This window comes from Microbacterium natoriense (assembly GCF_030816295.1).
In the GTDB taxonomy this organism is placed as follows: Bacteria; Actinomycetota; Actinomycetes; order Actinomycetales; family Microbacteriaceae; genus Microbacterium; species Microbacterium natoriense_A.
Window position 1 is genome coordinate 337,628 of the sequence record NZ_JAUSXV010000001.1, and the last position, 456,389, is coordinate 794,016.

Below are 456,389 nucleotides of genomic sequence, written 5' to 3' on the forward strand. Positions count from 1 at the left end.
ACCGCGGTCATGGCCGCCATGCCCGAGGCGAATGCGACCGACGCCTCCGCGTGCTCGAGCTCGGCGAGCGCCTCTTCGAAACGGGCGACCGTGGGGTTCCACAGCCGCGCGTAGACCATGCTGCCGTCGGCCGGCGGGCGTCCGCCCGTGGCCATGGCCTCGTACGACTCGCCGCCCCGTTCGATGTCGGGAAGCGGGTTCGTCGTCGAGAGGTCGATCGGCAGCGCATGGACCCCGAGACCTTGGAGGTCGGAACGGCCGCTGTGGACGGCGACGGTATCAGGATGCAGCGGTGCAGTCATGCTTCCACGTTGCCTGAATCTCAATGAATGCGCTCTGATTCGACAGCATCCGTGATCAATCGTGTGATTCTCGCTATTCTGAGCCGACACGGGCATCCGAGGAGGGATACGGTTGGCGAAAGCGCAACTCGATGAGGTCGATCTCGAGATCCTCGCGATCCTGACCCGCGACGCCGAGATCACGAACAAGTCCCTCGCGCACCGGCTGGGTCTCGCCGAGTCGACGTGCGCACACCGGGTGCGGGCGCTGCGCGAGCGCGGCGTCATCCGCGACACCCGCATCCGCGTCGACGGCGCCGCCCTCGGATTCCCGCTGCAGGCGATCATCAAGGTGCGTCTCGCGAACCACACCGGGGAGAAGGTCACGGCGCTGTTCGACGCGCTGGTGAGCATCCCCCGGCGTGCTGCAGGTGTTCCACGTCGCGGGGGTCGACGACTTCCTCGTGCACGTCGCCGTGCAGGACGCGACGGCGCTGCGTGACATCGTGCTCGAGCACATCACCGTCCACCCCGTCGTGCGCGGCACCGAGACGCAGCTCGTGTTCGAGCTCCGCGACGGCGGCGGGCTTCTCGCGCGCTGACCCGCGTACGGATCGCGGAGCCGATGACGAATCGCGGATGCCGTCACGCAGAAGAATCCGTGAATCGTCACCGCATCCGCGATTCGTCGCGCCGCGCTCGCGCGTCGCCGCGGTGAACGCCAGGATGGAACCGGCACATGAAGCAAAGGAGCACCGAATGAGCCGCAGAGCCACCGCAGCGACGACCGCGATCCGCGACATGCGCGACTTCCTGTTCGCGAACGCCACCGACTACGAGGCGGCGCGGGCGGGCTTCTCGTGGCCGCGCCCGAGCGAGTTCAACTTCGCGCTGGAGTGGTTCGACGTCGTCGCCGGCGAGAAACCCGACCGCCCCGCCGTGCAGATCGTCGAGGCCGACCTGTCGCTGCACGCATGGACCTACAGCGAACTCTCCGCCCGATCCGACCAGGTCGCGAACTGGCTGACCGGCATCGGCGTCCGCCGTGGGGACCACGTCATCGTGATGCTCGGCAACATGATCGAGCTGTGGGAGGTGATGCTCGCGATCACCAAGATCGGCGCGGTCTCGATCCCCACCTCGACGCTGCTGTCGGCATCCGATCTGGCCTACCGCATCGAGCACGGCCGCGCTCGCGCGGTCGTGACCCTGGGTTCGCTCGCGAGCCGGCTCGACGGCGTCGACGTGCTGCGCATCGGCGTGGGAGACGACGTCCCGGTCGACTGGATGCGGTTCGAGGACTCGGCGGACGCGCCGACGGCGTTCGAACCGGAGGCGGCGACCCCGGCATCAGACACCGCCCTGCTCTACTTCACGAGCGGCACCACCAGCCGGCCCAAGCTCGTGCAGCACACCCACGTGTCGTACCCGATCGGGCATCTGTCGACCATGTGGTGGCTGGGCGTGCGGCCCGACGACGTGCACCTGAACATCTCCTCCCCCGGCTGGGCGAAGCATGCGTGGTCGAGCTTCTTCTCGCCCTTCCTCGCCGAGGCGACCGTGTTCGTCTACAACTACGACCGCTTCGACGCGAACGCCCTCATGCAGGTGATGGACGCGCATCACGTGTCGACGTTCTGCGCTCCGCCGACGGTGTGGCGGATGCTGATCCAGGCCGATCTCGGCCGGCTCACCCATCCGCCGCGCGAGCTGGTGGGGGCCGGAGAGCCGCTGAATCCCGAGGTGATCGAACGGGTGCAGGGCGCCTGGGGTGGCACGATCCGCGATGGCTTCGGACAGACGGAGATGACGGCCTGCATCGGCAACTCCCCCGGCCAGCCCGTCAAGATCGGCTCGATGGGCCGACCTCTTCCGGGTTATCCGGTCGTGCTGCTCGACCCGGTGACGGGTGCTGTGGCGGATGCCGAGGGAGAGATCGCCCTCGACTTGTCGCAGCCGCCGCTCGGGCTGATGGCCGGCTACTACGACGATGCGGACAAGACGGCGCAGTCCCGCACCGGCGGATTCCACCACACCGGCGATATCGCCACGCGTGACGCGGAGGGCTATCTGACCTACATCGGGCGGGCGGATGACGTCTTCAAGGCCTCCGACTACAAGATCTCGCCGTTCGAGCTCGAGTCGGTGCTGCTCGAGCACGACCTCGTCGTCGAGGCGGCCGTGATCCCCAGCCCCGATCCCACGCGGCTCGCGGTGCCGAAGGCGTACGTGTGCCTTCGGGCGGATGCGACGGATGCCGAAGCGGATGCCGCCCGCGCGATCTTCGCCTACGCACACGACCGCCTGTCGTCGCACCTCTGGGTGCGGATCATCGAGTTCGTGCCGGAACTGCCCAAGACCATCTCGGGCAAGATCCGTCGCGTCGAACTGCGTGCGCGCGAGGCGGCACGTGTGGGCTCGGGAGACGAGGCCGGCCAGCACCGCGACCGGGACTACCGCTGAGACGCGTCGAACCAGGGGGCGGACGGGCACGCCGAAGAACGGCGTCAGTAGCGCTCGATCAGGCCGCGCGCACCGGATTCGATCGTGCCAGCACGGGCACCGACGTCGTCGTGGGAGCAGAAGCCGTCGTCGGCGCTTCGGCGGGAGCATCGGCGTCGGCCTTGCGCCGGGGCAACTCGATGCCCTTCGCATTCATGACCCCGCGCACCACCGCACCGATCGCCAGCATGCCCACGAGCGCAGCGCTCGACAGCAGCAGCGGCATCCACTGATTAGCGAATCCGGCCACCGAGCTGAGCATCGCCGCGGGGATCCAGATTCCCACAGCTCCACCACACAGGCCACTGGCCCTTCGCACGATCGCGATGCCGGCGACCAGAGCGCACAGCCCTGCGATCACCGCTCCGACCACGCCGATCGGCACCATGATGGCCGCCAGATCGCTGGCCACCCTCCATGTCGTCATGACGACCCCCCGTCAACGGACCTTCCGCACCTTCGAAGTTACGCCGATCCTCAGACGTCGGCATCCCTCTGAAGGATGATGTTTCCTACAACGACAGGTTAACGCCGCCTCAGTCGTGAGCGCTTCACCACGCGCAGGGGCTGCGTGACGACGGCATCCACGACCATCGAACCGTCGACGGGACCGACGATCGCGATCGCCGAGGTCTCGGTCGCCTCGACCGGGTTCACGGGCATGCGCCCCAGGTCGCGGTGCGCGCGGATGTACGCCGGCACCAGCAGCAGGATCGCGCTGACCCAGGCGAGCGGGTTGCTGAGCGCGACGCCTGTGAAGTCGATCATCGCGCCGAGGATCACCGCGGCGGCGACGCGCGCGACGAGCTCGATCACGCCCGTGACGGTCGGCACCAGCGTGTGCCCGAGTCCCTGCAGCGCGCCGCGCAGCACGAACAGCACTCCGAGCGCCCAGTAGCCGAGCCCGTTCACGATGAGCATGAGATGGGCGAGCTCGACGACGTGATCCGAGCCGTCTCCGACGAACAGGCGCACCATCGGCACGCCGAACGCGATGATGAGCGCGCCGATCGCCGCACCGCCCGCGATCGCCATCCAGGTCGCCTCCACGACGCCCCGGCGAATGCGGTCTGGGCGTCGGCCGCCGAGGTTCTGCGCGGCGTACATAGACACCGCGAGCCCCAGCGACGACAGGAACGCGACGCCGAGGCTGTCGACGCGTGCACCTGTCGTGTAGGCGGCGACGGCCTCTGCGCCGAGCGTGTTCAGGGCGACCTGCACGGTCAGTGTGCCGATCGCGATGATCGAGGCCTGGAAGCCCATGGGCAGGCCGAGACGCAGATGCTCGGCGATGTCGCCGCGTGTGATCCTCCAGTCGATCCGGCGCAGATGCAGCAGGGGAAGGCGGCGACGCACGAACTCGAGGCACAGCAGCACCGAGACCGCCTGCGCGACCACGGTCGCGATCGCCGCGCCCGCAACGCCCCACTCGAGCGGTCCGACCATGAGGATCACGAGACCCGCGTTCAGGGCGCACGAGACCGTGAGGAAGATCAGCGGAGTGCGGGAGTCGCCGATCGCCCGGATGATCGCCGAGAGGAAGTTGAAGAACATCGTCGCGCCCGCGCCGATGAAGCTGATCTGCGTGAAGACCGTGGCCTCGGCCATCAGCTCGGGAGGCGTCTGCAGAAGCGCCAGCAGCGGCGCAGAGATGAGAGGCGCGACGATGGTGAGCACGACGCTCGTGATGCCGGTCAGCAGCACCCCGGTCGCGACGGATCGCCGCACGGCGGCGTCGTCACCAGCGCCGAACGCCTGGGCGATCGGAATCGCGAAACCGCTGGTCAGGCCCCACGCGAAGCCGAGCAGAAGGAAGAGCAGAGGTCCGGTCGCGCCGACGGCGGCGAGCGAGTCGACACCCAGATGGCGCCCGACGACGATCGCGTCGACGAACTGGTACAGCTGCTGGACGACGTTGCCAAGCAGGAGAGGGACGGAGAAGGCGAGGATGACACGCCACGGGCGGCCCGTGGTGAGGGAGGTGGCCATGAGGAAGCGGCTCGCAGAACTGAGGGGCGGATCGGGGGACGACCAGCTTATCGAATCGATTCGGCAAGCGGTATCCCGAACCATCGAGCCCGACTCGCATAGCACACGTTGACTTCGACACTCGAACCGATTCGACCCGACGACGCCGCTTCGTGCACGAATGAGAGCGGACACATCCGGGAATCACGAATTGATCACGAACACTTGACTTCGAGACTCGAACTCAAGGAAAGTATCTGCGGAGCCAGTCCCGAACGACGGGGATTCCGGTCTCGGGGCAAAGGCGCCGAAGACGCATTGCACAGCGAAGGAGCTCGTGATGAAGAAGAAGTACGCACTGGCCGCACTCGGCCTGGTCGGAGCGCTCGCCCTGGCGGGTTGCGGCGGAGCCGGAGCCGGATCGACCGGGTCGGAGGGCTCGGGCAGCACCGACAAGGGCGACATGCTCATCGGCGTCTCGATGCCGACCGAGACCTCTGAGCGCTGGATCGCGGACGGCAACGCCGTGCAGTCCGGCCTCGAAGACGCCGGCTATCAGGTCGAGCTGCAGTACGCGGGTGACGACATCCCCACCCAGGGTCAGCAGATCGACCAGATGATCACGAAGGGCGCCGACCTGCTGATCATCGCCGCCATCGACGGCACGGCCCTGTCGTCGCAGCTCGATGCCGCAGCCGCAGCGAAGATCCCGGTGATCTCCTACGACCGCCTGATCCGCGACAGCGACCACGTCGACTTCTACGTGACGTTCGACAACTACAAGGTCGGCGTGCAGCAGGCCACCTCGCTCCTCACAGGTCTCGGCGTCCTCGACGCCGACGGCAAGGAGACCGGAGAGAAGGGCCCGTTCAACATCGAGCTGTTCGCCGGATCGCTCGACGACAACAACGCGCACTTCTTCTGGCAGGGCGCGATGGACACGCTGCAGCCGTTCATCGACGACGGCGTCCTCGCCGTTCCCTCGGGCCAGGTCAAGATCGAGCAGGCCGCGACTCTGCGCTGGGCACAGGAGACCGCGCAGAAGCGCATGGAGGACCTGCTCACCGCCACGTACGGCAACGGCACCAAGCTCGACGGCGTGCTCTCGCCCTACGACGGCATCTCGCGCGGCATCATCACGGCGCTGCAGGGCACCGGCGGCTACGGCGCCACCATCGCCGACGGCCTGCCGATCGTCACGGGTCAGGATGCGGAGATCGCGTCCGTCGCCCTGATCAACCAGGACGTGCAGTTCGCCACGATCTTCAAGGACACCCGCAAGCTCGCCGAGCAGTCGGTCGTCGCCGCGGAGGCCATGCTCGAGGGCGACGACCCCGAGGCCAACGACACGAAGACCTACGACAACGGCGTGAAGGTCGTGCCGTCGTACCTGCTGCAGTCGGACATCGTCTACAAGGACAACATCACCTCGCTCCTCGTCGACTCCGGCTACTGGACGCAGGCCGAGGTCGACTCGGGCGTCGCCGAGTAGTCTCCTCCCGTCGGGGCGTGCGGCCGGCAAGGCCGCACGCCCCGACTCTTCACGAAAGGACATCGGGTCATGACGACACCGGTTCTGCAGATGCGGGAGATCGAGAAGAGCTTCCCGGGTGTGAAGGCGCTCCAGGGCGTCAGCCTCGATGTGAACCGCGGCGAGATCCTCGCGATCTGCGGCGAGAACGGCGCAGGCAAGTCCACTCTCATGAAGGTGCTGTCGGGCGTGTACCCCCACGGCGCCTATGAGGGCGAGATCATCTACGAGGGAGAGGAGGCGGCCTTCGGTTCGATCAACGACTCCGAGCAGAGGGGGATCGTGATCATCCACCAGGAGCTCGCCCTGATCCCCTACCTCAGCGTCGCCGAGAACATCTTCCTCGGCAACGAGCGGCGCGGGAAGAACGGTCTGATCGACTGGGATCGGGCGAATGCCGAAGCATCCGCTCTGCTCGCCCAGGTGGGCCTCGACGAGAACCCGACGACCCCTGTCGCCCAACTCGGCGTCGGAAAGCAGCAGCTCGTCGAGATCGCCAAGGCACTCTCGAAGAACGTGCGTCTACTGATCCTCGACGAGCCGACCGCCGCCCTCAACGACACCGACTCGGCGCACCTGCTCGACCTGCTGCGCCGACTGCGCGACGAGGGCATGACGTCGATCATCATCTCGCACAAGCTGAACGAGATCGCCGAGATCGCCGACCGCACCACGATCATCCGCGACGGCAAGTCGATCGAGACGCTCGACATGAAGGATCCGGCCTCCACGCAGGATCGCATCATCCGCGGCATGGTCGGCCGCGACCTCGCCCACCGCTTCCCCGAGCGCACCTCGAACCCGGGCGAAGAGGTGCTGCGCATCGAGAACTGGTCGGTGAACCATCCGACCCAGCCCGGTCGGGTCATGGTCGAAGACGCTTCGCTCACCGTCCGCGCCGGAGAGGTCGTCGGCATCGCCGGCCTCATGGGCGCCGGCCGCACCGAGCTCGCGATGAGCGTGTTCGGGCGCACCTACGGCAGGCACGCCCGCGGCAAGGTGTTCGTGCGCGGCAAGGAGGTCGACACCTCGACCACAAGCGCCGCCATCCGCGCGGGCATCGCCTACGCCACGGAGGACCGCAAGAAGTTCGGGCTCAACCTGATCGACGACATCCGGCACAACATCACGATGGCCTCGCTTCGGCTGATCAGCCCGGGCGGCTGGATCAACGCGAACCGCGAACTGCAGGTCGCAGAGCAGTACCGTGCCGACATGAACATCAAGAGCCCCAGCGTGCTCCAGCTCGTCGGCAACCTCTCCGGAGGGAACCAGCAGAAGGTCGTGCTGAGCAAGTGGATCCAGACGGCGCCCGACGTCTTGATCCTCGACGAGCCGACGCGAGGAATCGACGTCGGAGCCAAGTACGAGATCTACACGATCATCAACCGCCTGGTCGCAGAGGGGAAGGGCGTGCTGGTGATCTCCTCCGAGCTCCCCGAGCTCCTCGGCATCTGCGACCGCATATACACCCTGGCTTTCGGGAGGATCACCGGTGAACTCCCCACCAGCGAAGCCACACAGGAGAACCTCATGCACCTCATGACCCTCGAAAGGACGGCCGCGCGATGACCGGCGTCAGCAACCTCTTCAGCCTCGCCACGCGGAACCTCCGTCAGAGCGGCATCCTGGTCGCCTTCATCGCGATCGTCGCGTTCTTCGCGATCCTCAACCCGACGTTCCTCTCGCCGGGCAACCTCACGAACATCGTGCTGCAGTACTCGTACATCCTGATCCTCGCGATCGGCATGGTGATCGTGATCATCGCCGGGCACATCGATCTGTCGGTGGGATCGGTCGTCGCCCTCACCGGAGCGACGGCAGCCGTCATCGTGATCCGCGGGCAGCAGCCGTGGTGGGTCGGCGTGCTCGCGGCGATCGCCGTCGGCCTGCTCGTCGGAGCCTGGCAGGGCTTCTGGGTCGCGTACGTCGGGATCCCCGCGTTCATCGTGACTCTGGCGGGCATGCTGCTGTTCCGCGGCCTCACCTTCATCGTGCTCAGCAACGTCTCGCTGTCGCCGTTCGGCGGCACCTACTACTCGATCGCGAACGGCTTCTTCAACGGGTTGCTCGGCGGATACGGGGTCGACGTGTTCACGCTCGTGATCTTCGCGATCGGCGTGGTCGGCTACGCCGTGTGGCAGGTGCGCAGCCGCCGCTCGAAGCTCGCGCACCAGCAGTCGGTCGAGGCTCTCGGCTGGTTCATCGCGAAGATCGCCATCATCGCGGCCGTGGTGATGTGGTTCGGCTACCAGCTCGCCACCAGCCGCGGCCTGCCGTTCGTGCTGATCATCCTCGCCGTGCTGATCATCGCCTACTCCGTGATCACGCAGAAGAGCGTGTTCGGCCGCCACGTCTACGCGATCGGCGGCAACCTGCACGCGGCACTGCTCAGCGGCGTCAACGTGCGCAAGGTCAACTTCTGGATCTTCGTGAACATGGGACTCCTCGCCGGCATCGCGGGCGTCGTGTTCTCCTCGCGCACCAACGGCGCGCAGCCGGGCGCGGGAAACATGTTCGAGCTCGACGCGATCGCCGCCTGCTTCATCGGCGGTGCGGCGGTCACCGGCGGTGTCGGCCGGGTTGGCGGCGCGATCGTCGGCGGCCTGATCATGGCCGTGATGAGCAACGGCATGCAGCTGATGGGACTCGACCAGGCGACCCAGCAGGTCGTCAAGGGCCTCGTGCTGCTGATCGCCGTGGCCTTCGACGTCTGGAACAAGCGTCGGGCGGGCGCCGCCCGTTGACCACGATGACGGCGTCGACCCGCGATATGCTCCCGCTATGAGCAGATGGTCCGGCGGATCCCAGTCGGGGTTGCGCGAGGCCAACACCGCGAAGATCGTCGACGCCGTCAAACGCTTCGGCGGGCTCACCCAGGTCGAGCTCGCCGAAGCGACCAGCCTGTCGACGGCGACCGTCTCGGCCATCGTCAAAGAGCTCAGCCTCTCGGGTCTCGTCGAGACCCACCCGACGTCGCGCAGCGGCCGCCGGGCGCAGCTGGTCACGATCGCCCGAAGGGCAGGTCTCGTCGCCGCGGTGCAGATCGGCAGCCGCAGCATGCGGGTGCGGCTGTCGGATGTCGGGCAGGACGTGCTGGCCGACCGGTCGATGCCCTTGCCGACCGATCACGCCGAAGACACCGTGCTCGATCGCATCACCCTGCTCATCATCGACATGCTGGGGATGATCGCCGCCGACCCCGGCGACCTCATCGGGGTGTGCATCGCGCTGCCGGCGCCGGTGGATCCGACCACCGGACTCATCGCGTACCGCGGGGTCATGCGCCGGTGGGAGACGCAGCCCGTCGCCGAAGTCGTCGAGCAGCGCATCGGCTGCCCGGTGCTCGTCGAGAAGGATGCGAACCTCGCGGCCCTCGCCGAGGCGACGCTCGGCACGGCCCGCGACGTCAAGGACAGCCTGTTCGTGCACGCCTCGTACACGATCAGCGCCGGTGTGATGCTGAACTCGCAGATCTACCGAGGGCGCGCCGGGACGGCCGGCGAGATCGGCCACGTGCAGGTCGACCCGGCGGGCTCCATCTGCGCCTGCGGACAGCGAGGCTGCCTGGAGACGATCGCCGGCGCCGAGGCCGTCACCGCACCGCTGCGGGCCACATTCGGTCAGGTGACGTTCAAGGACGTCATCGCCCGGGCGGCGGCGGGCGACCCCGGATGCGCTCGCGTCGTCTCCGACGCCGCCACCGCTCTCGGGCGCGTGGTCGCCGCAGCGCATCAGTCGCTCGCTCCCGAAGTGATCACCGTCGGCGGCGAGCTCGCCGAAGCCGGCCCCATCTTCCTGCTGCCCTTCGCGACCGCCGTGCGCGACAACGCACCCCAGGGGCGCACCCCCCGCCACGACCCGGTGCCCTCCTCGTTCGGCAAGGACGCCGTGCTGGTCGGGGCGACGATCCACATCCTGCAGTCGACAGACCCGTCTCAGCTGCTCGAGGACCGCTCATGAGCCTCACCGCTGCGCAGGCCGAGCCCCTGCTCACCCTGCGCGGGGTCTCGAAGAGGTTCGGGGCCGTCGAGGCCCTCACCGACGTCGATTTCACCGTCAACGCCCGCGAGGTCGTCGGTCTCGTGGGTGACAACGCCGCCGGCAAGTCGACTCTCGCGAAGATCATCGCCGGCGCGCTCACACCGACCTCGGGCGAGATCCGCATCAACGGCGAGCGCGTGGAGATCTCGAACCCCGCGGAGGCGAACCGGCTGGGCATCGCCACGGTCTTCCAGGACCTCGCGGTGTGCGAGAACCTCGACGTGACCGCCAACGTGTTCCTCGGGCGCGAGCTGCGCACCCACAACGGGATGCTGCGCGAAGGCGAGATGGAGCAGGCGACCAGACAGGCGCTCAGCGACCTCGCCGCGAACATCCCCTCGATCCGCTCGCCACTGAACACCCTCTCCGGCGGCCAGCGTCAGGCCGTCGCGATCGCCCGCACGCTCATCAGCCAACCGCGACTCGTCGTCCTCGACGAACCCACCGCATCACTCAGCGTCGCGCAGACCGCCGACGTGCTCACGCACATCGAGCAGCTCCGCGAGCTCGGTCTGGGCGTGGTCTTCATCAGCCACAACATCGCCGACGTCCAGGCGGTGTCCGACCGCGTCGAGGTGCTGCGCCACGGCCGCAACAACGGGTCGTTCGCGAGCCAGGACGCCGCCTACTCCGACCTCATCGCCGCCATCATCGGGACCTACCGCAGACCGGACTCGAGCCGACGGCGCTGACTCGCGGCGGATGGCGGCGAGGGCGTCGGAATGATCGGATGCGTGCTTCTCGCGGCGCAACGATCGGCCGGCGCCGTGTGCGCGCCGGCCGATCGCAGGCCTCAGGCGGATGCCGTCGGCGAAGAGGCGGACGGCTCCCCAGCGCCCTCGATCCGCCTCGACTGCTCCGCTTCCCTGACGACCTCCTGCACGACCGGCGAGTCCTCTCCGATCTCGCGCTGCAGCTCGTGGGCGAGCGAGTCGAGCTCGGCCCCGCCGGCCATCATGCTGGTCAGCTGCGAGAGGGAGATCTCTTCCTTCTCGAAGTTGCCGATGCTCGTGCCGCGGTTGAGCAGCAGGAACCGATCGCCGACCGGATAGGCGTGGTGCGGGTTGTGCGTGATGAAGACGACACCGAGTCCTCGGTCGCGAGCCCTGGCGATGTACTTCAGCACCACACCGGACTGCTTCACACCCAGCGCCGCAGTCGGCTCGTCCAGGATCAGCACCCTGGCCCCGAAGTACACGGCGCGGGCGATCGCGACGCACTGGCGCTCTCCGCCGGAGAGCGTGCCGATCGGCTGATTCACATCGCGCAGGTCGATGCCCATGTTCGCAAGCTCGGTGTATGTGATCTGCTTCATGCGCTTCACGTCGAGCCGCCGGAGCGGGCCCCATCCCGTCGTCAGCTCCGACCCGAGGAAGAAGTTGCGCCAGACCGGCATCAGCGGCACCACGGCGAGATCCTGGTAGACCGTCGCGATCCCGGCATCCAGCGCCGCCCGAGGCGACGAGAACGTCGCCGGTTCGCCGTCGACGAGCAGTTCGCCGCTCGACGGCGTGTGCGCTCCCGCGAGCATCTTGATGAAGGTCGACTTGCCGGCGCCGTTGTCGCCGAGCACGCACGTGACCTGTCCCGCGTTCACGGTCGTGCTGACGCCGGCGAGCGCGTTCACCGGCCCGTAGCTCTTGCCGATCTCCCGCACCTCGACGACGGGAACGGCCGTGCTGACCCCGCTCATTTCACTCCTCCCGCTCGCAGCCGCACCCAGTGGTTCAGGAACACCGCGAGCAGCAGCATCGCCCCCAGGAACGTGCGCAGCCAGTTCGTGTCCCACTGGGCGAAGGTGATGCCCTGGAAGACCATGCCGTAGATGAGAGCGCCCAGCGCCGCCCCGATCGCCGATCCGAATCCCCCGGTCATCAGGCAGCCGCCGACCACCGCGCAGATGATGTAGATGAACTCCTGGCCGACACCCGTGTTCGCCTGCACCGTCGAGGTGCGGAACAGCGAGATCATCCCCACCAGCCACGCAGCACCGGCCGTGACCATGAACAGTCCGATCTTGGTCCGCAGCACCGGAACACCCACCTGACGCGACGCGGTCGCCGCTCCGCCGACCGCGAAGATCCAGTTGCCCGGTCGCGTTCTCAGCAGCACCCACGTGGCGACGGCCGTGACGACGAACCACCAGAGCACTGAGACGTAGAACGTGCCTCCGCCGATCGAGATCGACGAGCCGAACAGCGGCTGGATGCTGTCGTAGTACGGCACCTTCGTCATGCCCTGGATGGCGACCTGTCCCGTGATGAGCTTGGTCACTGCCAGGTCGATACCGGCGAGCACGAAGAACGTGCCGAGCGTGATGATGAAGCTCGGAAGGCCGGTCTTCATGACGAGGAAGCCGTTCAGGGCGCCGATCGCGAGGGCCAGCACCAGCGAGACGAGTACCGCGACCCAGATGTTGAGCCCGTACTTGGTGGTGAGGACGCCGACCACGAGTGCTGTGAAGCCGGTGAGCACACCGGCCGACAGGTCGAACTCGCCGCCGATCATCAGAAGCGCGACAGCCACGGCCATGATGCCGAAGGTCGACGCCGATTCCAGCCAGACGCCCGCCCCTGCGGCCGTCATGAAGCTCTTGGTGTAGACCGAGAAGAAGATCATCACCGCCAGCGCGGCGACGAGTGCGCCCATCTCGGGCCGTACGAGCAGGTTGCGCAGGGGGCGCCGTTCGAGACGCGGCCTGTTCCCCATCGTGACGATGTCGGTCGTTGTCATCTTCTGTCCTTTCACACCGGAAGGGGGCGGGACCCGCCCACCCCCTGACGGATGCTTAGCGCGTGCCCTTCTTGGCGAACTCCGCGACCTGTGCCGCGTTGTCCTTCGTGACGAACGCAGGTCCGGAGTAGACCGGCTGACCGCCTCCGATGTCATTGCCGTTGGTGCTCTTGAGGTACAGCGCCGTCACCCCGAGGAAGCCCTGGACATAAGGCTGCTGGTCGACCGCGAAGAGGATCTTCCCGTCGGCCACGGCTGTCACGACGTCTTCCGAGAGGTCGAAGGTCGCGACCTTCGCCGCGCTGCCGGACTCCTCGACCGCGCCCACTGCGTCGATCGCGTACTGGCCGCCCAGCGTCAGCACCGCGTCGATGGTGGGGTCAGCCTGCAGCTTCGACTTGATCGTCGCCTTGACCTCGGCGTCGTTCGTGCCGTCGACCTGCAGGTTCGCCATCGTGCCCGCGAACGCCCCTGCCGCAGAAGAGCAGCGCTCCTCGAGGCCGATGTTGCCCGCCTCCTGGATCACGCAGAGGGCGTTGGTCGCACCCTCATCGCTGAGGCGCTCACCCACCGCGGCACCGGCGATCGATTCGCTCTGTCCGATGTGCGTGATGGCGCCGAACTCGGCGAACTTCTCGATGCCGGAGTTGATGGTGACGACGGGGATGCCCTCAGCGACGGCGCGCTCGACGCTCGCCTGCACGCCATCGGGATTCGCCATCGAGACCACGATCCCGTCGACGCCCTGCGCGATCGCGTTGTCGATGAGCTGCGACTGCTTGGCCGGGTCGGGGTCGGAGTTGTACGTGATGGCGGCGCCGTAGTCGGAACCGGCCTGCTCCGCGCCGGACTTGACGCGATCCCAGAATGCGTCGCCGGGTGCTGCGTGCGTGACCACGGCGTAGCTCAGACCCGAGGACTCCGTGTCGCCGCCGCCTTGGGTGTCGGTCGTCGGTTCCTGCCCTGTTCCGGAGCATGCCGAGAGCAGCAGCGCGGCTGTCGCGGCGATCCCCAGAACGCCGATGAGGCGCTTCTTCATTTCGGTTTCCCTTCGATGCGGAGGCTGTCGACGTCGACGCGTCCCACATTGATGACGTCGGTGTCAGGGCGAGTTTGGCATCGGCGACTTTAAATGTCAATACATTCTGTCAACATCTCCATTCGGGGTATACGCTGTGTCCAACGGAAGGAGTCGCCCGTGGTGACGAAGAAGCACATCGGCGTCGGTCTGGTCTCGGTCGGATGGATGGGTCGCCTGCACTCACGTGCGTACCTGGAGGCGCATCGGCACTACCCCGAGCTGCCCGTCGTGGCCGATCTCGCCGTCGCCGCCGATCCGGATGCCGGTGGGCGGGAGCATGCCGTCGACGTGCTCGGCTACCGCGAGACCGTGTCTGACTACCGCGAGCTGATCGCACGTCCCGACGTCGATGTCGTCTCCATCTGCTCTCCGAACTTCCTGCACCACGAGATCGCGCTGGCCGCGATCGGCGCCGGCAAGCCCTTCTGGATCGAGAAGCCGATGGGCCGCGGAGCCGGCGAATCGCGAGAGATCGCGCAGGGCGCGCTTGACGCGGGTCTCGTGACCTCTGTGGGCTTCAACTACCGGCACGCCCCGGCCATCGCGCACGCCAGACGCCTGGTGCGCGAAGGCGCGCTCGGCACCATCACGAACGTGCGCGTGGCGCTGCTCGCCGACTACTCGGCCGACCCCGACGGCGCCCTCACCTGGCGGTTCAGCCGCGACCGCGCCGGCAGCGGCGTGCTCGGCGACCTGCTCTCGCACGGGGCTGACCTCGCGCAGTACATCGTCGGGCCGGATCAGCTCCGTCAGCGGGCTCACCGAGACCTTCATCCGCACCCGCCCCCTGCCCTCCGCAGGCGCCGTGAGCCACTTCAGCAAGGGCGCCGACGACGGGCCCCGTGGCGACGTGGAGAACGAGGACTACGCCGCGATCCTCGCCCGTTTCGATTCCGGCGCGGTCGCCGTGCTGGAGTCCAGCCGCGTCGCGATCGGCCCCCGCGCCGAGTACCGCATCGAGGTGTATGGCACGAAGGGCTCACTGCGCTGGGACTTCCAGCGGCTGAACGAGCTCCAGCTCGCCGATGACACCTCCGGCTATCGCACCGTGATGGCAGGTCCCGACTACGGCGACTTCGCCCGCTTCCAGCCGGGCGCCGGCACCGGCATGGGCTTCGACGACCTGAAGACCATCGAGGCGTCGCTGTTCCTGCGCTCAGTCGCAGAGGGCAGGCAGCTCGCACCGTCCGCCTCCGACGCCTGGTCGGCGGCGGAGATCGTGGATGCGGCGCTGGCGGAGCACGGCATCCGGGGCCTGGGAGACCGTGCCCGAGGTGACGGGGCCGACGACGTACGACGCGTGAGAAAAAGTGAGGCCGGCGCATCGCGCCGGCTTCACTCACCATCCGCAGAGCCTCAGGCCCCGAAGGCACTCCGGAACGCGTCGAGCGCAGCATCGGTGTCATGCCGCGCCCAGCCCTCGAGGCCGATCACGCCGTCGTAGCCGAGCTCGCGCAGCGCCGCGGCGATCGCCTCGTAGCGGATCTCCCCCGTGCCCGGCTCGCAGCGACCCGGCACATCGGCCACCTGGATCTCGCCGACCCACGGCAGCGCCTCCCGCACCAGCTCGATCAGGTTCCCCTCGCCGATCTGCGCGTGGTACAGGTCGAGGTTGAGCCGCAGCCACGGCGAATCCACGGCTTGCGCGAGGCGGAGCGTGTCGGCGGCGCGGGCGAACGGGGTGCCGGGGTGGTCGACGGCGGTGTTCAGGTTCTCCAGCGTGAACACGCATCCCTCGCGCGCACCCAGCGCGGCCAGCCGCGCGAGGGTCTCTGCCGCGATCTCCCACTCGTGCGGGGTGACCTCGGTCTGCGGACGCACCGGCAGACCGCCGGGAGCGAGGCCCGTGCCGTGCAGGTTCAGCCGGGGCACATCGATCAGCTCGGCCATCCGCAGCGATTCCTCGGCAGTGGCCACCAGTTCGGCGATGCCGTCGGGGGTCGTGAGGTCGCCGCGTAGGTACCCCGTCATCGATGAGAACGTCGCCCCCGTCGCCGCAAGCGCCGCGAGGTCCTTCGTGCTCCAGTCCCAGATCTCGACCTCGAAGCCGCGCTCGTGCAGGCGGCGCACCCGCTCCACGAAGTCGAGGTCGGTGTAGAGCATCTCCGCCGAAGCGGCGAGCCGGTACCGCGCGGTCTGCTCCGAGGCGCTCACGCCAGATCCACCGGCACGACGACGCGCTCGGTCGCAGAGCGCTGCGCGGCATCGGCGAGGATCAGGGCTGCCCGGCCGTCTTCGAACGTCGGGCTGGTCGATTCCTCTCCACGGGCGAGCCGGATGAACTCGTGCAACTCGGCGGCGTAGGCGGCGGCGTAGCGCTCCAGGAAGAACAGCTCGTACGGGGGCTTCGCCTCGACGGCCGACGCGTTCGACAGGCTGACGAGGCTCGTCGGCGCATTCGCGACCTGCAGCATCCCGGTGCCGCCGAACGCCTCGATGCGCTGGTCGTAGCCGACCGCGCTGTGCCGCGAGTTCACGATCGTGACGAGGGCGCCTGATGCCGCGCGCAGTGTCGTGATCGCGGTGTCGAAGTCGCCGTGCTGCGCGGCGCCGGCGTCGAAGGTCGTCGAGCCGGATGCCGAGACCTCGACGATCTCGGGCAGGAAGAACCGCGCCATGTCGAAGTCGTGGATCGTCATGTCGCGGAAGATCCCGCCGGACACCGCGACGTAGTCGGCCGGTGGAGCGGAGGGGTCGCGGCTGATGATCGTGAGCTGCTCGAGCGCGCCGATCTCGCCTGCGGCGACGCGAGCCCTGGCCGAGGCGAACGCGGGATCGAAGCGGCGGTTGAACCCGAGCGCGACCGGCACGCCGGCTGAGGCGATCCGCGGGCGCAGTGCTTCGACGCGGGCGATGTCCAGGTCGATCGGCTTCTCGCACAGCACGGGGATGCCGGCATCCACCGCCTGCGCGATGAGGTCGACGTGCGTCGGAGTCGGCGAGGCGATCAGTATCGCGTCGACCTCACCCGAGGCGAACACCTCGTCGGGGGTGTCGGTGGCCGTACCGCCGAACGTCGCGGCCACACGGCGCGCGCCGTCGACGAACGGGTCGGCGACCCAGGAGAGCTGCGCGTCGGGGTCGGCGGCGATACTCGCGGCGTGCACCTGGCCGATGCGTCCGGTGCCGATCAGGCCGAAGCGGAGGGGAGCGTGTGACATCGTGCGGTCCTTCGTGGTGGATGGGACGTCACGCCCAGGGGCGCAGCGCCTCGCGGTTGCGGATCTGATCGGCCCCGCGTGCGGCGCGGAACTCGGAGAGGGAGACGTCGGGGCCGTTCAGTACGTCCTGCTCGACGACGATCCAGCCGTCGAAGCCGCGGGCGTCGACGGCGTCCATCACCCCAGCGAGGTCGATGTCGCCCTCGCCGAACGCGACGAAGGAACCCGACGACCAGACCTCGCGCATGCCGCCGCCCGCGGAGAGCACGCGGGTCAGTTCGCCGAGGTCGACGTCCTTCAGGTGCAGGTGGTTGATGCGGTCCCCCCACCGGTGCACGGCGTTGAGCGGGTCTCCGCCGGCGATGAAGAGGTGACCGGTGTCGAGGGTCAGGTCGACGTCGACGTTCGCGAGAAAACGGTCGATCTCGTCGGGAGATTCCACGAACGTGCCGGCGTGGTGGTGGAAGGTCGGCTCGAAGCCGGCGGCGCGCACGATGGCCGCGGCGCGTTCGGTGTTCGCGAGGAGCCGACCCCAGGCGGCCTCGGCGAGCGGGTCGACCTCGTCGCCGCGTCCCGGCGCTCCCTGGCGGAGCGCTGAGCCGCCGTCGGCGAGCGTGGGCAGCGGCAGCCGGTCCGGTCCGTCCTGCGCGGCGTCGGAGAAGGCGCGCAGCGCCTCGTGCAGCTCGGGCAGCGCGGCCTCGAACGCCTCGTCGTCCGAGAACGGCAGTTGCACCCAGCCGCCGGCGAGTTCCAGCCCGTGGCTCCGCAGCCGCTCTCGCAGCCTCACGCCCTGACCGAAGAACCCGGACGGGCCGAGGTCGACGCCGCGGTAGTCGGACTCCGCGAGCGTCGCCAGCAGGTCGTCGGGGCTGATCGTCTCCGCACCCTCGGGGGTCAACTCGAACACGCCGAAGCTCACCGGGGCACCGGCCACCGTCGCCTTCATGCCTCTCCTCCGTCTTCTGCGCCCAGCAGCGGACGCTGCGCCGTGCGACGCTGTTCGTATTCGCGACGCGCTCGTCGCGTCGACGGCAGCGATGCCTCCTCCGGCACCGGCACATCCCACCACCCCTCGCCGTCGGGGGCGTAGAGCAGCGGATCGCTCTCGATGTGGATCACGGTCGATCGCGGCGAGGCCTTCGCCGCGGCGAGCGCGGCCGACAGGTCGTCGATCGCGGATGCCGTCGCGGGGATCTCCACGACGTCCAGTCCGTAGCTGCGCGCGTTCATCGCCAGGTCGACCGGCAGCAGCCGCTCGACCTGTGCGGGGTCGTCCTGCATCCGATACCGCGTGCCGAACCGCTCCGACCCGACCGTCTCCGACAGGTGGCCGATCGAGGCGTAGCCGTGGTTCTGCACGATCACGACGATCAGCTTGATGCCCTCTGCGACGATCGTCGCGAGCTCGGAGCTCAGCATCAGGTACGAGCCGTCGCCGACCATCACGACCACGTCGCGATCCGAGCCGTCGGCGAGCGCGCCGCGCTTCGCACCGAGGCCGCCCGCGATCTCGTATCCCATGCACGAGAACGCGTACTCGACGTGATAGCCGAGCGGGTCGCGCACGCGCCAGAGCTTGTGCAGATCCCCGGGCAGCGACCCCGCGGCCTGGACGATCACGTCCTCCGGGTCGGTGGCCGCCTGCACCGCGCCGATGATCTCGGACTGGCCTGGTCGCGCGAGGCTCGAGGGGGCGAATGCGGCGTCGACCGCGGCATCCCACTCCCGCTTCTCCCCCGCGATGCGCGTCGCGTACTCCTCGCTCACCAGGCCGTCGGGAAGCGCCGCGGCGAGCGCCATCAGCGTTTCGCGCGCGTCGGCGATCACGGGCAGCTGCGTACCGTGCTTGTACGCGTCGAAGGAGGCGACGTTGATGTTGACGAACTCGACGCCCGGGTGCTGGAACGCGGTGCGGGACCCGGTGGTGAAGTCGCTGTAGCGCGTGCCGATGCCGATCACGAGATCAGCCTCGGCGGCGAGCCGGTTCGCCGCCGTCGAGCCGGTGGCTCCGACGCCCCCGAGGTACTGCGCGTGATCCCAGGCGAGGCTGCCGCCACCGGCCTGCGTCGTGCCGACGGGGATGCCGGTGACCTCGACGAGGGCTCGCAGCTGCTCCTCGGCGCCCGAATAGATCACGCCGCCGCCTGCGACGATGAACGGACGCTTCGCGGCGCGGATCGCTCGCACGGCCCGCTCCAGCGCTCCCCGCTCGGGGACGGGACGGCGCACATGCCACTCGCGCTCAGCGAGGAACGACAGCGGCACGTCGATGCCCTCGGCCTGCACGTCCTCCGGCAGTGCGATCGTGACGGCGCCGGTCTCGGCGGGGTCGACGAGCACGCGGAGGGCATTCAGCGCGATGGAGAACAGCTGCTCCGGCCGCTGCACGCGATCGAAGAAGCGCGAGAGCGGACGGAAGGCGTCGTTCACGGTGAGCCCGATGTCCCAGGGCTGCTCGAGCTGCTGCAGCACAGGGTCGGCCACGCGGGTCGCGAAGGTGTCGCTCGGCAGCAGCAGTGCGGGCAGCCTGTTCGTCGTCGCGAGCGCGGCGCCCGTGAGCATGTTGGTCGCACCAGGGCCGACGGATGCCGCGGAGGCGAACGTCGCCCTGCGCCGGTGCATGCGCGCGAATCCGACGGACTGGTGCACCATCGCCTGCTCGTTGCGGGCCTGGTGGTACGGCATGAGGCCGGGGCGCTCGACATCGAGCTGGCGCAGCGCCTGCCCGATTCCGGCGACGTTGCCGTGCCCGAAGATGCCGAACACTCCGGGGATCGTCCGCTCGCGGATGTCGCCGTCGACCGTCCACTGGTTCGCAAGGAACTCGATCAGCGCCTGGCTGACCGACATCCTCCTGGTCGCCGTCATCGCGGCCCTCCTTCGTCGTGCTCGTCATCGTTGTCGTGTCCGTGCGGACCGGCGGCCGCGAACGGCAGCCGTGGGTCGATCGGCTGCGACGCCCAGGCGTCGCGCACCCAGGCGTGCGCCGGATCGTCGGCGATCAGCCATTCACGTTCGGGATCGGGACCCGCCATCACGTTCAGGTAGTAGAGGTCGTAGCCGGGCGCAGCGACAGCAGGGCCGTGATACCCGTAGGGCACCAGGGCGATGTCGCCCGTGCGCACCATCGCGTCGATCTCGATGTCGCCAGCGGGAGAGGAGTATGTGCTGAACAGCCCGAACGCGGCATCCGCGCCCTGCGCCGACCGATCCGCACGCGCCGCCTCGAAGTAGTAGATCTCCTCGAGCCTCGACTCGTGCCCCGGCACATGCTCGTCATGCTTGTGCGGCGGATACGACGACCAGTTGCCCGCGGGCGTGATGACTTCGCAGACGATCAGTCGCGCGGCATCCAAGGCCTGCGGCGTGCCGAAGTTGTGCACCTGACGGCTCGACGGCCCCGCCCCTCGGAGCTCGACCGGGGTCTCGCTCGCCGCGATCCTACGGGTCGGCCGGATCTCGGTCGTCGGAGATGATGCCACCGCGACTCTTCCGCTCCCGCGCACTGTCGCCGTGGCATCCGCTGAGAGGTAGAGAACATCGGTCGGGCCGTCGAAGACCGACCTCCTACCCGCGAGCTCGATCGTCGACACGACCCCTTGTTCGGTCACCTCGACCGTGAAGCTCCCGGCGAGCGGCACGACGATGCGCTCCTGTCCGCCCTCGTCCACTGCGAGTGCGGTGCCCTCTTCCAAGACGCCGATGCGCAGACCCGTGTGCTGCCAGCCGGGGATGCCGTCGTCGACGACGCTCTCCCACCCCTCGCCGGCGAGCGCGCCGCGGCGATGGAACCATCCGGTCTCGTCGTTCATGCGCCCCTCAGCGATTCTGCGGGAAGCCGAGGTTGATGCCCTCGTGCGTCGCGGGATCGAGCCAGCGGCTGGTGACCGCCTTCTCCCGCGTGAAGAACTCGAACCCGTGCACACCGTACGCCTTGGCGTCGCCGAACAGCGAGGCCTTCCAGCCGCCGAAGGAGTGGTACGCGACCGGAACGGGGATCGGGACGTTGATGCCGATCATGCCGACCTGCACCTCGGTCTGGAAGCGCCGGGCGGCGCCGCCGTCGTTCGTGAAGATCGCCGTGCCGTTGCCGAACTCGCCGGAGTTGATGAGGTCGAGTCCCTCCTGGAACGTCTCGACGCGCACGATCGACAGCACCGGGCCGAAGATCTCCTCGCGGTACGCCCGCGACGTGAGCGGGATCTCGTCGATCAGCGTCGGTCCGAAGAAGAAGCCGTCCTCGTGCCCGTCGACCACGAAGCCGCGGCCGTCCACCACGATGCGCGCCCCGTCGGCGACCGCGATGTCGACGTAGCCCGACACCTTCTCGCGGTGCGCGCCGCTGATCAGCGGGCCGAGGTCGGGCTCGCCGTCGGCATCCCCCGCGCCGTTGCCCACCCGCAGACGGGATATCCGTTCGGTGATCTTTTCGATGAGCCGGTCGGCCACCGGCTCCACCGCAATCAGGACCGAGATCGCCATGCACCGCTCGCCTGCGGCGCCGTAGCCCGCGTTGATCGCCTGGTCGGCGACGAGGTCGAGGTCGGCGTCGGGGAGCACCAGCATGTGGTTCTTCGCGCCGCCGAGCGCCTGCACACGCTTGCCGTGACGGGATGCCGTCTCGTAGATGTACTGCGCGATCGGCGTCGAGCCGACGAACGAGATCGACTGCACGACGGGACTCGTGAGCAGACCGTCGACCGCGAGCTTGTCACCCTGCAGCACCGTGAAGACGCCATCGGGGAGCCCTGCCTCGCGCCACAGCTCGGCCATCCAGAGTGCGGCGGATGGGTCCTTCTCGCTGGGCTTGAGCACCACGGCGTTGCCGGCGGCGATCGCGATCGGGAAGAACCACATCGGCACCATGACCGGGAAGTTGAAGGGGCTGACGATGCCGATCACGCCGAGCGGCTGCTTGATCGAGTACACGTCGATGCCGGTCGAGACGTTCTCCGAGTAGGCGCCCTTGATCAGGTGCGGGAACCCGGTCGCGAGCTCCACCACCTCCTGCCCGCGGAGGATCTCCCCCATCGCGTCGGAGAGCACCTTGCCGTGCTCGCGCGTGACGATCTCGGCGAGCTCGCCTTTGCGGGCGTTCAGCAGCTCGCGGAACGCGAACAGCACCGCCTGACGCTTCGCGATCGACGTGGCGCCCCAGGCCTTCTGCGCACGCTCGGCAGAGGCGATCGCCTCGGCGATCTCCTCCTCGTCGGCCAGCGCCACCCGGCCGATCACGGCTCCGGTCGCGGGGTTGAAGACGTCGGCCGTGCGGCCGCTCCTCGAAGGCCGCGGCGCCCCGTCGATCCAGTGGCCGATCTGCGGCGCATCCGTGATGGCGGCGGTCGTGTCGGCGTTCGTCGTCTCGATGGTCATGGCGTGCTCCTCAGATCAGTGCGGGGTGGACGAGTCGGGCCGCGATGTCGACGGCCGCAGCGACGTCGCCGTCGGGCGGGTAGAGAAGGGTGCGGCCGGCGGTGAGCCCGCGCACTCCGGGGAGGGACAACGCGTCCTCCCATGCGGCGAAAGTCTCGTCGGGGTCGTCGGGCGAGTCGCCGCCGAGCAGCACGGTCGGCATGGTCGTCGCCGCCATCACACGCTCCATGTCTGCGACGACGGGCAGCTTCATCCAGGTGTACGCGCTGCTGCCGCCGAGGCCGGCGGCGATCGCGATCGAGCGGATGACAGCGTCCGGGGTGAGGTCGTTGACGACGTGGCCGTCCTTCCACTCGCTCACGAAGGGCTCCAGCATGATGGGCAGACGAGCGGCGGCCGCCTGAGTGACGGCACGCGCGGTGGCCTCGAGCGTCGCCGAGGTCCCCTCGTCGTCGAAGTTGATGCGCATGAGCGTCTTCGCGAAGTCGAGGCGGGAGTCGATCAGGCTCTGCACGTCGTAGCCGGTGAAGCGGTCGTCCATCTCGAAAGATGCGGAACGGAGGCCGCCCCGGTTCATCGAACCGACCACGACCTTGCCGTCGAGCAGACCGAGGGCCGCGAGATCGTCGATGATGTCGGGTGTGCCGAGCACGCCGTCGACCCCGGGGCGGGAGAGTGCCGTGGCGAGACGGTCGAGCAGGTCGTACCGGTCGGCCATCGCCGTCGCGTCGGGTCCGACCGCGAGCGCGCCCCTGGCCGGGTGATCGGCGGCGACGATGAACATCCGGTCGTCATCGCCGAGGATCTCGCGTCTCGTGCGCGCACGCAGCGCGTCGACGATCTCGTGAGGGCGTCGGGAGCGCACCTCGCGCAGCCGGGCGAAGTCGGATGCGGTCAGCATGCCGCCCATGTCAGTTCTCCCCTGCCATCACCGCGTCGACCTCTGCCGTCGTCGGCATGGCCGTGGAGCATTCGAGGCGCGAGGCGACGATCGCCCCGGCCGCGTTCGCGAACCGGATGATCCGCTCGAGTTCCCAGCCGCTCAGCAGCCCGTGGCACAGCGCTCCGCCGAAGGCGTCGCCCGCGCCGAGGCCGTTGACGACGTCGATGATCACCGGAGGAACTTCCACCTCTTCCTCACGGGTTTTGGCGAGCACGCCTCGGGGCCCCTGCTTCACGATCGCGAGCTCGATCCCGCGATCCAGCAGCGCGTCGGCGGCGCGATGCGGGTCGGTCTCGCCCACCGCGATCTCGCACTCCTCGCGATTTCCGACGGCCACCGTGACATGATCGAGCACGGCGTCGACCTGAGCGGATGCCGATGCCGGATCGCTCCAGAACATCGACCGGTAGTCGAGATCGAGCACCGTGTGCTTGGCGCGGCCTCGCGCCGCGAGCGCTGCGAGGTGTGCGGAACGGCTCGGCTCCTGACTGAGGCCAGTGACCGTCAGCCACAGCAGATCGGCCGCACGCACGGCCTCGAGGTCGAGCTGGTCTGCGTCGATGTTCAGGTCGGGCGCTTTCGGATCCCGGTAGAAGTAGAGCGGGAAGTCGTCGGGTGGGAAGATCTCGCAGAACGTCAGCGGCGTCTTCAGCAGTGGATCGACGGCCACGCCGGCGCGATCGACACCGAGACGGTCGAGCTCGCGGTGCAGATAGCGGCCGAAAGGATCGTCTCCCACACGGGAGACGAGGGCCGGCCGGCGACCGTGCCGAGCGGCTGCGACGGTCACGTTCGCCGCGCTGCCGCCGAGATACTTGCCGAAGCTCGCCACGTCTTCGAGGCCGACCCCGCTCTGGAGCGGATAGAGGTCGACTCCGAGGCGTCCCAAGGCGATGATCTCGGGTGCATCCTGCGTCTCGGTCATGAGCCCGAACACCTCTCTGTACGACGGCATCCGCTTCGATGCTCGAATGTCCTAACAATAGCACATGGGCCCTTCGATGCAAGGGATTCGGCGATGGCACATGCGGACGTAAGATTGTCGGAACATGAACCCGTGAACGCGCGGGGCGGGGAGGGAACGATGGCCGGCGAAGAGCCCCATTGGCCGGACGAGCTGTTCGCCGACCTCGATCGCACCGGCCCCGTGCCGCTGTACTACCAGGTGTCCAGCCGCCTCGAAGCCGCCATCCACTCCGGGGCGATCCCCGCCGGCGCGCGCCTCGAGAACGAGATCGCGATCGCCCAGCGCCTCGGCCTGTCCCGGCCGACCGTCCGCCGCGCGATCCAAGAGGTCGTCGACAAGGGCCTGCTCGTGCGACGGCGCGGCATCGGCACGCAGGTGGTCCAGGGCCAGGTCACGCGTCAGGTCGAGCTCACGAGCCTCTACGAGGATCTGCAGGGCTCGCATCACGAACCGGGGACACGCGTGCTCGCCCACGAGGTCGTCCCCGCGACGGACGCGGTCGCGATCGGCCTCGGAGTCGCCGTCGGCGCGGACGTCGTCTACATCCGCCGTCAGCGCAGCACCGACGGGCTGCCTGTCGCTGTGCTGGAGAACTACCTCCCCCCGGAGTTCCGCGACATCACCACCGACGACCTCGGCACCCGCGGGCTGTACCAGATCCTCCGCGCGCGCGGAGTGACGATCAGGATCGCGAAGCAGAAGATCGGCGCCCGTCGTGCCGAGGGCGACGAGAGCGAGCTGCTCGACATCGACGACGGCGGCCCCGTCCTCACGATGGAGCGCATCGCCTTCGACGACTCTGGCAGAGCCATCGAGTACGGCCACCACTGCTACCGCCCCGACATGTACAGCTTCGAGACCACCCTCGTCGCGAAGTAGCCGATCCGGCTGACCTTCGGCGGATCACCCCGGTGACGGCATCCGCGTGCACTAGCCTGCACACCGTGCCCGCTCGCGGGCTGCAGCCGACGACCGGAGGACGACAGTGACGAATCAGCACGCAGGGGGAACGGCGACGGGAGCGGGCGAGGAGGAGCACCTGCGGCGAGCGCTGAGCAACCGTCACATCCAGCTGCTCGCGATCGGCGGAGCGATCGGCACCGGCTTGTTCATGGGCAGCGGAAAGACCATCTCGGTCGCCGGGCCCTCGGTGATCTTCGTCTACATGATCATCGGGTTCATGCTCTTCTTCGTGATGAGGGCGATGGGCGAGCTGCTGCTGTCCAACCTCAAGTACAAGTCCTTCAGCGACTTCGCGAGCGATCTGCTCGGTCCGTGGGCCGGGTTCTTCACCGGCTGGACCTACTGGTTCTGCTGGGTCGTCACCGGCGTCGCCGACGTGATCGCGATCGCCGGATACACGGATGCCCTGATCCCCGGCATCCCGCTGTGGATACCCGGACTGCTCGTCATCGTCATCCTGCTCGCGCTGAACCTGCCAACGGTCGCCGCGTTCGGCGAGATGGAGTTCTGGTTCGCGCTGATCAAGATCGTGGCGATCGTCGCGCTGATCATCACCGGCCTCGTGATGATCTTCACGGGCTTCCAGCACGACGCGGGCACGGCATCCTTCGCCAACCTGTGGGATCACGGCGGCATGTTCCCGCACGGCTTCATGGGCTTCGTCGCCGGCTTCCAGATCGCGGTGTTCGCGTTCGTGGGCATCGAGCTCGTCGGCACGGCCGCGGCCGAGACCAAGGATCCGGAGCGCAATCTGCCCAAGGCGATCAACGCGATCCCGATCCGCGTGCTGCTGTTCTACGTCGGCGCGCTGATCGTGCTGATGGCGGTCACCCCGTGGACCGAGTACGTCGCCGGGGAGAGCCCTTTCATCGCGATGTTCGCCCTCGCCGGGCTCGGGATCGCCGCCACCGTCGTCAACCTCGTGGTGCTGACCTCGGCGATGTCGAGCGCGAACTCCGGCATCTACTCGACCTCGCGCATGGTGTTCGGCCTCGCGCAGGATGGCGACGCCCCGCGCATGTTCGGCCGGCTGTCGCGGCGCAAGGTGCCGCAGAACGCGCTGTTCCTCTCTTGCATCCTGCTGCTGTCGGGCGTCGTCCTGCTGTACGCGGGCAAAGACATCGGCACGGCCTTCGACATGGTGACCACGGTCTCTGCCGTGTGCTTCATGTTCGTCTGGACGATCTTCCTGATCAGCTACATCGTGTACCGCCGCACTCGGCCGGAGAAGGCGGCATCCTCGCTGTTCCGGATGCCGGGCGGACTGTTCATGCCCTACGTGGTGCTCACGTTCTTCGTGTTCATCCTCTGGGCGCTGACGACGCAGCCCCCGACACGCTGACCGCACTGCTCGTGACGCCGATCTGGTTCGCGCTGCTCGTGGTCGCCTGGCTGTTCGTGCGCAGGTCTCCGCACCACATCTCCCGCCACGAGGCGCATATCGCGCACCTGCGCGACGACTCGACGGAGTAGCGGCGCGGGATCAGGCGGATGCCGCGACCGCAGGCTTCGCGGCGAACAGGCGTGTGCGCAGGGCGAGGAACAGCAGCACCATGCCCGCTGAGAGGAGGATGTGCCCGGTGCCGGCGATCCCGGAGATCATGGCGGACGAGTCCTGACCCAGCACGGTCAGGCACCCGTGCCACACGAGCATGGCCGACGTGAGCACGAGTCCGGCGTTGTAGATCCAGAAGAACCAGCCGAACAGGCGGCTCTCGCTCAGCGCGAACGCCTTCTCGAGCAGCAGCACGATCAGCAGCACGACGAAGCCGAGCACCAGCAGGTGCGTGTGCACGAGTCCGAGCTGTGTCGCCTGCCCCTCCGGGAAGCCGTTGGCCTTGGTGAACTCGCGATAGAAGAGTCCGGAGAGCACGCCGACGAGCATGTAGGCGAACGCGGCGTAGAAGAGCTTGCGCATGAGGGGTGTCCTTTCGAGGCTGATTCCAGACTCGCCGGACTCGCCCGCGCCCGGATCCATCGAACGGTTGACCCGATCAGAGGATGCCGGTGTCCCGCGCGATCGCGATCGCACGGGCGCGGCTGTCGGCGCCCAGCTTCTCGAAGATGTGCACGAGGTGCGTCTTCACGGTGGCCTCGGTGACGAAGAGGTTCTTCGCGATCTCGCGGTTCGACGATCCGGTGTCGAGCAGCCGCAGCACGTCGAGCTCTCGATCGGTGAGCCGCACCCTAGGCGCCCGCATGACCTCGACGACGCGCTCGCTGAGCTCGGGAGTGAGTACGAGCCCGCCCGCCGCCGCCTGACGGATCGCCTGCACGATCGCCTCCGGTGCGACGTCCTTCAACAGGTATCCGGCAGCGCCCGCCTCGATCGCTCCGAGGATCTCGGCATCACGATCGAAGGTCGTGAGGATGATGACGGCGGGAGGCGGATGCTGCGCCCGCAGCGCCGCCGTCGTCTGCACACCGTTCATACCGTCACCGAGGCGCAGATCGCACAGCACGACGTCGGGATGGAGATGCCGGGCGAGCGCGAGCGCCTCCTCGCCCGACGCCGCCTCCCCCACGACCTCGACGTCGTCGCGCCGGTCGAACAGCGAGCGCACTCCTGCGCGGACGATCGGATGATCGTCGACGAGCAGCACGCGCACGGCGGTCATGATGCGTCCCCGTCATCCGGGCGATCCGGTCGCTCGGGCGCCGCGCTCCTGGGTCCGAGCGGCACGTACGCCGAGAGCGCGGTGCCGTCACCCGGCGCGCTCTCGACGTCGAGTCCGCCGCCGAGTTCGCGCAGCCGGGCGCGCATGGCTCGCAGACCGTAGCCGCCGCCGAGCCCTCCGGCTTCGAGTCCCGCGGGCTCAAAGCCGCCTCCGTCGTCGACGACGTCCAGACGAACGGCGTCACCGGCGTCCGCCAGCGTCACCACCACCCGGGAGGCGCCCGAATGCGAGCGCACGTTCGCGAGGGCCGACTGCGCGGTGCGCAGCAGCGCGACCTCGGCGTCGAGGCCGAGAGCCGGCAGATCGTCCGCCTGCAGGGTCGCCGTGATCCCTGCTTCCTCCGACAGCCGCACCAGCATCCTCTCGAGCGCGTCTCCAAGCGCGGTCTGCTCGAGCTCCGCCGGCATGAGATCGTTCACGATGCGGCGGGCGTCGGCCAGCCCTTCCGCGGCGAGCGACGCGATCTGCTCGAGCGCGCGGGCGGTGTCCGCATCCGCCTCCCTCGCCATCCGCGCCAGCATGCCGATCGACGCCATGCTCTGAGCGACCGTGTCGTGGATGTCGCGCGACACTCTGGTTCGCTCGGCGCTCGCCCCTGATTCGCGCTGCGTGCGTGCCAGCTCGTCCTGCAGCGCGGCCATCTCGTCCTGCGTGGCGACCAGCGAGGCGATGAGCCGGCGTCGTTCGCGCGCGTCGCGCACGAGTTCGAGGTAGCCGCGCGAGATGCCGAGCGCGAAGACTCCGCCCACGAGGGGCCCGATCACGTTCGCGTAGCTGGTCGTGCCGTGATGCAGCACCGGGGCGGCGATGACGACCGCCAGGATCAGGATGCTCAGGGCCGCAGCCCACCGCATCCGCAGCACGAATCCGGCGAGCAGCCACAGGGCGAAGGCGAGCCAGACGTACTCCGGCGACAGCGCCACGGCGCCGAACCAGATCAGCGTGAGTCCGAGCAGCCAGCCGGCGGCGAGGCGCCGGTCGTCGGTGCGATCGCTGAGCAGCAGCCCGCCCCCGTACCAGCCGAGGAAGACGAGGCTGATCGCGAGCACCCACGGCAGCGGCACCCCGTCGAGGGCCGCGCGCCACGACCCGATCGCGACGAGCACCACCGTGATCGCAGCCTGGCCGATCCGCACCGAACCGATCAGCCCGGCCCAGGTGCGCGCGCGCACGGGCTCGACGGCGGAACGATCGTCAGACGGCATCCTCACATTCTTCCCCCGCGCGGGTCGACGCGCCTCCATCGATCGGTTGAGGGGTTCCATCAGCCCCTCCCACGAGACGGCGCACCGGGCGTAGCGTCGACTCACACGACGAAAGGGACAGTTGATGCACACACGCACACTCGGACAGGGCCTCGAGGTCTCGGCGGTCGGGCTCGGCTGCATGGGGATGTCGCAGAGCTACGGACCGAACCCCGGCGACCGCGGCGAGATGATCGCGGTGCTGCGCTCGGCGCTGGACCTCGGCGTCACGTTCTTCGACACCGCAGAGGTCTACGGCCCCTACGTCAACGAGGAGCTCGTCGGCGAAGCCCTCGAACCGGTGCGCGATCAGGCGGTGATCGCGACGAAGTTCGGCTGGCGCATCGAAGACGGCAAGAGCACGGGCCTCGACAGCCGCCCTGAGCAGATCCGCCGCGTCGCCGAGGAGTCGTTGCGGCGCCTGCGCACCGACGTGATCGACCTGTTCTACCAGCACCGGGTCGACCCGGCGGTGCCGATCGAAGACGTCGCCGGCACCGTGGCGGAGCTGATCGACGAGGGCAAGGTGCGGCACTTCGGACTCTCGGAGGCCTCGGCTGAGACGATCAGGCGAGCGCACGCCGTGCAGCCGGTGACCGCGCTGCAGAGCGAGTACTCGCTGTGGACCCGCGACCCCGAGGAATCCGTGCTGCCCGTGCTGGGCGAACTCGGGATCGGCTTCGTGCCGTTCAGCCCGCTCGGCAAGGGGTTCCTGACCGGAACCGTCGACCAGAAGACATCCTTCGCGGACGGCGACATCCGCGGCACTATTCCGCGCTTCAGCGAGGAGAACCGCGCAGCCAACCAGGCGCTCGTCGACCACGTCGCCGGGCTCGCGACGGCCAAGGAGGCATCACCGGGGCAGATCGCACTCGCCTGGCTGCTCGCCCGCGAATCGTGGATCGTGCCGATCCCCGGCACACGACGCACGGCGCGCATCGCCGAGAATGCGGGGTCGACGGGCGTCGCGCTCTCGGCCGACGAGGTCTCCGACCTCGACCGACTGGCCGCCACGATCGGCGTGCACGGCGACCGTTACAACCCGCAGCAGATGTCGTTCGTCGAGCGCTGACGCGCCTGCGCCCGGGTGCGTCGCGCGGGTGCGTCGCCCGGGTGCGTCGGCGGGTGCGTCGACGTCACGTGAACTCGGCGAGCGCACGAGATCTCGACGTCGACAGACCGTGCGCTCGGCGAGGTCGCGTGCACTCGGCGCGGACCGGCGCGGACCGCGGCGGCCCGCGGCATCCCGCGGCGGTAGCGTGGCCGGGTGAGCACAGACCGCCGATATCCGGCCACGATCGCCGCGGCCGTCGAGAACGAGCTGACCGTCAAGAAGTCCCGCTTCATCGCCCGCATCGAGCCGGTCTCGGATGCGGCGGACGCGGATGCCGTCATCGCCGGCATCCGCAAGAGGTTCTGGGATGCCAGGCACAACTGCAGCGCGATGATCACGGGTCTGCTCGGCGACCAGGCGCGTTCCTCGGATGACGGCGAGCCCTCGGGCACGGCCGGCATGCCGATGCTCGAGGTGCTGCGGCGGCGCGAGCTCACCGACGTCGTGGCGGTGGTCACCCGGTACTTCGGCGGAGTGAAGCTCGGCGCAGGAGGCCTGGTGCGCGCCTACTCCACGGCGGTCTCGGAGGCCCTGGATCTCGCGACGCTCATGCGCCGCGAATCGCTCACGCAGGTGAGCATCGACGTTCCGCACGGGGATGCGGGGCGCTACGACAATCTGCTGCGCGACTGGGCGGGCCACCACGGCGCCACGCTGGGCGAGCCGCGATACGCGGCGGCTGCCACTCTGGAGCTGTGGGTTCCCGCGGCGGAACTCTCGGCCCTCGCAGACGAACTCGCGGCAGCATCCGCCGGTGCGGTCGCACCCGTGGTCGGAGTCGAGCGCATCGTCGACGTCGCGGTGTGAGAGTGCTCGACGTGCCGAGTGCACGGCCGCGCGCCGAGTGCACGGGTTCCTGACGTCACCAGGGGGTGCGCTCGACAGCATCCCGTGCACTCGGCACCGAAGATCGCCGGATACGCTGGATTCCGCGGTCGGAAGGAGCGAGATGTTCGACAGCCCGCTCTCGGCCTCGGCGTACGAGGTGCTCGGCGTCGACCCCGCGGTCGACCACGACGAGTTGCGACGCGCGTACCGGCTGCGCCTGCGGCAGACGCACCCCGACACGGGCGGCGACGCGGCCGTGTTCATCCAGGTGCAGCACGCGTGGGAACTCGTCGGCACGCCCGAGAGTCGCGCGGCGTACGATCGCGGGCACGGCTTCGCGGAAGAGAACGAGTGGAGCGGATGGCGCGTGCAGACCGTGCGCGCCGACACCCGCCCCCGCGCACGCTCGTATGGGCAGCCCGGCGGATGGCGCAGGGAGCGCTATCTCACCCTCATCCGCGAGTGGGCCGGGATCGGCGCCGAAGTGCCGGATCCTTACGACCCGGCGCTCGTGCGCCAGGCGCCACGGGAGCTGCGGCGACTGCTCGCCGACGCACTGGCCGAGGAGGCCACGGCCCGCACCGTCGCCGACCTCGGCATGGGCTTCACGGTCTGGCACGACGTCGCCGCCGGATCCGACCCCGAGGAGAAGCTCGACCATGTCGTGCTCAGCCCCTCGGGTCTGTACGGCGTGATGTCCGAGGACTTCGGCGGAGTCGTCGGCTTCCGCCGCGGCGAGATCACGGGTCCGAGTCTGGGAGTCCGCGCGCCGATCACCGCCCTGCTCGCGCGCATGCGCGTCACCGCACGTGCCGCACGCGTGCGGTTCGGCGGCGCGATCGTCGTGCTCCCCGATGACGACCTCGTGCAGGCCGTCACGCCGATGGGCACGGTGCGCGGCGTCCCGGTCGTGGTCGTGCGCCGCAGTGCACTCGGCATGGTGCTCCGCCAGGGCGTCCCCGGAGTGCGGGCGATCGGCGGCAACGAGCTGTTCGACGTGCGAACACGCCTGCAGCAGACCGTGCGCTTCGTCTGAGCACGGCCCGGCATCCGCCTTCTCCCCGCTCTTCCGCCTGGCGCACCCGACGCGATAGCGTGCGCTGACGACGTTCGCCGAGGAGGCATCGATGACCGATCTGATCAGCGTGTTCGAGCAGCAGGAGCGGGAGCTCGTCTTCGACGGCTTCGACCACGCCGACGCCTGGCGGCTGGGCACGCGCATCACCGAGATCGCTCAGGCGGCAGGTCACGGCGTCGGCATCGACATCCGCCGCCCCGGGCTCATCCTGTTCCGCGCGGCGCTGCCCGGGATAACGCCCGACCAGGAGGTCTGGATCGCTCGCAAAGCGGCGCTCGTTCTGCGGATGGAGACGAGCAGCGCTCTCGTGGACGCCCGACTCACCGCGGCCGGCATCGACGCGGCCGGATCCGGCTGGCTGGGAGACGACTACGCCATCACGGGCGGTTCGTTCCCGATCCGCGTGCGCGGCGTGGGAGTCGTCGCGGCGGCGACCGCGTCGGGCCTGTCCTCGCAGGACGACCACGACCTCATCGTCGAAGGCATCCGCTCCCACCTCGCGGAGCGGGCATGAACCGCGGGCGCGAGCTCCGACCGGGCCAGACGTGCCGCATCCGCGTGTGGGAGCGGGAGACCGGCGGCATCCGCACCGTCTTCGAGTCGCACGATCTGCTCTACGAGGCGCCGAACTGGACCGACGACGACCGGCTGCTCGTCAACGGCGACGGCAGGCTGTGGCTGCTGCCCGTCGACGGTTCGGCGGAGCCCAAGGAGCTCCGGGCCGAAGGACTGCCCGACGCGAACAACGACCACGTGCTCGCGCCCGGCGGCGAGACGGTGTTCGCCTCGGCGAACGACTGGCATGTCTGGCGGGTTCCGGTGGCCGGAGGCGCGGCGCAGCGCGTGACCGCCGACGACGGGGCGATGCACTTCCTGCACGGGGTGAGTCCCGACGGTCGCCGGCTGGCGTACGTGCGGCTGCAGCCGGAGGGCGAGAACTGGTGGGCGTCGGCGACGATCCACACGATCGGCGTCGACGGGCGGGATGACAGGGCGGTCACGACTCATCCGGGTCCGGCGGACGGATGCGAGTGGACGCCCGATGGCGAGTGGATGCTGTTCAACACCGAGCAGTTCTCGCCCGGCCACGCCCAGATCGCACGGGTACGACCCGACGGGTCCGAATTGACGCAGCTCACCTTCGACGAACGGGTGAACTGGTTCCCGCACACCTCCCCCGACGGCGAGGTGGCGGTTTACCTGAGCTATCCGCCGGGCACGACTGGGCACCCCGCCGACCTGCTCGTCGAGCTGCGGCTGGTGTCGACCGACGACTGGGGCACGCCGAGGATCCTCGCCGCGCTCGAGGGCGGACAGGGAACGATCAACGTGCCGAGCTGGGCGCCCGATGGTTCGGCATTCGCCTTCGTGGACTATCCGATCGGCTGATCCTTCCGCTCCTCGGAGCACTGGGGTACCGTCCTCGCATGACGATCGAACCGCGTCTTCGCGAGTGGCTGCTCGACTCCGACCCCGCACTGCGCTGGCAGGTCGAGCGCGATCTGCTCGGCCTGCCTGCCGAGGCCTGGGTGCTGACGAGGTCCCGTGTCGCTCGAGAGGGGTTCGGAGCGACGCTGCTCTCGCATCAGGATCCGGACGGGCAGTGGGCCGGCGGCGCTCATTTCCCGGCGGGATTCTTCGACGACGTCGACCGCGAGCCGGGCCAGCCGTGGGTCGCCACGAGCTGGTCCCTGAAGGACCTCAGGGAGTGGGGAGCGGATGCCGCCGCCCTCGGCGACACGGCGGCACGTCTCGACGCCAGCTGTCGATGGGAGTACGACGACCTGCCGTTCTGGGGCGGAGAGGTCGACGTGTGCATCAACTCCTACACGCTCGCGGCTGGTGCCTGGCTCGGGGCGGATGTGTCGGCCCTCGCCCGTTGGTTCGTCGAGCATCGTCTCGATGACGGCGGCTGGAACTGCGAGGCCGAGGAGGGCCACTCCGTACGCTCGTCGTTCCATTCCACGCTCAACGCGGTGCGAGGCCTGCTCGACTACGAACGCCGCACCGGCGACGCCTCGGTGCGCGACGCCCGGCGCGGCGGCGAGGAGTATCTGCTGCGTCGGCGGCTCATGTTCCGCGAGTCGACCGGGTCTCTCGTCGACGGTTTCGTCACCGAGTTCGTGTATCCGTACCGGCACCGGTACAGCGCCCTCACCGCGCTCGACCACTTCCGTGAAGCGGCGCTGTTCGAGGGCAGCGCCCCGGATGCTCGGCTGGCGGAGGCCGTCGAGGCGGTGCGCGCGGCCCGGCAGCCCGACGGCACCTGGCTGCAGGGCGCTCCGCTTCCAGGGCGCACGTGGTTCGACGTGGATGCCCCGGAGGGCGAGCCGTCCCGCTGGCTCACGCTGATCGGCACGCGCGTGCTCGCCTGGTGGGACGAATCACGGTCCCGGTGACGATCCACGGATTGATTCGGCGAGAGCATCCGCTTTTCGTCACCCCGTCCGTGATTCGTCGACTCTCGGATCCATCGCCCCCAACCGACATGCCGATACTTCTTTTGAACGGCTAAAAATAACGTGTACAGTCGAGACATGGACACCGACCTCGACTCCGCGCTTCGCGACGCGGGACTGAGGGCGACCGCAGGCCGGGTCGCCGTTCTCGAGGTCCTCGATTCCATGGCCCACACGGATGCCGAGCGGGTCTACCGCGCGGTGTCGGACGTGCTGCCGACCACGTCGATCCAGTCGGTGCACAACATCCTCGCGGACCTGACGACGGCGGGTCTCATCCGCCGGATCGAACCGGCAGGTTCCGCGGCGCTCTACGAGCGACGCATCGGAGACAATCACCACCACGTCGTCTGCACCTCCTGCGGGGCGATCGGCGATGTGGACTGCGTCACCGGCGTCGCGCCGTGCCTCACCCCCTCGGACACGGGGGGGATTCACCGTCCAGACAGCAGAAGTCACCTTCTGGGGCCTGTGCCCCAGTTGCCAGAACGCCGCACGGTAGCGTGACGCCCGCCACCCGCCCTCCCCAGAAGGGCAGGGGTGTTCGTCGCGCCCGTGCGCAGAAGGAGAATCATGACCGAGCCCACCACCACCCAGACCGGAACACCGGTCGCGAGCGACGCGCACTCGCTCACGGTCGGCGCAGACGGCCCCACCGTTCTGCATGACCGATACCTCGTCGAGAAGCTCGCCTCGTTCAACCGCGAGCGCGTGCCGGAGCGCAACCCGCACGCCAAGGGCGGCGGCGCGTTCGGCACGTTCACCGTGACCGAAGACGTGTCGGCCTACACCCGCGCCGCGGCGTTCCAGCCGGGTGCCGTGAGCGAGACGCTGCTGCGCTTCTCGTCGGTCGCCGGCGAGCAGGGTTCCCCCGACACCTGGCGCGATGTGCGCGGCTTCGCGCTGCGCTTCTACACGAGCGAGGGCAACCTCGACATCGTCGGCAACAACACTCCGACCTTCTTCCTCCGCGACGCGATGAAGTTCCCCGACTTCATCCACTCGCAGAAGCGACTCGGCGACTCGGGTCTGCGCAACGCCGACATGCAGTGGGACTTCTGGACGCTCTCCCCCGAGACCGCCCACCAGGTCACCTACCTCATGGGCGACCGTGGTCTGCCGGCATCCTGGCGTCACATGAACGGCTACGGCTCGCACACCTATCAGTGGGTCAACGCGGCGGGCGAGCGCTTCTGGGTGCAGTACCACTTCCTGTCGAAGCAGGGCGTGGAGCGGATGGATGCCGCCGAGGCCGAGAAGCTCGCGGGCTCCGATGCCGACTACTACCGCCGCGACCTCTTCGACGCGATCGCGCGGGGCGACAACCCGTCGTGGGACGTCTTCGTGCAGGTCATGCCGTACGAGGAGGGCAAGACCTACCGGTTCAACCCGTTCGACCTCACCAAGACGTGGTCGAAGAAGGACTACCCGCGAATCAAGGTCGGCACGTTCACGCTCGACCGCAATCCGGAGAACTTCTTCGCCGAGATCGAGCAGGCGGCGTTCTCACCGGGCAACCAGGTTCCCGGCACGGGCATCTCGCCCGACAAGATGCTGATGGCACGCGTCTTCGCGTACTCCGACGCACAGCGGTACCGCATCGGCGCGAACTACAACCAGCTGCCGGTCAACCAGCCGCACGCAGCCGAGGTGCGCAACTACATGCACGAGGGCCAGATGCAGTACCGGTTCAACCCGGCCGAGCACCGCGTGTACACGCCGAACTCCTTCGGCTCGGCCGGCGGCCCCGTTGCGGATCCGGTCGCCGGTGCAGAGGCGAGCTGGGAGTCCGACGGCGAGCTGATGCGCGCCGCCGCGACGCTGCGACTCGATGACGACGACTTCGGCCAGGCCGGCACGCTGTACCGCACCGTCTTCGACGACGAGCAGCGCGCCCGCTTCCTGGAGACGCTCACCGGTCAGGGCCGCAGCATCACGATCGATGCGATCCGCGAGCGTTTCTTCGAGTACTGGACGAACGTGGATCCGGCGCTCGGCGAGTCGCTGCGTCAGACGGTTCCCGCCGACGACCTCGATCCCGAGCTCGCCGGGGTCTGAGCCCCGGCCGTTCCTGCCGCAACCACATCGGGGGACGGCACGCCACATCGGGGGATGTTTCTACGGATTCGTCCCCCGATGCGGCGTGCCGGCCCCTTGGGTGCGAACACGTGGCGGCCGGGGAGGACCCGGATCCACGCCCTACGGCCGCGCGTCGTACTCGGCCCGGGCCTCTTCGATCGCCGGGTGATTGGCGAGCGCCCAATCCCCGATCGTACGAGCCATCGGGATGAGCGTTCCGCCGAGTTCGGTCAGCTCGTACTCCACGCGCGGCGGAACCTCGGCGTACACCGTGCGGCTGATGAGACCGTCGCGCTCGAGCTGGCGGAGCGTGAGCGTCAGCATCCGCTGAGAGATCCCGGGAATGTGCTTGAGCAGCTCGCTGAACCGCAGGCGATCGCCGCGCAGCGTCGCGATGAGCAGCAGCGACCACTTGTCGCCCACCCGGTCGAGCACGTCGCGAATGGCACGGCCGGCGCCGTCATCGACCGAGCACGAGTTCTCGTAGGCGGGGAACCCCGCAGTGTCGCACCCATCGCTGTGCGTCAGTGACATCGATGTGCCTTTTGCACGCGTCATCCGATTGCTCCATTCTTGGTTACTGATCGTAACAAAGAAACAGAACGGAACCTCGGATGCTGATCGCACACTGGATCGTCAACGGACTGCTCGCCCTCGCCATGCTCGGCGGCGGCGTCATGAAGGTCCTCACCCCGAAGGCCGCCCTCGCCGAGAAGGGCATGGCCTGGACCGAGGACTTCTCGGCCGGCAGCATCAAGGCCATCGCGACCCTCGAGGTCGTCGGCGCACTCGGCCTTGTCCTCCCCCTGCTCACCGGCATCGCTCCGATCCTCACGCCGCTCGCGGGCACCGGCCTCGCCATCATCATGGTCGGCGCGACCGTCGTGCACCTGCGCCGCAAGGAGCCCTTCGCTCCCGCCCTCGTGCTGGCCGTGCTGGCCATCGCGAGCGCCGTGCTCGGTTTCATCGTCGTGCTCTGAGTCGAACTCGACGCAGCGCGGCGGATCTGCGGCAGGAGGCCCGGCGCAGAACCGGAGACCGGATGCAGGGGCATGATGGATCCGTGGCCGTTCCTCTCGCAGACCTCACCTCCATGCCCGCACCCCAGCAGGTGTACGCCGCCGATGGCACGAGCCTCGCGACGTACACGTGGGGCGATCTCGACGCTCCGGTCGTGGTCGCCGTGCACGGCTTCGCTTCGAACGCGCGCGACAACTGGGTCCTCACGGGGTGGGTCCGTGAGCTCACCCGCGCGGGCTATCGCGTCCTCGCGCTCGACCAGCGCGGCCACGGCCTCAGTGAGAAGCCGCACGAACCGGGCGCGTACGGCATCCGCACCCTCGTGACCGACGTCGAGTCCGTGCTCGACACCTACCTCGTCGACGATGCCCTCTACGTGGGGTACTCCCTCGGCGCACGCGTCGGCTGGGAGGTCGTGCGCGATCTGCCGCACCGCATCGGCCGTGCAGTGCTCGGCGGCGTGCCCGACGGCATCCCCCTGGCCCGGCTGAACCTCGACCAGGTGCGCGCGTACATCGCCGACGGCACGCCGGTCAGCGACCAGACCACGCAGAACTACATCGCCCTCACCGAGCGCGTCCCCGGCAACGACCTGCAGGCGCTCGTCGCGCTGGCCGAGGGCATGCGGGCCTCGGGAACGATCGATCCTGACCCGGCGGACGCCCCGGCCCGCCCCATCCTGTTCGCGACGGGCTCCAAGGACGCGATCATCGAAGGCTCGAAGGCGCTGGCATCCGCCGCACCGAACGGCACGTTCTTCGAGATCCCGGATCGCAACCACTTCAACGCCCCGGGATCGCGGGCCTTCAAGGAGGCCGCGCTCGCGTTCCTCGCCGAGGCCTGATCCACCGGCGCGTGCGCAGAACCTCGCGCACGCTCCGAAGGAGATCACGCGTTCAGAAGGAGCCCTCAGCCGAATCGGTCCTTCCGAACGTGCGATCTCCTTCCGAACGCGGGGGCGGCCCGCGGCGGAATTCCTCCGGCGCCCGCCGAGATCAGACCTCGGCGCGCTTCGGCAGCACCCATCCCGCACGCGGGAAGTGGCACGTGTAGCCGTTGGGGTAGCGGATCAGATAGTCCTGGTGCTCGGGCTCGGCCTCCCAGAACGCGCCGGCCGGCTCGATCGTGGTGACGGCCTCGCCCGGCCACAGCCCGGAGGCGTCGACGTCGGCGATGGTGTCGCGGGCGACGGTCTCCTGCTCGGGAGAGAGCGGGAAGATCGCCGAACGATAGCTCGACCCGATGTCGTTGCCCTGACGGTTCAGGGTCGACGGATCGTGGATCTGGAAGAAGAACGCGAGGATGTCGCGGTACGTCGTGACGGCGGGGTCGAAGACGATCTCGACGGCCTCGGCGTGACCGGGGTGGTTGCGGTAGGTCGCGTGGTCGTTCGATCCGCCCGTGTAGCCGACCCGGGTGTCGAGCACACCGGGCTGGCGGCGGATCAGGTCTTCCATGCCCCAGAAGCAGCCTCCGGCGAGGACGGCGGTCTCGGTGCCTGGTGTGCGGGTGATGGTTCCGGTGTCGGTCATGACTGCTCCTCAGAGATGTCGGAAGTGGTGTTCGTGAACAGGCCGCTGTATCGACCGTAGCCCTCCTCTTCCAGGCGGGATGCCGGGACGAAACGGAGAGCGGCGGAGTTCATGCAGTAGCGCAGGCCGCCGTCTTCGACCGGCCCGTCGTCGAAGACGTGCCCGAGGTGGCTGTCTGCGCCGGTGGAGCGCGCCTCGGTGCGCGTCATCCACAGCGTCCGGTCGGTGCGGGTGGTGACGGCGTCCGCGTCGATCGGCTTCGTGAAGCTCGGCCATCCCGTTCCGCTGTCGAACTTGTCGAGGGAGGAGAACAGGGGCTGGCCCGAGACGACGTCGACGTAGATGCCGTCGTCGTGGTTGTCCCAGTAGGCGTTGCGGAACGGCGGCTCGGTGCCGTCGCGCTGCGTGACCGTGTACTGGGAGTCGGTGAGGGCGGTGACCGACTCGGGCGTCTTGCGGTACTCGTTCGACATGATGCTCCTTGTCTGACGCAGCTGGCTGCGGCGTCATAGAGAAGAACGGATGCCGGTGCCGTTTTGGTCCCGCGGGACTGGGAGCGCGCTGTGAGTTTCGGCGGGTCGCTGGCGGAAGACCTCGGCGTGAGACGATGCCGGAGATGGATGCCGCACTCGACGACGAACTCCGTGTGCTCCGTGCACGCGCCTACGGCCCGGCCGCTGACATCGCCGGCGATCCTGTCGCAGCCATGCGGCTGCGAGAACTCGAGGATCTCCGCGCGCAGGCGCAGAGCGGGGTGCAGATCGAGACGGCACCGCCTCCCCTCGCTGAGGAGGCATCGGATGCTGCAGCCGGGGCCGCCATCGCAACGGTTCCCCTCGTCGATGCCCCTCTCGCGCATGGCCCCGTTCTGGTCGAGCAGGAGGGGGAGCATCCGATCACCGGGTCGCGCTCGTTCCTCCTCCGGCACCGACGAGCCCTCTGGCTCTCCTCAGTCGTCGCTTCCGCAGCGGCCGCGGCGGCCATCACCTATGCAGCCGTCTCGTTCTCGCCGGTCACGGTGTCGTCGAACGCGCCTCAGATCGCCACTCTGACGCCGAGCCCGCTGAGCGAGATCCCCATCGGATTCTTCGGACTGACGGAGGATTCACCTGTCTGGGACTTCCACGGTCTCACCTTCTTCGTCGGCGCGAGCGGACTCAACGGCGCCGTGGGCGACCCCTGCCTCAACGTGTTCGAAACGGATCAGCTGCCGACAGCCGAGGAGGTCTCCTCGGGCTCATACGGCTACGGCGGCATCTCCTTTTCGGCGTGCCAGGCGGGAGCATTCCCCGCGACGATCGAGATGCCGCTCGACGGTCCCGCCGGTGACATCGTTCCGTCAGCACTGCGGACGCAGTTCCCCGAAGGCAAGGCCCTGCAGTTCGTGCTCGACGGGGATCGCATCGGGGTCTTCTTAGACAGCGGCGGCTGAGCCCGTCACAGGCGTTGGATAGAGTTGCTCCCCGACACACATCACAGGGGGACGCTCATGTCGGTTGGATTGCTCGCTGTCGTCGACGACATCCTGAGTGCGGCGATGAAAGCCTCGGCCAAGGCCGCAGGCGTCGTGATCGACGACGCCGCGGTGACCCCGCAGTATGTGCAGGGCATCACCCCCGCCCGCGAACTGCCGGTGGTGGGCAAGATCGCGCTCGGCTCCCTCGCGAACAAGTTCGTCATCATCATCCCGGTGGCGCTGCTGCTCACGGCGTTCGCGCCATGGGTGCTGCCGTATCTGCTCATCGTCGGCGGCCTCTACCTCTGCTTCGAGGGCGCCGAGAAGGTGCTCGAGTGGTTCGGGATCCAGCACGGGCACGAAGACGAGAGCGCCCGCGACGAGAAGAAGCTCGTGCTCGGCGCCGTGCGCACCGACCTCATCCTCTCCACCGAGATCATGCTCATCTCGCTCGCGAGCCTCGACAAGGGCCTCGACATCTGGATGACCCTCGCGATCCTCGCGGTGATCGCCCTGATCATGACCGGCGTCGTCTACGGCGCGGTCGCCCTGCTCGTGAAGATCGACGACATCGGCCTCAAGATGGCCACCAGCTCCGACAAGCGGATCAGTCGCAACGGCACCCGCCTCGTGAACGCGATGCCCGCGGTGTTCCGCTTCATCAGCATCCTCGGAACGGTCGCGATGCTCTGGGTCGGCGGTCACCTGCTTCTCGTGAACCTCGGCGAAGTAGGGGTGCATTTCGGCGCCGACATCCTGCACGGCATCGAGCACGCGCTCGAGCCGGCCGGTGCGGTCATCGTCTGGATCGGCGACACCCTGTTCTCGGCGATCGCGGGGCTCATCGCCGGCTTGATCATCGTCGGCATCGTGCTCGGCATCGGACGGATGGTCGGCAAGAAGGTCGAGTTCCACGAGGGCGAGGAGACGCCCGCTCACTGACGTCGGGCGGCCTCGAGCCAGCGTGTGCTGATCTCCGCGATCAGCGCGGAGTCGACCCACGGCATCTCGGGCGCCTCGACGCGCCCATCGATGAGCGCGCGGGAGACGGCATCCGCTTCGGCGGCCATGGGCTGCACCGTGGGCACGGTCACGATCTTCTCCTCGCCGTCAGCGCGGAGGATGAGCGAGGAGGGGCTCTCGGTGCGACTCCCCCATGCGTAGGGCAGGACGATGTCACCTCGCTCGCAGCTGATCACCGCAGCCCCCGGCATCTCGCGGATCACCGCGGTGCGCAGCTCCACAGCCAGGTCTCCGATCGCCAGATGCGCCGTGGTGTCGGCATCCACACCGTTCACCCATTCGGCCTCGACATCGCCGAACTTCACGCGCTGATCACCACGGCCCGTCATCCTGGCCACCTCGACCGCGAGCGATGTCGGGTAGCAGCCGACGTCGAGGATCGCCCCGCCGGCGAGCGTCGGATCGAAGGCACGCCCGGTCCGAGCCGGATTGTTCCCACCGAACCCGGCAACCACTCCGTGCACCTCGCCGAGTTCGCGGTCGGCGAGGAGCCGACGCAGCAGATCGGCGAAGGGGCCGAAGCGCTGCTTGAACGCCTCGACGAAGGGCACGCCCGCACGGGCAGCGGCGTCGAGGACCCGTCGCGTGTCGGCGGCCGTCGGTGTGATCGGCTTCTCGCACAGGACGGCCTTGCCCGCCTCGAGGGCTTCGATCGCGAGAGCGGCGTGGGTGGTGTGCACGGTGCCGATGTACACGGCGTCGACGTCGTCGCGCGCGATGACGTCGGAATAGTTGCCGGATGCCGCAGCTTCGTGCTGTGCGGCGAAGGCGGCCGCGCGATCGGGGTCGGAGCTGCCGACCGCGTGCAGCACGCCGAGGCTCGAGCTGCGCAGCCCGGTGACGAAATCGGTGCTGATGACTCCGGGACCGAGCACGGCCCATCGTGTCTTCGTCATCGTGCTTCTCCTTCGGATGGTCCGGTCGCTCGCCGGGTCGCTCGGCCTGCGATGTCGGGGCGCTGAAGCACTTGGCTCAAGGAGAGCATAGGCGGGCCATGCGGCTCCCGGATGAGTCACCGGGCGAGCGGGCGCGCTGAGCGGGGCTCCGAGCGGGGCGGATCGATGCAGGCGGATCGATGCGGGGCGGACCGATGCAGGGCCAGCTGAGCGCGGCGCCGACCGGGGGCCGAGCGCGGCAGGTCCGACGGTGGCCGGTATCCTCGGCTGCATGTCATCCGCACGTCGTCGCCCGTCTCCGCGAGCAGGGGCGACGGCCGCGCCATCCGCCGTCCGTCGCGATGCCGACCGCTGGTTCCGCGAGCAGGGGCTGCCGACCTTCGTGCCCCTGCGGCGCTGGTTCACCGATCTGCCGCGACGCGTCGCTCCGCTGCTCGCGTGGGTCACGGTGGCGATGTTCCTGCTCACCGGCGGTCTCGACGTCGCGATCTCCGCGGCTCTCGAGCTGTCGGATGAGGACGAGACGATCGTCGCGGTGGTGGTGCTGATCCTTCTGCTGCTCGCGCTGGCGCTCGCATGGATCGCGTTCCTGCTGGTGCGCCTCGCCGTGCGACGGTTGCCGACCGGTCCGGGCACGGCTGTCGCGGCATCCGTCATCGTGCTGTGTGCGGCCGCGCTCGTCGCCGGCGGCTACGCCCTGGATCGGCAGGCGACGGTCAGCCCGGTGTTCGAGACCATCGTGATCATCGCGGTGTGCGTGCTCGTCACCGGCATGGGCGGCGGCGCGCTGATCTCGTGGGCCTCGAGGCTCGCCGTGCGCAACGCCTCGGCGATCGGGCACATGGCGTCGATCGCGCTGCCCGTGATCCTGATGCTCGTGGTCTTCGCGTTCTTCTCCGCGGAGGTCTGGCAGATGGCATCCGCCCTGCACGGCAGTTCGCTCGCGCTCGTCGGCCTGGTCATCGGCGCCCTCGCGACCATCGTCGTCCTGCGTGTGAGCGCAGGCGAGATCGACGACGAGACCTATGCGCCGACGGCCGAGCAGCGGGCGGCTCTCCTGAAAGACACCCCGGCCGAGCGGCTCACCTCGGCCTCAGGCGCCCGGCAGGCGCTGCGCTGGCCGCAGCGCGTGAACATCCTGCTCGTGATGACCTTCGCGCAGCTGCTGCAGGCGCTCTTCTTCGCCGCTCTCCTGTGCGCGCTGCTCATCATCATCGGCTCGGTCGCGATCCCGGTCGGAGTCGTCGAGATCTGGGTCGGGCCGGGCAGCGCCGCGCAGCCGCTGCCTGTCGAGCCGCTCGTAATCGGCGGAGCACATCTGCCCGTCACGGTCAACCTCATCAAAGCCGCGGCGCTCCTGTCCCTGATCGCGACGCTGCCGTTCATCTTCTCGGCCGTGAGCGAACCGCGCTACCGCGAGCGGTTCTTCGACCCGATCATGGTCGACCTGCGCCGCGCGATCGTCGTCCGCGATGCGCTGAGCACCCGGGGACGCGCGGCCTGAGCGGATGCCGCGATCCCGCGCGGGCGGCGAGACACCGCCTCCGCGCGGTGACGCACCCCTCCGCGCGCGAGACACCCGCCGTGGCGTGGTGTCTTCATGCGCGAAGAGGTTTCTCGGCGTCGAGGCCGCGCAGCGCATCCGCCGCGATCTCGGCGAGCCGGTGGTCGCGGTTCTCCTCGTGCGCGGTGATCGTGACGACGGCATCCGCCTCCTCGTCGACGATCACGTACTGGCCGTAGAGCCCATCGAGCCGCCATGTTCGGCCTGGCCCCTGCCAGACCGCGAGACCGTAGTTCGCGGAGTCGCCGTCGGCACCCGTCGGCACCCACTGCGAGTGCATCCGCTCGACCCAGCCGCGGCTCACGAGTCCGCCGCCGCCGTCGCGCAGCACCCGCCCGATCCGCGCCAGTTCCTCGGTCCTCAACTCCAGCCCGCTGCCGCCCACGACCCAGCCGCGCGGACACCTGTGCCACTGCGGATTGTGGATACCAAGCGGCTCGAACAGCCGGGGCATGAGCCAGTCGCGCACGTCGCCGACGATTGCGCCCAACATCCGCATCGCCGTATACGTGCTCGCGTCGGAGTACTGGAAGATCGAACCCGGCCCACGCGTGGGCGCACTGAGCATCTCCACCGCAAGATCCGGAGACGTCACCGGTTGACTCCCGAACCACGTGAAGTCGATGCCGCTGGTCATCGTCAGCAAGTGCTCGAGCGTCACACTCTCGACTCCGGAACCCGGTGCGGGCACGGTGACGAGATCGAGCACCGGTGTGTCCAGCGACAGCAGCCCCTCGTCGATCGCGATGCCTGCGGCGAGCGCGCTGACGCCCTTCGACACCGAATACAGGTTCTCGCGGTCATCGCTGCGCCACCGATGCCCGGCCTCGTGGTCGCCGATCAGCACGTGCAGGCCGTAGGCCCCGAGGTGCTCGGCGTCGATTCCCGCCACGATCTCGTCGCGCACGGTCGTTGCGTTCGTCATTCCCTCATTCTGACTTCCGGTCGCGACTTCCCGCACACACGCCCGGGCGCGCAGACGCCACGTCTGACACGGCGACACATCATTCCGCGCGTGAGACACCCGCCGTGGCGCGGTTCCGACCCAACAGAATTCAGGGCGAACCCCCACCCCTGCTACCGTCGGCATGCGCGCCCCCCACCCCAGAGGAGTCAGCCGTGCACATCAGAGATGCCGAGATCGCCGATCTCGAGACGATCACCGAGATCTACAACGACGCCGTGGCAAACACCACCGCGATCTGGAACGAACGTCTCGTCGACGTCGACGATCGCGCCGCCTGGCTCGCCGATCGTCTGCGCGCAGGCTATCCGGTGCTCGTGGCATCCGACGACGACGGCGTACTCGGCTACGCCACGTTCGGCGACTGGCGTCCGCACGACGGCTACCGGCACACGATCGAGCATTCGGTCTATGTACGCGGAGACCAGCGCGGCCGCGGCATCGGCAGCGCGCTCATGACCGAGCTGATCTCGCAGGCCCGCACGATCGGCAAGCACGTGATGGTCGCGGCCGTCGAGAGCGACAACGCCGGCTCGATCGCCCTGCACGAGCGGCTCGGCTTCGTCGAGACAGGGCGGATGCCGCAGGTCGGCATGAAGTTCGGCCGCTGGCTCGACCTCACCTTCCTGCAGCTGATCCTCGACGACCGCCCGACCCCCGCATGAACCTCTTCACCTGGCTCGTCGAGCTGTTCAATTCGACCTGGTCACTGCCCGGTGGCCAGACGCTGCTCGTGCGCGAGGTCGTCGGCAACGTCTTCGGACTCGCGAGCGCGCTGGGCGGCATGCGCCGCAAGGTGTGGGCGTGGCCGGTCGGCATCGTCGGCAACGTGCTGCTGCTGACCGTGTTCCTCGGCACCATCCTGAACCCCGATCACGAGCTGCCGAGCCTGCTGGGTCAGGCGGGGCGCCAGGTGATGTTCATCACGGTCGCGATCTACGGCTGGGTGCGGTGGCGTCAGGCGGCATCCGATGGCGGGCAGGTGACGCCGCGCTGGGCGCCCTGGAGCGCCCGCCTAGGCATCGTGCTCGTCATGGTCGTCGGCACCGTGGCGCTGACGCCCCTGTTCCGGGCACTCGGCTCGTGGGAGCCGGTGTGGGCGGATGCCTGGACCTTCGTGGGATCGCTGATGGCGACCTACGGCATGGCGAAGGGCTGGACCGAGTTCTGGCTGATCTGGATCGCCGTCGACGTGGTCGGCGTGCCGCTGCTGTTCAGCTCGGGCTTCTACGCCACCGGCTTCATGTACGTGTTCTACGGCGCCTTCACCGCGATCGGATTCGTGGTGTGGGTGCGCGCGCAGGCGAACGCGAAACCCCGCGTCGACACGATCATGCCTGATCCGCGGCCGCAGAGCCCCGAAGCCTGACGCATCCCCGCATCCGACTCGGCCGTCGTCCGCGCGCCACCAGGATGGCGGCGCCCCACCAGGATCCCGACGCGGATTCGATGGTGGTGCGTCACGAGCGCGGTGGCGCACCCACGACTCCCCGCATCCGCACGCGAAACGTCTGGCGAACGCGAGAACTCAGTGCCGCACGCGCGCCAGGAACTCGACGGTGGCGGGATGCTGCGGGGCGTCGAAGAGCTGCTCCGGCGGTCCCTGCTCGACGAGCACGCCCTCCTTGAGGAACACCACGCGGTCGGCGACCTCGCGGGCGAAGGACATCTCGTGCGTGGCCATCACGATCGTGGTGCCGCGGCGCTTGAGCTCGCGCACGAGGTCGAGCACCTCTCCGACGAGCTGCGGGTCCAGAGCGCTGGTGATCTCGTCGAGCAGCAGCACTTCGGGTTCTGTGAGGATCGCGCGCACGATCGCGACGCGCTGCTGCTGACCCCCGGAGAGCCGGTCGGGGTACTCCCCCGCCTTCGCACCGAGGCCGAGCGTCTCGAGAAGCTCCAGGGCGCGCGCACGCGCATCGGGCGCACGCCATCCGTGCACCTTGCGCGCTGCGAGCGTGATGTTCTCGAGCACCGTGAGATGCGGGAAGAGGTTGAAGTGCTGGAACACGACGCCGATGCGGGCGCGGATGCTGTCGGCATCCGCCCTCGGATCGGTGATGTCGTCGCCGCTGAGGAAGATCTGCCCGTCGTCGACGCGCTCGATGAGGTTCATGGTCTTCAGCAGCGTCGACTTGCCGGAGCCGGAGGCCCCGATCAGCACGACCACCTCGTGACGGGCGACCGCGAGGTCGAGCCCGCGGAGCACGTCGTGGTCGCCGAAGCGCTTGCGCACGCCGCGGACCTCGATGACGACAGCACCATCGGACGGTACAGGGCTCATACGACTCCTCCGGCCTGCTCGCGCCTGTTGAGGCGGGCCGTCACAGCATCCGTGAACCGGATCATCGGCCAGCTGAGGGCGATGAAGAACAGGCCCGCGACGACGTACGGCGTGTAGTTGTAGGTGTCGGCGACCTGCAGCTGCGCGGCGCGGACCGCGTCGATCACCCCGAGCACCGAGATCAGCCCGACGTCCTTCTGCATCGACACGAAGTCGTTCATGAGGGCGGGCACGACCTTGCGCACGCCCTGCGGGATCACCACGATGCGCAGGGTCTGCGCGTGGCTGAGACCCAGCGAGCGCGCGGCGACCCGCTGCGAGGGATGCACGGCCTCCATGCCGGCGCGAAGCACTTCGGCGACGTACGCCGAATACGTGACGATGATCGCGATGGTTCCCCAGAACGCCGGAGGCATCCGCGGGAAGATCATCAGCGCGGGGATGCCGTAGCCGATCAGGTACAGCACGATCAGCAGCGGCACGCCGCGGAAGAAGTCGGTGTAGGCCGCGGCGAGCGCGCGCAGCGGGAAGAACACCGGGCCGCGCAGCGAGCGCAGCGTCGCGAGCAGCGTGCCGAGGACCGCGACGCCGATCGCCGCGATCACGAGCACGAGCAGGTTGGTCAGCAGGCCCTGGAACACCGGACCGATGCTCTGCAGCGCGATCTTCGGGTTGAAGAACGTCTGCTGCACGACGGTCCAGCCCGGCGTGTTCACGACGACGATCACGGCGACCGCCACCAGCACGAGGCTGCTGAGGAACGCGATCAGCACCGAGCGCGTGGTGGCTCGGCGCCGCAGAGCGCGGCGCGACAGCTCGAGCTCGCTCGGCTGCCACGCCGTCTCTGCGGAGAGGTTCGTCACTTCAGAACAGGGACGTCGACCGCGTCGCTGAGCCACTTCTGCTGCAGCTCATCGAGCGTGCTGTCTTCGCGCAGCGCGTCGACCGCATCGGACACGGCCTTCGTCAGGGCCGAGCCCTTCGGCAGCACGACCGCGAACTCGTCGCCGCCGTCGGAGCTTTCGAACTGACCCGTGACGGTCGAGTCGTCGACCACGGCGCCGGTGATGTAGAACGCCCCGGGCAGGTCGGTGATCATGGCGTCGATCTGGCCTGCCTGCAGTGCGAGCACGACGTCGTCGACCGTGTTGAACACGCTGAGGTTCGCGTCTCCGAGCTGCTCCTTGGCGACCGTGTAGCTGGTGGTGCCGGCCGCGACTCCGACCTTGGCCTTCTTCAGCTCGTCGATCGTGGTGGCGGATGCCGACGACGAGCTGTTCAGCGCCACGACGGCCTGAGTGGTCGTGTAGTACGGGCTCGAGAAGTCGACGGCGTTCTTGCGCTCGTCGGTGACCGAGAACTGCTGGATGTTGATGTCCCAGTCCTTCGGACCCGGCGCGATCGCCGCGTCGAAGCCGGTGCGCACCCACTCGATGTCGGAGGAGTCGAAGCCGAGCTGCTCAGCGACCGCGTTCGCGACGGCTCCCTCGAAGCCCTTGCCGTTCGAGGGATCGTCGTCGACGAACCAGGGCTCGTAGTCGGGCTCGCCCGTGGCGATCGTGAGCTTGCCGGCGGTGACGGTCTGAAGCTCGCCGTCAGCGGCCGTGGATGAGGAAGAGGGGGTGCCGGCGCAGGCGGCGAGGGTGACTGCGGCGACGACCGCGATGGCGGCGGCCGCGGCGCGGCGGAGGGTACGGGGCACGGTCGCTCCTGAGGTGTGGTCGGGTAGATGTCTCACGGGAGAGTGTTCGAGTTCTGATCAAGAGTAGGCGACGCGGCGAGCCGCCAATCGGCGAAATCGAAACCTGGAGACACGAAGCACGACACCAGGACCTCGCTGTCGTCGAGCGGGCGGGCCGCCTGCCAGACGCCCGCCGGCACGAGCACCTGAGCGGCATCCGTCCCGCTCAGCACGATGGTCGACGCCGCCCGCGGCTCGGCGCCGTCACCGCCGAGACTCAGCTCCAGCCTGCCGGGACCGTGCCACAGCCACAGCTCGTCGCTCGTGACGACATGCCACTCGCTGCGTTCGTCGGCCTGCAGGAGGTAGTGGATGCAGGTGCCGGCCGGGCGCGGGCCGTTCGGCGTCTCGACGGCCAGCGGGCTCGTCCACGTGCGACGGAACCAGCCGCCTTCGGGATGCGGGGCGAGGTCGAGCCGGTCGGCGGTGGCGGGGCGTGCGGTCACTGAGTCGCTCCTGTCTGGAGGGGGAAGTCGGATGCCGCGAAGCGCACTTCGCCCGCGACGATGGTCGCCGCGGCGCGTCCGGCGCCCGCTTCGACGAGTTCTGGAATCGCGTCGGCACCGGCCGGCACATCGAAGAAGGTGAGGTCGGCGAGGGCGCCGACAGCGAGGTAGCCGGTGCGGTCCGGACCGACGTCGATGCCCATGGCATGAGCCCCGCCGATCGTGGCGGCGCCCAGCAGGCGGGCGTGCAGGTCGCGGTCGGTGTATCCCTGCGAGCGCGCGATGCGGGCGAGCTCCGCGACGTCGGCGAGCACGTCGAGCGAAGGGCTCGATGACAGCGAGTCGGTGCCGACCGCGATCGGGCTCCCCTCGCGCAGGTACGCGGCGATCGGCGGCTCCTCGAGGCCGATCACGGCGTTCGACCGCGGGCACAGGGCCACGGTGGTGCGGCGTTCCCGCAGGATCGCGCGGTCGCGCGCGCTCATGTACACGCCGTGCGCGATGTGGCAGTCGGGGCCGAGCACGCCGAGCTGGTCGACGAACTCCGTGGCGCTGGTGCCGAAGCCCGCCTCGCGGAGCTCCTGGAAGCTCGCAAGACCGGCGGTGTGCCACGCCTGCGGATGCTCGTGCGCGAACTCGCTCTCGAACGCGGCCTCACCGAGATGGATGTGGATGCGTCCGCCGCGCTCGCGCACGATGTCGGGGATCTCCAGCAGCGGCTCGATGTCGAGCGAGTAGGGCGCGTGCGGCGAGAGGCCGGTTCCCGGCGGTGTGGGAAGCGCGTCGAGCGCCTGCTCGACCTGTGCGCGACCCGTGCGGGCCCAGTCGGCGTTGGTCCAGCTCATCACCTCCCAGTAGGTGATGCCGTGCAGTCGGGCGTCGTGCAGGGCGGAGGCCGCCGCGGGGTCGGTCACGACGTCGGCGACGGCGGTCGTGCCGGAGCGGAGTGCCATCTCGGCGCCGGCCGCAGCATCCGCTCCCCAGTCCCTGCCCGCCTCGTATACCGGGTCGAATGCCTGCACCCAATCGTCGAAGCCCGTGTACTGACCACGACCGACCACGGCCATGCCCGTGTACTGCAGGTGCGTGTGCGCGTTCACGAGCCCTGGCGTGAGCACGCCGGGCCAGTGGACCTCGTCGTACGCGAAGCCGCGTTCGGACAGCGATCGCCGCACCCACGCTCGCTCGCCGACGTGCATGATGCGTCCGTCGCGCACCGCGACGGCGCCGTCCACGATGGGCGGGGCCGTCACCGGGACGACCAGGCCAGCGGAGTAGACGGTGATCATGCCGAGGTCTCCTGCTCGCCGGCTGCCGCCAGGTAGCGGCGCGACCGCCACTCGCTCTGCGCATCGCGCTGCTCCCGGCTGGGCGTGTCGATGGTGTCGCCTCGGGCGTCGAGTGCGGCGCGGGCGATGGCCTGATCGGCCTCCGGGGGGAACGGATGCAGGCCCGCGGGCAGATCACGGGTGAGCAGCTGCTCGACCGCGCCGAGCTGCACGGCGAAGGAGAGGTCCATGATCTCGATCGGGTTGCCCTCGGCGGCCGCGAGGTTCACACAGCCTCCCTGGGCGATCAGCAGGGCGCCGTCGGCGACGCGGTCGAGGTGCACGCCGACCGGTTCGAGCGCTGAGACGTCCACGTCGACCTCCCCGGGCACGCCTCCCGCCACCGCGACGATCTTCGCCGCAGTCAGGGTCGCGGTGTCGACGGTGTGCGGAGCGCCGGTCGCCGAGATGACCAGGGCGCCGTCGGCGAGCTCCGCCAGCGGACCGATCCGGTGACCGTCGTGCGCGGCGCGCAGCGCGCGCACGGGGTCGGTCTCGGCGACCGCGATCTCGACGCCGAACGCACGCAGATGAGCGGCGACGCCTTCGCCGACAGGGCCGTAGCCGAGCACGACGGCGGGCTGATCACGCAGGCCGATGCCGGCCCCGTCGAGCACGTCGGCGATCGCGAACACGCACGACTGGCCGGTGCCGTAGCGGTTGTCGAACGACGTCTTTAGGCCTGCGTCGTTCACGGCGATGACGGGGATGCTCAGCAGCCCGCTCTGCTGCATGAGACGCAACGGGGTGAGTCCGCTCGTGGTCTCCTCCGCGGCGCCCTTCACCGGTATGCCTTCTTCGTGGGCGAGACGGATCAGGTGCGAGCCGTCGTCGAGCAGCAGATCGAATCCCCGGTGCAGGAACGCCACGGCCGCAGCCCGCTCCTCAGCGCCGCTCAGAGCAGGGTCGCCGTCGACGGGGATGCCGCGGTCACGCAGCACGTCGGCCACCTCGACATCGATCTCGTCGGGGTGGGCGTAGACGACGACCTCGGCGCCGGCATCGCGGAGCAGCAGGGCGAGCTGGGCGGTCTTGGGCTCGAGAACCATCGCGATGCCGATGCGGATGCCGCGCACGATGCCGTGTTTGCGAAGACGACCGGCGGTGAGGGTGGACACGGGCATGTGCGCCCCGGCATTGTCGACGCGTGCCGTGGCGGTCGTGCGGGCGGGCAGCGGGGCTCCGTCGGCGAGGATCTCGTCGGCCTGCCCCGGGGCGAAGGTCACTCCGCCGACGCTGAGATGAGCGCCGAGGGCGGGGAGCAGCCTGCGGAGCTCGTCTGCGACAGCATCCGTCCCCTCCACCGAGAACGTGCGTCCGGCGACGAGCAGGTTGGTCTCACGGGCGAATCGGCGCACAAGACGCTCGGCTGTCGTGCGCGGGTCGGTCACCGCTCAATCGTATTGCGCCGGTCGGTCGAGCGACGCCCGCGCTGCGGCTGCCAACCATCCGGGGGGTGGCCCGTCTCTGCTAGCATGCAGACCGAACCCGCCCAAGGTGCATCTACCCGGTAAGGATGCGCCCGGCCCGCAGCCTGGCGAGGGTGGTCGCCCGTTCGAGCCGGGCCGGGTCCGGGAGACGCACGGCGCTGCGGGCGCTGTCGGCGTCTCCGCCTCTCGTCGAGCGTGGGGAGCCCCGCCGGTACCTGGTTCCGCCCGGTCCCGTGCGGTTCACTGGAGGCATGAAGACCGACACGATCCGAACTGTCGCGTGGGATCCACGGGCGGAGGTGCGCGCGTTCTTCGCGCACCTGTTCGAGCGCGCTTTCCTGCCGTTCGCGCCGCTGTCGCTGAGTGTGCCGGTCGAGATCTCCCGGCGCGAGGAGGCGGTGCGCGCCGCATCCGTCGATCCGGCTCCGCTCGGACCCGAGCAGGAGCGCCTGAGCTGAAGCACCCGTGTCAGCGCGCTGTGAAGATCTCGCGTGCACGGGCGACGATGTCGTCCAGCCGAGATTGCAGGTACGGTCCGGGGCATTCGGTCCCCGTCCAGGTCTCTCGGTGACTGATGACGTGTTCCCTGTCGATCGTGAACGACACCGGCACACCGTCAAGAGTCTTGCCGTCGTAGGTCGCGAGCCACGCGATCATCTGTGCGAGCTCTTCCAACTGAGCCGCCGTCACGGCGTAGTCAGGCGCTCCGGTGGCGTCCAGGGTCTCCACTGCCAGCGACCGCCAGTTCCAGTCGGCGCCGGTCGATGAAGGTTTCGCACCGGGGCGGATGAGCTCGAAGACGGACCCGTCGTGCCGCAGATAGAAGGTGGGCGCGGAGGATCGCTTGTTGCAGCGCGAAAGGAAGTCCAGTTGCTCATGGGTCGTACCCGTGTGGTGGATGATGAAGCGGTCGATGATCGGCGTCACCTCGTGGTGGTCGCTTCCTGCGGTGCCACGTGGCGACCGAGATGTGGGGTGCCTGCAGTCCTCGAACCCCAAGGGGGCTTCGAGACCTTTGACCGCACGGTCGTAGACGGGTTCGTACTCCGTCAGCCCCCTCGGATTGTCCGGGTCCACGGGCGTCGTCGCGCCGTCTGGGCCCACGGGGATCGTGGAGAGCAGGATTCCCGTGGCGGTCACGGCGATGCCCGAACCCGCCGCGATCAGGAAGCGCCGACGCGTATGCGCCGAGGGGCGTTCGGCAGAATCGGGTGCGGCGGAGTGCTCCATCTGCCCATCTAACACGCTCCCTCGAGCGCCTGCCCTAGAGGATCCGCCAGCTGACGCCGTCGACCTCGAGATCGGCGTGCGCCCTGGCCTGCTCGATCTGCACAGCGTTGGCGCCGTCGACCTCGTGCGCCCAGGCGCGCGCGCCCTCATGTGAACGCCCGTGCCGCATGTGCCGATCGATCAGCCGAGCCTCGCGCTCCTCAGCAGAGGCGACGCAGAACCAGACGGCATCCAGGCGATCACGCACACGGTTCCACGGTTCAGCGGCCGCGAGCAGGTAGTTGCCCTCGACGACCACGGTCTGCACGTGCGGTCCGATGGCGATCTCACCCGCCACTCCCTCGTCGACGTGGCGGCGAAAGCTCGGCGCGTAGACGACATGGTCGGTCTCGGCGCGGACGCGGTCGAGGAGAGCGAGGAAACCCCAGCCGTCGAAGGTCTCGATGGCGCCCTTCCGATCGCGGATGCCGAGGGCGTCGAGCGTCGCGTTGGCGAGATGGAACCCGTCCATCGGCAGGTGGGCCGCCCTGCCGGGAGCTCGGGCCTCGAGACGCGCGACGAGCGCCGCGGCCAGCGTGGTCTTGCCCGCGCCGGGGCTCCCGGTCACGCCGACGAGGCGGCGGGATCCGTCGCCTCGGGGGATCCGGGCGAGGAGCGCATCGAGCGCGGCATCCGTCATGTCCGCCAGTCTCGCACCCTGGTCAGTCGCTCGCTTCCACCGCCCACCATCGACTGCCGATCACCTTCGGATCGGTGCCGACGCGCGAGATCGCTCGCTCGATGACCGCCACATGCTCGAGGTCGTCGACGGTGACCTCGGCTCGCACCTGCACTTCGGCGTGCTTGCCCGGCCGCACTCTCACAGAGCGCAGAGTGAGCTGGGGATGCGTGGCGGCCTGCAGCAGGAGCGCCCGCACACGCTGCTCGCTCTTCTCACTCGTCGTCGCCTCGAGCACGAAGTCCTGTGTGCTGACGACGTCTGCGCCGTCCTCGGACGATTCCCCCTGCACGCCATTGCGAAGCCGCCGGTTGAGGGCGGTGCTCAGGGGCCGGAGCAGCACATTGGTCGCCGCGACCAGCAGTCCGCCGCCGATGGCGAGCAGCGGCATCCCGGCTCCGGCGAGCGAGCCGACGGCCGCAGCACACCACAACGTCGCCGCGGTCGTGAGACCGCGGATGTTCAGCCCCTCCCTCAGAATGACGCCGGCTCCGAGGAACCCGATCCCCGAGACCACCTGGGCGGCGACCCGCGTGGGGTCTGCGGTCTCGCCCGGCAGCGCCTGTGCACCGAGGATGACGAAGAGCGCGGCGCCGAGCGAGACGAGCGCGTTCGTGCGCATGCCTGCGGTGCGCATGCGCCACTGCCGCTCGAGTCCGATGAGAGCGCCCAGCCCCGCCGCCAGGACGGCGGACAGGAGCAGGGCACCCGTGTCGAGAAGGCTCATCAGCCGGCGATGCGCTCGCGCAGGGCCTCGAAATCGTCGTCCGACAAGCCGCCGCCGCGAAGGTACTCGGCTGATCCGCCGCGCTCATCGATCCAAGCGAACGCGGCCTCGATCGCCTGCGGGGGCGTCGCGGTGACGAGGTCCGTGAGGGCGGGCACCAGCGGCATGCCCCAGCTCCTCGCGCGCTCCAGCATCCGCTCCGCCCACTCGCCGGCGAGATTCTCCTCGCTCTGCGCGTAGTCGGCCACCACGGCGGCTCGGTCCGCACCCGCTGCGTCGAGCAGGAGGGCCGTCGCAACGCCGGTGCGGTCCTTGCCGGCCGTGCAGTGCACGAGGACGGCGCCGTGATCGTCGGCGGGACGGGCGACGAGCCTGGCGACCTCCGCGAAGGATGCGGCGGCCGAACCAAGCATGCCGACGTAGAGCTCCGCCAGCGAGGGGATGCGGGAGAGCATCGCTCGCGCCGCCTCGCCGTCGAGATCTCCGAGGTCGCCGAGGTCTGCCGGTGAGGGCATCCCGGTCATCGATCCCTCGAGCAGCGGGATCCCGACCTCGACGAAGGAGCGCTCCGTGCCCAGCCTGTTGGGCGCCTCGACCCGCTCGAACTCGCTGCGGAAGTCGACGATCGTCCCGATCGGGCTCTCGCTCAGGGTGCGGATGCCGTCGTCGGTGATACCGCCGAGGGCGTCGGAGCGGTAGAGCACTCCCGCGCGGGTGACTCCTCCCGCGGCGAGCGGCGTTCCGCCCGTGTCTCTGGAGTTGTAGGTTCCGGCGATGATGGCGCTCACGCGACCTCCTCTTTCAGTGCGGCCGCGGCCGCGTCGGCCCGCCCCGCGTCGTACACGTCGCGGCGCAGCACCCGGCGCAGACCCGGCAGGGTCAGCAGCGAAGCGAGCACGGCGACCGCCGCGACGAGATACAGGGCGGTGTAGTTCTTGTCCCCTCCGGCGACGGGATCGCTGCCGCCGATCAGCACCACCAGCGGAGCGATCGCCGGTGCGATCGACTGCGGCAGGGTCTTGGCGACGTTGAAGATCCCGAGGTATTTGCCCTCCTCGCCGGCGGGCAGGGTGCGCATGGCGAGGGCGAGATCGACCGCGTAGTACGCGCCGAGCGCGAACCCGGCGAGCAGCGTGCTCACCCAGAACACCGAGAGGTCCTGAGTGAACGCCTTCAGCAGCAGCGAGAGCCCCATGAGCAGCGCGGAGCCGACGATGAACGGCCCGTAGTTCCCCCGGCGCGAGGCGAGGTAGCCGCACGCGAAGGCGGCGACGACGTTGAGTGCGGCTCCGGCGAGCGTGGCCGCGGAGGTCAGAGACGCCGCGGCGACCTGCTCCATGTTCAGCCTGATCATCAGGTAGAAGAGCCCGAACGTCGACACGACCGTGTACCCGAACTGCATGGTTGCACGCTGCACCCACACCAGGGTGAACATCGGCGCCTTGGCCGGGTTGAACAGGAAGGCGCGGAACACCTGACCGACCGAGCCGTGCTCGCCGTCGGACCGCTCGACCGGCGGGTCGGGGATGGCAAGACACACGACCACGACGATCACGACGGCGACGATCGGCATCGCGAGGACTACCACCGTGAGATTCGAGGCGAAGAGGGCGGCGACGAGCATGGCCGGCACCAGGCCGAGGAAGCCGATGGCGCCGAAGATCCCGGATGCCTTGGCGCGTTGCTCTTCGGGCACCTGGTCCGCGAGCAGCGCCGACAGCGAGGCCAGCGTGGCGTTGTAGGCCGCCTGCGACAGCACCCATGCGACCACGAGGACCGGGATGCTGGGCGCGACGGCGATGAGGGCGGCCGCGGCGACACCGCCGATCACCCCGCCGATGAGCCAGGGCCGTCGACGGCCGAAGCGACTACTCGTGCGGTCGGAGAGGTGTCCGAAGATCGGGTTGGCGACGAGGGCGGCGAGCGCGCCGAGGGCCGTGACGAGACCGAGCGCCCCCTCCTTCTCGGTCTCCGGCACGAGCTGGAGGACCTTCAGGGAGAGCGAGACGACGAGCGGGGTGACGAGCGCGCCGAGAGCGGCGAGCTCGATGAGCGCGAACAGGTAGATGCGCGACATCGGGACGCGTGTCTGCGGTGCGGGGGGAGTGGTGTGCATGGGGCCTTCCTCGGTCCGTGTGGTCCCTCATTGGACCAGCCGTGCCCTTCCCAGGGGTAAAGACTTAGTGACCACTAAGTTAATTCAGCCGACCATAGCGCGCGGATTCCATGGTCTGCAAGAGTTCATCGAAAATTGACTTAGTCGCCACTAGGTTTTGTGCTCTACTGGAGCGGCCACCTCTGACCGCAGCCGCCGAGCCGATGAAGGACCCCGACATGAACGACATCACGATCACCGCAGCGGAGACACGCATCGACGCGCTGCTCTCCACCATGACCCTCGAGGAGAAGGTCGGCAGCCTGCTCGTCGCGCGTATCGTGACCGGTGTCGACGGCGCCCTTTGGGAGGGCACGGAGGACGAGTCGCCCTTCGGGTTCGCGCCCACCAGCGAGCTGATCCGCGACCGCCACGTCACACATGTGACGCTGATGAATCCGGCCCCCGTGGCCGAGCTGGCGCGGTGGGGAGAGGAGATCCGGAAGATCGCCGTATCCACGAGACTCGGCATCCCGGTCTCCGTCGCCTCCGACCCCGTGCACGGTCGCAGCCGCAACCCCGACGTCGCGATGAGCGGCGGCGGCTTCACCCCGTTCCCCGAGCCGATCGCCCTGGCCGCGACGCACGACCCCGCCCTCGTGCGCAAGGCGGCGCGCATGATCGGCGAGGAGCTCAGGGCGGCCGGCATCCACATCGCCCTGCATCCGATGGCAGATCTCGCCACCGAACCGCGATGGGCTCGCGTCTCCGGAACCTTCGGCGAGGACCCCGATCTCGCCTCAGCCCTCGTGAGCGAGTACATCGAGGGCCTCCGCGAGTCGGGCGTCGCCGCCACCGTCAAGCACTTCCCCGGCGGCGGTCCGCAACGCGGCGGAGAGGACGCGCACTTCGAACGCGGAGCGCACACGATCTATCCGGGCGGTCGCTTCGACGACCATGTGCGTCCGTTCGCGGCCGCGATCGACGCGGGTGCGGCACGGGTCATGCCCGGTTACGCCGCTCCGCTCGGACTGGAGTACGACGAAGTCGGATTCGCCTTCGAACGGCGCCTCATCACCGGCCTCCTGCGCGAGAGGCTCGGCTTCGACGGTGTCGTCGTCACAGACTTCAACATCGTGCACGGAATGCGCCTGCCCCGCCTGGGTGTCGAGCTGCCCGTACGGGCGTGGGGAATGCTGGGTGCCGACCCCGTGCAGCGAGTCGTGCGACTGTTCGATGCCGGTGTCGACCAGTTCGGCGGCGAGGACGACCCGTCCCCCGTGCTCGAAGCGGTCGCCAGCGGCCTGGTGCCGGAGGAGCGCATCGACGAGTCGGTGCGGCGCGTCCTGCGCGAGAAGGAGCGACTCGGGCTGTTCGACGACGCGGCCGGTCGGGTTGTGTCCTCTTTAGACATCCGCGAGCACATCGCGATCCCCTCTCACCTGGCCGTGGGCGAGCGCGTGCAGCGGGCATCGATCGTGGCGTTGCAGGGCGAGCCGATCGCGCTCTCCACGACCACGCGCGTCTACCTCGAGGGGATGGATGCCGATGCCCTCTCCGGTCGCGCCATCGCCGTCACCGACCCGGCATCCGCCGATGTCGCCGTCCTCCGCCTCACAGCCCCTTTCGAGCAGCGCGACGGGATGCTCGAGCAGGGCTTCCACAGCGGCAGCCTGGAGTTCTCCGAGGAAGAGATCGCGCGAATCGCCGGCATCGCGGAGCAGACGCCCACCATCATCGACGTGTTCCTCGACCGGCCTGCAGTCCTGACCCCGCTCAGCGAGCTCGGGGTGACCCTCGTCGGCACTTTCGGCGTCGAAGACCGCGTCGTGCTCGATGCGATCACCGGCCGTGCCGCGACCACTGGCCGCCTGCCGTTCGATCTGCCGCGCTCGATGGCGGCGGTGGAGGCATCCCGGGAGGACGTGCCCTTCGACACGGCCGATCCGCTGTGGCGCTTCGGGCACGGACTCAGCTGGGCGCCGATCATCTCGTAGGGTTCTAGGGTGAGCAGCTCCGAGTCCTCGTCCGACGTCGACAAGCGCGTCGCCCGTGGCGACGCCCGACGCACGCGGATCCTCGCCGCCGCCACCACGGAGTTCGGGCGCAAGGGATACGAGAGCACCCGCATCGCCGACATCGCCAGGGCGGCGGGGGTGACGGATGCCGGGGTGCTGCACCACTTCGCCACGAAGCACGACCTGTTCATGGCCGTGGTCGAGCGCCGTGAAGAGGTCTACCAGACGATCACGCTGCCGACGGAGTCGGTGCGTTCGCTGTTCGACCAGTTCATCGCCGCCGTCCGCCTCGCGGCCGAGGAGCCCGAGCTGCTGCGGTTCCGCGTCATGCTCACCGGCGCATCGCGCATCGCTGGGCACCCGGTCGAAGGCAGGGCTCAGCGCACCCTCGAGGCCGCGCTCGACTCGCTCATCCCGCTCGTCGAGGAGCGCATCGCCGCCGGGGAGATCGCCGAGGGCACCGAACCGCAGCAGCTGATCCTCGAGCTCCTCGCCCTCAATGAGGGCATCCGGGATCAATGGTCGACGCTGCCGGATCGCATCGACTACGTCGCAGTCTTCACCGCCGCCGCGAACGGCCTGTACGAGCGCGTGCGCGTCCGCTGAGCCCCGGCGATACCATCGGAACATGGCCACCTCGATCGACGACATCTCCATCGGCGGCGAGATGATCCGCCTCGGACAGTTCCTCAAGTTCTCGGGCCTCATCGACACCGGCGGTGACGCCAAGGAAGCCATCATCGATGGCTACGTGAGCGTGAACGGTGAAGAGGAGCGTCGTCGCGGGCGCCAGCTGCACGATGGCGACCTCGTCTCGTTCGAAGGCCGCACGGCACGCGTCAGGCCCTGAACGCGATCCGGCCTGTCACTGCGCCGGCAGGCATCCGCCGTCCATGATGTACCCGCCGGCCTCGATGATCAGAGCGTCGGCCGACACCTCGCCGAAGATGCATCCGCCCTTCGGGCCGACCACGCCGAAGGCGACGCCGCGCCGACCGCCGATCGTCTGGGTGCTCATGAGGCCGGCCTCCGTCATGACCGCGACGACGGCGTCAGTCGAGATGTCGCCCGAGGTCCTCAGCGCGTCGAGAGCGGGCTGCACCTTCTCGATCGCCTCCTCGGCGGCGGCCCGGGTCTCGTCTGAGATGTCCATCCGCTGCCGATAGGTGTCGTTCTGCGCCATCGACTTTTCGGGGTCGTAGGGTGCGCACTCGGGAGGGAGTTCGACGCCCTCGACCAGCGGGCACGCGGCCGTCGGCGTCGGCGACGCAGAGGGTGGCGAACCCGCCTGCGGGCTCGCCGTCGCGCATCCGGCCAGCAGCAGCACCGTCGCACATGCGAGGGACGCGAACGCGCCCCTCGACCTATCCCCCCGGATGCCGATCATCCGCCCATGCAACCACACACGTCGCGGCGGGGGAAGGGTCAGCGCCCGGGCGGCCCCTCGAGAACGGTCGGAACGTACTCGAGCAGCTGCGTGCGCATGTCGAACGTACGCGCCTCGACCAGTTCGAGCGCAACATCGGGGTAGCCGTCGAAGATCCGCTCCTGACCGGTGGCGCCCGTGATCACTGGGAAGATCACGACCCGATACCGGTCGACGAGTCCTGCGGTCAGCAGCGACCGGCACAGCGATCGGCTGCCGATGGTGCTCAGCGGACGGTCGGACTCCTCCTTCAGCCGGCGCACCGCCTCCACGGCATCCGTCGCTATCAGTGTCGAGTTCTCCCACGCGAGCGGCGCCTCGAGAGACGACGAGAAGACGTATTTGCGGATGCCGTTCAGTACGTCGGTGCCCGGCTCGCCCTCGGCGACGAGCTCCGACATCACGCGGTAGGTGGTCGCGCCCATCAGCAGGGGCTGATCCTTCTCGGGCCGGGGTGTCGAGCCACTCGAGGTACCCCGGACTCTCCATGCCCCACCATCCGGGCCAGCCCACCGCCGAGCCGTAACCGTCGAGCGAGCAGATGAAGTCGACCGTCAAAGTCTGCATGTCGTCTCCTTCGATCCGGCCAGGTGGAACGACCCGAGCCGAGCGGATGCCGTCGCGCAGGAGTCTAGATCGGCGGGTCGACCCTCGAAACCCCCATCTGCGAACACGCTGGCGAAAGAACCTCGGCCCCTTGTCGAGAAGAGCTGCAACAGCGCCGAGGTCGCGTTCCTCAACCGGCGACTCGACGAGATGAGGGCCGCACCGTGACCGAGAAGCACTACCGTGGCGGTGTGGATGTTCCAGACCCGCTGCCCGACCACCCCGCCCCCGACAACCCGCAGGGCAAGCTCGTGCTGCTGCGCCACGGCGAGACCGAGTGGTCGCGGACCGGCCTGCACACGGGACGCACCGACATCCCGCTGACTCCGCACGGCGAAGAGCTGGCCCGCGCGGCGGGCCGGCTGGTACGCGGATACGACTTCGGGCTCATCCTGACCTCGCCGCTGCAGCGGGCGCGGCGCACGGCGGAGCTCGCGGGCCTCGACGCCGAGGTCGATCCGCTTCTCGTCGAATGGGACTACGGCGGGTACGAGGGCCGCACCACGGCAGACATCCGCGCGGAGCTCGGATACAACTGGACGGCCTTCAACCACGGAGTGATCCGCGGCGAGACGCCCGGTGAGACCGTCGAAGAGGTCGCCGCGCGCGCATCTCGGGTGCTGACCAGGGTGCTACCGGCGATGGCCGACGGCGACGTCGCCCTGATCGCGCACGGGCACTACCTGCGCATCCTCACCGCCGTGTTCCTGCGGGAGGCACCGCGGTTCGGCGCCCAGATCACCCTCGATGCCGGTTCGGTGTCGGTGCTCGGCTTCACCAGGGAGCAGCCGGCCATCCTCGCCTGGAACCACGGGCCCGAGCTGCCGCTGAAGCCCTCGGAGTCCTGACATCTCCTCTGTCGGCGGTGTCGGGCACGATGGTCGCATGGCTGACGGATACGACCCCGGGTTCCTCACGACCCCTCTCCCGCTCCCCCGTCCCGCGGACATCACACGCACGCTCGACTACCCCCGGTTCACGGTGCTGCTCGATCCCTCTCGGCGACTGGCGGCGGCGACCGGGGTGAACATCGAAGGCTCGACGCTGCGCGATCTTCCCCGTGCCGGCGAATGGCGCCTCGACCCGAGGATCGGCGACGACGAGCAGACCGGCCCCGCCGTGTACGCGCGCAACGATCTCGACCGCGGTCATCTCGTACGTCGCCGCGATCCCGGCTGGGGAGCGGTCGACGACGCCCGCGCTGCCATGGAGGCGACGTTCTTCTACCCGAACGCGGCTCCGCAGGCTGCAGGGTTCAACCAGTCGAAGGAGCTGTGGCTCGGCCTGGAAGACCATGTGCTCGCGTACGCCGAGGCGACGGATCAGCGCATCTCGGTCTTCACGGCGCCGGTGCTCGGCCCGGAAGACCCGCCTTATCGCGGCGTCCGCATCCCGTTGAGGTTCTGGAAGATCGCCGCCTGGCAGGGGGCCGAGGGGCTCGCGACCGCCGGTTTCCTCCTCGACCAGAGCGAGCTCATCGACACCCGTGACGACCTGCTCGCCGCTGCGCCGCTCGGCGCCTTCCGCACCTTTCAGGTGCCGGTCGCCGAGATCGCGCGTCTCACCGGGCTCGATCTCGGTCGGATGCCGGCGGGCGACGTGCTCGCGGAGAGCGCCGTGCGGGCGGGGGAATGGCAGATGCTGTCGTCGGTCGACGACATCGTGCTCTGAGTGCGTCGTCAGCGATCAGCGTCCACCGTCATCCGGACCGGGATCGGGCTCGCCCATCCGTCGATCGCTCGATGATCGTTCGGGCGACTCGCTCACGGCCGCGGTGACGGTGCTCGCGGTCTTCGCGCTCGAAGATCCCCGACGCGCGAGGAAGACCGCGTGGGCGATCTCGAGGGGAGGGATCATCGCAGCACGACGACGCCTTTGCCGCCTACGACGCCGGCTTCCATGTCGCGATGGGCCTGGACGATGTCGTCGAGTGCGTACGTGCGGCCCACGGGGACGGTTGCACGGCCGTCGGCGACCGCATCGAGGAACTGCTGAAGCGTGTCCGCTCCGAGGTCCGCGGCCTCTCCCGAATACGCGGTGAGACGGACGCCGTTCGGCAGCCAGTCCATCGGGTAGAACTCCTCGATGCTCCACCGGTTCGACAGCATCCCCGTGAAGCAGACCGTGCCGCCGGGTCGCACGGCACGCAGGGTGTCCCGCATGGCGTCGACCCCGACCAGCTCGATGGCGCCGTCGACTCCTCCGGGGAGCAGCCGACGAATCTGTGCCGCGACATCTCCGTCGTCGACGAGAACACGATCGACACCGACGCTCTCCAGCAGCGCACGGGCGGCTTCGCGGCGGGTGGTCGCGTACACGGTCATGCCATGGAGCTTGGCGAGGACCGCCGCCGCGAGCCCCACCGACGAGGTGCCTCCGCGGATCAGGATGCTGTCGCCGGGTTTCGCCTCGAGACCGATGTCGAGCGAGCCGTTGGCGGTCTGCAGCATCTCAGGAACCGCGCCCAGCACGTTCCACGGCAGGGAGCTGCGGAACGGGATCGTCTGCGCCGCGGGAACGACGACGTACTCCGCGTAGCCGCCATCGAACTCCCGCCCCATGCCGCCCATCATCGTGACGACCTGGGTGCCCCTGTCGAACTCGCCACCGGGAGCGTCTTCCACGATCCCCGCGGCTTCGATGCCAGGGATGCGCGGGAACGATCCCGAGTACGCCTGACCGTTCCGGAAGTGCAGTTCGGACTGGTTGAGCCCGAACGCGTGCACTTTGATGAGCACCTGCCCGGGAGCCGCCGCCGGAACAGGACGCTCGCGGATCTCAAGGACCTCCGGAGTGCCGGGTGCAGTGACGACGACCGCCCGCATAGTCGTGGTCATGCGAGCACCGCGCTGCGTGCGGCGACGGCTCGAGCGCCGATGCGCGTCAACGCCTCCGACAGCATCTCGATGCCCGATTCCTCCCCGAGGAGTTCCGCGATGACCTGCTGCGCCACCTGCTCAGCCGAGGCGCGAGCGTCTTCCCCGGATCGGGTGAGAGCGACCAGCGAGGAGCGCCGATCATCGGGATTCGGTCGGCGAACCGCCAGACCGTCGCGCTCGAGACGGTCGATGAACTTGCTGGCGGCGCCGACCGTGATCGACAGAGCATCGCTGACATCCTGCACCCGCACTGCTCCGTCGTGGCGGTGCACGGTCTGCAGTGCCATCAACGTGCCGAGACCCACGCGGTCAGACCGCAGGAGCTCGTGCTCGACCGCGTTCCATACGTCGGTCTCGACTCTGACGAGAAGCTCGAAGAAGTTCATGCTCATGAGAACTACATTACTCGTAAGAGTATTCCCAGGAACATAAATTCTGCGCCGTCTAGATCGAGGAGCGGCGCTCCACAGTCATCGCGCGCTCTTCACCTCGTCGTAGGCGCGGAGCGCCGCTCGACGGGTCTCCCGCAGGTCGACGATCGGCTCATCTCGGCTGTCTGCGGCCCAGCGGTCGATGTACCGACGCTGCGGATCGAACTTCTCGGCCTGGCGCACGGGGTTGAACACGCGGAAGTAGGGTGCGGCATCCGCGCCCGACCCCGCGACCCACTGCCAGTTGAAGGGGTTGCTCGCAGCATCCGCGTCGACCAGGGTGTCCCAGAACCACTGCTCGCCGATCCGCCAGTCGATGAGCAGGTTCTTCACGAGAAAGGAGGCGACGACCATGCGGACCCGGTTGTGCATGTGGCCGGTCTCCCACAGTTCGCGCATTCCGGCATCGACCAATGGCACCCCGGTGCGTCCGCGTCGCCAGGCACGCAGCGCGTCCTCGTCGAGACAAGGCCAGGGGAACCGGTCGAACTCCGGCCGAAGGTTGCGCGTGGCGAGGTCGGGGAAGCGGTCGAGGGTGTGCCAGGCGAACTCCCGCCAGCCGAGCTCCGTGAGGAACCTGCTTCCGCCCTCGGCCGCGACCGCCTCGTGCCACACGGTGAACGGGCTGAGCTCTCCCCAGCGCAGCCGCGGCGACAGCATCGACGTCGCCTCGAGGCCGGGTTCGTCACGAGCCCGGTCGTAGTCGGCGAGACCCGAGCGAACGAACCTCTGCAGCTGTCGGCGGGCGGCCGGCTCCCCCGGCTCCCACGTCTCCGCGAGACCTCCGGCCCAATCGGGCGCGTGCGGGCGCAGCTGCCAGTCGTCGAGGTCGTCGGACGGGACGCGCGCGCTTCCCGCCGCGGCCGAGGGAGGAGCCGGCAGCGGCGCACGCGGAGCCGGACGGTTCTGGCACGCACGCCAGAACGGGGTGAACACCGAATAGTGCCCTCCGCTTCCGGTCGTCACCGTCCAGGGCTCATGCAGCAGCGACGCGGCGAAGGAGGCGACCTGGTTCCCCTCCGACCGCAGCCGTCTCTTGATCTCCGCGTCGACCAGCCGTTCCGGCGCGCCGTAACGGCGGTTCCAGAAGATCGCGTCCGCCTCGGCCTGCGCGGCGACTTCGGGCACGATGCGCGTCGCTTGCCCTCTACGCAGCACCAGCGGGATGCCGAGATCGCGCAGCCCCCCGGCGAGAGATGCGAGCGAGTGGTGCAGCCACCATCGTGCGGCGCCGCCGAGCGGACGGATGCCCTCCGACTCCTCATCGAGGACGTACAGGGCGACGACCGCTCCACCTCTCGCCGCCGCGGCCGAGAGAGCAGGATTGTCGGTCACGCGCAGGTCGTCGCGGAACCACACCAGACTCGCCCGGGTCATGGACGACCGCTCCGCGTCATGGCGCGACCCCTGCAGCCGCGGGCTTGAACCCGGCCCTGACGTTCTCGCAGCATCCGGGTCGGCACACGTCGAACCATGGTCCGAGCGGCGTCACCGCCGGGCGCTCTGCAGGATCCACCGCGGCGATGCGCTCTTCGATGAGGTCGACGATGCCGGCCACGAACACGCGGTCGGCTCCGGGAGTCGCGGCGCGGACAGCCTGGATGCCTGCGGACGCAGCCGCCTCGAGCGCCTCGGTGTCCAGATCCCACAGCACTTCCATGTGGTCGCTCACGAACCCGATCGGCGAGATCGCGATGGCCGTGACGCCTTCGGCAGGCAGCTCTCCGATGCGGTCGCAGATGTCGGGCTCGAGCCACGGCTGTGACGCCGGGCCCGAGCGCGACTGGTACACCAGTTCCCAGCCGATGCCGTCGAGCCGCGCATCCCGACGGACCACCCGCTCCACGACGGCGGCCGCGACGGCGAGATGCTGCGCCTCGTAGGCCCCACCGGGTCCGTAGTCCCGATCGCGCGGCCCAGAGCGCTGCGCGTCTGCGGTGGGGATCGAGTGGGTGGTGAACAGCACGCGGATCGCGCCGGCATCCGCCCCCTCCTCCAGGAACCCGCCGAGCGCCGCCGCGATGCTGTCGACGAAGGAGTCCACGAAGCCGGGGTGATCGAAGAACTGGCGGATCTTGTCGATCGTGACCGTGCCGCCGAGCTGCGTCTCGTCGAGTGCTCGCGCGAAGTCCTCGCGGTACTGCCTGCAGCTCGAGAACGAGCTGTAGGCGCTCGTCGCGAAGGCGAGCAGCCGCGTGCAGCCGTCGTCCGCCGCCTGCTGCACGGCGTCAGGCAGGTACGGCGCCCAGTTGCGGTTTCCCCAGTAGACGGGCAGGTCGAGTCCGCGTGCGGCGATCTCGGCCTCGAGTGCAGCTTTCAGCTGCCGGTTCTGCTCGTTGATCGGGCTGATGCCGCCGAAGTGACGGTAGTGGTGCGCGACCTCCTCCAACCGCTCGTCGGGGATGCCGCGTCCTCGCGTCACGTTGCGCAGGAACGGAATGACGTCATCCTGCCCCTCCGGACCACCGAACCCCGCCAACAGAATCGCGTCATAGCGCTGCGGCGCGACGGCGAACGGCTCTCCGGCTGCGCAGGCCGGCGAGGCGTGGGGAACGGACGATGCAGATGTCATGATGACCTCCAGGTTTCGAGTTCAGTCGGCGCGGATGACGGACCAGATGAGCAGCATGGTGACGAGGAAGCCGCACAGGTAGTTGATCCAGAGGAAGTGCCGCCAGCCGCGGTTCGCGGCACCGGACTCCACGTCGCTCACGCGGGCGAACGGTGCAGCTGCGCACAGATACGGGATCGCGAGCGCGGCGGCCCACGCGGCAGGGTCACCGGCGGTGAGCATGAGCAGTGCGGCGAGGCTCCACAGCGACATCGCCAGGCGCACCGTGCGAGCGGCGCCGAGGACGGTCGCGATGGACGCGATTCCTCCTTCGCGATCGGGAATCACGTCCTGCACGGCGCCGAAAGCGTGGCTCGCCATCCCCCAGAGGAAGAAGGCGATCAGGATCGTTCCCGATCGAAGATCGGGAACTCCGCCGGCGAGCAGGATGCCGTACAGAGCGGGGCTGACGAAGTGCACGCTCGATGTCACCGAGTCGAGGACCGGCACCTCCTTGAACCGGAACGGCGGTGCCGAGTAGGCCACCACGGCGAAGAGACTCACCGCCAGCACGGGCCAGGAGATCGCGGGTCCCAGCACCACGAGTGCGATCACGAACGGAAGACAGATGCAGAAGGCCGTGATCAGCACGATGCGATGACGACGAGGGTTGAGCAGTGCGCCCTCGACGCCGCCCTTGCGGGGGTTCGCGAGATCGGAGGCGTAGTCGAACACGTCGTTCACGCCGTACATCGCGAAGTTGTACGGGATCAGGAAGAAGATCGTCCCGATCACGAGCGCCGCATCGATCTCGCCCGCGACGAGCAGGTACGCAGCCGCGAACGGGAAGGCCGTGTTGATCCAGCTCAGCGGCCGGGAGGCGGTGAGCAGCTCAGCGATCATCGCGGCTCCGCAGTCTCGTCCAGAGCGCAGGCAGCAGGATGACGGCGGCCAGCGGATAGGCGAAGTCTTCTATCGGCGCCAACCCGATCCGCGGACCGAGGATCAGCGGATCCGCGTAGGTGAAGAGCCCGGCGGCGATCATGACGGTGTCGAACACCGCGGTGAGGATCAGCAGGACGAGAGCGCCGAGCGCCAGCGGGCCGGCGCTCACGCGACGGACGCCGCGGCCGAACACCGCGGCGAGGACCACCGCGAGCACCAGGAACACGCCCGCGAGCAGGAGGTACGTCATCCGCGCCTCCTCGGTCCCGGCCGACGAGATGCGGCGCGGCGCAACAGGCGTTCTGCACCGAGCACCAGCACCATGGTGACCTCGCACAGGAACAGCAGGAAAACGGGCTCTTCGATCGGAAGCTCGGGGGCGATCATGACGCCGGTGAGATAGGGCCCGTCGCCGCGCGCGAAGATGCCGAGTCCGATGCCGACGAGATCCCAGACGAGGAAGAACACGAGCCCCGCGGCGAGCACCAGGAGCGCCTGTCGCCACGAACGACCGAGGAAGAGCCGGAACCGCAGGTCGACCGCGACCACGCACGCGGATGCGGCGAGGAGGCAGAGCAGGTAGATCGTGCTCATGACGGCACCGCCAGGGGACCCGACGAACGGTCGCCCCGCACGCGCTTGAGCACGAGCTCCGCGCTGATCAGGCACATCGGGAGCCCCACCCCCGGGATCGTCGTCGCGCCGGCGAGCAGCAGCCCCTCGACCCCGCGGGCCTTGGTGCTGCCGCGGAAGAATGCGCTCTGCCGCAGAGTGTGCGCCGGGCCGATCGCGCCACCGCGCCATGAGCCGTACTCGCGCTCGAAGTCGGCGGGTCCGATGGTGCGCCTCACCGTGACCCGCTCGGCGAGGTCGGGTACGCCCGCCCACGACGAGACCTGGCCGATCGCGGCGTCCGCGATCCGCTCCACCTCCGCCGCACCCTCGCCGTCTTCTCCGCCGGCGCCGATCGTCGTGTCGGCGGGCACAGGGATCAGCACGAAGAGGTTCTCGTGCCCCTGGGGCGCGACCGATGCGTCTGTCGCACTAGGGCGGCAGACGTACAGCGAGGCGGGATCGGGGATCCGCGGGTCGGCCCCGTAGATCGCGTCGAACCCCTCTTCCCAGTCCTCGGCGAAGAACAGCGTGTGATGTGCGAGCTCGGGGAGCTCGCCTCTGACGCCGAGCAACGCCAGGACCGCGCCGGGCCCAGGGTCGCGGCGCTTCCACCAGCGGATGCTGTGACGCCGATGCCGCGGTTCGAGCAGCTGCTGCTCGGTGACGTGCAGGTCGGCCGTCGAGACGACCCGGTCTGCGGTGAAGACACGTCGCGTGCCATCCGGCGACAGGGCGTCGACCCCGCGCACGCGCCTCCCCTCGACGATGATGCGGGTGACGCGGTGCCCCGTGAGGACCTTCACGCCCTTCTGCTCGGCGAGCCGGGCGATCGCGTCGATCACCGCTCCGAATCCACCCCGCGGGTACAGGACCCCCTGATCGACGTCGAGGTGGCTCATCAGGTGATACATGCTCGGCGCCGCCGCCGGTGAGGTGCCGAGGAACACCGAGAGGTACCCCAGCACCTGCTGCACGCGGCGCGAACCGGAGTGGGCGGCGATGAAGCGGTCGAGCGGTTGCCCCAGCAGGCGCAGCAGGGTCGGCAGGCGTCGTAGCGTCTCCCGATCGGCGACACCGCCGAGGGTCTCGAAGTTCGTGTAGAGGAACCGCCTGGTCGCGATGTCGTAGGTCTCGGCGGCGGAGTCGAAGTACGTCCGCAGCGGAGCAGCGGATGCCGGGTCCAGCCCGATGATCGCCTCTCTGGCGTTCTGCGCCGGGAGGTCGAAGGGTTCGGCGTCGCCTTCGAAGTACACGCGGTAGCCGGGGTCTAGACGCACCAGGTCGAGCTGCTCGGCCGCCGAGGTCCCCAGCATCCGGAAGAAGTGATCGAACACCTCGGGCATCAGGTACCACGACGGACCGGTGTCGAACGTGAAGCCGTCCTTCCGCCAGGTGCCCGCTCGACCGCCGAGCTCGTCGCGCGCCTCGAGAAGCGTGACATCGTGACCGTCCTGCGCGAGGAGCGCGGCCGTGGCGAGGCCCGAGATCCCGCCGCCGACGACCACGATCGTCTCACCTGTCATCGGCCGCTCCGGCCGACGAGGGCGCACAGGAGAACCCAGGCTTTGACAGACGCCGGCACGGTGATCCGATGCCGGCTGATCTCCGCGGCAGGCGTGGCCGAGAGCCGCTCGTTCAGCTTCTCGAACAGTCCGGCGGCAGCGCTGGTCGCCCGCCGTGCTCGGGGCGGCAAGGCGCTGATGGCACGCCGCGCGACGGCGAGATCGGCCGCGATGTCCGCCACCACCGCATCCTTCTGCTCCTCGCCGAACCTCTCCGGCCCCACCCCGGGGAGATAGCTGCGCCCCAGACGATCCCGATCGTCGGCGAGGTCCCGCAGGAAGTTGACCTTCTGGAACGCGGCGCCCAGCCGCCGCGCCCCCTCTTCCGTCTCGTCGCTGATCTCGTCGCCGGGGCGCTCCTGTATGAAGACCCGCAGACACATCGAACCCACCACCTCGGCCGAACCGTGGATGTAGCGGCGATACGCCGCATCGTCGAAGACGGCGGGAGGGGCGATATCCGTGCGCATCGAGTCGAAGAAGTCCGTCACCAGCGCGGGCGCGATGCCGGCTTCGCGAGCCGTGACGGCGAAGGCGTGGACGACGAGGTTCGCGCTGAAGCCTCGGCGCATGGCGGCGAGGGTCTCGGCTTCGAGGGCGTCGAGCACGGTCCTCGTCTCACCGGCATCCATCCCCGCCTCTGCCGCCGGCCCGTCGACGATCTCGTCGGCCACGCGCACGAGCGCGTACACGTCGGCGATGCCCGCGCGCACCCGCCTGGTCAGCAGCCGGCTGGCCAGCCCGAACGAGGTCGAGTAGGCGCCGATGACCCGGGCCGACGAGGTCCGTGCGGTTCTCGTGTACAGCGCGAGCCCCGTGGCGGTCACGACTCGCGCTCCGCGCATCGCCGCACGAGCGGAACCACGCTCGGCCTTCAGCTGCTCCGGCAGCCCCGACTGCTCGATGCGCTCGCAGGTCTTCTCGCACTGTCGCGACAGGTGCAGTTCGACGCGCGCTCGCGCGCCGCTCTCGGTGAGGGCGCGTCGCAGCCGGTCGGCGGCATCCGCATCGAGCGACCGGCGGCCGAAGAGGTGACGCGCGTCCTTCCACGGCTCGCTGCCCTCGGCGTAGGCGATCAGAAGGGTCTGCTTGCCCTCGCGCAGGTCTCCGTCGATCGGCTTGCCGAGTGCTGCAGCCGAGCCGAAGACGCCAAGCAGGTCATCGCGCAGTTGATAGACGAAGCCGAGCATCGTGCCGATCTCGGCGAGCTCGGTCTCGGCCTGCGCACCGGCTCCCGCAAGCAGCGCACCCGCTCGCAGCGGCGCCGAGAACGAGTAGACGGCCGTCTTGTCGTGCATCATGCCCGTGATCTCGGGGATCGTGACGTCCACTGCGCCGAGGGCGAGGCCGACATCGGCGAGTTCACCCGCCGCGGTCGAGAACAGGCATTGGTCGATGAGCTCGTGCAGGGCAGTCCGGGCCTCCGACGGGATACTCGCGATCACGGAGTGCGCGGCGCTGATGAGCAGATCACCGGCGAGAACCCCTGACGCGTCGCCCCAGGCCGTCGCGGCGTCAGGGGCGAGGCCTCGATCGAGCGCATCGCCGACGAAGGCGCCCTGAAGATTCGGGCGTCCTCGCCGCACGAGGTCCCCGTCGAGGACGTCGTCGTGCAGGAGGAATGCGGTGTGCAGCAGTTCGAAGGCGAGGGACGCCGCCACCGCGTCGTCGTGCGCGTCGCCCCCGAGGGCGTTGTGCGCGAGGAGGAGCAGCCGAGGCCGGATCCGCTTTCCCCCGCTGCACGCCAGGCCGATGCGCTCCCAGAGGCGTCGGTAGGAGGGACCGGCAGTGGATGCTCGCGAGATGCGCTCGGCCAGAAACCCGTCGAGCGCGGCGTCCACCGCGGCGAGCGCCTGCCGTTCGTCGGTGATCACCTCTGCCGCTCCATCAGGGGAAGGGCGCCGGGGATGCCGGACATCTGCTCGAGCTGCTCCACGAGCCACGGGCTGAACGCCCACGGCGCGAGCCGTGCCGACTCGACCAGGGCTTCGGGTTCGACCCATCGCGCATCCATCGCCTCGTCGGGGTTGCAGACCGGGTCGCCGACGGCGGTGGCGACGTACACCGGGCAGATCTCGTTCTCGACGATTCCCGAGACGTCGACCGCGCGGTAACGGAAGTCGGGCAGCACGAGTCTGACGTCGCGCAGCGTGACGCCCAGTTCGTCGCCCGCACGGCGGTCCACCGCATCCGGAACGGGCTCGAACGGCTGCGGGTGACCGCAGAAGGCGTTGGTCCAGGTGCCCGGCCACGTCTTCTTGCCCAGAGCGCGCCTGGTCACGAGAACGCGCCGTCCGTCTTCGTGGACGAGGTGGCACGAGAACGCGAGGTGGAGCGGGGTATCGGAGTGGTGCACCTCCGATTTCAGGGCGGCGCCGATGCCGCTGCCGTCATCGCTCAACAGCACGACTCGCTCTTGGCTGGTCATCCCGCACCTCTCGATCAAAGTGTTTCACCAAGTTAATAGTATTCTTGGCGTACTTTCAAACCGGATTAGGATCGAGTCATGCGCAAGCCCGCCGAGGACGCGGCCCCTCCGGCCATGTCTCTCGTCGACCCCCGGGTGATGGACCCCGATCACGAACTGGTCAGCAGAGACCACCTGTCAGCGGGCGAGATCGACGAGATCGTCGCCGTGCTGGAGGCGATGAGCCTCTGGCGAGAGCGAGAGAGGGCGATGAGCGACGAGGCGCGGCGGTACATGCGCCTCGGCGACACCGACATGAGGGCGCTGCGGTTCCTCATCGCCGCTCAGCGCCATGGCGTCGTCGCCACCCCGGGGTCGATCGCGGCGCACCTGGGCATCTCCCCCGCCGCCGCCACGAAGCTCGTCGACCGACTCGAGGCCGGAGGTCACATCCGCCGCATCGCGGACACGGGTGATCGTCGGCGCACGTCGATCGAGGTCACCGAGTCGACGAAGGCGTCGGCGAGAGCATCCGTCGGCCGCAGTCATGCCCGACGCTTCGACGCCGTCGCCGGCCTCTCACCGGACGATCGCCGTGCCGTGCTCCGATTCTTCGACGCCCTCGTGAGCTCGTCGACGTGGACGGAGCCCGACGAGGCCGCGCACCTGTGACGACGCTCACTTCCCGTCGGCCTCTGCTGCGGCCGTGATGCGCGCCGCCATCCCCGCGAAGATGAGCCCGTGGAACGGCAGCACCGCCAACCAGTACAACCGCCCGCTCAGCCCCTTCGGGAAGAACACCGCCCGCTGCTCGTAACGAGCGGCGTCACCATCGCGAACGGCACGCAGCTCAAGCCACGCCTCCCCGGGCACTCGCATCTCCGCCCGCAGGCGCAGCAGGGATCCGGCATTCGTCACGTCGACGGCCTCGACGCGCCAGAAGTCGATCGCGTCACCCACGCGGACCCTCGTGCGGTTGCGTCGACCGCGCGTGAGCCCCACGCCTCCCATGACCCGATCCATCCATCCCCTCGTCGCCCAAAGCAGCGGCGACGAGTACCAGCCGTTCGCGCCGCCGATCCCGAGTATCACCGCCCACAGCCGTTCGACCGACGCGGATGTCTCGAGCTCTCGCCGATCGGTGAAGACCGCACGCCCCGCCCAGTCAGGATCGCTCGGCAGAGGATCGCTGGGCGCACCCGACACCTCGGCGTCCTGCCAGCTCGTCTCGACCATGTCGGCGTCGAGACGCCCCAGCGCCAGACGCACAGCACGGCGATAGGGCGTCAGCCCTTCGTCGGGTGGCGGGATGAGAGCATCGATGTCATCGCTCTTCACGACGCATTCGTTCTGCAGGGAGGCCACGAGAGGCCGGGCGATCGCGTGGGGAACGGGTGTGACCAGGCCCACCCACAGCGATGCGAGGCGAGGCGTGAGCACCGGCAGAGGGGCGATCGCACGTTGCGGAAGATTCGCCTCGACGGCGTATCCGTTCATCATCTGCCCGTACCTGAGGATGTCCGGGCCGCCGATGTCGACGGTGCGGTTGACGCCGGACGGTACGCGAGCGGCGCCCAGCAGATAGTGCAGCACGTCGCGCACGGCGATGGGCTGGATGCGATTGCGCACCCACTTCGGCGCCGGCATGTAGGGCAGGACCTCGGTGAGATGCCTGATCATCTCGAACGAGGCCGACCCCGACCCGATCACCACGCCCGCCTGCAGCACGAGTGCGGGAACGCCGGAGCTCAGCAGGGTCTCTCCCACCTCGACGCGCGATCGCAGATGCGGAGAGAGCTCGACCTCGTCGGGATGCAGTCCGCCCAGGTAGACGATCCGCCGCACTCCGTGCGTCTTCGCTGCACGGGCGACGACGCCCGCGGTCCGCCGATCGGTCTCTTCGAAGTCCTTGCCCGCTCCCATCGAGTGGATGAGGAAGTAGATCAGGTCGACATCGCGCACGGCACGGCCGACGGCCTCTGCGTCACCCGCATCGCCCTCGACGATCTCGCAGTCGTCACCCCAGGGTGAGGAGGCGACGCGAGCAGGATCCCGCGCCAGCACACGAACCCGGTACCCCGCGTCGATCAGCCGCGGTGTCAGCCGCCCTCCGATGTAGCCGGTCGCTCCGAGTACGAGCGCCCGGGGCGCAGTGCCGTCTTCGCGGGGCACGGCGCGCAGCGCCTCTTCGCGCCCGGTCGGATACGTGAGTTCGGTCATGGGCCGAGCGTAGGCCGCGGTCACGCTCTCCGACACGGTGTTGACACGACCCGCAGAGCGATGGGTTTCTTGCCGGACGACAGAAACGTCGTAACGGGATCGGTTTCAACTGATTGTCAGAGCCACCCGTTCTCGTAAGCGATTCGGGCTGCCTCAAGTCGTTGCGCGGCCCCGAGTTTTGTCATCGCGGACGAGATGAGGTTGCGCACGCTCCCTTCCGAAAGATGCATGGCGGCCGCGACTGCCGAGGTGGACGCGTCGACCAGGAGCGAGACGAGGACCTGGGCTTCTCGTCTCGTGAGAGGAGAATCGCCGAGCGCGAAGCTCTCTGAGGCGAGCATGGGATCCAGGACGAGACCGCCTCTGTGAATTGTACGGATGGCGTCGAAGAGCTCTGCGGGAGGCGTGTCTTTGAGGAGGAATCCAGACGCACCCAATTTCACCGCGCGGCTCAAGTAGCCCGGGCGCGCGAAGGCTGTCAGCATGAGAATGCGACACGCGTTCTCACCCGACAGAATCTCCGCTGCAGCGGCGATCCCGTCCTGAAGCGGCATGTGCACGTCCATCAGAACAAGGTCCGGCGCAAGCGTGTGCGCCAATTGCACTGCCTCCACCCCCGTCGAGGCCTCTCCGACGACGTCGAAGTCCGCTTCATACGACAAGATCGCCGCGATCGAGTGCCGGATGAGGGATTGGTCGTCTGCTACGAGTATCCGAATCATCTGTGCTCCTCAACTGTCCAGTGCGCCGCCACCTTGAATCCTCTCGCAGAGCGGGGACCGAACGTAGCCGTTGCGCCCGCGAGGTCCATCCGCTCGGTGATCCCCAATAGGCCAGTTCCCCGGTTCGTGTCCGACTTTCGCGGTTCGCCATCGTCGGCGACCACGATTTCGGACCGGGTCAGCGTCACGGTGCAGATGCTCACTTTCGTGCTGTGCCGAAGAATGTTGGTGATGGCTTCCCGCACAAGGAATGCGGCTGCCGGCGCGATCGTCGCTGGCACATCGTCGGCGGTCCCATTGACGACCATTTTCACGCCAATGGCTTCCAATGTGTCTCGTCCGACCACGAGTTCTTCTCGCAATGTTGGCAGACGTCGCTCGTAGACGACGTCCCTCATCTGCCTCTGTGCATGACGTACGTATTGTTCAAGCTCGAGGAGCGGATCTGTCGCGCGCGACGGTACCCGATCGAGTGCAAGACCCACCAGCGCGGCTTTCGCCGCCGCCGCCGAAAGCGTGTTCCCCAGCGAATCATGAAGGTCGCGAGCGATGCGAAGCCGCTCGTAGCGCACGGCGGCCGGCAGCTCGTTGGCTTGAGCGAATCGCAGCTGAGTGCCGTCCGCCGCGGTAGCGCGGATCACTACGGCGAAGAGAGCCGAGACGCCAAGGATGACGATCGCCGAGATGGCGACACCCATGCCGTGAGTCGTCCAGGTGACGACCGCGATCATGATGATCGCGGCGCAGAAAATCACGGGCACGATTCTCGCTGTCGGAAGGAGAAGGAGAAGGCAGAAGATGACGATCTGCAGCGCGGGCAGGTGGGCAGTGTGATCAAGAAGCACGTACGGGACGATGGAAGGAATCACGAACCATAGGCCCGCTCCTCGCCGTCCGGCCTGCCTGCCGGCGGACCACCATGTCGCGACGACGCTGACCGCCGCAAAGAACGACAAGGACAGCGCTGAGACCAACTGCTGAGAGGGACTGGACGCTTGGGAGATGGCCCCCACAATGCCGAGAACGGCCGTGAGATGAACGCCTGCCACTCCTCCTCGCACGAGGACGACCGCCCGCCTGTCCCAAGCCGGGGCATTCGGAGGCGCCTCGTTGGGATCATCCGACACGGCGCGATCAGGAGCGACGCCCAGAATCGGATTCTCTCCTGCCCATCTCCCTGTGATTGCGAACCCGGTCTGTGCGTGTACGTCAAGGCTGAGAGCGCCTCCTGCGGCCGCGACGTACTGAGCGAGATCGTCGAGTTCCTTATTGCAGGCATCCGCTCTGCTGCGCCCACGTCGATCGTCGGCGACCGTGACAGACGTCTTGCGAAGTGAGATGGTGCAGACTCTCGCATTGCTGTGACGAAGAACGTTCGAGGTTGCTTCTCGAATGAGATGAGCGGCCGTCTCACGAGCGGCCGCTGGAACTTGGGCGGATGACCCCGAGATGGTCACGTCGATGCCTGCCGACGCGAGTGATGACCTGGCCTCCATGACCTGAGCGTCCAAGTCCGTCCGTCGATATCCGAGAACGGATCTACGCATCTCCTGAAGAGCCGACCTCACGATCCGATGCGCGTCCTGAACGAGATCGCGCGCACGCTCGGCATCGCCTTCCAGGGCCAGCTGGGCCGCGACGACAGATTGAAGCGCTTGCTCGAGATAGGGGTCCATCCCCTGTTCTATCTCGTGCAGGATCCGAGTGCGCTCAATGCTGACAGCGTTGGGGAGCAGCTGCTCCCGAGTCGTTCGGAGCAGCGTCGCAGTCCTCGTCGAGAGCCCGATGGCAGCGCCAAGCAAAGAGACCACAGCGCAGATGGCGACTCCGGCGCCGATGTCGACGAAACTCAACCCGCCGAACACGGGATTGGCCCCGGCGAAGATGATCGCACCCACCCCGAGCGCGATCGAGCCGATCAGCGGGAGCAGCGCGCCGACCTCGAAGATCAGGATGAGCCACGCGGGCCATCCCCCGGTTCCGCCTAGGACTGCATATGGAGAGAAGGCCCCTACGGTGAGAAGCATCAGAACGCACCGTGCGCCCAATCGCCGCTGTGGCGCGAACCAGCAGGCCGTGACACTCACAACGGCGAAAATGCCGAGAAGCACGAGCGGGATGACCGCGACTCCCGCACCGTCGCCGATGCCGACATGCTCTACCAGTTCGATGCCGAGGAGAAGGTGCGCGAGAGCGAATGCGATCCGAAGGAGCACCCTTGCGTTGGCATCCCAGGGCAGCGGGTCGCTGCCTGATGTTCCGGTCAGGTGGATCTGAAGCCGGCGATATCGTGACATCCCGACGGAGGGGCTCGTGCGTTCGCGCCCTGGATTCAACGTTGCGCCCCCTCCTTTTGCCAAGTATCGCGTGACGCCTGGACACGCGCCACCAAGACCGATTCGCGATGAGGAGTCCCGTGCTCTCGAACTGGGTGGTCGAAAGCACGGGACTCCGGGAAGAGCAGCGACACTCAAGGGTGTGAGGGGAGGTCACTTCCGAGTCGTCGCCGCTCCGTGCGTCACGCCAGTTGCCCGAACTTGGCGCGACGCAAGCAGGTGAGGTTCAGCGTCCTCTGTGGGGCTCGACAGGCACAGTTGCGCGCGAACCCCACACGAGGGTCAGGAGAGCACTCGCTGACGCCGACGGATCATCGCGAGTCCTCCGAGGAGCAAGATGGCGGCGATCCCGACTGCGGCTCCTGCGCCCGCGAATCCGGTGATCGCAAGACCGTCTGCCGTGACTTCCACGGCGGCGGTGTCCTCCTGCTCTCCGATATCCGTGCCGAACTCGTCCGTTGCGGAGACACGGACCGTGTTCACGTACCCCTCCCGGACGTTCGTCTGCTCGACGATGATCACAGTACTTTCGCCGGGAAGGATCTGCGCCACTGCCGGAATCTCGCCTACTGTCGGATCGGAGACGTTGACGTCCGTGAGCGTCGTGTTTCCGGTGTTGGTGATGGTGATCTGCCAGAAGACGTCGCCGCCCGAATCAACGACGACCTTTTCCGACCAGGGGCCTTCCGACGAGGTTGCCACCTTCTTAGAGACCTCGAATCCGGGAACTGCCCCATAGTAGTAGGAGTCATCAGCGGCGCTGATCTCGCCCCCTGCAACGGGGTTCGCTGCTGTAACCGTCACCGTGTTGTGATACTGACCCTCGACCGAGGTTCCCGTCGCCGACAAGGTCACCGACTCCCCCGGTGCGAGGGCATCGATCGTCTTGCTGAACACGAGGTTGTCGTCGCCATCGACATCGGTGACCACGATCTCGCTCAACGGAAGAGTTCCGGTGTTCGTGACCACGTAGGTCCAGGTCGCGTCAGTCCCCGGGGTGAGAACAAGTCCAGGGGCGCTGTCCACGTCCTCGCCGTTGGTCTGCTTCACCACATCCAGCCCGACTTCGCCGGCGACGTACCACGACTCATCAGCGGCAGTGTCCGGTTGCTGCCCGAGAAGCTCGCCCGATGCGTCCACCGCCGTCGCTGTGACGGTCGCGGTGTTGTGATATTGCCCGGGAACGGCCACGCCCTGAGCCGTAAACGTCCGCACTTCTCCGGGAAGAAGAGCTCCTGCCACAGTCGTCGTGGGAGTCAGCGATCCGGTGGAGCCGTCACCCGCCTGGAAGGAGTCAGCGACCGTGATGGCATCCAGTGGAGTGTCGCCGGTGTTCGTGACTTCGTAGGTCCACGTTACGGCCGACCCTGAGGCCACTGTGGCACCAGGGGCGGTGTCGTAGTAAACGCCGTTGGTCTTCTTGACGACGGTGAAGTCCGGGTGCCCCTCGACGGTGATGCGCGCGGGGTTGGACTCGAAACTCCGATCGACCGCGTTATAGATGCCAGTCGCCGTGACGTTGTTCGTTGCGGCATCAGCGTATGCGAGTCCAGCGGGCACGGTCGAGGGAACAACGAGGGTGAAATCCTCTCCTGTCGCCAGTGACGGAACGGACAGCCGGAACGAGGTGGCGCCCGTGGGGTCTGCGGACCACGTGCCGTTGTCCGCAGCTGTGGCATTCGCGGAGTACTCGACGGTCGATCCCGCAGGAGCTCCCGCTATGGCTGCGGCAATAGCGACGTCGAAAGCGCTTCCTCGCCCGTCGTTCACGAAGGGCAGTCGATCAAAGACCACCAAGTCCGTGACCGGGTTGGGAAGCACATTCGAAACGTAGACCTGCCACTCGGCCGTCCCCGGAGACGCGACCACGGCGTCGACGGCCCAGGCATCGCCCGCATCAGCGCGGGTGAGCTTTCCGATCAACAGCCCGCCAGCGGTGATGACCTCGCTGCTGTCGTTCCACACAGCGATCCTCGTCCGGTTCGCATCGAAGTCGTAGCTGTCGTTGCCGAAGAACGCGTAGTACCAGTCCATGGGAACGCTCGCGAAGCGCGGGTCATCGGTGTAGGCGAAAGACTGAACCGGTGCCGTCGTGTTGGCCGGGTCGTACGCCTGAGCGACAACCGTCACCGGCACGTTGTAGTCGAACCCAGTCGGGCTCGGCTTCGTTCCGCTCGGCTCCCCCAACGGACGCATGGACGGCAACTCGTCAAAGCTGAAGACCACCACCTGGTGCGCGACACCGGCAGCATCGGTCACCGTCTCCGTTGTGACCGTGAGTCCGTTTCCGACCGTGGGAACGGGGATGTCCGTCCCATAGACGGTGGTTGCCACGGGCGTTGCGCCGACCGTGGTGTCATAGAACACTCCCTCCGGCAGGACGACCCTCATCACTCCGTCCGTGTAGTCGTGCGTGGGATTCATGTTCTGGATTCTGGCCGTGTAGACGGCAGTCCCCCCGACAGGAAGCGTGGCGGGAGCATCCACGGTCGTGACGATCGCCACCCTGTCGACGAATGTCGTCGACGCCGTGTCCGTCGCGCCGGGGAGGGCCGCACCGCCGATAAGGCTGCCGTCGACGCTCGCCGTGTTCACGAGTGGCGTCGACGACGTCGACCCGTCGACGTATGACGCGAACAGAGGAATATAGCCGGGTGTCACGGTGACCTCCGAGCCCGAAGGGATCGCGGCGTCGGAGCCACCTGGAGACAGCACGATCCGCCAGCCGTTCAGCTGCACGCCTTCGGGGAGGTTGATCGTCGCGTCTGCCGAGAAGCCTGTCGAGTTCTCATACCCGACGGATCCAGTCGTCTGAACCAGCACCTCGAGCAATGCGGAGCTCGTGAAGGAACCCGGCATCGTCTGCCACGACGAATCAGCCGTCGTGGTGTATTGCAGCTGGACCGGGACTGATGCTGCGCGCAGGGTCGCGTTGTAGTCGAGGACCAGCCGATAGATGTCAAGGTGCTCGAAGTACTCGACGTTCCCGCCGGTAGATCCATCCGTGACGACCATCGTGTCCAGGAGGTCGGAGTCAAGACTGTTCAGGTAGGACGCCTTGACCCGGTAACCGCGGAGGAAGTATCCGTCCCCTGCCGTCTCCGTCTCGGCTCCGGCGGTGTTCGCGGTCTTGCTCACGAACACGCCCTTGGTCGAGCCACCGATCATGGCGGGGCCCTGAGCACTGGACGGCGCGATGTCGTGCCAGTTGCCGCTGTAGTCACGAACCGAGGACTGCACCGTGTTCACCGGTGGGCGGCTCCCATCGGGGAAGACTGCCGCTGGGTAGTGGACGGTGATCCACACATCCACACCAGTGCCGCTCAGGTAGCCGGCCGTCGGACCGTAGGCTGCCTGATCTCTCGTCCAGGTAGCCGTCTGCCCGGTTGCCGAGCTTCCGCTGATCACCCAGGTGCCAAGACCGGTTGAGGTGCCGGTCACGACCGCACCTGCCGGCAGCTGGTCGACGAATCGCTGTCCCCACGTCGTAAACGTCTCAGTCGTGCTCGGCGCCCAATCCGGCGTCGACATGTTGAAGTAGTACGTCACGTCACGGTTGTTGCTGCCAGTGACCGTGGACTGAGTCTTTCCCGAGCTGTACGTGAAGTTTCCGGTGACAGCCGTGGTGGCCGAGTCGGCAGGAACTGCACCTCCCTCGCTTGGCGATCCCGAGATGGTGGTGTCATACACGGTGTTGGCGTCTTTGACGGTGTTGCCCACCTGATTCACGCCGAAGACGAACGACGTCAGCGGCTCCGTGAGATCTTTGAGGGTGAAGACCACCGTCCGCGTCGCGGGATCCCATGCCGCGGATGCGACCGGCGAATCCCCACCGGTCGGAACACCGGAGAACTCCAGCCCGACCGGCAACTGTGCAGTGAGCACTGTTCCGGTCGATGGCCCTGATGCCGTGTCAGCAGCGACCGTCACCGTATACGTGAAGGCATCGTAGATCGGCACTGTCGACGTCGACGTGATCTCCACCGTGTAGTCCGCCGTCGCCGCGGAAGCCGGAGCGGCAATCCCGACGGCCGAAACGAATCCGGCGAGAAGCGCCAAGATCATGCCCACGGCAAGGCTGCTCACCCCACGCATACCGGGCGCGCCTAACCGATGCGTGCCAGTCATCCCCAGTTTTCTCATGCTGCCCCCACGTTGAAATCTCCCGGCGCAAACCGCCACTTCGAGCCTGGAACGAAACAAGACGAACAGGTAGTGCGCCAAGTCATCGATGTTCATGTGATTTGAGTCACATAGCCGGCCGCTACCGACGACACGGTCGACCGGAAGATAGCGGTGAGTGGCTCGACGCCGATCGTGATCGGGTGGATCCGGATACGGGGAATGGGCTACCCGAAGTAACGACTTCATCTCGCCGCTTAATGCGTGGCGCTGAAACCACTCTCATCCAGTGAGGCCCTGACCTTTACCCGACGCTCACACCGAAGTGGCACGTCGACTCGACGAAGTCTTCGACGTCTGCCCACCGGGCCAGCACATTCGACAGCCCCCTTGGATTGCTCCGAGGCACACCATCAAGGAGACATCCAGTGGAGAACTGCACACCCATGCTCGCCGAAACCGGCGCTGATGGCCGCGTCCTGATCTTGGTAGGGGTGATCACCCTCCTTGCTGGTCTCGCAGCCATTCTCCTCGCACGCCGCTCGAAGCATGCCGGTCTGCTCGCATCCGGACTCGTTCTCGCGATTGTCACCGCTACAGCTCTCATCACGCCGACGGTTGCGTCCGCGTCCGCGGAATGCGACCCTTCGACGGTCAGCATGCCCTCGCCGACCGCCTCAGCACCGGTCACTCCCGATGCTCCTACCGAGGCCCCCGTCCCGACTGACCCACCAGCCCCCGTCACCCCGGTATGTCCGGCAGCTGGTGAGCTCACCTCGCTCCCCGCTGGCCAGTTCATCGCTTGGGCTCCGATCACCGTCGAAGACCCGACAGATGTCCCGGGCGACTCCCCGTGGGAATGGGCGAAGGTCTACGAGGGTGGGATCAGCGGGTACACCTGGTACGTCACCTCCGACTCCGGAACGCGCTCAGAAGACTGCGGCGGAATGCCGCTGACAAACGGCGAATGCACGCCGTACCCCGCGGAGGTCCACTTCAACAACGTCGTCTGGCAACCCATTGATGAGACGACGACCGAATGGATGGTCTGGGGCAGCGGATACTCCGATGGCTGCAGAGGATCATCCGGAGTCGCCTGACAAGCCGCCCACAGACCGACGCCACCAGCGGAACCCACGCTTGTCAACGGACCTGTTGCCAAGCCACGTCCAGGGACACCCCGGTCCCGCACGGCCGACGCGCGATGAGGAGTCCCATGCTCTCGGACCGGATGGTCGAGAGCATGGGACTCCGGGGAGAGCGGCGCAACTCAAGGTCGTGAGGGGAGGTCACGTCCGAATTGTCGCCGCTACGTGCATCGCGTCAGTCGACCCCAGCCTGGCGCGATGCAAGCATATGAGCGGGCTCTGGTGATCGCGAGTGCGGGACGGAGGCAACGCGCCCCGTCCCGCACTTCTCACCTCGACGTTCGGCGGCGGACGTAAAGTACGCCTCCGACGACCAGCAGTATGAGCCCTGCGAAGACGACCCACCCGGTCACCGTTCCACCCGTGATGGCGAGACCTGTGACGACGGGAGGCGTCGGTGTCGGGGTGGGTGTCGCAGGCGGCGCGGGGGGAACGACTATTCCTGCGTCGAGGTCCAGCCGTTCCGCCCCCGCACCGACCGTGATCGATTCCGACTGCCCGGTCACCTGATCGGCATCCGAGTCGAAGAGGATGTCACCATCGACGCCGTTCAGCGGGACCGTGAAGGCCCACCCGGTCTGCAACGCGGCGGGATCGAAGGTCACGGTGTACTCTCCCGCGCGCAGCGACTCGAAGAGGTATCGGCCGTCGGCGTCGGTCGTGGTCGACAGGGACACCACGTTGCCGAGATCATCCGTGCCGGTGAGCGCCACCGGGTAGCCGGCGACCGGCAGTTCACCGTCGTCCTGGACCCCGTCGGCGTCGGCGTCGAACCAGACGAAGTCGCCGATCGTGGATCCGCTGACGGTCTCCGGCTGCAGGATAGGACCGACGTTGAAGACGAGTCCGTTCGCCGAGGCTTCGACGGCGTTGACGAACACGTCGCCTGCTTCATCTCCCGTCGCGACCATCGTCACCTTCGCCTGCACCACATCACCGTTCAGGAACGGGCCGGGGCGAAGGAAACGCAGACCCGTCACGGTTCCGGCATCGGTCGGGCAGTCACCCGTTCCGATGACGACGTTCCCACCGGATGGCGCATCGCACCAGGCGATGCCATCCGCACCATTGGAGGCGTCATCCGGGTTGCTGATGACATCGGCATCGCTCGTGTACAGCACGGTGACGCCGGTCCCCGCAGTGACTTCGACGCTCTCGAACACCATGGTCCCCGAGAAGTCGGACCCCTGCTCACCGGTGGTCACCGGGAGTGTGTCGATGACGTCGACGTCGCTCACGGCCGTGGGGGCGTTGAAGTTCGCGAGGTCGATCTGCCACACGTTCTTCTCCGTCGCGGCGTTCCCATCGGGGTTCACCTGCACCACAGGGGTGAGCGGCGTCTTCTCCAGGCGTACACCGGCGGCCTGTTGAATGGCCACCTGGGCGGCGTCCGTCCGATCTTCGATCGGGGTCGGATCTGCCGGGTCGGTCTGCACCGTCACGGTGTTCGTGTACGTGCCGGGAGCGGCGACAGAGGAGATGCGCGTCTCGACGGTCACGGGCGGGATGTCGGTGTTCGGCACGTAGTCGCCGATGTCGAATCGCAGGTAGGTTCCCGAGTCGCACGTGATGCTCGCGCCCGCAGGAGCCGGGGCGGGCTGCGCGACCGTCGGAGTGACGGATGCGTTCTGGAACAGCACGCCCGCAGGGAGGCAGTCCTCGAGCACTACCGGCTGCGCGAGGCTCGCCACGGTCGCCGCCGTTGACAGCTTCGGAGCGAGTTCCCACGTCACGGTGTCTCCGCCGGTCGCATTGGTGAGCTCCGTGCGCTCACCGTTCACCAGCACCGACTTCTGCACGCGCACATACGCCGGCGCGTAGATGAGCCGGTCACCGGGTGCGCCCGTGTGTGCGGCGGGGTCGTACTTCGACAGGAGCGTGGGGTTCATGGCCAGAAGCTCCGCAGCGGTGTACTCCTGACCGAACTTCATCGTCACGCCGGCCCAGTTGGGCATGATCGCACCGGCGTCCTGGCCTGGTACGACCCGCAAGGCGATCGAGAAGTAGTTGGTCATCGCCGACAACGCGGTGGCTTCAGGCTCTTCAATGGTCGTCCAGATGCGCACCTGGTTCACAGCGGTGTAGATGCCCTCTGCGGCCAGCGCCGAGTCGTTGCCCGGAACGAGAGCGGGGTCGTCGTACCAGGTCCCCGCGCGGCAGCCGGTGTCGTCCGCCCCCGGATCAGCCACGTTCGAATACTGGATCGTGTAGTCAGGGTCAGGAGCACCGTAAGATCCGCTCAACCACACGGCTTCGCCGTCGGACGGGAACGTCTGCGCATAGGTACCCCAGGTGCCGTAGTCGCCGTCGTGCAGCTGCAGCTTGGTGTTGTCCCACACATCGCAGGCCAGCGCGGAACCCGGCTGGCTGTTCGCCAGGGTTGCCCCTCTCACCGTGAGCAGGGAGATCACGTCCTGCCCGGCAGAGGCGAGGATCGTTCCGCTCTTGACCTGCTGCCCGCCAGGAGGACCTTCTGCGACGCCGTTGCTCGGGATATAGACGCCTGCTGGGGTGTTCCCTTCGGCACCGCCGACACCGGCGAAGTACTTGTCGAATCCGCCTGGCTGGTTCACGATCATCGTGAAGTCGCGATAGCTGTTCCACGGCTCATCGGCGGCGGTCGGCTGCGGGGTGCCGTCGAGCGCCGTGCCCTGCAGTGCGCTGTACTCGTTGTGCGCGCTGAGCGTCGTCGTTGTTCCGACCGTCGTTCCGAACGTCGTAACAGCGGCGTTCGGAACCTCGATAGAGACCGTCGCCGCGACAGCGTATGCGCGGCCGTCGGGAATGGCCAGGCCTTCGGGCCGCCACACCTCTGACGGATAAGTGTAGAGCGACCAGTCCGTGCCCGTGACGGTGACCGTAGCGTCATCGCCAGGGGCGGGCTGGGCGCAGGCGATCGTTCCGGTGTTGCGTACCGCGTTGTCTTCCGTTGCGCCGCCATAGGTCAACCTCGGCAACGGGTTCATGTAGAAGTTTGCGGCAGAACAGGTCGCGAGGCGCGGGGCGTAGAGCGCATCTGCCTGCGCTCCGGCGTCCACCCAGGTCTGCGAGCCGGTCACGGCGGTGCCGTAGAACGAATCGGGGTTGAGGAGGTCTGTGAATGAGACCGGGCCGGTGAGCGGGGTCGTGCCCTTGCCGCCGTTTTCTGCCGAGATCAGCACTGAGAACACGCGAAGGTGGCAGGTGCCGGGCATCGTGGTGCAGGCACGAACCTCGGAGTAGACGAGCCCCGAGTTCTCCTGCACGTTGACGCCGTTCTTGCTGAGGTCCCACTTCGGGGCTGCCGATACAGTCATCGACACGTCGTCGGTGGACGAGACGGGCGTCGGGACCGCCTCGGTCGATACGGATGCCACGGCGGTCGGAAGCACCGTCCCGTTCGGCACCTCGATGCGCTGGAACGCCGGCAACTGCAGAAACTGCGTGGAGTTCGCCGGCAGGTCGCCGATCGCACAGGTCAACGTCTGCTGCGGCAGAGTCGTCCAGCTCGTCGATGTCAACGGCACGGTCGGCGCCGGGATCGCCGGTGTCGGCGTCGCGTCCTTCGTCGAGTCGACGGGATCATTGCACCACGCCGGTACATCGCGGAACTCCTGCCCCTGCGGCAGGGTCAGACTCACGATGGCCCCGGTTCCGGTGCCGCCGTTGGCTGCCACCTCGATCTGGTAGATCACCTGGTCGTTCGTGCGGATGATGTCGTTGTCCGGCCCCGTATCGAAGCCGTTCCCGTCTGTCGCGTCCCAGCTCGGCGTCCCCGTCTGCGCAGACAGCGAGATCTGCAGCGTCTCCCCCGCCGCCTGCGCGGCAGTGGCGGGCGCGACAAGAGAGATCACGCTTGCGGCGATGACCGCGCTCGCTGTGAGCCAGCGCGGCCTTGTCTTCTGAGTGGTCATGCGGACCGTCCTCCAGTTGTCATTCGAACTTCGAAAGCGGGGCGCAGAGCTGCACGTATGTGCGCGGGCGCGGTGACTCGCCGGATAGCGAGCAACGGTCGGGACTCATTTGCATCGTTGCCGAGATGTACCCCGAGGCGCTCCCCACGCGTTCCCCATTCCGGGCCTCCACTAGACGCGAAGACCCTCCCCACTCCATCGTCGGCGCGCCGGGTGATCGACGGAACTCTCACCCATCACCTCTTCGAGGTGACTTCTGTCATCTCGAAGGTCGTACGCGTGCCGACCTGGAGAAGCACTTGATACGCATAAGATGTATCGTTTCAATAGAGTTGTTTCAAGGTCGACGAATCGGGAGGCGCGATGATCAGTCGTAGGAACTTCTTGCAAAACTCGGCAGCAAGTGCGATCTTCGCTGGGGCTGCAGCGCTATCCCCGTCGCCACCGCGCGTAGTCGAGTCCGCGTATGACTACACCTTCAGATTGAGCGCCTTAGCGGGAACTCACGATACTTCCGGGGCCACGCTGTTCCAGAGCGTAAAGCCACGGCTTGCGGCGCTTTTTCCGCTCGGTGGAATGGTGAATGATCCGTCGCCTGGAAACGAGCTCCACCTGTACATCCGACGCTCGTACATCCGCGTCCGCGCGGCACCCCGCACTGCTCGCGTGCTGGTCTCCTCCATTGGCTCGACATCCTTCGCGCTGAAACCCCTCGCTGGGCAGCTGGGTGGCAGGGGCAACGAGCTTACGATCACCTTTGCGGACTCGACGTTGCGCGTGCGCGCGACTGGTCCACGGCTTGTCCAGGTAACGGAGGAGTGGGAACCTTGGGTGCTTTGGAGTTCGTTCGCATCGAGCATTGAACTGACAACAGCATCTGGCCTCCCCCCGAGCACAGGCACGCTCCAACCCTTCGGTCACGTGCGACTCCGGTAGCTTCAGACTCCTGCTCCGCGACCGCTGCGGTCGGCGATCACGCCCGCTGCCAGGTGATCGATCACCGCCATGACTTGGACGGTCTATTGATATCTCGCTCCCACCGCACTAATCTCCGACAGAGAATGGTTGTTCACTGTAAGAGAACGGGATGAGGCGGGACGCATGTTTGATGTTCGCGATTATGGAGCCATCGGCGACGGCGTCGCGGACGACTCCGCAGCATTCGTCGCCGCTCTCGCCGCAGGCGATGCGTACATGCCAGAAGGCACGTATAGGTTGGGATCGACCGTGGCGATACCCGCCGGGCGCCAGCTTATGGGCTCGGGGGCGAAGACCACGACGATCCTCGTCACCACCGACATCACCGCGTTGACATGGGCCGGAGGCCAGGCGGAATCGCTGCGAAACTTCCGCCTCCGCTCGTGGTACGTCGGGAATCGGACCGCTTGGGATATCGATGTCACCAACCCGGTGAAGACAGTTTTCGAGGACATCGAGATCGACGGCGCCACCGGCATGACCGGAAACTGCGGAATCCGCATGCGCGGCGATAACAGTCGGCCCGGAGAAGCGCACTTCATGCCGCAACTCTCCCGAGTGTGGATCCGAAACGGCCGGCTTGTCGTGAATCAGGTCAGCGACGGACACGTCTCGGATAGCTTCATCTGGTCCAACAACAATACCGACGTCGCGGCTGTGGATTTCTCGAACATCGCTGACGGGTGGTCGTTCAGCAATGTAGATACCGTTCCGGGCACGGGCGACGGCTCTTCGTACAGCTTTACCAATGTTCACAACATCGTCATCAACGGCGGATACTCGGATGGGTCCTATGTCGACATCATGACGGGTTACGGCATCAAGGCCGTCAACTCAGGCCAGCTATTCGTCGCTGGTTGGCGGACTTACAACCTCGGCAAGAGCGGTATCCACTTGACCAACACCCATAACTGCTCGTTCAGCGCGGTGGGATTCCAGCAAGGGAACAAAGCGGACGGCGGGTATCCCGACATCGAACTCGTTGCCTCCACCGGCAATACTTTTCTGGGAACAGAGCACTCACAGCCGGCGGCACACGCCGCTAAGGGGCAGATCTACAGGGAGGACGCCGCCTCGACGCACAACTCCTTCGACTACGCGGCCATCGTCACCGTCTCGGGAAACCAATATGCGACACCCTACTTCCAGGGAAACGCGACCACGATCGGAGCATCCTGCCGGCCACGCTCGCTGTGGACGCGTCACGCCAGCGCCCCCAACTTCCAAGTGCCGCCCGCATCGCTGCTGACCATCCCTTCGCCGAGTCCCTGGCCGGCCGCGAATACCGTGATCGCTCATCGGATGCATATTCAAGTCGGCGCCGTGTACTCCCTCGCCCAGTTCCGCGTCGACTCCGGGTCCGGAAACATGCAGATCGCGCTTCTCAAGATCGGCGCGGGCGGCGCCTGGACGAGACCCCTCAACTCAGGGACCGTCGCGTGCACGACTGGCGATAAGAGCCAGAGCATGACCGCTGCGTACTTGGATCCCGGCGAGTACGCCCTCGCTCTGTGGTGCGACAACGCGACTGCGGTGCTGCGGTACGCGACCAACTCCGGACTGGTGGCCACACGGCTCACCTCGGAATGGGTGAGCGCCGAGGGCATCTCGGCATCCGGAGTGCTGACATGGGGATCGCCGAAGTACGTCGGAGGGCTCGTACTCGCAAACTGAGCGAGCGCTCCAGCGGGACGCTAGTTGGTGATTCGGATGTAGTCGATGCTCACGGAGTCACCAGACGATGATGGATTCAATGGATCAATCCGCAACTGTTTGATGGTGCCAACCCACGAAGGATTTTGCGACATATCGATCACATAGTCGGTGTAATCACTGCGGGGCACCAACGTGAAGGAAACTGATTTTTCCTCATTCCAGGTCGCATCTGTCACGGTCGTGAAGTAGACCTTGGCCGATGCCCCGTTCGACCCGTTTCGCAAGCGAACCCGAATCGTGTCATGCGTCCCGGGAGAATTCAATGCGAGCGCATCTGGAGATTTCAGCTGCATGTCTGCTCCGGTCGCTGCCAAATCAAAAACAACCGTTGGCGACCAGGCCAGAGAGCTGAAGCGATGACCAGCTCTCAGTGTTCCCGTTCACGTTGAAATTCCAGCTCTTGGCGGTCGAATACCCAGCACCTGTGTTATGCAACTTGAATTCATACATGATAGGGGTTCCCGTGCCGCTTGTGTAGTAGATCCTGGCCTTCGTGGCCGTGACCGCGGCGAAGTTGTGAACACTTGGCGCGCTCTTACTGCCGATGGTAGTCCCGGAGTAGGCGGCCACCCATGACTGGCCAGTCCAGTATTCGAGGCGAAACCCTGAAGTTCTTCCGCCGTATTCGGAAAGTACTGCCTGGTTGAACGTGGTCATGCCTCCGAAGTCGACTTGCAGCCACTGTCCGCCGAATGCCGAATATGGCGCCGCCTGCCAGTTCGTTGAATCCGAGCCGTCGAACGCGAAACTGGCGGCCTGCCCCGTGGACCACTCCGACGATGCCGCGTACTGTTCGCATCGGGCGAGGTTTGATCGCCACGGCGAGCATCCTTCAAGAATCGGCCGCAGCCGAGTGATGACTTTGTCTATGCCGGCGTCGTTGGGGTGGACGGTGTCGGCATAGTCAGCGGATCCCAGCCAACCTGTGGTGTCAACGAAGAAGACGTTCGCGTCGCCGGCCGAGACTCGCGAGTCAACCGCATACTTCACCTGCGAGGCCTTGTAGCCGCCAAACGGTCGCAGTGCGAGGATCTCCGCCGAAGGATGCACGTGGCGAATATCCGTGAGGAGTTCGACGTAATTGCTCTGGAACACGTCATTCGGAACGCCATGGCCGCTGTCATTCGTTCCGATGTTTACGACGACCTGCGACGGCGTGTATGCAGAAAAGTCCCACGGGCTGCTCGGCGATGCCTCGATGTTCTCCTTGTGGGAATAGGACGAGATCATTCCCACGGTATTGACCCCCGTGCACGAGTAGCCATCGGGAAGGCACATGCCGCCGTGAGCGATCTGAACATGTTCCGCCCCGACGCTTTCCGCTATTCTCCACGCGTAGCTCCTCGTCGGCATGCCGGACGATCCGTACCCCACGGTGATGGAGTCGCCGACGAATTCGATAATTCTCCGCGGTGCAGGAGCGGGCTGCGTCGCACCCGAGTCGGAAAGCAGAAGCCCAGCAAACTCGAATTCGGTGCTGCCATCCCCATGCGGCACCAGCACAAGTGAATGCAGTCCGCTCGACAACGAGGTCTCGGCAAGGTCGATCACCGCATTCGGTGAGCCTTGATAGATTCTGAATGGGGCCCCGTCAATGCTTGCCTCGATGTCCGCCTCGGTCGAGCCGAGAACGACCTTGAGCGACGTGCCCGTGAAGTTCACCTTCAGGTACGTTCCTGGCCAGAGCGCTGAGGAGTAGGCCGCGGAGTTCGCACGATCCCAGCGGCCGAAGTACTGAATGTTCGCATCCGTCGGGGAGACGGATGCGTCAGCGCGCGCGGAAACCGGCAAGAAGACCGCGATCGTCGCCGTCAAGAGGAGCGCCAGGGTGAATCTCAACGGCACGCGTTCAGCCATTTGTTTGTGCATCTTCTTCTCCTGAACAATCTGTGTAAGGAGGACAGCAACGGGATGATCTGTGGATCGAGGGACGAAGCGGTCTCAGAGGAACGGAACTCGACTGTTGTCCCATCGCCCACGGGTGAAGTCCGGGACGTCGACGAACTCGAGTCGACCGTTTGAGAGCTCGGTCAGAGGACTGATCGAGCTCAGCAACGCCGCGTCATAGACATCCATGTCCGGCGCGTCACCGTTCACCATCGCCTCGATGAGCCGCCACAGCATGATGTAGTCCATTCCCCCGTGGTCTCCCGCGCGAGCTTGCTCGCCCTTTTCCGTCCAGAAGTGGTGCTCATACCGCGATGCCATGGCGTCAAGGCGGCCAGGGGCATGTTCCACCGGCTTCCCCGGCACCGGCAGCGAATCCTCGAGGTACACCTGATTCTCAAAACCATTGGCGTAGCCCTTGGTGCCGGAAATGACGTTGTGCCGGTTGTAGGGCCGGGGACTGATCTCATCGTGTTGCAGCATGATTGTTCGCCCCTTGGCCGTCCGCAGCACAGAGACGTTCATATCGCCGCACACATAAGTGTCAGGAGACACCTGACCGGTGCCCGCCTCGTATGCCTGGAGTCCGAGTGCAGCAGAACTGAGGGAAGCGAGGGTCGTAATGCGATCACCCCGGTTGATCTGAAGATAGTTGGCGACCGGTCCCAGCCCGTGAGTCGGGTAGAGGTTCCCGTTCCTCCGCGTCCGCGCGATGCGCCGCCAGGATTTTTCAGCGAGATAGTTGCGTATGTCATGGATGTAGCTCGCATCCGCATGCACCAGCTCACCGAGGACGCCGGCGCGCACCATGTTGAGCATCATCAGCTCTTCTTCGCCATAGCAACAGTTTTCGAGCATGACGCAATGTCGCTGCGTTCTTTCCGACGTCGTGACGAGTTCCCAGCACTCTTCGATAGTGACGGCCGCCGGCACCTCGACCGCGACGTGCATGCCCGCATTCATCAGTTGCACGGCGATCCATGCGTGGTCACTCCACGCGGTTGCCACAATCGCCAGGTCGTAGCGCTCCCGATCCTCGATGAGTTGCTGCAGCGCATCCTCACCGACGTACAAATCGGGCGGCTCATGTCCGTCGGCGACAAGACTCGACCTGCCAGCATCAGCCCGTTCGGAATCGATCTCGCAGAGTGCGGCGATCTTTGCCTTCGGCAGTCTGCGAAGCGAACTGAGAAGGCTCGCCTGTCTCGAGCCGAGCCCGACGATGGCGGTGCGAACGACGTCGTGCTTCTCGAATGGCTTGCCTAGCATTTTCCCTTTTCCTTTGGGCTACATTGCGTGAACCTACGAGTACAGTTCGTTGCGTACAGGGAATTGAGATCCCCGGTGGGAGAATAGTATGCCACGAGGTTCACTGCAAGACCGGCGGTGACATCGATCTTGTCAGCGCGATGATGCGCCGGCAGAGACCGAGGGGTCAGCGATGCGCGGCCAGGAGACGGCAATGCGATGCTGCCCCGGACCGACGGATCCGCCGCTGAAGGGGCGCCCATCTAGTTCGACGATCGATCGCCCCGTGACCGGGAGGTCCATGGTGGCATCCGCGCCGAACGGGACGAGCAGCGAGATATCCATGTGGGAGCCAGTCACACGCCAGTCGATGGACGCTGGGCCGAGCCTCGTACTGATGCTGGCGGCCGCCCAGGGGATCTCCGTGGATGGCCGAGGCGCAACGAGGATTCGGCGATACCCCGGGCGGTCCCTCGTCGGGGCGATGCCTGCGACATACCGATACATCCAATCGACGACGGCACCGTATGCGTAGTGATTGAAAGAGAGCATGCTCGGGCTGCCTTCCGTTGCCAAGGCGCCGGAGTTGATGCTCCCATCCGGCGCGAGGGCGTCCCAGCGTTCCCACACGCTCGTTGCACCCATCGTCACCTGATACAACCACGATGGCGGTTCGAGGCGCAGAAGCATGAGGTACGCCTCGTCGAAGTGATTCGAATGGGCAAGAGCGTGGAGGATGAGCGGCGTTCCCAGGAACCCGGTAGTGATGCGCCCGCGCTCGCGGCGGACGTTGCGGGCGAGCCGGTCTCCGATACGCGTGCGAGCGGACTCTGGCGCGATCTGGAACTCGAGGGCGATTGCGGCGCCGGTCCCGGTTTCTGCGGCCTGAGATCCCCAGCGATTCCACGTGGCTCTCGCGACCCGCTCCGAGATCTGCGCTGCTCGTTCTGCATTGCCGGAATCCCCGACGAGCCGCTCGGCATCGGCCAGCAGCCGGGCACTGTGTGCGAAGAAGGCGTTCGCCACGTAATCAGCGGAGACCTTCGCCTTCCACGGCTCACCGGCGGGCGCATCGGGGTCGAGCCAGTCGCCGAACTGGAACTCCGTGGGCAGGAGGCCGCCGACCGAGCGTTGCTCAAGGCTTTGAACCCACCTGCGCATGCTATCCAACTGGCGGATCAGGACCTCATCGCTGCCGTACGACTCGTACACCGCCCAGGGGGCGATCGTGGCCACATCTCCCCAGCCGGCACGCCCCATCGTCGTCCACTCGCCCACGGTCGAGGGGTCGGGCTCATTGAGAATGTTCGGCACGACGGAGGCGACAGAGCCATCAGCGTCCTGATCGAGCTCGACATCACGTAACCAGGACATCCAGAATGATTCGACGTCGAAGAGCGTCGACGCCGTCGCCGCGAAGGCCTGCGCGTCTCCCGTCCATCCCAGCCGCTCGTCGCGTTGCGGGCAGTCGGTCGGCAGCGACACGAAGTTGTCCCGCTGGGACCATGCAACGTTGGAGTGCAACTGCTCGAGGCGCGGATCTGCCGCGGAGAAGGTCGATCGCGGCAGATCCGCGCTTGACACCGCAACCGCCGTCGCCGAGACGACAGCGGCACCCGTCACCTCAGCGAACTGGAAACCGTGGAACGTGAACGTCGGTTCCAATGTTGTGAAGCCATCATGGGCGAGTATGTAACTATCCGTCGCCCGCGCGGTCCGCAGGGATGCGGTGTGAATCGACCCATCGGACTCGAGAACCTCGGCATGGCGCACGGTGACGCGCGCTCCCGCCTTCCCTTCGACGACGAGCCGGAGCCAGCCGGCAATATTCTGCCCGGTGTCGATGAGTGTATGAGCGCCGCGCGCCTTCCGCGTCGCGGCCCATTCGCCGACGGTACGCACGCCGGTGGTGATGCGCGGCTCGACCGCGCCCATGTTGACTGCGACCTCCTCTGCCGCCGTCCAGGTCGAGTCATCGAACCCCGGCGCGTCCCATCCGGTGGGGTCCTGCTGCAAGTCGACCTCCACACCGTCATACAAGCTCGCGGATCGGATGGCTCCGGTCGATGTCACCCACTCGGTGGAAGTCGCGACTCGCACCCGTGTGCCGTCGAGGCACTCGACCTCGAGCTGCACGAGAGCGGCGAGTTCAGCGCCGTACTGCTCGGTACCGTTCTCCCATCCCAGACGGCCTCTGTACCAGCCGTCGCCGAGCAAGACGGCGATCGCATTCTCGCCTGATTCGAGCAGGTCGGTGACATCCCAGGTGCCGAGAACGAGGCGCTTCCGATAGTTGGTCCAGCCGGGGGCAAGATGCTCATCGGTCGCTCGACGACCGTTGATCCGCAGCTCGCCGACACCCCAGAACGTAGCGCGGAGACGGGCACTCAACGGCGCTGCGGGGAGAGTGAAGCTGCGACGAAGCAGCATCACTGGCCCCTCGGTTGGTTCGGAACCGCCGATCGGGACGGCATCGAGCGCACTCAGGTCCACGGCCGCCTCGACGACAACGTCGTCGCTCCATCGTGACCAGCCCTGGGCCGTGGCGAACCGCACCGCATATCGGCGCCGTTCTCCGGGGCCGAGGTCGGGGCCGGGCGCCATGATGCCGATAGACGCGTCGGACGCAATGGGGGGCGTCACGGCGCTGACCTGGCTCCCCCAACGTATTTGATACGCGACTTGGGCCGTGTCCGCTGCCGCCCGCCAGCTAAGGCGCAGCCCCGAGCGTGGCACGCCGAGCAATCCGTCTGGGTACTGAGTTCGGACATCGATTACCCGCGCGCTGGCGTCGTGCAACGTGAGTGCCGGGAGCTGGGGTGGCATGTCTTCCTCCAAGTCGACCTTCATCATTGAAGCGTTTCAAACGCTACTTCAATCTGGGGTATGGTTTCCAAAACATCTCGGAGAGGCCAGTATGCGGTTGATGCGTATCGGAGCGGTGGGAGCGGAAAAGCCGTCAGTGCTCCTCGACGCCGACAACTATGTTGATCTGTCGGATCTCGTGCATGACTTCGACGAGGAGTTCTTCGGCTCCGGCGGAGTCTCAAGGATCACCCCCATTGTTGCTGAGCGAGCACGAGCCGGTGCGGTCAATTCGCTGGGCTCTCAACGCATCGGCGCGCCGATCGCACGTCCTCATCAGATAATCTGCGTCGGGCTCAACTTCGCCGATCACGCTGCGGAGTCCGGTCAGGCGGTCCCAGAGGAGCCGATCCTGTTCTCTAAGTCCCCGAACACGATCGTCGGCCCGAACGACGACGTGCGGTTGCCCCGCGGCTCGACCAAAGCCGACTGGGAGGTGGAACTCGGTATCGTGATCGGATCGCGTGCCAGCTACCTCGACGACCCGGCGCAAGTCCGCGACCACATCGCCGGCTACATGCTCGTCAACGATATCAGCGAGAGAGCTTTCCAGCTCGAGCGCGGCGGTCAGTGGCTCAAGGGAAAGTCCGCAGAGACCTTCAATCCCGCCGGCCCCTGGCTTGCCACCCCGGATGAGTTCGAGAACATCCTCAGTCTCGATATGTGGCTCGATGTCAACGGCATCCGGCGTCAAGTCGGGTCCACAGCGACGATGATCTTCGATCCTTACGTCATCGTTCACTATGTCAGCCAATTCCTCGTGCTCGAGCCGGGAGACCTCATCAATACCGGTACGCCTCCTGGCGTCGGGCTCGGATTCGACCCCGCCGATCTGGTTGCGCCCGGGCGACGTCATGGAACTGGGCATAACAGGGCTGGGCACGCAGCGGCAAGCAGTCACCGCGTGGTCTCCTGCCGCGCGATCGGAGAGGCGCGCGTGACCCGCGCTCTCATCACGGGTGCAGGCAGGGGCCTGGGCGCGGCTGCAGCCGACCGCCTGGAACGTGACGGCATCGAAGTGATCCGCGTTGATATCGGCGGCGACGACGTCCTCGCACTCGATGTCACAGATGAGGAAGCCGTGTCACGCATGGCAGATCGCGTCGGCCCCGTAGACATCTTGATCAATTCGGCGGGCGTTGTGGGGCCGAACACTCCTCTACTGTCGACAACTGCGGACCAATGGCGCTCGGTTCTGGACGTGAACGTGCTCGGCACAGTGGCGACGATGAGAGCATTCATCCCTGCAATGGTCGAGCGCGGGTGGGGGCGCGTCGTCAATCTGGCGAGCATGGCGGGCAAAGACGGAAACCCCAACCTTTCGGTCTATTCGGCGTCGAAGGCGGCAGTGATCGCTCTGACCAAGTCGGCAGGCAAAGAGCTGGCCACGACCGGGGTGCTGGTCAATGCGGTCGCTCCCGCGGTGATCTCCACGCCGATGAATCAAGACACCGCTCCCGATGTACTCGCCCACATCACCAGCCTCATCCCGATGAAGCGGGTGGGCACGCCCGCGGAGGTCGCAGAATTGATCGCCTGGCTCTCGTCCGGGAACGTCAGCTTCTCAACCGGCGCCGTTTACGACATCAGCGGTGGACGAGCGACATACTGACCGATCCGGGATGGCCGCGACGACGTCGATCTCCACGAGGAACCCCGCCAGCTGTGAGCCGACAGTGGTGCGCACGGGAAACGGCTCGCAGAACGCTTCACGGTACGCGACGTTGAATTCGGCGAAGTCATCAAGGTCCGCAAGATGCACGGTGACCTTCACGCAGTCATCAAGCGAGAGCTGGCGTTCGGCGAGCACGGCGGCAATGTTGCGCAGCACCTGCCTGGTCTGATCGGTCACGGTTTCAGCGTAGGTGCCATCATCCGGGTCATGCGGACCGAATCCGGCTGTGTAGAAGAATCCGTTCGCCTCAATACCCTGGCTGTATGGCCCGGCGGGTCGAGGGGCGTTGGATGTCGTGAACGAACGTTTGGTCACTGTCTTCTCTCCTTAGGGTCCTGCGTCGTATGGTCCTGGGTCGATCGAGGGGGCGCCGCGTGAGGGGTGTCCCATCGAGGCGTGGGCGAGCGGCGTAGACCTCGCCCCGCAAGAGTGGAGGCGAGTTCCCCGTTCACGAGGACAGGCGTACCAGCCACGATCACGTCATCAATCCCGACGGCCTCGCCCAGCGGCCGGTCATAGGTAGCGGTGTCTGCCACTGCATCGGGGTCGACAACGGCAAGGTCAGCGATCCACCCTGGCGCGATATGCCCGCGCGCACCAAGCGAGAAGCGCGCAGCAGGAGTAGCGGCAAGGTGCCTGGCCGCGTCCGACCACGACCAGATCGCCTGGTCGACCACGAGGTCCCGAAGGAACTTGGCAAACGTTCCGCGAGCGCGCGGATGCGGGTGGGCTCCCACGAAGATCCCATCGGATCCGCCCATATGGCGTGAATCTGCGAAGATTCGCGCCAGCTCCGAGACAGTGCGCGGATGGCGCACGGCCATGACGACGTTGACGCGCAGAGCGGACGCGATCAGCACGTCGAACGCGAGATCTGCTGCATCACACCCGGCACTCGCCGCAGCCTGTGCGACGGTGAGTCCATGCGCCCAACCGAAAGAAGGCGCCGCAATGTGCGCGAACGAGACCATGTCCGGCCACTCCGGACCGAGGCCGGGATTCTGCTCGATCTGCGGGATCCACTCCTGCCGAAGGCGTTCGCGATCGACCGGATCTGCCAGCGTCCGGATGACAGCGCCGGTCGGTTGTATCGACAACTCCGGCGGCAGGAGCAGCATGCTCAGCAGGCTGCATCCTCGCCCATACGGATAAGCGTCGAAGGTGGCGTCGATGCCCGCGCGCGCCAGTGCGTCGAGCTGGCCGATCAGAATTTCAGGTGGAGCGTGGAAGTGGGAAATGTGAACCCGGAGGTCCGCGTCCGCCTTTTCCCGCGTGAGCTCCGTGATCTCCGCGATCTCCGCGATCCCGGCGGCAGAGTTCGTCTCATAACCGCCTCGCATATGTGTGACATAGACGCCACCGGCGCGAGCAACAGGATCACACAACGCCGCGATCTCGTCTGCGGGCTGAAAGGACCCCGGCACGTAGTCAAGTCCCGTCGACAGCCCGACCGCGCCCTCGCGCATACCCATCCGCGTGAGTCGCATCATTCGGCGAAGCTGCGTGGGGTCCGCATGCTCTTGTGTGCGCCCGCACACCTCCCAGCGCACCGTTCCAGCGGGAACGAGGTAGGCGACGTTGAGCCGCGACGCGCCATCGACGGAAGCGAGGTAGCCGGCTACGCCGCCGCCTTCATAGCCAGAGTGCTCACCGTTAATCGCTGCGAAATACTCGGAGGAGAACGTACCGTCGCCGGGGGCGAACGAGACGCCGTCTTGTCCGGTGATGATGCTGGTCACGCCTTGCCGAAGCAGCGCACGCTGCACGGCAGCATCGACGAAACGCGCGTCTGCATGTGAGTGCGCGTCGACAAAGCCAGGCAGCACCAGGCGTCCACCGCACTCGATGACACGGTCTGTGCGTCTCGGGACAACAGCGCCGACCTTCGTCACAAGGCCGTTCGCCACCTCGACGTCAGCCTCACGCATGCCATCGGATGTCGCGATCGTGCCGCCGCGCAAGACCAATCGCGTCGGCGCGGTCACCTGTCGGGCCGTTTCACGCCGCCGCGGAGGCCGAACACCGATCGTATTGCTTCGAGATACGAGTGGCCGTGGGTGGTATCCGGAAGCAGCGCTGAGCCCTCGGTCCACTCGTTCCACGCGTTGACCGTGACGATCGGGCTCGGCGGATCGTGGCGAACGAGAAAGTCCCGCGCGGCTTCCAGCCCGTCGACGAACTCCTCGGGCGTGGCATCGAATATCGGGTTCCACGGGTACTCGTCGTGGACGTGCTGAACGGCTTGTTCCGTCCTCGGGCTGGGATCCCACCCGACGGTGACGTTGGGATAGAACGGCAACGAGAGCGTCGACGCATATCTCTCGTATTCATCGAAGGCGGCGGAACGGAGACGGTTGGTGTCTCCGATGGGGAATGGGTGCGTGCGGAGGTCATCGTGGTGAATCCAGATGTACGACGATGCCGATTGGAAGCGGAGCGCGGAAAGCAGCTGCTCCGGCGACTCCAGAGTGACGGCGCGCGGCAGAACCCCAAAACCCCAGACGACAGCATCGAGGTGCACTCCCGGGAAGCCGTGCTTCCGGGCGAGGGCTCGCAACCAGTCCAGCGCATCGACTGTCTCGTCGATTCCACCGAGGCCTTCGACCAACGATCCGATCTGATAGATGGACAACCACGGAGCGCCATCGACCGTCAAGTAGGAAGCGTGGGTGAAGTACTTCTCGACGACAGCATGCCCGAACCGTTCGAACTCCTCGCGGGTAAGTGCGCCCGTGCGTAGCGTACGGTGGTTCGCGCCGGGCCTCTCGGACGGGAAGATGTCGACGAGGTCGTGGTTCGCCCACATGAGGGCGAACTTGATATCCCCGATGTTCGTCGCCTGAAGCAGGCCATCATCGAGAGCGCGGGAAAGGTATGCGCCGTCCTCATACCAGTAGAAGTCAACCAGGAAGCCGTCGACGCCGTGCGCACTGGCCAGATCGATGTCGATCGCGGCCTCAACGGGGTCCGCTTCGTCGCGATAGCCGAGCGCCGGCTCGCGGGGCTGACGATGCCCATCGAACCTCGGCTGGGCGGCGCGCAGAAGATCCCATTCCGTCCATCCATCACCGAACCACACGCAATTGCGGCTATCTCGATGCCAGTTGGGGAAATAGTAGGCGAGTATCTGCGGTCTGGTCATGATGGCTCCGTTGGATCCTCGAACAGTGGAGGGGACCATACTCCAGCTGATCCCCTGTAGAGAATAGCAATTTGCGCCTCGCGAAGTTACTGTAATGATCGATGAGTGGAAAAGTTGAGGATCTATCCGCGTTCGACGTCGTAGTCTGCGGGGGCGGCCCGTCGGGCGTCGCCGCGGCCGTGGCTGCCGCACGGCTAGGGGCGCGAACCGCCTTGATCGAAGCGCAGGGGTGTCTGGGCGGTATCTGGACCGCAGGCAGTCTCAGCTGGATCATCGATGCAGCGGGGAAGGACGGCATCATGGCCGAGATCGTGGTGCGACTCGACAACCGTGAGGCGAGGGCCGGAGATCTCGACTCGGACTTCACCTACGAGGTCGAGGCGATGAAGCTCGTCCTCGAAACCATGTGCATCGACGCCGGCGTAGTGATCCAGTTCCACACGCGGGTCGTCGACGTTGTCGGCGGCTCTCGACTGAATGCCGTCGTCACGGAGTCAAAATCCGGACGCCAAGTCTGGGGCGCGGCAGCCTTCGTCGATGCCACCGGCGACGGCGACGTCGCCTCCCTCGCCGGATGCTCATATGAGCTCGGTCATCCGACAGACCGGCGGACTCAGCCGATGAGCCTCATGGCTCTGGTCGGCGGAGTGAGGTATCCAGAGATATCCGAGTTCGTCACGGGTGGTCACGCCTTCGCGGTCAGGAGCGACAGCGACCAGGACGCGCCGAAACGCAGGCTTCTTCACGCGATACGCAACGCGGGTGTCGAGCCGTCGTATAAGGGACCGACGCTATTTCGCGTCACCGATTCGCTCTTCGCGCTTATGGTGAATCATGAGTACGGTTTTTCGGCGCTCGATGCGGCCGACGTGACGGCGGCCACACTTCATGCTCGACGCGAGATCAACGATGTCGTCGACGCCCTGAAGACAACCACTCCCGCCTGGAGCGGAATCCGGCTGCTCTCCACGGCCGCGCATATCGGCATTCGGGAGGGGCGTCGGATTCTGGGGATCGATTATGTCACTCGCGAAGATGTCCGGCAGGGCCGCGTTCGGCCGGATGCGATATGCACCGTCCACTATGGATCTGACGTCCACGCGCTCACGCCGGCAGAGGGCGGATACCTGAGCCCGGAGGCGAGCGCCCTCGATCTGAGCCGGCACCCTTATGACATCCCATACGGAGCGATGGTTCCGCGAGACATCGATGGTCTACTGACGGCAGGGCGCTGCATCAGCGGCGACTTCTGGGCGCATTCGAGCTATCGGGTCACAGGGAATGCCGTCACGGTCGGCGAAGCCGCTGGCATCGCCGCGGCCGCGAGTGCCGAGATCGGCATCGCCCCCTCCGCCTTGCCCTGGAACGAGTTCCGGCGGGCTCGAGATGTTCTGCGTGCGCTAGCAATAGTCTGACCGCCACCGAACTGACCCCCAGGTGGCTGTTCCCTCATTGCCATCCGCACTGTATCCTCTGTAAGAGAACGTCTGTTCGCGAGTAGCGATCAGAAACCCAAAACGGTCGACACGCAGCGCTGCGGGTCACTTTCAGGAACCGGATGGAGATCGGATGTACAAGAAATCACGCAAGATCAGCGGACCCTCTTTGATCGCTGCGGGAACAGTGCTGGCGCTGTCTCTTGCCGGGTGCACGTCGCCCAGCAGTGGTGGAGGTGACGCGGGCGCGGACAAGGAGCTCGTCTTCGTCACCTTTACCGGTGGGGATGCGGGAGTGAAGTACGAGAACCTCATCGCCGCATTCGAGGAGGCCAATCCCGGCGTGAACGTCAAGCTCGAGGTGCTGGCAGGTGACGACACGTACAACTCGATCGTGACATCCCGAATGTCCTCCGGAACGTCCCCTGACATCTTCGAAGTGCTGAACAACGATGTGACGCCCTATGTCGAGGCCGACCTCCTCACGGACCTCAGCGAAGAATCATGGGTCGACGACCAGATCGACACCGTCCGCAATCTCGCTGATCTGTGGGACGGGAAGACCTTCTCATTCGTCCCCGAGGTCAACTCCGGAGGTGTCTTCTACAACGTCGAGATGTTCGACGAGGCAGGGATCGAAGTTCCGGAAACCTGGGACGAGTTCCTCGAGGTGGTGAAGGCCTTCCGGGCAGAGGGCATCACTCCGCTCTCGGTCGGAGGAAAGGACGGCTGGACACTCCAGACGCAATGGACTCAGATGATGCGGGCGTCCTCGAGCGCTGAGGAGGGTGCGCTTCTGACGTCGGGGAAAGTCAAGTACTCCGAAGCCAGTACCGCGGCGATCATTCCGGCATTCGCGGACCTTGTGGCAGCTGGTGGGTTCGAGCCGAACGCAACCGGGGTCGATTGGCCGTCCAGTGCCAATGACTTCGCGCTCGGCCGGACGGCGATGATGATTCAGGGTACCGTGGCCCTCCCCGCGATCCGCACAGCGGCGCCTGACGGAGACTTCGGCATGTTTCCCTTGCCGTTCGCCCCGGACGGAACCGATGCCCCCCTCGCACTTGCCCCGGCGGCGACACAGGCGATTCCCGCGAACGCACCACATCCGGAACTGGCCAAGAAGTTCATCGACTTCTGGGCCTCGGCCGAAGTGAACAGCGCGTACCTCAAGGACGCGGCGGCACTGGCGTCACTCCAGACGTCGACGTCGGGCAACCTCGACCCCGCTTTCGAAGAAATGAGTGAGCTGTTGTCCACCCGTGGCATCGACATCGCCGGATACGTCCGTCCGACGCCCGCGGTCGGTGCCGCGATCCAGGCAGGCATGCAGTCGCTCATAGTTGGTTCGGCCACCGTGGAGCAGGTTCTCGAGCAGATCGATGCCGCCCAGGCCGCCGGATAGCAGACACACTGCAGGTGGGTGGGCAGCGGGCCTCCGGGCTCGCGTCCACCACCTCGTTCACGGAACAGTGCGGAGGATTCTATGTCAACGTCAGTAAGCGCGCCTCCGCGGGCGCGAGATCGCGATCGGCGCCAGGTGAAGCGACGACCCCTGAACTCGAATCGGGTCCGGGCGATATTCGCGCTGCCTGCTGTGGTTTTGTTCACGGCGGTTGTCGTGCTGCCGATCCTGGCCAATCTGTTCTTCTCCTTCACCGACTGGAACGGCTTCTCGTCCACCTTCGACTTCGTGGGGTTCGATAATGTGCTCCGCGTGTTCAGCGATCCTGAGAACGGGCGTGCGGCACGCAACACGCTGTTGTTCGCCGTAGTCAACTCCGTGCTTCAGCTCAGTCTCGGACTCGCGCTCGCCCTGACGCTCTACGGGCCAGGCAAGCTGCGCTCGACGCTTCGTCTCGTGATCGTGCTTCCCATCGCCGTCAGCGGCGTCGTGCTCGGCTTTCTCGGCACCGTGATCTTCGATCCGCGCACTGGACTGCTGACTGCGGCGTCGAAAGCGCCGGGGCTGGGGTGGCTCGCACAGAACTGGCTAGGCGACCCGTCGCTCGCGATGGGGACGGTGATCTTCATGAACCTCTGGCAGTGGACCGGGTTCACGATGCTCATCTTCCTCGCCGGTCTGTCGATGGTGCCTGCGGAACTGCTGGAAGCCGCGACGATCGACGGAGCCGGAGCGTGGCGCCGTTTTGCGCACATCACCTGGCCGCTTCTCGCCCCGTCGGCCACGATCAACATCGTGCTGACCGCAATCGGCGGATTCAAAGTATTCGACGTCATCTATGTGCTCACGAAGGGTGGCCCTGGAGGTGCTACCGAGTCAATCGTGTCTCGGGCGGCAACGCAGGGCTCTTTCGGTCAGTTCGGTTACTCGGCCGCCACCAATCTCGTGCTGACGCTCGGAGTTCTCGTAGTGTCCGTCGTGCTTCTCGTGATTCTCAGGCGAAGGGAGCTCCGGGCATGACCGGTGCGTCGTTGAATTCCCGCAATCGTCGTCGGTTCGCAAGCGCGGGCCGACTCCTCCTTCCGACCGTGTGGGCGATCACGCTCGCCGTTCCCTTCTTCTACTTGGTGGTGATCTCGCTCCGCACTCGCCACGAGTTCGCGGTTGATCCTCTCGGGCTGACCGCGACACCGGCCTGGGCGAACTATGCGGAAGCCTGGAACCGCGGCGACTTCCTGAGCGCGTTCGTCAACAACGTGATCGTGTCGGTGGTGACCGTGCTGGGCGTTGTCGTCGTCGGATCTCTGGCGGGATACGCCATCGCACGTTGGCGGGGGCGGGGAGGGAACGTGATCTATGTCTTCTTCGTCTTCGGGCTCATCGTTCCCTTCCAGCTCGGGATTCCGATGCTCTATCGCATCTGGGCGCAGATCGGACTCGTGGACACCCTCGCCGGGGTCATCATCATCCACATCGCGACGAGTCTGCCGTTCGCAATATTCCTCTACGCCGGTTTTCTCCTCACGGTTCCCCACGAACTCGAAGAGTCGGCACGAGTCGATGGAGCGAGCGAAGCTCGCACCTTCGTCAGCATCGTGTTCCCGCTACTGCGTCCCGCTACCGCGACGGTGGTGATCATATCGAGTATCTCGGTGTGGAACGACCTGCTCGTCGCCCTGTTCTTCCTGCAGAGCGCAGAGAAGCAGACGCTGGGAAAAGCGACCATCGGACTCATGAATACGTTCAACAGCGATGTCCCCGTCGTGTTCGCTGCGGCGGTCATCACGGTGTTGCCCATCATCGTGCTCTTCATCTCGCTCCAGCGATTCTTCATCTCCGGGCTGACGCAAGGGGCGCTTCGCGGATGACCCCGACCGCACGACGGCAGGGGGAGTTCAGCGGTCAGACTGTTCTGATCACGGGCGCCGGCGGTGGCCTGGGGCGTGCACTCGTCGATCACTTCACGGAACGTGGCGCCACCGTTGTCGCCTGCGATCAGTCGCAGGCGGCGCTCCGCGGACTCGACGTGCATCGACGTGTTGCGTTTGACCTGCTCGATCGTGGCGCCACCGCAGCCGCCGCTGAGACGCTGCTAGTCGACGAGTCGCCCGACATCATCGTAAACAATGCCGGATGGACGCGCGCGGAGTCGCTGACCGCCTTGGACGCAGAGACGATCAGTATGGAGATCGATCTAAACGTCTCTAACGTCATGGTCTTCAACTCCGCGCTTCTGCGCGGGATGGTCAATCGACGTGCCGGTGTGCTGGTATTCGTCTCGTCTGTCAACGCGCTACAGCACTACGGCAACCCTGCATACTCTGCGGCGAAAGCAGGCATCGATGCGTTCATGCGCGGGGTGGCAGTCGAGTACGGCGCTTACGGCATCCGGGCCAATGCCGTGTGCCCCGGCTCGATTCGCACCCCAGCGTGGACTGATCGGATCGCTCGTGATCCGGCGGTGCTGGAGAAGCTGCAGCGGCTGTACCCGCTCAAGCGAATCGTGGAGCTCACCGAGGTCGCGGAGGCGGTGAGCTTTCTCGCGTCTCCGAGATCGAGCGGAATCACTGGCGTTGCGCTACCTGTCGACGCCGGACTCAGCGCGGGGAATATGGCCTTCATCGAAGAGATACTGCGGCACGAATCCCCCCGTCGGGAGCCACGCTGATCGGAGGAGTCTGCCTGTTACGTATTGTCCAGCATGTGCACGCCTGCCCAAGCTGCCGTGATTTTCTCGGCTGCGTGTCGCACTTGTTCAACGAAGAACTGTTCACCGAGTGAATCGAATCTCGTGAGCGGTATGCTGGCGCCGACGGCAGCTAGCAGCACGCCGCGGTTGTCGAAGACGGGGAATGCCACGCCGGCGCCGCCGGCGAAGCTCTCCTCACGACTGACGGCGAAACCGCGTTCCCTGGCGCGATCGACTTCTCTCCACAATTCAGCTTCATCAGTGATGGTCGCCGGGCCCACCGACGGCAAGCTTGTTTCAGCAACGATCTTCTTCGCTGCCGCCCGATCAAGGCTGGCAAGGAAGAGCTTCCCGCGCCCCGTGGAATGAAAAAGCCGCTCCGCACCCGGCCTCTCCTGCACGAGTACGTTGCCATGCCCTTCGAGCGCACAGATGTTCCAAATCCTCCTGTCTCGCATCACCGACAGATAAACACTCTCGCGCGTCTCCTCATTGAGAACTCGAAGAATGGGCATGGCGAGCGACGCGAGGGACCTCTCGTCGCCCATCTGCTGCGCCCAGACCAGGATCTTCGGACCGAGGAAGTAGTCTCCTCGCCGTTCGCGCTGGGAGACGAGCCCCCCGAGGGACAGGGATTTGAGGGCGCGGTGAGCTCCGGAGGAGCTCATTCCGACAGACTGGGCGATGCTGGCCAGGTCGAGTCCGCCTGGAGCCGCCGCGAGCTCGTCGAGTATGCGAATCGCGCGATCGAGAGCGCCTACCGTGCCCCGCTCGACCACAGTCGGATCGGTCATTTCGCGTCCCTTCGTCATCAGCGTGCGGCCCGATTCTGATCTCCGACACTACCTCAACGAGGCTCGGGATCAGACGAGATCTCTTGTGGCGGAGCATCAGAGCACGTATGCTCGCAATCGCGAGAAGCGAAGAGCTGTTTGCATAGAGAGAATGTAAACAGATCACTGACTATTGAGAGGGTGGCAACGATGCCTACACGACTCCATGCTCATGGGCCGAGAGCCCGCGCTCGGTGGCGGCTGACCGCCCTGGCATCGGCCATCGTCGTGGTCGTGAGCAGCCTCCTATCGACTGGCAGTGCCGTCGCGAGCCCACCGCTCAAACCGATGTCGGTGCAGCAGTGGCACGTCGCAGAGTACACGTTCGTGAGCGACGTGAACTACGCCGCACCGTTCACCGACGTCGAGGTCACCGCAACGTTCACTCACTCCTCGGATGGCCAGGTCATCAGCAGACCCGCGTTCTGGGACGGGGGGAAGAAGTGGAAGGTTCGGTTCGCACCTACCGAGTTGGGAGAGTGGACTTTTGTGACGTCGTCGAGCGACACAACGAACGCCGGCCTGCACCACCGCCAAGGGGTGATCCAGGTCTCGCCGAACACCAGCACCGAGGACATCTATCAGCACGGCTTTCTGCAGGTCGCCGACAGCGGCCGAGACCTCTCCTACGACGACGGTGTGCCGCTTCTTCTATCTGGATGACACCCACCGATTCCTCAGTCAAGAGCAGTGGGACGGAAGTGGGGTCGAAGGAGTCGAGTCCCAGTTCAAAGCGGTCATCGACAAGCGAGTCGAACAGGGCTATACGGCAATCCAGTCAGAACCAGACGGCCACCGCCTCTCTCTCTGCAACGCGGGGTGCACCCAGATCGATCTCAGTCTCGTCCAGGACTACGACCGCAAGGCGAAGTACATCGCGGGCAAAGGGCTCGTCCACAACATGGGGATCGGATCGTGGCACCACTCGGCGCAACTCACCGAGGAAGGCGCCCGGCGCCTTGCCCGTCTGTTCGTCGCGCGTTTCGGCGCATACCCTGTGACCTGGTTCACGGCGCAGGAAGTCGATCTTGCGCCTGCGGGCACGGAGTCGGTCTGGATGGCGGCAGCGGAAGAGATTGAGGCCACCGACGACTACGACCACCCGCAGTCTGTGCATCAGGCCGCCGGGGCGCCGAAATCTCCGTGGGTCGAACAGCCGTGGCATGACTTCACGATGATTCAAGGAGGGCACAATACCCTGCCGTCGCTCGCCCACTATCAGGAGTCCTGGGACTACGTACCGACCAAGCCATTCCTGGAAAGCGAACTCAACTACGAAGGAATGCGCCTCAGCATCGATGCGGCGATCGTGCGAAAGGGTGCGTACAAGGCGATTCTTGCGGGGAGCTCGGGCTATTCATACGGATCCCAAGGAATCTGGAACGTCAGCCTGGACGGATACGGCGAAGACGTCTCCTGGTGGGACGGCCTGCATCAAGCGGGCGGCGAGCAGATGGGCATTATGAAGCGAATCTTCACGTCTCTCGATTGGCCGCACCTCGAACCAAGGTTCACGGATCCGGCGTGGGTGGACTTCGCTCACGGAGGATCAAGCGCCGTGGCGTCCGACTCCAACGACACCTATGTGGGCTACTTCTACCATTCATCCCCTGAGACCGGGCTGCTCAGGCAGATGGATCCTGCCAGCGCATATCGTGCAACGTGGATCGATCCCACAACCGGAGACCGGACCGAGATCGCGACGGAAGTCACTCCGAGCGCGTCGGGCAGTTGGTGCATGCCGCTCAAGCCGACAGAGTCGGACTGGGTGCTGCTCGTCGAGAAGAACGGCGTCGCCACGACCGCGCCGGGAGCGGAACCGACGTGCGCAGGTACTGAAGATGACCAGCTGCCTGCGCCGGTGGGCGAATGGAAATTCGACGCGAGCAACGGCGATCAGGTCGACGACGCCTCTGGCAATGGGCACCCGGCCGTACTACACGACGGCGCCAGTGTCGTCGACAGCGGTATCTCAGGCAAAGCACTCAGCCTCGACGGGGTCAACGACTTCGCTGAGGTGGCGGACACTCCAGGTCTGGACGGGTTCGCCGAGTTCACGCTCTCCATCTGGGTGAACGTGAACGGCGCGCCCGGTGCAAACGTCACCCCCCTCGGTAAAGAAAGTTCGACAGGCGCGGGAGGAGGAGCAAGATTCTTGGTGCTCCCCTCGGGCGCTGGGCACTTCGTCGCTCAAACGACGAACACCGGGTGGTACTCCGGTGTGGCCAGCTTCAACCGCCCCCTCGTGCCAGGCACCTGGGAACACTTGGTTGCGGTATACGACGGTGCGCAATACCGGGCCTATCTCAATGGTGTGGAAACGGGCGCCAGCGGGATGATCAGCGGATCACTCAAAGACATCACCGACCCGTGGCGCTTCGGTCACAAGACGGCATCGAATCTCGCCTTCATGAACGGGCTGATCGACGAAGCCCAGATCTACGACAGCGCACTGTCGGATGGCCAGGTAATCGAACTGTACGAGAGCTACCGACTGCCGTAGGCATTGCGTGCTGCTCAACACGCAGCGGAGGCGCTCGGCTGACCGATAGCCTCCGCTGCGTCGAAAGCAGAGCTGCACTTGGAGAACACCCCGGCCCTCGTCTCCCTTCGTGGGGAAGGTGACGAGAGCCGAGGCCGAGGAGAAGCGGGGAGCGCTTCTCCGGGTGAGACTCCACCCCGGCGCAGATAGGGAGGATCGCGCCGGTGGAGTCCTACCGCTCACGTTGCCCGTGAACCCGGGGTGCTGGGGTCGAGCCGCCGACATCCGTACGTACCCCACCCAACACAATTATCGAGACCCATCCGCAGGGACGACACTCTCGAAAGTCACCCGATGGCGGTGACATTTGTCACCCCGTTCCACGCAATGGCGCGGCAGCATGAGGCACCCGACCGTCCGGTGTCGTAGTCTGCGACTGTCCGTTCGCGCAGCTCGATGAGGAGTAGGGAATGAGCCTCACACCATCCGCTCGGCGGGAAGGCGACCAGGCACTAGCCCGGCCGCTGATCGACAGGATCGAGAAGGCCGTCGATCCGTCATCATGGGATCCGGTCTCCCGAAGCATCGCCCGCACCGCCCTGCTTCTGGCACACGTCGAGATCCCCCTGACAGTCATCGGCCTGCTCGCATCGAGCGACACCCTCTTCGGTTTCCCCGAATCCCAGAACGGCCTGGCCGCGACCCTGCTCATCCTCTTCGGGGTCGTCAACCTCACCGCATCTCTCATCGCCGTGGGTGGGGAGGAGAAGAAGCGATCACTGCTGATCGTGTGCAGCCTGGCCGCCGGCCTCCCCTACCTCGTGATCTTCAGAGAGTGGGGCGGCCCGGTCTGGGAACTGCTGTTCTTCACCACCACACTGCTGCTGCGTCCGCGGTTGAACCGTTGGTTGCTCCCCTTCGTCCTGACCGCCATCCTCATCGACCTCTGGCTCACCCGCGGAGCGCTGCACGCCACCCGCACGGTCGTCCTGCTCCTGATCGCCGTCGGGGTCGGACTGTGCGTCGCGTGGGTGACCACGAGCTCGTCGCGAATGCGCGCTGCGGAGGCCATGCTGCTCCCCGCGGCCATTCAGGCCGAACGAATCCGCATCGCTCGCGACCTCCACGACACCCTCGGAACATCGCTGACCGCAGCGGCCACCAAGATCGCCTACGCTGATCTCCTCATCGATACCGACCCTGAGACCGCCCGTCGCGAGCTCACCGATCTGCACCGGCTCATCCGCACCGCGCTGAAAGACATGAGGACGACAGCACTCGAAGCGCGGCAGCCCGACCTCGCTCAGGAGCTCCGCGAGGCTGTCTCGCTCCTGAAATCCGTCGGACTCACTGTCCACGTGACCGGCGATGCCCGCTCCGTCGTCAGCCACGCACAGGCTGCCGCCGCATTCCTGATCCGTGAATCGTCGACCAACATCATCCGGCACACACGCGCCGAACTGGTTCACATCACGTTGGCGCCCGGAAGCGTCGGAATCTGGGACGACGGCACCCCTATCGAACACGACGACGCTCCAGGCACCGGGCTCATAGGACTGACCGAGCGCGTCGAGTCCTCCGGTGGAGCACTCGTGTTCGGCAGAAACGACGCCGGTGGTTTTCATATCGTCGCGTCATGGAAGCCACCGGCGTCGTGACAGAACGGTCGCACTGCGCCTAAGGCGCCGCTACAGCATCGAACGCAATGACCCCGCGATCACCGCGTGTGCCTGATTCGTCTGCGTCCTGCCGTGATCATCGCTCCCCCGAGCACGAGGAACGTGCCCATCATCACCGCATACCACGACAGCTCCCCACCGGTCTGTGCCAGAGGCGCATCGGTGGACGCCGGCGTCGGCGTCGGCGGTGCAGGGAGTACGTCGATGGTGTTCGTCAATCCGACGTGAACGACTGTTCCATCGGAGATCGTGATGATCGCCTGATCGAAGCTCGGCGGCGCCCAACTCGTACCGGGGACACCAGCGGGTGTTTCTTCCTCGAGCGTGACGATCGCTCCCGCCGGCAGCACGGGGCCGCTCACCGGCACCCCGTCGGCGTGGACGGTCAACGTCCCTTCTCCAGCTTCGTAGTAGTCGCCGGCCGGGTAGTTGTAATGCACGATGAACGCACGATCAGTCCCGATCAAGGAATGCCCGGAGCCGACGACATCCTTGATGATGTCGAACGTTCCCGTGCACGCTGAGACCTCTACCTCGCTGCTCGTGACCGTGTCGTCTCCCGGCAACGCCGTACCGTTCTGTGCGGTACTCGTCAGTGCAGCCTGAACGGTGGCGGTGCTGCCGGCCGAGGAATCGAGAGCGAGGGAGAGCGTCGCAGTCGACCCGGGTTCGATCCGCTCGATCGTCCACACGCCCGTGGCGGGGTCGAAGGTCCCGCCGTCACCGGCGTCGACACTTCTCACGGTCACTCCGGGCGGAATGCTGACGGACACGGTGACCGACGTCGCATCGACCGTTCGGGGATCGTTGGTCACGGAGATGTCGTAGCGGCCTCCCGGCGCGGGCACGCACACCGGATCGCCCACGGAGTCGATCGACAGCAGCGGTGAGATCTGCAATCCGACCTTGGCGGGTTCCACGGGAAGCAGCCATGAGCTGTTGTCAATCCGGAATGCAGCCACCGCGAAGCTGTTCCATGCCACCCCCTCTGCATTGTCCGGCGCCGTGATGGGCAGCTGGATGTTCTGGGTCTCGGCGACATCGAACACCTCCGCGCCGAAGTCGACGCGGATCGCTCTCACGGTACTGAGATCTGCTGGAAGAACAGTCGTCCAGTCATCGATGCACCCCGCGGGTGCTGATGCCCGAGGAGCCCCTGACTGCATGACCTCGCCCCGGCACGGATTCGACGACAGCGAGTACTGGATGGTCGCACCCGGCACCGCGGTCGTGACCGCGGATGCCAGCTGAGCCTGCCACATGGATCCCCGCGTCTGGCCCGCGGCCGGTCCCACGCCCGTGTCGCCGACGTAGGGAAGGATGTCGTAGGCGATGACATTCGAGATCGGCACGTTGCCGGTGTTCGTCACGTCCAGCCGGTACTCGGATGATTCCCCGGGAAGAGTCCGACCAACAGCCGGAGTCGCCTGGAAGACGGGATCAAGCGACCCCTTCACCCATTTCGTCCCCCCGACCGCCCCGGAGGCGACGACCGTGTACGGCGCCGACGTCGTGCAACCGAGCGCTGCGGAGTCGTCGAGACCGGACGTGTTCTCGGGGTCGGCGGTCGCGGGCGAGCGGGCATCCCCGCATTGATCGGGCTTCTTGTGATTCGCGATAGCCGCATCGAAGAACTGCGCCGTATTGAGTCGCTGACCCACCGGCGCGTTCGGCTGGACCTCGGCCTGGAAACTGAGCCGGAGGAAGCCGGTGTTCGGCGGGATGCCGGCGGAACCGGGCCAGCTGACCCGCAGCAGTTGCCTGCCTGTTCCATTGAAATCGTCGATGACCTCCACCTTCATCGCGCTCGTGGGCACTCCTGCCAGCACCGCGGCATCCGACTGCACGGCCAGCGACCCGGGGACGTAGCGCAGGTCGGCAGGAAGCAGATCCGTCACGACAGGGAACCAGTTCACGCTTCCCGCTAGGGCCTTGCCCTGGAACGAGAACGTCACCCGCCCGCTGATTCCCTGCACCGAGTTGCTGGAGTTCTTGAACACCTGATACGACGGCGCGCTCGGCGGCACCTTCACGTACCCGCAACGCGTCGCCACCGGCGCTGTGAGATCCAGGGCTGTGATCGTCGCCCCCGTGGCAGCGTCGGCCAATGACGCAGACGTGAAGCAGTTCTCGATGTACACGTCGTCACCACCGGTCGGCACACCCGACTGCTGATAGACGGCTCCGGTCGAGTCCGTCGGAAGCGTCGTCGAGACGGGAGGCGTGATCAAGAACCGGAGCGTGTCTCCCGCAGCGAGTTGCCCCGTCACGTGCAGCTGGGTCACCCATTCTCCTACAGGCAGAGACACCGTCCGGGCCGAGGATTCGCCCGCGGCACTTCCCGGCTGGTAGGTGATGACCCCTGTTCCACCGAGGTTCGTCACGTAGCTCACGTGCAGCGGTTCCGTCGACGTCAGAACCGTCCCGTTCGCCAGGGCGACCGACAGGGCGCCGGTGGCAGGCGTCGAACACGTTGTCGAACCGTCCGTTGGAGAGGACCACAGGCAGGGAAGCGGATCGACGATGTCGAGATTCAAGGCCGAGGAGCCGCTGTTCGCGGCAACGATCATCCACCCCGTCGACTGACCGCGTTGGGCCAGAAAGGGAGACGACAGAGGTGGCCTCTTCGCGATAGACCCGGCCCCGACCATGTGCTGAAGTCCGTGCGTGACAGCCGCGCCCGCTGAGTGCAATGTCTCGTCAGGGCGGAAGAGCGGATGCGCCGTCGCGGAGGCGGTGTTGGTCACGACCGATGCTGTCGTGAACGTCGACGACGGGTATCGCAACACGAGCTGGTACTCGGGCGGGGTTGCGAAACCGTATCCGAGCGGCCCCGGTGTTGACGGGTCAGACCAGGAAGGCCAGGTGACGAGCCGGGTCACGGGATCGAACACGCCGCCGCCAGTCGCCGACACGAACTCCGCTCCGTCGGGGATGTGATCGACGGTGACGACCTCCGTCACGCCCCACACACCCGTCGTGGGCGGACTCACGTTGGGAGGCCCCGCATGGCGGGTCTGGACGAAGTACGTCACCGGCGCATCCAAGGCAGGGGTGACGTTGGGATTCGACAGTCTCTTCGTCGTCACGATCGTCGGATCCGACGTCACAGTTGCCGACGTGGTGGCTGTCACGCTGATGCCTTCGACGGCGAAGGAGACGACCGGATTGATCGTGTCACCGTTCGGGGACCCCGCGTTCGGAGGCAGCACGCTGAACGTCATCTGCCCCGACGAACCAGCCGGAATCGGATCGCTGAGCACCCAGGTGATCACACCGTTCTGCACAGTCGGCGCCTGAGAGAACCCACCTGTCGACGGCGACGCGCTATAGAAAGCGGTCGCGACGTTGGCGTCCGGAGACAGGGTCGGCAGCGGGACTGTGATCCGTCCACCCGTGCACGCTGTGTCGACAGAACTGCAGGACCAGGAGATCTGGAAGGTCGCCGGAGTGCCAGCTGCGGCCGTCGGCGTCACGGCACTGACCGTCAGTCCCAACGACGGCGCGGCCCACGCCGGCTGCGCGACGAAGAGCCCGCTCGCGGCGACCGCCACGCCGAGTACCGCAGCGACCAAACGCCCCGCGAGCGTCCCCGTTCGGGTACGACGAATTGCCCCCATGAGATCCCCATTCCACAACGCCCGCGCGACATCTGTTCGCGCGAAACAACTCACGCGACGCTATCCGACGCAGAACGAGACCGACGTCTTCCCCGGAAGACCGATGACATTTGTCATGGCTCAAGAACAGTGATCGCACGCTATCGTCGCGAGAAGGGCAGACTGGCCGTACACGCCAGGGCGGATGCCCATCCCCACTGCCCCGGCACCTGTGCTGTGGGGCTATGGTTGGGCGCGGAGTGGAGAGGAGAGCCCCGTGGTACACGGCCCCGACCGGCCTCGGCCATCCGATATTGCGGACAATGTGATCCGGATCCTGATCGCGGACGACCAATCCCTTATCCGACAGTCGCTCGCCGCAGTGGTGAACCTGCAGCCGGACTTCCACGTCGTGGCCGAAGCGTCATCTGGCGCAGACGCGATCCGTCTCGCCGACGACACCCGGCCTGATGTCGCTCTCCTCGATGTCCACATGCCTGACATCGACGGGATCAGCACGGCGGAGGAGATCATCCGATCGGTCCCGGGCTGTCACGTCCTCATGCTGACTGCATTCGCCCGGCCCGGGTACCTCAGCCGAGCGATGAAGCTGGGCGCGTCCGGGTTCATCCTCAAAGACGTTCCTGCTGCAGAGCTCTTCAGCGCGATCCGCACCGTCAACCGCGGAGTCCGTGTCGTGGACCCCACTCTGGCGTCGGAGAGCCTCGCGAAAGGCGCGTCTCCCCTCACGATGAGAGAGACCCAGGTCCTCGCCGCCGTACTCGCCGAGGCGTCCACGACTGCGATCGCAGGATCGCTCCACCTCACCGAGGGCACCGTGCGCAATGTGATCTCCGAGGCGATGGCCAAACTCCACGCCTCACGCCGGTCCGATGCTGCACGCATCGCGGCACAGAACGGCTGGCTCGACGCCCTATGAAGAGATTCAGCTATCGGTACGGACTCAGGGGAACGCAGACAGATCTGACTTGAGGGCGCGAACGAGGCGATCGGCACGGCGGTCCATCAGACCGAAAGAACGGTTCGTGTTGTACGCGAAGCCGATCTGCTCGTCCGCGTCGGCGAACACGAGTTGCCCGAGCGCACCGTCATGCCCGAAGGAATGGCTTGACAGAAGAGGTCGGTCGACCGCCCGGCGGAGCATGAAGCCGGACGAGAACATCGCCGTGGGCGATGAGACCCCTCCCCAATGGGGCACGTCTGTCGGTGCGTCGAGGATGGTATCGACCGACTGATCGGACAAGAGTCGCACACCATCGATCTCTCCGACTGCAGCGGCGAACAGCCGAGCCAGCGAGGAGGTTGTGGCGACGACTCCCGCGGCTGGCAGTCCGGCCTTGATGACGTCGATGTCGTTGAAAGCCGCTTCCGGATTCCAGAGTGCGGTTCCCATCGTCACGGAGCGCATGACCTCGGGGCGGATGCGCATCTTGCGTACGTGCGCCAGCACCCGCAATGGGATCTTCGCAGGGTTCTCCCGGGGTGCTGGCCGGGTGACCGCCAGCCGATACGTCTCGCGCGCCGGCAGGCCCAGCCAGAGGTCCAAGCCGAGGGGCGCGCGGAGTTCGCTCTCGATGAGGATCCGAGGATGCTGTCCTGTTGCTCGTCGTAGGATCTCGCCGACCAGCCACCCCCAGGTGAGGGCGTGGTAGCCGAACTGCTGCCCACTGGGCCAGAGCGGTTCCTGATCCTCAAGGGCTCGAATGACGGGTTCCCAGGCGAGAAGGTCCGGAAGGGCGAGATCCGAGTGGAGCGAGATCAGGCCCGCACGGTGGTCGAGGACCTCGCGGATGGTGATGCTCTGCTTCCCGTTCCGCCCGAAGTCCGGCCAGACCGACATGACCGGAGCGTCGATCTCCATCTGGCCGGCGTCGACGAGTCGATGGATGAGAAGCGCGAGAACTCCCTTGCTGACGGAGAACGCGGTGGCAAGAGTGTCCCGTCGCCACGCACCGTCCTCCGTCGGTTGCGCGCTTCCGCTCATCAGGTCGACGACCTGCCGACCTCGATGGTAGATCGCGAGCGAATGCCCGGCCAGATGGTCCGCGCTGATCGCAGCGAACTCGTCGCGGACGCGTGAGAACGTCGTCTCGGCGTCACCGCGGATCATCATCGGGAGCACGCCGCCTCCCGTCGTCGACTTCGCCGCGGTGGGGACGGCTGCCCGTGCAGATCGCACCGGTCCAACAGAACGGCCGTCACGCGTCAGCCACGTCGGCCGACGAAGTGGTCCATCGTGCGGTTGACGCCGAGAGCGTTCATGATCGCGTCGAATCCGCGAACCGGGAACATTCGTCCGCTGGGCAGGAGCCGGACCGCTCCGGGCATGATCAGCTGCTCCTTGCCCCGGCTCACCGCTGTGAGGATCTTCTCCGCCACCACGTCTTCGTCGAGGATCGGAAGCAGGAACGGGTACTTCGTCTTGACCCCTTCGAACATGCCTGTGTTGACGTAGAACGGGCACACGATCAACGTGCGCACCGAGCTGCCCTCGGTGCGAAGCTCGGCACGCAGCGATTCGTTGAATCCGAACGCGGCGAACTTGCTCGCCGAGTAGTCGGTCTGCCGGGCGACCCCCACCAGCCCTGCCGCGCTGGCGACAGTGACGACGGTGCCGCGGTCGCGCTGCAGCATTCCCCCGAGAAAGGCGCGTGTCATCCAGTAGAGACTGAGCGTGTTCACGGCGAATGTGCGCTGGATCGCGTCGGGATCGGAATCGAGGAGCCGCTTGCCCGTGACGATCCCGGCGTTGTTGATGAGGATGTCGACTGTGCCCGTGTCGGCCGCCGCCGCGTCCACCGCCGCCCGGTCGGTGATGTCGATGGTTCGCACCTGCGCCTGCCCGCCGAACGATCGGATCTCGTCACGGACCTTGGTGCCGCGTTCCTCTGAGAGGTCCCAGATCGTGACGCGAGCGCCGCGCCGCGCCGCGCCGATCGCCATCAAACGACCGATACCGCTGCCGGCTCCGGTGATCAGCACGTGCGAGCCCGTGAATCGGACACGGTTGTTCATGTTCTCTCCTGTCGGTCAGAGCTTGTGGACGACCCGCCGCCGATAGGGCGCAACCGCACGCTCACGGCGCTCAGAGCCGATTCAGGGCATCTCGCAGCGCTGTGACGCGCTCGGGATCGCCCGCCCCAGCGGCGAAGGCGAGAACGCTGTCGACACTCATGCCGTATGCCATCTGAATCATGGGGTGCTCCGGCAGTTCAGGAAGCAGCTCATCGATGACTGCCCGCGCATCGGGCGCGTCCAGAAGCACGCGCAGCGGGGTGGTTGAAAGATCGTAGGTGGCCATGTGATTCTCCAGTCGATGTGATGGGTGGGTACTGCGAAGTGATATAGGGCGCGATGCTCCCCGCTGGTCAGGAGCTCGAACGGATGTGTGCCACGTACATCTCCACCATCGCGAAGAGTTCGGCGTCGTACGGCCCCCATTCCGGACGCGGGGTGTCCGGTCCGACGTACGGCTCGTCCGCATAACGGCCCTGATACTCGGCGAGCTTGACCTCGAGCTCGGCTTTGATGCCCGCGTAGCCCGGGTCGTCGGCGACGTTGCGCACTTCGCTCGGGTCGCTCTTCAGATCGTAGAGCTCCCACTCGGGCTCGAACACGGTGTGAGATGCGCCGGGAACATCGAGGCCTGCGCCGTAGTAGTAGATGAGTTTGTGATCGGCCGTGCGGATGCCGTAGTGCGCGGGTGCCGCGTGGATCGGATCGTCATGCTCCCAGTACCGGTAGTACACGGCATCCGGCCAGTCCTCCACCTCCTCGCCCCGCAGCAGGGAACGGAAGCTGCGCCCCTGAGACGTGGGAAGAGCCTCGGCGGCGTCGACCCCGCAGATGTCGAGGAAGGTCGCGGCGAAGTCGACGTTCGTGATGATCGCATCGCACGTGCTGCCCGCTTCGATCTCGGCCGGCCAGCGCATCAGCATCGGCATCTGCAGCGACTGATCGAACATCAGGCGCTTGTCGAACCAGCCGTGGTCACCGAGGAAGAAGCCCTGGTCCGAGGTGTACACGACGAGCGTGTTCTCGGCCAGACCGCGTTCCTCCAGGTGGTCGAGCAGCCGGCCGATGTTGTCGTCGATCGACTGGATGCACTGCAGGTAGTCGCGCATGTAGATCTGGTACTTCCAGCGCATCCGCGCTTCGCGGTTCTCCGGTCCGCGCAGGTGCTCCGGCACCTCCTGCTTCAGGTCCTCGGAGCCCATATCGTCGGCGATCGTCATCCGGACTCCGCGCACCGCCTTGCTGCGCGTCTCGTAGTCGTCGAAGAACGTCTCGGGCTCGGGGATCGAGCCGTCCGCGTACAGGTGCTTGTGCTTCTCGTCGGGAACCCATGGTCGATGCGGCGCCTTGTGGTGCACCATCATGCAGAACGGCTCGTCTTCACCGAGCGAATCGATCCAGTCGAGGGAGAGGTCGGTGACGATGTCGGTGGCGTAGCCCTGCACCGGCCGGGCACCCGTTTCATCGATCATCATCGGGTCGACGTAGTCTCCCTGGCCTGGGAAGATCTTCCAGGCGTCGAAGCCGCGTGGAAGCGCCGTGCCGTGCTCGCCCAGGTGCCATTTGCCGAACATCGCGGTCTTGTAGCCGCTCTGCTGGAGGACCTCGGGGAAGGTCGGCACGCGATAGTCCATCTCGGTCCAGATCGAGGAGACGCCGTTGACGTGACTGTACGTCCCGGTCAGGATCGTCGCACGCGACGGACTGCAGATCGAGTTCGTGCAGAACACGGCGTCCATCCGCATGCCCTCGGCGGCGATCCGATCGAGATGAGGGGTGTGGTTCACTCTGCTGCCGTATGCCGAGATCGCATGCGCCGCGTGGTCGTCGGACATGACGAAGATGACGTTCGTTCGAGTCATGATCTTCTTTCGAGGTTTGAGCGAATCAGGAAGGGCTGGCGACGAGTTCGGCGGCACTCGGCTCGTATCCGAGTCGCCACGCCTTCACCCACACGGGAGCGAGCACTGGCACAGGTTCGGAGTAGATCGTCCAGATGGAGCCAGTGCCAGAGGGCATGCCGATCTCGCGTTGCAGCGGGCCACGCGGTCCGCTGGCCGACGGCTCGTGGTCCGTCCACGCAAGAATCGCTCCTTCGGTCTCGCAAGACGCGATGAGCAGGCCATCGCGGATCTCAGCGATCGGCTTGGATGTCGCCCGGTGGACACCGCCAGGGCGCCACTTCTCTTCGAGAACCTCCTCCGGTACGGCGCCGAGGTCGCCGTACCGCTCGATCCACGCATCCAGCGCGGCGCGAAGCCGGGTGAGGTCGCGTCGGTTGGCCGGCTCCGCGACGAGGTTGACCAGCTCATGAGGATCCACCACGATGTCGTACAGCTCTTCGCGGGGCTTGGATTGGGCGACGACGGCGCGCTGTGCGGCTGTCATGGTCGTCAGCGCTTCCCCCCGCGCCCGTTGCTGGCACTCGTCGGACGCGAGCTTGCGGAACGCGGCCCACGTCGACAGCTGATCGGAGTAATCGGTATGGATCATCGCCGGCTTGTCCGGATGGTAGTTCCTGATATAGCGGAATCGGTGATCTCGGACGGTGCGCGACCGATCCTCCGCCTCGCCCTGGCGGTCCCGTCCGCCATAGGTGAACTCGTTCGGCTCGGTCACCACGGCGCCATCCACACCGAAGAGCGGCACGCCGTGCATGAACGAGGGCACGTCGATGCCCGCCAGCGCGAGCATCGTGGGAGCGAGATCCATGGTGTGCGCGAGGTCGGAGGAAGTCGCGGCCTCGGGGAGATGTCCCGGCCAGCTCACGAGGAGCGGCTCTCGCAGCCCCGCTTCACCGGCCCAGCGTTTGGCCTTCGGCATCCCCTTGCCGTGGTCGCTCCAGAAGACGACGATCGTGTCATCGAGGAGTCCGTCTGCTTCGAGCTCATCGAGGATCTGTCCTGCCCAGTGGTCCATCTCGGTGATGAGGTCTGCGTAACGGGCCCAGGCCGTGCGGAACACCTCGTCGTCGGGATAGTACGGCGGGATCGGCGCCGCAGCAGGGTCGTGCCGTTCGGCGTCGGTGACGTGGCTCGTCGCGGCGGCGAAGGCGTCGTCCTCGAGGTACAGCTGAGACTCATGCGTGCTCATCCCGTGGAACATGGCGAAGAACGGCGTGTCCGCAGTCGGGCGGTTTCGCCAGTGCGCGGCCGGGCTGCAGTCGTCGAAGACGACCTCGGGCAGGTCGACCTGAAAATCGGTGAACCAGTTGTTGGTGCAGTAGTAACCCGCTTCTCGGAAGATCTCCGGCAGAAGACGCACCGTCGGCGGAGGGACAGCCTTGGAACGCATGTGCATCGTGCCGATGGCTGTCGGATAGCATCCCGTGACTATCGCCGAGCGAGCGGGAGCACAGATGGGAGCCGCCGCGAATGCGTTGTCGAATCGCACTCCGCGCGCGGCAAGAGCATCGAGATTCGGCGTGTGCGCGTACTCGGCACCCGGCCAGATGCCGGCGTAGCATCCGAGGTCCGGATTGATGTCGTGAGTGCTGATCCAGAGGATGTTGGGCCTGATGACGCCAGATCCCTGACTCACGACACGACCGCCGCTGCAGTCGTCTGCGCAAGATCGTCAGCCATCTCCCGCAGCTTCGTCACCGACACCCCGCCGACCGCAGCGATACCCATGATGCTCGCCATCGGGGTCGCGGTGATCAGTTCTGTCGTGACGAGCCAGGGAAGATGCCGCTCGAGCACCTCGCGGGTGACCCCGTCGGCGAGCAGCGCCTGCACCGGCGCCATGAGAAGCTCCCTCGCCGGCAGTTCGGCGAGATCCGGGAGGGGCTCGGCGATCTTCAACGCGCGATCGAGATCGACGGCCACACGCAGATGTTCGGCCGTGACATCGCCGTCAGGCAGCCCGAGCCGGGTGAAGATGCTGGGCGGGGCGTCGTTCTCTCGAAGAAGCGAGATGAGCAGCTCGATCATCCGCTGCTCGACCTCGTCGTCGACGATCGGCGTCGTCTGGCCGGGATCGGTCTCGAGATCCCACAGCAGGGTGCCGTGCTGCCAGGAGTTGATGCGGAAACCTCCGACGGAGTCGACCCGCATGGTGCGCAGGCCCTTCGTGAAGGAGAACGGCGCCGCTGGTTCCCACTCGGCCAGCTCTGAGACGGAGAAGCGGCTGCGCATGTGCGTCGGCATGAGGGTGTAGTCCTCGATCGGGCCGTTGGCCGGATCGACGCTCGCCCGCATGTAGACGTAGCGGCCGTCGGTCACGTTGACATGACCGCCGTGGATGCCGAACAGCGCGCCCTCCTTGCCTCCTTCGAGCGCGAGGTCCTTGCCGAGCATGTCCTCAGTCGGCTCGACGCCGAAGAAGCGCAGCATCGTCGGCGCGATGTCGATCGTCTGCGCCAGCTCACCCCGACGAACATCGGCGCCGCCCGTGCGCGGATCCCAGAGGAACATCGGCAGGTGGACGAGTTCGTTGAACCACGGCTGCACCGACTTCGCCCACCAGCCGTGCTCGCCGAGCAGGAAGCCGTGATCGGTGTTGACGAGCAGCATCGTGTCCTTCCACATGTCGTGCTCGTCCATGAAGTCCATGACCCGACCCAGCGAGAAATCGCACATCGAGACCAGCGCGGCATACTCGCGCCGAGCCTGCTCGACCTGATCCTGCGGCTCGACGACCTTGTTGTACCCCGGCCAGTCGACCACGGGGCCTTCGTAGTCGCTCGGGTACAGGTCGCGGTACTTGTCGTGCGCGAAGAAGGGCTCGTGCGGATCGAACAGTTCCAGCTGCAGCATCCAGCGGTCGGCATCGACATTCGTCTCGAGGAACTCGACGGCGGCGTCGACCGTCCGCGTCTGCGTGTGCTCGGCCTCCGTCGACATGTACTTGCGGTTGACCGCATCCTGCGTCTTCAGCACGGCCGGGAATCGAACGCCGCGCAATGCGTCGGCGTCGCCCTTCCACGGGTCGCCCTCCTGCCCGCGGAAGAACTCCCAGGTGTTGTAGCGCGTGTGATACGTGGCGCCGCCGTCCTCCCAGTAGTGCTGGTGATCGGTGACCAGATGCGTGTGCACCCCTGCGTTCTTGAGCATCTCTGGCATCGAATCGTCGAACGGCTCGAGGGGCCCCCAGCTGCGGTGCAGGAAGTTGTGTCGCCCCGTGTGCATCTCACGCCGAGCCGGCATGCACGGCATGGACCCGGCATAGAAGTTGTCGAACGTCGCTGCCCTGTGCGCCAGCCGGGCGAAGTTCGGGGCGTCGACGAAGGTGTCACCGTACGGCGGCAGCATGTGCCGGTTGAGGCTGTCGAACATCAGGATGATGGCGCGCATGGTGGTCCTTGCTTTCCTGTCACACCTTGAGCGTGACCGTGCTGGTCGATTCTCGGTTCTGGCTTGCGAGCAGTGCGTGCCGTTCCGCGCGGCGCTTCGCCTGCAGCGCGGGATTCGGCACCGGTGCCGCGAGGAACAATCGCTGGGTATACGGATGCCGGGGGTTCGTCGTCACCTGTTCCGCGTCGCCCCACTCCACGACCTCGCCGTGGTACATCACCGCGACGCGATTGCTGAGATGACGGACGACGGCGAGGTCATGTGACACGAACAGGTACGCGACACCGGTGTCGTCCTGGATCTCCTTGAAGAGCTCGAGGACTCGCGCCTGCGTCGACAGATCGAGCGCCGACACCGGTTCGTCGCACACGATGAGCCGTGGTTGCAGGGCGAGCGCACGCGCGATCGCCACTCGCTGGCGCTGCCCGCCGCTGAACTCACGGGGCAGTCGTTCGGCGGCGTCGCCGGGAAGGCGCACCTGGTCGAGCAGCTTGCGAACCCTCGCGCGGGCGTCCTTCACGCTGACGTTGCGGACGGTGAGCGGCTCCATGAGGATCTGCTCGATCGTCATGGAGGGATTGAGTGACGTGTACGGGTCTTGGAAGACCACCTGGATGTCGTGCCCGAGCGCTCGACGCTGCCGCGACGAGAGGTGGGCGATATCGCGGCCGTCGTACTCGATGGTCCCGTCAGTGACCGGCGCCAGCCCGAGCAGTGCCCGTCCGAGCGTGGTCTTGCCCGAGCCGGATTCTCCCACGAGGCCCACGGTCTCACCCGCCTTGATGTCGATCGATACGCCTTTGAGGGCGCGGAACGGCTTCTTGCGGAAGCCCTTGGCCGGGTACTCGACCACCAGATCGCGGATGTCTACGAGCGTGCCGCTCACGGGAGGACTCCTTCGGGTTGCCTCGGTTCGGAAGACGCCGGCTCCATCTCCTCCAGCACGGCGTCGAACAGGGACTGCGTGTAGGGATGCTCCGGGTGCTCGAAGAGGTCGTTCACCGGTCCGGTCTCTACGATCCGTCCTGCGCGCATCACCGACACCGTGTCGCAGATGTCGGCCACCACTCCGAAGTTGTGCGTCACGAGGATCATCCCCATGTTGCGCTCGCTCTGCAGACTTCGCAGAAGGTCCAGGACATCTGCCTGCACCGTCACGTCGAGTGCGGTGGTCGGCTCATCGGCGATGAGCAGGTCCGGATCGCACGAGACGGCGCCGGCGATCAGCACGCGTTGCGCCATTCCGCCCGAGATCTGGTGCGGGTAGGCCGCGAATGTCCGCTCGGGGTTGGGAATTCCGACTCGGCGCAGCAGATCGAGAGCCCGGCGCTTCGCCTCGCCCTTCCCGATGCCGAGCTTCTGGCGCATCGGCTGCACCAGCTGACTGCCGATGGTGAAGCTCGCATCGAGGTTCGACATCGGCTCTTGCGGGATGTATGCGATCTTCAACCCGCGTAGGCCGTTCATCTTCGCGGGGCTCGCAGCAGCGAGGTCTTCGCCTTCGAATTCGATCTGACCGTGGACGATGCGGCCTCCCTCCGGCAGGAGCCGGAGAACCGCCCACGCGGTCTGCGTCTTTCCGGAACCGGACTCGCCGATCAGACCGTGCACCTCTCCGCGGTGCACCCGCAGCGAGACGTCTTCGACGACGGTCTTCACGGTGCCGTCATCCTGCCCGTATCCGACAGCGAGGTCCTTCACATCGAGGAGGACATCCGCGTCCTCGAAGTCATGCCCAGCACCGTGGCGCACGACGGGCTCCGACGCGACGCGCGTCACGGCTTCAGGAGTGCGCCGGCTGCGGCGCTGCGGGGCGTCGCTGCGCTCCAGAGTGTCTCTCAGCCCGTTGGCGAGAAGCACGAGGCTGAGGCAGGTCAGACCGATGGCGAGGCTCGGCCAGAGCATGAGGATCGGGCTCGTGTAGAGGTTCGAGAATCCTTCGTTGAGCATGCCGCCCCAGGTCGCTAGAGACAGGTCGCCGAGCCCCAGGAACTCGAGCCCCGCTTGGATCGAGATCGCCAGGCCCATGACGAAGGCGGCTTGGACCAGCGCGGGCCCACGGACCACCGTGAGGATGTGCCGGGCGATGATGCGCCGGTCGCTGAGACCCGAGACCCGTGCGGCATCGACGTAGAGCTCATTGCGGACCGCGCTCACTGTCGAGTAGACCAGGCGGTAGCTCGCCGGTGACAGCAGCACACCGAAGATCACCATCGATACCCAGATCGAGGGGCCGACGACGGCGCGTGCCGCAAGGAGCACGACGATTCCGGGCAGAGCCTGGATGATGCCGACGATCCAGGCGGAGGTGGCCTCGAACCACTTGCCGTAGTAGCCCGCGACGAGTCCGCTGGTGATGCCGAGGACCGACGCCACAGCGATGGCGAGCACTGCTCCGGCGATGCTGAAACGCGTCGCGGAAAGCAGACGGGAGAGCACGTCGCGCCCTGCGCTGTCGGTGCCGAGAGGGTGATCGGCGCTGATCGGGCCGAACACGGCGGCTGCCGATGCCGTATCGGGGTCGTGCGGAGCGAGTGCCGGTCCGAAGATCGCGAGGAAGGCGACCAGCAGGAGGAAGCCGAGCGCGATGGCAGGAAGCGGCTTCTTCAGGAGTCGCCACAGAGTTCGAGACGAGCGGGAAGCGATCGGCCGAGCCTCGCCGGCGATCTCGACGCCCTGGGGATCGATCATGACAGACGCACCTTCGGATTGAGCCACCCCTGAGCGAGGTCGACGAGGAGATTCAGGATGACCACGAGGATCGCAGTGACCACGACGAGGCCCATGACGAGAGGGATGTCCCCCTGCGAGGTGGCCGTGACCGCGACCTGCCCCATCCCGGGGATGGCGAAGATCTGCTCGATGATGACGGCGCCACCGATGAGACCGACGAACTGCACGCCGAGCACGGCGAGACCGGGCCCTGCGGCATTGCGGAGCACGTGCTGGAAGAGTACGGAGGGTGCGTTCAGGCCGCGGCTGCGCAGAGTTCTCACATAGTCGCCGCGCAGCGAATCGATCATGGACCCACGGATCTGCTGCGTGACGCCGGCGATGCCACCGAGCGCCAGCGCCGTGATCGGAAGGGTGATCGAGCTGAGCCAGCCTGCAGGTGAGTCCGTGAACTGGACGTAGCCGGTGGGCTTGAACCATCCGAGATTCACGGCGAAGACCAGGACGAGTCCGAGAGCGACGAGAAACGCCGGGATCGCCGTCGCGAGCAGAGAGAGAACCTGCACTGCCGTATCGATCCATCCACGGCGTGTCGCGGCGAGGGTGCCCAGGATCACCGACGCGAACGCGACGACGACGATCGCACCGAAGACGAGTGACAGTGTGACGCTCAGTCGGCTGAGGATGGCATCACTCACCGGCTGACTTGTAAACCACGACGTGCCGAGATCGCCGCGGATGAGACCGGACGCCCAGGTCAAGAACTGCTGGGTCAGGGGCTGATCGAGCCCCAGTTCCGTCGCCTTCTGCGCGACGGTCTCGGGCGAAGCATCCTCTCCGAGCATGCGGCGAGCGATGTCTCCGCCCCCGGCATAGAGCAGGGCGAAGGCGATCACGCTGATGGCGATCACGAGGACGATGCCCGAAGCGACGCGTCGAGCGATGAACGAGAGCATATGCGAGTCTTTCGAGAGGGTCGGATGGGGTCGGGCCGGCCCCATCCGACGTCGTCACTGCTTCGGGACGAAGTTCCAGAGGTAGGGGTAGGAGTTTCCGCTTTGGGGCTCCACCGACGTCTTGGCATCGGTCGCGTAGTTCAAGTCCGGGCGGTACCACGGTGCGAACCAGGCTTGTTCGACGATGTACTCGTTGAGTTCCTTGGCCGCAGCCTCCGCCTCTTCCTCCGTGCCGGATTGGATCGTCGCGGCGAGCTCTGCGACGGTCGCGTCCTTGACGCGGAACGGGTTCCACCCCGAGGAAGGAAGCAGGTCGAGGGTCACCGTCTCCCATGACGTGGGCGCCGTCTTGAGCATCATGACGGTGCTGGCGTACTTCGCCGCGAGCAGGTCTGAGAGGAAGCTGGTCGGAGTGACACCGACCTCTTCGACATTGATCCCCACATCCGACAGGTACTGCTTCACCAGCGCGTAGGTGGCCGGGGCGAAGCCGGATGATGTGGGCATCTTGAGCGTGATGTCGCCGGCTGCGTACCCGGCTTCCGCAAGAAGCTCCTCCGCCTTCTCCGGATCGTAGGAGTAGAAGTCATCCAGATCCTTGACGTAGCCCGAGGAGTCGGGAGAGAAGATCGAGGACGTGACCTTCCCGTTGCCCTGACCGACGGACTCGAGCAGCGCCTTTCGATCGAACGCGTAGTTGATCGCCTGGCGGACACGGACATCGGCGAGTGCGGGCTCGATGGCCCCATCGCGATCGAAGAGCAGCAACCCGAAGAAGTTCAACTGCTGGGTTTGCACAGTGAGTCCCGCCGGTTCCAGCTGCGCGATCATCGCGCTGTCCGAAACGGGCGCGCCATTGATCTGCCCGCCTTTGAGGGCGTTGAGGACCGCCGTCGGTGTGGTGTACACGTTCATGACGACCTTCGCGTAATGCTGACTCTCCGGCGCCCAGTAGTCGGGGTTCTTCGTGAAGACGTACGCCGAGCCGACGACGGTCGCCTTCGTGTCGAGGATGTACGGCCCGGAGCCGACCGGGTTGGTCTTCTCATCAGCCGCGTCGAAGGTCGCCGGGCTCTGCTGCAGACCCGGATTCTGCGTGAGGAACGACAGCAGCGAAGGGTTCGGAGAGTTCAACGTGAGTTCAAGCGTCGTGGCATCCACAGCCTTCGCATCAGCGAGCGTCGCCAAGTAGCCCTTCTGGGGAGAGGTCCCATCGCGGAATCGCAGCAGGTTCTGGGCTGCAGCGGATGCGTCGAACTTCGTGCCGTCGGTGAACGTCACGTCGTCGCGAAGGTTCAGGGTGAGCACCGTCATGTCGTCGTTGTACGACCAGTCCGTCGCCAACCATGGCACGACGGTGCCATCAGGCTCGGCGTGCAGGAGCGTGTCGTACACCGCCTGGAGGTAGGGCGATTCGTTGGACCAGGGAGCGTTGTTCGCGGCGAACGTCGTAGACGCGACGATCGTCCCGATAGTCAGTGTTCCCGTTCCCTGGGTGGACTCTGCGCTCGATTCATCCGAGTCCGGCCCTGCGCCGGCGCAGCCGGACAGTGCGAGTGCTGTGATCGCCATCGCCGACACAAGCGCGGCGATGCGTTTCTTGAAAGTAAACATCGATGTCTCTTCCGGTGCGTGAGGTCCACCATGGACCGTCCTTTGCGGTGACGCTAACAGGAATCCGACGAGTATTCAACAAATCGAATAGAAATGATTTGATTTGTTGAATACTTGGATGAACGCGCTCCAGGAGATCTACGCTGGTCTCAACAGCGAAGCTGACCGATTGGACTCGCATGAAGCTCGAGCACCTGCTTCTGGGCATCCTGCTCATCAAGCCGCGAACTGGTTACGAGATCAGTCGCTACATGGAGATGGAAGGCGTGTTCATGCGCCCCCGCACCCACATGAGCCAGGTGTACCGCTCTCTGGCGCAGATGGCCGAACGCGGCTGGGTGAGCTTCGCCGTCAGTACCCGCCCCGGTGCGCAAGACGCCAAGATCTATCGGACGACGCCGGTAGGCCGCGACGTGTTCATGTCCTGGTTGACGAGCGACTACCGTCCGACTCTTGAAGCAGTGAACTACGAGTTCCGAGCCCGGATGTTCTTCTCCGGGTTCCTCGGCCCCGACGCCCTGCTCGCCTTGATCGAGATCGAGATCGACGCCAGGAAGAGGCAGATCAGCAAGTACCGCTACCGCGATCGGACCATCGAAGCAGACCCGGACTCGTCGTTCGACATCGAACTGGTGACACTGGTGGAGGACCACCACCACGAGGGGGGCACGGCGGCGATGGATGTGATGATCGGGCGCCTCGAGAAACTTCACGAGTTGATCACCGAGCACGCTCGACGGGGGGAGGCCACGGATGCCGGAAACCAGAGATCCTGACTCAGGCGTGCAAATGCTGCCCCTCGTCGGCGCGACGTCCCCTGCCGGCGGTGAGGCCCTCTGCAGCGGCGGGTGCAGTTGCGGCATGCCCGGCCGCGCCCAGTTCGAAGCGTCCGGATCGGCGCCGTCAGCAGGGTCTCCCGCCACGGCTGGTTCGCATTCGATCGCGCAGGTTCATGTCCCGAGCGGCGCCTTCACCATGGGCGACTCTTCAGGCGACGAGAATCGTGGCGACGGCGAAACGCCGTTGCATCGGGTTGAAATCGAGGCCTTCGACATCGATGCGACGACGGTGACGAACGACGACTTCGCGCGCTTCGTCGCCGAGACGCGGTATGAGACGGAGGCCGAGACGTGGGGCTTCTCTGCAGTCTTCCATCTCGCGGTGTCGGCGCCTGAGGATGACATCATGGGCCCCGCCGCCGGTACCCCATGGTGGCTCGGTGTACGAGGCGCTGACTGGGCCCACCCCGACGGACGGAACTCGAGCGTGGAGGGGCGGGGAGACCATCCTGTCGTGCACATCAGCTGGAACGACGCGACCGCGTACTGCGAGTGGGCCGGGCGCCGACTGCCCACCGAAGCCGAGTGGGAGTACGCGGCGCGCGGCGGAATCGCCGACGCGAAGTATCCGTGGGGCGACCAGGAGGTCGACGACGGCGGCTGGCGCGCGAACATCTTCCAGGGCGAGTTCCCCCGACGCAACACCGGGGAAGACGGCTGGCTCACGACCGCGCCCGTCCGCACCTTCGAGCCCAATGGATACGGCCTCTGGCAGCCGGTCGGCAACGTCTGGGAATGGTGCGCCGACTGGTTCGATCCTCGGTACTACGCGTCGTCGCCGGTGAGAGATCCGCAGGGTCCGCCACGTGGTGCCGCACGGGTTCTACGCGGTGGGAGCTATCTCTGCCACATCTCCTACTGCAACAGGTACCGCAATTCGGCACGATCGTCGAACACACCGGATTCGTCCATGGGCAATGCCGGATTCCGGACGGTCGCCCTATGAGCCGGCCCCGGTTCCCCCGATCGGTCTTTCGAACGCGGAACCGAACCTGACGCTCGTTTCACGCTGGCCAACGAGCGCACGTTCCTCGCATGGATCCGGACCTCGCTCGCCCTCGTCGCCGGCGGAGTGGCGCTCGAAGTCCTCGGGCTGGATCTGAACTCCGCGTTCCGACTGAGCGCCGCCCTGGTCCTGGTCACAGCAGGCGTGCTCACCCCGGCCATGGCCTGGTGGGGATGGGCGGCCACCGAGCGTGCGCTGCGCCTGCACGTACCGCTGCCCGCGTCTCGCATGGCTCCGCTGCTCGGGCTCGCGGTGACAGGTGCCGGCGTGCTGATCCTCCTTGCGATCCTGGTGCCATGACGCAGCTCTTCGATCCGGGACTGCAGCCGGAGCGGACGGAGCTCGCTTGGCGACGCACCGCTCTCGCCTTCGCCGTGGGGTCGCTCGTCGCGTTGCGGCTGCTGCCGGCGGCCTTCGAGAACGGATGGTGGTCACTCGCCGGAGTGGCCGGGCTCGCTGCATCCGCACTGGTGTGGGTCATGGCGCGAAGCCGCAGCCGTGCCGTGAACTCGGTGCTCGCCGCCGACGGAGACCATGCATCGATGCCCGGAGCCGGGGTGCTCACGACCCTGATGGGGCTCGCGATCGCCGCGGGTCTGGCCGGGGTCGCGATCGTTGTCGCGGTCTCCCTTCCCTCGCTCTTCTGACGGGGAGATGACAAACGATGAGCGAGAGAGCGGACCACGATGAACCGAACAGCGAGACCCCGACCGATCTCACGCCGCAAACGTGTGCTCGCCTGGATCGGCGCGAGTGCGGCTCTCCTGCTGCTGGCAGGAATCGCCGTCGGGGGCGTGCTGCTGTGGAGGGCGTCGGACCTTCTCGTGAAGCCTGTGGACACCCAACCCCTCGGCACGAGCATCGTCGAGGCCACCGCCGACACGGTGACGCTTCCGGCGGAAGCAGCAGCGACATCGCCAGGCGTGTTCGGGCTCGACTGGGAGTGCGGCGACGATATCTGCCACGGGCTGGTCGGGGAGATCCTCGAACTGTCCGATGAGCAGGTGACCCGTGTTCTCGACGCGTCGTCGGTTCCGCCGGTGGGGGCCAAAGCGAAGGTCTCAGTCACGGTGTACGACGAAGACCCGAAGGCGGCTCTGAACCTTGATTTCGAGGAGGTCCACTACTCCTCCGAGTGCGGGCCCATGCCCGCATGGTTCGTACCCTCGACCGGGTCGGTCTGGGTGATCCAGGTCCACGGTCTGGGCGCAGGACGTGCCGCCGGTCTTCGTTCCATGCCGGCTCTCACCGGGGCGGGCCACCCGGTTCTCGACATCACCTACCGCAATGACCCGGGTGCGCCGGGCGATGAGAACGGCGGTCGCCAACTCGGAGTGGCGGAATGGCGCGATCTCGAAGCCGCAGTGCAGTACGCGCTCGACAACGGGGCGAGTGGCGTGGTGCTGTTCGGCTTCTCGATGGGAGGCGCGGTGGTCGAGCAGTACCTGAATCGCGCGGCGGACACGACCGCCGTCCGTGGCGTGATCCTCGATTCACCGGCACTGGACTTCGATGCCGCTCTCGACCACGTCGTCGCAGGCTTGGGCCTCCCGGGCTGGATCGCTCCGATCGAGCGGGCTATCGTCGAAAGCCGATCCGGCGTTGCGTTCGCCGACGCGGATTCGCTGGCACAGAATCTGGCGAACGGCGGGCCCCGACAGCCGGTGCTGATCTTCCACGGAACACGAGATTCCATCATCCCCTTGGCCTCCAGCGAGGAATTCGCACAGGCCTGGCCCGACGAGGTCGAACTGGTCGTGGTCGACGACGCCATCCACACCGGGGCATGGAACACCGACCGGGATCGATACGAGACTCATATGCTCGCGTTCCTGGCCCGGCTCTAGCGGGCGTCACCTCACCCCTCGGATGCGATAGACGGCGAGACCACCCGCCAGCGCGATGACTGCGCCGAGGAGGTACCAGACGCTGTATCCGCCGATCGCGGTGACGCTGCCCACGGCGATCACGAACGGGGCGATGGCCGGGCCGACCGACTGCGGAAGGCTCGAGGCGAGACTGAGCAGTCCCAGGTCTCGCGCACGCTCCCGCGCATTCGGGAGCACCTGAGTACTGAGCGCCTGATCGACGGCGGTGAACGCCCCGAGCCCGAGCCCGACGACTCCCTGACCGATCAGCACGATGCCGAGCAAGGGCGCGAGTGCCAACAGGACGAGCCCGAGAGCCATCACTGCACCCGCAAGAGCGACGAACGGACGTCGTCGGCCGATTCGGTCAGACAGCGCTCCCCCGATCGGAGCAGAGATGCACAGGCAGACGACCGAGACGAGATTGGAGAGCAGGACCGCGTGCGCGGTCTCCGCTTCGGTGTAGCCGAGCTTCTCACTGAGGAAGAACGGAAAGAACGTGGAGATGCCGGCGTAGCCGAACATCACGAGGAAGCGCACCACCATCGCCCAGGTGAAGTCGGGGTTCTTGCGTGGGTCGAATGCGAACGAACCCACGACATCGCGGACCCGGAATCGCGGCGTCTCTCCGATAAGAGGCGGATCATCCAGCTTCAGGCAGAGAGGAAGAGCGAACACGACGGCGAGGAGCCCCGGCACGAGGAAGCGCAGGAAGTCGTTCGGGATGAGCGCGGCGATGACGCTGCCGGCCAGAATCGCCATCGGCACGGCGACCCCCGCGATTCCCGATACCCGTCCGAGTCGGTGGTGGGGCACGTTGTCCGGAACCAGCGCTGCGACGGCAGTGGCAGCGACGCCGAAGCTCGCCTGCACGACGCACCATGTCGCAAGAACCAAGGGAACGGTCTCCGCAAGCCCCAGTAGACCGAGTCCGACGGTTCCGGCGAGTACACCGCCGACGATCCAGGGTCGGCGGCGACCGAATCGAGACCGAGTCCGGTCCGAAAGCCTCCCGGTGAGGGGATGGATGAGGAGCGCGACGAGTGCACCGCTGCCGGTGACGAGACCGATGGCGCCGGTGGCAGCTGGGACAGACCCCGTGATGTGCTGCAGCTTGAAGGCGAGGGAGAACATGACCGGGGCCATGATGGCGATGTAGATCCCGAAGTTCGCCAGCACGTACAGCGTGATGAACCCTCGAGGCTCCCGATCGACCGAACCGATGCCGTGCCCGGGTTTCGCATCCGCGTGGACGCTCACCGGGGGTGAGCCGAACGATGGCTGTGTCATTGCGCGCCTTCCTGTCGTCATTGACCTGCGCACACACTATCCCCAATCCGGACCACGTGGTAACAATTATTCGAGATCTCGGTTACTGTGGGAAACACACGACCCCCAAAGTGACGACCAGGAAGGAGCATGGCGTGGAGTCCACGACTTCGCCGCGTCGGTACGCGAACGGCATCCTCACGAGGAACCGGCTCCTGGACGCAGCGTCGGAGCTTTTCGCGAATGCCGGATTCCGGGCGGTCTCCCTTCGCGATATCGCCGCCGAAGCGGGCGTGAGCCATGCCGGGCTCCTCCGCCACTTCGCTTCGAAGGAAGACATCCTCACCTGCCTGATCGATCGATTCGACAACGTGAACGAGCACTGGGAGGCAGAGCGCACACACGCGACGGAGCATCCGACCGCAGCTGACGTCCTCGACATCGCCGCACGCAATCTCAGAGTTCCCGGAGCTGTCGAACTGTTGACGTCGCTCGCAGGAGAAGCGACCAGCCCAGTGCACCCGGCTCATGACTACATGAGGGAGCGCTATCGCCGCGCCCGGGCTGCCACCGCCTCAGCCATGCCGAAGGCACTCGAGAGCATGACGACCACAGCGACTCGCTTTCTGGCTCTCTGGGACGGTCTCCACATTCAGCATCTCTACGACCCCGAGGCCGTCGACGTCGTCGAGGGCCTCGCCGACCACCTGGGCGCGACGCCGCCGCAACGACGACGAGCCCCCTCGTCGCCACGCTCGACAACGCGGGCCGGCGACCTGAATGCGCTGCCGCGCGACGCCGGCTACGCCGCAACGCAGGAGAGACGGGCCAGCATCGTCGACGGCGCCGTCATCCTCTTCGCACGACAAGGGTTCCACAACACATCGCTGGCGGCGATCGCCGAGTACGCAGGCGTTCCCAAATCGTCCCTGCTGCGGTACTTCCCGACGAAGGAGCACCTGCTCACCGCGGTTCTCGTCGCACGCGACGATCATGGCCTCGCCTCGGCCCGCGCCCAGTCGTGGTCGGCGCGCGAGCATTTCGCCAAGATCATCGAAAGCGCCCGCACTGCGGTCGAGGCCGAGCCCGGTCTCATCGCGTTCTTCACCGTGCTGACCGGCGAAGCTCTCGCTCCCGAGCATCCTGGGCACGACTACATCCGCTTCCGGTATCGGCGGGCGCGAAGCTACTTCACGGCGCTGTTCGCCGAAGCCGCCGACGAAGGCCTCCTCGCACCCGGTCGTGACCCGGCCCGTGAAGCGACGAACTTCCTGGCGATGTGGGACGGATTGCAGATCCAGTGGCTCTACGACCCCGAAGACATCGACATCCCCCGGTGCCCTTTCCGCGCACCTGCACACGGTCTTCACACTCCGCGCACTCCCCGCGCAGCCCGAACGAGATGAACAGTGATGTTCACAAGAATGGAGCAACTATGCCCACCCTCTCCGATCTGAACGGACGAACCGCAGTCGTCACCGGTGCAGCGAGCGGCATCGGCGCCGCCCTGGCCATCGAGCTCAGCGCTCAGGGGATGAACCTGGTGATCGGCGACATCGACGGGGACGGCGTGAACGCGCTCGCGAGCCGGCTCCGCGAATCGGGCGCTCGCTGCCTGCCGATGCAGGTCGACATGAGCGATCCGGGGGCAGTGCAGGCCTTTGCCGATGCGGCGTTCGCCGAGTTCGGATCGGTGGAGCTGCTCTGCAACAATGCCGGCGTTCTGTTGTTCGGGAAGGTCGCCGATGCTTCCCTCGGCGATTGGCAGTGGCTGTCCGCCGTCAACGTGCAGGGGCTTCTCAACTCGCTCCACTCGTTCCTCCCCCGAATGCGCGCACAGGACGGCTGGAAGCACATCGTCAACACCGCGTCCACGCACGCGTTCTTGGACAACCCGCAGGGCAGCGCCCTCTACACGGCTTCGAAGCAAGCGATCGTGGGGATCACGACAGGCCTGCGATATGAGCTCGCATCCGAAGGCGTCCTGGTCACGTTGCTGTGCCCGGGTCAGGTCTCGACGAGGATCCTGGATTCTCAGCGCAATCGGCCGTCTCAGTTCGGTCCCCGGGCCGCCGAGCCTTTCGGGACGGGTGTGATCCCCTTCGGCATCACACCGGATGAGGTCGCCAAGATCGCCGTCGCCGGCATCCTCGCCGAGTCTCCTATCGTCTTCGCTCTGGAGGAGAGCACGCGCGAGCACTTCCGCTCGCAGGTGCGCAACGCCTGGCAGGAGGCCGACCACGCGCTCGCCTCACCGATCGGAGTGTAGAAGACGCCGACGCGCTGACGTCATGCGCCGACCGTCGATGCAGCGCGTCGGATGCTGGCGATCAACCCTGGATTCTGCAGCTGCTATCCGGACCCTTCAGGCACGGATTGAATCCTCGGACCGCCCGGCTTCGTGCCCACGTCGCGTGCCCGATTGAGGACAAGTCCGACGAACAGCACGGCGGGATACGCTTGGTCGCGAGCCCTTGGCTCCGAGGACTATTCGTTTCGGTCGCGATGAAGCGGTGGCGAGGAAAGATGATCGATATCGACGAGCCCCTGGTGGCCGAACTCATATCGGAGCAGTTTCCGCACTGGAGCGCACTGCGCATTCGCGCGGTTCCGCAACAGGGGTGGGACAACCGGACGTTTCGCCTGGGAGATGACCTGTCCGTGCGGTTGCCCAGTGGCGAGGCCTATGTCGCGGCTGTCGAGAAAGAGAAGCGCGCGCTCGAGTTCCTCGACGGGAAGCTTCCGGTTCTTGTCCCCGGTGTCGTGGCAGTCGGAGTGCCAAGCCGGGACTACCCGCTTCCTTGGTCCGTACGTCGATGGTTGCCCGGTAACACGATCGATGAGAATTCGCTGATCGATCGGGTCTCCTTGGCCGTCGATCTGGGATCCGTGTTGCGCGCACTGAGATCCCTACCGACAGGTGCGGGCGCCTCAGCGGGACGACATTCCTTCTACCGCGGCTGTCACCCGAGCGTGTACAGCGATCAAGTGCAGATCGCCCTCGATCGCCTGGGCGACGACGTCGATGCGGAACGGTGCCGAGAGATCTGGCTCGCCGCGACGACGTCTGCCTGGGAGTCCGAGCCCGTCTGGTTTCACGGAGACGTCGCCACCGGGAACCTGCTTGCAGAGGACGGAAGACTCTCGGCAGTCATCGATTTCGGCACATGCGGGATCGGCGACCCCGCATGTGATCTCGTCATCGCGTGGACGTACTTCGATGACGAGGCGCGTGCGATGTTTCGCGAGTCGGTCGGTCTCGATGATGCAACATGGCAACGCGCGCGAGGATGGGCCCTCTGGAAAGCACTTGTGACCATGTCGGACCAGTCCAGCCCAGATCCCGGCAGATCTCAGCAGCGTGTGCTGGCCGAAGTCCTCTCCGCAGCGCCCTAAGTGTTCGCCGAGTTCAGCCGGAATCCGCAGGTCAGTGTAGGTTCCGGGGCGAGATGGCGGTAAAACCCAGGATTCCACGGTAATTGACGGCGATTTGGGGCACGAGATTCCGCGCGAAATGGCGGATTCCTACGCCGTCTGCGCAGAGCCCTGCACAGACTGCACTCAACAAAGTCGGACCATTGCGTCACGCGCGAGGGCGGTGTCAACGAACTGCTCGAAACGCACGCTGAGGCTTCTGCGCACGATGAACGAATGCGCCACTCTGACATCGAGATGCTTGCCGGTCGTTCCGCGTCGCCGTGTACCGCCCCAAGGCGACGACGCTTTCTCCATCGACGACACAGCTGCCATCGTGTGCCGTCCAGTTGACCCACTCGGCGCCGAGCTTCTCCATCACTGGCGAGGTCACTCCTTCGGGGGGTGGCCACGAGCGCTGCCTCCGGGAATGCGTCAGCGACAACCGACTGGGGCCAGTTCTGTATGAAGTGACGCCCTAACCACCTCCGCGACCCCTCAAACCCGCTCCACAGCCCCCTTCCTCACTGCAAGGATGCTTCTGCAACATGCTGAGCAAGTCGTCGACGTCACGGGCGGCGGCCTCACGCCACGTTTCTTCAGACGTCCGGCTGCACTCCCGCGCCAGTGTTCCCTGCCAACGACCCAGCATCAGCAGTTCGTAGACGCGGCCGATCCCCTGCAGGCGACACCCTTCCTGACGCTGCATGAACCCGCGTGCGGCGCCGACGCCATGGTGGCCGCCGCGACGCGCGGCCTGAAAGCACTAGGGCGCAACTGCCAGCAGCAGCTGCCGGAATCGCGTCGAGGTGACACAAGGAGCCCAGACATCGGTGCGGCTGAGCAAGCGTCGCGGGCGCGCATTCCGCGAACGCGAGACAGTAATCAAGGCATCAGATCCCGCGCCGTCGATGCCCCCGATCGAGCTTGCAGTGACAATCTGGCGGGCCTTCGAAAGACGGCTGGCCATGTCGCTGCTGGCCAGGGGATCGCGCATGCCCGAGTCGTCAGGAGGCTTGGGTCCTTTTTTCCGTCGATGCCCGCTCCTCAGCACGGGAGGGCACGGCGAAGATGACGACGATGAATCCCAAGACGACCGCTCCGGCGCCGAGAAGGAAGGCGGAGAACGAGCCGTACACGAGGGCTTGCCGTGCACCCTCGAGGATGCCGTTGGCGACATCTGGGTTCTGACTCGCAACATGCGCTGCCGAGGCGAAGGACGACTGCAGGGCGAGCATCATGTCGTTCGTAACTTCGGAGGCGCGCGTGCTGTCGCTGATGAGTGCGGCGGCGGCAGTCGCGAATCCGGTTGCGAGGACGGCGCCGAGCAGCGATTGCATGATCGATGCGCCGAGGTCGTTTTGGAGGTCGGTCGTGCCGGATGCCATACCCACACGGTCGACCGGTGTGGTGCTGGTGAGCGCGCTTGATGATGCGGTACTGACCAGCGAGACCGCGGACCCGATCAGGATGAAGCCGATCGCGATCAGCCAGTAGGGGGTTTCCTCGCGCCACAGCAGCATGGTCAGGAATGCGAGTGCCAGCAGGATGTAACCGAGCAGCATCGTCGCACGCGTGCCCTTGGACCCCAGGATTCGAGCAGCGAACGGTGCCGCAACGAGCAGTCCGAGCGCTGCAGGAAGCACGGCGAGACCGGCTTGCAGAGCGGAATAGTGCAGGACGTTCTGCATGAACTGGACACTGATGAAGACGGCGCCCGACAGCGCTCCGAAGACGATGAACCCGCTGACAGCGGGCGCCCAGAACATGCGCTGCTTCGCGATCTTCAGGTCGTAGAGCGGGTTCGTCGCCCGCGTCTGCCGCCATGCGAAGAGCCCGAGAAGCACTACGGCGGCGATGAGTAGCGAGACCCCGACGGTGAGGCCACCGGGTGTGAAGCAGAATCCGATGCTCAGCACGAGTGCTGCGATGCCGAGCGTGGAGAGCACGCCCCCCAGATGGTCAACGGGCTCGGCGGACTCTTTCACGTGCGAGGGCACCGACCGGACGATGATGACGATCGCGATGAGAGCGAGCGGGATGCTGCTCAGGAACGACGCATTCCACGGGAGCATGGCGAGAATCGCACCCGCGATGACGGCACCCGCGATCGAGGCCATTCCGGCGACGGCGCCCCACAGCGCGATGGCACTCTTGCGTCCGGAACCGTCGGCCCACAGCGCCGTGATCAGGGCCAGGGTGGTCGGGAAGACCATGCCCGCGGCGAGGCCGGTGAACACGCGAGCGAGGATCAACAGTTCGATCGTCGGAGCGATCGCAGAGAGAGCGCTCGCGACGATGATCAGGACAAGGCCGATGGTGAGGACTTGCTTACGCCCGTATCGGTCGGCCAGCGCCCCGAAGTACAGCACGGACATCGCAAGTCCGAACGGTGCGCCGATCGACACGAGATTCAGCATCGCCTGAGAGGAGCCGAACACTTCTCCGATTGCCGGGAGCGCGACGGGTCCGGCGGCGATGTTGAGTTTGCAGACGACGGCCGCGAGGATGAGCGCGGCGAGAATGGCGCCGGCGCGCTTCGGGGCGGCCTGCTCCTGCAATGAAATGTGCCGAGCCGAGGAGACTTCGTCATGCATGGGAGTCAGGCGCTCTCTGTGAAGCGTCGGCGAAGTTCACCGATCTGCAGGTCGGCGAGCCCGAGTCCACCCCGGGCGTAGTTTTCGATCGTGCCGTATCGGGTGCGGAGTTCATCGAGGGCGGCGTCGAGGTAGCTGTCGCGGACGCCGAGGATCGGGTCGAGGAGTTCCGTGCGCACCCCTTTTTCCTGGAGTGCAGCGAGCATGGGCTGGAGCGCGGGAGCGAGATCCGTGTTCGTCTCCAGGTAGTCCTGGCGTACATCGTCTTCGCTCGCGCCGAGGAGGAGCAAGAAAGATGCGGCCGCCCATCCGGTGCGATCCTTCCCGGTAGTGCAATGGAACAGCGCCGCACCGGTGCGGTTCTCGTCGATCAGATCAAGGTAGAACGAACGGTAGGCGGTCAAGGCAGACGGCAGGCTGACGAACTTGCGGTTCGCGTCTGCCAGGTATGCGTCTGCGCGGCCGCCGCCGAGCATGTTCTCGAGTGCTTCGGGGTCGGCGAGCAGTGTGGGGATCTGAGCGGCCACGTTGTCCTGGCTGTCGGCGACGACGTCGAGGCGCACCGAGCGAACACGCTCTGGGACCCGGTCGGGTGCGTCCTCGCGTTCGGTGGAGGTACGGAGGTCGTACACAGTCGTGATGCCGAGGGACTCAAAGATGGCCTCATCGGCGTCGTCGAGCTTCGCGAGCGACGCGGAGCGGTACAGCAGTCCTGTGCGGATCACCCCGCCTGACACGGGGATGCCGCCGAGATCGCGCATGTTGGGCGCGCTCGCAAGGAGAACTCGACGGTCAGGAGGGGTGGTGGTCATGACGATTCCTTCATCTTCGTGGGGGCACGGTTCGCAGCGGCATCGCTTTCGAAGGAGGCGATGGCGAGATCGAGGTCGGTGTAGATGTGTGCGGGGTTGATTCTGGCGAGAAGGTCGTAGGTGTCGAGGGCGGCGAGTAGGGCCGGCTCGGGGCGTGCAAGTACGACGTGGACCTGATGCGAGTGGAGCGATCCGATGAGGGAGACCAACTGCTCGCCTGCCGAGTAGTCGACATCGGGGATCCCCGCGCAGTCGAGGATCACCCAACGAACCCGGTCAGGAGCAGCGTCGACGGCCCGTTCGAGGCGTTCGGTGAAGCCGACGGCGTTCGCGAAGAACAACTCGCTGTTGAACCGGTAGACGATGAGTCCTGGGCGGGACTGCACCCCCGGGACCGCGGCGAGGAAGTCGTAGCCCCGTTCTGTGGGCTGCAGGATGAATGCAGGCGTACGGTACTGGCGGGCGATCACGCTCAACAGTGAGAGCGCGATCGCGACACCGATCCCCGCGATGACACCTCCGACCACGACGATGACGGTCGTGATGATCGCGACGATGAATTCACCGCGGCTTCTCCGCGAAATGCGCCGGAGGCCGGCGAGATCGATCAGTCCGACGCCCACGACGAGGACCACCCCGGCGAGCACGGCGAGCGGCAGCTCTTCCAACAGATCGGTCAGGAACAGCACCACCACGAGGGTCATCACCACGACGACGAGATTGGCAACCTGGGATCGCCCCTTCGCCGTGTCGAGGATCTGCGTCTTGGTGGGCGATCCGTTGACCACGAACGTGCCACTCAATCCGGCCGCGAGGTTCGCGCCCGCCAGCCCGAGAATGTCACGGTTCACATCCGAACGCTCACCATGCTTCATCGCGAAACTCCGCGATGTTGCGGCGCTCTGCGCGATCACGATGAAGAAGCACGACAACGCCGTCGAAGCGATCGCCACAACCTCCGCCACGGTGACCCCGCCCGGGAGGCCGATCACCGGAAGGCCACCATCGATGGGACCGACTACCTCGACCCCGTACCCTTCCGCGTCGGTCAGAGTCGCGACCGTCAGAAGCCCGACGACGGCCACGATCGCACCCGGAATCTTCGGGACCAGGAACTTGAAAGCCACCAGAATAGCGATGGTGCCGGCACCGTAGGCGATCGTGGGTAGGGAGATCGAATCGAGCTGCGACATCCATGCCCACTGCTTCTCGATCCAGTGCCCCTCCCCCTTCTCCACTCCGATGATGTCGGGAATCTGATTCAGGGCCACGTTGATCCCGATACCGGAAAGGAAACCGATCAGCACCGACGCCGAGAGGAAGTCTCCGAGGAACCCCAGCCTCAACAGGCGCGCAAGCACCAGAAGCACCCCGGTCGCAAGTGCGACCAACGCGCACATCGCCGCCCACCGGGGTGAACCAGGCTCCACGCCGGGGATGGCCGCTGCTGTCAGACCGGCCGCAAGAATCGCCGCTGCCGCAGAGTCGCCTCCGACGACGAGCAACCGCGAGGAGCCGAGCAGCACGAACACCGCCAGCGGCAGCAACAACGTGTAGAGGCCTGTCACGATCGGCGTCTGCGTGATCGACGTGTACCCCATGACCTCCGGGATGGCCACAGCGGCCACAGTCAGCCCGGCGACGATATCCGGTCCGAACCACGACATCCGATAGTTCCGAAGCGAACGCGGAATCAGACGCTGCCACACCTTCACCCGGCACCCCTCACCATCAATACAATCCGGCCGAACAGCCTCGTCACGACCCGCTCGGCGCACGGCCAGGCCCCTCTACGGCAGTGACATCACGCTGAATGAGGCGGGCCGCACTCGACGCGGGCTCGTTATCCAGACCATTTTCACCAAGCGTCCCTGGCCCGAGCGGCGCGCTCATCCTTCTCGGATGAGATCGCCGCTGGAGCCCGTCGCTGCATCCTGCGGCGGGCGGGAGACCAGTTCCACGAGGGCGATGACGGCGATGGCGCAGATCGCAGTCCACACGATCATCCCGGGCGTGGCAGGCCGGTTGGCCAGGAGGAACGCGGCGGATGCTGCACCCACGATGATCCGCAGGATCACCCGCCATCGGTAGATCCGCTCGCCCGTGCGCCCTGTACTGAGACCACGCTGTTCGGCGGTGAGTCGAATCGCGGCGAAGAGCGCCGCACCGTGAGCGCGCAGCGTGCGCGCCCATCGCCAGGGTCCGGCGAACAAGGTCACCGCCAGTGCAGTGGCCGCAAGTACACCGACGACCACGATCATGTGCGTCACGAATCCGAGCACGTGTTCGTACAGGACGGTCGCTGCGGCGTGGGGAAGCGTGGACGACACTGCCACCGCGAAGATGTTCTCCCCGATACCGATCCCGCCACCCACCAGAACCATCGACAGCAGCAGCGCACTGGAGGCCCAGACTTGGGCGAGTGCGCGCCTGCGCGCCACGAGTACGCCGGCTGCGAGCAAGAGCAGCGATACCCAGGGCAACCAGATACCGGCGGCAATGACGATCTGATAGATCGCCAGATAGATGCCTATGGAACTGGACTCTGCAATGACGATGGTCCGGTCGATGGCGGGGACTCGATCCCCCAGCGCGAACCCGTCGGCGACGAGCTCTTCCTTCACAGCCTGGATGATCGGTCCGAGCTGCAGGCTGATCTCCTGGTTCCGCCCGACGGTGATCGCGGCATCCCCTTGTCCGGTGGCGGTGCTCACGAGCTGCGTGTGGGTGATGGCGAGGGCATCTTCCCAGATCGCCGCGAACGCATCGGATCGCACGAAGTCCGTCACCGCGGTATTTATCAGCCCCTTCACCCCGGACACGGCAGGGGCTTTCAGAAGGCCGAGAGCGTCTTGCGCTCGGGAGCCGAGGTTGAGATCGTCAAGCCCCCGGAAGAGGTCGTCGGCGATCCGGTCGATGTCGAGCTGAGACTCGATCGCGACGACGGTCTCGTCCGTGATGAAGTCCTGTACGGCGGGATCCTTTGCAAGTGGGGCGAACGTGTCGACGAAGTACGCGGTATTGGTCAGCTCGTCATGCGCCCACGTCGACACGATCGCGACCGGCGACAGCAGTGCCCCGATGACGATGAGCGTCGTGGAGAGCAGCGTCCAGCCCCAACCGCGTCTACGGCTCTCCCGGGGGGCGTCCTGTTCCTGAGAGCGTGCATCTGGCGTCTTGGCGCGTTCTTGCTCGAGTGCTCGCATGAGCTGCGCGTTGGCGTGTCTGAGCTCGGCCAGTTGTCCGATGAGTTGCTCGTCTGTTCGCTCCACGATGGTGTCTCCTGAAAGATGCTTGGGCCGGTGTGTTGGATGCGCGCCAGGGCGTCCGCCACCGACCGAGCGAGTGACGCCACCTCCCCGCGCGCTTGCTAGAACGCTTCGGGCCGCGGTGCAGTCCACGTGCCATCGAGCACGGCGGGGTGAGGGCGGTAGAGCCGCAGCACGTAATTCCAGCCCGGCATGATGGGCAGGACGTTCGCGACGCCTTCTGGGCGTGCGGTGAACTGGCCGAAGTGGATGGTGACGCTGCCGTCGTCGTCAGGAGTCGCAGTGACGCTGTTGACGCTGTTGACTCCGAGCGGGTTCTCCTCGAAGTATCCGGCGGCGTTGTACAGCGAAACCGACCAGAACGCGTCGACAGGGACGTCCCTCAGCTGTAGGCGGTACTGCCCGATCGGGAGGTTTTCGTCGAAGCTGACGTAGGTGGCCTCGTACTCAGGGAGCCCGCCCCATCCGGAAGCGGTGCCGAGCAGGTGCAGGATCGGATCGACCTCGGCGCGACTGCCGAACGCATGATCGTACTGACTCAAGTCACGGGCGAGTTCGAGGATCGCATTGCGAGTCCGCGTCTGCGACTGCTCGTCGTAGTCGGGCAACGGAAACACGCCGGTGCCGCCGCCGGCGATCGTCAGACGGTCTTGCAGTCGGTTCACTGCGATGACATCCTCGGGGATGTTCGGGTCGACGAGGATTCGCGCGATGAGTGTCGTGTAGTCGGTGCCGACGAGGTCGCGCGTGAGAACGTGCTCGCCTGGATCGCGCAGGATGACAGGACCATAGTGGTCCTGGTTCACCACCCATACGGAGATGTAGCGGTCACCCGTGTCGGGCAGAGTGACGGTAACCTCGTCGCGCACGTCGACGACGGCGAAGCTGTACAGGGTGTCGCGGTTCTGGCGGATGACGGGTTGCTCGCCGAGTGAATCGAGTTCCCGCGTATGGGTCCACTCGCCCAGGCCCGCTCCCAACCGCGAGAACATGAGATCGGTTTCGGCTCGAGTGAAGTTCAGGATGTTGACGGGGATTGCAGGCATAGCGGGTTCCTTTCGATCTGAACGGCGGCGCGAGAGCAGCCCTCGCGCCGCCGGATTCACTAGCCGAGTAGCCGTGCCTTCGCGGCCGCGAACTCGGCATCGGTGAGCAGTCCCTGCGTGTTCAGGTCGCCGAGTCGTTGCAGTTCCACGACCAGATCGGCTGGCGCGGACACTGACGCAGGAGCGGGTGGTGTCACCGACATGGCGGCCTGTTGCTGTGCCGCTTCGTATTGCGCGGCCTCATATTCGCTCTGAGCCTTTCTCCGCTGGTGGGCGGCCATGCCACCGCTGACGGCGGTCGCGGTTCCGGCGACGACCGCCGTGCGAGCGGCGAGTCCCAGCAGTCCGGGACGACCCATGCGCGAGATGTATGGCATTTCAGTCCCCGCGCTTCGGGTTGAGGTTATCGACGAGGGCGCTGACGATCGGGGCAGGTATGCGTTCGTACCCGAGGAGTACCGCACCAGAATCGGCGACCCGCACGGCGAGTTCGCGCTGGTAGGCCAGTTCGATGGCGACCAGCACCGCCGCCGTTCCGGCGGGGATCGCCGCTGCCAGCTCGGATATGTCGTCGTGGCCGACCAGTCCGGTCGCGCCGAGCGATGCGATGTCAATCTCGACGCCCTCCGGCAGCTCCTCGACTTCGACGAGGGTGAGTTCGCCGTCCTCGTCCTTGGCGACGAAGATCAGGTCCAACAACCGGACGAGTCCTGTGTCGGCGAGATCGATGAGCGCGGACAGCGCGGCTCGATCGAGGCGGCTCTCCGGGAGGCCGAGAAGGTAGAGGTCGACCGGGCCGAAACCGGACGCATCTGCACTCCTCACGACAGAGCCTTGAGTTTCAGCGTGTTGAACTCGTCCTCGCTGATCGATCCGGCGGCGAGCAGCGCTGCGGCAGCCTCGATCTCTTGGGTCGGACTCGATCCTGCGACCTCACGGATGTAGGACTGGGCAGCGTTGTTCGCGTCGCGCGCGGCCCGGTTGCTACGTTCCGCCATCCCCCTGCTGCGGGCGATGAGGTACACGAGCGCGGTGATGAACGGCAGGAAGATGAGGAAGAGGACCCAGAGCGCCTTCCACCAGCCGTTCAGCTTGTCGTCGCGGAACAGGTCGCTGATGATCGCGAACAGGGCGAAGAGATAGCCGATGAAGATGGTGGCCCAGAGCATCCAGCTGAGGAGTTCCCAGAAGATCATGTGGTCGGTGTCCGTTTCTTGAGAAGCGGAGGCGCGCGGAACGCGACCTCGGCGCGGGTACAGGGTGGGGGGAGCTGATGGTTTCGCCGGCCATCCGGCGGCTCATCGCAGTCAGTTTGTCCTGCATGTGTCCGCCGAATCGGTCTCTCATCCTTGGCGGATGAGAGACCTCGACGTTCTCGTCCCTGAGCACTTGTGGCGCAGCTATCGTGAGAACATGATCGACGCAATCCGCCAGGACCTTGCCTCGGCCGAGCCGGAAAGTGCGCGCAACATACTGCGAAAGAACTGGCTGCGATTGATCATCGAATCCCACACCACCGAACTCGAGCAGCTCTGCCTCAAGCATCCCGATTCCGGAGATCCGGACCTGCTTCTCATCCGCGCCTGCTGCCGCGATCTTGCGGGCGATTCCTACGGCGCGGGATACCTTCGCGGTCAGGGTCTGCGCACCTCCGCCGACGACTTCGTCGCATGTTTCACCGAATTGCTCCTCGCGCCCGACGCGCCGACGAAAGCTGCCGTCGCTGATCGTGCTCACGTGGCCCTCGCGCAGTGCGGGCCGGAAGACGACTACTCGTCGGCACTGTTCCTACTTGGCTGGACCGAAGTAAGACTCCGTAGGGACTTCCCGCGCGCGATCGGCCTCCTACGCTCCGCCGCCGAAGAAGCACGCATGCGGAACCGCGCGGAAACCTGCCGTCTTGCCCAGTCGAACCTTGCGTTCGCGCTCACCCAGGCCGGACATTTCATCGAAGCGGAGCGCATCCTCGACACGCTGCCACCAGCCTCAGGCTCAACAGATTGGGACCAGTTCGAAGGCGGTCTACCTGAGGCGAATCGGGGATGTATCGCATACTGGCGAGGCGATTTCGAAGAAGCGATCACTTTGTTCGAGTCCGTGATCGACGAGGCAAGTTCCGGGAACAACTTCGAAGCGCAGGCGCGCCTCTACTACGTCATGAGCCTCATCGCTCTGAACCGCGAGACCCGCTATGACGCCGCCGCCAACTTGCTCGAAGGCATCAGTAAGACGGACAAGCATGGAATCCCGTGGGACACTCTCCGCCGCGTAGTGGCGGCGTGGCTCGCGCACGCCGAAGGCCAAGACGAACGTGCGCGCGCCCTCGCCGCCCCCACGCTCGCTCGCACGGGCGCATCGGTCGCTCACGCGCTGCTCGCGGAGCTCTATCGCGTGCTCGACGAACCCGAGATGTCGAGCCGAGCGTTCCGGCTCGCCGCCGCCGCCGGCATGCCCCGGTACGCGCGGGTGAGCACGCTCGTCACCTCGGCAGGCCTGCACTCCACGGCTGGGCGCGGAGCCAAGGCGCATGAACAGCTCGAACGGGCTCTGGAGAATGCGGCCGCAGAGCGCATCCTCGCGCCATTCCTCATGGAGGATCCCGTCATCGTCGATCTGCTCACTGCCCACGCCCAATGGGGATCAGGCAACCCGGACTTCCTGCGCAATGTCCTCGAAAAACAAGGTCATCATTCGACGGCCATCATGGGCATCCTCACAGAGCGAGAACGAGGAGTCCTCGCATGCCTGCGGACCACGATGACCGCCGAGGAGATCGCCGCACACCTGGGGATCGCCTACCCCACGGTGAAGTCCCACATCCGTTCGATCTATCGCAAGCTCGCAGTCACCACGCGCCGCGATGCCGTACAGGCATCCGTCAGAGAAAAGCGCTGATACCCCTCGATCACCTCGACAGAGCAGGCACCACATGATTCGCTTCCTCCTCCAGCTCGTCTCCCAACTCGTGCTCGGCGCGATCGCCCTGATCGTGATCCACTTCACCCTCCCTGGCGTCACGCTCACCTTCGAGGGGTTCTTCATCGCTCTCGGCGTGTTCACGCTCGCACATGTCGTCCTCGGCCCCTTCGCGCTCTCCGTCGCGCAGCGCTATGCCGCGCCACTCACTGGCGGAGTAGGCCTCGTCGCCACCCTCCTCGCGCTCTGGGTCGCCACTTGGTCTCCCGGCGGCGTCCAGATCGTCGGATTAGAGTCCTGGGTGCTCGCACCACTCATCGTCTGGACCATCACGGCGCTCGGCGGCTGGATCATCATGGGCCTCATCGTCGATCGCATACTCAAGAAGCGAGCGGCGGCAAAACTGGTGCGCAGCGTCAAGTAGTTCCCCGTTCCGGCTGGCGCGCAAGTGACGCGATGGCCGTAGCCCTCATCCCAGGACCCTGCCCGCAACTGCTACCCGGCCGCTTCCCGGCGAGAATTCCCGGAAATCCGCGTCGACGAATCGCTGGTGTCGTGTTGTTCGACCCCACCGTCGGCGTCGGAGCGGTTGAACTTGCCGCATTGGCCATCACGTCCTTTCGGCCCGTGAGTTGACCGCGATCATTCGCCGAGTCGCCGAAAGCAGGTCGGACTGTCAGCGGGCTGCGAACGTAATGACTTACCGGATCGACGATCGCCTGTGTACTGGAAAGTACAGCGGCGCGGCGGCCGTCGCGTTGGCGACATCGACCATGGAAAGCTTCCAGTCGCGACGAAGGCGATCGTTGTGCGGCGTCTTAAACACGTGGACTGCGCCGCGCTGCACTTCCCAGGACGGGATGACAAGACGCTTCTGACTATCACCGAGCAGTCGATCCCCAAGAACATCCTGAAGTGCTTCTCGCAGTGCATCGGCCGCGTAGATCGGACGGAAGACCTGTCTTGGTCGAGATCGCCAGCCTCGACGTGCACGCGGAAACACCTTCGCGATCAGTTCCTGATAGTGCTCTACATTCTCCGCCGGCCGCAAACCGGCGCCTAGCGCGAGGGCGATAATTCCACCCGCCGATGTGCCCGCGATCAGATCGAACGAGTCGGCGACGCTGAGCCCCAGATCCTCTTCTAGCCGCGCGAGTTTACGTGCGCGGTGAATAGCGCCTTGGCACCACCGCCATCCAACGCAAGGATCTGCAGCGGGCCCAGCCAGGTTTCGCAGTTCGCTTGATCAGCCGGCATTGATTCAGCCTTCATCGTTTCAGATTACGTAGAGGCTCCGACATTCCCGGCTCGCCTGGCCCACTTGCATTTGGCAGTACTGCCATGTGACTGCCAAGCAGCGGTGGATTTGCCAGGTTCAGACGGAACCTACAGTCAGTTGAAGTCGCCGCCCGGCGCCATGTCGGCGAACCGCGAGTAGTGTCCCTGGAAGGCGACGGTGATCGTCGCGGTCGGACCGTTACGGTGCTTGGCCACGATCAGGTCGGCCTCACCAGGACGCACGTCCTTGTCGTAGACCGAGTCGCGGTGCAGCAGGATCACCATGTCGGCATCCTGCTCGATCGATCCGGACTCGCGCAGGTCGCTGATCGCCGGCTTCTTGTCCTGCCGCTGCTCCGGACCACGGTTCAGCTGCGACAGCGCGATCACCGGCACCTGCAGCTCCTTGGCGATGAGCTTGAGGCTACGGGAGAACTCCGAGACCTCCTGCTGACGCGACTCGACGCGCTTTCCCGAGGTCATCAGCTGGAGGTAGTCGATGATCACCATGCGCAGGCCTTCGCGCTGCTTGAGCCGGCGGCACTTGGCGCGGATCTCGACGAGTGTCATGTTCGGGCTGTCATCGATGTAGAGCGGCGCGTCGTTGATGCGACCGCGGGTCGCGGCGACGGTCGTCCAGTCGCGCGGGTCGAGGTTGCCCTTTCGCATGTTCTGCAGCGGGATGGCGCCCTCGGCGCTGAGCAGACGCATCGCGATCTCGCTCTTGCCCATCTCGAGCGAGAAGAAGACGGAGGGCAGGTTGTGGCCGATGGATGCCGACCGCGCGAAGTCGAGGGCGAGCGTCGACTTTCCCATGGCGGGTCGCGCGGCGACGACGATCATCTGGCCGCCGTGCAGGCCGTTGGTCAGTTCGTCGAGTTCGCGGAAGCCGGTCGGGACGCCGGTCATCGAACCGTCTCGGCCGTTGGCCGCCTCGATCTCCTCGATCGCCGCGTCGACGGCCGTCTGCAGCGGCACGTAGTCCTCTGCCGTCTCAGATCCGGTGATCGAGTAGATCTCGGCCTGCGCGGTGTTGACGATGTCGGTGGCGTCGCCCTCACCGGCGTAGCCGAGCTGCACGATGCGCGTTCCGGCGTCGACGAGGCGCCGCAGGATCGCGCGCTCCGACACGATGCCGGCGTAGTAGCCCGCGTTCGCCGCGGTCGGCACGATCGAGGTGAGCGTGTGGAGATAGTCTGCACCGCCCGCCCGGCTGAGCTCGCCGGTCTTGATGAGCTCGTCGGTCACGGCGACGACGTCGGTCGGCTCGCCGTGCGAGTAGAGCGACAGGATCGCCTCGAAGATCAGCTCATGCTTCGGGATGTAGAAGTCGGCGCCCTTGAGCGTCTCGATCACGTCGGCGACCGCGTCCTTCGACAGCAGCATGCCTCCGAGCGCGCTCTGCTCGGCGAGCAGATCGTGCGGCGGAGTCCGCTCCGGATGACGCTGCCCTCCGAGGCGTTCCTCCGAGATGTCGGCGATCGACACAGGCTTCCCTTCGATGCGACGAGTGGGTGCTTCCGCGACCTCATTCAGTCAGGTGCACAGCGAATCAGCATCCACCGACATTCGGTCGCTCGACCACGCTATTCACGCGGTCAACCCCATGCAACACAGCCTGTGGATAACTATGTGGAAAGGATGCGGAGAAACTCGGAGTGTCTGTGCACAACGCATGTGGATAATCCGGTGGACTACTAGAGTTTTGGACGGGTTTATTGCTTATGACCTGGTCTTTTGAGTTTCCCCACCCTGTGTACAACATTCGGCCTCAAGCGGGGATTGAAGGTTGGTCGTGCAGATGTCCACATGTGCAGAACCTGGGGAAAGTCAAGCCGGGCCCGCGGTCGGGCGCGTCACTCGACACCGTATGCCGAAACACTCGTATATCTGCTCCTGGACAGTCGCTTTCGGCGGGAGTAGTCTCACCCCATCGACGCATCCGCGCCGAGATTGCGTTTGCCTTCAGAGGGGGAGGTGGAACGTGGACGCTCGGGCCACCCGGGCCGGTTCAACCGGCCTCATCTGGGGTGGCGCTGCTGTGCTCGCGTGGGCCGCGTTCACTCTCTTCACCGGAGGCGGATCCGCACACGCGGATGAGGGGGACGGACCGCTCGACGGTCTGACCGGCGTCGTGAGCAGCACGGTCACGGCGGTCACGGCACCCGTGACACCGGTGGTCACGCAGGTCGTCGCACCCGTCGTCACCGCCATCGCGGCCCCGGTGCAACAGACCGTGCCGGCCGTGGTCACCACGGTCACTCAGACGGTCGCGCAGGTCCCGGTCGTCGGACCGGCGACTGCACCTGTCGTCTCCGCGGTGACCGACACCGCCCAGACGGTCGTGCAGCCTGTCGTCGACGTCGTGGGGAGCACTCCCGTCTCCCAGGTGACCACGCCTGTCATCCACGTCGTCACCGGGCTCCCGATCGTCGGCGACCTCGTCGACGATCTCGGTGTGCCCCGGCTGATCGACGACGTGGTCGGAATCGTCGACGACACCACGGACGTCGTCGGCGGCGTGGTCGAAGGAACCGTTCCGCCTGTTCTCGAAGGCCTCGAGCCGCTCCTTCCCGCAGAACCGATCACTCCGGCCTCCCCGAATCCTGACGACGGCCAGGCGGTGAGTCCGCCCACGGCGCCGACGGCATCCGTCGGGGTGTCCGCTGTCGCAGTCACCTCCGGCGCGCCCGCTCGCGGCCCCGCGCATCCGAGCAACGGCGGTTCTGCGGGTCCCGACGGCGACGCGCCCTGGCCGTCCGGCGACCCGGCCGCCGCTCCCCCCACGACGCCGATCTCCCCGTCTTCCTCCGCCGGTTCCGGCGGAGGTGCAGCTGCCACCGCCGCTCGCATCAGCGACGACGGTGTTCCCCCGCTTCGTGCTGAGAAGCGGAACCACGGCGCGACCGATGACGCCCTGCCGACGTCTCCGGTCGCCGACCACGACGTCGCTCCTGACTGACGCCCTGTCGAGTCGTCCCCTCGCGGACGACAGATGACGTGCTGCGCGCGCACCCGAATCCCGCGCGCATCCCATCAATCGACACAGCTCAGTCAGGAGCATCACCATGCGCACCTTCTTGAAGCGGGCCCTGTGGGGCACGCTCATCGCCGGCGGGATCACCCTGCTCGGCGCCTCGGTCGCCAACGCGGCTGAGACCGATGGAGAGGACGGCATCCTCTCCGGCACCCAAGTGGTCGCGCCGATCTCGGCTCCGATCACGATCGCGGGCAACGCGATCTCCGTTCTCGGCACCTCGGCCTCCCAGACGCCGCCAGCGACGGCTCCCGCGCCTGCCCCCGCCCCCTCGGCGGAGACGAGCGGCGCGTCAGGCACAGCCTCCGGCAGTCAGGCCGTGGTCACCGTGAACCTCCCGATCACCGTGCAGGACAACGCCCTGAGCGTTCTCGGCACGTCTTCGACCAGCACCCCGGCCGCGGATCCTCAGCCGGTGGCTCCCCAGGCCACCACCGTGGTTCCCCAGACCACGACGGCCGGGGTGCCGTCACCCACGACCTCCGGCACGGACGGGCTGCTCTCCGGCAGCCAGGCCGTGCTGCAGGTCGACGCACCGGTCACCGTGACGGGCAACGCCGTCTCGGTGCTCGGCACCAGCGAGGCCACCGGATCGGATGCCGCAGCACCGGCGCCCGCGACGGCCGCTCCGCTCGAGGCGACCACCGACGGCTCCGACGGGACCGGCAGCGGCACCCAAGTCGTCGCACCCGTCAACGCGCCCGTGTCGGTTCTCGGCAACGCGGTGTCGATCCTCGGCATCAGCAGCGTCGCCGGTGGCACCGGCGCATCTCCGTCGCCCGCGTCGTCGACCGACGCGTCCACGTCAGGGGATGGAGCGATTCTGGGCGGCACCCAGGTCGTCGCACCGGTCACCGCGCCCGTGTCGGTCCTCGGCAACGCCATCTCCGCCCTCGGCACCAGCACGGTGACCGGCGGCGGCGGAGCGACCGCACCCGCAGGATCAGGCTCTGACGGCCCGACCACCGCAGGAGACGGCTCGCTCGCAGGCGGCACCCAGGTCGTCGCACCCGTCACCGTACCCGTGTCGGTCCTCGGCAACACGATCTCCGCCCTCGGCACCAGCACGGTGACCGGCGGCGGAGGCGGCGCTCCCGCTACCGGCCCCGGGCTCGGAGGCGCGGTGACCTCGGGCGGCGGATCGATCCTCGGCGGCACCCAGATCGCCCTGCCGGTCAGCCTTCCGATCACGATCGGCGGCAATGCGATCGCGGTCGGCGGCACCAGCACGGTGACGGACCCGGGAACAGATCCGGGCACAGACCCGGGAACCGACCCCGGCACCGACCCCGGCACCGATCCGGGAACCGATCCCGGCTCGACCCCGGCTACGCCTCCCGCGACGGTGGTTCAGGGAGCGGCCGCGACCGCGGCGGGTGCTGACGCGCTCGCCACCACCGGAGGGTCCGCGGCGCTCGGACTCGCCGTGGTCGCCGCCCTTCTGCTGCTGCTCGGGGCGGGACTGCTGCGTCGTCGTCTGCTGATGGCGTAGCGATACCCCCGGCGGGCAGTCATCCTCGGGGGAGGAGATGCTGTCCGCCGGAGCGTCGATGCGCCGAACAGCGGATGTCGGGACAGGTGCCCCTCACTGGTTCGCGATTCGTGGCGCTCACGCATACAAGGCGGATGCCCCGTGGCCCTCACCACGGGGCATCCGTCATGCCCTCGGCCGTCATCCGTCATCCGTCATCCGTCATCCGTCATCCGAGCGTGAAAAGTCGGAGATCCTCGCGGACACGCCGCGGCGCGGCATCCGCCCGGCGGCGAGTCGCCCGTCGACTCCGACTTTTCGCGCGGCCCCATGCACACGAAGGACGAACGCAGAACGCCCCCTGTCCCGGAGGACAGAGGGCGTTCGAGCGGTGTCGCGCCTTACTTGGCGGCGACGACCTGCAGGGTGATGACAGCGGTCACGTCGTCGTGCAGACGAACCGTGGCCTCGTGCTCACCGGTCGACTTGATCGCCGACGTGATGTGCACCTTGCGCTTGTCGATCGCACCGAGACCGGCGGCTGCGACAGCATCCGCGATGTGCTCGGTCTTGACGGACCCGAAGAGGCGACCCTCGGCGCCCGCCTTGACGGCGAGACGCACCTTGGTGCCCTCGAGGGCGTTCTTCAGGGCCACGGCCTCGTCGCGGTCGTGGATCGCGCGAGCCTGACGAGCAGCCTGGATCGAAGCGACCTGCTTTTCGCCACCGCGGGTCCACGCCGTAGCGAAGCCCTGGGGGATGAGGTAGTTGCGGGCGTACCCGTTCTTGACCTCGACCACGTCACCGGCGCTTCCGAGCCCGGCGACCTCGTTCGTGAGAATCAGCTTTGCCATGTCCGTACCCCTCAGCGGCCAGCGCCGGCGTAGGGCAGGAGAGCCATCTCGCGAGCGTTCTTGATCGCGCGGGCGATCAGACGCTGCTCCTGCACGGAGACACCGGTGATACGACGGGCGCGGATCTTTCCACGCTCCGAGATGAACTTGCGAAGCGTGGCGACGTCCTTGTAATCAATGACGCCGACCCGGATCGACTTCGCGGGAGCGGTGGGCTTGCCACCCTTCCGCGGCTTGCGGCGGTCGCCGCTCGACTTTCCAGCCATAGTTTTTCCTTAGTTATGAGACGGATGCCGAAGCATCCGGAGATCCTTGTTCAGAACGGGGTGTCGTCGCCGAAGCTGCCGGGGGTGCTCCACGCGTCAGCGCTGGTCGACGAGCCGGGCGTGGACCACGGCTCCTCCGACACTGCCTGCTGCGCGGGACGGGACTGCTGCCCGCCACCGCCCTGACCGCCACCCTGGAAGCCGCCGCCATTCGACGCCGCCCGCGTGACCTGAGCGGTCGCGTACCGGAGCGAAGGGCCGATCTCGTCGACCTCCAGCTCGATCGCGGTGCGCTGCTGGCCTTCGCGGTCCTGGTAGGAGCGCTGACGCAGGCGGCCGGTCGCGATGACCCGCATGCCCTTGGTCAGAGAAACCTGCCACGTGCTCCGCGAACTCGCGCCACACGGACGCACGGAGGAACAGCGCATCGCCGTCCTTCCACTCGTTCGCAGCGCGGTCGAAGTTCCGAGGCGTCGATGCGATGGTGAAGTTCGCCACCGGCAGTCCGTTCTGCGTGTAGCGCAGCTCGGGGTCGGCCGTGAGGTTTCCCACCACGGTGATGACTGTTTCGCCGGCCATGAGACTTACGCCTTCGCAGCCTTGGCGGCCTTGCGAGCAGCCTTCTCCTCGGAGCGCTTCGCCTCCGAGGCGACCATCGCCTGAGCTTCTTCTGCCCGCAGCACCTTGGTGCGCATGATCGACTCGTTCAGCTTGAGCTGACGGTCGAGTTCCTGCGTGGCCTCGCTGGTAGCGGTGAAGTTGACGACGGCGTAGATGCCCTCGTTCTTCTTCTGGATCTCATAAGCAAGACGGCGCTTGCCCCAGATGTCGACCTTGTCAATCGAGCCACCATCGTTGGTGATGACCTTCAGGAACTTGTCGAGCGTCGGGGCGACCGTGCGCTCATCGATCTCGGGGGTCAGAATGACCATGAGTTCGTACTGGTGCGTCACTTACCCACCTCCTTCGGACTAGAACGGCTCCCGGGACTTTCCCGGAAGCAGGAGGGTGTGTAGCACGTCATCCGTCCGGGCCTCCGAATGAGGGCCTGAGGGCAGACAACCTCCACAGTCTACCTGAGAAAGCTCGGCGCTGCGGCCAGCGACCGGGCGGAGCACTTGGCATGCTGGGGAGGTGCCGTCGAACGTCGGCGCCACACGACCGAAGGGGGGACGCCATGCGCGTCAACAAGTGGGGGGTCGGCGTCGTTCTCGCCGCCGCCGTCATGCTCACCGGATGCTCCGCGGGAGCATCCGACAAGCCCGCAGCCGAAGACAAGCCGAGCAGCAGCGCCTCACAGGAGGCCGAAGCTCCCGCGACGGACTGCCCCGAGCTCAAGGAGGGTGCGACCGTCGACGGAGCCGCCCTCGGCGCCTGCATCGCCGACACCGCATCGTCGATCGCCGGTTACGCGGCCTCGACCAGCGTGATGGGCATGGAGACCACGGGCAAGTACAACCCGGCGGAGAAGGCCCTCGAGAGCACCACTCCCCTGGGTTCGATCATCGTGATCGGCGACGACGCCTGGGTCAAGACGGCCACCGGCGCCTGGCAGGTCGCCGACACCACGTCGAGCGACCCGATGGTCGCCGGCCTCAGCACGGGCGCGGCTGCCGCATCCCAGGCGAGCCCGACCATGATCGCCACCCTGCTCTCCGGCGACTTCACCGTCACCGGCACGGGCGAGCGTCTCGGTCAGCAGGTCTTCCTGCTCTCGGGCGCGGTCGAGATGCAGGGCGTCTCGTCGGACCTCGTCCTCGAGGTCACGAAGGACTTCGCTCCTCTCGCCACGACCACCAAGGCCGAGGTCAGCGGCACGGTCGTCGACTCGACCACGGTCGTCACCGAGTGGGACGTCAAGCAGGACATCGTCGCTCCGCTCTGAGCGGATGACGACGGCGAAGGGCCGGGGCGCGAGCCCCGGCCCTTCGTGTGTTCTCAGGGCTTCCGCGCAGCGAGGAACTCCTCGATCTCGGGGAGCCGCGGCGCCGAGGACGACGCCCCTGACCGCTGAACCGACAGAGCGGCCGCCGCAGAGCCGAACTCGACTGCGGCGGTGAGTTCGTCTCCGAGGGCGAGACGCGAGGCGAGCGCTCCGCAGAACGTGTCGCCCGCCGCGGTGCTGTCGACGGCTGTCACGGCGAACGCCGGCACGCGGCGTTCGCCGGCGGCATCGCGCACGAGCGCTCCTTCTGCGCCGAGGGTCACGACGAGCGTGGGCACACGAGAGGAGAGCACTGTCGCGGCGTCCTCGAGAAGGGCATCCGCGGCGCCCGCCAGATCGAGGCACTCATGCTCGTTCACCACGAGGATGTCGATCAGCGCGAACACGTCGGCGGGCAGCGCCCGGCTCGGCGCCGCGTTGAGCACCGTCGTCGCCCCCTGCTCCTTGGCCGCACGGAACGCCTCCCGCACGACCTCGATCGGCACCTCGAGCTGCGCGAGCACGACATCTCCCTGCTCGGCCGTCGAGAAGCGACCGGACAGCGCGTCGACGTCGCCGTTCGCCCCCGGCACCACGACGATCGCGTTCTCCCCTCCCTCGGCGACCATCACGAACGCCGACCCGGTCGGACGTTCTGAGCGCGCGAGTCTCGCGTCGACTCCTTCGCCTCGCAGGACCTCGTCGAGCCGGCGGCCCGCATCGTCGTCGCCGACAGCGCCGACGAATCGTGTCCGGGCGCCGGCTCGCGCGGCGGCCACTGCTTGATTGAGGCCCTTTCCCCCCGCGCCCGTCGCCTCGCCCTCCGCGAGCACGGTCTCACCGGGACCCGGGTGACGGTGCAGCCGCACCGTGGTGTCGAGGTTGGCGCTGCCCACCACGATCACCCGCATGAGTCGCCCCCCGATGACGCCGACGGCCCGATCATCGTGCGATCGCCTCTGCGACCGTGAGTCCGGCGAGAGCGGGGATGCCGAGACCGGTCAGGCGGATGCCGTTGGCGTCGACCCCTGCGGGAATCCACGACTCTCCGAACAGTGCGGCCGCGGCCGCACCGGCCAGCGCCGGAAGAGACGCCGCGTTCCTCGGCTGTGCGAGCGCGCCGAGCATCAGATCCGCTGCATCCGCTGCAGAGGCGACGTGCGCGAGCAGGAAGCCGAACGTCTCCGGAGCGGCGATCGGATAGCTGTACACCCAGTCGCCGACCTCTGTGCTGAGTCGGCGGGCCCTGTCCATCGGACCGTGCGACTCGGCGGCGACTGCGAGCGAGGCGTCGGCCATGCGGCGGCTCCACGTGCCTTCAGGAAGCTGCTCCACAGCGAGCCGAACCGCGTCGTTCGGAGGAGCGCCGTCGAGGAGTGCGCCGAACAGGACCGCTGAGGCCCTGGCGCACCACACGCCATCGAGGGAGTGCGTGACCGCCGCATCGGCTTCGGCCGCCTCGGCCGCGTCCGCGCCGAGCACCGCGACCGCGGCGAGCGCCCGCACGGTGGCGATGTCGTCGAAGTAGTGGGCGTTGTCGTGGCCGGACTGCGGCGGCTCCGCTCCGCGTCGGAGGTTCTGCAGCGCGAGCTTGGTTCCGATCCGTGCCCGCAGCCCGCCCTCGGGATCCGCTTCGAGAGCCGCGAGCTCCCGCCATTCGACGAGACCGAATCCGCGTGCATGCTGGCGCGCGGAGAACGCGAACCACTCGAGGTTCTCGCCCGCCCCGGGATGCAGCGTGGTCGGCGGCGCCGCGTGCGTGAAAGGTCGCGGCACTGTGGTGGTGCGATCGGCGTCGCCGAGCGCGGCGAGGATCCGCACGCGGTTCACGCGCTTGGGTGGCAACGCGTAGACGCGGAAGTCGGCGTTCATCGACGATGAGGACTCCCCCGCCACGATTCCGCGGGTGAGAAGATCGATCACGGGAGTGGTCATGCGCGCGCCTCCTCGACGATGCGGGTCAGGGTGTCGGCGGCATCCAGCGGATGGATGCCGCGCATCGAACGGATGCAGGATCCGGCCACCGGCCGAAGGCCCGCCACCCATTCGTCCGGCAGATCGGCGATACCCGAGATCGCACCGCCGATGCAGCCGGCGATCGCGGCTGTCGTGTCGGCGTCTCGTCCCATGTTGACGGCGAACAGGATGCTGTCGGCGGCCCGGCCCCGGGCGTGCAGCACCGAGGACATGGCGAGCCCGACGGCCTCGGGCGCGAGATCGGCCCAGAAGTAGTCGACCACGGCGAGCCGATCGTGCAGGGCGAGAGCCAGTGCGTCGTCGTCGAGGCCGGAGTGCACCAGATCCCTGGCGTCTCTGAGATTGCGCGCCGTCCAGCTGTCGGCGGGGATCGCCGCGAGGCCGGCCTCGTAGCACTCCTCCGCATCGGCCCCCGTGAGCGCGGTGGTGACCGCGACCGCCACGACGATCCCCGCCCAGACGCCCTCTGTCGTGTGGCTGACGGCGCCGTCGGCTTCTGCGAGCCGACGAGCGAGGTCCGCGTCGCCGTCGGCGACGATGCCGAGCGGGCTCACCCGCATGGCGAGGCCGTCGCTCCAGCCGTGCATCGTGTCTCCGCTCAGAGGCGGGCGGATGCCGCGACGCAGGTTGTCGATCGCGGCCATCTCGCTGAAACCGCCGCCTTTGAAGTCGTCGGCCTGCGGCAGCACGTCCTCGATCCAGGTCTGCGCGAAGTCGTCGGCCGTCGCCCCGACGCCGACGCGCTGCACGGTCTTCGCGGTGAGCAGTGCGTACTCGGTGTCGTCGCTGCCTGCAGGTTCCGGATCGAGATAACCGGTGACGCGACCGTGAGCCGCCTGGATCTGGGCCGCGGAGAAGCCCTCGACCGGCCGGCCGATCGCGTCTCCGATCGCGAGCCCGGCGAGCGAGCCTCGAGCCCTGTCCTGCAGACTCGGCGTGGGGGAAGTCATGGAAGTCCTTGTCTCTTCGAGGGTCAGTGCGCAGGAAGAAGCGCGAGAGTGCGTCGAGCGAGGTCGTCGATCTCGACGCCGTCGAGGCCGGGAAGGCTCGTGGCGATGCGGTTCCGCAACGGCGCGGTGAATCGCTCGGGGAGCCCGGCGAAGCCCGCCAGGCCCCCGAGCACCGAACCGACCGTCGCGCCGGCGGAGTCGGTGTCCCACCCTGCCACCACGGCGAGCGGCACCCCTCGGGCGAAGTCGCCGCCGCTGCGGGCGATGGCGAACGCGATGAGCGCGGCGTTGTTGATCGTGTGCACCCAGTGGAGGCGTCCGTACGCGGCGTGCAGCGCGTCGAGGGCTGCGGCGTCGTCGAGATCCGAACGGCCGAGATCGGCGCCGTGGGCGATGGCGGCGGCGAGCTCGCTGTCGACGGGAACCACGGTCCGGGCCAGCGCGAGCACCTCGTCCACGGAGTGCGAGACCAGCGACGCGGATGCCAGGGCGGCTGCCCACATCGCACCCCAGAGGCCGTTGCGCGTGTGGCTGAGGCGCGCGTCCGTCCAGGCCATGCGCGCGGCCTCGCCGACATCGCCGGGGTTGATCCAGCCGTAGACGTCGGTGCGGATGAGCGCTCCGATCCATTCGCGGAACGGGTTGCGCACGCGGGCGGCTTCATCGGGGCGGTAGCCGTCGAGAAGGTTGCGGTACGCGATGCGCTCGGCGGTGAACGTGCGGCCGGCCGGGAGGTCTGCCAGCCAGGCCTGGGCCACGTCGTCGGTGGTGAACCCGCGTCCCGCCGTCTCCAAGACGCGGAGGTTGAGCAGCGGGTAGTTGAGATCGTCGTCCTCCGGCATCCCGTCGATGTTCTCGACGAGGGAGTTCACCGCCGATCTCCTGTTCCACGGCCAGCGGGCGGCGACCTCGGCGGGCAGCCCCTGCGCCGTGAAGTAGTCCGTGAGCGGCCAGCGATCGGTCGATCGCAGGATCTCCTCGATCCCCTCGCGGGGGATCTTCTCGACAGGCTTGCCCCACAGGCAACCGGCCGACCGACCTGTCCACGCCCCCAGCATCCGGTCCGCGAGAGCCTCGCCGCCCACCGCCGTCGGCGCGGGGACGCCGTCGAGCATGGCGTGCACGCCAGGCCAGTCCGTCGGTTCCTCGCTGTCACTCCGAACCCGATCGAGCTCGACGAGCAGCTCTCGGGCGAGCATCCGCAGCCCGTCGGAAGGAGCCTCCGGCGTCGCGCCGCCGCGCACCGGATCGAGGCCGCCGCCGGCCTCCACCCACCGAGCGGCGATCGCGGAGACGTCCTTCCCCTCCGCCCTCGCCTGCACCAGTTCGTGCGGCACCAGGTCCTCGGGCTGCGCCCAGGTGAGACGCATCACGCCTCCTGAAGGCCGGCGATGCGGCGCAGATCAGCCTGCGCCCGGGCTCCGTCGGCCGCGATGATCTCCTCGGCGACGTCCGACAGCAGCGCGGCGTACTCATCGAAGTCCACGCGGCTCGCGGTCGCGATCGTGTCGATGATGTCGGCGGGGATCACGGCGACCCCTCCGATTCCGGCTGCGATGCTGCCCGCCATCGAGGCGATCGAGTCCGAGTCGCGCCCGTAGTTCACCGCCCCCAGCACGGTCGGCATCAGATCACCGCGATACGCGACCAGGAAGCCGAGAGCCACCGGCAGCTCTTCGATCGACTTCGTGCGCGAGGGGACCCGCGCATCCATGAGCGGTTCGCGATACGCGTCCCCGACGGTGTCGAAGGGACGGATCGCGTCGCGAAGCGCGGTGCCGACTGTCTCATCGTCGGCATCCTCAGGAAGCGATCTCGCCGCATCGACGACCGCCTGGATCGCTGCCGCCGTACCGTCGTGCGCGACGCGCAGAGCGGCGTCGATCACAGAATCGACGGAGGCGCCGACCGCGACGGACGCCGCCACGGCCGCGGCGAACACGCCGGCCGCCTCGCGGCCGTAGCTCGACTGGTGCGCTCCCGCGACGTCGATGGCTTCCGCGTACGCCGCCTCGGGGTTGCCCGCGTTGACGATCCCCACCGGGGCCATGTACATCGCGGCGCCGCAGTTGACGACGTTCCCCACCCCGGCCTCGCGCGGGTCGACGTGTCCGTACTGCAGTCGCGCCACCATCCACTTCTCCGCGAGGAAGATCCGCTGCAGCAGGATCGACTCGCGCTCGAGCTCGGGGATCCAGCGGATCTCCGTCTGAAGCAGCGGCACCAGCGATTCGGCGACCGCGAAGGCGTCGATGTGATCCCGCCGCTCGGCGTACACGCGGATCAGCGCCTGCGTCATGAGGGTGTCGTCGGTGATGTGACCGTCACCCTTGTGATACGGACTCACGGGCCGGGCCGTCTGCCAGTCCAGGTGATACGGAGGGACGATCCCGGTGATCCGGCCCCCGTAGCGCTCCTTGATCTTCTCGGGGCTGAAGCCCTCGGCCGCCCCACCGAGGGCGTCGCCGATCGCCGACCCTGCGAGCACGGCCGCCGTGCGTTCCCGAATCCAGCTCATGCCATTCCTCTCTTCGAGCCGGAGCGGATGCCGAGCATCCGCTCCGGCGTCATCAACCGTTGACCTGTGCCCAGCCGTCGTCGAGCTCGGACGCGAGGCCCTCGTCGTCGATCTCGCCGCCGAGGAACTTCTGGAACGCCGGGGTCGCCACGGTGTCCTTCCACCGGACGAACCCGTTGGCCTGCAGGAACGCGGGACCTTCGAGCCCCTCTGCCGACTTCACGATCTCCGGCCAGCCGTTCTGATCCGCGGTCTGCTCGGCGAGCGCCTCGCGCGCCGACACCGTCGTCGGGATCAGCCCGTCGGCGACGTTCATCTTCACGAGGTTGTCGGTCTGCATGAAGTAGTCGAGGAACTTCGCCGCCTGCTTCTGATGCGGGGAATCGATGTTGATCGACAGCGTCTGAGGGTTGGCCGCCTGGACGGCGCCCTCGGAGCCGGCGAGCGGAGGCAGGACGACCCAGTCCATGCCTGCCGGAGCATCGGTCGCGATGTTGGCCACCTGGTACGAGCCCTGAACCGTCATCGCCGCCTTGCCCGCGTAGAACGTCGCGAGCACGTCGGAACCCGACTGCGTGACGCCGATCGGGTCGACGGAGCCCGCCTCGATCATGTCGCGCACGCGGTTCGGCACTTCGAGGTCGGCATCCTTCACCTCGACCTTCATGTCCTCGCCCTTGCCGGTGAAGTACTCCGATCCGAAGCCCATCCCCAGGCTCATGAACGCCGCGGTGGGGCTCTTCAGGCCCCACGTGATGCCGTGCACGTCACCCGAGGTGGTCGCCGCGGCGATGTCGGCCAGTTCGTCCCACGACATGGAGTCGCCGGTCGGGATCTCCACACCTGCGGCCTCGAGCAGCGTCTTGTTCGCGAACACGACGTAGGTCTGCAGTTCGGTCGGGGCGCCGATGATCTGGCCGTCGACCGTGACCGACTCCCGCACGCCGGGATCGATGTCGTCGAGAGTCTTCTCGCTGAGCAGCTCGCTCAGATCGGCGAGGTAGCCGTCCCTGGCGAACGGCACGATTCCGAGCACCTCGTAGTGGATGATGTCCGGCGCGACCTCGCCCGCGAACTGCGTCGTCAGCTTGTCATCCAGACTGTCGGTCGGAGCCTGGACGATCTCGACCTGGATGTCGGGATTGTCGGCGTTCCACGCGTCGACGATCTCCTTGGTCGCCTGGATCGCGGCCGGCTGATCGGAGAACGACTGGAACGTGATCGACACCGGCTCGCCGTCGGCGGTGTCGTCTGCGGTCTCGCCGCCCTGCGAGCAGGACGCGAGGACCAGGGCCGTCGCGGCGGCGGCCGCGAGTGCGATGGTCGCACGATGAAGCGTCTTCACTTCATACCTCTTTCTCTAGTGTTCGGGAACTGCGGGAACTGTGGCGCTAGCCTTTGACCGCGCCGGACAGCAGGCCGGTGGCCAGGCGCTTCTGCAGCAGCGTGAAGAACACGATGCTGGGGATGCTGGAGAGCAGCGCACCGGCGGCGAGCGGACCGACGGCGACCTTGCCCTCGCCGCCGATGAAGGTGCTGAGCGCGATCGGGAGGGTGTAGTTCTCGGGAGACTGCAGCAGCACGAGTGCGAAGAAGAACTCGTTGTACGCCGAGACGAAGCTGAACATCGCGGTGGCGGCGAGTCCGGGCATCAGCAGCGGGAACACGACCCGCTGGAGAGTACGCGCCTTGTTCGCGCCGTCGATCGCCGCCGCTTCCTCGATGTCGAAGGGGATCGCCGCGACGTAGCCCTGCAGCATCCAGAGCGAGAACGGCAGCGTATAGACCGAGTACACGATCACGAGTCCGAGCAGCGAGTCGACGAGCCCTACGGAGCGGAGGATGAAGAACAGCGGGATCACGACGAGGATCACCGGGAAGATCTGGCTGACCAGGATGTAGCCCACGCCGATCGTCCGCAGCTTCCCCTGGTAGCGCGCCATCACGTAGGCACCTGGGATCGACAGCAGCGTGACGACGATCGTCGTCGCGACGGCGACGATGAGGCTGTTGCCGGCCGCACGCACGAGCCCCTGCCTCTCCAGCGCCGCGATGAAGTTGTCGATCGTCGGCTGCAGCGGAAAGAGGTTGACGGCGAGCGAGTTGATCTCGGCCGAGGACTTGAATGCCGTCGAGATGAGCCACACCAGCGGGAACCCCAGGAAGATGAGGAACGCGGCGAGCGCCAGATACTGCAGAGTACGCACCAGAGGCTTCCTCGTGCGCCGGTCGGCCCGTCGCCGCTGGGTCTTCGTGGCGTTCTGCGTGACCAGGGTCCTGGTCGCGGTCGTGTCCTTCATCGCGCGCTCCTCTCCGGACGGAACTGGCGCCACAGCGCGATCACCAGGATGACGACGAGGAAGAGCACGATCACGTCGCCCATCGCCGCGGCCCCACCGGTGTTGCGGGTCTTGAACGCCTCGAGGTAGGTGAACAGCATCGGCAGCATGGTGCGTCCGCCAGGACCGCCCTCCGTCATCACGTAGACGATGCCGAAGGAGTTGAAGTTCCAGATGAAGCTCAGGCTCGCGATCGAGAAGATCACCGGACGCAGCGCGGGGAGCGTGACGCTCACGAAGCGCCGCCACGTGCTCGCGCCGTCGACCGCGGCCGCCTCGAGCAGCTCGCCGGGCACCTGCTGAAGCCCGGCGAGCAGGACCACGGTGTTCTGCGGCATGCCGACCCAGACGCCGACGAGGATCACCGCCGGGAGGGCGAGACCGAAGTCGCCGAGCCAGTTGATGTCGGCGGGACCGCCCAGCGACTCGATCAGCCAGTTCAACGGGCCGTTCGTCGGCGAGTAGATCATCTGCCACATGACGGCGACGACGACCGGCGGCATGGCCCAGGGAATCAACGCGAGCACACGCGTGATCCCGCGGAATCGCAGGTCGGTGTTCAGCAGCAGCGCCAGGCAGAGTCCACCGACCACCTGCAACACGGTGACCGTCACCGCCCAGATCATGCCGATGCCGAACGACTGCCAGAACTGCACGTCGGAGCCGAGCGAGATGAAGTTCTCGAAGCCCACGAACTGCGTGTCGTGGTGACGTGCGAGCCGCGAGTCGGTGAACGCCGTCGCGACGCCGATGAACAGCGGCACCACGCTCAGCGCGAGGATCGGGATCAGGGTGGGCACGACGAGGCCGATCGCCTCGTTGCGCCGGGAGCGGGCCAGCCCGCCCGTCCGCGGAACGGCCGTGGTCCTGGTGCGGCTCGTCCCGGCACTCATGCGGCTTCGCCGATCGTCGAAGCCCTGATGACGAGCGTGGCGTCCACCGTCTCGCGGCGGGGAGGGCGCGACGGGTCGGCGAATCGCTCGCTGAGCATACGCGCCGCAATGCCTCCGCGTCGCTCGGACTGCAGCGACACCGAGGTGAGCGGAGGGCTGTACAGCGCCGCGAGCTCGGTGTCGTCGATGCCCGTGACGGCGAGGTCGTCGGGTACCCGCAGCCCTCGACGTCGCGCCGCGCTGATCGCGCCGATCGCGATGAGGTCGTTCGCGCACACGATGGCGTCGATCGGGATGCCGCTGTCGAGCGTTGCGGCGAGCAGGTGTTCCGCGGCGTCGACGCCTGCTCCCACCGTGAAGTCCGCCGCCGTGATCTGCAGCGCCTCGGTGCGCACGAGGGCGTGGCGCTCGACCGCGGCCGCGAAGCCCGCCCGACGCGCGGCGCCCGGATTGGTGTTTCCCGGCCCGTTGATGACGCCGATGCGGGTGCGACCGATCTCGACGAGGTGGTCGACCACCATTCCCACCGCGACCGACGAGTCGACGAACACGTTGTCGACGCCGAGATCGGAGTGCAGCGTACCGATCACGACGACCGGCACGACGGTGTCGGCGATCGCCTGGCGCAGCGCCGGGGTCACGCGCAGCGGAGAGATGATGAGTCCGTCGCCCGCTCCCATGCTCAGCATCCGCACGAGCTCCACCGTCTGATCCGGGCGACGGCCGGTCGAGGAGACGCTGATCCGCGTGGTCTCCCCCAGCTCCGCCTCGATCGCGCGCAGCATCTGCACGTAGTTCGGGTTGCCGATGTCGTCGACCGCGAAGACGACCTGCCTGTGTCCGCCCAGGCGCAGCGATCGGGCGGTGGCGTCAGGGAGGTAGCCGATGCGCTTGGCCGCGGTGCGGACCTTGCGCACCATCTCGGGGCTCGCGGAGCGTCCGGTGAGCGCACGCGACGCGGACGCCAGGGAGACGCCGGCGGTCGCGGCGACCTCGTGCAGTGTCGGCTTCGTCCCCATGATGCTCCTCGTCGAGTGGAAACGTTTCCAGCGATCGGACGTGGAAACGTTTCCAAATCGGCGCTGGTCGGGCTGCAGGGAATCTAGGCGGCGGGAGTGCCGGGTGTCAAGACCCTGCGACGTACTCCCGGAGAATCCGCTCGGCACGCCCGCGCATGGCCGGATCGACCATCTCGCCGGAGGCGAGAGTCGCCACTCCCCCTGCTGCGAGTAGTCGCAGCACCTCCTGCGCCCAGGCGATCTGGGCGGCCGTCGGCGCGAACTCCGCCGCGATCACCGGCAGCTGGATCGGATGCACCGCCATGCGCCCGAACATGCCCAGCTGCGCCGCCCGTCGCGTGTCTTCCGCGAGCCCATCCAGATCGCGGATCGCGGGGTAGACGGACGCCATCGGGGCCGGCAGTCCGGCGGCTCGCGCGGAGTACAGCGCGGTGAGTCGGGCATGGTCGAGTACCGGCTCGCCGCCGCCCAGGTCGCTGCGCAGATCGCTCTCGCCCAGGCCGATCGCCACCACCGCCGGGTGCTCGGCAGTGGCACGCGCGTTCAGCACACCCCTCGCCGACTCGAGCAGCGCCGTCACCGGATGTCCCGGCGCGAGCTCGGCCACCCTGTCGAGCTGCATTCGATCCTCGACCTTCGGCAGCCGGATGCCGACGTCGAGCGGCAACGTCGAGACCGCGCGCAGGTCTTCGTCGTCTCCGGCGTTCACGCGCACCTGCACCGCGACCTCCGATGAGCGAGCTTCCAGCCACCTGATCACGTCATCCCTGGCGCGCCCCTTGCGCTCGGCGGCCACCGCGTCCTCGAGGTCGAAGACGACGAGGTCCGCCCCGCTCGCCTCGGCCGAAGCGAAGCGATCGGGCCGGTCGCCCGGCACGTAGAGCCCCGTGCGGTGAAGATCCATCACACGGCGCCTGACGCGTGCAGTGCGTCGATGTCGTCATCCGAGAATCCCGCATCCCGCAAGACGTCGTCCGTGTCCGCACCGTGCGGTCGCCCGGCCCAGCGGACGGAGCCCGGCGTGCGCGAGAGCCGGAAGAGGACGTTCTGCATCGCGAGGTCTCCCAGTTCCGGGTCGGGCACTCTCACGATCGTCTCCAGAGCCCGGTACTGCGGGTCATCGACGACTCCCCTCACGTCGTACACCGGTGCGATCGCGGCGGATGCGGCCTCGAAGGCATCGATGACCTCGGACGCGGGGTGCGCGCCGATCCAGGTCTGCACGGCGTCGTCGAGCTCGTCGGCGTGCTGTGCCCGGTCGTGTCCCGAGCCGAACCACGGCTCCCTGGTCAGCTCGGTGCGGCCGACCACGGTCATGACCCGTTCGGCGATCGACTGCGAACTCGTCGAGACCGCCAGCCAGACGCCGTCGCGCGAGCGGTAGACGTTGCGCGGAGCGTTGTTGACGGATCTGTTGCCGGTGCGCGGCTGCACGAGACCGAGCTGATCCCATGCCGTGATCTGTCCGCCCAGCAGCATCAGGATCGGCTCGATGATCGCCATGTCGACGACCTGCCCGACGCCGTCGCGCTCGGCACCTCGCAGTGCCGCCATCACAGCGTAGGAAGTGGCGAGCGCCGCGATGCCGTCGGCGAGGCCGAACGGCGGCAGCGTAGGCGGGCCGTCCGGATCGCCCGTGAGCGCGGCGAATCCGCTCATGGCCTCGGCGAGGCTTCCGAAGCCCGGCCGTGAGGAGTACGGCCCGAATTGCCCGAAAGCGGTCACCCTCGCGAGCACCAGCCGCGGATTCGCCGCGAACAATTGCTCGGGCGAGAGCCCCCAGCGCTCGAGAGTGCCCGGACGGAAGTTCTCGATCATCACATCGGCATCGGCGACGAGTCTCAGAAGCACGTCCGCGCCGGCCGCCGTGCTCAGATCGACCGTCGCTGTGCGCTTGTTGCGACCGAGCGTCTTCCACCAGAGATTGACGCCGTGCTTCTGCGGGCCGTGCCCGCGGGCGGCGTCGGGTCGTGCCGGATGCTCGATCTTGATCACGTCGGCGCCGAAATCGCCGAGAAAGGTGGCCGCGAGAGGACCGGCGAAGAGCGTCGACACGTCGAGCACGCGCACCCCGTGCAGCGGAGGCGATGGAACAGTTCTCAGATCTTCCTGGTCCGACACCGAGACATGATAGCCACAGCTCGATCGCACGGGAACACCGACAGGATCCGCCTCCGACGAGCCGTCGCGACTTTCCCGTCAGGGCTCGGAGCGCGACGCCTCAGTCGATGACCGGAGCCACTTCCGACCACAGCATCCGATCCTCCGTCGAGGGCGCCTCGGGAATGCGCCCCGCGCCGTCGGGTTCGGGAATGGCCGCCAGCAGTGCCCGGGTGTACGGATGCTGAGGGCTCGACCACACGCGGTCCGTCGCGCCCGACTCCATCACGCGGCCCCCGTAGAGCACCACCGTGCGGTCGGCGATGCGGCGGACCACGGCGAGGTCGTGCGAGATGAACAGCATGCCGGCGCCCGCCTCGGCCACGAGATCGCGCATGAGACCGGCGACGCTCGTCTGCGTCGACGCGTCCAGCGCCGAGATCGGCTCGTCGGCGACCAGCAGCGACGGCCGTGCGGCGAGCGCTCGCGCGATCGCGATGCGCTGCTTCTGACCGCCGGAGAACTGGTGCGGGTAGCGCGACACCACGTTCGCGGGAAGCCCGACCTTCTCGAGCCACTCCTCGACCGTCGAGCCTGCAGCTCCTCGCGCCAGAGCCGTCGCGATGCCGTCGGCGATCTGGTCGCCGATGCGGCGACGCGGGTTCAACGAGGTCGCCGGGTCCTGGAAGACCATCTGGATGCCGGTGAGCGCGATCGACCGGCGGCGGATGCCGAGCGGAGTCACGGGGGCGTCGTGGAACAGCACGGCGCCGCCGGCGAGCTTCTCGATGCCGACGGCTGCGCGGGCGAGGCTCGACTTGCCGCTGCCCGATTCGCCGACCAGGGCGACGGTCTCCCCTGGCGCCACGCTCAGCGAGACGCTGTCGACGGCGACGACCGGCGGGTTGCCCGGGTAGCGCACGACCACGTCGCGCGCATCGAGGACGGCGACTTCACTCATCTGCGGCCTCCTCGGTCGCGGCATCCGCTTCGTCTGCCGCATCGGCCTCTTCGATCTTCGAACCAGGCAGGGCGGCGAGCAGCGTGCGGGTGTACTCGTGCTGCGGATCGCGGAACAGCGTCTCGCGGTCGGCCCGCTCGACGATCTCCCCGTTCTTCATGACGGCGACCTCGTCGGCGATCGCGCTCATCACGCCCAGATCGTGCGTGACGAGGAGCACCGCGAGGTTCCGCTGGGTCGCGAGGTCGCGCAGCAGCCGCAGGATCCCGGCCTGCACCGTGACGTCGAGCGCGGTCGTGGGCTCGTCGGCCAGCAGCACGTCGGGGTCGCACGCGAGCGCGCACGCGATCGCGATGCGCTGACGCTGTCCGCCCGAGAACTGATGCGGATAGCGCTTCAGCGCCTCGGCCGGGTTCGGCACCTGCACCGTCTCGAGCAGCTCGATCGCCCGGGTCCTCGCGGCGTCCTTCGCGAGAGAGAGATGCACTCGCAGGTGGTCGGTGAGCTGGCGCCCCACGGGCAGCTGCGGGTGCAGCGACGCCGAGGGGTCCTGGAACACCATGGCGATCCGCCTGCCGCGGATGCGGTTGAGGTCGCGCCGGCGCATGCCGAGCAGCTCCTCCCCCGCCAAGGAGATCGATCCGCCGGTGCGGGCCTGTCGCGGGAGGAGCCCGAGGACGGCGAGCGAAGTGAGCGTCTTGCCCGAACCGGATTCTCCGGCGAGACCGTGGATGCGTCCGGCCTCGAGTTCGAGCGAGACTCCACGGACGAGCGGACGGCCGATGTCGATCGTCAGATCGCGGATGCTGAGCGCCGCGGTCATGCGATGGCTCCCTTCGCGTCGGCCTTGTGCTCCGCCTGCTTCTCGTGCGTCATCTCGGCGGTCGGGTCGAGCACGTCTCTCATCGCATCGCCGAGGAAGTTGAAGGCGAGCACGACCGTGAGGATCGCGAGACCGGGGAAGACGCCGAGCCACCAGGCGTCGAAGTTCTGGATCGCGGCCGAGATCATCGAGCCCCACTCCGCGGTCGGCGGCTGGGCGCCGAGACCGAGGAATGAGAGACCGGAGAGCAGCAGGATGGCGGCGCCGATGTCGAGGGTCGCGAGCACGAGCATGGGACCGGCGATGTTCGGCAGGATGTCGACGAACAGCGTGCGCAGCGGCGAGTGACCGAGCAGCCGCCCCGCGATCACGTAGTTCTGGCCGCGCAGGCCCAGCACGATGCTGCGCGTGACGCGCGAGTACTGCGGCCAGGAGACGACGATCGCCGCGATCACCGCGTTGAACAGCGACGGGCCGAGGGATGCCGCGACCACCATGGCAAGGATCACGGTGGGGAACGCCATGAAGAGGTCGGTGATGCGCATGAGCGTCTCGTCGACCCAGCCGCCGAAGTATCCGGCGAGCGCGCCGATCGTGGTGCCGATGATCATCGCCGCGATCACGAGCATGAGCGCGAGGGGCAGGCTCACTGTCGCACCCGTCATCAGGCGGGAGAAGATGTCGCGGCCGTTGCCGTCGGTGCCGAGCAGCGTGTCGATGCCTGGCGGCTGCAGGCGGGGCAGCGCCTGGGCGTTCGGATCGAACGGGACCCACCACTGCGCGGTGAAGGCGATGATGACCCACGCCAGGGCGATGACCGTGCCGATGACCCCGAGCGGGGTGCGCCAGGCGCGCGGCCAGCGGAGACGGATGCGCCAGGGTCCGGATGCGGCGTCGATGCTGCTCATGCGATCCTCACTCTCGGGTCGAGGACGCCGTACAGCAGGTCGACGACGAAGTTGATGAGGAGGTAGATGAGCCCGACCACGAGACCGACGCCCATGATGCCGGGGAGGTCGAGGTTGGACGCCGAGTTGTAGGCGTAGGTGCCGAGGCCCGGCCAGGCGAACACCGACTCGACGAGCACCGTGCCCGAGAGCAGCGAGCCGAAGGCGACGCCGACGACGGTGAGGATCGGGAGGGAGGCTCCGCGGAGCACGTAATCGAGGATGACGCGCATCGCCGGCAGGCCCTTGGCCCGCGCCGCCCGCACGTAGTCGCTGCCGAGCACCTCGAGCACCGAGGTGCGGATGAATCGGGTGAGCAACCCGATGGTGACGAGCGAGAGCACGAGGACGGGCAGGGCGAGGTGCGCCAGTGCGTCGAAGTAGCCCACGCCGTCGCCGTTCAGGAGGAAGTCGATCGTGTACATGCCGGTGACGGTCGGCGGCGGGGTGATCGACGGCGAGATGCGCCCGGAGCCCGGGGCGATGTGCAGCTGCAGGAAGAACACGTAGAAGCTGACCAGAGCGAGCCAGAAGGTCGGCACGCTGAGACCGACGAGGGTCACGACGCGGATGACCTGATCGGTCACGAGCCCGCGGCGGTAGGCGGCGAGCGTGCCCAGCACGATGCTGACGACGAGGCTGAGGATGATCGCGCCGATGGCGACCTCGATCGTCGCAGGCACCGCGGTGGCGAGGTCGCTGGTGACCGGGCGTCCGGTCACCAGCGACGTGCCGAGGTCTCCTCGGAGGAGGTTCCCCATGTAGATGAAGTACTGCACGATGAGCGGCTGATCGAGACCGTGCGCGGCGATGAACGCGTCGCGCGTCGCGGGGTTCTGCGACGCGCCCTCACCCAGTGCCGCGGAGATCGGGTCGCCAGGCACCAGGTTCGTGAGCGCGAATGTCACGATCGTGACGCCCACCAGCAGGAGCAGCGAGGTGCCGATCCGGCGCAGCAGGTATCCGATCAGCGGAGACCTGCGCCGTTGCGCCTGTCTCTGCACCGCCACCGTCGTCATGAGGCCCTCAGCCGGCGGGGTTGATCTCGGCGATGTCCATCTCCCAGACGGAGTTGTACACCGCACCGGTGACGTCGTCGGCGGTGGCGATGTTGCGGCCGGGGACGATCAGCGGCACGAAGGGGCCCTCGGCCTGCATCGCCTCGGCGAAGGCGGTGAAGTCGTCGGCGCGGGTCGCCGCATCCGTGGCGCTGGCTGCATCCGCCGCGATCTGCGCGATCTCGGGGTTCGCCTCGGCCGCCCAGCCCGAGCGCAGACCGACCTTGAGGCCGGGGGCGAAGGGCAGGAAGTTGGCCGAGTCGGCGTAGTCGGGGCCCCAGAACCAGAGGCCGAAGCCCTCGGTGCCGCCGACGTAGGCGTCGAGCTCGGTCGCGAAGGGCTGCGGCGCCAGTTCGACGTTGATGCCCGCATCCTTCAGCTGCGCCTGGACGCGCTCGGCGAGCGGGGTGAACTCGACGCCGCCGACCGGGTAGTCGTTCGGGAACTGCAGCTTCAGCGTCTGGCCCGTGTAACCGGCCTCGGCGAGCGCGGCCTTGGCCTTCTCGGCGTCCGGCTTCACACCGGACTCGAGAGCGCCCTCGAACCCGGGAGGGATCACGCCGGTCGCCTGCACGGCGCCTGCTCCGGCGAGCTCGAGCAGGGCGTCGTAGTCGAGCGAGTAGCGGATCGCCTCGGCGATCTTCACGTTGGCGAGATCGCCGGCGACGGCCGGAGACTGGTTCAGCAGCAGGAAGATGGTCTGGCCCGAGGGCACCGAGTCGACCTTCACGCCGTCGCCGAGACCGGCGACCTGGTCGCCGTTGAGATCCATCGCGACCATCGAGTCGCCGCCCTTGAGGTTGGCGAGCTGCGTGGCGCTCTCGGAGACGTTGCGCACGACGACGCGGTCGTAACCGGCCTTCTCGTCGCCGTTGTACTCGTCGCTCTTCTTCAGCACGACCTGCGAGGAGAGATCGAGGGTGTCCAGCACGTAGGGACCGGAGCCTGCGGAGGCGCCGTCGAGGTACTTCTGCGCGCTGTCCGATCCGTCGGTGGCGCCGCCGTTCTCGATCACGACATCGGAGTTCACGATGCCGAGTGCCGGGTTCGCGAGGATCGCCGGCAGCTGCAGCAGCGGAGTCTCGGAGGTGATCTTCACGGTCTTGTCGTCGACTTCGGCGACGGTGAGCCCGCCGAGCAGGAAGTTCGGCTTGGCATCCTCCATGCCCTGGATGCGCTGCAGGGAGAACACGACGTCCTTCGCCTCGATGGGCGAGCCGTCGGAGAAGACCCGGTCTCCTTCGAGGGTGAAGGTGAACTCGGTCGCGGCGTCGTTCTGCTTCCACGACGCGAGACCGGCGATCGGAGTCGACACGTCGGAGCCCTTGAAGTCGACGAGGGTCTCGTAGAGGGCCTTCGCGATCATGTTGCCGGTGGGGTCGTAGGTGTGGCCGGGGTCGCCGGTCTCGATGGAGAAGGCGGTGTCGATGACGAGCGAGTCGCCCTTCGACGCGTTGCCTCCGCTGTTCGCGGAGTTGCCGCCGGAGCAGCCGGCGAGGGCGAGGAGCGCGACGGCTCCCAGGGCGATGAGAGAGGTGCTGCGACGCGTCACCATGGTGGCCTCCAGGGGCGAGGAGTACATTTCGGGTAGGCCGACCGATGTGGACGACCTTCAACAGATTCCCATGATGTGCGACGATCTGTCTATCAAGAATGCGTAACGCTGGTTGGATCTGATTCCAGCCCTACCCAGGAGGTGCAATATGTCCAGCAGGGACGCCGAAGTCCTGAAGCAATCTGGACGAAGTGCCATGCCACTCGACGACATCGCGTACAGAATTCTCGACGTGCTCCGCGAGAACGGGCGCGTCTCGATCGCCGCCCTCGCCGAGAAGGTGGGCATCTCCCGGGCCAATGCGTACACGAGGGTCGAGTCTCTCGTGCACGACGGGGTCATCACCGGGTTCAGCGCACGCATCGACCCCGCGAAGGCGGGACTGTCGATCGGCGCGCTCGTCTTCGTCACCGTGCTCCCCCAGGCATGGACGTCCTTCCGCGAGCGCGTCTCGGAGATGCCCGACGTCGAGTGGTGCGCGATCACCACCGGCGAGCACGACGCGATGCTGCTGATCCGCGCAGTGGACGTGAGCGGTGTGCACGAGTTCTCGACCGGAGTCATCGCCCAGCTGCCCGAGGTGCGCACGGTCGTGAGCGTGGTGGTGCTCGACGAGGTCGTGCGCCGGTCGTTCCTGCTCCCCTCCGATCTCCCGGAGCGGAACACCGAGATCCCGCTCGGCATGACGCGGTGGACACCCGCGACGCCGGGTCGCGACACCCTTCCGCCTCGGTGAAGCCGTCGCGGCTCAGGCCGCCGGGATCTCCTCGCACACGCTGAGCTGCGGCGCGCCGTGCATCTCGTAGTGCTCCACGAGGCGGATGAGCCCGGCATCCGTGATCTCGAGCTCGCTCTCGCCGTCGCCCGTGACCACCGTTCCATCCGCGGCGAGCACGTGGACGAACGACACCCAGATCGTGTCGCCCGTGCGCGTGCCGACGAAGCGGCCGAAGGTGACGGTGTCGCCCTCGTAGTCCCCCCAGATCGCGCCGTCGCGCTCCCAGTAGCTGAAGACGCTCGGAGAGTCCGGGTCGACCGCCGAGGTGGTCGACGAGACCATCCGGAATCGGCGGCCGTCGAGGGAGGGGATGGATGCTGTCGCGGTCACCCCTCGATTATGGACGATCTCCACTCGTCCTCCAGCAACGCGTAGATCAGCAGCGTCGTCCATTCGCCTTTGAACCACGAGCTCTCCACCAGTCGGGCCTCGCGACGGAAGCCGAGTCGCTCGACGACTCGGACGGATGCCGCGTTCCGCTCGTCGATGCGTGCCGCGATGCGGTGAAGTCCCAGTCCGTCGAATCCCACCGCGAGCAGAGCGGCCACGGCCTCCGCCGCGTAACCCCGCCCCGAGAACCGGGGATCGAGGATGTACCCGACTTCACCCTCTCGGTCGTTCTCGCTGCGCCAGAACAGCACGACGTCGCCGACCAGGCGTCCGCTCTCCCGCTCTTCGACCGCGAGGCACACCGCGTCATCCTGCTTCTCGAATCGGGTCCCCGCCCAGCGCGTGGCGATCCTCTCCTCGATCTCGGCGAGGGTGAGCGGCCCGTACGGGACGTAGCGGACGTTCTCGGCGTCGGCCTTGTAGTCGAGCATGGGCGCCGCATCGGCGGCCTCGATCGGTCGCAGCAGCAGACGCTCGGTGCGGATCGGATAGTCCGGCGCGAACATCGTCACTCCAGATCGAGCGAGACGAGGCCGGGCAGACCTGCGGTCTCGGAGCGCAGAGCGAGGACGAATTCCTCGTAGGTCGGCGTCATCGTCACACGCGTCGATCCCAGGATGCAGGTGATTGCTCGCCCTCCCCGCTTGTCGAGCCGGATCCGGTGCACCGGGTATGCGGGCGGCGTCAGCCAGATGCGCGCAAGCAGCGAATAGGGATGGTCCTCTTCGCCCATGCGCAGGCCGTGCGGGCCCACGACGATCTGCGCCGGAGTCCGTCTCACCGCCCGGTAGCGCTGCGCGGCTCCGATCGCGAAGCCGATGGCGGCGATGCCTGCGAAGGGGATCAGCAGGACGAGCGCCGAGAGATCGCCGTCGAGGAAGCCCGGGGTCAGCACGAGCAGGGTCACGCCGAGAGTCATCGCGAACAGCACGATCGCCGTGATCAGGAAGCCGCGCCCTATGCGTCGTTCGCCCGACGAGTCGAGCCGGAACGTCGTGGGCAGTTTCGCGCGCTCGCGCGCGGCCGCGACCGGATCGGCGGCTGGCGGCTGAGCGATCGGAGCGAGCTCGGCCATCAGCTCGTTGAAGACGGTCCTCGAGAATCCGGGCAGGTCGATCACGGTCTCGCGTCCGTCGGTCCAGACGACCAGCGCGCGGGTCGTGCCCGTGCGCAGGCCGTTGGTGCGGTGCTCGGTGACTTTCGACCGGAACGCGGTGGTGTCTCTGGCGTATGTCTGCATGCCTCCGGGCCGTCCGATGTCGACCGTGCCGGAACGCACGATCACCCGGATGTTCCGGAGCCAGAAGGCCCCCACCCACACGGCGATCGTCAGCACGATCGCCGCCACGAGCACGATCCGGCCCCGCGTGGAGATGTTCATCGTGCGGGGAAGGAATCCCGGGATGATGAACAGAGCGGCCGTCGACAGCACGGCGGACAGCATGAGGGCTCCGAGAGCGATGCGAAGCGGATGCCGGCGGAACACGCGCTCGGCGGGCACGGTGGCGACCTGACTCATGGGGACAGTCTGCCGCACCCGGTGACGCACCCGTGCGCTGCGGCGCACCGCGGGTAGCGTGAACGCATGCAGTGGTTCACGTATCTCGCCTTGCGCGCCGTCGGGGCGCGCGGATGACACCGCCGACGCAGGCGACCTTCGACGCCCGACCCCTCACAGAACCGGTCGATCCTCGGGCGGTGCGGGCCTTCGCGGCCGAGCTGCGAGCACGAGGGACCGCGACCATGAACGCGGGGGCCATCATCGCCGTCGTCGTTATCGCGCTCTCGGCGGTCATCATGGTGCCTGTCCTCGTGTCCGTCATGGTCGCGGTGCTCTCCGGCTCGGTCTCCGGCGGACGCGGCGGCCTGATCCCCTTCGCGTTGATCGGCGTCGCCGCCGTGCTCGGCATCGTGCTCTCGTTGGCCGGCTGGCGTCGAGCGCGCACGACCCGCTACCGCCTGAACCGCTTCGCGCAGGCGAACGGCATGACCTACGAGGCGAGGATCGCCGACCCTCCGCTGCCGGGGATGGTCTTCGGCATCGGCCGCTCCCGGGCCTCGACCGATGTCGTCCGCGGCACCACACCCCGCTTCGCCGAGTTCGGGAACTTCCAGTACACGACCGGATCGGGCAAGAACTCGACCACGCACAACTGGGGCTACGTGGCAGTGAAGCTCGACGTGCCGCTGCCGAACATCGTGCTCGACGCCAAGGGCAACAACTCCTTCGGATCCAACCTGCCGGCGGCCTTCCGCAAGGCGCAGCGGCTGTCGCTGGAGGGCGACTTCGATAGGTACTTCGACCTGTACTGCCCCGAGGGGTACGAGAGCGACGCCCTCTACCTGTTCACACCCGACATCATGGCGCGTTTCATCGACAACGCGGCCGAGCTCGACGTCGAGATCGTCGACGACTGGCTGTTCCTGTACACGCAGCGCAAGGCCTCGACTCTCGACCCCGCGACGTGGGCCTGGTTGTTCGGCGCGGTGGGGGCTCTGCTGGTGAAACTCGACCAGTGGGCGCGGTGGCGCGACGAGCGGCTGCTGGTCGCGAATCCACCGCTCGCCTCATCTGCGGGACAGGCGAGGGATGCCACGGCGCTGCCCTTCGCAGCGCCGGCGGGCATGCTCACCCCGCCCCCTGGCGTGGCGCACGAGGGCCGTCGGCTCTCGCGGGGCTTCCGGTGGGTGCCGATCGTCGTCGCTGTCGTTTTCGGCGTCGTGTGGATCGCGCTGCAAGCCATCGGTTCGATGCACTGAGGAGTGCGAACGTCGCGTCAGGCGGTCACCGAGGGGTGAGTGTGGGGGTGGGTGCTGCTTTGGGGATTAGCGCCCACCCCATCCCCCCTCGGGATCAGAAGAAGCTGGGGACCTCCTCTGCATGGCGGACGAGCCGCCAGCGAGTGCGGTCAGCTGGGGGCTGACGTATGTGCACCGCGTTCAATATGGTATGCCAATGAAGGTTGCAAGCGGTTGCGATCACCCGTGCAACGCGGCCCATTCGGCTCGACGCACCGCCTGCTCCACCGGGTCGGGAACGGGAAGCGACGCGATCAGGCGCTTCGTGTACTCGTCCTTCGGGGCGCCGAGCACGTCGGCCGTGCGTCCGTACTCCGCGATCTCGCCGCGATGCAGCACGACCACCTTGTGGGCGAGCATGTCGACCACGGCCAGGTCGTGCGTGATGAACAGCGTCGCGAAGCCGAAGCGCTCCTGCACCTCGCCGAACAGCTCGAGCACTCTGGCCTGCACCGACACGTCGAGCGCGCTCGTGGGTTCGTCGGCGATCAGCAGCTTGGGATCGAGCGCGAGCGCACGGGCCAGCGAAGCCCGCTGACGCTGGCCGCCCGAGAGCTCATGCGGATAGCGGTCGCCGAAGGCGCCGGGCAGCTGCACCGCCTCGAGCAGCTCGTCGACCCGGGGGCGCGCGTCGGACGGGTCCTTGGCCATGCCGTGCACGATCAGCGGCTCCGCCACGTTCTGCGCGATCGTGAGCAGCGGGTTGAAGCTCGTCGCGGGATCCTGGAACACGAATCCGAGGTCTTTGCGCAGTGGACGGAAATGCCGCTCGCGCACGCCGAGCATCTCCATTCCGAGCACCTCGAGCGAACCGTCGGACACGGGGGTGAGTCCCGCGATCGCCCGGCCGATCGTGCTCTTGCCCGAGCCGCTCTCGCCCACGAGCCCCACCACTTCGCCGGGCGACAGCGTGAAGCTCACTCCCTTGACGGCCCTGAACGCCGCGCGGCCGAACCGGCCGGGGTACTCGATCACGAGATCCTTCGCGACCACGAGCGGGGCGGCATCCGTCTCCGGCGCCCGCCGGTCGGTGACCAGAAGGCGCGGCACGGCGGCCAGCAGGCGCTGGGTGTACTCGTGCTGCGGAGCCGCGAACAGCTCGGCCACAGGCGCGGTCTCGACGAGCTCGCCGTTCAGCATCACGGCGACGCGATCCGCGAGATCGGCGACCACGCCCATGTTGTGCGTGATGAGCACGATCGCGGTGCCTTCTTCGTCGCGGAGACTGCGCAGCAGCTCGAGGATCTCCGCCTGCACCGTGACATCGAGCGCCGTGGTGGGCTCGTCGGCGATGATGACCTTCGGCTTGAGCGCGAGGGCCATCGCGATCACGATGCGCTGCTTCTGTCCGCCCGAGAACTGGTGGGGATAGTCGTCGACGCGGCGCTCGGGCTCGGGGATGCCGACGCGCCGGAGCATGTCGATCGCCAGCGCCCTGGCCGCCTTGCGGCTGACGCCGCCGTGCGCCCGCAGGCCTTCGGCGAGCTGCCAGCCGACCGGGAACACGGGGTTCAAGGCGCTCGAGGGCTCTTGGAACACCATGGCGGCCTTCGGCCCGCGCACGGCGCGCAGGCCCGCAGGGTCGAGTCTCGTGATCTCGGTGCCGTCCAGGATGACCGTGCCTCCCACGATCGCCGTCTCGGGCAGCAGTCCGAGGATCGACCTCGCCGTCACGGTCTTTCCACTGCCCGACTCGCCCACGATCGCGAGCACCTCGCCGGTCTGCACGTCGAGGGTGACGCCTCGCACGGCCTGCACGTCGCCGCCGTCGGTCGCGAACGTGATGTTCAGGTCGCGGATGTCCACTGCTGTCGTCATCACTGCACCTCTCCCAGGTCTTCTCGGGTCACCGGCTGGGTCGCCGCGACCGCATCGGCCGGCGTCGTGCCGCGACCGGCCCGGCGACGGGCGCGCAGACGCGGATCGGCCAGATCGTTCAGGCTCTCGCCGATGAGCGTGATGCCGAGCACGACGCACACGATCGCGAGTCCCGGCGGGATCGCCGTCCACCAGATTCCGGCCGCGACGTCGCTGATCGACTTGTTGAGGTCGAAGCCCCACTCGGCGGCCGCGGTCGGCTCGATGCCGAAGCCGAGGAAGCCGAGCGCGGCGAGGGTCGAGATGGCCTCGGCCGCGTTGAGGGTCACGATGAGCGGCAGGGTCCGGGTGGAGTTGCGCAGCACGTGGCGGAACATGATCCTGCTCGTGGACGCGCCGATGACCCGCGCCGACTCGACGAAGGCCTCGGCCTTCACGCGCAGAACCTCGGAGCGCACGACGCGGAAGTACTGCGGCACGAAGACCACGGTGATCGAGATCGCCGCGGCGAGCACGCCGGGCCAGAGTCCCGACTGGCCGCCGCTGATCGCGATGGCCGCGACGATCGCGAGCAGCAGGGTGGGGAAGGCGTAGATCGCGTCGGCGACCACCACGAGCACGCGGTCGACCCAGCCGCCGAGGTATCCAGAGACGAGGCCGAGCAGCACGCCGATCACGACCGAGAGCGCGACCGCGACGACGATGACGAGCAGTGCGGTGCGCGATCCCCAGATGACACGGGAGAGCACGTCGTAGCCGCCGACGGTGGTGCCGAGCAGGTGCGCTCCGCTCGGCGCCTGCTGGGCGCCGAAGTTGCCGTCGGCACCCTTGAGCTGGTCGTAACTGTACGGGGCGAGCCACGGCGCGAAGAGAGCGGTGATCAGGAAGAGACCGGTCAGCACGAGACCTGCGACGAGCATGCCGCGCTGCAGACCGACGCTCTGTCGCAGCTGATGGATCACCGGAAGACGGTCGAAGAGCGAGGGCTTCGCCATGTCAGTACCTCACCCTCGGGTCGACGAACGCGGCGATGATGTCGACCACGAAGTTGGTGACGGCGACGATCACGGCGATCATCGCGACGATGCCCTGCACCGCGACGAAGTCGCGTGCGCCGAGGTAGGCGGCCAGCTGGAAGCCGAGCCCCTTCCACTCGAACGTCGTCTCGGTGAGCACGGCGCCGCCGAGCATCAGCGCGATCTGCAGCCCGATCACGGTGATGATCGGGATCAGGGCCGGACGGTACGCGTGCGTGCGGACCAGGCGCCCTTCGCTGACGCCGCGCGAGCGGGCCGCGTCGATGTAGGGCATGTTGTACGTGCCGATCAGGTTCGTGCGCACGAGGCGCAGGAAGATACCCGCCGTGAGCAGACCCAGAGTCGCTGCGGGGAGGATCGCGTGCAGCAGCACGTCCTGCACGTATGCCGGGTTGCCCGAGGCGATCGCGTCGATGAGGTAGATGCCGGTCCCCTCCTTGCTCAGCGCGATCTCGGTGCGCACGTTCGCGCGGCCGGAGACGGGCAGCCAACCCAGCCACACCGAGAAGATCAGCTTGGCGACGAGGCCCGAGAAGAACACCGGTGTGGCGTAGAAGAGGATCGCCGAGACCCGCAGCGATGCGTCGGGCCAGCGGTCGCGCTTGGCGGCCGCGACCATGCCGAGGGGGATGCCGACGACGAACGCGACGATCAGCGCGTAGATCACGAGCTCGAGCGTGGCGCTGCCGTACGTGACGAGCACCTCTGTCACGGGCATCCGGTTGCCCGTGAGCGTGGTCCCGAAGTCGAAGGTCAGGATCTGACCCAGGTATTCGAAGTACTGCACCAGCACGGGGCGGTCGTAGCCCGCGGCGTGGATGCGCTCGGCGAGCTGCGCGGGTGTCAGCTGTCCGCCCAGAGCGGTGGTGATCGGATCGCCGGTGAGCCGGATCAGGAAGAAGACGACCGTGACCAGGATCAGCACGGTGGGGATCATCAGGAGGAAGCGGATGAGGATGTAGCGCCCCAGCGAGGTTCCACCGGATCTGCGGCGGGCTGTGCGGGCGGGCGGGAGGCCGTCGGCCGGGGTTGTCCCGGCGGACGACGCAGCGACGTTGCTCGTCATGTGAGGGGTCCTTCGCGCATATCAACGACCCCGCCCTCTTCGACTCGGCGAGCGGAAGCGGACGGGGTCGTGATCGTGATGCTACTTGGTGATGGAGGCGAACCGCAGCTTGAACGATGCGTCGAGGGTCACGCCGTCGACGTCGGTGCCTGCGACGGCCACCTGAGCGCCCTGGAGCAGCGGAACCGTCGACAGGTCGCCGGCGACGAGCTCCTGGATCTTCTCGATGTCAGCCGTACGCGTCGCGGCATCCGGCTCGACGGCCTGCTTGAGGATCAGGTCGTTGACCTCGGGGTTGTCGTAGTGGTTGCCCAGGAAGTTCTCCTTGAGGAAGAAGGGCGTGAGGTAGTTGTCTGCGTCGGAGTAGTCCGGGAACCAGCCCAGCTGGTACGCCGGGTACACGTCAGCCGTGCGGTCCTCGGAGTACTGCACCCACTCGGTCGACTTCAGGTCGACCTCGAACAGACCCGAGTCCTCGAGCTGCGACTTGACCAGGGCGTACTCGTCACCCGACGAGGGGCCGTAGTGGTCGGGGCTGTACTGCAGGCTCAGCTTCACCGGAGTGGTGACGCCGGCGGCCTCGAGGGTCGACTTCGCCTTGTCGGCATCCGGGGCGCCGTTTCCGTCGCCGTGGAGGCCCTTCAGCGCTTCGGTCGCGCCCGCGAAGCCCTCGGGGACGTACGAGTACAGCGGGGTGTAGGTGCCCTTGTAGACCTGCTCCGAGATGGCGTCGCGGTCGACGAGGTCGGCCACGGCCTGGCGAACGGCGAGGGCCTTGGCCGGGTCGGCCTCGGCGGTCGTCGCGCCGTACGGCTGCGTGTTGAAGTTGAACACGATGTAGCGGATCTCGCCGCCGGGTCCGTCGACGACCTTGACCTTGTCGTTGCCGCTGAGGTCTTCGACGTCGGTGGCCGACAGGCTGCGGTAGGCGACGTCGACATCGCCCTGCTGCACGGCGAGCTTCAGGTTCGAGGACTCGGCGAAGTAGCTGAGCACCACGCTGTTGTTGACCGGCGCGTCGATCAGTCCCTTGTAGTTCTCGTTCGGCGTGAACTCGACGGTCTTGTTGAAGTCGTACGAGGAGATCACGTACGCCCCGCCGAAGGCGTTTGCCTTGACGATGTCGTCATCCGAGGTGAGGGCGTCGGCCGAGAAGACCTCGTCGTCGACGATCGCGCCGGGGAAGCTCGTGAGGATGAACGGGAACACCTGGTCGTTCTCGGTCTTCAGGTGGAAGACGACCGTGGTGTCGTCGGGGGCCTCGACGCTGTCGAGGTTGTAGAGCAGGCTCGATGCGCCGTTCGGATCGGCGATCTTGATGTTGCGCTCGAACGAGAACTTCACGTCGGACGAGGTGAGGTCGTTGCCGTTGGCCCACTTCAGACCCTTGGGAAGGGTCACCGTGTACTCAGTCGGCGAGGTGAACTCGGCCGACTCGGCGAGGTCGGGGACGACCTCGTTGCTGTTGTAGTCGGTGTTGACCAGGTACGGGAACACCTGGATCTGCACGGCGAGCGAACCGTTGTCGTAGGATCCGGCCGGGTCGAGAGTGGTGACCTTGTCGGTGGTGCCGACGATGATGTCGCCGCCCTTGGCGTCACCGCCGCCCCCGCCGTTGTCGCCGCCGCCGGCTGCGCAGCCGGCGAGGACCAGGGATGCGACGCCGAGGGCGCCGACGGCGAGGCCGAGGCGGCTTCGCGTGTTTTTACGCAGAGACATGAATCTCCCCATCTGTGAAGGTGCAGCCTCGTCTGGTGGACGGGCTCATCGCACCATCATGCACATGCATGCACCCGGATGCCGAGGGGGTGCCCGAAACCGTAACGAGACCGAAACCCGTGCGGGATGGGACGCGGCGTCAGGCGACGAGGGCGGACTCGAGCCGCGCCGCCACCTTCGGACGCGCGGTGACGACGGGTGAGTCGTGGAGTTCGGCCGCCATCCGGGCGAAGGCCTCCGCGCTGGACGCATCGACGGGCTGGAGGACTTTGATCTGAACCGAACGCGCCCGATCTATCCAGAGCGGCACGAAGCGCACGTGCACCGACCCGGCGCGGGTATGGCGGAACACCTGCTCATGGGGAGTGTCCCGAGCGATCTCGCCGGACTGCCACAGCGCGTCGAAGCGGGGGGATTCCGTGCGCATCCTCTCGACCAGCCCGGTCCAGGCCGGATCGTCCAGATGCTCGGCCATCGCGGCGTGCAGTCGCGCGACCATGCGGGTCGTGACCGCGTCGTAGTCGCCGTAGGAGCGCTGCCAGACCGGATCGAGGAACGCCCGCACCATGCAGTTGCGGTCGGCGACGGGCACGGCATCGAGGTCGTCGATGAGAAAGCGATAGGCCGCGTTGCTGGCGAGGATGTCGTATGTCGCGGTCTGGATGCAGGCGGGGAGCGGCATGAGCGTGGCGAGCAGGGCGAGGTGGTCGGCGGTCACCACCTCGCACATCGACGACAGCGGCGCGCCTGGTGCTGCGTGGCCGGTCGCGAGCACCCAGAGGTGTTCGCGTTCCTCGAGATCGAGGCGCAGCGCCCCGGCGATCGCGTCGAGCACGGCCGGGGACGGGCGGATGTCCCGGCCCTGCTCGAGCCACGTGTACCAGGTGACGCCCACCCCAGCCAGGACGGCGACTTCTTCGCGGCGCAGTCCCGGGGTGCGCCTGCGGCCTCCAGGCGGAAGGGACACCTGCGCAGGACTGAGCCTCTCCCTCCGATTGCGGAGAAAGGCTCCGAGCTCATGCCGGGCGGTGGCCGTGCTGTCCGCTGTCATCATCAGTACCATGATAAGCACGCTCTGGATACCTGGATGGATAAGGACGAATCTGGTCTCATGACCCAGACCATCTCCCTTCCACGAGCGAGTTCCGACGGCCTGACCGACGCAGGGGCGACCGCGCTTCTCGGAGGAACCGTGCTCGCCAACGTGATCTTCGGCGCGGCGACGATCGTCGCCCCGTCCGTGGCGACGGAGGTGGGAGCGGATGCCGGTGCCGCCGGGCTCTTCGTGGCGTTGTTCTCGGCGGGGTTCGCGGCCGTGCTCGTCCTCGGCGGACGGCTCGGCGATCGCCTGGGACGGCGACGGCTGTTCCGGGCCGGGCTCGTCCTGCTCGCCCTCACATCGCTCGCCGTGAGCCTGGTTCCGGGTCTGGCCGGTCTGCTCGTGGTGCGCGCGGCTCAGGGTGTGGCGACCGGACTCCTGCTGCCGCAGGCGCTCACCACGATCCAGGCGACCACGTCGGGCACCAGACGGACCCGGCTCACCTCGATCTACGCCGCCGTGCTGGGCGTCGGCACCACGGTCGGCCAGATCGGTGCGGGTGCTCTCGCCGCTCTGGGTCCGAGCTCTTGGCGCCTCGCCTTCGCCGCCATCGGGGTGCTCGCGATCGTCGTCCTGTGCGTGACCGGGCTGATCCCCGAGACGCGCTCGCCCTCGGAGCCCGGCATCGACGTGTTCGGCAGCATCCTCCTCGCGACAGCCATCGTGGCGCTCCTCGTTCCCCTCGGTCTCGGTCGGAGCCTGGGCTGGCCGTGGTGGACGGCAGCCTCCCTCGCCGCGTCACTGCTCGCCGCGATCGTGCTCACCGCGTGGGAGCGCCGCCTCCCCTCGCACAGGGCGCTGCTGCCCCGAGAGGTCCTCCGCACTCCGATGCTGCGAGTCGGTCTCCTTCTCACCGCCCTGTTCTTCACCGGGTACGGCGCCTTCGTCTTCCTGTTCTCCTCCACGGCATCCGCCCGGCTCGGGCTCGACCCTCTCGCGGTCGGCATCTCCCTGGCGCCGTTCGCCGGAGCCTTCATCACCGGCACGCTCCTGTCGCCGCGACTCGCGATCCGGTTCGGTGCGCCGAGTCTCATGCGGGGGTCCGCCGTCGTGCAGGCCGTCGCGCTGCTCGCGATCGGTCTCATGGTGTGGCTCGAGTGGCCGGCGCCGTCGATGCTCGGCATGCAGCCCGCGCTGCTTCTGCTCGGATTCGCGCAGGCGCTGATGTACACGCCGCTCATCGGCACGATCATGGGTTCGCTGCCGCATGAGCTGGCCGGCATGGCGAGCGGTCTTCTCGCCACGGTCCAGCAGGCGGGACTCGCCGTGGGCGTCGCCGTGATCGCCGTGCTCGCCGATGTGTTCTCGGCCGCGGGAGGCGCCGGGTTCGCCGCGTGCCTGCTGCTGAACGTGCTGCTGGCGATCGCTTTCGCGGTCACCGCCGGACGGTTGCGCCGACTGTCTCCGCAGTAGCGGAGGACCCCCTCGGTCCGCGCACTGTCGGGGGTTCAGGCGCTCAGACCGAAGTGCTCGAGCTCCGCGGCATCCAGCATCCGCGATCTGATCAGGAATCGCATGCCGGTCGGCCCTTCGACGCTGAACCCGGCGCCCCTGCCAGGCACCACGTCGATGGTCAGATGCGTGTACTTCCAGTATTCGAACTGCGACACGGACATGTACACCTCGACGGAATCGTCGAGGCCGACGTCGAGGTCCCCCAGCAGCACGTCACCGGGCCCCGTGATGAACATGCCGATCGGATAGCACATCGGCGCCGAGCCGTCGCAGCATCCGCCCGACTGATGGAACATCAGCGGACCGTGCTGCGCGGTGAGCTCGCGGATGAGGGATGCCGCGGCATCCGTCACGTCCACCCGCTGGTGCATGTCTGCTCCTCTCGCCGAGACATGATGCCGGACGGGCGCGTCCCGAGATCGCGCCCGCCCGGTGGTGCGGATCAGAAGAAGCCCATCGGTCCCTCGGCGTAGGAGACCAGGAGGTTCTTGGTCTGCTGGTAGTGATCGAGCATCATCTTGTGGTTCTCGCGGCCGACGCCCGACTGCTTGTAGCCGCCGAACGCGGCGTGCGCGGGGTACTGGTGATAGGTGTTCGTCCACACCCGGCCGGCCTCGATCGCGCGACCCGCGCGGTAAGCGGTGTCTCCGCTGCGGCTCCAGACGCCGGCGCCCAGGCCGTACAGCGTGTCGTTCGCGATCGAGATCGCCTCGTCGAAGTCGCTGAAGCTCGTCACCGACAGCACAGGTCCGAAGATCTCCTCCTGGAAGATGCGCATGTCGTTCGTGCCCTCGAACACGGTCGGCTGCATGTAGAAGCCCTCGCTGAGGTCTCCGCCGAGATCGGCACGCTCACCGCCGATGAGGAGTTTCGCGCCGCCCTGCTTGCCGATGTCGATGTAGCTGAGGATCTTCTCGAGCTGGTCGTTCGACGCCTGCGCGCCGATCATCGTCGCGGGGTCGAGCGGGTTGCCCTGCACGACCTTCTTCACCCGCTCGAGCCCGTCGGCGAGGAAGCCGTCGTAGATCGAGCGCTGGATCAGTGCGCGCGAGGGGCAGGTGCAGACCTCGCCCTGGTTCAGCGCGAACATCGTGAAGCCCTCGAGCGCCTTGTCGTAGAAGGGATCGTCTGCGCGGGCGACGTCTTCGAAGAACAGGTTCGGGCTCTTGCCTCCAAGCTCCAGCGTCACCGGGATGAGGTTCTGCGAGGCGTACTGCATGATCAGGCGACCGGTGGTGGTCTCACCCGTGAACGCGACCTTGCGGATGCGCTTGTGCTGCGCGAGCGGAGCACCCGCCTCGATGCCGAAGCCGTTCACGATGTTCACGACGCCGGCCGGCAGCAGGTCGCCGATGATGTCGAACAGGAACAGGAGGGATGCCGGCGTCTGCTCTGCAGGCTTGATCACGACGCAGTTGCCTGCGGCGAGCGCCGGAGCGAGCTTCCACACCGCCATCAGGATCGGGAAGTTCCAGGGGATGATCTGGCCGACGACTCCGAGCGGCTCGTGGAAGTGGTACGCGACCGTGTTCTCGTCGAGCTGACTGATACCGCCCTCCTGCGCCCGCAGGACGCCGGCGAAGTAGCGGAAGTGATCGATCGCGAGCGGGATGTCGGCGGCGAGCGTCTCTCGAACGGGCTTGCCGTTCTCCCACGTCTCGGCGATCGCGATCTCCTCGAGGTGCTGCTCGATGCGGTCGGCGATCCGATTGAGGATGACGGCGCGCTCGGCCGGGCTCGTCTTGCCCCAGCTCGCGAACGCCTTCCATGCCACCTCGACAGCCCGGTCGATGTCTTCGCTGGTGCCGCGGCCGACCTCGGTGAACGCCTTGCCGTTGACAGGGCTGACGTTCTCGAAGTACTGACCTCTCACGGGCTCGACGAACTCTCCGCCGATGTAGTGACCGTAGCGGGGGCGATAGTTCGCCAGAGCTCCGGGCTGCCCCGGGGCGGCGTAGGCGGTGGACACGTCTTCTTCGACGATGGTCATCGTGACTCCTTCGACGGTGCCGCGGCGTCGGTGCTGCGCGGCTCTGGTCCGAAGGTAGGTCTGCAACCGTTGCACGCTCGTGCGTCACGTTGCATCGGGTTGCGCGATGCCGGATCAGGCCTCTGCTTCGAGCCGCTCGATGCGGGCCACGAGCGCGGCGCGCTTCGGCGAGCGCGCGGGAAGCATCTCGAGTGCGAGCCTCAGCACCTCGGCGTCGTTCTGCCCCTCTGGGATCTCGGCGTAGGCGAGCAGGACGTCGAGGCTCGCCTCGGAGAACATCACCTCGCGCAGCGCGGCACGCAATGTCTCGCGGAACTCCTCCACACCGGGAGAGGTCGATTCGGGAAGCACGGGACCGCGGTAGGCGGTGAGAGCGACCCTGTGCGCTCCTCGATCGAGCAGTGACAGCACGTCCTGCGCATCCGTCTCCAGCGGCATGGGCAGCCGGTACGGACGCGACTCGGGGATCAGACCGCACGCCGTGCGCTCGAGGACCTTGCGCAGCCGCACCATCTCGGGGCGGAGCGTGTCGGGCGACGCCCCCTCGCCGTAGACGAGTTCGGTGAGCCGCTCGGCCGACAGCCCCTGCCGGTGCACGGCGAGCATGAGCATGATGGCCGCGTGCCGTCCGCTGAGCTCGATCACCCTTTCGCCGAACTCGGTGTCGGTCTCGAGCCGGGCGCGATCGCGTCCGAGGACATGCAGGATGCCGCGCACCGTGCCCGTGCCGCTGCGGGAAGGGGTCGGCGGACGGGAGGAATCGGCGCGTTCACGCAACCTCGCGACGAGCATCTCCGACTCCACCGCCCGCGCCGTCGCGTCGACGAGAAGGCGCGCCTGCCGGCTCACCACCTGGTCACCGCCGGTGATGTCGATGACACCGAGCAGCTGGTGCGTCTCGGGGTCTCGCACCGGAGCCGCGGTGCACGACCACGGATGCACGAGCCGGTTGTAGTGCTCTGCCCCGCGGATCTGCACGGACTGACCGAGCGTGAGGGCGGTGCCGGGTGCCGTGGTGCCGACGGCGTCTTCAGCCCAGTTCGCCCCGGCGACGAAACCCATTCCGTCGGTGAGCGAGCGCAACTGACTGTCGCCCTCGATCCAGAGCAGGCGTCCGGCCCGATCGCCGACCGCGACGACCACGCCGGAGTCCTCCGCCGATCCGGGCAGCAGCAGCGCCCTGATCATGTCCATCGCCGAAGCGAGCGGATGCGCCAGCCGATAGCGGTCGAGCTCTTCGCTGACCAGCTCGAGCTGCGGCGCGCCTTCCGGGCCGACCCGACTGCGCCACGAACGCTCCCACGACTCTCGCACGAGCGGGCGCACCTGCTGAAGTCTGCGGTCGTCGAGGTTCCCGGCGATGAGCTCCTCGTGGGCACGCTCGATCAGAAGTCGCGACGCCTCAGGCGGGGCATCCCGTGACGCATTCCACGACGCAGCCACAGCGGTCTCCGATCATCGTGAGCGGACGGTCTCAGTGTACGAGCAGGGCGGTCGCGGGGGAACAGGGTTCGCGTACCGTGTGCCTCGGCGTTTCGCATCCGGGCGCCAGGTTCTCGGTTCTCACGCTCTCGTGCCGTCGTCCCGGCGATCGGTCGCCGCCGGGCCTCAGCTCCGGCTCGCCCACCAGTCGCGCAGGCGCTGCTCGGCGGCATCCGCTCCGATCACTCCCTCGTCGAGGCGCAGTTCCAGCAGGAACCGGTAGGCCTCGCCGACCTCCCGACCCGGGGCGATGCCGAGGATCTGCTGGATCTGGTTGCCGTCGAGCTCGGGGCGGATGCTGTCGAGCTCCTCCTGCTCGCGGAGCGCCGCGATGCGGGACTCGATGTCGTCGTATGCGCTCGCCAGCCGGGCCGCCTTGCGCTTGTTGCGCGTCGTGACATCGGCGCGAGTGAGGATGTGCAGGCGCTCGAGGAGGTCACCGGCGTCGCGTACATAGCGGCGCACCGCGGCATCGGTCCACGCGCCCTCCGCATAGCCGAAGAAACGCAGGTGCAGTTCGATGAGGGTCGCCACCGCATCCGTCGTATCGGTATCGAACCGCAGCGACTGCAGTCGCTTGCGGGCCATGCGCGAACCGACCACGTCGTGGTGATGGAAGCTCACCACGCCGCCGTCTTCGAGCTTGCGGGTGCGGGGCTTGCCGATGTCGTGCAGCAGGGCGGCGATGCGCAGCGGCACGTCGGGCGCGGCCCCGGGGTGACGCGTGTGCTCGAGCTCGATCGCCTGGGTGAGCACCGTCAGCGAATGCTCGTAGACGTCCTTGTGGTGATGGTGCTCGTCGATCTCGAGGCGCAGGGCGCTGATCTCGGGAAGGAATTCGTCGACGAGTCCGGTGTCGACGAGGACGCGGATGCCGCGCACCGGGTCGTCGGTCTGCATGAGGCGTACGAGTTCGCCCTGGATGCGCTCGGGGCTGACGATCTTGAGCGTCTCGCGCAGCTGCGCGATCGCATGTTCGGTGGCCTGCTCGATCGAGAAGCCGAGCTGCGCGCTGAACCGGGCGGCGCGGAGCATGCGCAGCGGGTCATCGCCGAACGAGACGTGCGGGTCGGTCGGCGTGCGCAGGACGCCGGAGATCAGGTCTTCCACTCCGCCTGTGGGGTCGACGAGCTTCACGGCCGGAACCTGCAGGGCCATCGCGTTGACGGTGAAGTCCCGCCGGACGAGATCGCCGTCGATCGTGTCGCCGAACTCGACCGTGGGCTTGCGGGTCACGCCGTCGTAGCTGTCGGCGCGGTACGTGGTGATCTCGACCTGTTCGCCCTGCACACGGGCGCCGATCGTCCCGAACGCACGGCCGATGTCCCAGCGCGCGGTGGAGATCGGCGTGACGATCTTCAGGATGTCGTCGGGGTGCGCGTTCGTCGTGAAGTCGAGGTCGTGCGTGGGGCGTCCGAGCAGGGCGTCGCGCACCGGCCCGCCGACGACGGCGAGGTCGAAGCCGGCCGCGGCGAACGCCTCGGCGAGGGTGCGGACGACCGGATTCTCGGCGAGCGCGCCGAGACGGGCGAGGCCGTCGGCCATGTTGAGCATGGGTTCCAGCGTACCGGGCAGGTGCGCACGGGTTCACTTGGGAGGGGTGGCCGTATGAAAAGTCGGAGCCGTGGCGTGACACGCCGTGCCGCGGCATCCGTCACCGCCGTGTCGACTCGAAAGTCCGACTTTTCGCACACGAGGATGCCGGACGTCTGGCCGCCGGGAACGGCGCGCGTCAGAACAGCGGGTTCTCTCCTCGGGCCTGTGCGATCGCCTGCGTCTGGGAGCGCAGGTGCGTCATGAGCATGGCGCTGAGCCCGAGTCCGCCGAGCAGAGCGACGCCGACGAGCACCAGGCGGCCGTTGTCGGGGTCGACCATGCCCAGCACGTAGACCACGATGACGGTGAGAGCGAGCAGCGCCCCCTCGACCACCGCGAAGACGATGAACTTCCTGTTCAGTCGGGCGGCGTAATCCTTGCGGACCGCTGCGACCCTGGCGTCGATCGACGAGTCGTCTGCGTGGCTCATGCCGTCAACGGTAGCCCAGGGCGAGTAGATCGAAGCATGCCGTGGTCCGGGAGTGACACGGATGCCGTGGCTTCCGTCTCGCCGCTCAGCGGCTTGACCGATCCGCACCGAAGCCACGACTCAGCATCCGCCTCCATAGCGCCGGGCGTCCGGTCTCCGGGCGCTCGTCCGGCTCCGCCAGCGAGTGCAGCCAGTCGAGGGTTGTCTCGTCCGCGACCACGACTCCGACCGTGGGATGACGCGTGAACACCGGCCCTCGAGCCGCGAGATCCACGGCTCGGCGTGCGGCGTCTCTTGCGGGCTCATCAGCGCCGAGCCTGAGCGCCCAATGGATGAACGTGACGTTCCAGAGGAAGAGCTGACTGGGAAGACGCCCGCTCGTGCTCTCGATCCACCGATTGAGGAGAAGCTCGACTTCCTCGAGATCATGATCGGATCCAGTGTCGAGCAGCAGTTGGGCGAGCCTGATTTGGTGCGTGCCAGAGGTCGCGCTTCCAGTCGGGCTGAGCCTCTCCACCTCGCGATAGTAGAACGCCGCGAGCTCCTGGGCATCCGTGCGATAGGAATCCGCAAGATGCTCGGCTGTCGGCGCGGCATCAACCCAGGATGTCTCGACATCGTCGAGTACACGGTGCCAGAGAGCGCGAGCTGAATCCACTTCGCCGACGCCGTGAAGTGCAATGCCCTTGATTCGGAGATACTGCGGACGGTTGTATCGACGTGCACGTGCCAGGCGCCGCTCGAACTCAGCCCGGTCCGCTTCCGTCCACGCCGTACTCCGGAACCAGTCTCGATCCATACCCTCAATGTAGAGGTCAGTCCCGATCAGCGCCGCGCCGAGACGTTCGCCGATGCGTTCCGCCTGCTGCACGAGCACGGCGAGGAGCTTTTCGGACCGCCCAAGGACGGCTGACCTGCGCACGAGGCCGGATCAGCACGCGTCAGCGCGCGGAAAGTCGGAGACTCCGCGCGCCACGCCGCACCACCGCATCCGCCGCCGGCGCGTCGTCACGCGACTCCGACTCTTCACACGGCGGACCGCTCGTCAGTCGTCCTTCGAGCGGCGACGCGAGACCACGAAGAGCACTCCGCCGATCACGAGCACGGCGGCGCCGATGCCGGCCCAGAGGAAGGTCTCGGGCGCGAGACCCGTGGCGGGAAGACGGGTGCTGCCGCTCGTCCCCGGGTCGGTGGGCGTCGGTGTCGGCGTGGGCGTGACCACGACGGCGGCGAGTGTGAAGTCCTGCTCGCCGAAGACCTCGCCGGCTGCGGTGATCACGACGGTCCGAGTGGCGTTTCCGACGATCGTGCTCCCCGACGGCGCGGTGACCGTGATCGTGTAGGTCCCCGGCGGGAGCGTGCCCAGACCGTAGGCTCCGTCGGCATCCGTGGTGAGCGAGTGCGAGCCGTCAGGTCCCTCGACCATGATCGCCACACCGGGTGCAGGGGTTCCGCCGTCTGTGCGCACCGTGCCGTCGATCGCTCCGAGGCGGGCGAGTTCGAAGTCCAGGTCTTCGACGTCGGCCTCGCCGACGCTCTCATCGCGGGCGACCGGGCCCGACGCGATGTACCCGCCAGGCACCTCGATGCCGACGGAGTAGTCGCCGAGGGGCAGTCGCGGGAAGGAGTAGTCGCCGTTCGCATCGGTGACGGTCGAGAGCATCGAGCCTCCCGGTCCGGATGCCGTCACGGTGACGCCCGCGACGCCGGTGCCGTTCGATCGCACGGTGCCACTCAGTGACGGATTCTCGGCGACGACGAAGTCGACGCCGCTGATCGGCGTCTCGCTGTCCTCGGGCACGGTGAACGGCGGCGCCGAGGTCACGAGCGTGTAGCCGTCGGGGGTCGTGATCGTGGCGGTGTGCTCTCCGACCTCGACCTCGTCGATGATGTAGCGGCCGTCCGCGTCCGTCGTCGTGCTGCGGCCGTCGATCGTCACGGTGACCCCGGCGATCGGATTCCCGTCGACGTCCGTGACGCGTCCCTCGACCGACACGGGCACGATGTCGCGCACGGTGAAGTCTGCGACACCGTCTTCGTCCGTCAGGTCGACGTCCTGCGAGACCGCGCTCTCGGAGATCTTGCCATCCGGCGGCGTGACGCGCACCGTGTAGCCGTCGGTGGCGACGAATCCCGGGAACGCGTACGTTCCGCCGGCAGTCGTGGTGGTGGTCCCGACGACCGCGCCGTTCGCGTCGGTGAGGGTCAGCTCGACGCCCTCGAGCGGCCCGTCTGCGACGTCGGTCACGGTGCCGGTGATGTCACGCGCGATCGACGCGAACCACGTCTGGTACACGGGGAAGCCGGCGCGCCGCGTGAAGAAGAACGTCAGCGAGCTGATCGGGGTCGACGGCTCGAACCACGCGGCCGCGCCGCTGGTGTCGGCAGCCGCCTGATTGCCGGTCAGCGTGAGCGTCGCCGGGTCCCAGCTCGGGATGTCGGCGGCGACGCCTGTGCAAGACGGCTTTCCGGCGACTCCCGGCGCGCAGTAGTTGAAGCCCCCTCGGAAACCGAGCTCCGTCGCATCGAGAACGTGTCCGTCGCCCGCCACGGCGTGGATGCGCACGGAATCGGCGTCGATGTCGCCGAGCACGAACGTCCACCCCGATGCCGGGGTGGGCGACGCGAACGAGTACGTCGTCGTGGACGGGCTGGTGGCGTTATCGGCCTTGGGGCGGAGGTTGACGTACGACTGGTTGATGCTGCTGCCGTACTTCGCTCCGACCGGCGTTCCCTCCGAGAGCCAGGTCGAGGCTCCGGAGATGACGCCGACCTGTCCCCCGCGGGAGTCGCTCGTGACCGTTGCGCTGAGCAACGGCTGCGCCGCGATCTGCACCGACGACGTGTAAGCGCCTGCCGAGCCGCTCAACGGCTGCCAGCTCGCCCACGAGGTGGTCGTCGCTGCCGCCGCGGGCACTGCTCCGATCACGATCGCCACGAGCGCGATCACTCCTGCAAGAATTCCACCCCGGTGTGCACGCATGGCGCCAGAGTACCGGCATGCTGGAGCCTTGGCCAGGGTCGGAATTCGCCGGTGACCAGGCGCGTCTCCTCAGAGCGAGAGCGAGCGGGACTGGATGACGGCGTGCAAGTCGAGGATCGAAGCGATGACGGTGTCCGGGTCCTCCTGCGGGGTGTTGTGACCCGCCGGCGACAGCCGGTAGTCGATCAACTGGGTGAAGTGCTCTTGGTGTCCCTCGCGCGACAACGGCGGCATGACCGCATCCTGAGTCGGGTCGATGACGATCGTCGGCACGTCGATGAGTGGTCGGGCAGACAGCGTCGCCTCCATCGACTCAAATGCGGGGTCTCCGGATGCAAGTCCGTATCGCACCCGATAGGAATGCACGACCACATCCACGAAGTCCGGATTGTCGAACGAGGCCGCCGTCTCCTCGAACGTCTGCTCCTCGAAGCGCCACTGCGGCGACCACTCGCTCCACAGCTGCCGGGCGAGTTCGCGACGATACCGTGCCAATCCCTCTCGCCCGCGTTCAAGCTGGAAATACCACTGATGCCAGTCCCTGGCCTCGAGTTCCGGCACGTCCGGCACAGACGCCATCACCCGCGGGTCGTAGACGCTGTAACCCCCGATGGCGACCAGTCCGCCCACATTCTGCGGCCACAGCACCGCTGCGGCGCAGGCGGCGCGGCCTCCCCAATCGAATCCGGCGACGATCGGCCTGTCAAGATGCAGCCCATCGATGAGATCGCCCAGGTCGCGGGCAAGCGCGGCCTGCTGTCCCGAACGGCGAGTGTCATCCGAGCGGAAACGAGTCGGTCCGTACCCACGCAGATAGGGCACGATCACATCCGCGCCGTTCTGAGCGAGCTGGTCGGCCACGACGTCGAAACTGCGGGGATCGTACGGGAAGCCGTGAAGGAGGATCACCGGGAACCCGCCTCGTTCACCGCGGCGTTCGAAGGCCAGGTCGAGGATCTCGGTCTTCAGATGCGCGAAAGGATGCTCCACGCTGTGCACCTTACAGCCGCACGCACCACCACTGGTTCCGCGAAGCGGACGCCGCGGACCTGCTCAAACCGGGTCGCCCTGAACGGGACCCTCCGTGTTCGGCTTCCATCCGAGTGCCGGTGCCACGTGCGTCGCGAACGACTCGAGCACGTGCAGGTTGTACGCGGGGCCGAGCTGATTCGGGATCGTGAGCATGAGGGTGTCTGCGGCCATCACGGCCTCGTCGGCGAGGAGCTGCTGGATCAGCACGTCCGGCTCTGCGGCATAGGTCTTGCCGAAGGTGGAGCGGAATCCGTCGATGATGCCGACCTGGTCGGCGTTCTCCTCGCTGCGGAGCCCGAAGTACGCCCGATCCATGTCGGACACGAGGGGGAACACGCTGCGGCTGACCGAGACACGTGGCGAACCCGTGTGGCCGGCCTCCTTGTAAGCGGCGCGGAACAGATCGATCTGCTCCCGCTGCAGCTCATGGAACGGCTGCCCGGTCGCCTCGGTGAGCAGTGTCGAGCTCATCAGGTTGAGCCCCTTGCGCCCGGTGTCCTCAGCGGTTGCGCGCGAGCCGGCTCCCCACCAGATGTGATCGCGCAGCGTGGGAGACTGCGGCTCGATCGACAGGTAGTGACCCGCCCCGACCATCCGCGGGTCCCCCGGTGCGACCCTGGCTCCGTCGATCGCCTCGAGGAACAGGTCGAACTTCTCACGGGCCATCACGCTGCCGCGCTCGGTGTCCTCCTCGTCGACGAATCCGAAGGTCTCGTAGCCGCGCAACGCCGTCTCGGGTGAACCACGGCTCACACCCAGCGCGATACGGCCGTCGGCGATGTAGTCGAGGGCGGCGGCCTCTTCGGCGAACTGGAACGGGTTCTCGTACCGCATGTCGATGACGCCCGTGCCGACTTCGATGCGCTTGGTGCGCGCAGCCATGGCGCTCAGCAGAGGCATGGGAGACGCGGCCTGGCGCGCCCAGTGGTGCACGCGCACATACGCCCCGTTGACGCCGATCTCATCCGCGCCCTCGGCGATCTCGATGGTCTGCTTCAGCATGTCGCCGGCCGTGCGCGTCGACGAACCGGGCACGTCGGCGTAGTGACCGAACGAGAGGAATCCGAAAGCCTTCATGTTTATATGCAACAGAATGGATGCTGCGCTATTCCCTTCTCGAGCACCACTCAGCCGAGCAGGAAACCGTCGAGCACGAGTTGGCGGATGCGGGGCTCGATGTCGGCCCACAGATCTGCCAGCGGCACCTCGAAGAGGTCGGCGAGGGCGGAGACGATCTGGACCACGGTCAGTTCGCCATCGCATGCGCCGACGAACGCGGCGAGCGCGGGGTCGACGGCGACCGTGCGGCCGAAACCGCCGCCCTGGCGCAGCTCGATCACGCTCGGGTCATCGTTGCCGGGCAGCAGATGCCGCGCCTCGGTGACATCGGCGGCCGTGATCAGGGTGTCGGGCAATCCGCCCTCGGCGATCAGATCGTGGGCGGCTAGCCCCTGACGCAGCGCTCCGCCGACGTTCGACACCGGCTGCGGCATCCGCTCCGTCCTCCGCAGCGGCGCACGAGTCGAGCCTGCACTCGACGACCGCGGACGCCGCAGCAGGACATAGCCGAATCCGACGGCCGTGACGCCGCGAACGGCGAAGTCGTCGAGCCACGCGGACAGCAGCGGCGTGAACGCGGCATCACGCGGAGTGGTGCCGCCGTCACGGATCCACAGCTCGGCGTATCCGAGGGGCGACAGCTCTTCGCGCTGGATCGCCCAGAGGTCGATGTCGTCGGGCACCCAGGATGCGAGGCGGTCGAGTCCGCGCTCGTCGTCGCGCGACTCCCAGTTGCCGAGCAGCTGAGCGATGCCGCCCGCGGTCAGATACGCCGCGACGCTGCGCACGAACTTCTCGACGAGCGCATCGCCGACCAGGCCGCCGTCGCGGTACTCGTACTCGGGCACGCCCTCAGCCCGTGGGGTGATCACGAACGGAGGGTTCGACACGATCAGATCGAACGCCTCGCCCTCGACCGGTTCGAACATGCTCCCCAGACGGAACTCGATGTTGCGCACCCCGTTGAGCAGCGCGTTCAGCTCGGCGAAGGCGAGCGCGCGAACAGAGATGTCGGTGGCGACGACCGATGCCGCGTGCCGCGCGACGAGGAGAGCCTGGATGCCGCATCCCGTGCCGAGATCGAGGGCGCGGTCGACCTCGATGGGCGTCACGATCTCAGCGAGCGTGCGTGAGGCGCCGCCGACACCGAGGACGTGGTCGGCCGGAAGCGGTCCGTCGAGGGCGACCTCGTCGAGATCGCTCGCGATCCACCACTCGCCGATGCCGTCTGCGTCGACGAACGACTGCGGTCGCAGCAGCGCAGTGGGACGCACGGAATCCCGGTCGGCGACGGCCAGACCCAGGCTCCCGAGCCCGTCGACTCCCACGTGCGCCAGAGCTGTCGCGACGGCTTCACGCGGCTGCGGCATGCCCAGGACGAACAACCGGCCCAACGTCGCGAGCACGCCGTCATCGCCGGTGATCGCACGGAGGATCGGCTCCCGCAGCCCCCGGGCGAGCGCGTCATCGGCCTCTTCGCCCCACAGGCGACGCAAGGGCTCGGAGCGGAAGTCGGCCGAATCGAGATCGGCCGCCAGAGCGGCGCACAACAGGGGGTCGGGCGTGGGGGGAGCACTGTCGGACACGGCCGTCACTCTACGCGTCTTCAGGGATCTCTCCTACGCGCCCACCTAGAATCACAAGGTCAGCACTCACGATCAGCCCCTTCTCGGGCGTTCGAGGAAGACCCCCATGACCGTGACCATCCCCGAGAACGGTTTCCGCGCGCGCCTCGCCTGCGGAACCGTCGCCTTCGCGATGGCACTGGGCATCGGCGTCGTCGCCAGTCCCGTCGCACAGGCAGCGCAGAAGAGCGACTCCGAACCGCCCGTGCTCCATGTGTCCGCAGGATCGAACGGTGTCCTCTCCCCCGGGCTGTCGACGACGGCATCCGTCACCGTGCAGAACGACGCCGACACCTCGCTGTCTTCGGGCCGTGTGACGGTCTCGATCAACCGCACCCCGCTGGCGGGGGCCGACGCCGTCGGCTCCTGGCTCGACTCGGGCGAGGTTGCGGGTGAGTTCGACGTGATCGCCGAAGACAGCACCGAACCGGTGGATGCGGGGTCGTCCTCGACGACCAGCATCGGCATCTCTCAGGATCTCCTGGCGACTCTCACGCCCGGCGTCTACCCCGTGCGAGCCGCGTTGAGCGGCACCGACGGCGCGTCGGGCGAAGACGTCTCGACGACGAGCGTTCTGGTGATCTCGGCTGATCCGCACCCGCCCGTGACCGTGTTCGTGCCGATCACCGCGACCCCGGCAGACGGAGCCGCCCTTCTCGGCTCGGACGAGCTGACGGAGCTCACGGCGGCCGACGGCGACCTCACGGCGCAACTCGACGGCGTCAGCGGCACCTCGGCCGTGCTCGCGATCGACCCTGCGATCGTCGCCGCCATCCGCGTACTGGGTTCCGCCGCACCCACGACTGCGGTCGAATGGCTGACGCGCCTCGAGAACCTGCCGAACGAGCGGTTCGCGCTGCAGTTCGGCGACGCCGACGCCACGACCCAGGCGCAGGCCGATCTACCAGCCCTGCTGACGCCGACGACTCTCGCGCCCTTCCTCGACCCGGCGAACTTCGCCTCCGCTCCCCCCGCGTCTGCCCTCCCGACCCCGACAGGCACGCCGTCGCCGGCGGCCACCGACGGCCCGATGCTGCCGGACGACGCGGCCCTGACGACGATCGAGGGTGCGGCCGAGGGAATCCTCTGGCCGCGGGCGGATGTCACCGCCGACGACCTCGCCGCATTCCGCACCTATCTCGCCGGGACGGCGACGACCATCCTGCCCTCGACCGCGCTCGACGGCGCGACGACCGGGCACGTGCTGGCCGGGGCAGAAGACGTGCTCGTGACGGATGCCGCGGCATCCGATGCCCTGTCAGAGGCGGCCGGAGAGTCCGACGCCGACGCCCGCGCGCAGTCTCTGGCCGCAGCCAACGCCTATCTGTTCCTCGCAGGGCAGACGACCTCGACACCCCTAGCGGTCGGGCTCGACCGCGACGAGAACCGCACGGCCGATGCGCTGCGCGAGGTCGTCACGACGACCGATTCGCCGGGTGTCGATCTCACCTCGCTGCGCTCCACGCCTGCGGCCCCCGCGTCGGTGGACGGGGAGATCGACGACGACCGGGGCGCCTCGCTGCAGCTGCTCCTCTCGGAGGAGCAGACACTCGGTCAGTTCTCCACGATTCTCGACGACCCGCAGGTGCTGTTGAGCCCCGAGCGCATCCGCATCATGCGGACGATCGCCGCCGGCCTCAGCTCCACGAGGTTCGACGAGGCTCTGGGCGACCACCGGCAGGCGACGCGTGACACGCTGGCCTCGGTCGACATCCCGCAGTCGAGCACGATCCAGCTGCTGTCGGCGAACGCCGACCTGCCGTTCGGTGTGCGCAACGATCTCCCGTGGCCCGTGAACGTCGTGCTCACCGTCTTGCCGAGCGATCCGCGCCTCGAGGTGGAGTCGGTCACCCGCGCGACGATCCCGGCCGGGACGACCACCAGGGTCAAGGTGCCCGTGTCGGCCAGGGTCGGCAGCGGAGAGCTCGACCTGCGCCTGTCTCTCACGAGTCCCACCGGAGTGCCCCTCGGCCAGTCGCAGACCGTACGTGTCTCGGTGCGCGCCGAGTGGGAGGGCATCGGCCTCGCCATCTTCGGCAGCCTGATCGTCATCCTGATCGTCCTCGGTGTCGTGCGCACGCTGCGACGGCGACGCAAGGGTGAGGATGTCGAGACGGCGGATGCTTCGTCGGCGGATGCCGCGTCGGTGGATGCCGCGGCGGTGAGGGCCCCGTCGACCGAAGTGGAGCCGACGGCCGTGGATGTCCCGTCGGACCCCACAGACCCCGCAGAGCCCGCAGACCCCGCGAAGGATCCCCAGTGAGCAGTCTCGGCCGCGCCAGCGCCCTTCTGGGTGCCGGCACCCTCGTCTCGCGCGTCACGGGCCTCGTGCGGACGATCGTGCTGGTGGCGGCGATCGGAAGCATCAGCAAGGCAGGAGATGCCTTCGGTGTCGCGAACCAGCTTCCCAACAACGTCTTCACCATCATCCAGACCGGCATCCTCACGGCCGTGATCATCCCTCAGATCGTCAAGGCAGGCGCGCACAAGGATGGAGGCCGGGCATACATCTCGAAGCTGTTCACTCTCGGCACCGTCGTGTTCCTCGCCGCGACAGCGGTCGCGATTCTTCTCGCACCGTGGTTGGTTTTCATTTACGCCAAGGGGTACTCGCCCGATCAGCTCGCGCTCGCGACGGCATTCGCTTACTGGTGCCTGCCGCAGATCTTCTTTTACGGCCTCTACGCTCTGATCGGCGAAACACTCAACGCCAAACGAGTCTTCGGGCCGTACACCTGGGCTCCGATCGTCAACAACGTCGTCTCGATCATCGGATTCCTGATCTTCATCGCCATGTTCGGCAACGACCGCAACCTGGTCGAGATGTGGGATCCGACGATGATCGCCGTGCTCGGCGGAACCGCCACCCTCGGGATCGCACTGCAGGCTGGCCTGCTGCTGTTCTCGTGGAGGCGCACCGGCCTGAGGCTGCGACCCGACTTCCGCTGGCGCGGCGTGGGCCTTCGCCATGTCGGCACACTGGCCGGCTGGACATTCCTCATGGTGATCGCCGGTCAGCTCGCGGGGCTGGTGCAGAGCACGATCGTGTCGGAGTCCACGGGCCATCCGTCGGTGTTCTTCATGCAGGCCGCCTGGCTTGTATTCATGCTTCCCTATTCGATCTTCGCGATCTCCATCGGAACCCCCTATTTCACTCAGATCGCCGAGCACGCCTCCGAAGGTCGTCACGATGACGTTCGCTCCGACGTCGCCCGATGCATCCGCATCATCTCGCTGTTCGTGGTCGGCTCGGGAATCGCGCTGGCCGTCGCCGCGGTTCCTGCAACCCGCATCTTCACGACGACGGCGGAGCAGGCCGTTCAGGCCGCACCAGTTCTGATCTGCTATCTCGTCGGCCTTCTGCCGCTGGCTTTGCTCTTCATCGTGCAGCGCGCGTTCTACGCCTACGGAGACACCCGTACGCCCTTCTACTTCACACTCGTGCAGGTCGCATTGATCATCGGCCTCTCGGTCATCGCCGGAGCAGTCGCGCCGATCGAACAACTCGCCGCCGCTATCGCGCTCGGACAGTCGGTCGCTGGCATCGTGCAGACCATCGTCGCGATCTGGATCCTCCGCAACCGTCTCGGTGGACTCGAGCTTCCACAGACGCTTCTCTCCCTCGTGCGCTTCGCCATCGCGGCGGTTCCTGCTGGTCTCGCAGGGTGGGGCGTCTACAACCTTCTCGGTGCAGGTAGTGGCTGGATCGTCGGTCACAGCGGCTCCGACTTCCTCGACCGCATACTCGGCGCCGTCGGCACCGGCGTGATCGGTCTCGCATCCGTGATCGTCTACGTCGTCGTGCTGCTGATCCTGCGCGCTCCTGAGCTGTCGGCTGCCACGCGCATGCTGCGCCGGTTCCTGCCCGGTCGCTGAGCCGACGGCATCCATCCCCCGAGTCCCTCTCAGGGCTCTCCCCGCGCCCCGGCAGTCCGAGGCGCGGGGATCTCCTGTGCAGGGAATGCCCCGCGGTTACCATTGGTTGAAGCAGCCGTACGCCCTTTTCGGGGAAGAGAGAGAGCACATGCGTCAGGTCATCATCATCGGCTCGGGCCCAGCCGGGTTCACCGCCGCCATCTACGCGGCGCGCGCGAGCCTCAAGCCGCTGCTCATCGCGAGCTCGGTCGAGGTCGGCGGCGAGCTGATGAACACCACCGAGGTCGAGAACTACCCGGGCTTCCCGGAGGGGATCCAGGGCCCCGAACTCATGGCGAAGCTGCAGGAGCAGGCCGAGAAGTTCGGCACCGAAGTGCTCTACGACGACGTCACCTCGCTCGACCTGAACGGTCCCGTCAAGACCGTCTCGCTCGGCAGCGGCGCGGTGCACGAAACCCGCGCGCTGATCTATGCGACCGGCTCCGCCTACCGCAAGCTCGGCATCGAAGGCGAAGAGCGCCTCTCGGGCTACGGCGTCTCGTGGTGCGCCACCTGCGACGGCTTCTTCTTCCGGCAGAAGACGATCGCGGTCGTCGGCGGCGGTGACTCGGCGATGGAGGAGGCCACGTTCCTCACCCGCTTCGCAGACAAGGTCTACGTGATCCACCGCAAGGACTCCCTGCGCGCGTCGAAGATCATGCAGGAGCGCGCGTTCGCGAACGAGAAGATCGAGTTCGTGTGGAACAGCGAGGTCGCAGAGGTGCTCGGAGGCGACTCCGTCGCCGGAGTGCAACTGCGCAACACGGTCGACGGCACGCTCAGCGACCTTCCGCTCGACGGACTGTTCATCGCGATCGGCAACGATCCCCGCACGCACCTGGTGCACGACAAGCTCGAGCTCACCGCCGAAGGAACCATCTGGGTCGACGGCCGCTCGTCGAAGACCTCGGTTCCCGGTGTGTTCGCAGCCGGCGACGTGATCGACCCGACCTACCGGCAGGCGATCACCGCCGCAGGCTCCGGCACCGTGGCTGCCGTCGACGCGGAGCACTTCCTCGCCGATTTCGATGACGCCTCGGTGGAGGTTCCCGCTGCCGAGGCCGCCGAAGTAATCGTCGCCTGAGGCGTCGGGAACACTTTCCTCTCGCCCGTTGTTGTAGCGGACGAAACTCGAATCAAGGAGAAACTCTGATGAGTGCAAAGGCTACGAGCCAGGCGACCTGGGAGCAGGACGTGCTGCAGGCTGAAGGTCCCGTGCTGGTGGACTTCTGGGCCGAGTGGTGCGGCCCGTGTCGCATGGTCTCGCCGGTTCTGGACGAGATCCAGTCCGACAACCCCGAGAAGATCACCGTTCTCAAGTTGAACGTCGACGAGAACCCGCAGCTCGCGATGCAGTACCAGATCACGTCGATCCCGGCGATGAAGGTCTTCGTCGGCGGAGAGGTCAAGACGAGCATCATCGGCGCCAAGCCGAAGTTCGCCCTCGAGCAGGATCTCGCCGCCTACATCGGCTGAGTCCCCCTCAGACATCGGGCCGTCGTCTCTTCGGAGGCGGCGGCCCTCTCTGCGTCCCCGTCAGGACGCGACGGTCGGATCCCAACGGCGATGGCGCTGCTTCTCATCGAGGAGCCCCCACACCGCGGGCGTCAGCTCGGGATACTCCAGCGCGATCTGACGCAGCACGCGGTAGTGCCTGGCCTCGTTCGGTCGCACCCCGTCGTTCGCGGCGATGTTGTCGGCCCGGAGGAGGTAGACGACGAGCTCGTCGACGCTCGGCAGCTCCTCCATGAACTCCCAGGGGTCCTCTCCCCCGAGCAGCCGCTCCTGGATGAGAACGGCGAGTTCGTCCGACGCCTCAGCACGCAGCACTTCGAGGCTGGCGCGGCGGGGAACGAACTCTGTCATACCTCCAGCCTAAGCGCGTGCAGGGCGTGTGCGGCGCTCGACCTTCGCATCGTCGGTCATCTCCTCGAGCTCCTTGCCCTTCGTCTCGGCGACCTTGAAGTACACGAAGAAGAACGACAGCAGGGCGAAGAACGCGTAGAAGCCGTAGGCGAAGGTCAGTCCGATCTCCGCGAAGGCGGGGAACGTCGTCGAGATGAAGAAGTTCGCCGCCCACTGCGCGGCCGCTGCGACAGCCAGGGCCCCCGCTCGGATGGAGTTCGGGAACATCTCGCCGAGCAGGACCCACACGAGCGGACCCCAGGTCGAGCCGAAGAAGACCACGAAGCCGTTCGCGCAGATGAGAGCGACCGTCGCCCACGGATCGGGAAGCGTGACCGAGCCGGCGGCGTCGAGGGTGCCGAACGAGAACGCGAGCGACATCAGGCCGAGCGTGACAGCCATCCCGATCGAGCCGACCAGGAGCATGATCCGGCGCCCCACGCGATCGACCAGGAGGATCGCCACGATGGTCACGACGATGTTGGTGACGGAAGTGATCACCGAGGTGAGCAGTGCACTCGACTCGTCGAACCCCACGGACTGCCACAGCGTGGTCGAGTAGTAGAAGATCACGTTGATGCCCACGAACTGCTGGAACACCGACAGCAGGATGCCGACCCAGACCACCGGTTTCAGGCCGAAGCGGCTGCCGCGAAGATCACGCAGCGACTCCTTGCGCTCGGTATCGATCGTGTCGGTGATCTCCTTGATCTTGCCCTTCACGTCGAGGGTTCCGGTGACCGTCGACAGCACCTCGGATGCCCGTTCGATCTCCCCCCTGCGAACCAGATACCGCGGGGACTCCGGCAGACGCAACGACATGATGCCGTAGACGAGGGCGGGAAGGGCTGCCGAGATGAACATCCAGCGCCAGGCGGTGAGGCCCCACAGCGGAGCTGCTGCCTCGCCAGCGATCCCGGCGAGCAACGCGTCGGTGAGCAGAGAGGCGAAGATTCCGGTGACGATCGCGAGCTGCTGCAGCGATCCCAGTCGCCCTCTGATCTTCGCCGGCGACACCTCGGCGATGTAGGCGGGCGCGATGACGGATGCGGCGCCGACTCCGAATCCGCCGATCACGCGCCAGATGATGAGGTCCACCACGCTGAACGCGAGCCCCGACCCGATCGAGGAGATGAGGAACATCGCCGCCGCTACGACCATGACGGGGATGCGCCCGTACTTGTTCGAGATGGGCCCGGCGAACCACGCGCCGACTGCGCAGCCGATCAGTGCGGACGACACCGCGAACCCTTTCAGCCCGACGTTGAGGTCGAAGCCTGACACGTTCCCGGCCAGGGCGTCGACGGCGCCGTTGATGATCGCGGTGTCGAATCCGAACAGGAATCCGCCGAGGGCTGCGGCGATGCTGACCGCGACCACTCGCCTCTGGAATCCGGCTGGGGTCTGAACCTTGGACATGACTTTCCCCCTCATCGTCGAAGATGACGCGAGTCTAGGCGAAACGACCCGTCACCGGGTCCTCAGCTCCTGCCGTAGCCCTCTTCGCCGAGCTCATCTAGAATTCGATTCAGATCCTGGATCGACGAGAACTCGATCGTGACCTGGCCTTTCCTCGCACCGAGAGCGATCTTCACGCGGGTGTTGAGGCGGTCGCCGAGCTTGCCGGCCACCTCGTCGAGGTACGCGCGACGAGCGCCGGGCGTGGCCTTCGCAGTGCGGGTCGGAGACGTCGGCTCGGTCTTGGCGGCGACCTCGGTGGCGCGCACAGAAAGGTCTTCGTTGACGACCTTGTCGGCGAGACGCTGCATCGCCTCGGGATTGTCGAGGCTCAGAATGGCGCGGGCGTGGCCTGCGCTCAGAACACCGGCGGCCACACGCTGCTGTACGGGCACGGGCAGTTTGAGCAGACGGATGGTGTTGCTGATGCGAGGACGCGAGCGCCCGATACGCGTCGCAAGCTCCTCCTGCGTGATGCCGAAATCCTCGAGCAGCTGCTGGTATGCCGAGGCTTCTTCCAGAGGGTTCAGCTCGGAGCGATGCAGGTTCTCGAGCAGCGCGTCTCGCAGCAGGTCCTCATCGGCCGTGTCCCGCACGACGGCCGGAATCGACGCCAGACCGGCCTCGCGTGCGGCGCGCGTACGGCGCTCACCCATGATGAGCTCGTAGGCGCCGTCGCTGTTCTTGCGGACGACGACAGGCTGCATCACGCCGAACTCTCGGACGCTGTGCACGAGCTCGGCAAGGTGTTCAGCGTCGAAGTGCGTACGCGGCTGTCGCGGGTTCGGGACGATCTCATTCGGATCGATCTGAATCAGATGGATGCCGGGCACCGGCTCGAGTTCGGCCGCGGCATCCGCCTCGATCTGCTGCGCCTCCGCCAGCTTCTGGATCGATGCCCCTGGGAAGAACACGTCCACCGGGCGCTCGGCCTGATCTGCGGTGGGAATGAGGGCGCTGATGCCCCGGCCCAACCCTGTGCGCTTCGCCATCATTTCTCCTTGCTCTGCGTCGCACGCGACGCGATCTCGACGGCGGCCTCGCGGTAGGCGACGGCGCCGGCGGACTGCCCATCGTAGGCGATCACGGTCTGTCCGAAGCTCGGCGCCTCCGAGACCCGCACAGAGCGCGGAATCACGGTGTCGAGGACCTGCGTCGGAAAGTGTGTGCGCACCTCTTCGGCCACCTGGTGGGCCAGCCGGGTGCGCCCGTCGAACATCGTCAGAAGGATGGTCGACAAGTGGAGCGAGGGATTCAGGTGCTTCTGGATCATCTGGATGCTCCCGAGAAGCTGGCTCAGTCCCTCCAGCGCGTAGTACTCGCACTGGATCGGGATGAAGACCTCGGATGCTGCGGTGAAGGCGTTGATCGTGAGGAGACCAAGAGAAGGCGGGCAGTCGATGATCACGAAGTCGACCGGGTGGTGTTCCAGGTACTCGTGCAGCGCCCGTCGCAGGCGGTGCTCGCGGGCGACCTGGGCGACGAGCTCGATCTCGGCTCCAGCCAGATGGATCGTACTCGGCGCGCAGAAGAGATTCTCATTCTCGGGGCTCTGCTGCACGATCTCAGCCAGCGGCATCTCGTTGATCAAGACGTCGTAGATGCTCGAGACTTCGGTGGTGTGCGTGACACCGAGCGCGGTCGAGGCGTTTCCCTGCGGGTCGAGGTCGATCACGAGGACCTTCGCGCCGAGTCCGGCGAGAGCGGAAGCGATGTTCACCGCCGTGGTCGTCTTGCCGACGCCGCCCTTCTGGTTCGACACCGTGAGGATGCGGGTCTCCCCGGTGAACTCGATCGTGACCTCTTCGAGAACCCGGCGACGAGCGCTCAGGTCGGCGATCTCCCGTGCGAGCGGGGTGTCGATCCCGAAGGTGTTCGGCGATTCCTTTTCGGATTGTTTCACGTGAAACATCCACTCCTTTCGGGGCCGTGTTCCACTCTAACTGCAACAGCCGACGCTCTCGTCTCCTGGCCGCGTCGATTCCCACGCTGCTGGCTTGTGGAGTGCATCTCCACCCTCTCTGAGAGGGGTCCTCCCCCGTCGCAGCTCGGATCCAGGAACTAGTTCGCAACTTTCCTGCGCGCGTTCATGGACCGCTCAGCGTGGAAGTCGCACGTTACCGGTTCGTTCTCTCGCGCAGGCACGTTGGGTGACTGTCGGGCACGTCACCGCCTTGTGGACGGCGTCAGGTTCCGCTCCAGGTACGCACTAGGCGACGGGCAGATGTAACGGGTGTTTCACGTGAAACGCTCCCCCAGACGGGGTGCGTCCTTGTAACCCGCAGATCACACTCGGACTCCCCTCATCCGATCCGGGCGTGCGCAGGCGGGAATGCCAACAGGTGTCACCGGCACGCACCCGCGATAAAGCTCGGATTGGGAAGAGGTTCTTTGTGTTCTCGTCGGCGCCTCCTCCGGAGACCTATCCGCGTCCGCCGATCGTCGCGGAACCGCGCCGGTTGTAGACGCGAGTGTGCCGTGCTCTCGCAACGGACACCCCGGCCTGGATCCGAGAGTGGAACCTCTCGTGGTCCTCTCCTTCTCCTGCCCACGTCGACATTTCCGGTACAAGGGCGAGTTCTACACATGATGTTTCACGTGAAACCACACGTCTCGAACCTCTACCGACTCAATGTCGGTCTTCAGAGATCAGCCCACGTCGTCGGGTCCCACCCTGGCAATCCAACAGCTGCTCGGTGTTGCAGGCCAGAACCCGCGTATCACTCGCCACCACTCCCCTTCCTTGCCGCTTTCCTTGTCACTATGAGCAGTGCCATCCGAGGAACGCGGTCGCCAAACACCTCCAACTCAGCGCATCTTGGGTTCATACCCACACAGCCCGACCTTCACATAACCGATCCACGTTTCGTGCCGACAGCGACAGTGTCGGACACGGCGGGCGGCAAAGGGTCCAGTGTTTCACGTGAAACACTGGACAACCTCGTTGCTTCCACTGCAGGCTCGATTTTCGACAGTCTCACCGCTCTGATAGAACGAGTGCCCCTGCACCAGACAACACCGCGCTACTGCGAGGCCTCATCGATCCGCGGCCGTGAAGATTGGACCCGGATGACTCCAACCACCCCACGGATCGTGGACAAGGTTCCGTCAGGGCACAACTGTTGATGGAGTCGTGACGCAACTCACCATCCGTCTGTCCGTCAACGTGCGGCAGTGCGTTGACGGCAGCGGAGATTATGGTCATCGATGTCGTCGATGGCGCAATCGAATCCGCGATCGTCGGCTCTGTCGTCCGAGACGTCGGTCTACGACCAACAGCGACATCCGGCGCGGCGTCGGACGCATACAGATGGCGCCCTCAGATCACGACCTTGCCATCACACTCCGTCGCGATCACTAGCAGTGGTCTCCTGACCCAAATCGACCGATGGCGCGTACTCGAAACGGATGATCTGAACCCCACTCGTACTGTGCGATCACTGCGGGTCTCACTTCGTCATCGCAATGAGGCACTCACCTGCGCGTTATCTAGAGATGTTTCACGTGAAACCTCTCCTTAAGTCACCGCGTGCACGGCATGGCAGAAGATTCGCGATCAATCAGCACCCAGCGATGATGTTTCACGTGAAACACGTCGTATCAGCCCCGCGGTTCTGCCCTCGTAACGAGCTGCACCGCTCCCGTAGTGCGAACACATTGGGCCTCCGTACCTTCGCCGACGAGCAGGCTTAGACGACAGTCCGACGGTCATAGTTGCGCAGCAGGCACCTCGATAGATGCAATCAGGAGAGGATCCCGAACCGCACAGCTCAGAGAACCGCACTGGCGGTGAGAACAGACGGAGGGCCCAACGCTCACCGCACGATCAGAACGTGACGACCACGCTTCTGCGGACGTAAGCTCCCCCGCGCCACCGTTTCACGTGAAACGGGTACTTCAAGAAGCCACCTGCGGGCATGCCGATAAAAACACCGAAGGTCGGAGTGTATCGGGCGCGTCGCTCTCACCACTATCCGGATACTGTTGTCCATCGCGGACGGAGCGTGAGTTGGCGCGCTGCACCTTACCCTTGCCTCGAAGACGAATCCCACGGGTACTCAGGGTGCCGGATTCCTCACCGAATGCACAGTTCGGCAACCCCGGAGGATCTCGCTCTTCAATCACAGAACGATGTCGTTCCGCGCGGATGACCCGCCGGTAGCCACAACCGCCAGTCAAACGCATTGATGTTTCACGTGAAACATCCAACTGCGATGAGGTCAGCGAACAGTAGCGCGCAACACTCGCGTGGTCTCCCCCAGCACACCTTCGCCGAGAACCTCGACGCGCACGTTCGACAGACGATGCTTCTTGATGGCCTTCTGAGCGGCGTCGATCTCGTTCTCGACGTTCAGCCCTTTGAGGAACGCGAGCTCACCGCCGTCTCGCACGAGCGGTGCGGTGATCGGGACCAGAGTGCGCAGCGCACTGACGGCACGTGCGGTGACGACATCGAATCCCTCGGCTGAGCGAACGTCTTCAGCCCGCGCGCGCAGCACCTCGACGTTCTCCAGTCCGAGTGCCGTTACCTGCTCGTTCAACCAGGTCACACGCCGTTCCATCGGCTCGATCAACGTCCAGCGCACGTCGGGGCGTGCGATCGCAAGCACCAGACCGGGCAGACCAGCACCTGAACCGATGTCGGCGACACGTCCATGAAAGAGCGGCGCCGCGATCACGCTGTTGAGGATGTGCCGCGTCCACAGACGAGGAAGCTCCAACGGTCCGATCAGACCACGCTCCTCCCCCTCGCGGGCGAGTGCATCCGTGAACTGGCGTGCGACGTCGATCCGGTCGCCGAAAAGCTCGGCCGCGGTCGCCGGCTCCAGCTCTACTTCAGCAGCGGCATCCATCGCACTCACTTCGTGTTCACCAATGTTTCACGTGAAACATCAACGACGGCGCAGTACGGTGTGGCGGTCGGCGCCCTCTCCGTACGACTCCGACACGAGACCACGCTCGGCCGCGATGTCATGGACCAGCTTCCGCTCGTAGCTCGACATCGCCGGCAGCGACGCCTGCGATGCACCTTCGTCGAGCTTCACAGCTGCGGCATTCACGAGCGTCTCCAGCTGACGTCGACGGGTGTCGCGCGATCCACCGATGTCAAGGATCAGGCGCGAGAACGATCCGGTCTTGCTCTGCACCGCAAGACGGGTGAGCTCCTGCAGGGCCTGCACGGTGTCGGGCGCCGACAGCAGCGCGAGTCCATCTCCCTCAGCTTCGACCGACACGTAGGCGCGGCCCTGGCGGACGTCGAGGTTCAGGTCACCGTCGATGTCGGCGATATCCAGCAACTCCTCGAGAAAGTCCGCGGCGACATCGCCCTCGTTCTCGAGCTGAGCGACCGTCGGCTCAGTGGCTTCGATCACGTTCTCACTCATGCGCCTGGACCCTTCTTCTTCGCACGCTTCTTGCCTACCGGCTGCTGACGCTTCGGAGCCTCGGCCTTCGCCTTCTCGACCTCGGCCACCAGTCGCTGTTGCTCTGCCTCATAAACGGACATCGGAACGACCTTGCCTTCCGAGTTGATCGCCTTGCCCTTGCGAGCCAGTCGCTCTTCGCGGGCCTTGGCCGCCTCGGAACCGGGAGTCGGCATCTCGCGGATGACGACGAACTGCTGCCCCATGGTCCACAGGTTCGAGATGAACCAGTACACGACCACGCCGAGCGGGAAGAACACACCCGAGAAGATGAAGCCCAGCGGCAGCACGTAGAGCATGATCTTCTGCATCTGGTATGCCTGGCCGGTCTTGGCCTCGGGCGACAGGTTCTTCGAGATGATCTGCAGCTGCGTGTAGAACTGCGATCCGATCATCAGGACGACGAGAGTCACCAGAATGACGATCGCCGTGGTGTTCTGCGTCTCCCACGCGTTGCCGAGGGTCTCGTGCAGGGAGGCCACACCGAAAAGCTTGGCGTCGTAGAACTCCTTGGTCAGCTCCGGGCTGAGGAGGCCGACACCGCCGATACCGTGCTCAGCGTGCTTCTTGACGTCGCTCAGCACGCTGTAGAGCGAGAAGAACACGGGCATCTGCACAAGCAGCGGAAGGCAGCTCGACATCGGTGTCGTGCCGTGCTTCTTGTACAGGGCCATGGTCTCGCGGCTCATCGCCTCACGACTGAGCTGATCCTTTTTGCCGCGGTACTTCTCCTGGACTTTTCGCAGTTCAGGAGCGATTTCCATCATCTTGCGCTGGCTCTTGATCTGCTTGACGAAGAGCGGCGTGACCGCAGCGCGGACGACGATCACGAGACCGATGATCGACAGCACCCAGGTCAGACCGGATGCCGCAGGCAGACCCACGGCGGTGAGCAGCCAGTGCCAGGCGACGAGCACGAGCTCGACCACCCACTTCAGCGGCCAGAGGATGGTTCCGAGCAGGTCGAATCCACCCGCGGCAGGTGCCGGGCTGGGTGTCGCACTGGCGAGCAGGAGGTCAAGACCCACCGATCAGTCCTTTCGGGCAGGGACGACGAAACCGCGGGGGGTCAGGTCGTAGCGGAAGTGTTCGTGCGGATGGACGTCGTCGACGCCTCCGCGAGTCCAGGGGTTGCAGCGGAGGATGCGCCATGCCGAGAGAGCAGTCCCCCTCACAGCGCCGTGCTGTTGCACCGCACCTACAGCGTAAGCCGAGCAGGACGGATAGTACGCACACACATCGCCGTACAACGGCGAGATGACCGAGCGGTACGCCGTAAGAAAGCCCAGCACGAGATTTCGTGGGATCAGCGGGATGCTGCGTGCGAGATCAGCCGACTGCATCCGAGCCGTACCGATCGAGGTGGCCGGCAGCGCGCTCATGCCGGCATCCGCTCGAGGCGTCCGATGCAGCGATTCACGTCTGCGCTCAGCTCGGCGTAGCTCGCGGTCGCGGATGCAGGAAGGGCACGGATGACGACATCCGTGCCCTCGGGGACACGCGGGAGCGCCTCCGCGCACACGGCTTTGAGTCGCCGGCGAACGGTGTTGCGCACCACTGCGGTGCCCACCTGTTTGCTGATGATGAACCCGAACCGCGGAACTCTGCTCTCGCCCGTCGACAACATCGAGGTCACGACGCGCGACCCGCCACAACGGGCACCGCGTCGAACGACCAGTCGATAGTCGCTCCCGCGGGTCAGCCGGAACGGGCGGGCGAGCACAGTGGCTTACGCGGAGAGCTCGACGCGGCCCTTCGCGCGGCGAGCAGCGAGGATGCCGCGGCCTGCGCGGGTCCGCATGCGAGCACGGAAGCCGTGCTTCTTGGCGCGGCGACGGTTGTTGGGCTGGAAGGTGCGCTTAGTCATGGAATCACTCCGGGAATGCTGTCACCGGAATCAGTTTCGACCGGAGACATAGGGATCTGCCGTTCAGGCATAAGTCAACCGATTAAGGGTACGTCCTGCCGGCGCGCAGAGCAAATCTGCGCGCTCACAGGCTTGTCATCCTCCGAAATCCGCACAGCCATTATCCACAACCCCGCGCGGTCCGTCGAGCACAACACGCCCGCGGATTCACAGGGGCAGGTTGCCGTTCTGTCCACAGGTGACTACCGTGGCAACCGAAGTTATCCACAGGGGGGACGCGTTCTCGTGCCTTCCCACTCGATCCCTGCCCGGAGCGTCATGTCATCACCTGCCCAGCCCGACGTCCCGATCTGGACCACTGTGCAGGATCTTCTCGAGGCGGACGACCGGGTGACCCCCCAGCTTCAGGGATTCCTGAGCCTGGCGGTTCCTGCAGGCGTGATGGCCGCGACCCTCTATCTCGAAGTCCCCAACGACCTCACAGCGGCGCAGATCAACAAGCGTCTGCGCCTGCCGATCATGGAGGCACTCGCCCACGTCGGCGAAGAGGTCACCTCGTACCGGGTCGTCGTGAACCACGAGCTCGCAGAGCAGCCCACCGCATCGATCGCAGTCGCCGACTACGGCCGCCAGGAGCAGCAGCGGCCGGAATCGCCCATGGAGCAGCCGACCGCGCTGCGCCACGAATCGCGACTGAACCCGAAGTACACGTTCGACAACTTCGTGATCGGTCAGTCCAACCGATTCGCCCATGCCGCCGCAGTCGCCGTCGCAGAAGCTCCGGCCAAGGCGTACAACCCGCTTTTCATCTACGGCGACTCGGGTCTCGGCAAGACCCACCTCCTGCACGCGATCGGCGACTACGCGCAATCGCTGTATGCCGGCGTCAAGGTGCGGTACGTCTCGAGCGAGGAGTTCACGAACGACTTCATCAACTCGATCGCGAACAACCGCGGCGCCGCCTTCCAGGCTCGATACCGCGAGGTCGACATCCTCCTCATCGACGACATCCAGTTCCTGCAGGGACGGGCGGAGACTCAAGAGGCTTTCTTCCACACATTCAACACGCTGCACGACCACAACAAGCAGGTCGTGATCACCAGCGATGTCGCCCCGAAGCTCCTCACCGGATTCGAAGATCGGATGCGCAGTCGTTTCGAGTGGGGCCTCATCACCGATGTGCAGGCGCCCGACCTCGAGACGCGCATCGCGATCCTCCGCAAGAAGGCCCAGAGCGAGTCGCTGCACATCCCCGACGAGGTCCTCGAGTACATCGCCACTGTCGTCTCCTCGAACATCCGCGAGCTCGAGGGCGCACTGATCCGCGTGTCGGCCTTCGCGAGCCTGAACCGCTCGGCCCTCGACATCTCCCTCGCCCAGACGGTTCTGCGCGACATCATCGACACGGCGGAAGACAACGTCATCTCGCCGACCGACATCATCACCGCCACGGCGCAGTACTTCAAGCTCACGGTCGACGACCTCTACGGTTCGAGCAGATCGCAGCAGATCGCTACGGCCCGCCAGATCGCCATGTATCTGTGCCGCGAACGCACGAGCCTGTCGCTGCCGAAGATCGGCCAACTTTTCGGCAATCGCGATCACACCACGGTGATGTACGCGTACAAGAAGATCAGCGACCTCATGAAGGAACGACGCTCGATCTACAACCAGGTGACCGAAATCACCACGCAGCTCGGTCGGCGCTGAGCGCCCCGCATCCGTCTCACCTCGAAAAGGGGGATACGGCGTCTTCACGGACGCTGTGTCCCCCTTTTTGCCGACTTGACAGGCATCTGAGGCACCGGATACGGGGTTTGCACACATGTGGATAACTTGTGGATGAATCGCGATCAGGTCGGGACGACTGTGGGGTTAACGGGGCAACCTGTGGATAACTCGGTAGTGCTCCACAAGTGAGCGGATGCCGTGAACCCGCGGTTTCCTCAGGGATTCCACAAGTGACAGGCGTGTAGTTCCCTACTCGCGTCTGCTTTCCACCGACTTATCCACAGTTTCCACAGTTGTTAACACCGTTAAGGAGTTAACCCGTTTAAGGCGCGATCCGATCACCAGACGGTGGAAATCCGTCGACGAGCTCAGGAACCCCGGCATGAATCACAAGTCGTAGGGAACTGTTCGACTGTGGGGCTAGCATGGGAAGCCCTGCAGTGGCAGGGCTGCGCACATCGTGTCATTCCGCCGGCGATGCGGCGCTCAGAGAACGACGAGGAGCACCCGTGAGGTTTCAGGTCAACCGCGATGTCTTCAGCGAGGCTGTCTCCTTCGTGGTCAAGCTGCTCCCGCAGCGCAACCCCCAGCCGATCCTTGCCGGAGTGCTGATCGAAGCGGACGGCTCCGGTCTGACCCTGTCGGCGTTCGACTACGAGGCGTCGGCCCGCACGACGATCGAAGCCACGGTCGACACACCGGGCACGATCTTGGTTCACGGTCGGCTGCTCTCCGACATCGCCAGCCGACTGCCGAACGCCCCGATCGAGATCGCGGTCGAGGAAGACGGCGGCATCGCGGTCACCTGCGGATCCGCGCGCTTCACGCTCGCGGCCATGCCTGTTGAGGAATACCCGTCGATCCCGGAGGTGAGCGGCACCTCAGGCGTCGTTCCGGCAGACGATTTCGGCACCGCGATCTCTCAGGTCGGCTTCGCTGCGTCTCGCGACGACGTGACTCCTGTCCTCACCGGCGTGCAGCTCGAGGTCTCGGGCCAGAACCTGAGCCTCGTGGCCACCGACCGCTACCGCGTGTCGCTGCGTGACGTGCCGTGGGACGGTGAGGCCGTCGAATCCAGCGCTCTCGTTCCCGCCCGCACTCTGGTCGAAGTCGGCAAGACGTTCGGGCATGCCGGCACGATCCAGGTCGCGTTCTCCGGAGCGGGCGACCGCGAGATCATCGCCTTCACGGCCGGCAACAAGACCGTGACCTCTCTGCTGATCAAGGGGAACTTCCCGCCGGTTCGGCGCCTGTTCCCCGAGCAGACCGATCACTACGCGGTCGTCAACACCGCTGATCTCATCGAGGCGGTCCGCCGCGTCTCCCTCGTGCTCGACCGTGCGGCTCCGCTGCGATTCACGTTCACGAGCGACAGCGTGACCATGGACGCCTCCGGCAGCGAGCACGCGCGGGCGTCGGAATCGGTCGATGCGATCCTGCACGGCGGCGATGAGGTGACGCTCGGCCTGAACCCGCAGTACCTGACCGAGGCGCTCGGCGCTGTGAAGAGCGAGTTCGTGCGCGTCACGTTCACCTCGAGCGACAACGCCAACAAGCTCAGCCCCGTGCTCATCACCAGCCAGACCTCGGTGGATCAGGCCGGGCTCGACTCGTTCAAGTACCTGCTGCAGCCCAACCTCCTCCTCCGCTGAGGTCGGCTCGGTCCGCCGTGACCGGTCTGGGCGCTGACTGAGTCCGCCGCAGGATCGTTCCTGACGACGGTTTCCGCTCTCATCGACGCCCCCGCGCCTAGAAGGGTGCGGATTCGCACCCGGAAAGCGCCTTCTGCTGCGCGGTCCGAGACTTCCCGACGGCACCCGCTCATGCCCGAATGCACCGGGCTCGTGCGTTACGTGGCGGAAATCGCCGCGCAGAGTGCACGAAACATCATCCTGCGAGAGTCAGCCGTACCCGAAGAGCACGGCTGCTCCGCATAGCCGTGCGGCCGAGCTCGTCTTCCCAGACGAAGGATGCCTCGCATGCCGGAAAAACACCCTGCCCGCCTTCCCCGAACACTTGCCGCGGGTCTGACGCTCGCGGCATCCGTCGCACTCCTTCTCGGTACCGCGAGCACGGCGGCAGCTGCGGAGGGTGCCGCGTATGACTCGATCACGATCACTGCCGCCCCTCTCACCGTGGCCGTCGGCGACTCCCTCACCGTGACGGCATCTGCCGCGGGTCTCGTCGACGCCTACGCCTACGATCTCGATCTCGCCTACGACCCCGCGCTGCTCACCTTCGTCGCCGACAGCGACGTGACGCCGGCCGGCGGATTCGCAACCGCCACCGACGAAGGCGGGCGGGTCTCGGTCGTGGCGACTCGCCTCGGAACGTCGCCCGGTCTCACCGGAGATCAGGTGCTCGTCACCCTGACGTTCACGGCGATCGCTCCGGGAACGGCTGACATCACGATGTCCGAAGGTCGCGTCGTCGACTCCGCGGGAACCGCTTCGGCCATCGACGCCGCGGGGCTGGCCGCATCCGTCGAGATCACCGCCGATGAAGACACCGGCTCCGCCTCGGCCGGTACGACGGGAAACGGCACCGGCAGCGGTACCGGATCCGTCGGCGGAGATCCCGTGAACGCAGGCGGCGGCACCGGTCCTCTCGCCACGACCGGTGCAGATGCCGCTCCCTGGCTGATCGCCGGAGGCATCGCCGCGGTGGCGATCGTCAGCGGCGCCGCTCTCATGCTCGCCCGCAGGAGGACCCGATGAGAAGCGGAATCGGCCGAGCAGTAGCCACTCTCAGGACCGGAGACAAGAACGTGAAGAGCACTTTCATCCGCATCGGCGCCATGACGACGGTCGTCGCGGGCGTCGCAGCCCTGACGTCCTCCTTCGCAGGGGCCGCGAGCGCGGCGACCAGCGATGCGGGTCCGATACTGGCCCCCTATTACACGCAGCTCGACGTCACCGGCGACCAGCAGGTGACCGTCGATGATCTGTCGATCGCGGCAGCCGCACTCGGAATCACCGAGACCTCGCCCCAGTGGAGTGCGCTCTCGGCGCTCGACACCGATGCTGACGGTGTGCTCACGGTTGTCGACCTCACGGACCTGTCGCATCGGATCATCTACGACGACGGACCGTTCGAGCTGGTCGAAGCCACGGTCGTCGACATGCAGGCCGCTATGAACGCCGGCGTGACGACGTCGGCGAGCATCACGCAGGAGTACCTCGACCGCATCGCCGCCTATGACCGCACAGTCATGGGCGGCGGGAGCAGACCGTTGAACTCGGTGATCACCGTGAACGAGCACGCGCTCGATGCGGCGGCCGAGGCCGATGCGATCCGCGCCCGCGACGGCATGACGAGCATGCTGCTGGGAGTGCCCATAGCGCTGAAGGACAACTACGACACCGCGGACATGGTCACCACGGGCGGCTGCGGATGCTGGAACGAGAACCAGACCGCGACGGACGCGTCGATGGTCACCGGCCTCCGTGCCGACGGAGCGGTGATCCTCGCCAAGACGAGCCTCGACGAGTTCGCATACGGGTTCGTCTCGGAGTTCTCGTCGTTCCAGGCGCCCGGTTCCTCGCTGCTGGTCGCCAGCCCCTACGACACCACGCGCACCGCAGGCGGGTCGAGCGGTGGAACCGGCGCGGCGATCTCGGCGAACCTCGCCGGTATCGGCTTCGGCACCGACACCGGTGGGTCCATCCGCGTCCCCTCGTCGTACAACCAGCTCGTCGGCGTGCGCCCGACCGTCGGACTCGCCAGTCGCGACGGGATCATCCCGCTCGCGCTGTCGCAGGACACCGGTGGCCCGATGGCCCGATCGGTGCTCGATGCCGCCGTGGCGCTGGATGCCGTCGTGGGCATCGACGGGGCCGATCCGGTGACGTCTCGACAGGACGGAAAGGTGCCTGCGTCGTACACCGCGTACCTCGACCCGTCGGCACTGGCCGGCGCGCGCATCGGATACGTCCCGTCGATGATCGGCTCGAACGCGGGCACCGTCCGTCTCTTCGACCAGTCGGTCGCTGCCCTGACCGCTCAGGGTGCGACGGTCGTGCCGGTCACCCCGCCGACCGAGTTCGCGGCCGTTCTCGGCGAGGGCTCGGGTTCGACGAACGAGTTCCTGCACGATCTCAACGGATACATCGAGACGCACCTGGGCCCCGACGTGCAGGCGCGGACGCTCACCGACATCCTGGCCACGGGCAACTACGTGACCTCTCGACAGTCCGTGTACGAGGCGCGCAACGCCGTCACCGACGTGACGTACGAGGCCTGGGCGGGAGAGAGCGGGAGTCACACGCTGCAGCTGGCCGCGGGCAAGGACCTGGTGACGCAGATGATGGACGACCTCGATCTCGACGCGTTGATCTATCCGAGCACCAACGCGTACGGCACGCAGGGGACGAACATGCGCCTCAGCCCGAACACGGGGATGCCGGCTGTCACCGTCCCGATGGGGCAGACCGCGGCCGGCGAGACGGCTCCGGGTAGCGGAGTGAACCTGGAGTTCCTCGGACGGGACTTCGCTGAGGGTCCTCTGCTCGGTCTCGCCTACGCGTTCGAGCAGGCGACGAACGCGCGCACGACTCCGGGGTTGTACGGTCCGCTGCCCTGATCGTCGCCGACGGCGGTCGTTCGAGATCTCTCGGGCGACCGCCGATCGGCACGGGAGGCCGTCGCCGTGATTCGCGCGCGAGAACAGCGGGAACCACGAGCTCGTCGGCCGATTCAGCGGCGACCCGTTGTCAGACCCGAAAGGTAGGCTGACTCCCGTGATTGTGGAGCACCTGAGTCTGGTCGATTTCCGCAATTACGCGACCGCTGAACTCGCTCTGCACAAGGGCCCCAACGTGCTCGTCGGCCGCAACGGTCAGGGCAAGACCAATCTCGCCGAAGCGGTCGTCTTCCTCGCGACTCTCGGGTCGCACCGGGTCTCGTCCGACGCCCCGATGGTGCGCGACGGCCAGGAGTTCGCGATCATCCGCGCTCGCCTGTCGCACGGCGAGCGCAAGGTCCTCGCCGAGGTGCAGCTGAACCGCCAGGGATCCAACAAGGCGCGCATCAACGGATCCCCCTCGAAGACGAACGAACTCCCCCGGTACGCGCACGTCGTCCTGTTCGCTCCGGAAGACCTGCAGATCGTGCGCGGCGATCCCTCCTCCCGACGGCGATTCTCCGACCAGCTGCTCGTGCAGCGGACGCCTCGGATGTCAGCCGTGCTCGGCGACTACGACCGCGTCCTCAAGCAGCGCACCGCTCTTCTGAAGTCGGCGCGCGCCCGCGGCGTGCGCGGCGAGGGCCTGAGCACGCTCGACGTATGGGACGACAAGCTCGTCGCGCTGGGTTCCGAGATCATCGCCGCACGGCTGAAGCTCGCGGCCGATCTGCAGCAGCCGGTCGAGGCGGCCTACGCCGCCATCGCCGGCGAAGACCATCGACCGCAGCTCGAATGGGCTCTCTCGGTGCGCGGCGGCGACCCGGAGGAGGGGACGGATGCCGCTGCCACCGAATCCACGGGCGACATCTCCGACATGTTCCGCGCCTCCCTCGCGGCGAAGCGCACACAGGAGCTCGAGCGCGGGCTCACCCTCACCGGACCCCACCGCGACGACCTGATCATGCGGGTACGCGGACTTCCGGTGAAGGGCTACGCCTCGCACGGAGAATCCTGGTCCATCGCGCTCGCTCTGCGTCTGGCATCGGCCGAGCTGCTCCGCAACGAGTCGCCGGCCGGCGATCCGGTGCTCATCCTCGACGACGTCTTCGCCGAGCTCGACGCCGACCGCCGGCAGCGACTCGCCGCGCTCACGGCCGATTACGAGCAGGTGGTGGTGACCGCCGCGGTGGAGGAGGATATCCCCGAGATCCTGCATCGTCACGTGGTGCGGATCAGCGCGGGAACCATCAGCGACGAGAGAGGCCCTTCGACGAGCTCAGGGACTCAGGCGGATGACCGAGAGGACGAAGGATGAGCGACATCGCAGGCGGCGTCGCGGCCGCGGCATCCGACACCCCCGAGACCGTCGCGACCTATCTGCGTCTACGCGGTCTGCAGCCCAGTTCGAAGAACTGGAAGCGCAAGCGCCGCATCTCGACCGACGACGACAACGCTCCCTTCACCCCGGGGCGCGATCCCGGCTCGCTCGGCGCCGTTCTCGACAAGCTCACGAGGGACTCGGGCTGGCAGGCGGCCCTGGCCCGTGAGAACGTGGTGCTGCAGTGGGACGAGCTCGCCGGCGCCGACACCGCGAAGCACTCCGAACCGGTGTCGCTCGAGCGCGGTCTGCTCACGGTGAAGTGCGATTCGACGGCGTGGGCGAAGAACCTGCAGTACATGCGCGCGACGATCCTCACCGAGATCGGCCGACGCTATCCGGATGCCGGTGTGGAGAACCTCCGCTTCATCGGACCGGACGTCCCCTCGTGGAAATGGGGCCCCAGAGTCGTTCCAGGGCGGGGTCCGCGCGATACCTACGGGTAGGAGACCAGTTATGGGGTCTGAATCGCTCAGAAGGCCACACACGGCGTTCTAGCCGACATTTGATCATGAAAGCCCGCTAGAATGGGAGTTCGTGATATCGATGTGGAGACTGCCCTCTGATGACGCCTGAATCCCCTGAAGAGACGGAGCCTTCGACCGGCTCAGGGACCCCGACACCATCGAACACCCCCGCACCCCGGGTTCCAGCAGCCGGGTGAATACGGCGCCGACTCCATCCAGATCCTCGAGGGTCTCGAAGCGGTCCGCAAGCGCCCGGGTATGTACATCGGCTCCACCGGCCCCCGGGGTCTCCATCACCTCGTGTACGAGATCGTCGACAACTCGGTCGACGAGGCTCTCGCCGGCTACGCCGACACGATCTTCGTGACCATGCTCGCCGACGGCGGTGTCCGGGTCATCGACAACGGTCGAGGCATCCCCGTCGATCCGCACTCCTCAGACCCGACCAAGTCCACGGTCGAGGTCGTGCTGACGATCCTGCACGCCGGCGGAAAGTTCGGCGGCGGCGCGTACGCCGTCTCCGGCGGTCTGCACGGCGTCGGCTCCTCGGTCGTGAACGCGCTCTCGACGCGCTTCGACGTCGAGGTCAAGCAGAAGGGCTTCGTGTGGCGGCACAGCTTCGCGAACGGCGGAGTCCCGCAGCAGCAGCTCGAAAAGGGAGAGCCGACCGACGCGACCGGAACGACCATCACGTTCTGGCCGGACCCCGAGATCTTCCAGGAGACGGTCGAGTTCGACTACGACACGCTCCGCACCCGTTTCCAGCAGATGGCCTTCCTCAACAAGGGTCTGCGCATCGAGCTGACCGATGAGCGCGAAGCATCCGCCTACGAGGTCGAGGTCGACGGTCAGACCGTCGCCAAGCAGCCGAACGACGTGTTCTTCTACGAGCGCGGCCTGGTCGACTACGTCGAGTACCTGAACAAGGTGCGTCACGCAGAGGTCGTCAACGAGGAGATCATCGCCTTCGAATCCGAGGACACCGAGCGCAAGATCTCGCTCGAGGTCGCGATGCAGTGGACCACCTCGTACACCGAGAACGTGTTCACCTATGCCAACACGATCAACACGCACGAGGGCGGTACGCACGAAGAAGGCTTCCGTGCGGCGCTGACCACCCTCGTGAACAAGTACGCCAGGGCGAACAACATCATCAAGGAGAAGGACGACAACCTCTCCGGCGACGACGTGCGCGAAGGACTGACGGCGGTCATCTCCATCAAGCTCGGAGAGCCGCAGTTCGAGGGCCAGACCAAGACGAAGCTCGGCAACACCGAGGCGAAGGCCTTCGTGCAGAAGGTGGTCGGCGACCAGCTGGGCGACTGGTTCGAGCGCAACCCCTCGCAGGCCAAGAACGTCATCCGCAAGGCGATCGACGCCGCGACCGCACGCCTCGCCGCCCGCAAGGCGCGCGAGACCGCGCGTCGCAAGAGCGTGTTCGAGTCGGCGGCCATGCCCGACAAGCTCAAGGACTGCACGAGCAAGGACCCCTCGATCAGCGAGATCTTCCTCGTCGAGGGAGACTCGGCAGGCGGTTCGGCCGTGCAGGGTCGCGACCCGCACACGCAGGCGATCCTGGCGCTGCGCGGCAAGATCCTCAACGTCGAGCGTGCGCGTCTCGACAAGGCACTGGGCAACAAAGAGGTCCAGGCGATGATCCAGGCCTTCGGCACGGGCATCGGCGAGGACTTCGACATCGAGAAGGCCCGCTATCACAAGATCGTGCTGATGGCGGATGCCGACGTCGACGGTCAGCACATCACGACCCTCCTGCTCACGTTGCTGTTCCGCTACATGCGAGGACTCATCGAGGCGGGCTTCGTCTACCTCGCGATGCCTCCGCTGTATCGCCTGAAGTGGTCGAACTCCGCTCACGAGTACGTCTTCAGCGACGCCGAGCGCGACGCGCTGCTGAAGCACGGTCTCGACAACGGCAAGCGCATCCCGAAGGATGCCGGCATCCAGCGCTACAAGGGTCTCGGCGAGATGAACCCGAAGGAGCTGTGGGAGACCACGATGGATCACTCCACTCGTACCCTTCAGCAGATCACCATCGAGGATGCCGCGGCCGCCGACGAGATCTTCAGCGTGCTGATGGGTGAGGACGTCGAGTCGCGGCGCAGCTTCATCCAGCGCAACGCCAAGGACGTCCGCTTCCTCGACATCTGACATGCATTTCGTCTCGCTCCGCTCGCTCAACGACCCGTGCTCTTCCCCGGTCGTCGAGCGAGGAGCGCAGCGACGAGACGAAACGCCTCACGATGACTCTTCCAGACGAGAGATGAACACATGACTGACGACATCCGCCCCGAGCCGGAACACGACCACGGCAAGATCGACCAGGTCGACCTGCAGTCGGAGATGCAGCGCAGCTATCTCGACTACGCGATGGCCGTGATCGTGGGCCGCGCGCTCCCTGACGTGCGCGACGGGCTCAAGCCGGTGCACCGCCGAGTGATCTACGGCATGTACGACGGCGGATTCCGCCCCGACAAGTCGTTCTCGAAGTGCGCTCGCGTCGTCGGTGAGGTCATGGGTCAGTATCACCCGCACGGCGACTCGGCGATCTATGACGCCCTCGTCCGGCTGGTGCAGCCGTGGTCGCTGAGGTATCCGCTGGCGCTCGGGCAGGGCAACTTCGGCTCTCCCGGCAACATGGGCGCCGCAGCCCCCCGATACACCGAGACCAAGATGGCCCCGCTCGCGCTCGAGATGGTGCGCGACATCGAAGAGGACACGGTCGACTTCACCGACAACTACGACGGTCAGACCCAGGAGCCGACGGTCCTCCCCGCCCGCTTCCCGAACCTGCTCGTCAACGGATCCGTCGGCATCGCGGTCGGCATGGCGACCAACATCCCCCCGCACAACCTGCGCGAGGTCTCGGCCGCCGCTCTCTGGGCGCTGGACAACCCCGGCCTCTCCCGCGAAGAGCTTCTCGACGGACTGATCCAGCGCGTTCCCGGTCCCGACTTCCCGACCGGCGCGCAGATCCTCGGCACCAAGGGCATCCACGAGGCGTACCGCACGGGTCGCGGCTCGATCACGATGCGTGCTGTCGTCAACGTCGAGGAGATCCAGGGTCGCACCTGCCTCGTCATCACCGAGCTGCCGTACCAGGTGAACCCCGACAACGTGGCGGTGAAGATCGGCGACCTCGCCCGTGACGGCAAGATCACCGGCATCGCCGACATCCGCGACGAGTCCTCCGACCGCACCGGTCAGCGCCTCGTCGTCGTCCTCAAGCGGGATGCCGTCGCCAAGGTCGTGCTGAACAATCTCTACAAGCACACCCAGCTGCAGGAGAACTTCGGCGCGAACATGCTCGCGATCGTCGACGGCGTGCCGCGCACGCTCGCGATCGATGGATTCATCACGCACTGGATCACCCACCAGCTCGAGGTCATCGTCCGTCGTACTCGTTTCCGCCTTGCGAAGGCCGAGGCGCGCATGCACATCCTGCGTGCGTATCTGAAGGCGCTCGACGCGCTCGACGAGGTCATCGCCCTCATCCGCCGCTCGCCCACGGTCGACGAGGCGCGCAGCGGATTGAAGGCCCTGCTCGACATCGACGACGACCAGGCCGACGCGATCCTCTCGATGCAGCTGCGCCGCCTCGCGGCACTGGAGCGTCAGAAGATCCTCGACGAGGCCGAGGAGCTCGAAACCCTCATCGCCCAGTACAACGCGATCCTCGCCGACGAGGCGCTCCAGCGCGACATCATCCGCGAGGAGCTCACCGGAATCGTCGACCGCTTCGGCGACGAGCGCCGCACGCACATCCTGCACGGCTTCGACGGCGACGTCTCGATGGAAGACCTCATCGCCGAGGAGGAGATGGTCGTCACCGTCACGCGTGACGGCTACATCAAGCGCACGCGCAGCGACAACTACCGGTCGCAGCACCGCGGCGGCAAGGGTGTCAAGGGCGCGCAGCTGCGCGCGGATGACATCGTCGAGCACTTCTTCGTGACGACGACGCACCACTGGCTGCTGTTCTTCACCGACAAGGGCCGCGTCTACCGGTCGAAGACCTACGAGGTCCCCGAGTCCGGTCGCGACGCGAAGGGCACGCACGTCGCGAACCTCCTCGCGCTGCAGCCGGGTGAGAAGATCGCGCAGATCCTCGACATCCGCGACTACGAGGTCGCCGACTACCTCGTGCTCGCGACGCGCGACGGACTCGTGAAGAAGACGAGCCTGTCGAGCTATGACACGAACCGTCAGGGCGGTGTGATCGCGATCCGCCTGAACGACGAGGACGAGCTCGTCTCGGCGCTCATGGTGAACGCCGAAGACGACATCCTCCTGATCAGCCGCCGAGGCATGTCGGTGCGCTTCAGTGCGACCGACGGGGCGCTGCGCCCGATGGGCCGGGCGACCGCCGGCGTCAAGGGCATGAAGTTCCGCGACGGCGACAGCCTGCTCTCGGCATCCGTCGCCGCACCCGGCCAGTACGTGTTCGTCGTGACCGATGGCGGCTACGCGAAGCGCACCGCCATCGACGAATACCGCGTCCAGGGACGCGGCGGATTCGGCATCAAGGTGGCCAAACTGAACGACGATCGAGGCACTCTCGCGGGCGGTCTGATGGTCGCCGAAGACGACGAGGTCCTTGTGGTTCTGTCCAGCGGCAAGGTGGTACGCTCTGCCGTGGCCGAGGTGCCCGCCAAGGGCCGCGACACCATGGGTGTCGTGTTCGCTCGGACCACAGAAGCAGACCGCATCCTCGCCATCGCCCGCAACGGCGAGCGGGGACTCGGCGAAGACGAGGCGGAGGCGGACGAAGAATCCGCAGCCACAAACACGGAAGATTCGGATGAATCATCCAACCCTGGAGAGGGCCAAGACGCATGAGCACAGTAGCCGACAAGCTGGCGAAGAAGTCCACGCGCAAGACCAGCGGCAAGCAGGTTCGCCTGCGCCTGGTCTACGTCGACTTCTGGTCGGCCGTGAAGCTCTCCTTCCTGGGTGCCGTCGCACTCGCGATCGTCACGATGGTGTCGTTCTTCCTGATCTACATGGTTCTGCAGGCCACGGGCATCATCGCCCAGGCCGACGACTTCGTCGCGCAGTTCACAGACAACAGCATCCGCCTCACCGAGGTTGCGGGTCTTCCGCAGGTCATGGCGTTCGCCGCCGTGGTGTCGATCCTCAACCTGATCGTCTTCACGGTGCTCGGCGCCGTGGTCGCGGGCATCTACAACCTGGCGGTCAAGGTCACAGGCGGCCTGCTCGTCGGCTTCATGTCGAACTGACCTTCAGCTCACGAGAAAGGCGGATGCTCCGGCATCCGCCTTTCTCGTTCTCACACGATGCCGGTGGTGCCGAGCAGCGTGCCGATCAGCCACGTCGCGGCGAGGGCGAGCCCGCCGCCGATGACGAGTCTGATCGCGGCGCGCGCCGGTCGCGATCCGCCGATCCGGGCGCTCACCGCCCCCGTGACGGCCAGAGCGATCAGCACGGCGGCGAAGGTGATCGGCACACGGACGGACGCCGGGGGCAGCAGGATCGCGAGCAGGGGGAGCAGCGCCCCGAGCGTGAAGGCGATCGCGGATGACATCGCCGCATGCCAGGGATTGACCAGGTCGTCCTGGTCGATGCCGAGCTCGACCTCGAGATGGGCCGCGAGCGCGTCGTGCGCGGTGAGCTCTTCGGCGACCCTGCGTGCGGTGTCCTCACTGAGACCGCGGTCTCGATACAGACCTGTGAGCTCGGCGAGCTCGGCATCGGGCATCGTCCGCAGCTCCTCGCGCTCTTTCGCGATCAGTGCCCTTTCGCTGTCGCGTTGGCTGCTCACCGAGACGTACTCGCCGAGTGCCATCGAGATCGCTCCGCCGACGAGCCCGGCGAGGCCGGCCGTCAGCAACGCCGCGTTGTCGGTCGTCGCGCCGGCGACGCCGACCACGAGAGACGCCACCGAGACGATCCCGTCGTTCGCGCCGAGCACGCCGGCCCGCAGCCAGTTCAGGCGCTGGCCGAGTCCGCCTTCGTGCGCCTCGCCCTCATGAGTGGTCATGGTGACAGTGAACCAGAAGCCTGCGGGGCCGGGGCCGTCGGCGGTAGGGAAAACCCGAAGCGCACTGTCCGGGTGCCTCCGTGTCGCGCGCTTCCGCACCGCCGTACCTTGGGACTATGACCACACAGACTGCGACCCCACGGGACACGGGCACGGCGAGACCGCCGCTGCGGATCGTCCTGACGATCCTTCATCTCGGCGCACTCGGTGTCCTGGGCGCCGCGATCCTCGGAACCCTCTCGGGCCTGTTCGGCGCCGGCCTCGGACTCCTCTTCGTCTTCGGCGTCGGCATCTTCCTGCTCATCGGGTTCGTGTACGCGCTGTTCGGCCTCGGCTGGTTCGAGGTCGAGAGGATCGCAGCTCTCTACAAAGTGCCGATCGCGCCGCTCCGGCGACGCCGCAGCGTCCACACCGGCTTCGCCGGGTGGATCCGCTCGATCGGGCGGCAGGTGATCGACGGACGCATGTGGCGGGCGCTGGCGAACTTCGCGCTCGCGTGCATCGCCGGTGGACTCGTGCTGCGCCTCGTCTGGGGAGTGGTGTGGTCGGCGATGATCTCGTTCGCACCCCTCACCGGCGACGGCGTGGTGGCAGGGCCCTTCGGCAACGTGATCGAGGCGTCGTGGGCGCCTCTGGTCGGCATCCTCGGTGTTCTCGCGTCCGCCGCGGGCATCGTCGGGCTGGCCCTGTTGCATCGGGTGCTGTCGCTCGCGATCGTCGCCCAGAGCCGCGAAGCCGAGCTCACCGAGCGCGTGCGCACCACCACCGCCCAGCGCGAAGGCGCGGTACGGGCGGCCGATGTCGAGCGCACCCGCATCGAGCGCGACCTGCATGACGGCGTGCAGCCTCGGCTGGTATCGGTCGGCATGACGCTCGGGCTCGCGCATCAGAAGATCGACGACGACCCGGCGGCGGCCAAGGAGCTGATCTCCGAGGCGCACACGTCGACCAAGGCGGCGATCACCGAGCTCAGGCAGCTCGCCCGCGGCATCCACGCCTCCGTTCTCGACGACCGTGGTCTCGACGCCGCACTCTCGGCGCTGGCCAGCCGATCGCACATACCGGTGAGCCTCGACGTCCGGATGGAAGGACGCTGCAGCCGCGAGGCCGAGGCGGCCGTGTACTTCGCGATCGCCGAGTCGCTCACCAACGCGGCCAAGCACTCGCGAGCCAGCGAGGCCAGGGTCATCGTGCGACTCCGCGAGGGCAACGTCCTCTGGGCACGCGTCGAAGACAACGGCATGGGCGGCGCGCAGGTGCAGCCGGGCGGAGGTCTCGACGGCATCTCGAACCGCATCCTCGCGGCCGGCGGAACGTTCCGCCTCGACAGCCCCTTCGGTGGCCCGACCAGTCTCGAGGTGAACGTGCCATGCGCATCCTGATCTGCGAGGACTCGGTCCTTCTGCGCGAAGGGCTCGTGCGTCTTCTCGAAGACGCCGGCCATCAGGTGGTCGCCGCCCTCTCCGACACCGAGGGACTGACGGAGGCGGTGGCGGATGCAGCGCCCGAGCTCTGCATCCTCGATGTCAGACTTCCGCCCACGTTCACCGACGAGGGGATCCGCGCCGCCCTCGGACTGCGCCAGACGAACCCTCAGCTGCCGCTGCTCGTGCTGTCGCAGTACGTCGAGGAGCGCTACGCATCCGATCTCATCGCCGCCCAGGGCGGGCCGCTCGGGTACCTGCTCAAAGACCGGGTCGCCGATGTCACCGAGTTCCTCGAATCGGTGAACCGCATCTCTGAAGGGGCGACCGTGCTCGATCCCGAGGTCGTGGCGCAGCTGCTCATGCGGCGCCATCGCGACGATCGGATGCTGCGCCTCACCGAGCGCGAGCGCACCGTGCTCGCACTGATCGCCGAGGGCAAGTCGAATCAGGCGATCGCCGCGCTGCTCTTCCTCTCCGAGGCGAGCATCGAGAAGCACATCACATCCATCTTCCAGAAGCTGGGCCTCGAGCAGGACGAATCGGGAAACCGCCGCGTGCTCGCCGCTCTCGCTCACATCGAGAATCTCGGCGGCGCGACGCCGCCGGCCGGTCAGACAGGAGCCGCACGATGAGCATCAGTACTCCCCCGCCCGCCCGCACCGCCGGGCAGCCGTGGATCACCATCACCCTCGCCGTCTTCGGCGGCCTCGCGCTGGCGGGAGCCGGCGCGACGGCCGCGGTCGCGGCGTCGGCGGACCTCGATCGCACCGACGTGGTGCAGCGGATCGACGTCGACGGCGTCGAGAGCCTCGATCTCGACGCCAGCGCGAGCGACGTGCGGGTCGAGTTCGGCGACGTCGACGAGGCGGAGCTGTCGGTCAAGGGTGGTCGAGGCGGCGCGTGGACCATCGAGAGAGATGGCGACGAGCTTCTCGTCCGCAGCCCTGATTCGGGGTTCGGCTGGTGGTTCGGGCGTTGGTTCGACGACGACCGCACGGCCGTGCTGACGCTGCCGACCGAGCTCGAAGGACTCGACGCGAGCTTCAGGCTCAACGCGGGCGGGCTCGACATCACCGGTTCGTACGGCGAGCTCGACCTCGAACTCGCCGCCGGCGATCTGAACGTCGACGGATCCGCGCGGTCACTCGAGGCCGACGTCAGCGCGGGGGGCGCCGATCTGCTCCTCGACGGTGTGGACGAAGCCGACCTCTCGGTGGCGGCCGGAGACCTCTCCGTCGAGCTGACCGGTTCGGCGCCGAGTCGTGTGACGATCACCGCGAACGCCGGTTCGGCCGATCTCACCCTGCCCGACACCGGGTATCACGTCACCCAGAGCGTGAGCGCCGGCGAGCTCGACAACAGGCTCGAGCAGTCGTCGGACTCGCGGAACTCGATCGAGGTGACCCTCTCCGCGGGGACGGTCACACTGCGTCCGGGCAGTTGATCGAGAAGCGGATGCCGGGCGGCAGTGCCCGGCATCCGCTGTTCCTTGCCCCGATTGGGATTCTGGCTGATCTTCGGGTAAAGTCTTTGAGGTTGCGGGGCTATAGCTCAGGCGGTTAGAGCGCTTCACTGATAATGAAGAGGTCCCAGGTTCAAGTCCTGGTAGCCCCACCATCAAACTCAAGAAATCCCGTTACGGGGCCTTAGCTCAGTTGGTAGAGCGCCTGCTTTGCAAGCAGGATGTCAGGAGTTCGAATCTCCTAGGCTCCACAGAGATCCGAAGAGGGCCCGAGCGTATGCGCGGGCCCTCTTCGCGTATGCGAGAGTGGAGGCATGGCATCTCCGCAGGCGCTCAGCGAGCCGGATCGACGGCTCGTCGCTCTGTGGGCGGCTGACTGCGCAGAGCGGGTGCTGCCTCTGTTCGACGCCGAGGCGCCGGATGACGACAGGGCGCGAGACGGCATCGCTCGCGCCCGAGCGTTCGGGCGGGGCGAGCTCGATACGGCCGAGGAGATCCGCAGGCGATTCGTCGCCGGCCGCGCGGCTCATTCGGCGACGTCACCCGCGGCAGTCGCCGCCGCGCGTTCGGCCGGGCAGGCATCAGGTGTGGCGCACATGGGGGCGCATGCTCTGGGCGCCGCCGCCTACGCGGCCAAGGCCGCCTCCCTCGCGGCGGTCGATCACGACGCTGCCCACCGCGACGAGGTCGGCTGGCAGCTGGGTCACATGAGCGACGAGGTCCGTGCCGCGTTTGCGCGCCTTCCGCTGCTGGGAACGGACTCGGCTGGCCCCCTGGGCGCGGGCCTGCTGGCATCCGGAGCGCTCGGGGCGACCATCCGGGAGATCCAGGCGGAGCTGCGGAGTTGACGAACTCGTCGGAGGATGCCGTCTCGTGTCTGCTGGCCGGTCCGCGAGGCCGTCGGCTGTGCCTGCAGTACGCCCTTAATGTGTCGCCTTCGATCGGTACGCCCCTCTTCCAGCTCTCGCATCGGGCTGCTCCGCAATCCTCCGCGCTGCTGATCATCGGTGACGGGGAGCCGGCCGAGGAGCCCGACTACACCCTCGAGCACCTGGCCGAGCTGATCACGTCGATCGCTGTGCCGCCTCCCAGCGGCGAGACCCTGCACGCTGCGCTCCGTGACTCCGTGGACGCAGCGCGCTATTGGCAGGAGCCCGACGGCGCCGACGTGGTCGCGACTCACCCCGCAGTCCTCGCGTCGCTCGCGGGCATCGCACGTGCCATCGTCGCGTCGCCTGTCGCGGCGTCGTGGGACTCTCCGTCCGACCCGCAGCAGTGGGCCGTGGACTGGCGCGCGGCCGCAGACGCCGGTCCTTTGCCGACGAACGCCGCGAGGCTGTTGACCGACTGGGACCGTGACCGGCGTGAGGACGAGAAGCGCGCACCTCGGGAGAGCCCACGAGACGTGCAGACGATCTTCACGGGCACGTGGTGGTCGCTGCCGATGAGCCTTCTGCAGACGCGCGGGAGCGTGCGCGCCGCGCTCGAGCTGTACGAGGATTCCTTCGGCCCGGAAGCGGCGACGGTGATCCCCGTGCGCGGCACCGGTCGAATCTGCGAGATCCGTTCCGCGGAAGACTGGGCGCGACTGTGCCTGCGCTACCCGGTCGAGGTCACGGCATCCCGTCGCCACGATTGGTATCGCGTCACCGGTCGCGACGGACGCTGGATCATCCCCGATTGGACGCGGGTCGCGGCCGACTGGGATGCCGTGCACCTCACCGTGCTCGGTTACCTCAGCGCCGCGACCAGGCTGATACCGGTCGATGACGAATACGCATCGGTCATCGGAGGCTGGGCGCCTGATTCGACGGTGTGGCTCACCGACTCCGCTCGGGAGTCGGCGCCCCGGCAGCACTGGGCCCGCCCCGATGGACGGAGCGAGTGGATCCGACAGGAACCGGGCGCCGACGGCATCCGTCCGTGATCTGCGCGCATGATTCGAAGGAGTTCTCTCGTTCTGAAGGAGGAATCTCGCCGAACTCTCCTCCCGATCGTGTGTTCTCCTTCGGAACGCGTCAGCCGATCGACACTGCTCGGCCCAGCCGGATGCCGGTGTCGAGAGCCGTCTGGATCACGTCGAGCAACTGTCGTCCGTCGGACGTGACGAAGTAGTCCGAGAGGTCCGTGATGCTCGCTGCGATGTCGTCGCCCCACGGTGGCGCGGCGGCCGGGTCGTCGAGGTCCCAGATGAGGGCGGATGGCGGAAGCAGAGTCAGCTGCCGGCGAATGTCAGAGAGCTCACCCCTGGCCGCATCCAGATGACTGACGTCGAGTTCGCCGTGCTGATACAGATCGCCGAGGCGCGGGAAACGGCGTCCGCGCGCGCCGTCTTCCAGCCGACCGGTGACGGTGTCGAAGAACGCGCCGAGGAAAGCGCCCGTTCCGATCGGATACGCGATCGGACCGACTCGAAGGCTCACGCCCATTCGCTACTCCCTCCGCCACGATCGAAGACCACTCTACGAGCGCGGGGGCAAGCGCGCCGACCAGTGCGCAAGCCCGCGGGATCAGCCCCGCTTCGCGAACCTCTTCCGCGTCTCGGCATCCGCGGTGTACACCACGAGCTGCACGTCGGTCTGGTCTGAGGGCCGCATCTGATGGTGCTCGAACACGAGCCTGCCCAGGGTCGGATGCTGGAACACCCGCTCGCGCGACTCGAAACCGCCGACGCCGTGACTCTCCCAGCGCTCCCGGAACTCGCCGCTCGCGTCCATCAGCCGCCCGACCAGGTCGCGGTAGCGGGTGTCGCCCAGCCGGGGCCCGACCTCGGCCCGGAACTCGGCCAGGAAACGACGGCTCGTGTCATCCCAGTCGTCGAGCAGCGACCGCACCGCGGGATCGGTGAAGATCAGCCACAGCAGATTGCGATCCTCGGGGTCGACGGTGGCGACGTTCGGGTACAGCGCCTCGTACGCCGCGTTCCACCCGGCGATCCCCCAGTCCGGCGCCAGGGCGTAGGCCGGATGCTCGTCGAGCGCGTCGAGGAAGCGCTGCACGTGCGCCGGTGCCGTGGCGACGGCGGAATGCGTGCCGGGCCGGGACGGCGCGAAGCCCGCGAGCGTCAGCGCGTAGTCGTGCTCGGCGACCGTCAACCGCAGCGCGGTGGCGACGGCATCCAGCACCTGTCTCGACGGGTTGATGTCGCGCCCCTGCTCCAGCCAGGTGTACCAAGTGACGCTGACCCCCGAGAGATACGAGATCTCCTCGCGGCGGAGGCCCGCAGCACGACCCCGACCGGCGGGCGGCAGCCCGAACGACGCGCGATCCAGGGTCGACCGCCGGGCGCGCAGGAACGCGCCGAGCTCCTTGCGCTGCTGCTCGTCCGTCGTCACATCACACACCCTTCATCATCAACAAACCTAGTGCTCTCACTACTAGTATCAGCGCCGTCTTCCGGCGACGCACCTGAGCGACCAGGGTGGAAGAATGCCCACCCCTCTTCGCTCCCGCACCGTCACGCACGGCCGCAACGCCGCCGGCGCCCGCGCCCTGTTCCGCGCCGCCGGTGTGAACGCCGCCGACTTCGGCAAGCCCATGATCGCCGTCGCGAACAGCTTCACCGAGTTCGTGCCCGGCCACACGCACTTGCAGCCCGTCGGGCGCATCGTCTCCGACGCGATCTCGGCCGCAGGCGGCATCCCGCGCGAGTTCAACACGATCGCGGTCGACGATGGCATCGCGATGGGACACGGGGGGATGCTCTACTCCCTCCCCTCGCGCGACCTGATCGCCGACTCGGTCGAGTACATGGTCAATGCGCACCAGGCCGATGCGCTCGTGTGCATCTCGAACTGCGACAAGATCACCCCGGGCATGCTCATGGCCGCTCTTCGACTGAACATCCCCACGGTCTTCGTCTCGGGCGGTCCGATGGAGTCCGGCCGCGCCACGCTCGTCGACGGCTCGGTCCGCACGCTCGACCTCGTCGACGCGATCTCCGAGGCGGCCAACGACACGGTGTCGGACGCCGACATCCAGCGCATCGAGGAGAACGCCTGCCCGACGTGCGGCTCGTGCTCGGGCATGTTCACCGCGAACTCGATGAACTGCCTGGTCGAGGCGCTCGGCCTCGCCCTGCCCGGCAACGGCTCGGTGCTCGCGACCCACACCGCGCGCCGCGCGCTCTACGAGAAGGCCGGCGAGGTCGCCGTGCAGATCACCAAGGCGTTCTACGACGAGGACGACGCCTCGGTGCTCCCTCGCGCGGTCGCGAGCCCGGCGGCCTTCGCGAACGCCATGGCCCTCGACATCGCGATGGGCGGCTCGACCAACACGATCCTGCATCTGCTCGCCGCCGCGCACGAGGCAGGCATCGACTTCGGTCTCGACGAGATCGACGAGATCTCGCGGCGAGTGCCGTGCCTCGCAAAGATCGCGCCGAACCCGGCCTACGGCCGCATGTACTACATGGAAGACGTGCACCGGGCGGGCGGCATCCCCGCCGTCCTCGGCGAACTGCGCCGTGGCGGCCTACTCGACGAGAACGTCAGCACGATCCACTCCGAGTCGTTCGCCGCCTGGCTGGACGACTGGGACATCCGCGGCGGCAAGGTCACCGACACCGCCAAGGACCTCTGGTACGCCGCACCCGCCGGCGTGCGCTCGTCGAGCGCCTTCTCGCAGTCCGAGCGCTGGGCTGCGCTCGACGAAGACGCCGAGAGCGGATGCATCCGCGATATCGCGCACGCCTACTCGGTCGACGGCGGTCTCGCCGTGCTGCGCGGCAACATCGCGGTCGACGGCGCCGTCGTGAAGACCGCGGGCGTCGACCCGTCGATCCTCGTGTTCTCCGGACCTGCCGTGGTCTGCGAGTCGCAGGACGAGGCCGTCGCGAAGATCCTCGGCAAGAAGGTGCAGCCCGGCGATGTCGTCGTCATCCGCTACGAGGGCCCCAAGGGCGGACCGGGGATGCAGGAGATGCTGCACCCGACATCGTTCCTCAAGGGACGCGGACTCGGCAAGGTCTGCGCGCTCATCACCGACGGGCGCTTCTCGGGCGGCACGTCGGGCCTGTCGATCGGCCACGTCTCGCCCGAAGCGGCGAGCGGCGGCGTGATCGCGCTCGTCGAAGACGGCGACATCATCGACATCGACATCCCGACCCGCGGGCTGAGCCTGCGCGTCGACGACTCCGTGCTCGAAGAGCGCCGTGCGCGCCTGCTCGATAACGGCGGCTACCGTCCCGTCGATCGGCAGCGCCCGGTCTCCCTGGCGCTGCGCGCCTACGCCGCGATGGCGACCTCGGCCGACCGCGGCGCCGTGCGCGACGTCGAGGCCGTGGAGCGTGCGCTGCGGGAGCAGGAGATCCGTCAGGCGGGTGCGCTCGTCTGACGCACGTCGTGTGTGAAACGTCGGACTCTCGAGCCGACACGCCGTGATGCGGATGCCGCGGGCCGACGTGTCGACCCGGAACTCCGGCGTTTCGCGCAGGACTCGTCGAAGGGTTCGATGCCGGTTCCCCATTCCCGGCGGGTCTGCCGCTGGCCGTGCCGGACTGACAGACTGGGCAGCATGAGCCTTCCCCACCACGACATCGACCCGGATGGCCTGCTCGAGTACTCGGTCGTCTTCACCGATCGGTCCCTCAATCACATGTCGGCGCGCTTCATCGGCGTGATGCAGCAGAGCCTCGAGATCCTGCGCGAGGCGTACAACGCCACGGACGCCGTCATCATCAACGGCGGGGGCAGCTACGCCATGGAGTCGGTGGCGCGGCAGCTCGCCACCGGACGTCGGGCGCTCGTCGTCCGCAACGGCCTGTTCTCGTACCGCTGGTCGCAGATCCTCGACACAGGCGGCATCGCGGCATCCGTGATCGTCTGCACCGCTCGGCCCGACAGCGACGACGTGCAGGCGCAGTGGAGTCCGGCGCCCATCGACGAGGTGGTCGCAGCCGTCCGCAGCGCCCGACCGGAGGTCGTCTTCGCGCCGCACGTCGAGACGGCCGCGGGCATCATCCTCTCCGACGACTACGTGCGCGCCCTCGCCGAGGCGGTTCACGAAGTCGGGGGTGTGCTGGTCCTCGACTGCATCGCGTCCGGCGCGATGTGGGTCGACATGCAGGATCTTGACGTCGACGTGCTCATCAGCGCCCCGCAGAAGGGGTGGAGCGGAACGCCCGGCACCGGCTTCGTCATGCTGGGCGAGCGAGGGAGGGATGCCGTCGCCGCCGGTTCGTCGACCAGTTTCGCTCTCGATCTCGGCCGATGGCTCTCGATCGCCGACGGCTACCGTGACGGCACCGCGGGCTATCACGCGACGATGCCGACCGACTCGATCGCTCGCAACCTCGCCCAGATGATCGAGACGCGCGGGCACGGGTTCACCGCTCTCCGCAACGCGCAGGTCGAACTCGGAACGCGCGTTCGCGCACTGCTCGCCGAGCGGGGATTCCCGTCTGTCGCGGCGGAGGATTTCGCCGCGCCGAGCGTCGTGGTGGTGCACACCGACGATCCGGGTCTCTGCAGCGGGGCGCTGTTCCGCGAGCAGGGGGTGCAGATCGCCGCAGGCGTGCCCCTGCACTGCGACGAGCCGGAGTCGTTCTCGACCTTCCGCATCGGCCTCTTCGGACTCGACAAGCTGACAGACGTCGACGGCACGGTCGAGCGCTTGGCTGCCGCCCTCGACCGGATCGGACGCTGAGTCGTCCCCGAACGTCGAGCGCCGTCGGCCTAGAATCGGAGACGTGCTCATCGGTCTCATGCGTCCCGTCGAAACGACCTCCGTCGCCGTCGAAGGGGCGAGTCTCGAAGAGATCCAGACTCAGCTCGAGGCGCACCGCCCGGCGGGTTTCGACCTGGTCTCGTCGCCGGTCGAGATGATCAAGGGCGCGGCCGTGCTGAAGGCCGTCGGCACCTATGCCCGCCGCGATCAGGTGACCGAGATCCAGGCTGACGACCTCGATGCTCTGCACGCCACGGTGCCCGAGGGCTGGCAGCTGCTGAACGTCCGCACCGCTTCCTGACATCGTCGAGTCGATGACGGCGGGATCGGATGCGGACGAGCTGGCGCGACTGCGTGCCCGCGCCTACGGCCGCGACGCCGATATCCAGGCCGACCCGCATGCGCTGCAGCGGCTGAACGAGCTGGAGAACGCCCCGGTCGAGGCGCATCCTGGGGGAGGCGAACCGCCTGCCCTCACAGACGAGACGCCGACGGTCGAGCAGGAGCACACAGATGCGGAACCCGTGTCGCCGCTCAAAGCACGACGGCGATCACCGCTTTCGCGCCGGGCGCTGGCAGGCGTCTGGATCTCCAGCGTGCTCCTCGCCGGCTTCGCAGGCGCCGGTATCGGCGCCGCGGTCGGCAGCCATGACCCCTCCGTCATCGCGGTACTGTCCGAGGCGCCGGGACTCGGTCCGCCGACTGACTTCGAGGGCCCCGATTTCCCCGACGCGATCCGTTTCCAGGACTATCTCGGGCTCGAGATCATCGCCTACACGATGCCGGAAGCCGACGGAACAACCGCACAGAACTGCATCGCGGTCGCCGATTCCTCCGTGGGTGGCCGGGGAGGCTGCTTGCCGCCGGGACTCGACACGATCGCCGTGATCGAGGTCACCGCCAGCAGTCCGCGACCCCTCCGCGATCGCCATCCCGCCGGCAGCATCATCCAGTTCACGCGCACCGGGGATCGGATCGAGGTGCGCGCGAGCGAGTGACGATCAGCGACGTCGGCGCACGCCCTCGGCCAGCTGAGCAAGCGCGATCTCCGTCGCATCCCACCCCATGCAGGCATCCGTCACGCTCTGACCGCGCACGAGTCCCGCGGGGCCGACCGAGACGTCGAGTTTCTGCGCTCCGGCGACGAGGTTGCTCTCGAGCATGATGCCCGCGATCGCGCGTCCGTCGCCGCCGATCTGCACGGCGAGCTCGGCGGCGACTTCCGACTGTCGAACGTGGTCCTTGCCGCTGTTGCCGTGGCTGGCGTCGACGACGAGTCGGTTGGTCAGCCCCGCAGCGGAGAGCCGCTCCGATGCCCGCTGCACGTGCTCGACGCTGTAGTTGGGACCGTCCGCGCCGCCGCGCAGGATCACCGAGGTGTCGGGGTTTCCCGTGGTGGTGACCAGGCTCGCCCGGCCGTCGGCGCCGATGCCCAGGAACGCCTGCGGAGCGGATGCCGCGGCTGCAGCATCCAGCGCCACCTGCAGGCCGCCGTCGGTGCCGTTCTTGAAACCGATCGGCATCGAGAGCCCGCTGGCGAGCTGGCGATGGATCTGACTCTCGGTCGTGCGTGCCCCGATCGCACCCCAGCTGACCAGGTCGGCGGTGTACTGCGGGCTGATCGGCTCGAGGAACTCGGTGGCGCACGGCATCCCGAGCGCCGTGACATCACGCAGGAACGCGCGCGCCATCCGGAGCCCCGCCTCGATGTCGTGACTGCCGTCGAGGTGCGGGTCGTTGATCAGGCCCTTCCAGCCGACCGTCGTGCGCGGCTTCTCGAAGTACGTGCGCATCACCACGAGAAGGTCGTCGCGGTGCTTCTCGGCCTCGCGCGCCAGGCGGCCCGCGTACTCCAGGCCGGGCTCCGGGTCGTGGATCGAGCACGGCCCGACGACGACGAGCAGTCGGTCGTCCTCACCCGACATGATGCGGCGCACCTCTTCGCGGGTGCGTGAGACGAGGGCCGCGCGCTCGTCTCCGACCGGCAGCTCGGCCGCGATGTCCGCGGGCGAGGGGATCGTCGTGAAGCTGGCGACGTGCAGGTCGGCGGTGGCGTCGATGGTGGCGGCGTCGTGCATGGTCGGGTTCCTGTCCGGTGAAGGGCGGACCCCGGTGCAGAGCCCGCCGAAACGGCGAAAGCCAGAGCGAATGCTCTGGCTTGTCGGCTCTGAAGGTTCGGTACGCGTCAGTGTCGCGACGGCCCCTCCAGAGCCGACTCGAAATACGCATACCAATTGGTCATGGAGACGACCCTACCGCATTCCGAGACCTCAACCGGCTGCGAGTCGGACCCGCTCAGCGAGGAACGCCCGGTTCGCGTCGTCGAGTTCGAGGATCGCGTAGGCCACCGGCCAGAGCGTGCCCTCGTCGAGGTTCGCCGGCTGCTCGAACCCGAACGTGCCGTAACGCGTCTTGAACTTGCTGGCCGGCTGGAAGAAGCACAGCACCTTGCCGTCCTTGCCCCACGCGGGCATGCCGTAGTACGTGCGCGGGACGAGGTGCGGAGCGGCCTCGGTGACGAGGGCGTGCAGCCCCTCGCCGATCACGCGGTCGGAGTCCGACAGCTTCTCGAGGGCGGCCTTGAGATCAGCCTCACCCTCTGCCCGGACGTCCTCGGGAGACTTCTTCGCACGGGAGCGCGCGGTCTTCTTCTCGGCGGCGGCGGCCTTCATGGCGTCGCGTTCTTCGGCAGTGAAGTTCTTCTCGTTGTCAGCCATGATGGGCCTTTCCTGTCGTTGGTGTCTTCAGCGTACGGATGCCTCGGCCGTCGTCACTTCTCGATTCGTGATCGATCGTCGGTCACACGGCCCTCGGCGGGTCGCGGCGCGGGATATTGTGTGATCCATGGACATGCGCGTCGCGGCATATGCCGTCGTCACCGATGACGACGACCGCATCCTCCTCGCGCGATGGGTCGACGGACGACGAGTCGCCTGGACGATGCCGGGGGGCGGGCTGGAGCCGGGTGAGGCCCCCGAGGACGCTGTGCGCAGGGAGCTCCGCGAAGAGACGGGCTACACGGTCAAAGTGGGCGAGCTTCTCGGCATCCACTCCCGGGTGATCCCCGCCAGCCAGCGCGTGCAGAAATCCGATTCGCCCCTGCACACCCTGCGCATCGTCTACCGCGCGCAGGTCACCGGGGGCAAGCTGCGCTTCGAGCACGACGGTTCGACCGACATGGCCGAGTGGTTCACCCGCAAGTCAGTCGCGGAGCTGCAGCGGGTCAAGCTCGTCGACATCGCGCTGCGCATGGCGGGTCTCTACGCGCCGGCCGGCTCCTGATCGGGCCGAGGAGTTTCGGGCACCGAGATGTCGGCGACGGTCGCGCCGTAGGCGGCGATCAGATCATCGGCCTCGACGAACAGGCTGTACCCGTGCGCGCCCGCTCCCATCGCGATGCGCTGACCGACGATCGTCTCATCGGCGTACACGGGCCAATCGGTGGTGCTGCCGATCGGCACGATCGTGCCGCGCTCGTAACCCGTGGCCGCCAGCGCGAGCTCCGGTTCAGGCAGACGCAGCTTGTTCACGCCGACGATGGCGCGCAGCTTCGGCCACGAGATCGACCGGCCCCCGGGCACGAGGGCGAACAGGTAGGTGTCGTCCGCACGCTTGACCACGAGGGTCTTCACGATGCCGGAGGGGTCGATGCCGAGGATCTCGGCCGCCTCGAACAGGCTCCGCGCGTTCGGCCGCTCGCGGATCTCGATCTCGAGACCACGGGCGGCCGCGGCATCCCGAACCCGGGAGTGCGACTCGTCTGTCACGCGTCGGGTGCTGCGAGCGGGTCGTCTGCGACCCAGAGCTCGTCGTCGGCGCGCAGTGCCTGCCAGGCGGCGTAGAGCACTCCGGCGGCGGCGGCCGCGCCGAGGATCAGGGCGACGATCGAGCCGAGGCCCGGGCCCTTCTTCTCGGGAACGACGACGCGCGCGCGAGGTGCGATGCCCTGACGCTTGGCGTTCGCGATGTCCCACGCGGTGAGCGCGGTGCCCACGACACCGCCGACGATCGGGACGACCTTGTCGTCGACGACGTGCTTGCCGAAGCGCACGCCCTGATCGACGACCGGGGCCACCTTGCGGTTGTACGTGTCCTGCACGACAGGCACGACCTGCTCCCGGTTGAAGTGGCCGAGCTGGCGGCCGGCTTCGCGGGCCACATCGGCGGCGTGGCCGACGAGCACCTGCTGGTTCTCCCAGAGCTGGGTCGCTTCTTCCTGAAGACGACGCAGTTCCTTCTTCCGCTTACGGCTGAGGCTCACGATGCTCTCCTGTCCATTGGAGTACGGGTTCCCCATCTTGCCACGCCTGGCTGGAAGGGGGGAGGGAATCGCCGCCCCCTTGCGTCATCGCCCGATTGGTGCCAGGACCCGGCCAACTCACCGAAAGCTCTGCGAGAATATGGGCATGGTTCTCGCTTCTCATGTCGCAACCCTGCACACCAACCACGGTGACATCGTCATCAACCTCTTCGGCGATCACGCTCCGAAGACGGTCGCGAACTTCGTCGGCCTCGCCGACGGCACCAAGGAATGGACCGATCCCGCCACCGGCAAGCCGGGCGAGGGTCCCCTCTACAAGGACGTCATCTTCCACCGCATCATCCCGAACTTCATGATCCAGGGCGGCGACCCGCTCGGTCAGGGCGTCGGCGGCCCCGGCTACAACTTCGACGACGAGATCAACGCGGAGCTCCACTTCAACGAGCCCTACATCCTCGCGATGGCCAACGCCGGTCTTCGTCGCAATGCCATCACGGGTCAGGTCGAAGGCACCAACGGGTCGCAGTTCTTCATCACCACCGACCCGACTCCGTGGCTGCAGGGCAAGCACACGATCTTCGGCGAGGTCGCCGACGACGCGTCGAAGGCCGTCGTAGACGCCATCGCCGCCGTGCCGACCGCCGCGGGCGACCGCCCGATCGAGCCGGTCGTCCTCCAGTCGATCGACATCGTCGCGGCCTGACGCCGAGCGAGCCGATCCGGATGACGAGCCCCGAGTTCACGAGCAATCGCGACAACTTCTGCTATCGGCATCCGGATCGGCAGAGCTTCGCGCTCTGCCAGCGGTGCATGCGCACCATCTGCCCTGAGTGCCAGACTCAGGCCGCGGTCGGGGTGATCTGCCCCGAATGCATGAAGGCTGATCGCAACAACCGCACACCCGCCCAGAAGAAGGCGGCCCGCCGGTGGCGCGGTGGCGGTTCCCTGGCCATCGCCCGCAGCGGCAAGCCCGTCGTCACCTATGCGCTCCTGGCCGTGACGTCGCTCATCGGACTGCTGCAGCTGATCCCCGGGCTGTACGGACCCATCACGAACACTCTGCTGTTCAACTCGATCTTCCTCGATCCACGGCTGTTCGAACCGTGGCGGCTGCTGACCGCGCTGTTCGTGCACGGCAACTTCATCCATCTCGCGTTGAACATGCTCGGCCTCTGGATGCTGGGGCAGACACTCGAGCCGATGCTCGGTCGTGCACGCTTCCTCGCGCTCTATCTGATCAGCGGCCTGGGCGGATCCGTCGGCGTCGCCCTGATCGCACCGGGCACCTCGACGGTCGGCGCCTCCGGGGCCATCTTCGGTCTCATGGCCGCATTGCTCATCATCGGCCGCCACATCGGCGCCAACGTCACCGGCATCATGGTGATCCTGGGCATCAACCTCGTCTACGGATTCTTCGTCTCGGGCATCGCCTGGCAGGCGCACGTCGGCGGGCTCGCGATCGGTGCCCTCGTCGCCTTCGTCCTTACCCGTACACGCCGTCGTGAACAGCGCACCTGGCAGATCATCTGGCTCTCGGTTATCACCATCCTGTTGATCGTTGCAGGACTGGTCGCGGGGCCACTGCTTCTTAACGCCTGATCGAGAGTTGTTAACAGGGTTTTCAACCCCTGTGAATAACACCGGTGTAATTCTCCCCAGCTGTGGAGAGATCTGTGGATAACTCTCGCTCTGGGTTTTTGCGCCGACGGGCTCCGGGATGCTGTCCCCGCTCGCAGAGCGGGGACCCTCCCGCTTCGCGGGCCCCTCCCGATGCTCACGGCTGACAGCATCCCTGCGCCCTCACGCATCGCTTCGCTCGCTGCACCGGGGGTCGCATCGCTTCGCTCGCTCGGGGCGTGGGGGTGAAGTGGGCTGTTCCGGGGACGAAAAAGGCCTCCCGCTTGGCGGGAGGCCTTTTAAAGTGGATGCGGGCGTCAGCGCCAGCGCGTCGTCATGAGGAAGCCGATCAGCGCGATGCCGAGGCCGATCGCGAGGTTCCAGTTGCCGAGACCCGGGATCGGGAAAGCCATGCCGGAGATGTAGAACACCAGGATCCAGACCAGGCCCAGCAGCATGAAGCCGACCATCACGGGCTTGAACCACACCGCGTTGGGCGCGGCGTCGCCTTCGGCGCGCGTCACTTCGGGTTCGTCGATCTTGCGGTCTCGTGCCATGCCGACATTCTACCCATGAGAGCGCCGGCCTTCATATCGGGCGTTCGCCGGCAGCCGAGGCACGCCCACAGCAATGCCGGATAGGATCAGCGCCATGAGTGCATCCGTCGTCTCGGGGGAGCGACGCAAGCAGAGACGCCGCCCCCGTTCGCGCGCGACCGTCACCAGCATGCTCGGCGAATTGCTGCTGACGGCCGGTGTGATCGTGCTGCTCTTCGTCGCCTGGCAGATGTGGATCGGCGACATCATCATCAACGCGCAGAAGAACGACGAGGGCGCCGCGATCTCGCAGCAGCTCGCTGCATCACCTGCCCCCGAACCTCCTCCGTTCGAGAAGACCGATGACGGGACGATCGTCTATCAGCCCGTGATCCCCGCAGCGCCGGCCGAAGGCGAATGGCTGGGTCAGATGCTCATCCCTCGCTTCGGCGCGGACTACAACAAGGGCATCTACGGCGGCACGACCCGCGCCAAGACTCTCGATCACCTCGGCATCGGCGTCTACACCGACTCGAAGATGCCGGGCGAGGTGGGCAATTTCGCCATGGCGGGGCACCGCACCACCTGGGGCAAGCCGTTCAACCAGCTCGACAAGCTGCAAGTGGGCGACGCGATCGTCGTCGAGACGCCCGACGGGTGGTTCACCTACCGCTTCCGCACTCTTGAGTACGTCAAGCCGAACCAGACCGAGGTGCTGCTCGACGTGCCTCAGATGCCGGGCGTCGAGACCGGCGAGCGCTACATCACGCTGACCGCCTGCTCTCCCCTGTACTCGCTCGCCGAGCGCATCGTCGCGTACGGCGTCTACGAGAGCTTCCAGCCGCGCGCCGAGGGCCCGCCCACGGCGCTGACCGATCCGCCGCCGCCCCCGGCCGCGCCGTCGGTGTAGGGAACGAGAGGAATCATGTACGCCGCACTCTGGCGCCTGCTGCCCGGTCCGTGGTGGCTGAAGCTGTTCATCCTGCTCGTTCTCGTGACCGCCGTGCTCTACGCGCTCTTCTGGTACGTCTTCCCCTGGGTGAGCCCGTTCATCACACCGGGTGAGGTCGACGTCGAATGACGCGAGTGCTCGTCGTGGACAACCACGACAGCTTCGTGCACACCCTCGTCGGCTACCTGCACGAACTCGGCGCCGACGTCTCGATGGTCGAAGCGGACGCGATCGATGCGGCGGGTCTCGAGGGACTCTTTCCCGAGTTCGACGCCGTCATGCTCTCCCCCGGTCCCGGCGCTCCCGCAGACGCCGGTGCGTCGATCGACGCGGTTCGTCTCGCGGCCGAGAAGCGGATGCCGCTGCTCGGAGTCTGTCTCGGTCATCAGTGCATCGCCGAGGCGTTCGGGGCCGTCGTCTCGGAGGCGCCGGAGCTCATGCACGGCATGGTCTCGGCCGTGGTGCACGACGGCTCGGCGCTGTTCGACGGCATCCCCTCGCCGTTCGACGTCGGCCGCTACCACTCGCTCGCCGTCGCGGCATCGGCTCTGCCCGCCCAGCTGCGGGTCACGGCACGCACCGGCACGGGCACCGTCATGGCACTCGCCCATGCCGAACTGCCGATTCTCGGGGTGCAGTTCCACCCCGAGAGCGTGCTCACCGAGGGCGGCTACCGGATGCTCGCGAACTGGCTGGCGTCCGTCGGCGATGCGGATGCCGTCGCACGTGCCGAGTCCCTGCATCCTCTCGCCCGCGGCTGAGGCCACCCGCTCGTTGAGCCGAGACGATACGCAGTTTCCGCCCACGACTTCAGCTGGAACTGCGTTTCCTCGCTGCGTTTCGTCTCGCTTCGCTCGCTCGCTCAACGACCGGGGAGCAGGGCGGAACTACCCGGCGGGCGCCGCGCAGAAGCGCAGTTCGACGGTCGAGCCGATCGCGATGTCGCCCGGTGCTTCCGACATGGAGATGACGGTCGCGGGATCGGTCGCGGGGCAGTCGGTGAGCTCGGTGGGCTGGGCCGCCAACCCGATCTGCTCGAGCTGCCGGGTCGCGGCATCCACCGTCCAGCCGGTGAGATCCGTGAGCGTCACGCGTCCACTCGCGACCACGAGGTTCACGACGGTGTCGGGGGCGATCTCGGCATCCGCCTTCTCGCTCGCCTCCATGACCGTGTCTGCCTGAAGACTCTTGTCGTTGCGCTGGATCACGGTGCCGAGCTGCAGACCTGCGGCCGACAGCGCGTCCTTCGCCTGCGGGAGCGACAGACCCACGAGAGTCGGCACGACGACGGTCTCTTTGCCCGAGGAGACGTAGACGGTGATCTCGTCTCCCTCGGCGACCGCGACGCCGGCCTGGGGATCGGTGCGGATGACGTTGCCCTCGACGATCTCCGAGCTCGATTCGAGCACGAGCTTGGCGGTGAGATCGAGCTCGCTCAGCGCATTCTGCGCGCGCTCCGACGACATGTCGACGACGTTGGGCACGGTGCGCGAGGTCGAGGGCGTATCAGGGCTGCTGATCGAGACGACCCAGAACAGCACCGAGGTCAGCAGCACCGCCAGCAGCGCGACGCCCGCCCAGATCCAGGCGACCGGAGGACCCGACTGCGTGCGCGTCATGGTCGTGTCGGACGACAGCTGGCGCAGCGAACGGGCGGTCTCCTGAGCCTGCTTCGGGCTGGGACCGTACAGCTCGCTGGTGAGCGCGCCGATCTCTTTGCGGCTCGGTGCACGACCCTCGACAGCGGCGTCGAGCGCGGCGCGGAAATGCGCGGCGTCGGGGTAGCGCTGGTACGGGTCTTTCGCGAGGGCGCGCAGCACGATCGGGTCGAGGGCTCCCGGGGAGTCCTCGTTGACCTCGCTCGGCGCGAGCGGCGTCTCGCTGACGTGCTGATAGGCGACGGCGACCGGCGATTCTCCGCGGAACGGCTGGCGTCCCGTGAGCAGCTCGTAGAGCACGACGCCGGTGGAGTACAGGTCGGCGCGAGCGTCGACGGGCTCACCCTTCGCCTGCTCGGGCGAGAAGTATGCGGCTGTGCCGATGATCTGCGTGGTCTCGGCGACGGTCGATGAGGAGTCGGACACGGCACGGGCGATGCCGAAGTCCATGACCTTGACCTGGCCCTTTTCGGTCACCATGACGTTGCCCGGCTTGATGTCGCGGTGCACGACACCCGCGCGATGCGAATAGTCGAGGGCTTCGAGGATGCCGTCGACGTAGCGCACGGCGTCGTCGACCGACACGGGTCCGGCCGAGATGATGTCCTTCAGCAGGGTGCCGTGGATGAGCTCCATGACGATGTACGGGGTGACGGTCCCGGACGGGGCCCCTGAGCCTGCCTGCGGGTCGGCCTCGTCACCCGCATCGAAGACCCGCACGATCGACGGGTGCGACATGCGCGACGCCGACTGCGCCTCGAGGCGGAAGCGCGTGCGGAACGCGGTGTCGCGTGCGAGCTCCGGATCGAGGATCTTGATCGCCACGGCGCGCCCCAGAGTCAGGTCGAACCCGCGGTACACCTTGGCCATGCCGCCGTGACCGATGAGCTCGTCGACGCGGTATCGACCCGCGAGAACACGTGGCTCTGTGGACACGGACTAAACCCCCTGGAAAACCTGATGACGGTGCGAACAGCCTACGACGCGGTGCTTCTAGTTGCCTGTATCGCCGCCGCCGTCGAGCGTCGGAAGGATCGGCGACGACTGGCCCTGAGGCGAGACGTCGGAGGGACGCTCGCCGCAGAAGGCGCGATACGTCGCCGTGACGACCTGCCCGGCCTTGCCGGTGTCGACCGTGAACGTCGAGGTGCGGGTGTTCGCGTCGAAGCTGCTCACCGGCGTCCCGTTGGCGAAGGTGCCGTTCGTCAGCGTGACTTCATAGGCGGTGAGATTGCTGGTGCCCGAGGGGCAGGTGAAGTTGGTCCAGTTGAGCGTCGCCTGGCCGCCCTCGATGATCGTGGCCGCAGCCGAGAACGTCGGTGCGTTCGTCGGTGCGCCGATCGGGATCTGATCGGTGTACACGAACAGGGCGATCGCGTCGCCCTTCTGCAGAAGACCCGTGGGGCTCACGCGCTCGACCGTTCCGACCTGGTTGGCATCGGATGCGGGCGAGCCGTCCTGGCAGGCCGGGAGGAGTCCGGCGTCCGTGGCGATCTGCGTCGCCTCGTCACAGCTCAGACCGACGAGGCCCAGGCCGTCGACGTTGACCGGCGGCTCTTCCGTCTCGGTCTGGGTCGGCTTCGGCGTCGGGGTGTCCTTCGGCGTCTGCGACGTGGTCGATGACGTGGTGGGGTCGGCATCGCCTCCGGCGTTCTGACCGAACAGCGTCCACAAGGTGCCGCCGAGAACGATCACGAGAAGTGCGATCAGCGCGATCAGCGGCCACGTCCACGGACTGCGCTTCTTCTTCTCGGGCTCTTCGACCTCGCCGTCGGCAGGCAGGCTGGCCGTGGTCGGGAGGATGCGGGTCGCGCCGTCGTCGTCGGATGACGACAGCATCCGCGTCGCGTCGTCGACTCCGCCGCCCGTTGCGATCGCCGGCACCGCGATGGCGGCCGAGTTCAGGTCGCCGCGGCGCAGCGCCTGTGCGGCGCGCGCGACGGTCGCCGAGGAAGACGGGCGGTCTGCCGGCTTCTTCGCGATCATCGCCATCACGAGGTTCTGCACAGGGATCGGCACGGTCGGGGGCAGCGGCGGCGGCTGCTCGTTGATCTGCGCCATCGCGATCGCGACCTGCGACTCACCGGTGAAGGGGCGCTTCCCCGCGAGGCATTCGTACGCGACGATGCCCAGCGAGTAGGTGTCTGTGGCGGGCGAGGCGGGGTGGCCCGACGCCTGCTCGGGCGACAGATACTGCACGGTGCCCATGACCTGACCGGTCGCCGTGAGCGGCACCTGGTCGGCGATGCGGGCGATGCCGAAGTCGGTGATCTTGACACGGCCGTCGGGCGTGATCAGCAGGTTTCCCGGCTTGATGTCGCGGTGCACGAGGCCAGCGGCGTGCGCGGCCTGCAGAGCGGATGCCGTCTGAGCGACGATGTCGAGCGTCTTGTCTGCGCTCAGCGCGCCGTCGCGCTCGAGGATGGTCGAGAGGGCTTCACCGGGAACGAGCTCCATGACGAGGAAGGCGCTGCCGTTCTCCTCGCCGTAGTCGAACACACTCGCGATGCCCTCGTGGTTGACGAGCGCCGCGTGCCGCGCCTCCGCGCGGAATCGCTCGAGGAACCCGGGGTCCCCCATGTACTCGTCCTTGAGGATCTTGATGGCGACGGTGCGTCCGATGACGTGATCCGTCGCCTCCCACACCTCGCCCATGCCGCCGATCGCAATACGCGACTGCAGCTCGTAGCGACCACCGAACGACACACCCTGCGTCGGTCTCATCTGCCCAGCACCGCCTCTATGACCTTCTTCGCAATCGGAGCGGCGATGGTGTCGCCGGATCCGGACTGCCCTTTACCGCCGCCGTTCTCGACGACGACTGCTACCGCCACCGCGGGATCGTCCGCCGGCGCGAAGCCGGTGAACCACAACGTGTACGGATCGCTTCCGTTCTCCGCGGTTCCGGTCTTACCGGCCACGTCGACCCCGTCTATTCTTGCACCCTGCGCCGCTCCGGTATTGACGCTCGCGACCATCGCCGCGGTCACCGCGTCGGCGACAGCCTTGTCGGTCGCCCTGGCGAACTCGGTGCCGTCGTAGGAGCGCACGACCGAGAGGTCGTTGCCGATCACGGCATCGACCATGTGCGGGTTCATCACCACTCCGTCGTTCGCGAGTCCGGCCGCGACCATCGCGATCTGCAGCGGCGTCGACGTGACCTTGCCCTGACCGAATCCGGTGAGCGCGGTCTGCGCATCGTCGAGCGCACGGGGGTAGCTGGATGCGGTCGATGCGACCGGCGTGTCGAAGCTCTTGTTGAAGCCGAACTTCTCGGCCATCTCGCGGATCGCGTCGTCGCCGATCTGCACCGCGAGCTCGGCCATCGGGATGTTGCAGCTCAGCCGCAGCGCCTCGGCGATCGTGACGGTGTCGCCGGGTCCGCACGCGGTTCCCCATGCGTTCGAGACCGTGTTGTTCGACTGAGGCAACTGGTAGCGAGCGGGGTTCGGCAGGGTCGAGTCGGGCGTCCAGTCGCCTGTGGCGAACGCGGCGGCCGCCACGAGGATCTTGAACGTCGAACCCGGAGGGTTCAAGCCACCGGCGATCGCCCGGTTGTACAGCGGGTTCGTCGGGTCGGCGTCGAGCTGGTCGTAGGCCGCGTTCGCCGCGTCGGCGTCGTGCGTGGCGAGGAGATTCGTGTCGAATCCAGGAGTGGAGACCATCGCGAGGATGCGCCCGGTCTTTGGCTCGATCGCGACCACCGCGCCCTGCAGACCCTGCAGCGCCTCGTAGGCCGCCCGCTGGGCCGCAGTGTTCAGCGACAGCTCGACGCTGAGCCCGGTCTGCGGCTGACCCGACACGATCCGCTCGATCTCCGAGAAGAAGGCGCTCGAGCCGGTGCCGGAGAGATCGGCGTTCAGCGCCTTCTCGATGCCGGTCGCCGACTGCAGGGCCGGGTTGAAGTAGCCGGTCACCGGCTCCCACATCGCGGCATCCGTGTACACGCGCTGGAACTGGTAGATGTCATCGCTGGGCACGGACGATGCGATCGCGACGCCGTCGACGATGATCGATCCTCGCTGGATCTCGTAGCTGTCGAGACGGGTGCGCTTGTTGTTGCTGTTCTGACCGAGCGCATCGGCGTCGACCACCTGGATCCAGCTCGCCGCAGCGAACAGCGACAGGAACATGAACAGCATCACGATGCTGAGGCGACGCAGTTCTTTGGTCATGCGACGCCCCCTGGGGTGGAGTGCACAGCGGTCACTGAGCGAGGAGCGCCCTTCGACAGGCTCAGGGACCCATGGATGGCAGTCATCCGATCACCATCCTCGGCTGGGAGCGCACGGCATCCGAGATCCGCAGCAGCAGGGCGACGATGAGCCAGTTCGCGACCAGCGATGAGCCGCCGGCCGCGAGGAACGGCGTGGTGAGTCCCGTGAGCGGGATGACGCGCGTGACGCCGCCGACCATGATGAACACCTGCAGCGCGATCGTGAACGACAGCCCGGTGGCGAGCAGCTTGCCGAAGTCGTCTTGCCCGGCGAGGCCGATGCGGATGCCGCGGCTCACGAACACCATGTACAGGCAGAGGATCGCGAACAGCCCGATCAGGCCGATCTCCTCGCCGAGGCTGGTGATGATGTAGTCGCTCTGCGCGAGCGGGGTGACCTCGGGGCGGCCCTGGCCCCAGCCGGTGCCCACGAGCCCGCCGTGAGCGAGTCCGAACAGGCCCTGCATGGGCTGGTACCCGGCGCGGTCGGGGTCGACCTGCTTCGGGTCGAACAGGAACAGCCAGTTGATGAACCGTCCGTGCACGTAGCTGAGGACCTGCGTGGCGACCACGGCGCCCGCGAGCACGAGTCCGAGGCCGATGAGCACCCAGCTCGTCTTGCCGGTGGCGACGTAGAGCATCGCGACGAACATGCCGAAGATGAGGGTTCCGGTGCCGAGGTCGCGCTGGAACACGATGATGCCGAGCGAGATGACCCAGACGACGAGGACCGGGCCGAGCTCGCGCATGCGCGGCCATGTGATGCCGAGGAACCGCGTTCCCACCGAGGTGAGGCTCTCGCGGGTGCGCACGAGGTAGCCGGCGAAGAAGACGGCGAGGCAGAGTTTCGCGATCTCACCGGGCTGGAACGAGATGAATCCGCCGAGCGACACCCAGACGGCGGCGTTCGCCTCGTCGACGCGGAGCCCGGGGACGAACGGGAGCAGCAGCAGAACGATGCCGGTGAGGCCGAAGATGTAGGTGTATCGGAACAGCACGCGATAGTTGCGCAGCAGGATGACGACTGCGATCGCCCCGGCGAGCGAGATCGCCGTCCACGCCAGCTGCTTCGTCGAGTAGGCATCCCAGCCGGTGTAGGCCTTCGCGATGTCGATGCGGTAGATCATCGCGATGCCGAGGCCCGTGAGCAGCGTCGCGATCGGCAGCACGAAGGGGTCGGCGTCGCGGGCGACCACGCGCAGCACGATGTGCAGCGCGAAGGCGAGGGCGGCCAGGCCGCCGCCGATCGCGAGGATCATCGGGTCGATCACGCCGAGGGCGCCCAGCTGCACCAGGGTCAGAGACGCACCGCTGATCACGGTGGCGAACAGCAGCAGACCGAATTCGCGGTTTCGCTGCGTCTGCGGCATCCGGATGCTGCGGAGCGCCTTGATGACGTTGGTGTCGGCGGCGACGTCGGTGCTCATCCTGCACCCTCCGTCGGCGTCGGCACGGGTGTCGGCAGCGGGGTCTGCGTCTGCTGCGAGGTGATCGCGTCAGCGCCGGCCTGCAGGCGGGCGACGATCGCCTCGGCATCAGACAGCGAGCGGGCCGTGATCGTGCGTTCGACCGAGAGGCGCTGGTACTCGGGCAGGTCGGCGAGCAGGATTTCGGTGTCGCGCAGCGGCGTCGAGAGCGTGATCGGCCCGATGTTCTGCTGCACGCCCTGGAAGATCACGACGCTGTCGTCGTCGGCGCCGATGAAGTAGCGCGTCTGGGTCCAGCTGTAGGCCGCGAAGGCCGCGATGCCGAGCATGACCAGCACCACGAGCATCCCGGCGATCCAGCCCAGGCGTCGCCTCTTGGCGCGTCGGCGGTCCTCTTCGATGAGCTCCTCGAGGTACTCGGGTGCCGGTTCGAAGTGGCTGGGCTCGTTCGCCGCCTGGCGTACGGGGTGCAGCCAGTTGCTGAGCGCCGAGCGGGCCGCGGGGATCGTGATGTTCGCCGGGTTCGAGGCCGATCCGACGATGGTCGGGGTGCCCGAGGAGATCGCGTGCTGACCGCCGACGTCGACGAGCACCATCGTGACGTTGTCGGGGGCTCCGCCGTCGAGCGCCTGCTTGAGCAGGGTGTCGGCCGTGCGACCGGGAGCGGCGCCCATGCGCATCGCCTTGAGGATGTGCGCCTCGTCGACCACACCGGAGAGCCCGTCGGAGCACAGCAGCCAGCGGTCGCCCGGCTGGGTGTGCATGACGAACATGTCGAGCTCGGGGTCGGCGTCCATGTCGCTGAGCACCCGCATCAGCACCGAGCGGCGCGGGTGATAGCGCGCCTCCTCCGGCGTGATGCGGCCCGAGTCGACGAGCCGCTGCACGAAGGTGTGGTCGGCGGTGATCTGGGTGAGCGCGTCGTCGCGGTAGAGGTAGATGCGCGAGTCGCCGATGTGGCCGATGACGGCGTAGTCGTCGACCATGATGATGGCGCTGAGAGTGGTGCCGAGTCCGGCGAGCTCCGGGCGCTCCTTGGCCGCGCGGATCAGGTCGCCCGCGGCCGTGGTCGCGGCGGCCTGCAGCGATGCCTGCGCGTCATCGGTCGACGCGTAGACCTGGTCGAGCGGCTCCATGCGGTGGATCGCGATGCTCGAGGCTACGTCGCCGCCCGCGTGGCCGCCCATGCCGTCGGCGACGACGAACAGGTTCGCTCCGGAGTATCCGGAGTCCTGGTTGTTGGAGCGGACCTTCCCGGTGTGGGAGATCGCGACGCTCGAGCCCTCGAAGACCATGCGTACGGAGCCTTACGCTCTCAGCTCGAATGTCGTGGCGCCCACCTTGATGGGCGTGCCGAGGGAGAGCGAGACGGCGGCGCCGGTGACGCGCTTGCCGTTCACGTAGGTGCCGTTCGTGGAGTCGAGGTCTTCGATCGTCCAGGTGTCTCCACGGAGCACGAGCCGCGCGTGATGGCTGGAGGTGTAGTCGTCGCGGATCACCAGCGCCGACTCGCTCGAGCGTCCGATCGACAGGCTCTCGCCCGTGACGGGCAGCTCGAGGCCGGCCTTGGGGCCGGAGGTGATCACGAGTCGCTTGGCGGTCGCGACGGTGGCGGGGCCGGTCGAGGGCCTCGCGGATGCCGGCTTCGATGCCGCCGGTGCGGCGGGTGCGGGTGCCGGGACCGCGGCGGCCTGGTCGGCCGGGAGCTTTCGCACCTTCACGCCGAAGAGGTCGGCGCGCAGGGAGTAGACCACGGCGAACACGAAGAACCACAGCAGCAGGAGGAATCCGAGCCGCAGCAGGAGAAGAGGAAGCTCGGCCATCAGATCACTCCGAAGGCGCGGGTCGCGTCGTCGTCGCGCGGCCGCGCGGGCCGTGCGGGAGCGGTGATCGGGACGATCTTGAAGACGAGGTCGGTGCGACCGATCGTGATGGTCGTGTCGGTCGGCAGGGCCGCCTCGCGGAGCTTCTCACCGTTGACCTTGGTGCCGTTGGTCGAACCCAGATCACGCATCATCGCGCGCTCGCCGTCCCACAGGATCTCGACGTGCTTGCGGCTGGATCCGGCATCGGAGATCGTGATGTCGGCATCCGATCCGCGTCCGACGATGGTCCGAGCGCGGGTGAGCGCGTGGCGGCGTCCGTCGACGTCGACCACGGCCTGCCAGCTGACCCGGCCCTCGACCGTGCCCGAGGTCACGCGGACGGTGCCCGTCGTGATGCTCTCGTCTGCTTCGAGCGAGATCGAAAGAGGGCCGGAGAAGCTGTAGCCCTGGGACTTCGCGTGCGTGGTGAGGAGCGCGTGGAGCTCATCGGTCAGCGCCCCGCCCAGTGCCAGCATCCGCTCCGCATCGTCGGGGCTGAGCCGCACGACGTAGCTGTTGGGCGTGATGATGCGGTCGCGGCTGACCACAGCGGCCTTCGTGTCCGCCTCGCGCCGCAGCGCCGAGGCGATCTCGACGGGCTGGATGCCGCTGCGGAAGGTCTTCGCGAACGCGCTGTTCACTGCGCGCTCGAGACCCTTCTCAAAGCTGTCAAGTAGTCCCACTGGGCTCCTCTGGCATGCCGACCGGTGGGTACATCGTAGCCAGGTGTCCTGAGTGAACGCCGTTGCGCGGCGGATTCCTGGACGGCGTCGGGGGTTGTGCCGGGTTGCGAGATCGGGGTTTCGGGACGACCTCCGGCGCGGGAACACCGGTCTCGCGGGGTTCGTCGGGCCGAGTTTTCGTCGGGCCGGAACGCGTGATATCTTTGGGAAGTTGAGTTCTTCGGAGCGAGACGCTCGCGCGAGTGGCGGAATGGTAGACGCGCTGGCTTCAGGTGCCAGTGTCCTTATGGACGTGGGGGTTCAAGTCCCCCCTCGCGCACAGCGAGAAGAAGACCCGGTCTGATGACCGGGTCTTCTTCGTTGAAGGGCTGCTGTGCGCTTCCCTACGCTCCCCAGGTAGCGTCTCTCTCATGACCTCCCCGTGGTTGCCGAAGCCGACTCTGCCCGGCGATCGCGTGACGCTGCGTCCGTTCACGGCGGCGGATGCCGAGGCGATGGGCATCATCCTCGCCGATCCCGACGTGCTCAGGCTCACGGGTTCGGTCACCTCGAGCGCCGAGATCGAGCAGGCGAGTCCCCTCCCTGACGAACGCACGCGTGACTGGTATGCGACCCGCGCCGGGGTCGACGAGCGCCTCGATCTGGCCATCATCGACAGTGCGACCGGCGCACTCGTCGGAGAGGTCGTGCTCAACGACTACGACGCCAACAGCAGCTCGGCGAATTTCCGCACGCTCATCGGGCCGGAGGGCCGCGGCCGAGGCCTCGGCACCGAGGCCGCCCGGCTGATCATCGGCTACGGATTCGAGAAGATCGGCCTGCACCGGATCGGCCTCGACGTGTACGCGGTCAACCCGCGGGCCCAGCACGTCTACGAGAGCGTCGGCTTCGTCGTCGAGGGGATCAAGCGCGACGCCTTCGCCTTCGACGGCGAGTACGTCGACGAGGTGTGGATGTCGATCCTCGCCGACGAATGGGCGGCGCACCGCGGGCGGCCCGGGTTGGCCGCGCGAGGCTGACGAGTCGAAGGCCGCTTGAGTGCGTCCCGTCGAAGACTCGCGCTGATTAACCGCTTGACCAATCTCTATAGCCCCCGCTAGCATCGTGCGTAACCGATTAACCAATGGCGATAGGACGGGCATGGACCAGCGAGGGTTCTACCAACCGGAAGACGGATGGGTCGGGGATGTCATCCCCTGGCAGGAAGACGGCGTCTTCCACCTCTTCTACCTGCACGAGACGCGACGCACCCCCAAAGAGGGGATGCCGTGGCACCGCATCACGACGGAGAATCTCGTCGACTTCGCCGAGCAGGGCGAGGCCATCGCGTCCGCCAGCCACGACGCCGACGACTTCAACATCTACACCGGCAGCATCGTGCAGGGCGGCGACGGCGTGCACCACGCCTTCTACACGGGTCAGAATCCCGACCGTCGCGGGGCTGACGGACTGCCGCTGCAGCTCGTCATGCACGCGACCAGCCATGACGGCATGGCCACCTGGCAGCGTCACCCCGAGCACACCTTCGGTGCGACGGCCGGCTACGAGACGGCCGACTGGCGCGACCCCTTCGTCTTCCGCGACGAGGAACGCGGGGTCTGGCGGATGCTCATCACCGCCCGCCATGTCGACGGTCCCACCCGTCGTCGCGGCGTCGTCGCGCAGTGCATCTCGCACGACCTCGTCACCTGGGAGCCGGCGGCGCCGTTCTGGGACCCGCGCCGAGGCGTCGCCCACGAATGCCCCGAGGTCTTCCAATGGGGCGACTGGTGGTATCTCGTCGCCTCCGAGTTCAGCGACTCCTTCACGACCCGCTACCGGATGTCACGCTCCGTCGACGGGCCCTGGATCGTGCCGGAGCACGACACCCTCGACGGCCGCGCGTTCTACGCCGCCAAGTCCGCAGCGCGCGGAGACCGCCGACTGTTCTTCGGCTGGATCGCCTCCCGCGAGGGTTCGATCGATGACGGCGCCTGGCAATGGGCGGGAACGCTCTCTGTGCTCGAAGCCGAGCAGCGCTCCGACGGAACCCTCGCGTTCCACCCGGCCGGCGAACTGCGTGAGACCTTCGGCACCGGCGCGGCCGCCCTCCCGGCGAACACTGTGCTCAGCGCCCCCGACGGCTACACGAGCGCGCTGACCGACGCCGACGCCCCCGATTCCTTCCGGCTCACCGCCGTGTTCGACATCGACGAGGGCACCCGCGAATGCGGAGTGCTGCTGCGTGCGAGCGCCGACGGCGACCGCGGGTACTCCCTCCGGCTCGAACCGCAGCGGGACCGCCTCGTCCTCGACCGCTGGCCCCGACGCTCGACCGGAACAGAGCAGTGGCAGATCTCGGGCGACGTGCCCTACGTGATCGAACTCGAACGACCCGTCCACTTGCCGGCGCCGGTCGGCATGAGCTCGAGGTGATCGTCGATGGCGACCTCTGCGTGGCGACGGTCGACGACGCCGTCGTGCTCAGCACCCGCCTCTACGACCATCGCACCGGCCGGGTCGGTGCATTCGCCGGCGACGGCTCTGTCACCCTCGAGAGCTTCACGCTCCACGAACGCGCCGATCGCAGCATCTGCGCGGCCGAATCCGCCACGGCATCCGCAGTTCTGTCCTGACCGCACCACCAGTTACCCGCATCATGAATCGAAGGAGATTGACCATGACCCGACCTGCGCGCAGGATGGCGTTCTTCGCCGCAGCCGCCGCGACCGCGATCGTCCTGTCCGGCTGCACGGGCGCCGCGACCGGCGCCGACCCGACCGACGTCGACCCCGAGGGTGAGATCGTCCCTCGTGAGATCTCGTGGCTGCTGTCGCGCCCTGCCGACGGCGGAGTGATCACCGCTATGGAACAGATCGCCGACGAGTACGCCGCCGACCACCCCGGCTTCAAGCTCAACCTGATCACCACACCCGACCGCCCCTCGTACATCCAGAAGTACGAGACCCTGGCCGCGGCGAACAAGCTCCCTGAGCTGTTCGACACCGACGCGACCCCGTTCGCCCAGAAGCTCGCCGGGCAGGGTCGCATGGTCGACGTCGACCTGCTCCTCGACGACCTCGGCCTGTCCGACGACTACCGGGAGGCGGCTCTGAACTACCAGCGCTTCGACGACGGCTCGCTGTACATGGTGCCTTTCGAGTTCCAGCTCGAGTTCTTCTGGTACAACACGGAGCTGTTCGAGAACGCCGGCGTACAGGTCCCCGCGACGCTCGACGACTTTCCGAAGATGTGCACCGACCTCCGCGCTGCAGGCATCACACCCATCGCCCTCGACGGCCAGGACCAGTGGCCGCTGGAGCGGTACATGGCCTACTACCCCTTCCGCCTCGAAGGCCCCGGCTACGTGCAGGACCTCAAGAACGGCAAGGCGAAGTTCTCCGATCCTGCCGGCCGTGCCGCCGCCGAGTGGCTGTACGAACTGGGACAGGCCGGATGCTTCTCCGAGGGCTTCTCGGCGACCGGCTACGCCGACGCACAGGCGCAGTTCACGTCGGGGAAGGCGGCCGTCTACAACATCGGCACCTGGGAACTCGGCAACCTCGCGACCGACGCGCTCGATCCCGCCGTGCGTGATGCGGTCGACTACTTCACGCTGCCCACGATCGACGGCGCGGCCACTGCCGACAACGAGTACGTGACACCCTCGGGCATCGGCATGGCAGTGAACGCGAAGACCTACGACCCGCTCGTTCGGGACTTCCTCGCCTTCGCCCTCGAGCGGTACCCCGCACTCGTGGCGGAGACCGGCGCCTTCTCGCCGACGTCGAACGTCGAGACGACAGTTCCCGCAGGCGCCACGCCGCTCTACACGAAGGCGCTCGAGCAGGCGAACGACGTCGGCTTGGCCATCGCGATGCCGTGGGACACCCAGCTCGACCCGGCGACCAACACCTGCCTGCAGCAGGAGCTCACCCTTCTGGTGCAGGGCGAGATCACGCCAGACGAGTTCATCGAGACCATGGATGCCGCTCTCGCGGAGAACAGCGATGGCTGAAGCCCTGACAGCCGAGGCGGGGGCGGTACGTCCGCGCCCGCCTCGGCGCTCCTCCCGCATGAGCACCTCGATGCTGCCGAGACGCTCGGCTCTGTCGGTCGCGGTGTTCCTCGTTCCGCCGCTGCTGCTGTACGGCGTCGCGGTTCTGCTGCCGATCCTGCAGTCGCTGGTGCTCAGCTTCTTCCGCTGGGACGGCATCACGGACATGCTCTTCGTCGGCATCGACAACTACATCAAGATGTTCACGCGCGACGACGTCTTCTGGATCGCGTTCGGCAACGCCCTCGGGTATCTCGCGATCTGCCTCGTGCTGCAGCTCGGCGGCGCGCTGGTCGTAGCCAGCCTCCTCACCGCGCTCCCGCGGGCGCGAGAGGTCGTGAAGACGCTCTACCTGCTGCCCGCGATCATCTCCACCGTCGCGATCGCCTTCCTGTTCCAGCGCATCTACTCGCTCGACCCGGTCGGCCTCATCAACCAGGTTCTCGCCTGGGTGGGGCTCGAGGGGCTGCAGACGGCGTGGCTCTCCACCGTGCAGACCGTGCTCGCAGCCGTGTCGATCCCCGAAGGCTGGCGCTTCACCGGCCTGTACATGCTGATCATCTACGCCGCGCTCATCTCGGTGCCGCAGGAGCTGGAAGAGGCGGCACGCCTGGACGGCGCCTCCTGGTGGCAGGTGTTCTGGCGCATCCGCTTCCCCCACATCCGCCCGGTGTGGATCACGACCACGATCATGGCGACGACCTTCGCCCTGCGCGGCTTCGACATCCCCTACCTGCTCACCGGCGGCGGACCAGGACAGGCATCCGAACTGCTCACCACGTACATGTACAAGACGGCGTTCGTGCATACCGACTACGGCTACGCCAGCGCGATCTCGGTGTTCATCGTGGTCGAGTGCCTCGTCGCCGTCGGAATCATCCTGCTCATGCTCCGTCGAAGGGACGACTCATGACCGTGCTCGCAGCCCCGCCCGCCGCACCCGCGCCGCCCGCCTCGCGTCCCCAGCGGATCCGCCGCACCGGCAGCACTCGCCTGCAGGTGCAGCGGACCCTGCTGACCGTGACCGTCGCCCTGATCGTCATCGTGCAGGTGTACCCGCTGGCGTGGCTGTTCCTGACGAGCTTCCGCACGGCGAACGACTTCGCCGCCGGCAACCCGTTCGCGCTGCCGTCGTCGTTCACGCTCGAGAACTACGGGCGAGCGTTCACGACGGGCAACCTCTGGCTGAACATTCTGAACAGCCTGATCGTCACTCTGGGGGCGAGCGCGCTGATCGTGGTGGCCGGCATGATGGCGGCTTTCGCCCTGCAGGTGCTCGGGTTCCGGTTCAGCGGATTCGTGCGCGCGCTGTTCCTCCTGGGCATCATCGTCCCGGTGCAGATCGCCCTGGTGCCGCTGTTCATCGACTACTCGCAGGTCGGGCTCCTCGACACGCACCTGTCGATGATCATCCCGCTCGCGGCGTTCGCCCTGCCGATGTCGGTCTACCTGTTCTCGTCGTTCTACGAGTACATCCCACGGGAGACCTACGAGGCGGCCTCGCTCGACGGCGCGGGACCGTACCGGATCTTCCTCAGGATCACGTCGCCGCTGTCGGTCAACACGATCATCACGGTGGTGCTGGTGAACAGCATCTTCATCTGGAACGACTTCATCTTCGCGAACACCTTCGTGCTCTCCGACGGGCTGAAGACCATCCCGCTCGGTCTGCAGAACTACATTGGGGCGATGGGGAACACCGATTGGACGGCGACCTTCGCCGCCGTGTGCGTCACGGTGACGCCGCTGCTGTTGGTGTTCCTGGTCTTGAACAAGGCGATGATCTACGGCCTGGAGAGCGGAGCGACCAAGGGATGAGCACCTCTTCGGGAGCGCACGGGGGCAGCGTGACCATGCGCGACGTCGCGAAGGCGGCGGGCGTGTCGGTGGCGACCGTGTCGCACGTCGTCAACGACAAGGCCGGTGCGCGCATCGGCGAGGACACGAGGCTGCGGGTGCAGGAGGCGGTCGCCGCGCTCGGCTACCGGCCGAATGCGCTCGCCAAGACCCTGTCGCAGGGCACGTCGCGCTTCATCGGGCTGGTCACCGATCAGGTCGCCACCACGCCCTTCGCCGGTCAGATCATCCACGGCGCTCAGGATGAGGCGTGGAAGCACGGGTACGTGCTGCTCGTCGCCAACACGGATGGCAACGAAGCAGTGGAGGGCGACGCGATCGCGATGATGTTGGAGCACCAGGTGCACGGCATCCTCTACTCGACCTGGTACCACCGCGAGATCGCCGTGCCGGAGGCGCTGCATCAGACCGACACGGTTCTGGTCGACTGCTTCGCCTCGGAGAGCGGCCTTCCCTCCGTCGTTCCCGACGAGGTGCAGGGAGGGCGCACCGCGACCCAGGAGCTGCTCGCGGCGGGACATCGCCGCATCGCCTTCATCAACACCACCACGCCCTCGCCGGCGCAGTCCGGACGACTGGCCGGCTACCGGTCGGCGCTCGAAGAGGCCGGAATCGCGTTCGACGAGGCCCTCGTGGTGCCGGCCTCACCGGAGCAGGAAGGCGGATACGACGCGACGGCGGCGATTCTCGCCTCCGGTGCGACGGCAGTGTTCTGCCACAACGACCGCGTCGCGATGGGTCTCTACGACGGGCTTCGTGATCAGGGCCTGCGCATTCCCGACGACATCGCCGTGATCGGCTTCGACAATCAGGAGGTCATCGCCGCGCACTTGCGCCCGCCGCTGTCGACCGTCGCCCTGCCGCACTACGAACTCGGCGCCACCGGGGTGCGCGTGCTGCTGGGAATGGAGTCGGCTCCGACGAGCGGGCCGCTCCTCATCGCGTGCCCGTCGATTCGGCGAGAGTCCGTCTAGCCGCAGTGCCCGATGCGCGTGCCGCGCCCCAAGCGCGCAATGCGCCAGTGTCCTCTACAGCCGCAGACCCGTCAACCCCCGCTCGTCTCCGCCCCGCTCACCGATACGTTCGCGGGAACGAACAGAGGAGATGGCGATGAGCGATCCGCACAACACCCACGGAACCCCCGGCCCGAATGAAGAGGCCGACACCGCGTCCGGTGGCGCCCCGGAAGAGCCCGACGACACGTCGACCGACGACATCCTCGACGACGAGACGACGGACGACGACGGCGCGCCGGTCGAGAACCCCTCCGGCGGCTGACCGCCCGCGCCGAAGCGCAGTGGTACCGGATTACCGGACGTGCGCCTCGAGCCAGGGAACCGGGTTGATCTGGGCGCCGTTGATGCGCACCTCGAAGTGCAGGCAGGAGCCGATCGTGTAGCCGGTGTTGCCGACTCGGCCCAGGAACTGCCCCGCGACGACGTGATCGCCGGGCTGCACGGCGCGGGTGCCGTAGTTCATGTGCCCGTAGAGGGTCGTCACGCTGCCGTCTTCGTCGTGCTGCACCTGCACGGTCACGCCGTAGCCGCCGTAGCTGTCCTGAGACATCGTCACGACGCCGTCGGCCGACGCGTAGATGGGCGTGCCGATGGGAGCCGCGTAATCCTGCCCCATGTGGCTTCGGCCGGGACGGCTCGCCCCGAATCCGTCGGTCATCGTGTACGTGCCTGCCGCCATCGGGATGATGATCTGACCCGGCTTGGCGATGGGCGGGACGCCGCTGCGCGCGGTGGCCGCGGCGACGGCCTGCAGATCCCTCAGCTCGTCAGGTGTGGTCGCCGAGAACTCGCCGCTCACCACCACGTCGGGGAGCACGTCGGCGCTCGCGGTGAAGGACTGCGTGCGCAGATCTGCGGAGGCCGACGCCGTCACCGCCGCAGTCTCTCCGCGCACCATGCCGAGCGCGGGGAGGGCCGTTCCGCCCACCAGGGTCGCGACGGCCAGCGCTGCTCCCGTCATCTGCCAGATCCGCCGACGGCTCGAGGCGGGAGCCGAGCGCACGGGCCGTGCCGGTCGCGCTGACGTCGCAGCCGTGCTCGCCGGCCGACGACGGGGACCGGCCGTCGTGCGGGCGCGGCCGTTGCGGGCGGAGGAAGCGGATGCCGTGACCGGCTCCTCGTCGACGGACTCGGTCTCGTCGGCCAGGGTCTCGGCGGCCACGGTCTCGGCGGCGACGGTCTCGACGGAAGGAACCTCGGACGCCGCGGGCTCCGCGTCTGCGACGGGAGAGTCGGGCGCGAGCGGAGCATCGGATGCAACGGGCTCCGGCGCGGCAAGCGGCTCTTCGGATGCGGCGGCGGGGGCGGTGGCCGGTTCGGCAGAGGGCTGCTCGGCGTCGGCGGCGGCTTCTGCCATCGGGCTGGTCGCTGCCGCCTCGACGGTCTGCACCACGGCTGCGGCGACGGCCGCCTGCGCACGGCGACGGTCGCGGCGGAGCATCGGGGCAGGGGTGATCGGGTCCGCGGCGGGCGCCTCGTCGAGAGGCGCAGAAGACGGCGCGGTTTCGGGGGAACGCGAAATGATGATGAAGCTCCTCGGGCAGGCGGTATCATCCGTTATCGATCTGTAACTTTAGGACGATTCGCCGCGGGGCCCAAATCGAGCGGCATTCTCACGGCTCAGTCACAGACGGAGGCGTCGCGCACCCAGCGAAGACAGGTGAAGGCCGGATCCTCACGGACCCGGCCCTCACTCGTTCATCGGTCGTCGATCACTTCGCCTCGGCGGCCAGACGACTCTCGATCAGGTCGTCCACGCGCTGACGATCACGCGGGTAGCAACGGTACAGAAGGCTGAGGAACGCCGCGTTCACGAGCATCAGGAGCACGAGCACCCAGAGGAACACGGCCTGCAGCCCGAACGCATCGGCGAGCACGCCGGCGACGAACGTGAACGCCGCCCATCCGATCACCTCGAAGATCGTCAGGTAGATCACGAAGCCCTGTGCCCGGAGCTCCGGCGACATCACCGACATGAGGATGGGCCGGTTCACGCCGGGGTTGAGGCCCTGCGTGAGGCCCATCAGTCCCCAGAAAGCCGCGTAGAACGCGATGGAGCCGACGTCGAACTGCGTGGCGAAGAAGGCGACGACGGCGAACAGCACCTGTGCGGTCTGGAGGAAGACGACTCGGGCGTTCGGCCCGCCGCGGCGATCCAGCGCCGACACGACGAAGCCGCCGCCCACGGTTCCGAGGAAGTAGCCGATGCCGAACGGCAGCGCGACGATCGCGGCCGTGGCGACGTCGAAGCCGCGCTCGGTGACGAGGAACTGCACGCCGAACACGGCGATGAGCAGATGGCCGGAGAGCAGCCGTGACCCCATCATCACGCTGAAGGTCGGGATCTTCATCAAGGCGATCGAGTCCTTCAGCCGCGGGCGGGCGTACTCGATCTTCGCGGCCTCGGCGCCGTAGTCGGACGCGCCGACCTCAGTCTCCTTGAAGAACACCAGCACGAGGAACCCGGTCAGCACGAGCAGCGCGCCCACGCCCCAGAATCCCCAGCGCCAGCCCGATTCCCACAGCGAGAGCAGGCCGATGAGCGGGCCGATGACCGAGCTGAGCACGGCGGAGATCCCGTACAGCATCCCCACTGCCCGTCCTCGAGACTTGTCATCGAAGGAATCGGCGATGACGGCGTTCGTGATCGGTGTGAGCCCGATGACAGCGCCCGCCTGGAGGGTCTGCAGGAGGAGCAGCAGGAGGAAGTTGTCGGCGAAGCCGGATGCCGCGGCCAGCGCACCGCTCAGCAGCGTGCTGACGAAGATCGCCTGACGCCGGGTGGTGCGGTTGGCGTACCAGACCCAGAACGGACCGAAGGGGACGCCGATGAGGCGGCCCAGTGTCGAGAGCAGACCGAGCTCGGTGTTGCCCAGCCCGAGGGTCTTCGCGATGGCGGGGAACAGCGTGGTGGTGAGGCCGCCTTCGCCGCTCTCGACGACCGTGACCCCGACGAGTGTGGAGAGGTTGCGCCAGCGCCCCTTCACCTTCACTGATCGGGAGGCCGCGGTCGGGTCCGCCGGCGCCGTTGTGGCCGTGTTCATGTGAATCCCTTTCGTCATTGAAATGGTCGACGGCAAGCTGCGTCAAGTCATTGCACAAGTGGAATGCAGTAATAGTCCACTAGTGGAATGCTCGCTGTCAACACTGAATCGTCGACGGGCGGGTGCGGGAGCGAGGGCGCGCCGACGATCATTCCCGCCACGGCGAGTCGTCGCGGCGACGTCGGGGGATCCCGCTCAGAGCGCGGCGGATGCCGTCGGGGCCGGAGCGGGGAGCGTGCCGTCGAGCAGCTCCCGTCGCAGCTCCTCGAGCTGCGCGATGTGCAGGTCGATCTGCTGCGTGCCGTGCTGATGCAGCCGTTCGCCCATGGACGCGGCCAGGGCGCGGTCGAACTCGATCGCCGTGCCCTCCTGGATCGTGCGGTCGCGGAACCGGTACTTGGCGACCTGTTCGCGCCGCGCCTCGAGTTCGATCTCGACGAGGGCGATGAGCTTCTCGGGGGTGAGGTACCCCGCAAACCCCAGGCGCGCGGCGAACTCCGGATCCTGGAAGCGGCTGGGAGGCGTGTAGGGGCCCTCGAGCCAGTCGCGGAAGACCGTCATCCCGTCCGCGGTGACGCGGTAGATCTTGGCATCCTGTGCGCCTGGGCGCTCGTCGACCGAGTAGGCCACCCAGCCGCGATCGGCCATCGATGAGAGCGAGCGATAGACCTGGCTCATCGTCGTGTTCGAGCGGAGGAAGCGGCCGTGGTAGTCGAGGAACTTCTTGATCTCGTAGCCCGTGCGCGGCATCTCGCCGATGAGTCCGAGGAGGAGGTGCTCAAGCTTCATGGATCCGGTCCGGACGGGGGCGAGGGGAACTCTCGAAGAATGACACAAGTGCTATCCGCTGTCAACGAGCCGACGTTGACAGATCGCTGCGGCACATGGGATCGTGAGGGGAACTTATTCTACAAGTGTCATGGTCTGTGAAGGCGGTGGCGAGAAGGAGACGCGACGATGCGGGCGATCATGGTCATGTTCGACAGCCTCAACCGGCACATGCTGCCGCCCTACGGCTCAGAGGAGATCGAGGCGCCGAACTTCCGTCGGCTGGCCGAGCGCACGGTCACCTTCGACAACTTCTATGCGGGCTCGATGCCGTGCATGCCCGCACGGCGCGAACTGCATACGGGTCGATACAACTTCCTGCATCGCAGCTGGGGTCCGCTCGAGCCCTTCGACGATTCGATGCCTGAGATCCTCGGACGCAACGGCGTGCACACGCACCTCGCCAGCGACCATCCCCACTACTGGGAGGACGGCGGAGCAACGTACCACCCGCGCTACACCACGTGGGAGTTCTTCCGAGGTCAGGAAGGCGACCCGTGGAAGGCCGACGTCGCAGCCGAGCCGCACGGGACGACAGGGTTCAAGGGTCGCCTGCATCGGCAGGACGCGATCAACCGCGGCTACCTCCGGCGCGAGGCGGATCATCCGCAGACTCTCACCTTCGACGCCGGAGTGGAGTTCCTGCAGACGAACGCCGACGCCGATCGCTGGTTCGTGCAGATCGAGTGCTTCGACCCTCACGAGCCGTTCTTCACGTACGACGAGTACAAGAAGCTCTACCCGCACGACTACGACGGGCCCGAGTTCGACTGGCCGTCGTACTCCAAGGTCACCGAACCCGAGGATCAGGTGGAGCACGCGCGCTTCGAATACAAGGCGCTCGTGAGCATGTGCGACCGCTCCCTGGGGCGGGTGCTCGACGTGATGGACGAACACGATATGTGGGACGACACGCTCCTCATCGTCAACACCGACCACGGCTTCCTCCTGGGCGAGCACGGATGGTGGGCGAAGAGCGTTCAGCCGTGGTTCAACGAGCTCGTGCACCTGCCCGCCTTCGTCTGGGACCCCCGCACCCGTCGTTCGGGCGAGCGCAGCGCAGATCTCGTGCAGACCATCGACATCGCTCCGACGCTCCTCGACTTCTTCGGTGTCGACCCGACCGAGGACATGCTCGGAGCTCCGTTTCAGAGCGTCTCCCGCGACGGTGCGCTGTTCGGCATCCACGGCGGCCACGTCAACGTCACCGACGGCCGTTACGTCTACATGCGCGCATGCGCCACGGCCGAGAACTCTCCGCTCGAGGAGTACACGCTCATGCCCACGCACATGCGCGGACGCTTCGATCCGGCGGAGTTCGCCGGCGCCGAGCTCTCCGAGCCGTTCTCGTTCACGAAGGGCATCCGCCCGCTGCGGCTCACCGGTCGCGCGCAGATCAATCCCTTCAACTACGGGACGCTGCTCTTCGACCTCCACGAAGACCCCGCCCAGGAGCATCCGCTCGACGACGCCGCCGTCGAGCTGCGGATGCTGAGGCTCCTCGCCCGCCTGCTGCGCGAGAACGACGCGCCCGCGAGCCAGTTCGAACGCCTCGGCATCCCGGTGGATGACGAGCCGGGCGACGAGCACCTTCTCGTGCACGACCAGCGCGACCGCGCGACGGCGGCGGCGATCCCCATGCCGGCGCTCGACGAGTTCGCCCACGGGACGTTCGGCCTCGCCACCCCGGTGCCCGAGCTGCTCGCGCACCCGGTGTCGCGCGAGATCGTCACGCGCTACGCGCCGATGCTCGCGCAGAGCGAGATCCTCGGGATGCTGGGGAGCACGAGCCTGTACAGCCTCGCCGCGGTGGTCGGAATGCCGGTGCCGCAGCTGCATCGGGTCGCCGACGAGCTCGCGGCGATCTAGGACATACCCGTGAACGACGGCGTCGTGGGGTGCGGATGCGGGTGCGGAATGCCCCCACGCCCGATCTCGCAGAACATCGAGATCGGATCCCGTCCGGCGCTCGTGGTCCCGCCCGTGGCGCCGTCGTCGAGCTCGAGCGGCCATCTGGTCGAGCAGGTGCGGATGCCGGCGGGAACCCTGCTGATGGGCGACTCCTCCGGCGACCACAACCCCGGAGACGGCGAGCTGCCGGTGCACCCCGTCGACGTCGCCGCGTTCGAGATCGATGCGACCACCGTCACCAACGCGGACTTCGCGCGTTTCGTCGCCGAGACCGGATACCGCACCGAAGCCGAGCTGTTCGGGTACTCGGCAGTCTTCCACCTCGTGGTCGAGGCCGACCCCGCAGACGTCATGGGGCCGGCAGGCGGCACGCCCTGGTGGTTCGGTGTGCGTGGTGCCGACTGGGCACACCCGCGGGGGCGCAAGTCGGACCTCGACGGCCTCGAGGAGCATCCCGTCGTCCATGTGAGCTGGAACGATGCTCAGGCGTACTGCGGGTGGGCCGGGCGCCGGCTTCCCTCCGAGGTCGAGTGGGAGTACGCCTCGAGAGGCGGCCTGGTCGGCGCGAGGTATCCCTGGGGTGACGAAGACGTCGACGAGGGCGGGTGGAGGGCCAACATCTGGCAGGGCGTGTTCCCGCGCGTGAACACGGCCGAGGACGGATGGTTGACGACCGCGCCCGTGCGCTCGTTCGCACCGAACGGCTACGGCCTGTGGCAGACCGTGGGCAACGTGTGGGAGTGGTGCGCCGACGCGTTCGCCGCCGACGCGCATCTGCGGCGAGCGGAGGGCCGTCCCGCAGAACACGGATCGCCCGGGTCGTCGAGAGTTCTCCGCGGCGGCAGCTACCTGTGCCATTCTTCGTACTGCAACAGGTACCGGAACTCCGCGCGGTCGTCGAACACACCGGACTCGTCGATGGGCAACGCCGGATTCCGCACCGTCTCCGCGGCGGGCAGAGAGGTGGAATCATGACGAGAAGACGGTTCCCAGACCGCGTCTATCGCGAGGGGGCCGAGCCAGACCCGCGATTCAGCCTCGCGAACGAACGCACCTTTCTCGCGTGGTTGCGCACCGCGCTCGCGATGTACGCGGCGGCCTTCGCGCTCGAGGCCCTGTCGCTGCCAGAGGCGGTCGGGTGGCGTATCGCCGCCGCCGCGGTGTTCCTGCTTCTCGGCACGCTCGCCGCAGTGCAGGCGTGGTTCGGATGGAGCGCCGCAGAGAAGGCGTTGCGCCGCTCGGCGCCCCTGCCTGGCCTCGGGGTCGGGGGCGTCATCGTCATCGGCGTCGTCGTCGCTGCAGGCCTCGTGACGATCGGCATGTTCGTGTGAGCGAGGGTCCCCGTTCGATCTTCGACAGCGGCCTGCAGCCCGAGCGGACCCTGCTCGCGTGGCGACGGACCTGCCTCGCCTTCGCCACCGCCAACCTGATCGCCCTGCGCTTCACGATCGAGCTCGCGGGTGCCGTCGCGGTCATGATCGCGCTCGCAGGCACCGCACTCGCGCTCGCCGCGTACGCGCTCGCCGCCGTGGGCTACCGGCGCACCACGGCGAGCCTGATCCGTGACGGCGTGCTCGACCGCAGCGCACTGCCGCTGCTTCTGGCGACCGCGTCGACCTTGCTGCTCGGAGTCGCTGCGGGGATCTTCCTCGTACTGGACTGAGACGCGGGCCGACGATGCCGCCCTGGCATAATGAACCCGTGCGTCAGTCCCGGAAGCCCGCCGTCCTGCGCGGCTTCGCGGCGTCGGCGCTGGCGATCTTCGTGGCTCTCGCCGGGCACGTCACGGCCGGCGGCACCATGCCCGGCCCTCTGGGCATCCTGGTGCCGTGGGTGCTGTCCTTCATGGTCTGCGTGCTGCTGGCCGGCCGCCGGCTCTCGGCCGTGCGGCTGAGCGTCTCGGTCGCCGTGAGCCAGTTCCTCTTCCACGCGCTGTTCGTCCTGGGCACGATCACGCCCTCAGGGACCGTCGGCGGTCACGTGCACGGCGCACCGCTGCAGCTTCCTCCGACGGAGGGGCTCAGCGCCACCGCGGCGGCAGACGGCATGATGTGGTTCGGGCACCTCGTCGCGGCGCTGATCACGATCGTCGCCCTGCATCGTGGCGAGAGCATGCTGCTCGCTCTGCGCGATCTCGCGGAGCAGAGCGTCCGCTGGTTGCGTCGTCGCATCGACGCGATCCTCTTCACGCCGACCCCCTCGCCTGTCGGCTCCCCGACTGCGTCCCGCGAACCCGAGGCCCTTCGCGACCTCGCATTCCTCTCCCCTTTCCGCGGGCGCGCTCCGCCGGTTCTCGCCGCCGTCTGATCCGCGTCGTCGCGACTCCTCCGAGTCCTTCGGCGATTCCCGTCGCGTGCCATCCGGCGCAGCCGGTGTCGCGATTCCCGTCCGAGGCGTCGATCGACGACGCCCGTCGAGAGGTCCGTCCTGCATGTCCCCTGTCCGCAGATTCGCGGCGGGTGCGCTCGCGGCGGTCGTCGTGATCCTCGCGACCGCCCTGCCTGCATCCGCTCATGATTCGCTCACCTCGAGCACACCCGAAACCGACGAAAGGCTCTCCGCCCCGCCCGACGGCATCTCGCTCACCTTCAGCGGCGAGCTGCTCACGCTCGGCGATTCGATGACGGGCGCCGTGGTGCTCGTCGTGGACGAGGAGGGCCGGGAATGGGCTGACGGCGACGCCGTCGTGAACGGCAACAGCGTCACGCTGGCGGTGAAGCCGGGCATGCCCGAGGCGGGCTACCAGGTGCGCTGGCAGGTCATCTCCGAGGATGGGCATCCGATCTCGGGAGTCATCCCGTTCACGATCGGCGACGCAGCGCCGATGAAGGGCGAACAAGCGGGAACCGGCGGTGCGAACCCACCGTCGACGACGACGGATCAAGCGGCTGACGAAGCCGACGGTGCGGTGCGGACGCTGCTCGTCGCTGCAGGCGGAGCGGCCGTCGCCGCGATCGCCTACCTCCTCTATCGATTCCTCCGTCGCCGGAAGGCGACGGCCGCGGCGCCCGACGAGGGCGACCCTGCGGACTCTCAACTCTGAAAGGCAACAACATGGACACCACTGCAAAGAAATCGACCCTGCACGTGGCCGCGGTGATCGCGGCCGCCATGCTCGCACTCACCGGCTGTGCATCGGCCTCGCCCGCGGCGGAAGCCGAGAAGGTCGCCGCCGCCGACACCGTCACGATCGATGACCGCCTGGGTCAAGGCGGCGGACGAGGGCATGTCCGCTGGATTCGGGATGCTCCGCAACTCCGGAGAACAGGACGTGACCGTCGTCTCGGCGCAGACCGAAGCGTCGAGCATGGTCGAGTTGCACGAAACCGTCGAGAACGACGCCGGCGAGATGGTGATGCGCGAGCGAGAGGGCGGTTTCGTCATTCCGGCCGGAGGCACGCTCACACTGGAGCCGGGGGCGAACCACATCATGCTGATGGATCTGGCGAAGCCGCTGAAGGCCGGAGACGAAGTGGCCTTCACGCTGACGTTCTCCGATGGCTCGACGGTCGACTTCACGGCACCGGTCAAGGACTACTCCGGCGCCAACGAGAACTACGACACGGATCAGTGATGTCGGCGCCCCTCGAGGGCGCTCGATCCGACCGCGCCGGTTCCTCCCGGCGGCAGTTCCTCCTCGGAGGGGCTGTCGCCGGGCTGGGGGCGGCGGCTGCGGTCGGCATCGACTACGCCCTGAATCAGAAACCGGCGCCCGCTGCGCCGTCCGAGCCGATGAACGGCGAAGAGAGCGTGCCGTTCTTCGGTGCGCACCAGGTGGGCGTCGACACTTCGGCTCAAGCCCACGGGATGTTCATCGCGCTCGACCTGTTCGACGCCGTCGACCGTGACGGGATCATCCGCCTGCTGCGGATCCTCACCGATGACGCGGCGAGGCTGACCCAGGGCAGGCCCGCCCTCGCCGACTCGGAACCCGAGCTCGCCGCGAGCCCCGCACGTCTCACCGTCACCTTCGGTTTCGGCGCGCGGCTCGTGGCGAGGGCGAGCGCGCAGTCGCCGGCCTGGCTCGCTCCCCTGCCGACCTTCGGGATCGACGAGCTGCAGCCGGAGTTCTCCGACGGAGACCTGCTCATCCAGATCGCGGCCGACGACCCCCTCACCGTCGCGCACGCGGCGCGGATGCTGCTGAAGGACTCGAGGTCGTTCGCCGTCGTGCGCTGGACGCAGGCGGGCTTCCGCCGTGCGTACGGCACCGAGCGCCCGGGAACGACGATGCGCAACCTGTTCGGCCAAGTCGACGGCACGGCCAACCCGCGACCCGGCACCCAGGAGTTCGACGACGTCGTGTGGTCGCGCGACGGGTGGCTCGCCGGCGGGACCGGCGTCGTGATCCGACGCATCCGGATGGACCTCGACAAATGGGATCGCCTGGATCGCAGCGGTCGAGAGGCGTCCGTCGGGCGCCGACTCTCGAACGGTGCGCCGCTCACCGGCGGCGAGGAGTTCGACGAGCCGGACTTCGACGCGAAGACGGCGATCGGCTTCCCGGTGATCCCTCAGTTCGCGCACATCCGGCGTGCGCGGGGGGAGGATGCCGAGAAGATCTTCCGGCGCGCCTACAACTACGAGGAGCGACCCATCGGCGCGGGACTGTCCGACTCCGGCCTGATCTTCGTGTCCTTCCAGGCCGACGTCGCGCGGCAATTCACGCCGATGCAGTGGCGCCTCGCCGAACTCGACCTGTTGAACGAGTGGACGACGCCGATCGGCTCCGCGGTCTTCGCCGTCCCGCCCGGATGCGAAGAGGGCGGGTTCATCGGAGACACGCTCTTCGCCTGATGTCGTCCGCCTGGTCCCTTCTCGACCGGCGGAGGGGACGAGGCGGCGACGGGATACTCCGGCGGCCCCTTCCTGTCAACGGGCCTGCCCCGTGCGCGCCGCGCGCGGATGCTGGTCTCCACCTGAACAGGAGAGGAGAGCATGATGATGAATCCCGAAGCCTTCCTGGGCCCCCAGGAGCCGCTCGTGCCCGAGGAAGCGCCCGACGACTTCAGCGAGGGGACGTTCCCGCCGGAGTCCGACCAACCCGAGACGCAGGGCGAGGATCCGCTCGACGCCGAGATCGGCGAGGACGGGCAGGGCGATCTCGACCTCCAGGACGACGAGGTGGATGCCGAGCGCTGAACCCTCGGAAAGAGCCGTCAGGCGGACGCTGCGTCCCGCAGGCACTCCAGGAACGCCCCGCGGACCGCGCTCTCGTCGTCCCGCGTGCGCCAGGCGGCCAGGAGCCGTGTCGTCGGTGATCCGGCGAGGGGTACGACGGCGATGGACGGCGGCACCAGCTGGCGGACCGACTCCGGCAGGATGCTGATCCCCACACCCGCCGCCACGAACCCCAGCGCCGTCTCCTGGTGCACGACCTCTTCGACCACGCGCATGCGTCCCGCCTGAGCGAGGAGCTCGGTCACCCGATCGACGTAACCGGGCATCAGCGCGCGGGGGTAGGCGATCATCGGTTCGGCGATGACGTCCTGGAGGGAGGCCTCGGTGCGACCCGCGAGCGCATGGCCGGCGGGCAGGCACGCCACGAGACGCTCCTCGAAGACCACGGCTGTCGACAGCGAATCGGCGCCGACTCCCGTCCGAGGGAGCTCGTCGCGGACGATGCCGATGTCGAGAGTGCCCGCACGGAGACGGTCGAACTGCTCGCCCGAGGTGAGCGGCACGAGTGTGAGGCTCACCTTCGGGCGTCTGGCGCGGAACAGTCGGACGACCTCCGGCAGCACGGTGTAGTTGGCCGAGCTGACGAAGCCGGCCGTCAACTGACCGGAGAGTCCGCCGACGTAGTCGCGCATGTCCGCCCGCACCGCGTCGACCTCGTCGAGGATCCGCCGCGCGCTCTCCTGCAGATGCATGCCCGCAGCGGTGAGAGCGACGCGGCGCGTGCTGCGGACGAACAGCGGCGTGCCCACTTCTCGCTCGAGACGTCCGATCTGCACGCTCAGCGGCGGCTGTGACATATGCAGCTTCTGCGCCGCGCGCCCGAAGTGGAGCTCGTCCGCGACGGCCATGAAGTACCGCAGCTGACGCAGTTCCATTCCCGGCACGATACGCGCCGTGTATTACCGATCCGTTACGGCCGCATTGCGAGCGAAACGCTATCAATTGAAGGTGGAAAAGGTATTTGACCTGGGGTTGTTCTGACGGCTTATCTGGTGGTGAAGCACCCGATTTGGAGGACCCGACATGGCCGCAGACCCCACCCCCGACACCCGCATCGACATGCTCTACCTCAGTGAGCCCGAGGTCATCGCTGCGGGCATGAAGGACATGGAGCGGTGCATGGAGGTCATGGAGGAAGTGCTCGTGCTGGTCGCCAAGGGCGACTATCGGATGGCGGGGAGCTCGGCGAACTCGCACGGCGCCCAGATCGGCTTCCCCTCGTCGTCGCCTTTCCCGACGATGCCTCTGGATGCAGCCGACCGGCGCTTCATGGCCATGCCGGCCTACCTCGGCGGCCGCTTCGACGTCGCCGGCGTCAAGTGGTACGGCTCGAACGTCGACAACCGCGACAAGGGTCTTCCGCGCTCGATCCACCTGATCGTGCTGAACGACAAGGAGACGGGGGCGCCCTTCGCCATCATGTCGGGCAATCTCGAGAGCGCCTATCGCACGGCGGCCGTGCCGGGAGCGGCGGCCAAGAAGCTGGCGTCCGTGAACGCGAAGTCCCTGGGCATCATTGGCCCAGGCGCCATGAACAAGAGCGCGCTGCACGCCATGACCACGGCGCGCCCCACGCTCGACACGATCCGCATCAACGGACGCCGTCGTTCCACTTCCGAGGCGTTCGCCGCCTATGTGAAGGCGCACTATCCGCAGTTCACGACGATCGAGATCGCGGAGACGGTCGAAGAGGCCGTGCGCGATTCCGACATCGTCTCCGAAGCGGTCACGGGTCTGGTCGGCTCGGAGAACTATCCGTACATCGACGGCGACTGGATCAAGCCGGGCGCGTTCCTCAGCCTGCCGGCCAATCTGCGCATGGACAAGGAGTACACCACCTCCGGCAAGGCCCGGCTCATCGCAGACGCCAAGAAGATCTACGAGGCATGGGCCGAGGAGTACCCCTCGCCCTCGCACGAGACCGCCTTCGGCATGATCGGCCTGTACTGGCAGGACCTCATCGACGCAGGCGAGCTCGACGAGTCGCGCGTGGTCAACATCGGCGACGTGTTCGACGGCACCGCGGTCGGCCGCGAGTTCGACGAGCAGCCCGTGCTGTTCAGCGTGGGAGGCATGGGCGTCGAGGATGTCGCCTGGGCCAAGACCGTCTACGAGAACGCGGTCGCGAAGGGCATCGGCACCACGCTGAAGCTCTGGGACGCGCCTGACCTGGTCTGACCCGTGCACGACATCGACAGGCGGGAGTCCGCCACCTACGCCGTCATCGGCGCCGGTCTCAGCGGAGCCTCGGTCGCCTGGCGCCTCGCGGCGTCCGGCGCCGACGTGATCGTTCTCGAGCGCGACGTGCCGGCATCCGCCCTCGGCAGCTCGCACGGTTCGGCGCGCATCTTCCGCTACGGCTATCTCGACCCGTTCTACGCAGGACTCGTCGTGCGGGCGAAGAGCTCGTGGGACGAGCTCGAAGCGGCGAGCGGCAGGCGGCTGATCACGCCGAGCGGGTCGCTGGATTTCGGCGCCGTGCGCGATCCGCGCGGGCTCGCCGAGGTCCTCGAGACGGTGGGAGTTGAGCACGAGCTGCTCTCGAGCGCGGATGCCGCGACCCGCTGGCCCGGGCTGCGCTTCGACACCGAGGTGCTCTGGCACCCGGGCGCGGGCGTCATCGACGCCGAGGAGTCGGTGACCGCGATGCTCGATCTGGCCCGCGCGGCCGGCGCCCAGGTGCGCACCGAGTGGGAGGTCGCATCCGTGCGGCACGGATTCACCGGCTACCTGGTCACGTCGACGACCGGCCGCACCGTGCACGCCGAGCAGGTGATCGTCGCCGCGGGCGGATGGCTGCCCGCGCTGCTGGGCGAGCTCGACCTGCCGCCGGGCTTCGCCGACGCGCTGCCCGAGTTCGAGGTGCGCCAGGAGAACGCGTTCCACTACAGGTATCGGGATCAGAGCGAGCGGGGCGAGCCCGCCCGAGGATCTCAGACCTCGTGGCCGACCTTCATCTACAAGGGCGAGGACATCCAGACCTACGGGCTGCCGGGAGGCCGAGACGCGGAGTTCGCCGGACAGAAGATCGCCGAGTACAACGGCGGCCGCGTCATCCGCTCCGCCCGCGATCAGGACGGCGCGGTCGATCCGGACAACCGCGGACGTGTGACCGGATTCGTCGAGGAGTTCGCGCCGGGGCTGCAGGCCGAGTCCTACGCGGAGACCACCTGCCTGTTCACGAACGTGCCACGCGACGACATGATCATCGATCGAGCCGCCGGGGTCACGATCCTCTCGCCGTGCTCAGGTCAGGGCGCCAAGTTCGCTCCCCTGCTCGGCGAACTCGTGCACGATCTCGTCGCCGGAACCGGACGATCGTCCGAGCGATTCCGCGCCGTCGGGCAGCGCTTCGCGGGAGCACTGCGATGAGCGGCGACGCAAGCGCCCTCCTCGCCCAGATCGCGCACATCGGCGTCGATCCGGAGCGCGGCGGATACACCCGACCCGTGTTCTCGGCTCCCGAGCTCGAACTGAGAGCCTGGTTCATCGCGCAGGCCGATCATCGCGGACTCGACGTCGAGATCGACGGCAACGGCGTGATCTGGGCGTGGTGGGATGCTCCCGACGCGCGTCGCGTCGACGCGATCGCCACGGGCTCGCATCTCGACTCCGTCCCGGGCGGAGGCAACCTCGACGGACCGCTCGGCATCGCCAGCGCGCTCGCCGCCGTCGACGTCCTTCGAGAGCGCGGCATCCGGCCCGTGCGACCTCTCGTCGTCGCGGCGTTCCCCGAGGAAGAAGGGTCGCGCTTCGGCATCGCCTGCCTCGGCACACGGCTGCTCGCCGGGCTCGTCGACCCGCAACGCGTGCGAGAGCTGCGCGACGACAAGGGGGTCACCTTCGCCGAGGCGGCGAGGGGCGCCGGTCTCGACCCCGCACTGATCGGCCCCGATGCCGCCCGCCTCGCAGCGATCTCCGCTTTCGTCGAGCTGCACGTTGAGCAGGGCCGAGGTCTCGAGGACCTGGGGCAGTCCGTCGCACTCGCGGGAGCGATCATCGCCCACGGCCGCTGGCACGTGCGCATCGACGGCCGTGGAGATCACGCCGGCGCCACCCGGATGGCCGATCGACAGGACCCGGTCGTGGTCGCCGCCGAGACGGTGCGCGCGCTCCGTGCGCACGCTCTCGTGGTCGACGACGCCCGCGGGACGATCGGCCGCATCAAGGTCACCCCCGGCGGCACCAACGTGATCGCGGCATCCGTCGACCTGTGGATGGACGTCCGCCATCGCGACGAGCCGGCGGTCAGGCGCATCGTCGAGGAGGTGACCGCCGCGACCGAGCGGTCGGCCGCCGCAGAGGGCTGCACGGTCAAGGTGACCGAGCAGTCGTTCTCCCCCACCGTCGCGTTCGACAACGGACTCCGCGAGCGGATGCACGCGGTGCTCCCCGACGCCCCCGTGCTCGACACGGGCGCCGGGCACGACGCGGGCGTGCTCGCCGGAGTCATCCCCACCGGCATGCTCTTCGTCCGCAATCCGACCGGCGCCTCGCACACACCTGCCGAGGCCGCCAGGCCCGAGGACGTCGCGGTGGGCGTGATCGCGCTGGCCGACGTGCTCGAAACCCTGATCACCCGCTGACCCTTCGACAGGCTCAGGGGCCCACCCTCACAATCGAAAGGAGAACGACATGGACATCACCTCGCAGGTCAACACCGGCTGGATGCTCACCGCAACCGTCGCCGTCACCCTCATGCTGCCCGGTCTCGCGCTGTACTACGGCGGCCTGTCGCGCACCAAGAACATCCTGAACACCATGATGATCGTGCTCGGCGGCTTCGCCGTCACCGCGGTCCTCTGGGTCCTGTACGGCTACGGCCTCACGCTCGGCGACTCGGTCGGCGGCGTGGGACTCATCGGAGACCCGACCGGGCTGTTCGGCATCCAGTCGCTGCTGGGCGCCGAGACGCCAGAGGGAGCCGTGCCCGGCATCCTCATCGCGGTCTTCCAGCTGATCTTCGCGGGCCTCACCGTCGGCATCATCGGCGGGGCGGTCGAAGGCCGGATGAAGTTCTCCAGCTGGCTGGTCTTCGCCGGTCTCTGGGCGACGCTCGTGTACTTCCCCGTCGCGCACTGGGTTTTCGCCTTCGACTCCGCCGACGGCTCGGTCACGGGCGGCTGGATCGCGAACAGCCTGCACGCGATCGACTTCGCCGGCGGCACCGCCGTGCACATGAACGCGGGTGTCGCAGCCCTCGTGCTCGCGATCTTCCTCGGCAAGCGCCGGCACTTCCCGAACGTCGGACGACCGGGCAACCTGCCGATCGCGATCGTCGGCGGCGGGCTCCTCCTCGTCGGGTGGTACGGCTTCAACGGCGGCTCGTCGGGTGGCATCAACGAGAGTGCGGGCGTCGCGGTCACCAACACCCTCGTCGCCGCCTGCGCCGGTCTTCTCGGCTGGCTCGTCGTCGAGCGGATCGTGCGGAAGGCGGCGACCTCGCTCGGTGCGATCTCCGGCGTGCTCGGCGGCCTCGTCGGAATCACCCCGGCCGCGAACTCCGTGTCTCCGATCGGTGCGATCATCATCGGCCTGCTCTCGGGAGTCGTCGCGTTCGCGACGCTCGGCCTGAAGGAGCGCTTCGGCTACGACGATGCACTCGACGCCGTCGCGATCCACATGTTCCCCGGCATCTTCGGCACCCTCGCGATCGGCTTCCTCGCCGACCCGGCTTCTCCGGCAGGGGCGCAGGGCATCTTCTTCGGCGGAGATGCGAGCCTGCTCGGCACACAGGCGATCGCGATCGTCGCGGTGTTCGCCTACACCGCAGTCGTCACCGCGCTGATCTCGTGGGTGCTCTCGAAGACGATCGGTCTGCGGGTCGGCGACGGCATCGAGATCATGGGACTCGACACCACGCTGCACGCCGAGACCGCCTACGACCTGGACGACGTGCGCTCCTGAGCGCCGGTCCCCGAGAAAGGACATCATCATGAAGCTCATCACCGCAGTCGTCCAGCCCGGCGCTCTCGAGCCGATCAAGACCGCCCTCGCCGAGATCGGCGTCACCGGCATGACGATCCTCGACGCGAAGGGGCACGGAAGCCAGGTCGGAAAGGTCGAGGTGTACCGCTCGCAGCGGGTGAAGGTCGACTTCCTCCCCAAGATCCAGATCGAGACGATCGTGACCGATGAGGAGCTCGAGTCGGCGCTCGAGGCGATCCAGGAGGCAGCGCGCACGGGCGCGATCGGCGACGGCAAGATCTGGGTCACAGACGTTCTGCAGGTCATCCGGGTTCGCACGGGAGAGACCGGCCCGACCGCGATCCGCTGAGCACGTCATGTCGCACGGCACCCGCGTGAAGTCCCTCATCGTCCGCCCGACGGACGTCGCCCCGCAGGCATGGGCGAACGGTCTCGGGGTCACGCGGGTGCTCGCCGCGCGACCGGGATGGCGCATCAGTCTCGCGGAGATCGAGGGGCGGATGCCGTTCTCGCCGTTCCTCGGAGCCGATCGCCTGTTGATCCCCCTCAGCCCTGCGGGCGTCGCGCTCGAGATCAACGGCCGCGTGAGCCGCGTGCCGCAGCACTCGGCGATCACGTTCCGCGGAGAGGATCAGGTCTTCGCAGACACCGGCTCGGGCCGGGTGACCGTGGTGAACCTGATGGCTCGACGGTCGAGCGGACGCATGCAATGGGCGATCCGCCGAGTCTCGGGTGCGATCGCCGAGACCGCCGACGCGATCGTCGTGCTCGCAGGAAGGGTGGAGGTGCGCGGCGAGGTGGCGCCGCCGGGCGCCGTGATCCGACCGGACGCGCGGTCGATCGCGGTGTCCTCCCCCGACGCCTCGATCGCGATCATGCGGGTGCGTGAGCGCCGGCGGGATCGACCGCGGCTCTGACGCTCGAGAGGCGCGAGATCGTGCGTTACTGCTCCCCTGAGCTCTTCTTGAACTGACGCTCCCAGTCGCGCAGTTCGCTGCGGCCGATCAGGGAGTCCAGCGAGACCTGGAAGAGCAGTCCCTTGCGTGCGTTCACCTGCTTGATGTTGTCGACGATCTGCGTGGTGACGGCGCTCAGCGCTTCGCGGACCTCGCCGATGCGCTCGTCGGGCGCGTCCCACAGATCCGGCCGCGTGAGCAGATCGAGCAGGTAATCGCGGTCGAGGGCGGCGACCAGACGGGCGAGCTTGTCGGAGTACTCGGCCTCGGCGATGACGCTCTGGTCTTCACCCGCCTTCGCATCCAGGCGGATGAACAGCTGCTCGACGTGAGAGGCGAGCGCCTCGATGTTCGTCGCCGTCTCGGCGGCGATCGCGTTGCCCGCCACGGCGGCGTAGAAGGGGGCGAGCTCCCGCAGTCGATCGACCCGCAGACGGATGCCGGGCGGCACCGGGTCGGCGCTCTCGAGGGAGGGCGCTGACGTGCGTCGCCGGCGAGCGACCAGACCGACGGCGGTGCCTACGGCCGCCACCAGCACGACGCCGCCGATGATCACTGGCATGAGGAGGTCGGCGCCGCCGGAGCCGCTGCCCGGGTTCCCGCCGGCCGGAACCTCGGCTGAGATCTCCTGCACGGTCTCGAGGAGTGAGGAGGTCAGGTCGGCGCCCTCGTTCTGGTTCGCGATCGAGACCGCATCGTCGACGACCGACGACTCCGCCATCAGGTCATCGCCGACGGCGACGATCACGGTGGGCTGGGATGCGGCATCCGTCAGCTTCTCGATGACATACGTGCTGTACGGAGCATCTTGCCCGGCCTGCACGGGGAGCACGACGACGACCATGTCGGAGGGCACGCTGCCCGACAGCTCTTCCTGAAGGCTCTGCCATCCGGAGACATCGTGATCGACGTACACGTTCGTCGACTGGATGCCTTCGATGGCGTCGTCGATCCAGGGGTTCCCCGTCGATGAGAAATGGTGCATATGCGCCTCAGAAGTTGTTGATCACGGAGGCGAAGACGAGATCGATGCGCTCGGCGTTCGACGCGTCGAACAGCTGCCCGCCCGTGGCATCCGCGATCCGCTGCAGAGCAGAGGTGTCGGCTCCCTCTCCATACGCGATCGGGAATATACGCACAGGAGCGTCGCTTCCGCCCTCTTTGGTGCTCTTGCCGATCTTCGCGATCAGCGAGTCGAGCGAGGTGGCGGAGTCGGTGTCCTCGCCGTCGGAGAGCACGACGATCGCGTTGATGCGGCCGGGCTCGGCGCGTTCGCTCATGGCCTCGTAGGCAGTGAGGATCGCATCGTAGAGCGGCGTGCCGTTGCGTTGCGCGTAGTGCAGATCCTCAAGTGAGGAGTCGAGCTTCTCGCCGTCCGACCCGAGCGCGGTGACGTCGCGCAGAATCTGTATGCCTTCACCGGCATCCGATGAGATCCCCGTGGTGAACGCCCAGACGCCCACCTCGTCGGTGGAGCGGAAGTGATCGAGTGTGGTCTGCGCTCCCTGGATCGCTCCGTCGAGGCGAGACCGCCCGTCGCCGATCGGGTCGTCCATCGAGCCGGAGATGTCGATGAGTTCGAGCACGGAGGAGGGCTTGCGCACCTGCGTCCACTGATCGATCGCTGTCGAGATGACGTCGACGTCGGGTTTGGGCAGCGTCACCGCCGGCTGCGCGGGATCGACGCCGAAGTTCGCCGTGAACAGCTTGCCGAGCGGCACCGATTCGTCGAGTGGACGGAAGCCGTACTCGGGCAGGATCTTCTGGGCGTCGGTCGTCTGCAGGAAGGCGGCGAAGGCTTCTCCGGCAGTGCGCTGCTCGGCGGTGACCCACTGGGCGCCGAGCACCGTGACGGGGTTGTCCGACCACATCGAGCCGCCCGCGGGGTACACCGCCACCAGCTTGGTCTTGGGCGGGGTCAGGGTCTCACCCGGCTGCACCGTGTGCGAATCGGGGTTGCCCTGGTTGTAGTTGAGGAGCGAGGTCTCCTCGAGAGCCACCGCCGAGACGTAGGCAGAGCCGTTCGAGCCGTTCTGCGTCTCGTCGTAGAGCGTCGACAGGACGTTGCCTGTGGTGTCGCCGTAGTGGATCACGCACTCCTCGAACACGCGGGAGAAGTCGGCTGCGGCGTCGACGTCGGCCGAGGTGAGATCCGCCGATTTGCCGGATGCTTCGTACGACTGCATCAGGATCGTCGAGAGTCCCGTCGTCGAGGTGTTCGGGTTCGTCTTCGAGATCTTGAACGCGCCCCAGATGTCCTTCCCGACACTCCCCCAGCCCTCCGGGTCCTGGCACAGCTGCGACAGGTCGGTGATGCTGATCGGCTTGTCGGGCCAGCCGAGAGCCTTCGCCATCGGTTCGGGCATGCCGAACACGACCGGGGTGCGGGTGAACGACGCAGGTTCCCCGACGAGATTCGCCGACGCGGCGGCGGCGACGCGGTCGGTCCACACCGTGGAGGCCGGTGACCACAGCGTCGGCCACAGGTCGTGATCGTCGCTGGGCCAGTCGTCGCCCGCGGTGAGATAGCGTGCGGCGTTGCCGGACGAGACGTTGATCGGTCGCACGGTCGCGCAGGTCTTCAGGCCGTCGTGCTCGGGCGAGTCCTTGAAGGCCTCGGCGAGCTTGTCGAGCATGTTCACCTTCTCCGACGACGTCGCGATGGTGATGTGCGTGCAGCCGTCCGAGGGGAAACCCTGTCCTTCGGTGTCGGTTCCCGTGTCGTCGCCCGGCGTGCAGGCCGACAGGACCAGAGCGATGAGGGCCGTGGCCGCGATGGCGGCCGGCGTTCTGCGGAGGATCCTGCGTCGCGGGCTCATGGGCCTAGGGTATCCAGATAATCGTCTCCCGATCACTGATCCCGTCAGGTGAGCGCCGAAGTCCCCTGCAGCGCGTGCACGACGGGTGAGAGCTCGGGCTGCGCGACCGCCTCGCCGAGCGTGCGTTCGAGTGTCTCGTCGTGGATGGGATGCGCCTTCTCGTACAGCTCGCGCCCGGTCGGGGTCAGCTCGGTGTAGATGCCGCGGCGGTCGTCGGCGCACAGGATGCGGGTGAGCAGCCCGCGATCCTCGAGACGCGTGACGAGTCGTGTGGTGGCGCTCGGGCTCAGCGCCGCCGCGCGGGCCAGCTGCTGCATCCGCATGTGCCAGCCGTCCTGCCGGCTGAGCGCGTCGAGCACGGTGTATTCGACGACGGAGAGATCGACGGATGCTCCGAGTGCGCGTTCGAGCTCGGTCTCGATGATTCCGTGCAGAGCCGCCAGGGTGCGCCATCCGCGTGCCCGGATCTCGACGGCGTCGTCGGAGATGCCCATGATGTCCTCCACAAAAGTAGTTGCTTGCGCGGGATAATTGCGTGTGCAATGATTAATGCTCGCGACGCAAAATCCCGCGTCTGCAACTACTTTAGCAGAGAGCTCATCATGCCACTCGGACTCATCGCACTCGCCATCGGCGCCTTCGGGATCGGACTCACAGAGTTCGTGATCATGGGCCTGCTGCCCGAGGTCGCCGCCGATTTCGGCGTCACCGAAGCCACCGCAGGCTGGCTCATCTCGGGCTATGCGCTCAGCGTCGTCGTCGGCGCCCTCGGCCTCACGGCGGCAACCACACGACTGCCACGCAAACCCGTTCTGCTGGGACTCGTCGTGCTGTTCATCGCGGGCAACGCGCTCACCGCGCTGGCCGCCGACTACCCGGCGGCCATGGCCGGCCGCATCATCGCCGCGCTGTGCCACGGCGCGTTCTTCGGCATCGGCTCGGTCGTCGCGGCAGACCTCGTCGCTCCGGCCAAGAAGGCCCGCGCGATCGCCATCATGTTCACGGGACTCACGGCCGCCAACGTGTTCGGCGTGCCATTCGGCACGTTCGTCGGACAGCAGTTCGGCTGGCGTGCGACGTTCTGGGCCATCTCCGCGATCGGAGTGGTCGCCTTCGCCGGCATCGCGCTGCTCGTCACCGTACCGCCCGCCACGAGTGAGAAGGTGAGCCTGGTGCACGAGCTCCGCGCCTTCCGCTCCAGGCAGGTCTGGCTCTCACTCACCGTGACCGTGCTCGCGTACGGCGGCATGTTCGGCGCCTTCACCTACATCGCGTACACGCTCACCGGGGTCACCGGCTTCGCGGCCTCCGCCGTGCCGTGGCTGCTCGTGCTGTTCGGGATCGGCCTCGTGATCGGCAACGCCGTGGGCGGACGCCTCGCCGATCGCTCGATCGACCGCACGCTGCTCGGCTTCACCGGTCTGCTGCTGCTGATCCTGATCACCTTCGGACTGCTCGCCTGGTCGCAGCCCGCCACCATCGCGATCCTCGTGCTGCTCGGCGCGTTCGGCTTCGGCACGGTTCCCGGCCTGCAGAGCCGCATCATGCAGTACGCAGGCGGAGCCCCCACGCTCGCATCCGGCGCCAACATCGGCGCCTTCAACGTCGGCAACGCGCTGGGCGCGTGGGCCGGCGGCGTCGGCATCGCTGCAGGGCTCGGCTACACCTCGCCCATCTGGATCGGCGCCGCCATCACGGCATCCGGTCTGGTCGTGATGACCGTCGCCGCCCTCACGGCGCGACCCGCCCGGCACTCTGCGACCGGCACCGTCCGCACCGTCGCCGCCTGACCGTACCCCCACAGAAAGCAAGAGAATGACCATCCCCACCCGCACCCTGAACAACGGCATCGAGATGCCCCAGCTCGGTTTCGGAGTCTTCCAGGTGCCGGATGCCGAGACGACCGCGGCCGTGTCGGTGGCGCTCGAGGCCGGCTACCGGAGCATCGACACCGCCGCGATCTACGGCAACGAGGCGGGCGTCGGTCGAGCGCTGGCGGAGTCGGGCATCGCCCGCGACGACCTCTTCGTCACCTCGAAGGTCTGGATCAGCGACCACGGCTACGACAGCACTCTGCGCGCGTACGACGCCGCGTTAGAGCGACTGGGTCTCGACCACCTCGACCTGTTCCTCATCCATTGGCCGATTCCCGCTGCGGGCACCTATCCCGAGACGTGGCGCGCTCTCGAGAAGCTCTACGCCGACGGACGCGTGCGAGCGATCGGCGTCTCGAACTTCGAGCCCGAGCATCTCGTGCGTCTCGAGACCGAGTCGGGCATCGTTCCCGCGGTGAACCAGGTCGAGCTGCACCCCGCGCTGCAGAACCGTGCGGTCGTCGAGGCGAACAGCGCTCGCGGCATCGTGACCGAGGCGTGGAGCCCGCTCGCCCAGGGGGCGGTGCTCGGCGACCCGGCCGTGCTCTCGATCGCCGAGCTCCACGGGAGGACCCCTGCGCAGGTCGTGCTCCGCTGGCACCTGCAGCAGAGGCGCATCGTGATCCCGAAGTCGGTGACGCCCGCGCGCATCGCCGAGAACCTCGACGTCTTCGGCTTCGACCTGTCGGCGGACGAGCTCGCGGCGATCGACGGGCTCGAACGCGATGGCCGCACCGGCCCGCACCCGGCGGAGTTCAACGGATGAGATCGGGCTGCTGCGCCCGCATGAACTCCTCGGCCGTGCGCACCTGATCGGCGCTCGGGCGGATGCCGGTGTACAGCACGAACTGCTCGAGCGCCTGCAGCGTCGCGACCTCCGCGCCGGTGATGACGGTCTTCCCCGCGGCACGGCCGGCCCGCACCAGCGGGGTCTCGGCGGGCAGCGCCACGACGTCGAACACGACGGATGCCGCCGACACCTGCTCCTCGCTGAACGACAGGTCGTGCTCCTCCGCTCCCCCGGCCATGCCGATGGGCGTGATGTTCACGATGATGTCCGCCGTGCGGGCGCCGGCGTCCGCGGTCCAGTCGAAGCCGTAGAGATCGGCGAGACCTCGCCCGTTCGCCTCATTGCGCGCCGCGATCGTCACGTTCGTGAATCCCGCGTCGCGGAAGGCGGCGGCGGTGGCCTTGGCCATGCCGCCCGAACCCTTCAGCAGCACAGCGGCTGCGGCATCCAGTCCGTTCCGCGCGATCAGCTGCGCGATGGCCGAGTAGTCGGTGTTGTACGCCGTGAGCACGCCGTCGTCGTTGACGATCGTGTTGACCGAATCGATCGCGGAGGCGGAGGGATCCATGCGGTCGACGAGCGCGATCACGTCCTCCTTGTAGGGCATCGATATCGCGCATCCGCGGATGCCGAGACCGCGGACTCCTGCGATCGCCTGCCCGAGATCCGTAGGCGCGAAGGCCTTGTAGATCCAGTTCAGGCCGAGCTCCTCGTAGAGGAAGTTGTGGAATCGGGTGCCGTTGTTGCTCGGACGCGCCGAGAGCGAGATGCACAGGGTCATGTCCTTGTTCAGCATGGTCACGCCACAAGGGTAACGCTCTCGGGAACCGAATTCCGGGGGCTGACGGGAACGGTCGGGGTCGCCTAGGGTGTAGGTGCATGCACAGGGGATTGATCGTCTCCGTCCTTCCCCAGAGGACGGGAAGCCTTCCCCAGAGGCGCGACGATCCGTGTATGCGATTGGGCCCCCTCGAGCAGTTCAGTCCCCAATGGGCCGCTCGAGGGGGTCGCTATCCCCCTCCTGAAGATTTTCGAAGAATGTCCCCCAAATGGGGGACAAGGACGTCGCGTTGGGGATATGCTTATTCCTGACGCACCCTCCGGTCGTCTTCGGCCCTCATCGCTCCCCCCGCGGTGAGGGCCACACAATTTTTCGGGCTCGAGCCGCGACCTCTGTGTGTCGTGACATGACGCCTCGTGCAACATTTCTGTTACGGGCTGACCCCTGCTCTTCCGCTCACGCCGTGCTCCACTATCTTTGAGCTCGTCGGTGCATCCTGCGTCGGCTTCTTTTCCAGCAGAACAGGCAGTAAATGAGCACCCAGGGCACGGTCAAGTGGTTCAACTCGGAGAAGGGCTTCGGCTTCATCTCCCCCGACGACGGCGGCGCTGACGTTTTCGCGCACTACTCCGCCATCGAAGCATCCGGCTACCGGTCTCTCGAAGAGAACCAGCGAGTCGAGTTCGAGGTCGCGCAGGGCCCCAAGGGCCTGCAGGCAGAGAACATCCGCCCGCTCTAAGCGCGGATTCCACCGGAACTCCCCGACCGGGGCCGACATCATGTGCGGCATCCGGCGGGGAGTTCTGTGCTTTCCGGTGGCTCTCTCGGAGGAGAACGCGCACTCGGGAGGAGCTTCGGGCTGAAATCCTCAGCCTGAGCGCGGGAACTCCTCCCGAACGCGTGCCGGGGCGCGTCGCTCCCGGAGGAGTGGCGCCGGCGCGGGATTCAGCTCAGCAGCAGGGCGCGCAGCTCCTCGGCGGATGCTGCGCGGAACGCTGCGTCATCGCCCTCGTGCGCGTCGCTGAAGCCCCATTCGACGAAGATCACGGGCACGCCGTTGACGTTGCCACCTTCGACGTCGTGGTGTCGATCTCCGATCAGCACGGGGCGCGAGGTGTCGGCTCCCCCCTCCGTCAGGCGCTTGAGAGCCTCGACGACGATGTCGGCCTTCGAGGCGAGAGTCGATTCGTCGGGCGTCGCACCCACCGTGGCGAGGAAGTACGGGCGCAGCTCGAAGTGGTCGACGAGCGCGTCGACCTGGTTCTCCGGCTTCGAGCTCGCCGTCGCCTGCGGGATGCCGGCGGCGTGCAGCTCGCGGATGATCTCGGGCACGCCGGGGTACGTGTTCACGTCGGTCGTGTATCCGTCGGCCTTGCCGAGCGTGCGGTAGAAGGCGACGGCTTCGGACGACTGCTCAGGCGTCATGCCCGCCTGCACCTGGAACGACTCGAACATCGGCGGACCGATCCAGTGCACGAGGTCGTCCCTCGTCGGCGCCGGGTGCCCGAAATGCGTGAGGGCGACGTTCAGCCGACGGAGGATCCCGACGGACGCGTCGATGATCGTGCCGTCGACGTCCCAGAGGACGCAGGAATAGGGGGAGGAGGGCATGCTTCCAGCCTATGGGCTGCGACTGCGCGGCTCAGAACAGCCGGGGGATGCCCGACTCGATGCCCTTCATGTCGTCGTAGTCGAGCACCAGGCAGCGGATGCCGCGGTCTTCGGCGAGCACGCGGGCCTGGGGCTTGATCTCCTGCGCCGCGAAGACGCCCTGCACGGGGGAGAGGTGCGGGTCGCGGCCGAGCAGCTCGAGGTAGCGGGTGAGCTGCTCGACGCCGTCGATGTCGCCGCGGCGCTTCACCTCGACGGCGATCGCCACGCCGCCGGCATCGCGCACCAGAAGGTCGACGGGACCGATCGCCGTCGGGTACTCGCGGCGCACCAGCGTCGCCCCCTCGGAGATCAGGTCGACCTGCTCTGCGAGAAGGCGCTGCAGGTCGGCCTCGACGCCGTCCTTCTGCAGGCCGGGGTCGATGCCGAGGTCGTGGTTCGAATCGTGGATGATCTCGTAGATCTGCACGCGCAGAGCGTCGCCGGTCTTCTTGTGCGTGACTCGCCACACCTCGACGACCCCCGCGATCGCCTCTTCCTCGCCCGGCTCCTCGGGAGCGAGCGTGCAGGGAGGGCTCATCCAGTTCAGCGGCTTGTAGCTGCCGCCGTCGGAGTGCACGAGCAGACTCCCATCGCCCTTGTGCACCAGCAGACGCGTGGCGAGAGGGAGGTGGGCATTGAGCCGCCCGGTGTAGTCCACGGAGCAGCGGGCGATGACGAGACGCACCCGTCGAGCCTACTTCGTCGCGGAGCCGTCAGCGGCCGAGCATCCCGTCGAGCGCATCGAAGACACCGAGCTCGGCCGCCGCCGAACGTGCGACCAGGAACCCGATGATCCCGATGAGCCAGGCCGTGTTCTCCGCACCGGTGCGCTGCATCCAGGCGGCGAACCGCTCGAGCGGCCGCTGCACGAGCGGCGCGGCGACCACCCGCAGCGCGAGCAGGACGAGAGCCGGGGCCACCATGAGGGCGCAGTACGCGACGAGGGAGAGGACCCGGAAGGGCGTGCTGACGCCGGCGTCGGCGAGCATCGTCATCGCGAGGATGTAGGGGAGCATCGTGGCGACCTCGACCAGCCCGGCCGTGATGGCGACGGCCATCACCGCTGCGCCACGGGTCCGAGGATCGAGCAGGCGATCCCGCCAGCGGGTCACGCGGCCCGACGGCGCCGCATCGGACTCGGTGGGCGTGGCCGCCTCGTGATCGCTGGAGCCGGTCGTGACGGATGCCGACGCCGCCGCACGCGCAGGGGCTCGGTGCGTCGACGCGGGCGGCCCGGTCGGCATCGTGAAGGCGACGATGATCAGCCCGACCCCTACCACGAGACGCGTGACGACCCCGGCCGGCGAAGCGAGGAACCCGGAGGCGACGTCGACGACGTTGACCAGACCCCAGAGGAACAGCAGACCCACGAGCAGGTAGAACGCGCCGATCGTTCCGAGGTAGAGCAGGATGCGCCCGGTGCGCACACGTCCGGGACTGAGGAGGAGGAAGACGGGGATGAGCAGCGTGCCGACGCTGAGGCCGTCGACGAGAGCCAGCACGGCAAGTGCGAGGGGGAGGGGCAGGCCGCCGAGGAGTTCCATGCTCCCAGCGTCACGCGGGCGACGCCGAGGCGGATCGGGCGAAGGTCGCGGTCGCCGTGGCCGATTTCTCATCCCTTGGTCGGATGCGGCCGTGGGGAGGTCGTGATTGCATGAGGGGATGAAGGAGGCGACTGCTGACAGCATCCGCGGCTGGTACCTGGCGCATCGCTCTCCGATCGACGCGCTGCTGATCGCCGGGCTCAGCGTCGTCTCCGCTCTCCTCGGCTTCAGCGGGAACTGGAGCGTTCTCTCCGTGCTCCCCGCCGACGTCTCTCCCTGGTGGACGCTGGCGACGGCCGTGCCCGCGTGCGTCCTCGTGCTGACGAAGCACCGTGCGCCGTGGGCGTCGTTGATCGTCGCCACGGTGATATTCGGCGTCGACCTGTTCACGACCGGGGGGCTCGGCCCGCTCGTCGTCCTCCTCGACGTGCTCTGGACCGCGGTGTTCGTCGCCCGCCCGTCCGTCCGCGGCCGTGTCCTCGTCGCGGCTGCGGTCGGCGTCGCGATCATCTTCATCATCGCGGTGATGAGACCGGAGGGGTCCGCTCCTCTCGCCCTTCTCGTCGCCGTCCAGTTCGGCGCCCTCGTCGGCACCGACTACTGGTGGGCGGTCGCGGTGTCCCAGGCGCACGAGCTTGCCGAACTCCATCGTCAGCGTGCCGAGGAGGCGGCTGCTGTCGCTGAGCGAGATCGCGAGGAAGCGGTGCAGCGCGAGCGCGAGTCGATGGCGAGAGAACTGCACGATGTGGTCGCCGGCCACGTGCTGGCGATGGCCATCCGCGCGGAGGCCGCGCTGTCGGTGCCGGCGGACGAGAAAGTCGACAGGGCCGCGCTGCGTGCCGTCAGGGATGCCGGACTCGACGCGCACAGCGCGCTGCGGTCGATGATCGTGGTGCTGCGCCGCGGCGACGGACAGCTGTCGCCGACGCCGCGGATCGACGACATCGGGGCGCTGGCCGCGGACGCGCGGCGGGCGGGGCTGCAGGTGGACGTGACGGTGGCGCAGCTCGCCGCCATGCCGGCCGCCGTCGAGCAGGCGGCGGTGCGCATCGTGCGCGAGGCGCTGTCGAACTGCGTCCGGCACGCCAGCGGGTCGCACGTCGAGGTGAGGGTGGATGGCGTCGGCGACGGCGTGCATGTGCGGGTCGACTCCCGCGGAGGAGCCGAGCTCGTCGCGACGTCCTACGCCGGGGGAGGCTGGGGACTCAGCATGCTCGCTGAGAGGGTCGACGCCCTCGGCGGACGGTTCTCGGCGGGCCCGCGGCCCGGCGGGTGGCGGGTCGATGCGCGACTTCCGGCGGCCGTGTCGTGAGCGGTGGACCGACCGTGCTCATCGCCGACGACCACGCGGCGATCAGGGCGGGGCTGCGCATCATGCTGGAGTCTCACGGCGTCGCCGTGGTGGGGGAGGCGGCCGACGGTGAAGTCGCGGTGCGGAACGCGGCCGCTCTGCGCCCGGACGTCGTGCTGATGGATCTGCGGATGCCGGGACGCGACGGCGTCTCGGCGACTCGCGAGATCGTCGAGCGTGGCCTGAGCGACGTGCTCGTATTGACGAGCTTCGACGAGGACGAGCTGGTGTTCGGCGCGATCGGCGCGGGTGCGGCGGGCTTCCTGCTCAAGACCGCCGATGCTGCATCCCTGGTCGCCGCGGTGCGGGCGGTGGCCTCCGGCGACGGTGCACTCGACCCGCGCGTCACGAGGCGAGCGCTCGCCGCGGCAGCCCTCGCGGCGAAACCGTCGACGACCGCCGAGGCCCCCCTGTCGGCGCTGACCGCGCGTGAGCAGGAGGTTCTCGACGGCATCGTCTGCGGGTGGTCGAACGCTCAGCTCGCGCAACGTCTGGGCATCAGCGTGCCGACCGTGAAGACGCACGTCTCGAATGTGCTCGCCAAACTCGGCGCCCGCAGCCGTTCGCATGCGGCCGCGCTCGTGCGCCGGATCGACGGGTGACGCCGACTACTTGTTCGCCGAGGTCATCTGGTCTTCGCGGAGAGGACGGGCTGCGGCCGAGAAGAGTCCCGAGAGCGCCGCGAGCACGACCAGGATGTAGAGGGTGTTGAGCAGGCCGATGTGCTCGCTGATGAAGCCGAGGACAGGAGGGCCGCCAAGGAAGGCGATGTAGCCGATGGTCGCAGCCGCGCTCACGCGGGCGGCGGCCTTGGCCGGGTCGTCGGCGGCTGCCGACATGCCCAGGGGGAAGCCGAGCGAGGCGCCGACACCCCAGAGCGCGGCGGCGACGAAGACGAGCGGCGTGTTGGGCGCCAGGATGAACAGCAGGATGCCGGCCGCGGCGGTGATGGCGAGGATCCGCAGCACGATCACGCGTCCGAACCTGTCGACCAGCGGGCCGCCGAACAGGCGGACGACGGTCATCGCGACCGAGAACGTGGCGAGGGCCGCAGCGCCCGCCGCGGGCCCGGCGCCGTGATCTTCGGAGACGCCGAGCGCGAGCCAGTCGTTCGCACCGCCTTCGGCGAACGACATGCCCAGCATCACGATGCCCAGCGCATAGGTGCGCGGCTCGCGCCACGCCTCGAGCGCGACGTGCATGCGCTCACGCCAATGCGGCTTCTCGGCGGGAGAGGGATCGAGGGCGGCCTCGCGGTTGGGCACGTTCGCGAAGCAGACCACCGCGAGCACCGCGATCACCGCCGCGACGACGAACGCGTGAGCCGAGACGTTCGCACCGAGCTGCACGGCCAGGGCGCCCGCACCGGCGCCGATCACGGTGCCGAAGCTGAAGAAGGCGTGGAACACCGGCAGGATCGTCTTGCCCATCTGCTGCTCGACCGCGGTGGCCTCGACGTTCATCATGACGTCGAGCGAACCGTTGCCGAAACCGAAGAGGACGAGGCCGACGAGCACCACGGGGAGCGATCCGAGCACGTTGGTGCCCAGGCCGATCAGCGCCACGCCGACTCCGAAGATGAGCATCGTCACGAGCATCCCGAGCCGCGCTCCGGTGCGCGCCATCACGGCCGGACTCGTGGAGATGCCGATGATAGACGCGATGCCCATGCCGAGCAGCAGCAGGCCCATCTGGGCGTTGTCGATGCCGAGCGAGACCTTGATGTCGGGCACGCGCGAGGCCCACGTCGCGATCGACAGGCCGCTCGCGAGGAAGATCGCGAAGATCGCGGCACGCCAGCGGACGAACTGAGAGCGGGTGAGGGCGGTGTCCATGCCGCACAGCCTATCGAATCGATTCGATCGTTTGAAACCCGGGCGAGCTATCCTCGGAGTATGACCAGTCACGAGTCGGTGCGCCGCGCGACGATCGCCGACGTCGCGCGAGCAGCCGGAGTCGCGACGTCGACGGCCTCCGTCGTCTTCAGCGGCAAAGCCAAGGTGTCGGCGACGACACGCGAGAAGGTGCTCGCCGCCGCCGCCGATCTCGGTTACACCGGGCCCGACCCGCGCGCCGCGTCATTGCGTCGCGGGCGCAGCGGGATCGTCGCCGTCGTGCTCGAGGGGCACCTGCGCGCGGCCTTCCTCGACCCGGTGACCACGGCGATGATGGACGGCCTGACCGACGGCCTCGCCGACCTCAGCGCCGGAATCCTGCTGCTTCGCGACGACCCGGGGGAGAGTGACGGCTCTGCGCTCGCGAACGCCCCGGTCGACGCCGTGGTGCTGATCGGATGCTCTGGCCGCACGCGAGCATCGCTCGACATCGTCCGCAGCCGGGGTCTGCCCGTCGTCGTCATCGAGGGGGATGCGGGGGAGGGGGTCCCGCAGATCATCCTCGACAACGTCGCAGCGGCAGCCGATGTCGCCCGACACGTGCGAGACCTCGGGCACCGGGATGTCGCGCTCGTCACCCTGCACCTCGACGCCGCTCGCGAGCGCGGCGTCGTCACGCAGGAGCGAGTCGACCGCGCGACCGTCGACGTCACGATCGATCGCCTCGAGGGCATGCGGTCGATCTTCCCCGATGCCCCGGCCATCTCGGCAGCGGGCAGTCTGATCGACGAGGGCCAGCTGGTCGGAAGAATGCTCCTCGCGGATGCGGCGCACCGTCCCACCGCGATCCTGGCGCAGAGCGACCTGCTCGCTGTCGGTGTGATCCGAGCCGCCGAGGAGCTGGGCCTCCGGGTACCCGAAGACCTCTCGGTCGCCGGCTTCGACGGGATCGCCGTCGACGGGCTCGGCGGACCTGTGCTCACCACGAGTGTGCAGCCCGCCGTCGAGAAGGGGCGCGCCGCGGGAGAGCAGGTCGCGAGGATGCTCCGCGGAGAGCAGGGCGTGAACGTGCACTTCACGTGCCGATTCCGCGCCGGCGCGACGACCGCCGCGCCCCGCTGACAGGGGTCAGGAGTGCGCGGGGCCCACAGGGAGGGTGCGGGATCCGAAGTCGAGGATCGTGTAGCGACCGCACGACACGACCTGCTCGGGAATCGCCGACTCGGGCAGCTGCCACTGCACGCTCTGCGAGTCCTGGAGGAGGAACGACACCGCCTGTGCATCGAGGTCGCTGCGATTCACCAGCCACGCGTAACCGTTCAGCCGATGGTCGACCTGCACGAGCTGAGCGGGGTCGTCGAGGTGCGTCTTCGGGAGCCGCACGGTCCAGAACTGGCCGGCGCCGGTGCGGCCCGACGCGGTCACCCAATCGGTCACGCATGTGAGATCGGGGTCGGGGCGATGCGCCGCAGCCTCAAGGCGAGGGACCGCTCAGCGCCCCGGCGACGATGATGAGGGCCGCGGCGATCGCACCGAGAGGCCGGGGCATCCGCACGGTTCGCGGCGAGGCGACCAGGGCGAAAAGAGGAGCGAACACAACCGGCTGCAGGTAGCGGGCCGCGTGCGTGCCGAGAGCGATGGCGCCGATCACCACGATGAGAGGCAGCATCCACCCCGCTGAAGCCACGAGGCGCTCGCCGTCCGTCGCAGCGCGCACTGTACGCAGCACCGAGAGAGCGAGCAGAACGACGACGACCAGTGCGCCGAGTATGCCGAGCGGCGTCGAGAGGCGCTCGGCGAGCAGGCCGCCGTAGTACCCGATCGATTCTCGCCAGAGCTCGGGCTGCGCGTATCCGGCACCGGTGTTCGCGATCCATGCCGTGAACGGAATACGCGCGAGGAGGCCGAGGAGCGTGCCGCCTACGAGAACGGCGATCGCGACCGGCATCCAGCGCCGATATCGACCGCGCATCGCACCGACGGCGAGGAGAACCGTCAGCGGCGCGGTCGCCCATGCCGCGAACAACGGGTTGCTCAGAGTTGCGATGATCGTGACGGCCCCGACCGCGACGAATGGCCAGCGACCCGCTCCGTCGACAGCGCGGCGCAGCAGACCGACCACGATCATCACGGCGACGACGGTCGAGGAGTAGTACGTCGTGGTGAGCTGCAGGGAGGCGAGCTCGAGGGCGTCGCGCGACGCCGAGGTCTCGGTGACCGCCACGACTCCGAACAGCGATAGCGCGATCAGAGACCAGCCGACGGGCGAGGCGCCGGCTCGATGAGGCCCGGCGATCAGGCGGATGGCGCCGTACACGGCGAGGAGGTTCACGATGGCGTTGATCGCGAGCAGCGTGTTCAGATCGTCGGAGGCGAGCAGAGAGAGACCCGCGAACACGGCGGACTCCGGAAGGAAGAGCACGCTCGACATCGCCCAGTCGAGAGGTTCGCCAGACAGGATCGAGCGCGTGAGCATCGCGACGATCAGTGAATCCCCGTCGCGGAACAACAGCTCGGAACGAGCGGATGCCGCCACCTGCGCGGCGACGGCGATCGACATGCCGAGAGCGGTGCACCACCCCAGCAGCTCCCGCGCCCACACCCGTCGCATGTGACAACTCTCGCACGGGGCCCGCACGCGCCCGGGTAAACTGGATGGACACCCGCCCGCCAGCGCCGCAAGGCCGACGAGCCCCGAGGGAGCCACGATCATGCTGACTCTCCTCAGCGCCTTCCTCCTCTCCTCGGTTCTCATGCCCGTTCTGGTGCGCTGGATGGGCGCTCGGGCGTTCTTCATCGCCGCTCTTATTCCAGCCGCGGCATTCATCCACGCGCTGATGCTGACGCCGCAGGTTCTCGACGCCGGATCCACGCCCTTCGAGTCGGTCGCCTGGATTCCGCAGCTGGGGCTGGACATGTCGATGCGCATGGACGTGCTCGGCTGGGTGCTGACTCTCATCGTCACCGGTGTCGGCGCGCTCGTGCTCTTCTACTGCCGCTGGTACTTCCATGACGACTCGGCCGGTCTCGGGCAGTTCGCGGCCGTGCTGCTCGGCTTCGCCGGAGCGATGTACGGGCTCGTGCTCACCGACGACCTGGTCATGCTCGTCATGTTCTGGGAGGTGACGAGCATCCTCTCGTACCTCCTCATCGGCTACTACCGCCGCCGCGCCGCCAGCCGCCGTGCCGCACTGCAGGCGCTGCTCGTCACGACACTCGGCGGCCTGATCATGTTCGTGGGCGTCGTGCTGCTCGTCGTCGACGCCGGCACTTCGAGCATCCGCGAGATCCTCGCACTCGCCCCCACCGGGCCGATCGTGGACGCGGCGATCGTGATGCTGCTGATCGGCGCGATCAGCAAGTCGGCGCTGTTCCCCTTCCACTTCTGGCTGCCTGGCGCCATGGCGGCGCCGACTCCGGTCAGCGCGTACCTCCACGCCGCCGCCATGGTCAAGGCAGGCATCTACCTCATCGCGCGCTTCGCGCCGATCTTCGCATTCAGCGGCCCGTGGCGGCCGATCCTGATCGCACTGGGCGTCTTCACCATGCTGCTGGGCGGCGTGCAGGCCCTCCGCGAGACCGATCTCAAGCGCATCCTCGCCTTCGGGACGGTGAGCCAGCTCGGCTTCTTCGCGGTCGTGATCGGCTACGGCACGCAGGCGTCGGCTCTGGCCGGGCTCGCCCTCGTGATCGGTCACGCGCTGTTCAAGTCGGCGCTGTTCCTCATCGTCGGCGTGATCGACCGTCAGCTCTCCACTCGAGACATCACCGAGCTGTCGGGGGTCGGCCGTCAGGCGCCGGTCTTGGCCGTGACGGCTTTCGTCTCGGTCGCCTCGATGGCGGGCATCGCACCGACCATCGGATTCGTCGCCAAGGAGTCGGCGCTCACCGCCCTTCTCGACGACGCGCTGGGCGGCTCGGTCTGGGGTCTGGTCGCCCTCGTGGGCATCGTCCTCGGGTCCATGCTCACTGCGGCATATGGCGCGCGATTCCTGTGGGGTGCGTTCTTCTCCAAGCGCGACGAGCGCGGAGATCGGTTGCCCGACACGGCGTGGCCCGGCCCGCCGGTCGGTTTCGTGGCCGCCCCCATCGTGCTCGCGGCGCTCACGATCGCGGCCGGGCTCGCCGCCCCGGCGCTCGACGTCGCTCTGCACGGCTATGCGATCACCGCGACGCCGGGTCTCGATCACGCGGGCGACGCCGCCGAAGGGCCGGGACACCTCGCCCTGTGGCACGGCTTCGAGCCCGCACTCGGCATCTCGATCGGCTCGATCCTGCTCGGCATCGGGGTCTTCCTGCTGACCCGTCGCACGGGGTGGGACCGCAGGCCGCGAGTGCTGCCGTTCACCGCCGCCGACGCGTACTACTGGGTGGTCCGCGCGATCGACCGGCTGTCGGTACTGAGCACGACGCTGACGCAGCGGGGTTCGCTGCCGGTCTACGTCGGCACGATCTTCGTCGTGTTCGTGGCGGCCGAGACCACCGCGCTGCTCGCGAGCGACATCGACCGCTTCCAGCTCTCGGCCTGGCACACTCCGGCGCAGATCGCGGCCGCACCCCTGATGGCGGTCGCCGGCATCTTCGCCGTGCGCGCGCAGAAGCGATACACCGGCGTCGTGCTCGTGTCGGTCACGGGCCTCGGCATGGTCGCCCTCTTCGCGACGAGCGGGGCGCCCGATCTCGCGCTCACGCAGATCCTCGTCGAGACGGTGACGATGGTCACCTTCGCGCTCGTACTCCGGCGGCTGCCGGCGCGGATGGGCGAGCACAACGCCTCGGTCGGCCGCATCCCCCGTGCCCTGCTCGGCATCGGGGTCGGCGTCACCATGGCTCTCGTCGCGATCGTCGCGACGCAGTCGCGCGTCGCCGATCCGATCTCGGCGGCGTTCCCGAAGCTCGCGTACGAGATCGGGCACGGCAAGAACGTCGTCAACGTCGCCCTGGTCGACCTGCGCGGCTGGGACACCATGGGCGAGCTCTCCGTGCTCGTCCTCGCGGCGACGGGAGTCGCCTCCCTCGTCTTCGTGACCCATCGCGCCGACCTGCTCGCCGAGACCAGGACTCTTCCCCGGACCACTCGCCGCGCGACGCGCAGCAGGCCGCTCGTCGAGACCACCGACGGCATCCGCTTCCAGACGTCCGAGAACCGCAGCAGCCCTCGCGCCTGGCTCGTCGGCGGCACGAACATGAAACCCGAGAACCGGTCGATCCTGCTCGAAGTGATCGTCCGTGTGCTGTTCCACACCATCATCGTCGTGTCGATCTTCCTGCTGTTCTCGGGGCACAACCTGCCCGGCGGCGGCTTCGCGGGCGGCCTCGTGGCGGGTATGGCCCTCGTGATGCGGTACATCGCGGGCGGACGCTGGGAGCTGGGCGCCGCGGCGCCCACCGATGCCGGGCGACTGCTCGGCACGGGGCTCGTGCTGGCGGTCGGCTCGGCGGTCGTGCCGCTGTTCTTCGGCCTGGCCCCGCTCACCAGCCGATTCTGGGAGTGGGAGATCCCGGGGCTCGGTCACATGGAGTTCGTCACATCGACGATCTTCGACATCGGGGTGTATCTCGTCGTGATCGGGCTGGTGCTCGACGTTCTGCGCAGTCTCGGCGCCGAGGTCGATCGGCAGGCCGCAGCCCTTAGACAGGCTCAGGAACCTTCGACAGGCTCAGGGACCCAATCGCGGGCGAGAGGGGTGAACATCTGATGGATGTGTCGCTGACCCTCATCGTCATCATGGCCGTGCTGTTCGCGTGCGGCGTGTACGCGATGCTCGAGCGCAGCCTCACCAGGGTGCTCATCGGATTCCTGCTGCTCGGCAACGCCACGAACCTGCTGCTGCTGATCGTCATGGGCGTGCCGGGGAACGCGCCGTTCTTCGGCACCGAGGGCGAGATGAGCGACCCCTTGCCGCAGGCGCTCACCCTCACGGCGATCGTCATCACGTTCGCCGTCTCGGCCTTCCTGCTCGCCCTCATCTACCGTTCCTGGCAGCTGGGCCAGGCCGACACCGTCGAGGACGACGAAGACGACATCGCGATCCGCGGCCGCACGGATGCCGAGGAAGATCTCATGGGCGACGACGAGGGCGACTACGCCGACGACGACGCCACGACCGACTTCGTCGGCCTGCAGACAGCCCCGATCACGGTGCTGCACATGCGCGATCATCCTGCGATCGTCGACGGGGCGCCAGTCGACCGGCCGGTCGCGCCCGTCCTTCGACAGGCTCAGGAACCCGGGGGACAGGCTCAGGAACCCAGAGGTCAGGCTCCAGAAGCCGGAGAGGAGGACGGCCGATGAACTCGCTCATCCCCCTTCTGGTCGCCCTGCCGCTCCTCGGGGCCGCGATCACGCTGATCTTCGGGCGCAACGCGCGAGTGCAGTCGATCGTCACCGTGGTGACGCTGGTGGTCGTCTCGATCATCGCGGCCGTGCTGCTGGTCGTGGTCGATGCCGGTGCCCCGCTCGCGGTCTCGGTCGGCGGCTGGCCGGTGCCGTTCGGCATCGTGCTCTACGTCGATCGGCTCGCGGCCCTGCTCGTCCTGGTGTCGAGCATCGTGCTGCTCGCGGTGCTCCTCTTCTCGGTCGGCCAGGGCATCGCAGACGGGGCGGAGGAGACCCCGATCTCGATCTTCAATCCGTCGTACCTGATCCTCGCGGCCGGCATCTTCAACGCGTTCATCGCGGGCGACCTGTTCAACCTGTACGTCGGATTCGAGATCCTGCTCGTCGCGTCGTACGTGCTGATCACCCTCGGCAGCACCGAGTCCCGCATCCGCACCGGCGCCGTCTACATCGTCGTCTCGCTGGTCTCGTCGATCCTGTTCCTCGCCGCGATCGCGATGGTCTACGGCGCGCTCGGCACCGTGAACATGGCGCAGATCGCCGAGCGGATGACGGAGCTGCCGCAGGAGACCCAACTGGTCCTGCATCTCATGCTGGTCCTCGCCTTCGGCATCAAGGCCGCGATCTTCCCGGTGTCGTTCTGGCTGCCGGATTCGTACCCGACGGCGCCCGCGCCGGTCACGGCGGTCTTCGCGGGACTGCTGACGAAGGTCGGCGTCTACGCGCTGATCCGCACCGAGACGCAGCTGTTCTCGGAGAACGACATCAACACGCTGCTGCTGATCATCGCTCTCGCGACCATGATCGTGGGAGTGCTCGGCGCGGTCGCGCAGGCCGAGCTGAAGAGGATCCTGTCGTTCACCCTGGTGAGCCACGTCGGCTACATGATCTTCGGCCTCGCGATTGCGACGCCCGCGGCGATCGGCGCGACGGTGTACTACATCGTCCACCACATCATCGTGCAGACCACGCTGTTCCTCGCCGTGGGACTCGTCGAACGCCGGGCCGGCAGCACGTCGATCCTGAGGGTGAAGGGCCTGCTCAAAGTCGCGCCCGTGATCGCCGTGCTGTACTTCATCCCCGCGATCAACCTCGGCGGCCTGCCGCCCTTCTCCGGGTTCATCGGCAAGTTCGCTCTGTTCGAGGCCGCAGCATCCGTCGGCACCCCCCTCATGATCGTGCTGATCGTCGGCGGCATCGTCACCTCTCTGCTCACGCTCTACGCCCTGATGCGCGCGTGGAACCTCGCGTTCTGGCGCGAGGAGGAGGACTCGGCCGAGACCGAGGGGCGGCTCTCGCATCTCGGCAACGCGCCCGCCGCCGACGAGCAGCAGGAGCGCCGCCGCATTCCGGCCATCATGACCATCGCGACCTCCGGAATGGTCGTGGTCACGATCGCCCTCACCGTCTTCGCGGGACCCCTGTACGCGCTCTGCGACCGCATCGGCGAGGCGCTGCTGCAGCCGGTCACGCTCACCCAGCTCGAAGACGAGGTGAAGGGATGAGTCCAGACACGACCCGGCACTTCTGGCGGGACCTCGGCGTGCAGCTGCCGTTCCTCGCCTGGCTCGTCGTGCTGTGGATGCTGCTGTGGGCGCAGTTCACACTGCTCTCGTTCGTGACCGGCCTCATCGTCGCGGTCTTCGTGACGCGCGTGTTCCGCCTCCCCACGGTCGAGCTCTCGGGCCGGGTGAACCTCTGGTTCGCGGTGATCCTCGGAGTGCAGTTCCTCTTCGCCGTCGTGCGAGGCGCCCTCGTCGTCGCGATGCAGGTGCTCGATCTCCGTCGCCATCCGGGAACCGCGATCATCGCCGTGCCGCTGAGATACTCCGACGACCTGATGATGACGCACGTGTCGGTCGCTTCGTCGCTGATCCCCGGATCGCTCGTCGTGGAGGCGGACCGCGACCGCCGCATCCTGTACCTGCACGTGATCGGGGTGCGCAGCATGGCGGACGTCGAGAAACAGCGCGAGGGAGTGCTCCGCTGGGAGAAGCGCATCGTCCGCGCACTGGGGGCTCCGGCGCAGTATCGTGCGCTGAGGGCCGACGAGCGGAAGGCGGACCGATGAGCATCCTGCTGGGCGTGATCATGGTGGTCTTCGGCGTCGCGGCGCTGCTGACCGTCATCCGCATCGTCCGCGGCCCGTCGATCCTCGACCGCGCCGTCGCGAGCGACGTGCTGCTGACGGAGGTGATGTGCGTGCTCGGGGCCGAGATGGCGATCAACGGGCACACCCGCAGCATCCCGGTGCTGCTGATCATCGCCGCGATCGGGGTGTTCGGCTCGATCGCGGTGGCGCGCTTCGTCGCCCGGAGGGACAACACGACACCATGAACGTCTTCGGTCTCATGATCCCCGACGCCGTGATCGACGCGGCGGTGCTCGTGCTGATCCTCGTCGGCGCCCTGCTGTGCCTGTTCGCTGCCATCGGTCTTCTGCGCTTCCGTGATGTGCCCTCCCGTCTGCATGCGGCCACCAAGCCCCAGGTGCTGGGACTCCTGCTCATCTGCCTGGCGATCGCGCTGTCTCAGCGCTCGATCGGCGGCATCCTGCTGGGCCTCGTGCTCGTCGCGCCGATCGTGCTGATGCAGTTCGCCACCGCCCCGTTGTCGGCGCACATGGTCGGACGGCAGGCGTACCGCAACGGCTCGATCGAGCAGCGCAACCTCGTGGTCGACGAGCTCGCCGATTCGAAGCAGACTCCGCCCGCGGCGGGGTGAGGGAAGGGGCCGAGATGACGACACCGCAGGGGTGGTACGACGCAGGCGTGCCGGGGCGGCAGCGCTGGTGGGACGGAGCGCAATGGACCGCGCACGAGCGGGACGCGCCGGTCGCGTCGCCATCGATGGGGTGGTACCTCGTGCCGGGAACCGTGGACGTCCGCTGGTGGGACGGCACGGTGTGGACGCCCTACCGCATCCGCGACGGCAAGCCGAAGCCTGACGCCTTCGCCATCGAGCCGCCGTCGACCGGGTTGATCCTCGGCATCATGTTCCTGGTGCTCGGCCTGGCTCAGCTGTCACTGGCGCTGGCCACACGGAGTCCCGGCAACTTCGTCACTCCGGTGCTGTTCGTGCTGGTGGCTGTCGTCTGGATCGTCGGGGCGCGACATTCGCAGGGGGTGCGCGCCCTGCCTGCGCCGCAGAGCATGCCGATCATCGACCCGGTCGCCCGGCCGCTCCCCGGCGAAGTGGAGGGCCCGGGTGCCGGCTGGTATCCGATGACGGGGCAGGTCACCCGGTGGTGGACGGGCGCTCGCTGGAGCTGGTACATCGGCATGAAGTTCGGCGCGCGCCCAGGCTACGCCGGTCCCCGTGGTTACATCACGTCGATGATCGTCGGCTGGTTCATGGCAGGTCTCGCCGTACTCGGACTCGCCCTGGGCGTGACGGGCGCCGCGCTCAGCGCGAGTCCCGCGGGCGCGTTCATGATCGCGATCGGCTTCGTCTTCGCAGTGGTCTTCGCCGGACTGGCGCTGTTCATCCTGCTCCTGACGCGCTCGCGCCGGAACGCGATGCTCCTGCCGACATCCCCTCCACCGCTGCGGTGAGCGAACGCCGACCGGATCAGATCCGCTCGGCGAACCGATGGATCAGGTCCGCGGCCACCTCGGCGTCGCTGATGAGCGTGCTGTGGCCGCGATCGGGGATGACCTCGAGCTCGGCTTGCGGAACCGAATCGACGATCTCGCGGCACCAGGTCTGCGGAGCCATGGGGTCGCGCTCGCCGCGCAGCACCAGCACCGGAACCGCGATGCGGGGATAGACCTTCTCGGGTTCGTGCACGATCGTGGCACGCATCTTGCGGATCAGGTTCGGCCCGCCGCGCAGATACTCGCGCGCTCCGCGCCACAGCACCAGGGGGCTCTCGCCGAGCAGGTCGCGCAGGAGATAGTTGGCCTGAGCGCGGATGCTGCGCGCGGCGCTGTCGACGGTCGGACCCGCCAGGACGACGCCTGCGACGAGCGCCGGATGCCGCACCGCGAGTTCCGCGGCGATCTGACTGCCCATGGAGTGCCCGATCACGATGACCGGCGACTCGTCGGCATGGCGCAGATACGCCGCCAGGAAGTCGGCGTGCCGCTGCATGGTCAGAGTGCGCTCGGGCTCGGGCGCCTCGCCGAATCCGGGCAGGTCGACCGCGATCACGCGTCCGTCGAGCTGGCGGACCAGGTCGAGGTACACGCTGCGGCCCATGCCGATGCCATGCAGCAGCAGGAACACCGGTCCGCCGGTTCCGAACGTCTCGGCCACGAGCGTCGCGCCGGCATGCTCGAATTCGACGACGGATGCCGGAGCACCCTGCGGGGCGAGCAGACGGTTCGGCATCCTCCCACGCTATCCGACCCGCGCACTCCCGCCGTGACGGAGCGCGAGGGTCCAGGATCCGCCACCGGTGGAGCGGCAGGGAGCGAGCCGCGTGCGAGGATGGATCAGTGTCCTCCCCTGCATCCGAAACAGCCGAGAAGCGGGGGCTGCGGGCGCGGATCTCCGCAAGCCTGACCGACCCGGTGCTGAACGCCCTGGTCGCGGCCGTCGCGGTCTCACGCATCGGGCGCGGGGTGTTCCTCGCGGTCACCGTGCTGTTCTTCACGCAGATCGTCGGGTTGAGTGCGGGCGAGGCGGCCATCGTGCTCGCGGTGTCGAGCGGATGCGGCGTCGTGGCGTCCTTCCTCGGCGGCTGGCTCGCCGATCGATGGAGCGCCCGCCGGCTCACCTTCGGTTTCGAGGCGCTCGGCGGACTGCTGCTCGCGGCGTACGCGTTCGCCGGCGACTTCACCTCAGCGCTGCTGCTCGCATCCCTCTCCGGCTTCTTCGACTCGATGGGTCACTCGGCACGCTCCGCGATCATCGCACGCGGCTTCGCGCCTGAGCGGCGGGTGCACGCCCGCGCCGTGCTGCGCACGGTCACCAACCTCTCGATCGCACTGGGATCGGCGATCGGCGCGATCGCCCTCGCTCTCGGCACCCCGGAGGCGTACCGTGCGGTGATCGCCGTGGCGGGCCTTCTCTGCGCGGTCGGCTCCCTGCCGCTGCTGCGGCTGACCACGGACGTCGACGCGCCCGCACGCACGCGGCTCGGGCCGCAGGTGACCGAGACCGGCTCGATCGACACGGCCGCCGCGGCTGCCGCGCTCGCCGAGCGCAAGGACTGGGCGCAGCGTTCGCCATGGCGTGACCCGCAGTACCTGGCGCTGACCGCACTCACCGGGATCTTCGCCATGCAGTTCGGGGTCTTCGAACTCGGCGTGCCGCTGTGGATCACCCGGGAGACGACCGCCCCCGAGGTGATGGTCGCCGTGCTGCTGATCGTGAACACGGTCCTCGTCGTGATGTTCCAGGTGCGCGCCTCCCGCGGCACGCACGATGTGCGCACCGCGGGTCGTGTCACGCTGATCGCAGGCGGACTGATCGTGATCGCGTGCCTCGTCTACGCGCTCGCCGCAGGATTGCCCGTGTGGGCGGCGATCGTGCTGCTGCTCGTCGCGACCATCGCATACACGTTCGCCGAGATCCTGTCCCAGGCCGGCGGCTGGGGTCTCAGTTTCGAGCTCGCCGACGCGAAGCGCGCCGGGGCCTACCAGGGCGTCTTCGGCATGGGGTTCTCGCTCGGGGCCCTCGCCGCGCCCCTCGTCGTGAACGCCACCGCGATCACCTACGGCTTCTTCGGGTGGGTCGTGCTGGCCGCGATCTTCCTCGCCGCGGCGTCGGGCACCTGGCTCATCGCCCGGCGTGCCGCGGCAGTGTCAGCCTGACGCCCGCTCCCGGATCGCGATCCGAGGGTCGCCATCGTGCGGAACTGCTGCTACCTTTTGTTGGCGTAAGCAACATATGTGCGGGGGCATGCCCGCCATGACGATGACGTCAGGAGAACCACATGCGACGATCTCTGCGATCACTCTTCTCGGTCACTGCGGCAGCTGTGCTGCTGCTGCCTTTGTGCGGCGTGAGCACCGCCTATGCCGCGCCGCCCGGGCACAGCAACGCCGACAAGAACGCTCTGCGCAACCAGGCGCCCAAAGACCTCGCGATCGGCAGCGCGGTGTGGGGCCAGAAGCAGCTCATGGACTACGACGCGGCCGACCCGACGCAGTACCAGCAGGTGCTCGGCGCGCAGTTCTCGTCTCTGACACCCGAGAACGACATGAAGTGGGATGCCGTGCATCCCGCCCCGGACGTGTACGACTTCACGTCCGCTGACGCGCTCGTCGCCTACGCGAAGGCGAATCATCAGCAGGTCCGCGGGCACACGCTGCTGTGGCACAGCCAGAACCCGGCCTGGGTCACCGAGGCGAGCAAGACCTGGACCTGCGACGAAGCGCGCGACGTGCTCGAAGACCACATCCGCACCGTGGTCGGCCATTTCAAGGGTGAGATCTACGAGTGGGACGTCGCGAACGAGATCTTCCAGGACACCTGGGAGAACGGCGGCGTGAAGCTGCGCACCGAGGCCAACCCGTTCCTCAAAGCCTGCGCCGACGACCCGGTGGCTCTCCTCGAAGACGCGTTCCGCTGGGCGCATGAAGCCGATCCTGATGCCGTGCTGTTCCTCAACGACTACAACGCGGAGGGCATCAACGAGAAGACCGACGCGTACTACGCGCTCGCTCAGAGGATGCTGGCCGACGGGACGCCGCTGGGCGGATTCGGTGCTCAGGCGCATCTCAGCCTTCTCTACGGTTTCGACACGACCCTGCAGGCGAACTTCGAGCGGTTCGCCGCACTGGGCCTGCACGTGGCGGTGACCGAGGCCGACGTCCGCATCCCGTTGCAGGACGGCGAGACCGGCCCGACGCCCGAGCAGGTGGCGACGCAGGCCGAGCGGTACGACGGGCTGCTTCAGGCATGCCTGAACGTGAAGGCGTGCTCGTCGTTCACCGTATGGGGATTCCCCGACGCGAACTCGTGGGTTCCCGACGTCTTCCCCGGTGAGGGCTGGGCCACGATCTTCGAGGACGACTACTCGCGGAAGCCCGCGTTCGACGTGATGCTCAGCTCGCTGCGCTGCGCGACGCCCGGCACCTCGCCGCGGCGCTGATCCGGTGGCGGGCGGCCCGCTAGGGTCGTCCGCCACCGGCTCGGTCACGGAACGCGCCGCGACGCGGGACCCGTCAGCCTTCCCCGCCGGCGGGCGTCAGCACCAGGGTCTGCGTGGTCGCGGCATCCACTGCCTTCGCCGAGAACGCCCACGGCTGCTGCACCCCGGCCGCCCAGCGCTCGGTCTGATCCGTGTAGTGCTCGTGGAAGGCGTGACCCGACGCCCCGGTGAGGTGGATCCAGGTCGAGGCGTCGAAGTCGGACAGATCGACGACCATGCGCATCGACGGCACCGTGGTCGTGGCATACGAGGCGCCGAGCTTCCATCCGGTCGCGTCGACGACCGAGGCGCCTCCGCTGACCGGATACGGCCCGCGGTTGAACAGCCATTCGATCGGCGCGATGCCCGACTCCCCGAGAGTCGAGCTGGTCAGGGTGAGCGCGTGCAGTTCGCCCCAGTTCCAGGCGTCGACGGCGGTTCCCTGCAGACCCGACAGCTCGTCGTACGCCTCTTCGGCCGACAGCGCGAGCATCTCGTCCATTCCGGCGACGTCGATCGCCGTGTTGGTCCACAGCGGATCGGACGGGTCGTCGAGAAGAGCGCCCACCACCGTGAACAACCGGCCCTGCCCGTCGATCGGCAGCGGCTGCTCGCGTTCGGCGAAGAGGTTCTGCACGAGGTTCGACCACAGCACGTTCGCGTACGCGGCGGCAGCCGAGGAGGCCTCGTTCTGCGCATCCCAGCCGCGCAGCAGCTCGACCGCCTCGCGCGGACCGGCGCCCGACACCTCGACGTCGACGAGAGCGGCCGCGAGCTGCTTGCCGATCCACATCTCGGAATCCATCTGGATGTCCCTCATGTCCTGAGCCGTCAGGGGAGCCGTGGCGGAGCGGCGCTCGATCAGATGCGCGATGCGGGCCGCCCGGTAGCCGTAGTCCCAGTCCTTCGACAGGAAGTAGTCGTAGTCATCGGTCACGATCGCGTTGTTCGCGGTGACGATGTATCCGGAGGCGGGGTTGTACGAGACCGGCAGATCCTCGAAGGGGATGAAGCCCGTCCAGTCGTAGGCGCTGTCCCATCCCGGTTGCGGCATCCATCCGTCTCCGGCGCCGCGCACAGGCAGCCGTCCCGGAGCCTGATACCCGATGTTGCCCGCGGTGTCGGCGTAGATGAGGTTCTGCGCGGGAACGTCGAAGAGGGAGGCGGCGCGACGGAAGTCGTCGAAGTCCTTCGCGGTCGCCAGCGCGAAGATCGCGGTCGATGCGGTGCCGGGGTCGAGGGCGGTCCAGCGCAGACTGACCGCGTACTCGTGATCGGGAGCGGACACCGCCGGTTGGGTCGGGAGGGTCGGGAGTGCGGGTTCCGGGTCCTCGGCCAACGCGGTGAAGTCGTCGACGAGCCCCGAGATGATCGGGCCGTGCACGGTGGAGCGGACCTTCAGGGTGACGTCGTCCCCGCCCGCGACCTCGATGGTCTCGGTGCGCTCGTCGATCGGCACCAGGGCGCCGTCTCGCCAGTACTGGTCGCCCTCGATCATCTCGACGTAGAGGTCGGTGACGTCGGTGGTGAGGTTCGTGAAGCCCCAGGCGACCTGCTGGTTGTGGCCGATCACGATTCCGGGGAGACCGGAGAACGAGAAGCCGCCGACGTCGAAGGGGCAGCTGTCGGTGACCTTCGAGCACTTGAGCTGCATCTGGTACCAGACCGAGGGCAGCGCGGCGCCGAGGTGCGGATCGTTCGACAGCAGGGGCAGACCGCTTTCGGTGAGGGCGCCCGACACCACCCACGAGTTCGATCCGATGCCCTCGCCGACATCGCCGACGAGCAGGCTCGCCGCCTCGATGACGTCTGATGCCGTCTGCCACTCGATCGTCGTGCTCGCCTTCTGGATGCCGGTGTCGGCGTCCGTCGTGAAGGCCGCGGCGTCGGCATCCGTCTCCGTCGCGGGGACGCTCGAGATCTTCGGGACGATCACCGGGTTCTGCTCGAACGGGTAGGGCGGGTACAGCTGCTCGATCGTCGCCTGCGTCTCGGCCGTATCGGATCCCGATGCGGCGAGATCGGCGGCGAGCAGAGCGCGCTCTGTCTCGTCTTCGATGTTCGTGCGCAGGTCCCACGCCATGGCCTTCAGCCAGGCGACCGAGTCGGCGGGAGTCCACGGCTCGGGTGCGTAGTCGGGATTCTGCATGCCGATCACGGCATATTCGAGCGAGAGCTCGGCGCCGGAGCGTGTCGAGAGATAGGCGTTCACGCCGTCGGCGTATGCCTCGTAGTAGCCGAGCGTGGTCTCGTCCATGGCCGCGACTTCTGCTTCGGCGACATCGCGCCAGCCGAGCGTGCGCAGGAACGAGTCGGTGCCGATCTGCGATTCGCCGAACATCTCCGAGACGCGGCCTGCGGTGACGTGGCGGCGGAAATCCATCTCGAAGAAGCGGTCCTGCGCGTGCACGAAGCCCTCGGCGTAGAACAGGTCGTGGGTGGAATCCGCCGTGATCGTGGGGATGCCGCTGTCGTCGCGCTGCACCGTGACCTCGGCCTTCAGTCCGTCGAGCGCCAGGGTCCCCCCGGTCTGCGGGAAGGAGCGCTGGATCGTCCAGGTGACGAAGACGGCGGCGGCGACAGCGACGACCACGATCGCGGCGACCACGAGGAAGGCGATCCGGCCGATGCGGGTGGCGAGCGGCCGTCGTGAAGGCGCGGCAGGGGTCTCTGAATCGGTTGTCATCGTCGAGAACTCTTTCGGGTAAGTGGGACTCAGTCCCACAGAGCCCCGGTCCGCGTATCAGAACGCGTCCTCGCATCATAGCCGGGGCCGCACCTCCTGACGGAAGTGCGGCCCCGGCATCCGATCAACCGATCAACCGATCAGGCTCGGCTGCAGATCGCGCAGTGTGCGCTTGTGCGTCATGCGCGTCACGCCGATCGCCGCCAGCAGCAGGGCGCCCACGAGCCACATGCCGAGCACGGCGAGGTCCCAGCCCGCCCTGGCGAGATCGCCGCCGTACATCAGCTGACGCATCGCGTCGACGACGTATCCGAGCGGCAGCACGTGATGCAGCGCCGCGAGCGGGGCGGGAAGCGTCTGCCAGGGGAAGGTGCCTCCGGCGGTGACGAGCTGCAGAACCATGAGGACCAGGCCGAGGAACTGGCCCACCGATCCCAGCCACACGTTCAGCGTGAGGATGATCGCCGCGAACGTCGCCGAGGCGAAGATCAGCACGCCCAGGGTGCCGAGCGGATGGTTGAAGGTGAAGCCGAGGGTGATGGCGAGGATCCCCATCAGGCCGATCATCTGCACAGCCCCCAGCATCGCCGGAGTCAGCCAGCCGGCGAGGGTGATGCGCAGCGGCGAATGCAGTGCGGTCACCGCGCGCCGAGAGATCGGCTTGACGATCAGGAAAAGGGCGTAGATGCCGATCCAGGCCGACAGCGCGGCGAAGAACGGTGCGAGGCCTGCCCCGTAGTCCTCGGCGGAGGCGAGCTTGTCGCTCGACACCTTCACCGGGTCGGCGATCGTGTCGGCCTGCAGGGTGCGCAGCTCCGCGGTGGAGGCCGGGATCTTGGCCACTCCGTCGGAGAGGCCGTCACGCAGCGTGCCGATGCCGTCGCGGAGAGTGACGAGCCCGTCGCGCAGCTGTGCGGCGCCGTCGTTAGCAGCCGCAGCGCCCGTCGCGACGGTGCCGGCGCCGGTTGCGAGGGTCGACGCCCCGGATGCGACGGATGCGGCGCCGTCGGCGAGCTGATCGACCTGGCCGACCGCGGTCTGCACCTTGGTGTTGCCCTCCTGCAGCTTCGTGCCGAGCGGATCGAGCGTGGCGAGGACGCCGTCGATCTCCTCCTGCGTGAGCCCCTGATCGGCGAGCAGAGTGGTGATGTCTGTGCGCACCTGGGGCAGAGCGTCGGCGGCCTGCTGCACGGCGGAGCCTGCGCGGTCGGCGATGTCGGCCAGCTTGCGGTTGCCGTCGCTCACCTGCTGCGCACCCGCGGCGAGCGTGGTGGCGCCTGCGGCGAGCTGGGCGGTGCCGTCGGCGAGCTGGGCGGTGCCGTCGGCGAGGGTGCTGCTGCCGGTCGCCGCTGTCGTCGCACCGTCGGCGAGCTGCGAGGCGCCATCTGTCGCGGTGATCAGGTTGTCGCGCACGTCGCTGAGCCCGGTGAGCAGGCGCTCTGCGGCCTCGCTGCCGACCATCTCGGCGACCGAGCTGCGGATCTTCTCGACGGCCTGAGTACCCATGGATGAGGCGAGGTAGTTGTTCGCGTCGTTCGTGTCGAGTTCGATGCGCGCCTGGTGCGGATCGTCGGACGCGACCGAGGTCAGCGCTTCGGAGAAGTCCGCCGGAATCGTCACCATGAAGTCGACGGATCCGTCGTGGAGCGCCTGTGCACCCTCGGCGGCGGTCATCCGCTGCCAGTCGAAGGCGTTGCCCTCGATGAGGTTGTCGGCCACGTCTTCGCCGTAGTTGACCCTCGAATCCTGGGTCTCTGAGCCTGTCGAAGGGTCGCTCGTCGAGGCGGCGCCCTCATCGTTCACGACGAGGGCGACGGGGACGTCGGGGAACTTCGCGTAGGGGTCCTGATTTGCCCAGAGGTACAGACCTCCGTAGAGGATCGGCACGCACACGAGAGCGACGAGGGCGAGGATGCCCATCCTGCTGGCGGTGAGTCGCCGCAGTTCGGCGGCGATCATCGAGGGAACCTTCATCGTTCGGCTCCGTTCTCGTTCAGGTCTTCGGGGGTGGTGTTCGGCGACTCGTCTTCGTCGTCGTCCGCGGCTGTATCGGGCGAGGGGTCGTGCATCGGAGCGGATGCTGCGGCATCCGACTCGAGATCCCCAGGATCCGGGTCATCCGTGTCGGCGTCGGGCCGGGTGTCCGACCCGTCTGCGGGAAGAGGCAGGTCATCGTCGGGTTCCGCGTCCGGTGCGTCGAGCACCAGGGGCTCGATCGGACCGGAGGCGTTCACGGCGCCCAGCTCCTGCATCCGATCCAGAGCGACGGCCGCCGAGCCTCCCACGATCACGAGCATGGCGTAGCCGCGCTCGGCGAACTCGCGCGCGATCCGCCACCAGCCGTCGGGACTGCCGCCGTGCCGGTCGGGGGAGACGAGCACGATGCCCTCGGTCCCTTCACGCAGGATCGCGAGCTCGCACATGATGCGCACGCGCGCAGCCGGGTCGATGTTCCCGATCGGCACCGAAGCGAGTTCACCGAAGCCCAGATCGTTGAGCCAACGCCGGGCATGCAGAGGCGTGGCGCCGCGCCCTGCGAACATGAGCTCCTCGCCGACGACGCCTGCGAGAGTGATGTCGGCGTGCGGGTCGCTGACATCGGGGGCGTCGACGAGCGCGATCGTGCGTCGCAGCAGGCGATTGTCCGTGGCTCCGTCGATCGTGACCCGCCCGGTCGCCGGCTTCATGCGCCCGCTCGCGATCAGACCGAGCACGGTCGGCCGCTGTTCGGTCTCTGCGATCGCGTAGCGCACGGCGCCGGTGTGGAACTCGAGGCTCGTGGTGGGCAGCGCGCGGCCCTTGCTCACGTCATGCAGTGCGACTCTCATTCGGCGTCCTCCGCAGCGACGATCTGAGGATGCGCGGCGAGCAGTTCGTCCGCTTCGCGCCACGATAGTCCGGCGATGCTCAGCACGGCGCGGACGGCGACGTTCGCGGCTTCGGAACTCGCCGCGTCGGTGCGTGAGATGACCGTGCGCGCCATCTCCTCGATGAGTCGTGCGAGTGTGGGGGCGGCGAGATCGGTGCGGAAGCTCCCGTCGTCCTGACCGCGACGGGCGAGGTTCGCGACGGTGCGCCGCAGCGGCGCGAGCGCTTCGGCTGTGTGCTCGACATGCGCCTCGTCGAGAGCCAGGGCTGCGGCGACCTGCACGTGCGCGGCTTCACGCCAGAGCAGCGCGGCCAGGCGGGCGAGCGCGAGGCGGCTGTCGTCGTCGGTCACAGACTCGGCGATCGTGTTGAATCGCTGGGCTCCGCTCGAGATGAGCTCGCGGATGAGGGCGTCTCGGTCGTCGAAGTGCCCGTACAGGGTGCGGCGGGACAGGCCGGCGTTGCGGGCGATGACGTCGACGGAGGCATGGGGGTCGTTCGCGAGGGCGGAGCGGGCGGCGGACAGGATGCCGGCGCGGTTCTCGACGGCATCGCGGCGGGGTGCACGAGTGGTCATGGCACCATTTTACGTATAGTGCACATGCGTGTGCAAGATAACTCGGAAAGTTCACAGCATCCGGTCCGCGACCCATCACACTTCGGGGGGCGACACGCCACATCGGGGGACGGAATCGCGAAACGATCCCCCGATGTGGCGTGTCGCCCCCCGAAGTGGAAGAGGGGTGGGGCAGGAACCCAGAGGGGGCGGATGCTGACTGCGCAGCATCCGCCCCCTCAGAGAAGCAGGCGTCAGTCGGTGCCGGAGTCGAACGCCGCGCCCTCGGACGCGGTGTCGACGGCATCCGCCAGCGTCTCGTCGGCCTCGGAGATCGAGCCGTGCACCGACTCGGTGATCTCGGCCGACTCGCCTGCGGTGACACGGCCGACGAGCTCGCCCGTCGCACCGCCCACGAGGCCGAGGCTCGCGTACTGCTCGAGACGCGCACGCGAGTCGGCGATGTCGAGGTTGCGCATCGTGAGCTGTCCGATGCGGTCGACCGGCCCGAAGGCCGCGTCGCCGACGCGCTCCATCGAGAGCTTCTCGGGCGCGTAGGAGAGGTTGGGCGAGACTGTGTCGATGATCGTCCAGTCGTCTCCGCGACGCAGGCGCACGGTGACCGAGCCCGAGATCGTCGAGCCGACCCAGCGCTGGATGGACTCGCGCAGCATGAGCGACTGCGGCTCGAGCCAGCGGCCCTCGTACATGAGGCGGCCGAGACGACGACCCTGCTCGTGGTAGGTCGCGAGGGTGTCCTCGTTCAGGATGCCGTTGACCAGGCGCTCGTAGGTGATGAACAGCAGCGCCATCGCCGGAGCCTCGTAGATGCCCCGCGACTTCGCCTCGATGATGCGGTTCTCGATCTGGTCGCTCATGCCGAGGCCGTGGCGGCCGCCGATGCGGTTGGCCTCGTGTACGAGCTCGACCGGATTGCTGTACTCGACGCCGTTGATCGCCACGGGGCGACCGGCCTCGAAGGTCACGGTGACGTCCTCGGTCTCGATCGCGACCGACGGGTCCCAGAACTTCACGCCCATGATCGGGTCGACGGTCTCGAGCGAGACGTTCAGGTGCTCGAGCGTCTTCGCCTCGTGGGTGGCGCCCCAGATGTTCGCGTCGGTGGAGTACGCCTTCTCGGCGGAGTCGCGGTAGGGGAAGCCGTGCGAGACGAGCCATTCGCTCATCTCCTGGCGGCCGCCGAGCTCGGTGACGAAGTCGGCGTCGAGCCACGGCTTGTAGATGCGCAGACGAGGGTTGGCGAGCAGGCCGTAGCGGTAGAACCGCTCGATGTCGTTGCCCTTGTAGGTGGAGCCGTCGCCCCAGATGTCGACGCCGTCGTCCTTCATGGCGCGCACCAGCATGGTGCCGGTGACCGCGCGGCCGAGGGGAGTCGTGTTGAAGTAGGTCTTGCCGCCGGAGCGGATGTGGAATGCTCCGCAGGCGAGAGCGACGAAGCCCTCTTCGACGAGTGCGGTCTTCGCGTCGACGAGCCGCGCGACCTCGGCGCCGTACTCGAGCGCGCGACCGGGGATCGACTCGATGTCGTCTTCGTCGGGCTGGCCGAGGTCTCCGGTGTAGGTGCAGGGCACTGCGCCCTTGTCGCGCATCCACGCGACGGCGACGGAGGTGTCGAGTCCTCCGGAGAAGGCGATGCCGACGCGCTCGCCGACGGGCAGTGACTGGAGAACCTTGGACATGGTTCCCAGTCTATCGGCGGCGTGTCGGCTGTTTCGGACCTGCAGCGAGCATCGGGTACGACCCACAGAAGGATGCTCGGGAGTCAGGGCGCGCCGGTGGCCTCGAGCTCGTCGAGCAGTTCGGGCTCGTCCGCCGTCCGTGCCAATTCGCGTCGCTGGTGCGCGGCGTAGCGACCGCCCCAGCTCGTCAGCGCCTCGACGAGCGGCATCGAGCCCCGGCCGAGGTCGCTCAGCCGGTACTCGACCTTGGGCGGGACCCTGCCGATAGACGGTGCGGATGAGAAGACCGTCGTCCTCCAGCTCGCGCAGCTGTCGGGTCAGCACGCGAGCGGTCGGTTCGTCGAGCAGCCTGCTGAGCTCGCCGAACCTCAGCACCTCGTGTTGGTGGAGAAGACTGAGGATGCTGGGCTTCCAGGCCCCGCCGAGCACGGCGATCGAGATCTCGGCATCGCACGCGTCTCCCCACTCCCGGACGATGCGCTCCGTCTTCTCCCTCATCGGTCTGCCTCCCGCTGCGCCACAGTATCCAAAAGGTCACTATATACCTTCAATGACCGTACTTGTCAGAAGTGTACCTTCCCTCGAGACTGAGACGGTGACCTTCTCGACGCCCGCAACAGCCGCTCGACCCCGCTCCGCCCTCCATCCGTGGCTCGCCATGATCCCGCTGCTTCTCGGCATCCTGATCGGCGCGCTCGCGATCAGCAGCATGTCGACCGCGCTGCCGTCGATCCGAGGCGACCTCGTCCTCAGCGACAGCGGCGCCCTGTGGCTCGTCGACGTCTATTCGCTCTCTCTGGCGGCGACGCTGATCATCGCCGCCCGGATCGGCGACGCGTTCGGGCGCAAGCGGATCGTGCTCCTGGGGCTCGCCGGCTTCGCGGTGCTCAACGCGGCGGGCGGGTTCGCTCAGGACGGGATGCTGCTGGTCGTGGTGCGTGCTCTCCTGGGCGTCGCCGAGGCCTTCGTCGTGGCCGGCGTCGTGGCCACGATCGGGGCGCACTATCACGCACGCCAGCGCGTACTGGCTTACGGGCTGTGGACCGCGACCTTCGGGGCAGGCAGCGCTCTGGGGCCGGTGCTCGGCGGACTCGTCACCGAGGGCCCGGGGTGGCGCTGGCTGCTGCTGGGCAGCGTGCCGCTCGCGGTCGTCGCCGGCGTGCTCGCGATCAGGCTCGTGCCCGATTCCCGCAGCTCGCGCCCACCGTCGTGGGACATCCTCAGCATCGGGTCGTCGATCGTGGCCCTCGGGGCTCTCGTCTTCGCCCTGCACGAGGTGCTCGCAGCTCCGCTCGCCGCGGGCATCGCCGGAGTCGTCGCGGTTGTGACGCTCGTGTTCTTCATCCGCAGGCAGCGCGTCCTGCGCGAACCCCTCATCGATATGCGACTCTTCCGGACACCCGGGTTCAGCCCCGCCATCGTGCGCATCGTGGCGAGCAGCGGTGTGTCGACGGCATCCGTGCTCCTGGTGAGCCTGCACCTGCAGGACGCCAGGGGCTTCAGCGCGGCCGAAGCCGGCATCGCGATCCTCCCGCAGGCGGTGGCGATCGCGCTCGGCGGAGTGCTCGCACCACTGTTCCTCCGATGGCTGACGTCACCCGCGCTGACGGTGCTGGCGCTCGTGGTGCAGGGGGCGGGGCTCGCCTGGCTCGCGACGGGGGTCGATCTCGTCGCGCTCCCCCTCGTTTTGGTCGGGGTGGGTTTCGGGATCGCCGCCACGCTCGCCGCGACGACCCTCTTCGACGTGACGACCGAAGACGACGCCGGCCAGGTCGGGGCGATCCAGGAGGTCGGCTTCGCCCTCGGCGGAGGTCTCGGCATCGCCGTGCTCGGCACGATCGCCTCGATCGTCGGCTCTCGCGGCTTCATCGTGGCGCTCCTCGTCGCGACCGGGATGGTCGTCGCCGCAGCGCTCCTGCCGCTCGGGAGACGCGCCGCGAAGCCCTCCGTCCTCGAACCCCGCTGAAGAAAGGCCATCCGTGTCCGCATCACGCCCGACCGTCCACTGGATCTACGCACACCCCCAGGAGAACTCGTTCAACGCCCGGCTGTTCCGCGACGGGGTGGACGCGCTGTCGCGCGATCACGATGTGGAGACGACCGACCTCTACCGCCAGCGGTTCGACCCCGTGCTCGCGGCTCCGGATCTCGGCTACCCGCAGGGGAGAGACGGCAACGTCGTCGACCTCATGGGCGAGGCGCATGCCGAGGGGCGGGTGCCGTCGGATGTGAGCGAGGAGCAGCGCAAGCTCCAGGCCGCCGATCTCGTCGTGCTGCAGTTCCCGCTGTGGTGGTACGGACCCCCGGCGATCCTCAAAGGGTGGTTCGATCGCGTGCTGACCAACGGGTTCGCCTACGGCCCGGTCGACCCGAGCACCGGTCTGCCGCTGCGCTACGGCGACGGCCTGCTCGCCGGGCGCCGTGCCCTCGTGATCGTGACGGCAGGTGAAGACGAGCGTTCCATCGGGGAGCGGGGCGTGAGCGGAGACCTGGACTCGCTGCTGTTCCCGCTCACCCATGGCACCCTGTGGTACACCGGGATCGAGCCGCTCGACCTGCACGTCGTCCACGACGCCGACGGATTGGAGTCGGCGGGGGTCGATCACGAGAGCGTGCGGCTGGTCGAGAGGCTCTCCGGCATCCGCGACGAATCGCCGAGCAGCCCGTTTCGCCGACTCCGCGACGGCGAGTACCACGGCACCCGAGCGCTCCGAGCGGATCTGCTTCCCGGTCGCACCGACCTCGGCATCCACCGCGTCACGATCGACTGAACGGCACACGGCGGGAACACGCGCTGAACGGCGCGCGTGTTCCCGCCGTCGGGCCCTAGACCGCTTCCACGAGCAGCACGAAGGCCAGGACAGGCCAGAGCGCCGGAAGTTGCAGCCGCTGCGGACCTGACTTCCCGGGCCGGATGACGGCCCGACCCGCCGCCCGGCGGCTTCGCGGGGGCGGATCGGGCGTGAGTGGCGGGTTATCCTCGTGCCCGAGGTGACGCATGCTGGCGGGACGCCGCACTCGGGCGGCGTCGACGAAGGAGTTGCTGATGACCGACACGCTGGCGCGACCGCCATTCGATCCCGAACTCGAGGCGGCGCTTGCGCTCGTCGGAGATCAGATCCCGCCGACGCTCACGGCGGAGATGATCCCGCTCATGCGACAGATGCCGATGGCCGGTCAGGATGAGATCTTCCAGCTGCTCGCCGAACGCGGCTTCGTCTGGCGCGACGTGACGATACCCGGTCACGACGCCGGCGACATCGTCGTGTCCGTGATCGAGAAGGACGGCCGTACCGGAACCGGCCCTGGGTTCTTTCACACTCACGGCGGCGGCATGATCCTCGGCAACCGCTGGTTGGGCGTGACCGGATTCCTCGATTGGGCCGAGCGGTTCAACGGCGTGATCGTGACGGTGGAGTACCGACTCGCCCCCGAGTTCCCCGACCCCTACCCGGTCGAGGACTGCTATGCGGCGCTCAAGTGGACCGCCGAGCACACCGACGACCTCGGCATCGATCCTTCCCGGATCCTGATCGGCGGTGGCAGCGCCGGCGGAGGTCTCGCCGCGGGCACAGCCCTCCTCGCCAGGGATCGCAGCGGTCCCGGCCTGATCGGTCAGCTTCTCATCTACCCGATGCTCGACGACCGCGACGAGACCGTCTCGACTCGTCAGATCGACGGCGTCGGAGTGTGGGACCGAGGATCCAACATGACCGGATGGACCGCGCTGCTCGGCGATCGCCGCGGCAAGGAGGATGTGTCGATCTACGCCGCCCCGGCGAGGGCGACCGACCTCTCTGGTCTCCCGCCTGCGTTCATCGACTGTGGCAGCGCCGAGGTCTTCCGCGATGAAGACGTCGCCTATGCCAGCAAGCTCTGGGAAGCCGGCGTCCAGGCCGAGCTGCACGTGTGGGCCGGCGGGTTCCACGCGTTCGACGGTTTCGCGCCGCATGCCGCTGTCTCACAGGCCATGCTTGCGGCGCGCGACAACTGGGTGAACCGCCTGCTCGGCTGATCCGCCCCTACGGGGTCGCGGGATCGACCCCGTAGGGTGGAATCCCGCGCGATGGAGCCCGACATGCAAGATCTGCTGGGGCGGCTCACCGCCCTCGACCCGGATGCGAGCGAGACGCTCAAGGTCGTCTCGTACTTCGACGCGCTCGTCGCCCGGTCGGTGGGCGCGGAGAGCATGCTTCGCGGTGCGGCGCTGCTCAGCGGCGCGACCGTCGGGCACCGCGAGGGCCGCCAGACCACGCGTGTGCGGGCGGACGGGGTGCGGATCGATCCCGCGGATGTGTCGGACGGCTGGTCGATGCGCGAGAGCGGATCGGATGCGGTCGTCTGGATCGAGCGCGACGGCGATCCGCACACGAACGACGCCATGATCCTCGAACGGCTCGTGCTGGCTCTGGGCATCATCCGCGCGCGGCGGACTGTCGGGCCGGAGAGCGCGGTCGAGCTGGTGATCAGTGCGTACGCGAGTGCGCAGGAGCGCGCGAGCGCCCTGGCGCGGCTGCGATTCGGCGACGGACCTCTGGTGGTTCTGGCCTCTCCGCCTGATCCGGCGCCCGGTACCCAGCATCCGTCAGCCGTCGTCGCCACCCGCCACGGGCTGACGAGGGCGACCATCGTGCCGTCCGGAACCGAGCCTCGATCGCCCTGGCCGGTCGGAGTCGACCTCCGTCTCGGCGTCGGCGTCGAAGGACTCGCCCCGGCATCGTGGTCGTCGGCGCTCATCGCCGTCCGCCTCACGAGTGCCGCGGATCCCGTCGTCGACGCCGCCGACATCGGCGCGGCCCTGATCGTGGCCGAGGCCGCAGAGGGCAAGCCGCTGCATCCGGATGCCGAAGTCCTCGGGAGCCTCGACGCACGCACCCTCGAATTGCTCGACGCCGTGGCCGAAGAGCGCAGCGTGCGCGCCGCGGCGGTGCGTCTCGGCCGCCACCACTCGAGCGTGCAGGAGAAGCTCACAGCTCTGATCGAGGTGCTCGGCTACGACCCACGCGCCTCGCGGGGCCGCACCCGCTACGCGCTCGCGCGCATGCTGCTCACCCTCGCCCGCTGAGCGGGCGCAGGCGGGCGAGCCGCCCGCACCCCGTCACGAGAATAGGTCAACCGCGCCAGGGGAGGATACCTGTCGGCATCCGTCCTCGTGCGGTTGACCTATTCTCGGGAGGCGGCGAGAGCTCGGGAAGGCTCGGGATGCGTGGAGCTCGCAAGCTCAGTCCTGGCCGAGCCGCCCCGCGAGCCAGGCCGCCTGGCGCTGCCAGTGCACGCCCTGCCCGCCCTCGTGCTCGTTGAACGGGTACTCGATCACCTCGGCGCCGCCGAGATGGTGGTTGGCCGCCGCGTACACGGTCGACGGCGGGCAGATCGGGTCCATCAGGGCGACCGAGTAGAGCGCGGGAGCGGTGGCGCGGGCTGCGAAGTTCACGCCGTCGAAGTACGACAGCGTGCGGTACGTCTGGTCGACGGCGTCGCGGTGCACCGACAGGTAGCGGACGATCTCCTGATACGGGTCCTTGTCGGTCAGCCCGACCGCGCGCTCGAAATGGCACAGGAACGGCACGTCGGGCATGACGCCGACCAGGCCCTCGCTGAGGCCGGCCGCGGCGATCGCTATACCGCCGCCCTGGCTGCCGCCGGTGACCGCGACCCGTGCGGCGTCGACGCCGTCGAGCCCACGCACAGCATCGATGAAGAGCGCGGCGTCGGTGAACACGCGCCGGTAGTAGTACTGCGCAGGGTCTTCGATTCCGCGCGTCATGAAACCGGGTGTCGAGGCTCCGGTGCCGTGCGGGTCGGGTGTGCCGCCTCCGGTGCCCCACGAGCTGCCCTGGCCGCGCGTGTCCATGAACGCCCAGGCGTATCCGGATGCCGCCCACGCGAGACGCTCGTGCGGCAGGCCACGACCGCCGCCGTATCCGTTGAACTCGACGACGGTCGGCAGGGGCCCTGTAGCGCCGGCGGGCACCACGAACCAGCCACGGACCGCGTCTCCGCCGAAGCCGCTGAAGGAGACGTCATACACCTCGACCAGTGAGAGCGGCGAGTCGATGCGAGTCAGCGTCGGCGGCTGCGCGACCGCCCGTGACTCCGCGAGCGTGCTCCGCCAGAACTCGTCGAAGTCCTCAGGCGCCGAGACCTCGGGGTGGTAGGAGCGCAGCTCTGCAGGGGGCAGGTCGAAACGGGGCATGACGGTCGATCTCCAGGGTTCATCCGGGGGTGATGGTGTGAAGGTTCAGGCCGAGCGTATCGGAGCGCCGGAGTCGTAGAGCGGCAGGTGCCCGAGGCCAGAGCTGGAGGCCTCAGGCGCCTGCGGCGAAGAAGAGCCGGCCCTCGCCCTCGACGTGAACGCGCGCCGCGCGTGCGATGAGAACCGCGCGCCCTCGTGGCACGTCGATCGTGGCGTCGCCGGATGACAGGCTGAACGCGCCCTCGGTGCACAAGGCGACCGCGGCGCCGGCGAGGTCGAGCTCGCCGGCGCTCGTGCACTCGTAGAGCACGAAGCCGGGAGCATCGTCGGGTGCGCCGGGACGGAAGACACGGATGCCGTCGCCTGCGGGCGACGCGTCGAGGCGCGGGTCGCCGCCCTCTCGAGCGTCGAGCACCCGGCCGAGCTCGTCGGTGTCGATGTGCTTGGGCGTGAGTCCGCCGCGGAGCACGTTGTCGCTCGGTCCCATCAGCTCGATCCCCGAGCCGCGGAGGTAGGCGTGGATGTTCCCGGCCGGCAGCCACAGCGCCTCGCCCGCCCGCAGCGTCACGTGCTGCAGCATGAGCGCGCCGAGGATGCCGGGGTCGCCCGGGTGGGCCTGCGCGATCGGCCGCAGTACGGCGAACCGGTCGTCGGCCGCACCGACCTCGGTGACTGCAGCGACAAGAGGAGCGATCCGCTCGTCACCCGACAGCAGCCACAGAAAGGCGGAGCGGATGCCGTCGGCGTCCGCCAGCAGTTCGCTCCAGGCCTGCAGCGCTGACCCGTGATCCGGGCCGATCGCTGCCGAGAGCGCCTCAAGGTCGGACTGCACGTCGGCGATCGGGCGGAAGCCGCAGAGGGCCTCGAATCCGTCGTTCAGCGCCACGATCATCTCGGGCTTCGAGTTCGGGTCTCGGTAGTTGCGGTTCGGGGCGTCGACAGGGATCCCGAGTTCGTTCTCGCGCGCGAACCCCTCCTGTGCCTGCGCGGTGCTCGGGTGCGCCTGCAGCGACAGCGGTTCGGCGGCGCAGAGGATCTTGAGCAGGAACGGCAGACGCACGCCGGCTGCCCGCTCCCATTCGTCGAGGGTCTGCCACGGGGCATCGCCCAGGACGCGGCTCGGCGCCGCCGGATGAGCGCCCAGCCACAGCTCCGCTTCGCGGAGACCGGTCGGGGCGGTGCCGCGCACGTGCGCGACCCCGTCGATCTCTCCCCAGGCGTAGTCGCGCGGGGCGTTGTCGATCTCCCAGAAGACGGCGGTCATGCCGTCACCTCCTTCTCAGTGCGGACGAGCTCGGCCAGGCGTCCTCTCAGCGGATGGTCCGACGCGAGCTCGACGAGGGCGTCCACTCCGTCGAGGCCGGTCCCGATCGGGGGTATGAAGCGCACCGCGGGACGAGCGGCGCGCACCGCCGCCTCGAAGGCGCTGCGGATGAGGTCGGAGCGCAGAACACCGCCGATCGCGCCGACCGCTGCGTCGGCGGGAGCAGCGGTCGTCTGCAGGGCGGACGTCACCGACAGTGCGAGCTCGGCGGCGGCCTGCTCGCAGATGCGTCGAGCGATGGGATCGCCCTCGGCCGCGAGCGTCGCGGTCGGGGCGGCGAACGACGCGACGAGACGCACGCGGTCGGAGTCCGCCTGCAGCGAGGTGTATGCGCCCTCGAGGTCGGGCCAGCGCTCGCGAACCAGAGGCGTGAGCGCGGTCGCCTCGCCGCGCCCGTCGTACGCGCGCATCACGGCATCCAGCGCTTCGCGACCGATCCAGTAGCCGCTGCCCGCGTCGCCCATGATGTTCCCCCAGCCGTCGACGCGCACGGCGGAACGGGGCCCGACGCCGAGCGTGACGACGCCGGTGCCGACGGCGATCACCGCTCCCTGGCGGTCGCCGAGAACGCCGAGGAACGACGTCACCGAGTCGTGGGCGACGATCACTCGGCGCACGTCCGCGAGTGCCGGGTGGCGGAGCAGCGATTCGGTCTCGGAGAGGACGTCGGCGACTCCCGAGACGCCGATCGCGATGGTGTCGGGAGCCGCTCCGGCCGCCTGAGACAACCGCTCGGCGATCTCAGCCAGCTGCGGCGCGAGCGGCCTGTCGGTCAGCACGCCGGGCAGAAGATCGTCGCGGGTCGAACCGTCGGAGCCGTGCAGTCGCACCTTGGTGCCGGTCTGTCCGGCGTCCATCGAGAGGAGGGCGAGGGTGCTCATCGGCGTTCCTTCGTCTGCGAAACCGGCCGGAAGCGGCCGGGCGTATGACAGCGTAGGACGTTCACGATGCGCGGCAAAGCTGGATCCCCGTTCATGACGGCCATGGTTCTGCTCGGCGCGGTACGTCGGCGCCTCAGTCGAACCCCGGATACTCCTCGAGCTTCTTCTCGAACGCATCGCGATCGGCATCCTGCAGCACCGCACTGGCGATCACGACGAGCTGCAGGCCCTCGAGCGGCTCGCCGGTTCGGGTGTTCTGCGCCTCGCGTGTGCGCTGGAAGCTGCCGTCGCTGTCGTGCGACAGGTCGTAGATGTCGGCGTAGAACCGCATGGGGTCGGGGTAGTTCTCGGTGTACGACTCCCAGGTGTGCTGAGTGCGCGGGTCATCGCTGCCGTACAGCTTCGTCATCACCGAGGGGTCGATGCTCGACACCGATGGGTCGTTGAACGCGTACAGCCCGTACATGCCGTGATCGACCACGATCTGACCGATCAAGTCCATGATCGCCACCTTGGTGGCGTAGTCGTGGATCGGCTCCGTCGTCGCCCAGCTCTCGGTGGCGAACTCGTACAGCATCGACTCGCCGCCGTAGCCGTTGCGCTCCGGCCGCAGGTCTTCGTCGCCGACCTGCACCCACTCGTAGCCGAACTCCGCCGTCACCTGCGCGCGGATGTCGGCGAAAAGCTCGGCGGCCGCGGCGCGGACTTCTTCGACGGACTGCTGATCGAGCGCCTCCTGAGGGTCGGTGCCCTTGATCCCGGGGTACGCCTCCTCGTGCTTCTGCTCGTCGCTCTTCATGCCGTCGTAGGCGCCGGCCGCCGATGTGCGCAGCGCACTCAGTCCACCGACCGTGGCGACGTTGAAGAGCAGAGTGACGACCAGTGCGATGCTGCCCAGCATCCGTCCTCGCGCAGTGAAAAGCGTGGCGATCACGAGGCCCAGCACCACGAGCTGCAACGCGAACATCGTCACGCCGTACAGCATGTCCGTGCCTCCGGCGGCCATCACGATGAGCAGGATCGCCGCGAACACGATGGCGACCACGAGCACGACGCGGCTGAACACCGACGACGGCTTCTTCTCGATGGCTGCCGCGGCGGTCTCGCCGGCGCTGTAGATCGACGCTGCGGGCGTAGGCGACGCATACGCGGACTGCTGCCGTTTCGCCCCGCGGTATCCGCCGGGCGGCGGCACGGGCGGGGCGCCCTCGGTGCCGGCGATGTAGCGCTGCCGCTGCTTCTCCCGATCCATCACCATGGCTTGTCCGTTCCGGTGCCGCCCGGCTCCTCGCCGTCCTGACGCTGATCGCGTTCCTGCTGACCCTGCTCGAGCTTCTCCTTGAGCTCGTCGAGCTTCTCGTCCGAGGGCTGCGGCTCTGGCTGCTCCTGCTCCTCGGGCTTCTGCTCTTCGGGCTGCTGCTGTTCCTGCTGCTCCTGCTGCTTCTGCTTCAGACGGTCCTCGGTGTCTTCCTTGGTCTTCTGCATATCGCGGTCGGGATCGGACGACTGCTGCTGCGCCTCTTCGCTGTTGCACTCCTCGGGCGTCTCGCTGGTGAGCGTCAGAGCCTCGCCGTAGAACTCGGCGGCGGCGGCCCCGTCGCCGTCGGCGGCGGCCGCATCGCCCTGCCGTTCGATCACGAGCGCGAGGTTGATGCGCACGGTGCACACCTCGAGACCGTGCGCGAGCTCGAGCGACTCCTCGAGCTTCGTGCGCGCCTCGGGGAGCTTCTCTGCGCCGGCGAGCGCGGTGCCTACGTTGAACGGCGCCTTGAACGGCTCGAACCAGTTCAGGAACTCCTGACCGCGCGCCGAGGCCTCGGAACCCGCGTAGTCGTCGACTACGTAGGCGCTGATGCTCTGGTGGGCGAAGGCGTACATGCTCAGCAGCTTGCCGACGAACAGGAGCGCCGCGAGTGTGAGGGGGAGGGTGCCGATGGCGATCCAGCGACGGATGCGCCGCCGCCGACGGTTCGCGGCGAGAAGAGCGGATGCCGCGGCTGTGGTGTCGGCGCTCGTCGTCTGGGTGGCCGGGTCGGTCGAGAGGTCGGTCATGACTCACCTCCGGTGGATTCCTCGGTCGTTGAGCGAGGAGCGGAGCGACGAGACGAGATGTCGAGGCTCGCCGGCGTCTTCAGCAGACGCAGTCGCGCCACGAGCATCGTGGCCCTGGCGAGCTCGACCGCGAGCAGGAGGACCACGACGAGCGCGGCCACCCAGTAGAGCTCGGTGACGTTGCCGATCTCACCCGACTTCGAATAGGTCGTCGTGGTCGACGGCGCTTCGGGCAGCTTCGGCTCAGCATCCGCCGTGCGGTGCAGGTATTCCACGCCGAGCTGATCGGCGATCGTCTGGAGGTTCGCCTCGTCGATCACGGACTTCGCGTTCGCGCCCTGGTACTGGATGTATCCGCCGTCGGCGCCGTCGACTCCGCCCGTTGTGAGCTTCATCGCGCCGCCCTCCTCGGTGCCGTAGCCGAACACGCCGCCGGCGTCGGTCAGATTCGCGCTGCCGGTGAAGGCCTCCGGTGTGCTGCCGTCGGTCTGCTCGCCGTCGCCGAAGTAGAACACCATCCGCGAGCGGTCGGGCGAGGACTCGGCAGCGCTCGAGAGGGTGTCGCTGAGCATCTGGCTCGCGATGCCGACCGAGCTGCCGCGCGACTGGCTGGTCACCTCGGGGCGCAGCACGTCGAGAGAAGAGATCAGCGCCGTGGTGTCTGTGGTCAACGGCATCCGCAGGTCGGCCGCGGCGTCGAACGTGATGAGCGCGAAACGGGCGCCAGGGTACTCCTCGACGATCGCCTGGATGTCGGCGCGCACGCCGTCGAGGCGGGGCTTGTCGCCGTCCCAGTCCTCCGCGACGATGCTCGCGGTCGTGTCGACGACCAGCACGACGTCGGTGTCGGTCGCGAGGGTCTGCGTGGCGCCGCCGGGGATGCCGGGGCGCAGCAGCATCACGAAGCAGGCGAGCAGCATCACCAGCCGCATGACCCACAGCCACAGCGGTGCGCCTCGCTTGGCGGGCCGCGTCATGGTCATGACCGCGACCGCCACCACCGGTGCGAAGAACAGCAGCAGGAGGAAGACGTTGAGGACGGGCTGGAAGATCACAGCTTCACCCTCCAGACGACCACGACGAACGCCAGGGAGGCGATCATCAGCACCACGATCCACAGGTTGGGGGTGTCGGTCCAGACCACCTGCGCCTGACCCCTCAGCTCGGTGGCGTCCTGCTCCTGCACGGCCGTGACGATGTCGCCGACCGTCGTCGTGTCGCGCAGACCGTACGCCTGACCGCCGGTGCTTTCGGCCGCCGCCGTGAGTTCGTCGCTCACCGCCGCGTCCTTGCCCTGCACCGGGTTGATCGCGAACACGCGAACGCCGTTGCCCTTCGCGTAGGCGGCCGCCTCCTCGACGGTCACGATGGAGGCGCCGTTCACCTCGTTGTCGGTCGCGAGGATCACCGAGCGCGAGCGCTCGTCGTCGGGGTGGTCGAAGGCCATCGCGCACGCGGCCAGCCCGTCGCCGATGAGCGAGGCGCCGTCGCCGTTCAGGGTGCCGACCCAGTGCTCGGGAATGTCTTCGGTGTAGTCGAAGCTCTCGCGCACGCTCTGCAGGTGCTCGCGGACGAACTCGTAGTCGTCGGTGAGGGGGAAGACCTGCACGGGGGAGCTGTTGAAGATCGTGAGTCCGATGCGCTCGCCCTTGAAGCCCTCGAGCAGCTCCTCGAAGACGCTGAGCACCTCGACGTCGACTTCGCTCATCGAGCCCGACACGTCGAGGCACAGCATGATGTCGCGGCTCGTGTTCACCGGCTGGATCGTCTGCGACGACATCGGCCGGGCGGCCACGACGCCGGCGCTCAGAGTCGCGATCGCACCGAGGGCGAGGATGCCGGTGAGCCCGAGCACGCGTCGGCGCAGTGCGGAGCGGAATGTCGGCAGCGCCCGCAGGCGCTCTGCCCGGGCGATGCGCGCTCGCTCACCCGCCGCGGTGCGCGCGCGGGAGCGGAGTCCGAGGAAGAGGCCGATCCCGACCGCGAGGATGACGACGCCCGCCGCGACGAGGATGATCCACCAGTTCGCTAGTGCCATGAGCGCACCACCGTTCTGGCGGCCTCGGCGCCGGCGGTCGGATCGATCGCCGGGCCGGGGCGGAAGATGCTGGGGTAGAAGTGCCGGCTGATCGCATCGATCAGCGCAGGGTGCACTCCGCGGGCGACGAGATCGTCGAGCGCGAGCACGGGCGCCTCGAGACCGCTGTACTCGTTGACGAAGGTGCGGACGACCTTGCTGAGCTCGAAGTTGGCGTGACGAGCCGACAGCCTGCGCGCACGGTAGTCGTCTTCGATGCGCTGGATCCGATCGAGGTATTCGAGCCGCAGTTGCGACAGCACGTCCATCGTGAGCAGCTGCGGGCCGGGCTGATTCGCATCGAGCTCGCTGAGCCCGCGCCGCGGGCGGGTCAGGACGACAAGGAGCCAGGCGCCCAGCACCAGCACCGCCAGGATGCCGAAGGCGAGCAGCATCCACCATCCGGAGTACTGGAACGGGGGATACAGTTCGTCAGAGCCGGGCATTAGACCTCCGGTTCAGCAGCTGCAGCAACTGAGGCACCGCGTCGTCCTGCCCCTCGAGCACGCTGTGACTGATCTCCATGCGCTTGAGCGTCTCGACGAGATAGGCAGCATCCGCCGCGGTCTGCTCCGTCAGCTCGCGCACGATCTCGACGTCACCCTGCACGAAGTCGGGCACGTCCCACATGGTGTCGACGTCGGTGCGCGTCGCGTTCGTCGCGTGGTCGAGCACGACCTCCGCATCGCGCACGGTGAGCCACAGCACGTCATGCTGCACGCGCAGCCGGCGCAGCATCCGTTCGGTGTTCTCGGTGATCGGCGCCTCGTCGGTGATGATCACGACGATCATCCGGCGCGAGATCGTACGGGTGATGAACGACAGCAGCGCATCGCGGTCGCTGGGGGCGTGGCTCGAGTCGATCGCCGAGTCGATCGTCTGCAGCGCGTGCTCGAGGGCTCCCTCGCTGCGCCCAGGCGCCCGGCGCCGCACGCGGTCGGCGTCGCCGTAGACGACGGTGAAGTCGTCGCCGTGACGGAGGGCGAGCACCCCGAGAACACCGGCGGCGAGTATCGCGAGGTCCTTCTTCGACTTCTCGTCGTGGGCGAGTGCCGCCATCGACCGACCGGTGTCGACCGCGAACATGATCGTGTGCATCCGCTGCGCACGGTGCCGCTTCACAAGCGGGGTTCCCTGCCGGGCGGTCGCACGCCAGTCGATGTCGCGCACCTGATCGCCGTACTCGTACTTGCGCAGGTCTTCGAAGTCGAGGCTGCGGCCGTGCATCAGCGACGCGTAGGCGCCGTCGAGCGCGTGCAGCGACTTGCGCGACGAGTGGATGAAGAGCTTGCTCTTCACCTGGGTGATCAGGCTGGGCATGGGTCCCTGAGCTTGTCGAAGGGTTCGGAGGTTCAGGGGGTCGGCACGGCCGCGAAGATCTGGTCGATGATCTCCTCGCTGCGGATGCCTTCGGCGTCGGCCTCGAACGTGAGCAGCACGCGGTGGCGCAGCACGAGATGGCGGAGGGACCGGATGTCCTCAGGCAGCACGTGTGCGCGGCCGTTGAGCAGCGCGAGCGCACGCGACGCCTGCAGGAAAGCGATGCTCGCACGCGGGCTCGCACCGTATTTGATGTAGCGGGCGCGCTCTTCGCCGATGTACGGTGCGGGGTTCCGCGTCACGTACGCGAGCGAGACGATGTAGTTGCGGATCGCCGGGTCGACGTAGATGCGCGAGGCGGTGTCCTGCAGCATCCGCACGTCGTCGAGCGTCACGGCGCTCTCGACGTGGCGGTCGGGGTCGAGCACGCCGGAGTCGATGCGGCCGAGGATCTCGAACTCCTCTGCGGGGCTCGGGTACTCCACGATCTCCTTGAGCAGGAAGCGGTCCATCTGCGCCTCGGGGAGCTCGTACGTGCCCTCCTGCTCGATGGGGTTCTGCGTCGCGATCACGAGGAACGGCTTCGGCAGATGGTGGATCTCGCCGCCGATCGTGGTCTGGTGCTCCTGCATGGCTTCGAGCATCGCGCTCTGGGTCTTCGCGCTCGAGCGGTTGATCTCGTCGAGCAGAACGAAGTTGGCGTGCACAGGACCGAGCACGGTGCGGAAGGTGCCGCTCGACGCGTCGTAGATCTGGTTGCCGGTGATGTCGCTCGGCAGGAGGTCGGGCGTGCACTGGATGCGCTTGAACGACGCCTTGACCGTGTCGGACAGGGTGCTCGCGGCGGTGGTCTTGGCGAGACCGGGCACGCTCTCGAGCAGGATGTGACCGCCCGCGATGAGCGAGATCAGCAGGCTCATGCGCAGGCGATCCTGGCCCACCATCTTCGCCGAGTACGAGTCGGAGATGATCCCCAGGACCTTGCCCGCGTGGGCGAGTTCCTCTGCCGACGGGCCCTGCCTGTTCACGGGCGCCTGCTCGACGTTCGCACGCGCCTGCGGTGCGGCGGCGGCCGCCTGCTGCGGTGCCGCCTGCGCGGGAGGGGCGGGAGCGATCGGCGTCGCGGGAGCAGGAGGTGCAGGCGGAGGCGGGACCTGACCCGCGACTGCGCCGGGCGCGTAAGGCTCGTTCATCGGTGTCTCCTCTTTCGCACGGGGACACGACGGCCATCCCCCGGGAATCAGCGTAACGGCACTGCGCTGTGCTCGCGGTGGGGAGAACTGCCCATGACGGATGCCTCGGCATCCGCTCTGCGGTCAGCGGGGCGGGGTGAGGCCGGGGTGAGATTTCCCCAACTCGTCGGCGCCGACCGCCACGATCGGAGACATACGTCCGTTGTTCGTCTGGTCGGGAGGGACCTGAATGCGCGAGTCACAGGGAAGAAGGCGCCGATTCCGAGCGCTCACATCGGCGGCGACGGCGGTGCTCCTCGCCGCATCAGCTGTGCTCACGGCGACGCCGGCGTCGGCCGCGACGGTGTACGAGATCGAGGCCGACTGGAGCGACGGCACGCCTGCTCAGGTGACGACCGGAGACCTGGTGAACGCCGAGTGGCGCATCAACGTCAACGACGACGCGGCGGCTCCGTCCAACGATCCGGTCGACGACGTCGACTTCACGGTGACGACGACCAGCGGCCGCTTCACCGCACTGCCTGACGCCTGTCTGACCACCGGTGTCGACCCCGCGTCGAGCATCTCGCCCGACGGCTCGACGCTCGTGTGCAACGTGGGCACCAAGAACCAGGGCACCGCCGTCGTCGTCGTGACGCCGATCGAAGCCGATGGTCCCACCGGCAGCGAGATCACGGCATCCGGGACGATCGAGGGGAAGACCGCGACCCTGAGCCCGATCGACATCGTCAACGAGTTCGCGATGGACATGCGGTGGGCGAGCGGCGCCGCGTACATCGAGCAGGGCACCGGGTACTACCAGACGAGCTTCGAGTGGACCTTGAGCAGCGGACGCAACAGCGACGAGGGCCCACAGACGGCGGTGTACGACCTGACCATCGCCTCGCCGCAAGGCGGAACGGTCTCGGTCGCGCCTGAGGCCTGCACACCGTTCGACATGGGCGTCGCTGCGACCGGGCACCCGTGGTCGGGCGGAGGGCATCCCGCCGATCAGACGGCGGGCTTCGTCGGCGGATGCACGTTCGAGCACGTCGGGGGAGACAGGTTCCGCCTCACGCTGTCGGGCATCGACTACTCGCCGGCCAGCATCCCCACCCGCGACTCGGCCGGAGGCTTCCTGCCGGTCGACCAGATCGCACTCGCGTCCGGTTCGGTCTATGTCCGCATTCAGACCACGGCAGCGGGATCCGTCACCGTGCAGCAGGACCCGGTGACCTACACCTCCACGACAGGGCTGACCGCGCAGGACGACGTCGCGAACAACTCCGAGACCAAGACGTGGACGCCACTGGGCACCTACTCGTCCGGATGGGGGCGGGGCTACACCGGCAGCGGAGGCACCACGTGGGATGACACCTATCTGGTCTCGGCAGGTACCGTCGTCGGTCAGTACCTCGACACGGGCTGGCAGCGATGGCCCGATCGGGCAGATGACCGACTGGTCGGTATGTGCGCCGCGCTGGACACCCGGAACGTGACGTTCGAGGACTTCGTGTGGGGCGCCCCGGCCGGTGGCGTCGACGGCGTGCCGTTCGAGTACTACACCGGGCCGAGCGCACTGCTCGATCCCGCGAGCACGGGATACGACCCCAACGCCTTCGACTGCACCTCGTCGAACGGATGGACCACGACCGAGCCGGCGAACCCGTCGGACATCAAGGCGGTTCGCGTCGTGATGACGCAGGGCACCGCCGAGGCTCACGTCGACGACCCCAGGTATCACCCCGGTGCTGTTCGTGCGGATCCGGCCTGAGCTGCCTGTCGGCACCGAGGTGTGGACGTTCTTCTCCGGCATCCACGATGCGCCGGTCCCGAATACGTGGACCGGGCCGAACTACGCCGGCTGCATCACGAACACTCCGGGCTGGCGCTACCCCTGCACCACCGGTTTCCGAGATGTCCTCCGCGTCGCGGCCGCATCTCCCGCCATCACCAAGTCCGCAGATCGCACGGTCGTGACGCCCGGAGTCCCCGCGACGTTCACGCTCACTTATGCGGCGACCGGCGCGGGACAGGTCCCTCCGACCGTGAACGGCTTCCAGATCGCAGACACGCTTCCCGCAGGTGTGACGTATGTGCCCGGCACCGCCTCGCCGGAACCGCAGGTGAGCACGAACGGGTCGGGTCAGCAGGTCCTCTCCTGGACGCTCGACGCCGTGGCCACGAACGCATGGCATCCGCTCAGCTATCAGGCGGTCGTCGACGACTCGGTCACGGCGGGCAGCGTTCTCACCAATACCGCGGTGGCATCGTTCGGCGGACAGGCCAGGACGGCCGCCGCCCAGGTCACCGTGACCACGAACGGATACACCGAGATCGGCAAGACGCCGGACTCGCCGTTCATCCCGAACCTGAACGGTGACGGCGTCGGCGCCGGAGCCTGGACGGTGACCCTGCGCTCGTTCGATTCGCTGCCGCAGAACTTCACGGACACGATCGACATTCTCCCCTTCGTGGGTGACGGACGGGGAACCGCCTTCGAGGGCGACTACGCGTTGACGGGCGTCGACGCGGCACCGGGCTCGACCGTGTACTACACGACCGAAGACCCCGCCACGCTGTCGGACGACCCGAACGCCTCCGCCAACGGCACCGCCGGCTCCCCCTCAGCGCTGTGGAGCACGGCCTTCACGGAGGATGCCACCGCGATCCGTGTCGTCGGCCCTCGTCTCGCCCCCGGGGCGATCCAGCAGTTCACAGTCGGGATCGAGACCGACGGGGTACGGGGCGGTGATGTGCTCGTCAACCGAGCTCAGGCCGTTGCGGAGCACACCAGGCTGGTGATGCGCACATCGGCGCCCATCACGGTCGCGAACTACTATTCGGCCGCGCTGAAGAAGTACGTGATGGATGCCGACGGCGTGTGGCGCGATGCGAACGACGTGACCGACTATCCGGTGTTCGACATCGGTGACACGGTGCGTTACCGGATCGAGGTCGAGAACACCGGTCAAGGCACGCTGACGAACGTGGTGGTCGCGGACGACAAGCAGCCGGAACTCGGCGGTTTCACGGTCGACGAGCTGGGACCGGGCGAGACCGAGCACCACGATTTCGAGATCGTGGTGGGAGAGGCGAACGGCGACACCGTGGTGAACACGGCCTGCGCGTCGGCCGACCTGCCCGCGGACTCGGGTGTCGCACCGACGATCAACTGCGACCCGGCAGGATTCGAGATCGACGGCGCTCCGACCCACACCAAGGAGCTGCTCTCGGCTTCGCCGATCGGCGGCGGGCAGTGGCAGATCGTCTACGGCATCGACGTGAGCAACACCTCCGCGCACGCGACCACGTACACGTTGTCGGATGAGCTGCACTTCTCTGCGCAGGTCACCGTCGACTCCGCCGTCGTGACGGCCTCTCCTGACGGGGTGCTGCTGGCCGATCCGGCGTGGAACGGAACGGATCGGCTCACGATCTCGGCCGGCACGCCGCTGCTCGGAACCGATGACGAGGGCTACGCCGCGCATCACTACGAAGTCACGGTGATCGCCGACGTGCCCCTGCATCTGGACGGCGCGGATGCCGGCGTCGATCCGACCGCGTGCCCCGCGGAGGGGTCGGACGCGGACCAGGGGTTCAACAACTCCTCGACCATGACGGATGCGACAGGCGACGCCGAACAGGATCAGGCTTGTGCGCCGATCCCCTCGATCAACATCGAGAAGTCGATCGTGGGCGAGCCGGTGAAGGGCCTGCACGGAGAATGGTCGATCGTCTACGAGATCGTCGTCGCCAACGACGGCTCGGCCGCGACCGACTACAGCCTGACGGATCGTCTGCGGTTCGGGACCGGTATCACAGTGAAAAGTGCGAACATCGCACAGACGCCCGACGGTGTCGTATCGAGCCCGACCTGGACCGGGCGCGGAGCGGCGGGATCCGCCGAGAACGTAGTGGCGAAGGATGAGCTCGGCCCTGGCGCGGCGCACACCTACCGCGTGCAGGTGACGGCCGTGCTCGACACGAGGACGGCGGATCGCACCGCGCTCATCTGCCCGGCGCCCGGCGCGGGTGACGTGGGTGGCTTCGCCAACACCGCGGGCGTGGAGAGCAACGGTCTCGCTGCCACGGACGACGCCTGCGCGGTACCCGAGTGGCCGGCGGGGGTGACGTCTCCGCTGGCGTCGACCGGCGGCGAGCTCAGTGTCGGCGTGCTGTCTGCGGCGGGAGTCCTTCTCCTGACTGGCGCGGTGCTGCTCTTCCTCCGACGCCGGCGAGTGATCGCGGAGTAGCGGCTGAGGGAGCCGTCGTCGCCGCGACGACGGCTCCCTCCTCGGCGGGCGCACGCCCTCTGTTCGGGTGAGAACTATGATCAGGGGAGCGGTCCCGCTGGGGGGAGGCCGATGCTCCTGTTGACGTAGACATCTCACCGAAGGCATCATGACGATCGGCTCGCCCTCCGACCACGGTGCGCGCGCGCCGATTCCGGCCGCGCTGATCGCTTCTCTGCCCGACACCGTTCCGGACGATGTGCTCTCCGCCCTCCGCCTCGGAGATCCCGGGGCGGCTCTGCGAGCGGCCCTCGACGGGCACGACCTCTCTTCGGCGACCGACGTCCTGCGCATCGCCTGGTTCGATCTGCTGCGCGACGACCATCTGCACGAGAGCAGGACGGCGCTGGAGAGGCTTCCGGCCGCAGCTCTCACCTCGCATCCCCTTCTCGCCATGGCGCTCGGGATACTGCTCAACGCCGACGGACTGCGCCGCACGAAAGCCGCCTACTACTTCGGGCTCGCCTCGCTCGGGATACGGTCGTGGACCGAGCGAACACCGGCTTCGGAGCGGGCCCTGGTGCTGTCGAGCGAGAGCGCCGCGCTGCGGTTGATGGGCAAGTCTGCGCTGTCCGTGCGGTCGGCAAGAGCAGGAGTGGCTGCGCTGGAGGAGATCCGCGATGACCGCGCCGCTCTCATCGGATACCTGCCGCGCCTCTACTCCCAGCTCGGCACCTCTCTGTACTACGGAGGTGCGGAAACCACCGCCCTGCAGGTGTTCGCCCGTGGTTATGCCGAGTTCGGCGAGGCGGATGTCTCGAGCTTCAGCAGCCTGTCGATGATGGCCGGCATCCATGCGCTGCGTGGGAACATGACCGAGGCGGCGTCGTTCGTCGCCATCGCGCGGGGCGAACCGTGGACCGACGAGCAGCGGGCGATGTACACCGGAACCTTCTACCGGCTGGCCGAGGCGCTCCTCGCGCTCGAGCGGTTCGACACCGGCATGGCGGCGCAGCATCTCGCCGCCATGCGGCACGACCGGCGATCGATCGAGCACTGGGTGGCGATCGGACGGGTCGAAGCGATGACGGAGCTGTTCGCCGGCGACCCGGCGGGGGCCCTCGCCCGGCTGGAGGAGCTCGTCGTGCTTCGAGGTTCCGAGGGGCAGGCGGCCGCCAACCGGAGCCGGCTGGTGACCATCCGCAGCGTGCTCCATCTCGCGCTCGGGAATCACGAGGCGGCCGCGACGGTGCTGCGACGGGACGCAGGTCGCACTCCGCAGGATCACGTCGACCGAGCCAGAGTCGCTCTGGCTACAGGCGCGACCAGCGATGCGCTGCGCCATCTCCGAGCCATAGCGGGGCGCACGCAGAGCACGAGGACCCTGGCGCAGGCGCTCACGCTCGAATCCGCGATAGCGCTGCGGGCTGGCTCCGGCCGGCGAACAGATGTGCTGCTGCGTCAGCTGATCTCGACGATCCGGCAGTCGCAGCAGCGCACCGCCCTGCGCCTCGTGCCCCCGGAGGATTCGGCGCTGCTGTCCGAGGCCTTGACCAGGATGGGCGCCGCCGATCTCGCCGAGATCGGCGAGATCGGCTCGCTCCTCGCCGAGCCGGATCGTCCTCGCCTCACGTCGCGGGAGCGGGCCGTGCTCGAGGTACTGGTGCGATCGGGCTCACGGAGCGCGATCGCCGCCGAGCTCTTCGTGTCGCCGAACACCGTCAAGACCCACATGAAGAGCCTGTATCGCAAGCTCGGTGCCCGCACTCGAGAGGAAGCGCTCACGATCGCGATGCATCGCCGGCTCATCTCGCCGACGAGCCTGGACACGCTGTCGTGACCCGTCAGACCTCCAGCGACGGGTCGAGGTGGACCACGAGGATGCTGTTGATCTGCGCTGCGCTCGCCGCGGTACAGGCCGTCGCGTCGCTGGGCGTATCACCGGTGACTCCGGCGATCGCCACGGCCGCACCCCCGTTGTACGCCCTGGTCGCTGCCGTCCACAGCGTCATGCCGTTCCTCGCGCGGATACTCACGAGAGCGCCCTGGTCAGCCACCCTGACGGCGGGGGTGGCCGGGGCGCTGGTCTGGCCGTTCAGCCCCATCGGGCCGCTGTTCATCGTCGCCCTCGTGACGGGCGCCGCGGCTTTCGACGTCGCCCTGCTCGGCTCGCGGTCTGCCGCATGGCGGCGGCTGATCCCCGCCGCCGCTTTCGCCGGAGTGTCGCTGTTCGTCGTGTCGCTGCCCGTGTTCAGCCCCGATCATCTGACGCCGGTCGTGCTGACGGCCACTCTTCTGGGACGCTTGGGCGGCGAGTTGATCGCGCTCGCGCTCGCCGGCGGTCTCGCTTCAGGACTGTCGCGGTCGGGAGTGCGGGTCAGCTGAGGCGAACGGCTCAGATGTCGTCGCGACGGGCCTCGATGGCCGAGCCGGCGGTGCCATCGGAGTAGGACACGCGGATCATGGGGTTGAACAGGTTGAGGCCGAGCAGCGCCCCACCCACCCCGATGGATCCGTTGCCGTCGCTGTCGAACGTGATCGTCCCCGCTTCGAGCGTGCCGTACTTCACGAGCGCCTTCGATCCGGGATTGCCGGTGACGCTCAGCGTGTAGCTGGTGATGAGCCCGAGCGGGCTCTTCTCCTTCTGGACCCCCGCGAACGTGAGCGGCTTCGGGGTGACAGGGGGCGGAGTCGTCGGGGTGGTGGGCACTGTCGGCGCTGTAGGCGTCGTGGGCGTCCCGGGGTCTGTCGGTGTCGTCGTCCCGGGTGTCGTCGTACCCGGATCGTCCGAGTGCGGGGTCGTCGGCGACTCGGAATCGGGCGTGGTCTTCGCCTCGTCGGTCGACGGCTCGTCCGTGGCGGGCGATGTCGGTGCGCCCGTGCGATCGACCACTCCGTACTCCCCGGCCGGAACCTTGTCGTCGGTGCGGTCGGCATATGTCGTCACCGGGCCGTTCGCGAGCGCCGTCACGTCGCCGCCGCCCGGACTGAACAGACCGAAGGCGATGAGTCCCGCGCCGACCACGACGGAGCCGATCGCGAGGATCTTCCGCGGTCGCGACCAGCCGTTCACACGCGAGTGCGCGCGAGCGACGGCTCCGGCGGCGGGCAGGGGCGCTGTCGCTTCCGCGCTGTGGCGGACCTTGCGTGCGCCCGTGCTTTCAGGCGCGTCCGAGTCCACAACGGGCCCCTCCTGCCCTTGGAACATCCGTACCGCCGATCCCTTCGTCCGAAGCCGCCGGCTCCGTTCGACCGGCCACTCCCTGCCGATCGCATGCGTGACGTAAATATACCGGGATTCGGATGCCGCCGAAGAGAACGCTCGGGGCAGCCGGGCCGATCGCCGGTCGCGATCCGGCGCTCTCGTGCACCGGGGAGCCGGAGTGCTGCCAGGAAATCTTGAACTTCACGACGTAGTATCGAGCCGCGCTGCGAGGGGCCCGTGGGCGCGAACTGAACACAGAAAGCTGTACAGCACCATGACTGATGCACAGGTGTCGCTCGATGAGCGACTCGGCCCCGTGAGCGTCGAGGGATCGGCGCTCGCCGATCAGATCTTCGACATCGTCGGCAACGCCATCGTCGAGGGCACGCTCGAGCCCGGCGAGAAGGTCAACGACAAGGAACTCGCGGCGGCTCTGGGCATCTCCCGCACTCCGGTGCGCGAGGCTCTGCAGCGCCTCACCTGGGTCGGACTGGTCGAAGTCGCACCCAGCCGCTACACCCGCGTCACCGAGATCACCGACGAGATGGTGAGCAGCACGCTCGAGTACATGGGCATGCAGGCCAGCATCGCGCTGCAGCTCGCGATGCGCCGCATGGATGCCGACGAGCTGACCGACGCGGTCGGGATCCTCGACCGCGTCGTGGCCGCGACCGAAGCCGGTGAGGCCGAGGCGATGATGAACGAGTCTCTCGCACTCCTCGAGTACCTGGTGGGCAAGAGCGCCAACCCGGTCTTCGCGGCGATGATGGCCGAGACCAGCCTTCTCGTCGCCCGCAACCTCCGCCACCTGCGCCCGGAAGAGGGCTCGGCGGCCGACCGCATCGAGTGCTTCCGCGAGATGCGCGCCGCGATGCTCGCCGGAGACGCCGACTCCGCAGAGAAGTGGTTCCGCAAGCAGCACGGGATCGGCGTCGACACCTCCCTCTGAGCGTCTAGCACGGCCGGTGGGTATGCGTGGGCTGTCGCCTCAGGGGGTGGCGCGAGTGCGCCGGCGCCACCGCATTCGCGTGATGAGTACGCCGAGCAGGCACAGCGCGCCGCCGAGGAACATCAACGGTGTCGGAGCCTCGCCCAGAATCAGCCACGACATCACGATCGCGATGGCGGGCACCACGTAAGTCGTCGCCGAGGTCTGTCCGGCTGTGCTGCGCTGCAGCACGTACGCCCATGTGGTGAAGGCGATCGCGGTCGGGAAGATGCCGAGGTAGATCACCCAGGCCGTCGCATCGAGGGGCGCTGTCTGCAACGCGCTGACGAGGCTGCCAGTCCATGGCAGCAGGGCGACGGTACCGGCAACCGCTCCGAACCACGTCAGGGTCGTCGCGTCTGCACGCGCACTGAGCAGGTGCTTCTGCAGCAGTGTGCGGGCGCATCGAGGTGGGCGTCTCGGAGAAGGGCGAGATGATCGGGCAGACCGCCCTGACCCGGGAGCGCACCAAGGTCGTGACGGTCGCCGGTGAGATCCTGACCGTGGTCGTGCTGCCTCTGGAGACCGTCGACGAGCTGATCAGGACCCGCCCGCGTCTGGCCGCGGAGATCGGGGAGTCGCTCGAGTTCAAGCGCACTCAGGCTGAGGCACGGCTCGCCGAGCTCGGCATCGCCCGGGGCGGAATCCTCGGGCTCTGATCGGGCCGGCGGCCGACGTGCTCAGGAGACGGATGCCGTGACCGGGGCCGCGCGTCGGCGCCCGACCCACACGACGCCCGCCGCCACGGCGAGGATCGCGACGGCGATGCCGACGATGTAGACGGCGACGCCCGCATAGCCACCGGGGATGAAGTGCGGGTTCAGGAACGGGTAGGGATACCACCAGTGGTCGCCGGTCGCAGGGGCGATGATGAAGTCCGCTCGGATCAGCGTGTACACGACCCAGACGATCGGAAAGACCGCCGCGACCAGCACGCGGTTCCAGGGCATCGCGCGGTGACGCGGGGCGAAGAGCACATCGGCGAGCAGGAAGACGGGGATCACGACGTGCAGAACCTCGTTCGACCACGGCACGGTCTGGCCCTGCGGAAGCGCGTAGCCCCGCAGGAGCAGGTTGTAGACGATGCCGGTGACGATCATGTAGGTGCTCGCGCACACCAGCAGAGTCGCGAGCCAGGTGGGTTCGCGCTCGGCGCCGCGGCCCGCGGTCCATGCCCAGATCGCGGCGATCGCGAGCGCGACGGCGGCGAGCACGTTCGATTCGATCGTGAAGAAGCTGAAGAAGTTCGTCGCGACGGTGGGGATGTGGCCGCCCCACTCGGTCTGCGAGTCGAATGCGTTCCGCAGCGTCTGCGCCAGCTGCGCGATGATCGCGGCCGTGCCGAGAAGGGCTGCCGCCATACGTGCAAAGGGCCACCAGGTTGTCATGTCGCCTCCGGTTGCTCACTCTAGCGGCGGGGTCCGCGGAGGGGGAGAAGACCATGCAGAACGGGGCCGGCGGGGCCTTGGGTAGGATGGAAAAGCCCGAAGAGGGCCAGCTCATCAGCCGGTGCAAACCCGGCGGAAGCAAGGGGGTCTCCCATGCCAGGAATCGTTATCGTCGGCGTCCAGTGGGGCGATGAGGGCAAGGGCAAGGCCACCGACCTGCTCGGCGAGCGCACCGACTGGGTCGTCAAGTTCAACGGCGGCAACAACGCCGGTCACACCGTCGTCGTCGGCGACGAGAAGTACGCGCTGCACCTGCTGCCCTCCGGCATCCTCTCGCCGGGCGTGACCCCGGTGATCGGCAACGGCGTCGTGATCGACCTCGAAGTCCTCTTCAGCGAGCTCGAGGCGCTGAGCGCCCGCGGCATCGACATCTCGCGGCTGAAGGTCAGCGCGAACGCGCACATCATCACGCAGTACCACCGCACGCTCGACAAGGTCACCGAGCGCTTCCTCGGCAAGCGCAACATCGGCACCACCGGCCGCGGCATCGGCCCGGCCTACGCCGACAAGATCAACCGCGTCGGCATCCGCGTGCAGGATCTCTTCGACGAGAACATCCTCCGCCAGAAGGTCGAGGGCGCCCTCGACCAGAAGAACCACCTGCTGGTGAAGGTGTTCAACCGTCGCGCCGTCACCGTCGACGAGATCGTCGAGGAGCTGCTCTCGTACGCCGAGCGCCTGCGCCCGATGGTCGCCGACACCGGTCACCTCATCGCCGAGGCTCTGGGCCGAGGCGAGGTCGTCGTCTTCGAGGGCGGTCAGGCGACCATGCTCGACATCGATCACGGCACGTACCCCTTCGTCACCTCCTCGACCGCGACGGCTGCGGGCGCAGCATCCGGATCCGGTGTCGGCCCCGGGGCGCTCGACCGCATCGTCGGCATCGTGAAGGCCTACACGACGCGTGTCGGATCCGGCCCCTTCCCGACCGAGCTGTTCGACGAGCAGGGCGAGTGGCTGCGCAAGCAGGGCTTCGAGTTCGGCACCACGACCGGCCGCCCGCGTCGGGTCGGCTGGTACGACGCGCCGATCACGCGCTATGCGACCCGCATCAACGGCATCACCGACCTCGTGCTCACGAAGCTCGACATCCTCACCGGCCTCGAGCAGGTGCCCGTCTGCGTCGCCTACGACGTCGACGGCGTGCGCTTCGACGAGGTGCCGGTCAACCAGACCGAGTTCCACCACGCGACGCCGATCCTCGAGTACTTCCCCGGGTGGAGCGAGGACATCTCGACGGCGCGCACCTTCGAGGATCTTCCGCAGAACGCCCAGGACTACGTGCTCGCGCTCGAGAAGATGAGCAACACCCGCATCTCGGTGATCGGGGTCGGGCCCGAGCGCGATCAGGTCATCGTCCGTCACGACCTGCTCGACTGAACATGACGCGGTTCTGGCTCGGCGGCTACGGCCCGGCGATGGAGGGTTCGGCCGACGGCATCGGGATGCTGGCCGGCGACGAGACGGCGGCGACCGCGCTGAGCTACCGAGGAGCGGTCACCGAGACGCCCTCGCCCTCCTGGCTCGCCCCGCATCCGACCCTCGACGTCGTGTACGCGGCGCTCGAGGGCGACGCGGCCGTGCAGGCGTTCGTCCGCTCCGGAGAGTCGGTGCTCACGCCCCTCGGCGACCCCGTCGAGGCCGGACAGTACGTCTGCCATCTCGCGGTCGCTCCCTCGAGGCGCTACCTGATCGCCAGCTGCTACGGCGACGGACGGGTGGTGCGCATCGGCATCGACGGTGCGGGACGTCTGGTTCCTGATGCCGCGCACAAAGCCGCTGAACTGCGAGCGGCGCTGCTCGGCGAGCCGCAGGATGACACGGGCGCCCCCGCGGGCACCGGTGTCGCCGCGACCGACCCCTATGGCGCCGAGGGCGTCCGCGAGTCGCACGCGCATGCTGCGGCGTTCCTCGCCGACGGCCGTATCGCGACGACTGATCTCGGCTTCGATCTGGTGCGGATCTGGCGGCCGACGGCGGGTGGACTCGTGCTCGACCACGAGGTCGTGCTGCCGAAGGGCACGGGGCCCCGGCACATGGTGGTGCATCCGAGCGGACATCTGCACGTGGTCACGGAGTACTCCTGCGAGGTGTTCACGCTCGCCGCCGGTCCCGACGGCACCTGGTCCGTCGTGTCATCGGTGCTGTCGAGCCCTGTCGCCGAGGTCGGCGTCGACTTCCCGGCCGAACTCGTGCGCACCCGCGACGGGCAGTTCCTGTACACGGCTCTGCGGGGAAGCAACACGATCGCCGCGCTGCGGGTCCGCGGCGCGGGAGAGAGCCTCGAGCCGATCGCGCTCGCCGACTCGGGCGTCGACTGGCCGCGGCACCATCTCGTGCACGAGGGCAAGCTGCTCGTCGCCGGTCAGCGCTCCGACACGATCAGCCTGCTCGATCTCGACGAGCGCACGGGTGCGCCCCTCGGCATCCGTCATCAGGCTCCGGCACCGACGCCGACGCACTTCCTGCCGGTGCGCTGAGGGCGATTCCCGCGCTCACGCCCGCTCTACAGACTCGGATTCACGCCGCGACTTGACCTCAACCTTTGTTGAGGTCTTAGCGTCGAGCCCATGACCATCGACACGGGAGAGGTGCGGACCGCCACGGCCTCCGCGCCGGGCATCATGAGCGGCACCTATCTCTGGATAACCATCGGCGCCTGCGCCCTCGTCTTCCTGGGGGCGTTCGAGTCCCTGGCCGTCACGACGGTGATGCCGGTCGTGAGTGCGGACCTCGGCGGGGAGCGTCTCTACGCGCTCGCCTTCGCCGGTCCGCTGGCCACCGGAGTGATCGGCATGGTCGCGGCGGGGAACTGGGCGGACCGCCGGGGGCCCGTCGAACCGCTGTATACCGCTGTCGCCGTCTTCGTGGCGGGTCTGCTCGTTGCCGGTCTCGCCCCCAGCATGGAGATCTTGGTCGCCGGCCGTTTCGCGCAGGGGCTGGGCAGCGGTGCGCTGACGGTCGCGCTGTACGTGGTGGTCGCGCGCGTGTATCCGCGCGATCTGCACCCGGCGATCTTCGCGGGCTTCGCGGCCGCGTGGGTGGTGCCGTCGCTGATCGGCCCCACCGTCGCCGGCATGGTGACAGAGCTGTGGAGCTGGCACTGGGTCTTCCTCGGCGTCGTCGCGCTCGTGCTCGTGGCGCTGCTCATGGTCGTCCCGGCTCTCAAGAATCTCGCTCGCGACGGCGGCGACCGCTCGATCCCGTGGTCGCTCGGACTCCTCGGCTGGTCCGTCCTGGCCGCGGTCGCCGTTCTCGCGCTCGATCTTCTGGGCGACGTGCCCGGCGCGGGGCCCGTGCTGGCTGTCGCGGCCGTGATCGTGGCTCTGATCGCCGTCCGGCCGCTGCTGCCCAAGGGCAGCCTCGCGGCCCGTCGAGGTCTGCCCTCGGTGATCCTCGTCCGAGGGCTCGCTGCGGCGGCGTTCTTCGGAACGCAGGTGTACATCCCGTATCTGCTCACCGATCGCTACGACTTCACCCCGACGCTCGCCGGGCTGTCGTTGACCGGCGGCGCCTTGGCCTGGTCGGCCGCAGCCACCGTGCAGGGGCGCATGGGCACGCGGCTGTCGAGCGTCGTCGCCGTGCGGATCGGCACCGGTCTCGTGGTCGCGGGCATCCTGCTCGCGCTCGTGTCCGCGGTGCTGCACATGCATGCCCTGGCGATCGTCGCCGCCTGGATCGTCGCCGGCACCGGCATGGGGCTGATGAGCCCGCGCACCAGCGCCCTCACCCTCGAGATGTCGACACCCGAGAACCAGGGCTTCAACAGCTCGGCGATGACCGTCGCCGATTCCTTCAGCAGCGCCCTGTCGCTGGCCGTGACCGGCGTGCTGTTCGCCACGGCCGCCAGTGCCGCCGCCGTCGCGGACCCGTTCGTCGTCGTGTTCGCCTTCGCCGGCGCGGTCGCCGTCGCAGCGGCCGTGCTGTCACCCCGGCTGGCGCCGCGAGCGCACGGCGACGCCGCCCGAGAGGTGGCAGCGCCGTGAGGGCGATCGTGCAGCGCGACTTCGGTGGGCCGGAGGTGCTGAAGATCGAAGAGGCTCCGCTCCCCGAGCCCGGCGCGGGAGAAGTCCGGGTGCGGGTCGAGGCGGCCGGAATCCACGCCGTGGACACCGACATCCGTCGAGGAGACGGTCCGCCGTCGATGCCGCGGCCGGTGCTCCCGATGACGCCGGGGCGTGAAGTCGCCGGCGTCATCGAAGCGGTGGGTCCAGACGTTGATACGAGCCTGATGGCGGCACGAGTGGTCGCGCACGTCGGCTTCCGCAGCGGCGGTTACGCGGAGTTCGCCCTCGCGCCGGTCGCATCGCTCCATCTGATTCCCGACGAGGTCTCGTCCTCTCAGGCGGTCGCGGCAATCGGCACGGGCCGAACGGCGCAGCTCATGTGGGAGAACGCGCCCGCGCGTGCGGAGGATGTAGTGATCGTTCCTGGAGCGTCGGGGGGCCTGGGGAGCCAGCTCGTGCAACTGTCGTCGGCGGTCGGGGCGACGGTGGTGGCGCTGTACGGCGGAGAGGCGAAGCGCGCGACGGTGGAACAGCTCGGACCGGCCGACCCGAGGTTCATCGCCCTGGACTCGACCGATGAGGCGTGGCCGGAGCGGATGACGTCGCTGCTCGGAGAGCGACAGCCTTCACTTCTGTACGACGGCGTGGGTGGCGCGGTCGGTCGCGCCGCGCTCGAGACCCTCGGTCGCGGAGCCCGCATCGTGATCATCGGGTGGGCGAGCGGCGCACCCGTGCGTATCGACACCGACGACCTCGTCGGCAGATCGCTCACGGTCATGGTCCCGCTCGGGCGTCCGCCGGCAGACCTGAGGGCTCTCGAATCGAGGGCGCTTGCGGCCGTGGCGGCGCGGCAGGTCGATCCGCCGGTGGACGAGTATCCGCTGGAACGCGCGGCAGAGGCCCATGCCGCGATCGAGCAGCGTCGTCAACGTGGGAAGGTCGTGCTCGTCACGCCGCGCTGAGGCCGCGGCCCATCGGCCGCACGGCACGAGTCGGCGGGAATTCCCCCGAGAGCGCGAGTGTTCTGGCACCCTGGACGCACGCACCCCGTCGAATGGAGCCGCCGATGACCGACGAATACGATCTGATCGTGCTGGGCGGAGGCCCGGTGGGAGAGAACGTCGCCGACCGAGCGGTGCAGGGCGGCCTGAACGCCATCATCGTCGAGAGCGAACTCGTCGGCGGCGAGTGCTCGTACTGGGCGTGCATGCCGTCGAAGGCGCTGCTGCGCTCGGCGCAGGCGCTGCGCGCAGCCCAGCACGTGCGCGGCGCGGCCGAGGCCGTCACCGGAAAGCTCGACATCGCGGCCGTGTTCGCGCGGCGCGATTCGTTCACGAGCGACTGGTCGGACGACGGGCAGGTGCGCTGGCTCGAGTCGGCGCACATCGACCTGGCACGAGGACACGGGCGGCTCACGGGTGAGCGCGAGGTCACCGTGACAGACGCCGACGGGACGACCCGAGTGCTGCACGCCCGCCATGCCGTGGCGATCAGCACGGGATCGGATGCCGTCATCCCGCCCATCGACGGCTTGGCCGACGCGTCGCCCTGGACGAGCCGAGAGGCGACAAGCGCCCAGGCGCTGCCCGAATCGCTCGCCGTGATCGGCGGAGGAGTGGTCGCCGTCGAGATGGCCACCGCGTACGCGGCGCTCGGCTCGACCGTCACGGTCATCGCCCGCAGCGGACTGCTCGGCGGCATGGAGCCGTTTGCGGGCGAGCGCGTCGCGGCCGGCCTGAAGGAGCTCGGCGTCGACGTGCGCCTGTCGGTCGGCACGGAGTCTGTGCATCGAGACGAGGAGGGCGTGCACATCGTTCTGTCCGACGGCTCGACGGTCACGGCATCCGAAGTCCTGGTCGCGACCGGGCGATCCCCGCGCAGCGGAGACATCGGGCTCGAGACCGTCGGGCTCGAGCCGGGCAGGTGGATCGCGGTCGACGACACCCTGCGCGTCCCTGACGTGCCGTGGCTGTACGCGGTCGGCGACGTCAACGGGCGCGTGCTGCTGACCCACCAGGGCAAGTACCAGGCGCGGGCCGCGGGAGACGTGATCGCGGCGCGAGCGCTCGACGGAGCGGTGAATGACGCGCCCTGGGGACGTCATGTCGCGACCGCCGATCATGCGGCCGCCCCGCAGGTGACGTTCTCCATCCCGGAGGTCGCCTCGGTCGGACTGACCGAGAAGGCGGCGAAGGACGCCGGCATCGCAGTGCAGGTCGTGGACTACGACCTCGGCTGGGTCGCGGGCGCGAGCCTGTACGAAGACGGGTTCGAGGGGCAGGCGCGGCTCGTGATCGACACGGAGCGCGACGTGATCGTCGGTGCGACCTTCGTGGGGCCGGAGGTCGCCGAACTCGTGCAGACCGCGACACTCGCGATCGTCGGCGAGGTGCCGATCGCGAGGCTCTGGCACGCGGTGCCCGCCTATCCGACGGTGAGCGAGATCTGGCTGCGGCTCCTCGAGGGCTACGGGCGGGATTCCGCGTGATCGCCCCATCCGATCGGGGAAGCGCTCCGAACAGGTGACGGAATGTGTCGCACATCGACGCGTGCGCGCGCAATCCTCCCCCCGATGTCCGACACCTCTTATACGCTCGAACCACATCTGAGGAGGCAGCACCATGAAGGCCGTACTCGCAGGAACCACCATCGCCGAGGCCGACGAGAGCGATCTCATCCGCATCGAGGGGAACTGGTACTTCCCTCCGGCGTCCGTCGCGCCCGACGTGCTCGTCGAGAGCCCGACCCCCTACACCTGCCCGTGGAAGGGCGTGTGCCAGTACTGGTCGGTGCGGGCCGGCGGTGAGCTTCACGAAGACCTGGCGTGGTCCTACCCGCATCCGTATCCGACCGCCTTCGACCGCGTCGGCAAGGACTTCTCGGGCTACGTCGCGTTCGCGCCGGGCGTCGAGGTCTCGCCGTAACCCCGACGGGAGACCGCCTTGATCGAGTTCCGCAACGTCACGAAGCGTTTCCCCGACGGGACGCTCGCCGTGAACGACTTCAGCCTCGTGCTGCCCTCGCGCAAGACCACCGTCTTCGTCGGCTCGTCAGGATGCGGCAAGACGACTCTGCTGCGCATGATCAACCGCATGGTCGAGCCGACCTCGGGCGACGTCGAGATCGACGGTGAGAGCGTGCTCGGCGGCGACCCCGTGAAGCTGCGCCGGAGCATCGGCTACGTGATGCAGAACTCCGGCCTCATGCCGCACTTCAGCGTGATCGACAACGTGTCGACCGTGCTGCGGCTGAACGGCGTGGGGCGCACGGCCGCCCACGCCCGCGCGCGCGAACTTCTCGACACCGTCGGACTCGATCGCGCACTCGCCGACCGCTACCCGAGCCAGCTCTCCGGCGGGCAGCAGCAGCGCGTCGGCGTGGCCAGAGGGCTCGCGGCCGATCCCAACATCCTGCTGATGGACGAGCCGTTCGGCGCCGTCGATCCCATCGTGCGCGCCGATCTTCAGCAGGAGACCAGCCGGCTGCAGCGCGAGCTCGACAAGACCGTGGTGTTCGTGACGCACGACATCGACGAGGCGTTCCTGCTGGGCGATCAGGTCGTGATCCTCGACAAGGGAGCGCGCATCGTGCAGGTGGGCAGCCCCAGCGAGATCATCGAGAGTCCGGCAGACGACTTCGTCGCGGCGTTCATCGGCGCCGACCGAGGGCGTCGGGCGCTGAGCCTCAAGCAGACGCCGCGCGGGCTCGTCGTGGTCGACTCGGAAGGGCGCACGCAGGGCGCGATCGTCGGGTCGGATGCCGCGGCTCCCGCTTCTGCCGACGGAGCCGCCCCGTGAACTGGGTCGTCGACAACTTCGGGTTGATCCTCCAGCTGACGGTGATCCACCTTCAGCAGAGCGTGATCCCGATCGTGCTCGGATTCGTGCTGTCGCTGCCTCTGGGCTGGGTCGCCTGGCGGTACCGCCTGGTGCGCGGACCGGTCATCGTGCTCACAGGGCTTCTCTACACGATCCCTTCGCTCGCCTTGCTGATCCTGCTCCCCGCGACGCTGGGCTATTCGGCGATCAGCGCGCCCAATCTCATCATCGCCCTGACGATCTACGCCGTGGCGATCCTCGTGCGCGCGGTCGCCGACGGACTCGATTCGGTCGACGAAGACGTGAGGCAGGCGGCGACGGCCACCGGCTTCGCCCCGTTCCGCCGCTTCTGGGCGGTCGAGTTCCCGCTCGCAGGTCCCGTGATCCTCGCGGGACTCCGCGTCACGGCAGTGAGCACGATCTCGCTCGCGACCGTCGGCATCCTCATCGGCGTGACGAACCTCGGCTACCTCTTCACGAACGGCCTCGAGCGTCGCATCATCGCCGAGGTTTTCGCCGGCGTCATCGCGGTCGTGATCATCGCCCTCGTGTTCGACCTGGTGCTCATGCTGATCGGCCGGGCGCTGATGCCGTGGACCCGGGCGAACGCAGCTGCGGCGCAGGGGGCGACCGCTCGCGTCGCCACGACGAGGGCGGCCGCATGAATCTCTTCGCCGAGGCCATCGCCTGGATGCTCGCTCCCGCGCAGTGGACGGGCAACTACGCGCTGCCGAAGCTGCTGGGCGAGCATCTCGCGCTGACGGCGATCTCGGTTCTCATCGCCGCGGCGATCGCCCTGCCGATCGGCTGGCTCATCGGCCATACGGGCAGAGGCCGCGAGGTCGCGGTCGCGGTCGCCGGCGCCGCGCGTGCGATCCCGGCGTTCGGTCTCATGGTGCTCCTCGTGCTGCTGCTCGGCGTGCTCCGCATTCCTGAAGCGGCGATCACCACCTTCGTGCTGCTCGCCATCCCCTCGCTCCTCGCCGGGGCGTACACGGGGCTCGAGGCCATCGACCGCCGTGTGATCGATTCCGCCCGCGCCATGGGCATGACCGAGTGGCAGATCTTCTTCAAGGTCGAACTGCCTCTCGGGCTGCCGCTTCTGCTCGGCGGCATCCGCTCTGCTCTCCTCCAGGTGATCGCCACGGTCACGATCGCCGCCTACGTCAATCTCGGCGGACTGGGCTGGCCGATCATCCAGGGCATCCCGTTGCGTCGCTTCGACCAGGTCCTCGCCGGCGCGATCATCGTCGCGGTGCTGGCTCTCCTGGTCGACCTGCTCCTCGCGGCCGCCCAGCACGCCGCGGTTCCTGCCGGCCTGCGTCCACCACGAGCCGTGCGCCGTCGCGCGGCCGACCCGGCACCTGCATCCGTCCCCGCCTGATCCCACCCACAGCACCAGAGATCCCCGCACTCCCAGAGAAGAGGAAGTCATGTTCACAGCACGAGGCAAGCGCACAGCCTTCGCCGTCGGCCTGGTCGCCGCAGCCGCACTCGCCCTGTCGGCCTGCAGTTCGAGCAACCCGCTCGACGAGCCGTCCGATGCAGGCTCCGGCTCGGGCGACTCCGACACGATCGTCGTCGGCTCGCAGGCGTACTACTCCAACGAGATCATCGCCGAGATCTACGCACAGGCGCTCGAGAACGCCGGATTCACGGTTGAGAAGAAGCTCAACATCGGCCAGCGCGACGCGTACATGCCCGAGGTCGAGTCGGGCGAGATCGACGTGTTTCCCGAGTACACCGGCAGCCTGCTGGAGTACCTCTCGAAGGACGGCACCGACGTCACGAGCCCCGACGACGTGTACGCGGCGCTCAAGGAGGAACTGCCCGAAGAGCTGACGGCCCTCGACTACGCCGAGGCGTCCGACCAGGACACCTACACGGTGCTCAAGAGCTTCGCCGACGAGAACGGCCTGAAGACCATCGCCGACCTCGCCAAGGTCACGACTCCGGTCACGATCGGCGCGGCACCCGAGTTCGAGCAGCGTCCCTACGGCCCGGCTGCGGCCAAGGAGGTCTACGGCGTGGACCTCGCGTTCTCGGCCACGGGCCAGACGACGCTCGAATCGCTGCTCGCAGGTCAGATCCAGGTCGCCGACATCTACACGGCCGACCCGGCCTTCCAGACGGAAGACATCGTCGCGCTCGAGGACCCGAAGAACCTGATCCTCGCATCGAACGTCGTGCCGATCGTGTCGAGCGACATCGCCGACGACGTCTCCGACGTGCTCAACGCGATCAGCGCCAAGCTCACCGCCGAGGAGCTCGTCGGACTCAACGTGCAGAGCACGGTCGACCAGAAGTCGTCGGCTGACATCGCCAAGGCCTGGCTCGAGGAGCAGGGTCTGGTCTGATCGCGTACAAGGAAGGGGCCTTCCGACGACCGTCGGAAGGCCCCTTCCTTGTACGCGTGTGGCCGAAGGGAGCGGCCTGAGAGAATAGACCGTATGGCAACGGACACATCGGCATGATCTCGAAGCGCGATCTCGCCCAACGGCTCGACATCTCCCTGGAGATGGCCGACCGCCACGGTTTCGGCGACGGCGCGAGCGAGTCAGAGCTCGCGGCGCTCGAGCAGGATCCGCCCGCATGGCTCGTCCAGTCCCGGTCGAACCGCAAGAAGGGTGCGCGCCCTGTCTGGGTCACGTTGACCTGCGATGTGTGCGGCTATTCCGAGACGGCGAGGCCGAAGAAGTGGTGGCCCGAGTTCACCTACCTGGTCTGCCGCCAGCACTCAGTCGACGAGCTTCCGAAGCCGGCTGCCGGGCTGCATCGCGGGTACTTCGAGGGCGTCGGAAGCCGGTTCGTCGGCGTCGTCGACCAGGGGCTCTAACCCGCTCGATGACGCAAGCCAGCGCTATGTGAGAAAGCGGCTGTGACTACACCCGGGCGTCCTGCCGGGGAACCCAGACCTGGTTGATGATGATGAGGATGGATGCCGCGACCGGCACCGCGACGAGTGCTCCGAGCAGTCCGAGCAGAGTGCCCCCGGCGAGTGCGCCGATCACGACGAGCGAACCAGGGATGGAGATCGCGCGGTTCATCACACGGGGTGTTATGACGTATGCCTCCACCTGCATGTACACGAGATAGACGATTCCGAAGACCAGCGCGGCGACCGGGTTCGTGAACAGCGCCAGCCCCGTTCCGATGATCCAGAACATCACCGAGCCCACGAGCGGGATCAGCGTGATGCAGAACGCCACCGTCGCCATCAGCGGCGGGAACGGGAGCCCGAGGAACAGGTAGAGCAGGAACGCGAGCAGCGCGTTGAAGAACGCGAGCACGACCATGCCCATCACGTAGCCGCCGACCGAGTCGGTGATCTGCTCGGTGATCTCTCCTGCCCTGATGCGGTCGCGCGCCGGGGCGAGGCGCAGGAGGCCGGTCTTGATGCCGGGGAGGGTCGCGACGAAATAGAGCGTCAGAACCAGCACGACGATGGCCCCCGAGATGCCGCTCGCGATGCCGGCGCCGATCTTGAGCGCTCCGCCTCCGATCGCGGCGATGTTGCCCGGATCGGTGAGGAACTTCTGGATGTCGGCGACGAGGTCTTCGAACTGGTCGCCGAACTGCTTCTCGAGGGTCGCGTAGATGTCGGTGCGGGTGAAGTCCTGGATCATCCCCGGCACCGAGCGCACGAAGCTCGCGACCTGGTCGATCACGATCGGCAGCACCATCCACAGGATCAGCCCGACCACGACGATCAGTCCGAGGATCACGACGACCACCGAGGCCGCACGCGAGAGGCCGCGACGCTCGAGGAACCGCACGGCGGGGTCGAGGCCGAGAGCGGCGAACAATGCCAGAGCGATGTAGATGAGCACGGTCGACAGACTCGTCACGGCGAGGCCGAGCACGATCGCCGCCAGCCCGCCGAGCGTGACGAGGAAGCCGAAGACGAACGGCTTGTCGATGCGGGTCCAGAACGAGCGGCTCGGCGTCATGGGCTCGATCACGACGCGGCGCGGGTCGGGCGTGATCATCATCTCCACGACGGGTGCCGCTGCTTCGTCCGCCGGGACGGATGCCGTGGCCTCTTCGCTCTCGGACGGCGTCGGTTCTTCTCGGCTCATGTGCTCACGATATCGGGCCGCGTGGGGACCGTAGAGTATGTGCATGACCGACGCGCTGGACCCGAAAGCCGAACTGCTCCGACTGCGCGCGAGCATCGACAACATCGATGCGGCGCTGATCTTCATGCTCGCCGAGCGATTCCGCGCGACGCAGCAGGTCGGTCATCTCAAGGCGGAGCACGCGATGCCGGCATCCGATCCTGGCCGCGAGGAACAGCAGGTCGCACGCCTGCGCGCTCTGGCGGAGGACGCTCACCTCGACCCCGAATTCGCCGAGAAGTGGTTCAACTTCGTGGTGGCGGAGGTCATCCGTCATCACACCGAAGCGGCCGAAGGACGATGAGCTGATCCCCGGGTGGACGACGGTGTGTGCAGCACTCATCCACCCGGGGCAGTCAACTTAGTTTATTGAATAAACTATGGTCGAGGGTACGCAGTACCCGGGACCCTGTCAACCATTTCCCGACGATGGACCAGCAATGCTGAACAGCGACGACGTTCTGGATACTCAAGGCTCTGTTCGGCGTGCGAATCTCCGGCGTGCGCTGCAGCTCGTGTTCCGGGGCCGGGGAGTCCAGACCAGGGCCGGTATCGCGAGGGCTACGGGGCTCACTGCGGCGACCGCGTCGTCTCTCGTCGCCGAACTCATCGACAGCGGCCTCGTCGTCGAGGGCGCGCAAGCCGCGAGCACCGGGGGCAAGAGGGCGACGACTCTGAGTGTGGATGCCGCGCACCACCTGATCCTGGTCATGGTGATCCGGCCGACCGATGCACGGCTCGCGCTGCTGGCGCTCGACAGCTCGGAGATCGACGTCCGCACGATCGCCTACTCCGCTGAATCGCGGGATCGGAAGCTCGATGAGGCCGTCCAGGCGATCGCCGCCGACTACGGCGAGCGTCTGCTCGTCGCCGCCGCTCAGCTGCCCGGAACCACCGACGGGCGGAAAGTGCTCGAGAGCGTGCAACTCGGATGGAGCGACGTGCCGCTCGCCGATCGGCTGGAGGCCGCGCTCGGTGTGCCGGTTCTGCTCGTGAACGACGTCGATGCCGAGGCGATCGCCGAAGCGGTCGGAGAGGTGCAGAGCCCGGGCTACCGTCTGTTCGTTCACATCGGCGTGGGAATCGGCGCGGCCGTGACCATCGATGGGCAGCTCGCCCCCGGTCCACGCGACCGCGCCGGTGAGATCGGGCACGTTCAGGTCGAGTTCGGCGAGCAGGCGCGCCTGTGCCGGTGCGGGCGTCGCGGATGCCTCGAATCGGCGTCGTCGATGACGGCGATGCTCGGCGAGGACTTCACCGACGCGATGGATGAGGGCGAGGTCACGGTTCTCGCCCGGGCGGTGGATGACGTCATCATCGCCGAGGGCGCGCGTGCGCTCGCGCGCACGGTCAAGCTCGCGTCGGCCCTGCTGGATCCCGCAGAGGTGGTCGTCGGCGGGCCCGTGCGCGCTCTCGGGGAGCGCTTCCTCGATCTCGTGCGCGAAGAGGCAGACTACCTCGCGACCGGAACGACATCGGTGCCCGTGCGCTACGCGCGGGGCGGCACGAATCCGTCGATCGGGGCAGGGCAGCTCGCGCTATCGTCGGCGCTCGGTGTGCAGTGGAGCGCCGAGCAGCTTTCCGGGACCGGCGCCGACGGGAGCTGAAGCGGCCCACGTACGCGGGGGAGTATGGTCGCTCGCATGACAGCCGACTCCACGCTTCTCGAGGTCGCGGTGGAACTGTACGCCGGGCCGCCGGAGGAGTTCGTCGCCACACGCAATGCTTGGGCGAAGTCCGCAGCCGATCGGGCGCTCGCCGACCAGATCACAGCGCTGCGCAAGCCGAGCGCTGCCGCCTGGGTGGTCAACGTCTTCGCTCACGAGCGTGCCGCGCAGCTCGGCGAGGCGCTGCGACTGGCCGAGGAACTCCGCGAGGCGCAGGCCGATCTCGATGCGGCCGCGCTTGCACAACTGGGGCGCCAGCGCCGGGCGCTCACCGCCAAGCTGGCCGCCGAGGCTGCGTCGCTCGCGAAGGCGCGCGGAGCTCGAGTGACGGATGCGACGCTCGAGGCCGTGCGTCAGACGATCTCCGCCGCGTTCTTCGATCCGGATGCCGCGGCCGCCGTCGCGTCGGGCCGCTTGGTGCGCGAACTCGAACCCGCTGCGACCGTCGACCTCGCGGCTGCTGTCGGTGGAGGAACCCCTGAGGCGCCGGCATCCGCTCCCGAGCCGGTCGACGAGCTGCGGGCGCGCCGTGAGCGGCACAAGGCCGAGAAGGCCGTGCACGACGCCGAGCAGGCGCACGCGCGGGCGGTGAGGGATGCACAGAAGGCCGACAAAGATGCGCGGGATGCCGCGGAGCGCGCCGAACGGGCTACGGCGAGGATCGCCGAGCTCGAGAAGGAGCTCGCCCGCGCCCGCGTCGACGCGGATTCGGCGGAGGAGGAAGCCACAGCCGCGAAGGAGCGTCGGGATGGCGCCGCCGAGCGGGCCGCCGAGACGGACGCTGCCGCCGCTGACGCGAAGGCCGCGCTCGACGTTCTGCGTCGCGGATGATGCTGTGCCCGCGGGCCGGCCGCCGGGGTCCTGAGGACGCCGGACTCGCTCTACTCGTTTAGGCGCCGTAGTCCGCGTCGAACCTGAGGGGGCTCTGATTCGCGCTGCAGAACTCCGAGATGGCGGAACTCTGAGCGCCTATCGACGACATGGCGTCGCCGAGTACCCGCTGCGGGTCCCGCAGGATCGGCACGAGCTCGGCGAACGACTCTGCCAGGCGTGACGACGAGGAATCCGCGAGGTCTGCGAGCCAGCCGGCGGCGGTGTCGATGCGCTCGTTCCACTCGGTCTCGTCGACGTCGTCGTACCGCGTGTAGCCGATGTCCGCGTTGTAGATCAGGCCGTATGCGGTGGAGTAGGCCGCGCAATCCTCGGCGATCAGCGGGTCGACGACGAACGCAGCGGTCGAGAAGGTCGGGGTGACCGACCAGGCCACACCCTCGGCGATCACGATGGTCAGCGACCCCGCAGTGCTCGGGGTGAGCGGCCACTCGAACGTCGCCGTGTCGCCGCAGATACCCCTCTGGAGCGTCAGCCCCTCGCCCCTGGGGTCGTCGACCCCGATTTGGAAGGTCACGTCGCCGACGCAGTCGACAGCAAGGGTGACCGAGCGGAAGTCCCCGTCCGGGATGGCGAACGCGACGTCTACCGGCATGGCCGTGCCGGTTCCAGCGATCGGCTCGCCGCTCCGGGTGACGACGGCCTCTGCCGCGGTGGCCGACGGCGTCGGCGAAGGAGGCGCATCGTCGGAAGGCTGCGACGCCGAGCATCCGCTCAGCAGGATCGTCGTCGCCGCGATCACGGCGCCGATTCGCAGAAGACGTGCGGATGCCGGCATGATTCCCCCTCGGTCAGGAGATGTCTACCACTCCTCCGCCCCGGCGGGGACGGCAGACGCCACGTGTGTGGACGACCACAACGCTCCGTATGCCGCCGGCATCCCTCACCGACCCCTCACGAATCGGGAATCGGGGGCCGACAGGCCAGATCGGGGGACGTTTCGACAGATTCGTCCCCCGATCTGGCGTGCCGGCCCCCGAAGTGGGCGGGCGGAATGCGTCCTACTTCACCGAACCCGCGGTGAGCCCGCCGACGAGGCGCTTCTCGATGAGCATGAACAGGATGACGACGGGCAGGATCGCGACGAGCGAGACGCCGAACACGTACTGCCAGCTCGTCTCGTACTGGCCGACGAACTTGGTGAGCGCCACCGAGAGCGGCTGGTTCTTGTCGGTGGAGAGGATCACGAGCGATGCCGCGAACTCGTTCCAGCAGGCGACGAACGTGAAGACGATCGCGGTCACGATGCCCGGCCACACCAGCGGCAGGTTGATCTTGAACAGCACCGTGAAGCGCCCGGCGCCGTCGATCTGCGCGGCCTCGTCGATCTCCTTGGGGATGCCGGCGAAGAACGAGTGCATGATCCAGATCGCGAACGACAGGTTGAACGCGGCGTTGATGAAGATCATCGCCGCCCAGGTGTCGCCCATGCCGAGGACGGTGAACTGGCGGAACAGACCCGAGGTGAGCACAGCCGGCTGCAGCATCTGCGTGACGATCACGAGGAACAGGAACACCATGCGACCGGGGAAGTGGAACCGGGCCGTGTAATAGGCGGCGGGCAGCGACACCGCGAGCACCAGCAACGTCGCGAAGACGGAGATGATGATCGTCGAGACGAGGTTGAACGGCAGCGGCGTCTCGGGCGTCGCCCACATCGTGATGAAGTTCTCCCAGTGCCACTCGGTCGGGAGATACGTGGGGTTCACCGAGCGGATCTGCGGCTTCGTCTTCACCGAACCGAAGAACATGATCAGGTACGGGAGCACGAAGATCAGGAGCACGAGCAGGCCAGCGGCCATGCGCAGGATGACGCGGGGCAACGACACCTGATCCTCGGTGTAGCGGCGCTTGCGTCCGATCTGGGGAGCTCGAGCTCCCGTGCCGCGGGTGGTGACGAGGGCGGTCTCAGTCACGGTCATGATCAGACCTCCTTCATGGGCTTGACGGCCTTGACGTAGATCGCGACGATCACGATCACGATGAGGAAGGCGACGACCGACAGCGCGCTCGCGACGTCGACCTTCTTCTGCAGCTCGATGTACTTGAAGATCATCGTCATGATCGTGTCGGCGCCGTAGCCGGGGATCGACCCGGTCATGACCTTCAGGATCGGCAGCGAGTTGAACACGTTGATGATGTTGATGAGGACGGCGACCGCGAGGGCGCTGCGCAGCTGGGGGACGACGATCGTCCAGTAGGTGCGGGTGGCCCCGGCTCCGTCCATCTTCGCGGCCTCGAGAGTGTCGGAAGGCACCGTCTGAAGGCCGGCGAGGATCGTGTACGTCGTGAACGGCAGCGACACGAAGATCGCGATGACGATCGACCAGATGAACGCGGTCAGCGGGTTCTTGGTCCAGCCGAAGCCCACGGGGTCGCTCGACAGGCCGAGGTCGTACAGGAACTTGTTGAAGATGCCGAAGTACGGCTCGAGGCTGTAGTAGAAGACCATGGTGGTCATCACGACGGACGCCGCCCAGGGGATGATGACGGCCATCCGCACGATCTGCCGGCCGGGGAAGGCCTTGTTCAGGATCTGGGCGAGCCCGAGCGAGATGAGCACGGTGAACAGCACCACCACGACCACCCACACGATGGTGCGGAAGAAGATCGGCCAGAACTCGGCGAAGGCGAACACGGTCGCGAAGTTGTCGAAGCCGACCGAGCCTTTGTCGAGGCCCGAGAGGGAGATGTCTCGGGTCGAGTTGAAGAACATCACCCCGGCGGGGAAGAGGACCACGCCGATGATGAGCACCAGGGCCGGTGCGATCCAGGGCAGCGCCTGGAGGAGGTCCTTCAGGCTCGGCCTGCCGCGCGCGGCGCCCGAGGTCTTCGGGGCGCGGGAGCGGCCGGAGGCCGCCCCCGCGGGGACGGAGGGGGTGGCTTTCGCCGCCCCCTCGAGGTTCGAGGACTCTGTCGTCTGGCTCATGGTTGTACCCGAACCTCTCCGTCTCTCGAGGCTCAGCCTGCGTCGACCTGTGCCTGGATCTGCTTCAGCACGTCAGCCGCCGGCTGCGACTGGAGCTGACCGAACAGCGACTTGAACGCGCCGTCGGCGGCCGACCACTTGGCGTTCGTCGAGGGGTAGAACTGCGCGTCGGGCAGCACGTCGAGGAACGGCTTGAGCTTCTCGTCGCTGTTCAGCTGCTCAGCACCCGACTTGGTGACGGGAAGGAATCCTTCGGCCTGCACCCACGGCACGTAGACGTCGGCGGAGTAGTAGTAGTCGAGGAAGGTCGTGATCGCCTCCTGCTTGTCGTCGTCGTTCTTGAACGCCATCAGCTGGTCCATGACACCCAGCGTGAACGGCGAGCCGTCGGCTGTCGGGATCGGAACGATCGAGTAGTCGAGGTCGGGGTTGCCCTCTTCGATCTGGCCCACCGTCGGCGGGAGACCGACCTGCATGCCGATCTTGCCCTGGATGAAGATGTCCATCAGCGGCGAGCGGTTGGTCGAACCGGGGTCGGCCTGGGTGGCTCCGGCGTCGATCATCTTCTTGATCTGCTCGGCGCCGGCGAGGTTCTCAGGAGTGTCGATCGTGATCTCGGATGCGTCGCCGAACGAACCGCCGCCGCCCCAGAGCCACACGGCCGCCTCGGCCTGCGCCTCTTCAGATCCGAGCGGCATGCCGTAGCCGGCCACGCCGCCGCCGAGGGCTGAGACCTTGGTCGCGGCATCCAGCAGCTCGTCCCAGTTGGTCGGAGCCTCGACGCCGGCCTGCTGCAGCAGCGCGTTGTTGACGAAGAGCGCACGAGCCGATGCGATCAGCGGCAGGGCGTACGCCGTGCCGTCCACCTCGGCGTTCTTCAGGAACGCGTCCTGGAAGTCGGAGTAGGTGTCGTCGGAGACGACGTCCTTGGCGGGGTAAAGAAGGTCGTCGCCGACGAAGCCGGCGAAGGGGCCTCCGTTGTAGATGTCGGGGGCCTCGCCGGCCTGGATCTTGGTGGACACGACCTTCTCGAGGTTGTCCCACGACTGCACCTCGAGCTTCACCTTGATGTCGGGATTCTCCTTCTCGAATCCCTTGATGACGTCTTCCCACAGACCCTTGGTCGCGTCGGAGTAGCTGGGGACGAGCAGGTCTAGCGTCGTCGCGCCGCCCTCGTCGCCACCGCCACCGCCCGAACCGCCGAATCCGCACGAAGCGAGTGAAAGGGTGGCGACGGCTGCTACCGCAGCTGCGCCGAATCGCAGTGACTTCTTCATGTGTTGCTTTCCTCACTGTGTGTGTCCGCCGCTTCGGAGGAGAGCGGCGAGGGTGCCCTCCGATGGAGCGGCAGGGTGCCTCCAGCAGAGCGGCGATGGTGCACAGCCGCGAACACTCACGCGACGGTGCGTGTGATCCCGCTCCTCACGGAACGGAGATCGCAGAGCCGGGGTGGGCTCTTGGTGACCTCTTCGTCCACGGAATCGGCGGAGAGGCGGTGGAACTTGTTCGATTATTTGTCAAGGAAACGAACAAAAACAAGAGCACGGTTGCATTCATTTCCTTGAGCGCAATACTATGATCGAATCACGCATAGAACAATCACAATCACGCAAAGACTTTGAAGGGGTCGATCATGACCGACGTTCTGCCCGGCGCGCACATGCGCGCAGAGCTCATCTCGCAGCCCGAGGCCTGGGCCCGCGCGGCCGATCTGCGCGATGGCCAGGCGCTGCTCCCGAACCGCGGCGCCCGTGTCGCCGTCGTCGGCTGCGGCACCTCGTGGTTCATCGCGCAGTCCTACGCCGCGCTGCGCGAGAACGCGGGGTTCGGCGAGACCGACGCTTTCGCCGCGTCCGAAGCCTTCGTCGATCGCGGCTACGACGCGGTCGTCGCCCTGACGCGTTCCGGCACGACGACAGAGGTGCTCGAGCTCGTCGACAGGATCAGGGGACGCATCCCGACGATCGGAGTGATCGGCGATGAGTCCTCGCCCCTCGTCTCCCTGGTCGACGAGGCCGTGCTCATGCCGTTCGCCGACGAGAAATCGGTCGTTCAGACCCGCTTCGCGACCACCGCCCTCGCGCTGTTCCGCGCCTCTCTCGGAGAGGACCTCGCGAGCGCCATCGCCGATGCCGAAGCCGTGCTGGCGGGCACGGATGACGACGGCCTGCGCGATGCCGAGCAGTACACGTTCCTCGGTCGTGGCTGGACCATCGGACTCGCGCACGAGGCGGCTCTGAAGATGCGCGAATCCTCGCAGTCGTGGACCGAGTCGTACCCCTCGATGGACTACCGTCACGGCCCGATCGCGATCGCCGCCCCCGGTCGTGTCACCTGGCAGTTCGGCGAGGCTCCCGAAGGGCTCTCGGCTCAGGTCGAAGCCACGGGAGCGCGCTTCGTGCAGCATCCGATCGACCCGATGGCAGATCTCGTGCGTCTGCACCGCGTCGCCCTCGATCGAGCCGTCGTCCGGGGGCTCGATCCCGATCAGCCGCGCAACCTCACGCGTTCCGTGATCCTGGATGCATGATGTCGACGCCCGAAGGCGTCGGCATCCCTGACGTCGAACGCGACACCACCGGTGAGAAGCTGGCCGCGGTGCGCACGCTCGGCGCCGGCGCGCCGGTGCTCGCCTTCGACGTGGGCGGAACCGACATCAAATCCGCGCTGTTCGACGTGAACGGCACCGCGCTCGGTCTGCGTCGCACGCCGACGCCGACCGCAGAAGGCGATCGCACCGCCGTGATCATCGAGCGTCTCGGTGTGCTCGCCACCGAGCTCCGGGCCGCGCATCCCGACGTGGTGCCGCAGGCGGTCGGCCTGGTCGTGCCGGGGATCGTCGACGCGGATGCCGGCATCGGCGTGTTCGCCAGCAACCTCGGCTGGCACGATTCGCCGCTCCGCGACCTCGCGAGTGCGAGGCTCGGCCTTCCCGTGGCCTTCGATCACGACGTCCGTGCAGCGAGCTGGGCGGAGCATCGCCTCGGCGGCGCCCGTGACTACGCGGACGCGGTCGTCCTCGTGATCGGCACCGGCATCGCCGGCGCCGTGCTCGTCGGGGGAAAGCCGTACACCGCGGGCGGCTACGCCGGCGAGATCGGGCACTCGCCGATCGCCGACGGGCCCGAGTGCGCATGCGGCGCTCGTGGCTGCCTGGAGGCCGTGGCCTCGGCCGGAGCGCTCGCTCGCCGCTACCGCGAGGCGACGGGCGTGACGCCCGATGGCGCGAAGGACGTCATCGCGCGCGCGGCCGCCGGAGATCAGGCTGCTGCGGACATCTGGAGCTCCGCCCTCGACGCACTCACCCTGTCGCTCGCGCAGCTCACGGCGGTCCTGGCCCCGCAGGCGGTCGTGATCGGCGGTGGCCTGTCGCGCGCGGGCGGTGCGCTGTTCGATGAGCTCCGCGCACGGCTCGAGGCGCGACTGAGCTTCCATCGCCTGCCCGTCCTCGTCCCGGCCGAGCTCTCCGGCAACGCCGGCCTCATCGGCGCTGCGCTGCGGGCCAGGGAGCTGACGTGATCCTCACGGTCACCCCGAATCCCGCGCTCGACCTCACCTGGCACGTCGAGCACCTGGCCTTCGGCGGTTCGCACCGAGCGGATGCCGGCACCGCCCGGGCCGGCGGCAAGGGCCTGAACGTCGCGAGGGTCGTTCACGCTCACGGCGTCCCGGTCGCCGCGATCGCCACGGTCGGCGGCGGCACAGGCGTCGAGTTCGCCGCCGAGCTGAGCGCATCCGGCGTCCCGCACGTGCTGGTCGAGGTCGCGGGAGCGACCCGACGGAGCATCGCGGTCGTCGACGAGCAGCGCGGCGACGCGACGATCGTCAACGAACGCGGCGTCAATCCGTCGGATGCGGAGTGGGCGGCGCTTCTCGCCGAGGTCGTCGAACGGCTGCCGAGCGCGTCTGTGCTCGTGATCTCGGGCAGCCTGCCACCCGGTGCGCCGGACCAGCTGCTGCCCGTGCTCATCGGGGCCGGCCGCGATGGCGGCGTCCCCGTGATCGTCGACACCTCCGGGCCCGCGCTGCTGCGCGCCGCGGATGCCGGAGCATCCGTCCTCAAGCCCAACGCCGCCGAACTCGCCGAGGCCACAGGCATCGCCGACCCGCTCGAAGGCGCTACATCGCTCATCGACCGGGGCGTCGAACTGGTGCTGCTGTCGCTCGGCGCCGAGGGGATGCTGGCCGTGACGGCATCCGGCGCACTGCACGCGCGCCTCGACGCACCTCTCGCAGGAAACCCGACCGGCGCCGGCGATGCCGCCGTCGCGGCATGCGCCGTGCTGTTCGCAGAGGGCGAGCGCGATTCCGAGCGCATCCTGCGCCGCGCCACGGCATGGTCGGCGGCCGCCGTGCTCATGCCGCTCGCCGGCGAGATCTCCGACACCTGGCCCGAACTCGAAGCGCGCGTGACCGTGCGACCGTACTCACCGAAGGACCCTGAATGACCCTCGTCTCCGCCCGCGAACTGGTGAAGGACGCCGCGAGCCGCGGCTCCGGCATCGGCGCGTTCAACGTGATCCACCTCGAGACGGCTGAGGGTCTGGTGCGCGCCTCGGAGCAGGCGCAGCTGCCCGTGATCCTGCAGATCTCGCAGAACTGCGCCGACTATCACGGCGGTCTCGAACCGATCGCACTGGCCACGCTCGCGGTGGCTCGCCGCTCGTCGATGCCTGTCGCGGTGCACCTCGACCACGCCGAGCGCCCCGAGCTCGTCGACGAGGCGATCGCGCTGGGATTCGGCTCGGTGATGTTCGACGGCGGTGCACTGCCCTATGACGACAACGTCGCCCTGACCGCAGCTGTCGCCGAGCGGGCGCACGCGGCCGGCGTCTACGTCGAAGGCGAGCTCGGCGAGGTCGGCGGCAAGGACGGAGCGCATGCGCCTGGTGTCCGCACCGACCCCGACGAGGCACGGGCCTTCGTGGAGGCGACGGGAGTCGACGCGCTCGCCGTGGCGGTGGGCTCGTCGCACGCCATGCTCGATCGCTCCGCATCTCTCGATCTCGAGTTGATCGCGCGGCTGCACGCCGCCCTCGCGGTCCCTCTCGTGCTGCACGGCTCCTCCGGAGTCGCCGACGCAGTCATCGCCGATGCCGTACGCGCCGGCATGACGAAGATCAACGTCTCCACGCACCTGAACGGGTTCTTCACGCGTACGATCCGAGACGCTCTCGGCGCCGACGACTCGCTCGTCGACTCGCGCAAGTACCTGAAGCCCGCCCGGGACGCGCTCGCCGGGGAGGCCGCGCGGATGCTGCGATCGTTCGCCCTAGAGTCGTAGTCATGAAGCGAGCCGCGCGTCTGAACGCGATCCTCGATCTGCTGGCCGCGTCGGGGGAGGTCACGGTCGAGGACCTGGTCGAACGCTTCGGTGCGTCGCAGGCCACCACTCGACGTGACCTCGACAGTCTCGCCGAGCAGCGCCTTCTCACGAGGACCCATGGCGGCGCCGTCGCCCAGGCCGTCGCCTACGAGCTGCCGATCCGCTACAAGAGCCACCTGCGCACCCAGCAGAAGAAGGCGATCGCCCAGGCCGCGGCCGAGCTCGTGCTCCCCGGCATGGTCGTCGGCCTCTCCGGCGGAACCACGACGACGGCCATCGCCGCCGCACTCGCCGCGAGGGACGATCTCGCGGAGGGCGGCGGCATCACCGTCGTCACGAACGCCGTGAACATCGCAGCCCAGCTCGCCACCCGCCCCGACATCAAGGTCGTCGTGACGGGCGGAGTGATCCACTCGCGCAGCTACGAGCTCGTCGGCCCGTTCGTCGAACAGCTGCTGCGCGGAGTGCGCCTCGACATCGCCTTCATCGGGGTGAACGGGATGGATGCGGCATCCGGCGCCTCCACGCAGGATGAGCGCGAGGCTGCCGTGAACCGCATGATGGCCGAGCGAGCCCGGCAAGCCGTGGTCGTGACCGATTCCAGCAAACTCGGGATCACGGCATTCGCCTCCGTGGGCGAGGCCGAGCTCTTCCCCGTGGTGCTGACGGATGCCGACGCCGACGCCGCCACTCTCGCCGCGCTACGCGAAGCGGGCTACGAAGTGCGCACGGCCTGAGCCCTGGCTCGGCGACCGGATGAAACCCGGCGGGGGTGCCGCGGTTGCAACCGCGGCACCCCCTGAGTAGTCGGTGTCCATGTCGTGTCCCTGCACTCCCCAGTGCACAGGTTCCCCAGTTCGACTGCGCCTCCCGCGCTCCGCCTTCTCGAAGCCCTTTCGCATCGGCACCTTCCGAAGATCAGGAGCAGGTCAGGCCGCGTCTGATACATCGAATGGAGAAATTCTTCAGAATCCGCTGCCGTGGCATTGGAACGGCGCATGAAGGCCGGTGCTGCGAGATGCCGCGGCCAGCGCATCCGCAGGATCCTCGCCTGCCGCGAGGCCCGCATGCACGGCTGCGAGCAGCTCTCCGGCCACAGCATCCGCCACGACCACCGGTGCGGCGATCACGCACCGCGTGCCGGCGTGGAGCCAGACCCGGGTCATGCCGAGCGCCTCTTCGCCCCACCGCACGGAAGAGCGGCCGAGCTCGCACGCCGACAGCACGACCGTGGCCGGAGTCTGCGGAATCAGATCGATGTCGTAGCCGAAGAGCGCGCCGTCGGCGAGCTCGAGCCCCGAGAACAGCGGGTTGTCGGTGGCGTGCCGCCCATGCGCGGCGATGTGCAGGACGTCGCTGCGCGCGGCGAGATCGGTGACCGCGTCGACCTGTGCGCCGTCGCCGGTCAGCACCTCGGCGACCTCCCAGGCGTCGGCCGCACGCCGCACCTCTTCCTCTGCGCGCGGTACCCGCGGGCCCGCCGCGAAGCCGGCCGTCGCGGTCAGGGCCTCGCCGCCCACCTCCGTCACAGCTGAAGCGGGGCGTCGACGAACGTGGTCGCCGTCGCGGTGCTCGAGCCACCGGGAGACCGAGGTCGCCAGCGTGAACGGCACGCCGTGCAGGCTCGGCAGCATCGCCCACGGGATGCCGCCGAGCACACCGGGCACGGTCAGGGCGAAGCGCCCCGCGTCGACCCCCAGCGGCACGATCAGTTCGCGGTCGAGACGCTGCAGGCGATCGGCGAGCGAGCGCTCGACCGGACCGGCCATCGGCCCTCCGCGGGTGAGCGCGGCGACGTCGAGGTCGGCTCGCAGACCGTCGAGAGCGGCCTGCACGCGAGGCCAGTCGAGAGCGACGGTCCATGAGGCGGATGCCGTCGCCACCACACATCGCAACTCCGCGCCGGTGAACACGTAGGCGAGAATCGCGGTGTCATCGCCGAGCAGCGCCTGGGCCTCGGAGAGCCCGATCCGATCTCGGCTCCCCGAGGTGCCGGTTCCCGACCACTGGCGTTCCCGCACCCGGTCGCGCAGCGCTCGCACGCGTGCGTCGGCGGTCCAGTCGGAACCGGCGAGGTCGGCGCGCAGCATCCGCAGCTCGGCGAGATCCGCCGAGAGCCCGTCATCGTGCGGCGGGCGCACAGGAGCGACCTGCTGGCTGAGGTGGCGGGCGCGCTCCGACCACTCGAAGAGAACAGCAGGGTCGCCCGATCGGGCCGCGGCCCGGAGACCCGCGAAGATCAGTTCGGTGCCGTGCATCGCCACCGAGGCCTGAAGGTCGAGAGCGCCGAACGACTGCTGCCACGCCGTGAGCAGTTCGAGGCCCGCCGCCGCGTCGCGCCGTGCCTGCGCATCGCGCCCGACGCTCGAGGCGCGCACCGCCCGCACTTCGAAGGCGCGCAACCGCAACGGCGTCGGGGCGTCGGCGGCGAGGCGCGGCATCCGCCCGTCGTCGACGAGTCGCGAGGTCAGCGCCAGCGCGGTCGCCTCGGTGCGGAACCCCGCTGTGCGCAGAGCGGATGCTGTGCGCGCGAAGTCCGCGGCCGCGGTGGGGCGCGAGGCTCGCACCCGCGCCTCGAGCCGCACGGCGTCGGCTCGGGCCGCCCAGCCCTCGTTGCCGAGGCGGGTGAAACGGCGCGCCGCCGTGGCGGCCGTGCGCTCAGCGGCCGCGACGTCGTGTCGCAGCTGCGATCTGGCGAGATGGAACTCCGCCTCACCTCGGGCCTGGCGCATGCCCTGCGCCCCGAACTGCTCGGCCACCGTGGCGAGCAACTCTTCGGCCTCGGTCGTGAGGCCGGCATCGCGCAGCACCTCGGCGCGGTCGAGGTCGCTGATGGCGGCGGCGAGATCGCTCGTGGCGGCGAGAGTCGGTCGCGAACGGGTCATCGACGCGAGCGCGGTCACCAGGTCGCCGCCCAGCAGCGCGGCGTAGCCCAGGTTGTGGCGTGCCTCGGCGAGCGGTTCGTCCTCCCCTCGGGATTCGTAGATGGCCGCGGCCCGTTCGAGATCGGCGACGCATGCGGCGAGCTCGTGCAGCTGCATCCGCGTCACCGCACGGTTCACGAGAAGGTTCGCGAGTTCGGTCGTCTCGGCGCCGACCTCGTCGGCGTCGCCCGAGTCGGCGGCGGCGTCGATTCCGTCGATGGCCAGCGTGAGCATCGCCTGCGCCTCATCGAGGCGACCGGAGTGCAGCAGAAGTGTGCCGAGCTGCCCTCCGAGCATCGCCGTCGTCTCGGCGCTCAGACCGGGCCGGGCGAGGGCTTTGCGAGAGAGCCGCTCGGCGTCGCCGGGGTGCCCGGTCTGCGCGAGGACGTAGGCCAGAGTGCCGTCGATCCGCGCGCGCAGGTCGTGATCGTCGGCACGGGCCGATGCTGCGGTCAACGCGCGTCGTGCCTGGCCGAACCTCCTGGCGTTCGCCGCGGTCACTCCACGGCGGTGCAGTTCGGCGGCAGACAGGGGCATGTCCCCAGGATGGCGTGCCCGAAGCGCCGGGGGAAGTGCGCGGCGCTCGAGATGTTCCGCGTTCGCCGGCTGTGAGCAGCGCGAGGTGGCTGATCAGCCGGCCGAGGGGCGTCTCCGTCGACGTCGGAGCGCGCCCGCTGTGCCCGTGATCAGCCCTGAACCACCGGCGTGGGCAGTCCCTCCAGCACCTTCTTGACGACCTCTGCCGCGGTCGAGGTCTTCACCCCCGAGAGGGGAACCGCGCCGAGCTGCGCCGCGATCCGACCCGCGACGTACGGGGCCGCGAACGACGTTCCGCTCCACACCGCGAAGCCACCGCGGTAATCGTCAGGGTCGAGCGTCTCCCGGCTGAGCCCCGCGAAATCTGCTCTCGACGACGCCTGTTCTCCGCCGACGAAGGCCGGTGACGTGCTCACGACAGCGGCGCCGGGTGCATACACGCGCACCCACGGGCCGACGTTCGAGAACAGCGCGACCGAGCAGGAAGACGGATTGAGCGCGCCCACCGATACAAGGGGAGCGTCGTCATCGCGGGGGATGCCGTTGTCGGCGCCCGGCCACGCCCACAGCGAGGCCGGGAACGACGGGCGGTCGATCGCGTCGTTGCCCGCCGAGCACACGACGACGCAGCCGAGCTCGCGCGCCCTGGTCAGCAGGGCGTTCAGGGTCAGACTGAAGAGCCCGTCGGTGGGCGTCTCGTGGTAGTACCCGAGAGAGAGGTTGAGGACGTCGATCGGATGCCCGGTGCGCGGGTTCTCGCGGTGCCGCCGCAGCAGCTCGACGACCTGCGCGAGAGTGTCCAGGAATGTGCTCTCGTCGACGACGCCGAGAGCGCCGGCGATGCGGATCGACAGGATGTCGGCATCCGGCGCCGCCTGGCGGATGACACCGGCGATGAAGGTGCCATGCCCGGCCACCGCATCGATCTCGCCGTCGAGCTGCCCGTACAGATCCGGGTAGCGCTCCGGATCCGCGTCGTCGGTCAGCCCGACCGGCACCCCGTCGACGTCGACGTGCTTCGTCACGATGTCGTCGGGAAGCCACTCATGCACGCCGCATCCGGTGTCGAGCACCGCGACGACCGTTCGGCGGCCCTTGCGCGGGGCGGGGCCACGCAGCGGCGCCGGGCCGAGCCAGCTCACCGGCTGCCGAGCACCGCGCCCCGGCTGCAGGTAGTCCTCGCTGCCCGCGGCTCCCCCGGCGCCCACCGGGTTCGTGCGCGTGAACGGATTCGTTCGCGTGAACGGGTTCGTCCTGGTGAACGGGTTGAGTCCCACGGGGTCGATCGACAGCACGTGCTCGAGGCTCGTGCGGGGCATGGGCGAACGAGAGATCCTCCGCGCGCGCTGCAGCACGCGCCAGGCGTCGGGTGCCACGGGCGATTCGCCGCTGCCGGCGTCATCGGGCGTGGTGAGACGGGCGCGCACGAACCAGGGGATCTCGGCGGTGAGACCCCGCCGCTGCGCGGGCTCGTCGAGGATCAGCTGCCAGCCGAACGACGCCGCCGCCTCGTGCAGGGTCTTGACCTCGCGGTCGTAGGCGCCGTTGTCGTCGTCGTGCGTGATCAGCAGCCGCTCGGGCAGGTATGCGGTGGGGAAGGCTCGGATGCCGTCGACTCGTTCGACATTCGGATCGAGCGCCGTGCCGCGGCGGATCGATCCTTCCGCGCGATCCTGCCAGGTCCATCCCTCGGGCTGCTCCATCGGTCGTTCCTCTCATGGCGGGCGTGCCCGCGGTGTCGTCGTCGGATGCCGGTCAGATGCGGGTGGCGGCCGTCATCACAGCTCGAACTGCGGTGTCGACAGGGTGCGATCCTCATCGCCGACCCTGGTCGTCAGGCGCACTCGGGTGAGGCCCGCGGGCACGTCGTCGAAGACGAACCGACCGGTGTCCGAAGGGGCGGTGGAGCGGATGCCGTCGCCCTGGCTGAGCACGATCGCCGCCGAGGCGGTGTCGACCCAGCCGTCGATGCGATGGCGTCCGCTCGCCGTCGTGGTGACGTGGAGCAGGATGCTCGTGGTGCCGTCGCTGAACTGCAGCGTGAGAGCATCCGCGTCTCCCCTGACCTCTCCGAGAGGCTGGTCGACGAGGGTGAGCAGCGCGTACTCCGCCGACAACGAGTCGGTGGCGACGGTCGCGATCATGCGATCGATCAGGCTCGCGGGAATCGGGTCGACCTCGGTCCACAGGGAGCGGAGCCGCGCGAACAGCTCGGCGTCTTCGTGCTCGGTCATGATGCTCCTCCCGCAGGCTCCAGTAGGACGCGGAGTTTGGTGAGGCACCGCTTGCGCGTCGGACCGATGCTGCCGATCGGCATCGCCAGGTCGGCGGCGAGAGCGGCGTAGTCGGGGCGGTCTTCGAACGCGATCACGCGCAGCAGCCGCTGGCACCGCTCGTCGAGGGCTTGTACGGCTGCCCAGAGCCGTCGCCTCTCATCGCCGGTGGTGGCGCGCTCCTCGGCGGAGGCCTGTGGCGGGAGCAGGACGTCGAGGCCGTCGGCATCCGTCTGATCGACTCTGCCGTGCGCTTTGCCGACCTTCCACGCCTCGCGGCGGGCGGTGGTCGTGAGCCATGCCGCGACCGCACGCGGATCGGCGACCCGTTCATGCCCGCGCACGAGCTGCAGCCACGTGGTCTGCACGACGTCCTCCGCGAGCATCCGCTCGAGGCCGTAAGCGCGCACCACGTGCCAGAGCACAGGAGACATCAGCCGCACGAGGTCGTCCATCGCGCGGCTGTCGCCGTCTCTCCATGCGCCGAAGAAGGCTGCGGCTCTCTGCCACCGCGCCGCCCCGTCTTCGGTCGGATCGAGATCGGCGTCGGGAACGCCGTCGATCATGAGACCCATTGTGATCACACCATGAAGGAGCGCGGCAAGGGTTTCCTGATACGTGTATCGGATAAATGAACCGTTGGAGCGGGTGAGGACCGTTCGCATCCCGCAAAACCGGGCGGATACGGCCGGTGTGGATGCCGGCGCCGGTCCCCTCGCGAGAAGGAGGTTAGCGTGGAAGGGTGATCGTCCTCGCCGTCGTGCTCTTCCTCAACGCCGCGTTCAACGCCCTCGTCTGGCCGCAGTTCTACAAGCGGGTCTCGAACGACCCGCGCGCGAGGGACGAGAACGGCAAGCCGACCGCATTCCTGAAGGTGCACGCGGTGCTGATCGCGATCGCGCTCGTGCTCGCCCTGGTCTCGGTGCTCGTCGGAGTCGTCGCACTGACGGGGGCTCTCTGACCTCTGCGTGCGAAAAGTCGGAGCCGCGGCGCGACACGCCGCCCGCGGGGTCTCCTGCACGGCATGTCGCGCGCAAACTCCGACTTCTCGCACGCCGGGGTGAGTCCAGGCCGAACCTGAAGCCAGGCCCGCGTCACCTCCTGGTCAGGGCCGCGCGACGGGCTGCTGCAGCTCGGTGACCCAGTCGGACTGATCTTCCGATACCGCCCGCACGTAGAGCTCGCGGCACGGTCCGCTGGGCACGAAGCCACGGGCGATGATCTCGGCGTGCACGGCTCCCCAGGTCTCACGGATGCGATCCATAGACCCCAGGTGCACGCCGCAGATCGCGAGCTCGACAGCAGGCAGATCGACGAGCTCGAACCCTTCTTGACGCTCTCCGCCGTATGCGTAGCCGGCCGTGATCTCCATGCCGTCTTCGGTGAGCTCGTACTGCGCGATCGGCGTCGACAGCGCGCCGCACTCGTCGGCGAGCACGCTCTCGATGCGCTCGAACAGGGGGCCGACCGCGGCGCCCACCTCGTCCTCCGGCACGGAGGCGACATGCGCGGCGAGGCGAACGGCGGGCAGGGGCTTCTCGATGATCTCGACGGTGGACATGTGGTTCTCGCTCTCTATGAGGTGGAGCCGCCGCTCCACGTCGACGAGTCTGGCCGCGGCGACGCGGTGCTCCTCTTCGACTTCGGCTCGGCGTACGCGCAGCATGGCCGCGATGCGGCCGGCGTCGATCCCCTGCTCGAGGATCTGCGCGATGTCGTCGAGGCCGAAGCCGAGCTGGCGCAGGGCGACGATCCGGTGCAGCCGCTCGAGCTGCGACGGATCGTACGACCGATAGCCGCTGGACTCGTCCACATGGGCGGGCACGAGCAGCCCGGCGGTGTCCCAATGCCGCAGCATCCGATGGGTCACCTGGCCGATCTGCGCGAACGCTCCGATGGATAACATGTCTCCGTTATCTCGCCTTCCACAGTGTCAGGGTCAAGTCTCTCGCTCCTGCGCGTCCTGGCGGGCTCTCATCACGACGCGGGCAAGGCCGCGGATGAGCGCGGCATCGCGCGGCGAGCGCGGCGTGCCTACGGCTTCGCTCGGCGGAAGGCGAGGAACGAGAAGAGCGCGAGCACGGCCACGACGACGAGACCCCACAGCGCGACGCCGACAGTGCCGAGGGCGCCCAGAACCTGGCCGACGTCTCCCCACCATTCGAAGCGCGTCGCGAGGTAGGCGAAGCCGATCAGCGCCAAGCCCAACGCCACGCCGATGATCGTCAGCACCACGCCGCCCCAGGTCTTGAAGATCGTGGCGCCGGTGAAACCGATCACGAAGAAGAACAGCGCGAGCGTGAAGAACACGACGAAGGCGCCGAGCGGACCAGCCACCCACGCCCACGGCTGGTAGAACATCCACCCGTTGACCCCGTATCCGCCGGTGGCGAGCTCGATGCCCCCGCCGATCAGGAAGAGCAGGCCCATGAAGGTGCTGCCGAGCACCGCCGTCAGCATCGTCCCGAGGAAGAACTCGCGACGGGTGATGCTCATCGCCTGCGAGAACGGGAAGGTGAGGGTCATCGCCGAGATGCCGATCGCGAAGAAGTACCACAGCGGCGCCTGTGCCCCGCCGCCGTACTTCGGCTCGCCTGACGGGATCAGGAGGTAGATGAGAATCGACATCGCCGTCGCCGCAGCGAGGATGATCAGCGGGATCCAGAAGAAAGTGTTGCGGTTGATCAGCTGCAGGCGGACGACGTTGAGTATGCGTCGCATCACACGACCTCCTCTTTCACGGCGGACTTGGCCGACGAGTTCTGCGTGAGTCGAACGATGAGCTGCTGCAGCGACACGGGCGCGAGTTCGAGGCCGGCGGCGGTGACATCCGCTCGCTCCTCCGGCGTGAGCGCGCCCAGAGTGGTCACCGAGACCACCCGGCCGAGGGATTCCCGGTGCAGCACCTCGCGGCCTGTCGTCCATGAGTCGACGACGGACGCGTCGCCGATCACGGTGACGGCGCGGTCGCGCACGGCATCCGTGTCGTCGTTGAGGATGATCCGGCCGTTGTCGATCACGATCACCTTCTCGATGAGGTTGGCGACCTCATCGATCAGGTGGGACGAGAGGATGACGGTGCGCGGGTGCTCCGCGTAATCCTCGAGCAGGCGGTCGTAGAAGATCTGCCTGGCCACCGCGTCGAGGCCGAGGTAGGGCTCGTCGAAGAAGGTGATCTCCGCGCGAGACGCGATTCCGATGATGACCCCGACGGCGGAGAGCTGACCGCGGGAGAGCTTTTTGATCTTCTGTCTCATCGGCAGCTGGAACTGCTCGACCAGGTCGTCGGCGACGGCCTGGCTCCAGTTCGGGAAGAACATGCTCGCCGCCTTGAAGGCGTGGCGCGGGTGCGCGTCGTCGGGGTACTTCTGGCTCTCGCGGACGAAGCAGAGCCGGCTGAGCACCCTCGCGTTCTCGTACGGATGCTCGCCGAAGACCTTCACGGTGCCTGACGTCTCGAAGTTCTGCGCCGTGAGGATCGACATGAGCGTCGTCTTGCCGGCGCCGTTGCGGCCGAGCAGGCCGTAGATCGCGCCCGGTTCGAGCGACAGAGTGACGTCGTCGAGGGCGTTCTTGTCCTTGTATCGCTTGGTGAGGTTGTGCACCTCGATGACGGCGGTCATGCGGGGCTCCCTTCGGTGCGAGCGGCCCGCTCGGCGAGCATATTCGCGAGATCGTCGGGGCCGAGCCCGAGCGTGCGGGCCTCGGCGAGCAATGGATCGATGTAGCGGTCGGCGAACGCGGAGCGGCGTTCGCCGAGCAGGAAATCTTTGGCACCGGCCGCGACGAACATGCCGATGCCGCGGCGCTTGTAGAGCACTCCCTTGTCGGTGAGCATTGCGACTCCCTTCGCTGCCGTGGCCGGGTTGATCCGGTAGAACGCCGCGAGTTCGTTCGTCGAAGGCGCCTGCGATTCCTCGGTCAGCGAGCCGTCGAGGATCGAGTCCTCGATCCGCTCGGCGATCTGGAGGAAGAGCGGCTTGCCTTCTTCGATCACGGGTCCTCCGGAGGCAGTTGGTTGGTTAGTTACATGACTAAGTAACCAGGTTACTGGGGGGCGTGTCAAGAGGAGCCTCAGAACGCAGAAGAGCCGCCTCGGCATGCCGGGCGGCTCTTCCAGGATGGGGTGCGTTGCGTCAGGACCGACCGAGCAGCGAGGCCAGCAGCGGCAGTTGCGCCGGATCCTCCAGCGCGGTCCCCACAGCCACGACGCTCGCCCCCGCACTCAGATATTCGCCGGCGTTCGTCGCGTTCATTCCTCCTGTGGTGACGAACCGGGCCTGCGGGAACGGCCCGCGCATGGCGGTGAGCCACTGCGGCCCGAGCACCGAGGCGGGGAACGCCTTCAGCCAGGTCAGCCCCGACTTCATGGCGAGCTGCACCTCGCTCGCGGTCGCGACGCCGGGCATGCTGAGCATGCCCGCCTCATGAGACGCGCGGACGATCTCGAGGTCCAGCCCCGGACTGACCGTGAACGATGCTCCGGCTGAGGCCGCCTGGGCGACGTGCTCGAGTGACACGACAGTGCCGGCGCCGACGATCTTGCCGCGTTCGCGAGCGGCGGCCGAGACCAGGCGCAGCGCCTCGAGGTCTTCCGTCGTCTGAATGGGGAGCTCCACCATGTCGATGCCCAGATCCCACGCGGTCGTCGACACCGCGAGGCTGCGCTCTACGCCCATGCCGCGCAGAATCGCCATGAGCGGTGCGCCCCCGAAGAGCTCCTCGAAACCGGAGTTGTCCATCGTCTTCCTTCTCTCGTCTCCGGCCGCGGGGGCGGCCGGTCCTGTCATCGATCGCGGGCGGTCAGCCCGCGGCATCCGTCTCGCCGACCCCGACCACGTCGTGGGTCGACTGCAGCACCAGGTGTGCTCGCTCATGTCCGCGCCGCAGGCTCTCGTGCGGAGAGCTTCCGTTCAGCACGCCCGACAGATATCCGGCGGCGAACGCGTCGCCCGCTCCGACGGCCTCGACCACCTCGGTCGGGATGGCCGGCACGAACATCACGCCGTCGGGGGAGAACTCCGTCGCTCCGACCGCACCGTCCTTCACGACCAGGTGAGAGGGAGCCGACACGAGCGCTCGCACGTCGGCGGCGGTGCGGCATCCCCACAGCGTCTCGGCCTCGTCGAGCCCGACGAACACGATGTCGGCGCGGTTCGCAAGTGCGAGCAGCACGGGCGCTGCCTCGGATGCCGACCACAGCGCCGCGCGATGGTTCACGTCGAAGCTCAGCAGGGCCGGACTCGCGGCGACGCGGTCGATCACGGTGTCGATCATGGCGGCGCAGCTCGCGGAGAGCGCGGGCGTGATGCCGGAGACGTGCACGATCCGCGCGTCTTCGAGCGGCACCTCGGCGATGGTCTCGGGGGTCATGCGCGAGGCGGCCGAGCCGGCGCGGTAGTAGCGCACGCCGTGGCCGGGGTCTTTGAAGTACACCCCGGTGGGTGCAGTGGGGTCGAAGCCCACCCAGCGCGTGTCGACGCCGTGTGCGGCGACAGCGCGGTGCACGCGGTGTCCGAGCACCTCGTCGCCGAGGCGGCTCACCCATGCGGCGCTCTGGCCGAGGATGGCGACGTGCGCGGCGATGTTCGACTCGGCGCCTCCGATGCTCAGCCGCACATCTTCGGCCTCGGCGAGGGGCGTGGCATCGGTCGGCGTGACGAGGAGCATGGTCTCCCCGATGGCGATCAGGGCCGGGGTGGCGGCTGCGGTCATGATTGTCATGATGACGAGTGTGTGCAGCGCACGCAACGAGCGTTGCAGCATATGCACAGACATGGTTCCTGGAGTAGGTTCGACCCAGTACCAGGACTGCGGAGGACTCGGATGGCACAGCGGCTTCTGCTCGACGGGCTCGGCGCCGAGCGTCTCTCGGCGCGCGACAAGGGCATCCCCGAGCGCGCGTTCGGGCTCACGGTCGACGCATTCCTCGCCACAACCCCCCGGCTCCCCGAGTTCTGGACGCCGCTGATCGCCCTCGACGGCGCAGCCATGCGCGACAACATCGCCCTGATGGCCGACTGGTCCGCCGAGCGCGGACTCGAGCTCATGCCCCACGGCAAGACGACGATGGCTCCCGCCCTGTGGCAGCGCCAGCTCGACGCCGGATGCCCAGGCATCACGCTCGCCAACATGGACCAGGTCCGCGTCGCCCGCACCTTCGGTCTCGCCGACATCATGCTCGCGAACGCCGTGATCGACCCGCGCTCGCTGCGCTACCTCTCGGCCGAGCTCGCCGACCCCGACCTCTCGTTCGTCAGCTGGGCCGACTCGCTCGAGACGGTGGAGCGGATGCAGGGTGCACTCCGCGAGATGGGAGTGCCCCGCCGCGTCGACGTGTGCGTCGAGCTCGGCGCCCCGGGTGGACGCACCGGCGCACGCACCGTCGACGAGGCGATCGAGATCTCACGGGCGATCTCGGCATCCGACGTCCTCCGCCTCGCCGGTGTGGCAGGGTACGAAGGCAGCCTCGGCCATGACCGATCGCCTGCGGCGCTCGCCGCGGTGCGGGGATATCTGGAGAATCAGATCGCACTGCACGATGCGATCAGCGATCTGTACGACGACGAGGGCGACGTCTTCGTGACGGCCGGCGGCAGCGCCTACTTCGACCTCGTGGCCGACGTGTACGCCCCGGCCATCGCGCGCGACGATCGCACCCGTTTCACCTTGCGCTCGGGCGCCTACATCGTGCATGACGACGGCTTCTACCGCGGCATCTCACCTCTCGACGGCGGTCGCAGCGACGAAGGGCGACTGCGCTCGGCGATGCACGGCTGGACCCGGGTCGTCTCCCACCCCGAACCAGGGCTCGCGCTGCTCGACGGCGGCAAACGCGACCTCCCGTTCGACGAGGGGCTGCCAGAGCCGCAGGGTGTCGCCGCCGACCTCGGCGCCCCGCCCACGGCGTTGCCCGGCGCCACGATCTCGGCCATGAACGACCAGCACACGTTCCTGCGCTCCGCCGAGGTGCACGTCGGCGATGTCGTGCGGCTCGGGCTGTCGCACCCGTGCACGGCCTTCGACAAATGGCACTACCTGCCGGTCGTGGCCTCGCCCGACGACGACCGCGTGATCGAGCTCGTGCGGACGTTCTTCTGACATGTCGCAGAGCGTGCGCAGGGCCGCCCTCATCGTCGACGCGATCGCGTCGCGTCCGCAGAGCGTGGCCGAACTCGCGACGGAGTTCGGGCTGCACCGCTCGACCATGTTCCGCGAGCTGCAGACGCTCGAAGACGTCGGCTACGTGCGTCGCCGTGGCGATGGGGCGTACGTTCTGGCGTTCCACCTCGTCTCGCTCGCCCAGGTCGCGCTGGAGCATCTCGACCTCAGGAAGGCCGCAGCCGCTCCGCTGCGCGATCTGCACGAGGTCACCGGCAACACCCTGCACGTCGCCGCGCTGATCGACGACTCGATCGTCTATGTCGACAAAGCGGAGGACCAGAGCGGCATGCGCATGTACTCGCGCATCGGTTCGCGAGTGCCGCCGTACTGCACGGGGGTCGGCAAGGCGATCCTCGCGGACCTCGACGATCAGCGCAGGGATGCCGTGCTCGCCGGCACCGCATGGACACCGCACACCGCCAACACCCTCACGTCGAGGGGTGCGCTCGACGCCGAACTCGACGTGATCTCGGCTCGGGGCTGGGCAGTGGACGACTCGGAGTTCGAGGACTTCGTCAACTGCGTGGCCGTGCCGATCCGCGGCCCGATGGGCGTCGTGGGCGCGCTTTCGCTCACCGCAGTCCGCGCTGTGCAGGATCTCGACGAGCTCGCCGTGCGCATTCCGCTGCTGCAGCGTACGGCGGCGCAAATCGCCCGCGAGGTCGGCTGACGTATCTTGGGGAGGTGCCCGACTTCCCCTACGCCCGCCTTCGCCGGCGGCCCGACGTCGAGGCCGAGAACCTGCAGGCTCACGACGCGACCGATCTGCTGCTCGTCGAGAGAGCGCTCGACTCCGACATCCCGGGTGCGGAGATCGCCGTCATCGGCGACGAGTACGGCGCGATCACGCTGGCGCTGACGGATGCCGGGCTCACCGGCATCCGGGTCCATCAGGATCTCGCGACCGGCCGGAGAGCGCTGGCGCTGAACGCCGAGGACCTCGATCTGACCGGCTTCGTGTCGCACGAGCTCGACTCGGCATTGCTCGCCGACGCTCGGCTCGTGCTCCTGCAGCTGCCGAAGTCGCTCGCAGAGCTCGAAGAGATCGTGGATGCCGTGGCGCGCTGGGCCGCTCCGGATGCCGTGCTCGTCGCCGGGGGCAGGGTCAAGCACATGACTCTCGCGCAGAACGAGGTGCTCGCGCGTTCGCTCGCGTCGGTGCAGGCGCAGCGCGCCGAGCGGAAGTCACGGCTGATCGTGGCGTCATCTCCGCTGCCCGCCCCCGCATCGCCGCCGTTCCCGGTGACGGTGCAGCACGAAGGCCTGACCCTCGTCGCGCACGGTGGCGCCTTCGCCGGAGCCCGGCTCGACATCGGCACTCGCGTGCTGCTCGACGCGCTCGGGCGGATGCCCACGGGGGAGACCGTCGTCGACCTGGGCTGCGGCACGGGCGCGCTCGCGGTCTCGTACGCGATCGCTCACCCCGGGGCTCACGTGATCGCGACCGATCGCTCGGCGGCGGCCGCGGCATCCGCTCGAGCCACCGTTCTCGCGAACGGGGTCGACGACCGCGTGACCGTGACGCATGACGACGCCGGATCAGAGATCGAGACCGGTTCGATCGATGTCGTGCTGCTGAACCCGCCATTCCACCTCGGCACCAGCGTTCACACCGGTGCGGCGACCCGGTTGTTCGAGGCGGCGGCTCGGATGCTGCGACCCGGCGGCGAGCTCTGGACGGTCTACAACTCCTCGCTCGGCTACCGCGCCGAGTTGACCCGTCTGATCGGCACTACCGAGCAGGTCGAGCGCACGCCGAAGTTCACGGTGACGCGCAGCGTCAGGCGCTGACTCTTCATACTCGCGAGACCCGCGCATTCCCCCGGTCAGCCGCGGAAACCGAACAGTGATCAGCATCCCGGATTTGCCCCTGATCGGCCATTTCGTTATGTTGGTCTGTGGGCCTTCTGGCCCAAGACCAGTCCGCGGCCGCGTCCTTCTTTCGATGTGCTGTGCTGCGAAGAGGCGTGGGCGTACGGTCGATGTTCTCTGCGAGGGATCCGAAATCCCTTGCCAGCGCCGCCACAGCGAAGCACTCGAAACGGCCCCGTGAACGTCACCCGGGCGTAACCGAAGCGGGCTCGCCCCACAGGGCGCGCCGCGGGGGAAACGTGTCCGAAATCGCACTTGAAGCGCGCCATCTCTACAAGGTGTTCGGGAAGAATCCGAACCAGGCCGTTCGCCGGCTGAAGGCCGGGGAGCGCCGCACCGACGTCACCGACGCAGGAACAGCCGCCGTCATCGACGCCGGCTTCACCGTGAACCGCGGTGAGATCTTCGTCATCATGGGACTGTCCGGATCGGGCAAGTCCACCATCATCCGCATGCTCAACGGGCTGCACGAGGCGACCGACGGCTCGGTCCTCGTCGCCGGCGACCCGATCACCGGCATCCCCGCCTCGCGTCTGCGCGAGATCCGCCGTGACCGCATCTCGATGGTGTTCCAGCACTTCGCCCTGCTGCCGCACCGCACCGTGGTCGCGAACGTCGCCTACCCGCTCGAGCTCAAGGGCGTGCCCCGTGCCGAGCGCCTCGCGAAGGCCGAGGAGATCCTCTCCCTCGTCGGGCTCGAGGGCCAAGGCGACAAGCTGCCCTCCGAGCTCTCGGGCGGCATGCAACAGCGCGTCGGCATCGCCCGTGCCCTCGCCGCTGACACCGACATCCTGCTGATGGACGAGGCGTTCAGCGCCCTCGACCCGCTGATCCCGCCGCGAGATGCAGGAGCAGCTCCTCGAGCTGCAGGAGAAGCTGCAGAAGACCATCGTCTTCATCACGCACGACCTCAACGAGGCGATGTTCCTCGGCGACCGCATCGCGGTGATGCGCGACGGTCGCATCGTGCAGATCGGCACGCCGGAGGACATCCTCACAGACCCCGCCAACGACTACGTCGAGCAGTTCGTGCAGGACGTCGACCGCGCCCGCGTGCTCACCGCGTCGAACGTGATGGAGCGCCCCCGTCCGGTCGTGGCCGAAACGGCGGGACCTCGCACTGCGCTGCGCCAGATGCGCGACGCCTACATGTCGGCGACCTACGTCGTCGGACGCGACCGCAAGCTCGTCGGCATCGTGACCGACCGCGACGCCGTGAAGCTGGTCCGCAAGGGCGAGACGACGCTCGCGTCGATCCTGAAGCCCGTGCCGCTCGCGGTCGACGAGAACGAGGTGCTGATGAACCTGTTCATCCCGGCCGTCGAATCGCCCGTGCCGCTGGCGGTGACGGATGCCGACGGCCGACTGGTCGGCGTCATCCCGCGCGTCACCCTGCTCGCTGCCCTCGGCCCCGGTCCCGGCGCGACGGGCGAGCTCACGCTGCCGCTCATGCCGATGCCGCAGGCCGAGATCGACGCGGTGCTCGATGACGGTTGGACCGCAGAGCCGGCGACCTTCCCGGTCGTCGAGCGCGGACTCGAACGCGGAGAAGATGCGACGCCGAGCGAGGAGATCACCCGATGAACTTCCACCTGCCCGTCGGCGCCTGGGTCGAGTCCGCCGTCGACTGGATCAAAGCCAATCTCGACGGCTTCCTCGACGTCGTCTCGTTCGTGGTGACGTTCCTCGTCGAGGGCCTCACCTTCCTCCTGCTCCTGCCCTACTTCTACGTCGTGATCGTGGTCGCGGCGCTGATCGCCTGGCTGGTGCGCTCATGGCAGCTCGCGATCGGCACCGTGATCTCCTTCGGCCTCATCGTCGCGATGGGGCTGTGGGTGCCCGCGATGCAGACGCTCGCGCTCGTGCTGGTCGCGGCGCTCGTGGCGGTGCTCATCGCGATCCCGCTCGGCATCTGGTCGGCCCGCAATCCCACTGTGCGCGCGGTGCTCAAACCGGTGCTCGACTTCATGCAGACCATGCCGGCGTTCGTCTACCTGATCCCCGCGATCGTGTTCTTCAGCATCGGCGTGGTTCCCGGTCTCGTCGCCACGGTGATCTTCGCGCTGCCCCCGGGCGTGCGCCTCACCGAACTCGGCATCCGCGGAGTCGACTCCGAGACCGTCGAAGCCGGGCAGGCCTTCGGCGCGACGCCCTCGCAGATCCTGCGCGGCATCCAGCTTCCGCTCGCGATGCCGACGATCCTCGCCGGCGTCAACCAGGTCATCATGCTCGCGCTGTCGATGGCCGTGATCGCCGGAATGGCCGGCGCCGACGGACTCGGGAAGATGGTCGTCGAGGCCATCTCGACCGTGAACATCGCCAAGGGCGTCGAGGCCGGTCTGGGCGTCGTGCTCATCGCCGTCTTCCTCGACCGCGTCACCGCGGCGCTCGGGTCATTGGGCCGCCACCCCGGCTCCCTGCTTTGGACGCTCGCACAGCGACGCTCCGGGCAGCGTGCTGCCGCGGCATCTGCGGCGGTGGCCGACGCCAGTGCGGTCCGCACCGACGAGAAGGAGCTTCAGAATGCCTAAGAACAGGATCTTCAGCGCAGCGGCTCTCGGGCTCGCGGCGACGCTTGCCCTCGCAGGCTGCGCGACCGACGGCGCCGGCGGCACCAGCGGTCTCACCGGCGACGGTTCGAGCGCAGGCGGCGGCGACAAGGGAACCATCACGCTCGGCTATCTGCCCAGCTGGACAGACGGCCTCAGCACTGCGTTCCTGCTGCAGGATCAGCTCGAGAAGCTCGGCTACGACGTGGAGATGAAGACGCTCACCGAGGCGGGGCCGCTCTACGCGGGACTCGCTCAGGGCGATGTCGACCTCTACCCGTCGGCCTGGCCCGAGCTCACCCACGCCGAGTACATGAAGAAGTACTCCGACGACATCGAGGATCTCGGCGCGTACTACGACCACGCGAAGCTGACGATCGCGGTGCCCGAGTACTCCGACATCGACTCGATCGACGATCTCGCGGGGCGCGGGGGCGACTTCGGCGGAAAGATCGTCGGCATCGAGCCGGGCGCGGGCCTCACAGGTCAGGCGGGCAAGATGCTGTCGGCATACGGGCTCGACGGCGAGTACTCGCTGCTCACCTCGTCGACCGCGGCCATGCTCACCGAGCTGAAGGCGGCCACCGAGAAGCAGGAAGACATCGTCGTCACGCTGTGGCGGCCTTTCTGGGCCAACGACGCCTTCCCCGTGAAGGATCTCGAAGACCCGAAGGGCGCGATGGGCGAGGCCGAAGGCCTGCACTTCCTCGGCACGAAGGGGTTCTCCGACGAGTTCCCCGAGGCGGCCGAGCTGATCGAGAAGATCACGCTCGACGACGAGCAGTACGGAGCGCTCGAAGACCTCGTCGTCAACCAGTACGGCGAGGGCGAAGAGGCGGATGCCGTCGACGCCTGGCTCGAGGAGTACGGCGACCAGTTCGACTGGACCGTCGAGGACTGACCGCTTCGGGGCCGACCGCTGTCGGCCCCGATTCGTGACTGCTGCGGTCCCGGGTAGCCGGATCGACATGACAGGCGCAAGCCCCTGACCCGTCCACGTCCCCGGGCGTAGCCTGGCGGCGTGGACGGGTTCGCAGCGGTCGATTTCGGGTTCGCCCGCGAAGTCCTTCAGCGGGGCATCGCGGCGCTGTATCTCGTCGCGTTCCTTTCGACGCTCAACCAGTTCCGGCCGCTGCTCGGCGAACGCGGCCTGCTTCCCGCGCCGGCGCTGCTCGAATGGGTCGCGGCGAGTGACACCAGGAAGCGGATGCTGAACCCGACGCTGTTCCGCCGCATCCGCTATTCAGATCGACGCCTCGTCATCCTGTGCTGGCTCGGCATGGCCGTCTCGCTGCTCGTCGTCGCCGGCATCCCGCAACTCGGTCCGCCCTGGGTGCCGATGGTGTGCTTCCTCGCGCTCTGGCTCGGCTACATGTCGATCGTCAGCATCGGGCAGACGTTCTACTCGTTCGGGTGGGAGATGCTGCTGCTCGAAGCGGGGTTCCTCGCCGCCTTCCTCGGCTCGAACGACCAGCCGCCGCCGACCGTGGTGATCGTGCTGTTCTGGTGGCTGCTGTTCCGGCTCGAGTTCGGTGCGGGAATGATCAAGATCCGCGGCGGCCGCGAATGGCGGGATCTCACCGCGCTCATGTATCACCACGAGACGCAGCCGATGCCCGGTCCACTGAGCCGCCAGGCGCATCTGCTGCCGCGGTGGTTCCACCGAGTCGAGGTCGTCGGCAACCACTTCGCGCAGCTGGTGGTGCCGTTCTTCCTGTTCGCGTCCCTTTTGAGCTGGGTTCCTGAGCCTGTCGAAGGATGGGTTCCCGGGCCCGTGCCGCAGATCGTCGGCGCCGTGGCGGGTGTGATCGTCATCGCCACGCAGTTCTGGCTCGTGCTCACCGGCAACTTCGCCTGGCTGAACTGGGCCACGATCGTGATCGGGTTCTCTGCGATCGGCCTTCCCTCGGTCGTCGAGCCAGCCCAGGGAGACGAGACGCCCTGGGTCATCGACGGCATCCCGCTGTACTGGTTCGCCCTCACCTGCGCCGTCGGCATCCTGTATCTCGCTGTCAGCTGGCCCGCCGTGCGCAACCTCTTCGCGCGCCGTCAACTCATGAACGCGAGCTTCAACCGCTGGCAGCTCGCGAACGCCTACGGAGCGTTCGGCACGGTGACGAAGGAGCGCGTCGAGATCGTCGTCGAGGGATCGCCCGACGAAGACGGCGCGGAATGGCGCGAGTACGAGTTCAAGGGCAAGCCCGGTGACGTGCGACGGGTGCCGCGGCAGTTCGCGCCGTATCACCTGCGTCTGGACTGGCTGATGTGGTTCCTGCCGCTCGGGCGTTCGCTCGACGACTGGTTCACCGGGTTCCTGGTGCGGTTGCTCGAGGCGGATGCCCCCACCCTCGCCCTCTTGCGGACCGATCCGTTCGCGGGCGAGAAGCCACGGTGGGTGCGAGCCGTGTCGTACCGCTACCGCTTCGCCGCCCGCGCCGAACGCAAGGCCGAGGGCGCGGTCTGGGTGCGGACAGGACGGAAGGTGATCATGGAGCCGGTCGGGCTGAAGTAGCGAAGCGCAGGAGAGTCAGCGCCGGGCAATGCCCTATGTTGTGTTCTGTTGGATTCGACAGATCCTAGCGGGGGTGGGATATGACGGCGGCGGCACGCCACGATGCGATCCTTCGCGAGCTCGAGCTACGCGGGTCGCTGCAAAGCTCCTCGCTGTCCGCACGCCTCGGCGTCGCCTCGATGACACTCTGGCGCGATCTCGTGACACTGGAGGAGCGCGGGCTGCTCGTGCGGGTGCACGGCGGAGCGGTCTCGCTGGCTGTGGCGCAGCAGCAGGCGCGCACCGAAGGCGGCGGCGTCGCAAGGGTGCGGCCCATCGCGACGATCGGCATGATCGTGCCCACCATTGACTACTACTTCCCCGAGGTGATCCGCGGGGCGAGTCAGGCCGCCGGGGAACTCAATTGCCGGCTGGTCGTCGGCGCGACGAATTACTCGCCCGATGAGGAACTGCGCCAGGCCGAGCGCCTGATCGCGGCCGGTGTCGACGCGCTGATGGTCACCCCCCATGATGCGATCCTCGAGGCATCCCCGCTGCAGCGCCTGCTCGAGCGGGCGGATATCCCCGTGGTCATGGTCGAGCGTTTCGTCGATGAGAGCGTGGCCGGGCGACTGGAGTGGGTGCGAACCGACCATGCCTACGGGGCAGAACTCGCGGTACGGCATCTCGCCGCGAACGGGCACGAGGGCATCGCGCTTGCCGCGCGACCGTCGGCGACTGCGGCCGGTCTCGATGTCGGCTACCGCAAGGCGGTGGCCGATCTGGGGCTGCCTCTGGAGCGCCAGCTGCGCTGCGAGCTCCCGGATCCGCAGGGGGGACGAGGCATCTCGATGGGTGCGCTCCGGCAGCTGCTCGACGACTGCCTCGAGGCGCGGATCACCGCGGCCGTGCTGCTCGGTGACGCAGACGCGATGGCGTTCACCGATCTGGTGCTCGAGCGCGGGCTGCGCATCCCCGATGATTTCGCGATCATGGCCTATGACGACGAGGTGGCCGCGTTCGCCGCGGTGTCGCTCTCCGCGATCGCCCCGCCGAAGCACGAGCTCGGTCATGCGGCGCTGCGGCTCTGCTTCGACCGGCTTCGTCAGGTGCCGGATGCCGCGCACACCGTGGTGCGGATGTCGCTGCTGCCGGGGCTCGTGGTCAGGGAGTCGACCGTCCGTTCCATCTAGTTGTTAGATTTTGTTAGAGTCGGCGGCTAACGCTTGGGTAATGTTCGGGCATGCCGGAGAATCGGTTTTCGCAAGGTCACCCGATTCAAAGGAGAACCCGCCTATGTCCCTGCGCCGCACCTCCACTGCCGCGGTCGCGTTGATCGCCACCTCGGTCATGATTGCCGGTTGTGCCGGCAGCGCGCCAGCCCCTGCCACGGAGAAGCCGAAGGCCGAAGCGAAGGGCGAGATCACCTTCTGGTCGTTCCTGAGCGGCATGTCTGATGTCGCCGCAGCATTCAACGCCAGTCAGGACGACATCACGGTCAACTTCGAAGAGATCCCGAACGGGGCGAACGGGGGTTACACGAAGCTCTCCGCGGCCATCGAATCCGGCAGCGGTCCTGACGTCGTCGGCATCGAGTACGACCGGCTTCCCGGCTTCGTCGCCGCCGAGCAGGTGCAGTCGATCGATGACCTGGTGTCTGACGGAATTCTCGGCGAGTACGACGAACAGGTGCGTCACCTCGTCTCCTTCGAAGACGAGGCCTATGCGCTCCCTTACGATGCGCCCCCGATGATCATCTGGTATCGCCAGGACGTCCTCGACGCCGCCGGTGTCGAGGTGCCGACGACCTGGGACGAGTTCGAGGAGGCAGCCCGCGCGGTCAAGGCCGTCAACCCCGACGCCTACCTGACGAGCTTCTTCACGAACGAGCCGCAACTCGCGCCGATGTCGTGGCAGGCGGGAGCGGAGTGGTTCAGCGTCGTGGACGGCAGCTGGAAGGTCGGCATCGAGGACAAAGGTTCGCAGGAGGTCGCGGACTACTGGCAGCGCCTCATCGACGAGGGCCTGGTCAAGAAGCAGCTCGGCTACAGCGACGAATGGGTCGCTGATCTTAATAGCGGTGTCGTCAACGCCTGGGTCGGCGGCTCGTGGAGCGCGTCGGGGCTGAAGACACGCACTGAGGCAGCGGGGCAAGCCGGCAAATGGATTGCGGCGGCGCCGCCGTCGTGGGGTGGTGAGCAGACCGGTGCGCTCAGCGGTGGCACTAGCTTCGCGATCCCCGCGGACTCCGACAACGCCGCAGCGGCTGCGGTCTTCCTCGAGTGGCTGGTTACCCTCCCCGGATGCGATCAAGGCACGTGGGGCGGTGGGGACTGCCTATCCTGCCTTCCCCGGGCTCAGCGAGATCGCGGCCTCCGTAGCCCCGGTCGACTACTACGCCAACGACATCTATGCGGTGTTCGATGAAGCCTCGAAGAACCTGGGGCCTTGGGCCTGGGGACCGAAGTACGACCTCACGAGCACGGCGCTGAAGGATGCCGTCACGGCATCGGCCACGTTGAGTGATGCGTTGGAGACGACACAGACGACGACGGTGGACGGCCTCGAGAAGCTCGGCCTCGACATCAAGGAATGACGGATAAGCCGTCGGGCGGGTGTCCAGAGCGACGCCCGCCGGACGGCTTCGACCGAAGGACATAGACGATGACAACTCCGGCTTTCGCGAAGCGGCGGGCGTTGAGGAAGACCATCCCGGGAACGGGAGGCCGTGCGGCCTCGGTCTTCCTGATCCCCTTCTTCGTGCTCTTCGCTGTGACGATGATCGCCCCGGTGATCTACGCTGTGTCGCTGAGCCTCTTCGCCGAGAAGCGCAGCGGCCTTGGCTTCGGCGGGGCCACGATCGAGTTCGTCGGTCTCGGAAACTATGTCCAGGTGCTGTCCGACCGCACGTTCACCGATGGTTTCGGGCGCCTCGCCGTGTACTGCATCCTGTACGTGCCGGCGCTGCTCGCCGTCGCGCTGGTTCTCGCGCTCCTGCTGGATGCGACCGTCGCCTACGCCAAGCGGGCGTTCCAGCTCCTCCTCTTCTTGCCGCACGCCGTGCCCGGCGTCATCGCGGCACTCGTCTGGGCGTACCTGTACACCCCCGGGGTGAGCCCGATCGTCAAGGCGCTGGAATCCGGAGGCATTGCCATCGACTTCCTCTCCGCCCAGCTGGTGTTGCCGTCGATGGTGAACATCGCTGTATGGGAGTGGGCCGGCTACAACGTCATCATCCTGTTCACGGCCCTCCAGGCCCTACCGCGGGAGATCCTCGAAGCGGCGCGCGTCGATGGTGCCGGTGAGATCCGCACAGCGCTGTCTATCAAGACCCCGCTGGTTTGGCCTGCGATCGGCGTCGCGCTCCTGTTCACGGTGATCGGTTCGCTCCAGCTCTTCACGGAACCGAAGATCCTCTCGTCCGCGACGACAGCGGTCACCAGCACGTGGGTGCCCAACATGTGGGCCTATGACGCGGCGTTCACCCGCAACGACCTGCCGCAGGCGGCTGCGGCATCCATCATCCTCGCCCTGCTCGCGGGCCTGATGTCCTGGGTCGTCACCCGATTCACCTCGAAGGAGCTGACGCGATGACCGCCGTGATCGACCGCCCGACCTCGCATCGAGCCGCCCCGATTCCTCCCGGAGCGCCCCGGCCACGGCGCCTCGGCGGGGGGCGTGCCCTCTCGATCGTCGGTGTCAACGGACTGCTGGTGCTCGGTGCGGTGTACATGGTGCTGCCACTGCTCTGGCTCGTGTTCGCGGCGACCAAGGATGCTGGTGCCTTGTACTCGGGCGACGCCTTCACCTTCGGCTCCCACTTCCTCGCCAACATGCAGCACTTGCTGCAGAAGGACGGCGGCATCTTCCTCCGCTGGTTGGCCAACAGCGTCCTCTATGCCGGCGTCGGCGCAATCGTCGGCGGCTTCATCTCGCTGATGGCGGGCTATGCGTTCGACAAGTTCGAGTTCCGTGGCAAGCGCCCGCTCTACGCCGCTGTGCTCGTCGGCGTACTCATCCCCAACACCGCAACGGTGATCCCGCTGTACCTCCTCGCGGCGTCGGCCGGGCTCACCAACACGATCTGGGCAGTTCTGATACCCACGCTCTGCAACCCGTTCAGCGTGTACCTCGCGCGCGTGTTCTCCGCCGGATATCTCCCCGCGGAGACTCTCGAGGCCGCTCGAGTCGACGGCGCGGGCCCGGTCCGCAGTTTTCTCCAGGTCGGGCTGCCGATGCTCGTGCCGGGATTCGTCACGATCGCGCTGTTCCAGTTCGTGGGCATCTGGAACAACTTCATGCTGCCGCTGATCATGCTGCAGAACCGCGAGTTGTTCCCATCCAGCGTCGGCATCGCGCTGTGGCAGAGCCAGGTGCAGCAGAACCCCGAGTTCGCGACCCTCGTCATTGCAGGATCTTTCGTCTCGATTGTGCCACTGGTCATCGCGTTCGTGATGCTCCAGCGCTTCTGGCGGGCTGGGTTGTCGGCAGGGAGCGTCAAATGAGTATCCGGCGCCCGGTTATCGCCTTCGCGATGGGCGAGACCGTCCGTCCTCGGGTGTTTACGGATGACCGCATCCGTGAATTCGGAGAGATCGCCGACATCGCCGGGTACCTCACCGAGTACGAATCGGATGCTGCGCGCAGCGTCCTCGCCGAGGTCGACGTGCTCGTCACGGGCTGGGGCGCTCCGCCGATCGACGACGCCGTCCTCGCCGCCGCTCCCCGGCTCGAGGCCGTTCTGCATGCGGCGGGCTCGGTCAAGGCGTATCTCGGTTCGGGCGTGCTCGAGCGCGGAATCCGTGTGAGCACCGCGGCTGCGGCGAATGCGGTGCCGGTCGCCGAGTACACCGTCGCCATGATCTTGCTCGCCGGGAAGAAGGTGCTGCCCATCGCGGCTCGGTACCGGACCGAGCGCGATGACTTCGACGTCGAGGCCGCATTCCCCGGCATGGGCAACTACGGTCAGCGCGTCGGCATCGTGGGCGCCTCCAAGATCGGGCGCCTCGTCATCGAGATGCTGCGCCCCTACGCCTTCGAGGTCGTCGTCTACGACCCGTTCCTCTCCCAGGCTGGGGCGAGCGAGCTCGGCGTGCACCAGGTCGCACTCGATGAGCTGCTCGCCACGAGCGACATCGTGTCGATCCATGCGCCGTCGCTCCCCTCGACCTTCGATCTCGTAGATGCCCGAGGGATCGGGCTGATGCGTAGGGGAGCGACGCTGGTGAACACCGCCCGCGGTGAGATCGTCGATCAGGCGGCGCTCACACGTCGCGTGGTCTCCGGCGAGTTGTTCACGATCCTCGACGTCACCGTCCCCTGGATCCTCGAGCCAGAGCATCCGCTCTACTCCTCGGACAATGCGTTCCTCACTCCGCACGTCGCGGGATCCCTCGGCGCGGAACTGGGCCGGCTCGCCGAAGTGGCGCTCGATGAGCTCCGCCGTCTCGTCGCCGGCCGTCCGCTGGAGCACGAGGTCGAAGCCGAGCTCCTCGCCATCACGGCGTGAACCGGCGGTTGCGCGCCCCTCGTCCGCTGCTCAGGCGAACATCTGCGAATAGTGAGCGGCCAGCGCCGAACCGCTGACTGCCTTGTTGTACAGCGCGACCTTGGCGATCGCACCTTTGAAGAAGGAGGCTCCATCGCGCGAACCGACGCGGACCGGCGCGGTGCCGTCACCGGGCGTGACCACGACTTCGTTCGCGGTGCCGGGCTCATAGACGAGGTCCCTGGTCTGACGAAGCACGCCGTTTTTATAGATGCGCACCGTGCCGTAGGCGCCTTCGTCGAGGTTGAACGTCGTCGCGTAGTGGATCCACTGGTTGACCGTCACCGCATCTTGGAAGTACGCACCGGCCCCATAGCCGCCACTGAGGTTCCAGGCGTAGCCGGAAAGCCGGTTCGGTCGATTCTCGGCGTTGACCTGTGAGTACATCCGTCCGGCCCACTCCTGGCTCCCGGAGCCCATTCCTTTGCCGATGAAGTGGACGTATCCGGTCGCTTCGTCGTCGGTGAACTGCAGCGTATGCGGCTGCAGCCATGCCTCGAACGTGAATCGTCGGGTGGTGGAGATGCTGAAGTCGGCCTGATCGGCGATCTGGAAGAAGTCGTCGATCCCGTCGAAGACCGCGGCGCGATCCTGGTTCGGCATCGCGACCGTGGTGGTCGGCCCGGTGTAGTAGCCGGTGCGTCCACGACCGGTCAGGTCTGTTTCGTACCCGGCGGCCGGTTGAGCCATGGGCCAATAGCCGACCGGGCCATCGGCCAGGACCAGGTCATCGTAGCCGGAGACCGAGACTGCCTTCGGCTGGGGTGCATGAGTGAGGCCGAGGGCTATGCCGATGCCGACACTGAGCAGACTTCTTCGACTGATCATGGTGACCTTCTTTTTGATGGATCAGAGCTTGACCGAGACCTGCTGCGTTGCTCCGGCGCTCCCGGTCAGGTCGCCGAATCGGATGCGCAGTGCCGAACCGGTCGAGATGTCTTCGACGGAACCCGGCTGGGACAGCACCCGAGTGACCGGCGTGTTCCACACGAGTTCCAGCCCGCTGGCCTGTCGCGCAGGATCAGCCACGCTGATCGTGGCGACTCCCTGACTGCGCCGCACCAGGACACTGACGGGCTGGCTGACCGTGATCCCGCCTGCGGTGCCGGCGGACCAGAAATTGGCGGCGATCAACCCGAGACGACGAACCTCGACCGCATGGCAGTCCGGTGTCCGTTCGAGGACGTCGAACTGGTCGACCAGGGCGCCGGCGGCTCGCTGAGTCTCGCGCTGAGTCGCGCCGGGCAGAAGCAGATACCCGTAGCCTCCTCCCGAGGGATCCTCACCATGATCGATGCTCAAGGTGAGGTAACGCCGGGTGACCGCAGCCGGTGTGCCGAACAGGGTGTTGACGTCGAGCCACCGGCCAGTGCGGTCTTGACGCGTGGCCCGCACGCTCGCTCGGCCCGGGAACACATAGCCCCCATGCCCTTCGATGTGGGCCCAACCGATGTCCGTGAGATCGGCAGACCATCCAGGGGCATCCGGCTGCCGGACACCGTCGACCACGAACCCGGTCGGCGCCGAACTGGAGATCTGCCGGTTCTCCACCGTGGTCTCGACAGCGTAGCCGTCGGAACTGCTGATGCCGCTGCCGAGGCATAGCAACCCGGCATCCAGGCTGAACCAGGACTTGTGAGCCTCCATCGTGCTCGACAGGCCCTGCACATGCTGACCCGTCACCCCGAACTCGCCGTCGGTCGTCCCGCCGGCCCATTTCGTCGACGGGCGCGGCTTGACCCACGCGCCCCCTTCGCCATCTTGAAGCGGCTTCAACGACGCGGTCGTGCCCGGCATCCGGTAGGGATCGACCGTCGGCCAGTAGCCGTCGGCGTACTGCGAGATCGTGTCGGAGGACCACCACTGCACCCATCCGGCGCCGGTGTGCCAGCCTCGCAGATTCTCGCCGTTCCCGCATTCGTAGTGGGAGATCCGCTCCGAGGACATCGAGATCCCGATCGCCCACCCGGGCCGGCGATGGGTGGCCCGGTCCATCTGCGGGAAGATGCGATGTTCGACCGGTTCGGGCAGCGCCGCCACCGTCGGTGAACTCCAGACCTCCTGCAGATAGGCCAGCCGGCTGAGGGTCGTGTTTCCGGTGGTCAGGACCGGGTCATGGGTGTTGCGTTCCAGCCAGCCCTTCACGAGACCTCGCCACCGTGCCGCCTGGGCCGGATCGGCGCCCTTGGCGATGAGTGCGATCGCCGCCAGGATCGGATGGGCCCGAGTGAACTGCGTGCCGGATGGACGCGTGACGCCACGACTCGAGACCATGTCCATCATCAGGCCGGAGAAGATGAACGGTGCGACCGAGCGTTCGATCGTGTCGAGGAACAGCTGCCTGTTCGGATCGGTCACTTCCCAGCTCGACCCGGCCAGCAGCGCGAACAGTCTGCCCAGTCCATCGAGCAGCACGGCCCCGTAGCCGCCGATGTACGGGATGCTCAGATGCTGGATGAACGATCCGTCGGCGTAGTACCCGTCGCCAGAGGAGACATACGGGAACACCGGCGAGAGGGCATCGCGTCCGAGGACGATCCGCGCGGGGTTCTCCGAGACGATGCCGCTGAGGATGATGCCGCGGCACAGGTCGACGCGGTTCGCGCCCGTACTGTTCTCGGTGTAAGAGGCGACGATCGAGTCCGGCAGGTGGTAGTCGACAGCGGCGCAGTAGCGGGCACGCTGATCCGGCGTCAGGTCGGCGAACATCAGCACCGCCGTGTCCATCAGCGCCTGCGGGGCGCCGATCTGGAAGTCCCACCAGTTGCCGTATCCCGGCGTCCCCTCGCGGAAGACATCGGTCGTCATGTGGTCGAGTCCCGCAAGGATGCCCTGCCTCAGTGCAGGATCATTCGTCATACCCGTCCCCGGCTGGGCGTATGCCTCTGCCATCGAGCGCAGCCGGTTGAATGTCGCCGTCATCCGGCCGCTGAATGCGAACGAGTCCGAATCGGTGTCCGGCTCCGGATCTCCGTAAACCAGGTCCGGCCACAGGGCACCCGGCGCGGGAGCCAAGGAGCCGAGCTGCGTTCTGGCCTGTCGGCCGAGGGCTGCGAGCTTGGATGTGAACGGCTGACGCGCCGGATCGAAGCCGACGCCGAGGCTCAAGTCCTTCCAGGCCGCGCGCAGCACGGCGAACTCGCTCTCGTCGGCGGACGCGGACGCAGACGTCGACATCAGGGGCGAGGCATCCCAGGCGACGGCCAAACCGATCGCCAGGCCTCCGGAGATGCTGAGAAAGTGGCGACGTGATAATCCGGACACCAATGACGTGGACTCTGACGTTGAACGCTCATTGTTCATCCACGCAGGATATGAGGCATCCGCAAGTGCTCATGTCGACTCGTGCAAAACCGTGCACGAGGGGGAGAATCACCCCCTGCACTATCGTGAATCTCATGCGTGCACCCGGTCCAGAATCGCTCATCGTCCTCGGAATCGGGCTCCCGGTCATGCTGCTCATCGCTTTCCTCATCGGACAGATCGCTCGTTGGATCGTTCGGCGTCGGATCACATTGACGACACCGACCACCGTCGTCCTCTCGGTCCTCGGGCTCTCGCTGGGTTTGCTGCTGAGCGGGCTCATCTTCGAGGACTCACGGCCGTGGAGCATAGAGGTGCTGCTTCTCTCCATCGCCTGCACCGTGCTCCTCCTGGGGCTGTTCACCCTCGTGGCGCGTCGCTTTCAGCCCCCGCTCCCAGAGGGCGGGATCTTCGAACTGGTACGCCTGGGTGAGTCTCATCTCGTCGAGTTCAAATCATCGGCGCGCTGGAACCTGCACACGAAACAGCGCGACGAGCGACTGGAGCTCGTCATCGCGAAGACCGTCACAGGCTTCTTGAACGCCGACGGCGGGACCCTGCTGATCGGAGTGTCCGACGACGGACGGGTTCTCGGGCTCGAGCGAGATTTCTCGTTGATGCAACGGCCGGACGTGGACCGCTATGAACTCTGGCTGCGCGACTTGCTCTCAACGCGTCTGGGGCAGAACGCGGCCACGCTGCCCGTCATCGACTTCACGCCGGCCGTCGTCGACGGGGCGCCCACCTTCGTCTGCCGCGTGTCGTGCCCGAGCTCCCCGGTTCCGGTCTATCTCAACGCGGGCCGCAACGAGCGGTCGGAGTTCTGGGTCCGAACAGGCAATTCGACCCGTCAATTGGGCCTTGAAGAGACGGCGGAGTACGTGATGCTCCGGTGGCCCCTGGGAATCGGCAGGACCATGGCTGCGCAGCTTCGCGCTGCGGTCCGAGGCAATGGTGCGGGCAATGACGTGAGGATCGCGCGCGGAGCCCACTCGATCACCCGATTCCGCCGACGGCCTGTGCACACGACGCAGCCGAGTCCTGAATAGGAGCTCAGTCGTGCGTCGCTCCCTAGAGGACCGGCGAGCAGGGCCGACGCCTTACAGGCATCCTTCATCGTCCCATCGGCTCGCTCCACACCTCGACCGAGAGCCGTGCATTGAGCGTGGGCTGCAGCGTGATCCGCTGCAGCGCCGGGCCGACCAGCCGATTGGTCGACTCCAGGCGGCGCATGAGCACGGCGATGCCCGTGGCGCCCACATCGAACTTCGGCGGGGCGACGGCGGTCAGCGGTACTGGAGCCAACGCAGCGACCTCGTCGTCGTAGGCGATCATCGAAAGCGCCTCCGGAAGCTCGATTCCTCGAGCCTCCGCAGCCTGCTGTATGGCGATCCCATCCTGATCGCTGTGCACGATGATCGAGTCGGCTGAACCGCTGAACACGAGATCCAGCAATTCCGCTGCGCGGGCCGGGCCGGTGTGGCCGTTCAGGAGCACAGGGGCGGACACCAGCTGCACCGGCGACGCGCGGACCGCGTCGTGAACACCTTGAGTCAGCCAGGGGGTTGTCGCCGAGTCCGAGCGTACCGCGACGAAGAGGCGACGATGGCCGAGATTGGCCAGGTGCCGCACAGCGGCTGCCGCACCTGCGGCATGATCTGTCCGCACCGCCTCGAGCCGAGAGTCCGACCACAACGACGGCACAGCGCGCTCCACGAAGCAGACCGGGATCGACGCGGCTGAGAGCTGTGCGAGCAACTCCTCGTCGCACTCTGCGCGGGCCGACGTGAACAACAGGCCATCGATGCTGCTAGCGAGCATCCGTCGTACCAGACTGACCTCCTCGCGTTCGTCGTAATTCGAGATCGCGAGCACGATCCTGGCACCCGCCGCCGCAGCGGCGCGGGTGGCTCCCTGGATCACCGGGGGGAAGTAGTAGTTCGTCGTCGGGACGATCATCCCGATCGTCAATGGGCGGTGATACTGCCGGCCTTCACCTTGACGAGTCGGAGCAACTGCACCTCCATGGACGCGGGTGACGTAACCCTGTTGCTCGAGCTTCACCAGATCACGGCGGACCGTCACCGGGTCGGCGTCCACACGTCGCGCGATCTCCATCACCCGGACGGATCCACGTACTCTGATCTCGCTCATGATCAGCGCTCGTCGATCTGCCGCCAGCAATGTCACCTCTCAGTTCTCGCGATCCTACTGGTCGATCTTCCGTTTTGCATGTCCGTCGTCCTCACTACGTACTGGATCTTCCCTGAGGGCAACAGCCAGGCGACGGTCTGTCTGCGAGCAAGCGCGAACCCGGACCGCCGCCGAGCGCGGCGAAACGCCCCGGCCGGGGAGTATCCCCGGACGGAGCGTTCCGTCTCGCTTGGCGAGATCAACTGATCTTCTTGCGGTACGAGACCATCGCCAGCACGTAGGCGACGACGAGGATGCCGACGCACCAGGCGAGTGCCACCCAGATGTCGTTCCCGACCGGCTTCTCGGCGAACAGCGCCTGGATCGTGTTGACGATCGAGGTCACCGGCTGGTTCTCGGCGAACCACCGCACCGGGCCCGGCATGGTGTCGGTCGGCACGAAGGCCGAGCTGATGAACGGCAGGAAGATGAGCGGGTACGAGAACGCGCTCGCGCCGTCGACGGTCTTCGCGCCGAGTCCGGCGATGATCGCCAGCCAGGTGAGGGCGAGGGTGAACAGCAACAGGATGCCGATCACGCCGAGCCAGGCGGTGACGCTCGCCCCGGTGCGGAAGCCCATCAGGAATCCGACCGCGAAGATGATCGCCAGGGTGATGATGTTCGCGACGAGAGACGTGATCACGTGCGCCCACAGCACGCTCGATCGGGCGATCGGCATGGAGTGGAACCGCTCGAAGATGCCCGACTGCATGTCCGTGAACAGCCGGAACGCCGTGTAGGCGATGCCCGACGCGATCGCGATCAGCAGGATGCCGGGAAGCAGATAGTTCACGTAGTTCTCGGTGCCGGTGCTCTGCTGGAGCGCCCCTCCGAACACGTAGACGAAAAGCAGCATCAGCGCGATCGGGGTGACCGCGGTGGTGATGATGGTGTCTGCGCTGCGGAAGATGTGCCGCATGGAGCGGCCGGTGAGAGTCGCCGTGTCGGCGACGAAGTGCGTGCTCATGCTGCGTTTCCTCTCTGATTCTGGGTCCCTGAGTCTGTCGAAGGGCCGGCAGAGGTGCCGACGAGGGTGAGGAAGATCTCCTCGAGGGTGGGCTGCTTCTCCACGTACTCGACCTTCGCGGCCGGGAGCAGCTGCTTGAGGTCGGCGAGCGTGCCGTTTGCGATGATGCGGCCCTCATGCAGGATCGCGATGCGGTCGGCCAGCTGCTCCGCCTCGTCGAGGTACTGCGTGGTGAGCAGGACCGTGGTTCCGGTGTTCGCGAGCTCCTTGACGACGCCCCACACCTCGATGCGCGCCTCGGGGTCGAGGCCTGTGGTCGGCTCATCGAGGTAGATGACCTCGGGGTGGCCGACCAGGCTCATCGCGATGTCGAGCCGACGGCGCATGCCGCCGGAGTAGGTGCCGGCCTTGCGGCCGCCGGCATCCGTCAGCCGGAACTTCGCCAGCAGCTCGTCGGCGATCTTCCCCGCCTCGGGGAGGTGGCGGAGTTTGGCCACCAGCACGAGGTTCTCACGTCCGGTGAGCACCTCGTCGACCGCGGCGAACTGCCCGGTGAGGCTGATGGACTGACGCACCTTGAGCGGATCGGAGGCCACGTCGTGGCCCTGCACGGTGGCCGTGCCTGCATCCGCCTTCAACAGTGTGGAGAGGATGCGGACCATGGTGGTCTTGCCGGCGCCGTTCGAGCCGAGGAGGGCGAAGATCGACCCCTTCTGCACCTCGAAGTCGACACCGCGCAGCACGTGCAGGTCCTTGTACGACTTCTCGATGCCGCGCACCGAGATGGCTGCGTTCGTCATGACTCCTCCTTCTTCTTCGCGTCGTCGAACGCCTTGATGAGGCGCGCGCGCTCCTTGTCGATCCACTGCCGCCCGCCGTAGGCCGCGGCGTAGTTCTCGGCGAACTCGACCGGGTCATCGCCGACGATCGCGCTGACCGGCGTGCCGTCGATCGCGGCGCGCTCCCACAGGTCGGCGATGTCGAGGAACATCTTCACGATGGTGTCTCCGTCGGTCACGCCGCCGTAGTACATGTTGTAGCGCTGCTGGGCCTTCGCCATCTCGCGGTACGGCTCGGGCAGGGCGTTGATGCGGGCCTGAGCCTGCTTGTACTGCTTCTTCTCTTCGAGCGATCCGGTGATCGCTTCGATCCACTTCGCGGCCATGTCAGTTCTCCTTGTTGCTCGTGGTGGTGGTGTTCAGCTGTTCGATGTGCTGCGCGAGGAAGTTCCAGGTCTTCCAGAAATCCTCGAGTTCCTCGCGGCCCTGTGCGTTGAGGGAGTACACCTTGCGTGGCGGCCCCTTCTCGCTCGGAACCTTCTCGACGTCGACGAGGCTCTTCTGCTCGATCCGCACGAGAAGCGCGTAGATCGTCCCCTCGGCGATGTCGGCGAACCCGTGGTCGCGCAGTCGCGTGGTGATCTCGTATCCGTATGCCGGCTGCTCGGCGAGGAGAGCCAGAACGAGGCCCTCCAAGGTGCCTTTGAGCATCTCGGTCATCTGCTTGCCCATCAGGCCCTCCTTTCCTTGGTCTCGGTACTCAGTGTTGCTGGGTACCGGTACAAAGTAACACTGAGTACTGGTACTTAGCAACACCGAATACCAAAGAATTTTCACGCACTCCGAAGATGGCCGTGCGTGAAGCGGAGAATCCCGGCTGTGGTGCTCGGATGCCCGTCAGTCGCGCAGGTAGGCGAGCACGGCGAGCACCCGCCGGTGCCCGCTGTCGCTCGAGGCGAGTCCGAGCTTGGCGAAGATGTTGCCGATGTGCTTGCTCACTGCGGTCTCGGAGACGAAGAGCCGTGCGGCGATCGTGAGGTTGTCGAGCCCCTCGGCCATGAGCCCGAGGACCTCGCGTTCGCGAGGCGTCAGCGTCTGCACCGGGTCGTCGGCGCGCCGCCTGCTCATCAACTGGGATATGACTTCGGGGTCCATGACCGTTCCGCCCGCGGCCACGCGGCGCAGCGCGTCGACGAAGGACGACACCTTGCCCACACGCTCCTTCAGCAGGTAGCCGAGGCCATCGGCACCGGCCGCGAGGAGCTCCCCGGCGTATCTGTCTTCCACGTACGCCGAGAGCACCAGCACCGGGAATCCGGGGCGACGTGCCCGCGCCTCGGCGGCGGCCTTGAGCCCCTCGCTCGTGAATGTCGGCGGCATCCGCACATCGACCACGGCGGCATCCGCTTCGTCGAGGCGGGCGAGGAAGTCATCGCCGTTGTCGACGGCCGCCACCACCTCGAAGCCTTCGCTGCGCAGGAGCAGCGCGAGGCCCTCCCGCAGCAGGGTGTCGTCCTCGGCGATCACGATCCGCACGGAAGCTCCGTTCTCAGAGACGTCGGTCCCCCGACCGGACTGTCCAGGCTCATGGCGCCTTCGAACGCCTCCAAGCGGCGGCGGATGCCGGCGAACCCGCCGCCCGGCCGCTCGATCGCTCCGCCGACACCGTCGTCCTCGACGGCGATGCGCAGGCGGTCTCCCTCGCGGGTGACCCGCACGACCGCGCGAGTCGCCCGGCTGTGCTTGCTGATGTTCGTCAACGCCTCGGCGACGACGAAGTAGCTCGCCGATTCGACGGCGGCGGGGACTCGTCCGATGTCCGTCGCCTCCAGAGTGCACGGGACGATGCTGCGCCCGGCGAGCGAGGCCAGCGCCCCCTCGAGGCCGAGCTCGTCGAGGATGGGCGGATAGATGTCATGCACCGTACGGCGGAGGCCGGCGAGCGCCTCGGCTGCGGCCTCCTGCGCGCGCTGAAGGGGCGCGGACACGTCTCCGGCGCCGGTCTCGAGCGCCCGCTCGGCGATCCCGAGCATCATGACCACGTTCACCAGGCGGTTCTGCGCGCCGTCGTGAAGGTCGCGCTCGATCCGTCGCAGTTCGGCCCCGTGCGCGTCGAGGGCGGCGGCCCGGCTCAGAGTCAGCGCGTCCACCCGTGCGGCCAGGCGCGACACCTCGGGGGCCGTCAGGAGCCGTGCCGACAGTCCGGACAGCAGCCGTGCCGTGGCCGGGATCAGCCACCATGAGACGAGCGCATAGGCCGCGGCGATGAGCGGCATGGTCGCCGCGAGCGCCCAGGAGGTCACCGGGTACGGAACGCGGAGCGGATCGTCCGCGGGGACGAGATACCAATAGAACGGCACGGCGAGAGAGCTGACGACGCCGAGCGGGATCGACACGACGGTGAGCGAGACGAACAACACGGGAAGCGCGTGCACCGTGAGCCAGAGCGCGTCGCGACCCGCGGAGCGGGAGAACGCGAACCGGAGCCTCTCATCGATGCTCGATCCTGGTGACAGGGCGGCGGGCGTGCCGGTGATGACCTCGCCCCGTCGCCGGCCGATCCGCAGCCTGGCGCTGTCGCTCCACGACCGCAGCGCCTTCACCACCTCCGGCATCAGCAGGACGCCACCCGTGATCAGCATCAGCGGCAGGAGCGTCAGCCCGACGCAGAACAGGACGACCGAGACGACGGATGCCGCGGCCTCGACGGCGACGAATCGCCAGTCGCGCAGCCAGCTCAGCATCCGTGATCGCATCCTGCCAGTCTGCCGCAGGCTGTTCCCGCGCACGGTATAGCCAGCACCACCATCGATCGGGTGGCCCGCAGGATGGGGGCGTCTTTTCGTCGTCTCTAGCGTCGAAGCATGACCTCTCTGCTCCCGGGCCGCGCCCCGGCCACGTCCCACCCCACCGAGGCGCTGCGTCTCGAATCCGTCGTCAAGAAGTACGGCTCAGGTCCCAGCGGGGTCACGGCTCTGGCTGGCGTCGATCTCGCCATCGGACGCGGCACGTTCACGGCGATCATGGGACCGTCAGGGTCTGGCAAGAGCACCCTGCTGCACTGCGCGGCCGGGCTCGACACCCCCACGACCGGCACGGTCCGCCTCGGCGGCACCGAGATCTCCTCCATGCGTCGCAGGGCGCTCACGGCGTTTCGACGCGATCACGTCGGCTTCGTCTTCCAGGCCTACAACCTCCTCCCGGCGCTCACCGTGGAGCAGAACATCACGCTGCCGCTGCTCCTCTCGGGTCGCGCCGTCGAGCAGCGCTGGCTGGACTTCCTCCTCGACGCCGTAGGGCTCGCCGATCGCCGACGCCGGCGGCCCTCCGAACTCTCGGGCGGACAGCAGCAGCGAGTCGCCATCGCGCGGGCTCTCGTCACGCGTCCCTACGTCGTATTCGGCGACGAGCCGACGGGCGCGCTCGACTCGCGTTCCGGCAAGCAGGTGCTCGAGCTGCTGGCGCACTCCGCTCGTGAGATGGATCAGACAGTGGTGGTCGTCACCCACGACCCCGTGGTCGCCTCCCACGCCGATCGTGTGATCTTCCTGGCCGACGGCGCCTTCGCCGGGCATCTCGACGGCGCCACGCCCGCGCAGATCACAGATCGCATGAGCGCTCTGGGGGAATGGTGATGGCGGCCGCAGGCGTCGGCTTCGGCCAGCTGGTCCGTGCCGATCTGCGGCATCACCGCGCCGGCTTCGTCGGCGTCGCCGTATCGACGCTCGTCGCGGCGGCGCTCATCACCGGCCTCGGGATCCTGGTCGAGTCCGGGATGCGGGGAGGCCTCGCTCCGGAGCGCTATACGAGCGCCGAGGTCGTCGTCGGCGGCGCGCAGTCCGTCGACGTGCCGGAGGATCTCCCCGTGCCTCTCACCGAGCGGGCAAAGCTCCCGGCCGATGCCCAGGAGGCGATCGCTGCGCTCCCCGGCGTCGAATCGGTCGTCGCCGACGTCACGGTCGTGCTGACGGGCGACCACGGCAGAGTCGAGGCGCACCCGTGGTCGGCATCCGCGCTGAGCGGATTCCGGATCACCGAGGGCGCCGAGCCGAGCGGCCGGCTGGAGGTCGTCGTGACCGGCTCGTCCTCGACCGCCGTCGGCGACACGCTGAGGCTGTCATACGGCGGCGTGGAGGGAGAGTATCGGGTCGTCGGGATCGCGGAGGCTGCGGTCACGACGGAACGGGTTCCGCACGTCTTCCTCAGCGCGCCGCGGATCGCCCAGCTCGACCCGGGCGAGGGCGCCGCCCAGGCGCTCGGCGTGTTCGTCGGGGAGGGAGCGTCACCAGAGGCGGTCGCCGGCGTGATCTCCGAGCGGTTCCCCGCGCTCCATGCGGTCACCGGCTCCTCACGGGGCGACGTCGAGTTTCTCGAGTCCGGAGCCGCGCGCGCGTCACTCGTCACGATCGGCTCGGCGTTCGCCGGCACCTGCCTGCTCGTCGCGATGTTCATCGTCGCGGGCACGCTCTCCCTCTCGGTGCAGTCCCGCAGACGTGACTTCGCCCTCCTGCGTGCGGTCGGAGCGACCTCTGCGCAGGTGCATCGCCTGGTGTCTCGCGAGGTTCTGACGGTCTCGGCCGTCGCCGCGGTGATCGGAGTCGTCCCTGGGTACTTCTTCGCCTCCGTGCTGCAGAGCGCTTTCGTCCGGGCCGGTGTCATCCCCGGCGATTTCGCGCTCGCCGTCAGCGCGCTGCCGGCCGTGGCCGCTGTGCTGCTCGTGCTCGCCAGCGCGTGGGGAGCGGCGCGGATCGCGGCCAGCCGGCCGGCTCGCATCGATCCCGTCGAGGCCCTGCGAGAGTCGGCCACCGGGCCCGTCGGAATCGGCCGAGCCAGAATCATCACGGGCGTCGTCCTCGCCGCGGCCGGCGTGATGCTCTCGTGCATTCCCCTCGCGATCCGTGGTCAGAGCGCCGCGGGCGCCGCCGCCGGAGCCTCGATCATCCTGATCATCGCGCTCGCCCTGCTCGGTCCGCTGCTCGTGAACCGCGTCGTACGCCTCGCCGGCGCGCTGCTCGGCCGGCTCTCCGCGCCGGGTTTCCTCGCATCGGCGAACGGAACGGCCGACGCCCGCAGGCTCGCCGCAGCCATCACCCCCATCGCGCTCGGCATCGCGCTCGGGCTGGTGCAACTCGGAGCTCCGGCGATGGTCGCGAACGAGGCTGCGGCGCAGACGAGTGCCGGAGTGATCGCCGACCTGCGGGTGACCGCGCCGGCGGGGCTGTCAGACGCGGGCGTGGCGCGCATCGCCTCTCTTCCCGGCGTCGCCGCGGTGAACCCGGTCACGGTCAGCCAGGCAGTGCTCGATCACCACGAGCTGGGCAAGGAGGAGATCACCCGTACCGACTTCGTGCTGCAGGGCATCGACTCCGCCGTCGCCTCGAGCACGATCGATCTGCGGGTGCGCGAGGGCGCCCTCGACCTGAGAGGCCCCGACCGGGTGGCGCTCAGCACCGATGCCCGGCAGGTGCTCGGCCTCGACGTCGGCGACACCCTCGTCGGCCGCTTCGGAGACGGAGCACCGCTCGAGGCGGAAGTCGTCGCGATCTACGAGCGCGGCCTCGGATTCGGAGACGTGACGATGTCGGGAGACGTCGTGCGCGCGCACACGACGACCGGTATGAGCGGCCTCGCGCTGATCGACGCGGATGGCGATGCGGAGAGTCTGCGGGCGGCGCTCGAGGCGGACGGGTTCGTCGTGAGCGGCGCCGGCGGCGTGGCGGCCGCCGGAGCCGACGGCCGATCGCAGCAGGGCTGGGTGAACGCGGTGGCGCTGATCGTCATCCTCGGCTACATCGCGATCGCCGTCGTGAACACGCTGATGATGGCCACCGCCCAGCGCTCCCGGGAGTTCGCGCTGCTTCAGCTGATCGGCGCCTCACGGCGGCAGGTCCGCGCAATGATGAGGACGGAGGCGTCGATGCTCGTGGTGATCGCGACGCTCTTCGGGGTCGCGATCTCCGTGCCGCCTCTGGTGGGCATGAGCATGGGCATCACCGGTCAGCCGGTTCCGATGCTGCCGCTCGTGCCTGGCGCCATTCTCGTCGGCGCGATGGGCGCGCTCGCCCTGGTGGCCCTGGCGGTAGCCACCCATGCGGCGATGCGCACGAGGCCGGTGGACGAGATCGGATCGCGGCAGTAGGGATCGGATCTCGGGGTGCGCAGGGACAGGATACCCCCATGGGGTATCCTGTCCCTGCGCAGACAGTTCGGCCGCCACGCTCACCCACGACTGAAGGAAGAAACGATGAAGATCCCTACCGCTGTGAATCGCGGCGGTAGGTGTCGTGTTTTCGGCGCCGTTTAGCGTCCAACAAGCAGGGCTTCCTGGGCGGCGTCGACGGCTTCGGGGGTGAGGTGGGTGTGCTTGTTGATGTTGAGGATGCGGTTGACCTGGGTGACGAGCCGGTCGGCCAGCCGGAAGTTTCCGTTGGTCGCTCGAACGATCGCGGCGAGAGCTGCCGTGTGGGCGAGACCCGCGTTGTCGGGGTCCGGGCCAGGGAGTCGCTGCGCGACGACGGCGGTGAGTTCGTCGCTGCGGAGGGGGCGATACTCGTGGGCGAAGCCGATGCGGCTGTAGAGCTGGGGGTAGCGGGCGAGGCGTTTCTCGATGCCAGGCATGCCGATGAGGATGACGCCCATTCGGTGACGGTCGTAGAAGTCGCGGACTTGTTCGAGTCCGGCGGTTTTGAGCCGGTCGGCTTCGTCGATGATGAGCAGTTCGGTGTTCCCGCTGTATTGGGATTCGGCGTGAACGTAGGGGTCGACATGGCCGTGTTGGGCGTAGTCGATGGCCCAGGAGATGTGTTGGCAGGCTCGGGGCAGGCCTTGGTCGATCTGCTTGATCGTGGCGGCGACGGTTGGGGTGAAGAACGCGGTTCGGCTCTGTTGGACTGCTTCGGGCACGGGCGGCAGCGCTCCTGCGCTGCGCGAGAGCGGGTGCCACTGTTCCCATTCATCGGTGCCCGCGTAGTGGCGGGCGGATAGTGTCTTGCCGATCCCGGGAGTCCGTAGCAGAGGCCGATGTAGCGGTGCGAGCGGACGGTGTCTGCGAACTCCGTGAACCGGCGGTGCTCCCGCGTGGTCACGAACGCTGGCCGCGTGTCTGCGTGGGGTGGTGGTGCTTCTCTGAATTCGTCGAAGTGGCCGCTGAGGAACCGGCGCCCGTCGTCGCCTGGGTCGAAGAGGACGGAGATGGGTTTGCTGTCGTCTGGCTCAGTCGTTGGCATACGTTCTCAGTCCGTGTCGGGCCGGGGGTGGCGTTGTGCGGTCGGGTGCGCTCTCCACTACCGGCGCGACTTCGGGGCGGTGGCGGGTGTCTTCAGGCAGTGAGCCAGCGTGAGTGGTGAGCTCGCGGAGCTGCTGTTTCAGGGCGCGGCGTTGCTGGTTCCTCGCCGCCTGCAGATCGGTGAAGGACACGGTCTCGGAGGAGCGTTCGGGCGCGATCGCGCGACACAAGAACGCGTTGTCGTGGAAGATCCGCACTTCTCCGAGGTCGCGGGGGTCGTACCGCACCGTGACGTCTTCGCCGACGTATGCAGCGAGGACCGGTGAGATGTATCGGGTCGATGCGAAGCGGATCCCGTCGCGTTGCACACGTCGGGTTGTGGCCGCAGTCAGCAGGAGAGAATCGAGGTCTTCAGGATGTGCGGGCATTCGAGGGATGAAGCTCTCGCTCCGCCAGCGAGTGTGAGGGGCTGAGCCGGTCGCTGAATGTGGTCGTTCGTTGTACTCGTTGACGATGAATCGCTCGAGCACGTCATCGAGTTGGTGCAGGGTCAGGCTGGGTTCGCTGACGGGTGCCCCACCTGTGCCGTGCGGGATGAAGCCGTGCAGGTGCGGCAGCAGCTCGGTCGTGATCGTTCGGTAGAACCGCTCGATCTTGCCGCGCCCCTGCGGAACACCGACCCGCGAGTGAATCAGGCGCACGTGTAGGTCGAGGCAGACGTGTTCGATCCTGGTCGAGGTGAAATCGGACCCATGATCGCTATAGAGGATGTCCGGAAGGCCCGACACCACCCACTTCGGGTTTCGTTTCCGAGCGACGGCCTGATGAAACGCCAGTGCGGAGTTTTCAGCCGTCGGTGCTGAAACGCCCACCGTGTAGCCGGCGATCGCTCGCGAGTAGTCGTCGAGCACGATCGTTAGCCATGGACGGACGGGTTGCTGCCGATCGTTGAGGATGATCACATCGAGCAGGGTGTGGTCCATCTGCCACTGCTCATTCGGGGCAGACGTCGAGCGGCGGTAGACCAGCTCGAACCTGTCCCGGTAGGCGGCGTCCCCGCCATCAGCGAGAGCCGTCAGACCCCGGGTCGAGCGGGCGAACGATCTCGCGGACCGTGGTGTATCCCGGGGCCGGCAATCCGCGGTCCCGGGCAATGTCACCAATGCGACGGTGGATATACGCGATCGTCGGCGCTGGCCGGCGCACAGCAAGCGCCTCGACCGCCGTGACCAGCTCGGCGGCAGTGCGCGTCGATCCCCTATCGCGGCGAGGTGCTCTCGCGAGCTGACCTGTCTCAATCCGAGCTGCCCAGCGTTGCAGAGTCCGCACCGCGACGCCGGAGTGTTCCGCAAGCCGCGTCCACGGCACACCGTCCTGGTGTTGGCGCACAAGCTCGGCCTTCTGCCGGTCGCTGAGGTGCGCCATGATCCCTGATCAGGCCCGCTCGACGTGCTCGGCCAAGTGCCGATAGATCGTGGGCCGGGACACCCCGAACGTGTCGGCGATCTCCTGCACGGTGTGGCCACCTTCGTCATACATCGTCCGGGCCTGCCGGATCTTCGTCGGCGTCATCTTGAACTTCGGGCCGCCCTTCCGCCCGCGTGCGCGGGCGGCCGCGAGGCCGTCCCGGGTGCGTTCCACGATGAGGTCGTGCTCGAACTCCGCGATCGCGGCGAGCATGTGGAAGAACAGGCGGCCACCCGGAGTGGTGGTGTCGATGCCCTGCGAGAGGGCCTTCAATCCGACCCCCCGCTGTTGCAGCTCGTCCGCGACTTGTTTGAGGTTTCGTACCGATCGCCCGAGCCGGTCAAGCTTCGTCACCACGAGCGAGTCACCCGCGCGCAGATACCCAAGGGCTTCTGTCAGCGCCGGCCTTTTCGCCAGGGTGCCGGATGCGTGTTCGACGAAAATCCTGTCGCAGCCTGCAGCGTCGAGTGCATCGGTCTGGCCGTCCGGATTCTGGTCTCGGGTCGAGACGCGGGCGTAACCGATCGTGGCCATGCCTCAGCGTAACGCGAACGCCGCCTGCTTTACATAGATCGCCGACACGAGTCATGAGACACGACTCGCCGAGCCCGGCGCGATGATCGGCGACTGACTCGTGAACGGTCGTTTACGTTCGCGGGCATTGCCGTGTTGATGTTCACAGGTGCCCGTTGACATTGGATAACCATACAGTTAGCCTGTTAACCATTCGGTTAGTGATGGGAGATCGGGATGCCTGTACAGATTCGGGTCGCTCGTGTGCTCCTGGCGTTGATCGCCGTGGCTCATGGCGCGGCGATCGTTGCCTTGGTGTTGCTGCAGGGAGTCCTCGCGGAGCAGATCAGTGGCGCACGGCCAGCGTTGAGTTCCTCGGATGTCTCGAAACTGGTCCTGCTGGAGTTGGTGCGCACGGTGTCGTTCCACGCCCTGCTGGTCGTTGTCTGCGGTATCTACGCGGCGAAGATCGGCTCGGGCAACCGGCGAGTGTTCCGCATTGTGGTCGCGTCGCAGGTGCTGTCAGTGGTCTTCGGGATCGTGACCTGGTTCACCTCGCCCGATGTAGTGCGGTTCGTGACTCCCGCGTTCGTCGTGACGGCATTGGCTGTCCTCTTGCTCCTCCTGGGCTCGGCGTCTGCTCGAGCGTTTTTCTCGGCCCGGAGCCATGCCGACGTCCAGGCAACACCCTCCCGCTAACCGCGCCCAGTCATCCCCCTTCAACGTTTGACTTCGCAGAAAGTGGCATTCCATGGACTACTCGCACGTTCCGCTCGCAGACGCACTCTTCCTCTTGGCTCACCGGCCGGATGGAAAACGGGTCGTCCAACGCAAGTTCCTGAAAATTGGTCTGGGTGGGGCCTTGTTGACGGATCTCGTCGTGCATCGCCGAGTGTCTCTGGTTGACGGCAAGGTCGTACCGGATGACACCGGTGCCGTGCCGCCCGGACTGCTAGGCGAATTCGACGCGATGGTCCGCTCCGAGGCGCGGCCTCGGTCCGCGAAACATTGGGTGCGGAGATTCCGATGCTCCGACGTCGAGGGCCGGGTCGCCGGCCACGCAGTGGACAGCGGCCTCGCGACGACCGAGGAGGACGTGGTGCTGGGTTTTATCCCTGTCGTCCGCTATGCGCCGAACCAGGCTGCGCTCGATGACCTGGCGAATCGCGTTGCCGACGTCCTGGCCGACCGCAGAACCGCAACGGAATGGGACGCCTCGTTGGTCGGTCTTTGCGACGCCACCGGGGTACTGAAGAAGGTGTTCCCGGGGATAGCGAAATCGGCGGTGAAGTCGATCACCGAGGGCGAGTGGGCGTCGGAGGCGGTGCGGAAGGTCATCAAACAGGCCAACGCCGCGGTACGTAACGCGGTCATCTCCACGGTGAACGCGAACAACGGATCGCAGGGGTTCTGACCATGACCGACACGACGCCCCACTCCTCCAACCCGGCGACCCTCGACCGCGCCACTGTGCCCGCGATCGACGGCGCGATCCAGATCGAGCACCTGTCCAAAAGCTACGGTGCGACCACCGTCGTTGATGACCTGACGTTCACCGTGCACCCCGGGACGGTCACTGGATTCCTGGGACCGAACGGGGCCGGCAAGTCGACGACGATGCGGATGATCCTCGGGCTGGACCGCCCCAGCAACGGACGCGCGCTGATTGGAGGCCGCCCCTACGCCCAGTGGCCCAGTCCCACCCGGCTTGTCGGGTCGCTGTTGGATGCATCGGCGATCCATCCCGGACGCACTGCCCGCGCGCACTTGTCCTGGATCGCACGATCCTCCGCCGTCCCCGCCTCCCGCATCGACACCGTTCTGGACCGGGTGGGAATCGCCGACGCTGCCGACCGGCCCGCCGGCGGGCTCTCGCTCGGAATGCGTCAACGCCTGGGACTTGCCGGGGCGCTGCTCGGCGACCCGCGAGTCCTCATCCTTGATGAGCCCCTCAACGGACTGGACCCGGAAGGCATCGTCTGGCTGCGACACCTTTTGAAGGACTTCGCCGAGACCGGAGGCACGGTGCTGCTGTCCAGTCACTTGATGAACGAGATGCAGGCCACCGCCGACCATGTCGTCGTCATCGCCCAGGGGCGCCTGATCGCCGATGTCAGCGTCGCCGAACTCGCCGCCAGAACCAGCGGCACCATCCACGTCGGCGGCGACGGCGCCGCCCAGATCATCGACGCACTCGCCAAGCGAGGGGGACACGTCGAGAACGCGGATGACTCCCCGGACAGGTTCACCGTCACCGGAATAGACCCCGCCGAGATCAACCGGATCGCCTGGTCGCACGATGTGACCCTTCGTGAGCTCGCTCGCACCGGAGCGAGTCTGGAGACGGCGTTCCTCACCCTCACCCACGACCAAGACCGCCGCACCACGAAGGGAACGACATCATGACCGCCACAACCGCTCCCGTTCAAGAGGTCAGCCGACACGAGCTAACCCGGGCACCGTTCGTCGACCTCGTCAAGGCGGAGCTCGGGAAGATCCTCAGTCAACGCCCCCAACGGTGGCTCTTCGGGATTGCCGTGCTGCTCGCACCGATGGCCGCAATCGTGTTCTGCATCAGCCTTCCAGTCACTCAAGGTAAGACTCTTGGTGACACGGCGACCGGAGATGTACTGACGGCGAGCCTGCTCGGCATCGACGCGGCCACGATCGCTGCGATCGTCTTCGCCGCCGTCGCTGTCGGCACCGAGTACTCCACCGGCCTCATGCAGCACAGCATCACGGTCACCCCCAACCGCACCAGGCTCCTCACCGCGAAGACCATCGCGGTCGCCAGCGCCACCGCCGTGATCGGAGTTGCTGGGGTCATCCTCGTCGGGGCAGTAGCCGGCGCCGCCGTCGCTGGCACGGGCCGCAGCTTCGTCGACATCCTCGGCGGATCCGGGCCGCGCCTGCTGGCAGGAAGCATCCTCATGCCCGTGTTCTACGGGGTCCTCGCCACCCTTTTCGCTTTCATGTTCCGAAAGACCGCCGCCGGCATCCTCGGACCCATCGCCGTCCTCGTTCTCGCGGCGATCATAGGATGGTTCGGAGCTGATATCAGCCAGGTACTCACCCCACTAACACCCCTCGCCGGCCTACACAGCATCTCCGGGATCGCCTCCGGCGCCGAGGACATCGGCCCGCTATCCGGAGCTATCACACTCATCGTGTGGCTTCTCTTCGGCTACGGAATCGCCCGCTGGCGCTTTACCCGAAAGGACGCATGACGATGCCCAGCACATCGGGCGAAACCGCCCCGTCGAAGACGAGGCGACCCCGGCCCGCAGATCGAGAGTTGACATTCGCGGAACGAGCACGTCGTGAGCAACTCATCAGCGTCACGATCGACCTAATCGCCGACAACGGAGCCGCCAGAACATCGCTGCAGAATATTGCTGATGCCGCATCGATCACCAAAGCGGCCGTGCTGTACCACTACCCAACCAAGAAAGACGTTATCCGGGCCGCGTACGAAGTCGTCCGAACCGGCCTCATCGCCCACATGCGCGCCCGCATCGAAGCAGCCCCTACACCCGGCGCAGCGCTCAAGGCCTACCTCACCTCGCAACTCGACTACCTCGCCGAGCACCCACAGCACGTCCGCGTCATGGCCGAATCATTCACCGACCCCGACACCGGAATCACCGAACACGCCGACACTCAGGCCCGATGGCGACCCCTCGCCGACCTCATTACTAAAGCCCAGACCGCCGGGGAATACAACGCCCAGGTCAATGCCGAGGCACACGCGATCATGTTCGGCGGAGCCGTCGACGCGCTCGTCGCCGAAACCCTCACCAACCCAGACTTCTCCCTCCCCGGAGGTGCGAGCGCTCTCCTCGGCCTCGTCGACGTCTTCATGCCCTCGCCGCCGGAACGTGAACACTCCGACGATGCACACCAAGCCAACGCGGCCGGCCCCGCGAAAACAGGACGAGAACCGTTGAAAGTCACCAGTGAGGGAAACGCATGACGCGAACGAACCGCTCGATGGGCCCATGGGCGAGCACAGGGCTGCTCTGGATGCTCGGCCCGTTGTGGTACCTGCTGTGTGAAGCGATCGCGGCCACCGCATTCCCGGGATACAGCTACGCCACCAACTACATCAGCGACCTCGGCGTGCCCGACAAGGGCATCCTTGATGGACGTGTTCTCGATTCTCCCCTCCATGCCGTGATGAACGCCGGGTTCATCGGTGAAGGCATCCTGTTCCTCCTCGGGCTCGTCCTCCTCCTGCCGCGCCTCCACCGCACGGCCAGCGTCACACTCCTGATCATTTTCGGAGCCCTCCACACTGTGGGCATCGTCCTGGTCGGTGTCGTGCCCGGGTCCGAAGCTAACGTGCATAACGGACTGATCGCCTGGCACGGATTAGGCGCGTTCCTCGCGATCGCGAGCGGCAACCTCGTAGCGATCATCGCAGGCAGAAGCCTCCGCATGTCTGGGGCGGTTCGTCGGACCGGATGGTTTCTCGGCGCGCTCGGCTTCGCCAGCGCAGCCCTGCTCATGGTCCACTTTCTCCTTCCCGACGGGATCTGGGAACGGGCATCCGTGTACACATTCCTCGCCTGGCAACTCGTCACAGCAAGGGTCCTGCTACGCGGTTCAGCCGTTCCCGACGGACCCAGATAGCGCCCCCTACAAACGCTCTTATAAGAGCCGGTTGCGCACCGCCCGGGGACCGTACCCGGCCGATCGCCGCTCGACACTTATCTCCACCAAAACCGCGCCACAAAGCGTCGCGATTCACACCCTACCGCGGCTGCAGCCGCGCTCCTCCTCGCCGGAACCGTCGCGCTCGCCGGGTGCTCCGCGGCCGCGCCGAGCGACCACTCCTCGATGCCGGGCATGGACCACGGCTCGTCGTCCTCGACGGCATCCGACGCGCCTGCATCCGGGGCGAACGACGCCGACACGATGTTCGCGGCGATGATGATCGTCCACCATCAGCAGGCGGTCGATATGTCCGATCTGGTGCTCGGCAAGGAGGGCATCGATCCGCGGGTCGTCGATCTCGCCGAGCGCATCAAGGCCGCGCAGGCGCCCGAGATCGAGAAGATGCAGGACTGGCTCGACGACTGGGGTGTGGATGCTCCTTCCGGCGGGATCGGCCACGGTGACGGCATGATGACCGAAGACGACATGGCCGCTCTCGAAGCGGCATCCGGCGCCGAGGCCTCGAAGCTGTTCCTCGAGCAGATGATCGTGCACCACGAGGGCGCGATGGCGATGGCCGAGACGCAGATCGCCGACGGTGAGAACCCCGATGCCGTCGCCCTCGCCGAGAGCATCGCGTCCTCGCAGGGCGACGAGATCGCGGAGATGAAAGACATCCTCGGGTCGCTCTGAGACGGGGTGGAGCACTCCTCGCGGGCGGGCGCGCGCGTCACGTCGTTCCCAGCTCTCGAGGAGTTCGGGCCGCAGTGTCTTGGGTAGAGTTCTCGGGACATCGAATCCGAGATCAGAATGGGGATCACGTGGAAGGGCAGTCCGTGAAGAAGCACCAGGACTACAACCCGGGTCCGCGGGTCGGGATCACCTTCTCGACCTTCGACCTGTTGCACGCCGGGCACATCATGATGCTCGCCGAGGCCAAACGCCAGTGCGACTACCTCATCTGCGGTCTGCAGATGGACCCCACACTCGACCGTCCCGAGAAGAATGCTCCGACCCAGACCGTCGTGGAGCGGTACATCCAGCTGCGCGGCTGCGAGTACGTCGACGAGATCGTCCCCTACTCCACCGAGCAGGACCTGGAAGACATCCTCCGCTCCTTCAAGCTCGACGTGCGCATCGTCGGCGACGAGTACGAAGACCGCGACTTCACCGGCCGCACCTACTGCGAAGAAGCAGGCATCGAGCTGTACTTCAACAGCCGCGACCACCGCTTCTCCAGCTCCGGCCTGCGCAAGATCGTCGCCGCCAAAGAAGCCGAACGCACCGCCAACGACTGAACCCCGCGGGCACGCCTCAAGCGTTGAGGCGTGCCGCGGCGACGCGGGCTTCGAGCATCGGCAATGAGCGCGAGGGCGCGGGCCGGATGCCAAGCGTCGTCGCCAGCTCGAGCGCGAGCGACGCGTGCCCCGCGGCGTTCGGGTGGAAGGGGTCGCCCATGAGGCCCCACGGAACGCCGCCGTTGCCGAGCTCCGTGAAGCGTGCGTGCTGATCGACCAGAAGCACGTCGTCTGCGGCGGCGACCGCGCGCACCGCATCGACGAACTCGACGATGCGCTCGCGGCCGGGCGCGTTGGGCACGTCGATCGACGGCGGCGTCTGCAGCACGGCGATCGCGCCCAGGCTGCGGACGCGGGCGACGAACCGGCTCAGCGACGTGGCGAAGTCGCCCGGTTCGACCGTCGCGCGACCGGGTCCGGTCGCGAGGTCGTTCGTGCCGATCATGAGCGTCACGACGTCAGGGCGCCACGACGAGACCCGGCGGTCGAAGTCGCCGAGGATGTCGGTGAGGCGGTGCCCGCTGATCGCCGAGTTGATCACGATGTCGCGCGTGCGGCCGAGCTCGCCGCGCACCAGCTCGTGCAGGTGTTCGGGGTAGCTGCGCTCGCCCTGGGTGTGCACGAGGCCGTGCGTGATCGAGTCTCCCGTGAGCACCCAGGTGAGGGGTGCGGCGCCACCGAGAGCTTCGGCGAGACGCCGGAGATCGGATGCTGCGGAAGGGGTGGCGTCGGATGCGAGAGGTTCGGCGTTCGGCACGGCAAAGAGCCTAGCGCCCACGCCCGCTCGGGCCGCAGGCGCACTACTGTGGAGATCGTGAGCCCCGAGTCCGACAGACCGTAGATCGCGGGTGAGCGCAGCCGATGCGCTCCCCGCGTCCTCTGTCGACCCCTCACTCTCGCCGTCCGCCCATAGCGCGGCGTCGACGGCGCCAATCCGTCTGGATGCCTCATGCCTTTCCTCATCCCTGTCCTCGCTCTGGCGATCTTCGCCCAGGGCACCAGCGAGTTCATGCTCGCCGGACTCCTTCTCCCTCTCTCCTCCGATCTCGGCGTCGAACCCGCTCAGGCGGGGCTGCTGACCTCGGCGTTCGCCGTCGGCATGGTGGTCGGCGCGCCCGTGGTCGCCGTGTTCGGCGCCCGATGGCGACCGCGCCGTACGCTCGTCCTGCTCCTGCTGGCGTTCATCCTCGCGCACGCCGTCGGCGCCGTCTCCGCGTCGTTCTGGGTGCTGTTGACCACGCGCGTGATCGCGGCGCTGGCGAACGCCGGGTTCCTCGCGATCGCGCTGTCGACCGTGCGGGGCATCGTGTCGCCGGGGCAGACGACACGCGCGGTCGCGACGCTGCTCGCGGGCACGACCCTCGCCACGATCGTCGGCGTGCCGGCCAGCGCGCTGCTCGCCGGCATCCTCGGCTGGCGCTCGACGTTCTGGGGCGTCGTGGTGTTGTGCGTTCCCGCGATCCTCGGCCTCCTTCTCGACCAGACGCTGGGGCGCGTCGCGACGGCACCGCGCGTCCGAGTGCGCGCCGAGCTGAACGAGCTGCGTCACCGGCGGGTGCTCGTGCCCGTCATCCTCGCGGTGCTCGTCAACGCGGCGACCTTCGGCGTGTTCACGTTCCTGGGCGTCATCGGCGCAGACGCCGGCGTGGACGATGCGTGGGTTCCCGCACTCCTCGCGGCGTTCGGCATCGGGGCTTTCCTCGGGGTGAGCGCGACGGCTCGGTGGGCAGCAGTTCGCGAACGCGCGTGGATCGCCGTGGGCGGCTTCGCCGCGACGGCACTCTGGGTGCTTCTGGCCTTCGGTTCGGCATCGGCTCCCGTCGTGTTCGCGGGGGCGTTCCTCGGAGGGATGCTGTCTTTCGCCGTCGGCTCGGCATTGATCTCGAGAATCGTGAGAGAGGCGACCGGGGCGCCCGTGCTCGGCGGGGCCTACGCGACCGTCGCGCTCAACCTCGGGGCGATGGCAGGACCGGCATTCGCCGCTTCCGCCTATTCCACGGCAGGTGCTCAGGGCATCGTGCTCGCCGCGGCCGCGCTCACCGCCGCCGCAGCATCCTTCGCGTCCCTCCTGCCCACGTCCCCCTGACCCGCCTCCGCTCCCAGCGCCAGCCCCGCCGCTGCGCGAGTGCACGGCATCCCGCCGAGTGCACAGGTTCCTCACGTCGAGATCCCGTGCGCTCGGCGAGAGCACGGGATCTCGACGCGCTCCCCGGCCGCTCAGAGCCACTTCTTGTACTTGAACACCCCGTACAGCGCGACGGCGAAGGCCGCCATCGCGCCGATCGCGAGCGGGTAGCCGTAGGTCCAGTGCAGTTCGGGCATGGCGTCGAAGTTCATGCCGTACACGGTGCCGACGAGGGTCGGGGCGAAGATGATCGCCGCCCACGACGAGATCTTCTTGATCTCGTCGTTCTGCGCCAGGCTCGCGTCGGACTGCCTGCGCGACACCAGGGCGGAGTGCACCGTGAGCGCGTTCTCGAGGATCGCACGGAACGAGTCCACCCGCTCGTTGACGCGGATGACGTGGTCGAGCACGTCGCGCAGCGAGCGCTGCAGCTCCTCGTCGATGCGGTACTTGTCCGACCCGCGGCGCAGCCATTCCAGCATCCCGGCGAGAGGATGCACCGCCCGCTGGAAGTTGATGACCTCGCGGGAGAGCTGGTAGATGCGGCGCGACAGGGCGTCGTCGTCGCTGTCGCCGAACAGCTCGTCCTCGATCTCGTCGATGTCGTTCAGGAGGCCGGCGACGATCGGCTCGTAGCCGTCGACGACCTCGTCGAGGATCGCGTAGAGCACGGCCTCGGGTCCCATCGCGAGCAGCTCGGGGTTGGCCTCCATGCGCTGCCGCACCGCGACCAGATTCGGCGACTCGGCATGCCGGATCGTGACGACGAAGTCCGGGCCGATGAACAGGTGCAGCTCGCCGAACTCGATCGACTCCTGCTCGTCGCGGTAGCGGGCGGGGCGCAGCACGGCGAAGAGCGTGTCGCCGTAGCGTTCCACCTTGGAGCGCTGATGCCCGGAGAGCGCGTCCTCCACCGCGAGCGGATGCAGGTCGAACTCGCGGGCGACCGAGTGCACTTCCTGCGGGCTCGGCCGGTACAGGCCGATCCACGCGATGCCGTCGACCGCGTCGAGGATGCGGTAGGTCTCGTCCAGGTTCTTCGGGGTCTCCACGCGACGTCCGTGGACGTACACGCCGTTGTCGATGAGCGCCATGATGCGGATCCGTTCATGCAGGCGCACGCCGGGATCGCCGGTGCGCGCAAATTCGTCAAGGGGCGGAAGACGCCGCCGACGGCTGCGGAGGATCAGGCCTGTGAGACGCGGAGCGGATGCTCAACGCGCGAAGACGGCCGTGCGCGACGCAGCGGGGGCGGCGTCGTGACTATCACCGGACATCGCCATCACCGCCTTTCGTGCACTCTGGGGGTCGGACGACCCGAGGGGTCAGCTTACTCCTGCCAACCCGGGAGAATGCCACGACGCCGGGTGGTGGGTGGCGCGCCGGACTCGTCGGGGTGTGCCGTTGTAGCGTGGCTCTGATGAGATTCAGCGCATTCGAGACGTACGCCGATCGGAGCGGGATATCCTCACCGATCTCTCCGGAGCCGCAGAACAGCGACTATGAATCGGGCATGGTCGAGATCGACGGCGAGTCGTGGCACATTCGCACGGCGCGGACCACGCCCACCAAGCCTGGTGCGTTCGTGGCCTTCTGGCGAAGAGATGAGAAGGCGAAGACCGTGCCGTACGGATCCGACGATCCGGCGGCGGGGCTGCTGGTGTTCGTGGAGCAGGGCGGTCGGCGCGGGGTTTTCCGGTTCCCGGCCGAGTACCTGGCGGAACTGGGCGTCACCTCAGCAGGAAGCGCGGGCAAGCGCGGGTTCCGTCTGTATCCGAGCTGGTGCGAGGGGTTGAACCCGCAGGCGGCGGCCACGCAGCGAGCTCAGGCGTCGGCGTTCCGGGAGTACTGACTCCGGCTCGCGCGCCCAAGCGTCAGGCGTCGCATCCGTCACTCGACATGCTCGACGCGGGTGTTCGTGCTCGTCAGCGGCGTGCCGTCGGCGGCCGTGACGACGAGCTCGGGGAGCGGGGCGCCGCGATCATCCGTCAGCACGGAATGTGCCTCTCCGGCCGCGAACGCGTGGCGTTCTCCCCACTGCCGCAGCGCGACGACCACCGGGAACAGGTCTCTGCCGGCATCGGTGAGTTCGTACAGCCGGCGTCTGCCCGATGGTGCATCGATCTGGGTGAGCAGTCCGTGTGCGGTGAGTCTGCGGAGCCGGTCGCTGAGGATGTTGCGGGCGATGCCGGTGCGCTGCTGGAAGGCGGTGAAGGATCGCGCGCCGTCCATCGCGTCCCGGATGACGAGCAGGCTCCATCGGTCGCCGACCAGGTCGACTGACCGGGCGACGGGACAGCTCGGGTCTGTCCATGTCATCGTCGGGATATCCATCGGCCACCTCCGGTGAGTTGCAGATTGAAACCAGCTTGCCCTATGTTGCTTTTGGTAGCAAATTGCAACTAACTGAGGACGTGGTCGATATCAAGAGGATGACGAGAGCGACGCTCGCCGTGGTGTGCGCCGTCGCGGTGGCGAGCGTGTACGCGGGGCAACCCCTTCTCGTCGAGATGGGACGCGATCTGGGTGTTCCGCTCGACGCAGTCGGATGGATCGTGGCTGTGGGACAGGTCGGCTATCTGCTGGGCCTCGTCCTGCTCGTGCCGCTGGGAGACGTCTTCGATCGCCGACGGCTGATCATGCTGCACCTCGCACTGCTCGCCGTGGGGATGTCCATCGTCGCCGCCGCTCCGACGTCTTGGGTCGCCTTCGCGGGTCTGGCGTCGGCGGGATTGTTCGCTGTCGTGGTCCAGACATCCGTGGCGTACACGCTCGCACTGTCCGGGCCGCAGGATCGCGGCCGAAATCTCGGGGTGGTGACCTCAGGCGTGGTCATCGGCATCCTCGGCGGACGGATCGTCGCGGGTTTCCTCGCGGATCTGTGGAGCTGGCGGAGCGTCTACGTCCTTCTCGCGGTCCTTGCTGCGCTTCTGGCGATCGCCGTGCTGGTCATGCTTCCTGCAGACGAGCGCTCAGGGGGCGTTCGATATCGAGCGCTGCTTCGATCGTCGGCCGGAATGTTCGCGCAGCGGGTCTTTCTCGGCCGCGGGCTGATCGCGTTCTTCCTGTTCGCGTCCTTCGGAACCCTGTGGAGCGGTCTGGTCCTGCCCCTCGCCGGTGCGCCATGGCACCTCAGCCCGACGCAGATCGGGCTGTTCGGCGTGGTCGGTCTCGCGGGTGCTCTCGGCGCCGGCCGTGCCGGGCGCTGGGCCGACGCCGGTCGCGCAGACCGCGTCACGGGCGTGGCCCTGACCGCTCTGCTGGCCTCCTGGATCGCCATCGGACAGCTCGAATGGTCGTGGGGCCTGTTGATCGTCGGGGTGATCCTGCTGGACTTCGCCGTCCAGGCCGTTCACGTCAGCAACCAGCACATCCTGGCGTCCGCCTATCCTGATCGGACGAGCACCGCCGTCGGTGCGTACATGGTGTTCTACTCCCTCGGCTCCGCGCTCGGCGCTGCCGCCACGGCCGCTGTCTACGACGAGGTGGGCTGGACCGGCTCGGCCGTCCTCGGAGCGTGCTTCGCGATCGGCGCACTCGTCGTGTGGGCGATGTCGAGGTCGGCGGTCTCTGGTTCTTCCCCCGATCGCCTCGAGGTCGGGGCGGCCGGGATGCGCTGATCGAGACCGTTCCCGGGCTGCCTTCGGGGCGCGGATGTGCCCTAGAGGGTTTCGGGTCGGTGAACCTGCTCCGGGGCCGAGATCTCCCTGGCGACCTGCTTCTCGAGCACCTCGACGGCCTCGTCGCTGAGCAGGATGAGCCCGTCGAGCTCGTCGCGCACTCGCTTGTATGCGACGTTGCGCTCGGCCTGAGTCGCGGACTCATCGACGGCGACCTTGAGGAGCTGCTGCGCGCGGTCGAGGCGCTTGCGCTCTGGCTCGGTGAAGGTCGAGTCGCGCAGGCGACGGGCGTCCTTCTCGGCGATCTCGAAGGCGACGGCGTAGGCGCCGACGGCGTCGAGGTACTCGGAGACCTGCTTCTCGGTGACGTTCGCGTCGGCAGAGGCGGGACGCAGAGCATCCGCCGTCTTCTTCGCCCGAAGGAACGCGGCGACGAGCGGCTGACGGCCATCGCTCATGGCGGGGAACGCGATGAGCTTGGCGACGTCGAGTTCGTAGTCGAGCCAGCGCGCGGTGATCTGGTCGTGCTCCGCGAAGAGGCGGGTCAGCAGATCGTTCGGAGCGACGGATGCCGTGGTGTCGATGATCGTCGGACCCTGGCGCTTCGGCAGGCCGCGCGCCTCGAGTTCGGCGGACTTGAGCTCCGCCTTGAGGCGCAGCGTCTCCAGGCGCCGTTCATGCCGGCGTCGCGCCGCCCACTCCCAGCGCTTGGCTGCTCCACCCGCCACGCCCATGACGGGGAAGATGAGCCACCAGTAGGTGCCGAGCCACGTGAGGAGCGGTTCCATGATGTGCTCAGCCTACTTCGCGGGCCGATCGCCGTGGAGACCTGTTCCGGTCGCAGTTCGTGCCGTCTCCGGCGGCGGAAAGTGGCACGAATCGCGACCGGAATGGTGATAACACGGCACGGCGCGGCACGAATCGCGACCGGAACGCGCCGGGCCAGGATCACCAGTCGTGCACAGTCCCATCAGCCAGGCGGTTGTACGGCAGGTACGCCTGTTCATAGGGGTACCTGCCCGCCTCGTCGACGTCGAGCTCGACGCCCAGTCCGGGCTTGTCACCGGGATGCAGCAGGCCGCCCTGCCAGGTGAAGCTCTGCTGGAAGACCTCGTTCGTGCGGCTGCCGTGCTGCATGTACTCCTGGATGCCGAAGTTGTGGATGCTGAGCCCCAGGTGCATGGCCGCCGCCATGCCGACCGGAGAGATGTCGGTCGGGCCATGCATGCCCGACTTGATCTGGTATATCGCCGCGTAGTCGAGCGTCTTCTTCAGCGCGCTGATCCCGCCCATGTGGGTGACCGCACCGCGGACGTAGTCGATGAGCTGGTCGCGGATGATGTCTTTGAAATCCCAGACCGTGTTGAAGATCTCCCCGATCGCGAGCGGCGTGGTCGTGTGCTGGCGCACGAGGCGCAGCGCCTCCTGGTTCTCGGCGGGGGTGCAGTCCTCGAGCCAGAACAGGTCGTAGGGCTCGAGGGACTTGCCGAGCTTCGCTGCCTGGATGGGCGTCATCCGGTGGTGGCCGTCGTGCAGCAGCGGGATGTCGGGGCCGAACTCGTTGCGCACCGCCTCGAAGACGCCGGGCAGATGGGTGAGGTAGGAGCGCGTATCCCAGTCCTCCTCGACGGGTTTCGCCCCGCGACGGGCGGGCTCGTGGTCGTAGCGGGCCTCGCCGCCGCCGACATCCGCCGACTGCGCCGCGATGCCGTAGATCGCCTTCAGGCCGGGCACGCCGGTCTGGATGCGGATGGCCCGGTACCCCTGCTCGAGATGCGAGCGCACCGAGTCGAACAGCTGGGGAAGGTCGACGCCGGAGGCGTGGCCGTAGGCGAGGAGGCCCGTGCGGGATGCGCCGCCGAGCAGCTGGTAGACCGGCATCCCGGCCTTCTTGCCCTTGATGTCCCACATCGCCATATCGACGGCGGCGATCGCCGCCATCGTCACCGGGCCACGGCGCCAGTATGCGCTGCGGTAGAGGAACTGCCAGGTGTCTTCGATGCGATCCTCGTCGGCGCCGATCAGGAGCGGCACGACGTGCTCGGTCAGGTAGGCGACGACGGCGAGCTCACGGCCGTTCAGCGTCGCATCGCCGAGACCGGTGATGCCCTCGGCGGTCGTGATCTTGAGGGTGACGAAGTTGCGGTCGGGGCTGGTCACGATGACCTCGGCCTTGTCGATGGGCATGCGGACTCCTCGTCGAGAACTTGTATGGCACTCTGATCAAATCACTGCCATACAAGTTTCGTCAAGCTATCGTGACGGTATGCCCGAGACCCCGCCCCGTCCGTCCGCCCGGACGGTCGCGTACGGGCGGATCCGCGACGGCATCATCGGCGGTCATTTCGCTCCGGGAGGCCTGCTCTCCGAGAACGAGCTCGCCGCCGCGCTCGGCATCAGCCGTCAGCCCGTGCGCGAGGCACTGCTGCTCATCGCGCAGGAGGGCCTGGTCGAGGTGCGCCCGCAGAGCGGAACCTACGTCACCCGCATCGATCCCGATCGCGTGCGCGAAGCGCAGTTCATCCGCGAGGCCATCGAGCTGGCATCGCTCGCTGCTTGTGCGCCGCCCGAGGAGGAGGACGAGCGGATGCTGCGCGACCTCATCGAGCGGCAGCGCACAGCATCCGACCGCGACGCGTTCTACCCGCTCGACGAGGAGTTCCACCGCGCCCTGCTGGGTCTCGCGGGCCATGCCAACGCCTGGGCCGCGGTGAGCGCCGCGAAGGGGCATCTCGACCGCGCCCGCTATGTCGGCATGAGCGCGACGCGCGCCGTGCAGGACTACGTGGATGACCACGAACGGGTCGTCGACGCGCTCGCCGCCGGAGACATGGATGCCGCGGCCGAGGCTCTGCGCGAGCACCTGCGGTTCGTGTTCGCCGACCTCGAGGCGGTGCGGGAGCAGCATCCGGAACTGTTCGAGGGCGCGCCCGCCGCGCGCACGGGCAGGCCCTCGCGGCGCTGAGGCGCGTGAGCGGAGGTCTCAGCCCCCGAGCTTGAGCGTCGACGGACGGGGTGAGAACTTGTTGTCGAGCACGAGGCACGCCGCGCCGATCGCGGCGACGTCCGCACCGAGTGCGGTACCTGTGATCGTCGTCGCGTGCAGCTGGTTCGAGATCGATCCCTCCGACACGATCGGCTGGATGACGCGCAGGAAGTGGCTTGCGACCGCTTCCCAGGTGGTTCCGCCGATCACGACCGTGCCGACGTCGAGCATATTGGTCACGGTCAGGATGGCGGATGCCGCGAAGCGCGCGGCCTTCTCGATGATGTCGAGTGCTCCGGTCTGCCCTTCGTCGGCGAGTGCGCTCAGACGGTTGAACGCCTGAACCACTGCAGCAGGGGACGCGAGATCGGTATCGGCCGGGAGTACTCCCAGCGATACGGCCTCGCTGGCGAGCATGTGAGGGGAGCCGGTCTCCCAGAACGCCCGGAACGGGTGCCGGTAGTGATCGCCGAACTCCTCCGAGGTCACGGGCAGCAGGCCCACGTCGCCCGCGTTGCTCGAGATGCCCCTGACGACGACGTCGTCGATCACGATCCCGGCGCCGACGCCGGTGCCGAAGTAGAAGAAGACGAAATCACTGGGCCCGTCGGCCCCTCCTGCCCACAACTCGGCCACGGCGCCCGCGATGACGTCTTTGTCGAGCAGTACGGGAAGGCCGGTGGCGTCGCGAAGGTGGTCGCGCAGCGGCACGCGATGCCAGTTCGGCAGGTGCGGAGGATCGACGACGAGGCCGCGTTCCACGTCTACCGGACCGGGCGAGGCGATGCCCACGCCGAGAATCCGAGCGCGATCGACAGGCGCACGCGTGATGAGAGCTTCGATCTGCTCGCTCATCAGCGCGAGGACGGAATCGGGGTCCTGCGCGGCGGGGGTCGGGTGGCTCGCGTCGACGACGACCGTGCCGGTGAAGTCGAGCAGGACGTACGTGATCACGGCGGGATCGATGTGCACGCCGATGGCGTAGCTTCCCGCGGGATTCAGCTCCAGCATCGTGCGGGGCTTGCCGAACGAGACGGCCTGCTTTCCGGTCTCGAGGATGAGCCCCTGATCGAGAAGGCGGCGACAGATGTTCGACACCGTCTGCGCCGAGAGCCCGGTCTCGGCGGTCAACTCGACACGACTGCGTCCGCCGTCAGAGCGTCGGATCGAGTTGAGGACGACACCCTCGTTGAAGTCGGCCACTCGAGGCATGTTGGTGCCTCTGTGCTGACTCGGATGCTCGGGCGGCGACTGTGCCACTCGTTCTCCTGTTCCTCGGGGACCTCCGCCGGATCCCGTGTATGTCGACTATGACAGGTCACTTCATCCTGTGTCTTGAAGAACGCGCCATCGCCTGCTGATCGAGGGTATTGCCTGGAAGCGTCGTGTCGTCTATCTTACTTCATAGATTTGAGTTAGTAAGTCGAGAACTCGGATCGGCAGTGTTGTCCGCTGCCACGGAAGGCCGAGGGCGCCCTTCCGGCGGGTCTGAAGACCCGGGAGCACGACGAAGACGTCCGTGAAACCGAAAGCGAAGGAACAGCATCCATGAAGCTGAGACAGAAACATCGATCTCTCGGTGCGGGGATGGTCGCCGTCGGCGTCATCGCCGCCGGACTCGTCGCAGGAAGCGCGACCAGTGCGGCGGCCGTGGAGCCATCGGCGACGGCCGTCTTCTCGTCCACGCCGCAGCTGAGCGGCATCGACAAGGCCCGACCCGGTGACGCCGGGAAGGACCCGGCCATGGTGGCCACGACCGTAGACGGCGTCCAGTGCTGGGAGATGAAGAACGATCCGTACGTGCGCTATCTGTACGTGGACGTCGCCCAGAGCGCGATTCCCGCAGGAGCGACGCGGGCGCTCGTCACCGTCGACTACTACGACGTCGGCGCAGCCGGCTTCGACATCCACTACGACGCGAAGTCGAACCCCTGGACCGGCTCGCGCAACCAGCAGCTCACCGACACGCACACCTGGAAGAGCACGACCTTCGAGCTGACCGGCATCAACTTCGCGAATCGTGAGAACGGCCACGACTTCCGCCTGAACGTCAAAGCCGCTCAGGGCTCGATGCCTCCGGTGTGCTTCTCGAAGGTCGAGGTGACCTTCACCGACAAGCCGATCGCCGCCATCGACTCGCTCGCGATCATGAACGACTCCCTCATCTTCAAGGAGGGCGAGGCGTCTGTGCAGGTGTCGACACCCGCTGACGAGGTGACGTGGCGCGTCGGCGACGAGAACGACGTCGAACTCCGTACTGGCACCGCAGCGATCAGCGGTGGCGACGGCGAGATCGACCTCAGCGACCTTCCGTTCGGTTACTACACGCTGGACGTGACCGCGGCCCTTGACGAGCCGGTGACGCGAACGACGTCGTTCGCCGTCCTCGACGATCCGCCCCCCGGGTGGAACGACGACGGCGCGTTCTTCGGCACGCAGCTGCATCGCAGCTGGCAGCCTACGGAACACACCGATGCGCTCATCGATGCGATGGAACTCGCGGGGTACGGCATCAGCCGCAACGAGACGACCTGGGGTGAGGTCGAGAAGGAGAAGGGCGTCTACGGATTCACCGGCGAGGGCCCGCGCGTGGTCACAGAGCTCGCGAACCGCGGTGTCGACGTGATGTGGAACGCCGGACTCGACAACGCGCTGTACGACAACGGGCGCACTCCGGCGAGCACTGAGGCGATCGCCGCCTTTGCGGCCTACGTCGGCGCGACCGCGGAGCACTTCTCAACCGCCGGCGTCTCGCACGACATCGGCATCCTCAACGAGTACAACTCCACCGGGTTCAACGACGGCACCTGCGGTCTCACGGCGGCGTGCTACCTGCAGGTCCTCCAGCCGAGTTACGTCGCCGCACACGCCGCCGATCCGCAGGCCAACGTGATCGGTCCGATCACCGCCGGCGTGCAGCTCGCCTGGGCGCAGGACTTCATCGCTCAGGGTGGCCTCGCCAGCCTCGACACGTACGCCACGAACTACTACGGCTACGCGCAGAACGGTCCTGGCACGCCTCCGGAAGCGACGACCGAGCTCGCCGCTCTGGCTCAGCTCGCCGCGATGATCGACGCCAACGACGGCGGCCGTGACATCCCGCTCCGGGTCACGGAGAACGGATGGCCGACTCACGATGCCGGTTCCACGCAGGCGCAGCAGGCGGACTACGCGATCCGCGGCCCGCTGCTCGCACAGCTCGCCGGCGCCGACGAGTACCTCTGGTACGACCTGTACGACGACGGATTCGACAGCGCCGAGCGGGAGAACCGCTTCGGTCTCATCAACCGTGCCGACGACACCGCCTGCTGGAACTGGATCTGCCCCACGGCGAACTACGAGTACGGCGCCGTGCACGGCATCAGTCCCAAGCCCGGCTTCGTCACGCAGGCGGTCGCGATCCGTCAGACCGTCGGCAAGGAGCTGACCGAACGGGAAGCCCTCGGCTCGGACTCGCTGTACAGCCTCATGTACGCGGGTGACACCGCACAGGACGCCACGCGCGTGCTGTGGAGCACCGGGACCGACTCGGTCACGGTCACCTCGACGAAGGGCTTCACGCTGACCGACAAGTTCGGTGCGAGCCAGCAGGTCGCGAAGGGCACGGTGACCCTGCAGCTGAACGGCTCTCCGGTGTTCGTGGGAGGAAATGTGACCGTCGCCGCCGCGGGTGCCGCGTTCGCCCTCGAGGTGCCTCAGACCACCGTTCAGGGTCGTGACGTCCCGGTGACGCTGACGATCGCCGACGCCTCGCACATCCGCGGCGGCAAGGTGACCGTCGAGGCCGACGGCGTCACGAAGACCGTCAAGGTCGACAAGGGCGTCGCCGCTCTGACCCTGCCGGCTGTCAGCAGGCTCGGTGAGCGAGAGGTCACGGTGACGGTGACCGACAAGAAGGGGCGACTCGTCTCTGAAGTGCACGCGACGACGAAGGTGGTCGATCCGTACGGGATGTCGGTGCAGCCGGTGATCACGAAGACGGATGCCGGTTTCGACTACGCCATGGCGATCACCGTCACCAACAACGCGGCAGATGTCGACGTGACGGTCGACTCGATCGACTGGAAGGTCGGCGCGGCGTCGGGGACGACAACCGATCCCGTGACCGTCCCCGCCAGCGGATCGCAGACGGTGTCGATCCCGGTAGTTGATCCGAAGCTGTTCCAGACGCAGTCGTATGCGGTCACCGCGCACGCGGGGGAGGTCGCGAGATCCGGCAAGGGATCGCTCTCCTTCTCGCCTATCGAGAAGGAGGGTGCGACCACGCTCGACGAGATCGATCTCAACACGATCGGCAAGTGGAACGCCATCCGCTCGGGCACCCGCACGGGGCCGGCGGATCTCGGCGGCTCAGTACGCTACACGGCGACTGTTGACGCCCTCGTCCTCCACGCGACGATCACCGACGATGTGCACCTCGCCGACCGCACCGATCCTGCACTGAGCTGGCAGGCGGACTCCGTTCAGTTCAACACCTACGACACGCTTCCCGCGTCGTTGGGTGGCGAGAGGGTGGAGATCGCTGCGGCGCTGAGTGCCGCGGGCCCGGTCGTCTACACGTTTGCACCGCCGGCGGGCAGCGCGCCGGGACTCACCCCGGGTGCCACCGCCGACATCGTTCGTGACGATGCGGCCGGCACCACCACGTACCAGGTCTCTGTGCCGTGGTCGTCGCTCGGATACGACGGGCCGCCTGCGGGCGTCTGGGGGCTGTCGTTCCTGGTCAACGACGCCGACGGAGACGTGGCCGGCGGCGATTCGCGCGCCGGGTACATCGAGTGGGGCAGCGGCGTGGGCGGTGCCCCGAAGAACCCTGCACTGTTCAAGACCGTGCAGATCGTCGGTCTCGACTGAGCTGTCGCGTCGAGGGGGTCCGGCTACGGCCGGGCCCCCTTTTCCGACTTTGTCTAGAGTGTAGAATTAGTGCGTGGCGGTTATGATCGCCGCGATGACGGGAGAGGTCGCACCGCGATGCAGGAACTCACGAAGCACGTCGACGTCGTCGTGATCGGGGGTGGACCGGCCGGCGTGGCCGCCGCCGTCGCCGCAGCGCGGAACGGCGCCCGGGTCGCGCTCGTCAACAACAGGCCGGTTCTCGGGGGCAACTCCTCCAGCGAGATCCGGGTGTGGATCGTCGGGGGCACCGCGCACGGCGCGCAGAAGTTCGCGCGCGAGACCGGCATCATGGGCGAGCTGTTCCTCGAGAACCAATGGCGCAACCCTGAAGGCAATCCGATCCTCTGGGACCACGTGCTCCTGGACCTGGTCCGCGCCGAGAAGAACATCTCCCTGTTCCTCAACACCGACGTGCGCGACGTCGAGGCAGACGGTCCTGAGGACGATCGGAGCATCCGCTCGGTGACGGGCTGGCAGACAGGATCCGAGAAGCTGATCCGCTTCGAGGCGCCGATGTTCATCGACTGCACCGGTGACGGACTCGTCGGATTCCTCGCCGGAGCGCGCTTCATGACGGGTCGAGAGGACCGCGGCATCCACGGCGAGCCCTGGGCTCCGGAGACCGCCGACGACGACATGCTCGGCAGCACGATCCTCTTCTATACGAAGGATGCGGGGGAGCCGGTGCGTTTCGTGCCGCCGGGCATCACGAAGGACATCGCCGCCGCCGGCATCCCGATCCATCGTCATATCGACACCGCGATGAACGGCTGCGACTACTGGTGGATCGAGTGGGGCGGTCAGCTCGACGCGGTCGATGACAACGAGGCGATCCGCGACGAGCTGTGGGGCGTGGTGTTCGGCATCTGGGACCACATCAAGAACTCGGGGGAGTTCGACGCCGAGACGCTCACCCTCGAGTGGGTGGGGTCCATCCCCGGCAAGCGCGAGTACCGCCGCTTCGTCGGCGACCACGTGCTCACTCAACAGGACATCCTCGACCAGACCCGGTTCGACGATGCCGTCGGCTTCGGCGGCTGGTCGATCGATCTGCACCCTCCAGGTGGCGTCTACTCCGATACCGCGGGCTCCATACATCTGCACGGTCCTGGCCTCTACGAGATCCCCTTCCGCTCGCTGTACTCGGTCAACGTCTCGAACATGCTCATGGCCGGACGCGACATCTCGGCGAGCCATGTGGCATTCGGGACCACGAGGGTGATGGCGACCTGTGCCGTGACCGGCGAAGCGGCTGGAACCGGAGCGGCTCTCGCGGTGCGACACGGCCTGTCGCCGCGACGCCTCCTCGAGGACCGCCGAGAGGACCTGCAGTCGACCCTCGTGCGCCAGGACGCCTCGATCCTCGGCGTGCCCTGGCGTGACGATCGGGACCTCGCTCTCACGGCGACGGCGACCGCATCGTCGACGCTGACCGAACTGTCGACCACGGATGCAGGTGACCGCGACGCGGATGCCACCGTATCGCTGGCCGACGCCGACTTCGCTCTGCTGCTGCCCGTCGACCCTCGACTGGATGTCCTGCGTATCGAGCTGGAGGCGACAGCCGAGACCATCGCGACGGTCGAGACGTGGGGCGCGGGAAGCGGACTGAATCACATCCCGGTCCAACGTCTCTCGGCGCAGGATCTCGCGGTGCCGGTGGGTCGCGGTCCGCTGGAGGTGCGTGTGGATCACGTCCCTGACGAGCCTGGCGACGTGCTCGTCGTCATCCGCCGTGATCCGGCGCTCTCGATCCGCGTCGGCGCGGAGCGGCCGCCCTACGGCGTCCTTGCACTGCTGAGCCGCGAGCCGGGCCTGGTCCAGGACTCGCCGCAGACGAACGCGTGGTCGGCGGTCGAGCTGCGGAGGCGCTCGCCGCGGTTCTCCGTCGAGCCCGCGACGACCGCGTACGGCGCGCAGAAGGTCGTCGGAGGTTTGGCGCGCCCGTTCGACGGGCCGAATCTGTGGGCGTCGGCGCCGATGCGAGACGGCGTGGAGGAGTGGGTCGAGCTGCGGTGGGCGGAGCGTCAGGTCATCGGTCGGATCGAGCTGATCTTCAATGACGACGTCGATGAGGACATCGTCAACCTGCACCACCACCGCACACCGTTCCTCGTGATGCCCGAACTCGTGCGCGACTACCGCATCGAGGTCGAGCAGGGCGCGGCATGGGTCGCGGTCGACCAGGTGGCGGGGAACCGCATGCGCCGGCGAGTGCACGCGCTGACCCGGTCGGTCGAGGCGAGCGCCGTGCGTGTGGTCGTCACCGCCACCAACGGCGACGCTCACGCGATGATCGCAGCGGTGCGGGTGTTCCGCGACTGATCGACGGCAAGGTCACGGGCGCGACAACCCCGTTCTTGACAAAGTCAATCAAGTTGAATTAGCGTGTGAGCAACGCAGGAGCCCCGTCGGTGTCGACGATCAGAGCTCCGCTGAAGGCTTCGACGAAGAGGGACATCCGTGCACGACAACAGGCTCATCACCGAGGCTCGCCTCGAGCGATTCGTCGCGGAGTTCCTCACTCCCGCGCTGTACCGCCGGGTGAGCCCGCTGCAGGTGTCGACCTGGGAGGTCCCGGGCGAGCCCGTACCCGCCGCCGAGGCGCTCGCCGCCTCCTACGCACCTGTCGTCGTGCCCCATCAATGGGGGCGCCCATGGTCGACTGTCTGGTTCCGTGGCGTCGGCGCAGTCCCCGCCGATTGGTTCGACGAGCAGGGCCGCCTCCCCGCTGCGACCAGGATCGAAGTGGTCGTGGACCTCGGATTCTTCGGCGATCGCCCCGGCTTCCAGGCTGAAGGCCTCGGCTATCTGCCCGACGGGACGATCCTCAAGGCCGTCTCCCCTCGCGCCGCCTACCTGCCGTGGACCGGCGCTGCCGGCAGCGAGGTGGACGTGTTCGTCGAGGCCGCAGCGAACCCTGACGTCGCCGGCGACTACGACTTCCTGCCGACGCCGTTCGGCTCCCGCGACACCGCTCCGGACGCCCCGCTCTACACGCTGCGCGAGTTCGCGGTGGGCCTGCTCGACGAGACCGTGTGGGCGCTCACCCGTGACGTCTGGACGCTCGACGGCCTGATGCGCGAGCTCAGCCCGGAGAACCCCCGTCGCCACCGCATCCTGCGTGCTCTGGAGCGCATGATGGACATCGCCGACCCGGCCGACATCGCGGGCACGGCGGATGCGGCGCGAGCCGCGCTCGCCGAGGTGCTGGCCAGCCCTGCGCACGCCTCGAGCCATGACATCGTCGCGATCGGGCATGCGCACATCGACTCCGCCTGGCTGTGGCCGTTCCGCGAGACGATCCGCAAGTGCGCGCGTACGTTCTCGAACGTCGTGGCGCTGATGGACGAGCACCCCGAGTTCCGCTTCGCGTGCTCGTCGGCGCAGCAGCTGGCATGGATCAAGGAGCACTACCCCGCGCTCTTCGGCCGCATCAAGGAGAAGGTCGCCACCGGGCAGTTCATCCCGGTCGGCGGAATGTGGGTCGAGCCCGACATCAACATGCCGGGTGGTGAGGCGATGGCGCGGCAGTTCGTGGCGGGCAAGCGCTTCTTCCTGGAGGAGTTCGGCGTCGACACCCAGGAGGTCTGGGTGCCCGACACCTTCGGCTACTCCGCAGCCCTCCCGCAGATCATCGCGGCGAGCGGATCGAAGTGGTTCGTCACCCAGAAGATCTCCTGGAACCAGACCAATCAGATGCCGCACCACACCTTCCTGTGGGAGGGAATCGACGGCACCCGCATCCTCACCCACTTCCCCTCGGCCGACACCTACATCTCCGAGCTCTCGGGTGCGGAGGTCGCTCACGCCGAACGCAGCTTCCGTGAGGCGGGTTCGTCGACGGTGTCGCTCATCCCCTTCGGCTGGGGCGACGGCGGTGGCGGCCCGACCCGCGAGATGATCGCCGCAGCGGCGCGACTGCGGTCGCTGGAGGGCTCGCCTACGGTCACGATCGACTCGCCGCAGAGGTTCTTCGAACGCGTGGAGGCGGAGTACCCGGATCCGCCCGTGTGGTCGGGCGAGCTGTATCTCGAACTGCACCGAGGCTCGCTCACCTCGCAACACCAGACCAAGCAGGGCAACCGTCGCAGCGAGCACCTGCTGCGCGAGGCGGAACTGTGGGCCGCGACCGCGGCGATCCGCGAAGGCGTCGAGTACCCCTATGCCGAGCTGGATAACAGCTGGCACACGGTGCTGCTGAACCAGTTCCACGATGTGCTCCCCGGATGCTCGATCGCCTGGGTCTACCAGGACGTCGAGCGCATGTACGCCGAGGTCGCCGACAGCGCGGAACGGATCATCGCAGAATCCGTGGCCGCGTTGGTCGGAGACGGTGAGCGGATGCTGACGCTCAACCCCCGTCCGCAGAGCGACCACGGCGTCGCCGCGCTGGGCATCGCGGCTGCGGACGCGACGTCGCCGACGCCCACTGTGCAGGAGGAGAACGGGACGTTCATCCTCGACAACGGCGTCGTGCGCGCGGTGATCGATGAGCGCGGCCTGCTCGTATCTCTCGTGGATGCCGCCTCTGGACGCGAGTCGATCGCCCCCGGCGCTGCGGGGAACCTCCTCCAGCTCTTCCGCGACATCCCCAACAAGTGGGACGCCTGGGATATCGACGAGCACTACCGTCGCTCAGGCGTCGACCTCGATCAGGTCGAGTCGATCCATGCAGCGCACGAAGACGATGGCGTCGCCGTCGTGGTCGAGCGGGTGTTCGGCGACTCCCGTCTGGTCGAGACGCTGCGGCTCCGTTCGGGTGCCGCGAGCCTCGAACTCGACTTCGACATCGATTGGCGGGAGAGGCGGCAGCTACTCAAGCTCGCCTTCCCGCTGGACGTGCACGCCGACCGGTCAGCCGCAGAGACGCAGTTCGGGCACGTGTTCCGCCCGACGCACACGAACACGTCATGGGATGCCGCTCGCTTCGAGATCAGCGCCCACAGATGGATCCACGTCGCTGAGCCCGGGTACGGCGTCGCGATCGCGAACGAGTCCACCTACGGCCACGACGTCTCGCGCGCCACCAGGGCCGACGGGGGCAGCACGACCACCGTGCGCCTGTCTCTGCTGCGCGCGCCCGTGTTCCCCGACCCCGAGGCCGACCTCGGCCGCCACCACCTGCAGGTCGCGATCCGTCCCGGTGCCGGCATCCGCGAGGCCGTCGACGAGGGGTACCGCCAGAATCTGCCGGTGCGCACCGCTTTCGGAACGCGCGATGTCGCCCCGCTGGTCCGCGTCTCGCACCCCGCTGTGCGCGTCGAATCGGTGAAGCTCGCCGAGGACCGCAGCGGCGACCTCATCGTCCGTCTGTACGAATCAGAGGGCACCAGGGCCACCACAGACATCGCGTTCGACGTCGCCGGGATCGGCAGCATCCGTACCGTCGACCTGCTCGAAAGAGATGTCCAACCGCCCGTCGGATCGACCTTCACAGCCTCTGGAGCGTGCATCACCCTGCGCCCGTTCCAGCTCCTCACCCTGCGACTTCCGAGGGAGGTGCCGCAGGAGCAGTGAGAGCCGCGGGGTGCCTTAGGCTGGCACGTCGCGGAGAACCAAGAGATGTACCACCCGGGCGCACAGCCCACTACGAAGGAGTAGCAGTCATGCAGGTACGTAAGAAGCGTGCTCTCGGCTTCGCCGCCGCAGTCGCAGTCGTCGGTGTCACCCTTGCCGGATGCTCCGGCGCGACGACGCCGGAAGACACTGCGGCAGCAGTCGATCCCGACGCCGAGGTCACGATCACCGTCGGCGAGATGCCGACCGCCGATCAGGCCGCGTCGCTGGATACGTTCAACGAGCGGGTCAAGGATTTCGAGAAGCTCTACCCGAACATCACGGTCAAGGGCGAAGAGACCCGCTACGACCCGTCGAGCTTCAACGCGCTGCTCGTCGGCGGGACCGCGCCGACGACCTTGGCGATTCCGTTCACCGACATGCAGGCGCTGATCGAGCGCGGCCAGGCAGCGGACATCACCGACTACACCTCCGACAGCAAGGTGCTGTCGGAGCTCAACCCCGAACTGGCGAGCGCCGTCACCGCGGACGACCGCCAGTACGGCATCGTTCGCCAGGCGTACAGCATGGCGTTGACTTACAACCGTGCCCTCTACGAGGAGGCAGGTCTCGACCCGGACAGCCCGCCGGCCGACTGGGAAGGCGTTCTGGAGAACGCGAAGATCATCACCGAGAAGACGGGCAAGACAGGGTTCATCATCCCGACCACCGAGAACACCGGCGGCTGGCTGCTCACCACGATGTCGTACTCGAACGGCTCGCTCGTGCAGGAGGTCGACGGCGACAAGGTCAAGGTGACCATCGACACCGACGGAATGAAGAAGTCGCTGCAGCTTCTGCACGATGTGCGCTGGGACGCTGGCGCTGCCGGCGCGAACTTCCTGCTCAGCGGCGACGACATCCGCAACGAGTTCGCCGGCGGAAGCGTCGGACAGACGATCAACGGCTCGCTGTACGCCGATCTGGTCGTCAACCGCGGCATGTCGGGCGAGGACATCGGCATCGCCCCGATGCCCCAGGGTGCGAAGGGCCTGGGCGCCCTGGGCGGCGGCGCGATTCAGTGGTTCAACCCGAAGGCGACCGCGAACGAGATCGCCGCCGCGCTGAAGTGGACCGAGTTCTATTGGTTGAACAAGTACGTCGACGAGGACGCTGCGGTCACGCTGTTCTCAGCCCAGGCCGCCGACGGCAAACCGGTCGGCGCCCCCGAGGTTCCGATCGTGAGCGCAGAGGCATACGAGAAGTTCCTCGGATGGATCGACGAGTACATCAACGTCGATCGCAGCAACTACGAGGCGTATCTGACCTCCGACCTGCCGATCGTCGCCGAACCGTCGATCAAGGCGCAGGAGACCTACGCCGCGCTCGACCCGATCGTGCAGGCGGTCTTGACCGATGAGAACGCCGACATCGACAAGCTGCTCGCCGACGCGCAGACCGCCGTTCAGGCGCTCGTCGACGCCGGCTGAAATCCTCCGGTGCGGAGGGGCACGTTCGCCCCTCCGCACCGGACCCACTTCCTTCCGAGAGGATCGTCCGCATGACTGAAGTGCCGACCGCCGCTCAGCGCCGGCGAACCCGCCCGCTGGGCTCCCGAGTGGCATCGTGGGTACGCGGAGGCGGCATCACGACGTTCCTGTTCTTCGTGCCTCTGCTGTTCACCTTCGGCTACTTCGCCTGGTGGCCGATCCTGCGCAGCCTCGTGATGGCACTGCAGAAGACGAACCTCGTGACAGAGCCCACCTGGGTCGGTCTGAACAACTTCGAACGGGTGCTCGCCGACCCTCTCCTCGGCACGGCGGTGCTCAACACCATCTGGTTCGCGACGCTGGCACTGCTCATCGGCTTCCCGGTGCCGATTCTGCTCGCCACGTTCATGGCCGAACTCCGGCGCACACGACAGGTCGCCAGCGTGCTCGTCTATCTTCCGGTGATCATCCCGCCGGTGGTGTCTGTGCTGCTGTGGAAGCAGTTCTACGATCCGTCACCGGACGGTCTTTTCAACGCGATCTTCGGCATCTTCGGTGCAGGTCCCTTACCCTGGCTGCAGAACGGCGACAGCGCCATGCCGTCGATCGTGCTCCAGGCCACGTGGGCCGGATTCGGTCAGTCGACGATCATCTATCTCGCGGCGCTCATGTCGATCCAGTCGGAGCTCTATGAGGCGGCCGAGATGGACGGGGCGAAGGTGCTCCGCCGTTTCTGGCACATCACTCTTCCTCAGATGCGCAGCATCATGCTGCTCATGCTGCTGCTTCAGATCATCGGCACCATGCAAGTTTTCACCGAACCGTTCGTGATGACAGGCGGTGGCCCGGTGAACCGCACGACTACCGTGCTGATGCTCATCTACAACTACGCGTTCCTGCAGGGAGACTACGGCAAGGCGACGGCGCTGAGTCTTCTGCTCGCGGTCGTTCTCACAGCGGTGTCTGCGATCTATCTGCGTCTTACCCGGAGCTGGAGCAAGTCATGACCCGCATACTCCCCGCCTCCCTAGACGAGGCTGCTCCCACCACCGAGGCAGTCGTCACAGGACGGAAAACCGATCACACCGTGAACCCGCGACGCCGACGCCGCAAGGAGCCGGATCAGCAGGACCGCACCAACATCTCCGATCTCGACCGCAGAAACCGCAGGGTGCGCATCGGGCTCGGCATCCTCAATGTGGTGCTGATCGGGGTGCTGATCATCATCTCCGCCGGCCCGCTGCTGTGGCTGGCGAAGGCGGCGCTGTCGACATCGCAGGACATCCTGCGGGAGCCGTTCGGCTGGTGGCCGAGCGGCATCCAGTGGGCGAACCTCGTCGACGCCTGGTTCAAGGTCGATGTCGGTCGCTATCTGATCAACACGGTATGGATCGCATTGGGCACCTGGTTCTTCGGGATGCTGGTTGCTCTCACCGGCGCCTACGGCCTATCTGTTCTGAAGCCGAAGTACGCAAAGATCGTCAACGGCGCCGTGCTTGCGACCTTGTTCATTCCCGGCATCGTCTCGCTCATCGCGCAGTACGTGACCGTGCTCGACATGCCGTTGCTGCACTGGAACCTCATCAACACGTTCTGGGCGGTGTGGCTGCCGTCGGCGGCGAACGCGTTCAACGTGCTGTTGGTGTCGCGCTTCTTCGACAGTCTGCCGAAAGACGTGTTCGAGGCCGCGAAGATCGACGGCGCCGGTCCGATCCAGATCTTCTGGCGGATCGTGCTGCCCATGTCGAAGCCGATCATCGGGGTGACGTCGTTGATAACGATCATCGGCGCATGGAAGGAGTTCCTCTGGCCGCTCCTGGTGCTCCCCAGCCCGGCGTTGCAGCCCCTTTCGGTAGGCCTCTACAAGATCACCGCCAGTGCCGAGATGAGTCTGCTCATGGCAGGAATGTTCATCTCGGTGATCCTGCCGGTGGTGCTGTTCCTCATCTTCCAGAAGCAATTCCTCAAGAGCGCCGGCCAGGCCGGCGCGATCAAGGGCTGAGCGTGGGCAACTGCTCCGCTGCTCGATGAACCCCGAAGTTTCGATCCGGCAGGAGATCCACTGATGACGAACCGACCTTCAGCGACCCGCAGCGCGGGAGCCGACACGAATGACATCGACGTACTCGTGGTCGGCGGCGGGCCGGCAGGCACAGTGGCCGCCATCCAGGCGGCCCGCGCAGGGGCGCGCACGATGCTCATCGAGAAGAACGGTTCGCTGGGCGGCACGACGACCGTCGCCGGGATCAACTTCCCCGGTCTTTTTCATGCGTGGGGCGAACAGGTCATCGCCGGTATCGGCTGGGAGCTGGTCAGCGAGACCGTGCGGCTCGCTGGCGAGCAGCTGCCCGACTTCACTCGAGTGGACCTGCCGCACTGGCGTCTTCAGATCCGGGTGAATGTTCCGTTGTACTCGGCGATCCTCAGCGAGGCGGTGGATGCTGCGGGAGTCGATCTGCGGCTGCATACGATGCTCGCCGAGCTTTCCTGGTCAGGGACGCACTGGGACGCCACCATCTGCGGCAAGGACGGTCTGGAGCGACTTCGGGCCGCTCGCATCGTCGACTGCTCGGGTGATGCCGATGCCACTGGTCTTGCCGGGCTCGCGAGGCATCGCAATGACGCCCGCCAGCCGGGTACGCTCGCGGTGCTGTTCGGCGGCTACTATCCTGACGCACTCGACTATCGAGCACTCGACGACATCTACGATCGGGCGCTCGCGGATGGCCTCATCCGCGCTGCCGACTTCGGCTCATCGGGCCACGTGCTCGAACCCTTCCTGCGCAAGCACGGCGAGAATGCGATCCACCTTCCCGGCATCGACGGCTCGACGAGCGCCGGGCGCACCCGGGCCGAGATCGATGCCCGCGCCGCGCTCCTTCGCATATACCGTTTCCTGAAGCCGCTCCCCGGGCTTGAGGGCTTGACTGTGACATACGGTGCGGTCGAGGCCGGCGTGCGCGAGTCGATGACGATCGACGGGATTCACCGGCTCTCCGGCGCCGAGTATCTCAGCGGCAAGGTCTGGGAGGACGCCGTCTGCTACAGCTACTATCCGATCGACATCCATCGTCCTGACGGCGACGGCATCGCGAAGACCTACCTGGAGCAAGGGCGGGTGGCTACGATCCCGCTCTCCGCCATGGTGCCGCGCGAGAATCGGCACATCGTCGTTGCCGGCCGATGCATCGCGGGTGATCAGGAGGCCAATTCGGCGTACCGCGTGCAGGCGACCGCGATGGCGACCGGCCAGGCCGCGGGCGCCGCGGCGGCTCTGGCCGCACGGCTCGATGTCGCAGTCGACGAGGTGCCGCTCGAATCGCTGCGCGGCCTCCTCCGCGAGCACGGGGCGATCGTTCCGGTGGTCTGACGGACGAGATGCCCACCACCGAGTCGGCGTGCGGAGCGACGGCGGCGTCGGCGTGCGACCGGAGCCAGCCGGCACAGCTGGCCGCGCAGCGCCTCTGCGGATCCGGTCAGAAGCTGATGCCGCCGTTCAACGCGGCATAGAAGGGGTCCCCGTCGCCGATGCTCCCGCGCCGGATGATCTGCCCCGTCAGTGCGGACTTGTACAGGGCCGTCACGAGTTCGAGCGCCTTCCGTCCGTCGTCGCCACTCGCCTGCGGACGTCGACCTGCCAGGACGTCCGCCACCAGCGTCCGCAGTTGGGGAGTGTGCGTGCTCCGTTCGTTCGGAAGCCCGTTCCGCCACGTGGCCGCCTCGGTCTCCGGAACGCCGGGGGCCGGTGTGTACCGCCAGTCGTCGTTGTCGTAGCCGTAGAGGTGAGTGAGCTCGACTGTCGCCTTCTCGGCATCGATACGGAGGTGGCTCTCTTGAGCAGGCGAGACAGCGCTGTTGGCGATCGTCACGAGCGTGCCGTCGGCGAAGCGCACCCAGGCGGTCGCGACGTCGTCGGTCTCGATGTCCCGTGAGCGTCGGGCGATCTGTGCCGAGATCTGCTCCCAGTCGCCGAGCAGCGTGAGCAGGAGGTCGATCTGGTGGATGCCGAGCGCCATGATCGGTCCACCGTCGCCGGAGAAGCTGCCTCGCCACGGCGCCGCGAAGTAGTCCTCGTCGCGGAACCAGGTGGTCTGGCAGTGCGCGATCAGCGGGCGGCCGAGGGCACCCGACGTGAGCAGGGTGCGGGCGTGTTCAGCACCGGAGCCATAGCGCTGCTGGAACACGATCGGCGCCCACGGACCTCCGTCGCGCTCTCCCGCCGTCATCGCGTCATAGTCGGCGAGACTCAGCGCCGGGGGCTTCTCGCACCAGACGGTCACGCCGGCGTCGAGGCAGGCCATGACCTGGTCACGGTGCAACGACGGCGGGGTGCAGAGGATCACGAGGTCGGGATGCCGGGCGAGGGCGTCATCGAGAGACGAGGTGCGGTGGGGAACGCCCCATTTCTCTGCGAAGGCGGTACGGCGGTCATCGTCGATCTCGACCACCGTGTCGACGACGATGAGCTCGTCGCCGATCTCCCGTATCGATGGCATGTGCACAGCATCGGCGATGCCGCCGGCGCCGACGAGCACAGTGCGAAGCGGTGCGGCAGGCGAAGGGGACAAGTCAGCCTCGGTTCTCTCGGTTGCGATGCACGGCGAAGATCCGTGCGGAGTGGCCCGCGGGCACCTCGATCACGAGGTCGCCGCCGTCGATCGCGGGGGCCCAGTCGTCGGCATCCGCAGGGAAGACGCACTCGACGGCTTCAGGCTCGAGGCCCGACAGCACGACGCGCTGCGCGTCTCCTCGCGACCAGACGGCGAGCATCGTGTCAGGGGCGTCGGGATCAGCCGCGCCAGCGCGCAGCGCCAGGGCGATCACGTCTGCGTCCCATCCGGGCAGACCCAGCGGCCAGATCGGGTCGGAGCTCGCCAGCCGTTCTCGCCACGTCTTCTGCAGCGCGACGGCTTGGTGCACCAGCCGCTGCTGCGCTGGGCGCAGCTCGTGGAGGAATCCGGAGAGCATCATGCGTCCGGCGATGCCGCCGATCAGCGAGTACGCCGTCTCGGCGTCGCTCATCGAGGTGGCGGGGTACGCCCAGTTCGCCGCCTGCTCGGGGAGGACCGCGGCGGGCGCGGCCGCGGCTATGACCGGATAGAGCCGGAAGTCCTGCTGGTCGCTGGTGGACTGCAGGTGCGCAACCGAGAGCAGGGCGTAGTCCATGCGCATCGCCCCTGAGGCGCAGTTCTCGACGAGCAGCTCCGGATGCCGAGCCTGGACGTCGAGCAGCCACTCGCGCAGAGCGCGGGTGTGGCCGAGAAGCCCGGCACCGGCGCCGGCCGCGTCTCGATCCGTGCCGACGCCCGGGTTGATGTTGTAGTCGAGTTTGATGTAGTCGATGCCGAAGTCGCGGACGAGCCGGTCGATCGCCTCGTCCACGTGCGCGCGCGCCGCGGGGTGCCGCAGGTCGAGGTGGTACCGATGCGCCTCGACCACCCGCTCGCCCATCCGCTGGAAGAACGCTTCCTCCGGCAGAGTGCTCGCGGCGGGGGAGTCGACGCCGACGATCTCGGGTTCGAGCCAGAGACCGGGCCGCATCCCGCGGGTGCGGATCGTGTCGATCAACTCGGCGAGACCCCCGGCGAACCGGCTGGGCGCCTCCTCCCAGACGCCGATCGCCGACCAGTAGTCGGTGGCGTCGGTGAACCAGCCGGCGTCGATGCAGAAGTACTCCGCTCCTGCCTCGGCGGCCGACTCGATCAGAGGCAGCAGCGCGGCGGACGAGGGCTGGCCGTCGAGCGTGTTCATGTAGTCGTTGTAGATGACGGGCAACCCGCGATCCACCGGACGGAGTTCGCGCAGCGTGCGCCGGTAGCGGGTGAGCGCGGCGAACGCGTCATCTCGTCCGCCGGCGGCGATGGCGAGACCGGCGGGCTCCGATGTGAACTCCGCTCCAGGTTCGAGGCGCTCGGCGAACTGATGCTCGAGATCGCTCGGGCCGCTCGCGCTGAGGATCACCGAGGCCTGCGTCTGACCGAGCTCCCAGCTCCATCCTGCGCTCGTCTCGATCTGCCAGGCGAGTGAGGGGCCACCGCTGCGGGCGAGCACCCCGACGGGGAGGTACTCGCCAGAAGACCAGGACCCGTGGCTCGAGCGCACGAAGCGACCGCGGGCGTCCTGACCGTGTGCGGCGAGTCCGAGACCGGGGAGCGCGTCGACGAGAGCCTGCTCATGCCAGCGGTTCTCCGCAAGCCATTCGCTCTCGGCCCACAGCAGCCCGACGCCGTCGCGGTCGGCGAGCTCGATCATGATCGAGCTGATCGCGGTGACCGTGATCGCGCGCGCACCGCCGTTGCGCACGGTGTGCCTCCACTGCACGGCATCAGCACCCGCTCTGACCCGGAGCTCGCTGACCACTTCCAGGCCGGTGACGGTGTCGCGCTGGCGGATGCGCAGCACGTCGTCCTGCGCATCGTGGTCGACGTAGCGAAGACGATGCCCGACCGCGGAGAGGACGAACGCCTGACTCGTGCGCTCGCGCTGCTCGCCGGCGGTGAAGACGTCGACGAGCGGATGGTCGCGCACGGCGGACTGCCCGTCGCCGAGGGCGAGCCTCGAGAGGCCGACGGGTGCCCCGGCACCGGGAGCGGCGCCGGAGAACTGCAGGGAGAGACGGCCGGAGGACCAGTTCAGAGTCACAGCGCCCCTCACGAGAAGACGTCGTCGAGGAAGGCGAGGTGGCGGAGCGTCTGATTCCACTGGCCGCCCTCGTGGCCGTTGTACGGGTACACCGCCATCTCCTTGTCGTCGCCGGCATAGGTGTTGAACGCGGCGTAGACCGTGGAGGGAGGGCAGACCATGTCGCACAGCGCCACGGAGAACAGCGCCTTCGCCGTGGCGCGTGCGGCGAAGTTCACGCCGTCGAAATAGGAGAGCACCCGGAAGACGTCCTCCTCCTCGCCACGACGGGTCTGCATGTAGCGCGTGAGCTCGCTGTACGGATTCGCGTCGGTGATCCGCAGTGCTCGGCGGAAGTGGCTGAGGAAGGGCACGTCGATCATCGCGCCGGCGAGACCATCGCTGAGACCGGCCGCCGCCAGGGCGATGCCGCCGCCCTGACTCCCGCCCGCGACGACGACGCGCTCGGGGTCGACGGAGTCATGGCTGCGGGCCGCGTCGACCGCGCACGCGGCATCCGTGAAGATCCGCCGATAGTAGTAGTCCTGCGGGCTCTCGACACCCGCGCTGAGTCGGCCGGCGACCTGAGGTCCACTGCCCACGGGGTCGACGGTGTCGCCGCGGCCCCCGCCGTTGCCCTGTCCGCGGCTGTCCATGACGAACACGGCGTAGCCCGCGCTCGGCAGCAGTGTCCACTGCTCGGGGACTCCGCGTCCTCCGCTGTAGCCGATGTACTGCACGACCGTCCCGCGGATGTCGCCGTCGGCCGGTCGCAGCATCCAGCCCTTGATCGGCTGACCGGCGAAGCCGGGGAAGGTGACGTCCTCAGCCAGGATGCTGCGCAGCGGCGAGGCCACGGCGGTGAACTGCGCCTCACCGTGGCCGCGGGAAGTGCGCAGAGTCTCTGCCCAGAAGGCATCGAAGTCGGAGGGCTCCTCACGCTCGGGGAGGTAGGTCTCGAGCTGATCGAGAGGGAGGTCGAACTGTGCCATTGCTGTCCTTGGTCTCGGGGTCGGTGCGGATGCGTCAGGGGAGGTTGCGTGCGGCGACGAGAGCGTGCTCGAGGCGCGAACCCGGAGTCGTGGGGGCGAGGAGCGCCAGGTCTCCGCCCCCAGTGAGTTCGCGGCGGAGCAGGATGACGCCGTCACCGTGCTCGACCGCGACCCGGGCGTCGTCCAACTCGCCGTTGCGAAGCCGTACGAGGCCGGAGGCGAAGACATCGGCGACGTCGGTGAAGACGATGTCGAGAGGCTCCCGACCGTCGACCCAGGCGATGTCGATGTCGAGGCCGTCATCCGCGCGGACGACACGTGCGGAGCGCTCGGCCCCCTCGAATCGAGCAGCCGCCAGAAGCCACTCCAGCCGGATCGCGCGGGTCAGGACTCGGACGTGGTGCACGCCGTCCTGAGGTGCGTCACCCAGCGGCGACCCGTCGACCAGCACGTCGGCGTCGTCGAGCCCTCTGATCGAGAAGCGCACGGTGAGGGTCGTGGTGGGGACGGCCTCGCCTGCCTGGATCGTGTCGAGGTGGATATGCGCATCGCCGGAAGGTGTGGCGCAACTGAGCGACCAGAGCACATCGCCGCCCTCCTGCGCCGCGCTGAATGACCCGCCGGCGAAGCCATGGCCGTCGCGGAGGACTTCGACCGAGACATAACGGGCGATCGCAGCGACCTCGGACGGGTCGTCTCCCGGCTCCGCCCAGTAGCCCAGCAGCGGGCGTCGCTGAACCCAGGTGTCGCCGAAGTTGACGCTCCCGAGGGTCGCGGCGCCCTCCTGCCAGCTCGTACCGACGGTCGGCACCGCGATCGGAGGATGTCCCTTCGCCGCTGCAGCCGAGATGCCGGCGACCTGATCGGGGATGTAGTGCGTCTCGACGAACGTCTCCCGGACGGTGGGCGATTCTCCCGAGCGGTCGAGGAGGGGCCGGAGATCGTCGGGGATGCGGTAGTCGAGCACAGCGTCGTGGGCTGCCTGGACATCGGCCGGCAGCGTGCTCTCGTCGAAGAACCGCCAGGTGTCCGAAGCCACGCGCTGAACGACGAGGAGAGGGCCGGGGCGTCGGTGCAGGTCGGTGGCGTAGCAGCGTGCCATCGGCCCGGCGAGTTGGCCGGTCGGGGGATGCCACCGTGCGAGGAAATGCTCCCACGCGACGCGTTCGAGGTCCTCGGCGAGGTCGACGAGCTCCGGATCGGCGATGTACTGACGGATGCCGGTGAACGCGGCCATCACGACGTGCCAGTACGTGGGGGAGTTGTACTCGGCAAAGCTGCGGCTCTCGGTGAGAGAGGCATGCAGCCGGTGCAGTCGCTCTCGCCCGTACGCCGTCAGCTCGTCGTCTTCGAGGACACGGCCCGCCGCCAGGGTGACGAACGCACCCTTGACCGCGATGTTGGTGTAGTCGAGGTCGACGTCGCGGCGGATGATCGATGCGCTGGCATGGCCGAGAGCCGCGCGTGCCCGTTCTCGAAGCGACGGGTCGAGATCTGCGCCATGACGCAGGAGGATCAACGACAGGAACTCGCCGAGGAAGTCGGCCCAGTTCCAGTCGGGCGGCGTCATCTCGCTCAACGGCTCCTCGGCCCAGTACGCCCAGAGCCCGTAGGTGGAGCTGGAGGGGTCGGTGTCCTGCAGCGACAGCACTTCGTCGAGCACTCGTGCGGCGCGAGCGATGCGCTGCTCGCCGTCGACGATGGTGTCGCCGGTGCGATGGAGCTCCCACAGCGCGAGGACATAGGCGAGGCTGTCGCGGATGCGGTGGGCGCGACCGCTCACGATCCTCGTATGGATCGGGTTCGGGGTGGCGTCGGCGAGGATCAGATCGCGATCAGGGTCGTAGCCGGTGTCACCGCCGCGTCGGGCGGCGTCGAGGGCGAGGGGTTCAGCGTTCACGGTGTCCTTCGGTGTGGGGGAGATCGTCCATGCCGACGAGGTCCAGGCCGAGAGCGGTCGCCTCGGAGAGAACGTGCCGGAGCCGATCGGGATGCACGTGGTTCGCTGGGGACGAAGCAGCGATGTCGTGCGCGTACAGAACCAGGGTGCCGCCGTGGTCGGCGAGTCGGCGCAGCATCCCGCTCAGCACGTCGGCATCGGCCGGGTGCGGGTGGTCGCCTCGGGCGGTGTCCATGCCCCGGCCGGGATGGACGCGCACAGCTGAACCGGGCGGGCTGACGGCGTGCGCTGCGGCGATCGGGTCGCCGGTGCGAGGGCCTCCTCCGCGCAGGTGCTTGAAGCGCTGGAGCAGGACGGCGTCACTCGATTCGTCACGGCGGGAGTTCGGATAGGCGAAGGCGGATGCGGTGGCGCCGAGAGCGCGAAGGGCCTGGACGCTCGGGTCGATCTCGTCGGCGAGGTACGCGGTGGGGCCATCGAGGACGATCGCCTGGTCGGCATTGCGGTGGCGAGCGCCGTGCGACCCGACGGTGTGCCCGTCGGCGAGGAGGGTGCGGATGCCTGCCTGCTCGCGGTGGTCGAGCAGATCGGCTTCGACGACGAAGAACGTCACGCGTGCGTCGACAGCGTCGATAAGAGGGCGGGCTGCGACCCAGTTGTCGACGTGACGATCGTCGAACGTGAGCGCGAGCCGGCCGGTCATGCGGAACTCGTTCCGTCGCCGATGACGGTTGTGCGTGCCACGTTCTCGCCCTTCTGCGGTCGCCGTTGTTCGGGATCATCCTATTTCAATTTAATGGAATTAGTCTAGTGTTGTTTCGGACAGCGCTTTCCGCCCACCGAAGGGATCATCATGACCGCTCGAGATCTGGATGCCGACGTCCTCGTCGTAGGGGCAGGGCTCGGAGGCGTCGCCGCTGCGCTCGCCGCTGCCGACCGCGGATCGACCGTGATCCTCACCGAGGAGTTCCCATGGATCGGCGGTCAGCTCACCTCTCAGGCCGTGCCGCCCGACGAGCATCCCTGGGTGGAGTCCTTCGGGGTCACCGCCCGATACCGTGCGCTGCGCGACGGCATCCGCGATGTCTATCGTCGCCGCTATCCGCTCATCGACGCCGCACGGGGGCGTGCCGATCTGAACCCGGGCGCGGGATGGGTGTCGAAGCTCTGCGTCGAGCCGAGGATCGCGCACGGCGTGCTCGAGGAGATGCTCGCGCCGCACCGTTCCGCCGGTCGGATCCGCCTGCTGGAGCGCGTGCGCCCCACCGCGGCATCCGTCGACGGCGACCGGATCTTGTCCGTCACGGTCGCCTCCGAGGCCGACGGTGCGCAGACCGTGATCACCGCGCGGATCGTGATCGACGCGACGGAGACCGGTGAGCTCCTGCCGCTGACCGGCACCGAGTATGTCACCGGGTTCGAGTCCCGCAGCGACACGGGCGAGCCGAGCGCTCCGGACGAGGCGCAGCCGGAGAACATCCAGGCCCTCAGCGTGTGCTTCGCGGTGGAGCACGTCGACGGTGATCACACGATCGATCGCCCCGAGCGCTACGACTTCTGGCGGTCTTTCACCCCTGCCGCCTGGCAGGGCGAGCGGATGCTGTCGTGGTCGGCCCCGAATCCGCGGACGCTGCGCATGGGCACTCGCGAATTCGGACCGAATCCGGGCGACGATGCGCTCGCGGTCGACGCCGATCAATCGCGCAACGCCGGTGACGACAACCTCTGGATCTTCCGGCGCATCGCAGCTCGCGATCTGTTCGCACCCGGCTTCTACTCCAGCGACATCTGCCTGGTGAACTGGCCGAGCATCGACTACTTCCTCGCGCCGGTGCTCGACGTCCCGCGCGAGGTCGAGTTGCAGCGATACGCCGACGCCCGCCAGCTCAGCCTCTCGATGCTGTACTGGATGCAGACCGAGGCGCCGCGGGCCGATGGCGGCACCGGCTTTCCGGGGCTGCGGCTCCGCCCCGACGTCATGGGTTCGGCCGACGGGCTGGCGCAGGCGCCGTATCATCGCGAATCGCGTCGCATCCGTTCGCTGACCCGCATCACCGAGAACGACGTCTCGTATGCGGTGCGCGGCGACCGCGGCGCCACCCGGTACGAGGAATCGGTGGGCGTGGGCATGTACCGGATCGACCTGCACCCGTCGACCGGTGGCGACACGTACATCGACGTCGCCTCGACGCCGTTCGAGATCCCGCTGGGGGCGCTGATCCCGCAGCGCGTGACCAATCTGCTCGCGGCCAACAAGAACATCGGCACGACTCATCTCACGAACGGCTGCTATCGACTGCATCCGGTGGAATGGAACATCGGTGAAGCCGCCGGGCACCTCGCGGCCTTCTGTCTCGCCACCGGCACGACGCCCCATGCGGTGCATGCGGGTGGACCGGCGCTCTCCGACTACCTGGCGGAGATCGAGGCCGCCGGCGTGGAGCGGCACTGGCGCCACGGAGCGCACCCGTACTGAGCCGGCGGTCTAGAGGAGGAGCGCGTCGACGACGGCGACGCCGCGGGTGCCGTCGTCGTCGACCCTGTTGAAGACGATCCGCGTGCCGTCGGGTGTGAACGCCGGGTGCGGATGGAATGGATGCGGGAGGAAGCGGGTCTCCGTCAGCGCGCGTCGGCTGCCGTCGGCGACGTCGATGACGACGAGGGTGCTGCGGTCGCCGGCATCCGTCCATCCGCTCCCCGGGGCGTCTGCGGGGCCCGTCGTGTCCACGACGATGCGCGTGCCGTCGCGGCTGATGCCGCAGTGCCAGTCGCGTTCGCCTGCGCTGAGCAGTCGTGGTGCGCGATCGTCGGTCGGCACCTCCCAGACGCCCCGAGGGGAGGGGCCATCGCCGTAGGCGACCACGATCGCATCCGCCCGGTGGAACATCCATCGTTCGTGCCCGAGCGCGAGGGGCCGGTCCTCGGAGGAAAGCGCGGCCTGATCGGCGAGAGGTCGCCCGAACGGGGCCAGCACGGGGTGGGACCCCCACACGCGATCGTCGACCTCGGTGCTCGCGCCTTCATGGGCGAAGCCGATCCACTCGTCGTCTGCGGGAGAGAACTGCACGTGATTCGCGGTCCAGGCGACGTGCAGGCGCCGATCGACCCGACCTGTGGCCAGGTCGATCACCAGGAGGGAGCGGTCTGCATCGCGAACCTCGATCGCGGCGACCTTGGTGCCTTCGGCATTGATCGAGACGAGGCCGTCGATGCGTGCGTCGGCGCCGGCGGTGTAGACGATGGACGGTGCGGCGGAGGCGTCGGCGAGCTCGAGCGTGATGACGGAGTCGGACCAGGTCGTGGCAAGAATCGGAGCGTTCACGGCGACGTCGAACCAGAGCAGCCGACCGTCGCCGTCTCCGAGCGGACGGAGATCGAGGACGAGCTCCGGACTCGCGTCCGGCTCGACATCGACGACGAGGAGGCGCGGTGCCGTCGCATCGCCGACGACCATGCGCCGGCCATCGTCGAAGAACGCGTTGCAGTGCGGATATGCGGCGTAGACGTCGCGGGCGATGAACTGGTCACCAGGTGCCGTGGGCGAGGACACGGGAGTCCCTTCGGGTCGACGGATCCATCCATTCTAATTCAAATTGCTAGAATTAATAAGATCCGTGCCGGACCGACCGCAGCCGCTTGTGTGCGTTTGGCCGCATCCGGGGGCTCGTCGACCTGCCCCCGGATCCTGAGGCAGCCCGCGGGGAAAGTTCTGCTGACGACTCTTGTGCGAGAAACCTTAGCCGTCTAGGTTTTCATCGACAAGGGTGTCGCCCGACCTGCGCTCGGCGATGAGCCGCAGGCGCGCCCTCGCAGCCAAAGGAGGCAGCTATGAGTTCAGTCAGTGGCGCGGCCGCAGGCAACCCGTCCGGGATGACGTCTGCGAGTCGTACCGTCGGCTCGCCGGAGCATCATTGGTTCACGGAGCCGACCGAGCCGGCGAAGAAGAGCTACGTCACGTGGCTGATCATCGCCCAGTTCGTCTTCTTCATCGCACTGCTCGGTCCCGCGGTCGTGGGCATCGGTCTGAAGATCAGTTCGCTTCAGGCGGCAGGGGCCATCGCAGAAGGGGCCGCCGCCGCGAACTCGGCGTCGGCGATTCTGGGAGGGGTCGGCGCATTCTTCGCGGCCATCGCGAACGTGATGTTCGGGCGCATCTCCGATCGCACGACGAGCCGGTGGGGCCGCCGCCGCGTCTGGATCGTCCTGGGCGCCGTGATCATGACGGTCGGATTCGTCTTCATGGCCCTCGGCGACAGTCTGGCGATCGCGACCGTCGGCTGGGCGATCGCCCAGCTGGGCGCCAACATGACGCTCGCCCCCTTCGTGGCGACGATCGCCGACCAGGTGCCGAAATTCCAGCGCGGCGCGATCACCGCGGGCCTCGGCATCGCGCAGAATGTCGGCATCGTCGGCGGCGTCTACGTGGCCGGCTGGTTCTCGTTCAACCTCTTCATCGTCTTCGTCGTCCCGGCGATCCTGTCGATCGTCGCCCTCGTGATCTTCGTGGTGGTGCTGCCGGACAAGCAGCTGCCGGTCAAGCCTCCGCGCATCTCCTTCGGCGAGATCCTCGGCACGATCTGGGTGAGCCCGGCGAAGCACCCCGACTTCGCGCTCGCGTGGTGGTCGCGCTTCCTGATCACCTTCGCGGCGTTCGGCTTCACGACGTTCCGGTTCTTCTACATGGTGTACCACCTCGATGTCCCCGAAGAGGAGGTCGGCCTTCTCATCGCCAACACCACCCTCGTCTACACCGGAGCGCTCGTGATCACGGCGTGGATCGCGGGCAGGATCTCCGACAAGATCGGCAAGCGCAAGGTGTTCGTGTGGACCTCGACGGCGTTGTTCGCCGTCGGCACGCTCGCCCTGATCTTCATCCAGGATGTTCCCTCGTACTACGTCCTCGAACTGTTCCTCGGCGCCGCCTACGGCATCTACGTCGGTGTGGACCTCGCCCTCGTGGTCGACGTGCTGCCGAACCCGGACGACGCAGGCAAGGACCTCGGCGTCCTCAACCTCGCCAACGCTCTGCCGCAGACGGCGGCGCCGCTGGTCGGCGGGCTGGTGCTGGCGGCGACCGGCGGAGCGACAGGGGCCGACTACACGACGTGGTTCACCGTCTGCGCGGTCCTCTGCCTCGTCGGAGCGCTGGTCATCTTCCCGATCAAGTCGGTGAGATGACCGGCTGACACAGACCGGGCGGCCGGATCCTCGGGGGACTCCGGCCGCCCCACCACCCGCTCGCGCACTGAGGGAGCGTTCTCATGGCGAATTGGTATATCTCCTAGACTTATGCCGATGACTCGTCGGGGGCAGTACGCCAAGGGTGCCGCGAAGCGGGAGGAGATCCTCTCGGTGGCACTCGACGTCGTGGCGGAATTCGGATGCCGCAGCGCATCGAACCGCGAGATCGCCCGTCGCGTCGGGCTCACCCAGCCGGGACTCATGCACTACTTCGGCTCGCGCGAGGAGCTCTACATGGCTGTGCTGCGCGCCAGAGACGCTCGCGACATCGCAGAGCACTGGGTCGACAAGCCGAACTTCGAGGGCTTCCTCGACGTGATCGAGCACAACACCCGCGTGCCGGGTCTCGTGCAGCTGTATGTCGAGTTCTCCGCCGAGGCGAGCATCGGAAAGCACCCGGCGCACGAGTACTTCGTCGAACGGTACGAATGGGTGCGCGACCTCTCCGTGCAGTCCGTGAGGACCGCTCAGGAGAGCGGCGAATTCGGTCAGAACGTCGACGCCGAGCTGATCGCCGACATCATCGTGGCGGCCGCCGACGGGCTGCAGCAGCAGTGGCTGCTCGACCGTTCGATCGACATGGTCGCGCGGCTGCGGGCCGTGTGGAACGGCGTCGCCGCGCTCTCGCACCTCGGCTCGGTCGACGGCGGCCCCTCCGACGGCGGCCCCTCCGACGGCGGCCCCTCCGGCGGCTGACCTGCCGACGGGCCCCGCCCCGGGTCCCGGCAGGCGGTGTGCCACCAGCGGCTTGACCTGCCACCATCCGAATCGCGTCGGGAACGTGGTGGTTCGTGAACTGCCTGGTGGCTGACGCGTGCGCCACTCTTCCTGCACATCGTCGAGCTTGGACGGGACCGCTCCAAAGCCTGGGGACAGAGCATTCAGGGCTTGTCGCCAGGTGCAGAGTGAACGGATGCCGGAGATCACACCCGCGAAGATCGAGAGAAGGCGCCGCATCACCCACGAGCAGGCCGAGCAGCTGCTGCGCAGTCGCGAAGACCTTCTCGATAATGGTTTGACGGACCGTTCGCTGCGCGAGCAGGTCGCCGGCGGGAGTCTTCATCGCGTGCGCCGCGGCCACTACGTTGCGACCCGGACATGGAAGTCATTGTGGCCGGAGGGCCGGCATCTGCTGCACATCATCGCGGTGTGCCGAGACGCCTCGGTGCCGCCTGTGCTGTCGCATGTGTCCGCTGCTGTCGTGCGCGGGTTGCCGCTGTACCGACTGGAACCGAAGCGGGTGCATGTGTGCGTACCGCTTCCCCGCCACGCGGGCAGCGCGAGTGACGTGCTGCGCCACGAGCTCGACCTAGATGACGACGACGTCGAGGAGATCGCGGGGATCAGGGTCACGAGTGCGGCGCGCACAGTGCTCGACGTCGCGCGAACTCTGCAAGCGGAGGCCGCGCTTTCGATAGCCGACGCGGCGTTGGGTTCTGCGGCCGTGACGAGACACCAGCAGGACCCCGAACTCGCCGCGTCCTGGCGAGGCGACCTCGAGCAGCGGCTCGACGCCGTTCGCGGTAGGCCGGGGGCTCGCAAGGCCGGGCGCATCGTGGCGTTCGCCGACGGGCGAGCTCAACTGCCGGGCGAGAGCGTCAGCCGACTGCGTCTTCACCGCCTCGGGTTCCGGAACGTCGATCTGCAGGTACGCATCCCCGCGCCAGACGGTCGCTCGTTCTACTGCGACTTCGGTCTCGACGACATCAATTCGTTCGGGGAGTTCGACGGCCTCGGCAAGTATCTCGACCCCTCGACGCGCGGTGACCAGAACGTCGAGGAAGCGGTCGTGGAGGAGAAGTGGCGCGAGGACTGGGTGCGTGGCACGACTCGGAGAGGGATGCTCCGCTGGGGAGGTGAGCATATCGGCACTGTGCGAGCCTTCGCGAGCCGTCTGGCGGCCTTTGGCGTGCCGTTCACAGGCGACCTCCGTCTTGATCGACGTCGCCTGCGCTGATCGGCCGCGGGCGTGCAGGTGCGTCCGCCACCATGATGTCGACCGGCCACCCGGTTGTCGACGTCAACAACGTGGTGGGGCGTCGGCAACGTGGTGGGGCGTCGGCAAGGTGGTGGGGCGTCGGCATCGTGGTGGGATGTCGGCATCGTGGTGGCGGGCCGAGGCCCTGGGCCCGCGTTGAGGGAATCCGGCTCGCGTGTCAGGATGAGCGCATCCGGCTTCAGAGAAGCCGTCCGTGGTGTGAGGGAGCGAACATGCAGCTGGCGATGGTGGGACTCGGACGGATGGGCGCGAACATCGTGCGGCGCCTCATGCGGGACGGACATGAGTGCGTCGTCTACGACGTGAACCCGGAAGCGGTCGCGACGCTCGTCGCCGAGGGGGCGACCGGCGCCGACAGCTACGCCGACCTCGCGGCCAAGCTGCAGACCCCGCGCATCGTGTGGCTCATGGTGCCGGCATCCATCACAGGACAGGTCGCCGATGAGGTGGCGGCCGTGCTCGACCGCGGCGACATCATCATCGACGGCGGCAACTCGAACTACCGCGACGACGTGCGCCGCGCCGCGGCGTTGCGCGAACGCGGCATCGAGTTCGTCGACGTGGGCACGAGCGGCGGGGTGTTCGGCCTCGATCGCGGCTACTGCCTGATGGTCGGCGGATCGGATGCTGCGGTGCAGCACCTCGAGCCGATCCTGCGCACGATCGCCCCGGGCGTCGGTGAGATCGAGCGCACACCCGGGCGCGACGGCGACCTCGCTCCCGAGGAGCAGGGCTACCTGCACTGCGGGCCGTCGGGAGCCGGGCATTTCGTGAAGATGGTACACAACGGCATCGAGTACGGCATCATGGCCGCGATCGCTGAGGGCCTGAATCTTCTCGAGAACGCCGATGCCGGTGTGCGCGAGGCCGAGCACTCGGCCGAGATCGCCCCGCTCGAGGAGCCCGAGTTCTACCAGTTCCCGATCGACACCGCGAAGGTCGCCGAGCTGTGGCGCCGCGGCTCGGTCGTGTCGTCGTGGCTGCTCGATCTCACCGCGGCCGCACTGCACGCGAACCCGCGGCTCGATGGGCTCGCGGGCCGTGTCTCGGACTCGGGTGAAGGGCGTTGGACTGTCAAGGCCGCCGTCGACGTCGGTGTTCCGGTGCCCGTGCTCGCGGCCTCGCTCTTCGAGCGCTTTGCTTCGCGCGACGAGGATCGCTTCGCCAATCAGGTGCTCTCGGCGATGCGCCTGCAGTTCGGCGGTCACCAGGAGCGCCCGGCCGGCGACGTGCTCGAGGCGGGCGGCCGCAAGGTCGACGAAGGCTGAGTCCGCAGCATCCACGGCGGTCATCGAGCGACGCCCTCACTCGTTCCGAAGGCCTTCTCACGTTCGGAAGGAGCTTTGGCCGCTGAGGCTCCTTCGGAGCCCGAGTTCTCCTTCGGAGCGTGCGGGGCGCGCGGAGCGTTCGGGGCCCGTAGAGCGCCCCGGCGGCCGAATGTGCCGTGGCGCGCCGACCCCTTCAGCCGCGCTTCAGCCCCGGTGTGCAGGCTGGGAGGATGCGAATACTGCTCGTCGACGACGAAGTGCGGCTCGCCGACGGCATCCGCCGGGGGCTCGAGGCCGAGGGGATGGTCGTCGACGTCGCGAACGATGGTGCCGCCGGGCTCGGTCTCGCGCGCGATCGCGACTACGACGCGATCGTGCTCGACGTCATGATGCCGGGCATGAGCGGCTATCGCGTATGCCAGGCGCTGCGCGCCGAGGGCGATTGGACTCCCGTGCTGTTCCTCACGGCGAAGGACGGCGAGTGGGACGAGGTCGAAGGCCTCGACACGGGTGGCGACGACTGGATGACGAAGCCGTTCTCGTATCCGGTGCTGGTCGCGCGGCTCCGCGCTCTGGTCCGCCGGGGCGGACGCGAGCGGCCGGCGGTGCTCGAAGCGGGGGATCTGCGCCTGGATCCGGCCGCACGTCGGGTCTTCCGCGGCGAGACGGAGATCTCGCTCACGGCGCGAGAGCTCGCGGTTCTCGACTTCCTGCTCCGCCGACGCGGTGAGGCCGTGACCAAGGCCGAGGTGATCGCGAACGTGTGGGGCGACGATTTCGATGGCGATGCGAACATCGTCGAGGTCTACATCGGGCACCTGCGGACGAAGGTCGACAGGCCGTTCGGAAGAGCGGCCATCGAGACGGTCCGCGGCACCGGCTACCGGCTCGCCGGGAACGGCGGCTGAGATGACGGAGATCCGCAGACGCGGCATCCGCTCGATCAGGGCACGACTGACCGTCGGTGCACTCCTCGCCGTCGGAGTGGTTCTCGCCGGGGGCGCCCTGGGCACCGTGATCCTGCTCGGACAGCTGCTCACGCAGGGGGTGGCGGCCTCGGTCGAGCAGGATCTCGAGACGATCGGCGAGCAGCTCGAGAACGGCGCGGTCGACATCGGAGACCTCGACGGCGACGTGCTCGTACGGGTGCAGGGCGCGCAGTCCGCCGCCAACGACGACGACGCCGAGCAGTTGCCGATCGTCGCCGAGGACTCCGTCGTGCGCATCGTGGTCGACGGAGACGCCTACCTCGCAGCCTCGGAGGAGACGGATGCCGGCATGCTCACGGTCGCGCGGCCGATCGATGAGGTCGAGGCGGCGACGGCGACGGCATCCGGTCTCCTGGCGATCGCAGTGCCCGTGCTGCTCGTCGTGATCGGGGTGGTCATGTGGCTCGTCGCCACGCGCGCCCTCGCCCCGGTGGAGCGCATGCGCCGGCAGGTCGACGACATCGACGGCGCGGGGCTCGATCGGCGCGTCGATGCGGGGCGCGACGACGAGTTGGGCGCGCTTGCCGCGACCATGAATCGGATGCTCGAGCGGATCGAGTACGCGCAGACGACGCAGCGGCGCTTCGTGAGCGACGCCTCGCACGAGCTGCGATCACCGCTCGCGACGATCAGGCAGCACGCCGAGGTCGCGGTCGCGCACCCGGCATCGACCTCTGTCGAGGAGCTCGGCGGGGTGGTGCTCGATGAGGGGCGGCGCATGCAGGAACTCGTCGAGGGTCTGCTGCTGCTCGCCCGACTCGACGAGCACGGGGGACGCGAGCATCCGCGCGCGCCGGTGGATCTCGACGACATCGCGCTCGCCGAGGTACAGCGCCTGCGCGGCATGGGCGTCGACGTCGACGGTCGGCGCATCGGCCCCGGGCGGGTCGCCGGCAGCGAGGTCCTGCTCGGCAGAGCCGTGCGCAATCTCGTCGACAACGCCGTGCGCCACGCAGCCGGCACAGTGGCGCTGGCCGTGGTCGTGTCGGGTCCGCAGGTTCTCCTCGAGGTGGAGGATGACGGATCCGGAGTGCCAGAGGAGCAGCGCGAGGCCGTGTTCGAGCGCTTCGCCCGGCTCGACGAGGCACGCGCGAGAGACGCCGGCGGCAGCGGTCTCGGACTCGCGATCGCCCGTGAGATCGCGCGGGCGCACGGCGGGGAGCTGTCGGTGTCGACCGGCGTGCTCGGCGGAGCGCGTTTCACACTCGCGCTGCCGGTCGCCGCGGAAGGCTGAAGGCGGCTTCAGGAAGCTTCAGCGGCGGTTCATGGGTGGCCGCGCAGAGTAGAAGCATGAACACCGAAGAGAACACACCCCAGCAGCCCGACCGAGACGCCGAGACCCAGCGGTTCGACACGGAGCCCGCAGCACCTGCCGCTCCCGCCGGACCGCAATCGGGCCGGCGCCGTCGGAACATCCTCATCGGAGCAGCGGCGACCGTCGCGATCCTCGCCGTCGGCGGTGGCGCGTATGCGATCGGCGCCGAGGTCGGCGACGACGATGACGACCGTCCCGCCGCGTCGCAGGGCAGTGGCTCGAGTGCGACCGACGACGGCGATCGCGACGGCGATCGCGCCGATGACGGTGCTCGAGACGACGACCGCGCCCCCGAGACGGGGGCGGGCGCAGGAATCGTGGCGGATGCCGCCTCGATGCGCGACGCGGCAGAGGCGGCCATCGGCGCCGCGGGCGGCACCGGTGCGAGCTCGATCGACGTCGAGCACGGCGGCTACGAGGTCGAGGTTCTGCTCGCCGACGGCTCGGAGGTCGACGTGTTCGTCGGCGCCGACGGCGCAGCATCCGTCGATCCGTCCCGCGACGACGACCGCCGCGCGGACCCGGCGCTCGATCTCGCGACGCTCGGCGACATCATCGACGCCGCTCTCGCCGCGTCGAGCGAGGCCTCCGGCGGCGACGGCACGGTCGATGCCGTGTCGAGCAGCGACGACCAGGGCGTCGCCTACGAGGTCAGCATCCGTCTCGCCGATGGACGCGACGCCGACATCGATCTCGCGGCCGATCTCGCGCTGGTCTTCGCCGACGTCGACGACGACTGATCTGCACGCTCCGCGGCCGGGGAGCCGGTGCGGTCATCGCCCGAGCTTCTCGGCGCAGGCCACGCAGTGGGTCGCGAACGGCCGCACCTCCAGACGAGCGATCGGGATCGGCTGCCCGCAGCCTGCGCAGACCCCGTAGGTTCCGGCATCCAGCCTTGCGAGGGCTTCGTCGACCTGGCGGAGTTCGGATGCCGCGGCATCTGCGAGGCCCGACAGACGCGACCACTCAGATGAGAGCGTGACCCCTTCGGGGTCGTGCTCGTCATCGTCGTTCGTTCCCTCCCGGTCGTGCACGAGCTCGCCGAGCACGACCGCGGTCGACGCGACGCGGGCGGCGGCGTGCGCCCGCAGCCGCTCGAGAAGTGCGCGGACGTCGTCGGTCATGCCGACACTGTACGCGCGGCATCCGACGTCGGCTTCGGCAGAAGTCGAGGCGGGTGAGGCCTCAACTCTCGGCGTCTCGTGTCGCTCCGCTCGCTCCACGACCGGGGCGCCAGCATCCGACTGGTCGTCGAGCGAGGGAGCGGAGCGACCGAGACGAAACGCGGTCAGCCGACGGTGGCGGCGATGTCGGGCTGGTCGCTGAAGATGCCGTCCATGCCCGCGTCGAGGAACACCCTGATCTCGCCGGCGAGGTCGCCGGGCGCGATCGGATCAGCAGACGAGCGGAACTCGACCGGCAGGTACTGGTTCTCCAGGCGGAACGTCCAGCCGTGCACATCGAGACCTGCAGCGTGCGCGTCCGCGATCACCGGTGAGGGCGCGGCGAGTCGTCCGTCGGGTGTGCGCGGGATCAGCACCGACTTCTCGGCGCCGATGCCGTCGGCATACGACGAGATCTCGGCGAGCCCGGCGGGCTTCACGAGGTCGGCATAGGTGCGCGCGTCGCCCGCGAGCGTGAAGTCGTAGGGGCGACCCGACGAGTTGATCAGCTGCGCGAGGTGCACGTCGGTGAGGCCGTTCAGCTCCTTGAGGTTCGCGACCTCGAAGCTCTGCACGATCACCGGGGCATCCGCCGAGTCGACGCCGTTGGCCTGCAGGGCGGCGACCAGCGGCTCTTCGAGCGAGAGCCCGATCGAGTCGAAGTACGACGGATGCTTCGTCTCGGGGTAGACGCCGATCTGGCGGCCGTCGCAGCTCACGGAGTGCCGGGCCAGGTCGAGGACCTCATCGAGCGTCGGGATGACGTAGAGCCCGTCGAACGCCGTGTTCGCAGGGCGCGTCTGCGGCAGGCGCTCCTTGGCACGGAGCGTGCGCAGCTCGGCGAAGGTGAAGTCCTCCGTGAACCAGCCAGTGGTCTTCACACCGTCGATCGTCTTGGTCGTCTTGCGGCTCGCGAACTCGGGGTGCGCCGCGACGTCGGTGGTGCCGCTGATCTCGTTCTCGTGGCGGGCGACGAGCACGCCGTCCTTGGTGGAGACCACGTCGGGCTCGATGTAATCGGCGCACTGCACGATCGCCTGCTCGTAAGAGGCGAGCGTGTGCTCCGGACGGTACCCGCTCGCTCCGCGGTGGCCGATCACGGTGACCTGCTCGGGTTCGACCTTGGTGCGGTCGAGGTCGATCACCGCGAACTCGGTGTCGTCGGGAGTTCCCGTGACGCGCGCGTCGTTGCCGGGATAGTTGTTGTCGTTGGCGATGAGCAGGTCGCCGTTCTTCAGCTGCACGATCGTCTCGAGCGACTGCACCGGAAGCGACCACACCTCGCCGGTGCCGTAGCCGTTGCCGGCGCTCAGCCCGTCGGGGTTCGAGACGCGCAGGGCGTCGAACACCAGGCTCTTCTCGACGTAGCCCTCGGCATCCGTCTTCTTCAGGTCGATCTCGTAGATGCGCTTGGTGACCGCCTGGTCGCCCTCGAAGTCGTCGCGCTCGACCACGAGCAGACGGTCGTTCTTGACGGTGAAGGCGTCGCCGATGACGTTCGGCTCCTGATCGGTCTGGTAGTTCCAGCTGCGTCCGGTGTACACGCCGCGCTTGGTGTCGAACTCGAGGATCTCGCGGCGGCGCAGGTCGGGATCGTCGGCGTAGGCGCCCTCGACGATCGGGTACAGGTAACGGCCGTTCACGGATGCCGCCAGCGCCTCGAAGCCGCGGCTCGCGCGCACCCGCGGAGTCTCACCGGGCTGTAGATACGGGTTCTGCGGCGACTTCGCGCCGTCGAGGGAGAACGGCTTGGCGAGCAGCGTGCCGTTCGCATCGAAGTGCAGCAGGAAGGGGCCGAACTCCTCGCCGACCCAGAACGTGCCGTCCTTCGCGCGCACGGCCGACTCGATGTCGAAGTCGGCGCCGGTGAGCAGGCGCTCCGGGGTGGCGTCGTGGACGATGGGGAAGTCCAGGACGTGGTTGCGGTCGTTGTACGAGATGAAGCGCTCGACGGCGATCTCGCCCGAGCCGCCCTGGGCCGTCTGCCAGTCGGGGCGCACGAGATAGCTGCGCAGCAGGAAGTCGGCCGAGTTGCCCTTGGCGCCGAAGCCGTTGTCGGGCTGCGCCCAGAACGTGCCGTCGCCGTTGTCGATCACGGCGGAGAAGCCGGGGATGACCTGTCCGTCCCACGGGCCCTGGCGGCCGTTACCCGGCGAGGCGAGCGCGCCGGACGGCGGACCGTCGGCCAGGAAGTCGGCCGACAGCTCGGCCCACGCGACGAGCGTCGGCTCGAACGCGTGGTTCTTCGACGTCGGAGTGGTCTGGTTGCCCGCGGCCTGCGCAGGAGCGGCGAGCAGCAGGGTGGCTGCCGCGGTGACGGCGGTGGCGGCGGCTATGGCGCGATGGACTCGTCTCATGTCTGCGAGTCAACCGTCAGCCGTCGGCATCCCTCTGACCCGGCGATGACCTTCCGATGACGACGTGGTGAACGGAACCTTGCCCCATCGGTCGTTGAGCGAGGAGCGCCAGCGACGAGACGAAACGCGGTGAACCTATCGAGATCGTCTTGCGACGTTTCGTCACTTCGTCTCGCTTCGCTCGCTCAGTACGACGCTCGCCATATCGCGCGCTCAACGACCGATGCGCGGAACCTCAGCCGAAGAGCAGAGTCAGCACCGTCGCGCCGCCGCCGCCGAGGATCAGCGCGATGATGACGGTCCAGGCCACGATACGGATGCGCCGGTTGCGGCGGGCGTCGAGGTCGCCATAGTCGTCGGTGTCTTCGCTCATGATTCTCGCTCGCTCGCTCGACGAACCAGGTCAGCCGACCGGCTCGGCGATGGTGGGGCCGAAGGCCGCGGGCAGTGTGGCCTGCGAGCGCTCGCGCAGCTCGGCGACCGACACCGTGAAGACGTCCTGCACCTCGAGCTGCGGCTCGACGTCGGTCACGCCGATGCGCATCACCGGGTAGCCCCGACCCTCGCAGAGTCCGCGGAACTTCACGTCGTCTTCGCGCGGCACCGTCACGATGACGCGGCCGGTCGACTCGGAGAACAGGGCGGATGCCGCATCCACACCGTCGCGCTCGATGATCTCGTTCAGCCAGACGCGGGCGCCGACGCCGAAGCGGGTGACGCCTTCGGCGAGCGCCTGTGCGAGACCGCCCTCGGAGAGGTCGTGCGCCGAGGAGATGAGCCACTCGTCGCGTGCCGCGGCGAGGAGGCCTGCGAGTCGCTTCTCGCCGGCGAGGTCGACCTTCGGCGGGCGTCCGCCGAGGTGCTGGTGCACGGTCTCGGCCCATGCGGAGCCGGAGAGCTCGGTCGAGGTCGTGCCGAGCAGGTAGATGTTCTGGCCCTCGTCCTGCCACCCCGACGGGATGCGGCGCGAGACGTCGTCGATGATGCCGAGCACGCCGACGAGCGGGGTCGGGTGGATCGGCACGTCGCCGGTCTGGTTGTAGAACGAGACGTTGCCTCCGGTCACCGGGGTGCCCAGCTCGTAGCATCCGTCTGCGAGGCCGTCGACCGTCTGGCCGAACTGCCACATGACCTCGGGGTTCTCGGGAGAGCCGAAGTTCAGGCAGTCGGTGATCGCGGTGGGAACGGCGCCCGTGACGGCGACGTTGCGGTACGCCTCGGCGAGAGCCAACTGTGCACCAGCGTACGGGTCGAGCTGGCAGTAGCGGCCGTTGGCGTCGGTCGAGATCGCGAAGCCGAGACCCGACTCCTCGTCGACGCGGATCATGCCCGCGTCGTCGGGGAAGGCGAGGGCGGTGTTGCCGAGCACGTAGTAGTCGTACTGGTTGGTGATCCAGCGGGTGTCGGCGAGGTTCGGCGATGCGACCAGGTCGAGGAACTGCGTCTTCAGCGTCTCGGGGTCGTTCGAGCGGGGCAGGTTCTCAGCAGCATCCGCCTGCAGCGCGTCGATCCACGTCGGGTACGCGACCGGGCGGTCGTAGACCGGACCGTCGACCGCGACGGTCGAGGGGTCGACGTCGACGATGCGCTCGCCCTGCCAGTCGATGATGAGGCGGCCGTCGCCGGTGACCTCGCCGAGCACGGAGGTCTCGACCTCCCACTTGTTCACGACCTCGAGGAAGGCGTCGAGCTTCTCGGGCGCGACGATCGCCATCATGCGCTCCTGCGACTCCGACATGAGGATCTCCTCAGCCGTGAGCGACGGGTCGCGCAGCAGAACGTTGTCGAGCGAGACCTTCATGCCGCTGTTGCCGTTGGCCGCGAGCTCGCTGGTCGCGCAGGAGATGCCGGCGGCGCCCAGGTCTTGGATGGCCTCGACCAGCTCGTCGCGGTACAGCTCGAGGCAGCACTCGATCAGCACCTTCTCGGCGAACGGGTCGCCGACCTGCACAGCGGGGCGCTTGGTGGGGCCGCCGTCGGCGAAGGTGTCGGATGCGAGGATGCTGGCGCCGCCGATGCCGTCGCCGCCGGTGCGGGCGCCGAACAGCACGACCTTGTTGCCGACGCCGGTGGCGTTGGCGAGCTTGAGGTCTTCGTGGCGCAGCACGCCGACCGCGAGCGCGTTGACGAGCGGGTTGGCCTGGTAGACGGAATCGAAGACCGTCTCGCCGCCGATGTTCGGCAGGCCGAGGCAGTTGCCGTAGAAGCTGATGCCGCTGGTGACGCCGTGCACGACGCGGGCGGTGTCGGGGTGGTCGATCGCTCCGAAGCGCAGGGCGTCCATGACCGCGACCGGGCGTGCGCCCATCGAGATGATGTCGCGGACGATGCCGCCGACGCCGGTCGCCGCACCCTGGAACGGCTCGATGAACGAGGGGTGGTTGTGCGACTCGGCCTTGAAGGTCACGGCCCAGCCCTCGCCGACGTCGATGACGCCCGCGTTCTGGCCCATGCCCACCATCAGGCGTTCCTTCATCTCGTCGGAGACCTTCTGGCCGAAACGGCGCAGGTAGTTCTTCGACGACTTGTACGAGCAGTGCTCCGACCACATCACGGAGTACATGGCCAGCTCACCCGAAGTGGGGCGGCGGCCGAGGATCTCGCGGATCTTCGCGTACTCGTCGTCCTTCAGGCCCAGCGCCGCGTAGGGCTGTTCCTTCTCGGGGGTCGCTTCTGCGTTGGCGACGGAGTCGGGAACGTGCTTGTGGGCGGTGGCTTCGGGGGCGTTGGTCACGCGCACTCCTCAAGAAGGGGGCCGGCGGGCGTTCCCATTCTACCGGGGCTGATCGTACGCTCGTGCGGGGTCGAAACCGGCGGGTGCGGCTGACTGAGAAGAGGGGGCGCCGCCTCTGACAGAGCGGCGCCCCCTCTGTCAGAGGGCGTTCCGGAGAGCGTCGACGATCGCGGTGCCTCGATCGTCGCCCGCCTCCATCATGTTCGTGAGGAAGGCGAACCCGATCTTCGCTTCGGGCTCGGCGAAGGCGACCTGCCCGCCCGCGCCGTCGTGACCGAATCCCTGGGGGGTGACGTAGCGCCGCGCCCCGGAGTCGAGCTGGAACCCCATCCCCCATGCGGGCCAGGGGCCGGGTGCGGTGAAGAACGGTTCGCCCGCGCTCTGGACCGAGGTCGCTTCCATGCGCACGTCCTCTCCGATCAGACGATGGCCGTTCGTCTGCGTCACCGTCGCCGACCAGACGGTCGCCAGCGCGCGAGCGGTGGCGACGCCGCCGGCGCCCGGAATGATCGCCCGATGCAGGGCGGGATCGTTGAAGCCGCTGCCCGGTCCCACGAGTGCGGCAGGCAGAGCCCCGCCCAAAGTCATGGCCTGCGCGGGCCAGTGGTTTTGCGGATCCTCGACGAGGCGCGCGGTCGCATCGGCCAGGGTCGCGCCGATCGACATCGTCGCCACCCGCTCTTCGACGGCGGGCGGGATGCCGATCCACGCGTCGACGCCCAGGGGACTTGAGATGGCACGATCGAAGAGCTCGCGCACCGAGAGCCCCGTAGCCCGCCGCAGAACCTCGCCGACCAGCCAGCCGTGCGTGATCGGATGATAGGCGTAGGCCGTGCCCGGTGCCCAGAAGGGTTCCGACTGCTCGACCTCGGCGACGACCTGCGCGAAGTCGAGCAGCTGTGCGCGGGAGAGTGGGCGACGGAGCGCCGGTACCCCCGCCCGATGCGCGAGCAGATGCCGTACGCGCGTGCTCTCCTTGCCGTTGCGCGCGAACTCGGGCCAATGATCGACGACCAGGTCGTCGTAACCGATAGATCCCTGTTCGACGCACTGCGCCACGAGGATCGCCATCAGTCCCTTCGTGCAGGAGAAGATGACGGAGGCCGTTTCCGCCTTCCACGCCGCGTCTGGGCCGGCTTCGCCCGCCCAGACGTCGACGATCGTCTTCCCGTCGACGAGGACGGAGAGCGCCGCCCCCATGCCCTTCCGCCCGTCGAAAGCGCGCGCGAAGGCGTCGGCGACTCCTCCGAAGCCCGCCTCCACCGCTCCGTCGATCCTCGTGTTCACTGCGCCACCGTCCCGTTCGCGATCGATGGCCATCCGTCAGGGTCAGGGACCAGGGCGATCGGGTCCGAGATCCGCCCTCCGAACTCCTCGGTGCTGCTGCCGTTCATGAAGCCGATCAACGACAGCCGGCCCTCGCGGTCCCGCACCGCACGCGCCGCATACAGGGACTCGTCGTGCAGGAGCCGCGCGTGCTCGATCGCGCACCACCCGGTCTTCGGGTCGCGAGGCGCGACCCACACTCCTCCGGCGCGATCACTCATGCGATCACCGGCGAGATGCGTGCGATCGCATGAGAACAGTACGAAGTGCCCGCCTTCGAACTCGAGGGCCTGCAGCACCTCCAGGTGCGCGAATCCCGCGCCCGGTGCGC

At 67.6% G+C, this 456,389-nt stretch carries 420 protein-coding genes, 3 tRNA genes and 9 pseudogenes (2 of these 432 running past the window's edge); 205 read left to right on the top strand and 227 right to left on the bottom strand.

Translation table 11 applies throughout. The annotated features are described in order from the left end of the window. Positions 1–302 carry the start of a trans-sulfuration enzyme family protein gene (locus QFZ53_RS01600; RefSeq protein ID WP_307292825.1) on the bottom strand. Its footprint begins 949 nt before the window's first position, so the window shows 302 of its 1,251 coding nt (coding positions 1–302); it begins with the start codon at positions 300–302; the stop codon falls past the left edge of the window. A gap of 112 nt (positions 303–414) precedes the next feature. On the opposite strand from QFZ53_RS01600, the gene QFZ53_RS01605 reads away from it, so the two are divergent. From QFZ53_RS01605 to QFZ53_RS01615, 3 genes are all read left to right on the top strand, one after another. After that, positions 415–783 carry an Lrp/AsnC family transcriptional regulator gene (locus tag QFZ53_RS01605; protein ID WP_307292826.1) on the top strand — a complete coding sequence of 123 codons (369 nt, stop codon included), beginning with the start codon at positions 415–417 and terminating at the stop codon, positions 781–783. After that, a complete protein-coding gene (locus QFZ53_RS01610; protein WP_307292827.1) occupies positions 746–883 on the top strand; it encodes a hypothetical protein in 138 nt (45 codons plus the stop codon). The genes QFZ53_RS01605 and QFZ53_RS01610 overlap by 38 nt, the downstream gene beginning before the upstream one ends. Before the next feature lie 157 nt (positions 884–1,040). Continuing rightward, positions 1,041–2,744, top strand: a complete 1,704-nt coding sequence (locus QFZ53_RS01615) for an AMP-binding protein (protein ID WP_307292828.1) — start codon at positions 1,041–1,043, stop codon at positions 2,742–2,744. Between the two features lie 58 nt (positions 2,745–2,802). Here QFZ53_RS01615 and QFZ53_RS01620 read toward each other — a convergent pair whose 3' ends face one another. Continuing rightward, positions 2,803–3,210, bottom strand: a complete 408-nt coding sequence (locus QFZ53_RS01620; protein ID WP_307292830.1) for a hypothetical protein — start codon at positions 3,208–3,210, stop codon at positions 2,803–2,805. Positions 3,211–3,308: 98 nt separating this feature from the next. Continuing rightward, entirely contained in the window at positions 3,309–4,772 is a 1,464-nt protein-coding gene (locus tag QFZ53_RS01625; protein ID WP_292904614.1) for an MATE family efflux transporter, read from the bottom strand. Between the two features lie 319 nt (positions 4,773–5,091). Between QFZ53_RS01625 and chvE the strand changes: the two genes are divergently transcribed. From chvE to QFZ53_RS01650, 5 genes are all read left to right on the top strand, one after another. Then, positions 5,092–6,243 (top strand): multiple monosaccharide ABC transporter substrate-binding protein, encoded by a 1,152-nt coding sequence (chvE, locus tag QFZ53_RS01630; protein WP_292904612.1) that lies wholly within the window; start codon positions 5,092–5,094, stop codon positions 6,241–6,243. Between the two features lie 69 nt (positions 6,244–6,312). Continuing rightward, positions 6,313–7,854, top strand: a complete 1,542-nt coding sequence (mmsA, locus tag QFZ53_RS01635; protein ID WP_307292833.1) for a multiple monosaccharide ABC transporter ATP-binding protein — start codon at positions 6,313–6,315, stop codon at positions 7,852–7,854. After that, the gene (mmsB, locus tag QFZ53_RS01640; RefSeq protein ID WP_292904608.1) at positions 7,851–9,029 is read left to right on the top strand and encodes a multiple monosaccharide ABC transporter permease; all 1,179 of its coding nucleotides are present in this window, start codon (positions 7,851–7,853) and stop codon (positions 9,027–9,029) included. Before mmsA ends, mmsB begins: the two co-directional genes overlap by 4 nt. Before the next feature lie 37 nt (positions 9,030–9,066). Next, the gene (locus tag QFZ53_RS01645) at positions 9,067–10,245 is read left to right on the top strand and encodes an ROK family transcriptional regulator (RefSeq protein WP_307292836.1); all 1,179 of its coding nucleotides are present in this window, start codon (positions 9,067–9,069) and stop codon (positions 10,243–10,245) included. Beyond that, complete coding sequence (locus QFZ53_RS01650) at positions 10,242–11,018, top strand: ATP-binding cassette domain-containing protein (protein ID WP_307292838.1); 777 nt, start codon at positions 10,242–10,244, stop codon at positions 11,016–11,018. The genes QFZ53_RS01645 and QFZ53_RS01650 overlap by 4 nt, the downstream gene beginning before the upstream one ends. 101 nt (positions 11,019–11,119) lie before the next feature. On the opposite strand, the gene QFZ53_RS01655 is transcribed toward QFZ53_RS01650, so the two are convergent. From QFZ53_RS01655 to QFZ53_RS01665, 3 genes are read right to left on the bottom strand one after another with little or no spacing between them, the layout of a single operon-like run. After that, the gene (locus QFZ53_RS01655) at positions 11,120–12,019 is read right to left on the bottom strand and encodes an ATP-binding cassette domain-containing protein (RefSeq protein ID WP_307292839.1); all 900 of its coding nucleotides are present in this window, start codon (positions 12,017–12,019) and stop codon (positions 11,120–11,122) included. Continuing rightward, positions 12,016–13,059: an ABC transporter permease gene (locus tag QFZ53_RS01660; RefSeq protein ID WP_292904600.1), complete on the bottom strand. Its 1,044-nt coding sequence runs from the start codon at positions 13,057–13,059 to the stop codon at positions 12,016–12,018. Before QFZ53_RS01660 ends, QFZ53_RS01655 begins: the two co-directional genes overlap by 4 nt. Before the next feature lie 55 nt (positions 13,060–13,114). Then, positions 13,115–14,098: a substrate-binding domain-containing protein gene (locus QFZ53_RS01665; RefSeq protein ID WP_307292842.1), complete on the bottom strand. Its 984-nt coding sequence runs from the start codon at positions 14,096–14,098 to the stop codon at positions 13,115–13,117. A gap of 207 nt (positions 14,099–14,305) precedes the next feature. On the opposite strand from QFZ53_RS01665, the pseudogene QFZ53_RS19810 reads away from it, so the two are divergent. After that, positions 14,306–15,584, top strand: a pseudogene (locus QFZ53_RS19810) (Gfo/Idh/MocA family protein). Here the strand turns inward: QFZ53_RS19810 and QFZ53_RS01680 are convergent. Genes QFZ53_RS01680 through iolC form a run of 8 tightly spaced genes read right to left on the bottom strand, consistent with a single transcriptional unit; the run spans position 15,497 to position 24,542 of the window. Further along, complete coding sequence (locus QFZ53_RS01680) at positions 15,497–16,243, bottom strand: TIM barrel protein (RefSeq protein WP_307299333.1); 747 nt, start codon at positions 16,241–16,243, stop codon at positions 15,497–15,499. The pseudogene QFZ53_RS19810 and the gene QFZ53_RS01680 overlap by 88 nt on opposite strands. 47 nt (positions 16,244–16,290) lie before the next feature. Next, on the bottom strand, positions 16,291–17,301 hold the full coding sequence (iolG, locus tag QFZ53_RS01685) for an inositol 2-dehydrogenase (RefSeq protein ID WP_307292846.1): 1,011 nt from the start codon (positions 17,299–17,301) through the stop codon (positions 16,291–16,293). 28 nt (positions 17,302–17,329) lie between these two features. Continuing rightward, positions 17,330–18,247 (bottom strand): sugar phosphate isomerase/epimerase family protein, encoded by a 918-nt coding sequence (locus tag QFZ53_RS01690; protein WP_307292847.1) that lies wholly within the window; start codon positions 18,245–18,247, stop codon positions 17,330–17,332. Next, positions 18,244–20,169: a 3D-(3,5/4)-trihydroxycyclohexane-1,2-dione acylhydrolase (decyclizing) gene (iolD, locus tag QFZ53_RS01695; RefSeq protein WP_292904590.1), complete on the bottom strand. Its 1,926-nt coding sequence runs from the start codon at positions 20,167–20,169 to the stop codon at positions 18,244–18,246. The genes QFZ53_RS01690 and iolD overlap by 4 nt, the downstream gene beginning before the upstream one ends. Further along, positions 20,166–21,113, bottom strand: coding sequence for a 5-deoxy-glucuronate isomerase (gene iolB, locus QFZ53_RS01700; protein ID WP_292904588.1), 948 nt, complete (start codon positions 21,111–21,113; stop codon positions 20,166–20,168). The genes iolD and iolB overlap by 4 nt, the downstream gene beginning before the upstream one ends. A gap of 7 nt (positions 21,114–21,120) precedes the next feature. Next, entirely contained in the window at positions 21,121–22,674 is a 1,554-nt protein-coding gene (locus tag QFZ53_RS01705) for a CoA-acylating methylmalonate-semialdehyde dehydrogenase (protein WP_307292848.1), read from the bottom strand. Positions 22,675–22,684: 10 nt separating this feature from the next. Next, positions 22,685–23,584 carry a Cgl0159 family (beta/alpha)8-fold protein gene (locus QFZ53_RS01710; RefSeq protein ID WP_292904586.1) on the bottom strand — a complete coding sequence of 300 codons (900 nt, stop codon included), beginning with the start codon at positions 23,582–23,584 and terminating at the stop codon, positions 22,685–22,687. Between the two features lies 1 nt (position 23,585). After that, positions 23,586–24,542 carry a 5-dehydro-2-deoxygluconokinase gene (gene iolC / locus QFZ53_RS01715; RefSeq protein WP_307299335.1) on the bottom strand — a complete coding sequence of 319 codons (957 nt, stop codon included), beginning with the start codon at positions 24,540–24,542 and terminating at the stop codon, positions 23,586–23,588. Between the two features lie 159 nt (positions 24,543–24,701). On the opposite strand from iolC, the gene QFZ53_RS01720 reads away from it, so the two are divergent. Further along, complete coding sequence (locus QFZ53_RS01720) at positions 24,702–25,463, top strand: GntR family transcriptional regulator (RefSeq protein WP_292904582.1); 762 nt, start codon at positions 24,702–24,704, stop codon at positions 25,461–25,463. 106 nt (positions 25,464–25,569) lie between these two features. After that, a pseudogene (gene cycA, locus QFZ53_RS01725) lies at positions 25,570–27,020 on the top strand (D-serine/D-alanine/glycine transporter). Positions 27,021–27,030: 10 nt separating this feature from the next. Here cycA and QFZ53_RS01730 read toward each other — a convergent pair. The 3 genes from QFZ53_RS01730 to QFZ53_RS01740 form a co-directional block, all read right to left on the bottom strand. Further along, positions 27,031–27,465, bottom strand: a complete 435-nt coding sequence (locus QFZ53_RS01730; protein ID WP_307292851.1) for a DUF2871 domain-containing protein — start codon at positions 27,463–27,465, stop codon at positions 27,031–27,033. Positions 27,466–27,541: 76 nt separating this feature from the next. Continuing rightward, positions 27,542–28,165: a response regulator gene (locus tag QFZ53_RS01735; RefSeq protein WP_307292852.1), complete on the bottom strand. Its 624-nt coding sequence runs from the start codon at positions 28,163–28,165 to the stop codon at positions 27,542–27,544. Next, on the bottom strand, positions 28,162–29,430 hold the full coding sequence (locus QFZ53_RS01740; protein WP_307292853.1) for a sensor histidine kinase: 1,269 nt from the start codon (positions 29,428–29,430) through the stop codon (positions 28,162–28,164). The genes QFZ53_RS01735 and QFZ53_RS01740 overlap by 4 nt, the downstream gene beginning before the upstream one ends. A gap of 124 nt (positions 29,431–29,554) precedes the next feature. Here QFZ53_RS01740 and QFZ53_RS01745 point away from each other — a divergent pair, with 124 nt between their 5' ends. The 8 genes and pseudogenes from QFZ53_RS01745 to QFZ53_RS01780 all read left to right on the top strand — a co-directional run bounded on the left by QFZ53_RS01745 (position 29,555) and on the right by QFZ53_RS01780 (position 37,006). Further along, complete coding sequence (locus QFZ53_RS01745; protein ID WP_307292854.1) at positions 29,555–30,541, top strand: aldo/keto reductase; 987 nt, start codon at positions 29,555–29,557, stop codon at positions 30,539–30,541. Positions 30,542–30,736: 195 nt separating this feature from the next. Further along, positions 30,737–31,390 carry an IMPACT family protein gene (locus QFZ53_RS01750; RefSeq protein WP_307292856.1) on the top strand — a complete coding sequence of 218 codons (654 nt, stop codon included), beginning with the start codon at positions 30,737–30,739 and terminating at the stop codon, positions 31,388–31,390. Positions 31,391–31,532: 142 nt separating this feature from the next. Continuing rightward, a complete protein-coding gene (locus QFZ53_RS01755; RefSeq protein WP_292904568.1) occupies positions 31,533–32,447 on the top strand; it encodes a J domain-containing protein in 915 nt (304 codons plus the stop codon). 91 nt (positions 32,448–32,538) lie between these two features. After that, a complete protein-coding gene (locus QFZ53_RS01760) occupies positions 32,539–33,003 on the top strand; it encodes a heme-degrading domain-containing protein (RefSeq protein ID WP_307292859.1) in 465 nt (154 codons plus the stop codon). After that, positions 33,000–33,878 (top strand): TolB family protein, encoded by an 879-nt coding sequence (locus QFZ53_RS01765; RefSeq protein ID WP_307292861.1) that lies wholly within the window; start codon positions 33,000–33,002, stop codon positions 33,876–33,878. Before QFZ53_RS01760 ends, QFZ53_RS01765 begins: the two co-directional genes overlap by 4 nt. A gap of 38 nt (positions 33,879–33,916) precedes the next feature. Then, complete coding sequence (locus QFZ53_RS01770) at positions 33,917–34,888, top strand: squalene cyclase (RefSeq protein WP_307292863.1); 972 nt, start codon at positions 33,917–33,919, stop codon at positions 34,886–34,888. Positions 34,889–35,026: 138 nt separating this feature from the next. Continuing rightward, positions 35,027–35,450, top strand: a pseudogene (locus QFZ53_RS01775) (Fur family transcriptional regulator). 71 nt (positions 35,451–35,521) lie between these two features. Further along, positions 35,522–37,006 (top strand): catalase, encoded by a 1,485-nt coding sequence (locus QFZ53_RS01780; RefSeq protein ID WP_307292865.1) that lies wholly within the window; start codon positions 35,522–35,524, stop codon positions 37,004–37,006. 141 nt (positions 37,007–37,147) lie between these two features. Here the strand turns inward: QFZ53_RS01780 and QFZ53_RS01785 are convergent, their stop codons facing one another. Continuing rightward, complete coding sequence (locus QFZ53_RS01785; RefSeq protein ID WP_292904558.1) at positions 37,148–37,561, bottom strand: winged helix-turn-helix transcriptional regulator; 414 nt, start codon at positions 37,559–37,561, stop codon at positions 37,148–37,150. 80 nt (positions 37,562–37,641) lie between these two features. On the opposite strand from QFZ53_RS01785, the gene QFZ53_RS01790 reads away from it, so the two are divergent. Both QFZ53_RS01790 and QFZ53_RS01795 read left to right on the top strand, forming a co-directional pair. Continuing rightward, entirely contained in the window at positions 37,642–38,007 is a 366-nt protein-coding gene (locus tag QFZ53_RS01790; protein WP_307292867.1) for a DoxX family protein, read from the top strand. Positions 38,008–38,090: 83 nt separating this feature from the next. After that, positions 38,091–38,891: an alpha/beta fold hydrolase gene (locus QFZ53_RS01795; RefSeq protein ID WP_307292869.1), complete on the top strand. Its 801-nt coding sequence runs from the start codon at positions 38,091–38,093 to the stop codon at positions 38,889–38,891. Positions 38,892–39,042: 151 nt separating this feature from the next. Here the strand turns inward: QFZ53_RS01795 and msrA are convergent, their stop codons facing one another. Beyond that, positions 39,043–39,579 (bottom strand): peptide-methionine (S)-S-oxide reductase MsrA, encoded by a 537-nt coding sequence (gene msrA, locus QFZ53_RS01800; protein WP_307292871.1) that lies wholly within the window; start codon positions 39,577–39,579, stop codon positions 39,043–39,045. Beyond that, entirely contained in the window at positions 39,576–40,052 is a 477-nt protein-coding gene (gene msrB / locus QFZ53_RS01805) for a peptide-methionine (R)-S-oxide reductase MsrB (RefSeq protein ID WP_307292873.1), read from the bottom strand. Before msrB ends, msrA begins: the two co-directional genes overlap by 4 nt. 143 nt (positions 40,053–40,195) lie before the next feature. Here msrB and QFZ53_RS01810 point away from each other — a divergent pair, with 143 nt between their 5' ends. Both QFZ53_RS01810 and QFZ53_RS01815 read left to right on the top strand, forming a co-directional pair. Beyond that, positions 40,196–41,011, top strand: coding sequence for a hypothetical protein (locus QFZ53_RS01810; RefSeq protein WP_307292876.1), 816 nt, complete (start codon positions 40,196–40,198; stop codon positions 41,009–41,011). Between the two features lie 57 nt (positions 41,012–41,068). Beyond that, positions 41,069–41,977 (top strand): DUF808 domain-containing protein, encoded by a 909-nt coding sequence (locus QFZ53_RS01815; protein WP_307292877.1) that lies wholly within the window; start codon positions 41,069–41,071, stop codon positions 41,975–41,977. Here QFZ53_RS01815 and QFZ53_RS01820 read toward each other — a convergent pair. Beyond that, positions 41,971–42,954 carry a Gfo/Idh/MocA family protein gene (locus QFZ53_RS01820; RefSeq protein ID WP_307292879.1) on the bottom strand — a complete coding sequence of 328 codons (984 nt, stop codon included), beginning with the start codon at positions 42,952–42,954 and terminating at the stop codon, positions 41,971–41,973. The genes QFZ53_RS01815 and QFZ53_RS01820 overlap by 7 nt on opposite strands. A 271-nt stretch (positions 42,955–43,225) precedes the next feature. Here QFZ53_RS01820 and QFZ53_RS01825 point away from each other — a divergent pair, with 271 nt between their 5' ends. Continuing rightward, the gene (locus QFZ53_RS01825; protein ID WP_307292882.1) at positions 43,226–44,458 is read left to right on the top strand and encodes a hypothetical protein; all 1,233 of its coding nucleotides are present in this window, start codon (positions 43,226–43,228) and stop codon (positions 44,456–44,458) included. Between the two features lie 94 nt (positions 44,459–44,552). Here the strand turns inward: QFZ53_RS01825 and QFZ53_RS01830 are convergent, their stop codons facing one another. Continuing rightward, the gene (locus QFZ53_RS01830) at positions 44,553–45,443 is read right to left on the bottom strand and encodes a serine hydrolase domain-containing protein (RefSeq protein WP_373426219.1); all 891 of its coding nucleotides are present in this window, start codon (positions 45,441–45,443) and stop codon (positions 44,553–44,555) included. Positions 45,444–45,637: 194 nt separating this feature from the next. Between QFZ53_RS01830 and QFZ53_RS01835 the strand changes: the two genes are divergently transcribed. Further along, the gene (locus tag QFZ53_RS01835) at positions 45,638–46,147 is read left to right on the top strand and encodes a GNAT family N-acetyltransferase (protein WP_307292886.1); all 510 of its coding nucleotides are present in this window, start codon (positions 45,638–45,640) and stop codon (positions 46,145–46,147) included. Continuing rightward, positions 46,144–46,851, top strand: a complete 708-nt coding sequence (pnuC, locus tag QFZ53_RS01840) for a nicotinamide riboside transporter PnuC (RefSeq protein WP_307292888.1) — start codon at positions 46,144–46,146, stop codon at positions 46,849–46,851. Before QFZ53_RS01835 ends, pnuC begins: the two co-directional genes overlap by 4 nt. A 159-nt stretch (positions 46,852–47,010) precedes the next feature. Here pnuC and QFZ53_RS01845 read toward each other — a convergent pair whose 3' ends face one another. From QFZ53_RS01845 to QFZ53_RS01870, 6 genes are read right to left on the bottom strand one after another with little or no spacing between them, the layout of a single operon-like run. Further along, positions 47,011–47,766 (bottom strand): amino acid ABC transporter ATP-binding protein, encoded by a 756-nt coding sequence (locus tag QFZ53_RS01845; protein ID WP_307292890.1) that lies wholly within the window; start codon positions 47,764–47,766, stop codon positions 47,011–47,013. Then, the gene (locus tag QFZ53_RS01850; RefSeq protein WP_307292893.1) at positions 47,763–48,629 is read right to left on the bottom strand and encodes an amino acid ABC transporter permease; all 867 of its coding nucleotides are present in this window, start codon (positions 48,627–48,629) and stop codon (positions 47,763–47,765) included. The genes QFZ53_RS01845 and QFZ53_RS01850 overlap by 4 nt, the downstream gene beginning before the upstream one ends. Beyond that, on the bottom strand, positions 48,626–49,468 hold the full coding sequence (locus QFZ53_RS01855) for an ABC transporter substrate-binding protein (RefSeq protein WP_307292895.1): 843 nt from the start codon (positions 49,466–49,468) through the stop codon (positions 48,626–48,628). The genes QFZ53_RS01850 and QFZ53_RS01855 overlap by 4 nt, the downstream gene beginning before the upstream one ends. A gap of 32 nt (positions 49,469–49,500) precedes the next feature. After that, complete coding sequence (locus tag QFZ53_RS01860) at positions 49,501–49,953, bottom strand: cupin domain-containing protein (RefSeq protein ID WP_307292896.1); 453 nt, start codon at positions 49,951–49,953, stop codon at positions 49,501–49,503. Next, positions 49,950–51,242: an amidohydrolase family protein gene (locus QFZ53_RS01865; RefSeq protein ID WP_307292899.1), complete on the bottom strand. Its 1,293-nt coding sequence runs from the start codon at positions 51,240–51,242 to the stop codon at positions 49,950–49,952. Before QFZ53_RS01865 ends, QFZ53_RS01860 begins: the two co-directional genes overlap by 4 nt. Further along, positions 51,239–52,672, bottom strand: coding sequence for an adenosylhomocysteinase (locus tag QFZ53_RS01870; RefSeq protein ID WP_307292902.1), 1,434 nt, complete (start codon positions 52,670–52,672; stop codon positions 51,239–51,241). Before QFZ53_RS01870 ends, QFZ53_RS01865 begins: the two co-directional genes overlap by 4 nt. Before the next feature lie 290 nt (positions 52,673–52,962). Between QFZ53_RS01870 and QFZ53_RS01875 the strand changes: the two genes are divergently transcribed. Beyond that, the gene (locus QFZ53_RS01875) at positions 52,963–53,169 is read left to right on the top strand and encodes a hypothetical protein (protein ID WP_307292904.1); all 207 of its coding nucleotides are present in this window, start codon (positions 52,963–52,965) and stop codon (positions 53,167–53,169) included. A gap of 10 nt (positions 53,170–53,179) precedes the next feature. Here the strand turns inward: QFZ53_RS01875 and QFZ53_RS01880 are convergent, their stop codons facing one another. From QFZ53_RS01880 to QFZ53_RS01900, 5 genes are read right to left on the bottom strand one after another with little or no spacing between them, the layout of a single operon-like run. Continuing rightward, positions 53,180–53,941, bottom strand: coding sequence for a peptidoglycan recognition protein family protein (locus QFZ53_RS01880; RefSeq protein ID WP_307292908.1), 762 nt, complete (start codon positions 53,939–53,941; stop codon positions 53,180–53,182). A 34-nt stretch (positions 53,942–53,975) separates the two neighbouring features. Next, entirely contained in the window at positions 53,976–54,620 is a 645-nt protein-coding gene (locus QFZ53_RS01885; RefSeq protein ID WP_307292910.1) for a nucleoside/nucleotide kinase family protein, read from the bottom strand. Positions 54,621–54,642: 22 nt separating this feature from the next. Next, complete coding sequence (locus QFZ53_RS01890) at positions 54,643–55,386, bottom strand: MgtC/SapB family protein (RefSeq protein WP_307292912.1); 744 nt, start codon at positions 55,384–55,386, stop codon at positions 54,643–54,645. Continuing rightward, positions 55,386–56,174 carry a tyrosine-protein phosphatase gene (locus QFZ53_RS01895; protein WP_307292915.1) on the bottom strand — a complete coding sequence of 263 codons (789 nt, stop codon included), beginning with the start codon at positions 56,172–56,174 and terminating at the stop codon, positions 55,386–55,388. Before QFZ53_RS01895 ends, QFZ53_RS01890 begins: the two co-directional genes overlap by 1 nt. Then, positions 56,171–57,502 (bottom strand): MFS transporter, encoded by a 1,332-nt coding sequence (locus QFZ53_RS01900; RefSeq protein ID WP_307292916.1) that lies wholly within the window; start codon positions 57,500–57,502, stop codon positions 56,171–56,173. Before QFZ53_RS01900 ends, QFZ53_RS01895 begins: the two co-directional genes overlap by 4 nt. 218 nt (positions 57,503–57,720) lie before the next feature. Here QFZ53_RS01900 and QFZ53_RS01905 point away from each other — a divergent pair, with 218 nt between their 5' ends. Genes QFZ53_RS01905 through QFZ53_RS01915 form a run of 3 tightly spaced genes read left to right on the top strand, consistent with a single transcriptional unit; the run spans position 57,721 to position 60,349 of the window. Beyond that, positions 57,721–59,478 (top strand): glycoside hydrolase family 3 protein, encoded by a 1,758-nt coding sequence (locus QFZ53_RS01905; RefSeq protein WP_307292919.1) that lies wholly within the window; start codon positions 57,721–57,723, stop codon positions 59,476–59,478. Positions 59,479–59,487: 9 nt separating this feature from the next. Continuing rightward, positions 59,488–60,105 carry a TetR/AcrR family transcriptional regulator gene (locus QFZ53_RS01910; RefSeq protein WP_307292922.1) on the top strand — a complete coding sequence of 206 codons (618 nt, stop codon included), beginning with the start codon at positions 59,488–59,490 and terminating at the stop codon, positions 60,103–60,105. A 22-nt stretch (positions 60,106–60,127) separates the two neighbouring features. Next, a complete protein-coding gene (locus QFZ53_RS01915) occupies positions 60,128–60,349 on the top strand; it encodes an RNA-binding S4 domain-containing protein (protein WP_292905202.1) in 222 nt (73 codons plus the stop codon). Positions 60,350–60,364: 15 nt separating this feature from the next. Here QFZ53_RS01915 and QFZ53_RS01920 read toward each other — a convergent pair whose 3' ends face one another. Both QFZ53_RS01920 and QFZ53_RS01925 read right to left on the bottom strand, forming a co-directional pair. Continuing rightward, positions 60,365–60,886, bottom strand: a complete 522-nt coding sequence (locus QFZ53_RS01920) for a hypothetical protein (protein WP_307292927.1) — start codon at positions 60,884–60,886, stop codon at positions 60,365–60,367. 38 nt (positions 60,887–60,924) lie between these two features. Next, positions 60,925–61,492, bottom strand: a pseudogene (locus QFZ53_RS01925) (dihydrofolate reductase family protein). Between the two features lie 203 nt (positions 61,493–61,695). On the opposite strand from QFZ53_RS01925, the gene QFZ53_RS01930 reads away from it, so the two are divergent. Together QFZ53_RS01930 and QFZ53_RS01935 are read left to right on the top strand one after the other, a co-directional pair. Then, positions 61,696–62,379 (top strand): histidine phosphatase family protein, encoded by a 684-nt coding sequence (locus QFZ53_RS01930; RefSeq protein WP_307292929.1) that lies wholly within the window; start codon positions 61,696–61,698, stop codon positions 62,377–62,379. Between the two features lie 37 nt (positions 62,380–62,416). Continuing rightward, on the top strand, positions 62,417–63,202 hold the full coding sequence (locus QFZ53_RS01935) for a DNA/RNA non-specific endonuclease (RefSeq protein WP_307292932.1): 786 nt from the start codon (positions 62,417–62,419) through the stop codon (positions 63,200–63,202). Between the two features lie 15 nt (positions 63,203–63,217). Here the strand turns inward: QFZ53_RS01935 and QFZ53_RS01940 are convergent, their stop codons facing one another. From QFZ53_RS01940 to idi, 11 genes are all read right to left on the bottom strand, one after another. Beyond that, positions 63,218–63,388, bottom strand: coding sequence for a hypothetical protein (locus tag QFZ53_RS01940; protein ID WP_292904510.1), 171 nt, complete (start codon positions 63,386–63,388; stop codon positions 63,218–63,220). Continuing rightward, positions 63,385–64,368 carry a zinc-binding dehydrogenase gene (locus QFZ53_RS01945; protein ID WP_307292938.1) on the bottom strand — a complete coding sequence of 328 codons (984 nt, stop codon included), beginning with the start codon at positions 64,366–64,368 and terminating at the stop codon, positions 63,385–63,387. The genes QFZ53_RS01940 and QFZ53_RS01945 overlap by 4 nt, the downstream gene beginning before the upstream one ends. Continuing rightward, entirely contained in the window at positions 64,365–64,802 is a 438-nt protein-coding gene (locus QFZ53_RS01950) for a MarR family winged helix-turn-helix transcriptional regulator (RefSeq protein ID WP_307292941.1), read from the bottom strand. Before QFZ53_RS01950 ends, QFZ53_RS01945 begins: the two co-directional genes overlap by 4 nt. Positions 64,803–64,880: 78 nt before the next feature. Next, entirely contained in the window at positions 64,881–66,218 is a 1,338-nt protein-coding gene (locus QFZ53_RS01955) for a cryptochrome/photolyase family protein (protein WP_307292944.1), read from the bottom strand. Between the two features lie 16 nt (positions 66,219–66,234). Next, complete coding sequence (locus QFZ53_RS01960; RefSeq protein ID WP_307292946.1) at positions 66,235–67,413, bottom strand: ferrochelatase; 1,179 nt, start codon at positions 67,411–67,413, stop codon at positions 66,235–66,237. Positions 67,414–67,434: 21 nt separating this feature from the next. Continuing rightward, entirely contained in the window at positions 67,435–68,295 is an 861-nt protein-coding gene (locus QFZ53_RS01965) for a prenyltransferase (RefSeq protein WP_307292949.1), read from the bottom strand. Then, complete coding sequence (locus QFZ53_RS01970; protein WP_307292952.1) at positions 68,285–68,587, bottom strand: lycopene cyclase domain-containing protein; 303 nt, start codon at positions 68,585–68,587, stop codon at positions 68,285–68,287. Before QFZ53_RS01970 ends, QFZ53_RS01965 begins: the two co-directional genes overlap by 11 nt. Further along, entirely contained in the window at positions 68,584–68,931 is a 348-nt protein-coding gene (locus QFZ53_RS01975; protein WP_307292955.1) for a lycopene cyclase domain-containing protein, read from the bottom strand. Before QFZ53_RS01975 ends, QFZ53_RS01970 begins: the two co-directional genes overlap by 4 nt. Further along, positions 68,928–70,475 (bottom strand): phytoene desaturase family protein, encoded by a 1,548-nt coding sequence (crtI, locus tag QFZ53_RS01980; protein WP_307292957.1) that lies wholly within the window; start codon positions 70,473–70,475, stop codon positions 68,928–68,930. The genes QFZ53_RS01975 and crtI overlap by 4 nt, the downstream gene beginning before the upstream one ends. After that, entirely contained in the window at positions 70,472–72,388 is a 1,917-nt protein-coding gene (locus QFZ53_RS01985; RefSeq protein WP_307292959.1) for a polyprenyl synthetase family protein, read from the bottom strand. Before QFZ53_RS01985 ends, crtI begins: the two co-directional genes overlap by 4 nt. After that, positions 72,385–72,942: an isopentenyl-diphosphate Delta-isomerase gene (gene idi, locus QFZ53_RS01990; protein ID WP_292904490.1), complete on the bottom strand. Its 558-nt coding sequence runs from the start codon at positions 72,940–72,942 to the stop codon at positions 72,385–72,387. The genes QFZ53_RS01985 and idi overlap by 4 nt, the downstream gene beginning before the upstream one ends. A 78-nt stretch (positions 72,943–73,020) precedes the next feature. Between idi and QFZ53_RS01995 the strand changes: the two genes are divergently transcribed. After that, positions 73,021–73,593 (top strand): MarR family winged helix-turn-helix transcriptional regulator, encoded by a 573-nt coding sequence (locus tag QFZ53_RS01995; protein ID WP_307292962.1) that lies wholly within the window; start codon positions 73,021–73,023, stop codon positions 73,591–73,593. 6 nt (positions 73,594–73,599) lie between these two features. On the opposite strand, the gene QFZ53_RS02000 is transcribed toward QFZ53_RS01995, so the two are convergent. From QFZ53_RS02000 to QFZ53_RS02015, 4 genes are all read right to left on the bottom strand, one after another. Further along, on the bottom strand, positions 73,600–75,141 hold the full coding sequence (locus tag QFZ53_RS02000) for an SDR family oxidoreductase (protein ID WP_307292964.1): 1,542 nt from the start codon (positions 75,139–75,141) through the stop codon (positions 73,600–73,602). A gap of 116 nt (positions 75,142–75,257) precedes the next feature. Continuing rightward, positions 75,258–75,863: a response regulator transcription factor gene (locus QFZ53_RS02005; RefSeq protein WP_307292966.1), complete on the bottom strand. Its 606-nt coding sequence runs from the start codon at positions 75,861–75,863 to the stop codon at positions 75,258–75,260. Then, positions 75,860–78,079, bottom strand: coding sequence for a sensor histidine kinase (locus QFZ53_RS02010; RefSeq protein WP_307292968.1), 2,220 nt, complete (start codon positions 78,077–78,079; stop codon positions 75,860–75,862). The genes QFZ53_RS02005 and QFZ53_RS02010 overlap by 4 nt, the downstream gene beginning before the upstream one ends. A 402-nt stretch (positions 78,080–78,481) precedes the next feature. Beyond that, entirely contained in the window at positions 78,482–82,264 is a 3,783-nt protein-coding gene (locus QFZ53_RS02015; protein ID WP_444916546.1) for a DUF7507 domain-containing protein, read from the bottom strand. Positions 82,265–82,767: 503 nt separating this feature from the next. Here QFZ53_RS02015 and QFZ53_RS19815 point away from each other — a divergent pair. Further along, a pseudogene (locus QFZ53_RS19815) lies at positions 82,768–82,860 on the top strand (LPXTG cell wall anchor domain-containing protein); the annotation flags it as partial. Positions 82,861–82,980: 120 nt separating this feature from the next. Further along, the gene (locus tag QFZ53_RS02020; RefSeq protein ID WP_307292974.1) at positions 82,981–83,421 is read left to right on the top strand and encodes a hypothetical protein; all 441 of its coding nucleotides are present in this window, start codon (positions 82,981–82,983) and stop codon (positions 83,419–83,421) included. A 317-nt stretch (positions 83,422–83,738) separates the two neighbouring features. Here QFZ53_RS02020 and QFZ53_RS02025 read toward each other — a convergent pair whose 3' ends face one another. Continuing rightward, positions 83,739–87,362 carry an SdrD B-like domain-containing protein gene (locus tag QFZ53_RS02025; protein WP_307292977.1) on the bottom strand — a complete coding sequence of 1,208 codons (3,624 nt, stop codon included), beginning with the start codon at positions 87,360–87,362 and terminating at the stop codon, positions 83,739–83,741. 363 nt (positions 87,363–87,725) lie between these two features. On the opposite strand from QFZ53_RS02025, the gene QFZ53_RS19820 reads away from it, so the two are divergent. Together QFZ53_RS19820 and QFZ53_RS02030 are read left to right on the top strand one after the other, a co-directional pair. Beyond that, positions 87,726–88,298: a twin-arginine translocation signal domain-containing protein gene (locus QFZ53_RS19820; protein WP_373426221.1), complete on the top strand. Its 573-nt coding sequence runs from the start codon at positions 87,726–87,728 to the stop codon at positions 88,296–88,298. Positions 88,299–88,463: 165 nt separating this feature from the next. Then, on the top strand, positions 88,464–90,014 hold the full coding sequence (locus QFZ53_RS02030; protein ID WP_307292980.1) for a glycosyl hydrolase family 28-related protein: 1,551 nt from the start codon (positions 88,464–88,466) through the stop codon (positions 90,012–90,014). Between the two features lie 20 nt (positions 90,015–90,034). On the opposite strand, the gene QFZ53_RS02035 is transcribed toward QFZ53_RS02030, so the two are convergent. The 4 genes from QFZ53_RS02035 to QFZ53_RS02050 all read right to left on the bottom strand — a co-directional run bounded on the left by QFZ53_RS02035 (position 90,035) and on the right by QFZ53_RS02050 (position 96,044). Next, positions 90,035–90,349, bottom strand: coding sequence for a hypothetical protein (locus QFZ53_RS02035; protein WP_307292981.1), 315 nt, complete (start codon positions 90,347–90,349; stop codon positions 90,035–90,037). Between the two features lie 22 nt (positions 90,350–90,371). Continuing rightward, positions 90,372–91,925: a GDSL-type esterase/lipase family protein gene (locus tag QFZ53_RS02040; RefSeq protein WP_307292983.1), complete on the bottom strand. Its 1,554-nt coding sequence runs from the start codon at positions 91,923–91,925 to the stop codon at positions 90,372–90,374. A 72-nt stretch (positions 91,926–91,997) separates the two neighbouring features. Continuing rightward, entirely contained in the window at positions 91,998–93,212 is a 1,215-nt protein-coding gene (locus QFZ53_RS02045; RefSeq protein WP_307292986.1) for a Gfo/Idh/MocA family protein, read from the bottom strand. A gap of 132 nt (positions 93,213–93,344) precedes the next feature. Next, positions 93,345–96,044: a family 78 glycoside hydrolase catalytic domain gene (locus tag QFZ53_RS02050; RefSeq protein WP_444916230.1), complete on the bottom strand. Its 2,700-nt coding sequence runs from the start codon at positions 96,042–96,044 to the stop codon at positions 93,345–93,347. Between QFZ53_RS02050 and QFZ53_RS02055 the strand changes: the two genes are divergently transcribed. Next, positions 96,016–97,668 carry an SDR family oxidoreductase gene (locus QFZ53_RS02055; protein WP_307292990.1) on the top strand — a complete coding sequence of 551 codons (1,653 nt, stop codon included), beginning with the start codon at positions 96,016–96,018 and terminating at the stop codon, positions 97,666–97,668. The two genes, QFZ53_RS02050 and QFZ53_RS02055, sit on opposite strands and share 29 nt — an antisense overlap. Here the strand turns inward: QFZ53_RS02055 and QFZ53_RS02060 are convergent. Genes QFZ53_RS02060 through QFZ53_RS02070 form a run of 3 tightly spaced genes read right to left on the bottom strand, consistent with a single transcriptional unit; the run spans position 97,621 to position 100,873 of the window. Further along, the gene (locus QFZ53_RS02060) at positions 97,621–98,046 is read right to left on the bottom strand and encodes a RidA family protein (RefSeq protein WP_307292992.1); all 426 of its coding nucleotides are present in this window, start codon (positions 98,044–98,046) and stop codon (positions 97,621–97,623) included. The two genes, QFZ53_RS02055 and QFZ53_RS02060, sit on opposite strands and share 48 nt — an antisense overlap. Continuing rightward, a complete protein-coding gene (locus QFZ53_RS02065) occupies positions 98,043–99,716 on the bottom strand; it encodes an N-acyl-D-amino-acid deacylase family protein (protein WP_307292994.1) in 1,674 nt (557 codons plus the stop codon). Before QFZ53_RS02065 ends, QFZ53_RS02060 begins: the two co-directional genes overlap by 4 nt. Next, entirely contained in the window at positions 99,713–100,873 is a 1,161-nt protein-coding gene (locus QFZ53_RS02070) for a glycoside hydrolase family 99-like domain-containing protein (RefSeq protein WP_307292995.1), read from the bottom strand. The genes QFZ53_RS02065 and QFZ53_RS02070 overlap by 4 nt, the downstream gene beginning before the upstream one ends. 101 nt (positions 100,874–100,974) lie before the next feature. On the opposite strand from QFZ53_RS02070, the gene QFZ53_RS02075 reads away from it, so the two are divergent. From QFZ53_RS02075 to QFZ53_RS02095, 5 genes are all read left to right on the top strand, one after another. Next, positions 100,975–102,288: an FAD-dependent oxidoreductase gene (locus tag QFZ53_RS02075; protein ID WP_307292996.1), complete on the top strand. Its 1,314-nt coding sequence runs from the start codon at positions 100,975–100,977 to the stop codon at positions 102,286–102,288. 208 nt (positions 102,289–102,496) lie between these two features. Then, complete coding sequence (locus QFZ53_RS02080) at positions 102,497–103,714, top strand: ABC transporter substrate-binding protein (protein ID WP_307292997.1); 1,218 nt, start codon at positions 102,497–102,499, stop codon at positions 103,712–103,714. Between the two features lie 192 nt (positions 103,715–103,906). Next, on the top strand, positions 103,907–104,734 hold the full coding sequence (locus QFZ53_RS02085; protein ID WP_307292998.1) for a carbohydrate ABC transporter permease: 828 nt from the start codon (positions 103,907–103,909) through the stop codon (positions 104,732–104,734). Next, positions 104,731–105,582, top strand: a complete 852-nt coding sequence (locus tag QFZ53_RS02090) for a carbohydrate ABC transporter permease (RefSeq protein ID WP_307293000.1) — start codon at positions 104,731–104,733, stop codon at positions 105,580–105,582. Before QFZ53_RS02085 ends, QFZ53_RS02090 begins: the two co-directional genes overlap by 4 nt. Continuing rightward, entirely contained in the window at positions 105,579–106,382 is an 804-nt protein-coding gene (locus QFZ53_RS02095; protein WP_307293001.1) for an SDR family oxidoreductase, read from the top strand. Before QFZ53_RS02090 ends, QFZ53_RS02095 begins: the two co-directional genes overlap by 4 nt. Before the next feature lie 17 nt (positions 106,383–106,399). Here the strand turns inward: QFZ53_RS02095 and QFZ53_RS02100 are convergent, their stop codons facing one another. After that, positions 106,400–107,197 carry an IclR family transcriptional regulator gene (locus QFZ53_RS02100; protein WP_307293002.1) on the bottom strand — a complete coding sequence of 266 codons (798 nt, stop codon included), beginning with the start codon at positions 107,195–107,197 and terminating at the stop codon, positions 106,400–106,402. Positions 107,198–107,524: 327 nt separating this feature from the next. On the opposite strand from QFZ53_RS02100, the gene QFZ53_RS02105 reads away from it, so the two are divergent. From QFZ53_RS02105 to QFZ53_RS02115, 3 genes are all read left to right on the top strand, one after another. Further along, positions 107,525–107,899, top strand: coding sequence for a DUF5060 domain-containing protein (locus QFZ53_RS02105; protein WP_307299336.1), 375 nt, complete (start codon positions 107,525–107,527; stop codon positions 107,897–107,899). Next, on the top strand, positions 107,874–109,739 hold the full coding sequence (locus tag QFZ53_RS02110) for an apiosidase-like domain-containing protein (protein ID WP_307293003.1): 1,866 nt from the start codon (positions 107,874–107,876) through the stop codon (positions 109,737–109,739). Before QFZ53_RS02105 ends, QFZ53_RS02110 begins: the two co-directional genes overlap by 26 nt. A 449-nt stretch (positions 109,740–110,188) precedes the next feature. Further along, on the top strand, positions 110,189–111,376 hold the full coding sequence (locus tag QFZ53_RS02115; RefSeq protein ID WP_307293005.1) for a sensor histidine kinase: 1,188 nt from the start codon (positions 110,189–110,191) through the stop codon (positions 111,374–111,376). A 59-nt stretch (positions 111,377–111,435) separates the two neighbouring features. Here QFZ53_RS02115 and QFZ53_RS02120 read toward each other — a convergent pair whose 3' ends face one another. Then, complete coding sequence (locus QFZ53_RS02120) at positions 111,436–115,017, bottom strand: DUF5979 domain-containing protein (RefSeq protein ID WP_307293007.1); 3,582 nt, start codon at positions 115,015–115,017, stop codon at positions 111,436–111,438. Between the two features lie 304 nt (positions 115,018–115,321). Here QFZ53_RS02120 and QFZ53_RS02125 point away from each other — a divergent pair, with 304 nt between their 5' ends. After that, complete coding sequence (locus QFZ53_RS02125; protein ID WP_307293009.1) at positions 115,322–115,936, top strand: response regulator transcription factor; 615 nt, start codon at positions 115,322–115,324, stop codon at positions 115,934–115,936. A gap of 24 nt (positions 115,937–115,960) precedes the next feature. On the opposite strand, the gene QFZ53_RS02130 is transcribed toward QFZ53_RS02125, so the two are convergent. The 10 genes from QFZ53_RS02130 to QFZ53_RS02175 all read right to left on the bottom strand — a co-directional run bounded on the left by QFZ53_RS02130 (position 115,961) and on the right by QFZ53_RS02175 (position 128,569). Beyond that, positions 115,961–117,196, bottom strand: coding sequence for a serine hydrolase domain-containing protein (locus QFZ53_RS02130; protein WP_307293011.1), 1,236 nt, complete (start codon positions 117,194–117,196; stop codon positions 115,961–115,963). A gap of 26 nt (positions 117,197–117,222) precedes the next feature. After that, a complete protein-coding gene (locus tag QFZ53_RS02135; protein WP_307293013.1) occupies positions 117,223–118,032 on the bottom strand; it encodes an SDR family oxidoreductase in 810 nt (269 codons plus the stop codon). A gap of 70 nt (positions 118,033–118,102) precedes the next feature. Further along, the gene (locus QFZ53_RS02140; protein WP_307293014.1) at positions 118,103–118,318 is read right to left on the bottom strand and encodes a hypothetical protein; all 216 of its coding nucleotides are present in this window, start codon (positions 118,316–118,318) and stop codon (positions 118,103–118,105) included. Positions 118,319–118,385: 67 nt separating this feature from the next. Next, complete coding sequence (locus tag QFZ53_RS02145; protein WP_307293016.1) at positions 118,386–119,894, bottom strand: sulfatase family protein; 1,509 nt, start codon at positions 119,892–119,894, stop codon at positions 118,386–118,388. 25 nt (positions 119,895–119,919) lie between these two features. Next, positions 119,920–121,572 (bottom strand): sulfatase family protein, encoded by a 1,653-nt coding sequence (locus QFZ53_RS02150; RefSeq protein WP_307293017.1) that lies wholly within the window; start codon positions 121,570–121,572, stop codon positions 119,920–119,922. Further along, on the bottom strand, positions 121,569–123,326 hold the full coding sequence (locus QFZ53_RS02155) for a sulfatase (RefSeq protein ID WP_307293019.1): 1,758 nt from the start codon (positions 123,324–123,326) through the stop codon (positions 121,569–121,571). The genes QFZ53_RS02150 and QFZ53_RS02155 overlap by 4 nt, the downstream gene beginning before the upstream one ends. A gap of 19 nt (positions 123,327–123,345) precedes the next feature. After that, positions 123,346–124,212, bottom strand: a complete 867-nt coding sequence (locus QFZ53_RS02160; RefSeq protein ID WP_307293021.1) for an ATP-binding cassette domain-containing protein — start codon at positions 124,210–124,212, stop codon at positions 123,346–123,348. Continuing rightward, a complete protein-coding gene (locus tag QFZ53_RS02165) occupies positions 124,209–126,017 on the bottom strand; it encodes a dipeptide/oligopeptide/nickel ABC transporter permease/ATP-binding protein (protein WP_307293022.1) in 1,809 nt (602 codons plus the stop codon). Before QFZ53_RS02165 ends, QFZ53_RS02160 begins: the two co-directional genes overlap by 4 nt. Then, entirely contained in the window at positions 126,014–126,955 is a 942-nt protein-coding gene (locus QFZ53_RS02170; protein ID WP_307293025.1) for an ABC transporter permease, read from the bottom strand. Before QFZ53_RS02170 ends, QFZ53_RS02165 begins: the two co-directional genes overlap by 4 nt. A gap of 54 nt (positions 126,956–127,009) precedes the next feature. Continuing rightward, positions 127,010–128,569, bottom strand: coding sequence for an ABC transporter substrate-binding protein (locus tag QFZ53_RS02175; protein ID WP_307293026.1), 1,560 nt, complete (start codon positions 128,567–128,569; stop codon positions 127,010–127,012). Positions 128,570–128,748: 179 nt separating this feature from the next. On the opposite strand from QFZ53_RS02175, the gene QFZ53_RS02180 reads away from it, so the two are divergent. The 5 genes from QFZ53_RS02180 (at position 128,749) to QFZ53_RS02200 (ending at position 132,261) form a co-directional block, all read left to right on the top strand. Next, entirely contained in the window at positions 128,749–129,345 is a 597-nt protein-coding gene (locus tag QFZ53_RS02180) for a helix-turn-helix transcriptional regulator (RefSeq protein WP_307293029.1), read from the top strand. 13 nt (positions 129,346–129,358) lie between these two features. Next, on the top strand, positions 129,359–130,354 hold the full coding sequence (locus tag QFZ53_RS02185; RefSeq protein ID WP_444916548.1) for a formylglycine-generating enzyme family protein: 996 nt from the start codon (positions 129,359–129,361) through the stop codon (positions 130,352–130,354). Between the two features lie 93 nt (positions 130,355–130,447). Further along, complete coding sequence (locus QFZ53_RS02190; RefSeq protein ID WP_307299337.1) at positions 130,448–130,714, top strand: YidH family protein; 267 nt, start codon at positions 130,448–130,450, stop codon at positions 130,712–130,714. Then, positions 130,711–131,061: a DUF202 domain-containing protein gene (locus tag QFZ53_RS02195; RefSeq protein WP_307293032.1), complete on the top strand. Its 351-nt coding sequence runs from the start codon at positions 130,711–130,713 to the stop codon at positions 131,059–131,061. The genes QFZ53_RS02190 and QFZ53_RS02195 overlap by 4 nt, the downstream gene beginning before the upstream one ends. A 39-nt stretch (positions 131,062–131,100) precedes the next feature. Then, positions 131,101–132,261 (top strand): alpha/beta hydrolase, encoded by a 1,161-nt coding sequence (locus tag QFZ53_RS02200; RefSeq protein ID WP_307293034.1) that lies wholly within the window; start codon positions 131,101–131,103, stop codon positions 132,259–132,261. A gap of 6 nt (positions 132,262–132,267) precedes the next feature. Here QFZ53_RS02200 and QFZ53_RS02205 read toward each other — a convergent pair whose 3' ends face one another. After that, positions 132,268–133,572: an MFS transporter gene (locus QFZ53_RS02205; RefSeq protein ID WP_307293036.1), complete on the bottom strand. Its 1,305-nt coding sequence runs from the start codon at positions 133,570–133,572 to the stop codon at positions 132,268–132,270. Positions 133,573–133,706: 134 nt separating this feature from the next. On the opposite strand from QFZ53_RS02205, the gene QFZ53_RS02210 reads away from it, so the two are divergent. The 3 genes from QFZ53_RS02210 (at position 133,707) to QFZ53_RS02220 (ending at position 136,947) form a co-directional block, all read left to right on the top strand. Next, positions 133,707–134,957: a TetR/AcrR family transcriptional regulator gene (locus tag QFZ53_RS02210; protein ID WP_307293038.1), complete on the top strand. Its 1,251-nt coding sequence runs from the start codon at positions 133,707–133,709 to the stop codon at positions 134,955–134,957. A 29-nt stretch (positions 134,958–134,986) separates the two neighbouring features. After that, positions 134,987–135,820 carry an SDR family NAD(P)-dependent oxidoreductase gene (locus tag QFZ53_RS02215; protein ID WP_307293039.1) on the top strand — a complete coding sequence of 278 codons (834 nt, stop codon included), beginning with the start codon at positions 134,987–134,989 and terminating at the stop codon, positions 135,818–135,820. A 257-nt stretch (positions 135,821–136,077) separates the two neighbouring features. Then, entirely contained in the window at positions 136,078–136,947 is an 870-nt protein-coding gene (locus QFZ53_RS02220; protein ID WP_307293040.1) for an aminoglycoside phosphotransferase family protein, read from the top strand. Positions 136,948–137,972: 1,025 nt separating this feature from the next. Here the strand turns inward: QFZ53_RS02220 and QFZ53_RS02225 are convergent. From QFZ53_RS02225 to QFZ53_RS02260, 8 genes are all read right to left on the bottom strand, one after another. Continuing rightward, positions 137,973–139,562 carry an MFS transporter gene (locus tag QFZ53_RS02225; protein ID WP_307293042.1) on the bottom strand — a complete coding sequence of 530 codons (1,590 nt, stop codon included), beginning with the start codon at positions 139,560–139,562 and terminating at the stop codon, positions 137,973–137,975. Between the two features lie 5 nt (positions 139,563–139,567). Next, positions 139,568–140,374 carry a tyrosine-protein phosphatase gene (locus QFZ53_RS02230; protein WP_307293045.1) on the bottom strand — a complete coding sequence of 269 codons (807 nt, stop codon included), beginning with the start codon at positions 140,372–140,374 and terminating at the stop codon, positions 139,568–139,570. Continuing rightward, entirely contained in the window at positions 140,371–142,089 is a 1,719-nt protein-coding gene (locus QFZ53_RS02235; protein ID WP_307293047.1) for a SulP family inorganic anion transporter, read from the bottom strand. Before QFZ53_RS02235 ends, QFZ53_RS02230 begins: the two co-directional genes overlap by 4 nt. A gap of 174 nt (positions 142,090–142,263) precedes the next feature. Continuing rightward, positions 142,264–143,646 (bottom strand): hypothetical protein, encoded by a 1,383-nt coding sequence (locus tag QFZ53_RS02240; protein ID WP_307293049.1) that lies wholly within the window; start codon positions 143,644–143,646, stop codon positions 142,264–142,266. 98 nt (positions 143,647–143,744) lie between these two features. Beyond that, complete coding sequence (locus tag QFZ53_RS02245) at positions 143,745–144,689, bottom strand: DUF1214 domain-containing protein (RefSeq protein ID WP_307293053.1); 945 nt, start codon at positions 144,687–144,689, stop codon at positions 143,745–143,747. 59 nt (positions 144,690–144,748) lie between these two features. Further along, entirely contained in the window at positions 144,749–145,048 is a 300-nt protein-coding gene (locus QFZ53_RS02250) for an SHOCT domain-containing protein (protein ID WP_307293057.1), read from the bottom strand. A gap of 19 nt (positions 145,049–145,067) precedes the next feature. Next, a complete protein-coding gene (locus QFZ53_RS02255; RefSeq protein ID WP_307293060.1) occupies positions 145,068–145,514 on the bottom strand; it encodes a DUF6325 family protein in 447 nt (148 codons plus the stop codon). Further along, the gene (locus QFZ53_RS02260) at positions 145,511–145,885 is read right to left on the bottom strand and encodes a PLDc N-terminal domain-containing protein (protein ID WP_307293062.1); all 375 of its coding nucleotides are present in this window, start codon (positions 145,883–145,885) and stop codon (positions 145,511–145,513) included. Before QFZ53_RS02260 ends, QFZ53_RS02255 begins: the two co-directional genes overlap by 4 nt. Before the next feature lie 217 nt (positions 145,886–146,102). Here QFZ53_RS02260 and QFZ53_RS02265 point away from each other — a divergent pair, with 217 nt between their 5' ends. Together QFZ53_RS02265 and QFZ53_RS02270 are read left to right on the top strand one after the other, a co-directional pair. Further along, positions 146,103–147,584 (top strand): helix-turn-helix transcriptional regulator, encoded by a 1,482-nt coding sequence (locus tag QFZ53_RS02265; RefSeq protein ID WP_307293064.1) that lies wholly within the window; start codon positions 146,103–146,105, stop codon positions 147,582–147,584. Between the two features lie 34 nt (positions 147,585–147,618). After that, on the top strand, positions 147,619–148,029 hold the full coding sequence (locus QFZ53_RS02270) for a phage holin family protein (RefSeq protein WP_307293066.1): 411 nt from the start codon (positions 147,619–147,621) through the stop codon (positions 148,027–148,029). Between the two features lie 276 nt (positions 148,030–148,305). Here the strand turns inward: QFZ53_RS02270 and QFZ53_RS02275 are convergent, their stop codons facing one another. The 3 genes from QFZ53_RS02275 to dnaB form a co-directional block, all read right to left on the bottom strand. Continuing rightward, positions 148,306–148,779: a patatin-like phospholipase family protein gene (locus QFZ53_RS02275; RefSeq protein WP_307299338.1), complete on the bottom strand. Its 474-nt coding sequence runs from the start codon at positions 148,777–148,779 to the stop codon at positions 148,306–148,308. Next, a complete protein-coding gene (locus QFZ53_RS02280; protein WP_307293068.1) occupies positions 148,749–148,877 on the bottom strand; it encodes a hypothetical protein in 129 nt (42 codons plus the stop codon). Before QFZ53_RS02280 ends, QFZ53_RS02275 begins: the two co-directional genes overlap by 31 nt. Positions 148,878–148,997: 120 nt before the next feature. Continuing rightward, positions 148,998–150,371 carry a replicative DNA helicase gene (gene dnaB, locus QFZ53_RS02285; RefSeq protein ID WP_292908606.1) on the bottom strand — a complete coding sequence of 458 codons (1,374 nt, stop codon included), beginning with the start codon at positions 150,369–150,371 and terminating at the stop codon, positions 148,998–149,000. A 496-nt stretch (positions 150,372–150,867) separates the two neighbouring features. Between dnaB and QFZ53_RS02290 the strand changes: the two genes are divergently transcribed. Both QFZ53_RS02290 and QFZ53_RS02295 read left to right on the top strand, forming a co-directional pair. Continuing rightward, entirely contained in the window at positions 150,868–151,845 is a 978-nt protein-coding gene (locus QFZ53_RS02290; RefSeq protein WP_307293071.1) for a hypothetical protein, read from the top strand. 106 nt (positions 151,846–151,951) lie between these two features. Then, complete coding sequence (locus QFZ53_RS02295) at positions 151,952–153,412, top strand: chaplin family protein (protein WP_307293072.1); 1,461 nt, start codon at positions 151,952–151,954, stop codon at positions 153,410–153,412. Positions 153,413–153,792: 380 nt separating this feature from the next. Here the strand turns inward: QFZ53_RS02295 and rplI are convergent, their stop codons facing one another. From rplI to rpsF, 4 genes and pseudogenes are all read right to left on the bottom strand, one after another. Further along, positions 153,793–154,245 carry a 50S ribosomal protein L9 gene (rplI, locus tag QFZ53_RS02300; RefSeq protein WP_292908564.1) on the bottom strand — a complete coding sequence of 151 codons (453 nt, stop codon included), beginning with the start codon at positions 154,243–154,245 and terminating at the stop codon, positions 153,793–153,795. Positions 154,246–154,256: 11 nt separating this feature from the next. Next, the gene (rpsR, locus tag QFZ53_RS02305; RefSeq protein WP_045257356.1) at positions 154,257–154,511 is read right to left on the bottom strand and encodes a 30S ribosomal protein S18; all 255 of its coding nucleotides are present in this window, start codon (positions 154,509–154,511) and stop codon (positions 154,257–154,259) included. 50 nt (positions 154,512–154,561) lie between these two features. Next, positions 154,562–155,090 (bottom strand): annotated as a pseudogene (locus tag QFZ53_RS02310) (single-stranded DNA-binding protein). Positions 155,091–155,095: 5 nt separating this feature from the next. Further along, the gene (gene rpsF / locus QFZ53_RS02315) at positions 155,096–155,464 is read right to left on the bottom strand and encodes a 30S ribosomal protein S6 (protein ID WP_292908558.1); all 369 of its coding nucleotides are present in this window, start codon (positions 155,462–155,464) and stop codon (positions 155,096–155,098) included. Positions 155,465–155,688: 224 nt separating this feature from the next. On the opposite strand from rpsF, the gene QFZ53_RS02320 reads away from it, so the two are divergent. After that, positions 155,689–156,396, top strand: coding sequence for a hypothetical protein (locus tag QFZ53_RS02320; RefSeq protein WP_292908556.1), 708 nt, complete (start codon positions 155,689–155,691; stop codon positions 156,394–156,396). 53 nt (positions 156,397–156,449) lie between these two features. On the opposite strand, the gene QFZ53_RS02325 is transcribed toward QFZ53_RS02320, so the two are convergent. The 16 genes from QFZ53_RS02325 to QFZ53_RS02400 form a co-directional block, all read right to left on the bottom strand. Next, positions 156,450–157,346 carry a ribokinase gene (locus QFZ53_RS02325; protein ID WP_307293079.1) on the bottom strand — a complete coding sequence of 299 codons (897 nt, stop codon included), beginning with the start codon at positions 157,344–157,346 and terminating at the stop codon, positions 156,450–156,452. A 31-nt stretch (positions 157,347–157,377) separates the two neighbouring features. Further along, positions 157,378–158,370, bottom strand: coding sequence for an ADP-ribosylglycohydrolase family protein (locus tag QFZ53_RS02330; protein ID WP_307293082.1), 993 nt, complete (start codon positions 158,368–158,370; stop codon positions 157,378–157,380). Further along, complete coding sequence (locus tag QFZ53_RS02335; protein ID WP_307293085.1) at positions 158,367–159,362, bottom strand: ADP-ribosylglycohydrolase family protein; 996 nt, start codon at positions 159,360–159,362, stop codon at positions 158,367–158,369. The genes QFZ53_RS02330 and QFZ53_RS02335 overlap by 4 nt, the downstream gene beginning before the upstream one ends. Before the next feature lie 23 nt (positions 159,363–159,385). Next, complete coding sequence (locus QFZ53_RS02340) at positions 159,386–160,732, bottom strand: ADP-ribosylglycohydrolase family protein (protein ID WP_307293087.1); 1,347 nt, start codon at positions 160,730–160,732, stop codon at positions 159,386–159,388. Next, positions 160,732–161,880, bottom strand: coding sequence for an ADP-ribosylglycohydrolase family protein (locus QFZ53_RS02345; protein ID WP_307293091.1), 1,149 nt, complete (start codon positions 161,878–161,880; stop codon positions 160,732–160,734). The genes QFZ53_RS02340 and QFZ53_RS02345 overlap by 1 nt, the downstream gene beginning before the upstream one ends. Positions 161,881–161,932: 52 nt before the next feature. Continuing rightward, on the bottom strand, positions 161,933–163,225 hold the full coding sequence (locus QFZ53_RS02350; RefSeq protein WP_292908544.1) for an ABC transporter substrate-binding protein: 1,293 nt from the start codon (positions 163,223–163,225) through the stop codon (positions 161,933–161,935). Between the two features lie 46 nt (positions 163,226–163,271). Then, on the bottom strand, positions 163,272–164,180 hold the full coding sequence (locus QFZ53_RS02355) for a carbohydrate ABC transporter permease (protein WP_307293093.1): 909 nt from the start codon (positions 164,178–164,180) through the stop codon (positions 163,272–163,274). Further along, positions 164,177–165,112, bottom strand: coding sequence for a carbohydrate ABC transporter permease (locus QFZ53_RS02360; RefSeq protein ID WP_292908540.1), 936 nt, complete (start codon positions 165,110–165,112; stop codon positions 164,177–164,179). Before QFZ53_RS02360 ends, QFZ53_RS02355 begins: the two co-directional genes overlap by 4 nt. Next, positions 165,109–166,131, bottom strand: coding sequence for a LacI family DNA-binding transcriptional regulator (locus tag QFZ53_RS02365; protein ID WP_307293097.1), 1,023 nt, complete (start codon positions 166,129–166,131; stop codon positions 165,109–165,111). The genes QFZ53_RS02360 and QFZ53_RS02365 overlap by 4 nt, the downstream gene beginning before the upstream one ends. 106 nt (positions 166,132–166,237) lie before the next feature. Next, complete coding sequence (locus tag QFZ53_RS02370) at positions 166,238–167,035, bottom strand: HpcH/HpaI aldolase/citrate lyase family protein (protein ID WP_307293101.1); 798 nt, start codon at positions 167,033–167,035, stop codon at positions 166,238–166,240. Further along, on the bottom strand, positions 167,035–168,252 hold the full coding sequence (locus QFZ53_RS02375; RefSeq protein ID WP_307293104.1) for a CaiB/BaiF CoA transferase family protein: 1,218 nt from the start codon (positions 168,250–168,252) through the stop codon (positions 167,035–167,037). The genes QFZ53_RS02370 and QFZ53_RS02375 overlap by 1 nt, the downstream gene beginning before the upstream one ends. A 100-nt stretch (positions 168,253–168,352) precedes the next feature. Further along, positions 168,353–169,192, bottom strand: a complete 840-nt coding sequence (locus QFZ53_RS02380) for an ABC transporter ATP-binding protein (RefSeq protein WP_292908532.1) — start codon at positions 169,190–169,192, stop codon at positions 168,353–168,355. Continuing rightward, entirely contained in the window at positions 169,185–170,015 is an 831-nt protein-coding gene (locus tag QFZ53_RS02385; RefSeq protein WP_307293109.1) for an ABC transporter ATP-binding protein, read from the bottom strand. Before QFZ53_RS02385 ends, QFZ53_RS02380 begins: the two co-directional genes overlap by 8 nt. Next, positions 170,012–170,923, bottom strand: a complete 912-nt coding sequence (locus tag QFZ53_RS02390) for an ABC transporter permease (protein WP_307293111.1) — start codon at positions 170,921–170,923, stop codon at positions 170,012–170,014. Before QFZ53_RS02390 ends, QFZ53_RS02385 begins: the two co-directional genes overlap by 4 nt. Beyond that, entirely contained in the window at positions 170,920–171,981 is a 1,062-nt protein-coding gene (locus QFZ53_RS02395; RefSeq protein ID WP_292908526.1) for an ABC transporter permease, read from the bottom strand. Before QFZ53_RS02395 ends, QFZ53_RS02390 begins: the two co-directional genes overlap by 4 nt. Positions 171,982–171,988: 7 nt before the next feature. Next, on the bottom strand, positions 171,989–173,575 hold the full coding sequence (locus tag QFZ53_RS02400) for an ABC transporter substrate-binding protein (RefSeq protein WP_307293113.1): 1,587 nt from the start codon (positions 173,573–173,575) through the stop codon (positions 171,989–171,991). Positions 173,576–173,771: 196 nt separating this feature from the next. Here QFZ53_RS02400 and QFZ53_RS02405 point away from each other — a divergent pair, with 196 nt between their 5' ends. Beyond that, positions 173,772–174,311 (top strand): Lrp/AsnC family transcriptional regulator, encoded by a 540-nt coding sequence (locus tag QFZ53_RS02405; protein WP_292908522.1) that lies wholly within the window; start codon positions 173,772–173,774, stop codon positions 174,309–174,311. A gap of 12 nt (positions 174,312–174,323) precedes the next feature. Here the strand turns inward: QFZ53_RS02405 and QFZ53_RS02410 are convergent, their stop codons facing one another. From QFZ53_RS02410 to QFZ53_RS02420, 3 genes are read right to left on the bottom strand one after another with little or no spacing between them, the layout of a single operon-like run. Next, positions 174,324–174,683: a hypothetical protein gene (locus QFZ53_RS02410; protein ID WP_307293120.1), complete on the bottom strand. Its 360-nt coding sequence runs from the start codon at positions 174,681–174,683 to the stop codon at positions 174,324–174,326. Next, positions 174,680–175,249, bottom strand: coding sequence for a GNAT family N-acetyltransferase (locus tag QFZ53_RS02415; protein WP_292908518.1), 570 nt, complete (start codon positions 175,247–175,249; stop codon positions 174,680–174,682). Before QFZ53_RS02415 ends, QFZ53_RS02410 begins: the two co-directional genes overlap by 4 nt. Before the next feature lie 2 nt (positions 175,250–175,251). Next, on the bottom strand, positions 175,252–176,262 hold the full coding sequence (locus tag QFZ53_RS02420) for a hypothetical protein (RefSeq protein ID WP_307293122.1): 1,011 nt from the start codon (positions 176,260–176,262) through the stop codon (positions 175,252–175,254). Between the two features lie 113 nt (positions 176,263–176,375). On the opposite strand from QFZ53_RS02420, the gene QFZ53_RS02425 reads away from it, so the two are divergent. Further along, positions 176,376–177,503: a hypothetical protein gene (locus tag QFZ53_RS02425; RefSeq protein WP_307293127.1), complete on the top strand. Its 1,128-nt coding sequence runs from the start codon at positions 176,376–176,378 to the stop codon at positions 177,501–177,503. A 219-nt stretch (positions 177,504–177,722) separates the two neighbouring features. Here the strand turns inward: QFZ53_RS02425 and QFZ53_RS02430 are convergent, their stop codons facing one another. The 5 genes from QFZ53_RS02430 to QFZ53_RS02450 all read right to left on the bottom strand — a co-directional run bounded on the left by QFZ53_RS02430 (position 177,723) and on the right by QFZ53_RS02450 (position 184,236). After that, positions 177,723–179,360, bottom strand: coding sequence for an ABC transporter ATP-binding protein (locus QFZ53_RS02430; protein ID WP_307293129.1), 1,638 nt, complete (start codon positions 179,358–179,360; stop codon positions 177,723–177,725). Further along, entirely contained in the window at positions 179,360–180,355 is a 996-nt protein-coding gene (locus QFZ53_RS02435; protein WP_292908510.1) for an ABC transporter permease, read from the bottom strand. Before QFZ53_RS02435 ends, QFZ53_RS02430 begins: the two co-directional genes overlap by 1 nt. 1 nt (position 180,356) lies before the next feature. Next, positions 180,357–181,463 carry an ABC transporter permease gene (locus tag QFZ53_RS02440; protein WP_292908508.1) on the bottom strand — a complete coding sequence of 369 codons (1,107 nt, stop codon included), beginning with the start codon at positions 181,461–181,463 and terminating at the stop codon, positions 180,357–180,359. An 81-nt stretch (positions 181,464–181,544) separates the two neighbouring features. Beyond that, positions 181,545–183,182 (bottom strand): ABC transporter substrate-binding protein, encoded by a 1,638-nt coding sequence (locus QFZ53_RS02445; RefSeq protein WP_307293132.1) that lies wholly within the window; start codon positions 183,180–183,182, stop codon positions 181,545–181,547. A gap of 139 nt (positions 183,183–183,321) precedes the next feature. Further along, a complete protein-coding gene (locus QFZ53_RS02450; protein ID WP_307293134.1) occupies positions 183,322–184,236 on the bottom strand; it encodes a helix-turn-helix transcriptional regulator in 915 nt (304 codons plus the stop codon). A gap of 57 nt (positions 184,237–184,293) precedes the next feature. Here QFZ53_RS02450 and QFZ53_RS02455 point away from each other — a divergent pair, with 57 nt between their 5' ends. Next, on the top strand, positions 184,294–185,694 hold the full coding sequence (locus QFZ53_RS02455; protein WP_307293135.1) for an MFS transporter: 1,401 nt from the start codon (positions 184,294–184,296) through the stop codon (positions 185,692–185,694). Between the two features lie 35 nt (positions 185,695–185,729). Here QFZ53_RS02455 and QFZ53_RS02460 read toward each other — a convergent pair whose 3' ends face one another. The 10 genes from QFZ53_RS02460 to QFZ53_RS02505 all read right to left on the bottom strand — a co-directional run bounded on the left by QFZ53_RS02460 (position 185,730) and on the right by QFZ53_RS02505 (position 197,903). Next, positions 185,730–186,107, bottom strand: coding sequence for a DUF779 domain-containing protein (locus tag QFZ53_RS02460; RefSeq protein ID WP_292908500.1), 378 nt, complete (start codon positions 186,105–186,107; stop codon positions 185,730–185,732). A 71-nt stretch (positions 186,108–186,178) separates the two neighbouring features. Further along, positions 186,179–187,726: an acetaldehyde dehydrogenase ExaC gene (exaC, locus tag QFZ53_RS02465; protein ID WP_292908498.1), complete on the bottom strand. Its 1,548-nt coding sequence runs from the start codon at positions 187,724–187,726 to the stop codon at positions 186,179–186,181. A gap of 114 nt (positions 187,727–187,840) precedes the next feature. After that, positions 187,841–189,169 (bottom strand): GAF domain-containing protein, encoded by a 1,329-nt coding sequence (locus QFZ53_RS02470; protein ID WP_307293139.1) that lies wholly within the window; start codon positions 189,167–189,169, stop codon positions 187,841–187,843. A gap of 165 nt (positions 189,170–189,334) precedes the next feature. Continuing rightward, entirely contained in the window at positions 189,335–190,762 is a 1,428-nt protein-coding gene (locus QFZ53_RS02475; protein WP_307293141.1) for a CCA tRNA nucleotidyltransferase, read from the bottom strand. A gap of 178 nt (positions 190,763–190,940) precedes the next feature. Continuing rightward, positions 190,941–191,234 carry a hypothetical protein gene (locus tag QFZ53_RS02480; RefSeq protein ID WP_292908494.1) on the bottom strand — a complete coding sequence of 98 codons (294 nt, stop codon included), beginning with the start codon at positions 191,232–191,234 and terminating at the stop codon, positions 190,941–190,943. A gap of 85 nt (positions 191,235–191,319) precedes the next feature. Continuing rightward, positions 191,320–191,892, bottom strand: coding sequence for a hypothetical protein (locus QFZ53_RS02485; RefSeq protein WP_307293144.1), 573 nt, complete (start codon positions 191,890–191,892; stop codon positions 191,320–191,322). Between the two features lie 387 nt (positions 191,893–192,279). Continuing rightward, entirely contained in the window at positions 192,280–194,217 is a 1,938-nt protein-coding gene (locus tag QFZ53_RS02490; RefSeq protein WP_307293146.1) for a carboxypeptidase regulatory-like domain-containing protein, read from the bottom strand. 69 nt (positions 194,218–194,286) lie between these two features. Continuing rightward, positions 194,287–195,207: an alpha/beta fold hydrolase gene (locus QFZ53_RS02495; protein ID WP_307293149.1), complete on the bottom strand. Its 921-nt coding sequence runs from the start codon at positions 195,205–195,207 to the stop codon at positions 194,287–194,289. Between the two features lie 63 nt (positions 195,208–195,270). Next, entirely contained in the window at positions 195,271–196,326 is a 1,056-nt protein-coding gene (locus QFZ53_RS02500) for an LLM class flavin-dependent oxidoreductase (protein ID WP_307293151.1), read from the bottom strand. A gap of 50 nt (positions 196,327–196,376) precedes the next feature. Continuing rightward, positions 196,377–197,903 (bottom strand): DUF7059 domain-containing protein, encoded by a 1,527-nt coding sequence (locus QFZ53_RS02505; protein WP_307293154.1) that lies wholly within the window; start codon positions 197,901–197,903, stop codon positions 196,377–196,379. A 97-nt stretch (positions 197,904–198,000) separates the two neighbouring features. On the opposite strand from QFZ53_RS02505, the gene QFZ53_RS02510 reads away from it, so the two are divergent. The 4 genes from QFZ53_RS02510 (at position 198,001) to trxA (ending at position 203,324) form a co-directional block, all read left to right on the top strand. Continuing rightward, positions 198,001–200,196, top strand: coding sequence for a DUF6049 family protein (locus QFZ53_RS02510; RefSeq protein WP_307293155.1), 2,196 nt, complete (start codon positions 198,001–198,003; stop codon positions 200,194–200,196). Further along, positions 200,193–201,809, top strand: a complete 1,617-nt coding sequence (murJ, locus tag QFZ53_RS02515) for a murein biosynthesis integral membrane protein MurJ (RefSeq protein ID WP_307293157.1) — start codon at positions 200,193–200,195, stop codon at positions 201,807–201,809. The genes QFZ53_RS02510 and murJ overlap by 4 nt, the downstream gene beginning before the upstream one ends. Positions 201,810–201,957: 148 nt before the next feature. Further along, a complete protein-coding gene (gene trxB, locus QFZ53_RS02520; protein WP_307293159.1) occupies positions 201,958–202,932 on the top strand; it encodes a thioredoxin-disulfide reductase in 975 nt (324 codons plus the stop codon). 68 nt (positions 202,933–203,000) lie between these two features. Next, positions 203,001–203,324: a thioredoxin gene (gene trxA / locus QFZ53_RS02525; RefSeq protein WP_292908478.1), complete on the top strand. Its 324-nt coding sequence runs from the start codon at positions 203,001–203,003 to the stop codon at positions 203,322–203,324. 60 nt (positions 203,325–203,384) lie between these two features. Here the strand turns inward: trxA and QFZ53_RS02530 are convergent, their stop codons facing one another. From QFZ53_RS02530 to rpmH, 10 genes are all read right to left on the bottom strand, one after another. Then, positions 203,385–203,714 carry a tryptophan synthase subunit alpha gene (locus tag QFZ53_RS02530; protein WP_292908476.1) on the bottom strand — a complete coding sequence of 110 codons (330 nt, stop codon included), beginning with the start codon at positions 203,712–203,714 and terminating at the stop codon, positions 203,385–203,387. A 9-nt stretch (positions 203,715–203,723) separates the two neighbouring features. Then, a complete protein-coding gene (locus QFZ53_RS02535; protein WP_307293167.1) occupies positions 203,724–205,172 on the bottom strand; it encodes a sugar porter family MFS transporter in 1,449 nt (482 codons plus the stop codon). A 62-nt stretch (positions 205,173–205,234) separates the two neighbouring features. After that, positions 205,235–206,203, bottom strand: coding sequence for a ParB/RepB/Spo0J family partition protein (locus tag QFZ53_RS02540; RefSeq protein WP_307293169.1), 969 nt, complete (start codon positions 206,201–206,203; stop codon positions 205,235–205,237). Further along, positions 206,203–207,123, bottom strand: coding sequence for a ParA family protein (locus tag QFZ53_RS02545; protein WP_307293172.1), 921 nt, complete (start codon positions 207,121–207,123; stop codon positions 206,203–206,205). The genes QFZ53_RS02540 and QFZ53_RS02545 overlap by 1 nt, the downstream gene beginning before the upstream one ends. Before the next feature lie 2,308 nt (positions 207,124–209,431). Next, positions 209,432–210,064, bottom strand: coding sequence for a 16S rRNA (guanine(527)-N(7))-methyltransferase RsmG (gene rsmG / locus QFZ53_RS02550; protein ID WP_307293174.1), 633 nt, complete (start codon positions 210,062–210,064; stop codon positions 209,432–209,434). 39 nt (positions 210,065–210,103) lie between these two features. Then, complete coding sequence (locus QFZ53_RS02555) at positions 210,104–210,595, bottom strand: Jag family protein (RefSeq protein ID WP_292910452.1); 492 nt, start codon at positions 210,593–210,595, stop codon at positions 210,104–210,106. Beyond that, positions 210,592–211,662, bottom strand: coding sequence for a membrane protein insertase YidC (gene yidC, locus QFZ53_RS02560; protein ID WP_292910454.1), 1,071 nt, complete (start codon positions 211,660–211,662; stop codon positions 210,592–210,594). The genes QFZ53_RS02555 and yidC overlap by 4 nt, the downstream gene beginning before the upstream one ends. A 3-nt stretch (positions 211,663–211,665) precedes the next feature. Continuing rightward, on the bottom strand, positions 211,666–212,016 hold the full coding sequence (gene yidD, locus QFZ53_RS02565) for a membrane protein insertion efficiency factor YidD (RefSeq protein ID WP_292910456.1): 351 nt from the start codon (positions 212,014–212,016) through the stop codon (positions 211,666–211,668). Then, the gene (gene rnpA, locus QFZ53_RS02570) at positions 212,013–212,357 is read right to left on the bottom strand and encodes a ribonuclease P protein component (RefSeq protein ID WP_292910458.1); all 345 of its coding nucleotides are present in this window, start codon (positions 212,355–212,357) and stop codon (positions 212,013–212,015) included. Before rnpA ends, yidD begins: the two co-directional genes overlap by 4 nt. Before the next feature lie 6 nt (positions 212,358–212,363). Next, on the bottom strand, positions 212,364–212,501 hold the full coding sequence (gene rpmH, locus QFZ53_RS02575) for a 50S ribosomal protein L34 (RefSeq protein ID WP_292910460.1): 138 nt from the start codon (positions 212,499–212,501) through the stop codon (positions 212,364–212,366). 441 nt (positions 212,502–212,942) lie between these two features. On the opposite strand from rpmH, the gene dnaA reads away from it, so the two are divergent. The 9 genes from dnaA to QFZ53_RS02620 all read left to right on the top strand — a co-directional run bounded on the left by dnaA (position 212,943) and on the right by QFZ53_RS02620 (position 225,959). Further along, positions 212,943–214,211, top strand: coding sequence for a chromosomal replication initiator protein DnaA (dnaA, locus tag QFZ53_RS02580; RefSeq protein WP_373426313.1), 1,269 nt, complete (start codon positions 212,943–212,945; stop codon positions 214,209–214,211). Between the two features lie 530 nt (positions 214,212–214,741). Next, the gene (dnaN, locus tag QFZ53_RS02585) at positions 214,742–215,884 is read left to right on the top strand and encodes a DNA polymerase III subunit beta (protein ID WP_292910464.1); all 1,143 of its coding nucleotides are present in this window, start codon (positions 214,742–214,744) and stop codon (positions 215,882–215,884) included. Positions 215,885–216,211: 327 nt separating this feature from the next. Further along, entirely contained in the window at positions 216,212–216,949 is a 738-nt protein-coding gene (locus tag QFZ53_RS02590) for a cohesin domain-containing protein (protein WP_307293189.1), read from the top strand. A 50-nt stretch (positions 216,950–216,999) separates the two neighbouring features. Continuing rightward, entirely contained in the window at positions 217,000–218,814 is a 1,815-nt protein-coding gene (locus QFZ53_RS02595; RefSeq protein WP_307293192.1) for an amidase family protein, read from the top strand. A gap of 157 nt (positions 218,815–218,971) precedes the next feature. Further along, positions 218,972–220,171, top strand: a complete 1,200-nt coding sequence (gene recF / locus QFZ53_RS02600; protein ID WP_307293195.1) for a DNA replication/repair protein RecF — start codon at positions 218,972–218,974, stop codon at positions 220,169–220,171. Further along, on the top strand, positions 220,168–220,680 hold the full coding sequence (locus QFZ53_RS02605) for a DUF721 domain-containing protein (RefSeq protein ID WP_292910472.1): 513 nt from the start codon (positions 220,168–220,170) through the stop codon (positions 220,678–220,680). Before recF ends, QFZ53_RS02605 begins: the two co-directional genes overlap by 4 nt. Before the next feature lie 234 nt (positions 220,681–220,914). Continuing rightward, on the top strand, positions 220,915–222,870 hold the full coding sequence (gene gyrB / locus QFZ53_RS02610; protein ID WP_307299340.1) for a DNA topoisomerase (ATP-hydrolyzing) subunit B: 1,956 nt from the start codon (positions 220,915–220,917) through the stop codon (positions 222,868–222,870). A gap of 120 nt (positions 222,871–222,990) precedes the next feature. Then, positions 222,991–225,558 carry a DNA gyrase subunit A gene (gene gyrA, locus QFZ53_RS02615; RefSeq protein ID WP_307293198.1) on the top strand — a complete coding sequence of 856 codons (2,568 nt, stop codon included), beginning with the start codon at positions 222,991–222,993 and terminating at the stop codon, positions 225,556–225,558. Further along, positions 225,555–225,959, top strand: a complete 405-nt coding sequence (locus QFZ53_RS02620; protein WP_130495163.1) for a DUF3566 domain-containing protein — start codon at positions 225,555–225,557, stop codon at positions 225,957–225,959. Before gyrA ends, QFZ53_RS02620 begins: the two co-directional genes overlap by 4 nt. Positions 225,960–226,009: 50 nt before the next feature. Here QFZ53_RS02620 and QFZ53_RS02625 read toward each other — a convergent pair whose 3' ends face one another. Then, positions 226,010–226,720, bottom strand: a complete 711-nt coding sequence (locus tag QFZ53_RS02625; RefSeq protein WP_292910483.1) for a VIT1/CCC1 transporter family protein — start codon at positions 226,718–226,720, stop codon at positions 226,010–226,012. Between the two features lie 116 nt (positions 226,721–226,836). On the opposite strand from QFZ53_RS02625, the gene QFZ53_RS02630 reads away from it, so the two are divergent. The 7 genes from QFZ53_RS02630 to QFZ53_RS02660 all read left to right on the top strand — a co-directional run bounded on the left by QFZ53_RS02630 (position 226,837) and on the right by QFZ53_RS02660 (position 231,536). Beyond that, entirely contained in the window at positions 226,837–228,102 is a 1,266-nt protein-coding gene (locus QFZ53_RS02630) for a sensor histidine kinase (protein WP_307293201.1), read from the top strand. After that, a complete protein-coding gene (locus QFZ53_RS02635; RefSeq protein WP_307293204.1) occupies positions 228,090–228,779 on the top strand; it encodes a LuxR C-terminal-related transcriptional regulator in 690 nt (229 codons plus the stop codon). The genes QFZ53_RS02630 and QFZ53_RS02635 overlap by 13 nt, the downstream gene beginning before the upstream one ends. After that, on the top strand, positions 228,776–229,591 hold the full coding sequence (locus QFZ53_RS02640; protein ID WP_307293206.1) for a DUF4097 family beta strand repeat-containing protein: 816 nt from the start codon (positions 228,776–228,778) through the stop codon (positions 229,589–229,591). The genes QFZ53_RS02635 and QFZ53_RS02640 overlap by 4 nt, the downstream gene beginning before the upstream one ends. Positions 229,592–229,687: 96 nt before the next feature. After that, a tRNA-Ile gene (locus QFZ53_RS02645) sits at positions 229,688–229,764 on the top strand. A gap of 23 nt (positions 229,765–229,787) precedes the next feature. Beyond that, positions 229,788–229,860, top strand: a tRNA-Ala gene (locus tag QFZ53_RS02650). 63 nt (positions 229,861–229,923) lie between these two features. Continuing rightward, positions 229,924–230,457, top strand: a complete 534-nt coding sequence (locus QFZ53_RS02655; RefSeq protein ID WP_307293209.1) for a putative immunity protein — start codon at positions 229,924–229,926, stop codon at positions 230,455–230,457. Beyond that, positions 230,454–231,536 carry a hypothetical protein gene (locus tag QFZ53_RS02660; protein ID WP_307293212.1) on the top strand — a complete coding sequence of 361 codons (1,083 nt, stop codon included), beginning with the start codon at positions 230,454–230,456 and terminating at the stop codon, positions 231,534–231,536. Before QFZ53_RS02655 ends, QFZ53_RS02660 begins: the two co-directional genes overlap by 4 nt. 91 nt (positions 231,537–231,627) lie before the next feature. On the opposite strand, the gene QFZ53_RS02665 is transcribed toward QFZ53_RS02660, so the two are convergent. After that, positions 231,628–232,032 (bottom strand): Imm70 family immunity protein, encoded by a 405-nt coding sequence (locus tag QFZ53_RS02665; protein ID WP_307293215.1) that lies wholly within the window; start codon positions 232,030–232,032, stop codon positions 231,628–231,630. An 87-nt stretch (positions 232,033–232,119) separates the two neighbouring features. Then, the gene (locus QFZ53_RS02670; RefSeq protein ID WP_307293218.1) at positions 232,120–232,944 is read right to left on the bottom strand and encodes a helix-turn-helix transcriptional regulator; all 825 of its coding nucleotides are present in this window, start codon (positions 232,942–232,944) and stop codon (positions 232,120–232,122) included. Positions 232,945–233,038: 94 nt separating this feature from the next. On the opposite strand from QFZ53_RS02670, the gene ilvD reads away from it, so the two are divergent. The 4 genes from ilvD (at position 233,039) to QFZ53_RS02690 (ending at position 237,273) form a co-directional block, all read left to right on the top strand. Beyond that, positions 233,039–234,943 (top strand): dihydroxy-acid dehydratase, encoded by a 1,905-nt coding sequence (ilvD, locus tag QFZ53_RS02675; protein ID WP_307293221.1) that lies wholly within the window; start codon positions 233,039–233,041, stop codon positions 234,941–234,943. A gap of 180 nt (positions 234,944–235,123) precedes the next feature. Continuing rightward, positions 235,124–236,254 (top strand): aminotransferase class V-fold PLP-dependent enzyme, encoded by a 1,131-nt coding sequence (locus tag QFZ53_RS02680; RefSeq protein ID WP_307293224.1) that lies wholly within the window; start codon positions 235,124–235,126, stop codon positions 236,252–236,254. A 43-nt stretch (positions 236,255–236,297) separates the two neighbouring features. Further along, positions 236,298–236,576, top strand: coding sequence for a hypothetical protein (locus tag QFZ53_RS02685; RefSeq protein ID WP_292910501.1), 279 nt, complete (start codon positions 236,298–236,300; stop codon positions 236,574–236,576). A gap of 13 nt (positions 236,577–236,589) precedes the next feature. Continuing rightward, complete coding sequence (locus tag QFZ53_RS02690; protein ID WP_307293228.1) at positions 236,590–237,273, top strand: hypothetical protein; 684 nt, start codon at positions 236,590–236,592, stop codon at positions 237,271–237,273. A 3-nt stretch (positions 237,274–237,276) separates the two neighbouring features. On the opposite strand, the gene QFZ53_RS02695 is transcribed toward QFZ53_RS02690, so the two are convergent. Then, a complete protein-coding gene (locus QFZ53_RS02695) occupies positions 237,277–238,353 on the bottom strand; it encodes a 3-deoxy-7-phosphoheptulonate synthase (RefSeq protein WP_307293231.1) in 1,077 nt (358 codons plus the stop codon). A 192-nt stretch (positions 238,354–238,545) separates the two neighbouring features. Beyond that, entirely contained in the window at positions 238,546–238,992 is a 447-nt protein-coding gene (locus QFZ53_RS02700) for a hypothetical protein (protein WP_292910505.1), read from the bottom strand. Positions 238,993–239,119: 127 nt separating this feature from the next. Between QFZ53_RS02700 and QFZ53_RS02705 the strand changes: the two genes are divergently transcribed. Next, positions 239,120–239,557 (top strand): NUDIX hydrolase, encoded by a 438-nt coding sequence (locus QFZ53_RS02705; RefSeq protein ID WP_292910506.1) that lies wholly within the window; start codon positions 239,120–239,122, stop codon positions 239,555–239,557. Here QFZ53_RS02705 and QFZ53_RS02710 read toward each other — a convergent pair. Then, positions 239,536–240,042: an aminoacyl-tRNA deacylase gene (locus QFZ53_RS02710; RefSeq protein ID WP_307293235.1), complete on the bottom strand. Its 507-nt coding sequence runs from the start codon at positions 240,040–240,042 to the stop codon at positions 239,536–239,538. The genes QFZ53_RS02705 and QFZ53_RS02710 overlap by 22 nt on opposite strands. After that, entirely contained in the window at positions 240,039–240,536 is a 498-nt protein-coding gene (locus tag QFZ53_RS02715) for a DNA helicase (RefSeq protein ID WP_307293238.1), read from the bottom strand. The genes QFZ53_RS02710 and QFZ53_RS02715 overlap by 4 nt, the downstream gene beginning before the upstream one ends. A gap of 145 nt (positions 240,537–240,681) precedes the next feature. On the opposite strand from QFZ53_RS02715, the gene QFZ53_RS02720 reads away from it, so the two are divergent. Both QFZ53_RS02720 and QFZ53_RS02725 read left to right on the top strand, forming a co-directional pair. Beyond that, a complete protein-coding gene (locus QFZ53_RS02720) occupies positions 240,682–241,239 on the top strand; it encodes a peptidylprolyl isomerase (RefSeq protein WP_292910511.1) in 558 nt (185 codons plus the stop codon). Between the two features lie 20 nt (positions 241,240–241,259). Further along, the gene (locus QFZ53_RS02725; RefSeq protein WP_307293240.1) at positions 241,260–242,135 is read left to right on the top strand and encodes a rhomboid family intramembrane serine protease; all 876 of its coding nucleotides are present in this window, start codon (positions 241,260–241,262) and stop codon (positions 242,133–242,135) included. A gap of 335 nt (positions 242,136–242,470) precedes the next feature. Here QFZ53_RS02725 and QFZ53_RS02730 read toward each other — a convergent pair whose 3' ends face one another. Further along, complete coding sequence (locus QFZ53_RS02730) at positions 242,471–242,710, bottom strand: cell division protein CrgA (protein WP_292910515.1); 240 nt, start codon at positions 242,708–242,710, stop codon at positions 242,471–242,473. Between the two features lie 94 nt (positions 242,711–242,804). On the opposite strand from QFZ53_RS02730, the gene QFZ53_RS02735 reads away from it, so the two are divergent. From QFZ53_RS02735 to QFZ53_RS02745, 3 genes are read left to right on the top strand one after another with little or no spacing between them, the layout of a single operon-like run. After that, positions 242,805–243,599, top strand: a complete 795-nt coding sequence (locus QFZ53_RS02735; protein ID WP_307293245.1) for a class E sortase — start codon at positions 242,805–242,807, stop codon at positions 243,597–243,599. A 15-nt stretch (positions 243,600–243,614) separates the two neighbouring features. Continuing rightward, positions 243,615–243,770 (top strand): hypothetical protein, encoded by a 156-nt coding sequence (locus QFZ53_RS02740; protein ID WP_292910519.1) that lies wholly within the window; start codon positions 243,615–243,617, stop codon positions 243,768–243,770. After that, on the top strand, positions 243,767–244,402 hold the full coding sequence (locus QFZ53_RS02745) for an anthranilate synthase component II (RefSeq protein ID WP_307293249.1): 636 nt from the start codon (positions 243,767–243,769) through the stop codon (positions 244,400–244,402). Before QFZ53_RS02740 ends, QFZ53_RS02745 begins: the two co-directional genes overlap by 4 nt. Before the next feature lie 126 nt (positions 244,403–244,528). Here QFZ53_RS02745 and pknB read toward each other — a convergent pair whose 3' ends face one another. From pknB to QFZ53_RS02780, 7 genes are all read right to left on the bottom strand, one after another. Then, positions 244,529–246,235 (bottom strand): Stk1 family PASTA domain-containing Ser/Thr kinase, encoded by a 1,707-nt coding sequence (pknB, locus tag QFZ53_RS02750; RefSeq protein ID WP_307293251.1) that lies wholly within the window; start codon positions 246,233–246,235, stop codon positions 244,529–244,531. A gap of 57 nt (positions 246,236–246,292) precedes the next feature. After that, the gene (locus tag QFZ53_RS02755) at positions 246,293–248,023 is read right to left on the bottom strand and encodes a protein kinase domain-containing protein (RefSeq protein ID WP_307293254.1); all 1,731 of its coding nucleotides are present in this window, start codon (positions 248,021–248,023) and stop codon (positions 246,293–246,295) included. Next, entirely contained in the window at positions 248,020–249,474 is a 1,455-nt protein-coding gene (locus QFZ53_RS02760) for a peptidoglycan D,D-transpeptidase FtsI family protein (RefSeq protein WP_307293259.1), read from the bottom strand. Before QFZ53_RS02760 ends, QFZ53_RS02755 begins: the two co-directional genes overlap by 4 nt. A gap of 82 nt (positions 249,475–249,556) precedes the next feature. Continuing rightward, positions 249,557–250,942 (bottom strand): FtsW/RodA/SpoVE family cell cycle protein, encoded by a 1,386-nt coding sequence (locus QFZ53_RS02765; protein WP_307293262.1) that lies wholly within the window; start codon positions 250,940–250,942, stop codon positions 249,557–249,559. Beyond that, on the bottom strand, positions 250,939–252,237 hold the full coding sequence (locus QFZ53_RS02770; protein ID WP_292906618.1) for a PP2C family protein-serine/threonine phosphatase: 1,299 nt from the start codon (positions 252,235–252,237) through the stop codon (positions 250,939–250,941). The genes QFZ53_RS02765 and QFZ53_RS02770 overlap by 4 nt, the downstream gene beginning before the upstream one ends. A gap of 12 nt (positions 252,238–252,249) precedes the next feature. Then, positions 252,250–252,765 carry an FHA domain-containing protein FhaB/FipA gene (locus QFZ53_RS02775; protein WP_307293267.1) on the bottom strand — a complete coding sequence of 172 codons (516 nt, stop codon included), beginning with the start codon at positions 252,763–252,765 and terminating at the stop codon, positions 252,250–252,252. After that, complete coding sequence (locus QFZ53_RS02780; protein ID WP_307293270.1) at positions 252,765–253,490, bottom strand: FhaA domain-containing protein; 726 nt, start codon at positions 253,488–253,490, stop codon at positions 252,765–252,767. The genes QFZ53_RS02775 and QFZ53_RS02780 overlap by 1 nt, the downstream gene beginning before the upstream one ends. A gap of 236 nt (positions 253,491–253,726) precedes the next feature. On the opposite strand from QFZ53_RS02780, the gene QFZ53_RS02785 reads away from it, so the two are divergent. The 9 genes from QFZ53_RS02785 (at position 253,727) to QFZ53_RS02820 (ending at position 260,661) form a co-directional block, all read left to right on the top strand. Beyond that, positions 253,727–253,809: transfer RNA gene (locus QFZ53_RS02785), tRNA-Leu, on the top strand. A gap of 91 nt (positions 253,810–253,900) precedes the next feature. After that, a complete protein-coding gene (locus QFZ53_RS02790; protein ID WP_307293274.1) occupies positions 253,901–254,509 on the top strand; it encodes a GNAT family N-acetyltransferase in 609 nt (202 codons plus the stop codon). Between the two features lie 121 nt (positions 254,510–254,630). Then, positions 254,631–255,905 carry a glycoside hydrolase gene (locus QFZ53_RS02795; RefSeq protein ID WP_373426226.1) on the top strand — a complete coding sequence of 425 codons (1,275 nt, stop codon included), beginning with the start codon at positions 254,631–254,633 and terminating at the stop codon, positions 255,903–255,905. After that, positions 255,902–256,105, top strand: coding sequence for a hypothetical protein (locus QFZ53_RS19825; RefSeq protein WP_373426227.1), 204 nt, complete (start codon positions 255,902–255,904; stop codon positions 256,103–256,105). The genes QFZ53_RS02795 and QFZ53_RS19825 overlap by 4 nt, the downstream gene beginning before the upstream one ends. 44 nt (positions 256,106–256,149) lie before the next feature. Further along, entirely contained in the window at positions 256,150–257,487 is a 1,338-nt protein-coding gene (locus tag QFZ53_RS02800) for an ABC transporter substrate-binding protein (RefSeq protein ID WP_307293277.1), read from the top strand. A gap of 70 nt (positions 257,488–257,557) precedes the next feature. After that, on the top strand, positions 257,558–258,439 hold the full coding sequence (locus tag QFZ53_RS02805; protein WP_307299342.1) for a carbohydrate ABC transporter permease: 882 nt from the start codon (positions 257,558–257,560) through the stop codon (positions 258,437–258,439). Further along, positions 258,436–259,344, top strand: coding sequence for a carbohydrate ABC transporter permease (locus QFZ53_RS02810; protein WP_307293280.1), 909 nt, complete (start codon positions 258,436–258,438; stop codon positions 259,342–259,344). Before QFZ53_RS02805 ends, QFZ53_RS02810 begins: the two co-directional genes overlap by 4 nt. Further along, positions 259,341–260,357, top strand: a complete 1,017-nt coding sequence (locus tag QFZ53_RS02815; protein ID WP_307293284.1) for a LacI family DNA-binding transcriptional regulator — start codon at positions 259,341–259,343, stop codon at positions 260,355–260,357. Before QFZ53_RS02810 ends, QFZ53_RS02815 begins: the two co-directional genes overlap by 4 nt. Positions 260,358–260,493: 136 nt before the next feature. Continuing rightward, positions 260,494–260,661 carry a hypothetical protein gene (locus QFZ53_RS02820; RefSeq protein ID WP_307293285.1) on the top strand — a complete coding sequence of 56 codons (168 nt, stop codon included), beginning with the start codon at positions 260,494–260,496 and terminating at the stop codon, positions 260,659–260,661. Positions 260,662–260,691: 30 nt separating this feature from the next. Here the strand turns inward: QFZ53_RS02820 and QFZ53_RS02825 are convergent, their stop codons facing one another. From QFZ53_RS02825 to QFZ53_RS02835, 3 genes are all read right to left on the bottom strand, one after another. After that, positions 260,692–261,840, bottom strand: a complete 1,149-nt coding sequence (locus tag QFZ53_RS02825; protein WP_307293289.1) for a peptidoglycan DD-metalloendopeptidase family protein — start codon at positions 261,838–261,840, stop codon at positions 260,692–260,694. A gap of 271 nt (positions 261,841–262,111) precedes the next feature. Further along, positions 262,112–263,443, bottom strand: a complete 1,332-nt coding sequence (locus tag QFZ53_RS02830) for an MFS transporter (protein WP_307293290.1) — start codon at positions 263,441–263,443, stop codon at positions 262,112–262,114. A gap of 195 nt (positions 263,444–263,638) precedes the next feature. Continuing rightward, positions 263,639–264,232: a PadR family transcriptional regulator gene (locus tag QFZ53_RS02835; protein ID WP_292906644.1), complete on the bottom strand. Its 594-nt coding sequence runs from the start codon at positions 264,230–264,232 to the stop codon at positions 263,639–263,641. Positions 264,233–264,400: 168 nt separating this feature from the next. On the opposite strand from QFZ53_RS02835, the gene QFZ53_RS02840 reads away from it, so the two are divergent. The 9 genes from QFZ53_RS02840 (at position 264,401) to QFZ53_RS02880 (ending at position 271,324) form a co-directional block, all read left to right on the top strand. Beyond that, positions 264,401–266,140, top strand: coding sequence for a sulfatase (locus QFZ53_RS02840; RefSeq protein WP_307293293.1), 1,740 nt, complete (start codon positions 264,401–264,403; stop codon positions 266,138–266,140). A 48-nt stretch (positions 266,141–266,188) separates the two neighbouring features. Next, on the top strand, positions 266,189–267,157 hold the full coding sequence (locus QFZ53_RS02845) for a formylglycine-generating enzyme family protein (protein WP_444916231.1): 969 nt from the start codon (positions 266,189–266,191) through the stop codon (positions 267,155–267,157). Continuing rightward, the gene (locus tag QFZ53_RS02850) at positions 267,154–267,513 is read left to right on the top strand and encodes a YidH family protein (protein ID WP_307293294.1); all 360 of its coding nucleotides are present in this window, start codon (positions 267,154–267,156) and stop codon (positions 267,511–267,513) included. The genes QFZ53_RS02845 and QFZ53_RS02850 overlap by 4 nt, the downstream gene beginning before the upstream one ends. After that, complete coding sequence (locus QFZ53_RS02855) at positions 267,510–267,845, top strand: DUF202 domain-containing protein (protein WP_307293296.1); 336 nt, start codon at positions 267,510–267,512, stop codon at positions 267,843–267,845. Before QFZ53_RS02850 ends, QFZ53_RS02855 begins: the two co-directional genes overlap by 4 nt. A 38-nt stretch (positions 267,846–267,883) precedes the next feature. After that, entirely contained in the window at positions 267,884–268,489 is a 606-nt protein-coding gene (locus QFZ53_RS02860; protein WP_307293298.1) for a hypothetical protein, read from the top strand. Positions 268,490–268,613: 124 nt separating this feature from the next. Further along, positions 268,614–269,225, top strand: coding sequence for a copper resistance CopC family protein (locus QFZ53_RS02865; RefSeq protein ID WP_292906653.1), 612 nt, complete (start codon positions 268,614–268,616; stop codon positions 269,223–269,225). A 150-nt stretch (positions 269,226–269,375) separates the two neighbouring features. Beyond that, positions 269,376–269,756, top strand: a complete 381-nt coding sequence (locus QFZ53_RS02870) for a copper chaperone PCu(A)C (RefSeq protein WP_307293301.1) — start codon at positions 269,376–269,378, stop codon at positions 269,754–269,756. Next, complete coding sequence (locus tag QFZ53_RS02875; protein WP_307293303.1) at positions 269,756–270,979, top strand: Dyp-type peroxidase; 1,224 nt, start codon at positions 269,756–269,758, stop codon at positions 270,977–270,979. Before QFZ53_RS02870 ends, QFZ53_RS02875 begins: the two co-directional genes overlap by 1 nt. A gap of 144 nt (positions 270,980–271,123) precedes the next feature. Beyond that, positions 271,124–271,324 carry a hypothetical protein gene (locus tag QFZ53_RS02880; protein ID WP_307293304.1) on the top strand — a complete coding sequence of 67 codons (201 nt, stop codon included), beginning with the start codon at positions 271,124–271,126 and terminating at the stop codon, positions 271,322–271,324. Positions 271,325–271,341: 17 nt separating this feature from the next. Here QFZ53_RS02880 and QFZ53_RS02885 read toward each other — a convergent pair whose 3' ends face one another. Next, on the bottom strand, positions 271,342–272,238 hold the full coding sequence (locus QFZ53_RS02885; protein WP_307293306.1) for a LysR family transcriptional regulator: 897 nt from the start codon (positions 272,236–272,238) through the stop codon (positions 271,342–271,344). 148 nt (positions 272,239–272,386) lie between these two features. Here QFZ53_RS02885 and QFZ53_RS02890 point away from each other — a divergent pair, with 148 nt between their 5' ends. From QFZ53_RS02890 to QFZ53_RS02915, 6 genes are read left to right on the top strand one after another with little or no spacing between them, the layout of a single operon-like run. Further along, a complete protein-coding gene (locus QFZ53_RS02890) occupies positions 272,387–273,541 on the top strand; it encodes a tyramine oxidase subunit B (RefSeq protein ID WP_307293308.1) in 1,155 nt (384 codons plus the stop codon). 3 nt (positions 273,542–273,544) lie between these two features. Beyond that, a complete protein-coding gene (locus QFZ53_RS02895) occupies positions 273,545–274,735 on the top strand; it encodes an FAD-dependent oxidoreductase (protein WP_307293311.1) in 1,191 nt (396 codons plus the stop codon). Beyond that, a complete protein-coding gene (locus QFZ53_RS02900; RefSeq protein ID WP_307293313.1) occupies positions 274,732–275,949 on the top strand; it encodes an allantoate amidohydrolase in 1,218 nt (405 codons plus the stop codon). Before QFZ53_RS02895 ends, QFZ53_RS02900 begins: the two co-directional genes overlap by 4 nt. Positions 275,950–275,998: 49 nt before the next feature. Further along, positions 275,999–277,270, top strand: coding sequence for an ammonium transporter (locus tag QFZ53_RS02905; protein WP_307293315.1), 1,272 nt, complete (start codon positions 275,999–276,001; stop codon positions 277,268–277,270). Between the two features lie 28 nt (positions 277,271–277,298). Beyond that, entirely contained in the window at positions 277,299–277,640 is a 342-nt protein-coding gene (locus tag QFZ53_RS02910) for a P-II family nitrogen regulator (protein WP_292906673.1), read from the top strand. A 7-nt stretch (positions 277,641–277,647) separates the two neighbouring features. Next, positions 277,648–278,208 carry a HutD family protein gene (locus QFZ53_RS02915; RefSeq protein ID WP_307293318.1) on the top strand — a complete coding sequence of 187 codons (561 nt, stop codon included), beginning with the start codon at positions 277,648–277,650 and terminating at the stop codon, positions 278,206–278,208. 25 nt (positions 278,209–278,233) lie between these two features. On the opposite strand, the gene QFZ53_RS02920 is transcribed toward QFZ53_RS02915, so the two are convergent. From QFZ53_RS02920 to QFZ53_RS02930, 3 genes are read right to left on the bottom strand one after another with little or no spacing between them, the layout of a single operon-like run. Continuing rightward, positions 278,234–279,232 (bottom strand): hypothetical protein, encoded by a 999-nt coding sequence (locus tag QFZ53_RS02920; RefSeq protein WP_307293320.1) that lies wholly within the window; start codon positions 279,230–279,232, stop codon positions 278,234–278,236. A gap of 7 nt (positions 279,233–279,239) precedes the next feature. Further along, on the bottom strand, positions 279,240–281,066 hold the full coding sequence (locus tag QFZ53_RS02925) for a substrate-binding and vWA domain-containing protein (RefSeq protein WP_307293322.1): 1,827 nt from the start codon (positions 281,064–281,066) through the stop codon (positions 279,240–279,242). Between the two features lie 44 nt (positions 281,067–281,110). Further along, positions 281,111–281,560, bottom strand: a complete 450-nt coding sequence (locus QFZ53_RS02930; protein ID WP_292906681.1) for a MarR family winged helix-turn-helix transcriptional regulator — start codon at positions 281,558–281,560, stop codon at positions 281,111–281,113. A gap of 108 nt (positions 281,561–281,668) precedes the next feature. Between QFZ53_RS02930 and QFZ53_RS02935 the strand changes: the two genes are divergently transcribed. Next, positions 281,669–282,856, top strand: a complete 1,188-nt coding sequence (locus tag QFZ53_RS02935; protein WP_307293324.1) for an MFS transporter — start codon at positions 281,669–281,671, stop codon at positions 282,854–282,856. Between the two features lie 25 nt (positions 282,857–282,881). Continuing rightward, positions 282,882–283,706 carry an aldo/keto reductase gene (locus tag QFZ53_RS02940; RefSeq protein ID WP_307293326.1) on the top strand — a complete coding sequence of 275 codons (825 nt, stop codon included), beginning with the start codon at positions 282,882–282,884 and terminating at the stop codon, positions 283,704–283,706. Here the strand turns inward: QFZ53_RS02940 and QFZ53_RS02945 are convergent. Further along, positions 283,696–284,532: a shikimate 5-dehydrogenase gene (locus QFZ53_RS02945; protein WP_307293328.1), complete on the bottom strand. Its 837-nt coding sequence runs from the start codon at positions 284,530–284,532 to the stop codon at positions 283,696–283,698. The genes QFZ53_RS02940 and QFZ53_RS02945 overlap by 11 nt on opposite strands. Positions 284,533–285,043: 511 nt before the next feature. Here QFZ53_RS02945 and QFZ53_RS02950 point away from each other — a divergent pair. Then, complete coding sequence (locus QFZ53_RS02950; protein ID WP_045257445.1) at positions 285,044–285,250, top strand: cold-shock protein; 207 nt, start codon at positions 285,044–285,046, stop codon at positions 285,248–285,250. A 206-nt stretch (positions 285,251–285,456) separates the two neighbouring features. On the opposite strand, the gene QFZ53_RS02955 is transcribed toward QFZ53_RS02950, so the two are convergent. From QFZ53_RS02955 to QFZ53_RS02965, 3 genes are read right to left on the bottom strand one after another with little or no spacing between them, the layout of a single operon-like run. After that, positions 285,457–286,122 carry an HAD hydrolase-like protein gene (locus QFZ53_RS02955; protein ID WP_307293330.1) on the bottom strand — a complete coding sequence of 222 codons (666 nt, stop codon included), beginning with the start codon at positions 286,120–286,122 and terminating at the stop codon, positions 285,457–285,459. Positions 286,123–286,153: 31 nt separating this feature from the next. Then, positions 286,154–286,849, bottom strand: a complete 696-nt coding sequence (gene nucS, locus QFZ53_RS02960; RefSeq protein WP_292906693.1) for an endonuclease NucS — start codon at positions 286,847–286,849, stop codon at positions 286,154–286,156. A 28-nt stretch (positions 286,850–286,877) separates the two neighbouring features. Further along, the gene (locus tag QFZ53_RS02965; RefSeq protein ID WP_307293333.1) at positions 286,878–287,708 is read right to left on the bottom strand and encodes a GAP family protein; all 831 of its coding nucleotides are present in this window, start codon (positions 287,706–287,708) and stop codon (positions 286,878–286,880) included. Positions 287,709–287,826: 118 nt separating this feature from the next. Here QFZ53_RS02965 and QFZ53_RS02970 point away from each other — a divergent pair, with 118 nt between their 5' ends. Then, a complete protein-coding gene (locus QFZ53_RS02970; RefSeq protein WP_307293334.1) occupies positions 287,827–289,020 on the top strand; it encodes a sensor histidine kinase in 1,194 nt (397 codons plus the stop codon). Positions 289,021–289,082: 62 nt separating this feature from the next. After that, the gene (locus tag QFZ53_RS02975) at positions 289,083–289,661 is read left to right on the top strand and encodes a response regulator (protein WP_373426314.1); all 579 of its coding nucleotides are present in this window, start codon (positions 289,083–289,085) and stop codon (positions 289,659–289,661) included. Between the two features lie 6 nt (positions 289,662–289,667). Here the strand turns inward: QFZ53_RS02975 and QFZ53_RS02980 are convergent, their stop codons facing one another. Then, positions 289,668–290,894, bottom strand: coding sequence for an MFS transporter (locus QFZ53_RS02980; protein WP_292906701.1), 1,227 nt, complete (start codon positions 290,892–290,894; stop codon positions 289,668–289,670). Positions 290,895–290,954: 60 nt separating this feature from the next. Between QFZ53_RS02980 and QFZ53_RS02985 the strand changes: the two genes are divergently transcribed. Beyond that, positions 290,955–292,016 (top strand): LacI family DNA-binding transcriptional regulator, encoded by a 1,062-nt coding sequence (locus QFZ53_RS02985; protein WP_307293340.1) that lies wholly within the window; start codon positions 290,955–290,957, stop codon positions 292,014–292,016. Positions 292,017–292,022: 6 nt separating this feature from the next. Here the strand turns inward: QFZ53_RS02985 and QFZ53_RS02990 are convergent, their stop codons facing one another. Both QFZ53_RS02990 and QFZ53_RS02995 read right to left on the bottom strand, forming a co-directional pair. Continuing rightward, on the bottom strand, positions 292,023–292,331 hold the full coding sequence (locus QFZ53_RS02990; protein ID WP_307293342.1) for a hypothetical protein: 309 nt from the start codon (positions 292,329–292,331) through the stop codon (positions 292,023–292,025). Between the two features lie 37 nt (positions 292,332–292,368). After that, positions 292,369–293,505: a hypothetical protein gene (locus QFZ53_RS02995; RefSeq protein WP_307293344.1), complete on the bottom strand. Its 1,137-nt coding sequence runs from the start codon at positions 293,503–293,505 to the stop codon at positions 292,369–292,371. A gap of 100 nt (positions 293,506–293,605) precedes the next feature. Between QFZ53_RS02995 and QFZ53_RS03000 the strand changes: the two genes are divergently transcribed. From QFZ53_RS03000 to QFZ53_RS03030, 7 genes are read left to right on the top strand one after another with little or no spacing between them, the layout of a single operon-like run. After that, positions 293,606–296,593 (top strand): Na+/H+ antiporter subunit A, encoded by a 2,988-nt coding sequence (locus QFZ53_RS03000; RefSeq protein WP_307293346.1) that lies wholly within the window; start codon positions 293,606–293,608, stop codon positions 296,591–296,593. Next, on the top strand, positions 296,593–297,189 hold the full coding sequence (locus tag QFZ53_RS03005; protein WP_307293348.1) for a Na(+)/H(+) antiporter subunit C: 597 nt from the start codon (positions 296,593–296,595) through the stop codon (positions 297,187–297,189). Before QFZ53_RS03000 ends, QFZ53_RS03005 begins: the two co-directional genes overlap by 1 nt. Continuing rightward, complete coding sequence (locus tag QFZ53_RS03010) at positions 297,186–298,739, top strand: Na+/H+ antiporter subunit D (protein WP_292906711.1); 1,554 nt, start codon at positions 297,186–297,188, stop codon at positions 298,737–298,739. The genes QFZ53_RS03005 and QFZ53_RS03010 overlap by 4 nt, the downstream gene beginning before the upstream one ends. Then, on the top strand, positions 298,736–299,305 hold the full coding sequence (locus QFZ53_RS03015; RefSeq protein WP_307293351.1) for a Na+/H+ antiporter subunit E: 570 nt from the start codon (positions 298,736–298,738) through the stop codon (positions 299,303–299,305). The genes QFZ53_RS03010 and QFZ53_RS03015 overlap by 4 nt, the downstream gene beginning before the upstream one ends. Then, on the top strand, positions 299,302–299,571 hold the full coding sequence (locus QFZ53_RS03020; protein WP_292906715.1) for a monovalent cation/H+ antiporter complex subunit F: 270 nt from the start codon (positions 299,302–299,304) through the stop codon (positions 299,569–299,571). The genes QFZ53_RS03015 and QFZ53_RS03020 overlap by 4 nt, the downstream gene beginning before the upstream one ends. Continuing rightward, positions 299,568–299,957, top strand: coding sequence for a monovalent cation/H(+) antiporter subunit G (gene mnhG / locus QFZ53_RS03025; RefSeq protein ID WP_307293354.1), 390 nt, complete (start codon positions 299,568–299,570; stop codon positions 299,955–299,957). The genes QFZ53_RS03020 and mnhG overlap by 4 nt, the downstream gene beginning before the upstream one ends. A 14-nt stretch (positions 299,958–299,971) precedes the next feature. Further along, positions 299,972–300,787, top strand: a complete 816-nt coding sequence (locus QFZ53_RS03030; RefSeq protein WP_292906719.1) for a DUF2510 domain-containing protein — start codon at positions 299,972–299,974, stop codon at positions 300,785–300,787. A gap of 16 nt (positions 300,788–300,803) precedes the next feature. Here QFZ53_RS03030 and QFZ53_RS03035 read toward each other — a convergent pair whose 3' ends face one another. Beyond that, the gene (locus QFZ53_RS03035) at positions 300,804–301,565 is read right to left on the bottom strand and encodes an alpha/beta fold hydrolase (RefSeq protein WP_307293356.1); all 762 of its coding nucleotides are present in this window, start codon (positions 301,563–301,565) and stop codon (positions 300,804–300,806) included. A 107-nt stretch (positions 301,566–301,672) separates the two neighbouring features. Between QFZ53_RS03035 and QFZ53_RS03040 the strand changes: the two genes are divergently transcribed. Both QFZ53_RS03040 and QFZ53_RS03045 read left to right on the top strand, forming a co-directional pair. Further along, complete coding sequence (locus QFZ53_RS03040) at positions 301,673–302,992, top strand: MFS transporter (protein ID WP_307293358.1); 1,320 nt, start codon at positions 301,673–301,675, stop codon at positions 302,990–302,992. A 122-nt stretch (positions 302,993–303,114) separates the two neighbouring features. Next, positions 303,115–304,275 carry an endo-1,4-beta-xylanase gene (locus QFZ53_RS03045; RefSeq protein WP_307293360.1) on the top strand — a complete coding sequence of 387 codons (1,161 nt, stop codon included), beginning with the start codon at positions 303,115–303,117 and terminating at the stop codon, positions 304,273–304,275. A gap of 73 nt (positions 304,276–304,348) precedes the next feature. Here QFZ53_RS03045 and QFZ53_RS03050 read toward each other — a convergent pair whose 3' ends face one another. The 7 genes and pseudogenes from QFZ53_RS03050 to QFZ53_RS03085 all read right to left on the bottom strand — a co-directional run. Next, positions 304,349–307,000 carry a penicillin acylase family protein gene (locus tag QFZ53_RS03050; RefSeq protein WP_307293361.1) on the bottom strand — a complete coding sequence of 884 codons (2,652 nt, stop codon included), beginning with the start codon at positions 306,998–307,000 and terminating at the stop codon, positions 304,349–304,351. Positions 307,001–307,132: 132 nt separating this feature from the next. Then, entirely contained in the window at positions 307,133–308,974 is a 1,842-nt protein-coding gene (locus QFZ53_RS03055) for a YhgE/Pip family protein (RefSeq protein ID WP_307293362.1), read from the bottom strand. Further along, on the bottom strand, positions 308,971–309,828 hold the full coding sequence (locus tag QFZ53_RS03060; protein WP_307293363.1) for a hypothetical protein: 858 nt from the start codon (positions 309,826–309,828) through the stop codon (positions 308,971–308,973). The genes QFZ53_RS03055 and QFZ53_RS03060 overlap by 4 nt, the downstream gene beginning before the upstream one ends. Then, positions 309,825–310,445, bottom strand: coding sequence for a TetR/AcrR family transcriptional regulator (locus QFZ53_RS03065; protein WP_307293364.1), 621 nt, complete (start codon positions 310,443–310,445; stop codon positions 309,825–309,827). The genes QFZ53_RS03060 and QFZ53_RS03065 overlap by 4 nt, the downstream gene beginning before the upstream one ends. Before the next feature lie 233 nt (positions 310,446–310,678). Further along, positions 310,679–312,124 carry an argininosuccinate synthase gene (gene argG, locus QFZ53_RS03070; protein ID WP_307299344.1) on the bottom strand — a complete coding sequence of 482 codons (1,446 nt, stop codon included), beginning with the start codon at positions 312,122–312,124 and terminating at the stop codon, positions 310,679–310,681. A gap of 83 nt (positions 312,125–312,207) precedes the next feature. After that, positions 312,208–312,333, bottom strand: a complete 126-nt coding sequence (locus QFZ53_RS03075) for a hypothetical protein (RefSeq protein ID WP_307299459.1) — start codon at positions 312,331–312,333, stop codon at positions 312,208–312,210. 100 nt (positions 312,334–312,433) lie between these two features. Continuing rightward, positions 312,434–312,622, bottom strand: a pseudogene (locus tag QFZ53_RS03085) (winged helix-turn-helix transcriptional regulator); the annotation flags it as partial. Between the two features lie 97 nt (positions 312,623–312,719). Between QFZ53_RS03085 and QFZ53_RS03090 the strand changes: the two are divergent. The 4 genes from QFZ53_RS03090 (at position 312,720) to QFZ53_RS03105 (ending at position 317,189) form a co-directional block, all read left to right on the top strand. Beyond that, positions 312,720–314,090 carry an MFS transporter gene (locus tag QFZ53_RS03090; RefSeq protein WP_307293365.1) on the top strand — a complete coding sequence of 457 codons (1,371 nt, stop codon included), beginning with the start codon at positions 312,720–312,722 and terminating at the stop codon, positions 314,088–314,090. A gap of 13 nt (positions 314,091–314,103) precedes the next feature. After that, the gene (locus QFZ53_RS03095) at positions 314,104–314,895 is read left to right on the top strand and encodes an NAD(P)H-dependent oxidoreductase (protein WP_307293366.1); all 792 of its coding nucleotides are present in this window, start codon (positions 314,104–314,106) and stop codon (positions 314,893–314,895) included. Between the two features lie 275 nt (positions 314,896–315,170). Next, positions 315,171–316,139, top strand: coding sequence for an alpha/beta hydrolase (locus QFZ53_RS03100; protein WP_307293367.1), 969 nt, complete (start codon positions 315,171–315,173; stop codon positions 316,137–316,139). 63 nt (positions 316,140–316,202) lie between these two features. Beyond that, a complete protein-coding gene (locus tag QFZ53_RS03105) occupies positions 316,203–317,189 on the top strand; it encodes a hypothetical protein (protein ID WP_307293368.1) in 987 nt (328 codons plus the stop codon). Positions 317,190–317,345: 156 nt separating this feature from the next. On the opposite strand, the gene QFZ53_RS03110 is transcribed toward QFZ53_RS03105, so the two are convergent. From QFZ53_RS03110 to QFZ53_RS03155, 10 genes are all read right to left on the bottom strand, one after another. Next, positions 317,346–318,320: an acetylxylan esterase gene (locus QFZ53_RS03110; RefSeq protein ID WP_307293371.1), complete on the bottom strand. Its 975-nt coding sequence runs from the start codon at positions 318,318–318,320 to the stop codon at positions 317,346–317,348. A 112-nt stretch (positions 318,321–318,432) separates the two neighbouring features. Continuing rightward, the gene (manA, locus tag QFZ53_RS03115) at positions 318,433–319,584 is read right to left on the bottom strand and encodes a mannose-6-phosphate isomerase, class I (protein ID WP_307293372.1); all 1,152 of its coding nucleotides are present in this window, start codon (positions 319,582–319,584) and stop codon (positions 318,433–318,435) included. Then, complete coding sequence (locus QFZ53_RS03120) at positions 319,581–320,525, bottom strand: N-acetylglucosamine kinase (protein ID WP_307293374.1); 945 nt, start codon at positions 320,523–320,525, stop codon at positions 319,581–319,583. Before QFZ53_RS03120 ends, manA begins: the two co-directional genes overlap by 4 nt. A 133-nt stretch (positions 320,526–320,658) precedes the next feature. Then, entirely contained in the window at positions 320,659–321,783 is a 1,125-nt protein-coding gene (locus QFZ53_RS03125; protein ID WP_307293376.1) for a hypothetical protein, read from the bottom strand. Beyond that, positions 321,777–322,577 (bottom strand): hypothetical protein, encoded by an 801-nt coding sequence (locus tag QFZ53_RS03130; RefSeq protein WP_307293378.1) that lies wholly within the window; start codon positions 322,575–322,577, stop codon positions 321,777–321,779. The genes QFZ53_RS03125 and QFZ53_RS03130 overlap by 7 nt, the downstream gene beginning before the upstream one ends. Beyond that, on the bottom strand, positions 322,574–323,632 hold the full coding sequence (locus tag QFZ53_RS03135; protein ID WP_307293380.1) for a vWA domain-containing protein: 1,059 nt from the start codon (positions 323,630–323,632) through the stop codon (positions 322,574–322,576). The genes QFZ53_RS03130 and QFZ53_RS03135 overlap by 4 nt, the downstream gene beginning before the upstream one ends. Then, complete coding sequence (locus QFZ53_RS03140; RefSeq protein WP_292906773.1) at positions 323,629–324,615, bottom strand: vWA domain-containing protein; 987 nt, start codon at positions 324,613–324,615, stop codon at positions 323,629–323,631. The genes QFZ53_RS03135 and QFZ53_RS03140 overlap by 4 nt, the downstream gene beginning before the upstream one ends. After that, positions 324,606–325,100 (bottom strand): hypothetical protein, encoded by a 495-nt coding sequence (locus tag QFZ53_RS03145; RefSeq protein ID WP_307293382.1) that lies wholly within the window; start codon positions 325,098–325,100, stop codon positions 324,606–324,608. The genes QFZ53_RS03140 and QFZ53_RS03145 overlap by 10 nt, the downstream gene beginning before the upstream one ends. Continuing rightward, on the bottom strand, positions 325,087–325,974 hold the full coding sequence (locus QFZ53_RS03150) for a DUF58 domain-containing protein (RefSeq protein WP_307293383.1): 888 nt from the start codon (positions 325,972–325,974) through the stop codon (positions 325,087–325,089). The genes QFZ53_RS03145 and QFZ53_RS03150 overlap by 14 nt, the downstream gene beginning before the upstream one ends. Before the next feature lie 32 nt (positions 325,975–326,006). Then, a complete protein-coding gene (locus QFZ53_RS03155; protein ID WP_292906779.1) occupies positions 326,007–327,167 on the bottom strand; it encodes an AAA family ATPase in 1,161 nt (386 codons plus the stop codon). A gap of 229 nt (positions 327,168–327,396) precedes the next feature. Here QFZ53_RS03155 and QFZ53_RS03160 point away from each other — a divergent pair, with 229 nt between their 5' ends. The 3 genes from QFZ53_RS03160 to QFZ53_RS03170 all read left to right on the top strand — a co-directional run bounded on the left by QFZ53_RS03160 (position 327,397) and on the right by QFZ53_RS03170 (position 333,221). Next, positions 327,397–328,920: a hypothetical protein gene (locus QFZ53_RS03160; RefSeq protein WP_307293386.1), complete on the top strand. Its 1,524-nt coding sequence runs from the start codon at positions 327,397–327,399 to the stop codon at positions 328,918–328,920. Then, positions 328,895–331,402: a DUF7507 domain-containing protein gene (locus QFZ53_RS03165; protein WP_307293388.1), complete on the top strand. Its 2,508-nt coding sequence runs from the start codon at positions 328,895–328,897 to the stop codon at positions 331,400–331,402. Before QFZ53_RS03160 ends, QFZ53_RS03165 begins: the two co-directional genes overlap by 26 nt. 148 nt (positions 331,403–331,550) lie before the next feature. Continuing rightward, positions 331,551–333,221 (top strand): LuxR family transcriptional regulator, encoded by a 1,671-nt coding sequence (locus tag QFZ53_RS03170; RefSeq protein WP_307293390.1) that lies wholly within the window; start codon positions 331,551–331,553, stop codon positions 333,219–333,221. 4 nt (positions 333,222–333,225) lie between these two features. On the opposite strand, the gene QFZ53_RS03175 is transcribed toward QFZ53_RS03170, so the two are convergent. Continuing rightward, positions 333,226–333,393 (bottom strand): hypothetical protein, encoded by a 168-nt coding sequence (locus QFZ53_RS03175; RefSeq protein ID WP_307293392.1) that lies wholly within the window; start codon positions 333,391–333,393, stop codon positions 333,226–333,228. On the opposite strand from QFZ53_RS03175, the gene QFZ53_RS03180 reads away from it, so the two are divergent. Further along, complete coding sequence (locus QFZ53_RS03180) at positions 333,392–333,766, top strand: hypothetical protein (RefSeq protein WP_307293395.1); 375 nt, start codon at positions 333,392–333,394, stop codon at positions 333,764–333,766. The two genes, QFZ53_RS03175 and QFZ53_RS03180, sit on opposite strands and share 2 nt — an antisense overlap. A 10-nt stretch (positions 333,767–333,776) precedes the next feature. On the opposite strand, the gene QFZ53_RS03185 is transcribed toward QFZ53_RS03180, so the two are convergent. Next, entirely contained in the window at positions 333,777–334,562 is a 786-nt protein-coding gene (locus QFZ53_RS03185; protein WP_307293398.1) for a hypothetical protein, read from the bottom strand. A gap of 298 nt (positions 334,563–334,860) precedes the next feature. Here QFZ53_RS03185 and QFZ53_RS03190 point away from each other — a divergent pair, with 298 nt between their 5' ends. Next, positions 334,861–335,535, top strand: coding sequence for a GntR family transcriptional regulator (locus QFZ53_RS03190; protein WP_307293401.1), 675 nt, complete (start codon positions 334,861–334,863; stop codon positions 335,533–335,535). Positions 335,536–335,574: 39 nt separating this feature from the next. Here QFZ53_RS03190 and QFZ53_RS03195 read toward each other — a convergent pair whose 3' ends face one another. Next, positions 335,575–335,967: a DMT family transporter gene (locus tag QFZ53_RS03195; RefSeq protein WP_307299345.1), complete on the bottom strand. Its 393-nt coding sequence runs from the start codon at positions 335,965–335,967 to the stop codon at positions 335,575–335,577. 41 nt (positions 335,968–336,008) lie between these two features. Here QFZ53_RS03195 and QFZ53_RS03200 point away from each other — a divergent pair, with 41 nt between their 5' ends. Beyond that, positions 336,009–336,233, top strand: a complete 225-nt coding sequence (locus QFZ53_RS03200) for a hypothetical protein (protein ID WP_307293404.1) — start codon at positions 336,009–336,011, stop codon at positions 336,231–336,233. A 21-nt stretch (positions 336,234–336,254) separates the two neighbouring features. Here the strand turns inward: QFZ53_RS03200 and QFZ53_RS03205 are convergent, their stop codons facing one another. Next, complete coding sequence (locus tag QFZ53_RS03205; RefSeq protein ID WP_307293407.1) at positions 336,255–336,962, bottom strand: Pr6Pr family membrane protein; 708 nt, start codon at positions 336,960–336,962, stop codon at positions 336,255–336,257. 153 nt (positions 336,963–337,115) lie between these two features. On the opposite strand from QFZ53_RS03205, the gene QFZ53_RS03210 reads away from it, so the two are divergent. The 11 genes from QFZ53_RS03210 (at position 337,116) to QFZ53_RS03260 (ending at position 347,683) form a co-directional block, all read left to right on the top strand. Next, positions 337,116–338,402, top strand: coding sequence for an adenylosuccinate synthase (locus tag QFZ53_RS03210; protein ID WP_292906801.1), 1,287 nt, complete (start codon positions 337,116–337,118; stop codon positions 338,400–338,402). Between the two features lie 2 nt (positions 338,403–338,404). Next, positions 338,405–339,502, top strand: a complete 1,098-nt coding sequence (locus tag QFZ53_RS03215) for a lactonase family protein (protein WP_307293411.1) — start codon at positions 338,405–338,407, stop codon at positions 339,500–339,502. A gap of 90 nt (positions 339,503–339,592) precedes the next feature. Continuing rightward, complete coding sequence (locus QFZ53_RS03220; RefSeq protein ID WP_373426229.1) at positions 339,593–341,008, top strand: MFS transporter; 1,416 nt, start codon at positions 339,593–339,595, stop codon at positions 341,006–341,008. After that, positions 341,005–341,991, top strand: a complete 987-nt coding sequence (locus QFZ53_RS03225; protein ID WP_307293413.1) for a zinc-binding dehydrogenase — start codon at positions 341,005–341,007, stop codon at positions 341,989–341,991. Before QFZ53_RS03220 ends, QFZ53_RS03225 begins: the two co-directional genes overlap by 4 nt. 104 nt (positions 341,992–342,095) lie before the next feature. Further along, on the top strand, positions 342,096–343,517 hold the full coding sequence (locus QFZ53_RS03230; protein WP_307293414.1) for a dihydrolipoyl dehydrogenase family protein: 1,422 nt from the start codon (positions 342,096–342,098) through the stop codon (positions 343,515–343,517). Between the two features lie 133 nt (positions 343,518–343,650). After that, positions 343,651–343,953: a DUF427 domain-containing protein gene (locus QFZ53_RS03235; RefSeq protein ID WP_292906807.1), complete on the top strand. Its 303-nt coding sequence runs from the start codon at positions 343,651–343,653 to the stop codon at positions 343,951–343,953. A gap of 18 nt (positions 343,954–343,971) precedes the next feature. Then, positions 343,972–344,826: an ABC transporter ATP-binding protein gene (locus tag QFZ53_RS03240; protein ID WP_292906809.1), complete on the top strand. Its 855-nt coding sequence runs from the start codon at positions 343,972–343,974 to the stop codon at positions 344,824–344,826. Beyond that, the gene (locus QFZ53_RS03245; RefSeq protein WP_307293419.1) at positions 344,823–345,512 is read left to right on the top strand and encodes an ABC transporter permease; all 690 of its coding nucleotides are present in this window, start codon (positions 344,823–344,825) and stop codon (positions 345,510–345,512) included. Before QFZ53_RS03240 ends, QFZ53_RS03245 begins: the two co-directional genes overlap by 4 nt. Beyond that, on the top strand, positions 345,509–346,231 hold the full coding sequence (locus tag QFZ53_RS03250) for an ABC transporter permease (protein WP_292906813.1): 723 nt from the start codon (positions 345,509–345,511) through the stop codon (positions 346,229–346,231). The genes QFZ53_RS03245 and QFZ53_RS03250 overlap by 4 nt, the downstream gene beginning before the upstream one ends. Before the next feature lie 49 nt (positions 346,232–346,280). Beyond that, entirely contained in the window at positions 346,281–347,204 is a 924-nt protein-coding gene (locus QFZ53_RS03255) for an ABC transporter substrate-binding protein (RefSeq protein ID WP_292906815.1), read from the top strand. Positions 347,205–347,317: 113 nt separating this feature from the next. Continuing rightward, positions 347,318–347,683, top strand: coding sequence for a hypothetical protein (locus tag QFZ53_RS03260; RefSeq protein ID WP_307293424.1), 366 nt, complete (start codon positions 347,318–347,320; stop codon positions 347,681–347,683). Between the two features lie 46 nt (positions 347,684–347,729). Here the strand turns inward: QFZ53_RS03260 and QFZ53_RS03265 are convergent, their stop codons facing one another. Then, the gene (locus QFZ53_RS03265; protein WP_292906819.1) at positions 347,730–348,926 is read right to left on the bottom strand and encodes an AI-2E family transporter; all 1,197 of its coding nucleotides are present in this window, start codon (positions 348,924–348,926) and stop codon (positions 347,730–347,732) included. A 43-nt stretch (positions 348,927–348,969) separates the two neighbouring features. On the opposite strand from QFZ53_RS03265, the gene QFZ53_RS03270 reads away from it, so the two are divergent. The 3 genes from QFZ53_RS03270 (at position 348,970) to QFZ53_RS03280 (ending at position 351,463) form a co-directional block, all read left to right on the top strand. After that, complete coding sequence (locus QFZ53_RS03270) at positions 348,970–349,269, top strand: chorismate mutase (RefSeq protein ID WP_045256983.1); 300 nt, start codon at positions 348,970–348,972, stop codon at positions 349,267–349,269. A 136-nt stretch (positions 349,270–349,405) separates the two neighbouring features. Then, positions 349,406–350,572 carry an ROK family protein gene (locus QFZ53_RS03275; protein WP_307293428.1) on the top strand — a complete coding sequence of 389 codons (1,167 nt, stop codon included), beginning with the start codon at positions 349,406–349,408 and terminating at the stop codon, positions 350,570–350,572. Positions 350,573–350,608: 36 nt separating this feature from the next. Beyond that, a complete protein-coding gene (locus QFZ53_RS03280; RefSeq protein WP_307293431.1) occupies positions 350,609–351,463 on the top strand; it encodes a transposase in 855 nt (284 codons plus the stop codon). Between the two features lie 58 nt (positions 351,464–351,521). Here QFZ53_RS03280 and QFZ53_RS03285 read toward each other — a convergent pair whose 3' ends face one another. The 4 genes from QFZ53_RS03285 to QFZ53_RS03300 all read right to left on the bottom strand — a co-directional run bounded on the left by QFZ53_RS03285 (position 351,522) and on the right by QFZ53_RS03300 (position 355,729). Continuing rightward, on the bottom strand, positions 351,522–352,301 hold the full coding sequence (locus QFZ53_RS03285) for a hypothetical protein (protein WP_307293434.1): 780 nt from the start codon (positions 352,299–352,301) through the stop codon (positions 351,522–351,524). A 223-nt stretch (positions 352,302–352,524) separates the two neighbouring features. Next, a complete protein-coding gene (locus QFZ53_RS03290; RefSeq protein ID WP_292906826.1) occupies positions 352,525–353,445 on the bottom strand; it encodes a carbohydrate ABC transporter permease in 921 nt (306 codons plus the stop codon). A gap of 2 nt (positions 353,446–353,447) precedes the next feature. Beyond that, on the bottom strand, positions 353,448–354,452 hold the full coding sequence (locus QFZ53_RS03295) for a carbohydrate ABC transporter permease (RefSeq protein WP_307293437.1): 1,005 nt from the start codon (positions 354,450–354,452) through the stop codon (positions 353,448–353,450). Between the two features lie 32 nt (positions 354,453–354,484). Continuing rightward, complete coding sequence (locus QFZ53_RS03300) at positions 354,485–355,729, bottom strand: extracellular solute-binding protein (protein ID WP_292906830.1); 1,245 nt, start codon at positions 355,727–355,729, stop codon at positions 354,485–354,487. Between the two features lie 356 nt (positions 355,730–356,085). Here QFZ53_RS03300 and QFZ53_RS03305 point away from each other — a divergent pair, with 356 nt between their 5' ends. The 5 genes from QFZ53_RS03305 to QFZ53_RS03325 are packed head-to-tail and all read left to right on the top strand — an operon-like array spanning position 356,086 to position 360,515. After that, complete coding sequence (locus tag QFZ53_RS03305; RefSeq protein WP_307293440.1) at positions 356,086–356,982, top strand: SIS domain-containing protein; 897 nt, start codon at positions 356,086–356,088, stop codon at positions 356,980–356,982. Next, the gene (locus tag QFZ53_RS03310) at positions 356,979–357,971 is read left to right on the top strand and encodes an ROK family protein (RefSeq protein ID WP_307293442.1); all 993 of its coding nucleotides are present in this window, start codon (positions 356,979–356,981) and stop codon (positions 357,969–357,971) included. The genes QFZ53_RS03305 and QFZ53_RS03310 overlap by 4 nt, the downstream gene beginning before the upstream one ends. Beyond that, positions 357,968–358,900, top strand: coding sequence for a 1-phosphofructokinase family hexose kinase (locus tag QFZ53_RS03315; RefSeq protein WP_307293444.1), 933 nt, complete (start codon positions 357,968–357,970; stop codon positions 358,898–358,900). Before QFZ53_RS03310 ends, QFZ53_RS03315 begins: the two co-directional genes overlap by 4 nt. Continuing rightward, positions 358,897–359,736, top strand: coding sequence for a class II fructose-bisphosphate aldolase (locus QFZ53_RS03320; RefSeq protein ID WP_307293446.1), 840 nt, complete (start codon positions 358,897–358,899; stop codon positions 359,734–359,736). Before QFZ53_RS03315 ends, QFZ53_RS03320 begins: the two co-directional genes overlap by 4 nt. 2 nt (positions 359,737–359,738) lie before the next feature. After that, a complete protein-coding gene (locus tag QFZ53_RS03325) occupies positions 359,739–360,515 on the top strand; it encodes a DeoR/GlpR family DNA-binding transcription regulator (protein WP_292906840.1) in 777 nt (258 codons plus the stop codon). A gap of 228 nt (positions 360,516–360,743) precedes the next feature. Here QFZ53_RS03325 and QFZ53_RS03330 read toward each other — a convergent pair whose 3' ends face one another. The 4 genes from QFZ53_RS03330 to QFZ53_RS03345 form a co-directional block, all read right to left on the bottom strand. Then, positions 360,744–363,239 (bottom strand): CHAT domain-containing protein, encoded by a 2,496-nt coding sequence (locus QFZ53_RS03330; protein ID WP_307293450.1) that lies wholly within the window; start codon positions 363,237–363,239, stop codon positions 360,744–360,746. 149 nt (positions 363,240–363,388) lie between these two features. Then, positions 363,389–364,942, bottom strand: a complete 1,554-nt coding sequence (locus tag QFZ53_RS03335; protein ID WP_307293453.1) for a S8 family peptidase — start codon at positions 364,940–364,942, stop codon at positions 363,389–363,391. 75 nt (positions 364,943–365,017) lie between these two features. Next, on the bottom strand, positions 365,018–365,473 hold the full coding sequence (locus QFZ53_RS03340) for a hypothetical protein (protein WP_307293456.1): 456 nt from the start codon (positions 365,471–365,473) through the stop codon (positions 365,018–365,020). Further along, a complete protein-coding gene (locus QFZ53_RS03345) occupies positions 365,470–366,078 on the bottom strand; it encodes an RNA polymerase sigma factor (RefSeq protein WP_292906848.1) in 609 nt (202 codons plus the stop codon). Before QFZ53_RS03345 ends, QFZ53_RS03340 begins: the two co-directional genes overlap by 4 nt. A gap of 176 nt (positions 366,079–366,254) precedes the next feature. On the opposite strand from QFZ53_RS03345, the gene QFZ53_RS03350 reads away from it, so the two are divergent. After that, the gene (locus tag QFZ53_RS03350) at positions 366,255–366,473 is read left to right on the top strand and encodes an SCO4848 family membrane protein (protein ID WP_292906850.1); all 219 of its coding nucleotides are present in this window, start codon (positions 366,255–366,257) and stop codon (positions 366,471–366,473) included. A gap of 144 nt (positions 366,474–366,617) precedes the next feature. Here the strand turns inward: QFZ53_RS03350 and QFZ53_RS03355 are convergent, their stop codons facing one another. From QFZ53_RS03355 to QFZ53_RS03380, 6 genes are all read right to left on the bottom strand, one after another. After that, positions 366,618–367,418, bottom strand: a complete 801-nt coding sequence (locus QFZ53_RS03355; RefSeq protein ID WP_307293461.1) for a MerR family transcriptional regulator — start codon at positions 367,416–367,418, stop codon at positions 366,618–366,620. Positions 367,419–367,546: 128 nt separating this feature from the next. Next, the gene (locus QFZ53_RS03360) at positions 367,547–368,233 is read right to left on the bottom strand and encodes a hypothetical protein (RefSeq protein WP_292906854.1); all 687 of its coding nucleotides are present in this window, start codon (positions 368,231–368,233) and stop codon (positions 367,547–367,549) included. Continuing rightward, complete coding sequence (locus QFZ53_RS03365; protein WP_307293464.1) at positions 368,233–369,135, bottom strand: ABC transporter ATP-binding protein; 903 nt, start codon at positions 369,133–369,135, stop codon at positions 368,233–368,235. The genes QFZ53_RS03360 and QFZ53_RS03365 overlap by 1 nt, the downstream gene beginning before the upstream one ends. Further along, a complete protein-coding gene (locus tag QFZ53_RS03370; RefSeq protein ID WP_307293467.1) occupies positions 369,132–369,509 on the bottom strand; it encodes a GntR family transcriptional regulator in 378 nt (125 codons plus the stop codon). The genes QFZ53_RS03365 and QFZ53_RS03370 overlap by 4 nt, the downstream gene beginning before the upstream one ends. Before the next feature lie 139 nt (positions 369,510–369,648). Beyond that, entirely contained in the window at positions 369,649–370,254 is a 606-nt protein-coding gene (locus QFZ53_RS03375) for a bifunctional 4-hydroxy-2-oxoglutarate aldolase/2-dehydro-3-deoxy-phosphogluconate aldolase (protein ID WP_307293470.1), read from the bottom strand. A 61-nt stretch (positions 370,255–370,315) separates the two neighbouring features. Further along, the gene (locus tag QFZ53_RS03380) at positions 370,316–371,236 is read right to left on the bottom strand and encodes a sugar kinase (protein ID WP_307293473.1); all 921 of its coding nucleotides are present in this window, start codon (positions 371,234–371,236) and stop codon (positions 370,316–370,318) included. 102 nt (positions 371,237–371,338) lie between these two features. Between QFZ53_RS03380 and QFZ53_RS03385 the strand changes: the two genes are divergently transcribed. From QFZ53_RS03385 to QFZ53_RS03445, 13 genes and pseudogenes are all read left to right on the top strand, one after another. Next, positions 371,339–372,613, top strand: coding sequence for an alanine racemase (locus tag QFZ53_RS03385; protein ID WP_307293476.1), 1,275 nt, complete (start codon positions 371,339–371,341; stop codon positions 372,611–372,613). Position 372,614: 1 nt separating this feature from the next. Continuing rightward, the gene (locus tag QFZ53_RS03390) at positions 372,615–373,346 is read left to right on the top strand and encodes an IclR family transcriptional regulator (protein ID WP_307293479.1); all 732 of its coding nucleotides are present in this window, start codon (positions 372,615–372,617) and stop codon (positions 373,344–373,346) included. Positions 373,347–373,360: 14 nt separating this feature from the next. Continuing rightward, positions 373,361–374,467, top strand: a complete 1,107-nt coding sequence (locus QFZ53_RS03395) for a methyltransferase (RefSeq protein WP_307293484.1) — start codon at positions 373,361–373,363, stop codon at positions 374,465–374,467. Positions 374,468–374,787: 320 nt separating this feature from the next. Further along, positions 374,788–376,132 (top strand): annotated as a pseudogene (locus QFZ53_RS03400) (quaternary amine ABC transporter ATP-binding protein). Next, a complete protein-coding gene (locus QFZ53_RS03405; RefSeq protein WP_307293487.1) occupies positions 376,129–377,079 on the top strand; it encodes an ABC transporter permease in 951 nt (316 codons plus the stop codon). Before QFZ53_RS03400 ends, QFZ53_RS03405 begins: the two are co-directional and overlap by 4 nt. Next, the gene (locus QFZ53_RS03410; RefSeq protein ID WP_307293490.1) at positions 377,072–377,998 is read left to right on the top strand and encodes a glycine betaine ABC transporter substrate-binding protein; all 927 of its coding nucleotides are present in this window, start codon (positions 377,072–377,074) and stop codon (positions 377,996–377,998) included. Before QFZ53_RS03405 ends, QFZ53_RS03410 begins: the two co-directional genes overlap by 8 nt. A 120-nt stretch (positions 377,999–378,118) precedes the next feature. After that, complete coding sequence (locus QFZ53_RS03415; protein WP_307293494.1) at positions 378,119–379,609, top strand: lipase maturation factor family protein; 1,491 nt, start codon at positions 378,119–378,121, stop codon at positions 379,607–379,609. Between the two features lie 80 nt (positions 379,610–379,689). Beyond that, a complete protein-coding gene (locus tag QFZ53_RS03420; protein WP_307293497.1) occupies positions 379,690–380,781 on the top strand; it encodes a substrate-binding domain-containing protein in 1,092 nt (363 codons plus the stop codon). Positions 380,782–380,884: 103 nt separating this feature from the next. After that, positions 380,885–382,015, top strand: a complete 1,131-nt coding sequence (locus QFZ53_RS03425) for an ABC transporter substrate-binding protein (RefSeq protein ID WP_307293499.1) — start codon at positions 380,885–380,887, stop codon at positions 382,013–382,015. Next, entirely contained in the window at positions 382,005–382,184 is a 180-nt protein-coding gene (locus tag QFZ53_RS03430) for a hypothetical protein (protein WP_307293502.1), read from the top strand. Before QFZ53_RS03425 ends, QFZ53_RS03430 begins: the two co-directional genes overlap by 11 nt. Before the next feature lie 68 nt (positions 382,185–382,252). Next, positions 382,253–383,182 carry a carbohydrate ABC transporter permease gene (locus QFZ53_RS03435; RefSeq protein WP_307293505.1) on the top strand — a complete coding sequence of 310 codons (930 nt, stop codon included), beginning with the start codon at positions 382,253–382,255 and terminating at the stop codon, positions 383,180–383,182. Beyond that, entirely contained in the window at positions 383,179–384,093 is a 915-nt protein-coding gene (locus tag QFZ53_RS03440; RefSeq protein ID WP_307293508.1) for a carbohydrate ABC transporter permease, read from the top strand. Before QFZ53_RS03435 ends, QFZ53_RS03440 begins: the two co-directional genes overlap by 4 nt. Next, on the top strand, positions 384,090–385,097 hold the full coding sequence (locus tag QFZ53_RS03445) for a hydroxyacid dehydrogenase (protein ID WP_307293511.1): 1,008 nt from the start codon (positions 384,090–384,092) through the stop codon (positions 385,095–385,097). Before QFZ53_RS03440 ends, QFZ53_RS03445 begins: the two co-directional genes overlap by 4 nt. Before the next feature lie 30 nt (positions 385,098–385,127). Here QFZ53_RS03445 and QFZ53_RS03450 read toward each other — a convergent pair whose 3' ends face one another. Further along, positions 385,128–385,964, bottom strand: a complete 837-nt coding sequence (locus tag QFZ53_RS03450; protein WP_307293513.1) for a LamG domain-containing protein — start codon at positions 385,962–385,964, stop codon at positions 385,128–385,130. 21 nt (positions 385,965–385,985) lie between these two features. Next, on the bottom strand, positions 385,986–388,439 hold the full coding sequence (locus QFZ53_RS03455) for a polysaccharide lyase 8 family protein (RefSeq protein WP_307293515.1): 2,454 nt from the start codon (positions 388,437–388,439) through the stop codon (positions 385,986–385,988). 95 nt (positions 388,440–388,534) lie between these two features. Here QFZ53_RS03455 and QFZ53_RS03460 point away from each other — a divergent pair, with 95 nt between their 5' ends. Next, on the top strand, positions 388,535–389,488 hold the full coding sequence (locus tag QFZ53_RS03460; RefSeq protein ID WP_307293518.1) for an AlbA family DNA-binding domain-containing protein: 954 nt from the start codon (positions 388,535–388,537) through the stop codon (positions 389,486–389,488). 64 nt (positions 389,489–389,552) lie between these two features. Here the strand turns inward: QFZ53_RS03460 and QFZ53_RS03465 are convergent, their stop codons facing one another. The 7 genes from QFZ53_RS03465 to QFZ53_RS03495 all read right to left on the bottom strand — a co-directional run bounded on the left by QFZ53_RS03465 (position 389,553) and on the right by QFZ53_RS03495 (position 395,134). Then, positions 389,553–390,629, bottom strand: coding sequence for a substrate-binding domain-containing protein (locus QFZ53_RS03465; RefSeq protein ID WP_307293521.1), 1,077 nt, complete (start codon positions 390,627–390,629; stop codon positions 389,553–389,555). A gap of 202 nt (positions 390,630–390,831) precedes the next feature. Continuing rightward, positions 390,832–391,599: an ABC transporter permease gene (locus QFZ53_RS03470; protein WP_307293524.1), complete on the bottom strand. Its 768-nt coding sequence runs from the start codon at positions 391,597–391,599 to the stop codon at positions 390,832–390,834. Next, positions 391,596–392,399, bottom strand: coding sequence for an ABC transporter ATP-binding protein (locus QFZ53_RS03475; protein WP_307293527.1), 804 nt, complete (start codon positions 392,397–392,399; stop codon positions 391,596–391,598). Before QFZ53_RS03475 ends, QFZ53_RS03470 begins: the two co-directional genes overlap by 4 nt. Beyond that, positions 392,396–392,764 (bottom strand): DUF1048 domain-containing protein, encoded by a 369-nt coding sequence (locus QFZ53_RS03480; RefSeq protein WP_046011859.1) that lies wholly within the window; start codon positions 392,762–392,764, stop codon positions 392,396–392,398. Before QFZ53_RS03480 ends, QFZ53_RS03475 begins: the two co-directional genes overlap by 4 nt. Before the next feature lies 1 nt (position 392,765). Then, entirely contained in the window at positions 392,766–393,110 is a 345-nt protein-coding gene (locus tag QFZ53_RS03485) for a PadR family transcriptional regulator (protein ID WP_292906885.1), read from the bottom strand. Positions 393,111–393,275: 165 nt separating this feature from the next. Beyond that, positions 393,276–393,914 carry a LuxR C-terminal-related transcriptional regulator gene (locus QFZ53_RS03490; protein WP_292906887.1) on the bottom strand — a complete coding sequence of 213 codons (639 nt, stop codon included), beginning with the start codon at positions 393,912–393,914 and terminating at the stop codon, positions 393,276–393,278. Next, positions 393,902–395,134: a sensor histidine kinase gene (locus QFZ53_RS03495; protein WP_307293536.1), complete on the bottom strand. Its 1,233-nt coding sequence runs from the start codon at positions 395,132–395,134 to the stop codon at positions 393,902–393,904. Before QFZ53_RS03495 ends, QFZ53_RS03490 begins: the two co-directional genes overlap by 13 nt. 108 nt (positions 395,135–395,242) lie before the next feature. On the opposite strand from QFZ53_RS03495, the gene QFZ53_RS03500 reads away from it, so the two are divergent. Both QFZ53_RS03500 and QFZ53_RS03505 read left to right on the top strand, forming a co-directional pair. Beyond that, entirely contained in the window at positions 395,243–396,013 is a 771-nt protein-coding gene (locus QFZ53_RS03500) for an ABC transporter ATP-binding protein (protein ID WP_307293539.1), read from the top strand. Beyond that, the gene (locus QFZ53_RS03505; RefSeq protein WP_307293541.1) at positions 396,013–398,517 is read left to right on the top strand and encodes an ABC transporter permease; all 2,505 of its coding nucleotides are present in this window, start codon (positions 396,013–396,015) and stop codon (positions 398,515–398,517) included. Before QFZ53_RS03500 ends, QFZ53_RS03505 begins: the two co-directional genes overlap by 1 nt. Before the next feature lie 161 nt (positions 398,518–398,678). Here QFZ53_RS03505 and QFZ53_RS03510 read toward each other — a convergent pair whose 3' ends face one another. The 4 genes and pseudogenes from QFZ53_RS03510 to QFZ53_RS03525 form a co-directional block, all read right to left on the bottom strand. Then, on the bottom strand, positions 398,679–399,509 hold the full coding sequence (locus tag QFZ53_RS03510; protein ID WP_307299347.1) for an AAA family ATPase: 831 nt from the start codon (positions 399,507–399,509) through the stop codon (positions 398,679–398,681). A gap of 81 nt (positions 399,510–399,590) precedes the next feature. Continuing rightward, positions 399,591–400,814 carry a Mu transposase C-terminal domain-containing protein gene (locus QFZ53_RS03515; RefSeq protein ID WP_307293544.1) on the bottom strand — a complete coding sequence of 408 codons (1,224 nt, stop codon included), beginning with the start codon at positions 400,812–400,814 and terminating at the stop codon, positions 399,591–399,593. Positions 400,815–400,923: 109 nt separating this feature from the next. Continuing rightward, positions 400,924–401,028 (bottom strand): annotated as a pseudogene (locus tag QFZ53_RS03520) (hypothetical protein); the annotation flags it as partial. A gap of 9 nt (positions 401,029–401,037) precedes the next feature. Continuing rightward, entirely contained in the window at positions 401,038–401,604 is a 567-nt protein-coding gene (locus QFZ53_RS03525) for a recombinase family protein (protein ID WP_307293546.1), read from the bottom strand. 216 nt (positions 401,605–401,820) lie between these two features. Here QFZ53_RS03525 and QFZ53_RS03530 point away from each other — a divergent pair, with 216 nt between their 5' ends. The 8 genes from QFZ53_RS03530 (at position 401,821) to QFZ53_RS03565 (ending at position 407,537) form a co-directional block, all read left to right on the top strand. Next, positions 401,821–402,282 carry a hypothetical protein gene (locus tag QFZ53_RS03530; RefSeq protein WP_307293548.1) on the top strand — a complete coding sequence of 154 codons (462 nt, stop codon included), beginning with the start codon at positions 401,821–401,823 and terminating at the stop codon, positions 402,280–402,282. Positions 402,283–402,334: 52 nt separating this feature from the next. Continuing rightward, a complete protein-coding gene (locus tag QFZ53_RS03535; RefSeq protein WP_307293550.1) occupies positions 402,335–402,997 on the top strand; it encodes a GOLPH3/VPS74 family protein in 663 nt (220 codons plus the stop codon). 2 nt (positions 402,998–402,999) lie between these two features. After that, entirely contained in the window at positions 403,000–403,989 is a 990-nt protein-coding gene (locus tag QFZ53_RS03540; RefSeq protein ID WP_307293553.1) for an ABC transporter ATP-binding protein, read from the top strand. After that, positions 403,986–404,810: a hypothetical protein gene (locus QFZ53_RS03545; protein ID WP_307293555.1), complete on the top strand. Its 825-nt coding sequence runs from the start codon at positions 403,986–403,988 to the stop codon at positions 404,808–404,810. The genes QFZ53_RS03540 and QFZ53_RS03545 overlap by 4 nt, the downstream gene beginning before the upstream one ends. A 2-nt stretch (positions 404,811–404,812) precedes the next feature. Next, positions 404,813–405,556, top strand: coding sequence for a TetR/AcrR family transcriptional regulator (locus tag QFZ53_RS03550; protein WP_307293558.1), 744 nt, complete (start codon positions 404,813–404,815; stop codon positions 405,554–405,556). Further along, positions 405,553–406,215, top strand: a complete 663-nt coding sequence (locus QFZ53_RS03555) for a DUF998 domain-containing protein (protein WP_307293561.1) — start codon at positions 405,553–405,555, stop codon at positions 406,213–406,215. The genes QFZ53_RS03550 and QFZ53_RS03555 overlap by 4 nt, the downstream gene beginning before the upstream one ends. Before the next feature lie 207 nt (positions 406,216–406,422). Continuing rightward, positions 406,423–406,932: a DUF305 domain-containing protein gene (locus QFZ53_RS03560; protein WP_307293563.1), complete on the top strand. Its 510-nt coding sequence runs from the start codon at positions 406,423–406,425 to the stop codon at positions 406,930–406,932. Positions 406,933–407,075: 143 nt separating this feature from the next. Beyond that, positions 407,076–407,537 (top strand): adenylyltransferase/cytidyltransferase family protein, encoded by a 462-nt coding sequence (locus QFZ53_RS03565; protein WP_292906897.1) that lies wholly within the window; start codon positions 407,076–407,078, stop codon positions 407,535–407,537. 16 nt (positions 407,538–407,553) lie between these two features. On the opposite strand, the gene QFZ53_RS03570 is transcribed toward QFZ53_RS03565, so the two are convergent. After that, complete coding sequence (locus tag QFZ53_RS03570; RefSeq protein ID WP_307293566.1) at positions 407,554–408,294, bottom strand: SGNH/GDSL hydrolase family protein; 741 nt, start codon at positions 408,292–408,294, stop codon at positions 407,554–407,556. 192 nt (positions 408,295–408,486) lie between these two features. On the opposite strand from QFZ53_RS03570, the gene QFZ53_RS03575 reads away from it, so the two are divergent. Continuing rightward, the gene (locus QFZ53_RS03575; RefSeq protein WP_307293568.1) at positions 408,487–409,623 is read left to right on the top strand and encodes an MFS transporter; all 1,137 of its coding nucleotides are present in this window, start codon (positions 408,487–408,489) and stop codon (positions 409,621–409,623) included. 131 nt (positions 409,624–409,754) lie between these two features. Here the strand turns inward: QFZ53_RS03575 and QFZ53_RS03580 are convergent, their stop codons facing one another. Then, complete coding sequence (locus QFZ53_RS03580; RefSeq protein ID WP_307293570.1) at positions 409,755–410,756, bottom strand: magnesium and cobalt transport protein CorA; 1,002 nt, start codon at positions 410,754–410,756, stop codon at positions 409,755–409,757. A gap of 326 nt (positions 410,757–411,082) precedes the next feature. Between QFZ53_RS03580 and QFZ53_RS03585 the strand changes: the two genes are divergently transcribed. Continuing rightward, positions 411,083–411,514 (top strand): MepB family protein, encoded by a 432-nt coding sequence (locus QFZ53_RS03585; protein WP_292906905.1) that lies wholly within the window; start codon positions 411,083–411,085, stop codon positions 411,512–411,514. Positions 411,515–411,552: 38 nt separating this feature from the next. Here the strand turns inward: QFZ53_RS03585 and QFZ53_RS03590 are convergent, their stop codons facing one another. After that, positions 411,553–411,981, bottom strand: a complete 429-nt coding sequence (locus tag QFZ53_RS03590; protein ID WP_292906907.1) for a winged helix-turn-helix transcriptional regulator — start codon at positions 411,979–411,981, stop codon at positions 411,553–411,555. A gap of 113 nt (positions 411,982–412,094) precedes the next feature. Here QFZ53_RS03590 and QFZ53_RS03595 point away from each other — a divergent pair, with 113 nt between their 5' ends. Continuing rightward, positions 412,095–413,282, top strand: coding sequence for an MFS transporter (locus tag QFZ53_RS03595; protein WP_307293576.1), 1,188 nt, complete (start codon positions 412,095–412,097; stop codon positions 413,280–413,282). A gap of 41 nt (positions 413,283–413,323) precedes the next feature. On the opposite strand, the gene QFZ53_RS03600 is transcribed toward QFZ53_RS03595, so the two are convergent. Next, complete coding sequence (locus QFZ53_RS03600; RefSeq protein WP_292906911.1) at positions 413,324–414,070, bottom strand: hypothetical protein; 747 nt, start codon at positions 414,068–414,070, stop codon at positions 413,324–413,326. A gap of 160 nt (positions 414,071–414,230) precedes the next feature. Then, positions 414,231–415,469, bottom strand: coding sequence for a D-mannonate dehydratase ManD (gene manD / locus QFZ53_RS03605; RefSeq protein WP_307293579.1), 1,239 nt, complete (start codon positions 415,467–415,469; stop codon positions 414,231–414,233). Positions 415,470–415,548: 79 nt separating this feature from the next. Between manD and QFZ53_RS03610 the strand changes: the two genes are divergently transcribed. After that, positions 415,549–416,247 carry a GntR family transcriptional regulator gene (locus QFZ53_RS03610; RefSeq protein ID WP_307293581.1) on the top strand — a complete coding sequence of 233 codons (699 nt, stop codon included), beginning with the start codon at positions 415,549–415,551 and terminating at the stop codon, positions 416,245–416,247. An 18-nt stretch (positions 416,248–416,265) separates the two neighbouring features. Here the strand turns inward: QFZ53_RS03610 and QFZ53_RS03615 are convergent, their stop codons facing one another. Beyond that, positions 416,266–417,528 (bottom strand): ROK family transcriptional regulator, encoded by a 1,263-nt coding sequence (locus tag QFZ53_RS03615; RefSeq protein WP_307293583.1) that lies wholly within the window; start codon positions 417,526–417,528, stop codon positions 416,266–416,268. Between the two features lie 288 nt (positions 417,529–417,816). Between QFZ53_RS03615 and QFZ53_RS03620 the strand changes: the two genes are divergently transcribed. The 7 genes from QFZ53_RS03620 (at position 417,817) to QFZ53_RS03650 (ending at position 431,523) form a co-directional block, all read left to right on the top strand. Beyond that, on the top strand, positions 417,817–421,122 hold the full coding sequence (locus QFZ53_RS03620) for a hypothetical protein (protein ID WP_307293586.1): 3,306 nt from the start codon (positions 417,817–417,819) through the stop codon (positions 421,120–421,122). 117 nt (positions 421,123–421,239) lie between these two features. Next, positions 421,240–423,489: an FAD-dependent oxidoreductase gene (locus QFZ53_RS03625; RefSeq protein ID WP_307293589.1), complete on the top strand. Its 2,250-nt coding sequence runs from the start codon at positions 421,240–421,242 to the stop codon at positions 423,487–423,489. Between the two features lie 138 nt (positions 423,490–423,627). After that, a complete protein-coding gene (locus QFZ53_RS03630) occupies positions 423,628–426,684 on the top strand; it encodes an alpha-mannosidase (protein ID WP_307293592.1) in 3,057 nt (1,018 codons plus the stop codon). Between the two features lie 89 nt (positions 426,685–426,773). Next, complete coding sequence (locus QFZ53_RS03635) at positions 426,774–428,153, top strand: extracellular solute-binding protein (protein ID WP_307293594.1); 1,380 nt, start codon at positions 426,774–426,776, stop codon at positions 428,151–428,153. A 71-nt stretch (positions 428,154–428,224) separates the two neighbouring features. Beyond that, the gene (locus QFZ53_RS03640; RefSeq protein ID WP_307293597.1) at positions 428,225–429,160 is read left to right on the top strand and encodes a carbohydrate ABC transporter permease; all 936 of its coding nucleotides are present in this window, start codon (positions 428,225–428,227) and stop codon (positions 429,158–429,160) included. Next, positions 429,157–430,155: a carbohydrate ABC transporter permease gene (locus tag QFZ53_RS03645; protein WP_307293601.1), complete on the top strand. Its 999-nt coding sequence runs from the start codon at positions 429,157–429,159 to the stop codon at positions 430,153–430,155. Before QFZ53_RS03640 ends, QFZ53_RS03645 begins: the two co-directional genes overlap by 4 nt. 63 nt (positions 430,156–430,218) lie before the next feature. After that, positions 430,219–431,523, top strand: coding sequence for an FAD-dependent oxidoreductase (locus QFZ53_RS03650; RefSeq protein ID WP_307293602.1), 1,305 nt, complete (start codon positions 430,219–430,221; stop codon positions 431,521–431,523). Between the two features lie 106 nt (positions 431,524–431,629). On the opposite strand, the gene QFZ53_RS03655 is transcribed toward QFZ53_RS03650, so the two are convergent. From QFZ53_RS03655 to QFZ53_RS03675, 5 genes are read right to left on the bottom strand one after another with little or no spacing between them, the layout of a single operon-like run. Then, on the bottom strand, positions 431,630–432,721 hold the full coding sequence (locus tag QFZ53_RS03655) for a Gfo/Idh/MocA family protein (protein ID WP_307293603.1): 1,092 nt from the start codon (positions 432,719–432,721) through the stop codon (positions 431,630–431,632). A gap of 1 nt (position 432,722) precedes the next feature. After that, entirely contained in the window at positions 432,723–434,795 is a 2,073-nt protein-coding gene (locus QFZ53_RS03660) for an alpha-galactosidase (protein WP_307293606.1), read from the bottom strand. An 8-nt stretch (positions 434,796–434,803) separates the two neighbouring features. After that, positions 434,804–435,766, bottom strand: coding sequence for an acetylxylan esterase (locus tag QFZ53_RS03665; protein WP_307293609.1), 963 nt, complete (start codon positions 435,764–435,766; stop codon positions 434,804–434,806). 34 nt (positions 435,767–435,800) lie between these two features. Beyond that, on the bottom strand, positions 435,801–437,666 hold the full coding sequence (locus tag QFZ53_RS03670) for a hypothetical protein (RefSeq protein ID WP_307293613.1): 1,866 nt from the start codon (positions 437,664–437,666) through the stop codon (positions 435,801–435,803). Further along, positions 437,656–438,369 carry a polysaccharide deacetylase family protein gene (locus tag QFZ53_RS03675; protein ID WP_307293615.1) on the bottom strand — a complete coding sequence of 238 codons (714 nt, stop codon included), beginning with the start codon at positions 438,367–438,369 and terminating at the stop codon, positions 437,656–437,658. Before QFZ53_RS03675 ends, QFZ53_RS03670 begins: the two co-directional genes overlap by 11 nt. A 150-nt stretch (positions 438,370–438,519) precedes the next feature. Between QFZ53_RS03675 and QFZ53_RS03680 the strand changes: the two genes are divergently transcribed. Continuing rightward, complete coding sequence (locus tag QFZ53_RS03680; protein WP_307293617.1) at positions 438,520–440,142, top strand: FAD-dependent oxidoreductase; 1,623 nt, start codon at positions 438,520–438,522, stop codon at positions 440,140–440,142. Between the two features lie 9 nt (positions 440,143–440,151). Here the strand turns inward: QFZ53_RS03680 and QFZ53_RS03685 are convergent, their stop codons facing one another. Then, entirely contained in the window at positions 440,152–441,216 is a 1,065-nt protein-coding gene (locus QFZ53_RS03685; protein ID WP_307293619.1) for an oligogalacturonate lyase family protein, read from the bottom strand. Positions 441,217–441,494: 278 nt separating this feature from the next. Between QFZ53_RS03685 and QFZ53_RS03690 the strand changes: the two genes are divergently transcribed. The 7 genes from QFZ53_RS03690 (at position 441,495) to QFZ53_RS03720 (ending at position 449,218) form a co-directional block, all read left to right on the top strand. Continuing rightward, positions 441,495–442,844, top strand: coding sequence for an MFS transporter (locus QFZ53_RS03690; protein ID WP_307293622.1), 1,350 nt, complete (start codon positions 441,495–441,497; stop codon positions 442,842–442,844). A 117-nt stretch (positions 442,845–442,961) separates the two neighbouring features. Continuing rightward, complete coding sequence (locus QFZ53_RS03695; RefSeq protein WP_307293624.1) at positions 442,962–443,603, top strand: TetR/AcrR family transcriptional regulator; 642 nt, start codon at positions 442,962–442,964, stop codon at positions 443,601–443,603. Between the two features lie 217 nt (positions 443,604–443,820). Next, positions 443,821–444,864 (top strand): hypothetical protein, encoded by a 1,044-nt coding sequence (locus QFZ53_RS03700; RefSeq protein ID WP_307293627.1) that lies wholly within the window; start codon positions 443,821–443,823, stop codon positions 444,862–444,864. Positions 444,865–445,118: 254 nt separating this feature from the next. Then, the gene (gene gnd, locus QFZ53_RS03705; protein ID WP_307293629.1) at positions 445,119–446,174 is read left to right on the top strand and encodes a phosphogluconate dehydrogenase (NAD(+)-dependent, decarboxylating); all 1,056 of its coding nucleotides are present in this window, start codon (positions 445,119–445,121) and stop codon (positions 446,172–446,174) included. Positions 446,175–446,404: 230 nt separating this feature from the next. After that, positions 446,405–447,082 (top strand): response regulator transcription factor, encoded by a 678-nt coding sequence (locus QFZ53_RS03710; protein ID WP_292906924.1) that lies wholly within the window; start codon positions 446,405–446,407, stop codon positions 447,080–447,082. Position 447,083: 1 nt separating this feature from the next. Continuing rightward, on the top strand, positions 447,084–448,397 hold the full coding sequence (locus QFZ53_RS03715) for a sensor histidine kinase (RefSeq protein WP_307293631.1): 1,314 nt from the start codon (positions 447,084–447,086) through the stop codon (positions 448,395–448,397). 56 nt (positions 448,398–448,453) lie between these two features. Then, positions 448,454–449,218 carry a hypothetical protein gene (locus QFZ53_RS03720; RefSeq protein ID WP_307293632.1) on the top strand — a complete coding sequence of 255 codons (765 nt, stop codon included), beginning with the start codon at positions 448,454–448,456 and terminating at the stop codon, positions 449,216–449,218. A 33-nt stretch (positions 449,219–449,251) separates the two neighbouring features. Here QFZ53_RS03720 and QFZ53_RS03725 read toward each other — a convergent pair whose 3' ends face one another. The 6 genes from QFZ53_RS03725 to QFZ53_RS03750 all read right to left on the bottom strand — a co-directional run. Then, on the bottom strand, positions 449,252–449,602 hold the full coding sequence (locus QFZ53_RS03725) for a TraR/DksA family transcriptional regulator (protein ID WP_307293634.1): 351 nt from the start codon (positions 449,600–449,602) through the stop codon (positions 449,252–449,254). Positions 449,603–449,766: 164 nt separating this feature from the next. Further along, positions 449,767–451,998, bottom strand: a complete 2,232-nt coding sequence (locus tag QFZ53_RS03730; RefSeq protein WP_307293636.1) for an esterase-like activity of phytase family protein — start codon at positions 451,996–451,998, stop codon at positions 449,767–449,769. A gap of 235 nt (positions 451,999–452,233) precedes the next feature. Then, the gene (locus tag QFZ53_RS03735) at positions 452,234–452,371 is read right to left on the bottom strand and encodes a hypothetical protein (protein WP_292906934.1); all 138 of its coding nucleotides are present in this window, start codon (positions 452,369–452,371) and stop codon (positions 452,234–452,236) included. Between the two features lie 30 nt (positions 452,372–452,401). Beyond that, positions 452,402–454,732, bottom strand: coding sequence for a phosphoribosylformylglycinamidine synthase subunit PurL (gene purL / locus QFZ53_RS03740; protein WP_307293639.1), 2,331 nt, complete (start codon positions 454,730–454,732; stop codon positions 452,402–452,404). A gap of 138 nt (positions 454,733–454,870) precedes the next feature. Further along, a complete protein-coding gene (locus tag QFZ53_RS03745; protein WP_307293641.1) occupies positions 454,871–456,019 on the bottom strand; it encodes a serine hydrolase domain-containing protein in 1,149 nt (382 codons plus the stop codon). Beyond that, positions 456,016–456,389 carry the end of a glycosyl hydrolase family 32 gene (locus tag QFZ53_RS03750; RefSeq protein WP_307293645.1) on the bottom strand. 601 nt of this gene lie beyond the right edge of the window, so 374 of the gene's 975 nt are visible here — the last part of the coding sequence; its start codon lies beyond the right edge, outside the window; the stop codon is at positions 456,016–456,018. The genes QFZ53_RS03745 and QFZ53_RS03750 overlap by 4 nt, the downstream gene beginning before the upstream one ends.

What these genes read in the sequence shown, in the direction of transcription:
- QFZ53_RS03335 (WP_307293453.1), bottom strand. Translation starts at nt 364,942, where the DNA reads ATGGAGCAGCCCGAGGGATGGACCTGGCAGGATCGCGCGGAAGGATCG.
- QFZ53_RS03475 (WP_307293527.1), bottom strand. Translation starts at nt 392,399, where the DNA reads ATGACGAACGCAGCCATCTCGGTGCGCGGCATCGAGAAGTCGTACAAG.
- manD (WP_307293579.1), bottom strand. Translation starts at nt 415,469, where the DNA reads ATGCCCATCGACAAGGCCGAGGTCATCGTGACCAGCCCCGACCGCAAC.
- QFZ53_RS03440 (WP_307293508.1), top strand. Translation starts at nt 383,179, where the DNA reads ATGACCGCCGTGATCGACCGCCCGACCTCGCATCGAGCCGCCCCGATT.
- QFZ53_RS02910 (WP_292906673.1), top strand. Translation starts at nt 277,299, where the DNA reads ATGAAGCTCATCACCGCAGTCGTCCAGCCCGGCGCTCTCGAGCCGATC.
- QFZ53_RS01995 (WP_307292962.1), top strand. Translation starts at nt 73,021, where the DNA reads ATGCGCAAGCCCGCCGAGGACGCGGCCCCTCCGGCCATGTCTCTCGTC.
- QFZ53_RS01920 (WP_307292927.1), bottom strand. Translation starts at nt 60,886, where the DNA reads ATGATCGGCATCCGGGGGGATAGGTCGAGGGGCGCGTTCGCGTCCCTC.
- QFZ53_RS03580 (WP_307293570.1), bottom strand. Translation starts at nt 410,756, where the DNA reads ATGGCGCTCATCGACAACGGCGTGTACGTCCACGGACGTCGCGTGGAG.
- QFZ53_RS02980 (WP_292906701.1), bottom strand. Translation starts at nt 290,894, where the DNA reads ATGGACACCGCCCTCACCCGCTCTCAGTTCGTCCGCTGGCGTGCCGCG.
- QFZ53_RS02865 (WP_292906653.1), top strand. Translation starts at nt 268,614, where the DNA reads ATGTCCCCTGTCCGCAGATTCGCGGCGGGTGCGCTCGCGGCGGTCGTC.
- QFZ53_RS02965 (WP_307293333.1), bottom strand. Translation starts at nt 287,708, where the DNA reads ATGGAACTCCTCGGCGGCCTGCCCCTCCCCCTCGCACTTGCCGTGCTG.
- QFZ53_RS02735 (WP_307293245.1), top strand. Translation starts at nt 242,805, where the DNA reads ATGAGTGCATCCGTCGTCTCGGGGGAGCGACGCAAGCAGAGACGCCGC.
- QFZ53_RS02260 (WP_307293062.1), bottom strand. Translation starts at nt 145,885, where the DNA reads ATGATCTTCTGGGAACTCCTCAGCTGGATGCTCTGGGCCACCATCTTC.
- QFZ53_RS02385 (WP_307293109.1), bottom strand. Translation starts at nt 170,015, where the DNA reads ATGACCGCGGCGCTCAGCATCCGCGATCTGACGATCGACATCGGCCGT.
- QFZ53_RS03405 (WP_307293487.1), top strand. Translation starts at nt 376,129, where the DNA reads ATGAACTTCCACCTGCCCGTCGGCGCCTGGGTCGAGTCCGCCGTCGAC.
- QFZ53_RS02025 (WP_307292977.1), bottom strand. Translation starts at nt 87,362, where the DNA reads ATGACCACTCAGAAGACAAGGCCGCGCTGGCTCACAGCGAGCGCGGTC.
- QFZ53_RS03110 (WP_307293371.1), bottom strand. Translation starts at nt 318,320, where the DNA reads ATGCCCCGTTTCGACCTGCCCCCTGCAGAGCTGCGCTCCTACCACCCC.
- idi (WP_292904490.1), bottom strand. Translation starts at nt 72,942, where the DNA reads ATGACCAGCCAAGAGCGAGTCGTGCTGTTGAGCGATGACGGCAGCGGC.
- QFZ53_RS02985 (WP_307293340.1), top strand. Translation starts at nt 290,955, where the DNA reads ATGACCAGTCACGAGTCGGTGCGCCGCGCGACGATCGCCGACGTCGCG.
- QFZ53_RS02555 (WP_292910452.1), bottom strand. Translation starts at nt 210,595, where the DNA reads ATGAGTGAGAACGTGATCGAAGCCACTGAGCCGACGGTCGCTCAGCTC.
- QFZ53_RS03675 (WP_307293615.1), bottom strand. Translation starts at nt 438,369, where the DNA reads ATGACCGGCCGGCTCGCGCTCACGTTCGACGATCGTCACGTCGACAAC.
- QFZ53_RS03280 (WP_307293431.1), top strand. Translation starts at nt 350,609, where the DNA reads ATGACAGCCGACTCCACGCTTCTCGAGGTCGCGGTGGAACTGTACGCC.
- QFZ53_RS02405 (WP_292908522.1), top strand. Translation starts at nt 173,772, where the DNA reads ATGCCACTCGACGACATCGCGTACAGAATTCTCGACGTGCTCCGCGAG.
- QFZ53_RS01945 (WP_307292938.1), bottom strand. Translation starts at nt 64,368, where the DNA reads ATGACCACGACTATGCGGGCGGTCGTCGTCACTGCACCCGGCACTCCG.
- QFZ53_RS02105 (WP_307299336.1), top strand. Translation starts at nt 107,525, where the DNA reads ATGTCGGTGCAGCAGTGGCACGTCGCAGAGTACACGTTCGTGAGCGAC.
- QFZ53_RS02705 (WP_292910506.1), top strand. Translation starts at nt 239,120, where the DNA reads ATGGACATGCGCGTCGCGGCATATGCCGTCGTCACCGATGACGACGAC.
- QFZ53_RS02870 (WP_307293301.1), top strand. Translation starts at nt 269,376, where the DNA reads ATGACCGCCTGGGTCAAGGCGGCGGACGAGGGCATGTCCGCTGGATTC.
- QFZ53_RS03055 (WP_307293362.1), bottom strand. Translation starts at nt 308,974, where the DNA reads ATGAAGGTTCCCTCGATGATCGCCGCCGAACTGCGGCGACTCACCGCC.
- QFZ53_RS01740 (WP_307292853.1), bottom strand. Translation starts at nt 29,430, where the DNA reads ATGCCGTCTGACGATCGTTCCGCCGTCGAGCCCGTGCGCGCGCGCACC.
- QFZ53_RS02540 (WP_307293169.1), bottom strand. Translation starts at nt 206,203, where the DNA reads ATGGCGAAGCGCACAGGGTTGGGCCGGGGCATCAGCGCCCTCATTCCC.
- QFZ53_RS02340 (WP_307293087.1), bottom strand. Translation starts at nt 160,732, where the DNA reads ATGCGTCTCACCTGGGCGCAGCCCGAGGACCTGGTGCCGCACGAACTG.
- QFZ53_RS01845 (WP_307292890.1), bottom strand. Translation starts at nt 47,766, where the DNA reads ATGAGCCCTGTACCGTCCGATGGTGCTGTCGTCATCGAGGTCCGCGGC.
- QFZ53_RS02095 (WP_307293001.1), top strand. Translation starts at nt 105,579, where the DNA reads ATGACCCCGACCGCACGACGGCAGGGGGAGTTCAGCGGTCAGACTGTT.
- QFZ53_RS02755 (WP_307293254.1), bottom strand. Translation starts at nt 248,023, where the DNA reads ATGAGACCGACGCAGGGTGTGTCGTTCGGTGGTCGCTACGAGCTGCAG.
- QFZ53_RS03555 (WP_307293561.1), top strand. Translation starts at nt 405,553, where the DNA reads ATGACGCGAACGAACCGCTCGATGGGCCCATGGGCGAGCACAGGGCTG.
- QFZ53_RS03215 (WP_307293411.1), top strand. Translation starts at nt 338,405, where the DNA reads ATGACGCGGTTCTGGCTCGGCGGCTACGGCCCGGCGATGGAGGGTTCG.
- QFZ53_RS02625 (WP_292910483.1), bottom strand. Translation starts at nt 226,720, where the DNA reads ATGACCACTCATGAGGGCGAGGCGCACGAAGGCGGACTCGGCCAGCGC.
- QFZ53_RS02380 (WP_292908532.1), bottom strand. Translation starts at nt 169,192, where the DNA reads ATGAGTGAAGTCGCCGTCCTCGATGCGCGCGACGTGGTCGTGCGCTAC.
- QFZ53_RS02460 (WP_292908500.1), bottom strand. Translation starts at nt 186,107, where the DNA reads ATGCACCAGCGGGTGGACGTGACGGATGCCGCGGCATCCCTCATCCGC.
- QFZ53_RS03375 (WP_307293470.1), bottom strand. Translation starts at nt 370,254, where the DNA reads ATGGACAACTCCGGTTTCGAGGAGCTCTTCGGGGGCGCACCGCTCATG.
- QFZ53_RS02415 (WP_292908518.1), bottom strand. Translation starts at nt 175,249, where the DNA reads ATGTTCGCGCCGGACTATCCGATCCGCACCGAGCGTCTGCTGCTGCGA.
- QFZ53_RS02075 (WP_307292996.1), top strand. Translation starts at nt 100,975, where the DNA reads ATGAGTGGAAAAGTTGAGGATCTATCCGCGTTCGACGTCGTAGTCTGC.
- QFZ53_RS02900 (WP_307293313.1), top strand. Translation starts at nt 274,732, where the DNA reads ATGAGCGGCGACGCAAGCGCCCTCCTCGCCCAGATCGCGCACATCGGC.
- QFZ53_RS02395 (WP_292908526.1), bottom strand. Translation starts at nt 171,981, where the DNA reads ATGACGACGGTGGCGGTGCAGAGACAGGCGCAACGGCGCAGGTCTCCG.
- QFZ53_RS01890 (WP_307292912.1), bottom strand. Translation starts at nt 55,386, where the DNA reads ATGAGCCTTCTCGACACGGGTGCCCTGCTCCTGTCCGCCGTCCTGGCG.
- QFZ53_RS03680 (WP_307293617.1), top strand. Translation starts at nt 438,520, where the DNA reads ATGACCGCTCGAGATCTGGATGCCGACGTCCTCGTCGTAGGGGCAGGG.
- QFZ53_RS01790 (WP_307292867.1), top strand. Translation starts at nt 37,642, where the DNA reads ATGCTGATCGCACACTGGATCGTCAACGGACTGCTCGCCCTCGCCATG.
- QFZ53_RS02070 (WP_307292995.1), bottom strand. Translation starts at nt 100,873, where the DNA reads ATGACCAGACCGCAGATACTCGCCTACTATTTCCCCAACTGGCATCGA.
- exaC (WP_292908498.1), bottom strand. Translation starts at nt 187,726, where the DNA reads ATGACCATCGTCGAAGAAGACGTGTCCACCGCCTACGCCGCCCCGGGG.
- QFZ53_RS02220 (WP_307293040.1), top strand. Translation starts at nt 136,078, where the DNA reads ATGATCGATATCGACGAGCCCCTGGTGGCCGAACTCATATCGGAGCAG.
- QFZ53_RS03700 (WP_307293627.1), top strand. Translation starts at nt 443,821, where the DNA reads ATGCCGGAGATCACACCCGCGAAGATCGAGAGAAGGCGCCGCATCACC.
- QFZ53_RS02535 (WP_307293167.1), bottom strand. Translation starts at nt 205,172, where the DNA reads ATGTCCAAGGTTCAGACCCCAGCCGGATTCCAGAGGCGAGTGGTCGCG.
- iolG (WP_307292846.1), bottom strand. Translation starts at nt 17,301, where the DNA reads ATGTCACACGCTCCCCTCCGCTTCGGCCTGATCGGCACCGGACGCATC.
- QFZ53_RS03715 (WP_307293631.1), top strand. Translation starts at nt 447,084, where the DNA reads ATGACGGAGATCCGCAGACGCGGCATCCGCTCGATCAGGGCACGACTG.
- QFZ53_RS01745 (WP_307292854.1), top strand. Translation starts at nt 29,555, where the DNA reads ATGCACACACGCACACTCGGACAGGGCCTCGAGGTCTCGGCGGTCGGG.
- QFZ53_RS02200 (WP_307293034.1), top strand. Translation starts at nt 131,101, where the DNA reads ATGAACCGAACAGCGAGACCCCGACCGATCTCACGCCGCAAACGTGTG.
- QFZ53_RS01955 (WP_307292944.1), bottom strand. Translation starts at nt 66,218, where the DNA reads ATGACCCGGGCGAGTCTGGTGTGGTTCCGCGACGACCTGCGCGTGACC.
- QFZ53_RS02775 (WP_307293267.1), bottom strand. Translation starts at nt 252,765, where the DNA reads ATGGCCGAGCTTCCTCTTCTCCTGCTGCGGCTCGGATTCCTCCTGCTG.
- QFZ53_RS02425 (WP_307293127.1), top strand. Translation starts at nt 176,376, where the DNA reads ATGACACCGCCGACGCAGGCGACCTTCGACGCCCGACCCCTCACAGAA.
- QFZ53_RS03000 (WP_307293346.1), top strand. Translation starts at nt 293,606, where the DNA reads ATGCTGACTCTCCTCAGCGCCTTCCTCCTCTCCTCGGTTCTCATGCCC.
- QFZ53_RS03585 (WP_292906905.1), top strand. Translation starts at nt 411,083, where the DNA reads ATGAGATTCAGCGCATTCGAGACGTACGCCGATCGGAGCGGGATATCC.
- QFZ53_RS03140 (WP_292906773.1), bottom strand. Translation starts at nt 324,615, where the DNA reads ATGGCACTAGCGAACTGGTGGATCATCCTCGTCGCGGCGGGCGTCGTC.
- QFZ53_RS02745 (WP_307293249.1), top strand. Translation starts at nt 243,767, where the DNA reads ATGACGCGAGTGCTCGTCGTGGACAACCACGACAGCTTCGTGCACACC.
- QFZ53_RS03175 (WP_307293392.1), bottom strand. Translation starts at nt 333,393, where the DNA reads ATGACGCTGTGGACGGCAGCGACCAGGGCGTACAACGGGGGTGCGGCC.
- QFZ53_RS19820 (WP_373426221.1), top strand. Translation starts at nt 87,726, where the DNA reads ATGATCAGTCGTAGGAACTTCTTGCAAAACTCGGCAGCAAGTGCGATC.
- QFZ53_RS03355 (WP_307293461.1), bottom strand. Translation starts at nt 367,418, where the DNA reads ATGTTATCCATCGGAGCGTTCGCGCAGATCGGCCAGGTGACCCATCGG.
- trxA (WP_292908478.1), top strand. Translation starts at nt 203,001, where the DNA reads ATGAGTGCAAAGGCTACGAGCCAGGCGACCTGGGAGCAGGACGTGCTG.
- QFZ53_RS03560 (WP_307293563.1), top strand. Translation starts at nt 406,423, where the DNA reads ATGCCGGGCATGGACCACGGCTCGTCGTCCTCGACGGCATCCGACGCG.
- QFZ53_RS02455 (WP_307293135.1), top strand. Translation starts at nt 184,294, where the DNA reads ATGACCCAGACCATCTCCCTTCCACGAGCGAGTTCCGACGGCCTGACC.
- QFZ53_RS02040 (WP_307292983.1), bottom strand. Translation starts at nt 91,925, where the DNA reads ATGCACAAACAAATGGCTGAACGCGTGCCGTTGAGATTCACCCTGGCG.
- QFZ53_RS02830 (WP_307293290.1), bottom strand. Translation starts at nt 263,443, where the DNA reads ATGAACACGGCCACAACGGCGCCGGCGGACCCGACCGCGGCCTCCCGA.
- QFZ53_RS03205 (WP_307293407.1), bottom strand. Translation starts at nt 336,962, where the DNA reads ATGACAACCTGGTGGCCCTTTGCACGTATGGCGGCAGCCCTTCTCGGC.
- QFZ53_RS02215 (WP_307293039.1), top strand. Translation starts at nt 134,987, where the DNA reads ATGCCCACCCTCTCCGATCTGAACGGACGAACCGCAGTCGTCACCGGT.
- QFZ53_RS01705 (WP_307292848.1), bottom strand. Translation starts at nt 22,674, where the DNA reads ATGACCATCGAGACGACGAACGCCGACACGACCGCCGCCATCACGGAT.
- QFZ53_RS03065 (WP_307293364.1), bottom strand. Translation starts at nt 310,445, where the DNA reads ATGACCACTCGTGCACCCCGCCGCGATGCCGTCGAGAACCGCGCCGGC.
- QFZ53_RS03450 (WP_307293513.1), bottom strand. Translation starts at nt 385,964, where the DNA reads ATGATCAGTCGAAGAAGTCTGCTCAGTGTCGGCATCGGCATAGCCCTC.
- QFZ53_RS02805 (WP_307299342.1), top strand. Translation starts at nt 257,558, where the DNA reads ATGCTGCCGAGACGCTCGGCTCTGTCGGTCGCGGTGTTCCTCGTTCCG.
- QFZ53_RS02640 (WP_307293206.1), top strand. Translation starts at nt 228,776, where the DNA reads ATGAGCATCAGTACTCCCCCGCCCGCCCGCACCGCCGGGCAGCCGTGG.
- QFZ53_RS02905 (WP_307293315.1), top strand. Translation starts at nt 275,999, where the DNA reads ATGGACATCACCTCGCAGGTCAACACCGGCTGGATGCTCACCGCAACC.
- QFZ53_RS02100 (WP_307293002.1), bottom strand. Translation starts at nt 107,197, where the DNA reads ATGACCGATCCGACTGTGGTCGAGCGGGGCACGGTAGGCGCTCTCGAT.
- QFZ53_RS02695 (WP_307293231.1), bottom strand. Translation starts at nt 238,353, where the DNA reads ATGCACGACGCCGCCACCATCGACGCCACCGCCGACCTGCACGTCGCC.
- QFZ53_RS01915 (WP_292905202.1), top strand. Translation starts at nt 60,128, where the DNA reads ATGGCCACCTCGATCGACGACATCTCCATCGGCGGCGAGATGATCCGC.
- QFZ53_RS03285 (WP_307293434.1), bottom strand. Translation starts at nt 352,301, where the DNA reads ATGCCGGCATCCGCACGTCTTCTGCGAATCGGCGCCGTGATCGCGGCG.
- pnuC (WP_307292888.1), top strand. Translation starts at nt 46,144, where the DNA reads ATGAACCTCTTCACCTGGCTCGTCGAGCTGTTCAATTCGACCTGGTCA.
- QFZ53_RS03170 (WP_307293390.1), top strand. Translation starts at nt 331,551, where the DNA reads ATGACGATCGGCTCGCCCTCCGACCACGGTGCGCGCGCGCCGATTCCG.
- QFZ53_RS03200 (WP_307293404.1), top strand. Translation starts at nt 336,009, where the DNA reads ATGATCGGGCAGACCGCCCTGACCCGGGAGCGCACCAAGGTCGTGACG.
- QFZ53_RS03535 (WP_307293550.1), top strand. Translation starts at nt 402,335, where the DNA reads ATGGACTACTCGCACGTTCCGCTCGCAGACGCACTCTTCCTCTTGGCT.
- QFZ53_RS01770 (WP_307292863.1), top strand. Translation starts at nt 33,917, where the DNA reads ATGACGATCGAACCGCGTCTTCGCGAGTGGCTGCTCGACTCCGACCCC.
- chvE (WP_292904612.1), top strand. Translation starts at nt 5,092, where the DNA reads ATGAAGAAGAAGTACGCACTGGCCGCACTCGGCCTGGTCGGAGCGCTC.
- QFZ53_RS02995 (WP_307293344.1), bottom strand. Translation starts at nt 293,505, where the DNA reads ATGCGACGGGTGTGGGCGCGGGAGCTGCTGGGGTGGTGCACCGCTCTC.
- QFZ53_RS03625 (WP_307293589.1), top strand. Translation starts at nt 421,240, where the DNA reads ATGCAGGAACTCACGAAGCACGTCGACGTCGTCGTGATCGGGGGTGGA.
- QFZ53_RS03365 (WP_307293464.1), bottom strand. Translation starts at nt 369,135, where the DNA reads ATGACCGCCGTCATCGAGGTGCACAACCTCACCAAGCGATACAAGGAC.
- QFZ53_RS03020 (WP_292906715.1), top strand. Translation starts at nt 299,302, where the DNA reads ATGAGCATCCTGCTGGGCGTGATCATGGTGGTCTTCGGCGTCGCGGCG.
- QFZ53_RS01765 (WP_307292861.1), top strand. Translation starts at nt 33,000, where the DNA reads ATGAACCGCGGGCGCGAGCTCCGACCGGGCCAGACGTGCCGCATCCGC.
- QFZ53_RS03270 (WP_045256983.1), top strand. Translation starts at nt 348,970, where the DNA reads ATGACCGACGCGCTGGACCCGAAAGCCGAACTGCTCCGACTGCGCGCG.
- QFZ53_RS01975 (WP_307292955.1), bottom strand. Translation starts at nt 68,931, where the DNA reads ATGAGCACGATCTACCTGCTCTGCCTCCTCGCCGCATCCGCGTGCGTG.
- QFZ53_RS03100 (WP_307293367.1), top strand. Translation starts at nt 315,171, where the DNA reads ATGACCGACACGCTGGCGCGACCGCCATTCGATCCCGAACTCGAGGCG.
- QFZ53_RS03105 (WP_307293368.1), top strand. Translation starts at nt 316,203, where the DNA reads ATGCAAGATCTGCTGGGGCGGCTCACCGCCCTCGACCCGGATGCGAGC.
- QFZ53_RS03320 (WP_307293446.1), top strand. Translation starts at nt 358,897, where the DNA reads ATGACCCTCGTCTCCGCCCGCGAACTGGTGAAGGACGCCGCGAGCCGC.
- QFZ53_RS01755 (WP_292904568.1), top strand. Translation starts at nt 31,533, where the DNA reads ATGTTCGACAGCCCGCTCTCGGCCTCGGCGTACGAGGTGCTCGGCGTC.
- QFZ53_RS02825 (WP_307293289.1), bottom strand. Translation starts at nt 261,840, where the DNA reads ATGCTCCGCCGCGACCGTCGCCGTGCGCAGGCGGCCGTCGCCGCAGCC.
- QFZ53_RS03260 (WP_307293424.1), top strand. Translation starts at nt 347,318, where the DNA reads ATGATCTCGAAGCGCGATCTCGCCCAACGGCTCGACATCTCCCTGGAG.
- QFZ53_RS03410 (WP_307293490.1), top strand. Translation starts at nt 377,072, where the DNA reads ATGCCTAAGAACAGGATCTTCAGCGCAGCGGCTCTCGGGCTCGCGGCG.
- QFZ53_RS02730 (WP_292910515.1), bottom strand. Translation starts at nt 242,710, where the DNA reads ATGGCACGAGACCGCAAGATCGACGAACCCGAAGTGACGCGCGCCGAA.
- QFZ53_RS02030 (WP_307292980.1), top strand. Translation starts at nt 88,464, where the DNA reads ATGTTTGATGTTCGCGATTATGGAGCCATCGGCGACGGCGTCGCGGAC.
- QFZ53_RS03220 (WP_373426229.1), top strand. Translation starts at nt 339,593, where the DNA reads ATGACCATCGACACGGGAGAGGTGCGGACCGCCACGGCCTCCGCGCCG.
- QFZ53_RS03460 (WP_307293518.1), top strand. Translation starts at nt 388,535, where the DNA reads ATGCGTGCACCCGGTCCAGAATCGCTCATCGTCCTCGGAATCGGGCTC.
- QFZ53_RS01820 (WP_307292879.1), bottom strand. Translation starts at nt 42,954, where the DNA reads ATGACGAAGACACGATGGGCCGTGCTCGGTCCCGGAGTCATCAGCACC.
- QFZ53_RS03340 (WP_307293456.1), bottom strand. Translation starts at nt 365,473, where the DNA reads ATGACCGAGCACGAAGACGCCGAGCTGTTCGCGCGGCTCCGCTCCCTG.
- QFZ53_RS02850 (WP_307293294.1), top strand. Translation starts at nt 267,154, where the DNA reads ATGACGAGAAGACGGTTCCCAGACCGCGTCTATCGCGAGGGGGCCGAG.
- dnaA (WP_373426313.1), top strand. Translation starts at nt 212,943, where the DNA reads ATGGCCGCGACCCTCTATCTCGAAGTCCCCAACGACCTCACAGCGGCG.
- QFZ53_RS02955 (WP_307293330.1), bottom strand. Translation starts at nt 286,122, where the DNA reads ATGCCCTCCTCCCCCTATTCCTGCGTCCTCTGGGACGTCGACGGCACG.
- QFZ53_RS01940 (WP_292904510.1), bottom strand. Translation starts at nt 63,388, where the DNA reads ATGATCCCTCCCCTCGAGATCGCCCACGCGGTCTTCCTCGCGCGTCGG.
- QFZ53_RS03295 (WP_307293437.1), bottom strand. Translation starts at nt 354,452, where the DNA reads ATGAGCCAGACGACAGAGTCCTCGAACCTCGAGGGGGCGGCGAAAGCC.
- QFZ53_RS02020 (WP_307292974.1), top strand. Translation starts at nt 82,981, where the DNA reads ATGCCCTCGCCGACCGCCTCAGCACCGGTCACTCCCGATGCTCCTACC.
- rpmH (WP_292910460.1), bottom strand. Translation starts at nt 212,501, where the DNA reads ATGACTAAGCGCACCTTCCAGCCCAACAACCGTCGCCGCGCCAAGAAG.
- QFZ53_RS02335 (WP_307293085.1), bottom strand. Translation starts at nt 159,362, where the DNA reads ATGACTTCCCCCACGCCGAGTCTGCAGGACAGGGCTCGAGGCTCGCTC.
- QFZ53_RS02000 (WP_307292964.1), bottom strand. Translation starts at nt 75,141, where the DNA reads ATGACCGAACTCACGTATCCGACCGGGCGCGAAGAGGCGCTGCGCGCC.
- QFZ53_RS02690 (WP_307293228.1), top strand. Translation starts at nt 236,590, where the DNA reads ATGACGGCGGGATCGGATGCGGACGAGCTGGCGCGACTGCGTGCCCGC.
- QFZ53_RS01815 (WP_307292877.1), top strand. Translation starts at nt 41,069, where the DNA reads ATGTCGGTTGGATTGCTCGCTGTCGTCGACGACATCCTGAGTGCGGCG.
- QFZ53_RS02360 (WP_292908540.1), bottom strand. Translation starts at nt 165,112, where the DNA reads ATGAGTGCCGGGACGAGCCGCACCAGGACCACGGCCGTTCCGCGGACG.
- QFZ53_RS02940 (WP_307293326.1), top strand. Translation starts at nt 282,882, where the DNA reads ATGACCATCCCCACCCGCACCCTGAACAACGGCATCGAGATGCCCCAG.
- QFZ53_RS01825 (WP_307292882.1), top strand. Translation starts at nt 43,226, where the DNA reads ATGTCATCCGCACGTCGTCGCCCGTCTCCGCGAGCAGGGGCGACGGCC.
- QFZ53_RS03255 (WP_292906815.1), top strand. Translation starts at nt 346,281, where the DNA reads ATGTTCACAGCACGAGGCAAGCGCACAGCCTTCGCCGTCGGCCTGGTC.
- QFZ53_RS03720 (WP_307293632.1), top strand. Translation starts at nt 448,454, where the DNA reads ATGAACACCGAAGAGAACACACCCCAGCAGCCCGACCGAGACGCCGAG.
- QFZ53_RS03380 (WP_307293473.1), bottom strand. Translation starts at nt 371,236, where the DNA reads ATGACAATCATGACCGCAGCCGCCACCCCGGCCCTGATCGCCATCGGG.
- QFZ53_RS02530 (WP_292908476.1), bottom strand. Translation starts at nt 203,714, where the DNA reads ATGACAGAGTTCGTTCCCCGCCGCGCCAGCCTCGAAGTGCTGCGTGCT.
- QFZ53_RS02880 (WP_307293304.1), top strand. Translation starts at nt 271,124, where the DNA reads ATGATGAATCCCGAAGCCTTCCTGGGCCCCCAGGAGCCGCTCGTGCCC.
- QFZ53_RS01615 (WP_307292828.1), top strand. Translation starts at nt 1,041, where the DNA reads ATGAGCCGCAGAGCCACCGCAGCGACGACCGCGATCCGCGACATGCGC.
- QFZ53_RS03650 (WP_307293602.1), top strand. Translation starts at nt 430,219, where the DNA reads ATGACGAACCGACCTTCAGCGACCCGCAGCGCGGGAGCCGACACGAAT.
- QFZ53_RS03610 (WP_307293581.1), top strand. Translation starts at nt 415,549, where the DNA reads ATGCCCGAGACCCCGCCCCGTCCGTCCGCCCGGACGGTCGCGTACGGG.
- QFZ53_RS02435 (WP_292908510.1), bottom strand. Translation starts at nt 180,355, where the DNA reads ATGGCGAAGCCCTCGCTCTTCGACCGTCTTCCGGTGATCCATCAGCTG.
- QFZ53_RS02920 (WP_307293320.1), bottom strand. Translation starts at nt 279,232, where the DNA reads ATGCACCATTTCTCATCGACGGGGAACCCCTGGATCGACGACGCCATC.
- QFZ53_RS02280 (WP_307293068.1), bottom strand. Translation starts at nt 148,877, where the DNA reads ATGAAGGCTGAATCAATGCCGGCTGATCAAGCGAACTGCGAAACCTGG.
- QFZ53_RS03305 (WP_307293440.1), top strand. Translation starts at nt 356,086, where the DNA reads ATGACCGACGTTCTGCCCGGCGCGCACATGCGCGCAGAGCTCATCTCG.
- QFZ53_RS02930 (WP_292906681.1), bottom strand. Translation starts at nt 281,560, where the DNA reads ATGGGCATCTCCGACGACGCCGTCGAGATCCGGGCACGCGGATGGCGC.
- QFZ53_RS02635 (WP_307293204.1), top strand. Translation starts at nt 228,090, where the DNA reads ATGCGCATCCTGATCTGCGAGGACTCGGTCCTTCTGCGCGAAGGGCTC.
- QFZ53_RS02115 (WP_307293005.1), top strand. Translation starts at nt 110,189, where the DNA reads ATGAGCCTCACACCATCCGCTCGGCGGGAAGGCGACCAGGCACTAGCC.
- QFZ53_RS01965 (WP_307292949.1), bottom strand. Translation starts at nt 68,295, where the DNA reads ATGATCGCTGAGCTGCTCACCGCCTCCCGGCCGCTGAGCTGGATCAAC.
- ilvD (WP_307293221.1), top strand. Translation starts at nt 233,039, where the DNA reads ATGCCCACCCCTCTTCGCTCCCGCACCGTCACGCACGGCCGCAACGCC.
- QFZ53_RS02295 (WP_307293072.1), top strand. Translation starts at nt 151,952, where the DNA reads ATGCGCACCTTCTTGAAGCGGGCCCTGTGGGGCACGCTCATCGCCGGC.
- QFZ53_RS03005 (WP_307293348.1), top strand. Translation starts at nt 296,593, where the DNA reads ATGGATGTGTCGCTGACCCTCATCGTCATCATGGCCGTGCTGTTCGCG.
- QFZ53_RS03635 (WP_307293594.1), top strand. Translation starts at nt 426,774, where the DNA reads ATGCAGGTACGTAAGAAGCGTGCTCTCGGCTTCGCCGCCGCAGTCGCA.
- QFZ53_RS01960 (WP_307292946.1), bottom strand. Translation starts at nt 67,413, where the DNA reads ATGACATCTGCATCGTCCGTTCCCCACGCCTCGCCGGCCTGCGCAGCC.
- QFZ53_RS03590 (WP_292906907.1), bottom strand. Translation starts at nt 411,981, where the DNA reads ATGACATGGACAGACCCGAGCTGTCCCGTCGCCCGGTCAGTCGACCTG.
- msrB (WP_307292873.1), bottom strand. Translation starts at nt 40,052, where the DNA reads ATGTCGAACGAGTACCGCAAGACGCCCGAGTCGGTCACCGCCCTCACC.
- QFZ53_RS02915 (WP_307293318.1), top strand. Translation starts at nt 277,648, where the DNA reads ATGTCGCACGGCACCCGCGTGAAGTCCCTCATCGTCCGCCCGACGGAC.
- manA (WP_307293372.1), bottom strand. Translation starts at nt 319,584, where the DNA reads ATGACCGCCGTCTTCTGGGAGATCGACAACGCCCCGCGCGACTACGCC.
- QFZ53_RS03345 (WP_292906848.1), bottom strand. Translation starts at nt 366,078, where the DNA reads ATGATCGACGGCGTTCCCGACGCCGATCTCGATCCGACCGAAGACGGG.
- QFZ53_RS01760 (WP_307292859.1), top strand. Translation starts at nt 32,539, where the DNA reads ATGACCGATCTGATCAGCGTGTTCGAGCAGCAGGAGCGGGAGCTCGTC.
- QFZ53_RS01620 (WP_307292830.1), bottom strand. Translation starts at nt 3,210, where the DNA reads ATGACGACATGGAGGGTGGCCAGCGATCTGGCGGCCATCATGGTGCCG.
- QFZ53_RS02045 (WP_307292986.1), bottom strand. Translation starts at nt 93,212, where the DNA reads ATGCTAGGCAAGCCATTCGAGAAGCACGACGTCGTTCGCACCGCCATC.
- QFZ53_RS03050 (WP_307293361.1), bottom strand. Translation starts at nt 307,000, where the DNA reads ATGACAACCGATTCAGAGACCCCTGCCGCGCCTTCACGACGGCCGCTC.
- QFZ53_RS01655 (WP_307292839.1), bottom strand. Translation starts at nt 12,019, where the DNA reads ATGAGCGGGGTCAGCACGGCCGTTCCCGTCGTCGAGGTGCGGGAGATC.
- QFZ53_RS03290 (WP_292906826.1), bottom strand. Translation starts at nt 353,445, where the DNA reads ATGACCGTGACTGAGACCGCCCTCGTCACCACCCGCGGCACGGGAGCT.
- rplI (WP_292908564.1), bottom strand. Translation starts at nt 154,245, where the DNA reads ATGGCAAAGCTGATTCTCACGAACGAGGTCGCCGGGCTCGGAAGCGCC.
- QFZ53_RS03575 (WP_307293568.1), top strand. Translation starts at nt 408,487, where the DNA reads ATGCCTTTCCTCATCCCTGTCCTCGCTCTGGCGATCTTCGCCCAGGGC.
- QFZ53_RS02145 (WP_307293016.1), bottom strand. Translation starts at nt 119,894, where the DNA reads ATGACTCGAACGAACGTCATCTTCGTCATGTCCGACGACCACGCGGCG.
- QFZ53_RS01625 (WP_292904614.1), bottom strand. Translation starts at nt 4,772, where the DNA reads ATGGCCACCTCCCTCACCACGGGCCGCCCGTGGCGTGTCATCCTCGCC.
- QFZ53_RS02810 (WP_307293280.1), top strand. Translation starts at nt 258,436, where the DNA reads ATGACCGTGCTCGCAGCCCCGCCCGCCGCACCCGCGCCGCCCGCCTCG.
- QFZ53_RS02480 (WP_292908494.1), bottom strand. Translation starts at nt 191,234, where the DNA reads ATGAGCCACGCAGACGACTCGTCGATCGACGCCAGGGTCGCAGCGGTC.
- QFZ53_RS02720 (WP_292910511.1), top strand. Translation starts at nt 240,682, where the DNA reads ATGGTTCTCGCTTCTCATGTCGCAACCCTGCACACCAACCACGGTGAC.
- QFZ53_RS02950 (WP_045257445.1), top strand. Translation starts at nt 285,044, where the DNA reads ATGAGCACCCAGGGCACGGTCAAGTGGTTCAACTCGGAGAAGGGCTTC.
- QFZ53_RS01660 (WP_292904600.1), bottom strand. Translation starts at nt 13,059, where the DNA reads ATGACAACGACCGACATCGTCACGATGGGGAACAGGCCGCGTCTCGAA.
- QFZ53_RS01875 (WP_307292904.1), top strand. Translation starts at nt 52,963, where the DNA reads ATGAAGACCGACACGATCCGAACTGTCGCGTGGGATCCACGGGCGGAG.
- QFZ53_RS02230 (WP_307293045.1), bottom strand. Translation starts at nt 140,374, where the DNA reads ATGACCACCACCCCTCCTGACCGTCGAGTTCTCCTTGCGAGCGCGCCC.
- QFZ53_RS02840 (WP_307293293.1), top strand. Translation starts at nt 264,401, where the DNA reads ATGCGGGCGATCATGGTCATGTTCGACAGCCTCAACCGGCACATGCTG.
- QFZ53_RS03210 (WP_292906801.1), top strand. Translation starts at nt 337,116, where the DNA reads ATGCCAGGAATCGTTATCGTCGGCGTCCAGTGGGGCGATGAGGGCAAG.
- QFZ53_RS02225 (WP_307293042.1), bottom strand. Translation starts at nt 139,562, where the DNA reads ATGCATGACGAAGTCTCCTCGGCTCGGCACATTTCATTGCAGGAGCAG.
- mmsB (WP_292904608.1), top strand. Translation starts at nt 7,851, where the DNA reads ATGACCGGCGTCAGCAACCTCTTCAGCCTCGCCACGCGGAACCTCCGT.
- QFZ53_RS02445 (WP_307293132.1), bottom strand. Translation starts at nt 183,182, where the DNA reads ATGTCTCTGCGTAAAAACACGCGAAGCCGCCTCGGCCTCGCCGTCGGC.
- QFZ53_RS01710 (WP_292904586.1), bottom strand. Translation starts at nt 23,584, where the DNA reads ATGGGCGGCATGCTGACCGCATCCGACTTCGCCCGGCTGCGCGAGGTG.
- mmsA (WP_307292833.1), top strand. Translation starts at nt 6,313, where the DNA reads ATGACGACACCGGTTCTGCAGATGCGGGAGATCGAGAAGAGCTTCCCG.
- QFZ53_RS02795 (WP_373426226.1), top strand. Translation starts at nt 254,631, where the DNA reads ATGGACCAGCGAGGGTTCTACCAACCGGAAGACGGATGGGTCGGGGAT.
- QFZ53_RS01900 (WP_307292916.1), bottom strand. Translation starts at nt 57,502, where the DNA reads ATGCACACCACTCCCCCCGCACCGCAGACACGCGTCCCGATGTCGCGC.
- QFZ53_RS02490 (WP_307293146.1), bottom strand. Translation starts at nt 194,217, where the DNA reads ATGCGTGCACACCGGGGTGGAATTCTTGCAGGAGTGATCGCGCTCGTG.
- QFZ53_RS02245 (WP_307293053.1), bottom strand. Translation starts at nt 144,689, where the DNA reads ATGCCTGCAATCCCCGTCAACATCCTGAACTTCACTCGAGCCGAAACC.
- QFZ53_RS01730 (WP_307292851.1), bottom strand. Translation starts at nt 27,465, where the DNA reads ATGCGCAAGCTCTTCTACGCCGCGTTCGCCTACATGCTCGTCGGCGTG.
- QFZ53_RS03445 (WP_307293511.1), top strand. Translation starts at nt 384,090, where the DNA reads ATGAGTATCCGGCGCCCGGTTATCGCCTTCGCGATGGGCGAGACCGTC.
- QFZ53_RS02970 (WP_307293334.1), top strand. Translation starts at nt 287,827, where the DNA reads ATGAAGGAGGCGACTGCTGACAGCATCCGCGGCTGGTACCTGGCGCAT.
- QFZ53_RS03665 (WP_307293609.1), bottom strand. Translation starts at nt 435,766, where the DNA reads ATGGCACAGTTCGACCTCCCTCTCGATCAGCTCGAGACCTACCTCCCC.
- QFZ53_RS02180 (WP_307293029.1), top strand. Translation starts at nt 128,749, where the DNA reads ATGAAGCTCGAGCACCTGCTTCTGGGCATCCTGCTCATCAAGCCGCGA.
- QFZ53_RS03640 (WP_307293597.1), top strand. Translation starts at nt 428,225, where the DNA reads ATGACTGAAGTGCCGACCGCCGCTCAGCGCCGGCGAACCCGCCCGCTG.
- gyrA (WP_307293198.1), top strand. Translation starts at nt 222,991, where the DNA reads ATGACTGACGACATCCGCCCCGAGCCGGAACACGACCACGGCAAGATC.
- QFZ53_RS01665 (WP_307292842.1), bottom strand. Translation starts at nt 14,098, where the DNA reads ATGAAGAAGCGCCTCATCGGCGTTCTGGGGATCGCCGCGACAGCCGCG.
- QFZ53_RS02005 (WP_307292966.1), bottom strand. Translation starts at nt 75,863, where the DNA reads ATGATTCGGATACTCGTAGCAGACGACCAATCCCTCATCCGGCACTCG.
- gnd (WP_307293629.1), top strand. Translation starts at nt 445,119, where the DNA reads ATGCAGCTGGCGATGGTGGGACTCGGACGGATGGGCGCGAACATCGTG.
- QFZ53_RS01905 (WP_307292919.1), top strand. Translation starts at nt 57,721, where the DNA reads ATGAACGACATCACGATCACCGCAGCGGAGACACGCATCGACGCGCTG.
- rsmG (WP_307293174.1), bottom strand. Translation starts at nt 210,064, where the DNA reads ATGGATGCCGCTGCTGAAGTAGAGCTGGAGCCGGCGACCGCGGCCGAG.
- QFZ53_RS03730 (WP_307293636.1), bottom strand. Translation starts at nt 451,998, where the DNA reads ATGAGACGAGTCCATCGCGCCATAGCCGCCGCCACCGCCGTCACCGCG.
- QFZ53_RS01735 (WP_307292852.1), bottom strand. Translation starts at nt 28,165, where the DNA reads ATGACCGCCGTGCGCGTGCTGCTCGTCGACGATCATCCGATCGTCCGC.
- QFZ53_RS03500 (WP_307293539.1), top strand. Translation starts at nt 395,243, where the DNA reads ATGACCTCTCTGCTCCCGGGCCGCGCCCCGGCCACGTCCCACCCCACC.
- QFZ53_RS02185 (WP_444916548.1), top strand. Translation starts at nt 129,359, where the DNA reads ATGCTGCCCCTCGTCGGCGCGACGTCCCCTGCCGGCGGTGAGGCCCTC.
- QFZ53_RS02175 (WP_307293026.1), bottom strand. Translation starts at nt 128,569, where the DNA reads ATGTTTACTTTCAAGAAACGCATCGCCGCGCTTGTGTCGGCGATGGCG.
- QFZ53_RS01680 (WP_307299333.1), bottom strand. Translation starts at nt 16,243, where the DNA reads ATGCTCTACACCGACCTCGACTTCGTGGAGCGGGTGCGCCGCCTGCAC.
- QFZ53_RS03015 (WP_307293351.1), top strand. Translation starts at nt 298,736, where the DNA reads ATGAGTCCAGACACGACCCGGCACTTCTGGCGGGACCTCGGCGTGCAG.
- QFZ53_RS03690 (WP_307293622.1), top strand. Translation starts at nt 441,495, where the DNA reads ATGAGTTCAGTCAGTGGCGCGGCCGCAGGCAACCCGTCCGGGATGACG.
- QFZ53_RS03275 (WP_307293428.1), top strand. Translation starts at nt 349,406, where the DNA reads ATGCTGAACAGCGACGACGTTCTGGATACTCAAGGCTCTGTTCGGCGT.
- QFZ53_RS02500 (WP_307293151.1), bottom strand. Translation starts at nt 196,326, where the DNA reads ATGAAGGCTTTCGGATTCCTCTCGTTCGGTCACTACGCCGACGTGCCC.
- QFZ53_RS02440 (WP_292908508.1), bottom strand. Translation starts at nt 181,463, where the DNA reads ATGACGAGCAACGTCGCTGCGTCGTCCGCCGGGACAACCCCGGCCGAC.
- QFZ53_RS03455 (WP_307293515.1), bottom strand. Translation starts at nt 388,439, where the DNA reads ATGAACAATGAGCGTTCAACGTCAGAGTCCACGTCATTGGTGTCCGGA.
- QFZ53_RS02655 (WP_307293209.1), top strand. Translation starts at nt 229,924, where the DNA reads ATGGCATCTCCGCAGGCGCTCAGCGAGCCGGATCGACGGCTCGTCGCT.
- QFZ53_RS03310 (WP_307293442.1), top strand. Translation starts at nt 356,979, where the DNA reads ATGATGTCGACGCCCGAAGGCGTCGGCATCCCTGACGTCGAACGCGAC.
- QFZ53_RS02035 (WP_307292981.1), bottom strand. Translation starts at nt 90,349, where the DNA reads ATGCAGCTGAAATCTCCAGATGCGCTCGCATTGAATTCTCCCGGGACG.
- QFZ53_RS02790 (WP_307293274.1), top strand. Translation starts at nt 253,901, where the DNA reads ATGACCTCCCCGTGGTTGCCGAAGCCGACTCTGCCCGGCGATCGCGTG.
- QFZ53_RS02345 (WP_307293091.1), bottom strand. Translation starts at nt 161,880, where the DNA reads ATGAGCTGGATTCGGGAACGCACGGCGGCCGTGCTCGCAGGGTCGGCG.
- mnhG (WP_307293354.1), top strand. Translation starts at nt 299,568, where the DNA reads ATGAACGTCTTCGGTCTCATGATCCCCGACGCCGTGATCGACGCGGCG.
- QFZ53_RS03190 (WP_307293401.1), top strand. Translation starts at nt 334,861, where the DNA reads ATGACTGATGCACAGGTGTCGCTCGATGAGCGACTCGGCCCCGTGAGC.
- QFZ53_RS02820 (WP_307293285.1), top strand. Translation starts at nt 260,494, where the DNA reads ATGAGCGATCCGCACAACACCCACGGAACCCCCGGCCCGAATGAAGAG.
- QFZ53_RS03600 (WP_292906911.1), bottom strand. Translation starts at nt 414,070, where the DNA reads ATGGAACCGCTCCTCACGTGGCTCGGCACCTACTGGTGGCTCATCTTC.
- QFZ53_RS02270 (WP_307293066.1), top strand. Translation starts at nt 147,619, where the DNA reads ATGATTCGCTTCCTCCTCCAGCTCGTCTCCCAACTCGTGCTCGGCGCG.
- QFZ53_RS02875 (WP_307293303.1), top strand. Translation starts at nt 269,756, where the DNA reads ATGTCGGCGCCCCTCGAGGGCGCTCGATCCGACCGCGCCGGTTCCTCC.
- QFZ53_RS02630 (WP_307293201.1), top strand. Translation starts at nt 226,837, where the DNA reads ATGACCACACAGACTGCGACCCCACGGGACACGGGCACGGCGAGACCG.
- QFZ53_RS02330 (WP_307293082.1), bottom strand. Translation starts at nt 158,370, where the DNA reads ATGACCACTCCCGTGATCGATCTTCTCACCCGCGGAATCGTGGCGGGG.
- QFZ53_RS02845 (WP_444916231.1), top strand. Translation starts at nt 266,189, where the DNA reads ATGCCCCCACGCCCGATCTCGCAGAACATCGAGATCGGATCCCGTCCG.
- QFZ53_RS03620 (WP_307293586.1), top strand. Translation starts at nt 417,817, where the DNA reads ATGAAGCTGAGACAGAAACATCGATCTCTCGGTGCGGGGATGGTCGCC.
- QFZ53_RS03545 (WP_307293555.1), top strand. Translation starts at nt 403,986, where the DNA reads ATGACCGCCACAACCGCTCCCGTTCAAGAGGTCAGCCGACACGAGCTA.
- QFZ53_RS02605 (WP_292910472.1), top strand. Translation starts at nt 220,168, where the DNA reads ATGAGCGACATCGCAGGCGGCGTCGCGGCCGCGGCATCCGACACCCCC.
- QFZ53_RS03695 (WP_307293624.1), top strand. Translation starts at nt 442,962, where the DNA reads ATGACTCGTCGGGGGCAGTACGCCAAGGGTGCCGCGAAGCGGGAGGAG.
- QFZ53_RS02390 (WP_307293111.1), bottom strand. Translation starts at nt 170,923, where the DNA reads ATGAGCAGCATCGACGCCGCATCCGGACCCTGGCGCATCCGTCTCCGC.
- QFZ53_RS03425 (WP_307293499.1), top strand. Translation starts at nt 380,885, where the DNA reads ATGTCCCTGCGCCGCACCTCCACTGCCGCGGTCGCGTTGATCGCCACC.
- QFZ53_RS03030 (WP_292906719.1), top strand. Translation starts at nt 299,972, where the DNA reads ATGACGACACCGCAGGGGTGGTACGACGCAGGCGTGCCGGGGCGGCAG.
- QFZ53_RS03120 (WP_307293374.1), bottom strand. Translation starts at nt 320,525, where the DNA reads ATGAGCACCCTCGCCCTCCTCTCGATGGACGCCGGACAGACCGGCACC.
- QFZ53_RS02430 (WP_307293129.1), bottom strand. Translation starts at nt 179,360, where the DNA reads ATGACGACAGCAGTGGACATCCGCGACCTGAACATCACGTTCGCGACC.
- QFZ53_RS02590 (WP_307293189.1), top strand. Translation starts at nt 216,212, where the DNA reads ATGCCGGAAAAACACCCTGCCCGCCTTCCCCGAACACTTGCCGCGGGT.
- iolB (WP_292904588.1), bottom strand. Translation starts at nt 21,113, where the DNA reads ATGAACGACGAGACCGGATGGTTCCATCGCCGCGGCGCGCTCGCCGGC.
- yidD (WP_292910456.1), bottom strand. Translation starts at nt 212,016, where the DNA reads ATGAGCGCGCTGCCGGCCACCTCGATCGGTACGGCTCGGATGCAGTCG.
- QFZ53_RS03420 (WP_307293497.1), top strand. Translation starts at nt 379,690, where the DNA reads ATGACGGCGGCGGCACGCCACGATGCGATCCTTCGCGAGCTCGAGCTA.
- QFZ53_RS02935 (WP_307293324.1), top strand. Translation starts at nt 281,669, where the DNA reads ATGCCACTCGGACTCATCGCACTCGCCATCGGCGCCTTCGGGATCGGA.
- QFZ53_RS02090 (WP_307293000.1), top strand. Translation starts at nt 104,731, where the DNA reads ATGACCGGTGCGTCGTTGAATTCCCGCAATCGTCGTCGGTTCGCAAGC.
- QFZ53_RS03525 (WP_307293546.1), bottom strand. Translation starts at nt 401,604, where the DNA reads ATGGCCACGATCGGTTACGCCCGCGTCTCGACCCGAGACCAGAATCCG.
- QFZ53_RS02165 (WP_307293022.1), bottom strand. Translation starts at nt 126,017, where the DNA reads ATGATCGATCCCCAGGGCGTCGAGATCGCCGGCGAGGCTCGGCCGATC.
- QFZ53_RS02890 (WP_307293308.1), top strand. Translation starts at nt 272,387, where the DNA reads ATGGCCGCAGACCCCACCCCCGACACCCGCATCGACATGCTCTACCTC.
- QFZ53_RS03150 (WP_307293383.1), bottom strand. Translation starts at nt 325,974, where the DNA reads ATGCCCAGCCTGATCACCCAGGTGAAGAGCAAGCTCTTCATCCACTCG.
- QFZ53_RS03735 (WP_292906934.1), bottom strand. Translation starts at nt 452,371, where the DNA reads ATGAGCGAAGACACCGACGACTATGGCGACCTCGACGCCCGCCGCAAC.
- iolC (WP_307299335.1), bottom strand. Translation starts at nt 24,542, where the DNA reads ATGACCGAGACGCAGGATGCACCCGAGATCATCGCCTTGGGACGCCTC.
- QFZ53_RS02170 (WP_307293025.1), bottom strand. Translation starts at nt 126,955, where the DNA reads ATGCTCTCGTTCATCGCTCGACGCGTCGCTTCGGGCATCGTCCTCGTG.
- QFZ53_RS03505 (WP_307293541.1), top strand. Translation starts at nt 396,013, where the DNA reads ATGGCGGCCGCAGGCGTCGGCTTCGGCCAGCTGGTCCGTGCCGATCTG.
- QFZ53_RS02050 (WP_444916230.1), bottom strand. Translation starts at nt 96,044, where the DNA reads ATGATGAAGGTCGACTTGGAGGAAGACATGCCACCCCAGCTCCCGGCA.
- crtI (WP_307292957.1), bottom strand. Translation starts at nt 70,475, where the DNA reads ATGACAGGTGAGACGATCGTGGTCGTCGGCGGCGGGATCTCGGGCCTC.
- QFZ53_RS03495 (WP_307293536.1), bottom strand. Translation starts at nt 395,134, where the DNA reads ATGCGATCACGGATGCTGAGCTGGCTGCGCGACTGGCGATTCGTCGCC.
- QFZ53_RS03130 (WP_307293378.1), bottom strand. Translation starts at nt 322,577, where the DNA reads ATGACCGACCTCTCGACCGACCCGGCCACCCAGACGACGAGCGCCGAC.
- QFZ53_RS02510 (WP_307293155.1), top strand. Translation starts at nt 198,001, where the DNA reads ATGACCGTGACCATCCCCGAGAACGGTTTCCGCGCGCGCCTCGCCTGC.
- QFZ53_RS02205 (WP_307293036.1), bottom strand. Translation starts at nt 133,572, where the DNA reads ATGACACAGCCATCGTTCGGCTCACCCCCGGTGAGCGTCCACGCGGAT.
- QFZ53_RS03250 (WP_292906813.1), top strand. Translation starts at nt 345,509, where the DNA reads ATGAATCTCTTCGCCGAGGCCATCGCCTGGATGCTCGCTCCCGCGCAG.
- QFZ53_RS02800 (WP_307293277.1), top strand. Translation starts at nt 256,150, where the DNA reads ATGACCCGACCTGCGCGCAGGATGGCGTTCTTCGCCGCAGCCGCCGCG.
- QFZ53_RS02760 (WP_307293259.1), bottom strand. Translation starts at nt 249,474, where the DNA reads ATGACCAAAGAACTGCGTCGCCTCAGCATCGTGATGCTGTTCATGTTC.
- QFZ53_RS02265 (WP_307293064.1), top strand. Translation starts at nt 146,103, where the DNA reads ATGATCGACGCAATCCGCCAGGACCTTGCCTCGGCCGAGCCGGAAAGT.
- QFZ53_RS01885 (WP_307292910.1), bottom strand. Translation starts at nt 54,620, where the DNA reads ATGACGGATGCCGCGCTCGATGCGCTCCTCGCCCGGATCCCCCGAGGC.
- QFZ53_RS02725 (WP_307293240.1), top strand. Translation starts at nt 241,260, where the DNA reads ATGACGAGCCCCGAGTTCACGAGCAATCGCGACAACTTCTGCTATCGG.
- QFZ53_RS02140 (WP_307293014.1), bottom strand. Translation starts at nt 118,318, where the DNA reads ATGGCCACCTACGATCTTTCAACCACCCCGCTGCGCGTGCTTCTGGAC.
- QFZ53_RS01785 (WP_292904558.1), bottom strand. Translation starts at nt 37,561, where the DNA reads ATGTCACTGACGCACAGCGATGGGTGCGACACTGCGGGGTTCCCCGCC.
- QFZ53_RS02545 (WP_307293172.1), bottom strand. Translation starts at nt 207,123, where the DNA reads ATGTTTCACGTGAAACAATCCGAAAAGGAATCGCCGAACACCTTCGGG.
- QFZ53_RS02925 (WP_307293322.1), bottom strand. Translation starts at nt 281,066, where the DNA reads ATGAGCCCGCGACGCAGGATCCTCCGCAGAACGCCGGCCGCCATCGCG.
- QFZ53_RS03045 (WP_307293360.1), top strand. Translation starts at nt 303,115, where the DNA reads ATGCGACGATCTCTGCGATCACTCTTCTCGGTCACTGCGGCAGCTGTG.
- QFZ53_RS02475 (WP_307293141.1), bottom strand. Translation starts at nt 190,762, where the DNA reads ATGCTCAACATGGCCGACGGCCTCGCCCGTCTCGGCGCGCTCGCCGAG.
- QFZ53_RS01690 (WP_307292847.1), bottom strand. Translation starts at nt 18,247, where the DNA reads ATGAAGGCGACGGTGGCCGGTGCCCCGGTGAGCTTCGGCGTGTTCGAG.
- QFZ53_RS02325 (WP_307293079.1), bottom strand. Translation starts at nt 157,346, where the DNA reads ATGCGGGTGATCGTGGTGGGCAGCGCCAACCTCGACACCACGGTGCGG.
- QFZ53_RS01950 (WP_307292941.1), bottom strand. Translation starts at nt 64,802, where the DNA reads ATGAGCATGAACTTCTTCGAGCTTCTCGTCAGAGTCGAGACCGACGTA.
- QFZ53_RS03645 (WP_307293601.1), top strand. Translation starts at nt 429,157, where the DNA reads ATGACCCGCATACTCCCCGCCTCCCTAGACGAGGCTGCTCCCACCACC.
- QFZ53_RS02770 (WP_292906618.1), bottom strand. Translation starts at nt 252,237, where the DNA reads ATGGTCTTCGAGGGCTCGAGCGTCGCGATCTCCCACACCGGGAAGGTC.
- QFZ53_RS03230 (WP_307293414.1), top strand. Translation starts at nt 342,096, where the DNA reads ATGACCGACGAATACGATCTGATCGTGCTGGGCGGAGGCCCGGTGGGA.
- QFZ53_RS03325 (WP_292906840.1), top strand. Translation starts at nt 359,739, where the DNA reads ATGAAGCGAGCCGCGCGTCTGAACGCGATCCTCGATCTGCTGGCCGCG.
- QFZ53_RS02195 (WP_307293032.1), top strand. Translation starts at nt 130,711, where the DNA reads ATGACGCAGCTCTTCGATCCGGGACTGCAGCCGGAGCGGACGGAGCTC.
- QFZ53_RS02120 (WP_307293007.1), bottom strand. Translation starts at nt 115,017, where the DNA reads ATGGGGGCAATTCGTCGTACCCGAACGGGGACGCTCGCGGGGCGTTTG.
- QFZ53_RS02015 (WP_444916546.1), bottom strand. Translation starts at nt 82,264, where the DNA reads ATGATCTTGGCGCTTCTCGCCGGATTCGTTTCGGCCGTCGGGATTGCC.
- QFZ53_RS01880 (WP_307292908.1), bottom strand. Translation starts at nt 53,941, where the DNA reads ATGGAGCACTCCGCCGCACCCGATTCTGCCGAACGCCCCTCGGCGCAT.
- QFZ53_RS02420 (WP_307293122.1), bottom strand. Translation starts at nt 176,262, where the DNA reads ATGAGTCAGGTCGCCACCGTGCCCGCCGAGCGCGTGTTCCGCCGGCAT.
- QFZ53_RS02135 (WP_307293013.1), bottom strand. Translation starts at nt 118,032, where the DNA reads ATGAACAACCGTGTCCGATTCACGGGCTCGCACGTGCTGATCACCGGA.
- QFZ53_RS03710 (WP_292906924.1), top strand. Translation starts at nt 446,405, where the DNA reads ATGCGAATACTGCTCGTCGACGACGAAGTGCGGCTCGCCGACGGCATC.
- QFZ53_RS02700 (WP_292910505.1), bottom strand. Translation starts at nt 238,992, where the DNA reads ATGGCTGACAACGAGAAGAACTTCACTGCCGAAGAACGCGACGCCATG.
- QFZ53_RS02155 (WP_307293019.1), bottom strand. Translation starts at nt 123,326, where the DNA reads ATGCGCGCCATCATCCTGATGTTCGACAGCCTCAACCGGCACATGCTG.
- QFZ53_RS01650 (WP_307292838.1), top strand. Translation starts at nt 10,242, where the DNA reads ATGAGCCTCACCGCTGCGCAGGCCGAGCCCCTGCTCACCCTGCGCGGG.
- QFZ53_RS03725 (WP_307293634.1), bottom strand. Translation starts at nt 449,602, where the DNA reads ATGACCGACGACGTCCGCGCACTTCTCGAGCGGCTGCGGGCGCACGCC.
- argG (WP_307299344.1), bottom strand. Translation starts at nt 312,124, where the DNA reads ATGTCCAAGGTTCTCCAGTCACTGCCCGTCGGCGAGCGCGTCGGCATC.
- QFZ53_RS02250 (WP_307293057.1), bottom strand. Translation starts at nt 145,048, where the DNA reads ATGGGTCGTCCCGGACTGCTGGGACTCGCCGCTCGCACGGCGGTCGTC.
- QFZ53_RS03330 (WP_307293450.1), bottom strand. Translation starts at nt 363,239, where the DNA reads ATGCCCCTGTCTGCCGCCGAACTGCACCGCCGTGGAGTGACCGCGGCG.
- QFZ53_RS03125 (WP_307293376.1), bottom strand. Translation starts at nt 321,783, where the DNA reads ATGGTGATGGATCGGGAGAAGCAGCGGCAGCGCTACATCGCCGGCACC.
- QFZ53_RS01720 (WP_292904582.1), top strand. Translation starts at nt 24,702, where the DNA reads ATGGCCGGCGAAGAGCCCCATTGGCCGGACGAGCTGTTCGCCGACCTC.
- QFZ53_RS02450 (WP_307293134.1), bottom strand. Translation starts at nt 184,236, where the DNA reads ATGATGACAGCGGACAGCACGGCCACCGCCCGGCATGAGCTCGGAGCC.
- QFZ53_RS03595 (WP_307293576.1), top strand. Translation starts at nt 412,095, where the DNA reads ATGACGAGAGCGACGCTCGCCGTGGTGTGCGCCGTCGCGGTGGCGAGC.
- QFZ53_RS02885 (WP_307293306.1), bottom strand. Translation starts at nt 272,238, where the DNA reads ATGGAACTGCGTCAGCTGCGGTACTTCATGGCCGTCGCGGACGAGCTC.
- QFZ53_RS01830 (WP_373426219.1), bottom strand. Translation starts at nt 45,443, where the DNA reads ATGACGAACGCAACGACCGTGCGCGACGAGATCGTGGCGGGAATCGAC.
- QFZ53_RS03235 (WP_292906807.1), top strand. Translation starts at nt 343,651, where the DNA reads ATGAAGGCCGTACTCGCAGGAACCACCATCGCCGAGGCCGACGAGAGC.
- QFZ53_RS02055 (WP_307292990.1), top strand. Translation starts at nt 96,016, where the DNA reads ATGTCTTCCTCCAAGTCGACCTTCATCATTGAAGCGTTTCAAACGCTA.
- QFZ53_RS01810 (WP_307292876.1), top strand. Translation starts at nt 40,196, where the DNA reads ATGGATGCCGCACTCGACGACGAACTCCGTGTGCTCCGTGCACGCGCC.
- QFZ53_RS02765 (WP_307293262.1), bottom strand. Translation starts at nt 250,942, where the DNA reads ATGAGCACCGACGTCGCCGCCGACACCAACGTCATCAAGGCGCTCCGC.
- QFZ53_RS03360 (WP_292906854.1), bottom strand. Translation starts at nt 368,233, where the DNA reads ATGCGACGCATACTCAACGTCGTCCGCCTGCAGCTGATCAACCGCAAC.
- QFZ53_RS03435 (WP_307293505.1), top strand. Translation starts at nt 382,253, where the DNA reads ATGACAACTCCGGCTTTCGCGAAGCGGCGGGCGTTGAGGAAGACCATC.
- trxB (WP_307293159.1), top strand. Translation starts at nt 201,958, where the DNA reads ATGCGTCAGGTCATCATCATCGGCTCGGGCCCAGCCGGGTTCACCGCC.
- QFZ53_RS03075 (WP_307299459.1), bottom strand. Translation starts at nt 312,333, where the DNA reads ATGCCGCTCGTCGAGGCGCTGACGAGCTGGGGCGGTCGCTACGCCGCG.
- QFZ53_RS03390 (WP_307293479.1), top strand. Translation starts at nt 372,615, where the DNA reads ATGTCGCAGAGCGTGCGCAGGGCCGCCCTCATCGTCGACGCGATCGCG.
- QFZ53_RS03480 (WP_046011859.1), bottom strand. Translation starts at nt 392,764, where the DNA reads ATGGCCGCGAAGTGGATCGAAGCGATCACCGGATCGCTCGAAGAGAAG.
- QFZ53_RS02680 (WP_307293224.1), top strand. Translation starts at nt 235,124, where the DNA reads ATGAGCCTTCCCCACCACGACATCGACCCGGATGGCCTGCTCGAGTAC.
- QFZ53_RS02815 (WP_307293284.1), top strand. Translation starts at nt 259,341, where the DNA reads ATGAGCACCTCTTCGGGAGCGCACGGGGGCAGCGTGACCATGCGCGAC.
- QFZ53_RS03160 (WP_307293386.1), top strand. Translation starts at nt 327,397, where the DNA reads ATGCGCGAGTCACAGGGAAGAAGGCGCCGATTCCGAGCGCTCACATCG.
- QFZ53_RS02620 (WP_130495163.1), top strand. Translation starts at nt 225,555, where the DNA reads ATGAGCACAGTAGCCGACAAGCTGGCGAAGAAGTCCACGCGCAAGACC.
- QFZ53_RS03485 (WP_292906885.1), bottom strand. Translation starts at nt 393,110, where the DNA reads ATGGGCAAGCAGATGACCGAGATGCTCAAAGGCACCTTGGAGGGCCTC.
- QFZ53_RS03540 (WP_307293553.1), top strand. Translation starts at nt 403,000, where the DNA reads ATGACCGACACGACGCCCCACTCCTCCAACCCGGCGACCCTCGACCGC.
- QFZ53_RS03155 (WP_292906779.1), bottom strand. Translation starts at nt 327,167, where the DNA reads ATGAACGAGCCTTACGCGCCCGGCGCAGTCGCGGGTCAGGTCCCGCCT.
- QFZ53_RS03265 (WP_292906819.1), bottom strand. Translation starts at nt 348,926, where the DNA reads ATGAGCCGAGAAGAACCGACGCCGTCCGAGAGCGAAGAGGCCACGGCA.
- msrA (WP_307292871.1), bottom strand. Translation starts at nt 39,579, where the DNA reads ATGACCGACACCGGAACCATCACCCGCACACCAGGCACCGAGACCGCC.
- QFZ53_RS02835 (WP_292906644.1), bottom strand. Translation starts at nt 264,232, where the DNA reads ATGAAGCTTGAGCACCTCCTCCTCGGACTCATCGGCGAGATGCCGCGC.
- QFZ53_RS02355 (WP_307293093.1), bottom strand. Translation starts at nt 164,180, where the DNA reads ATGAAGGACACGACCGCGACCAGGACCCTGGTCACGCAGAACGCCACG.
- QFZ53_RS03470 (WP_307293524.1), bottom strand. Translation starts at nt 391,599, where the DNA reads ATGAGCACGCACTTCGTCGCCGACACGGCGACTCTCACCGGCCGCTCC.
- QFZ53_RS02320 (WP_292908556.1), top strand. Translation starts at nt 155,689, where the DNA reads ATGCGCGTCAACAAGTGGGGGGTCGGCGTCGTTCTCGCCGCCGCCGTC.
- QFZ53_RS02365 (WP_307293097.1), bottom strand. Translation starts at nt 166,131, where the DNA reads ATGGGGACGAAGCCGACACTGCACGAGGTCGCCGCGACCGCCGGCGTC.
- iolD (WP_292904590.1), bottom strand. Translation starts at nt 20,169, where the DNA reads ATGACGGCGACCAGGAGGATGTCGGTCAGCCAGGCGCTGATCGAGTTC.
- QFZ53_RS03180 (WP_307293395.1), top strand. Translation starts at nt 333,392, where the DNA reads ATGCCGTTCCTCGCGCGGATACTCACGAGAGCGCCCTGGTCAGCCACC.
- QFZ53_RS01935 (WP_307292932.1), top strand. Translation starts at nt 62,417, where the DNA reads ATGGCTGACGGATACGACCCCGGGTTCCTCACGACCCCTCTCCCGCTC.
- QFZ53_RS01780 (WP_307292865.1), top strand. Translation starts at nt 35,522, where the DNA reads ATGACCGAGCCCACCACCACCCAGACCGGAACACCGGTCGCGAGCGAC.
- QFZ53_RS03145 (WP_307293382.1), bottom strand. Translation starts at nt 325,100, where the DNA reads ATGCCCGGCTCTGACGAACTGTATCCCCCGTTCCAGTACTCCGGATGG.
- QFZ53_RS02370 (WP_307293101.1), bottom strand. Translation starts at nt 167,035, where the DNA reads ATGGATCTTCACCGCACGGGGCTCTACGTGCCGGGCGACCGGCCCGAT.
- QFZ53_RS02740 (WP_292910519.1), top strand. Translation starts at nt 243,615, where the DNA reads ATGTACGCCGCACTCTGGCGCCTGCTGCCCGGTCCGTGGTGGCTGAAG.
- QFZ53_RS01645 (WP_307292836.1), top strand. Translation starts at nt 9,067, where the DNA reads ATGAGCAGATGGTCCGGCGGATCCCAGTCGGGGTTGCGCGAGGCCAAC.
- QFZ53_RS01865 (WP_307292899.1), bottom strand. Translation starts at nt 51,242, where the DNA reads ATGATCACCGTCTACTCCGCTGGCCTGGTCGTCCCGGTGACGGCCCCG.
- QFZ53_RS02400 (WP_307293113.1), bottom strand. Translation starts at nt 173,575, where the DNA reads ATGGTGACGCGTCGCAGCACCTCTCTCATCGCCCTGGGAGCCGTCGCG.
- QFZ53_RS03035 (WP_307293356.1), bottom strand. Translation starts at nt 301,565, where the DNA reads ATGCCGAACCGTCTGCTCGCCCCGCAGGGTGCTCCGGCATCCGTCGTC.
- QFZ53_RS03385 (WP_307293476.1), top strand. Translation starts at nt 371,339, where the DNA reads ATGGCACAGCGGCTTCTGCTCGACGGGCTCGGCGCCGAGCGTCTCTCG.
- QFZ53_RS03300 (WP_292906830.1), bottom strand. Translation starts at nt 355,729, where the DNA reads ATGAAGAAGTCACTGCGATTCGGCGCAGCTGCGGTAGCAGCCGTCGCC.
- QFZ53_RS03550 (WP_307293558.1), top strand. Translation starts at nt 404,813, where the DNA reads ATGCCCAGCACATCGGGCGAAACCGCCCCGTCGAAGACGAGGCGACCC.
- QFZ53_RS03010 (WP_292906711.1), top strand. Translation starts at nt 297,186, where the DNA reads ATGAACTCGCTCATCCCCCTTCTGGTCGCCCTGCCGCTCCTCGGGGCC.
- QFZ53_RS03060 (WP_307293363.1), bottom strand. Translation starts at nt 309,828, where the DNA reads ATGAGAGTCGCACTGCATGACGTGAGCAAGGGCCGCGCGCTGCCCACC.
- QFZ53_RS03530 (WP_307293548.1), top strand. Translation starts at nt 401,821, where the DNA reads ATGCCTGTACAGATTCGGGTCGCTCGTGTGCTCCTGGCGTTGATCGCC.
- rpsR (WP_045257356.1), bottom strand. Translation starts at nt 154,511, where the DNA reads ATGGCTGGAAAGTCGAGCGGCGACCGCCGCAAGCCGCGGAAGGGTGGC.
- QFZ53_RS02975 (WP_373426314.1), top strand. Translation starts at nt 289,083, where the DNA reads ATGCTGGAGTCTCACGGCGTCGCCGTGGTGGGGGAGGCGGCCGACGGT.
- QFZ53_RS01970 (WP_307292952.1), bottom strand. Translation starts at nt 68,587, where the DNA reads ATGACGTACCTCCTGCTCGCGGGCGTGTTCCTGGTGCTCGCGGTGGTC.